Genomic DNA, 451,798 nt, shown 5'->3' with positions numbered 1-451,798 from the left:
GCCCTGATCGCCGTGATCGGCACGAGCACCGCCGGCCAGGCCCGCGAACTCACCCCCGCAACCGCGGCGAGCGCCCCCGCCCCGGCCCTCCCCCAGGCCGCCCCCCTCGAGCCGGGCTGGTCGTAAGACCGAAGTGCCCCCGCAAACCCGAAGTGCCCCCGCCCGAACCCGGGCGGGGGCACTTCACAAGCCGTAGGCCATGTCGGACTCGAACCGACAACCAACGGATTAAAAGTCCGCTGCTCTGCCAATTGAGCTAATGGCCCTCACGTGCTCACCCCAGAGCATAGCCGGAGACCAACGGTCAGCCGATCGAGTATCGGCTGACCGGCCCCGTCGCGGATCGCAAAACGCAGAACAGGGCCCCCACGACGGCGTCGTGGGGGCCCTGTCAGGCCGTCAGCTCAGGGCCGGGGGCCGGTGTCAGCCGTTGCGCTTCCAGCGGGGCTTGTCGTCGCGGCGGCCGCCGAAGGAGCCGGTCGAGCCGGAGCCGGAGGGGCGGTGGTCGTCACGGCGGCCGTACGGGCGGTCGCTGCCGCCGGAGCGGAAGCCACCGGAGGGACGGTCGTCGCGGCGGAAGCCGCCACGGTCGCCACCGCGGTCGTCACGGTTGAAACCACCCGACGGACGGTCGTCGCGACGGAAGCCGCCGGACGGGCGGTCGCTGCCGCCGGAGCGGAAGCCACCGGACGGACGGTCGTCGCGGCGGAAGCCGCCACGGTCGCCACCGCGGTCGTCACGGTTGAAACCACCCGACGGACGGTCGTCACGGCGGAAGCCACCACCACGGTTGTCGTCACGACGGTCGCCACCCGAGCGGAAGCCACCGGACGGACGGTCGTCGCGGCGGAAGCCGCCACGGTCGCCACCGCGGTCGTCACGGTTGAAGCCGCCCGACGGACGGTCGTCACGGCGGAAGCCACCACCACGGTTGTCGTCACGACGGTCGCCACCCGAGCGGAAGCCACCGGACGGACGGTCGTCGCGGCGGAAGCCGCCACGGTCACCGCCGCGGTCGCCACCACGGTCGTCGCGACGGTTGTCGCGGCGCTCGTAGTTGCCCCGGTCGTCGCGGGCCTGGAAGGCCGGGCGCTCCTCGGCGGCCGGCGTGGCCGCCACTGCGGCCGCGACCTCGGCCTCGGCGGCCTCGGCCACCTCGGCGACAGCGGCCTCCGGGTCCTCGCCGCGCTCACGCGCGGAGCGGGCGACCAGGCGGTCGGCCTCCTCGCGCAGCTCGGCGGCACGGCGCGTCAGGCGCTCCAGCTGCTTGGTGAGGTCGGCGACCTCGCGCTCGGCCTGCTTGGCGGCGTTGTTCGCGGAGTCGGCCTGGACCTCGGTCAGCGAACGCGCACCGGTGATCTCGGCGACCTCCGGGTCGAACGCGCCGGCGCCCTGGACGATGTGGCGCGAGGCGTCGACGCCCGCGTCCTCCATCAGGCGGAAGATCTGGCGGCGCTGGTGCGGGAGGGCCAGGGAGACCACGACACCCGACTTGCCGGCACGGGCGGTACGGCCCGAGCGGTGCAGGTAGTCCTTGTGGTCGCCGGCCGGGTCCACGTTCAGGACCAGGTCGATGCCGTCGACGTGGATGCCTCGGGCGGCGACGTCGGTCGCGACGAGCGCGTTGACGTAGCCGTCCTTGAAGTCCGCGAGGACGCGGGTACGGGCGCCCTGCGTCATGCCGCCGTGCAGCGCGTCGGCCTTCACGCCGGCCTCGACGAGCTGCTCGGCGATGCGGTCGGCGCCCAGCTGGGTGCGGACGAAGATGATGGTGCGGCCCTTGCGGGCGGCGATGGCGGCCGTGACCGGCGCCTTGTCCTTCGGCTTCACGACGAGGACGTGGTGCGTCATGGTCGTGACGTTGCCCTGCGCGCTGTCGACCTCGTGCGTGACGGGGTTGGACAGGTAGCGCTTGACCAGGGTGCCGATCTCGTTCTCCATGGTGGCGGAGAAGAGCATGCGCTGGCCGCCGCCGGGGATCTGGTCGAGCAGCTCGGTGACCTCGGGCAGGAAGCCCAGGTCGGCCATCTGGTCGGCCTCGTCGAGGACGGCCACCTCGACGTTCTCGAGGGAGCAGGCGCCACGGTTGATGATGTCGCGCAGACGGCCCGGGGTGGCGACGAGGACGTCGACACCGCGCTCGAGGGCGTAGATCTGGTTGCCCATCGACGTACCGCCGCAGACGACCTTCATCTTCAGGCCGAGCACGTCGCCGTACGGCTGGAGGGCGTCCGCGACCTGCATCGCGAGCTCACGCGTCGGCGTGAGGATGATCGCGCGGGGCTTCTTCTTCTCGGTGTGGCCACCGGCCAGGCGGGCCAGGGTGGGCAGACCGAAGGAGAGGGTCTTGCCGGAGCCGGTGCGGCCGCGGCCGAGGATGTCCTTGCCGGCCAGGGCGTCCGGGATGGTCGCGGCCTGGATCGGGAAGGGGGAGGTGACACCGTTCTGCGCGAGCTTGCGCACGACGCCCTCGGGCAGACCGAGGTCGCCGAAGGTGATGGTGGGCTCGGCGTCGGCGTCGTCCGCCTCGGCGTCGATGGACTGGTCGGTCGTCACGTCGGCCTCGAGGGCCTCGATGATCTCGTCCGCCTCAGCGGCCTCGATCGCCTCGGTGACCACAAGGGCCTCGACGGCGTCGACGATCTCGTTCGAGTCGTTCTCGGGCATGACGGCACGGTCAGAACTGGAAATGGACATGCGAAATGCGAAACCTTCCGGAGTCTCGGCACGCGCCCAAACTCCGTGAATCGCAAATCGACCGCCTCAATGCGGTCAGCCACGGCTAGGGAGAGTACGCGCCACACGGCGCTCTTCGGATTCGGCGCCGGGCAATGGGATCAAACGATCTATAACCATACGCACCCTCCCCCGGGTCTGGCAAATCACTCCGGCCCGACCCCCTCTGACCTGCGACGATCCCGCCGACCCAGGCCTCCGGCACCGGCCCCCGACCGCCCCCCGGGCCGGCCCGCGGCTACGCGGAGGGCGAGGCGCTGGGCTCCGGGGCGGGTGGCGTCGGGGCCGGCGGAGTGGGCGAAGTCACGGGCGGCTCCGGGCTCGGCGACTGGACAGGCGGCGTGACGTGCGTCCCACCGGAGCCACCGTTTCCGGATCCGCCCGAGGTGGGCTGCTGCGGACCCTGGCCGCCGGCGCCGCCGCCCGGACCCGCCGACGGCGAGGGGGCTCCGGGCCGGCCAGCGGGCGCGCCCGGGCTGGGAGAGGCCCCGGTGGCCCCGGACGCCTTGCCGTCCTCGGCCGGCTTGCCCTCCTCGCCCGCCGCGCCGGGCTTCGAGCCGCGGCCGTTGCCGTGGATGCCCGACCCCTTGCCGGAAACGGAACCTCCGGCCGCCCCGGCGGCCGCCTTGCGGTCCGCCGAGGAGGAGGGCCCGGGCTTCGCGCCGTCCTCGCCGACACTCATACAGCCCGCAGTGGCCGCGACCGCAAGCGCGGAGACGGCCAGTCGGAGGGAAGCGGACAACTGGCGCACGGGGCACCTCCTGGGGGTCCCCCCGGCAGGGGCCAGGGGAGGGCGGTCAGGGTCCGCGGTGAGCGGGTCAATGTGCCCAACTCCCTTTGCCCCGTAAGAGACACGCCCTTGGGGACACCGCCTGTCCGCAATCCGCCGCCCTGCCGGGCGCACACCGGCGGCTCCGGCACAGCGAGGACCGACGGGCTCAGGCGAACAACTGCCGTGCCACCTGCGACCCCAGCGTCACCGCGCCCAGCCCCGCCAGCACCGAGGCCGCCACGTTCGCCGCCGCCAGGAACCGCCGACCGCGCTCGTACAGCCGCAGCGTCTCGTACGAGAACGTCGAGTACGTGCTCAGCGCCCCGCACAGCCCGGTCCCCAGCAGCAGGTTCAGCCGCGCCGGGGCCGCGCCGGCCAGCGCGGCCCCCGCCAGCAGCCCGAGCATCAGGCAGGCGCCCGCGTTCACCACGAACGTCCCCCACGGGAACACCGAGTCGTGCCGCGCCTGTACCGCACGGTCCGTCAGGTAGCGCAGCGGCGCCCCGACGACCGCGCCCGCCACCACCAGCAGCCAGTTCACGCCCGCCCCCGCAGCGCGAGGCGCACTGCGAGGCGGGTCGCGGCGGCCGCCGCCCACACCGCGCCTAGCGCCGCGACCACCGTGAGCCCGGCGTACGCCAGCGCTCTCCCCGCCTCCCCCGCTTCCAGCAGCCGCGAGAAGTCCACCGCGTACGTGGAGAAGGTGGTGAACCCGCCGAGCACCCCGACCCCGGCGAACGGCCGGAGCAGCGGATGCGGCGCCGACCGGCCGCCCTCACTGATCAGCACCATCAGCACCCCGATCAGCGCACAGCCGATCACGTTGGTCCAGAACGTCGCCCACGGGAAGCCCCCCGGCCCGGCCGGCCACAGCAGCGCCGCCCCGTACCGCGCCGAGGACCCGAGCGCGCCGCCCGCCGCGATCGCGGCGAGCACCGGGCCGAGCGGTTCGGCGCGCTGCCCGGGCACATGGAGGTCGACGTCCGGATCGATCGCCTCGGCGGGGGCACCCGGGCCCGGCTGCGGGCCGGTCACCCGTAGCCCAGCGCGTGCAGCCGCTCGTCGTCGATCCCGAAGTGATGGGCGATCTCGTGCACCACGGTGACCTCCGTCTCCGCGATCACGCTCTCCCGGTCCTCGCACATCCGCAACGTGGGGTTGCGGTAGATGGTGATCCGGTCCGGCAGCACCCCGGCGTACCACTCGCCGCGGTCCGTCAGCGGGGTCCCCTCGTACAGCCCGAGCAGCTCGGGATCATCTGCCGGCGGTTCGTCCTCGACGAACACCGCCACGTTGTCCATCAGCCGCGTCAGTTCCGGCGGGATGCGGTCCAAGGCCTCTGCGACGAGCTCTTCGAACTCCTCGCGCGTCATCTCCAGCACCGGGCCATTGTCCCTCCGGCGGGGGCGCCTCCCGCATGCGGGGAGAAACCGTTTTGGCGATAGCTCCCCGGATCCCATATGCTTCTCACGTCCCCGACGCGCTGAAGAAGTGCCCGGCGGGCCTTTAGCCCTCATCGTCTAGTGGCCCAGGACGCCGCCCTTTCAAGGCGGTAGCACGGGTTCGAATCCCGTTGGGGGTACGCATTACCGTGTGCAAGACTTGATCTCGCACACTGCAAGGTCCTGTGGAGCAGTTGGTTAGCTCGCCACCCTGTCAAGGTGGAGGTCGCGGGTTCAAGTCCCGTCAGGATCGCTGAGGCCGGAAACGGTCTCGTGGCTGGGTAGCTCAGTTGGTACGAGCGATCGCCTGAAAAGCGATAGGTCGCCGGTTCGACCCCGGCCCCAGCCACCACAAGAAGGCCCCGTCCATCGGACGGGGCCTTCTGCGTTACTCCGTCCCGCCCTCAGGGCCAGGGGTGCGGCGGCGCCACTGCGTCACACCGACCGCCGCCGCGCCCGCCGCCACCAGGCCGAGCAGCGCCCAGTCCGGAACCGCGTCCGCGAACGACCGCACCCGCTGCTCCACCGCGTACGAGTCGTCCACGTCGAGCAGCCCCGGCAGCGCGCTCGCCCCGTCGTACGCGAGGAACAGCGCGCCGAGGGCGATGAAGAACAGCCCGGACAGCAGCGAGGTGGTGTGCAGCTCGAAGCGGCCCCCCCGGACGGCCCGCCCGCGCAGCCAGCGCCGCCGGCCCAGGTCGAACCGCTCCCACAGCAGCGCCAGCACGAACAGCGGTACGGCCATCCCCAGCGCGTACACCGCCAGCAGCAGGCCTCCGTAGACCGGGCTGCCGCTGACCGCCGCCACCGTCAGGACGCTGCCCAGGATCGGGCCGGCGCAGAACCCGGCCAGCCCGTAGACCGCGCCCAGCGCGTACACCGACAGGGCGGTGGTCGGCCGGATCCGCCCGGACAGCTCCGAGATCCGCTTCGAGGCGAAGCCCAGGCCCAGGATCTGCGCGACCCCGAGCGCGATGATCAGCCAGCCGCCCGCCAGGACCAGCCCGTCGCGGTTGCTGTGGAAGAAGCGCCCGGCGTACGAGCCGGCCGCGCCCAGCGGTACGAGGGTGCTCGCGAGGCCCGCGTAGAAGATCCCGGTCCGCGCCAGCAGCCGCGAGGCGGAGTCGATCGAGTACGCGAAGAACGCGGGCAGCAGCAGCGCGCTGCACGGGCTGAGCAGCGCGAGCAGCCCGCCCAGCAGCGCGGCCAGGTACCCGATGTCGCCGACGCCGGTCACTGCGCGGCCTGCGGCTCGGCCTGGGCCTTGGCCTGCGCCTTGGCCTTGGCGATCGCCGCGGCGAAGGCGTCGAGCGGCTGGGCGCCCGCGATCGGCTGCCCGTTGACCAGGAAGGACGGCGTGGAGGTGACGCCGATGCGGTAGCCCTCCTCCTGGTCCTTCTGCAGGGCGGCCGCGGCGGCCTCGCCGGCCATGTCCCGCTGGAACCGCTCGAGGTCCGGGACCCCGGCCTCGCGGGCCAGCTCCAGCAGCCGCGCCTGGCCGAAGCCCTTCTCCTTGGCGCCGTCGGCGTACGCGGCCGCGTGGAACTGCGCGAACCGGTCCTGCTGCCCGGCGGCCCAGGCGGCCTTGGCGGCGGCCTCGGAGTCGGCTCCGAAGATCGGGAAGTTGCGCCACTCGATGCGCAGGGTGCCGTCCTCGACGTACTTCCTCACCAGCTCGGGTTCGGTGTCGCGGGCGAACTTGCCGCAGTAGCCGCACTTGAAGTCGGAGTACTCGATCAGCACGACGGGCGCGTCGGCCCGCCCGGCGGCGAGCTTGTCGCCCGACTCCCGCCGGGCGAGCTTCGCCAGCTCGGCGTACGGGTCGGAACCCCTGGGGGCGGCCGCGGCGGACGAGGAGGTCCGGGCGGGGGCGTCCTCGGGCGCGGTCGCCTGCCAGGACACCAGCCCGAGGGTGACGGCAGCGAGGGCGACCCCGGCGGAGATCAGCAGCGGCTTGCGCGCGGAACCGGCGGAGGAAGAGGAAGAGGAAGAGGAAGGGGAGGGGGAGGGGGACATGCGGGTGCTCCAGAGCAGCGGATGGGTGGTTCGGACCGGCGGGCGGGGCCGGTCCTCTACACCCGCATCACGGACAGCTCCACAGGCCCCGGCGCCGGCTGGTCGGGCCCGCGTACGAGCACCCGTACGGGCGGCGTCCGGGCCCCCCAGACCTGCTCCACCGCGGGCCGCCCCACCGGGCTGTGCGCATGCTCCCCGGCTCCGCGCGGCGCCACGCCCGGAGCCCGGCCCCGGTCGCGGGCCCCGGGATCGCAGGAGGGCCCCCGGCCGGTGTCCGCCACGGCGTGGGCCACACCGAGGTCCGCCGGAGCAGTCGAAGCAGTCGAAGCCGCCGAAGCAGCCACACCGGAAACCGGACCCGAAAACGGAATCGCCACCGCGGGCACCGCACAACCCACCAGTACCGCGAGGACGGCGCCGAGCAGCCACCACACTCCACGGACGCGGGACATGGCGGGCCTCTCACTCGGTCGGCGGGTCGGTTCAGGCGATCTCGTCCCGAAATGGTACGGGGAGGGGGCACAAATGCGTTCGCCACCTGGCACCTGCGGGTGAGATCCTCGATCAGGTATGTCTACTTCCTTCGCCGCCCTGCAGACGCTTCTCGGTGAGATCTCCCTCCGTGACGCGCACCGCCTCGGCCGCCGCCTCGAAGGCGCCCGCCGCATCCGCAAGCCCGAGGCCAAGCAGGCCGTGCTCGACGAGATCGCCGCGGAGGCCGAGAAGGCCGCCGCGCGACTGGCCGGCCGTGCCTCGCGGATGCCGGAGGTCACGTATCCCGAGAACCTGCCCGTCAGCCAGAAGAAGGACGAGATCGCCGAGGCGATACGCGACCACCAGGTCGTGATCGTCGCCGGTGAGACCGGTTCCGGCAAAACCACGCAGATCCCCAAGATCTGCATGGAGCTGGGCCGCGGCGTCCGGGGCATGATCGGGCACACCCAGCCCCGCCGGATCGCCGCCCGCACCGTCGCGGAGCGCATCGCCGAGGAGCTGAAGTCCGAGATCGGACAGACGGTCGGCTGGAAGGTCCGCTTCACCGACCAGGTGGACCAGGACGCGACCTTCGTGAAGCTGATGACCGACGGCATCCTGCTCGCCGAGATCCAGACGGACCGCGAGCTGCGCGCGTACGACACGATCATCATCGACGAGGCCCACGAGCGGTCCCTCAACATCGACTTCCTGCTGGGCTACCTCTCCCAGCTGCTGCCGAAGCGCCCCGACCTCAAGGTCGTGATCACCTCGGCGACCATCGACCCGGAACGATTCTCCCGGCACTTCGGCGAGGCCCCGATCGTCGAGGTCAGCGGCCGTACGTACCCGGTGGAGGTGCGCTACCGGCCCCTCCTCGAGGACGACAGCGAGGAGAGCGACCGCGACCAGATCACGGCGATCTGCGAGGCCGTGGACGAGCTCCAGTCCGAGGGGCCGGGCGACATCCTGGTCTTCCTCTCCGGCGAGCGCGAGATCCGCGACACGGCGGACGCGCTCAACAAGCGGAACCTCCGCTTCACGGAAGTGCTCCCCCTCTACGCCCGCCTCTCGCACGCCGAGCAGCACCGCGTCTTCCAGCAGCACACGGGCAGGAGGATCGTCCTCGCGACCAACGTCGCCGAGACCTCCCTGACCGTCCCCGGCATCAAGTACGTGATCGACCCGGGCAACGCCCGGATCTCCCGCTACAGCCACCGCACCAAGGTCCAGCGCCTGCCCATCGAGCGGATCTCCCAGGCCAGCGCCAACCAGCGCAAGGGCCGCTGCGGCCGTACCAGCGACGGCATCTGCATCCGGCTCTACTCCGAGGACGACTTCAACGCCCGTCCCGAGTTCACGGACGCCGAGATCCTGCGCACGAACCTGGCCTCCGTCATCCTCCAGATGACCGCGGCCGGCCTCGGCGAGATCGAGAAGTTCCCCTTCATCGACCCGCCGGACCACCGCAACATCCGCGACGGCGTGCAGCTGCTCCAGGAGCTCGGCGCCTTCGACCCGGCGGAGAAGGACCCCCGCAAGAAGCTGACGCCCATGGGCCGGCAGCTCTCCCAGCTGCCCGTGGACCCGCGCCTGGCCCGCATGGTCGTCGAGGCCGACAAGAACAACTGCGTCCGCGAGGTCATGGTCATCGCGGCGGCCCTGTCCATCCAGGACCCGCGCGAGCGGCCCTCGGACAAGCAGACGCAGGCCGACCAGAACCACGCCCGCTTCAAGGACGAGACGAGCGACTTCCTCTCGTTCCTGAACATGTGGCGCTACCTCCGCGAGCAGCAGAAGGAGCGCGGCTCGTCCTCGTTCCGCCGGATGTGCAAGCAGGAGTACCTGAACTTCCTGCGGATCCGCGAGTGGCAGGACATCTACTCGCAGCTGCGCACGGTCGCCAAGGGCATGGGCATCCACGTCAACGAGGCCGACGCCCCCGAGACGAGCGTGCACATCTCGCTGCTGGCGGGCCTGCTCTCGCACATCGGCCTCAAGGACACCGACAAGAACGAGTACCTGGGCGCCCGGTCCGCCAAGTTCGCGATCTTCCCGGGCTCGGCGCTGTTCAAGAAGCAGCCCAAGTTCCTGATGTCGGCGGAGCTGGTGGAGACCTCGCGGCTGTGGGCCCGGGTCAACGCCAAGGTGGAGCCCGAGTGGGTCGAGCCGCTGGCGCAGCACCTGATCAAGCGCACGTACAGCGAGCCGCACTGGGAGAAGGACCAGGCGGCCGTCATGGCGTACGAGAAGGTCACGCTGTACGGCGTACCGATCGTCGCCCAGCGGAAGATCAACTACGGCCGGATCGACGCGGAGGTCTCGCGCGAGCTGTTCATCCGCAACGCGCTGGTCGAGGGCGACTGGCGGACCCACCACAAGTTCTACGCCGACAACCGCAAGCTCCTGACCGAGGTCGAGGAGCTCGAGAACCGGGCGCGGCGCCGCGACATCGTGGTCGACGACGAGACCCTCTTCGACTTCTACGACCAGCGGATCCCCGAACACGTGGTCTCCGGGGCGCACTTCGACTCCTGGTGGAAGCACAAGAAGCGCGAGGAGCCCGAACTCCTCGACTTCGAGCGCGAGATGCTGCTCACGGAGAAGGCGGCCGGGGTCACCAAGGCCGACTACCCCGACTCCTGGCGGCAGGGGCAGCTCAAGTTCCGGGTGACCTACCAGTTCGAGCCCGGCGCGGACGCGGACGGCGTGACCGTCCACATCCCGCTGCAGGTGCTGAACCAGGTCACCGACGAGGGCTTCGACTGGCAGATCCCGGGCCTGCGGGCGGAGGTCGTCACCGAGCTGATCCGCTCCCTCCCGAAGCCGATCCGCCGGCACTACGTGCCCGCGCCGAACTTCGCGACGCGCTTCCTGGACACCGCCGTTCCCCTGCAGGAGCCGCTGCCCGTGACGCTGGCGCGCGAGCTCCGGCGGATGGTCGGGGTCCCGGTCTCCGCCGAGGACTTCGACCTCTCCCGGATCCCGGACCACCTGAAGATCACGTTCCGGATCATCGACGAGCGTCGCAAGAACCTCGCCGAGGACAAGGACCTGGAGGCCCTGCGGCTGAAGCTGAAGCCGAAGGCCCGCCAGGCCCTCTCCAAGGCCGCCGCTGCCACCGCCGAGCGCGCGGGCGGGGAGTCGCTGGAGCGCACCGGGCTGACCGACTGGACGATCGGCACGCTGACCGAGGTCTTCGAGACCCGGCGGGCCGGCCAGCCGGTGAAGGCGTACCCGGCGCTGGTGGACGAGGGCACGAGCGTCTCCGTACGGCTCTTCGACACGGAGGCCGAGCAGCAGCAGGCGATGTGGCTGGGCACCCGGCGCCTGATCCTGCTGAACATCCCGGTGAACCCCGCGAAGTTCGCCTCGGACCACCTGACCAACCAGCAGAAGCTGGCCCTGTCCCGCAACCCGCACGGGTCCATCCAGGCGCTGTTCGACGACTGTGCGACCGCGGCGGCCGACAAGCTGATCTCCGACCACGGCGGCCCGGCCTGGGACGAGGCGGGCTTCCGCGCGCTCTACGAGGCGGTGCGCGCCGACCTGGTGGACACGACCGTGCGGACGGTGGGCCAGGTGCAGCAGGTCCTGGCCGCCTGGCAGGCCTGTGAGCGCCGCCTGAAGGCCGTGAACAGCCTGGCCCTGGTGGCGAACGTGCAGGACGTCAAGACGCAGCTGGCGGCCCTCGTGCCGGCGGGCTTCGTGACCCTGACGGGCCTGCGCCGGCTGCCGGACCTGATGCGCTACCTCGTGGCGGTGGACCGGCGGCTCCAGCAGATGCCGACGGGCGCCCAGCGCGACACCACGCGCATGGAGAAGGTCCACGAGATGCAGGACGAGTACGCGTGGCTGCTGGAGCAGCTGCCGAAGGGCCGGCCGGTGCCGTCCGCGGTCACCGACATCCGCTGGATGATCGAGGAACTGCGGGTCAGCTACTTCGCGCACGCGCTCGGGACGGCGTACCCGATCTCCGACAAGCGGATCGTGAAGGCGGTGGACGCGGCGGCCCCGTGACCGGATCGGCCCGGGGTCCGCGGTCGAGTTCGACCGCACCCCCTGAGCTGCTGTACAGTCTGATTCGCAGCCACGCCGGAACGGCTGCGAACGAGGTCCTGTGGAGCAGTTGGTTAGCTCGCCACCCTGTCAAGGTGGAGGTCGCGGGTTCAAGTCCCGTCAGGATCGCAAGAAGAGCAGGGCCCGTATCCCCAGGGATACGGGCCCTGTTGCGTTGCCCGCACCCGCCACCCCTCCGCGCCCCCTTGAGAGCCCCCGTTGAGAGCCCCCGGCGGCCGCTCAGGGGCCCGTCGGAGACTCCACGGGGGCTCAGGGGGCCCAGGGGGGTTCACCTCGGACCCCTCGGGGCATCCGCCAAGAAAATCCCCCGTCTGCGTGAGGCGGTCTGCGACGCACGCCCCCTTACGGGTGCATTGCGCGTTGTACAAGAGTGACAGCCTGTGACGGGAGTCACCACATGAGTTTTTGAGACTCGCACATTTATCGCACCCATACGCGTGCTCGATTTAATATGTGCAATGGCACCTACCTCGCCGGCACTCCGCAGCAGCCCGATTCCGCCCGCCCCGGGCATAAAAAAGATCGCGCTGGACCCGGCGGAGTCCAGCGCGATCGAACGCCGAGAACCTGTTGGGGCAGGTCCGAGAGCGTTTGAAGCCATGTGGGTTTCATCGGATTGGGGGACCCGATTCAAGCCCGGTAAAGCGGGGTGCTTACGTGCTTGCGCGACCTCAGGCCTCGCTGCGCTGCTGCGGAATTCCCGCGAGCAGTGCGCGAACCTCGGCCTCGCGGTATCGGCGGTGTCCACCCAGGGTGCGGATGGACGTGAGCTTGCCAGCCTTGGCCCAGCGGGTGACCGTCTTCGGGTCCACGCGGAACATCGTGGCAACCTCAGCCGGGGTCAGCAGCGGCTCGGCATCAGGGGTGCGAGCGGTCATGAGCGGCCTCCTCGGGAGAACCGAACCATCTCGGTTCTTTCCTCTAAATTCTGCACCTTGGCCCGCGTTGCCCGAAATGGACATACGCGGGCCGAGTCGGTTATAGGACGAACGGCTTGTCCTCGGCACTACAACTACACCATCTGTCCAGCCTCGACGGCCAAACCGATGGAATTGCCCTCCGAGGTGTTCATCAGCGGCGGAAGCCGATGGACCGTCCCATAACGGACAGTCACCCCACTGTGACGATCAGTCACAGAGCGATCAGGAGTCGTCAGGACCCCCCGTAGAGTGCAATGCCGAGCATTCCGCCCTTAGTTGGGCGGAAGGAACCCTCCCCGGACTCCTTGTCCTATTTTGGCACGAGGGTAGGGGAAGGGCGCAAGGGTGTGGTTAGTGCGGTCCGTCACGCTTGGGCCAATGGCCCGTATCGGGACGAAGGTCCTGGAACTAAGACCTGAATGTGGTGATCACGCCTCTGATCAGCCACTTGTGGCTGATCGACCGATACGCACGGTACGCGACGCCCTCGCAGCCGCCGTCCACCCCGCCGCCGGTCAGTTCGCGAACAGTCTCTCCCGGACCTCCCGCCAGCGCTCCGCCAGCTCCTCGTACGCCTCCGCCGCCCCGGCCTCGTCCCCGGCCCGCAGCGCGGCGATCCCCGCCGCCACGTCCCGGGCCGAGCGGTCGGCGCGCAGCCGGTCCGCCGGCAGCGCGTGGACCAGGCCCCCGTAGTCCAGCTCGACCATCGAGCGCGGGTGGAACTCCTCCAGCCAGCTGCCGACCTCCACCAGCCCGTCCGCGAGCCCCCCGTACCCGTCGGCCTCCCGTAGCGTCCGCAGTCCCCGCGCGAGCCGCCGCCGGGCCTGCACCATCGGCGTCCGGTAGCGCATCCGCTCGCCCGGCACGTACTCCCGCTCGTCGTCGGCCACCAGCACGAACCAGCGCAGCGGCACCTGCCACACCGCGGTACGGATCCACGGGCGCGCGTCCGGGTTCCGCTCGCGCCAGCGCTCGTACTCCTCGGCCGCCCGCCGCCTCGCCGCCGCCGGGAGCGCCGCGTCCAGCACGGGGAGCGGGAACTGGTCGACCAGCTCCTGGAGCGCCAGCCAGCCGCGCAGTCTGGTCCGCCACGGGCAGACCAGCAGCACCCCGTCCACCTCCGCCGTGAACGCCTCCGCGCTCTCCTGCGCCGGCACCCCGACCACCGGCACCCGGACCAAGTCGGAGAGCGAGCGGCGCAGTTCGTCCTGGGCGGTCGGGACCACCCCGCGCCGGGCGTACGAGGCCCAGTGCGCGCGCTCCGGCTCCGCGAAAGCCGCCAGGGGCTCGTAGACGCGCAGGTAGGAGGCGTACGGGACGGTCGGCGCCGAGCGCGCCGAGGGCAGCTTGGGGTCGGAGGTTTCGCTCACGCTCTCGTACTCCCCCGCACCGCCCGGCGATACTCCGCCGGGCGTCCGCCGGACCTCCAGGGACGGGCGCCCATACTCCGGGAGTGTTTCGATCTCTGGACAGGTCGACTGCACACGCCCTGCAGGTCTTACGCTGCTCCCAGCGCGCCCTCCCCCACCCGCAGGGCGGGCGTCATTCCGCCGCATCTCTTCCATGGGAGTCACCACCGTGACCGAAATGACCGACGGCGTCCTGCACACCCTGTTCCGTTCGGAACAGGGCGGCCACGAGCAAGTCGTGCTGTGCCAGGACCGAGCCTCCGGCCTGAAGGCCGTCATCGCGATCCACTCCACCGCTCTGGGCCCCGCCCTCGGCGGTACGCGCTTCCACGCGTACGCCTCCGACGAGGAGGCCGTCATGGACGCGCTGAACCTCTCGCGCGGCATGTCCTACAAGAACGCCATGGCCGGGCTCGACCTCGGCGGCGGCAAGGCCGTGATCATCGGGGACCCGGACGTCCTGAAGTCCGAGGAACTGCTGCTGGCCTACGGCCGGTTCGTGGAGTCCCTCGGCGGCCGCTACGTGACGGCCTGCGACGTCGGCACGTACGTGGCGGACATGGACGTCGTGGCCCGCGAGACCCGCTGGGCGACCGGCCGCTCCCCCGAGAACGGCGGCGCCGGCGACTCCTCGGTCCTCACCGCCTTCGGCGTCTTCCAGGGCATGCGCGCCAGCGCGCAGCACCTGTGGGGCGACCCGACGCTGCGGGGCCGCAAGGTCGCCGTGGCCGGCGTCGGCAAGGTCGGCCACTACCTCGTCGAGCACCTCCTGGAGGACGGCGCCGAGGTCGTGATCACGGACGTCCGCGCGGAGTCGGTGCGCCGGATCCTCGACAAGCACCCGCAGGTCACCGCCGTGGCGGACACCAACGCCCTGATCCGCACCGAGGGCCTGGACATCTACGCCCCCTGCGCACTCGGCGGGGCGCTGAACGACGAGTCGGTACCCGTCCTGACCGCCAAGGTCGTGTGCGGCGCCGCGAACAACCAGCTCGCCCACCCGGGCGTGGAGAAGGACCTCGCGGACCGCGGGATCCTCTACGCGCCCGATTACGTGGTGAACGCGGGCGGGGTCATCCAGGTCGCCGACGAGCTGCACGGTTTCGACTTCGACCGCTGCAAGGTCAAGGCCGCGAAGATCTTCGACACCACCCTGGCCATATTTGCTCGCGCGAAGACGGACGGGATCCCGCCGGCCGCGGCGGCCGACCGGATCGCCGAGCAGCGGATGGCGGACGCCCGCGCCGCGAAGGCCGCGAAGGGCACCGCCCCGGCTGCCGACCCGTCGTAACGGACCCTGATGTGCGCCCGCCGGGGTGCGGCGAGACGGAACTCACTGCACTTCGGCGGGTCGCCCGCCAGGAAAGGGTTAAAATCGCAGCTGACCAGCGAGGACGGGGCGCCTCTTTGGTCCTGCACCGGGGCACGTCATGCGGGCGGCGTACCGTATGGCCGCGGAAGCAGGTACCGTTAAAGCCCTACGGACGGTCTCTCCACGGAGAGCCCGCTCCGAACCATGAACGCGTGTCAGACTCTGGGGCCGTCGAGCCCCGTCACCGAGGGGGTCGAGCCATGGGGCGCGGCCGGGCCAAGGCCAAGCAGACAAAGGTCGCCCGCCAGCTGAAGTACAACAGCGGCGGGACTGACCTCTCGCGTCTGGCCAACGAGCTGGGCGCATCGCCGACGGAACCGCTGCTGCCTGTCAGCGAGCCGGTCGAAGTCGATGACGATCTGGACGACGACGACCCGTACGCCAAGTACGCGGATCTGTACAACAGCGATGATGACGACGACGAGGACGAAGAGTCCGGCCCGTCGGCACAGCGCCGTGGCGCTTGACGCTCTACCGCGTCTCCTTCGCGTCTGCACCACACAGGTGGCGGCCAGTCAGTGACTGACCCCGGCTGAGCAACACAAGAACCCGGTCCAGGGCCTCGCCCCGGACCGGGTTTCGGTGTTGGCCGCCGTTGTCCCGGCCGGTCAGCTCGCGTACGCGCCGGTCAGGGCCGCGCCCTCGGTGTGTGCACCGCGGTCCAGGATCTCGCCCGCGACCCAGGCGTCCACGCCGCGGTCGCCCAGCGCGGTCAGGGCCACGTCCACCGACTCCTGCGGGACCACGGCCATCATGCCGACGCCCATGTTCAGGGTCTTCTCCAGCTCCAGCTGCTCGACCTGACCGGCCTTGCCGACCAGGTCGAAGATCGCACCCGGGGCCCAGGTCGAACGGTCGACCGTCGCGTGCAGGTGATCCGGGATGACCCGGGCCAGGTTCGCCGCCAGGCCGCCGCCGGTGATGTGCGAGTACGCGTGGACCTCGGCCGTACGGGTGAGGGCCATGCAGTCCAGCGAGTAGATCTTGGTCGGCTCCAGGAGCTCCTCGCCGAGGGTCCTGCCGAGCTCCTCGACGTGCTGCCCGAGCGACATCTTGGCGCGGTCGAAGAGGACGTGCCGGACCAGCGAGTACCCGTTCGAGTGAAGACCGGAGGACGCCATCGCGATGACGGCGTCACCCGTACGGATGCGATCCGCACCGAGCAGGCGGTCGTACTCGACGACGCCGGTGCCGGCGCCCGCCACGTCGAAGTCGTCCGGGCCGAGCAGACCCGGGTGCTCGGCGGTCTCGCCGCCCACCAGGGCGCAGCCGGCGAGGACGCAGCCCTCGGCGATTCCCTTGACGATCGCCGCGACACGCTCCGGGTGGACCTTGCCCACGCAGATGTAGTCCGTCATGAAGAGCGGCTCGGCGCCGCAGACGACGATGTCGTCCATGACCATCGCGACGAGGTCGTGGCCGATGGTGTCGTACACGCCCAGCTGGCGGGCGATGTCCACCTTCGTGCCGACCCCGTCGGTCGCGGAGGCCAGCAGCGGGCGCTCGTAGCGCTTGAGGGCGGAGGCGTCGAAGAGGCCGGCGAACCCGCCGAGGCCGCCGAGGACCTCGGGGCGCTGCGTCTTCTTCACCCACTCCTTCATCAGCTCGACGGCGCGGTCTCCCGCTTCGATGTCCACGCCTGCGGCTGCGTAGCTGGCACCGGTGGTCTTCTCTGTCATGACAGGGAGAGCTTTCGTGTCGTTACTGCTTGTGGTGCCGGGCCCTGGGAGAAGCTTGAAAGGCAGGGCCCGGCGCAGGTGGAGCAGGGATTGCGGGACGCGGCGCTACGGACGCCGGAGCGCGTCGGCGGCGTCGGTGCCGCCCGCGAGCTCGGACTCCAGGAGCTGCTTGCCCAGGAGCTGCGGGTCGGGCAGCTCCATGGGGTACTCGCCGTCGAAGCAGGCACGGCAGAGGTTGGGCTTCTGGATGGTCGTCGCCTCGATCATCGCGTCGAGCGAGATGTACGAGAGCGAGTCCGCGCCCAGCGACGTGGCGATCTCGTCGACCGTCATGCCGTTGGCGATCAGCTCGGCCCGGGTGGCGAAGTCGATGCCGAAGAAGCACGGCCACTTCACCGGCGGCGAGGAGATCCGGATGTGGACCTCGGCCGCGCCGGCCTCGCGGAGCATCTTGACCAGGGCGCGCTGCGTGTTGCCGCGGACGATCGAGTCGTCCACGACCACCAGGCGCTTGCCCCGGATGACTTCCTTGAGGGGATTGAGCTTCAGGCGGATGCCCAGCTGGCGGATCGTCTGCGAGGGCTGGATGAAGGTCCGGCCGACGTAGGCGTTCTTGACCAGGCCGGAGCCGTACGGGATCCCGCTGGCCTCGGCGTATCCGACGGCGGCGGGCGTGCCGGACTCCGGCGTCGCTATCACCAGGTCGGCGTCGACCGGGGCTTCCTTGGCCAGGCGCCGGCCCATCTCGACGCGTGAGAGGTAGACGTTGCGGCCGGCGATGTCGGTGTCCGGGCGCGCCAGGTAGACGTACTCGAAGACACAGCCCTTGGGCTTTGCTTCCGCGAATCGAGAGGTGCGCAGACCGTTCTCGTCGATCGCGATGAGCTCGCCCGGCTCGACCTCGCGGACGAAGCTGGCGCCGCAGATGTCGAGGGCGGCGGTCTCACTGGCGACCACCCAGCCGCGCTCCAGGCGGCCGAGGACCAGCGGGCGGATGCCCTGCGGGTCACGGGCGGTGTAGAGGGTTCCCTCGTCCATGAAGACGAGCGAGAACGCACCCTTGACCTTCGGGAGGACCTTGGTGGCCGACTCCTCGATCGTCAGGGGCTTGCCGTCGTCGTCCGTCTGGCCGGCCAGCAGGGCGGTGACCAGGTCGGTGTCGTTGGTGGCCGCCACCTGGGTGGCACGGCCGTCCTGACGGGGGAGGTCGGCGACCATCTCGGCAAGCTCGGCGGTGTTCACCAGGTTGCCGTTGTGACCCAGGGCAATGGAGCCGTGGGCGGTCGCGCGGAAAGTGGGCTGCGCGTTCTCCCAGACGGAGGCTCCGGTGGTCGAGTAGCGGGCGTGACCGACCGCGATATGACCCTGGAGCGAGCCGAGAGAGGTTTCGTCGAAGACCTGGGAAACGAGGCCCATGTCCTTGAAGACGAGGATCTGGGAACCGTTGCTCACAGCGATTCCCGCGGACTCTTGTCCACGGTGCTGCAACGCATACAGTCCGAAGTAGGTGAGCTTGGCGACCTCTTCACCCGGAGCCCAGACACCGAAGACGCCGCAAGCGTCCTGGGGGCCCTTTTCGCCGGGGAGCAGGTCGTGGTTGAGTCGTCCATCACCACGAGGCACGCTTCCGAGTGTAGGCGAGATCGACCACTGGTCCGAATTGGGGACGCCCGGGAAATCTCACAGCACAGAGGGTGACCAGACGGCTCCGTCTCGGCATTCGGATCACCTTGTTGACATCTACGAGGGCATTCGTACAGGCTCTCGGCCCATGCAGCCTCTCGGTGACCGTTCCGTCACCCTCGTCGAGCGCCGCCACGTAGACCTGGTCCGTGTCGCGAGCGCCATCTGTCGCTGTTCCGCGTAGCCGCAACTCTCCTTTCCCTTTTCTTTTTTCCGCTCCTGCCGCCCCTGCCCCGCCGTGCCGCGCGCCGTCCTGCGCGCCCGCCGGGCCGGGTGGCCGAGCCATGCCTTGGAGTACTTGTGCCTTCGTACGACGACCACCTGTCCCGGCGTGCCTTCGGCACCGCCGTCGGAGCGACCGCGGCCGCGGCGGCCGTGGGGCTGGGCGCCGCGCCCGCCCAGGCGGCTCAGGAGACCGCCGGGCCCGAGGAGCGGGAGTTCCGCGCCGCCCGCGGCCGGCAATCCCGGCGGCCCAACATCCTGTTCGTGCTGGGCGACGACCTCGGCTGGGCCGATCTGTCCTCGTACGGCTCCCCGCACATCAAGACCCCGAACCTGGACCGGCTGGCCCGCCAGGGCGTCCGCTTCACCGATGCCTACTCCGGCTCCGCCACCTGCTCGCCGACGCGGTTCAGCCTGTACACGGGCCGCTACCCGGGCCGGGTCGCGGGCGGGCTCGCCGAGCCCATCGCCGACAAGAGCGCCGGCCTTGAGCCCACTCACCCGACGCTGGCCTCGCTGCTGCGCGACGCGGGTTACGCGACCGCGCTGATCGGCAAATGGCACTGCGGCTACCTGCCCGACCACAGTCCGACCAAGTCGGGCTGGGACGAGTTCTTCGGCAACTTCGGCGGGGCCCTGGAGTACTACTCCAAGCTGGGTCTCGGCGGCGAGTACGACCTCTACGAAGGCGACGCCACCTACAAGGACCTGCGCTACTACACGCGGATCATCACCGAGCGGGCCGCCGAGTACGTCTCCCGCGACCACGGCGGCAGGCCGTGGCTGCTCAACCTCAACTTCACCACCCCGCACTGGCCTTGGATCGCCGACGGGGACACCGTGGCGAGCGCCGAGGTCGAACGCCGGATCAAGGCGGGCGACGCCCGGGCGCTGTGGCACCAGGACGGCGGCTCCGTCGAGAAGTACCGGCAGATGGTCGAGGACCTCGACCGCTCGATCGGCGAGGTGCTGAAGGCGCTCGACCGGTCGGGGCAGGCGAACGACACACTGATCGTCTTCTCCAGCGACAACGGCGGCGAGCGGTTCTCGTACAACTGGCCGCTCTCCGGCAACAAGGCCTCCCTCCAGGAGGGCGGGATCCGGGTGCCGAACATCCTGCGCTGGCCGGCCCGGATCGACGGCGGGCAGGTCAGCCGGGTCCCGGTCTTCACCCCGGACTGGACGGCGACCCTGCTGGAGCTGGCCGGGGCACGGCCGCACCCGGCCTACCCCCTGGACGGCGCCAGCCTGGCCGGGTACCTGCTGCGCGGCGAGAAGATCGCCGAGCGGAACCTGTTCTGGCGGGTGCGCGGCGAGCGGGCCCTGCGCCGGGGGGACTGGAAGTACTACCGCGGCAAGGCGGGCCGGGACCAGCTGTTCCACCTGGCCGGCGATGCCCGGGAGCAGGCCGACAAGGCTGCCCTGGAACCGGCCCGGCTGGCGGAGCTGCGTACGGCCTGGGAGAAGGTGGACGCGGGGCTGCTGCCGTACCCGGGCTGACGGGCACCGGTGGCGCGGGGGGTCATTCCGCGGCCGAGCCGGCCGTCGCGGTCAGGCCCGTGGCATCCGGCGCGGTGAGGGTGAGGGTCCCGCCCTCGACGCTCCAGGTGAGCGGGGACCCGGCGAAGAGCTCGGTCAGCTTCCGCTCGAGCTCGCCCTGCGGACCCTCGCAGGCCATCCGGGTGGTGGTCAGCGGGCCGAAGGTGACCCTGGGCCCGTCGACCGTGGCCTTGGCGCTGAAGCGGTTGCAACCCAGGTTGCCGCTCGCGGTGCCGTCGGCGCCGAGGCTGAACACGGCCTTGCCTGCCGCCCCGGCCGGTACGGAGGACACGGTCTCCCCGCTGCGCAGCGAGGTGACGGTCCACATGGTCGCCGTGATCGGGGCGTCCGGCGTACGGGGCTCCGAGCTCATCACGATCGTGTTCCCGTCGGGCGTCTTCAGCGTGAGCCGGCCGGGCTGGCGCTCGAAGGTCAGCCGGCCGGTGAACAGCTTGGCGAAGGCCGTCTCGAACTCCATGTTCTCGCAGGCCATGGTGGTGGAGGAGCCCGGTTTCACGGTGATGCCGGTGGCTCCGTCGTGGGTGATCCCGGCGGTGAATCCGTTGCAGCCGTAGTTGCCGGTGGCCTGCTCGGGCTCACCGACCGGGAAGGTCACCTGGGCGGCGGCGGGCGCCGTGAGGGTCTTCCCGTCCACGGTCAGGCTCTGCACGTTCCAGGTCCCGGACGTGCCGTGGCCGGGGGCGGTGCCGGGTGTACCGCCGCCGTCACCGCAGGCGGTGACGGCGGCCAGGGTCAGGAGGGCGACGAGGGCTGCGGGGAGGTTCCGGAGCGTTCGCATGTCCCTGGGACGGAAACGGCGCCGTGGCGGTTCCCCGTCGGCCCGGCGCGCGTTCGTCTCAGCGCATCACCGGCAGCAGCGCCGCCAGATCGGCCCGCTCCCCGCTGGCCCTGACCTGCGCGCCTTCGACGGCCGCGGCCCAGTCCGTACGCCCGGTGGCCAGCCGGATCCAGGTCAGCGGGTCCGTCTCGACCACGTTCGGCGGGGTGCCGCGGGTGTGGCGGGGCCCCTCGATGCACTGGACCACCGCGAACGGCGGGATCCGTACCTCCACCGAGGCGCCCGGGGCCTTGAGCGCGAGGGCGTCGGCGAGCAGCCGGGTGCAGGCGGCCAGCGCCTGCCGCTCGATCGGGATGTCCACCCCGGCGGCCCGGGCCAGGTCGTCGGTGTGGACCACCAGTTCCACGGTCCGGGTGACCAGGAAGTCGGCCAGGGTCATGTCCCCGACCCACAGCTCGAGCACCCGGCTGCCGGGATTCGCCGCCAGCGCCTCGGCCATGCGGACGCCGGCCCGCTCGTACAGCTCGGCCAGCGGGGCGCCCCCGAGGGTCTCCTTGGCCGCCTCGGCGATCTTCCCGGCGAGGGAGGCGGTGGCGAAGGGCCATTCGACGGCGGTCAGTTCCGGTACGGCGGCGGGGGGCCGGGCCAGTCCGCTCGCGAGCGAGTCCGCGATCCACGCGATGTGCGCGGCGAGGTCGGCGACGGTCCAGTCGCCGAGGCCGCTGGGCCGCGCGAGCTGCTCGTCGTCCAACCCCCCTACGGCCTCGGCCACATGCCCGAACTGCGCGGTGACGGCGGTACGGACCTTGGCGGCGTCGTACCTGCGGATCTTGGGTGCCATGGGGGGAGTCTGCCCGATCGGTCGCCGCCGCCGCAGCTGCTGTCACTGCCGCAGCCGCTGGAGGGAGTACGAAGTGCCCGCCGGCTTCCACGGCTTCAGGCGGTGGAGGCGGACCGGCAGCAGCGGGGCGGCGGTGAGCTCGGAGGCGATCGTGCTGCTGCCGGAGAGGGGGGCGGCGTGGACGGCGTACTCGAGGAGCACCTCGGCTCCCTCGCAGGGCACTCCGTACAGGACCGCCTCGTAGGGCTCACGGGTGTGGTCGATGTCGTGGTGCTCGGCGCGCAGCCGGTCCTCCGGCCCGGCCAGCAGGACCCGGCCGCCCCCGGACCAGAACCGGCGGGTGTCCCCGAACCGGCTGCGGAAGCCGATCAGCGGCGGGGCCGTGGTCGTCCGGGCGTCCGCGACCAGCCAGGTGTACCCGGAGGCGCGGCCGCGGACACCGACGCGCAGCACCGGCTGCGGCCCGTCGTGCAGCCGTCGGGCGGCGCGCCGTGCCGTGAGGCCGCGCCCGAGCAGCGGGGGCCCGGGGATGAGCAGCAGCAGGGACAGCATCTGCTGGTTGATGGCGTTGTACGGGGCCTGCGCGCTCGCCCCCAGGTCCGCCACGAGGGCCCAGGCCAGGCAGGCCGCGCCGGTGAGGGTGAGCAGCCCGCCGATGAGGATCGGCCACCGGCCCCGGTGGCGGTGGCCGTCCGGGAGGTGCTCCGGAATCGGGCTGCGGGCGTCACCGGCCGCTTCGAGGAACAGGGCGCGCTGCCGGCGCCGGGCGCGCAGGCGCAGCACGGCCCCGGTGAACGTCCAGGCGCAGACGGCGATGACCAGCCAGCATCCGGCGCGGCCTTCGTCGGTGACGTGGTCCGGGCCGTACAGGCGGCCCGCCATGTCCAGGGCGATCACGGGAGCGGACACGGCGGTGGCGGCCGGCAGGTAGCGGTACCAGGCGGGGAGCGCGAGGAACAGGATCGCGGAGTGGTAGCCGACCCAGTCGGTGCCGGACGACGCGGCGGTCTCGGGATCGTCGGAGCCGACCAGGGAGAACCCGTAGAAGACCAGCGGCACCAGGAGCCAGCACACCACGGTGGGTGCGAAGAGCAGGGGGACGCGTGCGTCACGCCAGCGCCGGGCCGCCTCGACCGTCCAGGGCCGGGCGCCGCCCTCGGGCAGGGCCGCCTCGGGCAGGATCTTGACCATTTCGTTCACGGCGCCAGTATGCGAACGTGCCCTCGCAGGTCAGAAGGCCTGCGAGGGCACGGAATCGCTACAACCGCCGTGCGGTGCGGGGCGGGATCAGGCCAGCAGGGCCGGGATCGTCGCCTCGTGCGCGGTACGGAGTTCCGCGAGCGGGATCGTGAACTCGCCCTGGACCTCGATCTCCTCGCCGTCCACCACGCCGATGCGGGTGGCGGGCAGGCCCCGCGCACCGCACATGTCGGTGAACCGGAGCTCCTCGCTGCGCGGGACGGCCACGATGGCCCGGCCCGCCGACTCGGAGAACAGGAAGGTGAACGCGTCCAGGCCCTCGGGAACCACGACGCGCGCGCCGTTGCCGCCCTTGAGGCAGGACTCGGTGAGCGCCTGGATCACGCCGCCGTCGGACAGGTCGTGCGCCGCGTCGACCATGCCGTCGCGGGACGCAGAGATCAGGATCTCGCCGAGCAGCTTCTCGCGGCCCAGGTCCACCTTGGGCGGCATGCCGCCGAGGTGGTCGTGGACGACCTGGGACCAGGCCGAGCCGCCGAACTCCTCGGCCGTGTCGCCCAGCAGGTACAGCAGCTGGCCGGCCTCCGCGAACGCCATCGGCGTACGGCGGTTGACGTCGTCGATCACGCCGAGGACCGCCACGACCGGGGTCGGGTGGATCGCCACGTCACCGGTCTGGTTGTACAGCGAGACGTTGCCGCCGGTCACCGGGGTGCCCAGCTCCAGGCAGCCGTCCGCGAGACCGCGGGTGGCCTCGGCGAACTGCCACATGACGCCCGGGTCCTCGGGCGAGCCGAAGTTGAGGCAGTCGGAGATGGCGAGCGGCTTGGCGCCGGTCGCGGCGACGTTGCGGTACGCCTCAGCCAGCGCGAGCTGTGCACCCGTGTACGGGTCGAGCTTCGCGAAGCGGCCGTTGCCGTCCGTCGCCATGGCCACACCGAGGTTGGACTCCTCGTCGATGCGGACCATGCCGGCGTCCTCGGGCTGCGAGAGCACCGTGTTGCCCTGCACGAAGCGGTCGTACTGGTCGGTGACCCAGGACTTCGAGGCCTGGTTCGGGGACGAGACCAGGGCCAGGACCTGCGCACGGAGCTCTTCCGAGGTCTGCGGGCGGGGCAGCTTGCCCGCGTCGTCGGCCTGGAGGGCGTCCTGCCACTCGGGGCGGGCGTAGGGCCGGTTGTAGACCGGGCCCTCGTGGGCGACGGTGCCCGGGGGCACGTCCACGATCTGCTCGCCGTGCCAGAAGATCTCCAGGCGCTCGCCGTCGGTCACCTCACCGATGACGGTGGCGATGACGTCCCACTTCTCGCAGATCTCCATGAAGCGGCCGACGTGCTGCGGCTCGACGATCGCGCACATGCGTTCCTGCGACTCGCTCATGAGGATTTCCTCGGGCGAGAGCGTGGCGTCGCGCAGCGGGACGGTGTCCAGCTCCACGCGCATGCCGCCGGAACCGGCGGAGGCCAGCTCGGACGTGGCGCAGGAGAGCCCGGCGCCGCCGAGGTCCTGGATGCCCGCGACCAGCTTCTCCTTGAAGATCTCCAGGGTGCACTCGATGAGGAGCTTCTCCTGGAAGGGGTCGCCGACCTGGACGGCGGGGCGCTTGGTGGGCTTGGTGTCGTCGAAGGTCTCGGACGCGAGGACCGAGACGCCGCCGATGCCGTCGCCGCCGGTGCGGGCACCGTAGAGGATCACCTTGTTGCCGGGGCCGGAGGCCTTGGCGAGGTGGATGTCCTCGTGCTTCATGACGCCGATGCAGCCGGCGTTGACCAGCGGGTTGCCCTGGTAGCAGGCGTCGAAGACGACCTCGCCGCCGATGTTCGGCAGGCCGAGGCAGTTGCCGTAGCCGCCGATGCCCGCGACCACGCCCGGCAGGACGCGCTTGGTGTCGGGGTGGTCGGCCGCGCCGAAGCGCAGCGGGTCGACGACCGCGACCGGGCGGGCGCCCATGGCGAGGATGTCGCGGACGATGCCGCCGATGCCGGTGGCCGCGCCCTGGTAGGGCTCGATGTACGACGGGTGGTTGTGCGACTCGACCTTGAAGGTGACCGCGTAGCCCTGGCCGACGTCGACGACGCCGGCGTTCTCGCCGATGCCGACGAGCATGGCGTCGTTCTGGGGGACCTTCTCGCCGAACTGCTTCAGGTGGACCTTGCTGCTCTTGTACGAGCAGTGCTCGGACCACATGACGGAGTACATGGCGAGCTCGGCGCCCGTGGGGCGGCGGCCGAGGATCTCCCGGATGCGCGCGTACTCGTCCTCCTTGAGGCCGAGTTCCTTCCAGGGCTGGGAGGCGTCCGGGGTTTCGGTGGCGTTCTTGACCGTGTCGAGGCTCATGCGGAGACCAGCTTCTTCAGGACCGACGTGAAGAACGGGAGGCCGTCGGTGCGGCCCGTCCCGATCAGCGGCTCCACCGCGTGCTCGGGGTGCGGCATGAGGCCGACGACGTTGCCCGCGGCGTTGGTGATGCCGGCGATGTCGCGGAGCGACCCGTTCGGGTTCATGTCGACGTAGCGGAAGGCCACGCGGCCTTCGGCCTCGAGCTCGTCGAGGACGCGCTCGTCGGCGACGTACCGGCCGTCCATGTTCTTGAGCGGTACGGAGATCTCCTGGCCGGCGGCGTAGTCGCCGGTCCACGCGGTCTCCGCGTTCTCCACCCGCAGCTTCTGGTCGCGGCAGATGAAGTGCAGGTGGTTGTTCCGGAGCATCGCCCCCGGCAGCAGGTGGGCCTCGGTGAGGATCTGGAAGCCGTTGCAGATGCCGAGGACGGGCATGCCGCCCTTGGCCTGCTCGATGATGGTCTCCATCACCGGCGAGAACCGGGAGATGGCTCCGGCGCGCAGGTAGTCCCCGTAGGAGAAGCCGCCCGCGAGGACGACCGCGTCGACCTGGTGCAGGTCCTTGTCGCGGTGCCACAGCGAGACGGGTTCGGCCCCCGCGAGGCGGACGGCGCGCAGCGAGTCACGGTCGTCGAGCGTTCCGGGGAACGTGACGACTCCGATGCGAGTGGTCACCGTCAGGCCTCGACCTTCACGGTGAAGTCTTCGATGACGGTGTTGGCGAGGAACGTTTCGGCCATCTTGTGGATGCGGTCGAGGGCGGCCTGGTCGACCGGTCCCTCCACCTCGAGCTCGAAGCGCTTCCCCTGGCGGACGTCGGCGATGCCCTCGAATCCCAGGCGCGGCAGTGCACGCTGCACCGCCTGGCCCTGGGGGTCGAGGATCTCCGGCTTGAGCATGACGTCGACTACGACGCGTGCCACTGGCACTCCCGATGGGTGGTTGGTGCGAAGGCGGTTCCCTCAGCGTACCCGTCCGAAATTTCTACGCGGGTAGATATCCTTCGGCCGCGATCGTCCGCCCGTTTCGGCTTCACCAACGCTTCGCAAAATCCACCGGAAAACCACGTGCCCGGGATTGCGGCAGGACACGCGGAGACAATTAACTGGGCTTCGCAATGCAATGGGAATCGCGGTACAAAGGATTCCACCGGGTCGGCGGCATTTGTCGCTTCTCGACTCGGGTCGGAAAGTTGCATTGCTCCGAAACATCCACACAGGCGACATCACCGCACGTCCAACGCGTAGGTGGCGTCGCGCGAAGGGACCGATATCCGTGGCGCAGCGCGTAGTAGTCACGATCTCCGACGACATCGACGGCGGAGAAGCGGCGGAAACGGTCACGTTCGGCCTGGACGGTAAGTCGTACGAGATCGACCTCAATCTGGCCAACGCAAAGAAACTGCGGAAGAGCCTCGCGCCCTTCGTGGCCGCCGGCCGCCGCCAGGCCCGCTCCGGGAAGACGTACAAGCACACCTCGCTGGCCCCGGACCCGGCGGTCGTACGCGCCTGGGCCCGGTCCAACGACCTCGACGTGCCGCCGCGCGGCCGGATCCCGAAGCGGGTCTACGCGGCGTACAACGAGGCGCACTGAGTCCGGCCGGGGCCTTCCGGGGCTCCGCGGGGCCTCCCGGGGCCCGCTAACGGGGCGCGGAGGGGGCCGATTTGCCATCCACCCCCTCCGATCCGCTAGTGTGTGGATCACGCCGAGGGGCGAGACCGCAGGTCAAAGCCTCGAAGGTCGTGCGGGTGTAGTTCAGTAGCAGAACATCCCCCTTCCAGGGGGAAGGCGCAGTGTGCGATCCCTGTCACCCGCTCTGCACGCTTTACCGACCACTCCGGTGGATCGGGTAGAGTGATGCACGCATCGCCCGGCATTCGTGTCGTGGCAGGCATGCGGACGTAGCTCAGTTGGTAGAGCACCACCTTGCCAAGGTGGATGTCGCGCGTTCGAGTCGCGTCGTCCGCTCAGAGTGCAAAGGCCCTGATCATTGATCAGGGCCTTTGTCGTATGCCGTGCATGCAATCGGCTTGTGCTGACAAATGTCATCGGGGGAGATGACGGCGCGCACTGCTGCCGCCCGCGGGCCGCCGCGAGGCTGGAGTCGTGCACGGCGGCGGCCGCCGGAGGGTGATCGGGGGACTGGGACTGTGTCGAAGCTGACCGGGTGGTGGAAGAACCGCAGCAGTGCGGGGAAGGTCGAGCTGTACATCCGCTGGTCCTTCCACTTCTTCGTGCCCCTCGAGGTCCTGTCGTTCGGGCTGCCCTCGGTGGCCTCCCCGGCCAACACGGCCGCGCTGCCGGTCTCGCTGGCGGTGCTCCTGATGATGAGCGTGCACGCCGTGCTGGTCGGGTTCCTCTCCTCACGGGCGCTGGACTGGATCGCGGGCCGGCGGGAGCAGCCGGTGCGGCTCGCCGTGACGGTGGCGGCCCTGACGGCCGCGGCCTGCCTGGCCCTGCTGACCCTGGTCATGCCGAGGATCATCGGCGTGGCCACGCCGCTCGTCCTGGGCATGACCAGCTTCACCACCGGAGCCCTGGTGCTCTGCATGCGGCGGATCCGGTACAAGTGCTTGATGGCCCCCGCCTGGGCCCTCGGTGCGGGCCTGGCGGTGCTGGCGATGGGCGTGGGCGCGGTCGAGGCCCTCGGGTACACGATCGGGGTGCTGCTGACCGGCCTGTTCATGAGCGTGGCCTACGGGTTCTCCGGGTGGCTGCTGAACGCCGTCCACGAGCTGGACCGCGCCCGGGAGCTCCAGGCGCAGCTGGCCGTCGCCGAGGAGCGGCTGCGCTTCGGGCGCGACCTGCACGACGTCATGGGCCGCAATCTGGCGGTGATCGCGCTCAAGAGCGAGCTCGCGGTCCAGCTGGCCCGCCGCGAACGTCCGGAGGCCGTGGACCAGATGATCGAGGTCCAGCGCATCGCCCGGGAGTCGCAGCGCGAGGTACGGGACGTCGTACGCGGCTACCGCGAGGCGGATCTCACGGCGGAGCTGGAGGGCGCCCGCGGGGTGCTCAGCGCGGCCGGGATGGACTGCCGCGTCGAGATCGAGGCCGGGCGTGCACTGCGCCCCGAGGTGCAGTCGGCGCTGGGCTGGGTGGTCCGGGAGGCGACCACGAACGTCCTGCGGCACGGGGACGCCCGCAGCTGCGTCATCCGGCTGACGGCGCCCGACGAGGGCGCCCTGACGCTGGTGGTGGAGAACGACGGGGCCCCCGAGGCGCCGGCCGGACCGCCGGGCTCCGGGCTCGCCGGGCTGCGGGAGCGGCTCGCGGTGCTGGACGGCACCTTGGAGGCGGGCCCGGTCGACGGCGGCCGCTTCCGGCTGCGGGCCCGGATCCCGGACGGACAACTGCGAGGACTGGAGGTGCGGGCGTGAGCCCCGTACGCGTACTGCTGGCCGACGACGAGCACCTGATCCGTGGCGCGCTCGCCGCACTGCTGGCCCTGGAGGACGATCTGCTGGTCGTCGCGGAGGCGGCCTCGGGGCCGGAGGCCCTGGCGATGGCGCGCGCCCACCGGCCGGACGTGGCGGTGCTCGACCTGCAGATGCCGGGGGCGGACGGTGTGAGTGTGGCCACATCACTGCGGGCCGAACTCCCCGACTGCAAGACCATGATCGTGACGAGCCACGGGCGTCCCGGGCACCTGAAGCGGGCCCTCGCGGCAGGGGTGCGGGCCTTCGCGCCGAAGACGGTGTCGGCGCAGCGGCTGGCCGAGCTGATCCGGACCGTGCACTCCGGAGGGCGTTATGTGGACCCGGAGTTGGCGGCCGACGCGATCAGCGCGGGGGACTCCCCGCTGACCGCGCGCGAGGCCGAGGTGCTCGAACTCGCGGGGGACGGGGCGCCGGTCGCGGAGATCGCGGAGCGGGCCTCGCTGTCGCAGGGGACCGTACGGAACTACCTGTCGTCGGCGGCCTCGAAGCTCGGCGCCGAGAACCGGCACACGGCAGTGCGTCTCGCACGCGAGCGAGGTTGGGTATAGTAGGTCTCGCGTTACGGCGCACCTGCGGACATAGCTCAGTTGGTAGAGCACCACCTTGCCAAGGTGGATGTCGCGCGTTCGAGTCGCGTTGTCCGCTCCATCGAGGAAGCCCCCGGTCATCTGACCGGGGGCTTCCTCGTGTTCCAGGCCCGGGCGCAGGTGCGGGTCCGGGTTCCGGGCCCGGCGTCCCGGGCCCGGAACCTCCGGCCTCAGGCCCAGGTGAGGCCGGTGAGCCGCTCGTACGCCTCGATGTACTTGGCGCTGGTCTGCTCGACGACCTCCTGCGGGAGGGCCGGCGGCGGGAGTTCGCCCTTGCGGTCCCAGCCGGAGGCCGGGGAGGACAGCCAGTTGCGGACGAACTGCTTGTCGTACGAGGGCTGCGTGCGGCCCGGCTCCCACTGGTCGGCCGGCCAGAAGCGGGAGGAGTCCGGGGTCAGCACCTCGTCGCCGGCGACGAGGGTGCCGTCCTTGTCGAAGCCGAACTCGAACTTGGTGTCGGCCAGGATGATCCCGCGCTCGCGGGCGATGTCCCGGGCCCGGCCGTACACGGCGAGGGTGGTCTGGCGCAGCAGCGCGGCCGTCTCGGCGCCGGTGGTGCGCGCGACCTCCTCGTACGAGACGTTCTCGTCGTGCTCGCCGACCTCGGCCTTGGCGGCCGGGGTGAAGATCGGGGCGGGCAGCTCGGAGCCGTCCACGAGCCCCTCGGGGAGGGCGAGTCCGCAGACCGTACGGGTCTGCTCGTACTCGGCGAGGCCGGAGCCGGTGAGGTAGCCGCGGGCCACGCACTCGACCGGGACCATCTCGAGGCTCTTGCAGATCAGGGTGCGCCCGGCCCAGTCGGCCGGGGCGCCTTCGGGCAGCTCGGTGCCGATCACGTGGTTCGGGACGAGGTCCGCGAGCTGGTCGAACCACCACAGGGAGAGCTGGGTCAGGACGCGGCCCTTGTCCGGGATCTCGGTGGGGAGCACCCAGTCGTACGCGGACATCCGGTCGCTGGCGACCATGACGAGGTTGCCGTCGCCGTCGCGGTAGAGGTCGCGCACCTTGCCGGTGTGGAGGTGGACGAGGCCGGGCACCTGAACCGGCTCGGGCTTTTCGACGAATCCGGACACGGGGTCTCCCTGTGGTTCTGTACGAGCGCAGCCCCATTCTCCCGTACCGGTCCGCGATCGGGGACAACGGGTCCGGGTCGGTCAGTCCCGCTTGCAGATCCGGTCGAGGAGGTTGGCGGTGGCCCGCTGGATCCGTTCGTCGACATGGCCGGGGCGGTCGAGGGCCGGGGACCAGGCGAACGTGCCGGACGCGAAGACCAGCGCACCGCTCGGGGCCCGGTACAGGGAGGTCTCCTGGTGGCGCTTCGCGCCCTCGCTGTCGAGGTACGGGGAGTGCGCCAGCAGGATCCGGTCCTCGTGCTCGGGGAGCTGGGTGCGCGGGAAGTACCGGTCGGCCTCGCCGGCGACCAGGCCGGGGAGCTCGTCGTTCTCGGCGGCGCCGGTGGAGTCCCAGAGCCAGTGCGTGGCATTGCGCACGATCAGGGGCGCGGGCTCGGGGACCCGCCCTGCGTACTGGATGCCGAGCAGCTGCTGCTCCGGGCGGTCGATCTCGCGCCAGAGGCTGGGGCGGCCGGGGCCGCGGCGTTTTCGGCAGGTGAGCAGCCGGTCCTCGACCCCGGAAGGGGAGGGGCCCAGCTCGACCTGCCAGTACATGGTGTTGGCGGAGAGGAAGACGAGCGAGGTGCCGTGGTCCCGGGCGCGCTCGACGGTGCGGCGCATGGGGGCCGACCAGTACTCGTCGTGGCCGGGGAAGACCAGGCCCCGGTAGCGGGTGGGGTCGACGCGGCCGGCGTGCAGATCGCGGGTGTCGGCGTAGGCCAGGTCGTAGCCGTAGCGCTCGGCCCAGCGGATGAAGTCGTAGGCGTGGCCCACGTGCAGGGGCAGTCCGGCGCCGGCGTAGGGCCGGTCGAAGGAGACCGTGACGGCCGCGTCCCGCTCGCCGAGCAGCCGGCCCTCGTCGTCCCAGGCGTGGTAGAGGCTCGCGCCGGTCCGCCCGTCCTCGGGGTAGAGGTTGTAGGCCTGCCAGGTGATGTCGGGCAGCAGCAGGAGGAGGTCCGCGGGGTGGTCGTCGCGGACGGTGAACGGGATGTGGGACCGGTATCCGTCGGCGGTGGTGAGGACGGCGACATAGGCGCCGACGCTCCAGTAGGCGGGGACCTGGAGGCGCCAGGAGAGCCACCAGTGGTGGCAGGAGACGGTGCGGTCGGCGGTGAGCGGGGCCGGCTGGACGATGCCGGAGAGCCGGGGGCTGGTGGTGATCTTGGAGGCGCCGTCGCCGCCGTAGTGGCCGATGCGGTAGACGTCGACGGAGAACTGCTGGGGCGGGTCCACGGTGATGTGGAAGTCGATGGCCTCGCCGGGGGCGACGGCGCCGGTGGAGGCGAAGCCCTTGATCTGCCGGTGCACGTCGTCGGCGGTGCGCGGGCCGCCGTTGCTGCGGGCGCGCGGGTTCTGGCCGGGGGCCAGGGCCGGGTCCACGTACCAGGGCACGACCTGCCCGGTGTCGTCGAAGTAGAGCTCGCTGCCCCGGAACCACGGCAGCGGTCCCTGGCCGAAGGGATCGGTCACCGCGTGCGCGAGCGCCCCTGACTCCCATCGCCGGATCTGGTCCGCACCCATGTCCGCTCCCCTCCCTCGCTCCCCCGAACGGTCTCTGCCTGCCGATGCGGCACGGTTTCAGGACATCGAACCGTGACCGGTCCCAGCACATCACATAACGCACTCATTCCGTCACCGTTCGCCACATCCGGAGCCACATCGCGGGCCATGTCCGGAGCCGAGGAGTGCCGAGCGGCCGGGGCACGCGCGCCGGGGCGGGCGCGGTCACGGGTCACACCAGGCGGACGGGCTTCTCCGGGCGGACCCCGAGGCCGGCGAGCCAGTCGCGCAGGGGTTCTGCGTCGCCCTCCTCCACCAGGCTCAGCACCCGGGGGGCCAGGTCGGCGCGGCGTTCGCCGCCGACCAGGAGGACCGGACCGTCCAGCCAGTCCAGGCCGGGCGCGGCATCGGCCGAGTCCACGGCCGCGGCGCACACCATCGCCGTCACGTGGTCGGCGAGCAGGTCCCGCCCACTGCGGGGCGGCTGGAGCGGGAACAGCGGTACGGCGTCCGCCCCGCGCGCCACCCCGGCTCCCGTGGCGCCTGCGGAACGTTCCTCCCTGGCCAGGTCACCGCTGAGCAGTCCGGCCAGTGCCTCGGCGGCGGCGCCCTCGCCGACCGCGTCCGCGAGATAGCCCAGCACCCGGTCCAGCGTCGGCCCCTGGCCGGCGGGCACGGCGAGGGCGTCCAGCGCCGCATGCAGCCGGGCGGCCTCGGCGCGCCATTTGCGGTCCACGACCTCCTCCGGATACGCCGCCCAGTCCACCGGCGACCAGTCCGGACCGGCCTCGGCCGGCCCGCCGTGGAAGAGCCGCGCGGCCAGCAGCGAAGCCGCCTCGTCGACCACTCCCGGCCGCTCCAGCAGATCGCAGGCGGGCCGCTCGCCCAGCCGCGAGGTGAACCCCTCGGCCAGCCGGTCCCGCCGGGACAGCTCGGTCAGCGCGGAGACGACCCCCGCGTCGAGGTGCGCCGGCCAGCGGCCCATCCGCCACGCGGGCAGCGCGACCCGGGTCAGCAGCCGGTCCCAGCCCGCGTAGGCGAGGCCGACCTGCTCCTGGGCGACGATGCGCAGCCCGTAATCCACACCCTGTGCACGGTCCGAGGCGGCGGCGGCCACCCCGCGCTCCATCTCGGCGGCATCCGCCTGGCACAGCCGCAGCAGCAGCCGGGCCGGCCGGCCGATCCAGCCGAGGCCGGGCCTGCTCCCCACGTCCACCGCGGCATCGAGCCCGCGGACGAAGCCCCGGGCATCGGCTATGTCCGGATGCGCGGAAGGGCCCGTACCGGCGACGACCGGCGCCAGGACCGCCCGCAGCTCGGCGACCCGCATCCACCACAGGAACGGCGAGCCGATCACCAGCACGGGAGCAGCGCCCGGCTGCGATTCGCGGCCGCCGGATATGCCGCCGCGGCGGTGCGCCGCATGCGTGCGGTCCTCGAGCCAGCTGTCGCAGTCCGGGGTCAGGGCTATGGCGGAGGGCGCGGGCACGTCCATCCGGTCGGCCAGATCCCGCACCAGCCGGTAGAGGTCGGGCGCGGCGGTCTCCGGCAGCGGCACCGTCGGCGTCACGGCCGGGCTCGCCCGCAGCACCACTGCGGCGAACGCCCCGCCGACGAGCAGCACCAGCACCGCGACCACGCACACGACGAGGGTCACCACGGGCCAGGGATCCCCGGCCAGCCGGCCCGTCATACGGGCGCTCAGCAGCACCACCGCGAGGGCGGCGGGCAGCAGCCCGAGGGCCGTCGCCCGGCTGCGCACGCGCAGCACGGCCAAGGCTCGGGAGCGCGCGGACGGCGCGCCCACTTCCACGATCGAACCGGTTCCGGACACGGCCGGACCTCACCCCCTCTGCCCTGCGGCGGTTTTGCTCACTCCCCCACTGTGACACCCGCCACTGACATCGCAATGCCGGTGGGCCAAGTGCCGGAATGCTTGCGCCGCACCCTAGTTGGGGACCGTTCGGCAGTCAGCCGGACCGGGCGACCATCACCCGATGGAATGGCTTTGGGTAAAGGTGGCTGCGTTCGAACGCGGCCGGATGCACTCGCACGCGAACACGCGCGCGGGCCCGGGCGCACAGAAGTGCGCACCGGGCCCGCGTCGCGACTGCCCCGCTGCTCAGCGGCCTTCGGCCGCCTTGGCGGCGATGTCCGTACGGTGCTGGGAGCCGTCCAGCCGGATCCGCGCGACGGCCTTATACGCCTTCGCGCGGGCCTGTGCCAGATCGGAACCGGTCGCCGTCACCGAGAGCACGCGGCCGCCCGCGCTGACGACGGCGTCGCCCTCGCGCCGGGTCCCGGCGTGCAGCACGTACGCGTCGGGACCGTCCTCGGCGGCCACCTCGGCCAGGCCCTCGATCGGGTCCCCGGTGCGCGGGGTCTCCGGGTAGTTGTGGGAGGCGATGACCACGGTGACGGCCGCGTCCTCGCGCCAGCGCAGCGGCGGCTCGGCGTCCAGCGTGCCGTTGGCGGCGTTCAGCAGCACGCTCGCGAGCGGGGTGCGCAGCCGCGCCAGGACCACCTGGGTCTCGGGGTCGCCGAAGCGGGCGTTGAACTCGATGACGCGGACGCCGCGCGAGGTGATCGCGAGGCCCGCGTACAGCAGCCCGGAGAACGGGGTGCCGCGGTGGCGCAGCTCGTCCACGGTCGGCTGGAGGACGGTTTCCATGACCTCGTCGACCAGCTTCGGGTCGGCCCAGGGCAGTGGCGAGTACGCGCCCATGCCGCCGGTGTTGGGGCCCTCGTCGCCGTCGAGCGCGCGCTTGAAGTCCTGCGCGGGCTGGAGCGGCAGCACGGTGACGCCGTCGGTGATGGCGAAGAGGGAGACCTCGGGGCCGTCGAGGTACTCCTCGATGACGACGCGGTCGCAGCCGAGCGCGTGCGCGCGGGCGGCGGCCAGGTCGTCGGTGACCACGACGCCCTTGCCGGCGGCGAGGCCGTCGTCCTTGACGACGTACGGGGCGCCGAAGGCGTCGAGGGCCGCGTCCACCTCTTCGGGGGTGGTGCAGACGTAGCTGCGCGCGGTCGGGACGCCGGCCGCGGCCATCACGTCCTTGGCGAACGCCTTGGAGCCCTCCAGCTGCGCCGCTTCCGCGGACGGGCCGAAGACGGGGATGCCCGCGGCGCGGACGGCGTCGCAGACGCCGGCGACCAGGGGGGCCTCCGGGCCGACGACGACCAGGTCGGCGCCGAGCTCGGTGGCGAGGCGGGCCACGGCGGCGCCGTCGAGGGCGTCGACCGGGCGCAGCTCCGCCACCTCGGCGATGCCGGCATTGCCGGGAGCGCAGTACAGCGCGTTGACGTCGGGGTCGAGGGACAGAGAGCGGCACAGGGCATGTTCGCGGGCGCCGCCGCCGATGACGAGGACCTTCACGCCATGCAGCCTAGCCCGCGTGGCGCGATGCCTTTCGTGCGGCCACCCAATGAGACGGCCCTACTCGTTCGTGTATTCCTCCACAACCGTGGCTCCGAGCTCGCGCACGATCAGGTCGTGTCCGGTCAGGGCGCTCTCGACGAGGTCGGGATCGTCCTCCTCCGGTACGTCGTCCTCGGGCGCGACCGGCGGGGGCGCCTGCTGTACGGGGGGCTGCGGCGCGGAGGCGCCCTGCTGGGGCGGCTGCGGCTGCTGGGGCGGCTGGTACGGCTGCTGCGGGGCGGGAGCGTGCTGCGCCGGGGTCGTCGGAGCCTGGGCGGCCGGCGGCGGGCTGTAGGCGGGCGCGGCCGGGGCGGAGTACGCGGACGGAGCCGGGGCGGGCTGGCCCCCGCCCCCTCCCACCACGGCGTCGATCTTCCAGTTGACCTGGAACTGCTCGGCCAGAACGGCCTTGAGCACGTCCTCGCTGCCGCTGCTCGCGAAGTTGTCGCGGGCTCCGGCGTTGGGGAAGCCGAGCTGCAGGGTCGTCCCGTCGAAGCCGGTGACCTGGGCGTTCTGGCTGAGCAGGATCCAGGTGAAGCGGCGGCGGTTCTTGACGGCCTCGAGGACGCCGGGCCACATCGCCTGGACCTGGCCGGCGCCGGCGGCCATGCCGGGCGACGGGGCGGCGGCCGGAGCGGCCGCGGCCGGAGCCGGAGCCGGAGCCGGGGCGGCGGCCGCGGGCTGGCCCGAGCCGGGCGCGGCGGCGCTGGGCCAGGCACCGGCGGCGGGGGCGGACGCGGCGGGAGCCGGGGCGGGAGCGGCGGCTCCGGGCCAGGCACCGGGGGCACCGCCACCGGGCTGCGCGGCCCCGGGCCACGCACCGGGGGCGGGCGCAGCAGGGGCCTGCACAGGGGCGGGAGCGGGAGCCGGGGGCTGGACCGGAGCCTGGACCGGGGCCGGAGCCGGCGCGGCCGGGGCCTCCGGCTCGGGAGCCCGTACGGCCGCGGCGGCGGCCCGTGCGGCGGCGACGCCCCCGCCGGGCCCGGCGGGGGCCATGGCATGCGCCTCGGGCCCGGGCACGTACCCCATGGCGGGCCCGCCGGCCGGGGCGGCGGCCAGGCCGACGCCGCCGGCGGCGCCGGGCGCGAACCCGCTCCGCTCCAGCCGGTCGAGCCTGGCCTGGAACGACCGCTCGTCGTCGAATGCGGCGGGCAGCAGCACCCGGGCGCAGATCAGCTCGAGCTGGAGCCGCGGCGAGGTCGCGCCGCGCATCTCGGTGAGCCCGGTGTTGACCAGGTCGGCGGCGCGGCTCAGCTCGGCGGCCCCGAACACGGACGCCTGGGCCTGCATCCGCTCGACGACATCGGCGGGGGCGTCGATGAGCCCCTTCTCCCCGGCGTCGGGCACGGCGGCCAGGATCACCAGGTCCCGCAGCCGCTCCAGCAGGTCGGCGACGAAGCGGCGGGGGTCGTTGCCGCCCTCGACCACCCGGTCGACGACCTCGAAGGCGGCCGCCCCGTCCCCGGAGGCGAAGGCATCGACGACGGAGTCGAGCAGCGACCCGTCGGTGTACCCGAGCAGAGAGGTGGCCATGGCATACGTCACACCGTCCTCGGCGGCACCGGCGAGGAGCTGGTCCATGACGGACATGGAGTCACGCACGGACCCGGCCCCCGCCCGCACGACGAGCGGCAGCACGCCGTCCTCGACCTTGGCCCCCTCGCGTCCGCAGACCTCGCCGAGGTAGTCCCGCAGCGTGCCGGGCGGCACGAGCCGGAACGGATAGTGGTGCGTCCGGGACCGGATGGTCCCGATGACCTTCTCCGGCTCGGTCGTCGCAAAAATGAACTTCAGGTGCTCCGGCGGCTCCTCGACCACCTTCAGCAGGGCGTTGAAGCCCGCCGAGGTGACCATGTGGGCCTCGTCGATGATGTAGATCTTGTAGCGGCTGGAGGCGGGCCCGAAGAAGGCCTTCTCCCGCAGGTCACGGGCGTCGTCCACGCCACCGTGCGAGGCCGCGTCGATCTCGATGACGTCGATCGACCCCGGCCCGTTGCGCGCCAGGTCCTTGCAGGACTGGCACGTGCCGCAGGGCTCGGGAGTGGGACCCTGCTCACAGTTCAGGCACCGTGCCAGGATCCGCGCGCTGGTGGTCTTGCCACAGCCTCGGGGCCCGCTGAACAGGTACGCGTGATTGACCCGGTTGTTCCGCAGGGCCTGCATCAGGGGGACAGTGACATGCTCCTGTCCGATGACCTCGGCGAACGACTCGGGGCGGTAGCGGCGGTACAGCGCAAGGGACGACACGTCTACGAGGTTATCCGGGCCCACCGACAAAGACTCCCGCCAATGGCTCCGCCGCCGGCCCCGCAGGCCGTCCCGGAACGCAAAGCGCCCCCCACGCACCCGCCAGAGCCCACTTACCCTTGCTGCCTTCCGGCCCTGGGGGAGTTGGGTGAGATAGCGCCACGTGAGGGGCTGGGCCCCACCCTAGCGGATGTGGGCCCCCGGAATCGACCCGCCCCCACCCCGGACCCCGACCTGCTCCCCGCCCGGATCCCCCGCAGACGATCACGTTCGCGAGCACCCCTCAACGTCTTGTATTGTTTGCGGCGGAGGATTCGCCTAGTGGCCTAGGGCGCACGCTTGGAAAGCGTGTTGGGGGCAACCCCTCACGAGTTCGAATCTCGTATCCTCCGCCAGTGCCTCACCGGGCACTTGAAGGCCCCGACCGGGAAACCGGCCGGGGCCTTCTGCGTGCCGTGGTCTCGGTTCGAGTGGGGTGGGCCGTCGAGGCCCGCGCAGGCCTAGTCGGGCCCGGTCCAGTCGAAGGTGATGTGCTTGCTCGACTGGCCTTCCCTGCTCCACTGGAAGCCATGGGCATCGGCGCGGTCCGCCGTCGAGCGGCCCCAGGTCGCGACCTGGCCCGGTCCGGTCTCGGCGCCCGGCAGGTTGGTCGACTGCACGCGAGCGCCCTCGGGAGTGTTGGGTCCGGTGAGTGCCTGCGCGCTCGCCTCGACCCGGCCGGGAACCACGGCCCGCCAGCTCGAGAGGTCGTCGGCCACCTCCACCTCGATCGCGGCGAACTCCATGCCGCGCATCTCCGCGCCCATCATGCGCACCATCTCTGCCGGCCAGCTGCCCGCCTGGCCACCGAAGATCATCTGGAGCGCTTCGCGCTGCGCGTCGTCGGCGCGCTCGTCGACGAACACCGCCGCGTACGTGTCGGAGTGCTCGGCCCATATGTTGCCGACGAAGGAGCCCAGCATCAGCACGTTGAGGCCGTCCAGCGGTACGTCCCCGTACCGTCCCTCGCGGATGTGCCACGCGAGGATGCCGTCGCAATCGCCGTAGGTGGGCAGCTGCGCGAACGAGCAGGGGCAGGGCACGTTGCACTTGCAGGTGTCGAACCAGTCGCCCGCCGCGTGCCACCTCGGAACGGTCGCCGTCGTCTCGGACATCTCCCTGCCTCCTCGTGGCCGCACCGCGCGTCGTCCCGGGAGGACGGCGATGCCCCCCGGAAGACATCACCGGCCCACGCCCGGGGTCGTACAGGTCTCCCTTTCGATTATCCCCCCGCCGCGGCCGCCCGCAGGGGCCCGGTTCCGCCCGCGCACGCACACGTCCGCCGTGATGTGCTGGAAGCGTGCGACTCGACCGGAGTGCCCTGTCACCACCCCTGCGCCCGGCAAACCTGCTGTCGGCCCGGCAGCTGGCGCTCGCCTGGTCCGTGATGGGATCGATCGCCCTGCTCGCCTGGTTGCTGGTCGTCGATCAGGCCCGTGACATGGGAGTCCAGCCGGGAACCATGGGCATGGGCATCCCGCTGTTCCTGCTGCTGTGGCTGGTCATGATGATCGCCATGATGTTCCCGTCGGTGGCCCCGGTGGCGATCACCTGGGCCCGGGCCATCGGCCGCCAGTCGGCCGGAGCCGTCCGCGCGGCCCGCACCGCCCAGTTCGTGGCCGGCTACCTCCTGGCCTGGACGGTCTTCGGCCTGATCGCCTACGGGCTCCTCGCCGCGACCGGCGCCCTGGTGGACGAGCACCCCGGCGCCGGGCGGTGGATCGGGGCAGGGGCCTTCCTCATCGCCGGGCTGTACCAGTTCAGCCCGCTCAAGAACCTCTGCCTGCGGCACTGCCGCAGCCCCATGGGCCAGCTCGTGCGCTACGCCGGCTTCCGGCCCATGGCCCGCGACCTGCGGGTCGGGGCCCACCACGGGGCGTACTGCGTCGGCTGCTGCTGGGGGCTGATGATCGTCCTCATCCCGCTCGGCGTCATGAACGTCCTGGCCATGGCCGCGGTGGCCCTGGTGATCTTCGTGGAGAAGCTGTGGCGGCTGGGCCCCGTCTTCTCGGCCGCCATCGGGATCACCTTTCTCGTCCTCGCGGTACTGGCCCCCTTCCAGCCGTGGCTGCTGCCGGGCCTGGAGCCGCCGCAGTCGCCGATGACGCACATGACGCACATGACGCACATGACGCACATGCTCCGGCCCTTCTCCGTGTGACCGGTGCCGCGGCGCGTCGCCGCTACCGGATCTGGGCGGCCGCCCACTCGGCCCACTCGCGGCGCATGGCGTTGAACCGCAGGCCGTACTCCAGGGCGATCCTGCCGTGGACCGACAGGGGGTCGTCGCCCCAGTCGATGGACTCCTCCAGCCGGCGCAGGCCCTCGTACTCCTGCTCGGACAGCTCCGTCAGCTCGGTGAGATAGCCCCGCGCCTGCTCGGGCGTGAGCACCCCGAGGAAGAAGACCCTCAGCAGGATGTCGCTGCGGGTGTTGCGCTGCGGCTTGGTCTCGGTCAGCCAGTGACGCAGTTCGGCCAGTCCCTCGTCGGTGAGGGTGTACTCCTTGCGCCCGCGCGGCCCCTCCGCCGAGACGCTGATCATCCCGGCGTCGGCGAGCTTGGACAGCTCTGTGTACATCTGGCTCTGGGTGGCGGGCCAGACGTTGGCCAGTGAGGTCTCGAAGCGCTTGAGCAGGTCGTATCCGCTGGCCGGGCGCTCTGACAGGAGTCCGAGAAGGGCGTGTCGAAGGCTCATGCCCCTCACCTTACCTTCCATCCTTGACATGTCAGTATTGGAACATCTACTTTCGACATGTCAGAACAGGAATATCGACCGGGGGTCTCCGATGTCGTACGTACGCACCTTCCTCCCGTGGATCGTCTTCGCGGTGCTTCCGTCCGGCCAGTGGCAGTGGGCCGCGCTCGCCGGCCTCCTCGCCGCGGTGGCGGTGACCGCCCAGCAGCGCCGGGCCGGGGCCGGCTTCGACGCGCTGATCATCGAGATCGGCTCCGCGGTCTTCTTCGCGGCCCTGACGGTCATCGCCTTCGCCGACCCCCACTCGGGCGTGCACGGCTACTCGGCAGCCCTCTCCTCGGCCACGCTGGCGCTCGTCGCCGGGGTCTCACTGCTCGTGGGCAAGCCCTTCACCCTGGGCATCGCCAAGCGCACCGCCCCCCGCGAGGTCTGGGGCCTGCGACCGTTCGTCCGGACCAACGCCGTCATCACCGGAGTGTGGACCGCGGCCTTCGCCGTCACGGCTGCCGCGCTCGCGGCCCTCGCCCACGCCGGCCACGGCCACTCCGTGTCCGCCACGCTCGTCCAGGCCGCCGGGTTCGTCGTCCCGATGCTCTTCACCGTCCGCTACGTCGCCGCCGTGCAGGCCAGGACCGGCGCTCGATGAACACCGCCGTCGGACCGGGGGCCGGCGGGTAGGGTGCGGGCGTGCCGTTGTACTCGTTCGGGCAGGCTGCGGTTCTGCTGGGCGTGAGCGCCGAGACCGTGCGCCGCTGGGCCGACGGCGGGCGGCTGGCCGCCCGCCGCGCCCCCGACGGGGCGCGCGCCGTCGACGGCGTGACGCTGGCCGCCTTCGCCAAGGAGCGGGCCGGGGTGCCGCAGCCCCAGCCGCGCGCCGGCAACGGCACGGCCACGTCCGTACGGAACGCCTTCGCCGGGATCGTCACCGCGGTGCGGCTCGACGACGTGGCGGCCCGGGTGGAGATCCAGTCGGGCCCGCACCGGGTGGTGTCCGTGGTGACGCGGGAGTCGGTCGAGGAGCTCGGGATCGCGGTCGGGGTGAGCGTCACCGCGCGGGTGAAGTCCACCGAGGTGTACGTCGACCTGCCGTGAACAGCGCCCCTCAGCCGCAGCGCAGCGCCGCGTAGAGGTCCAGCTTGTGTTCCAGGCGGGACAGGTCACGGCCCGTCAGGGACTCCACCCGTTCGATCCGGTAGTGCACCGTGTTCACGTGCAGGTGCAGCGCCTCCGCCGTGCGGGTCCAGGAGCAGTTGTTGGCCAGGAAGACCTCCAGGGTCTCGCGCAGCATGCCGTCACCGAGCGCCCCGAGCGTCCGCGCGGCGTAGACCGCCCGGACCTCCTCCGGGACCCCGGCCAACAGGGCGGCCAGGGTGTCCAGTTGCTCCACCGAGCGGACCGGAGTGACTTCGTCCGTCGCCGTCAGGGCGAAGCGGGCCTGGTGCATCGACGCGCGTAGTCCCTCAGCGCCCGAAGCCCGCCCACCCGCGCCGAGACGGAGATCCGCGTCCGGGCCGCCGCACGCCTGGAGCAGCGGCCAGACCGGGCGGAGCCGACTCGGGACGTCGACCGCCGCGTCCTGGGCCTCGTACAGGACCGCGACCGAGCGCCCCACCGCGTACGGGACGTCCTCCAGGTGGGCCAGCGCCTCGGCCAGGGCGTCGCCGTCGGTCGCCGCGAGCACCCGGTAGGCGCCCCCCGTCGGGAGTCCGGCCGCGGCCAGCGCCTCCTCCAGCGCGCCCGGGTCCGCGGCCGGCCCCTCCGCGTCGAGGAGTGCGGCCAGCTCCCGGCCCGCCGCGTGCACCGCGCCGGTGCGGCGCGCCCGGCCGTCGCGGTACTGGGCGAAGACCTCGGCGATCTCGTGGAGCACGCGCGGGGGCGCCGCGTCCGCGTCCGGCAGGTGCAGCTGCCAGGCGTCGTACGCGGAGCTCTCGGACTCGATGCGCAGCGAGAGCCCGTCCCGCGCGGCGCCGGCCCGCTGGGCCGGGATCTCGGGTGCGGACGGGGTGCGGGCCACGGTGCGCCCGCTCGCGGTGAGCAGGTAGCAGGCGACCTTGCCCAGGTGGGCGCAGGCCCGGTCCAGCAGTTCGGCCGGTCCGGCCCCGTCCTCGAGGAGGCGGCTGAGCTCGCTGCGCACGTTCTCGGGAAGCGCGAAGAGCCGGGTCGGGCGGCGGCTCTGATCGCCCCACTGGCGCAGGTAGACCGCCTCGGTGACCGCCCGGAAGCTGGTCTGCGCGGGCACGGCCACGAGCGGTATGCGGTGGGCGCGGCATGCGGCCACCAGTTCGTCCGGGACCCGGCCGTGGGTCTCCTCGCCTGCGAGGAGGGCGGTGGCCCCGGCCTCGGCGAGCGCGGAGACGAATCGATCCGCCTTGGCCGGGTCGCCGTCGTTCCACCACACCAGACCGCTGAGCACGAGCTCTCCGGGGCCCAGGAAACGGCGCGGGTCCTCCAGGTCGGTGGCGGTGACCCCGCTGACCTCCTGGCCGAGAAGGGCATCCTCGCCCCAGAGCAGGGTGAGGCCGAGGTTGTCGGACTGAAGCAGGTCGAGGACGTGCATGGCGGGGACTCCTTGCGGTGGGTGGCAGCCCACATCGGCCACATTCGCCAGGCGAATACGAGGAACATCATCGTAAATGCAAGGACAAGCGCCTGAAGGGCTGCGACCAGGGCGACTGCGGGGCCTGCACCGTCCACGTCGACGGGCAGCCGGTGCACGGCTGCCTCTACCCGGCCGTCCGCGCCGAGGGCCGCTGCGCACCACCGTCGAGGGCCTCGCCAAGGAGGGCGGCGAACTCCATCCCGCGCCTTCGGCTCGGCCGGCACGGTGGTGGCGGGCAAGGCGGTGATGCTGGCGGCGAACTCGCTCGCGGAGCGCCTCCGGACCTTCGCGGCACGGCACACGGGCGTGGCCCGGCACCTGTGCAAGCTGTCGGCCGGCGAACGCCCTGCGGGACGCGACGGGGGTGCGGTTCACGGAGATGCCGGTGACACGCGACATCGTCTGGCGGAGGGTGTACCAGCATCGGCAAGATCTGCGAGGGCAGAATGCCCAATGAAGCCACACCTGCGAGTTGGATCAAGCCATCAACCTTGCAGATGAGGTTCCGGAATGACCGGTCCCGGGCATCATCGGCACATGGCCAAACTCATGCTGCACGGAGATCTGGACCACCCGGCGACGCTGAGCGTCGCGGACCTGCGGGACTGGGTACAGCACCGGGCCCCGGTCACGTTCGACTGCGCGACGAACGGTCCGCAGCACCATGTGTTCGAGGGCGCGCTGCTGCGCGACGTGATCGCGGACGCCGGGCCGTCCTTCGACGCGCGCCGGCGCAAGGACCGCAGCCGCTTCCTGCTGGCGGTCAGCGGCGGGGACGGCCACCACAGCGTCCTGTCCTGGGCCGAGCTCGACGCGGACTTCGGCGGCAGCCCGGTGCTGCTGGCGACCCGCCTCGACGGGGAGGACCTCGACGAGGCGGGCGCGCAGCTGGTGGTCCCGACGGACCGGTGCGGGGCGCGCTACGTCAGCGCGGTCACCCACGTGTGGTTCGGCGCACTGTCGCCGCCGAGCCTGGGGCTCTGACGGAGCCGTCAGGCGGTCGCGAGCGAGATCTCGGTGGACTTGATCAGCGCGACCACGGAGGAGCCGGCGGCCAGGCCGAGCGCCTCGACGGCGTCCTTGGTGATGGCAGCGGTCAGCCCGCCACCGTTCACGTCCACCTTGACGGAGGCCATGGCACCCCCGGTGGCGACGTCGGAGACGGTACCGGCCAGCTGGTTGCGGATGCTGATGCCGTCGACGGCGCCGGTGGCCAGCGCCACCTCGGTGGCCTTGACCAGCGCCTTGACCGCGGAGCCCTCGGCGATGCCGAGGTCCTTGACGGCGTCGGCGGTGATGGCGGCGGTGATGTCCTGGCCGCCCTCCAGACGGACCTTGACCGTGGCCATGGCCTCGCCGGTGGTGACGGCGGTGACGGTACCGGCGATCTGGTTGCGGATGCTCAGGCTCATGGGGTGCTCGACCTCGTGGCTGGTGACCTCGCACGGTCCGGAGGAACCGCACAAGATCGACCGTAAGCACCCCGGCCCTGGGGCGCATTCACCCCATCGCATCCGCCGGCCGGAACCACCCGTGCGGCTCGCCCCTGCGGTTGTCAGGCGTGCTGGGGCACCTCGGGCTTCAGCATGCCGCGCAGCGCGTCGCGGAACTCCTGAGTGTCCTCTTCACCGTGCACGGCGACCGCGTGCTGGACGGCCGCGCCCATGACTTCGTCTTCCTCACCCGTGATCATCAGGGTGCACCCGATCTCGCTGGGGTACTCCCTGCAGTCCATGACCTTGCGCATGACGCGCCTCCCTTCCACTCCCCACGATCCTCCACGGGCCGCGGGAGCGAAAGCCGGGCCCACGGGGAGGGGGAGGGGATGCGCCCAAGCCGCCAGGTACGGTCAGGGCCGGGGACAGGGACCACCAGGGGGACGGGCCGGATGCGACGAATCGCGGAAAGAAAGCACTCGACACGGGCGGGTCGTACGGGGCGTCTCGTCACGGCCGTCTTCGCGTCGCTGCTGGCACTGTCCGTGGGGTGTTCGAACATCATGGAGCTCCCCTACACGCCGGAGCGGATGGATCCCGACCCGGCGCGCGCGAAGACGAGGGAGGTCTCCGGCCGCCTGCTGGAGATGGTCGCGGTCAAGGGCAAGGTCACCGAGCCCCGCACAGGCATGAGCTTCGCGGTCTGCGACGAGTACGGCCAAGACCTGTACGCCCTACACCACCGCTGGTCGGTGGGCGGCATGACCAGTGACCAGTACGAGGCCGGCATGCAGAACCTGCGGAAGGCGCTGGGCGAGAACGGCTGGAAGATCAGCAAGGTCAGCCCCGAGGAGATCCGGGCCACGAACGAGACCGAACACTTCTTCGTGGAGGTCATCTCCCACACCGCGACGCCGGAGCCGACGCTCGACTTCTCCGTCAGCTCCCGCTGCTACCGCGCGGCCTCCCACGCCGCCGTCAACGAGGGCTGACGTCGCGCGCGTACGAGACGAAACCGGCCCAGGCGTGCGGCGTCAGCGCCAGCTGGGGCCCGTCGAGCACCTTGGAATCCCGCACGCGGACGGCTTCGGGACAGGCCGCCACCTCGACGCAGGAGTCGCCTTCGCTGCCATCGCTGTAGCTGCTCTTGACCCACGCCACTTCGACGCAGTCGTTGATGTCGCTGCTGCTGCTGTAGCTGCTCTTGAACCAGTCCAGCTCGGCTTTGTGGATCATGTCTCTCCCAGCAGTTGCTCGATAAAGGCGCGCGACTCCCAGGGCGTCAGCGCCTGGGCCCGGAGCATGCCATACCGCAGGTCAAGGGTCCGGAGCCGCTTCGGGTCGGACACAGGGCGTCCGTTGAATGCTCCTTCGGAGCGTCCCACCGCCGTACCGTCAGCGACCAGGTCCTCCCGCATGGCCCGGATCAGGCCGCCGGCCTTCAGTGCGTCGTCCACCTTGTCCAAGTACTCCGGCTTGGCGATCCGCTTGCCGCCCTCGACCTTGTAGATCAGGGCCTCGCCGTCCTGGATCACCGCCGCCAGGTCGCCGACCCGCATCCCCAGCGCTTCCCTCCGCGCCCGCATCTGCCGGCCGAGCGCCGCGACCACCGCCGCGCCCTGCTCGTCCTCGGGGTCCACGGACCAGCTGTGCTCATCCGTACCGTCACCGTCCACGTCCACGCCCATGCGCACCCACCTCCTCAACGCGCCTTACCCGTCACTCGCGTTGAGGCAGTCTCGACAGCCTTGGACAAAGTCGTGGACATGCGTACGGGCCGCTCGCGCAGGCGGGTCGTGCCCGGGCGCGACCCGGTGCGGCACGACGCATTGTCTTTGGAAGAACCGAGAGAAAGAAACCCCACCCAACCCCTCCGGCCTCCCCGGAGCGGCACTCACTCACACGGGTGAAGGTCCCAACTCGGCTGGATTTCATGGCGGTTGCCTGGCATGTGCTCGCCGCGACACCCAGACAACAGGACGGCCCCCGCCGGGACTCGCAATCCTGACGAGGGCCTGACCACGAGAAGGATCCAACTTCCCGATGGCTTTCCAGCACTCTAACGCGACCTCGCCCGCCGCGTACGGCGTTCAACACGCCAACGTCCGGCAGACCCGCAATTTCACCGTGGTCAGCAACGACCTGATCCGGCATCCCCACTTGTCGATGAACGCGCGGGCCCTCGCCTCGTACATCCAGTCCGTGCCCCGCGGCACCCCGGTCGGCATCAAAGCCCTGGCCAGGCAGCTGCCCCTCGGCGAGAAGGCGATCGCCAAGGCGCTGGGCGAGCTGGAGGCGTACGGGTACCTGCGGCGGCTCCAGGAGAAGCTCCCGGACGGGCGGATCGTCACCCGTACGGTGTTCTGCAACGCCCCGAAGGCCGTCACCCGACCGGAGGCGGAGCCCGCGCACGCCCCGGGATCCGACCCCGTACCGGAGCCAGAACCCGTACCGGCCCCGGAGCCCGGCCTGGAACCCGGGCCCGAGCCGGAACCCGAGCCCGCACCGGTACCGGTACCGGACCACGGCCCAGCGCCATGGGACCGGCAGCCCAGCCCGGCGGCGAACCCCCGGGCGGCGGCCCTCCCGGCGCCCCGCAACCCGCAACCCGGCCCGCCGACAGCTGGCCGAGGAGCTCCTGGCCGAACTCCGCCGGGCCGACCCCCGCCTGCTCCTCGGCGCGCGGGACGTCCAACGCCTCGCGGGCGGCGTCGAGGCCTGGCTGGAACGCGGAGCCACCCACCAGGCGGTGACCAGCGCCCTCACGGCGAACCTCCCGGACAACCCCCGCAACCCGGCGGGCCTGATCGCCCCGCCTGACGGCCCAGCTCCCGCCATCGCTGCCACCGCTGGCCCGCAGAACACAGTTCGTCCCCCCGGACGCCTTCCAGACCTGCGAGAAATGCGACCGCGCCTTCCGCGCCCCGACCCCCGGCACCTGCAAGGGCTGCGCCCCCGCATGACCGTCATCCGCTACCGGGCGATGCGCGCCGCAGTCGAGCACATGCAGAACACCGTGCCCGGCAAGCTGGAGATCACCAAGGAAGGCATCGTCCACGACATGACGGCGCCCAGCAGCCCTCACGAGCTCACCGCGCTGCGCCTGAGGAAGCGCCTGGAGAAGGTGATGCCGGACGAGCTCGTAGCCCACACCGGAGCTCCGGACGTGGAAGACGAGCTCCAGGGACCGTCTCCACCGAGGGCCTGCCCCTCTACGCGTAGGGGGCGGGGCCGCCCGGTCGGAGGCCCCGTCCCGGCCGCCCCGGAGGGGACGGCTACGCGTCCGACATCTTCGGCATTTCGCCCGTCGTCTTCGACATGTCGATCACCGCGAACGCCGCACCCTGCTGGTCCGTCAGGGCGGCGAAGCGGCCGAACGGGCTGTCCATCGGGCCGAAGTGGAGCTTGCCGCCGTGCTTCTTCGCCTTCGCCACCGCCTCGTCGCAGTCCGGGACCCCGAAGTAGACCTGGATGTACGGGGGCATGTGCGCCGGGAAGTCGTCGCCCATCTTCATCCGGCCGAGGACCGGGTTCTCCTTGCCGCCGACGCTGAAGATCTTGAAGTCCATCCCCGCCATCTCGGGGTCGTCGCCGGGCTCCATCTTCTGGGCGCCGAGCGGGAAGACCTTCGGGAGGAACCCGTCGACCTTGCCCGGGTCACGGGTGAACACCTCCGCCCAGGCATACGCGCCCGGCTCCCCGGTCTTCTCGAAGCCCTTGTGCTCGCCCGGCTGCCAGACGCCGAAGACCGCGCCGCTCGGCTCCTTCGCGATCGCCATCGTGCCGAACGCGCCGACCTGCATCGGCTCCATCAGCAGCTCGCCGCCGGCCGACTTGATCTTCTCGGCGGTGGCCGCCGCGTCGGGCGAGGCGAAGTACAGACACCACTGCGACGGCGCCTCGCCCCCCGGCATCGGCGGGACGACGGCCGCCACGGCCTTGCCGTCGGAGTACGCCTGCGTGTAGTTGCCGTACTCGCTGGAGGCTTCACCGAAGGTCCACCCGAGCACGTCGGAGTAGAAGGTCTTGGCGCCCTCCACGTCCTTGAACATCGCGTCCACCCAGCACGGAGCGCCTTCCGGGAACTCAGCCATGATCGATCGACTCCTGTGTCGTCGTACGTGTGTCGTGGTTTGTGTCGTCGGTCGCGTTTGCGCGGTTCTCACGCTAGGGCCACGGTGTGCCGCCCGCGCGGGGAACGCGGCCACGCGGGAGGCTGGATCCATGGACATCACGATGCGGCTGGCCCAGCAGCCGGAGGCCGACGCGCTCCTCGGCCGCAGCCCGCTCGCCGCGCTCGTCGGCATGCTGCTGGACCAGCAGGTGCCGATGGAGTGGGCGTTCTCGGGGCCGTACACGATCGCGACGCGCATGGGGGCGGACGATCTGGACGCCCATGCCATCGCCGCCCAGGACCCCGAGGCCTTCGCCGCGCTGCTCTCCGAGAAGCCGGCCGTGCACCGCTATCCGGGGTCGATGGCGAAGCGGGTGCAGCAGCTGTGCGCGTACCTCGTGGAGCACTACGACGGGGACGCGGAGGCGATCTGGCGCGGCGTGGGCACCGGGGACGAGCTGCTGAAGCGGCTCAAGGAGCTGCCGGGGTTCGGTGAGCAGAAGGCCCGGATCTTCCTGGCGCTGCTCGGCAAACAGCTGGGCGTGCGCCCCAAGGGCTGGCGCGAGGCGGCCGGCGGCTACGGCGAGGCGAACGTCTACCGCTCGGCGGCCGACATCACCGGCCCGGAGTCACTGGCGAAGGTGCGGGCGCACAAGCAGGAGATGAAGGCAGCCGCCAAAGCCGCCAAAGCGGAGAAGGGCATCGAGTGACCGGATCGAGTGACCAACGGAATTGACCGGGAATCTGTGGCCTTGATTGGCCCATGCCACCGGTCAAACCGCCGCGTAGATTCATGGTCATGACGAACGAGAAGAACGAGATCCTGACCCGCGCCGCCACCGCCGAGACCATCACCGACGGTCCCGGCAGCGTCATCACCCTGCTCACCGACACCGCCGAGCTCACCTGCAACACCGCCACCTTCGACGAGGGCGCGGCCGGCGCCCCCGTCCACTTCCACACCAAGGCGACCGAGTTCTTCCACGTCACCGCCGGCCGGCTCGACGTACTCGTCGGCGACGAGGTCAGGACCCTCACCGCCGGGGACTTCCTGTCCGTCCCGGCGGGCGTCAAGCACGCCTTCGCGCCCTCCCCGGGCCACACGGCGAGCGTGTTCGTCGGCTTCACGCCCGGCATGGGCCGCTTCGACTACTACCGGCTCCTCGGCCGGGTCCGCGCGGGCGAGGCCACCGTCCAGGACATCATCGACAGCCAGCCCACGTACGACAACCACTACGCGGAGAGCGACGCCTGGGCCGGCCGCCTGCGCAGCGCCGACGCGTAGACCTCGTCCGAGTCGAGGCGCCTCAGCTCCTCCGCGATCAGCTCGGCCTTGCTGCGGATCTTCAGCGCCACCTTGCGGTCGGGGCTGCCCGGCAGGGTCAGCGTGGCGAGCGCCCCATCCGGGCGGTTCACCGTGATCTCCCCCGCCGGGCCGTCCAGCCGGACCCGCGTGATCACCGGTCCGTCCGTGGTCACCCGCTCCACCGGCACCCCCAGCCGGTCCTCGAGCCAGCGGGCCAGCAGCTCGGCACTCGGGTTGTCGGCCTCGCTCTCCACCGCCCCGCCCGTCACCGGCAGCGGCTTCTGGTCCATCGCGGCGGCCAGCAGCGCCCGCCACGGCGTCAGCCGGGTCCACGCGAGATCGGTGTCCCCCGGGGCGTACGAGGCACCCCGCGCGTCCAGTACCGCGACCGGGTCGGGGGCGGCCTCCGCGTCGGTGATCCGGCGCTGCGCCAGCGCGCCGAGCGGGTCCCGCGCCGGGTCGGCGGGTGCGTCGCCCGGCCACCAGGCCACCACCGGCGCGTCCGGCACCAGCAGCGGGAGGACCACCGAGCCGGCCTGCTCGGTGAGCGCCCCGTGCAGGCGCAGCAGCACGATCTCCCCGGTGCCGGCGTCCGAGCCCACCCGCAGCTCGGCGTCCAGCCGCGTCTGGCGCAGCTTCTGCGGGCCGCGCGAGGTCCGCTTGATCACCGCGATGATGCGGCAGGGGTGTTCGCGCGAGGCCTCCGAGGCCGCCCGGACGGCGTCGTACGCGTTCTCCTCGTCGGTCGCTATGACGAGCGTCAGCACCAGGCCCATCGTGGGGCTGCCGATGGCCCGGCGGGCCGCGAGCAGGGCCCGGTCGATCTTGCTGGACGTGGTGTCGGTGAGTTCGGTCCGCATGGCCGAAGTCTGTCAGCGACGGAGGGTCAGGCGGCACCCCGGCGGGTGATCCGGGTACCTGATGCGTCACATGGACCGCTGCGCCGTCAGTTCCGTTCTCCTCGCGGCCACTTCCGGTGCCCGCCGTCACCTCCGCCGCTTCGCCGTCCCGAAGATCGACCGGGAGATCTCCCGGCCCAGCTGGGTCCCCACCGACCGGGCCAGCGAGCGGAACAGCCCGCTCCCCACCACCTGCCGGGCCAGTGACGGCTCCGCCTCCGGTGCGCTGCGCCCCGCCTTCGCGGCTTCCTTGGCCTGCTTCTCGGCCGCCGCCCCGGACGCGGCCGCCTCCGCCGCCGCCTCCGCCGCCGCCTCGGCCGCAGCCTGCTCGGCGCTGATCTTCTCGTACGCCGACTCGCGGTCGACCGCCTCCGCGTACCGGGAGTAGAGCGGCGAGGACTTCACGGCCGTGTCCAGGGCCGCCGCATCGATCGGGCCCATGAGCGACTGCGGGGCGCGCAGCCGGGTCGCCGCCACCGGGGTCGGGGCGCCCTTCTCGCTGAGTACGGTGATCACCGCCTCGCCCGTCCCGAGCCCGGTCAGCAGCTCCTCCAGGTCGTACGGGGAGTTGGGGAAGGTCTTCACGGTGGCCTTCAGCGCCTTCGCGTCGTCCGGCGTGAAGGCGCGCAGCGCGTGTTGCACCCGGTTGCCGAGCTGCCCGAGGACGTCCCCCGGTACGTCCTTGGGGGTCTGCGTCACGAAGAAGACGCCGATGCCCTTGGAGCGGATCAGCCGCACGGTCTGGGTGATGGACTCCAGGAAGGCCTTGGAGGCGCCGTTGAACAGCAGGTGCGCCTCGTCGAAGAAGAAGACGAGCTTGGGCCGTTCCAGGTCGCCGACTTCCGGCAGGTCGGTGTAGAGGTCGGCCAGCAGCCACATCAGGAACATGGAGAAGAGCTGCGGCTTGTCCTGGACCGCCGGGAGTTCCAGTACGGAGACCAGCCCGCGCCCGTCGGCAGCCGTCCGCAGGAATTCGCCGGTGTCGAACTCCGGCTCGCCGAAGAACTCCGCGGCGCCCTGCTGCTCGAACGCGGTCAGGGCGCGCAGGATCACCCCGGCCGTCACCGTGGACAGCCCGCCGATGCCCTTGAGCTCGGCCTTCCCCTGGTCGGAGACGAGGAAGGCGACGACGGCCCGCAGGTCCTTGAGGTCGATCAGCTCCAGGCCCTTGGTGTCGGCGTAATGGAAGATCAGGCCGAGCGACTGCTCCTGCGTCTGGTTGAGCCGGAGCACCTTCGACATCAGCACCGGGCCGAAACTCGTCACGGTGGCCCGGAGCGGAATGCCGGGCCCGATCCCGCCCAGCGAATAGAACTCGGTGGGGAATCCGGTGGCTCCCCACTCCTGGGCGACTTCCTCCGCCCGTTGCGTGGTCTTCTCGTTGGGCGTGCCCGGGGCGGAGATCCCGGAGACGTCCCCCTTGATGTCGGCGAGGAACACCGGGACACCGCCCGCCGACAGCTGCTCGGCGATGAGCTGCAGGGTCTTCGTCTTGCCCGTGCCCGTGGCGCCCGCGACCAGGCCGTGGCGGTTGAGCATCGACAGCGGGATGCGGATCTGCCGGTCCGGCAGGCAGGTGCCGTCCCAGAGCAGAGCCCCCAGTTCGAGCGCGGGTCCGGTGAACGCGTACCCGGCGGCGATCTGGTCGGCCGGGGACGCGGGGTCGGTGCTCTCGCTCATACATCACTCCCGAAATAGCCCTGTCTGCCACTTTTGCACCGGCATAGCGAGGCTGCGCCCGCAGGCACCGGCCCGGTAGGCTTTCCGTGTGATCTTCAAGCGCATCGGAAACGGGCGGCCGTACCCCGACCACGGCAGGGAAACCACCCGGCAGTGGGCGGATGTCGCCCCGCGCCCGGTCCGGCTCGACCAGTTGGTGACGACCAAGGGGCAGCTGGACCTCGAAACGCTGCTGGCGGAGGACTCGACGTTCTACGGGGACCTCTTCGCCCACGTCGTGAAGTGGCAGGGCGACCTGTACCTGGAGGACGGCCTGCACCGCGCCGTGCGCGCGGCCCTGCAGCAGCGCCAGGTGCTGCACGCGCGCGTCCTCGAAATGGACTACTGAGCGGCGGGAAGCCCCCCGGTTCGGGGTTCCGCTTCGGGAGGATTGCGCCTTTCGGGTCGGTCTTGCCCTATCAACAGATCATTTGGTGGGCATCGGCAGCAGGCGGTATTACGCTGCGCCCATGAGCATGCTCACTCCCCCCGGCATGGGCGGAAAGTACCGCGTCACGGGAGCGGCTTACCCCCGCATGAGCCGACCCCGGCGGCGCCGGCGGATCGTCCTCACCCTGCTCGGAGCAGTCGTCGGTCTCGCCCTGCTGGGCTACGGAACCCTGCAGCTCATGAACGTGTTCCGCGGCGGGAGCGGCAAGCCCGTCGCGGCCGGCAAGGACTGCGCGACGCCGAAGCCCAGGGCGGGCGCCGCGGCGGCCGCCACCCCCGCCGCCAAGCCTGCTGTGGCGCTGCCCCAGCCCGGCCAGATCACGGTCAACGTCTACAACGCGACCCCGCGCGCGGGCCTCGCCAAGGCGGTCGCCGACGAGCTGAAGAAACGCGGCTTCACCATCGCCAACGTCGGCAACGCCCCCGCCGACTTCGACAAGAAGGTCCCCGGGACGGGGATACTGCTCGGCTCGCCCAAGACCGACAAGGCGGCCTTCTCCGTACTGGGCACCCAGCTCGAGGGCGATACGCAGCAGACCGATGCCCGCGAGGGCGCGGACATCGACCTGATCCTCGGTGACGCCTTCAAGGAGCTCAGCCCGAAGGAGACGGCGGACAAGGAGCTGTACCTGCTGGCCAATCCCCAGCCCGCGCCCGCCAAGACCTGCTGACCCCGACCTGACGCGAACAGCCGGCCGCCGAGAAGGCGGCCGGCTGTTCGCGGTACGGGTACCCGTACGGGTACGGGGGTCCTACTCGGCCGAGCCGTACATGCGGTCGCCCGCGTCGCCCAGGCCCGGCACGATGTAGCCGTGCTCGTTGAGCCGCTCGTCCACCGCGGCCGTCACGACCGTCACCGGCGTGCCCGCGAGGTCGCGCTCCATGACCTCGACGCCCTCGGGCGCGGCCAGCAGCACCACGGCGGTGACGTCGTCGGCGCCGCGCTTGATCAGTTCCTGGATCGCCGCAACGAGCGTGCCGCCGGTGGCGAGCATCGGGTCGACGACGTAGACCTGTCGCCCGGAGAGGTCCTCCGGCATGCGCGTCGCGTACGTGGAGGCCTCGAGGGTCTCCTCGTTGCGGACCATGCCCATGAAGCCCACCTCGGCGGTCGGCAGCAGCCGCATCATGCCGTCCAGCATGCCGAGACCGGCGCGCAGGATCGGTACGACCAGCGGGCGCGGGTGCGAGAGCTTCACGCCGGTGGTCGGGCCGACCGGCGTGACGATGTCGGCCTGCTCGGTGCGCACGTCACGGGTGGCCTCGTACGCGAGGAGGGTCACCAGCTCGTCGGCGAGCCGACGGAAGGTGGGGGAGTCGGTGCGCTTGTCGCGCAGGGTGGTCAGTTTGTGCGCCACCAAGGGGTGATCGACGACCTGCAAACGCACAACATCCTCCAAGGCTCAGCTGCCGGGTTTCGACCTGCGACCTGCAAAAAACGGCCGCACCTTTTCGCGACCCACGGTCAAAAGGCTACGCGGTGTGCGCACCCCTGTGCGTCCAGACCGGCACAGGCGCATGCGGGCGTGCCCGCGGGCATCCCTGCGGATGCGACCCGCCCGGGCGCCGAGCACGCTGGACTGATGAGCAACGCACCGGTGGTCGCGGCGGTCGACGGGTCCGATCACAGCCTCCAGGCACTGGAATGGGCCCGGACCGCGGCGCTCCGCCACCGCACCGGCCTCGTCGTCGCGCACGTGCTGCCCGACACCTCCCAGCTGTACGCGGCGCGCCGCTCCTCCCTCGCCGACCCCTCGCAGCCGGAGGAGTTCGCCGACCCCGTCGGCGAGCGGGTACGGGGCATCCTGGCCGAGGCCCCCGAACTGCCGGAGGAAGTGCGGTACGACGCCCTGGAGGGCTCCGTGCCCGAGGCCCTGCGGGTGACCGGGGAGGGCGCGCTGATGCTGGTGATGGGCTCCCGGGGGCGCGGCGGCTTCGCGGCCCTGCTGCTCGGCTCGAACAGCCGCGCCCTGGCCTCGACGGCGGCGTGCCCGGTGGTGGTGATCGCGCACGCGGCGCGCAGGGCGCCGGCTGCCGAGCCGTCCGACGGGGCGGCCGGTTCCGCTGCTTCCGCGGGTGCTGCCGGTGCCGCCGCTTCTGCTGGTGCCGCCGGTTCCGCCGGGCGGGTGGTGCTCGGCCTGCACGCCGCCGAGACCGCGGACGACGTACTGGCCTTCGCCTTCGCGGAGGCGGCCGCCCGGGGGACCACCGTCCAGGTGGTCTCGGCGTACGCGATCCCGCCGGCGCCGACGCTGGTGATGGACAGCCCCTTCCAGGTGATCCCGCCGGAGGGCCTGGCCGACGACGGGGACGCGGTGCCGGCGGAGCGGGAGATGCTGCGCTCCCAGACGGAGCGGCTGGCGCCGTTCCGGGCCCGGTGGCCGCAGGTACGGGTGGAGCAGGCGGCGGTCCCGGGCGACCCGGCGGAGCGCCTGGTGACGGCCTCCCGGTCGGCGGCCCTGGTGGTGGTCGGCCGCCACCACCCGCGGCGCAGCGTCGGTCCCGTGATGATCGGCTCGGTGGCCCACGCAGTGCTCCACCACGCGCACGGCCCGGTCGCGGTCGTGCCTACCCTGTCGGATGACTCGTAACCCTTCTGAGCTGCGAAGGGGTGGCATCAATCGGCCCGTCCGGGGGAAGGTGGGGTGCGGGGGGTCTGCTTCGCGCCGGCGGAGGAGGACGACCGGACCAGCCTGGGGTGGTGGCCGATGCCCGACACGCAGCCGAGCCGGGAGAACGACGCGCCGGAGCAGCCGGAGACGGCGGCACAGCGCAGAGCGCGCCGCGCGCAGTTCCTGCGCGACCTGATGGAAGCGCGTGCCCTCCGTGACCGCGTACAGCCCCGCCGCGCCCGCGCAGCCCGCATGCGCCAGCAGATGCGCATGCGCACCTTCCGCTGGTGAACCCGGCAGAATCCGGCTCCGCCCGCGTTTGAGGCGCGGGGGCCCGGGGGCAGAGCCCCCGACAACGGCGCCGCGCCGATGGGCCCGGCGGGATCCCGGGCGGCCCCGCAAGCCCGCCCCGCAGCCCCCGTACACCCCGCGGAGCGCACGGCACGGCACGACGCAAGCGCGGAAGACCTCTCGCAACGCCGCTGTTTCTGCCACGATGCCGATTGGGCGGGGCACGAAACGGTGAGCAGGACAGCCGTTCCAACCCTTCCCACCTCCGGCCGGGGGGACCTCCAACCGGCACGCCTATGACCAGTGGGAGAGTCACGGTGTATTTCGCCGCACTGCTCGCGCGCACCGAAGACGGGTGGGAAGCGAGCGACATGGAACTCGACGACGTCGAGTCCCTCAGTGATCTGATCGATCTCGCCCGTGCCGCCGCTGTCGACGACGACACGGTGGTCGCCCTCATCGAGCAGGAGGACGCCTGGTTCGGCGTCGTCCGCGTGGACGGCGAGGAGGACCCGCGGTACTTCGTGTCGAACGCCTCCGCGGCCTCCCGCAGCTCCTACGGCTCGATGCTGACCGACGAGCTGCTGGGCAGCGACGAGGAGGACGACGCACTCGACGAACTGGACCTGGACGGCACCGAGGACGGCGAGGAGGACACGATCGCCGCGTTCACCGAAGCCGACGACGACGGGGACGAGGAGGATTCGCCCGGCACGGAACCGGTACCGGCCGGTCCGCTCGGCGACCCCCGGCTGCTCGACGACCTCGGCGTCAGCCACAAACAACTGATGACCCTCGACGGGGACGCCCTCTCGGAGATCGCCGATTCCCTCGGCGCCACCGAGGTGCTGGAGGCCGTCCGCTAGTGATCACCACGCACCACCCCCTGCACGGCCCCGATCCCGTACGGGACCCGTGGCGGGACTCCATGCGCCTGGCGCTCCAGGAGGCCGCCCGGGCGGTGCCGGCCGGCGACGTGCCGGTCGGCGCCGTCGTGCTGGGCCCGGACGGGCAGCTCCTCGCCACCGGGTACAACGAGCGCGAGGCCACCGGCGACCCCACGGCGCACGCCGAAGTGCTGGCGCTGCGCCGGGCGGCCGCCCGGCTGGGGGAATGGCGGCTTCCGGGGTGCACCCTCGTGGTGACCCTGGAGCCGTGCGTGATGTGCGCGGGCGCGCTCGTGCAGTCGCGGGTGGCCCGGGTCGTCTACGGCGCCGACGACGAGAAGGCGGGAGCCGCGGGGTCCCTCTGGGACCTCGTACGGGACCGCAGGCTCAACCACCGTCCCGAAGTGGTCCGCGGCGTGCTCGCCGAGGAATGCGCGCGGCAGCTCACGGACTTCTTCCGCGACCTCTGAGGCGGCCCGGGGGCACCGATTTCATTTGATGCGGATCCGTAGGCTAGGATCCATCTCGGTAGTGTGTCCGAGTGGCCGAAGGAGCTCGCCTCGAAAGCGAGTATGGGGCAACCCATCGGGGGTTCAAATCCCTCCACTACCGCTTCGACCGGAAGCCCCGCCCCGCAAGGGACGGGGCTTCCGGCGTATCCGGGCATGTCGGTGCGCCTCGGTGCGCCTCGGTGCGTTCGGCGCCCCGACGCGTCCCTACGGATGACGGCCGCGTGACCGGGCGCCCGCTCGGCCGTTGTCACGGCATGACCAAGACCCAGCGCATGCTCGCCGCCTTCGCCCTCGCGGGGGCCGCCGCGGGCCTCGCCGCTCCGGCCGCCTCCGCCGCCCCCGCAGTCCCGATCACCCTCCCGGACCTGCCGCAGGCGGCCCCGGGCATGCCGGAAGGGGCGACGCCGGGTTCCGTACAGGAGATCGCCGATCAGGTCATCCCGGGGGTCAACCAGTTCGGTCAGCTGATGAACCTGCCGGACCAGCTGTGGCCCGTGGTCGCCCCTGCGGAGCCCGTCCTGGGCCTGCTCGGCGCCATCCAATAGGCGGTACGGCAGCCGGTACGGGACGGTCCGCACCCCCGTACGTCGAAGGCCCCGACCGGGGTCGGGGCCTTCGACGTACGGGCGGGGGAAGTGGCATCGGGGGGACAAGCCACTTCCCCCGACGATGACGGAACCTGCCGTCCGCTCCGCAGTCAGGGGGAAGCCTGCGGCCCGGACCCCGCAGTGAGGTCCTGTCCCTCACCCACCGGTTTCCTGCCAGAACCGGTGGGCTCGACTTCCATACTGGGCCACCCGCAGCCACCCGCCCGGCGGCAAAGGGCCCGGACCACCGGGTCATTGGTCCATAAAGACCTGGTCAGTGTCCGAACCCGTCCGGATAGACTCACCCGACTGCGCAGGACCGGTTGGGGAGGCCGACACCGCTCATGGACACCAAGAAGATGATCACGGGTGGGCTCGTCGTATTCGTGCTCTTCGTGATCATCACCCAGCCGGTGAAGGCGGCCGACATCGTGAAAATAGGCTTCCAAGGCATTTCGGACGCGGCCCACGGCATCGGCGCGTTCATGACCGAACTGGTGCGCTGAACCCGTACGCTGACGCGGCTTCCGGACTGACCGGCCCCCCACTCCGACGGGTGGGGGGCTTTTGCATTCCTGCACCCCCGTGATGGCCCTATCCAAAACACCCCATTATGCCCAACTTGCCCTCAACACGGTGATATACGGTGCTTGCACACAGTGCACATGTCTTGTGATGCTATGACCGCTTTTGACGGATGAGTTGATACATGAAGGGGTGGCGTGACCGTGCCGGCCAGTACTGCGCCTCAGGTGCCACCCCAGCAGGACCCCCAGCACGGCCCGGAGCACGAAACGACGCACGGCCCTCAGGACGCCCCGCCCGCCCCCCAGGGCGCCCCGCACCTCCCCCCACGGCACGACACCCCGCACGACACCCCGCGCGGCGCCCCTCGCGGCGCCCAGCCGGACTCTCAGGTTCCGCCCCAGCAGGACCCCCCGGAGGAGCCTGCGGCGGCCCCGAGACCGCAGAGCCGGGGCGCGGACACCCGGGCCCTCACCCAGGTCCTGTTCGGGCAGCTGAAGGGCCTTCAGCCGGGCACGAGCGAGCACCACCGGGTGCGCGGGGCCCTCATCGAAGCGAACCTTCCGCTCGTCCGGTACGCGGCCGCCCGCTTCCGCAGCCGCAACGAGCCGATGGAGGACGTGGTCCAGGTCGGCACGATCGGCCTCATCAACGCGATCGACCGGTTCGACCCCGACCGCGGGGTGCAGTTCCCGACCTTCGCGATGCCGACCGTCGTGGGCGAGATCAAACGGTACTTCCGCGACAACGTCCGCACCGTCCACGTGCCGCGCCGGCTCCACGAGCTGTGGGTCCAGGTGAACGCCGCCACCGAGGACCTCACCACCCTGCACGGGCGCACGCCGACCACCGCCGAGATCGCCGAGCGGCTGCGGATCACCGAGGAAGAAGTGCTGTCCTGCATCGAGGCGGGGCGCAGCTACCACGCCACCTCGCTCGAGGCCGCCCAGGAGGGCGACGGGCTGCCGGGCCTGCTGGACCGCCTCGGCTACGAGGACCCCGAGCTGGCCGGGGTCGAGCACCGGGACCTCGTACGGCACCTGCTCGTACAGCTGCCCGAACGTGAACAAAGGATCCTGCTGCTGCGGTACTACAACAACCTGACGCAGTCGCAGATCAGCGCCGAGCTCGGGGTGTCGCAGATGCACGTGTCCCGGCTGCTCGCCCGCAGCTTCGCCCGGCTCCGGTCCGCAAACAGGATCGAGGCGTAGCTGAAACGGGTGGAGATCGTTCCTCCGTTTCCCACGGAATGGGCTCATTCCGCTCTGTCACTGGAGATATATGTCGACTTGGCGCTACAGCGCGTTGCCGACATGTGACATTCTGCTGGAACCGCGTTTGCCGCAGCCCCGCCTCCGGTATTCAGGTGGAGGCTGCGTTCCTCCGACGGGCGCGCCGTACGCGACCGTCCGCGACCTCAAGGGGGTGGCATGTCCGTAGACCAGGGCAGCTCCAAGGTGCTCACGCTCGTCAAGAGCGCTGCGCCGACAGCACCTGCAGTGCCTGCAGCGCCTGTCCGCTCGGAAGCCATCGACACCCGCACCCTCTCCCGCTCCCTCTTCCAGCGACTTGCCGCCCTGGACGCGGACAGCCCCGAACGGGCGTACGTACGCGACACCCTGATCGAGCTGAACCTGCCCCTGGTGCGGTACGCCGCCGCTCGCTTCCGCAGCCGGAACGAGCCGATGGAGGACATCGTCCAGGTCGGAACGATCGGCCTGATCAAGGCGATCGACCGGTTCGACTGCGAACGCGGCGTGGAGTTCCCGACGTTCGCGATGCCGACCGTCGTGGGCGAGATCAAACGATTCTTTAGGGACACCTCCTGGTCCGTGCGCGTCCCGCGCCGGCTCCAGGAGCTGCGCCTCGCCCTCACCAAGGCCAGCGACGAGCTCGCCCAGAAGCTCGACCGTTCGCCGACGGTGCCGGAACTGGCCGCGGTGCTCGGGGTGTCGGAGGAGGACGTCGTCGACGGCCTCGCCGTGGGCAACGCGTACACCGCCTCCTCGCTCGACTCGCCCTCTCCCGAGGACGAGGGCGGCGAGGGCTCGCTCGCGGACCGCCTCGGCTACGAGGACACCGCGCTCGAGGGCGTCGAGTACCGCGAGTCGCTGAAGCCGCTGCTCGCCAAACTCCCGCCCCGGGAACGGCAGATCATCATGCTGCGGTTCTTCGCGAACATGACGCAGTCGCAGATCGGCGAGGAGGTCGGCATCTCCCAGATGCACGTCTCCCGGCTGCTCACGCGCACGCTGGCGCAGCTCCGGGTGGGCCTGATCGGCGAGTAGCCGCCGAAGGCGGGCTTCCCATCTGACGTACAGTCAGTCAAACTACCGCGATGCTGCGAAGGGAACGCCGAGCCCTCACCCCGCTCACGCTGCTCGTACTGGCCGCCGCATGCCTCACCGGGTGCGGCGGCCCGGCACGTGACGGCTACGCCGCCGCGGGCGCCGTCGCCCCGGGCCCGGAGCGCCGCGCGGGCGACAACGTCGCGCCCCGGACGCCGGTGGAGTTCCAGCAGCTGGCCGGATCCCCGTCCTCCACGACGAGTACGTCGGCCAGTACCCCGGGTCCGCAGGGTCCTGCCGACTCCGCCCGGAGCGGAGCCACGACCACCCCGCCCGGGACCACCCCGCCCGGGACGGCCGAGCCGCCCCAGCCCCCACCCGTGGCGACCCCGGCCGCCCCCGGCGCGGGAACCCCGGCACCGAAACCGGGAACGACGCCCCCGGCCACCCCGGCGAAACTGACCCTGAGCCCGCCGACGCGCACCCCGGCGGCGGAACGCTGGTGCGAGAACGTCACGGTGGGGTTCACCAACACCGGTACGACACCGACCCGTTCGGGCACGGTGTCCTTCGCGACGCACATCATCGGCGCCCTGGGCATCGACTGGGCCACGATCACCACGGCCCAGCCCCTCCCGGCGCCCATCCCCGGCGGCACGACAAAGACGCAGACCTACGCGGTCTGCGTCGAACCCTGGCGAGTCCCGCTGGGCATGCACATAGAAACCCGCACGGCGACAGCCACCTGGACCTGACCCCCGTCCAGCCGCCTGCCGGGCCCCGGCACGGCGCCGCGCCCGACCGGGTCCGGGCGCAGCCCGGGAAACGGAGAAAGGGCGGGGCGGGGGAGAAAGCCCGCGCAGCGGGCCCGCCCCACCCTCCCCGGCGACTACAGCGCCAGCCAGGCCACCAACCCGATCAGCACCAGCGCGACGACCCCCACCCCCAGCCACAGCCCGGCCTTCGACCCCGAGCCCTGCGCGGCCTGCCGCCGCCGAGCCCCCGGCACCGCAGGCCCCTGCCCCGACCCCGGCCCGGCCGGCGCGGCCTCCTCGACGAACGCCCGGAACATCTGAGTGCTGCCCGCGGGGTCGTAGTTGCCCTCGGGGCCCTGTGAGTTGTGGTTCGCAGCCATGCCTCAGGACCCTAGCGGGTTTTCCGATTCCTTTACCGCCCCACCCCCTCAATTCATTTGCCTGTAGCAACCAATCGATTCTATGGTTGCCCTAAGCAACAACATGAGGAGAGGAGGGCCGATGACCACCCAGGCGCCGCAGGCACCACCCACGGCACAGACACCACAAGCACCCCCCGCACCCCACCCCACCCGCTATGAGGAACTGGCCCGCCAGCTCACCGGCATCGGCGCGGTCAAGCGCGACCTCGCCCGCATGCTTCCCCCGGACTGCCCGCCGGGCTCCGCCGCCGTCCTCACCCTGCTCGACCGCCACGGCGAAATGCGGCTCGGCCGCCTCGCCGACCTCATGGCCATCGACATCTCGGTGACCAGCCGCCACGTCGCCCACGTCGCCGACCGCGGGTGGATCACCCGCGACATCGACCCCGGCGACGGCCGCTGCCGCATCCTGCGGCTCACCCCGGCCGGCCTTGCGCTCCTCGCGGAGCTCGGCGCCCGCTACACCGGGGCGCTGGAAAAGGCCCTGGCCGACTGGTCCGCCCACGACATCGACGTACTGAACGCCCTGCTGACCCGGCTCCGATCGAGCTTCTAGAGAAAGGAACCACATGGCGACGACCGCACCCGCCGGCGTGCAGGAAGGCAGCCGGTCGCAGACCACCCCCCACCCCGCGCCCGCCCCCATGACCCACCCCCAGATCATGAAGGCGCTGTCCGGGCTGATGCTCGGCATGTTCGTGGCGATCCTGTCGTCCACGATCGTCTCCAACGCCCTGCCGCAGATCATCAGCGACCTCGGGGGCACGCAGTCCTCCTACACCTGGGTCGTCACCGCCGCCCTGCTGTCGATGACGGCCGCGACCCCGCTCTGGGGCAAGCTGTCCGACCTCTTCAGCAAGAAGCTGCTGGTCCAGATATCCCTGGTGATCTACGTCCTCGGCTCCGTGGTCGCCGGCATGTCCCAGAACACCGGCATGCTCATCGCCTGCCGCGTGGTCCAGGGCATCGGCGTCGGCGGCCTGTCGGCCCTCGCCCAGATCGTGATGGCCGCGATGATCTCCCCGCGCGAGCGCGGCCGGTACAGCGGCTACCTCGGCGCCGTCTTCGCCGTCGCCACCGTCGGCGGCCCGCTGCTCGGCGGTGTCATCACCGACACCTCGTGGCTCGGCTGGCGCTGGTGCTTCTACGTCGGCGTGCCGTTCGCGGTCATCGCCCTCATCGTCCTCCAGCGGACCCTGCACCTCCCGGTCGTCCGCCGCGACGTCAAGGTCGACTGGCTCGGCGCCTTCCTGATCAGCGGGGCCGTGTCCCTGCTCCTGATCTGGGTCACGCAGGCCGGCGACTCGTACGGCTGGATCTCCTGGACCACCGCGGCGATGACCGGCGGCGCCGTCGCCCTCGGCCTGCTCTTCCTCCTCGTCGAGTCCAAGGCGAGCGACCCGATCATCCCGCTGCGCCTGTTCCGCAACAAGACCATCACCCTCGCCTCGGCGGCCTCGCTGTTCGTCGGCATCGCGATGTTCTCGGGCACGGTCTTTTTCAGCCAGTTCTTCCAGTTGGCCCGCAACGAGTCCCCCACGATGTCCGGAATCCTCACGATTCCGATGATCGGTGGGCTCTTCGTGTCCTCCACGGTTTCCGGTCAGGTGATCACCAAGACCGGCAAGTGGAAGGCCTGGCTCGTCTCCGGCGGCGTCCTGCTGACGGCCGGCCTCGGACTGCTGGGCACCCTGCGGTACGACACCCCGTACTGGCACATCGCGATCTACATGGCGCTGACCGGACTCGGTCTCGGCATGATGATGCAGAACCTCGTCCTCGCCACCCAGAACCAGGTGGCCCCGGAGGACCTGGGAGCGGCCAGCTCGGTCGTCACCTTCTTCCGCTCGCTCGGCGGCGCCATGGGCGTCTCGGCGCTCGGCGCGGTGATGGCCAACCGGGTCACCCACTACGTCAAGGACGGGCTGGCCGAGCTCGGCCCGAAGGCCGCGGCGATGGGCCACGGCGGCACCGCCGGCGGCGGGATCCCCGACCTCGACAAGCTGCCCGCGCCGTTCCGCACGGTCATCGAGTCCGCGTACGGGCACGGCGTCGGCGACGTCTTCCTCTACGCCGCGCCCACCGCGCTGCTCGCGCTCGTCCTGGTGCTGTTCATCAAGGAGGTCGCGCTGAAGTCCAAGCCGGCGGCCCACGCCCCGACGGCCTCGGCCCCGACGACCTCAGCAGCGACCGCCTCGGCAGCGACCGCCTCGGCAGAGACGGCCTCGGCGCAGTAGCAACACCCGCGACACGACAGACCCCCGTCGGGCTGCCTCTCCCCTGTTCGACAGGCCGGGGCAGGCACCCGGCGGGGGTCTTCTACGCGCCCGGCCGGGCGGCGGCCTTCGCCTCGATGCCCGCGATCAGCACGTCGAGCGCGAGGACGAAGTCCCCGTCGGACACCCGCCGGGCGGCGCCCCCGCAGCCGTGCAGGAACTGCGAGACGGCCAGGTGCGCACCGGTCCGGCAGGCACCCGCCAGGCCGGTGGCATCGAGCAGCCGCTGCAGGGCGCAGTCGAAGGCCCGGGCGTGCGGGCCGATGTTCGGGTACGCGGCGGTCAGCGGAGCCACCCACGGGTGCTCCGCCAGCAGCCGCCGGTAGCCGCAGGCCAGCGACCGCAGCCGGCCGGGCCAGCCCTCCCGGACCGGCTCGGCCGGTGCGGTCCGGGGCAGCGGGAGCTCGCCCAGGGCGCGGTCCAGGGCGAGTTCGAGCAGATCGTGCTTGGTGTCGACGTACCAGTACAGGGACATCGCGGTGACCCCGAGCCCGGCAGCGAGCCGCCGCATCGAGAACCGGGCCAGCCCCTCGGCGTCGAGCAGCCGTACGGTGGCCCTGATGATCCGCTCCCGGTCGAGGCCGGAGGGCGCCTCGGTGCGGCGTCTGGCGGGTGCGGTGTGGCCGCCGGCCAGCCAGACGCTGGTCCGGGCCTTGCCGGGATCGGCCGCGGTCACCATGGAGGCACCCTCCTCACGACAGCTGGATCAGCCCGGAATGCCCGGTCCGCCCACTTGATGCTAAGTGGTCTCGGGGAAGTGGGGTGCGTTTCCGCTCCCCAGAGACCGCGTGGAGGGTGCCCCTCGCGTTTCGGCGGGATCAGGACGGGGCGGACGTGCCGTTCAAGGGGGCGGTCAGGTCGTAGAACGTGGCTCCGCCGACCGTCGTGGACCTGAAGTTGGCCTTGACCCAGGTCGAGATGGCGCTGCTGGTGCCACCGCCCGGGCCGCCGCGCATGGCCTGCCCCTCGCCACCGGCGCCGTCGTTGCCGCCGATGAAGTAGTGGACCTTCCCGGTGCGCACGTACTCCTGGAACTTGGCGAGCGTCGGGGACGGGTCGCTGCCGTTGAACCCGCCGATCGGCATCACCGGCCGGCCGGAGGCCAGCTGGTAGCTCGCCGCGTTCTGCGCACCGACGGCGGCTGCCGCCCAGGTGTACTTCTCCGCGTCCTTGCGCAGGGCCGCCGTGGCCTGCGTACTGACCTTCGTACCGCCCAGCAGGCCGCCGGGGGCGCCGCCACCGGGGCCGCCCGCGAAGTTCTCCGTCCCGCGTGCACCGCGCCATCCGGCGGCCCCCTGGCCGCCCGGGAAGCCCTGACCGCCCTGACCACGCGGGAAGCCCTGACCGCCCTGACCGCCGGGGAACTGCCGGGGCCCGCCCTGCGGACCGCCGCCCTGCTGCCCCTGCTGCGGGCCTCCCTGGAAGGCCCCCTGCGGGGCCGCGCCGGGCGGGAGTTCACCGGCACCGAAGAACCGCATGCCCATGCCGCCCCGGCCGCCCGAGACCGCGGGCCCGGCGGTCACGATCGACCCGCCTCGCGTGGAGTCCACCGTGGTCAGGCAGTACGCGAGGGGACCGGCCAGCGCCGCACCCAGCCCGAGCGCCGCCGCGCCCAGCACGAACCGCCGGCCGAACCGCGCGCCGAGGACCAGCCCGGCGGCCGCCGCCAGGCCGGCGGCGAGGACCGTCCAGCGCAGCCACGGCAGGTATCCGGCCGAGCGGCCGAGCAGGACGTACGACCACCACGCGGTCAGCGCGAGGGTGCCGGACAGGGTGAGCGCGGCGGCCTTGCTGCCCCGCTCCTCCCACAGCATGGCCGCGCCCATGCCCACCAGCGCGGCCACGAACGGGGCCAGCGCCACGGTGTAGTACTCGTGGAAGATGCCCTGCATGTAGCTGAAGACGAGCGCCGTGGTCAGCAGGGCGCCGCCCCACACCAGGAAGGCCGCGCGGGCCATGCTCTCCAGGGAGTCGGTGGCCCGCCGGGCGCGCCAGGTGATCACCAGTCCGGTGACGAGCATGACGAGGGCCGCCGGGAGCAGCCAGGAGATCTGCCCGCCGATGTTGGCCGAGAAGAGCCGGTCGATGCCGGTCTCTCCCCAGCCCCCGCCGCCACCGCCACCACCCGCGCGGGCGCCGCCGCCCACGCTGCCGGTCTCGTTGCCGTTGATCCGGCCGAGGCCGTTGTAGCCGAGGGTCAGCTCCAGGAAGGAGTTGGTCTGCGAGCCGCCGATGTACGGGCGGGAGGACGCGGGCCAGAGTTCCACGATCGCGACCCACCAGCCGCCGGCCACCACCATGGCGGCGCCGGCGAGCAGCAGCTGGCCCAGCCGGCGGCGCAGCCGGGTCGGCGCGCAGACGGCGTACACGAGGGCGAGCGGCGGCAGGATGACGAAGGCCTGCAGGGTCTTGGTCAGGAAGGCGAAGCCGACCGCGACGCCGGCCCAGACCAGCCACTTGGTGTGGGCGCCGTCGAGGGCGCGCAGGACGCAGTAGACGGTGACGGTCAGCAGCAGGGTCAGCAGCGCGTCCGGGTTGTTGAAGCGGAACATCAGCGCGGCGACCGGGGTGAGCGCGAAGACCGTGCCGCTGAGCAGTGCGGCCGCGGGCCCGAAGTGGCGGCGTACGGCGGCGTAGAGCACCGCGGTGGTGCCGACGCCCATCAGGGCCTGCGGGACGAGGATCTGCCAGCCGCCGAGCCCGAACAGCCGGACGGACAGAGCCATCGGCCACAGGGCGGCCGGGGGCTTGTCGACGGTGATCGAGTTCCCGGCGTCGGAGGAGCCGAAGAAGAAGGCCTTCCAGCTCTCGCTGCCCGCCTGGACGGCCGCGGAGTAGAAGGAGTTGGCGTAGCCGGAGGCTCCCAGGTTCCACAGCAGCAGGACGGCGGTGGCCAGCAGGAGCGCCGCGTAGGCGGGGCGCTCCCAGCGGGGGCGCCGCGTGGCCGCGGCGCCGGCCGTGGCGCTCGGCGCGCTCGAGGAGGCCGGGGCGGTCGGGGCCCGTTCGGGGAACGGGGAGTCCATGGGTGGTACGGCCGTGGTCATCGGTTGTCGTCCTTCGCGGGAGTGGCGCGCCGGTCGGGGAAGACCCAGGCGCGGAAGAGCAGGAACCTCAGCACGGTCGCGGCGAGGTTGGCCGTGATCAGCACGGCCAGTTCGGTGCTGTGGGAGGGGTCGGCCGTGGCGGCACCGAGGGCGCCGAGCGACCCGCTGGTCAGGGCCAGCCCGACGCCGAACACGACGAGGCCCTGGGCCTGGTGCCGGACGGCCCGGTCGCGGCCGCGAACCCCGAAGGTGAGCCGGCGGTTGGCGGCGGTGTTGGCGACGGCGGAGACCAGCAGGGCGCCGGCGTTGGCGAGCTGCGGTCCGGCGCCGAGCCGGAAGAGGGAGTACAGGGCGAGGTAGGCGAGCGTGGAGAGCACCCCGATGACGCAGAAGCCGAGGAGCTGGCGGGCCAGCCCGCGGGGCACCCCGGGCAGGGCGCTGCGGTCGCGCGGGTCGTCGCCGAAGGGGCGGGCGAGCCGGTCGAGCGGCAGCGCGCCGACGGCCAGGGCCCGGCCCACCCGCCACATCCCCTTGAGGTCCTCGGTCGCGGTGCTCACGATGTGCACCGTGGAATCAGGGTCGTCCACCCAGTCCACCGGCACCTCGTGGATCCGCAGCCCGGCCCGCTCGGCGAGCACCAGCATCTCGGTGTCGAAGAACCAGCCCGAGTCCTCCACCAGCGGCAGCAGCCGCTCCGCGACCTCCCGCCGGATGGCCTTGAACCCGCACTGCGCGTCGCTGAAGCGGGCGGCGAGGGAGGAGCGCAGGAGCAGGTTGTAGGCGCGGGACACGAACTCCCGCTTGGCGCCGCGCACCACGCGCGAGGAGCGTGCGAGGCGGGTGCCGATGGCGAGGTCGGAGTGCCCGGAGATGAGCGGGGCGACCAGCGGCAGCAGCGCGTTGAGGTCGGTGGACAGGTCCACGTCCATGTACGCGAGGACGGGTGCCTCGGAGTGGGACCAGACGGTGCGCAGGGCGCGGCCGCGGCCCTTCTCCTCCAGCCGGGTGCTGCGTACGCCTTCGACGGTGGCGGCGAGGCCGGCCGCCACCTCGGGGGTGCGGTCGGTGCTCGCGTTGTCGGCGATCGTGATGCGGAACGGGTACGGGAACGTACGGGTGAGGTGGTCGTGGAGCCGGCGCACACACGGGCCGAGGTCCTGCTCCTCGTTGAAGACCGGGATCACCACGTCGAGTACGGGCTCACCGGGCACGGGCGCGAGGTGCGCCCGTGCCGGAAGGGCGCCGGAGGAGGTGTCGGTTGGCATGCACCGACCCTCGCCCGGCGGGCTGTCACCGCTGTGTGGTGAGCCTGTGCCCCGTCTGTGAATCCGTCTTCGTGCACCTCGTCGTCCGGTCCGGGGCAAGGGGGAGCAGGACCTCGAAGCGGGTGCGCCCCGGCTCGCTCCGTACGTCCACCTGTCCGCCGTGCGCCGCCACGACGGCCTGGACGATGGCGAGCCCGAGGCCGGTGGAGCCTGCCGCACGGGAGCGTGAGGCGTCGCCGCGGGCGAAGCGTTCGAAGACGTGGGGGAGCAGGGCGGGCGGGATACCGGGCCCGTTGTCCTCGATCCGCAGCCGGACGGCGGATGTTTCACGTGAAACATGGGCGATGACGGTGGTACCGGGCGGGGTGTGCGTACGGGCGTTGGCGAGCAGGTTGACCAGCACCTGCTGGATCCGCGCCGGGTCGGCGAGGATCGGCGCGGGCTCGTCGGGCAGCTCGAGGCGCCAGTGGTGCTCGGGGCCCGCGGCCCGTGCGTCGCTGACGGCGTCGACGACGAGCGGGGCGAGGTCGGTGTCGGCCGAGGAGAGCGGGCGGCCGGCGTCGAGCCGGGCGAGGAGCAGCAGGTCCTCGACGAGGCCGGTCATCCGGGTCGCCTCGGATTCGATGCGGCCCAGGGCGTGCCGGGTGTCGGGTCCGGGTTCTTCCCTTCCCCGGCGGGTGAGTTCGGCGTACCCGCGGATGGAGGCCAGCGGCGTGCGCAGTTCGTGGCTGGCGTCCGCGACGAACTGTCGGACCCGGGTCTCGCTCTGCTGGCGGGCCGTGAGCGCGGAGGAGACGTGCCCCAGCATCCGGTTGAGGGCGGCGCCGACCTGGCCCACCTCGGTACGGGGGTCGGCTTCGGCGTCGGGGACCCGCTCGTGGAGGGCGGGTTCGCCGCTGTGCAGGGGGAGTTCGGAGACCCGGGTGGCGGTGGCGGCCACCCGGCGCAGCGGGCGCAGGGCGACGCCGACCAGGGCCTGCCCGGCGAGGGAGGCCGCGATCAGCCCGGCCACGGTGACGAAGACCTCCACGGCGATGAGCGTGCTCACGGTGGAGTCGACCTCGGCGAGCGGGAAGCCGAGGACCAGGCTGCCGTCGGGCGCGGTGAGCACGCGGTACGCACCGAGGCCCGGCAGGTCCAGGTTCGTGGCGCCCGGCCGGCCCTGTCCGGCGGCCTTGCGGGCGGCTCGGGCCAGGGCCTCGGTCTGGGCTGTCGTCAGGTGCTGGATGTGGTCGTACCCGGGCCCGCCGACGGCGGCGCTGCGGGCCGTGCTGGCGACCGTGCCGTCGGCGAGAAGACGGATCCCGGCAGCCCCCAGCGGGGAGCCGGGCACCAGGACGAACTTCTCGTCCCTGTCCCGGAGCGCCCTCTCCTCAAGGGGCTTCCTGGTGCCCATCTCGACGGAGACCCTCAGCTGGTCGTCGAGCTTGTCGACCAGGTACGAGCGCAGCGCGAGGGTGGTGACGGTCCCGATGGCCGCGCCCACCACGGCGATCAGCGCCACCGCCGAGACGACGAGCCGGGCCCGAAGGGACCAGGCACGGACGGGTCGGGGCCGCGGCAGGCGGAGAGCCACTACTCCGCCGGCTTGATCAGATAGCCGGCGCCGCGCCGGGTGTGGATCATCGGCGGGTAGCCCGGGCCGCTCTCCAGCTTCCGCCGCAGGTAGGAGATGTACAGCTCGACCACGTTGGCCTGGCCGCCGAAGTCGTAGGACCACACCCGGTCCAGGATCTGCGCCTTGCTGAGCACCCGCCGGGGGTTGCGCATCAGGTAGCGCAGCAGCTCGAACTCGGTGGCGGTCAGGTGGATCTCCCGGCCGCCGCGGGACACCTCGTGGCTGTCCTCGTCGAGCTGCAGATCGCCGACGGCCAGGACGGAGCCGCCGCGCGCGGCCTGCGCCGCGCCCGAGCGGCGGACCAGGCCGCGGAGCCTGGCCACGACCTCCTCCAGGCTGAACGGCTTGGTGACGTAGTCGTCGCCACCTGCCGTGAGGCCCGCGATCCGGTCCTCGACGGAGTCCTTGGCCGTCAGGAACAGCACCGGGAGCTGCGGGATCTCCCGGCGCAGCTGTCCGAGGACGGCGAGTCCGTCCATGTCGGGCAGCATGATGTCGAGGACGACGACGTCCGGCCGGAACTCCCGCGCGGCCCGCACCGCGCCGGCCCCGTCGCCCGCGCTGCGGACCTCGCAGCCCTCGTAGCGCAGGGCCATGGAGAGCAGCTCGGAGAGCGAGGCCTCGTCGTCGACGACGAGCACCCGGCAGGGGCCGCCGTCGGGCCGGACGAGGGCCGTGGGGTTGCTGGTGGACGTGGACGCGTGGGAGGTGGTCGTCGCAGTCATGCGACCACGCTGACCGCGGCCTCTGAGAGCGTTCTTGTCCCTACCTGTGAATTTCCTGAGAACTGCACTGCCTGAGAGCGGCACTGTCTGAGAGCGGCACTGCCCGAGAAGCTCTCGGAGGCCCGCTCAGACCAGCCGGAACAGCCGGGCGCCGTTGTCGTGGCAGACCGCGCGCAGCCAGTCGTCGCCGAGGCCGAGCCGTTCCAGGGCCTCGAGCTGGTGCTCATACGGGTAGGGGATGTTCGGGAAGTCCGTGCCGAGCAGGATCCGGTCGCCGAGGTCCGCGAGCCGCCCGAGCTGTCCCGGCGGGAACCCGTGCAACCGCTCGGAAAAGTCGGTGAAGGCCATGGTGGTGTCCAGGCGCACCGCGGCGTACCGGTCGGCGAGGTCCAGGAAGTCGGCGTACTCGGGCATGCCCATGTGCGCGATGATCAGCGGCAGCCGGGGGTGCCGGGACAGCAGCCGGGCGATCGGCTCGGGCCCGGTGTACTTGGCCGGGACGGGCCCCGACCCGCAGTGGATCACGGTCGGGACGTCCGCCTCGGCGAGCAGCCCCCAGACCGGATCGAGCCGGTCGTCGTTCGGGTCGTACCCGCCGACCTGGAGGTGCGCCTTGAAGACCCGGGCCCCGGCCTCGACGGCCTGCCGCACGTACGCCTCGGCTCCCTCCTCCGGGAAGAAGGTCGCCGTGTGCAGGCAGTCGGGGGTCCGGGCGGCGAAGTCCGCCGACCAGGAGTTGAGCCATGCGGCCATCGCCGGCTTGTGCGGGTAGAGCATGGAGGTGAACGCCCGGACCCCGAACGCCCGCAGCAGCGCGACCCGCTGCTCCTCCTCGTGCCGGTAGGTGATGGGCCATTCGACGCCGGTCAGCGGTCCGACCGCGTCGAAGTAGTCCCACACCTTGTCCAGGACCCGCTCGGGCATGAAGTGCGTGTGGACGTCGACCAGTCCGGGCAGCCCGAGCCGCTCCCGGAAGGTGCGGACCGCGTCAGCCGTTGCGGGCAAAGCCGTGGCTCCGCTCGACGGTCGCGACGTGCAGGGTGTAGCTCTCGTACCAGTCGGCGCGGCCCCTCTTCATGGCCGCCTGGTGCTCCAGGTCCTGCCGCCACTCGGCGAGGGACTCGTGGTCGCGGAAGTAGGCGACGGTGATGCCGAGGCCGCCGGGAGTGCGGGCTGACTCGTAGCCGAGGAAGCCCGGGTTCTCGGCCACGATCTCGTTCATCCGCCGGCTGGTTTCCGGGTATCCGGTGTCGTCAGGGGTGCGGACATTGCTGAAGACCGCCATCACGTACGGCGGTTCGAAGGCGGGTACGGGCTGGATGCTCATGCCCACCACCCTCCGCGGCGGCCCCCTGGCATGTCCACCGGAAAGAGGCCCGGCAGCCCAAAGGGATCCAAGTTTTGACCTTGGGTGCCGCAGCGGTGCCCGCGGCGGGGCCGGTGGTCAGAACAGCCCGTCCTGCCCGCCTGGAGCGGCGAGCGGCGGCAGCTCGGCGACCGGCACCGCAGTCGTGCCGTCTTCGGCCGGGGCGACGAGCTCCCAGCCCGCGAGCAGCCGCGTGTCCACGACGAGCCCGTCCGCGAGGTGCAGATCGGGACCGGCCGCGGCGACGAGCCGGCCCACGACGGCCCCGCCGGGGACCATCCCGGTGATCACCCGTGTGGGAGCGGGCAGCCCGTCCAGCCCGAACGGCCCGGCGTGGTCGACGGTTTCGCACGCCAGCTGCTCCAGCGACTCCGGCCGGCCCGGCAGGGCCGCGGCCCGGGCATGCAGCTCGGCGACCTCCCGGGCCCGGTCGGCAGCCGCCGGCAGGTAGCCCCGTACGGCGCGCTTGCGGGCGTACGCGATCCGGTCCGGCACCCCCAGGGCGGCCCGCAGCAGCTCCTCGGTGCGGCGGGTGGCCATCAGCGGCCCCCGGCCCAGCCAGGTCCAGGTCACCGCCCCCTGCTCCAGCAGCCGGGCCGGGCCGCGCTCCTCGGCGGTGATGCCGACCTTGACCAGGCCGGGCCCGAACCAGGCCAGGTAGACGCGGTACGTGCGCGGATCGGCGGCGTTGGTGTCGGCGGCCACCGAGAACGACCGGTCCAGGCGGGCGCATTCGGGGCACTGGGCGTTCCCGGCCCGGCCGGGCACCGTGGCGGCCCTGGGGCACGGGGTCCGCTTCCCGGCCCGCCGCACGCCCAGGCAGTGCCGCTCCCCGCGGGCCGCGAAGGCCAGCCGCTGCCCGTACGTGAGCAGGCTGCTGCGCTCACCGCGCCCCTCGGCCCACCACCCGATGGCGGGGCGGCCGTCGTTCCACCGGATCCCGGTGCACCGCCAGGTCACAGCGGGAGCGGCCGCTCGAAGAAGGTCTCGAGCGCGACGGTGGCGTGCGTACCGCTGACGCCGTCGATGGCGTAGAGGCGGCGCAGGACGTCCTGCAGCTGCCCGGTCGTGGCGGTGCGCACCTTCACCAGGACGGAGGCGCTCCCCGCGATGATGTGCGCCTCCTGGATCTCGGCGATCGCCTCGAAGGCCGCCTTCGAGTCCCCCATCCAGGCGTTGGAGTCGACCATCACGTAGGCGAGCACCCCGCTCCCGACGGCCGCGGGGTCCACCTCGACCGTCGTGCGCCGGATGACCCCGCGCTCGCGCAGCTTGCGTACGCGCTCGTGCGTGGCCCCGGCCGAGAGCCCGACGGCGGCGCCGAGGGCGGCGTACGACTGGCCCGCGTCCTGCTGCAGGCGCAGGACGAGCGCCCGGTCGATGTCGTCCACGCGATCTTCCTCCCACATCCCCTTGAATCCCTGGCGCCGACGGTACAGGGTCCTGCAATCCCCCTACGAGACCGAATCGAATTCGGCCCCGACGACGCCGCGCGGCACCCTGATCGGCCGCATCCGCGTCCCGTCCTCCAGCGAGCGCCGCCGCCCGGGGCCCGGCGGGGCTACCGTGCGACGAACTGCGTCAGGATCGCCTGCACCTCGTAGATGTCCACGCCCTTGGTGAACGTCTTCTCGATCGGCGCCGCGCTGCCGGAGAGCCAGATCTTGAGCTCGGCGTCGAGGTCGAAGTGCCCGGCGGTCTCCACGGAGAAGTGCGTGATGCTCCGGTAGGGGATGGAGTGGTACTCCACCTTCTTTCCGGTGAGCCCCTGCTTGTCGACGAGCACGAGCCGCCGGTCGGTGAACAGGATCGTGTCCCGGATCAACAGGTAGGCGGCGTGTACCTGCTCCCCCTGCCCGAGCAGCCGCGCGTAGTCCCGCTGCGCCGACGACGGATCGACCGTGTGCGCGTTCCCGAACAGCCCCATGGGAGTCCCCCTCTTCCGGTTCCGAACCCTTCCGAACCCTCCCGAGGACCGTATCCAGGCCCTGCCCGCCGGTCGTCCCCCACGGGACCGATCCCCGACCCGGAGAACCCCCGGGTCCCCCTCCCCACCAAGGAGGACCCCGCAACGGCCCCCGGACAACGCAAGAGGCCCCCCGGTGAACCGGGGGGCCTCTTGGGCTGTGCACTCGGCAGGATTCGAACCTGCAACCTTCTGATCCGTAGTCAGATGCTCTATCCGTTAAGCTACGAGTGCTTGGGCTTCTCGGGGTTTTGCGCCCCGTTGGCCTTGCGAGAACAACAATACATGGACCTCGGCGGGACGCGAAATCCATTAACCAAACCGGCCCTGACCTGCGAAAACACTCCGGACGGAGATCATCCGGAAGGGTTCGCGCCGATGCCGGGACGGGGTTGGGGACGCCGGCGGTCCTGGCCGGATGGCGCCGACGCAACCCCCCGGACGCACCCGCCGCGAACGCACCGAAGCCCCGGTCCATCAGGACCGGGGCTTCGGCAGGTGCGGAGGCGGAGGGATTTGAACCCTCGATGGGCTTTAAGACCCAAACCGCATTAGCAGTGCGGCGCCATAGACCGGACTAGGCGACGCCTCCAGCACACCCTCGCGTACGAGGGTGCGTGCAGATGATGACACAGCCACAGGGCCGCTCACCAATCCGCTCCCACGGTACAAGGACAGCCGCCACCAGAGCAAAGCCTTAAGCACCCGGCGCGCGCCGCCCGCACGCATGCGCGCACGGACGCGCCTCCGTCCGTACGCAACGTCGGCGGGCGCGCGTCGTTGGTCAGGTGTACGACGTACGGACGACCTGGAGTGCCCCATGCTGCGTCTCGCCGCCTTCGCCGTCACCTCCGCCCTGGCCGCCACGGCGGCCACGGCCGCCGGGCCACTGCCCCCGCTGCCGCCGCTGGACCGGCTCCTGGCGGCGCCCGACCGCCTCACCATCGCCGTGTCCGCCACCGGCAACCCCCGGGCCGACGGCGAGTACCTGCTCGAGTGCAACCCCGTCGGCGGGAACCACCCCGAGGCCGAGCAGGCCTGCGTCCGCCTCGACAGCCTCGCGAAGCAGGGCAAAGACCCCTTCGCTCCTCAGGCCAAGCGGCAGATCTGCACCATGCAGGACGGCGGTCCGGCCACCGCGCACGTCACCGGAACATGGCAAGGCCACAAGGTGGACGCCACGTTCCGGCGGACCAACGGATGCGAGATCGCCCGGTGGAACGACCTGGAACCTGTGCTTCCGGGTGGGCGCTCCTGACCTGGGAGGATGCGAAGGATGCACGGTATCCACCGAACATCCGCCACCTCAGGCCGGGGCCGTGCCCTTAGACTCCTCCCGTGACATGCCGGTAGTTGTGGTCAGGGAGGAAGCTCGTCGTGAGCAGCAGGCCATCCCGAGGCGCTGCTCGCCTCGCAGCAATACTCGACGCTCTTCCGGACGCGCTGTTGCTCGTCAACGCCAACGGCACGGTCGTCAACGCGAATTCGATCGCCCTCGAGGTCATGGAGAGCCCCGGCACCGGGCTCGTCGGCCGCGGCGTGCTGGACCTCCTCCCCGAGTTCGACTCCAAGCTGATCCCCGGCTCCATGCGCCGGCCCGGCGAGGACGAGGGCGGCCGGGCCAAGCCCAAGCGGATGGTCGCGCGCCGCACCGACGGCACCGAGTTCCCCGTCGAAGTGACCGCCGCCCATCTCGACGGCCGCGACGCCTACCGCGAGCCGCAGCCCTACACGGGTGACGAGCTGCTCATGCTCGTCGTACGCGACCTCTCCGAGACCGTGGACACCGAGGCCGAGCTGGCCCGCTCCCAGCGGCAGACCGAGATGATCCTGCGGGCCGCCGCCGAGGGCGTCGTCGGCACGGACACCGACGGGCGGGTCGTGCTCGTCAACCCGGCCGCCGCGCAGATCCTCGGGTACCGCGCCACCGATCTCGGCAACCGCGAGCTGCACGGGCTGATCCAGCACTCGCGCGCCGACGGCTCGCCGTTCCCGTTCGAGGAGTCCCCGCTCGCCGACACCCTCCGCAGCGGGCGCAAGCACCGGGTCCGCGGCCAGGTGCTGTGGAACAAGGCCGGGCAGCCGGTCTCCGTCGACCTGACCACCTCGCCCGTACGGGACGGGGAGCTGCTCGTCGGCGCCGTCATGACCTTCACGGACCGACGGCCGTACGACGCCCTGGCGGCGCGGCACGCACAGCTGCTGGCGGTCCTCGGCGAATCCCTGCGGGGTCCGCTGGAGGAGCTGCGCGGGGAGCTGGCCACGCTGGCCGCCGACGACGCCGGGCAGCTGTGGCCCGAGGCCAACCAGCTGCTTCACCACCTGGCCGCCGGGTACTCCCGGATGACCGCGCTGGTCGACAACGTGCTCGGGTTCCAGCGCCTCGACGCGGGCACCGAGAAGCTCAAGAAGAAGAAGGTCCTGATCGACGGCGTCGTCGCGGCCGGCATCGACGGTGCGGTCGAGCTGATCGGCCCGGGCCGCGTGCAGTTCGCCGTGCACGCCCCGACCATCGAGGCCGAGGTGGACGCCGAGCGGATCGCCGGCGCCCTCGCGCACCTGGTCGCGGACGTCGCCGGGGTCGACGCCACCGGCAAGACCCGCCAGGGCAGCGGGTACAGCGACTCGACGATCGTGGTGGCCGCCGCTCAGCGGGGCGAGGTCGTACGGATCGAGGTGCGCGGGCCGTACGAGGGCGGCAACCCGGTGCACGAGCCGATCGTGCGGGGCATCGTGACCGCGCACGGGGGCGTGCTGCAGACGGTGGAGGTGCCCGGCGCGCCCGGCGGTGCGTACGTGCTGGAGCTGCCGCTGGGCGCGGGAGCCGGCACGGTGACGCTGCCGGATCCGGAACCGGAGCCCGCGAAGGAGCCGTCGGCCGAGGCCGCGGGCAAGGGCCCCGCCGGGCGGCGGGCCCGGCGCGGGGTGGACGCGTTCCTGGAGGACGCGGCCGACGAGGCGAAGGCGAACGGCGCCGCCGAGGGCGGGAGTGCGCTGGCACTGCCGTCCGGGCGGCGGCGGGCGGGCGAGGCCGGCGCTCCGGACGCTCCCGCCGCGGGCCCCGAGCTCGCGCAGTCCCCGGTGAACCCGGCGGGCCTGGGCACCGGGCGCCGACGCGGCCGGGACGGCGACGGAAGCGGAACCGGCGGCGAGGGCGGTCCCGGCCGGCCCGTGCCCCCGCAGGGCGCCGCCATGCCCGCGCTGCCGCCCGTGCCTCAGGTTTCTCCCGGTCCCGGCTCCGGTTCCGGTGTGCCCCTGCCCCCGATGCCGCAGGGCTCGGCTTCGCCGGTGCCGCCGGGTTCGGGCTCGCCGGTGCCGCCCGTACCGCCGGTGCCTGCCGTGCCGCCGGTTCCGGTGACCGAGCATCCCGCCGGGCGCCGGCGGGCGCTGGGTCCCGTGGCCGCGCCGCAGCCCGGCGGTCCCGTGCCCGCGACCGGGCTCGGGCCGGCTCAAGCCGCCCCGCAGGCCCCCTCCCGGCCCATCGCCCCCGAGGGCGGCTTCGCGCTGCCCGCCGGACCGACCCCGCCGCCGGCTCCCGCGCCGGTTCAGGGCGCGGTACCGGCTGCGGGCGCCGCGCAGACCCCCGCCATGGCCGGTCCGGCCCCTGCTCCCGCCGAGGCCGAGGGCGAAGCCCCGGCCGGGCGGCGTGGGCGCCGGGTGCTGGGCGCGCCCGGTGCCGAGCCCGCGGCTCCCGCCGCGCAGCCGGCCGCGGCCACGGAGGAAGCCGTCACCCCGACCGGGCGGCGGCGGGCGCTGCCCGCCACTCCGGCCTGGCCGGTTCCGGCGGCCCGGACCGCACCCGAGGACGAAGAGGCCGCCGGCCAGGCCGCCGTGCCCGGCGCCCGGCAGTCTCAGGACTCCCCTGCGGAGGCCGCGCAGCCGATCAGCGTGCGCGCCCTCGGCACCCTCGGCCAGGGCATCTCGGTCGACCCCGGAAGCACCAACGGCGCAGGCGGCACGGGCGGCTCCGGCCGCCGGCGCCGGCTCGCCGAGCCCGCGCCCCAGGGCCGGGCGTTCGCGATAGGAGCCCCGGAGGCGGGTGCCGACGAGGGCCCCGAGCCGCTGGACGGGCCCGGCGGCGCCGTCGAGGTGGTCAACCGGCCCGTACCGCTGCCCGTGGACGACGAGCTTCCTCCCGAGCCCCTGGACAACCCGCGCCGCCTGCTGGTGTGGCCGGCGCCCGATGTGCAGACCCAGCAGGCGCTCAGCGACCGCGGCTACCGCCCGGTGATCGTGCACTCCCGCGAGGAGGTGGACGCGCAGATCGCCGCGTTCCCCGCCGCGCTGTTCGTGGACCCGCTGACCGGGCCGATCACCCGGACCGCCCTGCAGTCCCTGCGCCAGGCCGCGGTGGCCGCCGAGGTGCCCGTACTGGTCACGGCCGGGCTGGGGCACGCCACGCGCGAGGCGGCGTACGGGGCCGACCCGGCCGTTCTCCTCAAGGCGCTCGCACCGCGCGACAGCGAGCAGCACCCCTCCCGGGTGCTGCTGATCGAGGAGCACGACGAGATCGCGACCGCGCTGACGGCCGCCCTGGAACGGCGCGGCCTCCAGGTCGCCAGGGCGGGCGCGGACACCGACGCGGTGGAGCTGGCGACGCGGATGCGGCCCAACCTGGTGGTCATGGACCTGATGCAGGTCCGGCGCCGCCGGGCCGGGATCGTGGACTGGCTGCGTGCCAACGGACAGCTCAACCGAACGCCGCTGGTCGTCTACACGACAACGGGGATCGACCCGGCCGCACTGCCGCGGCTGGCCTCCGGGGAGAGCGTCCTCTTCCTGGCCGAGCGGTCCACCACGGCGGACGTCCAGGGCCGCATCGTGGACCTGCTGGCCAAGATCGGTACGAACTAGTCATCCTGGCCCGATGGCCATCATCGACACGAGCGAGCACACCGTCCCCGCCGACAACGGGGAGGTGAACCTCCTCATCGCTCGCCAGGTGGAACCGGGCCACGAGGAGACGTTCGAGGCCTGGGCACACGGCATCCTGGAGACGGCTGCGAACTTCCCGGGGCACCTGGGGTACGGGCTGTTCCGTCCGGCGACGGACGGCGGGCCGTGGTTCCTGGTCCACCGCTTCCGGGACCAGGCGGCCTTCCAGCGGTGGCAGGACTCCGCCGAGCGGGCCCAGTGGTTCTCCAACTGCCTGGGCCACCACCACACCGAGATAGCCCGGCGCGAACTGCACGGCATGGAGACCTGGTTCGCGAAGCCGGGTACGACCCGGCCCGCGCCGCCGCGGTGGAAGATGGCGATCAGCTCGGGGCTGGCCATCTTCCCGATCTCGCTCGCCGGCAACGCGGTGCTCGGGCCGTACCTGGTGAACCTGCACTTCGTCCTGCGGACGGCCGCCTTCGCCGTCGTCTTCAGCACACTGATGACCTACCTGGCGATGCCGGCCGTCAGCAGGCTGCTGCGGCCCTGGCTGACGAAGGCCGGCCAGGGCTGAGCAGGTACCGCGGTCGGTTCAGTCGAGCTTGGTGACGTCCAGCTCGCCGTCCGCGTACTGCTTGCGGATGACCTTCTTGTCGAACTTGCCGACGCTGGTCTTCGGCACGGCCGCGACGATCGCCCAGCGCTCGGGCAGCTGCCACTTGGCGATGGACTGGCTGAGGAAGACGCGCAGCCCCGCGTAGTCCACGCTCGCGCCCTCCTTGAGGACGACGGTGGCCAGCGGTCGCTCGCCCCACTTGTCGTCCGGAACGGCGACTACCGCCGCCTCGGCGACTTCGGGGTGCGCCATCAGCGCGTTCTCGAGCTCGACGCTGGAGATCCACTCGCCGCCGGACTTGATGACGTCCTTGGCGCGGTCGGTCAGCGTGAGGTACCCGTCGGGGCTGATCACGCCGACGTCGCCGGTCTTCAGCCAGCCGTCCGCGCTGAACTTGTCCTCGGGGCGCAGCGGTTCGCCGGAGGCGCCGCCGTAGTAGGCGCCCGCGATCCAGGTGCCGCGCACCTCGAGCTCGCCCGCCGACTCGCCGTCCCAGGGCAGGATGTCGCCCCCGGGGCCCACCAGACGCGGCTCGACGCCCGCCGGGAAGCGGCCCTGGGTGACCCGGTACGGCCACTCCTCCTCGGCGCTCAGCCCGGCCGGCGGGTGTGCCATGGTGCCGAGCGGGGAGGTCTCGGTCATGCCCCAGGCGTGACAGAGGCGGACGCCGAGCTTGTCGTAGGCCTCCATCAGGGAGGGCGGACAGGCCGCGCCGCCGATGGTGACCTGCTTCATGGAGGTGAGGTCGCGCGGGTTGGCGGTGACCTCGGCGAGCAGGCCCTGCCAGATGGTGGGGACGGCCGCAGCGTGCGAGGGCTTCTCCCGTTCGATCATCTCGGCGAGCGGGGCGGGCTGCAGGAACCGGTCCGGCATCAGCATGTTGATACCGGTCATGAAGGTGGCATGGGGCAGGCCCCAGGCGTTCACGTGGAACTGCGGGACGACGACGAGGCTGGTGTCCTTGTCGGTCAGGCCCATCGACTCGGTCATGTTGACCTGCATGGAGTGCAGGTAGATGGAGCGGTGGGAGTAGATGACGCCCTTGGGGTCGCCGGTGGTGCCGGAGGTGTAGCACATGGCGGCTGCCTGGCGCTCGTCCAGCTCCGGCCAGTCGTAGCTGTCGGGGCGGCCTGCGAGGAGCTCCTCGTACTCGTGAACGTGTACGTCCAGCCCGTCGAGCGCGGAGCGGTCGCCGATGCCGGCGACCACGACGTGCTCGATGGTGGGCAGGTGCGGCAGCAGCGGTGCGAGCAGCGGCAGCAGGGTTCCGTTGACCAGGACGACCCGGTCGGCCGCGTGGTTGACGATGAAGACCAGCTGCTCGGGAGGCAGTCGCAGGTTGAGGGTGTGGAGGACGGCGCCCATGGAGGGGATCGCGAAGTACGCCTCGACGTGCTCCGCGTTGTTCCACATCAGGGTGGCCACCCGGTCGTCCTGCTGGACGCCCAGCTCGTCGCGCAGGGCGTTGGCGAGGCGGGTGGCGCGGGTACCGATCTCGGCGAAGCTGCGGCGGTGCGGCTCGGCCTCCCCGGTCCAGGTCGTGACCTGGGATTTACCGTGGATCGTCATCCCGTGCTGGAGTATGCGGGTGACGAGGAGCGGTACGTCCTGCATGGTGCTCAGCAAAGCGTCCTCCCGGTGAGCGCTGCGGCGCTGCGGCGGCTACGGATGCCGTCGATTCTGCGCACGTACCGGTCGGCATGTCACTACCCGGGGGTACAAACGCGGCAAGTAATCGCTGTTCGGGTCCTTCCGTTGGCATCGTGCACAGGCTGGGGGCGGGCTCGCGGTGCATCGCGCACAGGGCGGGGCGCCTTGACGGTTTCACGTGAAACATCCAGGGCTGTTTCACGTGAAACGTGGGCCGCTTCAGACGTGGGCCGCTTCAGACGTCGGCCGGTTCAGACGTCGGCAGGTTCAGCGGACCGGGGTGAGCTCCGGGTCGTCGCGGAGCTTGACCAGCGCGCGCGAGACGGCGCTCTTGACCGTGCCGATCGACACCCCGAGCAGCTCGGCGGTCTGTGCCTCGCTCAGGTCCTCGTAGTAGCGCAGGACGACCATCGCGCGCTGCCGATCGGGCAGCCGGGTCACCGCGCGCCACATCGCGTCGCGCAGCGCCTGCGCCTCGGCGGGGTCGGATGCCGGCGTGTCCTCGGTCTCCGGGAGCTCGTCGCAGGCGAACTCGTCGACCTTGCGCTTGCGCCACTGGGAGGTACGGGTGTTGACCAGGGCCCGCCGGACGTATCCGTCGAGGGCGCGGTGGTCCTCGATGCGGTCCCAGGCGACGTACGTCTTGGCGAGGGCCGTCTGCAGCAGGTCCTCGGCATCGCACGGGTTGGCGGTGAGCGAGCGTGCGGTGCGCATCAGGACCGTGCCGCGGGTCCGGACGTACGCCGAGAACGACGGGTACGGCGTCGGGTTCGAGGCGAGCGTGCACACAGGCGTGGTCATGGCTCCACGCTAGAAGCGCGGCCCCGGCCTGGGATCGGCCGCAAGTGCCGAAGCCGGATCCATCTCAGGTTGTAGGGGTGGGGCCCACCCCACCTCCTGAAGGTGGAGGAGGCGGGGTGCGCCGCGGGCGCCCGGGCGCCGGCCCGGGGGCCGGCCCGTGTGTCCGGCCTCAGCCGTCGGCGCCGAGGATCAGCCCGGACGTCGGGACCCCGGTACCGGCCGTGACCAGGGCACGGGCGGCTCCGGCCACTTGATTGACCGAGGTGCCGCGCAGCTGGCGGACGGCCTCGGCGATGCCGTTCATGCCGTGCAGGTACGCCTCCCCGAGCTGTCCGCCGTGGGTATTGAGCGGCAGGGCGTCCGCAGCCACGAAGTCGGCGGCCTCGCCGGGCTTGCAGAAGCCGAACTCCTCCAGCTGCATCAGGACGAAGGGGGTGAAGTGGTCGTAGAGGATGCCGACGTCGATGTCCGAGGGCCGCAGCCCGCTGGTCCGCCACAGCTGCCGGGCGACCACGTCCATCTCCGGCAGCCCGGTGAGGTCGTCGCGGTAGAAGGAGGTCATGCCTTCCTGGAGGCGGCCGGCGCCCTGCGCGGCCGCGGTGATCACGGCGGGCGCATGCCGCAGGTCCCGGGCCCGCTCGGTGCTGGTGACGATCACCGCCTGGCCGCCGTCGGTCTCCTGGCAGCAGTCCAGCAGCCGCAGCGGCTCGACGATCCAGCGCGAGGCCGCGTGGTCGGCGAGGGTGATGGGCTTGCCGTGGAAGTACGCGGCGGGGTTGTTCGCGGCGTGCCGCCGGTCGGTGACCGCGACATGGCCGAAGGCCTCGGGGGTCAGGTGGTAGCTGTGCAGATAGCGCTGGGCGGTCATGGCCACCCACGAGGCCGGGGTGAGCAGCCCCCAGGGCAGCGACCAGCCGAGCGCCGCGCCCTCCGCAGAGGGCTCGCGCTGCTGCACGCCGGAGCCGAAGCGGCGGCCGGAGCGCTCGTTGAAGGCTCGGTAGCAGACCACGACCTCCGCGACCCCGGTGGCGACGGCGAGGGCGGCCTGCTGGACGGTGGCGCAGGCGGCGCCGCCGCCGTAGTGGATGCGGGAGAAGAAGGAGAGGTCCCCGATGCCGGCGGCCTGGGCCACGGTGATCTCGGGGCTGGTGTCCATGGTGAACGTGACCATGCCGTCGACGTCGGCGGGGGTCAGCCCGGCGTCCTCGAGGGCGGCGTGCACGGCCTCCACGGCGAGCCGCAGCTCACTGCGGCCGGAGTCCTTGGAGAACTCGGTCGCGCCGATGCCGGCGATGGCGGCGCGCCCGCCGAGGGTGTCACGGTGGCGGACGCTCATGCCGCCACCTCCGCGGTGACCGTGCCGGTGACGTGGTGGCCGATGCCGTTGGCGCCGACGACCCGGATCTCCACGGTGTTCCCGTCCACGGCGGCCACGGTGCCCGTCAGGACCATGGTGTCGCCGGGGTAGTTGGGGGCGCCGAGGCGGATGGCCACCTTGCGCAGGACGGCGCCCGGTCCGAGGCGGTCGGTGATGTACCGGCCGACCAGGCCGTTGGTGGTCAGGATGTTCATGAAGATGTCCGGGGAGCCCTTCTCGCGCGCGAGCGAGGCGTCGTGGTGCACGTCCTGGTAATCGCGGGAGGCGATCGCCCCCGCGACGATCAGCGTGCGGGTCACCGGGATCTCCAGCGGCGCCAGTGTGTCGCCGACGTTCATGCGTGGTCCCCCTCGGGTGCGGCATGGTCGGACAGGAGCGCACCCAGTTCGGCCAGCAGCTCGCTGCCGCAGCCCAGGTACGCGTCCAGCTGGCGCCCCCAGAGGAAGTGCCGGTGGACGGGATGGTCCAGGTCGGCGCCCATCCCGCCGTGCAGGTGCTGGCCCGCGTGCACGACCCGCTTGCCCGCCTCCGAGGCCCACCAGGCCGCGGTCAGGGCGTGCTCGCGGGCCGGAAGCCCCTCGTCGGTCCGCCAGGCGGCCTCGTACGCGGTGACCCGGATCGCCTCCGTGTCCATGTACGCATCGGCCGCGCGCAGCATCACGCCCTGGTTCGTGGAGAGCGGCCGGCCGAACTGCTCGCGGGTGGAGGTGTACTCGACCGCGCGGGCCAGGGAACCCGCGCACACACCCGCCTGCAGCCCGGCGAAGGCGGTGCGGGCCGTGGCCAGGACCTCCTCGTAGGCCCCGCCGTCCCCCAGCCGTTCCGCCTCGGCCCCGGCCAGGGTGAGCCGCCCCGACGACCAGGGGGCCGTGGTCTCCACGTCAGAGGTCTCCACGCCGGGCGCGTCCGTCCGTACGAGCCACAGGGCCCGGTCGGCGTCCGGGACCAGCACGTGCGTGGCATCGCGCAGCCAGGGCACGACGGGGGCGGTGCCGGTCAGCCGGCCGTCCGGCGAGGCGGTGATGCGGCCACGGGCCGGGAAGGCGCCGGTGGCGACCGCCTCGCCCGAGCCCAGGGCCGGCAGCAGCCGGGCGCGCTGTGCGGCGCTGCCGTGCGCGGCGACGGGCAGGATCCCGTACACGCAGGTGGCGGCGTACGGGACCTGTGCGGTGGTGCGGCCCTGCTCCTCCAGCAGCAGCACCAGGCCGAGTAGGCCGACGTCCTCCACGGCGGCGGTCAGCCCGGCGGCGGTGAGCGCCTTCCACAGTTCGGCGTCGCTGCCGGTGCCGGCGGCGGCGAGGCGTTCGTGGGTGGCGAGGTCGCGGAAGATCCGGGCGGCGAGTCCGGCCGCCGCTGCCTGCTCCTCGGTGGGGTGGAAGTCCATCAGCCCTCGCTCCCTCGGAAGACCGGCAGTTCCAGGTCCTCGTCGACGCGCAGGAACTCCAGCTGCACGGGCAGCCCGATCCGCACCTTGTCGTACGGGACGCCGGTGATGTTGCTGACCATCCGGACGCCCTCGGCGAGCTCGACGAGGGCGACCGCGTACGGAGGGTCGAACGCGGGGAAGGGCGGGTGGTGCATGACGACGTAGCTGAACACCGTGCCGGCGCCGGAGGCCTCGACGGTGTCCCAGTCCAGGCTCGCGCAGACGTTGCAGCCGGGCAGCCAGGGGAAGCGGAGGGTCGCGCAGGAGGTGCAGCGCTGGATCAGCAGCTTGTGGTCCGCGACGCCGTCCCAGAACCCCGCGTTGTCGCGGTTGATCACCGGGCGGGGGCGCCGGGCCGCAGGCTTCTTCCCGCGGGGGGCGGAGGGCGCGTACTTGAGGATCCGGAAGCGGTGGGTCCCGGCGGGTTCGCCGTCCGCCCGCACGTCCATGCGGGTGGTCACGAAGTGGCCGGTGCCCAGCTTGGTCGTCTTGCGGGGGGACACCGACTCGATGACGGCGTCGTAGGTGATCGTGTCGCCGGGGCGCAGCGGACGCAGGTACTCCTGCTCGCAGTCGGTGGCCACCACGGAGGTGCAGCCCGCGTCGTCGAGCAGCCCGAGGAGCTCGTCGTAGGCGGAGGAGCGGTCGCCGTGGCCGGAGAGCCCACCCATCGTCCAGGCCTGGAGCATGGTGGGCGGGGCGATGGCGTGGGGGCCGGTGTAGGCGGGGTCGGTGTCGCCCATCGCCTCGCACCAGTGCCGGATCATGGGCAGGTTGACCGGGTCCTTGCCCTCGCCCGCGGTGGCTGCGGGCTGCCCCTCGAAGGCCTTGAGCAGCGTGTGGAACCGGGCGGCCTCCTCGGCGCCCGCCCCCGCATCCGCTGCCTGGTCCGCCGTGGCGGTCATCGCTTCCTCCCCTTCATGCCGAGCCGCATCATGGCGACGATCTCCCGCTGTACCTCGCTCACCCCGCCGCCGAACGTGTTGATCTGGGCGGCCCGGTTCATCCGTTCCAGCTCGCCGCGGGCGAAGGCCTCGGGCCCCCGTACGAGCGCCTCCTCACCCACCACCTCCTGGCACATCCGGTACACCTCGACGGTGGACTCGGTGCCGAGGAACTTCACGCCGCTGGCGTCGCCGGGGGCCAGGGCGCCGCTGCCCACGTCCTGGACGAGGCGCCAGTTGAGGAGGCGCACTGCGGCCAGCCGGGCATGTGCCTCGGCGAGCCGGGACTGCACCCAGGGCCGGTCGGCAGGGCGTTCGCCGGTGACCGGATCGGGGGTGCGGGCGTGGCGGAGCGCGCCCGCATAGAAGTCCTCCGCCTGCATGCCGATGGCGGCGAGGGCCACGCGCTCGTGGTTGAGCTGGTTGGTGATCAGCCCCCAGCCGCCGTGCTCGGGGCCGACGAGGTTGCCGGCCGGCACGCGGAGGGCGTCGTAGTACGTGGACGTGGTCGTGAGGCCGCCGACCGTGTCGATCGGGGTCCACGCGAAGCCCGGGGCGTCGGTGGGCACCAGGATGATCGAGATGCCCTTGTGTTTGGGGGCGTCGGGATCGGTGCGGCAGGCCAGCCAGATCCAGTCCGCGTTCTGGGCGTTGGAGGTGAAGATCTTCTGCCCGTCGACGACCCAGTCGGCTCCGTCGCGTACGGCGCGGGTCCGCAGCGAGGCGAGGTCCGTGCCGGCCTCGGGCTCCGAGTAGCCGATGGCGAAGACCGTCTCGCCGCGGAGGATCCGGGGCAGGAAGTAGTCCTTCTGCTCCGGGGTCCCGTACTTCATCAGGGTCGGGCCGACGGTGTTGAGCGTGACCATGGAGACGGGGGCGCCGGCCCGGTAGGCCTCGTCGAAGAAGACGAACTGCTCGTCGGGACCACGTCCTTGGCCGCCGTACTCGACGGGCCAGCCGAGGCCGAGCAATCCGTCGGCGCCGATGCGGCGCAGCAGTGCACGCTGGGCGGCGGGGTCCTCGGGAGGCCCTTCCGGCAGCAGATCGTGGAAGTACTCCCGCAGTTCGGCGCGGAGCCGCAACTGGCCTTCGGTCGGGGCGAGGTGCACGGCGCTGGCCTCCCGGCATCACATCATCGAGTGAACCTGACTGTCCGTCAGATTCACTGCCGATGTCAAGGTCGGGAGCGTCCGGAAGGAACCCGGCCGGACCGTCGCCCGGACGCGCGAGAGCGCCTGCCCCACCGGACCCCAGCCGGTCCGGTGGCACAGGCGCCCTCACAGTCAGAGGACCCGCGGGATCACCTACCACCAGGGGTGGAAGTTGACCGCGAGGTTGGGGTTGGCCTGGTGGATCGCCGTGAAGGCAGAGCCGTTGACCTGCGCGGTGTTGTTCTGGTTGGAGGCACCGGAGCCGGTGGCGACCTGCTGGGAGGTGGACGAGTTGCCGTGGTTGTTACCGCCGACACCGCTGCCGATGATGCTGGCGACGCTCGCATTCGATCCGTCGTTCGCGAAAGAGCCGTTGTCGGCCGACGCCACACCGCCGAAGAGGGCGACGGCGAGGGGAAGAGCGGCGACAGCGGCGAAGACGCGGGCGGTACGGATGCTTGCCATGTCTGAATCCTCCAGAAAACCGAAGTGGGAATTGCTCCAAGGCAGTTGGCCGACCGCCTCGGTCGTTCCGTGTGGTGACGACGTCGCGAGACCAGAGTTGCCCACCGAATCCCCGGCGAACCACCCCGGAGTCCACGATTCCCCCGCAAGTATGAGCAACATCGGATAAACCCCCCTTCGCGTCCCGACGCCCCAGGTCAGCGCCTCGGAGGGGGTGGAAACCGCTGCCCTGTATGAGCCGAAACGTTCCCTCAAACTCATGTGCGCCGGACATGCCGAAAAGGGCCGCGCCGTCCGGGAACCCCACCGTCTCCCGGGCCTGCGGCCCTGCAATGCCAAGCTTCACGCCCCCTGCACGCCCCCGGCGACCGCCGGGGCCATCCCAACGTGCCCGCTCGGGGGCACATCTCCGGCGCGATCCGCGGTCGCGACCTGGCGACCGGGCTCCAGCGCCTGCTGGTGTTGGTGTTGCTGCCGTGACTGCCGCCGACTCCGTGCTGCTCACTGGGTGGCGCATCCTGCCGGTCGGTACGGGTACCGCATGCCGCGTTGCGTACGCGGCGCCTCTCCGTACGGGCGCTACGCGACCAGCCCGAGCTCTTCGCGACCGGCTCCTGAGGTCCCGCTGGCGAGCGACGCGGCGGTGGTCGAGCGTCGGACCGACGGGGCCTTGCCGTGCGCCTCGGCGCGGATCCGCTGCTTGATGGTCGGCGGGAGCGATCCGCCCCGCATCATCGCCCGCCAGCTCCGTCGCCCCATCGGCCGCGACGGCCGGCGTACGGCGGCGGCCGCACGGCGGGAGGGAGCAGGGGCGGGGGCAGCGGTTCCGCCGGAGACCGCGGCCGGGGCGGCCTTGGCGCCGAACCCGAGGGAGGCGAGGAGCGCCACGAGAGCGGCGACCACTGCGGTCCAGATCGACGTGACGGTGATGCGGTGAGCCATGACGGGGTCCTTCGTTTCGCGATGTTCCGACGGGCGGATCTGCATACATTCGTCATGATGTGTTCGCAACCGCAGCGTTCCCACCACGCGCGCCGATCTTCCGACAAACACCACTCAAAGGGCCTAGCGCCTTCCGGGGCGGCACGACCTCCCTTGCAGCTCGTGCCCTGGCCAGAAGGCCGGCAGGGTGAGACTGGCGCTCCATGACGAAGGGGCGCCCCTCATGAGGAGCGCCCCTTCGTGCCCGCGGCTACGCAGGCCTGGTGCGGTGGGTGTGGGATTTGAACCCACGGTGACTCGCGCCACGACGGTTTTCAAGAGGGTTCCGCTCGCGGCATCCATATGACCCCTGAGCTGCACAGGAGCTCCCTGTAGAGGTTCCTGTCACCACATCTGGCCCACGCATGGCCCAGAGGGTGCCGAGTGAGCGCGGTCAAAGCGTGGGGCTGGCCCGTCGCGCCGCGCCGAGGCGATACGACGGTCTACCGAGGAGCGCGAGTCCCTGCGCCTGGATCAGGGCATCGGCAGCGAGGCAGCGCCCCGCGCCCAGTACGAAGCGGTGGGGTCGTCGTCGTTGACGCTGTCAACATCGGGCCGTGGCATCAATGGCTGTCCGCCTCGGGCGTTCCATACCGTGCTCCAACCACCGGCGGGCTCGAAATCTGGAACGTGGGTACGGTGGTGTAGGCGGGGGTGCATGCGACCCGACCAAAAAGGCTCATGCCGAGAATCGCTGGTCTATCCGCCCGGGTGCGGCCACCTTCTGGTCTCCGATCCCGTCGTCGCTAGCGGGCCGCATTGTCGGCCGGCCTCCGCATGGAGGGACAAATGACGAACACTGCCGGTTTTGCACGCTCATCCGTAACGGCCCAGTCGTGGGAAACCTACGTTGAGGACGGCCGGGAGACAGGGGAGATCCATTGGCTCGTCCAGGCAGAAGAGGGCCAGGTATCGGGGCTGTGGAGGATCGGCCCCGAGGAGGGCGCTGAGTTCCCCTACAAGCCCGCGGCCCGCGACACGTTCCACGTCATCGAGGGCGAGGCGGAGCTGGAAACCCCTGACGGCGAGAAGATCGAGCTCGTTGCCGGGGGCATCTATTCCTTCCCGGCCGGATTCACGGGCACCTGGAGAACCCGGTCATCGTTCGTGAAGTTCTTCGTCGTGGCCTGAGAAAGGGCACTGTACGCAGCGCGACACTGACGTTGCCGTACTCATTTGGAGATCCAACCGGGACTACCTGATTTCCCTCATCAGAGCGTGGCGCACGAAGTGGCTGCCGCCGGTTCCCGGATAGTTGCTCGCGGAGTCAGACCAGACGACCGAAGGGAGCAGATTGTGGCGACGTCAGATTCTGAAGTGGATGTCGTGATCGTAGGCGGCGGTTTCGCCGGCGTGACGGCCGCGCGTGAATTGTCGGCGCGCGGGCGCCGGGCGGTCCTGGTCGAGGCGCGTGACCGTCTGGGCGGCCGGACCTACACGAAGGACCACGACGGGCATCCGATGGAGTTCGGCGGCACGTGGGTCCACCCTCTGCAGCCGCACGTGTGGTCGGAGGTCGACCGGTACGCGGTCGAGACGGAGACGTTCCCGGTGCTGGAGGGGCTGCGGCAGGCGGTCGTCTCCGATGGCCGCGTCGTGGACTTGTCCGACGAGGATGTCGAGCGGGCGCTGGAGGCGTTCGACGAGTTCTGCGCCCCGGGCATGAGCCTCTTCCCGGAGCCGTTCCTGGAAACGGTGAGCTCGGACCCGGACGGCCTGGGCGAGCGGTCGATGCGTGACCTGCTCGACTCCTTCAAGGCCGAGCCGGTGCTGCATGACTGGGTGGAGGGGATGTGCTGCCTGGTCGCGTTCGGTCCCCTCGAGAAGTCCGGCGCCTCCGAGATCTTCCGGTGCCATGCCCTGGCCGGGTACAGCGCGGCGCAGGCCATGGCCTCCCTGTCACAGACGAAGCTGGTCAAGGGGACACGCGAGCTGATCAACTCCATCGCCGGACAGGCCACACTCGCCGACATCCGCCTCAACTCGCCCGTACGGCGTGTCGCCCAAACCGACGGCGGAGTACGGGTCGAGCTGGAGAACGGCGAGACCGTCACTGCGCCGACCGCGCTGATCGCGCTGCCGATGAACGTGCTGAACAGTGTGAAGTTCGAACCTGAGCTGTCCGAGATCAAGCGGACCGCGTCGGCCGACCGGCACGCGGGCGCCGGCAGGAAGTGCTTCGTCCGCGTCAAGGGCGACATCGGCAACGTGAGCATCGTGGCCCCCGAAGACCAGGCGGTCAACTTCGTGGTCACCTACACCCACGACTCGAAAGGCTCGTGGCTGATCGTGTTCTCCGCCAACCCGGACAAGCTGCAGATGAGCCAGTTCGACGACGTCCAGGGCATGCAGACGGCATTGCAGCCGCTCCTGCCCGGCGTCGAGGTGGAAAGCATCGTCGGCTGGGACTGGTCCAACGACCCACACGCGCTCGGCACCTGGTGCATCTACCGGCCGGGACAGCTGACGAAGGTACTGCCGGACCTGCGCACCACCGAAGGCCGGTTGTTCTTCGCGGGCGCCGACTCGGCGAGCACGTGGCGCGGTTTCATCGACGGGGCGATCGAGAGCGGCTACCGATCCGCCCGCGACATCGACACCTACCTGAGCTGAGACGGGGCCACGGCCCGGCAGACCACCACCCCACGGGGTGGGGGGCCAAGGCGGGTTCACCGGGCGGCGGGTGGGGCATGGTCCCCACCGGCGGCCGACCGGTCCCGCTGCCGCCTTCCTTCCTGAACCGCGTTGAGCAGGAGCCGGGCCGCCACGCCGACCAGCAGGAAGTTGACCGTCATCTGCCCCGTGGTGAGCAGCCGGACGGTTTGGCTGCGCGCGGTGATGTCTCCGAACCCGACCGTGCTGAACACGGTCATGGAGAAATACAGCGCATCGGTCCGCGAGAGCTCTTCGCTAAAGCTGCCCGGGACACTGCGCTCCATCAGCCAATAGGTCGTTGCGAACAGCAGCACGACGAGCGGGACGCTCACCGCCAGTGCCTCCATGGCGCGCAGCCCGGGCCACGGGGACAGCGTGATCCTGCGGATCTGCCACACCAGAAGCACGGCCAGCACCGCGATGCCGCCGACCAGCGCAAGGACGGGACCGGCGGTGAAGGCCGAACCCAGCGGCAACAGGTAGTAGCCGGCGACGAGTGCGCCGGCTGTCACCAGCGCACGCAGCGAGGCGAACAGCGCCTGTCTGCGGCCATTACCCGGCCTGTTCAAGGTGTTCCTCCCCGATCGCACCGGAGATGGCCTGACCGCTCCCTAGACCTGCTCCGCCGACCAGCCTCTCGGGTGAACCGGTTGCCGCGCAGCAGGCGCACCATGGGGTCACCGGCATGGCGGCGCCGGTGTGGACGGCACGTGGGCCGCCTCCCCGCACTGCTGGGTCATCCTCACCGTGTACGAGATGAAGCGAGGCCGCCGACCACCTCACACCCCACGGCCTGGTCCTGGAGATGCCGGGGATGTACGGCCCATCTGGCCGGCAGACTGCTGTTCCCGCGACATCGACAGCTACCTGACCAGCTGATCACCCGCGGCGGGGCCTGCCGCAGGCCCCTCACCGTGATACGGCTACGGGTCCTCGGGCAACGGGGTCAGGGCGGCGGGAGCGAGCACCCACAGCAGGGCCCGGCCGGTGAGTGGCGTGGTGGCGATGAGGGAGAGGTAGACCTCGGCCACCGATCCGTCGCCCCGCAGGACGTTGAGGTCGCCGGAGAGCCGTGACAGCAGGAGCAGGCCGATGTCGACGATGAGCCATGAGGCCAGGTTGGCGCCGATCCACCACTTCCAGCGTCCGGTGACCTTGCGCAGTACGAGCGACTGTGACAGGCCGAGGAGGGGACCCAGGGCCAGGCTCTGGCTGGCGGCCAGGAGGTAGGCCATGGACACGTCCTGGTCGGATTTCTGGGCGCTGATCACCGCGGGCATGATTACCAGCAGCCAGGCCAGCAGCGCCGGGCCGATGTTGGCGGTCACCCACGCCTTGCGGGGAATGGCCGCCCGCTCCCGTACGACCAGCCACTGCAGCGTTCCCAGGACGCCCCCGAAGAGCACGGCTCCCAGGGTCGCGATCACCAGAGCCACCAGCACGTGGCCGCTGGCAAGTCTCAGGTGCAGGACGTCACTGCCCAGCATTGCCAGCGCGATACCCACGCTCAGGACGATGACGAACGCGATCGAGTTGTACGCGATCCAGCGCCAGTACAGGCGGGGCTCCCACCCACTCGACGCCGGCACCTCACGGGCTGAACCTGAAGCGGTCATCACCCACTCCTACCGTGTCGCCGACCCCCCGCGGCGCAGACCCACTGATCAGCCGGCAGCACAAGGTCAAGGAGCACACGAGAAGTCCCGGAGCGTTGTCCGTGCGGACCGGCAAGATAACCGGATGGACACCGAATGGGCTCGCGAGGAGCTCGCAAATTTCATCCAACTGACCGCGCTCCACAGACCCGCAGACCCTCCCGGAGTCGTCACCTACACCACTCGGCTTGCGAACCGCGGCACGAGCCGCGACATCGTCGAGAGCGCCCATGTGGTGGAGCAGATACTCGACCGGGTCCTCCCAAACTGGCGAGCCGAGGTCCCCGACGACCGCAATAAGAGCGTCAACCGCTGGTACCAGCACCGTGAAGCCGCCCAGCGGGCGGACGTTGCGCTTCGGAGGGCTGCGGAGATCCATGAGCGGCTGGGAGACAACGCCCCCTTGATCAGCGCCGCCACGATGCATCCGTGGGTCTGGGAAGGCGCGCGAGCACTGTGGCAGAGCGGCCACTACCGGGAGGCGGTAACGGCCGCCGCGCGGAAGGTGAACGCGGAGGCTCAGAACAAACTGGCGCGGCGCGACCTCAGTGAGACCAAGCTCTTTCAGAGCGCGTTCTCTCAGAACGCCGCCAAGGCCGGCGAACCACGGCTGCGCCTGGGCGTGGACGACGGCGGGGATACCTTCCGCAGCGTCAACCGCGGTGCGATGGCCTTCGCGGAAGGATGCTTTGCAGGTATCCGTAACCCCAACAGCCACGAGGACGGTCTTCCCGAGCTGCCCGAGAACGAGGCGTTGGAGCAGCTGGCCGCGTTCAGCGTGCTGGCGCGGTGGATCGACAGGGCCACGGTCGAGACAGCTTGAAGCCCCGCCCAGCCAGCTTTGGCCCGCCCGCCCCAGAGAAGCCGACGGGCCGAAGCTGCGCGCGGGCGCCGGATTTCCTGGCCAGCCTCTCCGTCGCTCCCGCTAGCGCTGCGATTCCCGGGTGTCGTCGTAGCCGAGCACACTGAGGATGGTCGCCGAACGTCCGTCGTAGACGAGGTGCGGCTCGTCCGCCCCGGGCACCTCGAAGCGGCCAGCGTGGCGCCGCAGGTCGTCCTCGCTGAAGTACATGGAGTTCGGATCGTCGAAGGTCTGCTGATTCCGTTCGTCGATGCGCTCCCACAGCTCGTCGTGGGTGGCGGGCAGGTACACCAGCGTCACGGTCGCTCCGACCTGTTCGCCGATGCGGCGCCACTCCTGGCGCTCGTCGACGGTCCAGAACCCGTGATCCATGACCACGTCACGGCCGGCGCCGAGGGCGGTGCGCAGCTCAGCCGCGATCTCTTCGAGGATGGGGCGCTCCCTGACCTTGTACTCCCCTCGGGGGAAGTCCCGCCCGTAGTGCCCATGGGCGCGCCAGACCCGTTCGTCAGGACAGAGGCGCAGGAACCCGCGGAGCTCCAACTCGTGGGCGAGCGTGGTCTTGCCCGAGCCCGGGAGGCCGGCCATCAAGACCAGTCGGACCGGGCCGGTTCGCCCAGCGAGCGTCCGCATGATGTCCGCGATCTCAGCCTTGCCGTCGGGCGGCAGGGTGCCGAGACGCTGGGCGGTCAGGAGAGCGCTCAGACGTTCCTCGGCCACGTGGACGAGGTCGTCGTCGAGGAGCGGGTCGGTCATTCGGCGGACTCTTCCTTGGCCCAGCGGCAGCCGGGGCCTCCCAAGTCGACGCCGTACTCGATCGTCATCCCGCTGGTGTCGACGATCCGGACGGTCAGGACGATGACAGCGGCGCGTGTGTCCTCGGGAATCTCGAGCGACCCGGCGTCGGCGGGCGTGGTGGTCCGGGCCCACATGGTGCTGAAACGCTTCGAGACCGGGCGCCCAGTGTGCCGCGTGATCACGTCGATCGAAGTGCCGCCGCTCAGTCTCTTGCCCATGACCAGCTCTGGCAGCTCCTCGGCGAAGACCGCCGGGATCCAGGAGGTCGAGTGCGAGATGACAGCGTTGGTGTGCTCGTCGCGGTAGACCCGAGTGCGCCGTAGCACCGGCTCGCCCGCGGTGACCCCCAAGGCTTCGGCGACATCATCCGGTGCGGCGACGACGCCAGCCATGTGGGAGTCGGACCGCTCCCCGGCTCGCCAGGAGGAACCGGTGAGCTTGCTTCGCTCCTCGCGCTCGGCGCCGGTGGACAGCGAGACCCGCGCTCGTACGACAGTCCCGTGACCGCGAGACGAGGCGACCAGCCCATCAGCCTCCAGGGCCTTGTACGCCGCGTGGACCGTGGTTTTGGAGCCCTTCCCCTCCCGCGCCAAGTCCTCGATCTTGGGCAGGCGGTCGCCAGGCGCGTACTCGCCGCTGGTGATCTTCGCGGCGATCTCGTCGGCGAGCTCTCTCCACTTAGGCGGCATGTCCGGCGCTCCTCCATCTTGGCGCCACCAGTCAACCACAGTCCCGGGACTGATTCACAGAGGGGCGCTTTCCCGGGATTACAGCTGCAGATGCCGTTGACACCTAGTCGTAATCCTGGGAATGTCATCCCATCGAAACGCCGCGTGATGGTAACTCACGAAGCGTGACGGCACAGCCATGTCCAAGCGGCTGTGAAGGCGCATACCTGCACCCGAATACGGGTGTGGCCCCGGTGGGCAAACACCGAGGCCACTGAGCAGGGCCGATCGACCTGTGAGAGGAGCACCGACCATGCTCGATGTCGACGGTACCCCGGGGGACCGGGATCGACTGTCTCTGCTGTACGTCATCTACAACGCCAGGCTGGTCCGCCACCTGCGGGCCCGTCTGGGGACCCGGTGGGAGTCCGCCGAGGACATCGCCCAGGCGACCTGGGTGCTGGTCGCCGAGCGCCTCGCGAAGTGCGGCGTCGCCGACGACGAGGCCTTCGGCTGGATCGCCGAACTGGCCCGCGCCGCGACGCTGGCCCACATGCGGGGCACCCGCAGCGAGACCACCACCGACTTCACGAGCCTGGCGGCCGGCCTCTTGCTCCCGACCGTCCCCTCCGCAGAGGACGAGGCGCTCGCCAACACCGTGGTGCTCGCGATGCTGGATCAGGAGCCCACGCCGCTGAAGGTCGCGGCATGACGGTTACGGAGCTGCGCCCCGAGGGCGGCGGCACCTCCACCGAGGGCCTGGCCGCCGCCGAGAAGGCGTCCGCCGAGGCCGAGGCCATGCGGATCAAGAACGAGTCCGACCGGCGCCGCGCAAAGCTCGCGGATGAGAAGGCCGCCGCGAAGGCCCAGGCCGACATCGAGTCCTCGCTGGCCGACGCGGCCGACGAGCGCCGGCGCCGGGACGAGGCCCGCCGGGAGGTAGCCGCCCGCAAGGCCAAGGCCGAGAAGTCCGCCGAGCAGTGGCGCAGGGCGGCGAAGACCATTGCGATCGTCTGCGTCATCGTCAGTCTCCCGCTCCAGATCATGGCGTTCTGGGACCCGACCGCCTGGTTCCTCGTCGCCGCGCCCTTCGTCCTGGAGGGAGTGGCCTGGGCCCTTCTCAAGGGAGCCGAAGCCGCCGTCGACGACGGCCGTCCGTCCTGGCACTACCGCCTCGGCGCACTCGCCCAGGCCTCCATCGCCGCCTGGATCAACTTCGACCACGGCTCCGCAGCCTTCGGCACCGCGACCGGCCTCGGCGGCGCGCTCTGCTCCCTGATCGGCCCCACGATCTGGGACCTCCACGAGAACGGCCGGATCGCCAAGAGGGAGGGCCGCAAGACCTGGAGCCAGCGCTGGACTGAGCGCCGCGAAGCCCGCGCCGAGCAGGTCAAGACGAAGAAGCTCATCGCCGCGCGGATCGAGCAGGACGAGACCGTTTGGGAGCGTGCGGTCTACCTTGCCGCCGCCCTTGGAGAGCTGACACCCAGTGACCGCACCTACCGCCGCGCCTGGGACGAGATCCATGGCACCGACCCGGGCCAGACCGCCGAAATCATCGCCGCCCGCCGCGCTGCCCGCAGGGCCGTACGCATCGCCTCGAACGGCCCGCTGAAAGACGAGAACACGCAGCTCGATTCCCAAATGGACCCCGACGACGAACGGCCTTCCAAGGCCCCGAAGAAGTCCGGCGAGGACGGCCGGAAGAACAACGGCGGCACCCCTCCGCGCCGGGTCCCCGGCGAGGTCAAGTACAGCGCCGCCGCGCGAACCGAGATGAGCAACGAAGGCCGGCGCCGCGCCGCCTCGAAGACCGACGCCTGACCCCGCGTACCGAACCTCGAAGGAGCCCTGCCATGTCTCGCATCATCCGCACCCTCGCCGTCTCCGGTGCCGCGGCCGCCGCGATCCTCGCCACCGCCCCCGTCGCTTCCGCCGAAACCCCCGAGCAGCAGGCCACCGTCGTCCAGGCCGCCGCGGACAAGGCGGTCGGCGCCCCGGTCACTCTCCCCTCCGGCAAGACCATGTCGGTCCGCGGACTCGACTCCGCCGCCTACCGCGCCGAGTCCGCCCACCACCAGGCCGTTATCACCCTCGCCGAGGGCGGTGGAACCGGTGCCCCGATCCAGGGGCCCAGCGCCCAGCTCGGCAACCAGCAGCAGATCCAGACCCAGGCCGGCACCAGCGGGGCCGCCATCGGCACCGGCGCGTTCGTCGCCGCGATCCTCGGCATCGTCCTGTTCTTCGGAATCAAGAACAACAAGGTGACCAAGGGGTGGGCGGTCACCTGCGGCGCCCTCGGGGTCACCCTTGGCGGCACCTTCATCGGCCCGCTCGTCAACCAGCTCGGTGCCACCGGCGCCACCGCCATCGGCTCCATCTTCAGCAGCCTGTAGCGCCCGCACAGCACCGACCAGCAGCGATACGCCTCGCACCCGTGCGAGAAGTCGCCCGAGTGCGAGGCGTAGCCCCCGTAGCACCACCGCTTTGGAGGAGCACCGCATGGCCATCGAGATCCATCCCGAGGACATCCCCGACGCCGAGGTCATCGACGTCGAAGAGGTCTCCCGCCGCGAGCAGATGAAGGATGCGGCGAAGGCCCGCGCCCAGCAGGCCGGCGCCGCGCTCGGCGAGCAGCGCGTTCGGGTCTTCGCCCGGATCAGTGCCTGGTACGCCACCGCCGACGTCACCGACGAGGACCTGGCCCGGGAGATCGAGCGCAAGCGCCGGTCGCAGACCAAGCACGGCGAGGTCGAGCTGGGCGCGCGGGTGAGGGGCCTCAAGCTCCAGCTCCGGCACGCCGACCCGGAGGTGTCCGGTGCCCTCGCGTTCGAGCTGGCCGGAGCCGAAGCCCAGCTCCAGGCGCTGAAGGAGACGGACGCCGACAATTACAAGGTCAGCGGCCGGGACCTTGGCCGCGCTCGTTGGAGCAAGAAGGCCGGCCGTCTGGCGCTGAGCCTGGGTGGCGCGTACGGGTACGTCAACGGCGTCGCCGTCGAGCCGCTGCTGGCGCTGGCCTCACTCGGCGCCGCTCCGTTCGCTTGGTGGTACCTGTCCCGGCCCGCCGAGAACCAGCAGCCGAAGGCGGAAGTCACCCCGTTCATCCCCGGCCAGGCCGCGCCTGTGCAGAGCGTCGGCCAGGACGGGACCCCGGTCCCCGTACCTGTGCAGGCGGCCGGCCTGGACAGGACCCCCGTCCCTGAACCTGCTCCGGCCGGGCAGTTCGTACCCGACACCCTCTCATCGCTGGGCCGCGTCTCCCTGGTCAAGCCCGAGTCCGCCCGGGTCCAGGGGGAGGGCGACCTGGTCACGGCACTAGTCAAGGCCGGGATCATCTCGGAGGCGCAGAGGGACCAGACGCACCTGGCCGGAGTAATCCAGCCGTCCGGGCCGGGCTGGACCGCGACCATCGAACTGCCCCGGGGCATGCCCGCCTCGAACGCGATCGGGAAGCTTGAGGAGCTCGCTTCCGCGATGCGGATCAAGCGCTCCCGGATCGAGATCCGCCCCGACAACTCAGCCGACGGCCACGACGGCCGCCTTGTGCTCTGGGTCGCCGACCAGGACAACCCCTACGGCAGCGGCAAAACCGACAGCGAACTCATCGCCGCGAAGCGCTGGGACTTCTGGAAGGACGGCATCCCGCTCGGCCCGGATGCCCGCAACAACCGCCGCACCCTCGATCTGATCTGGTCGTCGATCATGATCGGCGGCCTGATGGGCTACGGGAAGAGCTACCTCGCCCGCCTCATCGCGGCCGCGGCCGCTCTCGACCCGACCGTCCGCATCATCGTCATCACCGGCAAGACCGGCCCGGACTGGGCCCCGCTCAAGAACGTCGCACACCAGTGGATCGCCGGAGCCTCCCCCGACATCATCCGCAAGGTCCTCCGGGTGATGGACACGACCATCACCGAGATGCAGGACCGGGGCACCGAGCTGGACCGCCTCTATGAGGTCAGCCCCGAGAAGGTCCCCGAGGGCAAGGTCACCCCCGAACTCGCGGCCGACGGCATGGGCCCGGTCCTCCTGGTCGTCGACGAGCTCCAGGAACTCCTGGACGGCGCCGCCCTGGTCCAGGTTGCCATCGACGAGGAGACCACCCCCGAGGGTGGCCGGCCCAAGACGAAGAACGCCCGCGACATCCTGGTCGACAGCTTCGCCCGGTACGTACGCGTCACCCGCTTCGTGCTCGGCATGGGCGTCTTCATCACCCAGCGCCCCAGCTCTGACAGCGTCCCGACCAAGCTCCGAGACGTCTGCGCCAAGCGCGGATCCTTCCGGGTCAAGGGCGTCAACAGCGCCAAGATGGTCCTCGGCGACGACCCGGTCAACCAGGGCGCCGCTCCCCACCTCCTCGGCGAGGAGTCCAAGGGCGTCGTTGTCCTGGAGCTCGGCGACGAGGCCGGCCACATCACCATCAAGGCCGACGTCATCGACCTGCCTGCCTTCAAGGACATCTGCTTGCGCGGCCGCGAACTCCGCCTCGCCGCCGGGACCCTGACCGGCGACGCGCTGGAGTACGGCAAGGTCGACCAGGCCGCCGCCGCGACCTCCGCACTCCTCGCCGACTGCATCGCCGCGCTGGACGCCAACGGCGTGGACCGGGCCCGAACCGAGACCCTCCTCGGCTTCCTCGCCGCCTACAAGCCGGGCGTGTACGGCGAGCTGACCGGCCCCCAGCTCCAGGCCCGCCTGCGCGAAGCCGGGGCCGCAGGCACCCGCAAGCTCGGCGCCTGCGAGGGGCTGGCCAACCCCAACGGCTACACCCGCGACCAGCTCACCGAAGCGCGTAAATAGGGCAAACCACCCCGGTCGCAGACCCGGCAGGCCCCGGTCGCCGCCCTATATCAACCGGTTTGACGCACGGTCGCGAGTACCTCGGAGCCGGTCGGTCGACCGCCCTGACCACCTCGGCGACCGTAGGCCAAACCGGCGCAAACCTGGACAGCGACCGGGGGGTGACCACCCCCGAACCACCCCAACCGCGGGGCGCCCTGCACGCCTGGACAGCCCAGGGCGTCCCACCCCACCCGCAAGGGAGAACCCATGAGCAAGGTCTGGCGCAACACCCCAAGCGGCATCAAGGACTTTGAGCGCTGGCTCGGCAAGGGAAAGACGGTCTACGCGATCAACGAGCACTCCCTCGCCATCGCCGGGCAGTTCGAGCAGTACACGTACAGCGCGCACACCTGCACGGGCCGCCACGTGATCACCGGCGCGTGGATGTTCAACACCGTCTCCGCCAAGTACCTCCTCTGCGGCAGCGCGAACGGCCGGGTCTACGAGACCCCGCCGCCCGGACTGCGTGACCTGGCCGGCCCCGACACGGACTGTCGCGACGAGGGCAGCACCGGCTACCGCGGCCTGGGCCCTGGCCAGATCTTCAAGGGCCGTCTCGACCTCGCCGAGATCGAACGCATGGAGGGCCACGCGCAGGACGCCGAGGACGAGTTCCAGAAGGAGAAGGCCAAGCGCGGCAAGTGGTTCTGACCGGCCAGCCGTAGCCCGCCGCACAAAACGGGGGTGCTCCCCACGCCTGGACAGCCCGGGAGCACCCCCACCCCAACCGCGAGCAAACCCACGGAGGAACCCCCAGATGAGCACCCGCACGGTCCCCTCGGCAACCCCGCAGCTGGACCACCTGGCATTCACTGCCGACGTCCTGGTCGGCGAGATCGAGCGGTACCTCGCCGCCCGCGTCCGCACCGCCCACCCGCTGGTCACCAAGACCACCGCCGAACTCGTCGCCGAAGCCCTCGGCGAATTCGCCGCCTCCCCGGCCCCCGTCGCCGCACCCGCGCCGCAGCTGCGCCCGCCGGCCGCGATCCTGCGCCACCTGCCCGACTGGTGCCTGTCCCTCCCGGTCGTCCGGGCCTGGCACGGAGGCGGCCGCTACATCACCGCCGCCGAATCCCTGGAACTGACCGCCCTGGTCATCGAGGCATTCGGCTGGGCCCGAGGCTCCCAGCGCGACCAGCAGGGCGGCCGGTGCATCTTCGGTGCCCAGTACGCCCTTCACCGCCTCGGCTACGGCGACGTCCACACGATGCGCCTCGCCTCTGGCTACCTACAGAACACCCTCGGCGCCGAAGCCGGGTCGTACCAGGTGTGGAACTCCCACCCGGACAGGACCCGCGAGCAGGTCCTCGCTCTGGTCCGTGCCGCGGCCGCCAACGCCCGCAGGGACGGCCAGTGACCACCTACGAGCGGCGCCGCGCGCCAGAGCCCAGCCGCTGCATCGCCGCCCACCCCGAGGACCCGACCAACTGTGCCGGGCCCCGCGACGCCGTGATCGTCCTCGACAGCCACGGAGGCAAGGCCGCCGGATGCGAGCACCACGCCGCTCGGCTCCTGGCCTCCCTCGACGGCGCCCGTGTTGAGCCTGGCAGCATCCCCGGCGCAGCTGCCCGCGCCTTCCAGGCCGCCGATTCGATCCGCCCGTTCTGCTGGTTCACGAACGCCGTGCGGACCGAGTCCAGCCAGCTCAGCCGTGCCGAGCACCGCATCGCCCGGAACCACCGTCACTGACCGGGCCGGCAGATGAGTGCCGAGGTTTCTGCACTTTCTGCACCGCCCTACGCGCGCGGGCGCGAACGCTGCTCCACCAGCACCCACCGCGTCTGTCCCACTCCGATCCGCAGGTGTAACAGATTCGCCGAAAAAACGTACTAGAGGTGGAGGGGCTCACCGTGAGACCCAGGCTCAGGCCTCTGACCTGCGAAAAGGAACATTGGTGGAACTCATGAGACCGTCCCACGCGCGCGCGGTCGCGCGAGGTGTAACGAATCCGGGCCTCACTCCGTCCATAGGGACGCGAAGGGAGATCACCTGAATCACAGCGATCACGTCTGGGACGACCAGGCCCTCCGCACCTGCGACTAGCCATGGCTAGGGCGGGCCGACTCTCGCCAAAGATCACGGCCCGCCCTGCTCCTCCATCCCACTTCCACGAGACCGGAGGTCTCTCAAGCATGCCTTTGTCTTTGTTCTGGTCCAAGGCCCTCCGCAGCGCGATGGTCGCTGCCGGCCACGGACTGCCCGTCTTCCCGCTGGCCCCCAACAAGCTGCCCGCCCTGCGCAGCCCCCACCCCGGTGAGCTGTGCCGGGGCGAGTGCGGGCTTCTAGGCCACGGCGTTCATGACGCCAGCGCCGATCCCGACCGCGTACACCACCTCTTCAAGTCGGCTCCCCGGGCCACGGGGTACGGGATCGCGTGCGGTGCTCCCAGCGCGTGGGTCGTCGGTGTGGACCTCGACCGCAAGAACGGCGTCGACGGAGTTGCCGCGCTCGAAGGTCTGGCCATCCGGCATGCCTTCACCCTGACGACCACGGTCACCGTGTTGACGCCCAGCAGCGGACTCCACCTGTACTACGCGACCCCGGCCGGCACGGTGGTGCCGAACTCAGCGAGCCGGATCGGGCCTGGCATCGACATCCGGGGCGCCGGCGGGTACCTCGTCGGCCCGGGATCCTGGACGCCTAAGGGCGTCTATGAGGCCATCAGCGACCCGCACGTCGGCATCGAGCCGGTACCGGCCACGCTCCTCGACCTGGCGACCGCAGAGGAGCGCAAGACGCCCCGCCCGGCCGCCGTCCCTGAGCCCCGTGACGGCACGGCCGGAGGGGATGCACTGGTGCGGTTCGTCCTCGAGGCGCCTGACGGAGAGCTGAACAACCGGCTGTTCTGGGCCGCCTGCCGCGCCTTCGAGCAGCACCAGGACGGCGAGGGGATCGCCGCCGAGCTGCTGAGGGCCGCGTGCGACAAGGGGCACCCCGAGCGGGGAGCCGCCCGGACGATCGACAGCGCCAAGACCCGCGCCGGACGGAGCGTTCGGTGAGTGCTCAGAAGGGCAAGGGCCCCTCGCAGGCGGCGCAGCTCGTCGCGCTCGCACGTGAGCGCTATGACCTGGTGACCTCCGAGGACGGGCGCCCGTACGGGGTCAGGAAGCACGGTCCGAACCTCGCCATGCCGCTCCGGGGAAAAGCAGGGCTTCGCTCGCAGATGTCCCGGCTGTTCACCGACATCAACGACGGAGCTGTCGCCTCCCAGTCGGCGCTCGCGGACGCGATGACCGTCCTCGAAGGGATGGCCGCCGCTAACGACCCGGTCCCCGTCATGCTGCGCGTGGCCGGCGGCGCCCACCAGGTCGTGGTCGACCTCGGCACGGCTGACGGCCGCTGCGTGGTCGCCACCCCTGACGGCTGGTCGGTGCGGGACCGCTCGCCGGTGCTCTTCCGCCGGTCCGGAGCAATGGCCGTCATGCCCGAACCCGTCCAGAGGCGATCCGGCGAGGGCCTGGCTCTGCTGCGCGGCCTGGTGAACATGGACGACGAGGCCTTCCACCAGCTGGTCGCCTGGCTGGTCGCCGCGTGGATCCCGCACATCCCGCACCCCGTCCTCACATTCAAGGGCGAGCAGGGCACGGGGAAGTCGAAGGCCGCGCAGACGATCGTGAACCTGATCGACCCTTCCCCGGCCGCCAAGAGGAGCCAGCCACGGGACGTGAAGGCGTGGGCAACCCAGGCGTTCAACTCCTGGGCCTTGTGCCTGGACAACATCAGCACGATCCCGCCGTGGCTGTCAGACACGCTGTGCAAGGCCGTGACCGGCGACGGCATCGTGGACCGCGCCCTCTACACGGACGACGACGTGGTGGTCCTCACCTTCCGGCGCGTTCTGGCTATGACGACCATCGACGCCGGCGCGCTGGCTGGTGACCTCGCCGAGCGGCTGCTGGTGCTGGACCTCCAGCTCATCGACGAAGACCGCCGCCGTACCGAGGAAGAGCTCGACGGGGCCTTCGGCGACGCCCGCCCGGCGATCCTCGCCGCCCTCTTCGACCTGCTGTCGGCGGTGCTGCGGGAGCTGCCGCGCGTGCGGCTGGAGCGGATGCCTCGTATGGCGGACTTCGCCCGGGTCCTGGCCGCTGTCGACCGAATCAACGGCTGGAACACCCTCGCGTCCTACACGACGTCCTCCGCCGAGGTCGCGGCCGACGCCCTTGAAGGAGACCCCTTCGGCAGCGCGGTCGTCTCGCTCGTGGAAGCGGACGGCTCTTGGGCGGGAACCGCGGGGATGCTGTTGGAGCACCTGCCCAACCCGGACACGGTCCATCCGAAGTGGCCAAAGGACGCCACCCGCGCCGGCGGACAGCTCAAGCGCCTCGCACCGATCCTGCGCTCCGTCGGCATCACCTTCGACGACTCCAAGCGCACTCCGGACCGGCACCGCCAGCGCCTCTACACACTGACCGCGACTCCGGACACCAGAGATGCACGGATTTCAGCGTCCGCAGCGTCCGTAGCGTCCGCAACTGGTCGTGACCTGCTGATTCCTGCGGACGCTGGCAACCCGGCCAGCGTCCGCACAGCACCCGGTCAGCGTCCGCAACCCGCTTTCGCGGACGCTGTGGACGCTGGACCGGACGCTGGCTCCGCCTCAGTGTCCGCAACCCACGCTCCCACTGACCTGCACGAACAGAGGTCACCGGACGCTGCGGACACTGCGGACGCTGGAAAACACGCAATCTCTGGTCCTCACCCCCTCTGCACCGTGTGCCAGGAGCCCCTGGACCCCTCCGCCGGTCTCGGGATCACCACCCACCCCTGCTGCTGAACCCCGTACCGACTCACTTCAGGAGACAGCCATGGCACGCCCGCAAATGCTCAAGCTGGTCGAGGTTCTGGAAGAGCTCGGCATGAGCCGAGCAGCGTTCTACCGCATGCGGGCCCGAGGTAAGGGGCCCCGCCTGTTCAAGCTCCCCAACGGCCAACTGCGCGTGCGCCGCTCGGACCTGGACGCGTGGCTGTCCGGGTGTGAGGAAGCCGCCTGACCCACGTCCAGAACGAGGGGGCCGGCCGTCAGCTGGCCCCCTCTCCCTTGGGAGAGACATGCTCACGTACGACGTAGACATCTGGTCCATCAGGCAGCGCAAGGGTCGCCCCAAGCCGTTCGAGCTGCGCTGGCGGGTGGGGAACCGCCCCCATTCGCGCAGCTTCAGGTTGAAGCCCCAAGCAGACGGCCGCCGTTCCGAGCTGTTGGCCGCGCTTCGGAACCGCGAGCAGTTCGACGAGCAGACTGGTCTTCCAGCCTCGGAGTTCGAGGCGCTGACCACACCGACCTGGTACGAGCACGCGACCGCGTACATGCTCATGAAGTGGCCGAAGGCCTCCGCGAAGCACCGTGCGAGCATCGCCGACGCCCTGGCGACGATGACGCCGGCCTTCGTCCCCAGCTCGCGGGGCATGCCCAAAGCCGCCGTGCTGCGGCAAGCCCTCTACGCCTGGGCCTTCCGCGCCGTCCTTGCCGAGGATGGAACGCTGCGCTCGCGCCATGAGGTCGAGAAGCCGCCGGAGGACATCGCTGTGGCCCTCGCCTGGATCGCTGGCAACACGATCAAGGTCACCGAGGCCGGACGGCCTGAGCGCCTGCGTGCGGCCTTGGACGCCCTCTCTAAGAGGCTCGACGGAAAGGCCGCCGCCGACAACACGGTGAGCCGCAAGCGCATGGTCCTGAGCAACGCGCTGCGGTACTCCGTGGAGCGCGGGATTCTGCCCGCCAACCCGCTTGGCCTCGTCGACTGGAGCGCGCCGGCCAAGGACGACGAGGTCGACTTCCGCTACGTCCCGAACCCTCAGCAGGCAGCCGAGCTGATCGCTGCAGTGCGGCAGCTCAGCGCCCGTGGAGAGCAAATGGCCGGGTTCTTCGGCTGCCTGTACTACGCGGCAATGCGGCCTTCCGAAATCGCCGCGCTGCGCAAGTCCGACTGCCGACTGCCGGAGACGGGATGGGGCGAACTCGTTCTCGGCGGTAGCCGCCCCGAGGTCGGCGCCGGGTGGACTGATGACGGGCAGTCCTTCGACCAGCGCGGCCTGAAGCACCGTGCCCGCCGAGCAACGCGCTCGGTGCCGATCCCGCCGATCCTCACCGCGATGCTGCGGGAGCACATCGAGCAGTTCGGGGTGGCCGACGACGGCCGGCTGTTCCGGGCAGCCCGAGGTGGGCGAGTGCGGTCCACGGAGTACTGCGAACTCTGGGACGCCGCCCGAGTCATGGCGCTGTCTCCGGAAGAGGCCGAGTCCCCGCTGGCGGACGTGCCGTACTCGCTCAGGCACGCCGGCGTGTCCCTGTGGATCAACCTGGGGGTCGACCCGGTGGAAGTGGCCCGCCGAGCCGGGCACAGCCTGACGGTCCTGTTCCGGTTCTACGCCAAGATCCTCAGGGGCCAGCAGTCGCGTGCGAACGAACTGATCGAGCGGGGTCTCAACGGCGGCTAGCCGCGGAATCCTCCGGGGTCGTGTGCCAGACATGAGGGGATACGTTGCGCGGTGTCCCCGGCGTGCTTGCCGTGCACGGCTCTGAGCAGGTACTCAGGGCCGAGCACGATGAGTAGGCGTACTCAGGTGGCGATCCTCGGCAGCTTCGAGACTGAGCGCAGGTCGAACGAAGCGGAACGGGAACGGGGAACGTCATGGTGCGGCGCTGGTCGAAGCCTGAGATGTGGGTGCCCGGTGGATACCTGACCCTGGTGGTCGCGATGCTGATCTACGTCGCGGTCGGCAGCCGGACGGGCGACATCGGGTTCTTCGGAGTCTGGCCGATCCTGGCCACGGCGCCGGTCAGCGTTTTGCTGCTGACGTCCTTCGGACCCGCGGCGGACGCCCTGGACTCGGCCCCGCCCATGGATCCCCATCCCCAGTACGGCTCTCAGCCGCCCACGAAGCTGCCCACGGACTACCCCTCGGAGTCGGACCCACTCCCCGCGGACTGGGTGGCACCGGACACATCCATCGACAGCAAGCTCGACATGTGGTCCGAATTCGGCTTCTACGGCGTGGTCCTGGTCAGCGCCCTGGTCAACGCTGCGGCGATCTGGGCCCTGCTCCGCTACGTGGCGCGGCGGCGCGACGCCAGGAGTGCGCAGGTCTAGCGTCGTGATCCTGGCCCACAGATGGCCCATACGCGCTGGTCAACAGCGGGATACGGGTGCATCAAGGTGAGACAGGATGAGCAGAGAGGGCGGGCACCCGGTTCGGGTACCCGCCCTCTGACCTGCTACTTCTCTGACCTGCAAGCGGTGGGTGTGGGATTTGAACCCACGGTGACTCGCGCCACGACGGTTTTCAAGACCGTTCCCTTAGGCCGCTCGGGCAACCCACCTGGCCGGTACAGAGTACCGGCAGGTGGGGGGCCGCCGGGTCAGGAATTCTGGGCCTTGTCGTAGGCCGCCTTCGCTTCGTTGCCGAAGTAGGGGCCGTACATCCGGTTGGGCAGGAAGGTGTAGCCGAAGCTGTTCACCGAGACCTGGGTGCCGAGGCCCGTGGACTCGTCGAAGTCCTGGAACCAGGGGCCGCCGCTGGAGCCGCCGGTCATGTTGCAGCCCAGGCCGTGGTCCTTGGTCAGCAGGAAGTCCTTGCCGGAGTTCCCGCTGCAGTAGACCAGCTTGGTGCCGTCGTAGGGCGCGGCCGCCGGGAAGCCGAACGAGTACATCTTCTTGTTGTAGCCGCCGTTGAACAGGATCCCCTGGGCACCGACGGCCTGGCTCAGCTTCTGGCCGTTCAGCGGGGCGACGACGGCGAGGCCGACGTCCATGTTCATGTCCTCGCTGGCGGCCCACTGGTCGGTGGCGAAGGTCTTGGTGGCCGACCACTGGCCGTAGGGCGCGTTCCCGTTGTTGTACGCGGGGACGAAGATCCAGTTGGTGTGCCAGGTGCCCTGGTACTTCACGCAGTGGCCGGCGGTGATGACCGTGCTCCCGTTGGCGCTGGTGATCGAGTCACCGGAGCAGGACGCGGTCCGGTCTCCGAAGGTGAAGAAGACCCGACCCGAGGTCTTGACCACCGCGCCGCCGCCCGTCCACGCGCCGCCCGCCTGCGGGAACGCCGTCGGGGAGGCCGCCACGGCGGAGGTCGCGGAGGACGCCGCCGTCGGCGCGATCGCCGTGGGCCGGTCCGAGGCCGCGGCCCGCACCCGCCCGGTGCCGGGCGCTGCCGTCACGTCCAGCGGGGTGGCGCTGCGCATCCGCTCGGCGGTCCAGAAACCCTGGCTGTGCTGCTGCCTGAACGAGGCGGGGACGTCGGCGGCGGCCGAGGGGGTGGCCGCCGTCAGCGCGCCCGCGATCAGGGCGCCCGCCGCCATCAGGACCGATGCTGCCGTGCGATGACGATTCACGCAGGACTCCTTCTGCCGTGCCCGGTCCCGTCGGAGCGGGCAGGGTGGGGGTGAAGAGCTGTCGGTGCGGATCGGCCGCAGAGTCGCACGCGCGGCACGAGAAGTCAGGAGACGGTCGGAACGTTCGGTCGGTTCCGGCCAGGAATTGGCCAACTCCCGCCGATGGAACATCTCCTGCGGGTCATGCCGTGAGCAGCACCCCCGCGTACGAGACACCGGCCACCACGATCCAGGCTCCGAGCCCCAGGACCGCAGCCCTTCCGCCGGTCTTGGCCAGCCGGGGGAGGTCCACCGCGCTGCCCAGCCCGAACAGGGCCGCCGCCAGCAGCAGTTCCTGCGCGGTGTGCGCCCACTCCAGTGCCGCGTTAGGCAGCAACCCGGTGGCCCGCAGCGCGGCCGCTGCAAGGAACCCGGCCACGAACAGCGGCACTGGCGCCGGGCGGCGGCCCGAGAGCGTGCGCACACCCTGTCGGCGCGCCCGTACGGAGAAGGCCACGGCGGCCACCAGCGGGGCCAGCAGGGCCACCCGCATCAGCTTGACCAGGACGGCCTCGCCGAGCGCTCCCGGGCCCGCCGTCTGGGCGGTGGCGACCACCTGGCCGACGTCGTGGACGCTCGCGCCCACCCAGCGCCCGAAGGCCGGGTCCGAGAGCCCCAACGGGCTCTGGAGGAGCGGGAGGACCGCGATGGCCAGCGTCCCGCACAGGGTCACCAGCGCCACCGAGGCGGCCACGTCCTCCTCGTCGCTGCCCGATACCTGACTCACCGCGCCGATCGCCGAGGCCCCGCAGATCGAGTACCCGGTGGCGATCAGCAGCGGCTGGTCGCCGGGGAGCCCGAGCTTGCGGCCCAGCCAGAGCGTGCCGAAGAAGGTGGCGGCGACCACCGCGGCCACCATCGCCACCGTGGCCCAGCCCAGCCGGAGCACCTGGTCCAGGCCCAGGCCGAGGCCCAGCAGGACGATACCGATCCGCATCAGCCGCCGCCCGGCCAGCGACAGCCCCGGGCGGGCTGCTCCGCGTACGACCTCGCGTATGCCCGGCAGATGGGCCACCGCGATGCCGAGCACCACCGACGCGGTCAGCATGGGTACGTCGGGCACCAGCCGGTGTACGCACCACGCCACCAGTACGCCCACGGCCGCCAGCCCCAACCCCGGCCAGGACGAGGATGTTTCACGTGAAACACGCCCGGCGCGTGCCGTCTCCGCCCCCCGTACCGGGCGGTTCAGCAGCGCCATCAGTCGGTCGGGAGCGTATAGACGCGGCGGACGCTGCTGCCCAGGCGGAGGACATCGGCTCCGTAGACGTGAAGGGATATCGCCTTGGTACCGCAGGAGTTGCGGACCTTGTGGATATCGCCGGGCGGGGCGAATCCGCAGACCTCGCCGGGACCGTTGACCACCTGCTCGGTCGCCACCAGCCGGGCGCTGGACTCTCCGGCGGCAGGGGCCAGCCGGTAGCGGAGCTCGCTCTCCTCGCCCTCGTGCACCCCGGCCACGCCCCAGGAGACGTGGTCGTGGATGGCGGTCTCCTGGCCGGGCAGCCACACCAGCGCGACCACCGAGAAGCTGCCGTCCGGCTCCGCGTGCAGCACGTGCTGCCGGTACCGGTCGGGGTACCCCTCCCGCTGCTCGGGGGTGAGCAGGTCGGCCGTGCCCAGGTGCGGGGCGACGCGTTCGCCGACGAGGTAGGCGGTCAGGTCCGGGGCCAGCCCCCGGTCCACGACCGTACGGATCTCACTGACGAGGGCGGCCATCCTCGCGGTCGTACGGGCCGGCGTGGTGGTGGTCATACGAGCAGCGTCGAGCAGCCGTCCCATCACGTCCAACGACAGTTCTCACCTGAAATCCCAAGCAGCGCTTATGGATTCACGGGAGGATCCGCCGGGCGGTCAGCAGCCGACGCGGTTCGAGGCAGCCTGCTTCAGCGCGTCGAGGACCACGGACGTCGCCGGGATCCGCGGATGGTCGCGGTAGACGTGAGCGGCGATGTGCCGGCGCGCGGCGGGCTGCAGCGGCCGGCCGCACACCTTGCTCAGGGAGAGGGAGGGCAGCACCAGTGCGGGCATCATCGCCACGCCGAGCCCCTGCCCGACCATGCTCTGCACCACCAGGTTGTCGTCCGTGGCGAACCGGATGTCGGGCACGAAGCCCAGCTCGGCGCACTCGTGCAGCAGATTCGCCCGGCAGCGCGGACAGCCGGCGATCCACCGTTCCTCCGCGAGGTCGGCCAGATGAACGGCCCGCCGCCGGGCCAGCGGATGCCCGGTCGGGAGCAGCACCGTCAGCTGGTCCTCCATGAGTCTGACCTCGGCGACCTCCTCCGGGATCTCCTCGTGGAGCCCGGGATAGGTGAAGGCGAGGGTGATGTCGCACTCCCCGCGCTCCAGCCGGCGCAGCGACTCGGGGGGCTCCCCCTCGAGAAGCTCGACCTGGATGCCCGGATGCTCCTTGGCCAGGCCGCTCAGGGCCTCCGGGACCAGGGTGACGTTGGCGCTGGGGAAGCCGCAGAGCCGCACCCGCCCGGTGCGCAGGCGGGCGTACGCCTTGAGCTGGGCTTCTGCGGCGGAGAGACTGCCGAGGATGGACTCGGCGTGCCGGGCCATGGACTCCCCGGCCTCGGTGAGCTGCATCTTGCGGCCGACCCGTGTGAACAGCGGGGTGCCGACGGCGCGTTCGAGCGCCTTCATCTGCTGGGTGACTGCAGGCTGGGTGTACCCGAGGACGCGCGCGGCCGCCGAGTAGGACCCGCTGGTGACCACTTCGTGGAAAGTACGTATGTGCCGCGAATCGAACACGTAGGAAGCATAAGCGGACATTGGGAGGGGCCGTAGGCGTATTCGCGCCCACGGCCCCTCGCCATCAGGCCAGCGGTCCCGGCCGCTCCCCGTTCGGGGGGACCGGCCGTGGAGCCGTGGTTACTTGTCTCCGACCCGCGAGCCGAGGGTGATGTCGACGGTGTTCGGCTTCCCGTCGCGCAGGTAGGTCAGCTTCACGACGTCGCCGGGCTTGTGCGTCCAGATCTCACTGATGAGGGTCGGGCCGCTGTCGATCGGCTTGTCGCCGAACTGGGTGATGATGTCGCCGGGCTTGAGGCCCGCCTTGCCGGCCGGACCGTTGGGGTCGACCAGCTCGTTGGCGGGCGCGCCCTGCTCGGAGATCTTGGCGCCGTCGGCCTTGGCCTGGAGGTCCACGGAGACCGAGATGATCGGGTAGACCGGCTTGCCCGTCTTGATCAGAGACTCGGCGACGTTCTTCGCCTGGTTGATCGGGATGGCGAAGCCGAGACCGATCGAACCGGCCTGGCCGCCGCCGAAGCCGCCGTTGCCCGCCGACTGGATGGCGGAGTTGATGCCGATGACCGCACCGCGCCCGTCGAGCAGCGGGCCGCCGGAGTTGCCGGGGTTGATCGAGGCGTCCGTCTGGAGTGCGCTCATGTACGAGCTCTTGCTGCCGGAGCCGTCGCCGGAGGCCACCGGTCGGTTCTTGGCGCTGACGATGCCGGTGGTGACCGTGTTGGACAGGCCGAAGGGGGCGCCGATCGCGATGGTCGAGTCGCCGACCGCGACCTTGTCGGAGTCTCCGAGCGGAAGCGGCTTGAGCCCGGCCGGCGGGTTCTTCAGCTTGAGCACGGCCACGTCGTAGCCCTGGGCCCGGCCGACGACCTCGGCCTCGTACTTCTTGCCGTCGGAGAAGGTCGCGGAGAGCTTGCCGCCGTTCGCGGCGGAGGCCACGACGTGGTTGTTGGTGAGGATGTGGCCCTGCTGGTCGTAGACGAAGCCGGTGCCGGTGCCGCCCTCGCCGTCGCCGGCCGAGGCCTCGATGGTGACGACGCTGGGCAGCGCGCCCGCGGCCAGGCCCGCGATGGAACCGGCCTCCCGCTTGAGGTCCTTGGGGGTGTTGCCCGCGGTGATCGTGGTCGAGCCGAAGCCGTTGTCGTTGCGCTCGGCGGCCCAGTAGCCGATGCCGCCGCCGACACCGCCCGCGAGGAGGGCGGCCACGAGCACGGCGGCCACCAGGCCGCCCTTGCCCTTCGGCTTGGCGGGCGGCATGCCGCCGGGGGGCAGGGGCGCGCCCCAGGCTCCGCCGCCGTGGCCGCCTGCGCCGTACGCCGGGACGCTGGGCGGCGGGGGCGGCCAGCCCTCGGCGCCGTGCGCGGCCGGGGCCTGCGGCGCGGGGCCCTGGGCGTAGGCCGGTGCCGGGGCGGGGGTGGGCGGGAGCTGCTGGGTCGGCTCCGCGCCCGGCGCGGGCGTCGGCGGGAGCTGCTGGGTCACCGGCTCCGCGGCGGGCACGGCCGGCGCGGGGGCCTGCGCAGCAGCGGCCTGCTCGGCCGTCGGGGCAGGTGCCGTCGGGGCAGGTCCCGGAGCGCCCGCCGGGGCCTCAGCAACCGGTGCGGGCGCAGACGTCTCGGGGGCGGGAGCGGCCACCGGGGGTGCCGACGGGGCCGCGGGGGGCGTCGGGGCCGCGGTGCCCTCGTTCTCGGTGCTCACAGCGCTCTTCTCCTCGTCACACACGGCTTCAGACAAACTGGCGGTTCGGCCCGACTGAACGTTCGACGTGCCGCACAAGTTCCTGGGAAAAGCCTTCCCCATGACCCGTCAGAGCACTGTAAGCCGGACCTGTGTATCTCCCCCATCCTTTATCTCCGACATTTCGGTCGCATCCGGAGGGCGGAGCCCGACACCGGGCGCACCCGCGGTGGCACCATGACCCGGTGACCCACGCAATGCCGCCCATCCAGGTCGTCGCCCACCGCGGCGCCTCGGAGGATGCCCCCGAGCACACCCTGGCCGCCTACCGCAAGGCCATCGAGGACGGCGCCGACGCCCTCGAGTGCGACGTCCGGCTCACCGCCGACGGCCATCTGGTCCTGGTCCACGACCGCCGGGTCAACCGCACGTCCAACGGCCGCGGCGCCGTCTCCGCCCTCGAGCTGGCCGACCTCGCCACGCTCGACTTCGGCTCCTGGAAGGACCGTGAGGAGGCCCCCGACTGGGACGCCGACCCCGAGCGCACCTCCGTGCTCACCCTGGAGCGGCTGCTGGAGCTGATCTCCGATGCCCACCGGCCGGTGCAGCTCGCCATCGAGACGAAGCACCCGACCCGCTGGGCCGGACAGGTGGAGGAGCGCCTCCTCTTCCTCCTCAAGCGGTTCGGGCTGGACGCGCCGCCCGCCGAGGGCCCGCACCCCGTCCGCGTCATGAGCTTCTCCGCGCGCTCCCTGCACCGGGTGCGGGCGTCCGCGCCGACGATCCCGACCGTGTACCTGATGCAGTTCATCTCGCCCCGGATGCGCGACGGGCGGCTGCCGGCCGGGGTGCGGATCGCCGGTCCGGGGATGCGCATCGTGCGCAGCCATCCCGGGTTCATCCGCAAGCTCCAGGCCGCGGGTCACTCCGTACACGTATGGACCGTAAACGAACCGGAAGACGTTCAGCTCTGCGCTGATCTGGGTGTAGAAGCGATCATTACGAACAGGCCGCGAAAAGTTCTGTCACAGCTCGGGCGCTGACGTCCCCTTTTGCCCACCCGTCCCGCACGTCGCTCGCGTGACAGGGTGTGCTCCGGCGCATCCGCTCCGCAATCGCTGGTCATGAATGCGTCAGAGGGCCCCGCTTGACCGGTTTCCGGTCCAGGCCATTGGGGCATCCAGACCATGGCGTGGGGCTAAGGAGGTTCCGGGGGTGGCGTTGGTGGTGGCACAGGAAGTGCCCACGTCGTCGTGCATGGACGTATGCCATGGTCCTGCGGGCGTGGGCGAGGCGAGGCGCCGCATGCGTGAGCAATTGCGTATGAGCGGGGTGTCCGAATCGGTCGTCGACGACGCCGTACTGATCCTTTCCGAACTGCTCAGCAACGCCTGCCGGCACGGCAGGCCGCTGGGTGCCGGGGAGATCGGGGACGGGGAGATACGCGCCGCATGGCGCATCGACAAGGCGGGGCGGCTGACGGTCGAGGTCACGGACGGGGGCGGTCCCACCCGCCCGGTTCCGGCCACACCCTCGGTCACCGCGCGTGGCGGCCGGGGGCTGAACATCATCAGCGCCCTCGCCCAGGACTGGGGTGTCCGGGACGGAGCGGCAGGCGAGGTCACCGTATGGGTGACCGTCGCATGTGGGCCCCGGCACGACGATTTCGCTACGCGCGTTGCGCCCCCGGCGATCGACTTCAGCACCGCCTTCGACGATCTCCATCCGTGACCGGATCCCGACGCGGACCCGATCCGGATCCCCGACAGCAGCACCCGCACCACCGGCCATCCGAACGAGCGGCCGCCGGGAGCGCACGCCGACCGTGCTCCCGGCCGCATCCTCCCGGTTGCAGCGGTACGAACGGCTAGGCTCGCGCCCAGACACAACGCCGTACCGCCGCAACCGGGAGACACCCACGATGGCCAAGAAGCGCCCCGCAGCCAAGACTGCAAAGCCGCAGCTCAAGAACGGGGAGATCCCGGTGGTGGGCGCACGCGAGCCCTGCCCCTGCGGATCCGGGCGCCGCTACAAGGCCTGCCACGGAGCAGCCGCCGCGCACGCCGTCACCGAGCACGTCGCACGCCCCTTCGAGGGCCTGCCCGGCGAGTGCGACTGGGTCGCGCTGCGCGAGCTCGTGCCCGCGGCGACCATCCCGCTGACGCTCAAGGGCGGCCTGCCCGAGGGCGTCCCCTCCGTCACGCTGGTGACCGTACTGCCCATGGCCTGGCCGGCGCTGCGCCGCGAGGACGGGTCCGTCCTGCTCGGCCTGCAGAACGACTCGACCACCGGGGACCTCTCCCGGGACATGGCCGACACGCTGGAGCGCGCGCTCGTCGCGGAACCGGGTACCCCGATTCCGGCTCGCCGCGTTCCCGCCGAGGGGCCGCGACTTCAGGATCTCCTGGACACGGACGGCGTTTTCGAGCCGGTTGTGCACAGCGGCTTCGAATTCTGGATTCCGGATGCGGAGAGCGCCCAGAGCGCCTCCCCGGAGATCGCCGCCTCCCTCGAGCGCGCCAACGCCGCCGCCATCCCGACGGTCAAGCTGGCCGGCGTGGACGCGGCCTACTGGTGCGAGACCCCGGACAAGAACCACCTGCGCTGGGTCATGCCGCACCCCGAGGAGAAGCTGCTCGACGCCCTCGCGCGGCTGCACGCCGCCGGCACCTCCTCGCTCGGCGAAGGCACCCGACTGGTCGGTTCCTTCCGGGCGCACGGCCTGATGGTCCCCGTCTGGGACCTGCCCACCGGTGTGACCGCCGACGACGTGGAGAAGCCCGCGGCCGAGTTCGCGGAGCGGCTGGCCACGGCCCTGGCCGCGGACGCCCCGCTGACCGCCGAGGAGCGCCGGGCGCGCGGCGGGCTCACCAACCGCCAGGTCACCCTCAGCTGACCGCCGAGGCCCCGCAGGACCGGTGACTGGGGTCACAACTCCCGCTAATCGCCTGCAAATCGGTGTCTGAATATCAGAGATCGAATTTGCGAACAGGCGATCTCTTGTTACCGTTCTTGTAGCCCGGTCGCTGGTGCATCCCCCGTCGCCAGCGACCGGGCCCTTCCATTTCCGCCGTCGCTCAACCGTCGGCCGGTGCCGGTGAGTTGCTCCCGGACCGCAGCAGCAGCCGCCCTTCATCATCCGGAACTGCAAACTCCGCAACGGCCGAGTAGGCGTCCGGCGCCCCCGCCGAGTCCTCCCTCGGCGTCTCGCACAGCCCCGGCTCGTCGCCCGCCCCGACCGCGCACCGGATCTGCACCGTGCGCCCCGCGGGCCCCATCACCGTCAGGACGGCGTCCAGTGCGCGCCCGCTGGTGTTGCGGTAGTAGCTCCGGCCCCAGGTCCGCCCCTCGCCCGCCAGGATGCAGGTCTGCGCCTCCACGCCCTGCGGTGAGGAGAGTTCGGGACCGCACCGGGAATCCGTACGGGGCTGCTCGGACGGACCCGGCTGCTGCGGCCCGGCCTGCGACGGCGCGGCCCGCTGCGGCGCGGCCCGCTGCGCGGACGGAGCGCCGGGCGCGGGCGTACGGGTTCCGCCCTTCGGATCGGCCAGCCCGAGCGAGGAGAGCAACCCGCCGCCTTTTCCGTCGTCCTGACCGGCGAAATCCGGTCCGGCGATCGCTCCTGCCAGCGGGAGCGACAAGATGATCAGCACACCCGCGCTGATACCGATCAAGCGGAGATTCATTCGGCGAACATAGCGATGCGGGAAAGGGACGCGGAGATCCCCGCGCCCAATTCCCTTGGAAACTCGTCGCGCTGGCACCCGTACGAGTGATCAGTACGCGAGCCGGCTGCCTCCGCCGGAGGCCCCGGTGCTCGCCTCGACCAGTGCGTCCACGACGGCCTCGACCTCCGGCAGCCACGGGCCCCCGGCATCGGCCTGCTCGCGCTCCCACCGCACCTGCCCGCCCCCGGACGCGGGGGAGGGCGGGAGCAACAGGTAGCCGCCCTCGCCGTGGAAGCGCAGCGCGGAGGGCACGTGGTCCTTGGCGTACAGGAGTTCGCCGAGCCGCTCCAGCGAGTACGGCGCGACCAGGAGCGACCACCGGGTGGGGGTGGCCACGATCGGACCCAGCCGCATCCCCTGCGCGTCCAGCCGTACGACGGCCCGCGCGGCCGCGGCGGCCGGCAGGCTCACGGCACACGGCGCGGACCCCCCGGTGGCCAGCAGCACGGGCGCGGTGGGCCGGTTGGTCCACCACCAGGCCACCATCCGGGGGTCGGTGGTGGCCGCCAGCAGCCCGGGGTCGAAGGGGTGGGCGCCGGGGACGACGCAGTCGGGATCGGGGCAGGCGCACCGGGTGCTGTCGGCGCCGGAGCGGCCGACGCCGGGCAGCACCGGCCACTGCCAGGCGGTGGCGCAGGTGAGCGCCGCGTCGAAGAGGGCCTGGTCACCGCTCTGCCCGGGGGCGGGGCGAAGGGATTTCAGGCGATTGCGGAGCCGCTGGAGACGCCTTCCGAGGATCTCGCGCATGAGCGCTCGTTCCTTTCCGTTGAACGCCGAGGGCCACATCACACCATGTAACGGGTGTCTCACCACACGTACACGTTTCGCGTCACTGTCCGCCTGGAGCAGGTTCACACGGTTCGTGCAGTTTTCTTACGGGTCCATGAAACGTCCGGCGGGGGCGGAACGCGGCCCGCGCCGATGCCGAGACCGGCTGCCGCCGCTAAGGACGCCGGCCCGTGCCGGGCGGTTCCCGGCGACCACCGGGCTGCGCCAACTCTCCCCGGGCACCACCGATTAGGTACCCGGAGCCACTCCGGCGCCCGACCAGTCGATCGCAAAAACCGTCCGCGTCCGGCTTTTTCCGGCCAAGTTCTAGCCTTGGCTGGACAGTGAGTTGCAGCCCCACGGACACCAGGATTCCCACCTGGGCAATGCTGGACATCGATCCTCGTGTGCGTGTAGATGTGGATTCATTGATGGCGGCGCAGCACGATCTGGGGGTTTGCGATGCTATATGGCGAATCGCACCAGGTGGAAAGGCGGACGCCATGAGCGCCCCGCATCTGCCGAAAGTGGCTGGAATCGATCCAGCAGTTACCGCGGTCCCGCAGACTGCGGCGCCCACGCCCGCCCGAACAGCCCCCGCACCGGCCCCGGCACCGGTTCCCGGACCGAGCACGCTGATCCAGGACCGCCTGGCGGGGATGGTCTCCGATCTGACCACCCTCCACGAGCTCACCGAACGCCTCGCCCGCGCCCGTGACCTCGACTCCTCCCTCCAGGAGTTCCTGCGTGCCGGAGCCGCACTCGTCGGCGCCCGCCGCGGCCTGGTCGTCCTGGAGCCCTCCGACGGGCTCGGCCCGACCGCCACGATCGGCCTGGGCCTCGGCCGCGCGGACCTCGGGCACATCGAGACCGTCCCGCGCACCGCGACCTCGTACGGCCGGATCCTCGACGGGCTCCCCGACGCCCAAGGCGGCTCCGAGGTGCTCCCCGAACCCGACGCCGCCCCCGGCTCGGGCGGGTACGGCACCCCGGTCGACCCCCGCCACCGCGAGGTCGCCGCCCGGCTCGGCTACGCCGCCAGCTACGCCCTGCCGCTCACCGCCGAGGCCACCGGCCGGCTCGGCGCGGCCGTCTGGCTCTACGACGAGCAGGCCGAGCCGAGCGACCGCCAGCGCGATCTCGCCGGGCTCTACGTCCGCCACGCCGCCGAACACCTGGCCCGGATGCTCGAGGTGGAACGGTTCCGCAGCCGGCTGGCCACGGTCGCCGAGGAGCTGCTGCCCAGCCGGCTCCCCCGGATCCCCGGCGTCCAGCTCGCTGCCCGCCACCACACCGGACCGCGCGGCGGCGGCGACTGGTACGACGCGCTGCCGCTGCCGGAGGGCGCCCTGGGGCTGGCCGTCGGCTCCGTCACCGGAGCGGGGCCCAGCGCGGTCGCCGCGATGGGGAGGCTGCGGGCGTCGCTGCGCGCGTACGCCGTCATGGAGGGGGAGGACCCCGTCGCGGTCCTGTCCGATCTGGAGCTGCTGCTGCGCCTGACCGAGCCCGCGCGCTGCGCGACCGCGCTGTTCGCGTACTGCGAGCCCGCCCAGCGCAAGATCATCCTGGCCGGAGCGGGGCACACCCCGCCGCTGCTCGTCGGCGAGCGCCGCACGGAGTACGTGGAGACCTCGCTCTCCGCGCCGCTCGGGATGCTGTCGTGCTGGGAAGCGCCGAGCGTGGAGATCGAACCTGCGCCCGGAGAAACGGTGCTGCTGTACACCGACGGGCTGCTGCGGCGGACCGGCGACCCGATGGACCGGGCCTACGCACGGCTGCACGCCGCGGCCGCGGGGGTGCCCCGCGGCATCCGGGACGATCCGGCGGCCGTGTGCGACCACATCCTGCGGACGGTGCTGCCCGAGGACGACCCGGCGCTCGCGCCCGCCGGATCCGAGGCTGCCGCCGCCCCTTCCGGCACCACCGTCGCCATGGCCGCCACGGAGGACGGGGTGGAGGACATCGTCCTGCTCGCCGCCCGTTTTGACTGATTTATCACATCCTCGCCGGGCGTCTTCCCCTCGCACATACGATGGATGCGGTCCATACCCGGTCCTGTCGTAGCTGAGGAGAAGACGTGGCGGACGAGCTCACCCCGGAGACCCCGGAAGAAGAGCAGCCCCAGAAGAAGCACAAGCAGCGCAAGAACGGGCTGTACCCGGGCGTCAGCGACGAACTCGCGGAGAACATGCGCACGGGCTGGGCCGACACCGAGCTGCACGGGCTGGAGCCGATCGCGCAGGCCGCGCACACCGCCGCCCGCCGCGCCGCGCTGTCCGCCCGCTTCCCCGGCGAGCGCCTGGTCGTGCCCGCAGGCCGGCTCAAGACCCGCTCGAACGACACCGAGTACCCCTTCCGCGCCTCGACCGAGTACGCGTACCTGACCGGCGACCAGACCGAGAACGGCGTCCTGGTCCTCGAGCCCGCGGGCGAGACCGGCCACACGGCCACCGTCTACCTGCTGCCCCGCTCGGACCGCGAGAACGGCGAGTTCTGGCTGTCCGGCCAGGGCGAGCTGTGGGTCGGCCGCCGCCACTCCCTGGCCGAGGCCGAGCAGCTGCTGGGCATCCCCGCGAAGGACGTCCGCAAGCTCGCCGAGGAGCTGACCGAGGCCGAGGGCCCGGTCCGCAACGTCCGTGGCCACGACTCCGTCATCGAGACCGCTCTGACCGACAAGGTCACCAAGGAGCGCGACGAGGAGCTGCGCGTCTACCTCTCCGAGGCACGCGCCGTGAAGGACGACTTCGAGATCGGCGAGCTGCAGAAGGCCGTCGACTCCACCGTCCGCGGCTTCGAGGACGTCGTGAAGGTCCTGGACAAGGCCGAGGCCACGTCCGAGCGCTACATCGAGGGCACGTTCTTCCTCCGCGCCCGCGTCGAGGGCAACGACGTCGGCTACGGCTCCATCTGCGCCGCCGGCCCGCACGCCTGCACCCTGCACTGGGTCCGCAACGACGGCGACGTCCGCTCCGGCGACCTGCTGCTGCTCGACGCCGGTGTGGAGACCCACTCCCTCTACACCGCCGACGTCACGCGCACGCTGCCGATCAACGGCACGTACACCGACATCCAGCGCAAGATCTACGACGCGGTGTACGCGTCCCAGGAAGCCGGCATCGCCGCCGTCAAGCCGGGTGCGAAGTTCCGCGACTTCCACGACGCCTCGCAGCACGTCCTGGCCGAGAAGCTCGTCGAGTGGGGCCTGCTCGAGGGCCCGGTCGAGCGCGTCCTGGAGCTCGGCCTGCAGCGTCGCTGGACCCTGCACGGCACGGGCCACATGCTCGGCATGGACGTCCACGACTGCGCCGCCGCGCGCACCGAGGCGTACGTCGACGGCACGCTGGAGCCGGGCATGTGCCTCACCGTCGAGCCCGGTCTGTACTTCCAGGCCGACGACCTGACCGTGCCCGAGGAGTACCGCGGGATCGGCGTGCGGATCGAGGACGACATCCTGGTCACCGAGGACGGCAACCGGAACCTGTCGGCCGGGCTGCCCCGCGCCTCGGCCGATGTCGAGGCCTGGATGGCGCGCCTCAAGGGCTGACTCCGGCCGGCCGCGACGGCCGGCCTGCGAAGGCTGACCTCGAACGGCTGACCTCGGACGGCTGACCTCCGATGGGCGGGATCTCGTACGCGAGTCCCGTCCATCGGCGTGTCCGGGAGGACTTGCGCGGCTACGACGCCTTCAGCAGCGCTCCCTCACGCCATTTCAGGATCTTGTCGAAGCTGACCACCGCGCCCCGGCCCGGCCGGTTGCGCAACCTGACGTGGTCGGCGAGCTCCGCGATCAGCCAAAGGCCCCGGCCGTGCTCCCTCTCCGAAGGCTCGGAGGGGCCGGCCGGCGGGGGTCTGCGCCCCGCGACCGTCGCCGCCGGGAATCCCGGGCCCGAATCGGTCACCTCGATGCGGCAGCAGTCCCCGTCCAGGTACGCCGTGACGCGGTACGCCGCGCACGCCTCCGGATCGGGTTCCGCGCCCACACCGGCTTCGGCCGCCGGGCCGCCGTGCTCCACCGCGTTCGCGCAGGCCTCGCTCAGCGCCACCGACAGATCGAAGGAGATGTCCGGGTCCACCCCCGCGGTCTCCATCGTCCCCAGCAGCAAACGCCTGGCGAGCGGCACGCTCGCGGCTTCGCGCCTCAAGTGGAGAGACCACCAGATGCTCATACGGGTACCTATTGCCGCCCGCGGGCGTGCGTAAGCGCCCGGCGGCCGCCACAGCCCTCATTCGGCCGATGCGGCACTCCCGGGCAGCGGTGTATGCGGCGGCTCACGGGCTTCCGCTGCGGCAGGGACACCCGACGTGAAGTCCTCGTACGGGGGCACTCACGACCTTCCGGACCTGCCGTATGGACGGCGTGAGCTCAGTGCGATGATGGCCCGGCCATGACTGTCCCCCACGCGACGCCCGCCGGAGCCGGCCTCCGGCTCATCCGGGCCGCGGTGTTCACCGCGGTCTGCGTCGTGCTGTCCGCGGCCGGGCACGCCTTGGCGTCCTGCGCCACCGTGCCCTGGTGGGCCCTCGTCATCGCCTTCCTCGCCGTGTTCGCGGTCGCCGCCCCGTTCGCGGGACGCCGCCGCTCACTGCCCGGCATCGCCGCCGGACTCGCCTTCGGGCAGCTCGGACTGCACGCCGTGTTCGGCCTCGCCCAGCACGGAGACGCCGCGGCCCGGACCCCCGTCGGCACCGACACTTCGGTCGCGGCGCTCGCCGCCCGGCTGGTCTGCGGCGGCAACTCCGTCCCGCTCAGCCCGGCCGACGCCCGGCAGATCCTGGAGACCGCCGGACTGGACCCGGCCGCCATGACGGCCCAGGCCGCGGCGCAGGCACATGCCGGCCACGCACACATGGCGCAGGCCTACGCGGCGCCCGCCACCGGCCTGTTCAGCACCGGCATGCTCGTCGGCCACCTGCTGGCCGCACTGGCCGCGGGCTGGCTCCTCGGGCGCGGCGACGCCGCGCTCTTCCGGCTCGCCGAGCTGTCGCGCACCTCCGCCGAAGCCGACCCGGTACGCCCGCTGCGCGCCGCGCTGGCCTTCGTACGCGCCCTCGGCACCGGGCTCCAGGGCACTCCTGCCGGTAGCCCGCAGGCCGCCCGGACCGCCGCCGAACCCGCCGCCCACACCGGCCGGGAGGCACTCCATCACACGGTGATCAGGCGCGGGCCGCCCTGCACGGCGCTCGCCCTCGCAGCCTGACGCGGCACCCCTCCCCGGAGCATCCGGCGGAAGCACAGGTGCCGCGGACCCCGCGCGCGCCCGTGCGCGGAACCACCGTCACCACTGCCCCTGTGGAGTGTTTCTGCCATGAAGACCTCTCGCGTCTCCTTCGCCGCCGCCCTTGCCGCCGGCACCGTCCTCGTCCTGTCCGGCACCGCTTCCGCGCACGTCGGCGTGCAGCCCGGAGAGGCCGCCAAGGGCGGCTACGCGACGATCAACTTCAAGGTTCCGAACGAGCGCGACAACGCCTCGACCACGCAGCTGGAAGTCAACTTCCCCGTGGACCAGCCGCTGACGTCCGTCATGCCGCAGGACATCCCGGGCTGGACCGTCACGGTCGAGAAGAGCAAGCTCGACAAGCCGCTCACCGTCCACGGCAAGCAGGTCAACGAGGCCGTCACCAAGGTGACCTGGAGCGGCGGCAAGATCGAGCCCGGCAAGTTCCAGCAGTTCCCGGTCTCCGTCGGCAAGCTGCCCGACAACGCGGACCAGATGGTCTTCAAGGCGATCCAGACGTACGACAACAACGAGATCGTCCGCTGGATCGAGGAGCCCAAGGAAGGCGCGGCGGAGCCTCAGAACCCGGCGCCCGTCCTGAAGCTGACCGCGGCCAAGGCGGCCGACGGCCACCACGACGACAAGAACGCCGCGGCCGCCGAGGACGACAAGGGCCACGACGAGGCCGCCGCACACGCCTCCGACACGACCGCACGGGCCCTCGGCATCGCGGGCATCGTCATCGGCCTCGGCGGCGTCGCCTTCGGTATCGCCTCGCGTCGCCGCGCCTCCTGACCTGACGCGGCCACAGGCCGTATCCCGTATCTCCCTCTCCAGAACGTGCGCGCAGCCTGCCCGCCCTCGTGGCCGGGCCGCCCGCACCACACACCCGATCCCAGGGACATTTCTCCATGCGCACCACACGTGTGACGGTCGCCGCCCTCGCGGCAGCGGCCGCGCTCACCCTCACCGCCTGCGGCGGTGAGCCCGTCAAGCCCGACGCGGTCACGCAGATCACCGGCCAGTCCAAGACCGGGACCGCCACGGTCCTCGACCGCCCCTTCGACAAGCCGGAGCTGGTCCTGACGGACACCACCGGCAAGCCGTGGAACCTGCGCGAGCAGACCAAGGGCAAGCCGACGCTCATCTACTTCGGCTACACCAACTGCCCGGACGTGTGCCCCCTGACGATGAGCAACATCGCCGTCGCCAAGAAGGCACTCCCCAAGGCCGACCAGGACAAGCTCCAGGTCGTGTTCGTCACCACCGACCCCGAACGGGACACTCCCGACTCCCTCGGCGCGTGGCTCAAGGCCCAGGACCCGTCCTTCACCGGACTGACCGGGGACTTCGCCACCATCCAGGCCGCCGCGCGCAAGCTCGGCATCGGTATCGAGGCCGCCAAGAAGGAGGCCGACGGCAGCGTCGTCTCCATGCACGGCGCCCAGGTCATCGCGTTCTCGCCCAAGACCGACGAGGGGTACCTCCTCTACGGCGAAGGCAGCACCGTCGACGACTACACCAAGGACCTGCCGAAGATCATCAAGGGAGAGAACCCGTGAACGCCCGCACCACCCGCACCCTCGCCGCCGCACTCTCCCTGACGGCAGCGCTCGCCATATCCGGCTGCTCCTCGGACTCCGACTCCGCCTCCGCCGCCAAGGCCGGCACGGACAAGCCGAAGATGACGGTCACCGGCGCCTTCATGCCGGAGCCCGTGAACGACAAGATGGCCGGCGCGTTCATGGTCATCAAGAACGACTCGAATACCGCCGACAAGCTCACGGCCGTCACCAGCCCGCTCTCGGACGATCTGCAGATCCACGAGACCAAGGACCAGAAGATGCAGCAGGTCGCGGCCATGGACGTGCCGGCCAACGGCGAGCTGAAGCTGGAGCGCGGCGGCAACCACGTCATGTTCATGGGGCTGAAGAACACGCCGAAGGTAGGTGACAAGGTCACCGTCGAGCTGCGCTTCGAAAAGGCCGACCCGGTCAAGGTCGAGCTGGACGTGAAGGAACGGACGTACAACGCCCAGAACACCAGCGCCCACTGACGGACCGAGGTACTGACACGCCATGACGGCCATCGCCCCCTCCCCGGCCCGCGTCCGGGCCGCGGCACTCCTGCCGCGGCTCGCGCTGGTCCTCGCAGCCCTGCTGGCAGCCCTGTTCACCGCGGCCGGCCCGGCCACGGCACACGCCGCACTCACCGCGAGCGACCCCAAGGAAGGGGCGGTGGTCGCCACGGCACCCGCCCAGGTCACCCTGTCCTTCTCGGAGCAGGTCGCCATGGGCGACGACTCGATCCGCGTCATGGACCCGCAGGGCAGGCGGGTGGACACCGGCGAACTGCGCGACATGTGCAGCGGATCCACCATCCGCTACGGCACCGCACTGCACTCGGGGCTGCCGGACGGTACGTACACCGTCGCCTGGCAGGCCGTGTCCGCCGACAGCCACCCCGTCTCCGGTGCCTTCACCTTCTCCATCGGCGCCCCCTCGGCGACCAGCGTCGCCCTGCCCACCGGGCAGGCGGGCGGCGGACCCGTCGGCATCGTGTACGGCATCGCCCGCTACGCCGCCTACGCCGGCTTCACGGTCCTCGTCGGCGGGGCCGCCTTCATCCTGCTGTGCTGGCGCCGCGGCGCGGCGCAGCGCCCGCTGCAGAAGCTCGTCGTGCGCGCCTGGGTCACGCTCACCGCCGCCACGCTCGCGATGCTGGTGCTCCGCAACCCGTACACGGGGTCGGGGAGGTTCGCCGACGCGCTGGACCTCGACGGCCTCAAGGCCGTTCTGGAGACCAAGCCGGGCGCCTCCCTGCTCTCCCGGCTGCTGCTTCTCGGCGCCGCCGCGCTGTTCATCGCCGTGCTGTTCGGCGCCTTCGCGCGCAGGACCGCCGAGACCGGGGACATCGGCAAGGGCAAGGGCAAGAACGGGGACAAAGACAAGGGGCAGGCTGCGGACAAGGAGGCCAACGACCTGCTCTTCGGCCTCGGCATCGGCGGAGCCGTCGTCGCCGGCGGGATCGCCGCCACCTGGTCGCTGTCCGAGCACGCCTCGACCGGCGTCCAGCCCGGGATCGCCATGCCCGCCGACATCCTGCACCTGCTGGCCGTCGCCGCCTGGCTCGGCGGGCTCACCGCACTGCTCGTCGCCCTCCACAAGGTCCCCGGGATCGAACGCGAGGCGGTCCAGCGGTTCTCCCGGGTCGCGTTCGTCAGTGTCCTGGTGCTGACCGTTACCGGCATCTACCAGTCCTGGCGCCAGGTCGGCAGCTGGTCGGCCCTCACCGGTACCAGCTACGGACAGCTCCTGTTGCTGAAGGTCGGGCTCGTTGCCGCCCTGGTCGGCATCGCCTACGTCTCCCGCTCGTGGACCGCACGGCTCACCGACGCACCTGCCGGGAAGCCGGCCAAGGTCGGTCGGCAGCGCGATGTTTCACGTGAAACACAGCCGGCCGCCGTCACGGTCCCCGACGACCCCAAGCGCGCCGCCCAGCTCGCCCGCCAGCGTGCCGCCCGCGAGAACGCACGCGAGAAGCAGGTCCGCGACGCCGATCCGAACCGGGCGGGGCTGCGTCGCTCCGTCCTCGCCGAGGCCGGGGTCGCCGTGGTCCTGCTCGCCGTGACCACTGTCCTGACCAGCACCGAACCCGGCCGGACCGCCGAGCAGGCGAGCGGCCGCGACTCCGCGGCCACCGCAGTCCCCAACCGCGCGATCAAGATCACGCTGCCGTTCGACACCGGCGGCGAGAACGGCAAGGGATCGGTCCGGGTGGAGCTCGACCCGGGCCGGGTCGGCGCCAACTCGCTCCACGTCTGGGTCGACGACCCCGAGGGCAAGCCCCTCGACATCCCCGAGATCAAGGTCGCCTTCACCCTCCCCGCCAAGGACATCGGCCCCCTGCCGCTCATCCCGGAGCGCGCGGCCCCCGGACACTGGAGTGCATCCGGCGTCCAGCTTCCGCTCGCCGGGGAATGGCGGATCGACGTGAGCGTCCGTACCTCCGACATCGACCAGACGACCGTGCAGAAGAACGTGAAGATCGGCTGACCAGCGTGACCGAGAGCAACACCGACATCGAGATCTCCCGGCGCCGGCTGCTGGGCACGGTCGGCGCCGCAGGCGCCGCCGGGCTCGCGCTCGGCGCCACCGGCGGTGCACTCGTGCACTCCGCACTCGCCGACTCCCCGGCCGCCGCTCCCGGAGCGGCCGGGAGCCTTGCCTCCCTCGGCGCCACCGAGGTCGCGTTCCACGGCGACCACCAGGCCGGCATCACCACCCCGCTGCAGGCCAAGGGCCACGTCGTCGCCTTCGACCTGGCCCCGGGCGCCGGGCGCAAGGAGGCCGCCGCCCTGATGCGCCGCTGGTCCGACACCGCCCGCCTGCTGATGGCGGGCAAGACGGTTTCGTCCGCGGACACCGGGATCGCCCTCGATGCCGGACCGTCCTCCCTCACCGTCACCTTCGGCTTCGGGCATTCCTTCTTCGAGCGCACCGGGCTCACCGCCCGCCGTCCCACCGCCCTCGACCCGCTGCCCGACTTCTCCGCCGACCGGCTCGACGCCCAGCGCAGCAACGGCGACCTGTGGGTCCAGATCGGCGCCGACGACGGGCTCGTCGCCTTCCACGCCCTGCGCGCCCTGCAGAAGGAGGCGGGGGACGCCGCCCGCGTGCGCTGGCAGATGAACGGCTTCAACCGGACCCCCGGCGCCACCGCCGCCCCGATGACCGCCCGCAATCTCATGGGCCAGATCGACGGCACCGGCAACCCGAAGCCCGCTGAGCCGGACTTCGACAAGCGGATCTTCGTCCCCGCCACCGGCCCCGGGCCCGCCGAGCACGCCTGGATGGGCGGGGGCTCGTACGCCGTCGTACGCCGCATCCGGATGCTCCTCGACGACTGGGACAAGCAGTCCCTGGCACAGCAGGAGCAGGTCATAGGACGTACGAAGGCCACCGGCGCCCCCCTCACCGGCGGCAAGGAGACCACCGAGATGGCCCTCGACAAGATCGGCCCCGACGGCAAACCGGTCATCCCGTCCAACGCGCACGCGCGGATCTCCGCCCCCGAGCAGAACGGCGGGGCCGCCATGCTCCGGCGTCCCTTCTCCTTCCACGACGGGATCGGCGCAGACGGCACCCCGGACGCGGGGCTCCTCTTCATCTGCTGGCAGGCCGATCCGCTGCGCGGTTTCGTCCCCGTCCAGCGCAAGCTCGACCGCGGCGACGCCCTGTCGGAGTTCATCCGGCACGAGTCCAGCGGGCTGTACGCGGTACCGCCCGCCCCCCGCGACGGTGAGTACGTGGGGCAGCGGCTGCTCGAAGGATGAACAGCACCCCGGCGGTCGGGGGCCCGGCATTAGGCTGATCACATGTCGGCCACCCGCTTCACCTATCTCGGTCCCGAGGGCACCTTCACCGAAGCCGCCCTCCGCACACTGCCGGAAGCCGCGACCCGGGAGCTCGTCCCGATGGTGTCGGTCCCGGCCGCCCTGGATGCCGTACGCAACGGGGAGGCCGCGGCCGCCCTGGTGCCGATCGAGAACTCGGTGGAGGGCGGGGTCACCGCCACGCTGGACGAGCTGGCCTCCGGCGAACCGCTGATGATCTACCGCGAGGTGCTGCTGCCCATCACCTTCGCGCTGCTCGTGCGGCCCGGGACCAAGCTGTCGGACGTCAAGACCGTCACCGGGCACCCGGTCGCCCAGCCCCAGGTGCGCAACTGGCTGCGGGCGAACCTGCCCGACGCGGTGTGGGAGTCGGCCGCCTCCAACGCCGACGGCGCCCGGCTGGTCCAGGAGGGCCGCTTCGACGCCGCTTTCGCGGGCGAGTTCGCGGCGGCCACGTACGGGCTCGTCCCCTTGGTCACCGAGATCCACGACGCGGAGAACGCCGAGACCCGGTTCGTGCTCGTCGGGCGGCCCGCCCGGCCCGCCGCACCGACCGGTGCAGACAAGACTTCCGTCGTGCTGTGGCTCGGCGACGACCACCCCGGTGCGCTGCTGGAGCTGCTCCAGGAGTTCGCCGTCCGCGGGGTCAACCTGATGCTGATCCAGTCGCGGCCGACGGGCGCGGGCATTGGCAACTACTGCTTCGCCGTCGACGCGGAGGGCCACATCTCCGACCGCAGGGTCAGCGAGGCACTCATGGGGCTCAAGCGCACCTGCCCCCAGGTCCGCTTCCTCGGCTCCTACCCGCGCGCCGGCGTCGCTCAGGGTGACGTGCGCGCTCCGCGGCCCGGCACCTCGGACCGTGACTTCACGGCCGCTTCCGACTGGCTGACGCGCTGCCTCGACGGCCGGGCGTAGCTCTTCCTCCACTGTCCACAGAGTTATCCACAGGCCGAGATGGGGACCTGTGGACTAGTCGACATCGAGGCGCGACAAGGTCGACAAATCGGTCGGCGGACCCAGGTTTCGCGCTGGGGAGCGGGAGGTGAACGGCGTCACCCCCGCATCGCCGATCAACTCTTTGGAGCGAGTCATTCCCACCCGAATGAGTGTGTGAGGGTGGTTTGAACCCTGATTCGTCCCGGCGGCCCGCCGACGGGGATTGATCTAATTCCGTGTCCACAGATCCGGCGCACAGCCTGTGGAAAAGTCCCCGCCGTGGACAATTCCTGTGGACAAGGGAGGCCTTCCCGCCCTGCTCAGAGGGCGCCCGGATACCCCGCTTGTGCCCCTTTTCGGGGAATGGGGCGCTTTTATTGCCCGCCCGACAAGGGCCACTTCCAGCCAGCCGGCCAGGGTTTTCCATTCTCCGCAATTAGGACAAAGCGACACGCAGCGTGATATCGGTGTGAGCCCAGGAGGCCCAGCCCGGTAGCCTGGAGGGGTGATTGACCTCCGGCTGCTCCGTGAAGACCCTGACCGTGTCCGCGCCTCGCAGCGCGCCCGTGGAGAGGACGTCGAACTCGTCGACGCATTGCTCTCCGCCGACGAGCGCCGCAGGTCGTCCGGCATGCGTTTCGACGCACTGCGCAATGAGCAGAAGTCGCTCGGCAAGCTCATCCCCAAGGCCTCCCCGGAGGAGCGGGCGGAGCTGCTCAAGAAGGCCGAACAGCTCAAGACGGACGTCAAGGCCGCCGAGGCAGAGCAGAACGAGGCCGACGAGGCCGCCAAGCGTCTGCTGCTGCAGCTCGGCAACATCGTCCACGAGGACGTCCCGGTCGGCGGCGAGGAGGACTTCACCGTCCTCGAGACGCACGGCACGATCCGCGACTTCGGCGCGGAGGGCTTCGAGCCCAAGGACCACCTCGAGCTCGGCGAGTCGCTGGGGGCCATCGACGTCGAGCGTGGCGCCAAGGTGTCGGGCTCGCGCTTCTACTACCTGACCGGTGTCGGCGCCCTGCTGGAGCTCGCCCTCGTCAACGCGGCGATCGCGCAGGCCACCGAGGCCGGCTTCATCCCGATGCTGACCCCGGCGCTGGTCCGCCCGCGCGCCATGGAGGGCACCGGCTTCCTCGGCCAGGCCGCGGAGAACGTGTACCACCTCGAGAAGGACGACTACTACCTGGTCGGCACCTCCGAGGTCCCGCTCGCCGCGTACCACATGGACGAGATCATCGACGCCGACAAGCTGCCGCTGCGGTACGCCGGCTTCTCGCCGTGCTTCCGCCGCGAGGCCGGTACGTACGGCAAGGACACCCGCGGCATCTTCCGCGTCCACCAGTTCGACAAGGTCGAGATGTTCTCGTACGTCGCGCCGGAGGAGGCCGAGGCCGAGCACCAGCGTCTCCTGGAGTGGGAGAAGCAGTGGCTGACCAGCCTGGAGTTGCCCTTCCAGGTGATCGACGTCGCCACCGGTGACCTGGGTGCCTCCGCCTCGCGCAAGTTCGACTGCGAGGCGTGGATCCCGACTCAGGGCAAGTACCGTGAGCTCACCTCCGCCTCGAACTGCAACGGCTTCCAGGCCCGCCGCCTGTCGATCCGCTACCGCGACGGCAAGAAGACCGCGCCGCTGTCGACGCTGAACGGCACGCTGTGCGCCGTACCGCGCACGATCGTCGCCATCCTGGAGAACCACCAGCAGGCCGACGGTTCGGTGCGGGTGCCGGCGGCGCTCCGTCCGTACCTGGGCGGCCGCGAGGTCCTGGAGCCGATCACCAAGTGAGCCCGGCCCCGTTCCCGTACAAGCTCGTCGCGACCGACCTCGACGGCACGCTGCTGCGTGGCGACGACACCGTCTCGGAACGCACCCGTGAAGCGCTCGTCGCGGTCACCGCGGCGGGCGCGGCGCACATCATCGTCACCGGCCGGGCCGTGCCCTGGACCCGGAGCGTGCTGGACGACCTCGGCTACAAGGGGATCGCGGTGTGCGGGCAGGGCGCACAGGTCTACGACGCGGGGGCGCACCGGCTGCTGACCTCGGTGACCCTCGACCGGCAGCTGGCCGGTCTGGCGCTGTCGAAGCTCGAGGCCGAGGTGGGTCCGCTGGCGCTCGCGGCCAGCCGGGACGGGGTGGACGGCGACGTGCTGTTCGGGCCCGGGTACCGGGTGCAGGAGGGCCTGCCGGCGCTCTACCTGGAGGACACGGCGCAGGTCTGGACGGCTCCGCTGAACAAGCTGTACATCCAGCACCCGGAGCTCGACGACGACGCGCTGGTGAAGGTGGCCCGCGAGACGGTGGGCTCCTTGGTGGACATCGTCATGGCCGGCCCGGGCATAGTGGAGATCCTGCCGCTGGGGCTGACGAAGGCCACCGGCCTCTCGCTGGCCGCGCGCCGGCTGGGTGTGAAGGCGGCGGAGACGATCGCCTTCGGTGACATGCCCAACGACATCCCGATGTTCGCCTGGGCGGCCCACGGCGTGGCGATGGCCAATGCCCATGCGGAGCTGAAGGCGGTGGCCGACGAGGTGACGGCCTCCAACGAGGAGGACGGCATCGCGGTGGTGCTGGAGCGCCTGCTGGGCGCTGCCTGACGGCTCGGCCGCAAACAGGGGAAGGTCCGGAACAGCCCGCGCCGCAAGGCGCGCTCGAAGTGGCTGCTCCGGACCTTTTGTTGCTCCCCGCACGACTCACTCTGCCCGGGGCGCAGGTCCCGTACCAGTCAATTTCCGCGCATCGGTCCGGCGAGGACGACGCTCATGTTTCACGTGAAACATGCCTGGGGTGCGGGTGGCGGGTGAGCGGCCAGGCAAGCAGGCCGACGGAGAGCGAGATGGCGTGCCCGAGGTCGGTGAAAGTGCCTCCGGTGAGGAGGGGGAGTCCGAAGAAGGCGACGACACAGGCGAGGTAGATCCAGCGCAAGGGGTTCGGAAGCCGATAGGTGAGGACCCCGATCGAGGCCGCGAGTCCATAGCTGACACCGACGTCGACGACGTGGACCATGCTCTGCGGGGCCCGGTGGTCCTGAATGGCCGTCAGGACCACCTTCTGGCTGATCAGGGTGGCCGTGATGTGGGCCGTCGCGACGATGACGAGCCAGCGCAGGGTGCCGAGCCAGCGTTCGACGGGGGCGTGGAAGAGCTCGAAGAGGACGGCGTACAGGGCGAGTGAGGCCGGGTTCGCTATCCAGAAGGCGCTGGAGATCAGGGCCCGTACGGGGTGCCGGGTGAGCTCGTGGATATTGCTGCTGTGGCGGTGGAGCAGGACGTGCTCGAGGTGGTCGGGCGCGATCACGACGATGATGCTCGTGACGGCGATGATCAGCAGCCATATGTGCGTACCGGGCGCGGAGCGTATCCAGGACCGTACGGGCCTGGACGGCTCGGGCTCGGCATGCTCGATCATGCACTGATTTTGCCCCGTACGGCGGCGCCCCGCCCGGCCGGTGGGCCGGGCGGGGCACGGGATGCGGAGCCGGTGTTGTGGGGGCCTACTCCTCGCCCGCCAGGGTGAGGCGGCGCAGCTTCTGGCCGGCGTAGACGGTGGCGCCGACGGTGACCGCCACGAGCAGGATCACCGCGGTGGGCAGGCCGACGGTGGCGTCGACGTAGCCTTCGCCGGCGACCTTCTCGGCGAGGGCCAGGGCCCACTGCTGGACGCTCAGGGTCTTCGCCCCGGAGACCAGGCTGCCGAACAGCGACTCCCAGATCAGCGCGTAGACCAGACCGAAGACGACCGCGTGCCGACTGACGGTGCCCAGCAGCAGGAACAGGGCGCTGTAGGCGATCGAGGCGACGAGGGCGGCGACGGTGTAGGCAACGGCGATCTGCTGGCCGTTGCCGTTGAGGATGAGGCCGGCGATCAGGGTCGGGATCGCGGAGAAGGCCATCGTGACGGCGATCGCGACGATCAGCTTGGTCATGATGATCGTCGGGCGTTTCACCGGCTTGGAGAGCAGGTAGACGATCGAGCCGTCGTCGATCTCGGGGCCGATGGCTCCGGTGCCGGCGATGACTCCGATCAGCGGAACCATGGTGGCGAGGGCGAAGCCGCCCAGCAGGTCGGCCGCGACCTTGTCGTCCAGGCCGGTGAAGGCGCGGACGGCGAGGGAGATGACGATCAGCAGGGCGGGCAGTGCGAAGAGGATCAGCGCGCGGCGACGGCCGAGCAGCGCGCGGTAGGTGAGCCGGGCGACGGTGGGGTTGTACATGGGTGCCAGCTCCTTCAGGCCGCGACGAGGTAGGAGAAGACCGACTCGAGGGACTCGTCGGAGGGCGAGACCGTCAGCAGCCGGATGCCGTGCGCACGGGCGACCCGCGGCAGCAGCTCGGTGAAGCGGCCGAAGTCGACGGCCTGGATGCGCAGCGCGCCTTCCTTGAGGTCGATCTCGATGCCTGCGGTGGAGGGGTCGGCGATCAGGGCCGCGGCGAGGGCCCGGTCGTCGGAGGAGCGGACGACGTAGCGGTGCGGGCGGTCCGTCATCAGGCGGCGGATCTTGCGGAAGTCGCCGGAGGCGGCGTGCCGGCCGGCGACGACCACCTCGATGTGGGAGGCGAGCTGTTCGACCTCCTCCAGGATGTGGGAGGAGAACAGCACGGTGCGGCCGTCATCGCCCATGCGCCGCAGCAGGTCCATGAGCTGCATGCGCTGACGCGGGTCCATGCCGTTGAACGGCTCGTCGAGGAGCAGCACGGACGGGTCGTGGACGAGCGCCGAGGCCATCTTCACGCGCTGCCGCATGCCCTTGGAGTACGTGGAGATCTTGCGGTCCTGGGCGTACTCCATCTCGACGGTGGCGAGCGCCCGCTGGGCGGCCGCGTCGTCGAGGCCGTGCAGCTCGGCGTTGGCGACGACGAACTCCCGGCCGGTGAGGAAGTCGTACATGGCCTCGCGCTCGGGCACGACGCCGATCTGCTTGTAGACCTGCTCGTTCTGCCAGATCGGTGCGCCGTCGAGGGTGACGGTGCCCGTGGAGGGGGCGAGGAAGCCGCCCATCATGTTGATGAGCGTGGACTTCCCGGCGCCGTTGGGGCCCAGGAGTCCGGTGACTCCGGGGCCGATGCGCATGGTCACGTCGTTGACGGCGACGACGTTCCCGAACCAGCGGGAGGTGTGGTCGATGTCGATGGTGGTCACAGCCCGGCCTTCCGGTAGCGGGCCATCAGGGCGGCGTAGGAGCCGGCGATGAGGGCGAGGACGACGAGCAGGTAGACGAAGCCGACGCCGGCCGAGGGGCCTTCTCCACCGGGGAAGGCGGAGGTGCCGCCGAGGAAGGCTGACTGGACCCCGTCGATCAGGCTGATGGGGGAGAACAGGCCCATCCACTCGATGGCACCGTTCGAGCCGGTGCTGTACGCGATGCCCTGGACGGCGGTCACCGCGCCATAGGGGATCAGGAGCACGGCGATGATGGCGGCGACGCCGAAGCCGCGGCGCGGGGTGAGCGCGGCCATGATCAGGCCGAGGCCGGCGAACAGCACCGAGAGCAGCAGCACGGAGACCAGTCCCTGGGCGAACCCCTTGGTCTGGTCCGCGAAGTCGAATTTGGCCAGCAGCGAGCCGATCCACATGATCAGCAGCGGTGTGGCGGTGAGGATGAACAGCGCCGAGGACATCGCCGCGAACTTCGCGAGGACGTAGTCGATGCGCTCGATGGGCCGCGAGAAGTAGAGCGGCACGGTCTTGAAGCGCAGGTCGCGGGAGACCGACTGGGGTGCCTGCGAGGCGAGGTAGAGGCCGATGATCACCTGGGTGGTCAGGGCGTACGTCGTGTACTTGATCGGCAGGCTGGTGGAGCCGGGCACCGCAATGGCGATCGCGACGATGATCAGCGCGGGGACGCACATCACCGCGAAGAGGAGCATCGGGAGGACCTTGGACTTGGCCGAGCGGCCGAGTCCGTAAGCGCCGCGCAGGGACTGCGAGAACAGCGACTTGCGGGCGTAGGCGCGGCCGAGCCGGGCTCCCTCGTAGGACCGGTAGCCGATGTTGTGGATCTGGGTCGAGGTGTCAGGCGCCATCGGAACCGGCTCCCTTCCGGACGAGCTGCTGCTGGTCGTTGTCGCGGAAGACCTCCGCGATGTGGTGGCGGCGCTGTTCCATGCGGACCAGGCCGAGACCCAGGTCGGCGACGGTGTCGCGCACGGTGTCGTAGGTGTCCTCGCCGGTGGCCTCGACGAGCAGGATGTGGCCGGCTCCGGGCAGCCCCTGCTCCTCACCCGCGTGCAGGGTGATGCCCGCCTCGGCGAGCGCCTTGCGCAGGGCGGCGGTGCCGTCCGGGTGGGCGTCGGAGTCGGTGACCTCGACCGCGAGGGTCGTGGTGATCTGGGTGAAGTCGCTGGTGGAGCTGGAACGCAGCAGCTTGCCGCCGTCGACGACCACGACGTGGTCGCAGGTCCGCTCCAGCTCGCCGAGGAGGTGGGAGGTGACCAGGACGGAGATGCCGAAGTCGGTGTAGACGCGGCGGATCAGGCCGAGCATCTCATCGCGGCCGACGGGGTCGAGGCCGTTGGTGGGCTCGTCGAGGAGCACCAGCTGGGGGTCGTGGACGAGCGCCTGGGCCAGCTTGACCCGCTGCTTCATGCCCGTGGAGTACCCCCCGATGGGGCGGTAGCGCTCCTCGTACAGGCCCACGTGGCGCAGGGTGTCGGCGGTCCGCTCGCGGGCGGCGGTCGGCGGGAGCCCGGACATGCGCGCCATGTGGACGACGAACTCGGTGGCCGAGACGTCGGGCGGCAGGCAGTCGTGCTCGGGCATGTAGCCGACGCGCTCACGGATGGCGCTGCCATGGGTGGCGACATCGAGTCCGAGCACGGCGGCGCGGCCCTCGGTGGCGGGGGACAGTCCAAGCAGGATCTTGATCAGCGTGGACTTGCCGGCTCCGTTGGCACCCACGAGGCCGGTCACTCCCGGCCCGATGTCCAGGGAGAGCCGGTCGATTGCGGTCACTCGGGGGTACCGCTTGCTCAGGCTTTCGGTCGCGATGACAGTCACGGCTTCGACGTTAGTGGCGCCGGCCGTGCAGATCGTCAGACCTGGAGCGTCACTCCGTCTCCGCCTTCAGGACTACGGACCCTGACGAAAGGCTGATGCGGACCGGACAGTTTGTCCACAGGTCCGTGCACGGGCCTTGACGTGATCTCCGGTCATTGTCACATTCATCAGTGTCAAGGTACGGGCGGGTACGGCTACGGACGGACGGCTGTCATGGCTGGGGACACCAGGGAACGCACCGCGCAACTCTCGGCGGACCTGCGCGGGTTCAGGGAAGTGCAACGCCTGTCGTACGAGTGCGCGGAGACCGTGGCGGCGCAGCTGCGGCCGGGGGTGACCGAGCGCGAGGCGGCGCGGATGCAGCGCGAGTGGCTGCGCGAGCGCGGCGTGCGGGACTGGTTCCACCTGCCATTCGCGTGGTTCGGCGACCGCACCGCCTTCGCGAACTTCAAGATCCCCCTGCAGTTCTTCCCCACCAACCGGAAGCTGGAGCCGGGGATGCCGTTCATCCTCGACATGGCGCCCGTGTACAAGGGGTACGCGGCCGACATCGGGTACTCGGGCAGCCTCGGGCTGAACCCCGTACAGGACCGGCTGATGTCCGATCTGCGGGTGCACCGCGAGCTGATCCTGGAGCAGGTCCGCGAGCGCCGCCCGCTGCGCGAGATCTACGAGAACGTCGAGCGGCTGATGATCCGCCAGGGGTATGCCAACCGGCACCGCGCCTACCCCTTCGGGGTGATCGCCCACAAGATAGACCGGGTCAAGGAACGGCGCTGGTCCCCGACCGCGTTCGGGTTCGGGACGCAGTCCCTCAAGGGGCTGGCCTCCGACGCCCTGCACGGGCACCGCGAGGGCTGGTCCCCGCTGTGGAGCCCGTACCACTTCTCCGACCACCCGCCGCAGCCCGGTCTGTGGGCGGTGGAACCGCACCTGGGCTTCCGGGGCACCGGTGCGAAGTTCGAGGAGATCCTGGTCGTCACCGACTCGCGGGATCCCGAGGAGAGCGCGTTCTGGCTGGACGACGATCTGCCGCACGTGCGGCGCTGGGCCGAGGAGAAGGCAGCATGAGCGGCATGAGCGGAGCGGACGGCAGCAAGGGCGGCATCAAGGGGACGGGCCCCGCGGGGGCGGGCCTCCCCGGTACGGGCCTCGCTGGGGCGCGCGAGCGCCGGGTGAGCACCGGCGGCATCGAGCTGTGCGTCGTCGAGCTCGGCGACAGCGAGCGGCCGACCGTGGTGCTCGTACACGGCTATCCGGACAGCAAGGAGGTCTGGTCGGAGGTCGCGGAGCGGCTGGCGGCACGCTTCCATGTGGTCCTCTACGACGTACGCGGCCACGGGCGCTCCACGGCGCCGGTGCCGCTGCGCGGCGGCTTCACGCTGGAGAAGCTGACCGACGACTTCCTGGCGGTGGCGGACGCGGTCAGCCCGGACCGGCCGGTTCACCTGGTCGGCCACGACTGGGGTTCCGTACAGGGCTGGGAGTTCGCGACGGTCGCCCGTACCGAGGGCCGGATCGCCTCCTTCACCTCGATGTCGGGCCCCTCCCTGGACCACTTCGGGCACTGGATCAAGAAGCGGATGGCGCGGCCCACCCCGCGCAGGGCCGCGCAACTGCTCGGCCAGGGCGCCAAGTCGTGGTACGTGTACATGCTGCACACGCCCGTGCTGCCGGAGCTCGCCTGGCGCGGGCCGCTCGGCAAGCGGTGGCCGAAGATGCTGGAGCGGGTGGAGAAGGTCCCGGCCGGCTCCTACCCGACGGCCTCGCTGCCCTCGGACGCGGCGCACGGAGCCTGGCTCTACCGGGACAACGTCCGGCCCCGGCTGCGTCGGCCGCGCCCCGACGCGTACGCACACGTACCGGTCCAGCTGATCACGCCGACCGGGGACGCCTTCCTCTCCGAGCGGCTGTACGACGACCTGGAACTGTGGGCCCCCGATCTGGTGCGGCGCACCCTGCCCGCCAAGCACTGGGTACCGCGGACCCGGCCCGACCAGCTGGCCGCGTGGATCACCGGGTTCGTCACCGCCCGGGAGGAGCCCGCCCGCGCGCCGGAACAGAAGGCTCCGGGCCGGTACGCCGACCGGTTCGGCGGCCAGCTGGTGCTCGTCACCGGCGCCGCCAGCGGCATCGGCCGGGCCACCGCGTTCGCGTTCGCCGAGGCCGGGGCCCGGGTGGTGTGCGTGGACCGGGATGCCGAGGGCGCGGCCCGCACGGCGGACATGGCGCGGCTCGTCGGGGCCCCCGAGGCCTGGGGCGAGTGCGTCGACGTCAGCGACGAGCAGGCGATGGAGAAGCTCGCGGCGAAGACCGCCGCCGAGTACGGGATCGTGGACGTCCTGGTCAACAACGCGGGGATCGGCCTGTCGGGGCCCTTCCTGGAGACCACCTCGGAGCACTGGAAGAAGGTCCTCGACGTCAACCTGTGGGGGGTCATCCACGGCTGCCGGATCTTCGGCCGCCAGATGGCCGAGCGCGGCCAGGGCGGACACATCGTCAACACCGCCTCCGCCGCCGCGTACCTGCCCTCCAAGACCCTGCCCGCGTACAGCACCTCGAAGGCCGCGGTGCTGATGCTGAGCGAGTGCCTGCGCGCCGAGCTCGCCTCGCAGTCGATCGGGGTCTCGGCGATATGCCCGGGGATCGTCAACACCAACATCACCGCCACCTCGCGCTTCGCCGGGGTGGACGCTGCGGAGGAGAAGCGCCGCCAGGAGCGCTCCTCGCGGCTGTACGGGCTGCGCAACTTCCCGCCGGAGAAGGTCGCCGACGCGATCCTGCGGGCGGTGGTGCGCAACGAGGCGGTGGTGCCGGTGACCCCGGAGTCCAAGGGCGCCCTGTGGATGTCCCGGTTCGCGCCGGGCGCCCTGCGGCGGCTCGCGAAACTGGAACCCCGGCTGTGAACGGGCGGCCGGGCCGGGCCCCGGCCCGGCCGGCGTGGAGAGGGCCCGGCACGGCCATATCCCGCTACTTCCGGCGGTCGTACCATCCCTCGCAGGAGGGCTCGCTGCGCAGGGCGGTCGAGTACCTTGCGGCTTCGCCTGCCGCCCGGGCCGCGGCGGCGGCCACGGTCGGCCGAGCCGCCATGTCGTAGGGAGCCGGGATTGTCAGAACAGGCGGTGGCCGAGTACCGGATCGAGGATCTCGCGCACCACAGCGGGGCGACGGTACGCACGATCCGTGCCTACCAGGACCGCGGGCTGCTGCCGAAGCCCGAGCGGCGGGGCCGCTCCAACGTCTACCGGGACACGCATCTGGCGCGGCTGCGCCAGATCGCCGACCTGCTGGACCGCGGCTACACCCTGGCCTCCATCAAGGAGCTGCTGGAGGCCTGGGACGCCGGGCGCGGGCTCGGCGGCGTGCTGGGGCTCGTCGCCGAGGTGCACGGTCCCTGGACCGACGAAGAGGCCGCCCGGATCAGCCGGGCCGAGCTGAACGAGCGGTTCGGCGGCCGGCCCGACGACGATGCGGTGGGCGAGGCGTGCGAGCTGGGGGTGCTGGAGCGGATCCCGGGGCGCCCGGACGATTTCCTCGTGCCGTCCCCGCAGGAGCTGGCGGTGGCTGCCGAGCTGTACGCGGCCGGGGTACCGCTGTCGGCGATCACCGGACATCTGCGGGAGCTGCGCGGGCAGGTGGAGCACATCGCCTCGCGGTTCCTCGAGTTCACCACGGAGCACGTCTTCGCCCGCTACCTCGGGCAGGTCCCGCCGACGGACGCGGACGCGGCGGAGGCGGCGACGATGGTACGGAGACTGCGGCCCCTGGCCCAGCAGACGGTGGACGCCGAGCTGGCGCGGGCGATGCGGCTGTTCGCGACCCGGCATCTGCAGCGCCACCTGGGGGCGGCCGGGACCCCGCAGCCGTCGGGGCCCGCGTCGGTGCCGCTGCCGGCGGAGACGGTACGGGCGGTGCAGGAGCTGGTCGGCGCCGAGCACGTCGGGGAGTTCGTCCGGGCCGCGACGGAGCGGGAGCTGCAGGCCCGGACTATGAACGAGCTGGCGCGCCGGGGCGGCGGATAGCGGTGCCGTCCGGCGTCCGGTCGGTGACCGGTGAAGACCGGTGAAGACCGGTGAAGACCGGTGACATCCGGTGACATCCGGTGACATCCGGTTACGTCCGGCCTGTAGTCCACAGGGCGGATCACTCGTTTGCCCTCAAACCCGACCCAACCAGCTGTGGACAAGTCGGTGCTGCCTGTGGGCAACCCTGTGGACAGCGGCGTGGACGGCTGCTCGGACGACTCAACCGATGGTCTCGTACGCGGCGTTCACGGGACCGGCGGGGCCGGCGCCGCCGACGCTTCCGGCCGGCTCGGCCACGCTGACGGGCACCGGCTCGAGGGTCTCGGCACCGGGCCCGGGGGCGGCCGGCGCGTCCTGCGTACCGCGCGGGGTGCCCCCGTAGAGGAGTGCGGCGAGGGCCAGGCCCAGGACTCCGCCGATCAGCTGGGCCGCGACGAACCCGGGCAGCGACTGCGGGGCGATGCCGGTGAAGGAGTCGCTGAAGGCACGCCCGATGGTGCCCGCCGGGTTGGCGAACGAGCCGGACGAGGTGAACCAGATCGCGGCGGCAATGTACGCGGCGACCGCGGCCGGGATCAGCTTCGGGCGCCCGATGCGCTCGAGGCCCTGGATGACGAGGACGAGGCCCGCGGTGGCGACGATCTCGCCGACGAGCAGATGGCCGCCGCCCCGGATCTGCGTGGAGAACGTGCCGGGGGCGTGGCCGAACATCAACTCGGCGAGGACGGCGCCGCCGATGGCCCCCGCGGTCTGGGCCGCGGTGTAGACCAGGGCCTCCCGGCCGCCGAGCCCCTCGCCGCCGGTCCGCCTGGCCCACCAGGAAGTGAGGGTGACGACCGGGTTGAGGTGGGCTCCGGACAGCGGCTCGAAGAGGGTGATGATCAGCCCGAGGCCGATGGCCGAGGCGAGCGAGTTGGCGACGAGGGCGACACCGGTGTCACGGCTGAGGTCGGCGGCCTGGATACCGGAACCGATCACCACCATGAGAAGGGCGGCGGTACCGATGAGCTCGGCGACCGCGCGGCGCGGCAGGGAAGCGTGGATCGTCATGGGTTCTCCCCCTGGGCAGAAGTTCAACGGAAAATGTATTCCGTATCTTGGAAGAGCGATAGAGGGTGTCCGGGTCCGGCGGAGGGGCGATAAATCCCTGCCCGACCCCGCTCCGACGCGGCAAGCTGGGGCCATGGACGACAGACGCACCGTGAAGGTGTCCAAATACGTCTCGAAACATCTGCGGCATCAGCCGGAACGCATCGGACTGGTGCTCGATCCCCAGGGCTGGGTGGAGATCGACGATCTTCTCCGCGCGGCCGCCGCCCACGGCTTCCCCGTCAGCCGCGCCGAGCTCGACCACGTCGTCGCGGCCAACGACAAGCAGCGCTTCGCCGTCGACGGCACCCGCATCCGGGCCAACCAGGGCCACACCGTTCCCGTGGACCTGGACCTGCCGGAGGCCGAACCGCCCGTGTACCTCTACCACGGCACCGTCGCCGCCGCCCTGGACGCGATCCGCTCCGAGGGCCTGCGCCCCATGGCCCGCCACCACGTGCACCTGTCCCCCGACCGGGAGACCGCGACCCGTGTCGGCGCGCGGCGCGGCCGGCCGATCGTACTCAGCGTGGACGCCGGGTCCATGCGCGCGGCCGGGCACGTCTTCCGGATCAGCGCCAACGGGGTCTGGCTGGTGGACGCCGTACCGCCGCAGTTCCTGCGCTTCTCGTAGCGCAGGAATTCAGGACGAGATTGTCAGATCATCCCCCTACTCTGTTCCTCATTCCGATCGGTGAGGGGGGTACCTCGCGATCGCCGAACCATCCATGCGAGCACGCGAGGTGACGCCCCGTGACGTCCACATCTCCTTCCCCTTCCCACTCCGCCGACCACTCCGACGCGTCGGCCAACAGCTTCCAAGTCGATCTGCGCGGTCTGGTCGACCTGCTCTCCCACCACCTCTACTCCAGCCCGCGCGTCTACGTCCGCGAGCTCCTGCAGAACGCGGTGGACGCCGTCACCGCCCGCCACGCACTCGACCCGGAGGCGGAGATCCGCATCCGCCTGTCGGCGTCCGCGGGCCGGGTGACCATCGAGGACAGCGGCATCGGCCTGACCGCCGCCGAGGCCCACTCCCTCCTCGCCACGATCGGCCGCAGCTCCAAGCGCGGCGGCGACCACGGCCTCGAGACCACCCGCCGGGAGTTCCTCGGCCAGTTCGGCATCGGCCTGCTCGCCTGCTTCGTCGTGGCCCGCCAGATCCGCGTGATCACGCGTTCCGCCCGCGATCCCCAGGCCGCGCCCGTCGAATGGCTGGCCACGGACGACGGCTCGTACACCGTCCGCGAACTGCCCGACGATGCACGCCGGGAGCCCGGCACCACCGTCATCCTCCAGGCCCGCCCGGGCGCCGAGGAGTGGACCGTCCCGTCCAAGGTCGAGCAGCTGGCCCGCGACTACGGCTCGCTGCTCCCGTACGACATCACCTTCGACGACGGCGAAGGCGGCGAGCCGCGGGCCGTCACCGACCGGCCCGCCGTATGGGACCGTCCCTTCCCCACCCCCGCCGCCCGCCGCGTCGCGCTCGCCGGCCACTGCGCGCAGCTCTTCGGCTTCACCCCCCTCGACAGCATCGACCTCGACCTGCCCGTCGCCGGGGTGCGCGGAGTGGCGTACGTCCTCCCCGAGCCGACCAGCCCCGCCCACCGGGCCGGACACCGGGTTCACCTCAAGGGCATGCTGCTCACCGACCACGCCGAGAACCTGCTGCCGGACTGGGCGTTCTTCGTCCGCGCGGTCATCGACACCGACACGCTGCGGCCCACCGCCTCCCGCGAGAACCTGTACGACGACGAGACCCTGTCCGCCGTACGGGAGGCCCTCGGCGCCCGCGTCAGGGCCTGGCTCGCCGAACTCGCCGCGAGTGAACCGGAGCGCCTGGCCGCCTTCCTGAGCGTCCACCACCTCGGCGTGAAGTCCCTGGCCCGGCACGACGCCGAGCTGCTCGGCCTGATGCTGCCCTGGCTTCCGTTCGAGACCAGCGACGGCTCGATGAGCCTGGAGGAGTTCACGGCCGCCCACACCGAGATCCACTTCACGCGCACCGTCGAGGAGTTCCGCCAGATCGCCCCGATCGCGGCGGCCCACGGCCTCGGCGTCATCAACGCCGGATACACCTACGACGCCGACCTGCTCGCCCTGCTGCCCTCCGTACGGCCGGACCTCAAGGTCAGGGAGCTGGACGCCGGAGCCGTCACCGAGCGGCTCGACCCGGTCCCGACCTCCGCCGAACTGGCCCTCGCGCCCTTCCTGTCCACGGCGCGCACCCGGCTGGAGCCGCAGGGCTGCGACGTGGTGCTGCGCGCCTTCCAGCCCGTGTCCGTCCCGGCGCTCTACCTCGACGACCGCCAGGCCCGCCAGGAACGCGACCGTACGGCCGCCCTGAGCAGCGCCGACTCGCTGTGGAGCGGGATCCTCGGAGCCCTGCGCGGCTCCGCGCCGCGCGCCCGCCTGGTGCTCAACCACAACAACCCGCTGATCCGCCGGATCTCCGCCCTGCCCGACGAGGCCCTGACGGGCACCGCCGTCGAATCGCTGTACGGGCAGGCGCTGCTGATGTCCCAGCGGCCGCTGCGCCCCGCCGACTCCACCCTGCTCAACCGGGCCTTCCTCGGGCTCCTGGAATGGGCGACCCACTCCACCGACTCCCCGGAGGGACAGAAGTGACCATGCTGACGCGCGAGGAGATCGAGCGGGGCCTGGCGGAGAACAGCGAGGCCCCGAACGGAGCCGCGCGCAACGCCCACGCCGAGGTGCTCGTGGGTGCGGCGGAGGTGAACGGCGACACGGCGTTGTTCCGCAAGGCGCTGGACAACCTGATCAACGCCTACCTCTGGAGCGCCGAGTCCTCGAAGATGCTGGTGCCGTTCGCCCGGCTGCTCCAGGAGTACGACAAGGACCCCGGCGCCTTCGACCGGTGGGACGCCCACTCGCTGTTCTGGCAGTTCAAGTGGGTGGCCACGGCCATCAGCGATTCCCCCGAGATCCCGCTGGAGTCCGCCACCGGCTGGCTGGACGAGATGGAGCGCCGCTACCGGATCGCCGGCTACAGCGAGCGGCCGGTACGCGAGGCCGAGCTGTGGCTCGCCGACGCGATCGGCGAGGACGACCGGGCCGAGCGGGCGTACCGCGCCTGGCTGGCGGCCGACCGCGACAGCATGAGCGACTGCCACGCCTGCGAGCTCAACGGGCAGGGCTCGTACGCCGTGCTCCGCGGGGACGACGCCCGGGCGATGGAGGTCTGGCAGCCCGTGCTGGCGGGCGAGCGGACCTGCGCCGAGGAACCCCACCGGCTGCTCGCCCATTCGCTGCTGCCGCTGCTGCGTCTCGGCCGCTTCGACGAGGCCCGTTCGCACCACCTGCGCGGCTACCGCATGGCCCGCGGCAACGAGAGCCTGCTGCCCTCGGTCGGCAAGCACATCGAGTTCTGTGCCCTGAGCGGCAACGAGTCACGTGGCCTGGAGATCCTCGCCGAGCATGCCTCCCACGTGGGCCCGCTCGTCAATGTCGACGACCAGATGGCCTTCCACGGCGGCATCCTGGTCCTGCTGCGCCGGCTGACGGAGCTGGGACACGGCCAGAGTCCGGCCGTCCCCTACGAGGGCGTCCCGCGTACGGTCTCCGAGCTGTACGAGGTACTGCGTACGGGCTCGCTCGACATCGCCCGGCGGTTCGACGCCCGCAACGGCACCACCCGGGTCTCGGACCGCTTCCTCGCCCGGATCGGACAGGAGCCGCTGGTCGGCGTACTGCCGCTGGGGGTGCGCAGCACGGCCCTGCCGAAGACGGCTGCGCCCGCGGCCGCAGCTGCCCCCGCGGCTGCGCCGGTGCCGCCCGCAGCCGGCTTCGACGAGCTGGTGGAGCGGGCCCGGCAGGCCCGTGACGAGGGGCGTCCTGCCGCGGACGGGCTCTGGGCCGAGGTCGGCGCACGGGTCGACACGCGCCCGGAGGGCCAGGTGGACCCGCTGGTCGCCGCCGATGTGGCGGACCACCGGGCCCTGGCGGCCGCCCGCGGCGGGGCCGCCAACGCGGCGGAGCTGCTGGAGGCGGTCCGCGACGGCTACCGGGCCTTCGGGCAGGCGGAGCGCGCCGCACTGGCGGAGCTGCGGCTGGCGAGCGCGGCCGCGCAGTCCGGAGCCGAGCCGGAGCGGATCCGGGAACTGCTGAACACGGCCGCGCGGGCCGCCGAGGCGCTGGATGCGGACGAGCCGCTGCGCGGTCGCCGGATCGCACTGGCGGAGCTGGCCTCGATCCGCGTGGAGTCGTACCTGCGCTCGGTGGAGGCCGGCCCGGAGCACGAACACGTCCACGGCCCTGGGCAGGACCACGGGCACGGTGAGCTGGCGGTCGAACTCGGCGCCTTCGCCGCGGCCCATGGAGAGGAGCTGCCCGACCTGGCGGCGGAGGCCGAGGAGATGCTGGGCCGCGTCGCCCTGTCACAGGGCGATCCCGAGCGGGCCCTGCCACTGCTGGCCGCGTCAGCGGCGCGCGCGGTGTCGGCGGACCGGCCGTGGCAGGCGGTGGATCCGCTGGTGCTGCAGGCCGGTGTGCTGATGTCGCTGGACCGGCCGGAGGACGCGGAGGTGGCGGCGCGCGCCGCGCTGGAGCACTCCGCCGAGGTGACCGACGCCGAGACGCACGGAGTCGTACGGCTCACCCTCGCGGACATCCTGCTGCGCCGGGCCGACGCTGCGGCGGAGGCGGCCGAGCACGCCCTCACTGCGGCGCACTGGTTCGACCAGGCCGGTCTGACCGCCGACGGAGGGGCCCAGGCCCGGCTCGTGCTGGCCCGGGCCCATGCGCGGGAGGGCCGCAACGCCGACGCGGCGGAGGTGCTGCAGTCGACGCTGCCCGATCTGCTGGAGCACGGCGAGGGACAGGCCGTGTCCGCACGGGAGTTCCTCGGCGATCTGCTGCGGCAGCTGAACGACTCACGGGCGGCGGCCGAGCAGTACCTGCTGGCGGCGGAGGTGGCCAAGGGCTGGGAGGACACCCGCCCGCAGGCGGCCCTCGCGCAGGCCGCCGCAGAACAACTCTCCGCCGCAGGCCTGCACCAGGAGGCGGTCGCCGCGTACGAGCGCTCCCTGGAGCTGTACCGGGTGACGGGGGACGCCCCGATCGCCGAGGTGCGGATCTTGCGCTCCCTGGCCTGGCTGGCACCGCGGGAGAACGTCACCGCGGCGGCATGGGCACAGGCACGGGACCTGATGCACGAAGCGGCCGGGGTCGTGGAGGCCGCACTGGCTGAGCACGGCGAGACCCCCGCGGCCCCGCAGCTGCGGGCCGAGCTGGCCCAGACATGGCAGCAGCTGGCGCAAGTCCTCGACTGGCGCGTCAACTCGCTCGAGGAGGACGACGAGGAGGACGAGGAGGAGGACGGCGACGAAGACGGCGACGAGTCCTCTCGCGCCGCGGTGGGCCGCTCCGCGGAGGTCGAGGCGCTGAGGCTGGAGGAGATCGGGCTGAGTGAGCGGGCCGCGGCCCTGTACGCGGAGCTGGGTCCGGACCATCTGGGGGACCGGCTCCAGTGCGTCCAGTACGCCGCCTGGACCGAGCAGGAGACAGGTCGCGAGGAGGCGGGAGTCGCTCGGCTCTCGGCGCTGATCGACGAACTCCGGGCCCGGCCCGAGGAGGTCCCGGAGGGTCTGCTGGAGCGCGCCCAGTCCTCCCTCGACAGCCTGAGGTCGTGACCGGGACGCCCCCGCCGCCAGACTGCGACGGGGGCATCCCGAGCCGTCAGCTGTCCAGCTGGGCCAAGCCCTCGGTGGCGATCTCCGCGAAGACGTTCTCGTCCGCCGCGAACTCGGAGTCCGGGATCGGTGCGTGGATCACGATCTCGGTGAAGCCGAGCTCCTGGTGTCGGCCTGCGAAGTCGACGAACGCATCGACGGAGTCCAGCATCGTGTTGCGCTCCGGGGTGAACCCGGTGAGCAGGATCTTCTCCATCGGCTCCGGCGCGCGCCCGATCTCGGCCATGGCCTTGTCGAGCTTGGCCAGCTGGCCGCGGATGGCCTCCAGCGACTGCTCCGGGGTGCCCTCCTCGAAGAGCTTCGGATCGCCTGTGGTCACCCAGGCCTGGCCATGGGCGGCGGCCAGCTTGAGGCCCCGCGGGCCGTTGGCGGCGACGGCGAAGGGCAGGCGCGGCTGCTGCACGCAGCCGGGGATGTTGCGGGCCTCGTCGGCGGAGTAGAAGGTGCCGCGCTCGCTGACCGCGGCCTCGGTGAGCAACCGGTCCAGCAGCGGCACGAACTCTGCGAAGCGGTCCGCGCGCTCACGCGGGCTCCAGGGGTCCTGACCCAGCGCGGTCGCATCGAAGCCGTTGCCGCCGGCGCCGATGCCGAGGGTGAAACGGCCGCCGGAGATGTCGTCCAGCGCCATGAGCTCCTTGGCCAGCGTCACCGGGTGCCGGAAGTTCGGCGAGGTGACGAGCGTGCCCAGCCGCATCTGCTCGGTGGCGGCCGCCGCCGCGGTCAGCGTCGGGATCGCGCCAAACCACGGCCGGTCACGGAAGGACCGCCAGGTCAGGTGGTCGTAGGTGTATGCGGTGTGGAACCCGAGCTTCTCGGCTCGCACCCACTGGTCACGGCCGCCCTCACGCCACGGGCGTACCGGAAGGATCACAGTGCTCAGACGCAGACTCATGTCTTCGAGACTACGGCCCTGCCCATGTTTCACGTGAAACGCCGGCCGCCTGATGTTTCACGTGAAACATCAGCCGTCCCCGTTTCACGTGGGAGCACCTGGGGTCCCTCCGGACGGAGCCCGCGGGCAGGTAGCCGGGGGAGAAAGATCGCCATCCGGCGCGCGGCCCGGCCCGGCCCCGGGCCGTCACCGCGGGGGCCATGGGCGAAGATGGGTGCGTGACCTCGGCTCCCCAGCGCCCGGACGGGCCAACCCCCACTCCCCGGCTCATCGCCACCGACCTCGACGGCACCCTGCTGCGCGACGACAAATCCGTCTCGCTCCGCACGGTCGCCGCCCTCGCCGCCGCCGAGGAGGCCGGGATCGAGGTCTTCTTCGTCACCGGCCGCCCTGCCCGCTGGATGGACGTGGTCAGCGACCATGTCCACGGCCATGGCCTGGCGATCTGCGCGAACGGGGCCGCGGTGGTCGATCTCCACGCCGGCCGGAAATTCGTACAGGTCCGGGCGCTGCCGCGGGCCACGGCGATGACGGTCGTGGAGACCCTGAGGGCTGCCGCCCCGGGCACGTCCTTCGCGGTCGAGATGACCACCGGGATCAACTACGAGCCGTTGTACCCGCCCTTCTTCCAGGACCCGGGCGCCCAAGTGGCCACCGCCGAGAAGCTGCTGCAGGAAGACGCGGACGACACCTCCGCTCCCGTCCTCAAGCTGCTCGCACACCACTCCGAGCTCGCCCCGGACGAGTTCCTGACGCTCGCCCGCTCGGTCGCCGGCACCTACGCGTCGATCACCCGCTCCAGCCCGACCGCCCTGCTGGAGATCAGCGCGCTGGGCGTCTCCAAGGCCAGCACCCTGGAGCTGTGCTGCGCCGAGCGCGGCATCTCCCACGCCGAGGTCGTCGCCTTCGGGGACATGCCGAACGACGTGGAGATGCTCAGCTGGGCAGGTACCTCGTATGCGATGGGCAACGCCCACCCGGCCGTGATCGCGGCCGCCTCCGGCCGTACGGTCGCCAACAACGAGGACGGCGTCGCCGTCGTCATCGAGCGCATCCTCGCGGAACGCGCCGCGCACCAGCGGTAGGCACGAGCGTGGGGCCGGCGCGAGCCGGCTCCGGCACATCAGAGCGGGGCCTCCCACACCAGGGTGGTCCCGCTGCCGTCCTCTCCGATACCGGGGCCGTACGAGCTCGACCCGCCCAGCGACTCGGCCCGCCTGCGCAGGTTCCGCAGCCCACTGCGCCGGCCGCCCTCGGGAATGCCCACGCCGTCGTCGGCGACCTCCAGCCGCACCCCGGGCCTCCCGTCGGCCAGCGCGCCGGTGCAGTCCACGACCACCTCGATCCGGGACGCCTCCGCGTGCCGGAAGGCATTCGACAGGGCCTCGCGCAGCGCCGCGATCAGGTTTTTGCCCACCAGCTCGCCGACCACCGCGTCGATCGGGCCGAGGAACCGGTGCGCCGGCTTGAAACCCAATGGCACCGCGGCCATGTTGATCTCTCGCAGGACCCGGGTGCGCAGCCCCGAGGGGGCCTCGGCCGGTCCCTGCTGGAGCGCGAAGATCGCGGTGCGGATCTCCTGGATCGTCACGTCCAGCTCGTCCACGGCCTTGCCGACACCGTAGACGACCTCGGGGACGACGGACCGCCGCTGGGCGCCCTCCAGCATCATCCCCGTGGCGAACAGCCGCTGGATGACCAGGTCGTGCAGGTCCCGGGCGATCCGGTCGCGGTCCTCGAACACGGCGAGCCTCTCCCGGTCGCGCTGCGCCTCGGCCATCATCAGCGCGAGCGCCGCCTGGGAGGCGAACTGGGTGGCCAGGGTCCGCTCGGACTCGCTGAACGGCCTCTCGCCGCGGGCCCGCGGGGTCACCAGCGCACCCAGCACCCGTCCGCCACTGTGCAGCGGCAGCATCATGCAAGGCCCGTACTGGCTGGTCAGCCGACTGATCATGCGGGGGTCGGAGGCGGCGTCGTCCACGAAGACCGGCTCGCCCTGGAACAGCCTCGCCACCACCGGGCTCTCGGCCGGGATCACCAGGCCGAGCGAGGTGGCCGGATTCTCGGCGGAGACGGCGACGATCTCCATCCCGCCCTCCTCGGCCGGCAGCATCACGATCCCGGCGGCGGAGTCGGCCAGATGGCGGGCCTGTTCGGCCACCACCGCCAGGGCATCGTCCGCGTCCCCGCCGGACAGAAGGGCGGTCGTGACGGCCACCGAACCGTCGATCCACCGCTCCCGCTGGGTGGCGGCCTCGTAGAGCCGGGCGTTGCCGATGGCGATCCCCGCCTCGGTGGCCAGGACCCGGACCATGTGGACGTCGTAGTCGTTGAACTGGCCGCCGCCGTTCTTCTCGGCGAGGTACAGATTGCCGAAGATCTCTCCCTGCACCCGGATCGGGACGCCGAGGAAGGTCTTCATGGGCGGGTGGTGCGGCGGGAATCCGGCCGAGCGCGGATCCTTCGTCAGATCGGCGAGCTGCACCGTGTCGGGGTGCGAGATCAGCGCGCCGAGCAGACCCCGCTTCCCGTCGGGCCGATGCCCGATCCTCCTCGCCGTCTCGGCGTCGATGCCGAAGGTGACGAAGTCCGACAGTCCGCGCCCCTCGGTGTCGACGACGCCGATCGCCGCGTACCGGGCGTCGGCGAGCTCGGCCGCGGTCTCGCAGATACGGTCGAGGGTGGAGTGCAGTTCGAGGCCGGTGCCGACCGAGCGCATGGCCTCCAGCAGTTGCGGCACCCGGGCGGTGAGCTCGGTGGACAGGCCCTGCAGACTGCGGGTGGCCCGGGTGGCCACCTCCAGCGGGTCAGGCGTTCCGGGTGGTGACTCCGGCGGTTCCTGCGACTCCTGCACTGACATGCCCTTGAGACTAGTTAGTCCCTTTTACCGGGGAAAGCCGGCGAGGATCCCGTCGGCCGCCCGCTCCCGCTCCAGCAGGTTCCGCAGCGGTCCCTCGGCTGAGGCCAGCTCCGCGTACGTGCCGCGCTGCACGACCGATCCGCGGTCCAGTACGAGCACCTCGTCGACCGCCTCCAGACCCGCCAGCCGGTGCGTGATCAGCACGGTGGTGCGGCCCTCGGTCGCGGCGAGCAGATCCGCCGTCAGGGCATCCGCGGTCGCCAGGTCCAGGTGCTCGGCCGGCTCGTCGAGGACGAGGACGGGGAAGTCGGCGAGCAGCGCCCTGGCCAAGGCCAGGCGCTGGCGCTGGCCGCCGGAGATCCGTTCGCCGTGCTCGCCGACCAGGGTGTCCAGCCCGTCGGGAAGCCCGTCGGCCCACTCCAGCAGCCGGGCCGCCGCCAGGGCCTGTCGCAGCTCCTCCTCGCTCGCCCCGGTCCTGGCCAGCCGCAGGTTCTCCCGTACCGAGCTGTCGAAGAGGTGCGCGTCCTGGGCGCAGAGGCCCACGATCCGGCGGACCTCGTCGCTGTCGAGCGTGCGCGCATCGGTCCCGCCCAGGGTGTACGCGCCTTCGTGCGGGTCCAGGAACCGCAGCAGGGCCTGGGCCAGCGAGGTCTTGCCGGCACCCGAGGAGCCGACGACCGCGATCCGCCGGCCGGCCTCCAGGGTCAGGTCCATCGCGTGCAGCGCGTCCTGCTCCTGCCCGGGATGCCGGACGGCGAGTCCGGTCAGTCGCAGCGGGAACGGAGAAGCGGGTACCGCGGCCGGCAGCTCCGGCTCGGCGACCGGGACGGGAGCGTCGATGACCTCGTGGATCCGCTCGGCGCTGCGGCGCACCCGCTGGCGGTACTGGACGGCCTGCGGAAGGCCGTTGACCGCCTCGAAGGCGGCGAGCGGGGTCAGCACGGCCACCGCCATGGTCACCCCGGACAGCCGGCCGTCGTGGACGGCGTTCGCGGCCGCGGCCGCGGCGACCACCACGGTCAGGCCGCACACGAGGGCCGAGAGCCCGCTGCCGAGCCCGGTGGCAACGGCTCCCCGTGCGGCGATGGACGTCAGCGTCCGGTCGCTCTGCTTCGCGGCGTCCTTGCGGCCGGCCAGCGCGCCGGCGATGGTCAGCTCGGCCGTCCCCGTCAGCAGATCGGCCACCCGGGTGGCGAGTTCGCCCCGGGCCGGCGCAAGCCGCCGCTCCGCCCGCCGGGCGCAGGCCCCGCTGACCAGCGGCACCCCGACCCCGGCGGCCAGCAGCCCGACGAAGAGCGCGGCCCCTGCCCCGGGCAACAGCCACGCGGTGAAGGCGACCGAGCCGGTGCCGACGAGTACCGCGGTGCCGACCGGCAGCAGCCAGCGCAGCCAGTAGTCCTGGAGGGTGTCCGCATCGGCCACCAGACGGGCCAGCAGGTCTCCGCGCCGCTGCTCCCGCAGGCCGGCGGGCGCAATGCGCTCCAGCCGACGGAACACTGACACCCGCAGGTCGGCGAGCATCCGCAGCACGGCGTCGTGGGAGACGAGCCGCTCCGCGTACCGGAACACGGCCCGCCCGATCCCGAAGGTCCGGGTGGCCGTGACCGCCACCATCAGATAGAGCACCGGCGGTTGTTCCGAGGCCCGTGAGATCAGCCACCCGGAGACGGCCATCAGCCCGACACTGCACCCGACGGCCAGCGCCCCGAGCAGCAGACCGAGTCGGAACCGCCCCTGCCAGGCCTTGGCCACGGCGCGGACCCGCCGGAGCGGGTCGCCCCCGCCCGCGTCTGCGCCGCCGGCCTTGGCCGCCCGTTCGGGGGCGCTGCCGAGAATCCACTCCCCGGGACCGGACGGCCCGTTGCGGTCGCCGCCAAACCCGCCGGAGGTTCCCGGCGCGGCCGCGGGCCGGGCGGGAGGGGCGGGGGACAGGAGCTCCGCAGGACCCACCCGCACCACGCGGTCGGCCACGGCCAGCAGCGCCGGCCGGTGGACGACCAGCAGCACGGTCCGCCCCACCGCGAGGCGTCGTACCGCGTCGACCACGGCCGCCTCGGTCTCTCCGTCGAGAGCCGCGGTCGGCTCGTCCAGCAGCAGCACCGGCCGGTCCGCGAGGAACGCCCGCGCAAGCGCCAGCCGCTGGCGCTGTCCGGCGGACAGCCCGACCCCGCCTTCGCCGAGCTCGGTGTCGACACCGCGCGGCAGCGCGGCCACGAACTCCCACGCACCGGCGTCCTTCAGCGCCTCGGCCACCGCGTCCGCTGACGCATCCGGCCGCGCCAGCCGCACGTTCTGCGCGATCGTCCCGGCGAACAGGTGCGGCCGCTGCGGCACCCACGCGATCCGCTCCCGCCACTCCTCGAGCGACAGCGACGCGAGGTCCACGCCCGCGATCCGCACCCGCCCCGCGGTCGGCGTCACGAAGCCCAGCAGCACCTGGAGCAGCGTGGACTTGCCCGCTCCGCTGGGCCCGGTGAGGGCGACGCACTCTCCGGGTCCGACCGCCAGCGAGACCGGCCCCGGTGAGTCCTCGCCCCGGCCCTCGTAGCGGACCGCGACCCCGTCCATCTCGATCCGCAGCCCTGCGGCCGGCACCGGGACCGCACCGCCCCGGGAGGCGACCGGCGTCTGGAGTACCTCGAAGATCTCTTCCGCGGCTGCCAGACCCTCGGCGGCCGCGTGGTACTGCGCCCCGACCTGGCGCAGCGGCAGATACGCCTCGGGCGCCAGGATCAGGATGACCAGCCCGGTGTACAGATCGAGGTCCCCATGGACCAGCCGCATGCCGATGGTCACGGCCACCAGCGCCACCGAGAGCGTCGCCAGCAGTTCCAGGGCGAACGAGGAGAGGAAGGCGATGCGCAGGGTCCGTACCGTCGCCTGCCGGTATTCATCGGTGATCTTGCGGATCGACTCGGCCTGCGCCTTGGCCCGGCCGAAGACCTTCAGCGTCGGGAGCCCGGCCACCACGTCCAGGAAATGCCCCGACAGGCGGGACAGCAGCCGCCACTGGCGGTCCATCCGGGACTGGGTGGCCATGCCGATCAGCACCATGAAGAGCGGGATCAGCGGCAGGGTGACCACGATGATGGCCGCCGACACCCAGTCCTCGGTGACGATCCGGGCGAGGACCGCCACCGGGACGACCACCGCGAGGCCCAGCTGGGGCAGGTAGCGCGAGAAGTAGTCGTCGAGGGCGTCCACGCCCCGGGTGGCCAGCGCCACCAGCGACCCGGTCTGCTGTCCGCTCAGCCAGCCGGGCCCCAGATCCGCGGCCCGGTCCAGCAGCCGGCCACGCAGCTGCGACTTGACCGCCGCACTGGCCCGGTGGGCGGCGAGCTCCGTGAGCCACGCCAGCAGGCCGCGGCCCAGCGCCACGGCCGCGAGCAGCAGCAGCGGTGTTCGCAGCGCCTCGCCGTCCAGTCCCTGCTCGAAGGCGCCGACCACGATCTCGGCGATCAGCATCGCCTGACCGACGACCAGCCCCGCCCCCGCAAGTCCCAGGGCCACCACGGCCGCCAGGAAGAGGCGGGTGGAGCGGGCGTACCGGAGCAGGCGCGGGTCGATCGGTTTCACGTGAAACATCCCCCAGAGCAGGGTCGGGCAGGACGGTCAGGGATCAGTGCGCATCGACGATGTGCTGCGTACCGATCCGCTTGCGGAACACCCAGTAGGTCCAGCCCTGGTAGAGCAGGACGAGCGGAGTGGCCACTCCCGCGCACCAGGTCATGATCTTCAGGGTGTAGGGGCTGGACGAGGCATTGGTGACCGTGAGGTTCCAAGCGTCGTTCAGCGAGGACGGCATCACGTTCGGGAAGAGCGTCAGGAAGAGCATCGCGACCGCGGCCGCGATGGTGATCCCGGACAGGGCGAACGACCAGCCCTCACGGCCCGCCAGGTTGAAGGCGAGCGCCCCGACCAGTGCGACGACCGCGACGGCCATGGCGATCAGGCTCTTGCCGTCACCGCGCGAGACCTGGGTCCAGATCAGGAAGACCAGTGCCAGCACGGCGGTGACCGCACCCAGCCGGGTCGCCAGCGCACGCGAGCGCTCCCGTATGTCACCGACCGTCTTGAGCGAGGTGAACACCGTTCCGTGGAAGGTGAAGAGGGTGAGGGTGACGAGGCCGCCGAGCAGGGAGTAGACGTTGAGCAGGTCGAAGAGGCTGCCGACGTACTCCATGTGCTCGTCGATCTTCACGCCGCGCACGAGGTTGGCGAAGGCCACGCCCCACAGGAACGCGGGGATCAGCGAGGTCCAGAAGATCGCGTGTTCCCAGTTGGTCTGCCACCGGTCCTCGTCCCGCTTGTGCCGGTACTCGAATGCGACACCGCGGATGATCAGACAGATCAGGATGACCAGGAGCGGCAGGTAGAACCCCGAGAAGAGGGTGGCGTACCACTCGGGGAAGGCGGCGAAGGTCGCCCCGCCGGCGGTGAGCAGCCAGACCTCGTTGCCGTCCCACACGGGCCCGATCGTGTTGATCAGGACCCGCTTCTCCTTGCGGTCGCGGGCGAGCAGCTTGGTCAGTACGCCGACCCCGAAGTCGAAGCCCTCCAGGAAGAAGTAGCCGGTCCACAGGACGGCGATGAGCACGAACCAGACGTCATGGAGTTGCATGGTGTGGTCCCCTCAGCCTCAGTACGAGAAGGCCATCGGCCGGTCGGGGTTCTTGTCGTCCCCGCCGATCTTGGTGGGCGGGTTCAGGTCGGCCTCGGTGAGCTCGGGCGGCCCGAGCTTGACGTACTTCACCAGCAGCCTGACCTCGATCACCGCGAGCACGGCGTACAGGAGCGTGAAGCCGATCATCGAGGTGAGCACCTCGCCCTGGGAGACGTGGGGCGAGACCGCATCGCGGGTGCGCAGGACTCCGTAGACCACCCAGGGCTGGCGGCCCATCTCGGTGAAGATCCATCCCCAGGAGTTGGCGATGAGCGGGAAGCCCATGGTCCAGAGGGCGACGATCCAGTACCAGGTGGTGAACCGGGGGCTCAGTGCCTTCTTGAAGAGGACCAGGTGCGGGACCTCGTCCTCGCCGGTGCGCAGGCCCGGCGGCAGCATGAACCTCTTCCGGGTGAGCCAGAGCCCCAGCACTCCGATGCCGAGGGAGGCCATGCCGAAGCCGATCATCCAGCGGAAGCCCCAGTACGCGACCGGGATGTTGGGCCGGTAGTCGCCGGGCCCGAACTTCTCCTGTTCGGCTTTGTTGACGTCGTTGATGCCGGGGACGAAGGAGGTGAAGTCGTCATTGGCCAGGAAGGACAGCAGGCCCGGGATCTCTATGGCGACCTTGTTGTGGCCCTTCTCGACGTCTCCGTAGGCGAAGACGGAGAAGGGCGCGGGCGCCTCGCCGTCCCAGAGGGCCTCTGCGGCGGCCATCTTCATCGGCTGCTGCTTGAACATCACCTTGCCGAGCAGGTCACCGCTGATGGCGGTGCCCATGCCGGCGATGATCAGGGTGACCAGGCCGAGCCGCAGGGAGGTCCGCATCACGGGGACGTGCTTCTTGCGGGCCAGGTGGAAGGCGGAGATGCCGACCATGAAGGCGCCGCCGACCAGGAAGGCCGCCGTGATGGTGTGGAAGAACTGGGTCAGCGCGGTGTTCTGGGTGAGGACGAGCCAGAAGTCGGTGAGTTCGGCCCGGCCCCGCTCTTCGTTGATCCGGTAGCCGACCGGGTGCTGCATCCAGGAATTGGCCGCGAGGATGAAGTACGCGGAGAGGATGGTGCCGATCGAGACCATCCAGATGCAGGCCAGATGGATCTTCTTCGGGAGTTTGTCCCAGCCGAAGATCCACAGGCCGATGAAGGTCGACTCGAAGAAGAAGGCGATGAGCGCCTCGAAGGCCAGCGGGGCCCCGAAGATGTCACCGACGAAGCGCGAGTAGTCGGACCAGTTCATGCCGAACTGGAACTCCTGCACGATGCCCGTGACGACACCCATGGCGATATTGATCAAGAAAAGCTTGCCCCAGAACTTCGTGGCTCTGAGGTACTTCTCTTTCCCCGAGCGCACCCAGGCGGTCTGGAGACCTGCCGTGAGCGCCGCGAGAGAGATCGTCAGCGGGACGAAGAGGAAGTGATAGACGGTGGTGATGCCGAACTGCCAGCGCGCCAACGTCTCTGGCGCCAAAGCTACGTCCACGTCGTCGTCTCCTTCGGTGCGCCGTGGTCACTGCCGCAGTTTGCGTGGCATGCCCTACCCAATACGGGATGAAGCAGGCACGCTTGTGAACGCGTTCACATTCACAAGCATTATGTCGTACCGCTTCCGGCGCCTTTCAGGGGGGTCCCCTCTAGCCAACACTTTCAACAGATTGTTGAATGCCGCTCATGAGGATTCGTATCTCCTGGCCCGCAGGCCAGCTCACGGCAACCCTTGACGAGACCCCGACCAGCAAGGCGCTGGCCGAGGCCCTTCCGATCTCCGCGTCCGCCCACACCTGGGGCGAGGAGGTCTACTTCGACACCGGCGTCTCCGTGGCGCTCGAGCACGACGCCCGGCAGGTCGTCGACCCGGGCACGGTCGCGTTCTGGACCGAGGGCGACGCCCTCGCGCTCCCCTACGGCCCCACGCCCATCTCGCGCGGAGGCGAGAGCCGCCTGGCGAGCCCGTGCAACGTGCTCGGCTCGTTCGAGGGCGACCCCCGCCTGCTGTCCACCGTCCGCGACGGCGACCCGATCCGCGTGGAACTCGCGTAGCCCCTGCGAACCGGCGTGGCGCCTGCGAACCCGCGGAGCCCCTGAGGGCTACAGCTCCTTGAAGAACGCCTCCGCCGTGTGCAGGAAGATGTCGTTCGCCTCGGGCTCACCGATCGTGACCCGCAGGCCCTCGCCCGCGAAGGGCCGGACCACCACACCGGCCTTCTCGCAGGCCGCCGCGAACTCGGCGGTCCGCTCCCCCAGGCGCATCCACACGAAGTTCGCCTGCGTCTCCGGCACCACGGTCCAGCCCTGGCCGAGCAGCGTCTTGTAGACCCGCGCACGCTCTCCCACCAGCGCCCCGACCCGGCCCATCAGCTCGTCCTCGGCACGCAGCGAGGCGACCGCCGCGTCCTGGGCGAGCTGGCTGACACCGAAGGGCACCGCCGTCTTGCGCAGCGCCGCCGCCACCGGCTCGTGCGCCACAGCGAAGCCGACGCGCAGGCCGGCCAGCCCGTACGCCTTGGAGAACGTACGCAGCACGCAGACGTTCGGGCGGCTCCGGTAGAGCTCGATGCCGTCCGGCACCTCGACGTCGCGGACGAACTCGTGGTAGGCCTCGTCCAGCACCACCAGGATGTCCGAGGGCACCCGGTCCAGGAACCGCACCAGCTCGTCACGGCGCACGGCGGTGCCGGTGGGGTTGTTGGGGTTGCAGACGAAGATCAGCCGGGTCCGCTCGGTGATCGCGTCGAACATCGCGTCGAGGTCGTGCACGTCCCCGTCCGTCAGCGGGACCTGCACGGCCGTGGCACCCGAGATCTGCGTGACGATCGGGTAGGCCTCGAAGGACCGCCAGGCGTAGATGACCTCGTCGCCCGGGCCGGCCGTCGACTGGACCAGCTGCTGGGCCACGCCCACGGACCCCGTACCGGTGGCGATGTGCTCGACCGGCACCCCGAACCGCTCGGCGAGCTCGTTCACCAGGGCCGTGCAGGCCAGGTCGGGGTAGCGGTTGAACTGTCCTGCGGCTGCGACCGCGGTCTCCAGCACCCCGGACAGCGGCGGGTACGGGTTCTCGTTCGAGGACAGCTTGTACGCGACGGGCCCGCCCGCGGCAGCGGGCTTCCCGGGCTTGTAGGTGGGAATGCCGTCCAGCTCGGCGCGCAGCTTCGGGCTCTTCTCGCTCACCGCAGGTCCTCCTCGACCGTCCCGTACGACGTCGCCGTCGACTCAATACTGCTCACCTTATGAGGATTCCGCTCTTCCGAAAATGGCGGCGCCGGGATTGCGGGGGAGCGCACGCATATATGCACACGCCGGTGGCCCACGCCGTGGCGCGCATCCCTCGTACAGGTGAGTTGAGACCGGCCCGAGACCACACCGCTTTGGCATGCCCGTACCCGACGACAAACGCCCCGCTCACTCTCCGCGCTCAAATGCCTTTAATTCCAAGGTCATTGGGGGTGGCGAACCATGCAGAATCGTTCCTGTCAACGCGTGCATATGCACCCGGACCACCCACCCCGCCGAGCCCTACTATCGGCTCGCCATGACAGCAGCAGGGAAGCATCAGGTGAGCCGGACCGAGACCACCCGGCGGGCCGCCGGCCGACAGGGCCGGGCCGGCATCAGGGACGTGGCCGCCGCAGCGGGCGTCTCGATCACAACCGTCTCCGACGCGCTCAATGGCAAGGGGCGGCTGCCGGACGCCACCCGCCGCCACGTTCGCGAGGTCGCCGACCGGCTGGGCTACCGCCCCTCCGCCGCGGCCCGCACCCTCCGTACCGGCAAGTCGGGCCTCATCGGTCTGACCGTGACGACGTACGGGGATGAACCTTTCACCTTCACCGAATTCGCCTACTTCGCCGAGATGGCCAGGGCCGCCACTTCCGCCGCGCTCGCCCGCGGCTACGCCCTCGTCATCCTCCCCGCCACCTCCCGACACGACGTGTGGTCCAACGTGGCCCTCGACGGCACCGTCGTCATCGACCCCTCCGACCACGACCCCGTCGTCACCGAACTGGTCCGCCAAGGCCTCCCAGTCGTCTCCGACGGCCGTCCGGCCGGCTCCCTCCCCGTCACCGCCTGGGTCGACAACGACCACGAGGCCGCCGTACTCAACCTGCTCGACCACCTCGCCGCCGCCGGAGCCCGCCGTATCGGGCTGCTGACCGGCACCACCACCGACACCTACACCCGGCTCTCCACCACCGCCTACCTCAGTTGGTGCGAGCGCGTCGGCCAGGACCCCGTCTACGAGTCCTACCCCGCCCACGACCCGTGCGCGGGCGCCGTCGCCGCGGACCGGCTGCTCGCCCGGCCCGACCGGCCCGACGCCGTCTACGGGCTGTTCGACCCCAACGGGACCGACCTGCTCGCCGCCGCCCGGCGCTACGGCCTGCGCGTCCCCGAGGACCTGCTGCTCGTCTGCTGCAGCGAGTCCACCGTGTACGCCAACACCGAACCGCCCATCACCACCCTCTCCCTCAAACCGCGCCGGATCGGCACCGCCGTCGTGCAGCTGCTCATCGACGCCATCGAGGGGGTCGGCACCGGGCGCCCGGTCGAACAGGTCGTCCCGACCGAGCTGATCGTCCGCACCTCCTCGCAGCGCAGGCAGCCCCGTACGACCGTCAGTCCGCCCCGGTCACCGGCCAAGGACTGACCGCCACACCGCGAAACCGGCGGGGCTGACGGCCCCGCCGAGGATTTCAGCAACACCCATTTCGGGAGAAAGCGGCAGGAACTATTGGTTCCGCCCAGGATTCACCACCCCTGGTGCGTCACAGAGCGCGAGCCGCATTCCTATGATGGGCGCACGACATCACGGACCCTCCGCCCCGGAGGTCAGGAGGGTCCGCAGGTGTACGGCAGCGCGACGGTGGTGGAGGGGTCGATGACTCAGGGGGCCGGTCAGGGACCCGCGATGCGGACGGAGACGCTGCGGGACTTCCGAGTTCCGGTCACCGAGCCCGCCCCGTACGGCGTGGCCGGCGGGCTTCCCGACGAAGCCCCCGTGTACGGCGAGTACCCCGCGTACTACGGGGAGGGCGCACCCGTGCCCCCGGCGCCGCCCCTGGGCCAGGCGCCCGCCGCGGGCGTTCCGGCCGACGAGGACGACCTCGACGAGGGCTACACCCCCACGCACCGCGATCTGCCGATCATCGGCCGCGGCGGACCGGGTGACACCGTCCAGGTCGTGTACGTTCCCCAGGAGTCCCCGGCCGCGGGCCCCGGGCCGCTGTACGTCGTCGGCGACGTCCACGGCTACCTGGACGAGCTCGTCACCGAACTCCAGGCGCAGGGCCTCATCGACGCCGAGCGCCGCTGGTCTGCCGGCAACGCACGCATCTGGTTCCTCGGCGACTTCACCGACCGCGGGCCCGACGGGATCGGCGTCATCGACCTCGTGATGCGCCTCTCCGCCGAGGCCGCCGCATCCGGCGGCTACTGCAAGGCGCTCATGGGCAACCACGAACTGCTCCTCATCGGCGCCAAGCGGTTCGGCGACACCCCCGTCGCCTCGGGCGCCGGCACCGCCACCTTCCAGGCCGCCTGGCTCCTCAACGGCGGCCAGCGCACCGACATGGAGCGCCTGGAGGACGTGCACCTGCAGTGGATGTCACGGCTGGACGCGGCCGTGCTGGAGGACGGGCACCTGCTGCTGCACTCCGACACCACCGCGTACCTCGACTACGGCGACTCCATCGAGGACGTCAACGACACCATCCACGAGCTGCTCAACCGCAACGACGCCGACATCACCTGGGACCTCTTCCGCAAGTTCACCAAGCGGTTCGCCTTCCGCGACGAGGAGACCGGCCCCCAGGCCGTACGCGACCTCCTCGACACCTACGGCGGCGGCCGGGTCGTGCACGGGCACAGCCCGATCCCGTACCTGCTGGGCGAGGTGGGCACCGAGGACGGCGACGAGTCCCGCGGCCCGGAGGCCGTGACCGGACCGCACGTGTATGCGGACGGACTCGCGATCGCCATGGACGGCGGGGTCACGATGGCGGGCAAACTGCTGGTCGTGCAACTCCCGCTGAGCGACTGAGGGTTATCAGAAGGGGGGTAATTTCAGGAAAGCCCCTGTCACGGCGTGGCATGGGCGCTCTACCATCGCCCTATCCGTAGCAGGCTCTCCTCCGTTTGTGCCGGCGCCCGGGTCTACGCGGGCAAACCGGTCCCCACGGAGCATCGGGGGATGCACATGAACAGCGCTCCGCACCTGCTGACCGAAGACCGACCCGAGTTCGATCGGCTCCTCGACGAGGCGCTGCGTACCGCACACGAACGGCCCGAGCTCGCCGCGCTCGGCGAACGGCTGAACGCCGAACAACTGCGCACGATGGCCGTCGGGGCCAGCGCGCTGCTGACGGCCGCGGCCGCGGCCGAGTACGACCACTACGTGAAACTCCGCGGCGAACGGCGCGACGAGGCCCTGTCCACCCCCGGATCGGCGGGTGCGGACAGGAGTGCCGGGCAGGACGAGGGCGACGACGGCGCCGGGGTCAGCGCCGTGGTCGCGGTGCTCGCGCCGGTCCTGGCGGGCACCGCGATGCTGATCTTCCTGCTGGTGGGGTACACCCTGAAGGCGATCGAGCCCGAACCCGCCTTCGCCGACACGATGCTGACGGCGGGTTGGCTCTTCGGCGCACTGACCGTGGTCTCGCTGCTGTTCGCGGTGATCGGGCTGCTGGTGACGGCCGTCCGCAACCGCGCGACGGAGGTCGTGGCCGAGGACGGTGCGATACCCGACGAGCTTGCGCAGGCCCGCGAGGCCTGGCGGCACGCCCTGCTGGAGCGGGGCATCCTGCCGTTCCTGCGGGACGCGCTGGCCGATCCGAGCGCGGGGCCCGTGTATCCGGCCCCCCGCACGCCGAAGGCCGGGCGCATCCCCAACTTGGGATACTCCCGGCCCGACTTCACCAGCCCGGGATCCGCTTCACAGGGACCCCGGCCCGGCTACTCGCCTCCGGACTTCACCGGCCCCGACTTCGGCGGCCCGGAGACCGAGACGTCCTGACGGCCCAGGTGGGCAGTCCGTCCCTGTTTCACGTGAAACATCGCGCTGTACGGCTACTGGCCCGCCGACCGGTCCCCCGGGGCGCGCCGCCGCTGCGCGGTGTCGGTCAAAGCCGTCGGGCGCCACACGCCGTCCGGGTGGTAGAGGTTCGTCCCCGGCGGCACGATCTCGTCGATCCGGTCGAGTGCCGCGTCGTCGAGGACCAGTCCGGCACCCTTGACCAGCGAGTTCAGCTGGTCCATGGTCCGCGGGCCGATGATCACCGAGGTGACTGCGGGATGCGCGACCGGGAAGGCGACCGCCAGCTCGGGCAGCGTGCAGCCGATGCCGTCGGCGAGCTCGAGGAGCTGTTCCACGGCCTCCAGCTTCGCCACGTTGCCGGGGATCGCCGGGTCGAAGCGCGCCGGCGTCAGCGCCGCCCTCCCCGAGCTCATGTCGACGGGCCCGCCGAGCCGGTACTTTCCGGACAGGAAGCCGGAGGCGAGCGGACTCCAGGTCAGTACGCCCATCCCGTACCGCCGGGCGACCGGCAGGACGGAGGCTTCCACCCCGCGCGCGAGGATCGAGTACGGGGGCTGCTCCGTCCGGAACCGCGGAAGAGCCCGCCGCTCGGCGACGTGATGCGCCTCGACGATCTCCTCGGCGGGGAAGGTGGAGCAGCCGAAGGCACGGATCTTGCCCGCCCGCACCAGGTCTCCGAGGACCGAGAGGGTCTCCTCGACGTCCGTCGAGTGGTCGGGCCGGTGCACCTGGTAGAGGTCGATCCAATCGGTGTCCAGCCGCCGCAAACTGTCCTCGACGGCCTGCACGATCCACCGCCGCGAGTTCCCTCTGCGGTTGCGTCCCTCCCCCATCTGAAAGTGGACCTTGGTGGCGAGCACGACGTCATCGCGCCGCCCCTTCAGCGCCTTGCCGACGATCTCCTCGGACTCCCCTGCGGAGTACATGTCCGCGGTGTCGACGAAGTTGATGCCCTGATCGAGCGCGGCATGGATGATCCGGGCGCACTCGTCGTGGTCCGGGTTCCCCACCGATCCGAACATCATCGTGCCGAGGCAGTGCGCGCTGACCTCTATGCCGGTCCCGCCCAGACTGCGATATCTCATGGTCATGGGGCCGCACTGTAGGAGTTGGAGTGCACTCCAGCGCAAGCAATTCCGTTCCGGGGACGCTGCTCTGGGGAGTCCCCTCCTCCTCCCCGGAGCAGCGCCACCACGGCGGTCGGGTCAGTCCGCCAGCGGGAGGTAGACCCGGTTGCCGCTCGCCGCGAACTCGGCGGACTTCTCCGCCATGCCCGCCTCGATCTCATCGGCCTTCAGGTCTCCGCCGTGCTCACGGCGGATGTCCTGGGAGATCTTCATCGAGCAGAACTTCGGACCGCACATGGAGCAGAAGTGCGCGGTCTTGGCCGGCTCGGCGGGGAGCGTCTCGTCGTGGAACTCACGGGCCGTGTCCGGGTCGAGGGCCAGGTTGAACTGGTCCTCCCAGCGGAACTCGAACCGCGCGTCCGACAGGGCGTCGTCCCACTCCTGGGCGCCCGGGTGGCCCTTGGCCAGGTCCGCCGCGTGGGCGGCGATCTTGTACGTGATGACGCCGGTCTTCACGTCGTCACGGTTGGGCAGGCCCAGGTGCTCCTTCGGCGTGACGTAGCAGAGCATCGCGGTGCCCCACCAGGCGATCATCGCGGCGCCGATGCCCGAGGTGATGTGGTCGTACGCCGGGGCGACGTCCGTGGTCAGCGGGCCGAGCGTGTAGAACGGCGCCTCCTCGCAGATCTCCTGCTGGAGGTCGATGTTCTCCTTGATCTTGTGCATCGGGACGTGGCCCGGGCCCTCGATCATGGTCTGCACGTTGTGCCGCTTGGCGATCGTGTTCAGCTCGCCCAGCGTCTTCAGCTCCGCGAACTGCGCCGCGTCGTTGGCGTCCGCGATGGAGCCGGGGCGCAGGCCGTCGCCCAGCGAGTACGTGACGTCGTACGTCGCGAGGATCTCGCAGAGCTCCTCGAAGTTCGTGTAGAGGAAGTTCTCCTTGTGGTGCGCCAGGCACCACGCGGCCATGATGGAGCCGCCGCGCGAGACGATGCCGGTCTTGCGGCGGGCGGTCAGGGGCACGTAGGGCAGCAGCACGCCGGCGTGGACCGTCATGTAGTCGACGCCCTGCTCGGCCTGCTCGATGACCGTGTCCTTGTAGATCTCCCAGGTCAGGTCCTCGGCGCGGCCGTCGACCTTCTCGAGCGCCTGGTACAGCGGCACGGTGCCGATCGGCACGGGGGAGTTGCGCAGCACCCACTCGCGGGTGGTGTGGATGTTGCGGCCGGTCGAGAGGTCCATGACCGTGTCGGCGCCCCACTTGGTCGCCCAGGTCATCTTGTCGACCTCCTCCTCGATGGAGGAGGTGACAGCGGAGTTGCCGATGTTGGCGTTGACCTTCACCAGGAACCGCTTGCCGATGATCATCGGCTCGATCTCCGGGTGGTTCACGTTCGCGGGAAGCACCGCGCGACCTGCGGCGATCTCCTCGCGGACGACCTCGGGGGAGACGTTCTCGCGGATCGCGACGTACTCCATCTCCGGGGTGATCTCACCGCGGCGGGCGTACGCGAGCTGCGTGACGGCAGCGCCGCCACGGCCCCGGCGGGGCTGGCGGGGGCGGCCCGGGAAGACCGCGTCGAGGTTCTTCAGGCCACCGCGCGGCGAGGTGTGCTTGATGCCGTCGTCCTCGGGGCGCACGGGACGGCCCGCGTACTCCTCGGTGTCGCCGCGGCTGATGATCCAGTTCTCGCGCAGCGGCGGCAGGCCGCGCCGCACGTCGGTCTCGATCTGCGGGTCGGTGTACGGCCCCGACGTGTCGTAGAGCGTCACGTCCTTGCCGTTGGTGAGGTGGACCTGGCGGACCGGCACCCGGATGTCGGGCCGGGAGCCCGCCACGTAGCCCTTGTGCCAGCCCGGCTGGCGCTCGGTCTGGCCGTCGGCGTCCTGGCTGACGGCAGGCGTGCGTGCGTCCTGAATGGTCATGAGACCTGATCTCCCTACGCCGGCATTACCCGGTAACAGGTTCGGCGGTCGACGCAGCCTCTTCCCGTACGCATGTGTACTGCGCGTACGGTGATCAGCGCCCTCTCAGCCCGGTGCTCCGAGCTCCCGCGTTGTGCAAAGGTGCCCCCACGCTAGCGTCATCTGTGGCGTGCTGAACAGTGGGCCCCCTCAACTCTTGCGATGATCTGCCGGTGACGTCCTCGCCGCAGACTCCCCCCAAGCACCCCGAGCCCACGGGTCACACCGACCACGCCCACGCGGCCGCCGGGCACGACCACGGCCCTTCCGAGGGCCACTCCCATGGTCATTCCCACAGCCACGGGCCGGCGGCGCCCGTCTCGAAGCACCTGCGCAAGGTCATCGCGGCCGTACTGATCCCCTTCGCCGTCGCCGTCTTCGCCGGCATGGTGGTGCTCTGGCCGGGCGGCGCTCCCGCCCACGAGCGCTCCGGGGTGGGGTTCGACCGGCAGACCCAGCAGGGCCGGGTCGTCGCGCTCGAACAGGTCGACTGCAAATCCGTGAACGCCTCGCAGGTGCCGCCCACCGGCAACGTCTCCACCCCGGAGGGCCGCGAGGCCCAGGCCGCGCAGACCGGCGAGTGCAAGAAGGCCACCATCGAGGTCGGCACCGGATCCGACAAGGGCCGCACCTTCTTCGAGATCGTCCAGCCGGGCGCTCCACGGCAGTTGGAGAACGGCCAGGAGGTGGTCGTCGCATACGCGCCGGACGCGCCCCGGGATCTCCAGTACTCCGTGATCGACGTGAACCGCAAGCTGCCGTTGGCGGTGCTGGCCGGGCTCTTCGCCGTGGCGGTGGTCGTCGTCGGCCGGATGCGTGGCGTGTTCGCGCTGGTCGCGCTGGTCGTCAGCTTCGGCGTGCTGACGCTCTTCATCCTCCCGGCGATCCTGCAGGGCTCGAACCCGCTGCTCGTTGCCGTCATCGGCGCCAGCGCCATCATGCTCATCGCGCTGTACATGTGCCACGGACTGAGCGCCCGTACCTCCGTCGCCGTCCTGGGCACGCTCGTCTCGCTGCTGCTGATCGGGCTGCTGGGCTCGGTGTTCGTCGACTGGGCGTTCCTGAGCGGCAACACCGACGACAACACCGGCCTGATCCACGGGCTCTACCCGGACATCGACATGAGCGGCCTGCTGCTTGCAGGCGTGATCATCGGATCTCTGGGGGTGCTCGACGATGTGACGGTCACCCAGACCTCGGCGGTCTGGGAACTCCACCAGGCCGACCCGGCGATGGGGTCCCGCTCCCTGTACCGTGCGGCCATCCGGATCGGCCGCGACCACATCGCATCGGTGGTCAACACCCTGGTACTGGCTTACGCGGGCGCGGCGCTGCCCCTGCTGCTGCTGTTCTCGATCGCGAACAGCAGCATGGGTTCGGTGGCCAACAGCGAGCTGGTCGCGGAGGAGATCGTACGGACACTCGTCGGGTCCATCGGCCTGGTGGCCTCGGTCCCGGTGACAACGGCGCTTGCCGCGCTGGTGGTTTCTGCCGACCGACCGGGATCCCCGGCCGGAGCGGCGGCCCCTGGGCCGGTCCGCCGGGGCCGGGGACGGCGGCGCAAGCGCTGAGAAGACCCGGGTGGCTCGGGGGCCCGGGGCGGCTCGGCTTGTCCGGTCCGGTCAGCCCGCGTTCTGCTCGTTCTGCCGCGACTCGGCCAGGATCCTGTCCAGCGCCTCGTCGAGGTTGCCCTCGAAGTCGCCGAGGTTGCGCTCCTGACCGAGCGGAACAAGCCGGTCGGTGCGGTCGAGGAACGCCACGAGCGGCGCGGCGCCGGCGCGGAACAGGGCCCGGTCGCAGCCGACTTGGAGCCGGATGTGGACATCGGACAGCTCCTCAGGGTCGGTGGGGGCGATGTGCACATCGCCGTCACCGCACGGCTTGTTGATGCCGTCGAGGAGGAGTTCCCGGCCGAACGCCCAGGTCACGGGCGCGTCTCCGGGAAGGTGGAACGTCAGGCGCACCGCGTAGGGGTCACGGGTGTCGTACCGGAGTTCCACCGGGATCCGGAACGAGAGCTCCTCGGAAACGAGGAAGCTCATCATGACCTCTGCCTGTACCGACTCGCGCATTGACTACCCCGCTGTAGTGGAAGTGGCCAGGAATGATCCCCCAGGGCCCTCTTGACAAGGGTGGTGGACGCGCTTGCAGATCACAAGGAGTGAGTTTTCAGATACTGATAGAGAACGAGAGGGTGCTCAACAGCGCGCCTACTTCACTCCGTAGTCGATCGACCACACACAGCAATTGATCCGCCTGGTGCAAAGGCAGTGAAATCGCCATGGTTGCGGCGGTATCGCCGACCGTGATGGGGATGGCTGCACACACCGTGCCCAGCGCGTACTCCTGACTCTCCGTAACCGGCTGCATGCGACCGAGGGACCCGATCCGGTCTTCCAGGGCGCGCTGGTCGCGGACGGTGTACTGGGTGACGGCCTCGACCGGATGCCGGTCGTAGTAGTCCTTGCGCGTCTCCTCGTCGAGCTGGGCCAGCAGGCACTGCCCGATGGCGTGCGCGTGCCCGGTCGCACGGAAATCGGCCCATTCCTCGACGGCAGGGCTGGCCGGGGTGTCCGAAACGCCCATGAGCTCGATCTCACCGTCGCGGAACACCGCGAAGTAGACGGGGGCCCCGACCGCGTCGCGGAAGTGCGCGAGGGAGTCGAGGATCATGCTGCGACGTTTCTGCTGCAGTCCGCCGCCCGCGAGCCGGCCTGCAGCGGCGCCGAGAACGAACACTCCGCCCTCGCGCCGCAGATAGCCCTCGTGGGTGAGGGTGCGCAGCAGGTGGTACGCGGTGGGGAGCGGGAGCCCGGCCTCGCGCGCCAGTTGTTTCGCCGGGGCTCCCTCGCCGTGGGAGCCCGCTGCTTCGAGCAGTCTCAACGCTCGCTGCACCGAACCGATCAGCGTTGGCACACCGGCATTGTGAACCGAAGACAAAGCTCACCCCCAGGCGTGGCGGCGGGCCTTGGGAGGGCCAGCCCTGCGGGGGCCGCCCCCGCACATGCCGTGGTACCTGGAGGTCGCGCTCGGCTCGAACTGGAGATTGCCGCAGGTCAGGGCGGCGCTACCGGCCTTCAACCCAGGAGAACGGCACAGATTGCCACCCTATCCGCCCATTCCCGCGGTGTGAGCGGTTTGCCACCTCACGTTCCCCCGCCTGGGTTAATCCCCGGGCTTGACCCCGGGGCCTACCAGTCGCCGGACGAGGACTTCGTACCACTGCCGCTGAACTTCTTCACGAGGAAGACCAGGCCGCCGACGAGGCCGACGAAGAGCAGCAGCTTGAACGCGAACCCGATCAGGGCACCGAGGATGCTGGTGATGACGCCACCGAAGACGAAGAGCACCAGAAGCGGGATCGCGACCCACTTAACCCACCAGGGCATGCCTGCGAATGTCTCTCGGATACCGTCCATGTCCTCAACCTCTTCCTGAGCCGTGACTTCCTGCTCTCGATGCTAGGAGGCCGCGAAGGCGCCCGGGGGCCCGCGAGCCCCCGGAGTCCCCTGATCCGCCCCCTAGGGGGACCAGGGATCCGACCCTCGCTCCGGGGCCTGCCGGCTATGCCTCCGGCGGGGAGAACACCACCAGTACCCGCAGGTCCTCGCTGATGTGGTGGAACTTGTGCACCACCCCGGCCGGGACGTAGACGACGCTGCCGCGGGCCACCGTCGTCGTCTCCTCCCCGACGGTGATCGAGGCACGGCCGCTCACGACGAAGTACACCTCGTCCTGCCGGTGCGGCAGCTGTGGGTCGCTCTGCCCGGCGTCCAGCGCGTACAGCCCGACCGACATGTTCCGTTCGCGCAGGAACTGCAGATACGCGCCGTCGTTCGCGAGCCGCTCCGCCTCGAGCTCGTCCAGCCGGAAGGCCTTCATCTTCGTTGTGCCCCTTGCTCTCTCGCGTTCCCTGGCATCCGCTGATCTGCTGATGTCCCACCGGGATCTTCTCTGCCACGATCAGACACATGACGAATTTCGTAGTCAAGACGCTCGCGAACGCCGCAGCCCTGGCCGTCGCCATCTGGCTGCTCTCCGGCATCACGCTCGACGACCACAGTTCCCTTGGCCGCAGGATTCTCGCGCTGATCCTGGTCGCACTGGTCTTCGGCCTGGTGAACATCATCGTCAAGCCCGTGGTGAAGTTCTTCTCGCTGCCCCTGTTCGTTCTCACCCTGGGACTGTTCACCCTCGTCGTGAACGCCCTGATGCTGCTGCTGACCTCTTGGCTTGCCACGCAGCTCGACCTCAGCTTCCACGTCGACAATTTCTGGACCGCGCTCGTCGGCGGCCTGATCATCTCCGTCGTTTCCTGGGCCGTGAACATGGCTCTGCCCGACAAGAACTGAGCCGGACTCGACGCTCTCGTCGAGGCGGCGAGTGCGGGCCTGCCGGATTCCCGTACGTGAGGCAGTGAAGGAGCACACCGCGTGAACGACCAGGCCGACCAGGCCGACCAGGCAGCAACAGCAGCGGCCGGGGCCGCCCGGACGGGCGGGCCGGGCGACGGCACCCGTGCCGTGCGCGCCGGGCTGCCCGAGCCGGTCAAGAACGAACCGCCCTTGCCCGGCCCCGTCTTCGCCGCCCACTTCCACCTCCCCGGCGACGTGACGGGCCCGTACACCTACGGCCGCGACACCAATCCGACCTGGACCCTGCTGGAACGGGCCATCGGGGAACTCGAAGCCCCCGGCCAGGGCGGCGTGGACACCATCGTCTTCGCGTCCGGCATGGCCGCGGTCTCCGCCGTCCTGCTCTCCCAGGCCCGCACCGGGGACACCGTCGTCCTGCCCAACGACGGCTACCAGGCGCTGCCGCTGGTCCGCGAGCAGCTGGAGGCGTACGGGATCCACGTCCGCACCGCCGCGACCGGCGACGACGGGCAGCTCGCCGTCCTCTCCGGGGCCAGGCTGCTGTGGATCGAGACCCCGTCCAACCCCGGGCTCGACGTGTGCGACGTACGACGCCTGGTCGAGGCCGCGCACGCGGGCGGCACCCTCGTGGCCGTCGACAACACCCTCGCCACCCCGCTCGGCCAGCGCCCCCTGGAACTCGGCGCGGACTTCTCCGTCGCCAGCGGCACCAAGGGCCTCACCGGCCACGGCGACCTCCTGCTCGGCTACGTCGTCTGCCGCGACCCGCAGCTCGCGGCCGACGTCCGGCGCTGGCGCAAGATCGTCGGAGCGATCCCCGGCCCGATGGAGGCCTGGCTCGCCCACCGCTCCCTGGCCACCATCCAGCTGCGCGCCCAGCGCCAGTGGGCCAACGCGCTGGCCGTCGCCGAGGCACTGGCCGACCGTACGGACGTGACCGGGCTGCGCTACCCCGGGCTGCCCGCGGATCCGTCGCACAAAACGGCCGCCCGGCAGATGCGGGGCTTCGGTTCCGTCGTCTCCTTCACCCTGCCGGACCGCGAGCACGCCGAACGCTTCATGGCAGCCCTGCACCTGGTCGAGGACGCCACCAGCTTCGGCGGCGTACGGTCCACCGCGGAGCGGCGCGGACGGTGGGGCGGCGACCCGGTACCGGAGGGGTTCATCCGCCTGTCCGCCGGGGCCGAGGACACCGGGGACCTGGTCGCGGACGTGCTGCGCGCCCTCGACACCGCGGGCGCCGGCGCCTGAACGGGTGCAGACATGGAGCGGTCCGAGCCTCCCCCCTAGTGGCTCGGACCGCCCGGGTTCTGCGCGCGAAGAACCACGCGCTCAAGGCTAGTTGACCCAGCGTCAGAGTCCAATCACGGTAACGACAGGGGCCTATCGGCATATTTATAGTTGAAGGCCCCCACCGAGAGGGGCCTTCATGGACCTGGCCCTGCTGCGCACCTTCGTCGCCGTGCACCGGGCGGGCTCGTTCACCCGGGCCGCCACGCTGCTCGGGCTGTCTCAGCCCGCCGTCACGTCCCAGATCCGCACGCTCGAACGCCAGCTGGGCCGACCGCTGTTCCACCGCAGGGCCCGCGGGGTCACCCCCACCGCCGTCGGCGACGAACTCGCCCACAAGGCCGCCCCGCACCTCGACGCCCTGCTTCGGATCACCGAGGCGGAGCGGGAGGCCGCCGGTGCGCTGCGCACCCTGCACCTCGCCGGTCCCCCCGAATTCCTGTGCCTGCGCGTCCTGCCCGCCCTCGCACCGCTCGTCGGCCAGGGCCACACCCTGCGCACCGTCCTGCAGACCGGCGCCGAGGAGGCCCTCGACGGGCTCGCCGCCGGGCACCACGACCTCGTCATCACCACCGCCCGGCCGCGCGGCGGGCTGTTCAGTGCGACCGCCCTGTGCGACGAGGAGCACGTCCTGGTCGCCGCGCCCTACTGGGCCGCCCTCGTCGATCCGGACCGGCTGCGCGAGACCGGACCCGCCGCCCTCGACGGCATTCCGCTCGTCGAGGTCCACGAGACCCTGCCGCTCGTCGCCCGCTACTGGGCCGCGGTCTTCGAGACCCGCCCCGGGACCCGGCCCGATGCCGCCACCGTCGTCACCCCCGATCTCAGGGCGGTGCTGGAATGCGTCCGGGCCGGCGCCGGACTCGCCGTCCTGCCTCGATACCTGTGCCAGGACGCCCTCGACCGCGGCCAGATCGTCGCCCTGCTCGAACCGCCCGTACCGCCGCTGCGCACCTGGTTCCTCGTCGTACGGGCCGGCAGCCTCGCCCTCGCCCACCTCGCCCGTGCGCACGACCGGCTGCTGCGCGCCGCCGCGCACTGGTGACCCTCCGCTTCCGGCGTGCGGCGCGTTTCGCCGACACGCGTTTCAGACACCGCCGTCTGGGCCACTCTTCTCCCATGACCGAACGTCCCGTGGTCAAACGCACCGCCCGCGCGATCCTGCTCGACGGTGACGACCTGATCCTCATCAAACGCACCAAGCCCGGCGTCGACCCGTACTGGCTCACCCCTGGCGGGGGAGTGGAGTCCTCGGACGCCACCGTCGTCGACGCCCTCCACCGAGAGATCCACGAGGAACTCGGCGCGAAGATCACCGATGTGGTGCCCTGCTTCGTCGACACCGTCGAGCACATCGCCGACGGCGGAGTGACCGGCGTGAAGGTGCAGCACTTCTTCGTCTGCCACCTCGAATCCATGGACCCCAGCCAGCGGCACGGACCCGAAGTCGACGAGCCCGAAGGCGAGTACGAGATCGTCCGCGTGCCGTTCAGCCGGGTCGGCATCGCCGCCGTCCATCTCGTCCCGCTGTCCCTGCGTCACTACCTCGACGGCAACATCGAGGGAGTACGCGCCATGCACGCCCCCGACCTGGGCTGACCTCGCCCCGGGCCCGTTTGGGCTGACCTCGACCCGGGCCGTTTCGGCCCGGGCCTCAACCGGCCGCGCCCACCAGCTCCTCGAGCGCGTCGAAGCGGATCCGGTCCCCGGGGATCCCGATCCGCTTGAGCTCGTCCACACCGCTGCGGATCATCGCGGGCGGCCCCGAGATGAACGCGTCGTACGAACTCCAGGGCCCGTGCTCACCGACCGCCTGCGGCAGCTGCCCCGCCAGGCCCTCGCAGACGACGGGGCGCACCGACAGCCACGGATGCGAGCGCTGCAACCCCAGCAGGGTGTCCTTGTCGTACAGGTCGCCGTCGCTGCGCGCCCCGAAGAACACCTCCACCGGGCGGCGCTCACCGTGCTCCGCCACGTCCTCGATCAGCGCCTTGATCGGGGCGATGCCGGTGCCGCCGCCCAGGCACAGCATCCCGTTGTCGGTGGTGTGATCGACGACCATCGACCCGGCCGGCGGCCCGAGCCGCAGCACATCGCCGGGCCGGGCGTGCCGCACCAGCGCGTTGGACACCCAGCCTGCCGGAACGGCCTTGACGTGGAAGGACAGCAGTCCGTCGGCACGCGGAGCCGAGGCGAACGAGTAGTGCCGCCACACCCGGGGCCACCACGGGGTCTCCAGGCTCGTGTACTGGCCCGCCAGGAAGGAGTAGGGCTGGTCGGGGCGGACCGTCAGCACCGCGATGTCCGGCGTGCGCAGATCATGCGAGACCACCTCCGCGTGCCACCACGCAGGGGTCTTCACCTCGTCCTCCGCCGCCGCGTCGATCATGATCTGGGACATCGCCGTGTAGGCCCGCACCCATGCGGCCTGCGCCTCCGGTCCCCAGCTGCGCTCCGCGTACCGGGCCAGTGCGCCGATCAGGGCCTCACCCACCACCGGATAGTGCCCTGCCGCCGTGCCGTACTTGCGGTGTCCGGTGCCCAGTCGGCGCAGATAGGGAACGAGCACGTCCGGGTTGTCGATGTGCTCGGCTGCGGTCAGCAGCGCCTTCAGGAGCCGGTCGCGCTGTGCGTCCATGGCGGCCGGGAACATGCCCCGCACCTCCGGGTGCCCCGTGAACACCAGGGCGTAGAAGTACGAGGTCACCTTGTCGGCGATCGGTGCGATTTCCTCGAGGGTCCGGCGGATCAGCACCGCGTCCGGGGAGGGCTCGACCGCACCGCCCCCGGACGGTATCCGGGCCGTCCGTCTGGCCGATCTGGTGGGCGGAGCGTCCATGCGGTGCCTCGCTTCGAACATCTCGGTCGGTAAGCACGCCACGGCCTTCGAATCCGTGGTTCCGGGCCTCAAAGCCTGCCAGTCGCCCCAAGCACGCGCGGGGAAACGCGGAAAATCCGCGTTTCGAACCCACTTTCCTCCTAAGATGCTTGGACTTCCGGACGCGCCACCCCGACCAGCTGATACGCCTCTCGCAGGTCCCGGCCCTCGTAGGTGTACGTCGCCCGCTCCGCAAGATACGGCCGCGCGTTGACGGCCACCGACACCGAAACGGCCTCGAACAGGACCGCGTCGGTCGACGAATCCCCGTACGCCACGCAGTCGGTCCGGCTCACCCCGAACTGCGCGCAGAGCCGGTCCGCCACTGTGACCTTGCCCTCGGGTGTCAGGATCCCGGACGCGTCCACGGGTCGGGTGAAGGGCACCTCCGGGAAAACCGAGCCGTGTGCGGCATGTGCGCCCCACTCCAGCAGCAGCTCCACGAAGAACGACGGGGACAGTGAGATCACCGCGCAGTAGTCCCCGCGCTCCCTGATCTCCCGCCACACCTCGCGAATCCCCGCCAGCCAGGGAGCTCCGTCGAACGCCGCCCGGACATGGGCGGGAGTCAGCCCCGCCCACAGCGCATGTGCCGCCACCGAGAATTCGTGCGGCCCGATCTCCCGTGCGCCGAACGATCGCTCCAGCTCGGCGATCTCCGCGCTCAGGCCCAGCTGTCGGGAGATCTCGACCGGCGCTGCCGAGCCGTACATCAGCGTCCCGTCGAGATCGAAAAGGTGCAGGAGGGTCATGGCAGACGAGGCTAGCCCGTTCATTTCGCCGCGGGCACCTCCCGGCCGTGGCCGGACAGAAGCAGCGATGTTTCACGTGAAACATCGCCTCTTTCCACCAGAGCCTTCCCACGGCGGCCGGAGAGACAGCGGATGTTTCACGTGAAACACGCTCCCCAAATCCTCTGGACGCCCTCCATCCGATGATCCACTCTGGGCCCGTGACACCACCACACCTCACCGACCTGCCGATCCGTGCGCTGACCGTGGATGACCTCCGCCCCTGCGCCGACCTGTCCGAAGACCGCGGGTGGCCGCGCGAGGACCACAAGTGGGGGCTGCTCCTCGCCGCGGGCAGCGGCTACGGCATCGATGCCCCCGACGGGCACGGGCTCGCCGCCGCCTGCGTCGTCACCTCGTACGGCCACACCCACGCCGGCCCGGAACTGGCCGCCATCGGAATGGTCCTCGTCGCCGAGCGCTATGCCCGCCAGGGCCTGGGCCGCCGCCTCATGACGTACATCTGCGACGACCTCCTCAAGGGCGTCCCACTCACCCTGCACGCCACGCCCTATGGCCGTCCCCTCTACGAGGAGCTCGGCTTCGACGCCACGGGCCGCGCGGAAATGCTCCGGGGCACGTTCCGCCATGACCCCGCGGCTCCGACTCCGGGGCAGGGCTCCGTGGCAGTCCGGCCGGCGACCGGCGAGGACATCCCGCGGATCGTCCGCCTGGACACCGAGGTCTTCGGTACCGACCGGACCCACATGATCACGCGGCTTCCCGCCTTCGCGGACCGTCTGCTGGTGGCCGAGGACAGCCGGGGCGAGCTCGTCGGCTACGCGGCGATCTGGCCCAACATGGAGACCCACGTCATCGGCCCGCTGATCGCCCGTGACACGGCCGGCGCCCAGGCACTCGTCACCGCTCTCGCGGCCGCCTCCGACCGACCGCTGCGCACCGACATCGACGTACGCCACGAGTCGCTCCTCACGTGGCTCAAGGAGCGCGGCCTCGAGTCCGTGGCCTTCAACGCCGTCATGACCCGCGACATCCCCGGCCTCCCCGGCGACTGGACCCGCCGCTGGGCCCCGCTCACCGTGGCAGCGGGCTGAGAAGGGACACCTCCATGACCGACCCCGTCCAGCCGACCATCCGATCCGCCACCGAGGAGGACCTGCCCGCCATCGTCGCCATGCTCGCGGACGACGCCCTGGGCGCCACCCGCGAATCCCCCGACGACCTCACCCCGTACATCGAGGCGTTCAAACGCCTGGACGGCGACCCCCACCAGCACGTGGTCGTGGCGGTCCGTGAGGGCCGCGTCGTGGGCACGCTCCAGCTCACGATCGTCCCCGGGCTCTCCCGCAAGGGCGCCACCCGCGCAATCATCGAAGGGGTCCGCGTCCACGCCGACGAACGCGGCAGCGGGCTGGGCACCCGGTTCATCCAATGGGCCGTCGAGCAGGCCCGCCGCGAGAACTGCCAGCTCGTCCAGCTCACCTCGGACGTGACCCGTACCGACGCCCACCGCTTCTACGAACGGCTCGGGTTCACCGCGTCCCACGTCGGGTTCAAGCTCTCCCTCTGATCGCCCGCACGCAAGGCCGGGCCGGCGTCGGTGGCCCGGCCTACGATCGGGAGGATGAGCCCCAGCCTCCCTCTCGTCACCACCGCCGAGCGTCGCCACCGGCTCGGCCGCAGGCACCGTCTGGCTCCCTCGGCGCATGCGGCCACGGTCGCCCAGGCTGCGGACGCCGTCGTGGCGCTGCACGCCACCGACGCCGCGACGGTGTTCCTCTCCGCCCGCGCCCGGCTCACGGAAGGCGGCGGCCCGGCCGCTGTCGAGCAGGCGCTCTACGAGGACGTCTCCCTCGTCCGGCTGCTCAGCATGCGCAATACGCTCTTCGCCGTCTCCACGGAACTGGCCCCGTACGTGGACGCCTCGACCGCCCGGGGCATCGCCGTCAAGGAGCGCCGTACCTTCCTCAAGCATCTCGACGAGGACGGCCAGGGCCTGGATGCCGAGTGGCTGGCCCGGGCCGAGGCCGCCGCGCTCGACGCCCTCGACGCCGGCGGCCCCTGCACCGGCAGCCAGCTCTCGGCGGCCGTGCCCGCACTGCGCGAGAAGATCACCATCGGCCGGGGCAAGAAGTACGAGACGGAGACCGGCGTCGCCACCCGCGTCATCCGGCTCCTGGCCGCCGACGGCCGGATCCGCCGCGACCGGCCGCGCGGATCCTGGACCTCCAGCCAGTTCCGCTGGGTGCACACGGAGCCCTGGCCCCCCGTGCCCGCAGCCGAGGCCCGCGCCGAGATCGCCCGCCGCTGGCTGCACGCCTATGGCCCGGCCACCGAGGCGGACTTGAAGTGGTGGACGGGCTGGACCCTCACCGACGTCCGCAAGGCCCTCGCCGTCGTCGGCCCCGACCAGGTCCGTCTCGACGACGGCAGCACCGCCCTCGTCAGCCCGGGCGACACCGCGCCCGAACCCGCCCCGGAGCCCTGGGCAGCGCTGCTGCCGGGACTCGACCCGAGCGGCATGGGCTGGGCCGGCCGGGGCTTCCAGCTCGACCCCGCCCACCGGCCCGCCCTTTTCGACTACGCCGGCAACATCGGCCCCACGGTCTGGTGGAACGGCGAGATCGTCGGCGGCTGGGCCCAGCGGGCGGACGGCGAGATCGTCTGGCGGATGCTGGCCGACCCCGGCCGCGCCGCAGAGGAGGCGATCACGGCCGAGGCTGCCCGCCTCGCCCGGTGGGTGGGCGACGCCCGGATCACCCCGCGCTTCCGCACCCCGCTGGAGCGCGAACTCGTCGCCTGAGCCTGTCGACCGGAAGCGCTCAGCCGATGCCCCGCCAGCCCTGCGGGTCGACCCCGCCGGGCACCGGGGCCTGGGCGTCGTACGGCTCCCTCGTGAACACGAACGAGCCCAGATCGAGGTGGCTCACCGAACCGTCCTCACGCCGGACCGCCCGCAGCGTCTCCCCCGCGTAGTAGCCGGAGAGCCCGGTCCAACTGCCGTCGGGTTCGGCCCGGAACCGGGCCGAGCGGCCCGTCGCACCCACCGGGGCGAGCTCCAACAGCCCGTCCGCCTTCAGCCGCAGCACCTGCGCCGACGGCCCCCAGTACCAGGGACCGCACAGCTCCAGGGCGACCGGATCAGCCTCCCGGAACGGCCGCCAGGGCTGCGGGAACCGCGGCTCCGCGTCCGCGACGATCGCCACCAGGTCCGCGGCCACCGTCGCGGCGGGCAGCCCCGACGTACAGTTCGCCAGCACCACGGCCGCCACGTCGTCCGCCTCGCTCAGCCAGAGTCCTGCGACGAACCCCGGGAGGGAGCCGCTGTGGCCGGCGAGCCTGCGTCCGCCGCCGTCCGTCAACTGCACGCCGAGCCCGTAGCCGAGCTCGGCGAAACCAGGCTCCGGCGGAGAGGCCGGCGTGCGCATCTCCCGTACGGTCTCCGCGCTCAGCACCCGTTCGTCACCACGGGCGAGGAACACCGCGAACCGCGCCAAGTCGCGCGTCGTGGACCAGAGTTGCCCGGCCGCGGCCATCAGCCCCAGATCCTCCAGCGGCTCGGGCATCATCACGTCGGCCCACGGGTGCACCGCCCAGCCGCCCGCGTGCGGAGCCTGCGGCCGAGCCGTCGTACGGTCCAGGGCCAGCGGCTCCAGGACCTCGGCCCGGAGCACCTCTTCCCACGGCTTCCCGCGTACGGCCTCCACGAGCGATCCCAGCAGCGTGTAGCCGGGGTTGGAGTAGTGGTGCCGTCGGCCGGGCTGGAAGCGGAACGGCTCCTCCCCCAGCACGTCGGCCAGCCCGGGGCGCAGGGCACCGGGCGTACGCTCCCACCACTCGCCGGGCGTTTCCGCCGCCAATCCGCTCGTGTGTGCCAGCAGTTGGGCGACGGTCACCTCGCCGGCGGCCGTCCCCGGCAGGTGCTTCTCCAGCGGGTCCTCGAGCTGCAGCAGGCCCTCGTCGCGCAGCCGCATCACCAGAACAGCGGTGAAGGTCTTGCTGATCGACCCGATCCGGTACTGCACGTTCCCGTCGGGTCCGTGCCCCTCGACAGAGGTCCGGGACCCCTCCCAGACCAACTCCCCGCCGCGGGCCACGGCCGCCACCACCGACGGCGCCCGTCCCTCGCTCTGCGCGACGGCGATCCGGTGCCTCAGCGCACGCCGGGTTGCAGGGAGCAGTTCCAGGTCTTCAGATACGGCATCCATGATCGGATGCTACGTGTTGGCCATGTCCACGAACCGCGAATAGTGGCCCTGGAAGGCGACCGTGATCGTCGCCGTGGGGCCGTTACGGTGCTTCGCCACGATCAGGTCCGCCTCGCCCGCGCGGGGAGACTCCTTCTCGTACGCGTCCTCACGGTGCAGCAGGATCACCATGTCGGCGTCCTGCTCGATCGAGCCCGACTCACGCAGGTCGGAGACCATCGGCTTCTTGTCGGTGCGCTGCTCGGGACCACGGTTCAGCTGCGACAGCGCGATCACCGGCACCTCGAGCTCCTTGGCCAGCAGCTTGAGGTTTCGTGACATGTCCGAGACCTCCTGCTGGCGGCTTTCGGGACGGCGGGAGCCCCCCGACTGCATCAGCTGGAGGTAGTCGATGACGACGAGCGAGAGGTCGTTGCGCTGCTTGAGGCGCCGGCACTTCGCCCGGATCTCCATCATCGACAGGTTCGGGGAGTCGTCGATGTAGAGCGGCGCCGCGGAGACATCCGGCATCCGGCGGGCCAGCCGGGTCCAGTCGTCGTCCGTCATGGTGCCCGAGCGCATGTGGTGCAGGGCCACCCGGGCCTCCGCCGACAGGAGACGCATCGCGATCTCGTTGCGCCCCATTTCGAGGGAGAAGATCACGCTCGGCAGGTTGCTCTTGATGGAACAGGCTCGGGCGAAGTCCAGCGCGAGGGTGGACTTGCCCATGGCGGGACGGGCCGCGATGACGATCATCTGGCCCGGGTGCAGGCCGTTGGTCAGCGAGTCGAGGTCCGTGAACCCGGTCGGGACGCCCGACATCTGGCCGCTGCGCGAGCCGATGGCCTCGATCTCGTCGAGCGCACCCTCCATGATGTCGCCGAGCGGCAGGTAATCCTCGGAGGTCCGCTGCTCGGTGACCGCGTAGATCTCGGCCTGGGCGCTGTTGACGATCTCGTCGACGTCGCCGTCCGCCGCGTATCCCATCTGCGTGATCTTCGTACCGGCAGCGACGAGGCGGCGCAGGACGGCCCGCTCGTGAACGATCTCCGCGTAGTACTCGGCGTTGGCAGCGGTCGGGACCGACTGGACGAGGGTGTGCAGGTACGAGGCCCCGCCGACCTTGCTGATCTCACCGCGGCGGGTCAGCTCGGCGCCGACCGTGATCGGGTCGGCCGGCTCGCCCTTGGCGTACAGGTCGAGGATCGCCTGGTAGATCGTCTCGTGCGAGGGCCGGTAGAAGTCGTGGCCCTTGATGACCTCGACCACGTCCGCGATCGCGTCCTTGGACAGCAACATGCCGCCGAGCACCGACTGCTCGGCGTCGAGGTCCTGCGGGGGGACGCGCTCGAAGCCGCCGCCGTCCCAGGAGCCGCCCTCGCGGCCCCGCTCGTGCTGTTCGTCCCCGCGGCCCCGGCTGTCGCTGTTACGGCGCGGACGGGCGGGCAGACGGTCACCGGGACCGCTGTCGGCCCAGGGGTCGTCCATGGGCTCGGGCATGCTCACCGGGCCGCCTCCTCCCGTCCGCAACGCGGACCTCGCCGTGCCACTCTTTCTAGGGCACGGCTCTGACATTTGGGGCACCCGAATCCGCAGTCGGCGAGTCGGGCAACGCCCAACGGTAGGCCCGGGAGCGACGTCAGCCAATCTTGTTATCCACAGGCTGTGTGGATGAGATGTGGATGACCGACCCAATGCTGTGGGTAAGTCGCCGGAAGCTGTGCACGGACCAGGGGACGGGGCTGTGGACAAAATCACCTGCCCTCCCCACACACCCCGCCTGAGCTGCACATTCTTCCTCCACGGGCTGTGGGGGAGAAATTTCTTGGCAGTGTTTCCGAGATCGCCTCCAACGGGGTGCCGAGAAGACGGAAGTCAACTCACGGGTAAGGATCCAAAACCGGTTGCGTCTATTACCTGTGGAAGATTAGATTGAGCGCATGACACAGGTTCTCGTGCCGCTGAAGGCAGCCCCGAGACGGCACGACCGCGAGATACTCGCGCTCGCCGTCCCGGCTTTCGGCGCCCTCGTCGCCGAACCCCTGTTCGTGATGGCGGACAGTGCCATCGTGGGGCACCTGGGCACCCCCCAACTGGCAGGACTCGGCATCGCAGCCGCCCTCCTCACCACCGCCGTCAGCGTCTTCGTGTTCCTCGCCTACGCCACCACCGCGGCCGTCTCCCGCCGGGTCGGCGCGGGGGACCTCCCGGCAGCCATCCGGCAGGGCATGGACGGCATCTGGCTCGCCCTCCTGATCGGGGCGGCCGTCGTAGCCGTCGTACTCCCCACGGCGCCCTGGCTGATCTCGCTCTTCGGAGCCTCCGACACTGTCGCCCCGTACGCGGTCACCTACCTGCGGATCTCCGCCCTGGGTATCCCGGCCATGCTGATGGTGCTGGCCGCCACCGGTGTCATCCGCGGCCTCCAGGACACCCGTACCCCGCTCTACGTCGCCGTCGGGGGCTTCGCTCTCAACGCGGGCCTGAACGGCGTCCTCGTGTACGGCGCAGGCTTCGGCATCGCCGGTTCCGCCTGGGGCACCGTGATCGCCCAGTGCGCCATGGCCGGCGCCTATCTCGTGGTGGTGGTCCGCGGAGCCCGTCGGCACGGGGCCTCACTGCGCCCCGACTCCGCGGGTATCCGGGCCTGCGCCCAGGCCGGGGTACCGCTGCTGGTGCGCACCTTGTCGCTGCGCGCCGTCCTGATGATCGCAACTGCCGTGGCCGCGCGGCTCGGCGACGCGGACATCGCAGCCCACCAGATACTGCTCTCCCTGTGGAGCCTGCTCGCTTTCGCTCTCGACGCGATCGCCATCGCCGGACAGGCCATCATCGGCCGCTACCTGGGCGCCGGCGACACCGAGGGGGCCAGGGCCGTCTGCCGCCGCGTGGTGCAGTGGGGCATCGTCTCCGGGATCGTCCTGGGCGCGCTGGTGATCGCGGCCCGCCCGCTGTTCATCCCGCTCTTCACCGGCGATCCGGCAGTCGAGGACGCCTTGCTGCCCGCCCTGCTGGTCGTGGCTCTGTGCCAGCCGGTGGCCGGCATCGTGTTCGTGCTCGACGGGGTTCTCATGGGTGCGGGAGACGGCCGCTACCTGGCCTGGGCGATGCTCGTGACGCTGGCCGCATTCACCCCGGTGGCCCTGCTCGTCCCGACCGCCGGAGGCGGTCTGACCGCGCTCTGGTGGGCCATGACCCTGATGATGCTGGTCCGGATGGCCACCCTCCAACTGCGCGCACGCTCCGGCCGATGGCTGGTCGCGGGGGCGACCCGCTGATCCACGTGCCGATGTTTCACGTGAAACACGGGTGTTCCGCGGCATGCTCCTGGGCATGTTTCACGTGAAACATCGGCCGGCAGCCCCGGCAACGACGAAGGGCCGCACCCCACAGGGGTGCGGCCCTTCGCGTGCAGCACTTAGGCGGCGACAACCTCAACGCCCACGTTCGCGGCGACCTCGGCGTGCAGACGCACGGAGACCTGGTACGAACCGAGGGTCTTGATCGGGGCAGCCAGCTCGACGCGGCGCTTGTCGACCTTCGGACCACCGGAAGCCTCGATCGCCGTGGCGATGTCGGCCGGGGTCACGGAGCCGAAGAGACGGCCGGCGTCACCCGAGCGGGTGGCCAGACGGACCTTCGTGCCCTCGAGCTTGGCCTTGACCTCGTTGGCCTGCTCGATGGTCGCGATCTCGTGGATCTTGCGGGCGCGGCGGATCTGCGCCACGTCCTTCTCGCCACCCTTGGTCCAGCGGATCGCGAAACCACGCGGGACCAGGTAGTTGCGAGCGTAACCGTCCTTGACGTCGACGACATCGCCGGCGGCACCGAGGCCAGAAACCTCGTGGGTCAGGATGATCTTCATTAGTCGGTCACCCTTTCCTTATCGCGCGGTGGACGTGTAGGGCAGCAGCGCCATCTCACGGCTGTTCTTCACGGCCGTGGCGACGTCACGCTGGTGCTGCGTGCAGTTGCCGGTGACGCGGCGGGCACGGATCTTGCCGCGGTCGGAAATGAACTTCCGCAGCATGTTCGTGTCCTTGTAGTCCACGTACGCGGTCTTGTCCTTGCAGAACGCGCAGACCTTCTTCTTAGGCTTGCGCACAGGCGGCTTCGCCATTGTGTCTCTCCTGTGTGATCAAGAAGTGGGGATGCGAGCTTCCCTAGAAGGGAGGCTCGTCCGAGTAGCCGCCGTTGGAGCCGCCGGAGCTTCCGCCCCAGCCGCCCCCGCCGCCCTGCTGCTGGCCGCCGGCCGGCGCGCTGGACGCCCACGGGTCGTCGGAGGGAGCTCCGCCGCCCTGCGGGGCGCCGCCGCTGGGGGCTCCGCCCCAGCCACCGCCGCCGCCCTGCTGCTGGCCACCGCCGCCGTATCCACCCTGGCCACCGCGACCGGTGGTCTTGGTGACCTTGGCCGTGGCGTTCTTCAGGCTGGGGCCGACTTCCTCGACGTCCAGCTCGTAGACCGTGCGCTTGACACCCTCACGGTCCTCGTACGACCGCTGCCTCAGCCGGCCCTGCACGATGACGCGCATGCCCCGCTGAAGGGACTCGGCGACGTTCTCGGCCGCCTGCCGCCACACCGAGCAGGTCAGGAACAGGCTCTCGCCGTCCTTCCACTCGTTGGTCTGGCGGTCGAAGGTGCGGGGGGTGGACGCGACACGGAACTTCGCGACCGCCGCACCCGAGGGGGTGAAGCGCAGCTCGGGGTCGTCGACGAGATTGCCGACGACCGTGATGACGGTCTCGCCTGCCATGGATGAACCTCTCGGCGGGGATTTGCTGCTGGGCTGCTGTGCTACTCGGTCCCGATTACCGCTGAACCGAAGTTCAGTGGGTCTCGGGGCGGAGGACCTTGGTCCGGAGAACCGACTCGTTCAGGTTCATCTGTCGGTCAAGCTCCTTGACGACCGCAGGCTCGGCCTGAAGGTCGATGACCGAGTAGATGCCCTCGGGCTTCTTCTTGATCTCGTAAGCGAGACGACGACGGCCCCAGGTGTCGACCTTCTCGACCTTTCCGTTGCCCTCACGGACGACGGAGAGGAAGTTCTCGATCAGCGGGGAGACAGCGCGCTCCTCGAGATCGGGGTCGAGGATGACCATCACTTCGTAGTGACGCATGTGGAACCCACCTCCTTTGGACTCAGCGGCCACGGTCGTTCCGTGGCAGGAGGGTCGTGATGCGTGCGCACGGCGTCTGTGAGCAGACACCGCGCAGCTGTACAGACTACCTGCTCGACTCCTTCCGGTTGAAATCCGACGGGAAGAGGCCACACTGTGTATTCATCGGGTGTGCTCGGTGCTATGCCCCCGGCCCCTGCCGGGGGCGGCCCGCGCACCGCTCTGCGTCAGCCAGGAGGTGCCTTCCGATGGCACAGGCAATGCAACGTCAGCCCATCTCCCTCTTCGCCACCGACGGCAAGCCCCATCCGCTGCAGGACACGCTGATGGCGGCCACGCTGGTGCTCGGGATCGTGGCGTTCGTCACGGGATTCTTCGACAATCTGCACCTGCTCAGCTCGTGGACCGGGCTCGTCGGCATCCTGACCGGCGCGTACGGACAGTTCATCTCCGAGACGACACGCGAGCGCTTCGCACTGATCATCGGGCTTGGCGCCTCGGCCGTGGGCTTCTACCTCGGCATGTTCCACGGCGGTCTCTTCGGCGGCTGACGGGGCCGACCGGGGGTACCTCCGCGACAGGGCACCGGCCGCTCACCGGCCCGGGCCCGGCCCGTCCCCCAGATGGGTGGCGCCCTTGTCGCAGTAGGCTTCGCGCCATAGCCAGCGAAGCCGCCGGAGGAGACGCCCCGCATGAGCCTGTCCCTGAGGACCATCAGCCGAGAGCAGCATCTGGGATACCTCCAGAGCCTGCCCTCGGCTAGCCACTGCCAGGTCCCGGCGTGGGCCGACGTGAAGAACGAGTGGCGCTCCGAGAACCTCGGTTGGTTCGACCAGAACGACGAACTGGTCGGTGCCGCCCTCGTGTTGTACCGCCAGCTGCCCAAGGTGAAGCGGTACCTCGCCTACCTTCCCGAAGGCCCGGTCATCAACTGGTACGCCCCGAACCTGGAGGAGTGGCTCCAGCCGATGCTGGCGCACCTCAAGCGCCAGGGCGCCTTCACCGTGAAGATGGGTCCGCCCGTCGTCATCCGCCGCTGGAACTCCGCCGCCATCAAGGCCGGAATCCAGGACCCCGAGGTCAAGCGCCTGCGGGACGTGGAGGCCTCGCACATCGAGCCCCGCGCGTTCGAGGTGTCCGACAAGCTGCGCCGCATGGGCTGGCAGCAGGGCGAGGACGGCGGCGCCGGCTTCGGCGACGTGCAGCCCCGCTACGTCTTCCAGGTGCCGCTCGCCAACCGCTCGCTGGACGACGTCCTCAAGGGCTTCAACCAGCTGTGGCGCCGCAACATCAAGAAGGCCGAGAAGGCCGGCGTCGAGGTCGTCCAGGGCGGTTACGAGGACCTGCCGGTCTGGCAGGAGCTCTACGAGATCACGGCCGAGCGCGACAAGTTCCGCCCGCGCCCGCTCAGCTACTTCCAGCGCCAGTGGACGGCCCTCAACTCCGAGGACCCGAACCGGATGCGGCTGTACATCGCGAAGCACGAGGGGGAGCCGCTGGCCGCCGCCACGATGCTCACCGTCGGCCAGCACGTCTGGTACTCGTACGGCGCATCCGCCAACCACAAGCGCGAGGTGCGGCCCTCGAACGCGATGCAGTGGCGCATGCTGCGCGATTCGTACGCGCTCGGTGCCAGCGTCTACGACCTGCGCGGCATCAGTGACACGCTGGACGAGAACGACCACCTGTTCGGCCTGATCCAGTTCAAGGTCGGTACGGGCGGCGAAGCCGTCGAGTACGTCGGTGAGTGGGACTTCCCGCTCAACAAGATGCTGCACAAGGCGCTCGACATCTACATGTCGCGCCGCTGACCTGCTGCTGCATCCCCCACACCGCACCGCTGCACCTTGCAGCTTTCGAGAGAGGCTCCGGACGGGCATGGCGCTCACGCTCTACGTCGACACCGCGCGCTGGCGTGCGCACCAGAAGCAGATCCAGGACCAGTTCCCCGGGATGATCCCGGTCTGCAAGGGCAACGGCTACGGCTTCGGCCACGAGCGGCTGTGCGAGGAGGCGACCCGGCTGGGCGCCGACGTCCTGGCCGTCGGGACCACGTACGAGGCCGCCAGCATCAAGGACTTCTTCGGCGGTGACCTGCTCGTCCTCACCCCGTTCCGGCGGGGCGAGGAGCCGGTGCCGCTGCCGGACCGGGTGATCCGCTCGGTGTCCTCGCTGGACGGGGTCCGCGGCCTGGTCGGCGCCCGCGTGGTCATCGAGTGCATGAGCTCGATGCGCCGCCACGGCATCTCCGAGCAGGACCTGAGCCAGCTGCACTCGGCGATCGAGGACGTGCGGCTGGAGGGCTTCGCCCTGCACCTGCCGCTGGACCGCCCGGACGGCTCGGACGCCGTCGAGGAGGTCATCGGCTGGATGGACCGGCTGCGCGCGGCCCGGCTTCCGCTGCACACCATGTTCGTCAGCCACCTGCGGGCCGAGGAGCTGGCGCGGCTGCAGCAGCAGTTCCCGCAGACCCGCTTCCGGGCGCGGATCGGCACCCGGCTGTGGCTGGGCGACCACGAGGCGACCGAGTACCGCGGCGCCGTCCTGGACGTCACGCGCGTCGCCAAGGGCGACCGGTTCGGCTACCGGCAGCAGAAGGCGGCTTCCGACGGCTGGCTGGTCGTGGTCGCCGGCGGGACCTCGCACGGGGTGGGCCTGGAGGCCCCCAAGGCCCTGCACGGCGTGATGCCGCGCGCCAAGGGCGTCGCCCGGGCCGGTCTGGCCACCGTGAACCGGAACCTGTCGCCGTTCGTGTGGGCGGGCAAGCAGCGCTGGTTCGCGGAGCCCCCGCACATGCAGGTCTCGATCCTGTTCGTGCCGTCGGACGCCCCCGAGCCGAAGGTCGGCGACGAGCTGGTGGCGCACCTGCGCCACACCACCACGCAGTTCGACCGGGTGCTCGACGCCTGACCGGTCAGTCCTTGCGGGCCATGCCCCACTCGACCCGCTGTCCCTCCGAGGGCGCCGCATCCTGCGGCGCCCTCGCGGCGTCCGACAGCGCGAAGACGTCCTCGGCCCCGTCCAGGACCCCTCCCGACGGGTCGTCCGACCCGTCGCGGCGTACGACGTCCCGCTCGGGCATCAGGATGTCGCGGACGACCACCCCGCACAGGTAGAGGGTCGTCAGCAGGTGGGCGGCGATCGCCACCTGGTAGCCCTCCACGGGCAGGCCCTGGTGCTTGTCCCCGCTGGTCGTGTAGGCGAGGTACAGCCAGATCCCGAGGAAGTACACGACCTCGCCGGCCTGCCAGATCAGGAAGTCCCGCCAGCGCGGCCTGGCCAGCGCCGCCAGCGGGATGAGCCACAGCACGTACTGCGGCGAGTAGACCTTGTTGGCCAGGATGAAGGCGGCCACGACCAGGAAGGCCAGCTGGGCGAAGCGCGGGCGGCGCGGGGCGGTCAGCGTCAGCACTCCGATGCCCGCGCACAGCAGCAGCGTCAGGCCCGTCGCGTACGTGTTGGCGTCGTGCAGGGGGTTCCCGGAGCGCTGGGAGATGAGCAGCCACACGGACCCGAAGTCGATCGGCCGTTCCTGGCTGAACGTGTAGAACTTCTTCCAGCCGTCCCAGGCGTAGATCATGACCGGCAGGTTCACCAGGAGCCAGGAGACGGCCGCGCCGAGGGCGGCGGAGCCGAACGCCCGCCACTTCCCGGACCGCCAGCACAGCACGAACAGCACGCCGAGCAGCAGGACGGGATACAGCTTCGCCGCAGTGGCCAGGCCGATGAAGACGCCGAAGAGCACGGTCCGGCCGCGGGACCACATGAGCATTCCCGCGGCGGTCAGGGCGATGGCCAGCAGGTCCCAGTTGATCGTCGCGGTGAGCGCGTAGGCGGGTGCGAGGGCGAAGAGCAGCGCGTCCCAGGGCCGGCGGTGGTGGGTGCGTGCGACGCACACGGCGATGACCGCGGCGCAGGCCATCAGCATCCCCGCGTTGACCATCCAGTACATCTGCTCGCGGTGCTGCATGGAGCCGCTGCCGGGGGTCAGCCAGGAGGCGACCTCCATGAAGAGCCCGGTGAGCACCGGGTACTCCAGGTACTCCATGTCGCCGGGGAGCCGGTCGAAGTAGGGCGTGAGTCCGTCGGCGAAGCCGCGTACGGCGAAGAGGTGCGGGATGTCCGAGTAGCAGGCGTGCGTGTACTGCGAGCCGGCTCCGCGGAACCACGCCCAGTCGTAGCAGGGCAGCTTCTGCACCATGCCGAGCGCGAACAGCCCGAGGGCGACGAGGACCACGACGCGCACCGGGGTCAGCCAGTGGCCGCCCAGCCGGGCGTAGCGGCCCATCGGGCCGCCGAGGAACTCGCTGCCTGCCGTGGCGACCTCGTCCTGCTGGGTGGGCAGTACGGGCCGTTCCTCGTGCACCTTGGTCATGCGCTCATCCTGCCGTACGGGGCCGGGCATGCGGGAGGGCCGCCACACCGTGTGCGACGGCCCTCGTCGGAGCAGGGGGAGGGGGTCAGCCCGAGGTCCCGACCGAGGTCCCCCAGCTGGTTCCGCCCGGGCGGCCCGGTTTGCCCGATGGCGTCGGAGACGGTGATCCGCTGGATCCGCCGGCGCCGCCGCCGTTGGTGGTGCCGGTGTTGGTGCCGCCACTGGTGTCCGGGATGCAGTACAGCTCCCACGGCTTGCAGGTCGGCTTGCCGCCCTTCGACGGGCTGGGGGAGACCGGCGGCGAGGAGCTCGCCGACGGCGAGGGCATCGACGGGGCCGGCGAGGGGGCGAAGGAGGGGCTCGGCGAAGGGGCGCCCGAGGCGTCCGCGGTGACGCCGATCTTGTCGGCCTCCGGGAACTCCTTGACCGGCGTGCCCTTGAGGGCTTCCTTCATGTACTCGGTCCAGATCGCGGCCGGGATGTCGCCACCGTGGATGGAGTCGACGCCGCCCACACCGTTCATGGAGATCAGCTTCTTGTCCGCCGAGTTCGGGTCGGTGCGGAACAGGGCGACCGAGGTGGACAGCTCCGGGGTGTAGCCGACGAACCAGGCCGACTTGTTCTGGTCGGTGGTTCCGGTCTTGCCCGCGGCGGGCCGGTTGAAGCCGAGCTTCCGGACCTTGGTGCCCGTGCCGTTCTCGACGACGTTCTGCAGGACCTTGGTGATGTTGTCGGCGATCGCGTTGTCCATCGCCCGCTGTTCCTTGGGGGCCCCGAAGCCGGGCAGCTCCTTGCCGTCCTTTTCGACGCGGGTCACGGAGAACGGCTCGCGGTGGGTGCCGGAGGCGGCGAAGGTGGCGTAGGAGTCGGCCATGCGGATGGCGCTCGGGGTCGAGGTGCCGAGGGCGAACGAGGCGTCGTTGTTCGGGTTCATCGAGTCCTTGAGGATGCCCGTGGACTCGGCGACCTCCCGGACCTTGCTGTGGCCCACGTCGAAGACGAGCTGTGCGAACGGCACGTTGATGGACTTCTCCATCGCCTCGTTGAGGGTCACGTATCCGTAGGGGTAGGTGCTCTCGTTCTTCTGCTTGAACGGCTTGCCGGACGCGTCCCTCAGCGGCTTGCCGTCGCGGTTGTTGATCACCGTCAGGTCGTTCGCGTTGTACTTGCTGTCGGCCGAAATGCCCCGGCCGTTCGAGTTCTGGGTGCCGTACTGCATCGCGGCCGCCAGGACGTACGGCTTCCAGGTCGATCCGACCGGGACGCCGATGGTGTTGGCGTTGTTGCTGAAGTACTTCTTGTCCATGCCCGGGCCGCCGTACAGGGCCACGATCGCTCCGGACTTCACGTCCACGGAGGCCGCGCCGAACTGCACGAAGGTGTCGTACTCGGGCCGGGCCTTCTCGTCCAGGAAGTCGTTGCGGGTGTCCTCGACGGCCTTGACCAGTGCGTCCACCTTCGGCTTCTGGAAGGTGGTCTTGATCTGGTAGCCGCCGCGGGCCATCTCGTCGGCCGTGATGCCCGTGACCTTCATCACGTACTGCTTGGCCGTCTCGACCAGGTAGCCGGTCTGCCCGGCCAGGCCACGGGCCTGCTCGGAGTCAACGATCTTGGGGAACTCCTTGAACTGGTCCCGCTCGGCCTTCGGCATCCGCTTCACCGCGACCTCGCGGTCCAGGACCCAGGCCCAGCGCTCCTTGGCCCGCTCGGTGTTCTTCTCGGGGGTGGCCGCGGCACCGATGCCGCCGTCCGGGTTGTAGAGGTTGGGGCCCTTGAGCACGGAGGCGAGGAAGGCGCTCTCGGAGGGCGTGAGGTCGACGCAGTCCTTGCCGAAGTAGGCCCGCGCGGCCGCCTGGATGCCGTACGCGTCCCGGCCGTAGTAGGCGGTGTTGAGGTAGCCCGCGAGGATCGTGTCCTTCTCCTCGGAAACGCCCAGCTTTATCGAGATGAAGAGCTCGGTGGCCTTGCGCTTGAGCGTCTGGTCGGAGTCCAGGTACGTGTTCTTGACGTACTGCTGGGTGATGGTCGAGCCGCCCTGGGTGGAGCCGCCCTTGGCCATGTTCCACACGGCCCGGGCGATGCCCATCGGGTCGACGCCCTTGTCCGTCTCGAAGGACTCGTTCTCGGCGGCGATCACGGCGTTCTGCATCGACTTGGGGATCTTGTTGATGGGCACGATCTGCCGGTTCATCGAACCGCCGGTGGCCACCATCTGGGAGCCGTCTTCCCAGTAGAAGACGTTGTTCTGCGCTTGGGCCGTCTTGTTCGGGTCGGGCGTGTTCACCGACGCGATGCCGATGCCGGCCCCTGCCGTGATGATCGCGAAGAAGCCGAGGGCCGTGCCGCAGACCAGCTTCCAGGACGGCACGAAGCGCTGCCAGCCTGCCTTGTCGGAGCGCGGGTAGTTGATCAGCCGCTTGTCCGGGCGGCCCGAACCGCGGCCGGCGGGGCCTGCGGCGCGTCCACCGCCTCCGGATCCACGGGGGGCAGCCCGGCGTGCCCCGGCACGGCCTCCGTGGCCGTGCGGCTCTGCGTACGGTCCGCTGGGTGACGCCGTGGGGACGTCACGTGCGGGCCCGGCGCCCCGGCCAGGGCGCTGCTGGGCGGCCCGGCGGGCCGCGGCACGTCCGCCACCCTCGGGCTGCGGCGGTTTGCGGCGGTGCTCGCTCATCGAACGACTACTCCTCGGGCAGGCGAGTGGCCTGGAAGCGGCAGGTGAATTCCGGTTCCCCCCGTTGTCATGGCCCACAGACTACGCACGCTCAAAACCCGAACAGTGCCGAAGTTCACCCCAAATCAGGCAACTCGCCTGGTACGAATTGGTGATGTGACGCCGGTCACCACATCTCCCCTTGTCGCCGAAGACAGCCCGTTCTATCGTCTGGATGTATCGAGCCGATACATCAGCTCGGCATAAAAACTCAGAGGTGAAGGAGGCAGGCGGATGAGCAGGCGCTCAGGCATCCTCGAGTTCGCCGTCCTCGGCCTCCTTCGCGAATCCCCCATGCACGGGTACGAGCTCCGCAAGCGGCTCAACACCTCGCTGGGGGTGTTCCGGGCGTTCAGCTACGGAACGCTCTACCCCTGCCTCAAGACGTTGGTAGCCAACGGCTGGTTGATCGAAGAACCGGGCAACGCCCCGGAAGACGCTCTCGCCACTTCACTCGCAGGGCGCCGAGCCAAGATCGTCTACCGGTTGACGGCTGCAGGTAAGGAGCACTTCGAGGAGCTCCTGGCCCACACGGGCCCCGACGCCTGGGAGGACGAGTCCTTCGCCGCCCGCTTCGCCTTCTTCGGTCAGACCGAGCGGGAAGTACGCATGAGGGTATTGGAGGGCCGTCGCAGCCGGCTCGAGGAGCGCTTGGAGAAGATGCGCGCCTCACTCGCGCGTACGCGGGAGCGCCTCGACGACTACACCCTTGAGCTGCAGCGGCACGGAATGGAGTCCGTGGAGCGCGAAGTGCGCTGGCTGAACGAGCTCATCGAGAGTGAGCGGGCGGGACGGGATCAGAGACGACCCGGTCCGCCCGACGAAACTGCAAAGTGAGGCCTGCATCTCGCAGGCCTCGTCCGAGAACAAACAGGGAGCAACCGGAATGGGTTCGGTTCGCGTAGCCATCGTCGGCGTGGGCAACTGCGCCGCCTCGCTGGTGCAGGGCGTCGAGTACTACAAGGACGCCGACCCGGCGGCCAAGGTCCCCGGTCTGATGCACGTCCAGTTCGGCGACTACCACGTGCGTGACATCGAGTTCGTCGCCGCGTTCGACGTCGACGCGAAGAAGGTCGGCCTCGACCTCTCGGACGCCATCGGCGCCAGCGAGAACAACACCATCAAGATCTGCGACGTCCCCAACAAGGGCGTGACCGTGCAGCGCGGCCACACCCTGGACGGCCTGGGCAAGTACTACCGCATGACGATCGAGGAGTCCGCCGAGACCCCGGTCGACGTGGTCCAGATCCTCAAGGACCGCGAAGTCGACGTCCTGATCTGCTACCTGCCGGTCGGCTCCGAGGACGCGGCGAAGTTCTACGCCCAGTGCGCCATCGACGCCAAGGTCGCCTTCGTCAACGCCCTCCCGGTCTTCATCGCCGGCACCAAGGAGTGGGCGGACAAGTTCACCGAGGCCGGTGTCCCGATCGTCGGCGACGACATCAAGTCGCAGGTCGGCGCCACCATCACGCACCGCGTGATGGCGAAGCTGTTCGAGGACCGCGGTGTCCGTCTCGAGCGCACCATGCAGCTCAACGTCGGCGGCAACATGGACTTCAAGAACATGCTCGAGCGGGACCGCCTCGAGTCGAAGAAGATCTCCAAGACGCAGGCCGTCACCTCGCAGATCCCCGACCGTGAGCTCGGCGAGAAGAACGTCCACATCGGCCCGTCCGACTACGTCGCATGGCTCGACGACCGCAAGTGGGCCTACGTCCGCCTCGAAGGCCGCGCCTTCGGCGACGTCCCGCTGAACCTCGAGTACAAGCTCGAGGTGTGGGACTCCCCGAACTCCGCCGGTGTCATCATCGACGCCCTGCGTGCCGCGAAGATCGCCAAGGACCGCGGCATCGGCGGCCCGATCCTGTCGGCCTCGAGCTACTTCATGAAGTCCCCGCCGGTGCAGTACTTCGACGACGAGGCCCTGGCCAACGTCGAGAAGTTCATCAAGGGCGAGGTCGAGCGCTAAGTCGCCCTCCCGGTGTCTTCGGACACCTGGTCTTCGACTGTTCTTCCGCGGAGGGTCCCTGGGCAATGTGCCCGGGGACCCTCCGCGTATGTGACCCTTGCCCTCATGCCTGTCGTACGTGATCTGCGCGTACTCCTGCGCCTGAGGGACTTCCGCAACCTGCTCGCCGTACGGCTGCTCTCCCAGGCGGCGGACGGCGTGTACCAGGTGGCGCTCGCCACGTACGTGGTGTTCTCCCCGGAGAAGCAGACCTCGCCCGCGGCCATCGCCTCGGCCATGGCGGTCCTGCTGCTGCCCTACTCGGTGATCGGTCCCTTCGCCGGGGTGCTGCTCGACCGGTGGCGGCGCCGACAGGTCTTCCTCTACGGCAACCTGCTGCGGGCACTCCTCGCGTGCGGCACCGGCGTGCTGATCGTCGCGCACGTCCCCGACTGGCTCTTCTACGCCTCGGCCCTCTCGGTGACCGCCGTCAACCGCTTCGTCCTGGCCGGGCTCGCCGCGTCCCTGCCCCGCGTCGTCGGCCCCGCCCAGCTGGTCACCGCCAATTCGCTCTCGCCCACGGCAGGGACGCTCGCGGCGGTCGCCGGCGGCGGACTCGCCTTCCTCGTCCAGCTGCTGGCTTCCGATTCCAACGCCGTGGTGGTGCTGCTCGGCGCCGCGCTCTACCTGTGCGCGGCCCTGGTCTCGCTGCGTCTGGCCGTGGGGCTGCTCGGACCGGACCACCCTGCCGGACAGGTCCACCCGTCGGTCGCCGAGGGGGTCGCCCTGACCGTCCGGGGCATGGCCGAAGGGCTGCGACACCTGGCCTCCCGGCGCGAGGCGGCCCAGGCGCTCACCGCCATGACCCTGATGCGCTTCTGCTACGGGGCGCTGTTCGTGACGCTTCTCATGCTCTGCCGCTACTCCTGGTCGGACACGGAGTCCGGCGGTCTCGCCCTGCTGGGCATCGCGGTCGGCGTCTCCGGGGCCGGATTCTTCACGGCCGCCGTCGTCACCCCCTGGCTGGTGGGCCGGCTGGGTACCCGCGGCTGGATCACGGCCTGTTCCGCAGGGGCTGCCGTCCTGGTGCCGCCACTCGGACTGTTCTTCAAGCCCGGCCCGATGCTGGTCGCAGCCTTCGTGCTCGGCCTCGCCACCCAGGGCGCCAAGATCTCCACCGACACGGCCATCCAGTCCCATGTGGACGACGACTACCGCGGCCGCGTGTTCTCCGTCTACGACGTGCTCTTCAACATCGCGTTCGTGAGTGCGGCCGCCGTGGCGGCACTCATGCTCCCCCAGGACGGGCAGTCCGTCGCGCTGATCGTGAGCGTGGCCGTCCTCTACGCGCTCACGGCGGTGTACCTGAAGCGACGGGGCGATGTTTCACGTGAAACATCGCCCCGCGCGGACGTGTGAGGCGCCGGCCGCATCAGGCCTGTGCGGCCCACCACTCCTTGAGGGCGGTCACCGCGGCGTCGCGCTCCATGGGGCCGTTCTCCAGCCGCAGGTCCAGCAGGAACGCGTACGCCTTACCGATCACCGGCCCCGGGCCGACACCCAGCACCTGCATGATCTCGTTGCCGTCCAGGTCGGGCCGGATGGCGTCGAGCTCCTCCTGCTCCTGGAGCTGCGCAATGCGCTCCTCCAGGCCGTCATAGGTGCGGGAGAGGGCGTTGGCCTTGCGCTTGTTGCGGGTGGTGCAGTCCGACCGGGTCAGCTTGTGCAGGCGCTCCAGCAGCGGGCCGGCGTCGCGGACGTAGCGCCGCACCGCGGAGTCGGTCCACTCGCCGTCCCCGTAGCCGTGGAAGCGCAGGTGCAGCTCCACGAGCCGGGACACGTCCTTGACCATGTCGTTGGAGTACTTCAGCGCGGTCATGCGCTTCTTGGTCATCTTCGCGCCCACCACCTCGTGGTGGTGGAAGGAGACCCGGCCGTCGCTCTCGAACCGGCGGGTACGCGGCTTGCCGATGTCGTGGAGCAGGGCAGCCAGCCGCAGCACCAGGTCCGGGCCGTCCTGCTCGAGAGCCATCGCCTGCTCCAGCACGATCAGCGAGTGGTCGTAGACGTCCTTGTGGCGGTGGTGCTCGTCACTCTCCAGCCGCAGGGCGGGCAGCTCGGGCAGCACGTGGTCGGCCAGCCCGGTGTCCACGAGCAGGCCCAGGCCCTTGCGGGGGTGCGCAGACAGCAGCAGCTTGTTCAGCTCACCCTGCACCCGCTCCGCCGAGACGATCTCGATCCGGTCGGACATCGCCCGCATCGCCGCGACGACCTCGGGGGCGACCTCGAAGTCGAGCTGGGCGGCGAAGCGCGCCGCACGCAGCATCCGCAGCGGGTCGTCGGAGAAGGAGTCCTCCGGGGTGCCGGGAGTGCGCAGAACGCCCGCCTGGAGGTCCTCCAGACCGCCGTGCGGGTCCACGAACTCCTTCTCCGGCAGTGCGACCGCCATCGCGTTCACGGTGAAGTCGCGGCGGACCAGGTCCTCCTCGATCGAGTCGCCGTAGGAGACCTCCGGCTTGCGCGAGGTGCGGTCGTACGACTCCGAGCGGTACGTGGTCACCTCGATCTGGAAGCCGTCCTTCTGGGCCCCGACGGTGCCGAAGGCGATGCCGACGTCCCAGACCGAGTCGGCCCACGGGCGGATGATCCTCAGAACGTCCCCGGGGAGGGCGTCGGTGGTGAAGTCGAGGTCGTTGCCGAGACGCCCGAGCAGCGCATCGCGTACGGACCCGCCGACCAGGGCGAGGCGGAAGCCCGCCTCGTGGAACCGGCGGCCGAGCTCGTCGGCGACAGGGGCGACCCGCAGCAGTTCACTGACCGCGCGGTGCTGCACCTGACTCAGGGCACTGGGATTGTCTTCGTTGGCGTTCGGCACAACAGAAAAGGGTACGTGCCCGGCCCGGCGAGGGCTTCCCTGTTTGTGGCGACCCCGGCCTGCGGTGCCGCCGGGCCGGTCACGATCATGTGGAGCAAGGCGCGGCACTCGCGCACAGCGGGTCTCGTTACCATCTGTGGACGCACAGACGACGACCACTGACACTTCGAGGGACGGGCAGCGCGTGGCCGAGGCGGCAGACATCCAGGGGGCACCCCCCGCACCTGCCCGGCGCCGCTGGCTGCGGCGCGCAGTCGTTCTGCTGGCCGGGACTCCCGTGCTCGCCGCTCTGGTCTACTCACCCGCCCCTCAGGCCGCCCAAGCCGCCGAGGCGGGTGCCGTCGACGTGCAGCTGACCGAGATGGCCCCCACGGCCCCGGTCAAGGGCGACACCCTCACGATCTCCGGCAGCGTGGTCAACAACGGCCGCGAGACGATCACCGGCGCGCACGTGGGCCTGCGGGTCGGGCCCGTGCTGGGCGACCGGGCCTCCATCGACGAGGCGGCGGAACGCGCCGGCTTCCGGGCCGGCACGGATCCCGGCGAGATCGACCAGGCCTACGCCGTGAAGATCGCCTCGCTGCCGTCGAAGGTCAAGCAGGAGTTCACCCTCACGATCCCGGTGAACAAGCTGGAGCTGGACAAGGACGGCGTCTACCAGCTCGGCGTCTCGCTGTCCGGGGAGACCGAGAGCCGCCCGTACGAGCAGGTCCTCGGCATCAAGCGGACCTTCCTGCCCTGGCAGCCCGAGGCGGCCTCCAAGCGCTCCCAGCTCACCTACCTGTGGCCGCTGATCTCCACCACGCACCTGACGGCGGAGACCGGCTCGGACGAGCTCCAGACCCCCGTCTTCCTCGACGACTCGCTCGCCGAGGACCTCAAGTCCGGCGGGCGCCTCCAGCAGATGGTCGCTCTCGGCAAGGACCTGCCCGTCACCTGGGTCATCGACCCCGACCTGCTCTACACGGTCGACGCCATGACCAAGGGCTACCGGTTCCGCACGCCGGACGGGCGGGTCGTCCAGGGCAAGAACAAGGCCGTCGCCGAGCAGTGGCTGAGCTCCCTGGAAGCCGCGGTCCAGGGCAAGAAGATCGTGGCGCTGCCGTTCGCCGATCCGGACATCGCCTCCCTCGCCCACCAGGGCAAGGACGTGTCGGGCACCCTGGGCCAGCTGCGGCCGGCCACCGACAAGGCGAAGCAGGCCGTGGAGACGGTGCTGCACGTCTCCCCGTCCACCGACTTCTCCTGGCCCCTGGACGGCGCCATCGACCCGTCGATCGTCAACGTGGCCACCTCGGCGGGCGCCCACAACGTCCTCACGCGCAGCGACAGCCTCCAGGAGACCGGCGCCCTGGGCTACACCCCGTCGGCCGCCCGTCCCATCGGCGCGGGAACCACCGCCGTCGTCGCCGACGCCGATCTCTCCACCGCCTTCGACGGCGACATGCTGGGCGCCGGGAACGCCACCCTGGCCGTGCAGCGCTTCCTCGCCCAGAGCCTCGCCCTGAACCTGCAGAAGACCGACAGCCAGCGCAGCTTCGTCGTCACCCCGCAGCGGATGCCCTCCTCCAGCCAGGTGCAGACCATGGCAGCCGCGCTGCGGGGGCTGCAGGCGGGCCGCTGGACCCAGCCGGCCGACCTCGAGGGCGCGGCCGCCGCCAAACCCGACCCGGGCGTCAACACCCAGGTCCCGGGCGCCGGCCAGTACCCCGATGCGCTGCGCAAGACGGAGCTTCCGGTCTCCGCCTTCGAGAAGATCCGCACGACCCAGAACACCCTGGACCACTTCAAGGTGATCCTCACCGCGCCCGACCGCGTGGAGATCCCCTTCGGCAACACCACCAACCGCGAGATGTCCACCTCCTGGCGGGGCCACCCCGAGGAGGCCCGGCTCTACCGGGACCAGGTGCAGGAGTACCTGATCGGCCTCACCGAGAAGGTCAAGGTCGTCCCCAAGTCCGACGCCACCCTGTCCGGACACAGCGCTACCATCCCGGTCAGCGTCCAGAACAGCCTCGTCCAGGACGTCCACAACCTCGTCCTGCGGGTGAAGTCCGCCAACCCGACCCGCCTGGTGTTCGGCGACAGCGGCCAGGCCGAGCAGGAAGTGACCGTCACGGGCGGACACAGCCAGACGGTCAAGTTCACCGCCAACGCCACCGCGAGCGGCCCCGTCGAGGTCACCGCGCAGCTCTTCACCACGGACGGCGTGCCCTACGGCAAGCAGCGCAAGTTCACCGTGGAGGCCACCGAGATCACTCCCACCGTCATGCTCGTCATCGCAGGCGGCGTCCTCCTCCTCGTCCTGGCGGGCATCAAGATGTACGCCAGCCGCAAGCGCGTGGCGGCCCGGGCGGCCGCCGAGGAGAGCACGCAGCCGAGTGACGAGACCCCGGACACCGGACCGCAAAGCACCGGGCCGTCCGGCACGGGTGAGACAGTGGACCGTTGAGCGATGCCGTGGCCGGTCGGCCTGGGGACGATGAGGTGGGGTTTCGATGAACGCGCCGTACGACGGTGACCGCGCGCAGGGCACTGGTGGGCCCGCGCCCTCCCAGGGCACTGCCCCGGGCACCCCGGTGCCCGGGCAGGTCCCCGTGCCTGCGCCCGCACCGGACCGCGACCCGTATGTCCAAGACGCCTACGAGCACGACCCCTACCGGTCACAGGACCTGTCGGCCCAGGATCCCGTCGCCGAGGTCCTGTACGACCGGGCCTCGCACCCTCCGCCGCCGCCCGGCACCTACCAGGAGCCCGGCCCGCTCTACGCGGCGCCGCAGACGCCCGTACACGCCCCCGACCCGCACGTCTGGGCGCAGACCCCGCCGCCCGAGCCGGACGGGCCCTCCCGGCACCTGCCCTACGGCGACCACGCCACGACCACCCAGTTCGTCGGAGTGGACTCCCTGGTCACCAAGGCCGCGGACGAGCAGCCCGAGCCCGACGCCTTCGCGCACCTCTACCGGGACCAGCAGGGGACTCCCGGCACCCCTGCCGAGGACGCCCCCGTCGCCGTCCCGGCACCGAGCAAGCCCGCCGGCCGCGCCTCCAGCCTGCTCAAGTCCAGCGCCCTCATGGCCGCCGGCACGATCGTCTCCCGCATCACCGGCTTCCTGCGGACCCTCGTCATCGCCGGTGCCATCGGCGTCGGCACGTTCAACGACACGTACCAGATCGCCAACACCCTGCCGACGATGATCTACGTGCTGGTCGGCGGCGGCGCCCTCAACGCCGTCTTCATCCCCCAGCTGGTGCGGGCCATGAAGCAGGACGACGACGGGGGCGAGGCCTACGCCAACCGCCTCCTGACCCTCGTCGTGGTGCTGCTGGCCGCCATCACCACCATCTGCGTCCTCGCCGCACCGGTGTTCATCACGATGATGTCGCCGAAGCTCGCCTCGGACCCCCAGCAGATGGACGTCGCGGTCGCCTTCGCCCGCTACTGCCTGCCGACCATGTTCTTCATGGGCGTGCACGTGGTCCTCGGTCAGATCCTCAACGCACGCGGCCGGTTCGGCGCGATGATGTGGACCCCCGTCCTCAACAACATCGTCGTCATCGCCACCTTCGGGGCCTTCATCTGGGCCTTCGGCGGTTTCACCACCTCCGGAGTCAGTGCCACCACCGTCACGGCCGACGGCGTCCGCCTGCTCGGCCTCGGCACTCTCCTGGGCCTCACCGTCCAGGCGCTCGCGATGCTGCCCTACCTGCGCGACGCCGGCTTCAAGCCGCGCCTGCGGTTCGACTGGCGGGGCCACGGCCTCGGCAAGGCCGCCCGCCTGGCCAAGTGGACGTTCTTCTTCGTCCTCGCCAACCAGATCGGCCTCGTCGTCGTGACCCAGCTCGCGACCTGGGCCGGATCCGTCGCCGAGAAGCAGGGCCACCCGGGCACCGGCATCACGGCCTACAACTACGCGCTGCTGCTGTGGCAGATGCCGCAGGCCATCATCACCGTCTCCGTCATGACGGCCGTCCTGCCCCGCATCTCCCGCTCCGCCCACGACGGGGACGCCGCCGCCGTCCGCGACGACATCTCGTACGGGCTGCGCACTTCGGCCGTCGCGATCGTGCCGTGTGCCTTCGCGTTCCTCGCCCTCGGCGTCCCCATGGCCACGCTGCTGTACGCCGGTTCCGGCTCCGGCGCCCAGAACATCGGCTACGTCCTGATGGCCTTCGGCCTCGGGCTCATCCCGTACTCCGTCCAGTACGTCGTCCTGCGCGGGTTCTACGCCTACGAGGACACCCGGACCCCCTTCTACAACACGGTCATCGTCGCCACCGTCAACGCGGCCGTCTCCACCGCCGCGTTCTTCGTGCTCCCCGCCCGCTGGGCGGTCGTCGGCATGGCGGCCGCCTACGGCCTCGGCTACACCGTCGGCGTCGGCGTCGCCTGGCGTCGGCTGCGCAACCGGCTGGGCGGCGACCTCGACGGCGCCCACGTGATGCGCACCTACGCGCGCCTCACCGGTGCGTGCGTCCCCGCGGCCGCCGTGGCCGGTGCAGCCGCCTACGCTGTCACCCAGTGGCTCGGCAGTGGAGTCACCGGTTCCTTGGCCGCGTTGGCCGCCGGCGGTGTCGCGCTGGCCGTCGTGTTCCTCGTGGCTGCCAAGAGGATGCGCATCGAAGAGCTCAACGCCATGGTCGGAATGGTTCGCGGACGCTTGGGGCGCTGATGCGCACAACCGTCGGACCCCTTCGCGTGTCGTGCATAGCGCCGGACTGTGGGCACAATTGGCATGGCTTCGCAGACTGGCCGACAGCGCGTAACGGATGGGGAGGCAGGAACGACGGTGGCGGAACGTAGCACGGCTGCCGTCGACGTGGCCGACAACGGCGGCGATGAGCCGCCGGCCGCAGATGCGGCAAAGGCCACGGCCGACGGGGTGGACACCCAGAACGGACGAGCCGCGGACGGACCCATGCCAGAAAAGGACGGCGAACGCAGAAAAGCGGCCCCTGCTGCCGCCCCCGAACTGCACAGCGGCCACAAGCTCGCGAGGCGCTACCGCCTCGAAGAGTGCGTCACCCGTCTGGACGGATTCAGCAGCTGGCGCGCGATGGACGAGAAGTTGCGCCGGGCCGTGGGCGTCCATCTGCTGCCTGCCGACCACCCTCGGGCCCGCGCCGTCCTGGCCGCCGCCCGCTCCTCCGCGCTGCTCGGCGACCCGCGGTTCGTCCACGTCCTCGACGCCGTGGAAGAGAACGACCTCGTCTACGTCGTCCACGAGTGGCTGCCCGACGCCACCGAGCTGACCGCACTCCTCGCCGCGGGCCCCCTGGAGCCCCACGAGGCCTACCAGCTCGTCACCCAGGTCTCCCAGGCCATGGCCGCCGCGCACCGCGAGGGCCTCGCCCACCTGCGCCTGACACCGAGCGCGATACTGCGCACCTCCACGGGCCAGTACCGGATCCGCGGGCTCGCCGTGAACGCCGCCCTGCGCGGCATCACCAGCGACACCCCGCAGCGCGCGGACACCGAGGCCATCGGCGCACTGCTGTACGCCGCCCTGACCCAGCGCTGGCCGTACGAGGTCGACGCCTACGGTCTCACCGGCCTGCCCAAGGGCGTCGGGCTGATCGCCCCCGACCAGGTCCGCGCCGGGGTGCACCGGGGGCTGGGGGAGCTCGCCATGCGTGCCCTCGCCAACGACGGGGCCACCGCTTCCCGCCAGGAGCCTGCCTGCACCACCCCGGAGGAACTGGCCAAGGCCGTCGCCGCGATGCCCCGCATCAAGCCGCCGGAGCCCGCTTTCACCGCGCCTCCCGAGTACCAGCACACCACCTACCAGCAGGGCAGCTACGGCCGGCCGCCGGCGCACCCCGGCGTGCGCGTGACCCAGCCCGTCGCCGTCCCGCCGGCCCCGCTGCAGAGCCGCACCGGCCGGGTTCTGAAGTGGGGTGTCGCCGCCCTGCTGATCGCCGCCCTGGGGCTGGGCAGCTGGCAGCTCGCCGACACCCTCCTGGACCGCGGCAAGGGCGACGGCGGCGGTCCCAGCAACTCGCAGTCCACGAAGACGAACGAGGACGAGAAGAAGCCCAAGGAGAGCAAGCCGCTGCACATCGGCAGCGCCGTCACCTTCGGCAAGGACCCGATCAAACCCGAGGACGCCGGCAAGGCCGTCGACGGCAACCCCGACACCGCGTGGATCACCAAGATCTTCTACGGCTACGGCGGAAAGTTCGGCAACCTGGACAGCTACGACGACGGCAGTGGCATCGTCGTCGATCTCGGCAGCGTCCAGGAGGTGACGGGCATCGAGGCGGACATGTACGCCGCGGGACACAAGGTCGAGGTCCGCGCCGCCGCCCCGGAGACCTCCTCGCCGCACGGTGTCTCCGACTTCCCCCAGGAGCTCGTCAAACTGGGCAACACGGGGAAGAAGTTGCAGGCGACCGTGGACACCCCGATCAAGACCCGCTTCGTGCTCGTCCACATCACCACACTGCCGTCCGACGGCAGTGGGGACGGCTACCGCGGCGGAATCAGCGAGATCAAGGTGCTCGGGCCGGCCGACTGAGCCCACCGCACGGCGAGGGAGCCATGGTGCGGCCGGGGAGTCATCCCCGCGGCGGACCGTGGCTCCCGGCGTGTGAACCGGCCCCTCGTGCGCGGCTCGCACAGGCTCTACGCTCCATCCCGGGAAGAAGCGAGGTGTGATGCACTCTGCAACGGGAGACGACCGGAGCGACCAGGAACTGCTGGCGCTGCATACCGCCGGTGATCCCGACGCGTTCGGGGAGCTCGTGCGGCGGCACCGCGACCGGCTGTGGGCGGTGGCCCTGCGCACGCTCGGCGACCGCGAGGAGGCCGCCGACGCCGTGCAGGACGCCCTCGTCTCCGCCTACCGGGCCGCCCACACCTTCCGCGGGGAATCGGCCGTCACGACCTGGCTGCACCGCATCACCGTCAACGCCTGCCTCGACCGGGCCCGCAAGACGGCCTCCCGCAGGACGGCACCCCTCGACGACACAGAGCGCCTGGAGCGCCTCCTGGAGCCCCACGAGTCCGCCGAGGCCCCCGCGGAGCGCCAGGAGCTCCACCGGCAGCTCCTGGCCGCCCTCGGCACGCTGCCGGCCGAGCAGCGGGCCGTCCTCGTCCTCGTCGACATGCAGGGATACCCCGTCGCCGAGGCCGCACGTATCCTCGACGTCCCCACCGGCACCGTGAAGAGCCGCTGCGCGCGCGGCCGGGCGAAACTCCTGCCGATGCTCACTCATCTGCGCTCGAATGCCGGGGATAACACCGCCGCCGAGCGGGGAAGGAACCGGACGCCGGGGACGCCCGTCCCACCAGCGGCAGACCCCAGTCAGCCAGCCCCAGACGCAGACACGGTGAAGGGCGGAGGTGGACGAACGTGACTCCCGCAACCGGCACGATCCGGCACCCTGACGTCTCGGAGATCTCCGACCTGACCGAAGGGCTCCTGTCCCCGGTCCGGACCGCCGAGGTACGCCGCCATCTGGGCGACTGCCCGCTGTGCGCCGACGTCCACGCCTCCTTGGAGGAGATCCGGGCGCTCCTCGGCACCTTGCCGGGGCCCCCTCGCATGCCCTCCGACATCGCCGGGCGTATCGACGCCGCCCTCGCCGCCGAGGCCCTCCTCGACTCCACCACGCCCAGGGCGGGGGCCGCCCAGGCCTCCGAGCCCGGCACGCCGCACGATGTTTCACGTGAAACATCGCCTGCCGCACCCGCCGGTCCGGGTACGCGGCGGCCCGCCGGTCACCCGGCCGGAGCAACCGGCCCAGGACGCCGCCGCGCCCGCCGCCGCATCGCCGTCATCGCGGGCCTCGCCGGAGCAGCCGCCTGCGCCCTCGGCATCTTCCTTGCGGGCAACCTGCTCGGAACCGGCTCCCCGGACACCGCCGCCCGCAAATCCGGCACGAGCACGGCTGCCGAGGCCCCCACGGACGGTACGTACACCGCGCAGGGCCTCCAGGGCAGCGTCCACCGGCTCCTGGTCCCCGGGCAGGGCGCCAAGACCTCGCCGCAGGGAGAACAGCCGAACAACACGTACGGGTTGGAGAACACCACTCCCTCACCTGGGCTGGCCCCCGGTGACCGCAACCGCACGGAATCCTCCCCGGTCCCGCCCTGCGTCCAGGGCGCCACCGGTCGCCCCGACACCCCGCTCGCCGCCGAGCAGGGCAACTACGAGGGCACCGAGGTATACCTCCTCGTACTGCCGCACCCCGGCGACTCTGCCCGTGTGGACGCCTACCTCGTGGGTACCGAGTGCACGAACACCCCATCGGCCGGCCCCAGCAAACCGTTGCTGACCAGGACATACCCCCGGAGCTGACAGCTTCGGGCCCGCGAGGGAGCGGGCCGGGAATGCAAGCGCCGTAGGATCCGTTGGGTGGGGTGAGAGTCCACACCGGCCCCCCGGCAAGCAGTGCGCAGTCCACAGAGACGAGGAAAAAACCCGTGAGCGACGTACGAAACGTGATCATCATCGGTTCCGGGCCGGCCGGTTACACGGCAGCCCTGTACACCGCACGCGCTTCGCTCAAGCCGCTGGTCTTCGAAGGCGCCGTCACCGCCGGTGGTGCGCTGATGAACACCACCGAGGTCGAGAACTTCCCCGGCTTCCAGGACGGCATCATGGGTCCGGACCTCATGGACAACATGCGCGGCCAGGCCGAGCGCTTCGGCGCCGAGCTGGTCCCCGACGACATCGTGTCCGTGGACCTCACCGGTGAGATCAAGACCGTCACCGACACCGCCGGCACCGTGCACCGCGCCAAGGCCGTGATCGTCACCACCGGCTCCCAGCACCGCAAGCTCGGCCTGCCGAACGAGGACGCCCTCTCCGGCCGCGGTGTTTCCTGGTGCGCAACCTGCGACGGGTTCTTCTTCAAGGACCAGGACATCGCCGTCGTCGGCGGCGGCGACACCGCGATCGAGGAAGCGACCTTCCTCTCCCGGTTCGCCAAGTCCGTCACCATCGTGCACCGCCGCGACAGCCTGCGTGCCTCGAAGGCCATGCAGGACCGCGCGTTCGCCGACCCGAAGATCAAGTTCGCCTGGGACAGCGAGGTCGCCGTGATCCACGGCGAGCAGAAGCTCTCCGGCCTCACCCTGCGCAACACCAAGACCGGTGAGACCTCCGAGCTCCCGGTGACGGGCCTCTTCATCGCCGTCGGCCACGACCCGCGGACCGAGCTGTTCAAGGACCAGCTCGAGCTCGACGAGGAGGGCTACCTCAAGGTCGACGCCCCCTCGACGCGCACCAACCTCACCGGCGTGTTCGGCGCCGGCGACGTCGTGGACCACACGTACCGCCAGGCCATCACCGCCGCGGGCACCGGCTGCTCCGCGGCCCTCGACGCCGAGCGCTTCCTCGCTGCCCTCGCGGACGCCGAGAAGGCCCACGCGACGGTCTGACCCCCACGCACACCCCCCACCCCACACCCCGCAGGAAGAAATAGGAGGCCGCTGTGGCCGGCACCCTCAAGAACGTGACCGACGCTGACTTCGACACCGAGGTCCTCGGCAGCGACAAGCCCGTCCTCGTGGACTTCTGGGCCGCCTGGTGCGGCCCGTGCCGCCAGATCGCGCCGTCCCTCGAGGCCATCGCCGCCGAGTACGGCGACCAGATCGAGATCGTCAAGCTCAACATCGACGAGAACCCGGCCACCGCCGCCAAGTACGGCGTCATGTCCATCCCGACGCTGAACGTCTACAAGGGCGGCGAGGTCGCCAAGACCATCGTCGGTGCCAAGCCGAAGGCCGCCATCCTGCGCGACCTCGGGGAGTTCATCGAGGCCAAGGCCGTCTGACGGCCGGGGCTCCGCCCGGCGGCAGCCGGGTGAGTTCCACGTGAAACGGGGCCGCCCCCGCAAGGGGCGGCCCCGTTCGCACATCACAGGCCGTCCGGCCGTCACAGCGGACGCAGCGCGGGCTCCTTCCGCGCCGCACCGAGCAGCCGGTCCAGCGCGAGTTCCACGTCTTCCTTCCACGAGAGCGTCGAGCGCATCTCCAGCCTCAGCCGCGGATGCACGGGATGCGGCCGTACCGTCTTGAAGCCCACGGCCAGCAAGTGGTCCGCAGGCAGCAGGCACGCCGGGCCCTCCCACCGCGCGTCTCCGAACGCCTCGATCGCCTTGAACCCGCGCCGCAGCAGGTCCTTGGCCACTGTCTGGACCATCACCCGTCCCAGGCCCTGCCCCTGATAGCCCGGCATGATCCACGCCGTGATCAGCTGCACCGCATCCGGCGACACCGGACTCGTCGGAAAGGACGCGGCCCGCGGTACATACGCAGGCGGCGCGTACAGCACGAATCCCACCGGGACATCGTCCACGTAGACCACGCGGCCGCACGAACCCCAATCCAGAAGGACGGCGGAGATCCACGCCTCCTTCTCCAGCGCCGGTGTACCCGCCTTCACGGCGGCCTCACCGCTGACCGGATCCAACTCCCAGAACACACAGGACCGGCAACGCCTGGGCAGGTCCTGAAGGTTGTCCAGCGTGAGTGGTACCAACCGACGCCCCATGAGCGCATCGTATCCACTGCCCGAATCAGGAGAAACCGCTACAAGGCAAAGGGGCGGACCGCGCCGGTTCGCACCGGCACGGCCCGCCCCTCGGCGGCCGGGGACTCACTCCCCGGACAGACCCTGCTCCAGGACCCGGCCCTCGCCCGGTGCCAGCGTCCCCAGAATCCGCTCCAGATCCTCCATCGAGGCGAACTCGACGGTGATCTTCCCCTTCTTCTGGCCCAGATCCACCTTCACGCGGGTCTCGAACCGGTCCGACAGCCGCGTCGCCAGCTCGCTGAGCGCCGGAGCCACCCGGGCTCCCGCCCGCGGACCCTTCGGCTTCACGGCTCCGGAGGGCTCCGAGCCCATCAGCGACACGATCTCCTCGACCGCGCGCACCGACAGGCCCTCGGCCACGATGCGGTGTGCCAGACGGTCCTGGACCTCGGACTCCTCCACCGACAGCAGTGCCCGCGCATGTCCCGCGGAGAGCACACCCGCGGCCACGCGGCGCTGCACCGGCGGCGACAGCTTCAGCAGACGCAGCGTGTTCGACACCTGCGGGCGCGAGCGCCCGATCCGGTCCGCCAGCTGGTCATGCGTGCAGTTGAAGTCCTGGAGCAGCTGGTCGTACGCAGCCGCCTCCTCCAGCGGGTTCAGCTGCGCCCGGTGCAGGTTCTCGAGCAGTGCGTCCAGCAGCAGCTTCTCGTCGTCCGTCGCGCGGATGATCGCCGGAATGCGCTCCAGCCCGGCCTCCCGGCACGCCCGCCAACGGCGCTCGCCCATGATGAGCTCGTAGCGGCCCGGAGCCGACTGCCGCACCACCACCGGCTGCAGCAGACCCACCTCCTGGATGGAGGTCACGAGCTCCGCCAGCGCGTCCTCGTCGAAGACCTCACGGGGCTGCCGCGGGTTCGGCGTGATCGCATCCATCGGAAGCTCGGCGAACGTCGCCCCGGCGACCACATTGGCCTCCGGCTCCCATGCCGCCGGCTCATCCGCCACTGCGACCGCAACCGTCGATGTTTCACGTGAAACATCCGCCTGCGCCAGCGAAGCCAGCTTCGCCGCCGCGATTCCGCGCTCCGATGTCATGACCGGCACCGCCGACGGGGACGTCGACCCGGCACCGGTCACCGGCGGCGTCTTCTCCTGCGGAGCTGCGGGGATCAGCGCACCGAGCCCCCGTCCCAGACCTCTACGTCGCTCACTCACTGGATCCCCTCCGCCACACTCTGCGTGCTGTTCATGCCCGCGCCCAGATGGGCGTGCTGGGCGTCGTACGAAATTCCGGCCCCCCGCAGCGCGATCTCACGCGCCGCTTCCAGGTAGGAGAGAGAACCGCTGGAACCCGGATCGTAGGTGAGCACGGTCTGGCCGTAGCTCGGCGCCTCGGAAATACGCACCGACCGCGGGATGCTCGTGCGCAGCACCTCCTTGCCGAAGTGGGTGCGCACCTCCTCCGCCACCTGCGAAGCCAGCCGGGTCCTGCCGTCGTACATCGTCAGCAGGATCGTCGAGACATGCAGCGTGGGGTTCAGGTGGGCCCGCACCAGGTCGACATTCCGCAGCAGCTGACCCAACCCCTCCAGCGCGTAGTACTCGCACTGGATCGGGATCAGCACCTCGGCGCCGGCCACCAGCGCGTTCACCGTCAGCAGCCCCAGCGAGGGCGGGCAGTCGATCAGGATGTAGTCGAGCGGCTGCTCGTACGCCTGGATGGCCCGCTGCAGCCGGCTCTCCCGGGCCACCAGCGACACCAGCTCGATCTCCGCACCCGCCAGGTCGATCGTGGCCGGAGCGCAGAAGAGCCCCTCCACGTCCACCACCGGCTGGACGACCTCCAGCAGCGGCCGGCTGTCCACGAGTACGTCGTAGATCGAGGGCACATCCGCGTGGTGGTCGATACCGAGCGCCGTGGAGGCGTTGCCCTGGGGGTCGAGGTCGACCACCAGGACCCGCGCTCCGTGCAGAGCCAGCGAGGCCGCCAGGTTCACGGTCGTCGTGGTCTTGCCCACGCCGCCCTTCTGGTTGGCGACCACGATGACCCGCGTCTGCTCCGGGCGGGGCAGCCCTTCGCCGGCGCGCCCCAACGCCTCGACCGCCAGCTGGGCGGCACGGCCGATGGGTGTGTCGTTGTCTACAAGGGGCGAGGATGTTTCACGTGAAACATCCTCGCGCGCCGATTCAGAGCGGGGACCGGGGACCGGATCGGCCATCGGCCCCGCGAGGTTGGCGTCGGACCGCACGGTGTCACTCTCCTCGACATCAGGCTCGCGATGAACAGAGCCTGCCATGGCATCGGGGTCGCGAACCAGCGGGGCCCGTACTCCTGTGGATGAATCCACCGATGTGGACAACTCCGTCCCCCCTTCGTTCTTGCGTTGGCGGGGGGACGCAGCCGCACGGCCGCGGCTGATGATTCCGTGCAGCAGAGAGCGACGTTTCACGTGAAACACGATGCCCGGACGGAGTCATCAGGCCGCTACGACACTCCGAAATGCATACCTATAGGGCTCAACACACCCGAAATCAGCGACGCCGACGGGTCCGGCTGGTGCGAGCGGCCTTAGCCCGCTTGGCCGCGAACCTCACCCCACCGGGGCTTTCTCCGACCTCGACCCGGACCACCGTCGACATGGGATCCACCACACCCTCGCCCACGTGCAGCACCGAGGTCTTCACCACACCCAGCTTCGCCAGCGCGACCTTCGCCGCCACCAGCTCCTCCTCGGCGGTGTCGCCCTTCAGGGCCAGCATCTCCCCGTACGGGCGCAGCAGGGGCACGCCCCAGCCCGCAAGCCGGTCCAGCGGAGCCACGGCGCGCGCCGTCACCACATGCACCGGCTGCACCTTGCCGAGGACCTCCTCGGCCCTGCCACGCACCACCGTGACATGGTCCAGGCCCAGCAGCTCCACGGCCTCCTGCAGGAAGGTCGTACGCCGCAGCAGCGGCTCCAGCAGCGTGATCTTCAGATCGCGCCGCACCAGAGCCAACGGGATACCGGGCAGGCCGGCACCCGAGCCGACATCGCACACGGTGACGCCCTCGGGCACCACCTCCGAGAGCACCGCGCAGTTCAGCAGGTGCCGCTCCCACAGCCGTGGCACCTCACGCGGGCCGATCAGGCCGCGCTTGACCCCCGCGTCCGCCAGCAGCTCCGCATACCGCACAGCTTCCGGGAAAAACTCACCGAACACCGCGCGCGCCTCTTCGGGCGCCGGGGGAAGCTCCGCTGCTGCCTCCGTCACGGGGACCGTCCTTCCGTACCGCATGGATCGTTGAAAACGCACTGCTTGAAACTGGTACCCGCCCGGATGGGCACTGCCAGGCTGACAAACTTCGGCCCCGTCTGCGACACAGACGGGGCCGAACAGTCAGGGTTGCGATCAGGCCGGGAGCACGACGACGAAGCGCTGCGGCTCCTCGCCCTCCGACTCGCTCTTCAGACCGGCAGCCGCCACGGCGTCGTGGACGACCTTCCGCTCGAAGGGCGTCATCGGCGCCAGCTTCAGCGGTTCACCGGACGCCTTCACGTCCGCGGCCGCCTGGGCGCCCAGTGCCGCCAGCTCCTCGCGCTTCTTCGCACGGAACCCGGCGATGTCCAGCATCAGCCGGCTGCGGTCTCCGGTCTCCCGGTGCACGGCGAGGCGCGTGAGCTCCTGCAGAGCCTCCAGGACCTCACCGTCGCGGCCCACGAGCTTCTGCAGGTCACGGCTGGCCGAGTCACTGACGATCGACACCGCGGCCCGGTCGGCCTCGACGTCCATGTCGATGTCCCCGTCCAGGTCGGCGATGTCCAGCAGACCCTCGAGGTAGTCGGCCGCGATCTCGCCCTCCTGCTCGAGGCGGGTCAGGGTGTCGCCACTCTCAGCGGCGGCGGTGGTGGTGCCTTCCGTCACGGGAGGGACTCCTTCTTACTTCTTGGAAGAGGGCTTGGGGGGCGTCTGACGCTGTGACTTCGACTGCCGCTTCGGCTGTTGCCGCTTGGCGGCACCACCGCTCGCCGCGTCCGAGTCGGCCGTGGCCTCGACGCTCTTGATCACAGACCCGTCCGCCTGGGCAGCCAGACCCTGCTTCGTGAGAGCCGTGATGAACTTGCGCTCGTTGTCGTTGCGGTCCGGCCCCTTGGCCACGATCGCCGCGACGATCTTCTTCTTGCTCCGGCCCTTGACGTCGCCGTGCGTGGTGACGTGCTTCAGCAGACGGGTCAGGTACTGGTCCTGCGCCTTGCTGCCCGGCGTCGGGTTCTGGTTGATCACGTACATCTGCTGGCCCATGGTCCACACGTTCGTGGTCAGCCAGTAGACGAGGACACCCACGGGGAAGTTGATGCCCATGAACGCGAAGATCAGCGGGAAGATGTACATCAGCATCTTCTGCTGCTGCATGAACGGCGTCTTGACCGAGAGGTCGACGTTCTTCTGCATCAGCTGACGCTGGGTGTAGAACTGCGACAGCGACATCAGGACGATCATGACCGCGGTCACGATCCGGACGTCGGTCAGGGAGGCGCCGAGCGCGGCGACCTTCTCCTCGCTGTCCGTGAACTTGGCCGCCAGCGGGGCACCGAAGATGTGTGCCTGCCGGGCACTCTCCAGCAGCGACTCGTTGATCACGCCGATGGTCTTGCCGTTGGCGATGCTCGCGAGCACGTGGTAGAGCGCGAAGAAGAACGGGGACTGCGCCAGGATGGGGAGGCACGAGGAGAGCGGGTTGGTACCCGTCTCCTTGTACAGCTTCATCATCTCTTCGGACTGGCGCTGCTTGTCGTTCTTGTAGCGCTCCTGGATCGCCTTCATCTTCGGCTGGAGCGCCTGCATACCGCGCGTCGCCTTGATCTGCTTCACGAAGAGCGGGATCAGGCAGATACGGATCAAGACCACCAGGGACACGATGGACAAGCCCCAGGCCCAGCCGCTGTCCGGGCCGAAGAGGGCGCCGTACAGGCTGTGGAACTGGACGATGACCCACGAGACGGGTGTGGTGATAAAGCTGAACAGACTGGCAATCGTGTCCACTAATCAGGCTCCTTGAGCATTGCGAGATCTACGCAACGCACTGCGCAGCTGCTCGTGCCAACGCGGGCGTTTACGGGGTGGGACATGATCGACTCCACCAGCGGACCACGGATTGCACCGCAGGATCCGCCAGCCGGTCAGAACCGTCCCCTTCACCGCACCATGCCGGTCGATGGCCGTGAACCCGTAGTGCGAGCACGAGGGGTAGTAACGGCACACCGGCCCGAGCAGCGGACTGATCGTCCACTGGTACAGCTTGATCAATGCGAGCAGCGGGTACTTCATCGAGCCACGCCTCCCAGGAGCCGCGACAGGGCGGCATCCAGGTCCCGGGCCAGTTCGTCGACACCGGCATCACCCGCGCCGGGCAATGCCCGTACCACCACCAGGCTACCGGCGGGCAGCTGGGACAGCCGCTCGCGGACGAGATGGCGCAAACGGCGCTTCACCCGGTTACGGACGACGGCGCCACCCACGGCCTTGCTGACGACGAAACCCGCACGCGTCGAGGGATCGATCTCCCCCGGCTCGTGCGGGTCCGTTGCACCGCTTGTACGTAGGTGGACGACGAGGAGCGGGCGACCAGCCCGCCGGCCTCGACGTACCGCGCTCGCGAAGTCCTCGCGCCGCCTCAGCCGATTCTCGGGAGACAGCACGACGTCACGACCTGCGCGTTGTTACGCGGAGAGGGCGGCGCGGCCCTTGCTACGGCGGTTCGCCAGGATCGCGCGACCGGCACGGGTACGCATCCGCAGGCGGAAGCCGTGGGTCTTGGCACGACGGCGGTTGTTCGGCTGGAAGGTGCGCTTGCTCACTCGGGGGCTCCAGAGAATAAATCGTTGTGGCGGGACATCGCCTGGCTGTCACCGTGCGCCCACGAGGAAACTCGCGTGTTCGCCCGAGTGGCACCGCTAAACGATCACAAAAGGTGACCTTCGCCCATCGGTAGGCAGGCGGCAGCAGCCATCGACAACTCGACCTCGTTACGGTACGCGCGGCTACGCCATCCGGTCAAACCGAGGCTACGTGCCCCCACACTGTGCACAGGCTGTGGACAACGACTTGAACCGTACCCGTCGGCCTGACTACCGTTGTCTGATCCCGGATTTTTTGTCCCGACCGTCCCAAAGAACCACACATTCGTGGGACCCCTGTGAGAGAGCGTGCTCTGTGGCTGACGTACCTGCCGATCTTGCCGCAGTGTGGCCAAGGGTGCTCGAAAAGCTCCTCGGGGAGGGACAGCAGGCGATCGAACCCAAGGACAAGCAGTGGGTCGAACGCTGTCAGCCCCTGGCTCTCGTCGCCGACACCGCGCTCCTCGCCGTCCCCAACGAGTACGGCAAGCGCGTCCTGGAGGGCCGGCTCGCCCCGCTGATCAGCGATGCGCTCAGCCGTGAGTGCGGCCGCCCGATCCGCATCGCCATCACCGTGGACGACTCCGCCGGCGAGCCCGCGCCCCTGGCCGCCCCCGCGCAGCAGCGCCCCGAGTCGTACGAGCCGTACGGCGGCCAGCGCCCCGGTGGCCCGGCCGACGACCAGCTCCCGACCGCCCGCCCCGCCTACCCGGACTACCAGCAGTCGCGCCCCGAGCCCGGCTCCTGGCCCCGCGGCGGCCAGCAGGACGACTACGGCTGGCAGCAGCCGCGCCTCGGCGGCTTCCCCGAGCGCGACCCGTACGCCTCCCCGCAGCCGGGCTACCTCCAGCAGTCCGAGCCGGGCGGCTACGAACAGGGCGGCTACGAACAGCAGCAGTACGAGCAGCAGCAGTACGAGCCCCGCCAGCAGCAGTCCCATCAGTACGAACAGCAGCAGTACGAGCAGCCGGCCCCGCGCCCGGCGCCCGGCCGGCCCGCGCCGCCCCCGGCCCCGTCCGGCGGCTCCACCTCGGGCCCGCTCGAGCCGACCGCCCGGCTGAACCCCAAGTACCTGTTCGACACCTTCGTCATCGGCGCCTCCAACCGCTTCGCGCACGCCGCCGCGGTGGCCGTCGCCGAAGCGCCCGCCAAGGCGTACAACCCCCTCTTCATCTACGGGGAATCGGGTCTTGGCAAAACGCATCTGCTGCACGCCATCGGGCACTACGCGCGGAGTCTCTACCCCGGCACCCGGGTGCGGTACGTGAGCTCCGAGGAGTTCACCAACGAGTTCATCAACTCGATCCGCGACGGCAAGGGCGACGCGTTCCGCAAGCGCTACCGCGAGATGGACATCCTGCTCGTCGACGACATCCAGTTCCTCGCGAGCAAGGAGTCGACGCAGGAGGAGTTCTTCCACACCTTCAACACGCTCCACAACGCCAACAAGCAGATCGTGCTGTCCTCCGACCGGCCGCCCAAGCAGCTCGTCACCCTCGAGGACCGGCTCCGCAACCGCTTCGAGTGGGGCCTGATCACCGACGTCCAGCCGCCCGAGCTGGAGACCCGTATCGCGATCCTGCGCAAGAAGGCCGTCCAGGAGCAGCTCAACGCCCCGCCGGAGGTACTGGAGTTCATCGCCTCCCGCATCTCGCGCAACATCCGCGAGCTGGAGGGGGCGCTGATCCGGGTCACGGCCTTCGCGAGCCTGAACCGGCAGCCGGTCGACCTGGGCCTGACCGAGGACGTCCTCAAGAACCTGATCCCCGGCGGCGAGGACTCCGCGCCCGAGATCACCGCGTCGGACATCATGGCGGCCACCGCCGACTACTTCGGCCTCACCGTGGACGACCTGTGCGGCTCCTCGCGCAGCCGCGTCCTGGTCACCGCCCGGCAGATCGCCATGTACCTGTGCCGGGAGCTCACGGACCTGTCCCTGCCCAAGATCGGGGCGCAGTTCGGCGGCCGCGACCACACCACCGTCATGCACGCGGACCGCAAGATCCGCGCGCTGATGGCGGAGCGGCGCTCCATCTACAACCAGGTCACCGAGCTCACCAACCGCATCAAGAACGGCTGAGGGCGGCCGAGCCGAGCCTCTTCAAACACATCCAGAGGGCGCTCCCGGGGTACTTCGGGGGCGCCCTTCTTCGTCCGCGCGCCTGCGGTCTGTTCGAATACGCCCCCTGTGGAGCAACTCATCCACAGATTCCCGGACTTTCCTCCGTCCACAGGGTGGGGACGGCTCCCGTCGCCCACAATCTGTCCACAGGGGTGCAGTATGAGGCCCCATCAACCCTGGTCAGCCCCCTGTGGAATTGTGCGCAAGCGTCATCCACAGGCTGTGGACAGAAGTTTCATCCACAGGCTCATCCACGCCTCTGTCCACCGCCGACCCACAGGTTGCCGGATCCTGTGCACAGGATCCGACGAGTTACCCACACCGTTGTCCACTGTTCGGCAACATTGCACCTCCCGTCACCGACCCGAGTGAAAGCCGTCACACAGAAGTCGACGTTTGGGCTGTGGAGTACCGGGGGAAAGCTGGGGACACACCTGTGGAGTAGTCGGGGTCGCCTGGGGACGGCCTGTGCAGAACTTTTCGTTCTCCACAGAGACACCGTGTTGTCCACCGGTGTCACCCACAGGCCCGGTGGATAAAAAACGCGGGTTGACCTGCGAGAACGGGCTTATCCACCGTTTCCACAGGCCCTACTACTACCCCCATAGAGAGTTAGGCCGGTTTCGGTTTTCAAGCGGGTCCTGTGCACAACTCGGTGGGCACGCCTCCCCGACACCTCGCTCCCGACTTGACCTCCGGCAGCACCGACTGTCGGCGCCGTACGTCAGACTGGTCCCCGGCAACGAGGCTCCGAGCCATCGAGGGCATCGAGGATCGAGGGCATCGAGCCGACGACGAAGGCCGGCAGACGAGCGAGCAACAGCAGGAGGCGGTTCCGGTGAAGATCCGGGTGGAGCGCGACGTACTCGCGGAGGCGGTGGCTTGGGCTGCCCGTAGCCTCCCGGCCCGGCCGCCGGTGCCCGTTCTCGCGGGCCTGCTGCTGAAGGCCGAGGAGGGCACCCTGTCCCTCTCCGGCTTCGACTACGAGGTCTCGGCCCGCGTCTCGGTCGAGGCGGACGTCGAGGAGGACGGCACCGTCCTCGTCTCCGGCCGGCTGCTCGCCGACATCTGCCGCGCCCTCCCCAACCGCCCGGTGGAGATTTCCACAGACGGTGTACGGGCGACCGTGGTCTGCGGCTCCTCGCGATTCACACTCCACACCCTGCCTGTGGAGGAGTACCCGGCGCTGCCGCAGATGCCGACCGCGACCGGCACCGTGCCCGGTGAGGTCTTCGCCTCCGCCGCCGCCCAGGTCGCCATCGCCGCCGGCCGCGACGACACGCTGCCCGTGCTGACCGGTGTCCGCATCGAGATCGAGGGCGACCGCGTCACCCTGGCCTCCACCGACCGCTACCGCTTCGCGGTCCGCGAGTTCCTGTGGAAGCCGGAGAACCCGGACGCGTCGGCCGTGGCCCTGGTGCCCGCCAAGACGCTCCTGGACACCGCCAAGTCCCTGACCAGCGGTGACACCGTCACCCTGGCGCTCTCGGGCTCCGGCGCGGGCGAGGGCCTCATCGGCTTCGAGGGCGCCGGCCGCCGCACCACCACCCGCCTCCTCGAAGGCGACCTGCCGAAGTACCGCACGCTGTTCCCGACGGAGTTCAACTCCATCGCCGTGATCGAGACCGCCCCGTTCGTCGAGGCCGTCAAGCGCGTGGCCCTGGTCGCCGAGCGCAACACCCCGGTCCGCCTCAGCTTCGAGCAGGGCGTGCTGATCCTGGAGGCGGGCTCCTCCGACGATGCACAGGCTGTGGAACGTGTGGACGCCAAGCTCGAGGGCGACGACATCTCGATCGCCTTCAACCCGACCTTCCTGCTGGACGGCCTGAGCGCGATCGACTCCCCGGCCGCGCAGCTGAGCTTCACCACGTCCACGAAGCCGGCGCTGCTGAGCGGCCGCCCGGCGGTCGACGCCGAGGCCGACGAGGCGTACAAGTACCTGATCATGCCGGTGCGCCTGTCCGGCTGACGCACGCCTTCGTCGGGCCCGGTCTCGCAGGCTGCGGGGCCGGGCCCGACGGCGTTCGCCCCACACGCACGCACCCCGCAAACGCCGTCCAGTGCCGCGTACGGGCTCCCGTACGGCCGCCCAGGAGCGCCCGTGGCGCCGCGCGGCACCGCCCGGCGTAGGCTCGGAGCCTGGGTACCCCAGGGGATTCCGGGGAACCCGGCACAGACGGCCACAACGCTTAAGGAACCACCTGATGGAGCTTGGTCTCGTCGGTCTCGGCAAGATGGGCGGCAACATGCGCGAGCGCATCCGCCGCGCAGGCCACACCGTCATCGGATACGACCGCAACCCGGACCTCGCCGATGTCCACAGCCTGCGGGAACTTGTGGACAACCTGCAGGCCCCCCGCGTCGTGTGGGTGATGGTCCCGGCGGGTGCGGCGACGCAGTCCACCGTCGACGAGCTCGCGGAGCTGCTCTCGATCGGCGACATCGTGGTCGACGGCGGCAACTCCCGCTGGACCGACGACGAGAAGCACGCCGAGCAGCTGGCGGCCAAGGGCATCGGCTTCGTCGACTGCGGTGTCTCCGGCGGCGTGTGGGGCCTCGAGAACGGCTACGCGCTCATGTACGGCGGCGCGAAGGACCATGTGGCACGGGTCCAGCCGATCTTCGACGCCCTCAAGCCCGAGGGCGAGTTCGGCGCCGTGCACGCCGGCAAGGTCGGCGCGGGCCACTTCGCGAAGATGGTCCACAACGGCATCGAGTACGCCATGATGCAGGCTTACGCCGAGGGCTGGGAGCTGCTCGAGAAGGTGGACTCGGTCACCGACGTCCGCGAGGTCTTCCGGTCCTGGCAGGAAGGAACGGTCATCCGTTCCTGGCTGCTCGACCTCGCCGTGAACGCGCTGGACGAGGACGAGCACCTCGAGCAGCTGCGCGGCTTCGCGCAGGACTCGGGCGAGGGCCGGTGGACGGTCGAGGCGGCGATCGACAACGCCGTGCCGCTGCCCGCGATCACCGCCTCGCTCTTCGCGCGGTTCGCGTCCCGCCAGGACGACTCTCCGCAGATGAAGATGATCGCCGCGCTGCGCAACCAGTTCGGCGGCCACGCGGTCGAGAAGGCATAGCCGACCGCCGAAGAGGCACGGCACCACAGCAGCACAGAGCAGAGCAGCAGGAAGCCGGGGGAGGTCGGCGTCGCATGCATGTTTCGCATCTCTCACTGGCCGACTTCCGCTCGTACGCCCGGGCCGAGGTTCCCCTCGACCCGGGCGTCACCGCCTTCGTCGGCCCCAACGGCCAGGGCAAGACGAACCTGGTCGAGGCCATCGGCTACCTGGCGACCCTGGGCAGCCACCGCGTCTCGTCGGACGCGCCGCTGGTACGGATGGGCGCGGACCGCGCGATCATCCGCGCGGCCGTCACCCACGGCGAGCGCCAGCAGCTGGTGGAGCTGGAACTGAACCCGGGGCGGGCCAACCGCGCCCGCATCAACCGGTCCTCGCAGGTCAGGCCCCGGGATGTGCTGGGGATCGTACGGACGGTGCTGTTCGCGCCGGAGGACCTGGCCCTGGTGAAGGGGGACCCCGGGGAGCGCCGGCGGTTCCTCGACGAGCTCGTCACGGCCCGCTCGCCGCGGATGGCGGCAGTCCGGTCGGACTACGAGCGGGTGCTCAAGCAGCGGAACACCCTGTTGAAGTCGGCGGCGATGGCCCGCCGGCACGGCGGCCGCTCCATGGACCTGTCCACCCTCGACGTGTGGGACCAGCACCTCGCGCGCGCGGGCGCGGAGCTGCTGGCGCAGCGCCTCGACCTGATCGTGACGCTGCTGCCGCTGGCGGACAAGGCGTACGAGCAGCTCGCGCCCGGCGGCGGCCCGCTGGGCCTCGCGTACAAGTCCTCGGCGGGCGGCGAGACCGCCGACACCGCCGAGGCGGTCGACGGCGGTACGGCGCGCACGCGCGAAGCGCTGTACGAGGTGCTGCTGGCGGCCCTGGCCGAGGTGCGCAAGCAGGAGATCGAGCGCGGCGTGACCCTGGTCGGCCCGCACCGCGACGACGTGCTGCTGCGCCTCGGCGACCTCCCGGCCAAGGGATACGCGAGCCACGGCGAGTCCTGGTCGTACGCGCTGGCGCTGCGGCTGGCCTCGTACGAGCTGCTGCGCTCGGAGGGCGCCGAGCCGGTGCTGATCCTGGACGACGTCTTCGCGGAGCTGGACGCACGCCGCCGGGAGCGGCTGGCCGAGCTGGTGGCTCCGGGCGAGCAGGTGCTGGTGACGGCGGCGGTGGACGACGACGTTCCGGGTGTCCTGGCGGGAACCCGGTTCGGGGTGTCCGGCGGTGAGGTGACCCGGCTGTGAGCGACGAGAAGAAGGAACCCCGCAAGGTCCCGGAGCCCTCGGGCGTGGACCTCGCGCGGCAGGCGCTGGCGGCCGCCCGTGAGCAGGCGCGGGCCCGGGGCAATGCGGCCGGCGGGAAGAAGGGGAGCCGGCAGCCGGGACTGCGCTCGGGTGCCCGCGCGGACGGCCGCGACCCGATGCCGCTGATGGCGGCGCTGGACCGGCTGCGCACGGAGCACGGCTGGGAGATGCCGATGGCGGTCGCGGGCGTGATGGAGCGCTGGCCGGAGATCGTCGGGCCGGAGATCGCGGCGCACTGTGAACCGGAGCGGTACGAGGACCGTGAACTGGTCGTGCGGTGTGATTCCTCGGCATGGGCGGCCCAGCTCAAGCTGCTGGCTCCGCAGCTGGTGGCGCGGCTCAACGCGGACCTGGGGCAGGGAACCGTCCGGATGATCAAGGTCCAGGGCCCGGGCGGACGCCCGAAGCGGTACGGACCGCTGCGCGCGCCGGGCAGTACGGGCCCGGGGGACACGTACGGCTGAGCCCGGGCTGCGGGTGGCGTCCCTCACGGTAGCGGGAGGTTGACAGGCCGAAGCGCTGGATGCCCGTGTGAGCCTCTTTGAGCCCCTTCCCGGATATGGGGAGTCGGAGAGAGGAGGTTCAGGGCGGCACATGCGGACTCAGGTACCGGCAAACCCCCATTCATGTCCGTGGTACCGGTAGACTGAAGCGAATCCCGCCCGCTTGCGGGATCTAGCTGATACACGCTGACAACGCAGATCGACGCAGCCGCTCCTGCTTGCATGCCTGCTGGCCCGGAGTTCGGCCTGTGCTGTGCCAGAAAGGGCGCTTCGTGGCCGATTCCGGCAACCCCAACGACAACCAGTCCACAGCCGGCGAGAACGGCGAGGTAACCGCCTCGTACGACGCCAGCGCGATCCAGGTCCTCGAGGGCCTGGACGCGGTCCGCAAGCGGCCAGGCATGTACATCGGCTCGACCGGTGAGCGCGGGCTGCACCACCTCGTGTACGAGGTGGTGGACAACTCGGTCGACGAGGCCCTGGCCGGGCATGCGGACACCATCGACGTCACGATCCTCGCCGACGGCGGTGTGCGGGTCATCGACAACGGTCGAGGCATCCCGGTCGGCATCGTGCCGTCCGAAGGAAAGCCCGCCGTCGAGGTCGTCCTGACGGTCCTGCACGCGGGCGGCAAGTTCGGCGGTGGCGGCTACGCCGTCTCCGGCGGTCTGCACGGCGTCGGCGTCTCCGTCGTGAACGCCCTGTCGACCAAGGTCTCGGTCGAGGTCAAGACGGACGGCCACCGCTGGACCCAGGACTACAAGCTGGGCGTGCCGACGGCCCCGCTGGCCAAGAACGAGGAGACCGACGAGCACGGTACGTCGGTGACGTTCTGGGCCGACGGCGACATCTTCGAGACGACCGAATACTCCTTCGAGACGCTGTCGCGGCGCTTCCAGGAGATGGCCTTCCTGAACAAGGGCCTGACCCTGTCGCTGACCGACGAGCGCGAGTCGGCGAAGGCCACCGTCGGTGCGGACGACCCCGACGCGGACACGGCAGAGCCCAGCGCGCGCACGGTCAAGTACTACTACGAGGGCGGCATCGTCGACTTCGTGAAGTACCTGAACTCGCGCAAGGGCGAGCTCATCCACCCGACCGTCATCGACGTCGAGGCCGAGGACAAGGAGCGCATGCTCTCGGTCGAGATCGCGATGCAGTGGAACTCGCAGTACACCGAGGGCGTGTACTCCTTCGCGAACACGATCCACACCCACGAGGGCGGTACGCACGAGGAGGGCTTCCGTGCGGCGCTGACGGGTCTGGTGAACCGTTACGCGCGCGACAAGAAGCTGCTCCGCGAGAAGGACGACAACCTCGCCGGCGAGGACATCCGCGAGGGTCTGACGGCGATCATCTCGGTCAAGCTGGGCGAGCCGCAGTTCGAGGGCCAGACGAAGACCAAGCTGGGCAACACGGAGGCCAAGACCTTCGTGCAGAAGGTCGTCCACGAGCACCTCAACGACTGGTTCGACCGCAACCCGGTCGAGGCCGCGGACATCGTCCGCAAGTCGATCCAGGCGGCCACGGCGCGCGTCGCGGCCCGCAAGGCCCGTGACCTGACGCGCCGCAAGGGTCTGCTGGAGAGCGCCTCGCTGCCGGGCAAGCTGTCCGACTGCCAGTCGAACGACCCGACCAAGTGCGAGATCTTCATCGTCGAGGGTGACTCGGCCGGCGGCTCCGCGAAGTCCGGCCGCAACCCGATGTACCAGGCCATCCTGCCGATCCGCGGCAAGATCCTGAACGTCGAGAAGGCCCGTATCGACAAGATCCTCCAGAACACCGAAGTCCAGGCGCTGATCAGCGCGTTCGGTACCGGTGTGCACGAGGACTTCGACATCGAGAAGCTCCGCTATCACAAGATCATCCTGATGGCGGACGCCGACGTCGACGGCCAGCACATCAACACCCTGCTGCTGACCTTCCTGTTCCGCTTCATGCGGCCGCTGGTCGAGGCCGGTCACGTGTACCTGTCGCGCCCGCCGCTGTACAAGATCAAGTGGGGCCGGGACGACTTCGAGTACGCGTACTCGGACCGCGAGCGCGACGCGCTGGTGGAGCTCGGCAAGCAGAACGGCAAGCGGATCAAGGAAGACTCGATCCAGCGCTTCAAGGGTCTGGGCGAGATGAACGCCGAGGAGCTGCGCGTCACCACCATGGACGTCGACCACCGCGTGCTCGGCCAGGTCACCCTGGACGACGCGGCCCAGGCCGACGACCTGTTCTCGGTGCTGATGGGCGAGGACGTCGAGGCACGGCGCTCCTTCATCCAGCGCAACGCCAAGGACGTTCGGTTCCTCGACATCTGAGTCGGCCTCCGCTGACCGCCGCCTGAAAGGACTTCTGACCAGCAATGGCCGACGAAACCACCCCCACCGCCGAGAACCCCGCGGAGGAGCAGCCCGTGCTGCGCATCGAGCCCGTCGGGCTCGAGACGGAGATGCAGCGCTCCTACCTCGACTACGCGATGTCCGTCATCGTGTCCCGCGCGCTGCCCGACGTACGGGACGGCCTCAAGCCGGTCCACCGGCGTGTGCTGTACGCGATGTACGACGGCGGCTACCGGCCCGAGAAGGGCTTCTACAAGTGCGCCCGCGTCGTCGGTGACGTCATGGGTACGTACCACCCGCACGGTGACTCCTCGATCTACGACGCCCTGGTCCGCCTGGCCCAGCCGTGGTCGATGCGCATGCCGCTGGTGGACAGCAACGGCAACTTCGGCTCCCCGGGCAACGACCCGGCGGCCGCGATGCGCTACACCGAGTGCAAGCTGATGCCGCTGGCCATGGAGATGCTCCGGGACATCGACGAGGAGACCGTCGACTTCACGGACAACTACGACGGCCGCAACCAGGAGCCGACGGTCCTGCCGGCGCGCTTCCCGAACCTGCTGGTCAACGGCAGCGCCGGTATCGCGGTCGGTATGGCCACCAACATCCCGCCGCACAACCTGCGCGAGGTCGCGGCCGGCGCCCAGTGGGCGCTGGAGCACCCGGACGCCTCGCACGAGGAGCTGCTCGACGCGCTCCTGGAGCGGATCAAGGGCCCGGACTTCCCGTCGGGCGCCCTGGTCGTGGGCCGCAAGGGCATCGAGGAGGCGTACCGGACCGGGCGCGGCTCGATCACGATGCGCGCGGTGGTCGAGGTCGAGGAGATCCAGAACCGCCAGTGCCTGGTGGTCACGGAGCTTCCGTACCAGACCAACCCGGACAACCTGGCGCAGAAGATCGCCGACCTGGTCAAGGACGGCAAGATCGGCGGCATCGCCGACGTGCGCGACGAGACCTCGTCGCGGACGGGTCAGCGCCTGGTGATCGTGCTCAAGCGCGACGCGGTCGCGAAGGTCGTGCTGAACAACCTGTACAAGCACACCGACCTCCAGACGAACTTCGGCGCGAACATGCTGGCGCTGGTGGACGGCGTGCCGCGCACGCTGTCGATCGACGCGTTCATCCGCCACTGGGTCACGCACCAGATCGAGGTCATCGTCCGGCGGACGAAGTTCCGTCTGCGCAAGGCGGAGGAGCGGGCGCACATCCTGCGCGGCCTCCTCAAGGCGCTGGACGCGATCGACGAGGTCATCGCCCTCATCCGGCGCAGCAACACCGTCGAGATCGCGCGCGAGGGCCTGATGGGCCTGCTGGAGATCGACGAGATCCAGGCCAACGCGATCCTCGAGATGCAGCTGCGGCGCCTGGCGGCCCTGGAGCGGCAGAAGATCGTCGCCGAGCACGACGAGCTCCAGGCGAAGATCAACGAGTACAACGCGATCCTGGCCTCGCCGGAGAAGCAGCGCTCGATCGTCAGCGAGGAGCTGGGGGCGATCGTCGAGAAGTACGGCGACGACCGGCGCTCCAAGCTGGTGCCCTTCGACGGGGACATGTCCATCGAGGACCTGATCGCCGAAGAGGACATCGTCGTCACGATCACGCACGGCGGCTACGTCAAGCGCACCAAGACCGAGGACTACCGCTCGCAGAAGCGCGGCGGCAAGGGCGTGCGCGGCACGAAGCTGAAGCAGGACGACCTGGTCGACCACTTCTTCGTCTCCACCACGCACCACTGGCTGCTGTTCTTCACGAACAAGGGCCGGGTCTACCGCTCCAAGGCGTACGAGCTGCCGGACGCCGGCCGCGACGCCCGCGGGCAGCACGTGGCGAACCTGCTGGCCTTCCAGCCGGACGAGAAGATCGCCCAGATCCTCGCGATCCGCGACTACGAGGCCGCCCCGTACCTGATCCTGGCCACCAAGGGCGGCCTGGTGAAGAAGACGGCGCTCAAGGACTACGACTCTCCGCGCTCGGGTGGTGTCATCGCCATCAACCTCCGGGAGACCGAGGACGGCAGCGACGACGAGCTGATCGGCGCCGAGCTGGTGTCGGCCGAGGACGACCTGCTGCTGATCAGCAAGAAGGCGCAGTCGATCCGCTTCACGGCGACGGACGACGCGCTGCGCCCGATGGGCCGTGCGACGTCGGGCGTGAAGGGCATGAGTTTCCGCGAGGGTGACGAACTGCTCTCCATGAGCGTTGTCCGGCCGGGTACGTTCGTCTTCACCGCGACCGACGGCGGCTACGCCAAGCGGACGCCGGTCGACGAGTACCGCGTCCAGGGTCGTGGTGGTCTGGGTATCAAGGCCGCGAAGATCGTGGAGGACCGCGGGTCGCTCGTCGGGGCGCTGGTGGTGGACGAATCGGACGAGATTCTCGCCATCACGCTCAGCGGTGGTGTGATTCGTACGCGAGTCAACGAAGTCAGGGAGACCGGCCGTGACACCATGGGCGTCCAGCTGATCAACCTGGGCAAGCGCGATGCCGTGGTCGGTATCGCTCGTAACGCCGAGGCCGGTCAGGATGCTGACGAGGTCGAGGAGACCGAGGCGGCCGAAGGACCGGCCGCCGAGGCCGCCGAGGGCACGCAGCCCTCGGCCGGGGAGCACGAGGAGTAAGTCGTGAGTGGAGCCACGGGCGCCGGACCGGCCAAGACTGGGGACGACGGTGCCCGTGGCCCCGCCGCGGACTCCCCCGGTGGGGGCGCGGCCGCCGAGGGCAGGGGGAGAACCGTGACGGACACCCGCAAGCCGGAGCAGGAGAAGGCCGCGGCCGGCCAGCAGCCGGAGCAGCCGTACCACCCGCCGCAGGCCTACGCGGCGCCCCCGGGCCCGGGCGCGCCGCGGGGCGCCGGGGACGCCGGTGCGCAGCGCAAGCCGCGTACGGGGGCCCGTACGACGCCCAGGACGCGCAAGGCGCGGCTGAGGGTGGCCAAGGCCGACCCGTGGTCGGTCATGAAGGTCAGCTTCCTGCTGTCGATCGCGCTGGGAGTCTGCACGATCGTGGCGTCGGTGGTGCTGTGGATGGTCATGGACGCCATGGGCGTCTTCTCGACCGTCGGCGGCACCATCAGCGAGGCGACCGGATCGAACGAGAGCAACGGCTTCGACCTCCAGTCGTTCCTGTCGCTGCCGCGCGTTCTGATCTTCACGTCGGTCATCGCGGTGATCGACGTGGTGCTGGCGACGGCGCTGGCGACGCTGGGCGCGTTCATCTACAACCTGTCGGCGGGCTTCGTCGGCGGTGTGGAGCTCACGCTCGCCGAGGACGAATGACCGCCGGATGACCTGCGGGGACTGCCCCGCGGAACGGATTTTGGCGTGACCGTGTCTGTGCGCTAATCTTCAGGAGTCAGCGCGCAGCGCGGATGGGGCTATAGCTCAGTTGGTTAGAGCGCATCCCTGATAAGGATGAGGCCACAGGTTCAAATCCTGTTAGCCCCACAGTGTCGAAGACCCCCAGGCCCATGGCCTGGGGGTCTTCGTCGTAGGACCGGTTGAGGCCTTCCCAGGTCACCGAACGGTATCGGTGCGTGTGTATTGTTGGCCGTCAGAAGTCCCCAACGTCAACGAAAGACGAGGTCGCGCGGTGAAGAAGCTGCTCCTGGTCGCACTGGCCGCCATCGGCGGGCTCCTCGTGTACCGCCAGATCCAGGCGGACCGCGCCGAGCAGGACCTGTGGACGGAGGCAACCGACTCCGTGCCTTCCGGTTCCGGTGTGTGAGACCGAAAGCTGATCTCATGAAGCCCCGGCTGCCGCTGCGGCCGGGGCTTTGTGCTGTTCTGTGACGAAAAGTTGCGTTATGCAAAGATTTGGCTTGCGCTAGCAAAACCGGGGTGGGCGTGATGGCTGGGGTAGGGAAGACGGTGCTGGTGGGGGCGGCGGCCCTGGGGCTGTCCGTGGGCCTGCCGGGGGCGGTGCAGGCCGCCACGGCGCCCCCGCAGCCGCTGCCGGCGTACCAGGGCGCCCCGGGCGCCAAGAAGATCGAGGGCAAGGCCAGCAGCGCGGACGCCCCGCTCGTGGCGGCCGGGCAGGCCTACACGGACACCGTGGCCCCGGGCGAGCGCGTCTACCGGCTCAACCTCGACGACGCCTCCAGCGTGTACTTCTCCGCGGTGCTCCAGCCCCCGCGCGGGGCCAAGGTCGGATACGGCGACGGCCTCGAGGTCGCCCTCATGACCAAGGAGGGCGCGCGCTGCCCGGGCAACCCCGGCAAGGCCGGCTTCGGCTACGACCCCGTCCCGCTCGGCGCGGTCGCCGTACGGCGGCTCGAGGAGGACGCCGAATGCCAGGGCGCCGGGGTCTACTTTGCCAAGATCACCCGCACCGCGGCCAAGGACTCCGACCAGAGCGCGTGGCCGGTGGAACTCCTGCTCCGGCGCGAGCCCGGCCTCGCCACGGGCAGCGCCCCCACCACCGCGCCCAGCGTCTGGCCCTCGGCCTCGCCGACGCTGCCCGGCAGCGAGCCGGTGGCGCGGAGCGGCGGCACCGGCTTCAACGACGCCCGCGCCCTGGACAGCGGGGTCTGGCGCGACGACCTGCGGCCCGGACAGACCCGCTTCTACCGGGTACCGCTGGACTGGGGGCAGCAGTTGGGGCTCAGCGCCGAGCTCGCCGACGCCAGGATGACCAAGTCGTACGGGTCGGCCTCCAACGGGCTCACCGTCGCGCTCTACAGCCCGTACCGGAGCCTGGTCGCGGACAAGGACATCTCCTACAGCGGCAAGCAGGCGGGCGTCACCCTGCCGAAGACGGCCCCGGTGGCGTACGAGAACCGCTTCTCGGGCACCGACGAGGTGGCCGGGGCCCGGGTGGCCGGCTGGTACTACATCGCCGTGACCCTGGGCGGGAAGGTCGCCGAGTTCACCGAGGACGCGAGCCCCGTGCCGCTGACCCTGCGGATGGACGTCATCGGCAGCCCGGCCAAGGGGCCCGCGTACAAGGAGAGCCTGACCGCCGCCGGGTTCGGGGTGGGCGCCGACGAACGGGCCGCGGCCAAGGACGGGCTCACCGCCCCCGAGGCCTCGGCCGCGGCCGGCGACCGCTCGGTGATGCGGGTGGTGGCCGGCGCGGGCTTCGGCACCGGGACGGCGCTGCTGCTGGTGCTCGGCGGATGGATCCTGCTGGCCCGGCGGGGCCGGAGCGCATAGCCCGCCGGGGGCTTCAGACCCCGGTCAGTGCCCAGATGCCCACGGCGAAGCAGAGCAGCGCGGCGACCAGGATCCCGACGGTGGCCTTCGGTGGGGGCGGGGCGATGCCGCCGGCCCGTGCGGGAGGCGCGGCAGGGGCGGCCGACTGCGGGACGGCCGGCGGCGCCGGCGGAGCCAGGTGGAAGCTGCCGGTCCCGTCGGCGGGGGCCGCGTACGGGGAGGCGGGCGAGGCCGCGTACGGGGAGGCGGGCGAGGCCGCGTACGGGGAGGCGGGCGAGGCCGCGTACGGGGAGGCCTGGGCCGTCGCGACCGTGCCGCGGGGATCGGTACGGGCGGGCTCGGCGGCCACCGCCGCGGTCGTCGTCGCCGGCGGGGTACCGGACGGCTGCACCGGCACAGCGGCGGCCGTGGGCGCCTCGGGGGTCACCGCAGCCGTGCTCTGGGGCCCCTGGGGGCCGAAACCGGCGGGGAGCGGGCCGAGTTGGTCGAACACCTCCACCGGGTCCTCGTCCGGCGCGGGCGGCGGGAGCAGCTCCACGGCCCCGGCAAGGGCCTTGCGGACCCCCGTGGCGGTCCGGAACCGGCTCTGGGGGTCCGGCTGCAGGAGGTTCGCGACGACGTCCCAGAGCGGCGCGGGGACGCCCTCGGGGGCGCCGGGGGTGCCGTGGGCGAGGAAGTGTTCCACCAGGGCCTGGGAATCGGGCTTGCGGCCCTGGAGGAGGTACAGGGCGACCAGCCCGACGGCGAAGAGGTCCGCGGGGAAGTCGGGTTCGGATCCGAGCAGTTGCTCGGGGGCGAAATAACCGGGCGTGCCCACCACGTAGTTGGTCTCGGTGAGCCGGGGCTCGCCCTTGCGCATCGAGATGCCGAAATCGGAAAGCCGCAGGTGCGGCCGTCCGGTGCCCGTGGCCTCCATCAGGATGTTCGCCGGTTTGATGTCGCGGTGGACGACACCCTCCGCGTGCACCGCGGCCAGCCCCGACAGGAGCTGGTCGAGCAGCGTGCACACGAAGCGGGGCGGCAGCGGTCCGTAGTCCCCGATCACGTGGCCGAGGGAACCCCCGGCGACGAGGTCCATCGTGAACAGGACCTTGTCGTCGTCCGCCGCCCAGCTGGCCGGGGCCAGCACGTGCGGATGGTCGATGCGCAGCGCCTGCTCGCGTACGAAGCGCAGCAGGGTGTGGGCGTCGCTCTGCTGGAGGACCTTGGCGGCGACGTACCGGCGGCGCCGGTGGTCCCAGGCCCGCCATACGGCGCCCACGCCGCCACGGCCGATCGGGTCGATCAGCTCGTACCGGCCGGCGAAGATCTCACCCATCGCTGCGCCCGTCCCCCGTACCCGTCCGTCGTGTCAGTTCTGGTGCGACTCGTAGTGGGCGACCGCGTCGGCGGTGCGGCCCGCGCCGTAGACCCGGAGGAACTCTGCCAGTTCCGGATGGCTGGGGACGAGGGAGTCGGCGGCGTCGATGATGTCGCCGGCCGCGGAGACGGAGCGCAGCAGCGACTGGATCTCCCGGACGACGCGCTTGACGGTGGGCGCGCCGGAACTGGTCGTGGTCTGGCCGCTGTTGCTGAGGACGGAGCCCCCCTGGGTCTTCTTGATCTCGTCCATCCGGTCGGTGGCCTCGGCCGCGCTGACGCTTCCGTCCGCCACCTGGCCGGCGAGGTCCTGGAGCGCCTGGACGCGCTGGACCACGGCCGGGTTCCCGATCTTGGCCCGCTGGCCGCTCATCAGCTGGGAGAGCATGGGCGCGGACAGTCCGAGGACGGCAGCGAGGCGGGCCTGGTTCAGGCCGAGGTCATCTATGAGCCGGCGGAAGAGGGCACCGAGCGGCTCCCCGTACCAACTGCGCTGCAGTTCCCGGGCTCTGGCCGTGGCCTCTTGCTGTACAGCGTCCACTCTTACTACTCCCCTACTTCGCTGGTGCGAACCTCGCGAGCATCTTACGGAGAGTGGTCGCACGGCGGGAGTCCCTATCATTTTGCGAGATGCGGGGGTACACCCGGTACTCTGTTCTGCGGAACGGCCACTTCTTCGCGGGAGACGGTCGCGTCCACCGTTTCGGGGCTTTAGCTCAGTTGGTAGAGCGCTGCCTTTGCAAGGCAGATGTCAGGAGTTCGAATCTCCTAAGCTCCACAGCATCAGAGGCCCCCTGGCCAGCGGAAACGCCGGTCAGGGGGCCTCTTCGTGCACGGGGCGGGGACTGCGTGCGGCCGCCGCTAGAGGTCGATCCAGTAGCGGCGCTTGGGGCCTATGAGCGTCTCGCGGACGTCCTCGAGGACGCCGCCGCCGCGTTCGATCGTGCGCACGGATCCCGCGTTGTCCGGGTCGCACGTCAGCAGGACCCGGTCCATGCCCATGATCCGGGCCTCGTGCAGGACCTCGCGCAGGGCCCAGCCGGCCAGGCCGCGGCCGCGGGCGGAGGGCCGCACGCCGTAGCCGATGTGGCCGCCGGCGTCGAGGAGGAACCCGTTCAGGTAGTGGCGCAGGTCGATGGCGCCCAGATAGGTGTCGTCCTCGGCGATCCACCAGTACGTGGCGTGGACGCGGCCCTGCTCGACCGGGAGGGTGCGGTCCCCGTACCGGTGCAGCCGCTCGGTCCAGGCGGCGAAGCCCTCGGCGCTGTCGACGTCGTCGTCGGAGCCGAGACCGGCACCGTCCATGTGGGCGTCGGGACCCCATTCCCCGCGGGCGGCGAGCCAGGAGGCGTGCAGCCGGGGGGAGGGGAGGATGAGCTCGGGCATCCGGGGACAGTAACAGCCCGGCGGCAGCCCGGGCCGCCCGGCGAGCGGGTCCGGGGTCCCCCGGTTGGCGCCGTCACAGGGCCGGGCGGCCGCTCCTGTCCGACAGTGGGGGAAGGCACCGAGCCAGGGGGCGACACCACCGCCGGAGGCGTACAGACATGGGACTCTTCGACTTCCTGAAGTCCGACAAGAAGAAACACGAGGCCGCCGAGAAGGCAGCGGCGGCCTCGTCCGCCGACTACGCGTCGAAGTACAGCGACGCCGTCTCGGCCACCAAGGCCGCCGCCGAGCGGATGGCCGCCGCGGCTCCGCCGAAGGCCGCACCGGCTCCGCCGAAGCCCACCACGGCGCCCCACTCGCCCTACACGCCGACCCCGGCGTCCGCCGCGCACAAGGCGGTTCCGGCGGCGCCGGCCCCGGGGCCGGCGCCGACCGGCGCGCAGCTCGTGTACACCGTGCGGGCCGGCGACTCGCTCTCCTCGATCGCCCGCCGGGAGCTGGGCAACGAAGCGCGCTGGCGCGAGCTCTACGCCATGAACAGGGGCGTCATCGGCTCCAACCCCGAACTGCTCCGCCCGGGGCAGGTGCTCACCCTCCCCCGCTAGCCGGGCGCGAGGGCGGGAACGGCGGGAGGGCCCGGATCCACCGGATCCGGGCCCTCCCGCCTGCCGTCCGCGTCGGGTCGGCTGCCCGCCCGCTACATCGGGTTCTCGTCCGCCGGGCCCGACCCGTTTTCGCGCTCCTTCGCCGCCAGCTCGTCGTCGAAGCTGGCCTGGTCCCGCAGCTCCGTGGCCGCGGGCGGCTCGACGAGCCAGTCCGGGTTCGACTGCTGGTCCCACCAGCGCCACGCCATGTACGCGCCGACCGCCACGACGCCGACCACCGCCACCCACTTGACCGCCCGGCCGGTGCAGGCCCGCCGCTCGTTGCGCCTGACCAGCTTCTGCACTTCCTTGGCCGACACCTGGCCGCGCAGCGCCGCCAGGGCCGCCGTCGACCGCGACGCGGCTTCCTCGGCCACCGGCTGGGCCGCCGCCAGCGCGCTCTCGAGCCGCGGCTGGGTGTAGTCGGCCGCCTGGCGCGCCGCCCGGCGCGTGTGGTGGACCGCCATCGTCGCCGCCCGGTCGACGTTGGGCGGCACGTGCGCCCGCGCCGCCTTCATCCGCGGGTGGAGATGGCAGTCGTACGCCGTCCGGGCCTGCCGCGCCGCCTCGGCGGTCGCGTACGACACCTTCGGCGCCAGCCGCTCGTTCGCCTCGGTCGCATAGTGCACCGCGGCTTCCCTGGCGGTCGCTGCGTACGGCGCCACCGCTTCGGCGGCGTGCTTGACCGTGTCCCTGGCGCTTTCGGCGGCCAGGTGCACGCTGTCCTTGCGGGTCACGGGATCCTCCTCCTCGGTGGCGGACACAGTTCACCTTTCCACCCTTTGTCGGATCATGCCTGCCATACCGCCGGGCGGCATGCGTGACAGGGCATACGGGTGGAGGATTTCTGTGCCGTGCAGCCCTCCGTGGGAGGATCTGCAACCGACAGTGATGACTATGGAAGGCAGATCCGTGGCCGAGAAGCTCTACGCCACCCTGAAGACCAACCACGGCGACATCGAGATCGAGCTGCTGGCGAACTTCGCCCCGAAGACGGTCAAGAACTTCGTGGAGCTGGCAACGGGCGCCCGCGAATGGACCCGTCCCACCGACGGCCAGAAGACCACCGATCCGCTGTACGACGGCACCGTCTTCCACCGCGTCATCAGCGGCTTCATGATCCAGGGCGGCGACCCGCTCGGCAACGGCACCGGCGGCCCCGGCTACCAGTTCGCCGACGAGTTCCACCCCGACCTGGCCTTCACCAAGCCGTACCTGCTCGCCATGGCCAACGCCGGCCCGGGCACCAACGGGTCCCAGTTCTTCATCACCGTCGCGCCCACCGCCTGGCTGACCCGCAAGCACACCATCTTCGGCGAGGTCACCGACAAGGCCAGCCAGAAGATCGTGGACGACATCGCAGGCCTGCGGACGAACCCGCGCACCGAGCGGCCCCTCGACGACGTGATCATCCAGTCCGTCGTCGTCGAGAAGCGCTGAGCCCGCCGTCGCCCCGGGAACCTTTCCGCCCCGCCCGTCCGTCCTGGATGTGTACCGGACCGGCGGGGTGCACCCCCTGCCCCGCCGCTGATCGAGGGGACCGATGGACACCGACCGTCTGCCGGGCTGCTACCGCCACCCGGACCGCGACACGGGGATCCGCTGCACGCGCTGCGAGCGGCCGATCTGCCCCGAGTGCATGATCAGCGCCTCGGTCGGCTTCCAGTGCCCCGACTGCGTCCGTGACGGCTCGGGCACCGGCCACGGCCCGGCGGCGAATGCGCCGCGCACCGTGGCGGGCGGGGTGGTGGCAGCCGATCCCCACCTCGTCACCAAGGTCCTCATCGGGATCAACCTCGCCCTGTTCCTGGTGGGGCAGCTCGCGCCGGCGCTCGTCGTCCGGCTGGAGCTGCTCGGGCGGTACGTCGAGTACTTCGGCGGCCCCGTGGAAGGGGTTTCCACCGGCCAGTTCTACCGGCTGCTGAGCTCGGTGTTCCTGCATGTGGAGTGGTGGCACATCGGGGGCAACATGCTGGCCCTTTGGGTGATCGGCGGGCCGCTCGAAGCGGCTCTGGGCCGGGTCCGCTACCTCGCCGTGTTCGTGCTGTCGGGCCTCGGCGGAAGTGCCCTCGTCTATCTGCTGACCGCCCCGAACACACCGACCCTCGGCGCCTCCGGCGCCATCTTCGGCCTGCTCGGCGCGACCGTCGTCCTGGTGCGCCGGCTGCGCTACGAGATGCGGCCGGTGATCACCATGGTCGTGCTCATGCTGGTGCTGACCTTCGTGCCGTTCGGAGGCAGCCTGTCCGTGTCCTGGCAGGCCCACATCGGCGGCCTGGTGACCGGGCTGCTGGTCGGTCTGGGCATGGTGGGACCGGCCGCCGGCAGGACGCGCACGTTCGTCCAGTGGGGGACCTGCGCGGCGGCATTCCTGCTGGCAGCGGCGGTGGTCCTGATCCGTACGGCCGAACTCACCTGATCACACCGGCGTCAACACTCCACAGGGTTATCCACAGATCTTCTGTCTTTTCCTCAGGTGTGGATGACACTGTGGATAACTCATGGGGAGAGCTTGTCGGAGCCGGTGCGCCTGTGCTTGCCGGCGCTCGGACCGGGGCCGGCTACTTCCACTGGGTGGAGACGCCGAACCCCGCCGCGATGAAGCCGAAACCGACCACGATGTTCCAGTTGCCCAGTGCCTCGACCGGCAGCTGGGTCTCGGTCACGTAGAAGACGACGATCCACGCGAGACCGATCAGGAAGAACGCCAGCATGACCGGGGCGACCCAGCTGCGGTTGGTCAGCCTGATGGTCTGCGCCTGCTTCGCCGGCGGCGGCGTGTAGTCGTCCTTCTTGCGGATACGTGACTTCGGCACGAGGGGCTCTCCTGTCGATGCGCTGGGGACCTTGCCTGCCCCGGGCGTCCGTTAGCGTAGTGGACCTGTGGCGTTGAAGGAGAAGGGTACGTTGAGCAATTCCGACGACTCCTCCGCGGGTCCCCGTCGCCGGGCCAGACCGGTCCGGCTGCTGACGGCCGCCGTTTTCGCCCTGGCCGGCCTCATCTTCGTCACCAGTTTCAACACGTCCAAGGGTACGAACATCCGGACGGACGCATCGCTCCTGAAGCTCTCGGACCTCATCCACGAGCGCAGCCAGAACAATGCGCTGCTCGAGCAGAGCACCGCGGCCGTCCGCAGCCGGGTGGACGCCCTCGCCGATCGTGACGACGGCAGCACCAAGGCCGAGGACGCCAAACTGGCCGCCCTGCGCGTCGCCTCCGGCACCGAGCCGCTGTCCGGCAAGGGCCTCACGGTCACCCTGAACGACGCCCCGCCGAACGCCACGGCCCGCATCCCCAACGTGCCCGAGCCCCAGCCCAACGACCTGGTGATCCACCAGCAGGACCTCCAGGCCGTGGTGAACGCCCTGTGGCAGGGCGGCGCCCAGGGCATCCAGGTCATGGACCAGCGGCTGATCTCCACCAGCGCGGTGCGCTGCGTGGGCAACACGCTGATCCTCCAGGGCCGGGTCTACTCGCCCCCGTACAAGGTGACGGCGGTCGGCGACCCGGCCGCGCTGCGCAAGGCGCTCGCGTCCTCCCAGGCCCTGCAGAACTACCAGCTGTACGTGACGGCGTACGGGCTCGGCTGGAAAGTGGACGAGCACAAGGAGCTGACACTTCCCGGGTACTCCGGCACAGTGGACCTCCACTATGCGAAGCCGCTGGATGCCTCTTCCGCGACCAGTACGCCGTGACGTCGTACTGCGCCTGGTGGTGCGGACCTTCAGCGAGGTGTGCCTGACGGCGGGCACGCTGATCGTGCTCTTCGTCTCGTACGTCCTGCTGTGGACCGGGGTCAAGGCCGACCGGGCCATGGACGGGGAGATGGCCCGGATGCGCGACCGCTGGGCCTCGGCCGCCGCGCCCGCGGCCGCCCCGGCTGCGAGCCCTCTTGCAAGCCCTGCCGCGAGTCCGGCCGCCCCGCAGCCCGCACCCTCGCAGCCGGCGCAGGACCAGCCCGGTTACGCCCCCGGCCAGCCCTTCGCCGAGATGTACATCCCGCGCTTCGGCCCGGACTGGAACAAGCCGGTCCTCGAGGGCACCGGGACGGAACTGCTGAAGAAGGGCCTCGGCCACTACGCGGGCACGGCCCGCCTCGGCGGCACCGGGAACTTCTCCGTGGCGGGCCACCGGCGGACCTACGGCGACCCCTTCAAGGACTTCCCCGAGCTGCGGCCCGGCGACGCCGTGATCCTCAAGGACGCGACGGCCTGGTACACGTACACGGTCCGCAGCGAGCCGCTGCGCACGCTGCCCACCGACATCGGGGTGGTCGACCCGGTGCCGCGCAGGTCGCCGTTCACGGGCCCCGGGCGGTACCTGACGCTGACGACCTGCGATCCGGAATGGGGCCACAGCCACCGGCTGGTCGTGTGGGCGGAGCTGACCGGGACCCGTACGGCCGCCCAGGGCCGCCCGGAGGGTTTGCCGAGCTGACCCACCGGGCCGGGCCGCTGCCTTTAGTCTGTTCGCGTACCGCCCCCGCGGTGCGGTGGGTAGTTCGTGGACGGATAAGGAAACAGACGGCATGTACGGCTGGATCTGGCGGCATCTGCCGGGCAACGCGTGGATCCGCGCGCTGATCTCCCTCGTACTGGTCTTCGCGGTGGTCTTCGTGCTGTTCCAGTACGTCTTCCCGTGGGCCGAGCCGCTCCTGCCGTTCAACGACGTAACGGTGGACGAGGGATCGGGAGCCACTCCGTGAGCGCGCGCATTCTGGTTGTCGACAACTACGACAGCTTTGTCTTCAACCTGGTCCAGTACCTGTACCAGCTCGGCGCCGAGTGCGAGGTGCTGCGCAACGACGAGGTCGAGCTCGCCCACGCGCAGGACGGCTTCGACGGCGTGCTGCTGTCGCCCGGGCCGGGAACGCCCGAGCAGGCGGGCGTCTGCATCGACATGGTCCGCCACTGCGCCGACACCGGGGTCCCGGTCTTCGGCGTGTGCCTGGGCATGCAGTCCATGGCCGTCGCGTACGGCGGCGTCGTGGACCGGGCGCCCGAGCTGCTGCACGGGAAGACCTCGCCGGTGGTGCACGGGGGCCTCGGCGTCTTCGCGGGGCTGCCGTCGCCGTTCACCGCGACCCGCTACCACTCGCTCGCGGCCGAGCCGGCGACCCTGCCGGACGTGCTGGAGGTCACCGCGCGCACCGAGGACGGGATCATCATGGGGCTGCGGCACCGGGAGCACGACGTCGAGGGCGTGCAGTTCCACCCCGAGTCGGTGCTGACCGAATGGGGCCACCGGATGCTCGCGAACTGGCTGGTCCGCTGCGGGGACGCGGGGGCCGTCGAGCGCTCGGTGGGGCTGGCCCCGGTGGTGGGCAAGGCCGTCGCGTGACCGCGGTCGCGCCGTCCGCGCCCACGCAGGGCCGGGCCGCGCGGCGCAGGGCAGCTCAGGAGGCCGCGAAGCGCTCGCGGAGGCGGGGCGGCGGGCGGCGGCGCAGGCGGCCCGTGTCGGGCGGCCCGGTGGTCGTCGCGAGCCGGCTCGCCGGGGAGCTGTTCATCACGCTGGGCGTGGTGATGCTGCTGTTCGTCGCCTACCAGCTCTGGTACACGAACGTACTGGCGCAGCGGACGGCGAACGGGGCCGCGGGCTCGCTGCGGCAGACCTGGGAGCAGGACCCGGGCGGGGCCGCTGCGCCGGCCGTCTCGGCGTTCGAGCCGGGGCAGGGGTTCGCGATCCTGTACATCCCGAAGCTGGACGTGAAGGTGCCGGTGGCGGAGGGGATCAGCAAGCCGAAGGTGCTCGACAAGGGGATGGTCGGGCACTACGGGGACGGCGCGCTGAAGACCGCGATGCCGGCTGACGCGCAGGGGAATTTCGCGCTGGCGGGCCACCGCAACACCCATGGCGAACCGTTCCGCTTCATCAACCGGCTGGTGCCGGGCGACCCGGTCGTGGTCGAGACGCGGGACGCGTACTACACGTACGAGATCACCTCGTCGCTGGCGCAGACTCCGCCGACGAACGTGTCGGTGATCAAACCGGTGCCGGAGGGTTCGGGTTTCACCTCTCCGGGCCGGTACATCACGCTGACGACCTGTACCCCGGAGTTCACGAGCACCTACCGGATGATCGTATGGGGCAGGATGACCGGTGAACGCCCCCGCAGCCAGGGTGCTCCGCCCGCGCTGACCAGCCCGTAAGGACGAACAAGCAGTGTCACGTGCCGCACCGCCGCCCCACCAGAGCCGCAGCGTGCTCGCCGGGTTCCTGAGCCTGCTGGGCGAGTTCCTGATCACCGTGGGCCTGGTGCTGGGCCTGTTCGTCGCGTACTCGCTGTGGTGGACCAACGTCCTCGCGGACCGGCAGGCCTCGGCGCGCGGCGACGACGTCCGCCGGCAGTGGCAGAGCGCCCCGGGGGCGAACGCGCCCGCGGCGCCGGGGGCACTGGACACCCAGGACGGCATCGGCTTCCTGCACGTGCCGGCGATGAAGAACGGCGAGGTCCTGGTCAAGCGGGGCACGGCGCCGGACGTCCTCAACGACGGCGTGGCCGGGTACTACACCGACCCGGTCAAGGCGGCCCTGCCGTGGGAGCCGTCGGGGAACTTCTCGCTGGCGGCGCACCGGGACGGGCACGGGGCGAAGTTCCACAACATCGACAAGGTGAAGAACGGCGACGCGGTCGTCTTCGAGACGCGGGACACCTGGTACGTGTACAAGGTCTTCGCGGAGCTGCGCCAGACGTCGAAGTACGACGTGGACGTGATCTCGGCGGTCCCGAAGGAGTCGGGGCGCACGGCCCCGGGGCGCTTCATCACCCTGACGACCTGCACCCCGGTGTACACCTCGAAGTTCCGGTACGTCGTGTGGGGCGAGCTGGTGCGCACGGAGAAGGTGGACGCGAAGCGCACGCTGCCGGCGGAGCTGCGCTGACACGGGAAAGCCCCTGTGAGCGGCTCTGAGGCCGCCCACAGGGGCTTTTCCGTGTCTCCGTGCGGTTCGGCCGCCGGTTAGCGCCGACCGCCCGTCAGGCCGCCGAAGAGCGTCCCGCCGTCGTTGCCGCCGTTCTGCTGGCCGGGCATGGTCTGGACGTTGATGACCCTGCCCGCCTCGACGGGGGTACCCGCCGGGGGATCCGTCTGCAGGATGATCGCCTTGTCGTCCGTCGCGCCCGCGATGACCTGGAGGCTCAGGCCCCGGCTCGCGAGGTCCGCCTTGGCCTGGGCGACGGTCTTGCCGGCCAGCTGCGGGACCTGGGTGGTCTGGCCGGCCTTGGCGATCTGCACGTTGACCGTCGTGCCCACCGCGAGCTGCTCGCCCGGCTGGAACTGCTGCTGGACGATCGTCTTCGGCGGGGCACCGGGAGAGTCGACCTCCGTCACGCTGCCCAGCTTGAGCTTGGCGTCGTTCAGCGCCTTGACCGCTGCCTCCCGGGTCTTCCCGAGGAGGTCCGGCATCTCGGACTTCGACTGCTCCTTGGCGACGGTCAGCGTGACGGTCGAGCCCTTCGCGGCCTTGCCGCCGCTCTTCGGGGTCTGGTCCAGGACGGTGCCGACGGTCCGGTCGGACTCCTGGGTCTTCTTCTCGACCGCGAAGCCCTTGTCCTTGAGCGCCTTCTCGGCGTCCTCGAACTTCACGTTGAGGACGTCGGGCACGGCCACCTCCGGCGCGCCCGAGGAGACCTTGACCTTGACCGTCGAGCCCTTGTCGACCTTGGTGTCGGGCGCCGGGTTCTGCGAACAGATGTTGCCCTTGGGCTGGTTGTCGCAGGGCTCGTCGGCTTCCTTCTCGACCTTGAGGCCGACGTTGTCGCCGGTCTTCTGCGCCTGCTCGAGGGTCGCGCCGATGAGCTTGGGCACGCTGGGCCGGTTGTCGGCGCCGCCGCTGAAGAGGGAGCGGCCGATGAGGATGGCGCCGACCAGGACGAGGATGCCGGCCGTGACCAGCAGGATCGTCGAGGCCTTGCTCTTCTTCTGCTGGCGTCGGCCGTGGCCGCCCTGGTCGTAGCCGCCCTGGCCCTGGTCCCCGTAGCCGTATCCGCCGTCGCCCGGCGCCATCGGCGGGAGCATGGAGGTCTGGCCGGCGTCGGCGGCGCGCAGGGCGGTGGTGGGCTGGTCGTAGCCCTGGTGTCCGTAGCCGTGGCCCTGGTCGGGGTAGCCGTAGCCGGGGGCGCCCATGGCGGCGGCAGCGGCCACGGGCTGGCCCTCGAGGCAGGCCTCGATGTCGGCGCGCATCTCGTCGGCGGACTGGTAGCGGTAGTCAGGGTCCTTGACGAGGGCCTTCAACACGATCGCGTCCATCTCGGGCGTGATCTCGGGGTCGAAGTTCGACGGCGGCTGGGGTTCTTCCCGTACGTGCTGGTACGCGACGGCGACAGGGGAGTCACCGATGAACGGCGGCCGGACGCTGAGGAGTTCGTACAGCAGGCAGCCCGCGGAGTAGAGGTCGGAGCGTGCGTCGACCTGCTCGCCCTTGGCCTGCTCAGGGGAGAGGTACTGGGCGGTGCCGATGACGGCCGCGGTCTGCGTCATGGTCATGCCGGAGTCGCCCATGGCGCGGGCGATGCCGAAGTCCATGACCTTGACCTGGCCGGTGCGGGTGAGCATGACGTTGGCGGGCTTGATGTCGCGGTGGACGATGCCGGCGCGGTGCGAGTACTCGAGGGCCTGGAGGATGCCGATGGTCATTTCCAGGGTGCGCTCGGGCAGCAGCTTGCGGCCGGAGTGCAGGAGCTCGCGCAGGGTGGAACCGTCGACGTACTCCATCACGATGTACGGGATGGAGATGTTGTCGACGTAGTCCTCGCCGGTGTCGTAGACGGCGACGATCGCCGGGTGGTTCAGCGACGCGGCCGACTGGGCCTCGCGCCGGAACCGGGCCTGGAAGGACGGGTCGCGGGCGAGGTCGGCGCGCAGGGTCTTGACGGCGACGGTACGGCCGAGCCGGGTGTCGTGGGCGAGGTAGACCTCGGCCATGCCACCGCGGCCGAGCACGTGGCTCAGCTCGTACCGGCCGCCGAGGCGACGCGGCTCTTCCATAACGTTGCAGCCCTCTCCGTCAGTCCCGACCGCACCCGTGTGTGGTCCGGCGGTGTGCTGTTCGCGCAAAGGCTACCGGCCGATCGTCGGTGATCGGTTCGTGACCACAGGCTGATACCGGACCGGTACCGTACGCTCGGATCCGGGCGGGAACAGTGATGTGGATCACTCCAGTTCGGCCTTTTGTGCCCCTTCGGCCGTTGCGCTCCTCCGTCAGCCCTGGTTCTTCAGGACGGCTTCCATGACGGCCTTCGCGACCGGAGCCGCGAGGCCGCCACCGCTGATGTCCTCGCGGTCGGCGTCGCTGTCCTCGATGACGACGGCGACGGCGACCGGGGAGCCCTTGTCGGTCTTGGCGTAGGAGATGAACCAGGCGTAGGGGCGCTTGGCGTTCTTCTCGCCGTGCTGGGCGGTGCCCGTCTTGCCGCCGACGGTGACGTCCTTGATCTTGGCCTTGCCGCCGGTGCCGTTCTCGTTCTCGACGACGTTGACCATCATCTGCTGGAGCTTCTGCGCGTTGGCGGGCGAGAGCGGGCGGCTCATCTCCTGCGGCTCGTGCTTCTCGATGACGTCGAGGTTCGGGGCGGTCAGCTGGTCGACCATGTACGGCTTCATCAGCTTGCCGTCGTTGGCGACGGCCGCGGCGACCATCGCCATCTGCAGCGGCGTGGCGGCGGTGTTGTACTGGCCGATCGCGGAGAGCGAGTTGCTCGGCCGGTCCATGTTCTTGTCGTAGACGCTGGCGAACGCCCGGACCGGGGTGTCGATCTTGTCGTTGTTGAAGCCGAACTTCTGCGCGGTCTCCAGCATCTTGTCCTTGGTCACCTTGTCGGCGACGTTGGCGAAGACGGAGTTGCAGGAGACCTGCAGCGCGAAGTTGAGGCTCGCCTTCTCGCAGCCCTTGGCGTGGTTGACCATCGGGGTCTTGGTCGTCGGCAGCAGGAACGGCTCGGGGGTGTCCGTCGGCACGTTGATGTCGGTGACGACGCCGTGCTCCAGCGCGGCCGCGGCGGTGACGACCTTGAAGGTCGAGCCGGGCGGGTAGGTCTCGCGCAGGGCGCGGTTGACGAGCTTCTTCTCCGGGCCGTCCTTCAGCTCGACCCAGGCCTTCTCGTCGGCCTTGGAGTTGCCGGCGAAGCTGGACGGGTCGTACGAGGGGGTGCTGACCAGGGCCAGGATGGCGCCGGTGCGGGGGTCGATCGCGGCGACGGCCCCCGTCTTGTCGCCGAGCTTCTCGAAGGCGGCCTGCTGGGCCTCGGGCATCAGCGTGGTGACGACGTTGCCGCCGGCCTTCTTCTCGCCGGTGAACATGCCGATGGTGCGGTCGAAGAACAGCCGGTCGTCGTTGCCGGTGAGGATCTTGTCCTCGAGGGACTCGAGCTGCGTGGAGCCGAAGGCCTGGGAGGCGTACCCGGTCACCGGTGCCCAGAGCGCTCCGTTGGAGTAGGTCCGCTTGTACTTGTAGTCGCTGCCGTCCGTGGTGGCGGAGCCGGTGATGGCCTGGCCGCCCGCGACGATGATGTTGCCGCGCTGGGTGGCGTACTGGGCGATCTGGACCCGGCGGTTCTCCTTGCGGGTGCTGAGTTCCTCGGCCTGGACGTACTGGAGCCAGTTGGTCCGGATCAGCAGCGCGAGGACGAGCAGCCCGCAGAAGATCGAGATGCGGCGCAGGGGCTTGTTCATGACGGGCGGACCACCTGGGTCATCTCGGAGTCGGGGGACGGTGCCGGGGCCGGGGCGGGGCGGCGTGCGGTGTCGCTGATCCGGATGAGGATCCCGATGAGGGCCCAGTTCGCGAGGACGGACGAACCGCCGGACGCGAGGAACGGCATGGTCATGCCGGTCAGGGGGATGAGGCCCATGACGCCGCCGGCGACCACGAAGATCTGCAGGGCGAAGGCGCCGGAGAGGCCGATGGCGAAGAGCTTGCCGAAGGGGTCGCGGGCGGCGAGCGCGGTGCGCACGCCGCGCTCGATGATCAGGCCGTAGAGCAGGAGGAAGGCCATGACGCCCGCGAGGCCGAGCTCCTCGCCGACCGTGGAGAAGATGAAGTCCGAGTTGGCGGCGAATCCGATGAGGTCGGAGTTGCCCTGGCCCCAGCCGGTGCCGAGGACCCCGCCGGAGCCGAAGCTCATGATCGACTGGCCGACCTGCTCGCAGGCACCCGACTTGGAGTAGCAGGCGAAGGGGTCGAGCCAGGCGGTGACACGGGCCTTGACGTGGCTGGCGGTCGCGCCGACGACGGCGGCGCCGGCCACGCTCATGACCAGGCCGATGACGATCCAGCTGGTGCGCTCGGTGGCCACGTACAGCATGATCACGAACATGCCGAAGAAGAGCAGCGAGGTGCCGAGGTCGTTCTCGAAGACGAGGACGAGCAGGCTCATCGCCCAGATCATCAGGATGGGGCCGAGGTCGCGGCCGCGCGGCAGGTAGAGGCCCATGAAGCGGCGGCTGGCCAGGGCGAGCGCGTCGCGCTTCACCATCAGGTAGCCGGCGAAGAAGATCGCGATGACGATCTTCGCGAACTCACCGGGCTGGATGGAGAAGCCGCCGACGCTGATCCAGATCTTCGCACCGAAGACGTCGGCACCGAGGCCCGGCACGACCGGCAGGATCAGCAGGACCAGCGACGCGGCCATGGAGATGTACGTGAACCGCTGCAGGGTGCGGTGGTCCTTGAGCAGCAGCAGCACGCCGGCGAACAGGGCGATGGCGAGCGCCGTGTACATCATCTGCCGGGGGGCCGACTCGGAGAAGTGGCCGAAGCTGCGCTTGGCCAGGTTCTGCAGCCGCTCCGACTGGTCGAGCCGCCAGATCAGGACGCAGCCGAGCCCGTTGAGCAGTGTCGCGATCGGCAGCAGCAGCGGGTCCGCGTACTTCGCGTAGCGGCGCACCACGAGGTGGGCGATGCCGGCGAGAACGGCGAGGCCGCCCCCGTACGCGACCATGCCGGGAGGCAGCTTGCCGTGGATCGACAGGCCCACGTTGGCGTAGGCGAAGATCGGGATGACCACGGCGAAAACGAGCAGCAGGAGCTCGGTGTTCCGCCGGCTCGGCAGCTCGATGGCGCCGATGGTGGTCGTGTTGGTGACAACGCTCATGGTGTGGCAGGCCCCCTGTGCCCGCGGGTGTCTACTACTGCTTGCCGCAGAGGCCGACCAGCGACTGCTCCGTGGGAGTCAGGCTGGGGCCGGGTGCTGGTGGGTTCTGCGCTTCCGCGGCGCGGCGCTCCTCGTCCTTCTTGCAGGCGGTGACCTGGGCGCCGAGTTCGTCGATCTTCTGGCGGGCGCCGTCGAGGCTGGTCTCGGTGATGGTGGCCTCGACCAGCTTGCGCTTGAAGGGCGGCAGGTACTTCAGTTCGATGTCGGTGCGGTCGGTCTCCACCTTGGAGAGCTCCAGCGGGCCGAGGTTCTGGCTGATGCCGCGGAACAGTGCGACGTGCTCGCCCTTGACGCCGATGTAGAACTGCGTCTGGGTCCAGCGGTGTGCGGCGTAGAGGCCGCCTCCGACGACACCGGCGACGATCAGCAGGATCAAGGTGCGGGTGGTCCACTTGCGCCCTTTGCTGCGGCGCCGGCGGGGGTGGTCGTACGTGTCGTCGTAGCGGGAGTCGTCGTACGGGTCGGGTTCGCCGAAGCTGCCGTACGCGCCGCCGCCCTGGCTCTGGTCGGGGTATCCGTAGCCGGGCGCCTCGCCGCTGCCGGGGGGCCCGAAGGCACCGGCCGGCGGGGGGACCTGGCGGCCGAGGCCGGAGGCGCGGCCCGCCGGGGTCTGCATGGCGTTGCCGCCGTCGAAGAGCTGGTGCTGGTTCTCGGCGACCGCGCCGACGACGACCGGGGTGTCGTTCAGCTGGGCGGCGAGGGTGTCGCCGCTGTCGGTGTCGAGGACGTCCGCGACGATGCAGGTGATGTTGTCCGGTCCGCCGCCGCGCAGGGCGAGCTGGATCAGGGCCTGCACGGTCTCGTGGGGGCCGTGGTAGTCGGCGAGCGTCTCTTCCAGGGTCTGGTGCGAGACGACGCCGGACAGGCCGTCGGAGCAGATCAGGTAGCGGTCGCCGGTGCGGACCTCGCGGATCGAGAGGTCGGGCTCGACGGTGTCACCGCTGCCGAGCGCCCGCATGAGGAGCGAGCGCTGCGGGTGGGTGGTGGCTTCCTCTTCGGTGATGCGGCCCTCGTCGACGAGGCGCTGCACCCAGGTGTGGTCCTGGGTGATCTGCGTGAGGACGCCGTCGCGCAGCAGGTAGGCGCGCGAGTCGCCGACATGGACGAGGCCCAGGCGCTGGCCGGTCCACAGGAGCGCGGTCAGGGTGGTGCCCATGCCCTCGAGCTGGGCGTCCTCCTCGACCATCACGCGCAGCTGGTCGTTCGCGCGCTGCACGGCAGTGGCGAGCGAGGTGAGGATGTCGGAGCCCGGGACGTCGTCGTCGAGCTGCACGAGCGAGGAGATCACCTCGGAGCTCGCGACCTCGCCGGCGGCCTGGCCGCCCATGCCGTCGGCCACGGCGAGGAGACGGGGCCCGGCATAGCCGGAGTCCTCGTTGCCCTCGCGGATCATGCCCTTGTGGGATCCGGCGGCGAACCGCAGGGACAGACTCATGCGCACCTGCCCAGTCGACGCTTCCTCCGGGTACAACCGGTCTCGAGCCACACTGCCCACCCTCCGGTCGGGAGCGCGCTCGGGTCCGTGTCCTGGGTGGGCCGGACTGCCGCGGCTCGCTCGCTCCGCTCGCTCATTCTCGTACTACTTCCGCAGCTCGATGACGGTCTTGCCGATGCGGATCGGGGCGCCCGGCGGAATGGGCGTCGGGGTGGTCAGCCGGGTCCGGTCGAGATACGTGCCGTTGGTGGACCCGAGATCCTCGACGATCCACTGGCCGTCACGGTCGGGGTAGATCCTGGCATGGCGGCTGGAGGCGTAGTCGTCGTCCAGCACGATCGTGGAGTCATGTGCCCGGCCGAGCGTGATCGTCTGGCCCGCGAGGGCGACGGTGGTGCCCGTGAGGGTGCCCTCCGAGACGACCAGCTTGGTCGGCGCTCCGCGGCGCTGGCGCTGCTGCGGCGGCGCGGCGGTCTGCCGGCCCCCGCCCGGCGCCGGCGCTCCGGCGGCGGCGCTGCCGCGGCGCGAGCCGCGCTGCGTGACGCGCGTACCGAAGAGGTCGCTGCGGATGACCTGGACGGCCACGATGACGAACAGCCACAGAACGGCCAGGAAACCCAACCGCATGACCGTCAGGGTCAGCTCTGACATTGCCCCCGCTTCACCCTTCGGCTTGCCGGTAAATGATGGTGGTGCTGCCCACGACGATCCGCGAGCCGTCGCGGAGCGTAGCGCGGGTGGTGTGCTGCCCGTCCACCACGATGCCGTTGGTGGACCCGAGATCCTGGATCGTCGAGGGCGTTCCGGTCCGGATCTCACAGTGCCGGCGCGAGACGCCGGGGTCGTCGATCCGCACGTCGGCTTCCGTGCTTCGGCCGAGTACGAGCGTGGGGCGCGAGATCTGGTGGCGGGTGCCGTTGATCTCGATCCAGTGGCGCCGGGTGGCACCTGCGGTCGGTACGGGGGCCGGCCCGCCCGCGCCCGGCCGGCGCGCGGCCGCGCCCGGGGGCGGTCCGGCCGGCATCGGCGGTGCGGCGACCGGCGGGTAGCCGTAGCCGCCCTGCTGGTTCTGGGGGGCCGACGGCTGCGCCTGGGAGGTGCTGGAGGCGAGCGTACGGCTGCGGACCCGGTAGAGCCCGGTGTCGAGGTCGTCGGCCTTCTCCAGGTGGACCTTGATCGGGCCCATGAAGCTGTAGCGCTGCTGCTTGGCGTAGTCGCGGACGAGGCCCGCGAGCTCGTCGCCGAGCTGCCCGGAGTAGGGGCTCAGGCGTTCGTAGTCGCCGGCGCTGAGCTCGACGATGAAGTCGTTGGGGACAACGGTCCGCTCGCGGTTCCAGATCGTCGCGTTGTTGTCGCACTCGCGCTGGAGCGCGCCGGCGATCTCGACGGGCTGGACCTCGGACTTGAACACCTTGGCGAAGGTGCCGTTCACCAGACCTTCGAGTCGCTGCTCGAACCGCTTCAGGACTCCCATGGGGCACCTCCTCCGTCGTTGTCGCCCTGTACTGCTTACTGATCGTATCCACGCGTGGCGGATTCGGCTGGTTCCCCCTGGGTCCCATGCGCAGGAGTGTTGGTCCTCACAAGGGATCGTAGGGGCGCTCAGGGGACAGTGTCCCGCACCGGACGTGCGGTGCGGGAGGGGCAATCGGAGCCGGGTCGACCGGTGCGGGGAAAGCGATGTGAATCCACCCCGTCCGACGTGCTAATGTTTCGACGTCGCCAGGGGAACGGACCGAAAGGGAAGATCCACTGGGGCGCTGCTCGGGCGAGTGGCGGAACGGCAGACGCGCTGGCTTCAGGTGCCAGTGTCCTTCGGGACGTGGGGGTTCAAATCCCCCCTCGCCCACATCGACGAAACGGTCGTCATCGCGAAAGCGATGGCGGCCGTTTCGCTTTTCCCGTGCCCTGGTGGGGTGTTGACCGTGAGGGGGGTCACCCCGGCGGACCACCGGAGAGCCGATTCCGTTCCGTGCACCGGGAGTTGGGGTCGCAGCCGGAACGGCCGCTGGGTCGGTCGTACGACTTTCGTCACGCAGCGCGCGACGAAAGAGGGCGGCCGGGCGGCAGCGCGGATGTCTAGGGTCGGTCGCGTGGATGCGACGGCGAGGATGCGGGCGGGCTGGGACTGGTTGACGGGCCCCGAGCCGTGGACCCGGCGGATGCTGGCGGGGGACCTGGTGATCGCCGGGCTGCTCGCACTGCTCGGCCTGGGCGTCGAGGAACTCGACAACGGCAGCGTGCAGCGGATGATCGGCAGCGCCGCGGCTGTGGTGCTGCTCACGCTGCTGCGGCGGCGCCTGCCTGCGGCGACCCTGGTCGTGGCGTCGGCGGTGTCCCCGTTCCTGCCCGGCTCGTTCCTGGTCATGATCCTGCTCGGCTGGTCGGCGGGGCGCCGGATCGTCGGGGTGGGCCGGGCGCTGACCGCGTTCACCCTCGCGTTCCTCGCCTCGGTCGGCTTCGGTGTGCTGCAGGCGTGGTCCGACAAGCGGCCCGTGCTGGTGATCGTCTTCTCCACGCTGATGTTCCTCGCGATGACGGTCATGCCGGGTCTGGCCAGCCGCTACTGGTCCCAGCGCCGGACCCTGCTGCAGGCGCTCCAGGAGCGCAACGGGCAGCTGATGCGGGAGCGGGCGATGGTCGCCGGGCAGGCCCGGCTGCGCGAGCGGCAGCGGATCGCCCAGGACATGCACGACAGCCTGGGCCACCGGCTGGCGCTGATCTCCGTGCACACCGGCGCCCTGGAGGTGGACCCGGAGCTCACCGACCGCCAGCGCGAGACCGTGGGGGTGCTGCGGCAGGCCTCGGTCGCGGCGATGCACGAGCTGCGCGAGGTCGTCGGGATCATGCGGGACGGCGTCGAGGCGCCGGTGCCCGTCGAGGAGGCGCAGCCCGCGGCGCGCGGGGTGGCGGGGATCGCCGGGATCGTCCAGGCGGCGCGGAGCGCGGGGACCGACGTACGGATGACGTCGGCGGGGCGGCCGAGGCCGCTGGTCGCGGCGTGCGACCACGCGGCGTACCGGATCGTGCAGGAGGCGCTGACCAACGCGTACAAGCACGCTCCGGGGGCGCCGATCGCGGTGGAACTGCGGTACGAGGACGACTCGCTGGTGGTGGAGATCGCCAACGGGCCTGCGGCCGGTCCGGGAACGGGCGAGGTGGTGTCGGGCGGGCAGGGGCTGACGGGGCTGCGCGAACGGGCCCGGCTGGTCGGCGGGATGGTGCACGCGGGCACGACCGAGGACGGCGGGTTCCGGGTGGCCGGGGTGCTGCCGTACGGGACGGAGCCGGCGGGGGTGGACCACATCGCCGACGACTTCGGGCAGCAGGCGCAGGCCCAGGCCCTGGGGCTGGCAGGTGCGCCGCCGATGGACTGGGCGGCGGTGGACCGGGAGCTGGCCGTACGGAGCCGCAGCCGGACCGGGGGCATAGCGATGGGCTGCGGGATCGCCTTCGCGGCGGTGGTGCTGCTGGTGATCGTGATCGGGGCCGGGGTGGTGCTGCTGCTGGGCACCGCGGGCAACGCGATGATCAGCCGGGCCGACTACGACGACGTGCGGGTGGGCGAGCCGGAGGAGGCGGTCCGCAGGCGGCTGCCCGACGGCGAGAGCTTCCTCACCGAGGGCCTGGACCGGAAGGGGCCGGAGCGGCCGGAGGGCACGCAGTGTCTGGCACTGCTGTCGTCGGACGACTCGGGGCTGTCCACCGATACCGTTTTCCGGTTCTGCTTCAAGGACGGCAAGCTCGTCGACAAGCAGGCGTACGAGGTCGAGCAGTAGGAGCGCGGGTGACAGTCAAGGTGATCCGAGTGGTGATCGCTGACGATGAGCCGCTGATCCGGGCCGGGATCAGGATGATCCTGACCTCGGCTCCGGACATCGAGGTCGTCGCGGAGGCGGCGAACGGCCGTGAGGCCCTGGACCTGGCCCGCGCGCACACGCCGGACGTGATGCTGCTGGACATCCAGATGCCGGTGATGGACGGCCTGACCGCGCTCGGTGAGCTGGGACGGGCGGCGCCGGAGGTCCGGGCGCTGATCCTGACCACCTTCGGGGAGAAGGAGAACGTGCTGCGGGCCCTCGGCTCGGGCGGCGCGGGGTTCCTCCTGAAGGATTCGGCGCCGGGCGAGCTGATCGGCGCGGTGCGGGCGGCCGCGGCCGGGGACGCGTACCTCTCGCCGGGGGCGACCCGGCACGTGGTCGACCAGCTGGCCTCGGGGCGGGCCGCGGGGCGCGGCGAGGAGGCCCGGCGGCGGGTGGCGGAGCTGAGCGAGCGCGAGCGCGGGGTGCTGTCGCTGCTGGGCGAGGGGCTGTCCAACGCGGACGCGGGCCGGCGGCTGCACATGAGCGAGGCGACGGTGAAGACGTACGTGAGCCGGATCCTGGCGAAGCTGGGCTGCGAGAACCGGGTTCAGGCCGCCCTGCTGGCCAGGGACGCCGGGCTGTAGGTACGGTCGGGCCGAATTGATGATGTTGGCCGGTGATGGCCGGGACAGTACGACGGGTACGGGCGGGGGCGGCACGGATGGTGGCGGTACCGGAACAGCGGCTTGCGGAGCCGGTCGGGGCAGTGGGCGGCGGGCGGATACCCGGGGTCGAGGGGTTCGCCCCGCGGGCCGTGGCGGGCTCGCCCAAGGAGGCGGGCAAGGCGCTGCGCACGCGGGTGCCGCGCTCGGCGCACGCGCACTTCGAGGCGCCGGCCGGGCGGCCGGACGCGGTGCAGGCGGTCGAGGAGTCCAACGTCGGGCGGGTCGCCGAGCTGGCGCCGATCCGGGTGGGCCGGATGGCCGCGAACCCCTTCGCGTTCCTGCGCGGAGCGGCCGGACTGATGGCGCACGACCTGTCGGGCGGCCCGGTGACCGGAGTCGGCGCGCAGATCTGCGGCGACGCCCATGCGGCGAATTTCGGCCTGTACGGGGATGCGCGCGGCCGGCTCGTCATCGACCTGAACGACTTCGACGAGACCGTGTTCGGCCCGTGGGAGTGGGACCTGAAGCGGCTGGCGACCTCGCTGGTCCTGGCCGGGCGGGTGGCCGGCGCGGACGAGGACACCTGCCGGGCCGCGGCGCACGACACGGTGGGCGCGTACCGCCGGACCATGCGGCTGCTGGCCAAGCTGCCGGCGCTGGACGCCTGGAACGCCATCGCGGACGAGGAGCTCGTCTCCCACACCGATGCCCGGGACCTGCTGGGCACGCTGGAGCGGGTCTCGGAGAAGGCCCGCAACAACACCTCGGCGCGGTTCGCCGCCAAGTCCACCGAGGCCTGCCCCGACGGCGGGCGGCGCTTCGTGGACGCCCTGCCGGTGCTGCGCCGGGTCGGCGACGCGGAGGCGGCGGCCGTGGCCGCCTCGCTGGGCCCGTACCTGAAGACCCTGCAGGGTGACCGGCTGCCGCTGCTGGCCCGCTACGCGATCCACGACGTGGCCTTCCGGGTGGTCGGCACCGGGAGCGTCGGCACCCGCTCGTACGTGGTGCTGCTGCTGGACCACCGGGGCGAGCCGCTGGTGCTCCAGGTCAAGGAGGCGCGGCCGTCCGTGCTGCTGCCGCACCTGCCCGCGCTGGGCTTCGAGTCCGCGGTAGAGGAGCACGAGGGCCGCCGGGTGGTGGCCGGGCAGAAGCGGATGCAGGTGGTCTCCGACATCCTGCTGGGCTGGACGACGGTGGAGGGGCGGCCGTACCAGGTGCGGCAGTTCCGCAACCGCAAGGGCAGCGTGGACCCGGCGGCGCTGGCCGCCGACCAGATCGACGACTACGGGCGCATGACCGGCGCCCTGCTGGCCCGCGCGCACGCGCACAGCGCCGATCCGCGGCTGCTGGCCGGGTACTGCGGCAAGAACGACGAGCTGGACGAGGCGATGGCCACCTTCGCGGTGGCGTACGCCGACCGGAGCGAGGCCGACCACGCGCACCTGGTGGCGGCGGTGCGGTCCGGGCGGATCGCGGCGGAGGCCGGGGTCTGAGCGGGTCATCGGGTCCCGTTGCGGGTCACGGTCCCGGGTCGATGTTTCACGTGAAACATCGACCCGGCCCGACCGGCCTTAGGGTGGCCGGGTGAGCGAGCAGCAGACTGAAGACACCGGCGACGAGCGTCCCGAGGCGCGCCTGGAACGGGCCGTGCGGGCCGCCGAGCAGGCGCTGATCGAGTTCGAGATCGCCGTGGAGACCTTCCGGGTGGAGGTGGAGAACTTCTCCCGCCTGCACCACCAGAAGCTCGGCCCGATGTACTCGAGGCTGGACGAGCTGGATGCGCTGATCGCCGAGGCGAAGGCGGCCCGGAGCGGAGATGCCGAGGATCTGCGACGGGCCCGGGACGCCCGCTCGCTGGTGATGCCGATGCCGGGCGTGGACGAGCTGTTCCACGACTGGATGGGTTCGGAGGGCATCTCCGACGACGCGTCCGCGATGCTCACCGACCGCCCGGTGCGGCCCCCGGAGCGGGTCCGGCCGACGGAGGAGGTACGCCGGCTGTACCGCGAGCTGGTCCGCCAGGCGCACCCGGACCTCGCCCGGGACGACGCCGAGCGGGAGCGGCGCGATGCGTTCATCGTGCGCGTCAATGCGGCGTACGCGCGGGGCGAGGAGCAGGTGCTGCGCGAGCTGGCCGAGGAGTGGGCGGCGGGTCCCGTACCGGAGGCCGTGCGACTGCTGAACGAGAGCGAGGAGCTCTACGCCCGGCTGGAGTGGCTGGCGCAGCGCAAGGAAATGCTGGCGGCGGTGGCGCGCGAGCTGGAGGACAGCGCGATCGGCTCGATGCTGCGGATGGCGCCGGAGGACCCGGACCGGCTGCTGGAGGAGATCGCGGAGCAGCTGCTGGCGCAGGTCTCCGAGCGGGAGTCGGAGCTCGCCGAGTTTGGATAGGTTGGGAGTCAGACCTGCGATGAGAGAAGGCGACGTATGAACTTCGGACCGCTTCCCTCGGTGGACGCCGCCGCGGTGCCCTCCGAAGGCTTTGTCCTCGACGTCCGTGAGGACGACGAATGGGCTGCCGGACACGTGGAAGGCGCCCTGCACATCCCTATGAGCGACTTCGTGGCCCGCTTCGGTGAGCTGACGGAGGCCGTGGAGGACGGCCGCCGCGTGCACGTGATGTGCCGGGTCGGCGGGCGCTCCGCACAGGTCACCCAGTACCTGGTGCGCCAGGGCATCGACGCCGTGAACATCGACGGCGGCATGCAGGCCTGGGACGGCGCCGGGCGCCCGATGGTGACCGACCACGGGAACCCGGCCTTCGTGCTCTAGAACGCCAGAAGGCGGCGGGCACCGGCCGTCAGGCGAGGGCGTGGGCGGCCAGCAGGTCGCCGAGCGCTTCCTCGTGCGCGGCGGCCGGGCCCAGCTGGAGCTCCAGCTGCTTGGCCCACGCGTGGTAGCGGTGCAGCGGGTAGTCGGTGTCGGCGCCGAAGCCGCCGTGCAGGTGCTGGGCCGTCTGCACGACCCGGCGTACCCCCTCCGAGGCCCAGATCTTGGCGACGGCGACGTCTCCGGCGCTCGGCAGCGGCCCGCCGGCTCCGCCCGTCGCCGCGTCGAGCCGCCAGGCGGCCTGCCACAGGGTGACCTCCATGGCGCGCAGGTCGATGTAGCGGTCGGCGGCCTGGACGGCGACGGCCTGGAAGGTGGCCACCGGGAAGCCGAACTGCTCGCGCTTGCTGGTGTATTGGCTGGTCATGGCGAGGACGCCCTCGCCGAGCCCGAGCGCCAGGGCGCACGTTCCGGTGGCGAGGAGCTGGCGGAGCCGCTCCCAGGCGCCCGGGGTGTCGATGAGGTGCGTCGCGGGCACCCGTACGCCGTCCAGGGCGAGTTCGGCGAGCCGTTCCCCGCTGGTGGAGACCTGCCCGGCCAGGGTGAGGCCCTCGGCGGTGCGCGGGACGAACGCGAGGACGGCCTCGCCCTCGCCCGTGTGGGCCGGTACGGCGATCCAGTCGGCGCCGTACGCCCACAGGACGGCCGTCTGGACCCCGTCGAGGGTCCACTGCGCGCCCTCGCGGCGGGCGGTGACGGCGAGTTCCGCGGGATCGTGGCCGCTGCGCCCATGGGCGGCGGCGGTGAGGACGAGCGTGCCCCGACCGGCGTCGGGCAGCAGGGCGGCGGCCAGTTCGGGGCTGCCGTGGGCCTGGATGGCCATGGCGGTGGCGCAGTGCTCCAGCAGCGGAACCCGCGCCAGCACCTTCGCGGCCTCGCGCAGCACCAGGCACAGGGCGATCGCGTCGAGGCCCGCCCCGCCGTGCTCCTCGGCGAGGACCAGGCTCAGCAGGTCGGACGCGGCGAGCTTGGCCCACAGCGGCCGGTCGAAGTCCTCGGCGACGGCCCCCGGGGTCAGCGCGGGGCTGGGCACGCCGTCCGGGGCGACGTCCGCGAAGACGGCCTTCGCCGCCTCGACGGCGGCCTGCTGCTCCTTGGTGAAGGTGAAGTCCACTGCCTGTCCTCCCGCGCGCACCGGATCCCGGTCAGGCCCGGTCCGGACCTGACGGTGCGTCAAGATAGAGCACGCGGTGGAAAATGCACAGTGAAGGAAACGGCCGGTCTCAGCGGTCGAAGTCGATCTCCACTTCCTCGGTCACCGCGTGCGACTGGCAGGCCAGCACGAACCCGGCCTCCGTCTCCTCCGCCTCCAGCGCGAAGTTCCGGTCCATCCGGACCTCGCCCGTGACCAGGAACGCCCGGCACGTGCCGCAGACCCCGCCCTTGCAGGCGTACGGGGCGTCCGCGCGGTTGCGCAGCACGGCGTCGAGCAGGGACTCCCCGTCGCGGACCGGCCAGGTCCCGGAACGTCCGTCGAGGCGGGCCGTGACCCGTACGTGGGCCGGAACCGCGGCCGGGGCCGGCGGAGCCGTGTCCTCGACGTGGAAGATCTCCTCGTGGATCCGGGTCCGGAGGACGCCGAGCGTGCCCAGCGCCCGCTCCGCGCCCACGACCAGCCCGTACGGGCCGCACAGGAACCAGCCCGTCACGTCCCCGACCGGCAGCAGCGCGGGCAGCAGGGCCTTCAGCCGCTCCTCGTCGAGGCGGCCGGACGGCAGCCCGGCCTCCTGCTCCTCCCGGGACAGGACCGTCACCAGCTGGAAGCGGTCCGGGAAGCGGTCCTTGAGGTCGGCGACCTCGTCCAGGAACATCGTCGACGCCGCCGTACGGTCGCTGCGGACCAGGCAGAACCGGGCGTCGGGCCGCGCCGCCAGCAGCGAGGCGGCGATCGACAGCACCGGGGTGATCCCGCTGCCGCCGACGATCGCCGCGTAGTGCCCGGCGGCGGGCGCGGCGGCCGGCTCCAGGACGAACCGCCCGGCCGGGACCATCACGTCCAGGACGTCGCCGGCGGCGATCTCCTTGTGCGCGAAGGTGGAGAACTCGCCGCCCTCCACCAGCCGCACGCCCACCCGCAGCGATGCCGGGCCGGGACCCGCGGGGGCCGGGGCGGGCGAGCAGATCGAGTATGTACGGCGGATCTCTACGCCCTCGGGGGTGCTGCGGCGCAGCGTGAGGTGCTGGCCGGGGGCGTGCAGGTACTCGCCGCGCAGCTCCTCGGGGACGCGCAGGGTCAGCGCCACGGAGTCGTCGGTGAGCCGGTCGACGGCCGCCACCGTCAGCGGGTGGAAGGCGCCGTGGCGCGCGGGGCGCCCGGAGCCCGACGTGGGCGACGGCGTGGACGCGGCCATCTACAGCTCCTTGAAGTGGTCGAACGGTTCACGGCAGGCGGTGCAGCGGCGCAGCGCCTTGCATGCGGTGGAGGAGAACCGGCTGAGCAGTTCGGTGTCGGTCGATCCGCAGTTCGGGCAGCGGACCGAGAGGGCGACCGGGACCGGCCCGCCGGCCGCGTGCGGCCGCGGCGGGGCGATGCCGAACTCGGCGAGCTTGCGCCGGCCCTCGGCGCTGATGTCGTCGGTCGACCAGGCAGGGGCCAGGACGGTGCGCACCTGCACGTCCGCGATGCCGTGGCCGGTCAGGACCCGCTCGATGTCGGCGGACATGGCCTCGATGGCGGGGCAGCCGGTGTAGGTCGGGGTGAGGGTGACCTCGACGTGGCCGTCCTCGTGCATCCGCACGCCGCGCATCACGCCCAGCTCGGCGAGCGTGAGGACGGGCAGCTCGGGGTCGGGCACGGAGCCGGCGAGCTCGGCCAGCTCCGCCTCCAGGCGGGTCATGGCCTCGGGGGCCTCGGGCCCGCCCGTGGGGGCCGGGGCGCGGGGCGTGTCCGTCACCATGACGCCCCCGGATGGCTGCGGTGCAGGTGCTGCATCTCGGCGAGCAGCCTGCCGAAGGACTCTGTGTGCAGTCCCTGGCGGCCCGCCCCGGCGGCCCAGGCGCCGGTGCGCGGACCTTCGGGGAGCGCGAGTCCGGCCCGCTCGAGCACGCCGCCCACGGCGGCCAGCCAGCGGCCTTCCAGGGCGGCCCAGTCCACGCCGTCGATGCCGTCCACCGGCTGGAACATCTCGCCGGTGAACTTCCACAGCGCGTCCAGGGCGGCCTGCATGCGGGCGTTGCTCTCCTGCGTGCCGTCGCCGAGCCGCAGGGTCCACTGCTCGGCGTGGTCGCGGTGGTACGCGGTCTCCTTGACGGCCTTGGCGGCCAGAGGAGCGAACGGACCGTCACCGACGGCCAGTTCCGCGTACAGCTCGTGCTGGTGGAAGGAGAAGAACAGCTGGCGCGCGATGGTGTGGGCGAAGTCCCCGTTCGGCTGCTCGACCAGCTGGAGGTTGCGGAAGGACCGCTCCTCGCGCAGGAAGGCCAGCTCGTCCTCGTCGCCGGCCATGGACAGCAGGACGCGGGCCTGGCCGAGCAGGTCGAGCGCGATGTTCGCGAGGGCGACCTCCTCCTCCAGGACGGGGGCGTGACCCGCCCACTCGCCGAGGCGGTGGGAGAGGATCAGGGCGTCGTCCCCCAGCGCGAGGGCTGCGGACCGAACGAGATCGGGCTGAACGGCATCGGTGCTGGTCACAGGTGGTGCACCCCCTCGGGGATCTCGTAGAAGGTGGGGTGCCGGTACGGCTTGTCGGCCGACGGGGCGAAGAACGGGTCCCGCTCGTCCGGCGAGGACGCGGTGATCTCGGTGGAGGGCACCACCCAGATCGAGATGCCCTCGCCGCGCCGCGTGTAGAGGTCGCGGGCATTGCGCAGGGCCATCTCCGCGTCGGGCGCGTGCAGACTGCCCGCGTGCGTGTGCGAGAGGCCGCGGCGCGAGCGCACGAACACCTCCCACAGTGGCCAGTTCTGCGTCATACCCCTGCCTCCTCGTTCGTTGCCGTGCTCTGTACTGCGGTGTGCTCGGTCCGGGCGGTGTGCTTCTCCGCGTACGCCGCGGCCGCCTCGCGGACCCAGGCGCCTTCCTCGTGGGCCCGGCGTCGCTGGCCGATCCGCTGCTCGTTGCACGGGCCGTTGCCCTTGAGCACGTCCCAGAACTCGGCCCAGTCGATCGCGCCGAAGTCGTGGTGGCCGCGCTCCTCGTTCCACTTCAGGTCCGGGTCGGGCAGGGTCAGGCCCAACGCCTCGGCCTGCGGAACGGCGATGTCCACGAAGCGCTGGCGCAGCTCGTCGTTGGAGTGCCGCTTGATCCGCCACGCCATGGACTGCGCGGAGTGCGCCGACTCGTCGTCCGGAGGGCCGAACATCATCAGCGAGGGCCACCACCACCGGTCCACGGCGTCCTGCGCCATGGCGTGCTGCGCCTCCGTGCCCTTGGAGAGGGCCATGAGGAGCTCGAAGCCCTGGCGCTGGTGGAAGGACTCCTCCTTGCAGATCCGGACCATCGCGCGGGCGTACGGCCCGTACGAGCAGCGGCAGATCGGCACCTGGTTGGTGATCGCCGCGCCGTCCACGAGCCAGCCGATCGCGCCGACATCGGCCCAGGTCAGGGTGGGGTAGTTGAAGATCGAGGAGTACTTCTGCTTGCCGGAGTGCAGCTTGTCGAGCAGCTCGTCGCGGCTCGTGCCGAGGGTTTCGGCGGCGCTGTACAGGTAGAGGCCGTGCCCGGCCTCGTCCTGGACCTTGGCCATCAGGATCGCCTTGCGGCGCAGCGAGGGCGCGCGGGTGATCCAGTTGGCCTCGGGCTGCATGCCGATGATCTCGGAGTGGGCGTGCTGGGCCATCTGGCGGACGAGCGAGGCGCGGTACGCCTCGGGCATCCAGTCGCGCGGCTCGACGCGCTCGTCGGCCGCCACGGCGGCGTCGAAGGCCGCCGCGAGCTGTGCCCCGAGGTCAGCCCCGAGGCCTGAGTCCTGCCCCGTTTCCGGGGTCACTGCCACCATCCCGGCCCCCTGCCAGAGATTGTTGACCGCCCGACCGACCGATCGTTCGGTTCGTACTCTTCAATGGTGGGTCGGCGGCCCGTAGGGTGTCAACCTCTGAGGTCAACCCTGTGGACGCCGGACGATCGGGGCGGGATGGATTCGAACGAGCGCGAGCCCGCGGAAGAGGCTGTTCCGCCGGTCGATCCGCCGGTCGATCATCCGGCTGTTCCGTCGGCGCGCCCGCCCGTGGATCCGCCGGTCGATCCGCCGGTCGAACCGGCGGCCGAACCGCGTCCGGAGGGCCCGGTGGCGCCGCGGGCGCCCGGGATCGCCGGCCTGTCCACCCCGTACCGGGTCGTCACGGCCCTGGCGCTGGCGGCCGTGGGCCTCGCCGCCTGCGGGCACCTGGCGCTCGTCTTCCTGCACGTCGCCCCGTCCAACACGGTGAGCAAGCAGCACGCGCAGACGGTCGACGACTGGATCTACCCCGAGTTCGAGCAGAACTGGAAGCTCTTCGCCCCCAACCCGCTCCAGCAGAACATCGCGGTGGAGGTACGGGCCGAGGTCCGCCCCGGCCTCGGCGGCGAGCTGGTCTCCGTCGGCTGGCGCGACCTGTCGGCCGAGGACGGCGCAGCCATCCGGCACAGCCTGCTGCCGAGCCACACCCGGCAGAACGAGCTGCGCCGGGCCTGGGACTTCTTCACCGGCTCGCACGACGAGGACAACAAGCCGATCGGCGAACGCGGGGAGCTGTCCGAGCAGTACCTGCGCCGGATCGCACTGAGCCGGCTCGCGGACGACGGGACCGGCCTGCGGGGCGAGATCGTACGGATCCAGCTGCGCTCGGCGACGCGGGCGGTGGCGGCGCCGCCGTGGAGCGACGAGAAGACCGACACCGAGACCTACTACCGGGAGCTGCCGTGGTGGACGGTGTGAGGCGGGCGCGCGCCGCCGCCGGCCGCGCGGTCGCGCAGGTCACCGGAAGGGCGCTGGGCCCGTACCAGAGCGCCGTCGTCCGCATCGGTTTCTCCGCGACCTGGCTGTTCTTCCTGCTGAGGGAGTTCCCGAACCGGCACGAGCTGTACGGGCCGGACGGGCCCTGGAGCTTCGGGCTGGCGGAGCGGCTGGTCGACTCGAACCACGCCTTCACGGTGCTGATGTGGTCGGACTCGGCGCTGTGGTTCGAGACCGTGTACGCGGTGTCGGTGCTGTCGAGCGTGCTGCTGATGCTGGGCTGGCGGACGCGGGCGATGTCCGTGGTGTTCATGGTCGGGGTGCTGTCGCTGCAGAACCGCAGCGTGTTCATGGGCGACGGCGGGGACAACGTCATCCACCTGATGGCGATGTACCTGGTGCTGACGCGGTGCGCGCAGGTGTGGTCGCTGGACGCGCGGCGCGCGCGGCGGCGGGGGTCGGCCTCGGCGGGGGTGGCCGGGCCGGTGCTGTGGGGTGTGCTCGGCGCGGTGTTCGCGTACGGGGCGGTGGCCGCGCGGTTCAGCTACGGCTGGCTGGCGGCCTTCGCGGCGTTGTGGGTGGTCTGCGCGGTGTGGTGGATGGTGGACCGGTACGAGCCGCAGGGCGAGGGGCGGGCGGTCCTCGACGTCCTGGCGAACCTGGTGCACAACGCGGGGCTGCTGGTGATCATGGCGGAGGTCTGCCTGATCTACGCGACGGCCGGCTGGTACAAGATCCAGGGGTCGCGGTGGCAGGACGGGACCGCGCTGTACTACCCGCTCGGGCTGGACTACTTCACACCGTGGCCGGGGCTGTCGTCGGTGGTGGCCGGGAGCGGGACGCTCGTGATGCTGCTGTCGTACGGGACGGTGGCGGTGCAGGTCGCGTTTCCGTTCACGGTGTTCAACCGGCGGATCAAGAACGTGCTGCTGGGCGTGATGATGCTCGAGCACGCCGGGATCGCGGTGCTGTTGGGGTTGCCGTTCTTTTCTCTGGCGATGATCGCCGCCGATGCGGTGTTTCTGCCGACGGGGTTCTTGGTCTGGCTCGGGGTGAGGGCCTCCGGCCTGGTGGCGGCGGCGGGGGCTGCGGCGGTTCCGGCGGGGGCCGGGGCGGCCGTCGCGCCGGCGGAGCCGAGTCCCGGCCTGCGCTGAGCGGTCGGCGCGTGCGGCGCCGTTGCGGGGGCGAAAGGCGGGTAGGGGACGGAGCTCCCAGGCCATGGCCCGTACGCTCGGCGGTATGACTGAGCAGCACGGAAGCCCGGACCAGACCGCACGGCAGTGGCGGGAGGCCGCCGAGCGGGGGGACCTCGTACTCCTCGACGGGTTTCATGCGCTGAAGCACGCCCTGCGGTTCGGGGCCGATGTGCGGGCCGTCGTCGCCGACGATCCGGATGCCGTACGGGCGCTCGCCGGCGAGCTGGCTGCGGATGTGGCGGGCGAGGTCGGGCGGCTGGTGCGCAGGGCCGAGCTGCGCACGCTGCTGCCGCGCGTCCATCCCACCGGGGTCGCGGCGCTGGCGGTGCGGCCCGACCCGGCCGAAGGGCGGGCCCGGCTGGAGCGGCAGCCCCGGACCGCGCCCGTCGTCGTGCTCGACAATCCCCGCAACCTCGGCAACGTCGGCGCCGTGGTCCGGCTCGCCGCAGGCTTCGGCGCCACCGGCGTGGTGACCCGCGGCGACCTCGACCCCTGGCACCCGAACGTGGTCCGGGCCGGGGCCGGGCTGCACTACGCCACCACCGTCGACCGGGTCGAGATCGACACCCTGCCCGCCGGGCCGCTGTACGCGCTCGACCCGGAGGGTGAGGACATCCGTGCCCTCACCCTCCCGGACGACGCCCTGCTCGCCTTCGGCTCGGAGCGGCACGGCATCTCACCCGAGCTGCGTGACCGCGCCGACCACCTGGTCTCCCTGCCGATGCGGCCGCAGGTGTCCAGCTACAACCTGGCCACCAGCGTGGCCATGACCCTCTTCCACTGGGGCGGGCCCCGCGACACCCCCTAGGCCTGGCGGCGGATCTCCACCATGCGGAAGCGGTTCGAGACGAAGGCCCCGTCGCACAGGGCCGCGTTCGCCGCCGGGTTGCCGCCCGAGCCGTGGAAGTCCGAGAAGGCCGCGGTCTGGTTGACGTAGACCCCGCCCGTCAGGTTCAGCGACAGCTGCGCCGACTCCTCGAGGCAGACCTCCTCGATGGCCCGCTCGGTGTCCGCGGACGTCGTGTACGCGCCGACGGTCATCGCGCCCTTCTCCCGCACCGTGCGCCGCAGGAGGTCCAGGGCGTCCGCCGTGGAGTCCACGGCGACCGCGAAGGAGACCGGGCCGAAGCACTCCGAGAGGTACGGGGCCGAGTCGTCCGGCTTGGCCGCGTCCAGCTTGACCATCACCGGCGTGCGGACGACGGCGTCCGGGAACTCGGGGTTGACCACCTCGCGCGAGGCCAGTGCCACCTCGCCGAGGCCGGTCGCGGCCTCGAGGCGGGCCTTGACGTCCGGGTTGACCAGGGCGCCGAGCAGCGCGTTGGCCCGGGCGTCGTCGCCCAGCAGGCCGCCGACCGAGGCCGCGAGGTCGGCGACGACCTCGTCGTACGACTTGTGGCCGGCGTCCGTCTCGATGCCGTCCCGCGGGATCAGCAGGTTCTGCGGGGTGGTGCACATCTGGCCGCTGTAGAGCGAAAGGGAGAACGCCAGGTTGGACAGCATCCCCTTGTAGTTGCTCGTCGAGTCGACCACGACCGTGTTGACGCCGGCCTTCTCCGTGTAGACCTGCGCCTGGCGGGCGTTGGTCTCCAGCCAGTCGCCGAACTCGGTCGAGCCGGTGTAGTCGATCAGCTTGATCTCGGGGCGGACGGCCAGGGTCTTGGCGATGCCTTCGCCCGGGCGCTCGACGGCCAGCGCCACCAGGTTCGGGTCGAAGCCCGCCTCGGCGAGGACCTCGCGGGCCACCTTCACGGTCAGCGCCAGCGGGAGCACGGCACGCGGGTGCGGCTTGACCAGCACCGCGTTGCCCGTGGCCAGGGAGGCGAACAGGCCCGGGTAGCCGTTCCACGTCGGGAACGTGTTGCAGCCGATCATCAGGGAGATGCCGCGCGGGACGGCCGTGAAGGTCTTGCCGAGCTCCAGCGGGTCCTTCTTGCCCTGCGGCTTCGACCAGTCGGCCTGGCCCGGGACGCGGGTCTGCTCCTCGTACGCGTAGGCCACCGCCTCCAGGCCGCGGTCCTGTGCGTGCGGGCCGCCCGCCTGGAACGCCATCATGAAGGCCTGGCCGCTGGTGTGCATGACCGCGTGCGCGAACTCGTGCGTGCGCGCGCCGATCCGGGCCAGGATCTCGATGCAGACCAGGGCGCGCACCTCGGGACCGGCGTCCCGCCAGGCGCCCATGCCGGCCTTCATCGCGGGCAGCAGCACGTCGGGGTCGACGTGCGGGTACTCGACGCCCAGCTCGGGGCCGAACGGGGACACCTCGGCGCCCGCCCAGCCGTCCGTGCCGGGCTGGCCCAGGTCGAAGCGGGTGCCGCGGACGGCCTCGAAGGCGGCCAGCCCGTCGGCCGGTGCGGTCTCCCCGTAGGCCTTGGGGTGCTCCGGATGCGGGGACCAGTAGGCGCGGCTGCGGATGGCCGCCAGGGCCTGGTCCAGGGTGGACCGGTGCTTGTCGGACAGCTGGGGGACGGTGAGCTCGGCGGCCATCAGGGACCAACTCCTCGTTGAGCCGGGCAAGATCAGGCTGGGTCGCAGACTGAGATCAGGCAGGGGCGGGTGAAGAAGAGCAGACTGGAGTTAGAGTAACCGAACGATCGGTCGGGACAAGAGGGCCCGGCAGGCCTGTGGATAACCCGGTGCGGGAGGATCAGGACATGACAGCAATCGAGCGGTCCCGCACTGTGGCGGTCGTCGGCGCCGGCACCATGGGGCAGGGCATCGCCCAGGTCGCCCTTCTCGCAGGTCACCGGGTGCTGATCTACGACATCAACGCCGAGCTCGCCGCCGGCGGCGTCGGCATCGTCCAGGACCGCGTCGACCGCATGGCCGCGAAGGGCCGCCTCGACCCCGCCGAGGCCGAGGACGCGATCGGCCGGATCGATGCGGCCACCGCCCTCACCGACCTCGCCGGCGCCGCGCTCGTCATCGAGGCCGTCGTCGAGGACACCGCCGTCAAGCGCGCGCTCTTCGAAGCACTCGAAGAGGTGGTCGCGCCGGACGCGCTGCTGGCCACGAACACCTCCTCCCTCTCCGTCACCGAGCTCGCCGCCGGCCTCGCGCACCCCGGCCGCTTCCTCGGCCTGCACTTCTTCAACCCGGCCCCGCTGCTCCCGCTCGTCGAGGTGGTCAGCGGTTTCGCGACCGACCCGGCCGCCGCCGAGCGCGCGTACCGCACCGTCCTGGGCTGGGGGAAGACGCCGGTCCGCTGCGCCGACACCCCCGGCTTCATCGTCAACCGGATCGCCCGCCCCTTCTACGCCGAGGCCTTCGCGGTGTACGAGGAGCAGGGCGCCGACCCGGCGACCATCGACGCCGTGCTCCGCGAGTGCGGCGGCTTCAAGATGGGCCCGTTCCAGCTGACCGACCTCATCGGACAGGACGTCAACGAGGCCGTCACCCGCTCCGTCTGGGAGTCCTTCTTCCGGAGCCCCAAGTTCACCCCGTCCCTCGCGCAGCGCCGGCTGGTCCAGTCGGGCCGCCTGGGCCGCAAGTCCGGGCACGGCTGGTTCCCGTACGGCCCGGACGCCCAGGCTCCGGCCCCGCACACCGCCGGTCCCGAGGAGGCTCCCGAGAAGGTCACCGTGGTCGGCGACCTCGGTCCCGCCGCCGGGCTCGTCGAGCTGCTGGAAGAGGCCGGGATCGCGGTCACGTCCACCGAGCACGGGGGCCCGTACATCCAGCTGCCCGGCGAGGGCCAGCTGGTGCTCGCGGACGGCAAGACCTCGATCGAGTTCGCCGACGTCGTCTACTTCGACCTCGCCCTCGACTACCGCGGCGCCACCCGGATCGCGCTGTCCGCCGGCGCGGACACCACCGAGCGGACCCTGGCCGAGGCGGTCGGCCTGTTCCAGAAGCTCGGCAAGAAGGTCTCCGTCATCGGCGACGTGCCCGGCATGATCGTGGCGCGCACGGTCGCGATGCTGATCGACCTGACCGCCGACGCCGTCGCGCGCGGCGCGGCCACCGCCGAGGACATCGACACGGCGATGCGGCTCGGCGTGAACTACCCGCTGGGCCCGTCCGAGTGGCACGGCCGGCTGGGCCGCGACTGGGCGTACGACCTGCTGCACCACCTCGACGAGCGCTGTCCCGGAGGCCGCTACGCGCCCTCGCTGGCGCTGTTCAAGCTCGGCTACGCGGAGGATGCCGAATGACCACCGCCAGGCGGGACACGTACACCCCCGAGACCCTCCTGTCGGTCGCCGTCCAGGTCTTCAACGAGCGGGGCTACGACGGCACCTCCATGGAGCACCTCTCCAAGGCGGCGGGCATCTCGAAGTCCTCGATCTACCACCACGTGGCGGGCAAGGAGGAGCTCCTGCGCCGGGCCGTCAGCCGCGCGCTCGACGGGCTCTTCGCCGTCCTGGAGGAGCCGGGTGCCGTACGCGGCCGGGCGGTCGAGCGGGTGGAGTACGTCACACGGCGCACGGTCGAGGTCCTGGTCGCCGAACTCCCGTACGTGACGCTGCTGCTGCGGGTGCGGGGCAACACCCGGACCGAGCGCTGGGCCCTGGAGCGCCGCCGTGAGTTCGACCACCAGGTCGCGGAGCTCCTCAAGGCCGCCGCGGCCGACGGGGACCTGCGCGCGGACGTGGACATCCGGCTGGCGACCCGCCTGCTGTTCGGCATGGTGAACTCCCTGGTGGAGTGGTACCGGCCGCACCCCGGCACCACCGCGGACCAATTGGCCGACGCGGTCGTCCACATGGCGCTGGACGGACTGCGGACCGTACGCGGTCGGTGACCGGCCATGATCCGTTCGATCTGGCCGCAAATTCCAGCTGCATCGCCGCGCGGGGTCTGTACGATGATCAGGCTTTCGAACATGTTCAAGCAGTAATAGAAAATGGGGGGGCCGGTGCGCAGTCGCCGTCTCGTAGTTTCCGCTGCCGTCGTCGTGGCGGCCAGCGTTGGTTTCATCCCGGGCATGGCCCAGGCGGCCGGTCCGGCCGCGGGTCCGTCCGCACCGGTGGCCAAGGGGGTGTCCGCTCCCGGAGCGGACCTGGGCAAGCTCGGTGCATCCGAAGTCAAGAAGTTCCACAGCCCCGCGGAGCACTCCGTCCGCAAGGCCCTGCCCGCGGCCAAGGGCAAGGCCGGCGCGACCGTCACCGCCCAGGGCGCGGAGACCGCCGCCGCCGGCAACCCGGACCTGGGCCTCGTCCTCGACGCGCAGAGCACGTCCGCGCACGGCATCGAACTGCGGGCCCAGGTCCTCAGCTCCCCGGGCGCCACGCTCCGCGTCACCTACAGCTGGGGCGACGGCACGACCGACGGCGTCGACGCCTTCCCCGGCCAGGAAGTGTCGCTCAAGCACAGCTACGCCGAGCTCGGCGAGTACAACGTCAAGGTCACCGTCACGGACTCCGTGAACCAGGCCGAGGTCGTCAACGAGCTCCCGCTGTCGACGGTCGGCTCGGACTTCACCCCGTACGCCCCGACCCGTCTCCTGGACACCCGGACCGGCACCGGAGCCCCGAAGGGCATGGTCCAGGCGTACTCCTCGGCCAAGGTGAAGATCGCCGGCAACGGCAAGATCCCGGCGGGCGTCACGGCCGTGGCCCTGAACGTCACCGTCACCAACGCCGCCAACCCCGGGCACGTCACGGCCTTCCCGGGCGGCGGCACGCGTCCGACCACCTCGAACCTCAACTTCGAGGCCGGCCAGACCGTCCCGAACCTGGTGGTCGTGCCGGTCGGCAAGGACGGCACCGTCGAGCTGTACAACGGCAGCTGGACGGCGGTCGACCTGATCGCCGACATCACCGGCTACTTCACCCGCACCGCGGCCAGCGGCTACACGCCGATGGCCCCGGTCCGCGCCGTGGACACCCGCTCCGGCCAGGGTGCGCCCCAGGGACAGGTCGCGGGCCGCGGCACGATCGGCGTGCAGCTCGGCGGCTGGTACGTGCCCTCCAACGCCACCGCCGTGGCGCTGAACGTGACCGCCACCGGCCCGCGCGAGGACGGCCACCTGACGGCCTACCCGAGCGGCCAGCAGGCCCCGAACACCTCGAACGTGAACTTCAGGGCCGGGCAGACCGTCGCCAACTCGGTGGTCGTCCCGGTCGGTCCCGACGGGAAGGTCAACGTCTTCAACGGCGCCTGGGCGGGGACCGACGTCATCGTCGACGTCGTCGGCTACTACAGCCCCGACAGCGCGGGTGCCTTCATGCCGGTCACCCCGGGCCGCATGCTCGACACCCGCGCTTGGGGCCAGGGGCCGATGTACCCCCGCGGCTACATCTGGATGCCCATCTCCCACGGCGAGCAGGGCATCGCGGGCTACGTCCTGAACACCACGGTGACCAACACCAAGGACGCGGGCTTCCTCTCGGTCGCCCCGGACACGAACACGCCGGACCAGTACGACAGCGGCACCGAGTCTCAGCTGACGCGTCCCACCGCGTCCACGCTGAACTGGACGGCCGGCAAGACCGTCCCGAACCTGGTCCAGGCCAGCTCCGGCGGCGTCAACGGGGTCGTCGACTTCTGGAACCAGAGCTGGGACACGACCGACCTGATCGTCGACATCTTCGGCTACTACGAGACCAAGTGATCAACCCGTAGGCGCCTCGCACAGCGCCCCGGGAACGGCCCTCCAGGCCGTTCCCGGGGCGCTGTCGCGTTCCGCAGCCCCCTGCTTCTCAGGGGACCGCCTACTCCTCGGAGATCGCCGGTCCGCCGTTCGGGCCCGTGTCGAGGAGGTCGGTCTCCTCGAAGACCAGCAGCGTGCGCGTCGAGAGGACCTCCGGGATGGACTGGAGGCGGGTCAGCACCAGCTCGCGCAGGGTGCGGTTGTCCGGCGTGTGGACCAGGAGCAGGACGTCGAAATCGCCGCTGACCAGCGCGATGTGGGCGGCGCCCGGGAGCTCGCGCAGCTTCTCGCGGACCGTGCGCCAGGAGTTCTGGACGATCTTCAGGGTGATGTACGCGGACGCGCCCTGGCCTGCCCTTTCGTGGTTGACGCGGGCCGTGAACCCGCGGATCACCCCGTCGTCGATCAGCCGGTTGATCCGGGCGTAGGCGTTCGCGCGCGACACGTGGACCTGCTCGGCCACCGACCGTATGGACGCCCGGCCGTCCGCCTGGAGCAGGCGCATGATCGAACGGTCGATGGGATCCAGGGCGCGGGGCGGGGCCTGTGGGGCGGAAGGTGCACCACCCGGTGGGACCGGTGCGGAACCCGCTGCGGCCATTTGTTCATCCGGCATTGCCCACTGCCTCCCTCTCCTGGACGTCCTGCACCCATCCCAGGGCCCCGGCGCCACTTTGTCCACAGCCTGGAGCCGCCTGTAGCCAAATTGCGCCATCGACCGAACAATCGGTTGGTGAGGCGCCTCACATGCCCCCGGTCACCGCCGGGGGTGCCCCCAGGGGTGCCCAGACGACTTCCCACGAGGAGGTGTACGCCGCCATGACGGTCCAAGAGCTGCCCGGTGCCGGTGCGTCCTACCGATCCACCCCGCCGCCCGCCTGGAGGCCCCGTACGGATGCCGCCCCGCTGCTCCCGGACCCCGAGCCGTACCGGGTACTGGGCACGCCGGCCGCCGAGAAGCTCGACCCCGAGCTGATGCGGCGCTGCTACGCCGAGCTGGTGCGCGGCCGCCGCTACAACGCCCAGGCCACCGCCCTCACCCGGCAGGGCCGGCTCGCGGTGTACCCCTCCACGGTCGGCCAGGAGGCCTGCGAGATCGCGGCCGCGCTGGTCCTCGAGGAGCAGGACTGGCTCTTCCCGAGCTACCGCGACACCCTCGCGGCCGTGGCGCGCGGCCTCGACCCCGTCCAGGCGCTGACCCTGCTGCGCGGCGACTGGCACACGGGCTACGACCCGCGCGAGCACCGGATCGCCCCGCTGAGCACCCCGCTCGCCACCCAGCTGCCGCACGCGGTCGGCCTGGCGCACGCGGCCCGGCTGCGCGGCGACGACGTGGTCGCCCTCGCCCTGGTGGGCGACGGCGGCACCAGCGAGGGCGATTTCCACGAGGCGCTGAACTTCGCGGCCGTCTGGCAGGCCCCGGTGGTCTTCCTCGTCCAGAACAACGGCTTCGCCATATCCGTCCCCCTCGCCAAGCAGACCGCCGCCCCCACCCTGGCCCACAAGGCCGTCGGGTACGGGATGCCGGGCCGCCTCGTCGACGGCAACGACATCGCCGCCGTGCACGAGGTGCTGTCCGAGGCGGTCCGGCGGGCCCGGGCCGGCGGCGGACCGACGCTGATCGAGGCGATCACGTACCGCATCGAGGCCCACACGAACGCCGACGACGCCACCCGCTACCGCGGTGACGCCGAGGTCGAGGCATGGAAGGCGCACGACCCGGTGGAGCTGCTGGAGCGCGAGCTGACCGCGCGCGGGCTGCTGGACGCGGCGGGCATCCAGGAGGCCAAGGACGCCGCCGAGGCGATGGCCGCGACGCTGCGCGAGCGGATGAACGCCGAGCCCGTGCTCGACCCGATGGACCTGTTCGAAAACGTCTACGCGGAGCAGACCGGCCGGCTCCGCGAGCAGGCGGAGATGCTGCGCGCCGAGCTCGACGCGGAGGAGCAGTCGTGACCACGGTGGCCGTGAAGCCGGCGACGATGGCGCAGGCCCTGGGACGGGCCATGCGCGACGCCATGGCGGAGGACCCCACGGTCCACGTCATGGGCGAGGACGTCGGGACGCTGGGCGGGGTCTTCCGGATCACGGACGGCCTCGCGAAGGAGTTCGGCGAGGACCGCTGTACGGACACCCCGCTCGCGGAGGCCGGGATCCTGGGCGCCGCGGTGGGCATGGCCATGTACGGGCTGCGGCCGGTCGTGGAGATGCAGTTCGACGCGTTCGCCTACCCGGCGTTCGAGCAGCTCATCTCGCACGTGGCGAAGATGCGCAACCGCACGCGCGGCGCGATGCCGCTGCCGATCACCATCCGGGTGCCGTACGGCGGCGGGATCGGCGGGGTGGAGCACCACAGCGACTCCTCCGAGGCGTACTACGTGGCCACCCCCGGGCTGCACGTGGTGACCCCGGCGACCGTCGAGGACGCGTACGGGCTGCTGCGCGCGTCGATCGCGAGCGACGACCCGGTGGTCTTCCTGGAGCCGAAGCGGCTGTACTGGTCGAAGGCCCAGTGGAACCCCGAGACGCCGGCGGCCGTGCCGGGGATCGGGAAGGCACTCGTCCGGCGTACGGGCACGAGCGCCACGCTGATCACGTACGGCCCCTCGCTGCCGGTGTGCCTGGAGGCGGCCGAGGCGGCGCGCGAGGAGGGCTGGGACCTGGAGGTCGTGGACCTGCGCTCGCTCGTCCCGTTCGACGAGGACACGGTCGTGGCGTCCGTACGCCGCACCGGGCGCGCGGTGGTGGTCCACGAGGCCAACGGCTTCGCAGGACCGGGCGCGGAGCTCGTCGCCCGCATCCAGGAGAAGTGCTTCCACCACCTGGAGGCGCCGGTGCTGCGCGTGACGGGCTTCGACATCCCGTACCCGCCGCCGATGCTCGAGAAGCACCATCTGCCCGGTGTGGACCGGATCCTGGACACCGTGGCCCGCCTGCAGTGGGAGAACTGATGGCGCAGGTAATGGAGTTCAAGCTCCCCGATCTCGGGGAGGGACTGACCGAGGCCGAGATCGTCCGCTGGCTGGTGGCGGTGGGCGACGTCGTCGCCGTCGACCAGCCGGTGGTCGAGGTCGAGACGGCCAAGGCGATGGTGGAGGTGCCGTGCCCGTACGGCGGTGTGGTCACCGCCAGGTTCGGGGAGGAGGGCACGGAACTCCCCGTCGGAGCACCGCTGATCACGGTGGCGGTGGGTGCGGGCGCGGACGAGGCGGTGGAGCCCGAGGACTCCGGCTCGGGCAACGTCCTGGTCGGCTACGGGACGGACCACTCGCGTACGGCGCGTCGGAGGCGGGTGCGACCTGGCTCCGCAACGCCGGCTGTCGCCGCTGCTCCCGCACCCGCTCCCATCGCGCCCGCTGCCGCTCAGGCTCCTGCTCCCGTTTCGGCCGGGCCCGTCGCCGTGATCTCGCCGCTGGTGCGCAAGCTGGCGCGGGACCACGGGATCGACCTGCGCGCGCTGCACGGATCCGGGCCCGAGGGCCTGATCCTGCGTGCGGACGTCGAGGCGGCGCTCCGCGCGCCGGAGCCGGTGGCCGTTCCCGTTTCCGCCCCCGTGGCGGCCGCGGTGAGCGGTGAGCGGATTCCGCTGAAGGGCCTGCGGGGCGCGGTGGCCGAGAAGCTGTCGCGCAGCCGCCGGGAGATCCCGGACGCCACGTGCTGGGTCGACGCCGATGCGACCGAGCTGATGGCGGCGCGGGCCGCGATGAACGCCGTGGGCGGGCCGAAGATCTCGGTGCTCGCGCTGCTGGCCCGGATCTGCACGGCCGCGCTGGCGAAGTACCCGGAGCTCAACTCGACCGTGGACCTCGCGGCGAACGAGATCGTACGGCTGCCGTCCGTGCACCTGGGCTTCGCGGCGCAGACGGAGCGCGGGCTGGTGGTCCCGGTGGTCCGGGACGCGCAGGCGCGCGGCGCCGAGTCCCTGTCGGCGGAGTTCGCCCGCCTCACCGAGGTCGCCCGCGCCGGGAAGCTGGCGCCGGCGGATCTCACGGGCGGGACGTTCACCCTGAACAACTACGGGGTGTTCGGTGTGGACGGCTCCACGCCGATCATCAACCACCCGGAGGCGGCGATGCTCGGCGTCGGCCGGATCGTGGCGAAGCCGTGGGTCCACCAGGGCGAACTGGCGGTCCGCCAGGTCGTCCAGCTGTCGCTGACGTTCGACCACCGGGTGTGCGACGGCGGCACGGCGGGTGGGTTCCTGCGGTACGTCGCGGACTGCGTGGAGTCGCCTGCGGTGCTGCTGCGTTCGCTGTAACGGCATGGCCCGCCGGGCCCTCTCCCCGCCCGGGGAGAGGGCCCGGCGGCGCAGCCGTCAGGTGGTGAGCAGGAGCTTGCCCACGTGCGTGCTCGATTCCATCGTGCGGTGGGCCTCGGTGGCGTCCGCCATCGAGTACGTCGCGTGCACCACCGGGCGGACCCGGCCCGCGGCCACCAGGGGCCACACGTGCTCCCGTACGGCGGCGACGATGGCCGCCTTCTCCGCCGGCGGGCGCGCCCGCAAGGAGGTGGCGGTGATCGCCGCCCGCTTCGCCAGCAGCGCGCCCAGGTTGAGCTCGGCCTTCACCCCGCCCTGGAGCCCGATCACCGCGAGCCGGCCGTTCACGGCCAGGGCGTCCAGGTTCCGCGCCAGATACTTCGCGCCCATGATGTCCAGGATGACGTCCGCGCCGGCGCCGCCCGTCGCGGCCCGCAGCTCCGCCACGAAGTCCTGCTCGCGGTAGTCGATCAGGATGTCCGCGCCGAGCTCCTTGCAGCGGGCCAGCTTCTCCGGGCCTCCGGCCGTCACCGCCACCGTCGCGCCGACCGCCTTCGCCAGCTGGATCGCCATCGTGCCGATGCCGCTGGAGCCGCCGTGCACCAGCACCGTCTCGCCGGGGCGCAGGTGCGCCACCATGAACACGTTCGACCACACGGTGCAGACCACCTCGGGCAGCGCCGCCGCCGTCACGAGGTCCACGCCCGCCGGGACCGGCAGCAGCTGGCCGGCCGGGACGGCGACCCGCTCCGCGTACCCGCCGCCGCCGAGCAGCGCGCACACCTCGTCGCCCACCGCCCAGCCGGACACCCCCGGTCCGAGGGCGGCGATACGCCCCGAGCACTCCAGGCCGGGGTAGCGGGAGGCGCCGGGCGGGGGGTCGTAGAACCCCTGGCGCTGGAGGATGTCGGCGCGGTTCACGGCGCTCGCCGCGACGTCGACGAGGACCTCGCCCTCGCCGGCCACCGGATCGGGTACCTCGGCCCAGACGAGGGCCTCGGGGCCGCCGGGCTGTTCGATGGTGATCGCATGCATGGCCCGGAGGGTACGCCACCCCGGCGGCACGTCGGCTAGTCGGCGGGTCCCCTCGTCATCGGCGACGAGGCGAGCGGCGCCGCGCGCACGATGGTGATGAGACGGTCCGTCAGCTGGAGCGGGCTCGCGTGCGGGTCGTCGTACGCGAGCAGCCGGTGGCCGCGCAGCACGCTCACCACCAGGTCCTCCGTCTCCCGTACGCCCTTGCCCACCTCGGCCTTCCTGACGGGGCGTTCGATCAGGTCCAGCCCGCTGCCCTGCTGGATCAGGTCCTCCATCACCGTGCCCGCACTCGGGCTCAGCACCGAGAGCCCCAGCAGCCGGCCGGCCGCGCTCGCGCTCGTGATGACCGCGTCCGCACCCGACTGGCGCAGCAGCGGCGCGTTCTCCTCCTCGCGGACCGCCGCGACGATCTTCGCGCCGCGGTTCATCTGCCGAGCCGTCAGCGTGACCAGGACGGCGGTGTCGTCCCGCTGCGTGGCGATGACGATCTGACGGGCCTTCTGCAGCTCGGCGCGCAGCAGCACATCGGAGCGGGTTGCGTCGCCGACGACCCCGGTGAACCCCTCCGCGTTGGCCGTGTCGATCACCTTGGCGCTGGGGTCCACGATGACGACCTGCTCCTTGCGCAGGCCGGTGGCCAGCAGCGTCTGCAGCGCAGAGCGCCCCTTGGTGCCGAAGCCGACGACGACCGTGTGCTCACGCAAGTTCTTCCTCCAGCGGCTCAGTCGCCACTCTTCGCGGGTCTTCTCGGTCAGGACCTCCAGGGTGGTGCCGACCAGGATGATCAGGAAGAGCACGCGCAAGGGCGTGATCAGCAGGATGTTGGTCAGCCGCGCGCTGTCGCTGTACGGGACGATGTCGCCGTAGCCGGTCGTCGACAGGGTCACCGTGGCGTAGTAGACGCAGTCGAGGAAGTCGACCTGCTCGTTGGCGTTGTCGTGGTACCCGTCGCGGTCGAGCCACACGATCAGGACCGTCAGGAACAGCACGAACAGGGCCATCAACAGGCGTTTGCCGACCTGTCGGAGCGGCTTCTCCACGACGCGCTTGGGCAGTTTGATGCGCCGCGAGACGAGCTTCTCGTCGGCGCCACGGGCCATCGCGTCCTGGCCGTGGAGTTTCACGTGAAACATCCTCCCGAGACCCACGGCAGATCCAGGATCTCGAGGTCCTGCCCGTCGTGCGCCCCGTGCGGCGGTACGACGGCCAGCCCGTCGGCGGCGGCCACGCCGCGCAGCATGGCGGGGCCGTTGTAGCGCAGCGGCACGGCGTGCTCGTCGGTCAGCAGGACGGGCACGAGCCGGGTGTCGTACGGGTGGCCGGGTACGTCGCCCTGCACCGGGACCGTGTACCGGGGGCGCTGGCGGCGGCCGGCCAAGGCGCGCAGCAGCGGTTCGGCGAGGGTCAGCAGTCCGGATACGGCGGCGAGCGGGTTGCCGGGCAGGCCGACCAGGTGGCGCACCGCGTCCTGGCCGGAGGCCCTGTCGCCGAGCCTGGCCAGCAGCATGGGGTGCCCGGGGCGTACGGCGACCCCGTCGACCAGCAGTTCGGCGCCGGCCTCCTGCAGGACGGGGTGGACGTGGTCGACGGGGCCGGAGGCGGTCCCGCCGGTGGTGAGGACCAGGTCGGCGTCGGAGCAGGTGATGGCGTCCAGCAGGGCCTTGGCGCCCTCGGGGTCGTCGCCGAGCCGGCGGGTGGCGGTGACCTCGGCGCCGAGCCGGGTGAGCCAGGGGCCGAGCATGGGGCTGAGGGCGTCCCGGATCAGGCCGTCGTGCGGGCGGCCCTCGGTGAGCAGCTCGTCCCCGAGCACCAGGATCTCGACGCGGGGCCGGGGCCGGGTGGCGAGTTCGTCGTACCCGGCGGCCGCGGCGAGGCCCAGGACGGCCGGGGTGACCAGGGAGCCGGCGGGCAGCAGCAGATCGCCGGAGCGGCACTCCTGGCCCCGGGGGCGGATGTCCTGGCCGGTGAGGACGGTCCGGTCGGCGTGCAGCTGGGTGCCGGACTCGCGCGAGTGCTCGCTGCGGATCACGGCGGTGGTGTCGGCGGGGATCCGGGCGCCGGTGGCGATCCGTACCGCCTCGCCGTCGGCCAGCGGCTCGGGGCGGTCGGAGCCGGCCAGCACCCCGCCGCCGGGGCGGACGGTCCAGGGGCCCGGCCCGGCGACGGCCCAGCCGTCCATGGCGGAGGTGTCGAAGGACGGCAGATCGGTGAGGGCCTCCAGGGACTGGGCCAGCACCTCCCCGAGCGCGTCGGCGAGGGGGACCCGGTGGGTGCGGGGCCGGACGGCGGAGCCGGCGCGGGCGGCGGCCTCCCGGGCCTGCGGCCAGGCGGCGGCGCGGTGGGTGCCGGCTGCGCCGGGCCGGGGATCGCGGCTGACCAGGGCCAGGGCCTCGTCGAGGGCCTGGAGGGTGTGGTCGGCGTCGGTGGGGGTCATCCTGAGCCGTTCTGTTCGGCCTCGGCCTCGGCTTCGGCGGCCCAGCGCAAGGCCAGGTCGGCTGCCTTGCGGGAGGCCTCGGCGACGGCGGTGGCGGGGTCGGTGCCGGTGGCTTCGGCCTGGGCGGCCGCGTAGCCGACCAGGAAGGTGGTCAGGGGGGCGGCGGGCCGGGCGACACCGTGCGCGGCGTCGCGGGCGAGGTCGAGCAGGGTCTTGGTGTCGACGGCGAGGTCGATGCCCAGCTCGGTCTTGACGGCGTTGATCCATTGGTCCAGCACGCTTCCATGCTCCCTGATCCTGGCGCGGGCGGCTGCGAGATCGTCCCAGGTGTCGCAGTCGAAGGAGGCGAGTGGCGCAGTGTCCGTCACCTTGGCCAGGTCCAGCTCGGCGGTGAGGGCGCGCAGGGGGAGCCCGGAGAGGCCGCCGTGCTCGGTAGCCAGGAGGGCGATCTCGCGGCGCAGGGGTTCGGCGCGGTAGGCCGCGACGAGCGGCTGGTCGCGGCCGGTGGGGTCGCGCAGAAGGGCGCCCTCGCCTCCGGCGGAATCCAGGAGCGCGCGGACCGTGGCCCGGTCGAGGAACGGGAGGTCGGCGGAGAGTACGAGGACCAGCTCGGCGGTGGTCTGGCGCAGACCGGCGTCGAGGGCGGCGACGGGGCCGGCCCCGGGCGGGTCCTCCCGGGTCCAGCGGACCGGGCGGGAGGTGGGGCGGCGGCCGCCGACGACCACGGTGGTGCCGGCGTCCGTGCAGGCGTCCAGGACGCGGTCGAGGAGGGCGCGTCCGCCTACGTGGAGGGCGGGTTTGTCCGCGCCGCCGAGTCGTCTTGCGGCGCCGCCGGCCAGGACGATCGCGTCGTAGGTCATACCCATGAGTATGCGCGGGCCATGTCCCCTGTGGGGAGCTGCACTTCCCCGGGGGGCACTGCGCCCGGACCCCGCGCCTCGCACGCCGGCGGGGCCGGATGGTGCGGCGGGGCCGGGAACGACAGGGGCGGGGCCGGAAACGACAGTGGCGGGGCTCGCAAGCCCCGCCACCACCGTCGTCTACAGGTACGGGCCCGAGCGGATGGCGCCGTGGGCGTCTTCGTCGTCCGTCGGGGCGCCCGGGGGGAGGGCGCGGCGCATCTGTTCCAGCTGGGCCCGCGCCGCCATCTGCTGCGCGAACAGGGCCGTCTGGATGCCGTGGAACAGGCCTTCCAGCCAGCCCACCAACTGGGCCTGCGCGATGCGCAGTTCCGCCTCGGAGGGGATCGCCTCCTCCGTGAACGGGAGCGACAGGCGCTCCAGTTCCTCCACGAGCTCGGGAGCCAGACCGTCCTCCAGCTCCTTCACGGACGCTGCATGGATGTCCTTGAGACGGACCCGGCTGGCCTCGTCCAGAGGTGCGGCGCGGACCTCTTCCAGAAGTTGCTTGATCATGCTGCCGATCCGCATGACCTTGGCGGGCTGTTCGACCATCTCCGTCACCGGGACCTCGCGCGACTCGTCATCGGCGCCGCCGACCGGCATCCCGTCCTGTCCCACGATCAGGCCGTGCGGGGGGCTGTCCTGCGACCGTTCACTCCTCGGCATCTCCATGCCGTCATTCTCTCGTACACCGTCTTACTCACACGGTGTGCCCCCGTACGGGCGTGATCCACCCTGTACGGGGGCGTGAACGCACAGTGACCGTCAGCCCGCCGCGCGCCGGGCCATGGCGCCGCTGGACTTGGTGACCAGGGCGGCCAGCAGGGCCGCGCCGAGCGGGACCACGACGAGCAGCCCGCCGAGGGTCTCCCACGGCACCGCGATCGGCACGAACAGCTTGTCGTTCGCGTCGCCGGCCATCTCCATGAGGTGTTCCGTCTCCCGCCGCTGGACGAGCCGCAGGCCGACCGCCGGCAGGATGCCCGCCGCCGAGCCCAGGACCACGCCCATCAGGGCCACCACCCCGCACTGGAAACCGCTGAGCGTGCGCCGCACGCGTGGCGGTGCGCCGACCGCCGCCAGGGTCTTCAGATCGGCCTCGGCATCGGCCTGTGCGAGTCCGGTGGCGATGCCGGCCGCGCCGATGGTGACCAGGCCCGCGAAGACGGTGAGGGCCAGCATCGTGATGTCGGCATCGGCCTGGTAGCCGGCCTCGATGGTGACGGGGGCCTCCACGCCGATCTGGTCGATCCGCGCGGCCACCCGCTGCTTCTGCCGGCTGGTGGCGGTGCCGTCCAGGGTGAAGTACGAGGCGAACGGCAGGGTGGTCAGCCCGGCGCTCTTGGCCGCGGCGGGCGGCAGGACGAGCTCCAGGCCGTACCCCTCGGCGGTGTCGGGCGCCTGGTGGACGGCGAAGACCTTGTCCTCCCCCTTCGGATCGACCCCCGGCTCGAAGACGTCGTTGTTGTTGTCGATCAGCCGGACGGTGACCTTGCCGTCCTTGACGTTGCGCTTGTCGAAGGAGACGGCCCTGCCCTCCTTCAGGGCGGAGACCGCGCCCGGATCGGTGACCGCGAGCGCCGTCAGCAGCTTCTCGTCGGCGACGACCACGACGAACTGCGCGGAGTGGCGCTTGTACGTGCAGCGCGGGTCCTTGCGCAGCGCCTTCCTCTCCGCCGGGCCGAACGAGTCGGGCCCGTCCTTGGCCTCGTAGAGCGGGCAGCGCTGCTCCTTGGGCCGCATGATCTCGGCCCGTCCGCAGCTTTCGCGGCCGGTGAACTTCTCGCAGCCGGGCTTGCCGTACGCGATGTAGTCCACGTCCGCCCGTACGGCCAGCGGGAGTTCCTGCGTCACCGCCTCGCGGACGGCGCCCATGTCCTTGCTGCGGCCGTGCTCGCGGACGGCCACGATCCCCGAGTTGTCCGGGAGTTCGGCGACGTACTCGTGGCGGGCCTGCAGCTCCATGCTGTGCTGGTACGTGGCCACCGCGACGGTGCCGGCGACGGCGGCCAGGACGGCGGCCACGGCAGGCGCCGTACGGCCCCGGTTGCGGACGGCGTCGCGCAGCGCGAGCCGCGGCGACAGCGGAAGCCAGCGCCCGAGCCGCCCGAACAGGCCGACCAGCACCGGGGTGAGGGCGACGATGCCGAGCTCGGCGATGGCGCTGCCGCCCGCGACGACGGTGGCGCCCATCCGGGAGGCGGTGCCGTACAGGGCGATCGCGGCGCCGGTGCCGAGGGCGATCAGGCCGAGGACGGGCAGCACCCGGTTGGCCCGGCGGACCCCGCGACGGCCGGTCAGCGAGGCCAGCACGGTCTGCCGGGAGGCGGTGACGGCCGGGGCGATCGCGGCCAGCAGGCCGGTCACGACGGCGAGCAGGGCGATGCCGAGGATCTCCAGCGGGCGCAGCGTGAACCCGCCGAAGCGGGCGCCGAGGTACTCCTCCAGCACCGGCCGCAGCCCCAGGGTGAGGGCGATGCCGAGGACCGTGCCGCAGACCGCGGCCGCGGCTCCGATGACGAGACCGCCGGAGAGCACGATGGCCCGGATGTGGCGCCGGTCGCCGCCGTTGGCGCCGACCAGGCCCAGCTGGCGGCGCGAGCGACGGGCGCCGACCGCGAAGGCGGGTCCGGCCAGCAGGCAGATCTCCAGCATCGCGAGGCCGACGACGGTGGCCAGGACGGCCAGTTCGGTGACCGGGAGCTCGCCGTCCGGGTGGTAGTAGCCCAGCTCCTTCTGCTGGGCGATGTACGGCACCTCGGACTCGGCCGGCGGGTCGAGGTGCACGGCGCGGGAGACGACCTGCACGCTCTTCGTGTTGAGCGCCTTGACCATGTTCCACGTGAAACCATCGCCGCCGACCTTGACCAGGTAGCTGTCGGTGGCGACCACCCCGGGGACCCCGGCGGCCTGGAAGGCCTTGTCGAGCGGGGTCAGCAGGGTGCCGGGCGGGGCGAGGATCTCGGTCTTCCCGAGCTCGGACGGGAGCTCGTAGGCGCCCACGATCCGGAACCACGTCTCCGAGCCGCGTGCGCGGAACTCGGAGCCCACGAAGAAGCCGGACTCCTTCAGGAAGGCGGTCGTGGCGACGACCTCGCCCGCTTCCTGCGGCAGCCGCCCGCGGTTCATCTCGATCATGCCCTTGACCAGCGGGCTTGCCGCGTCGATCTCCCGCAGATCGGTCTCCAGCAGGCCGTACCGGGTGCGGATCTTGGTGTGCGCGGTGCTGTCCTTGAGGGACTGGGCACCTGCCGGGATCACCGAGGTCAGCAGGTTCGGATTCGACTCCGCGCCGGGGACGTACTTGTCGTAGCCGCCGACGGGCATGGAGTTCCTGCCCTCGACGTCCTGGTAGACGGGCCCGCTCAGGTTCGAATCGCTCAGCCGGGCGTCCGCCGCGCCGATCTGACGGGACACCTTCTGCTCGGGCGAGAGCTCGGCGCTGCGCACGGTGAGATCGGCGGCGCTCACGCCGACGATCGGCAGGGCGATCATCGCGAGGACGAGGGCGCTGCGGCCCTTCGCGCGCCAGGCGTCGCGGCGGGCGATCCGGATGGCCGCGATCCAGGCGTGGTACGAGGACTTCACCGGCCGGCCGCCTGCCCCGAGAGCAGCGAGTCGGCCTGGCTGCGCAGGGTCTCGTCGACCACGCTGCCGTCGCGCAGGAAGACCACGCGGTCCGCCCAGGCGGCGAACCGCGGTTCGTGGGTGACGAGGATTCCGGCGGCGCCCGCATCGCAGCGCGAACGCAGCAGGGCGAGGACTGATTCGCCGGTCTCGGAGTCGAGGGCGCCGGTGGGCTCGTCCGCGAGGACCAGGCGGCGGTCGCCGACGAGGGCGCGGGCGATGGCCACGCGCTGCTGCTGGCCGCCGGACATCTCGTCGGGGAAGCGGTCGGCGAGCTGCCCGAGGCCCATCTCCTCCAGGGCGGCCAGGGCCGAGACGCGGGCCTTGCGGGCGGAGGTCCCGTCGAGTTCACGCGGCAGGGCCACGTTCTCGGCGGCGGTGAGGGCCGGGATCAGGTTGTAGTCCTGGAAGACGTACCCGATGCTGCGGCGGCGCAGTGCGGCCAGCTGCTTGCGGCTCGCGGTGGTGATGTCGGTTCCCTCGACGATCACATGGCCGCTGGTGGGCGTGTCGAGGCCGCCGGCCAGGGTGAGCAGCGTGGACTTGCCGGAGCCGGAGGGGCCCATGACGGCGACGAGTTCGCCGGGGTAGACGGCCAGGTCGATGCCGCGCAGGGCGTGCACCTCGGTGGCGCCGCTGCCGTGCGTGCGGGTGAGCTTGTCCAGCTGCAGCACGGGCTGGGCGGACCGTGCGGGCTGTATGTGGGGCGCGGACTGCTGGTCAGGCATGGGAGGTCCCCCCTGGGACGGTGGTGGCGTCAGCTCCGCGGCGTGCGGGAGGCGCGGGGCTGGGGTGCGGTGACGGCGATGCCGTCGGTTTCGGCGGCCTGCGGCGGGTCGGGCTCGGCTCTCCGGTCGGCCGGCAGGGAGAGCCGTACGAGCCGTGATTCCGAGTGGTCGAGCCAGCGGGCTTCGGCCTCGGTCTGGAAGATCAGCTGTTCCAGGACCAGCAGCCAGGCCACGTCGTCGCGTTCGCGGGACTTCCCGGTCTCGATCGCGGCGAGCGCCTGCGCCTTGAGCCGGGTGTAGTCCTGCATCGCCTTGATCGTGGCGTGCCGCTGGGCCTGGATGACGGCGCGGATGTCCACGCCGGGGGCGCCCACGGCCATGGCGAGCTTGATGGACAGCTCGTCGCGGGGCGGGTTGGTGCGGTCGACGGGACGCTCGTACCACTGGTGCAGTTCGGCGCGTCCGGAGTCGGTGATGGCGTAGAGGGTGTGCCCGGCGGAGTCCTCGCCGCCGGGTGCGACGAGGCCGTCGCGTTCCAGCCGGGCGAGCGTGGTGTACACCTGCCCGACGTTGAGTGGCCAGGTGGAGCCGGTGCGGGATTCGAACTCGGTACGCAGCTGAGAGCCGTACCGAGGACCCCTTTCCAGCAGGGCGAGAAGGCCGTGGCGGATCGACATACTCAGTATGTATACCGAGTATGCCGATCGCCGCAACCGTCCTGAGGAGTAGGCCGGAAGGGGGAGGAGGGGCCTCGCGTCCCACGGAGAGGGGACCTGGCGGCCCACCCCGGCCGGGGTCAGAGGCCCTTGCGCAGCCGCATCCCGAGGTAGCCCAGACCCAGCCCCATCAGGGCGAATCCGGTGCCGAGCGGCAGTATGTGCGCGGCCAGATCGGCGGCGCGCTCGTTCGGCCCGGTGCCGAGCGCGGTGACTGCGGACGGCGGGCTCGGCGGGCTGGGCGGAACCGGCGGAACCGGCGGAACCGGCTTCTGTCCGGCCGGCCGGTGGTGCGGGCGCACCGGGAGGGGGCGGGCGGCCAGCACGGTGTCCGGGTTCGCGGGTTCGGCCGCCGGACGCCCGGGGTGCTCCCGCCCGACCCCGGCGGCGCTGCCGGCGAGCTCCTCGTACGCCTCGTGGGGTACGTCGGCCACCGGGTCGGTGCCGGCGGTGTCGGAGCTGTCGCCGGTGTCTGCGGTGTCGTCGGGATCGGCCTTCGGTGCCCTGCGGGAGGCCGATCCCGAGGTGTGCGGGGCGGCCGGCGCGAGCGGGCGTACGGCCGCGGTGAGGCCGGCGGGGGACGAGGCGGCGGCGGACGAGGCGGACGCGGTGGGGGCGGCGGGGGACAGCGCGGCGGCGGCCACTGCGGCCCCGGCCAGCCAGCGCTGTGTGCGGAGGCGTTGAGTCACGGGGAGCCCCTCCCGTCCCGAGCGCCGAGATGTTGTGCTCAGGTTGACACGGTGGGGCAAAACGGGCATCCCGGGCGCCCCGTCAGGGTCGCCCGGGATGCCGTCCCGTTACCCCGTATTGCCCCGGCTACTCCGGATTGCCGGTCGACACGGTCAGCGTGTACTCCGTGCCTTCCTTGTCGATCTTTTCGCCGGGCCGCGGGGTCTGGTCGAGCACGGTGTCCTTGCCGTACACGGCCTCGTCCTTCTCGACGATCTTGTACTTGCCGCCGGAGGCCTGGATGCACTCCTTGACCGAGAGCAGGTTCTTGTAGCGCAGGTCGGGCGCCGTGTACTTGGTGGCGTCGCTGTAGTGCTTGCTCGGCTCCTTGCACTTGGACGACTCGATCGTGCGCGAGACGTCCGGTCCCTTGAAGCCGGTCTTGGCCGAGGCGGACGTGGAGGCACTGGGCGAGGCGGCATTGTCGCTGCCCTTGTCCTTGTCCCCGTCGCCGTTCATCGAGATCGCCGCGATCAGACCGCCGACGGCCAGCAGAGCCACCGCGATCGCGCCGACGATCACCGGCATGTTCCGCTTGTCGCCGCTCCCGGAGCCCCCGCCGGCCGGGGCCGCGTTGGCCGCCGGCGAGATGGTGAACGGGGGCGGGGTCGGCGGCGCGTACTGCTGCTGCTGGTGCGAGACCGGCTGCTGCTGGGGCGGGTACGCGTACCCGCCCTGCCCGTGCGGCTGCGCCACCGGCGGCGGGGTCTGCGGTGCGTACGGGGACGGCGTCGGGGTCGGCGCGTACGGCTGCTGCACCGACTGGGCCGGCGCCTGGAACCCGGAGTCCACCGGCGGGAACACGGCCGAGCCCACGCCCGCCCCGCTGGTGCCCGGGTGCGCGCCCGGGACGATGACCGGGGCACCGGTCTGGCCCGCCGACAGCACCCGCGCGACCTCGTCGCGCATGGCGGCGGCCGTGGGGAAGCGCTCGTTCGGGTTCTTCTTCAGGGCGCGCGCCACCAGCGCGTCCATCGCCGGGGTGACCGAGCGGTTGATGGAGGACGGGGCGACCGGCTCCTCCTGCACGTGCGCGTAGGCGATGGCCAGCGGCGAGTCCGCGTCGAACGGGATCCGTCCCGTCAGCAGCTGGAAGAGCATGATGCCGACCGAGTACAGGTCGGAGCGGGCGTCCACACCGCGTCCCAGCGCCTGCTCGGGCGAGAGGTACTGCGGGGTGCCGACGACCATGCCGGTCTGCGTCATCGAGGTGACCCCCGACTGCATGGCCCGGGCGATGCCGAAGTCCATGACCTTGACGATGCCGCGCTTGGTCATCATCACGTTGCCGGGCTTGATGTCGCGGTGGACCAGGCCCATCTCGTGGCTGACCTCCAGCGCGGCCAGTACGTCGGCCGTCACCTTCAGCGCCTTGTCCGCAGGCATCGCCCCGTACTGGCGGATGTCCGTCTCGAGCACCGAGCCGAGCGGCTGGCCCTCCACGTACTCCATCACGATGTACGGCATCACCGCGGCGTCGCCGGCCCCGCGGTTGCTGAACGTCACTTCGCCTTCGCCCGTATCGAAGACCGAGACGATGTTCGTGTGCGACAGTTTCGCAACAGCCTGTGCCTCACGGCGGAAGCGCTCGCGGAACGACTGCTCGCGGCCGAGATCGCTGTGCAGGGTCTTGATGGCGACCTGCCGGTCGAGCGCCGAGTCGTACGCCAAGTACACGGACGCCATGCCGCCCGCACCCAGCAAGTCCCTTAGCTGGTAACGGCCACCGGCCAGAGAGCCGCCCGCGTACTGGCCCTGAGTGCCGTCCTGGCTCATGACTGTTGCTTCCCCTCGGGATGTGTCCCTACGCCTCTGGCTGAGCGCATGTCGGGCCCAGTCTGCCGGAGGGCAAGCACACGTCAAGCCGGGTGCCCGTTCCGTGACCACGGGGCCACGGCGCGCCATTGTCCGAACGGCGACCTGTTGCGAGGCTGTAGCGTTCATCGGAGCACCCGAAAAGGACCTACCGCTGAGCGGCGGCCGAGAGAGACGACGGCGAGGACTGATGGCACCCGAACCCGAGGGAAACGGCGCCGGGATGGCCGAGGGTCCTGAGCATTGGGGCGCCGGCGGCCTGGTCGGCGACGGCCGGTACCGGCTCACCCACCGCCTGGGCCGTGGCGGCATGGCGGAGGTGTTCGCCGCCGAGGACGTCCGGCTCGGCCGGACCGTCGCCGTGAAGCTGCTGCGCGCCGACCTCGCCGAGGACCCGGTCTCCAAGGCCCGCTTCACGCGTGAGGCGCAGTCGGTCGCCGGGCTCAACCACCACGCCGTCGTCGCCGTGTACGACTCCGGCGAGGACAAGGTCGGCCCGAACACCGTCCCGTACATCGTCATGGAGCTGGTCGAGGGCCGCACCATCCGCGACCTGCTGATCAGCGCCGAGGCCCCGGGCCCCGAGCAGGCGCTGATCATCGTCTCGGGCGTGCTCGAGGCGCTCGCGTACTCGCACCAGCACGGCATCGTGCACCGCGACATCAAGCCCGCCAACGTCATCATCACGGATGCCGGCGCGGTGAAGGTGATGGACTTCGGCATCGCCCGAGCCCTGCACGGCGCCCAGTCGACGATGACGCAGACCGGCATGGTCATGGGCACCCCGCAGTACCTGTCGCCCGAGCAGGCGCTCGGCAAGGCGGTGGACCACCGCTCCGACCTGTACGCGACCGGCTGCCTGCTGTACGAACTGCTCGCGCTGCGGCCCCCGTTCACCGGCGAGACCCCGCTCTCGGTGGTCTACCAGCACGTGCAGGACGCGCCGGTCCCGCCCTCGCAGCTGCCGGAGGGCCACCACATCCCGCAGGAGCTCGACGGGCTCGTCATGCGCTCCCTCGCCAAGGACCCGGACGACCGGTTCCAGAGCGCCGAGGAGATGCGCGGGCTGGTCCAGTACGCGCTGCAGATGCTGCACGAGCAGGGTCCGAACACGGGCACCTGGAACACCGGCCCGGTCACCATGGCCCTGCCGCACGGACGCGGTGGCGCGGCGCAGACCACGGCGATGCCGCTGGGCCAGAACGGCGGCCAGCAGAACTACCCGGCACACGCCACGACCTCGGCGTTCCAGCAGCCGATGGTGCCGCCGCTGAACCCGGACGACGGCTCGGCCTTCCCCGGCGGGGGCGGGTACGACAACCACGGCCACGGCGGTGGGCAGGGCGGCCAGGGCGGCTACGACGGCTACGACGACCGCGGCAGCAGCCGGTGGAAGCTGTGGCTGTTCGCGGTGCTGGCGATCATCGCGATCGCGGGCGGCGTGGCGTACGCCGTCAACTCCGTGTCGGACAAGAACAAGGACGACAGCAGTCCGCCCGCCGTCCAGAGTTCCTCGAGCGGCCAGCAGACGCCCCCGTCCGCCTCGCAGAGCACGCCGTCGCACGACACGCAGCCCTCGCGCTCGTCGGAGGAGTCCTCGCCGCTGCCGAGCCGCAGCAGCAAGTTCACGCCGAGCACGAGCCCGTCCGCGTCGCCTTCGACCAGCCCGTCGACGTCGGCGTCGAGCAGTCCGTCGAAGTCGCCGTCGAAGTCGCCGCCGCCGTCGAAGAGCGTGAGTCCGCCGGTGGACCCGCCGAATCCGGTTGACGAGCTTTAGGCGCTACGGGTGAACGGGCCCGGTGGAATTCGATTCCGCCGGGCCCGTCCGCGTTGTTCGGTGAATGCGCAGCTCAGAGGACGTGCTGGAACTCCCGGTCCGGATTCCCGGCCAGCGAGTGCACGGTGACGAACTGGGGCTCGATGCGCATGTAGACGGGGTCGAAGACCGCGCCGTCCACGAAATGCGGGACCGGTCCGAACAACTCGAGTTCACGGGTGGTCGGCTCGACGATCCGGGCCGTTCCGGTGAACTGCACGGACCACAGCCGGGGGTCCGCGGAATTGAAGTTGTCGGCGCCGTAGGCCACCACGCTGCCGTTGCACGCCTGGTGGTGGCCGAAGCCGGCGTGCATTCTCAGGACGACCTCGCCGTCCACCACGACGTGGCGGGCGAGGGCGAGGAAGGGGAGCGCGCGCATGCTGGTGGCCACCCTGCCGTACGGCACCCGGCGCAGCAGTTCGATGGCGTGGAGTTCCTCCGGTGACATGCGTCCACTGTCCGGTACGGATGCTCCGCCGGAAAAGAGGAAGCGGCCCCGACGATCGGGGACGTTGGTCCCGAATGAACCGGTCGGCCGGTCAGGCCCGGTCGGTCAGGCACCGGCCGGTCAGGCGCGCCTCTCGGCCTGCAGCCGGGCCACGTACGCGGCGGCCTGGGAGCGGCGCTCCATGCCCAGCTTGGACAGCAGGCTGGAGACGTAGTTCTTGATGGTCTTCTCGGCCAGGTGCAGGCGCTCGCCGATGACGCGGTTGGTCAGGCCCTCGCCGATCAGGTCGAGGATCTTGCGCTCCTGCTCGGTGAGGTTGGCCAGGCGGTCGTCGCCCTTGCCGTTCTTGCCGTCGCGCAGCCGCTCCAGCACGCGCGCGGTGGCGACCGGGTCCAGCAGCGACCTGCCGGCCGCTACGTCCCGTACGGCGCTCAGCAGCTCGTTGCCGCGGATCGCCTTGAGCACGTAGCCCGAGGCCCCGGCCATGATCGCGTCGAACAGTGCCTCGTCGTCGGCGAACGAGGTCAGCATCAGGCACTTGATGTCCTCGTTCTGGGACCGGACCTCGCGGCAGACCTCCACCCCGCTGCCGTCCGGCAGGCGCACGTCGAGGACGGCCACGTCGGGCCGGGTGGCGGGAATACGGACCAGGGCGTCTGCGGCGGTACCGGCCTCGCCGACGATCTCGATGTCCTCTTCGACCGAAAGGAGCTCATGGACACCCCGACGTACCACTTCGTGGTCGTCCAGGAGGAATACCTTGATTTTTCCGTCTTCGCGCACGAACTCAGTTTCACACACTCACCCCTTCCCAGCCGTCGTTACCCGGGATAACGTGCCGTTGTTCCGGCCCCCTGCAAGGCTGTGACCAGTGGTTGTTCCCCGCGCTGCCGATTTACTTGGAAATCCAAGCAAAAACGCAGGTCAAGTGGGGTTTCGCAGTTATGCGGCGCACTGGGTAACGTGCATTGCGCAGGGCACTTGCCGGGGCACCTGTCACGCTCGCATCCGCACACGAAGCGCACCCACCCCGTGCGCTGGTACGGATCGGGTGAGCCGCACTGGACCCCGGAGAACCCGGGAGCCGGACCGACGGAGGAGCAACACGTGACCGTGGAGAGCACTGCCGCGCGCAAGCCGCGACGCAGCAGCGGCACCAAGCGGGCGGCAGGCGCGGCGAGCGCCGCCAAGGCCCCCGCTGCCAAGGCTGCCGCCACCGCGCAGAACGCCGAGCCCCAGCTCGTACAGCTGCTGACGCCCGAAGGGGAACGGGTCAGCGCCGCAGACAATCCCGATGCTGCGGAGTTCCTGTCCTTCGTCGAGGACATCACCACCGAGGACCTGCGCGGGCTCTACCGCGACATGGTCCTGACCCGCCGTTTCGACGGCGAGGCGACGGCCCTGCAGCGTCAGGGCGAGCTGGGTCTGTGGGCCTCGCTGCTCGGCCAGGAGGCCGCGCAGATCGGCTCCGGCCGCGCGCTGCGCGACGACGACTACGTGTTCCCGACGTACCGCGAGCACGGTGTGGCCTGGTGCCGGGGCGTCGACCCGACGAACCTGCTCGGCATGTTCCGCGGCGTGAACCACGGCGGCTGGGACCCGAACACCAACAACTTCCACCTGTACACGATCGTCATCGGCTCGCAGACGCTGCACGCGACCGGTTACGCGATGGGTGTGGCCAAGGACGGCGCGGACTCCGCGGTCATCGCCTACTTCGGCGACGGCGCGTCCAGCCAGGGCGACGTCGCCGAGGCGTTCACCTTCTCGGCCGTCTACAACTCCCCCGTGGTGTTCTTCTGCCAGAACAACCAGTGGGCGATCTCCGAGCCGACCGAGCGCCAGATGCGCGTGCCGCTGTACCAGCGCGCCCAGGGCTTCGGCTTCCCGGGCGTCCGCGTCGACGGCAACGACGTCCTGGCCTGCCTGGCGGTCACCCGCTGGGCGCTGGAGCGCGCGCGCCGCGGCGAGGGCCCGACCCTGGTCGAGGCGTTCACCTACCGCATGGGTGCGCACACCACCTCCGACGACCCGACGAAGTACCGGCGGGACGAGGAGACGCAGGCCTGGGAGGCGAAGGACCCGATCCTGCGCCTGAAGACGTACCTGCTGGCGAGCGGCGGGGCGGACGAGGCCTTCTTCGAGTCCCTCGAGGCCGAGAGCGAGGCGCTGGGCAAGCGGGTGCGCGAGGTCGTGCGCGCCATGCCCGACCCGGACACCATGGCGATCTTCGAGAACGTCTACGCGGACGGGCACGCGCTCGTCGACGAGGAGCGCGCCCAGTTCGCCGCCTACCTCGCGTCCTTCGAGGAGGGTCACTGATGGCTGTCGAGAAGATGTCGATCGCGAAGGCGCTCAACGAGTCCCTGCGCAAGGCCCTGGAGACGGACCCCAAGGTCCTGATCATGGGCGAGGACGTCGGCAAGCTGGGTGGTGTCTTCCGCATCACCGACGGACTGCAGAAGGACTTCGGCGAGGAGCGGGTCATCGACACCCCGCTCGCCGAGTCCGGCATCGTCGGCACGGCGATCGGCCTGGCGCTGCGCGGCTACCGCCCCGTGGTGGAGATCCAGTTCGACGGGTTCGTCTTCCCCGCGTACGACCAGATCGTCACGCAGCTCGCGAAGATGCACGCGCGGGCGCTGGGCAAGGTCAAGATGCCCGTCGTCGTCCGCATCCCGTACGCGGGCGGCATCGGCGCGGTGGAGCACCACTCGGAGTCCCCCGAGGCGCTGTTCGCGCACGTCCCGGGCCTGAAGGTGGTCTCCCCGTCGAACGCGAGCGACGCGTACTGGATGCTCCAGCAGGCGATCCTCAGCGACGACCCGGTGATCTTCTTCGAGCCGAAGCGGCGCTACTGGGACAAGGGCGAGGTCGACACCGACGCCATCCCCGGCGAGCTGCACAAGGCGCGCGTGGCGCGCGAGGGTTCCGACCTCACCCTGGCGGCCTACGGCCCGATGGTGAAGGTCTGCCTGGAGGCGGCGGCCGCGGCGGCCGAGGAGGGCAAGTCGGTGGAGGTCGTGGACCTGCGCTCGATGTCCCCGATCGACTTCGACGGGCTGCAGGCCTCCGTGGAGAAGACCCGCCGGCTCGTGGTCGTCCACGAGGCCCCGGTGTTCCTGGGCACGGGCGCGGAGATCGCCGCCCGCATCACGGAGCGGTGCTTCTACCACCTGGAGGCTCCGGTGCTGCGCGTGGGCGGTTTCCACGCTCCGTACCCGCCGGCCCGCCTGGAGGACGAGTACCTGCCGGGCCTGGACAGGGTGCTCGACGCCGTCGACCGCTCGCTGGCGTACTGAGGAGCCACGTTCATGACCATCCGCGAATTCAAGATGCCCGACGTGGGCGAAGGCCTCACCGAGGCCGAGATCCTCAAGTGGTACGTCCAGCCGGGTGACACGGTCACCGACGGCCAGGTCGTGTGCGAGGTCGAGACGGCGAAGGCGGCCGTGGAGCTGCCGATCCCGTTCGACGGGACCGTGCACGCGCTCCTCTTCGAGGAGGGCACCACGGTCGACGTCGGCCAGGTGATCATCTCGGTGCAGACGGGTCCGGCCGAGGCTGCGGCTGCGGCTCCGGCCGCCGAGGCTGTCGCGCCGGCTGCGGCCGAGGCTCCTGCCGCGGCGCCGGCCGCCGCGGCCCGTCAGCCCGTCCTGGTGGGCTACGGCGTCTCCGAGGCCTCCACGAAGCGCCGCCCGCGCAAGGCGGCGCCGGGCGCCTCCGTCGCGGCAGCTGCGCCCGTCGAGGCAGCCGCGCCCGCCGCCGCGCAGAACGGCACCGCCGCTGCGGCCGCCGGGCTGAACGGCAACGGCCACGCCGCCGGGGAGCGCCCGCTGGCGAAGCCGCCGGTGCGCAAGCTCGCCAAGGACCTCGGGATCGACCTGGCCTCCGTGGTGCCCACCGGCGAGGGCGGCGTCGTGACCCGCGAGGACGTGCACGCCGCCGCCGCGGCTGCGATCGCCCCGCAGGCCGCGGCCGCACAGGCTCCTGCCGCCGTGCCCGCCCAGGCCCAGGTCCAGGCCGCGGCTCCCGCGGCGGTTTCCGGTGAGGCCTCGGCCCGCGAGACCCGGATCCCGGTCAAGGGCGTCCGCAAGGTCACCGCGCAGGCCATGGTCGGCTCCGCGTTCACCGCTCCGCACGTCACCGAGTTCATCACCTTCGACGTGACCCGGACGATGAAGCTGGTCCAGGAGCTCAAGGACGACCCGGACCTCGCCGGTCTGCGGATCAACCCGCTGCTCCTGATCGCCAAGGCGGTCCTCGTGGCCGTCCGCCGCAACCCGGACGTCAACGCGTCCTGGGACGAGGCGGCTCAGGAGATCGTGCTCAAGCACTACGTCAACCTGGGCATCGCGGCGGCCACCCCGCGCGGCCTGATCGTCCCGAACATCAAGGACGCGCACGCCAAGACGCTGCCCGAGCTGTCGACGGCCCTGTCCGAGCTGGTCACCACGGCCCGCGACGGCAAGACCTCCCCGGCCGACATGCAGAACGGCACCATCACCATCACCAACGTCGGCGTCTTCGGCGTCGACACCGGTACGCCCATCCTGAACCCCGGCGAGTCCGCGATCCTCGCGGTCGGCGCGATCAAGCTCCAGCCGTGGGTCCACAAGGGCAAGGTGAAGCCGCGCCACGTCACCACGCTGGCGCTGTCGTTCGACCACCGGCTCATCGACGGTGAGCTCGGCTCCCGCTTCCTGGCGGACATCGCGGCCGTCCTGGAGCACCCGCGCCGCCTCGTCACCTGGTCGTAGTCCGATCCCGATCCGGTACCCGAAGCCCCCCTCGCCACCGCACCGCGAGGGGGGCTTCGGCGTGGAAAAGGCCTGGTCGGACGGCAGATCCCGGGCGATGATCACCGGTATGAGATTCCGCGCCGCCCTCACAGACCCCACCGACATCGACCGCGCCGTCGCCTACCCGGCCGACGGGCCCGTCGAAGCCCTCTCCGCCGACAAGATCCGCGAGGAGCTCGCCGAGAACCGGTTCCGCCCCGAGTGGATCTGGTGCGCCGAGGACGAGAACGGCGAGATCCTGGCCCGCGCGCTGTGGTGGGGTCGCGCCGACAGCGAGCGGCCCATCGCGCTCGACTGCCTCCAGGTACGGGAATCGGTCGCCGACCCGGCGGGCGTCGCCGCAGCGCTGCTGGCCGCCGGGCACGAGGCCTTCGGGAACCTCCCGCTCTACAACGTCTCGCTGCCCGGCGACTGGCGTACCCGCCCCGACCTGGTCGAGGCCGTCGCCTGGCGCCAGGAGGCCGCGTACAGGGCGGGTCTGACCCGGGAGATCGAGCGGCTGCGCTACGAGTGGACCCTCCCCCAGCTACCGCCGGGGGTACCCCCAGCCGACGGGACCGCGGAGCCCACCGGGCGGCTGGTGTTCCGGGAGGGCACGGACGAGGAGTTCCTCGAGGCCTTCGTCCGGCTGTCCGCCGGCAGCCTCGACCTCGCCACGCAGCACGAGCTGCGCTCGATGGACGCGGAGCAACTGGCCCGCGAGGACATGGAGTTCTACCTCGACTGTCCCGGCGAGCGCTCCTGGTGGCGCCTGGCCGACCTCCCGGACGGCACCCTCGCGGGCATGGCCATCCCCTCCGCGACCCCGTACCACCGCAACGTCGGGTACCTGGGCGTCGTACCGGAGCAGCGCGGCCGGGGCCTGATCGACGAGATCCTGGCGGAGATCACCCGCTTCCACGCGGCCGCGGGCGCCGAGCGCATCACCGCGACCACGGACACCGTCAATGTGCCCATGGCCGCGGCGTTCGACCGCGCCGGCTACGAGGTCACGGAGATCCGCCTGGTCCTGGAGGCTCAGGAGGTGTAGTACCCCTGCACGTCGACGACCAGGTCGGTGCGGCCGTGCGGGTTGTACAGCTCGATGTAGCCGTCCGCGCTGACCGGGACGATCGTCATCGAGGCGACGTCCGTGCGGGTCCGGTAGTTCAGGTTGGACGTGTTCGGCACCGGGGTGCCGGCGGCGTGGGCCGTGATGTGGCCGTCCTCGGTGGCGTTGGTCGAGGTCAGGTTGACGACCACGGCCGCGACGTTCGCGGGGACGCCGTTCGGCCCGGTCACCTTGACGCGGGTGGTGGAGCCCGGTCCGGCCTTGCCGGCGGGGGCGCCCTGGCCGATGCGGGTGTCGAGGACGCGGGTCGGGCTGGCGGGGACGAACAGGCCGCTGGTGCCGACGTCGCCGTCGTACCGGTTGTGCTTGAACCGGCCGACGTAGTCGACGATCAGATCGACCTGGCCGGCGTTGTTGTACAGGCCGAGGCCGCTGCGGCCCACGTCCATGTACGAGATGTTGGTGACGGTCTGGCCGCGCCCGAAGTTGAGGTCGGAGGTGTTCCAGACCCGCTGCCCGGCCGGGTAGACGGTGACATGGCTGGCCTCGGTCGGCTCGGTGGCCGTGACCTGGAGGGCGAGCTCGGTGTCGGGCTGGGCCGGGTCCATCACCGAGGAGACGTCCGCGGCGAGCGCGTTCTGCTCGCCGGCGCCCACGCGGCCCTGGCGGTCGCCGATGGTGGTGCGGGTGTCGAGCAGGCGCTTGGGCGTGCCGATCGTGAACGTGGAGCCCGCATAGCCGCTGTTGGCGCCCTTGGCGGTGTAGAAGCCCTGGAGGTCGACGACCACGTGGGCGCTGCCGACGTGGTTGTAGAGGTCGACGATGCCGTTCGCACCGACCTGCACGGTCACGCGGTTGGTGGTGACGGTCCGGCCCGCCGTGACGTTGAGGCTGGAGACCACGGGCCTGGCCTGCCCGTCCGGGTAGGCGGTGATGTAGCTGTCGATGGTCGGATCGACGACGGTCACGTTCATGACGGCGGCGGTGGGGACGGCGCCGCTCGTCAGGCGGAGCGCATTGGATATGTCGATCTTGGTGACGCTGTCCGGGCCCACCTTGCCGGACGGGGCTCCGTTGCCGACCCGGGTGTCGACCAGGCGGTAGTTCGACACGGAGAAGTAGGTGCTGGCCGCACCCACCTGCGGACCGTCGGCGGCAGCGGCGGTACCGATGGGCAGCAGGGTGCTGCCGGCCAGGACGATGGCGGCCAAGGCCGCGGCGCGAGATGCGCGCATGGTTTTCCCCCCAGGAAAATGGCGATCAAGTATGCGCCAGCCATCTCATCACACGACTCGTTTCCACGGTGTCCGTCTTCACGGCGCGAGGCCGGGCCGGCGGGCGGTAGCCTCCCGCCCGGGGAAGGGGGTCGCAGTGGCCATCGCCGAGTTGCAGGTGTACTCCGTCGAGGAGGCCGACGTCACGGGCGGCGTGTGCGTGGTCCGCTGCCTCGGCGGGGTCGCGCGCGCCGGACAGGTCTACGCCGCCGGGGAACTGCGGCTCGGGCTGCGGCGGATCGAGCGGTACGGGCGCTCCGTGGCCTTCTTCGACGCGGGGCACACGGCCAAGGTCCACCTCACGGGCGCCTTGGTCGCGCTGCTCACCCGGGGGCAGGTGCTGACCGCGGTGCCGCCCGGCGGGCATGCGCTCGAGGACATCGAGGCCTGGCTGGCCACCGATCCGCCGCTGCAGGACGAGCCGCATCCGCTGACGCTGCGGACGCTGGCCGTGGGCCGGATGCAGGGGGACTGGCTGCCCGGGGAGACCCGGCTGCGCTGGGGCCGCGTGGCGCTGGCCGCGACGCGCCGCAAGGCGGAGTGGGCGGGGTCGCACGAGCTGGACCGTGCGGTCGAGGTGGCCGCCGTACGGGGCTACCTGCTCCGGCAGTTCGGCCCGGGCCGTGGCGGCGACCCGGCGGCCCTGTGCCGGGACGCGCTGGCCGTGATCGACCTGACCCCGGCGGAGGCGGCCGCGGAGGCCCGCACCTGGCGGGACCTGCCGCGACCGCGCATCCGGCACCTGCGGCGCATCAAGCTCCTGCTGCCCTGGCTCGAACTCGCCCGCCCCCACCTCCCGGCCGGCGACCCCCTCGCGGAGGCGGTGGACGCCTGGTCGGAGGTCCGGCCGCTGCTGCCCTAGCCGGCCTTGGCGGCGTTACCGAGCACCTTGGTCGGGGTGATGCGGACGACGACGCGGACGCTCTCGGAGAGGGACTCGGTGAACTCCTTGCCGCCGTCCGGCCCCAGGTACTCCTCGGCGATGCGGCCGGCCACCGCGCGACCCGCGTCCTCGGCGAGGGTGGCCGTGCCGCGGATCTCGACGTAGAGGAACGGGTTGGCCGTGTCGAACACGGTCAGCCCGACGCGCCCGTCCCGCGCGATGTTCCGCTCCTTGCGGCGGCCCTGCTCGGTGGAGACCAGCAGATCGGACCCGTCCCGGGCCACCCAGACCACGGAACTCTGGGGACTGCCATCGGGGTTGAGGGTGGAGAGCACCGCGGGGTGCGGGGAGTCCAGCAGGCCGCGTACGGTCTCGTTCAACTCAATCGTCATGCGGCCGAGGCTAGTTGGGAGCCCGCCCGTCAGTACAGGAACGCGTTCCGACTGGGCGAAGTCGTTGCTGGCGCGCCCCCGTCACTTGATGGGTTCGCCGTTGTACTTGCCGTCGATGCAGGTCCACAAGCCGGTCGCGGATTCGTACTCCGATGTTCCTCCCCCCTTCGTGCACGTCTCCACGTCGACATCGGACACGGCAGCTTGAGCGGCAGGGCCCATGACGCCGAGAACGGCCAGTACGGCGGCGGCGATGAACCCGAGAAGTCGTCTGCGCATGGGGGACCTCCTGTGAGGGCGGGCCATGGGATATTCATGACGTTACTCCGATCGGGTGCGGGCGCATTCCAGGAGCGTTCATCGGCGTACGGCGGCAGACTGGTGCCATGGCGAACACACCCGTGGTAGCCGTAAGCGGACCGGATGACCTTGGCTGGCGGCACGTCACCATCAACGACCAGCGCGCAGGCCAGGTCCGCTCGATGGGGGAGCTGCGAAGGCTCATCCGCGGAGCCGGTCTGGAATCCGGGTACGAAATCCGTTGGATCGGCGCGGACTGCACCGACTGGCCGGACAACCCGTGCTATCGACGCATCGTCGGCACTCTGATGGTGGCCGGCCTCCTGGCGACCGCATGCATGCTCTTCGTGATCGGGATGAAGGACACGTTCGGCGCCCTCACCTACTCCGGGCGCGTCACGGGGATCATCTTCCTTCTTGCGGCCGCACTGGAAATCATTGCCGCACTGGCTGCCTTCGATTATTGGCACGTGCGGAAATCATCCTATTCCGGGATGATTGTCCTGCTCGGCGCCTCGGTATCCGTTGGCGTGGGCTTGCTTATGCTCCTCATGCAGCTGATCGACGGTGGGGCGTACACACACTACGTGCTACTTTGGGTGGGTTTCACACTGTTGTCGGTGGGGGCTTTGTGCGTACTTGTCCGGCACCGGGTGTGGAAGCTGGTACCCAATCCCAAGCGAATCGTGGCCGGGGCCGTCATCTCCAGCCTTCTCGCCATCCCCAATGTGACGTATACGCAGATATATGTTCCCTATGCGACCTCTCCGATCGTGAACAGTGCAGCCTCCTTCGGGAAGCCAAGCCTGAACGAGGACCGGTCAAAGATGTACCTGCCGGTCCATCTGTCCGTGAAGAACTCCGGCCAGATTCCCGTCTACGTCCTCGGCAGCATCTACTGGGTCCACGGCTACCCTGCCCCGGAGAAGCGGGCCTTCCAATTGATCAAGGATGGCGAGTTCGTCAGGCCGCCGGGGTGGCTGCTGAATCCGGGCGAGGAATTCTCGGAGGACGAGGTCATCGAGATCGCGGAGCCTGACGACTTCGAGTACGAGCAAGTCAGGGTCCAGGCAGAGATGTATGCCGTCAGGAAAGACAGAATGACCATAGTCGGCGACTATGAGCGCTCCGGGAAGAGCCTGGAAGCCCTCAAAAGGGAAGGCAAGGATCAAGATCCTCGAGGGCCGGAGGGGAAGAACCAGGCATACATGAGATACCAGGCCGATATCTCGAACAGCAATGAGATCCTCAATGCGACTCGAGGTCGCCAGCGGATAACTCTGTGGTACGTAAAAAAGAAGGAACGGCCGTACATTTATGCAGTTGTGGAGCCGCCGGGCGAGAAGGTGGGTTTTGACAGCAGTGATCCCAATCGAAACAAGAAGGCCATTGATCGGTACGGCTTGGAACACGTGCGCAGTTCGATGCAGCAGAAGCCCTTCGAGGAGCTCAGAGCAATGGCCGAGGCGAAGCCCTCCACCGGCGAATCGCCCACACCGCCCGGTGCTGAAACACCCTAGCTCCAGGGGATGTTGAGCCAGGGGCTCGACGGCTCGGTGGTCAGGGTCAGGTGGGTGGCGAGGGAGCTCGCGTACCACTCCCCGAACTCCTCCTCGTCGAAGTGCAGGCAGCGGCCGAGCAGGTAACCGGCGGAGAACTCCGCCCAGGAGCGGTACGTGTCGGCGGCCGCCTCCCCCGCGCGGAGCACCGCGCGCTCCGCCTCCTCCAGCGTGCCGTAGCGCGTGCCGAGGCCCCAGCGGGCCATCTGGGAGGCCCGGCCGATGTCCCAGCCCTCGACGGAGCGTACGTATCCCCCCTCGGGGAGCAGTCCGTCGGCCCGGAAGCGCTGCTCGTACCGGGCGATGCGTCCGATGAGGCGCTGTACGCCGGCGATCTCGCCCTCGACCTCCGCGGTGGGGCGCGGCTGCGCGACCGTGACGCCGTCGGGGGTGAGCTGCGGTTCGGCGGCCCGTTCGGCATTGCGGCGCAGGCTGGCCTCGGCGGCGTGCCGCCAGTGTTCGACGTCGACGGGCCCGGCGAAGTCGGAGGCGAGGATCCGGCGGATGCGCAGGACGAACTCCCAGACGGGGCTGACGATCTCGGCGTTCAGCATGCGGTGCAGGACGTCGAGCCACTCCTCGCGGGTGGTGATGCCCCAGGACTTGCGGAGGCGTTCGCGCTCGCGGGTGTAACCGCTGCCGTGGTAGGCGAGCGCGTTCCAGAACTCCCCGTTGCTGACGGCCAGATGGGCTCCCACGGCCAGTCCGCGCGCAACGGGCCCGTGCAGCGGCCCGCCGGTGTGCAGGGCGTGTACGGCGCCGGGCGCCAGGCCCCAGGTGGTCGCGGCGTCCCAGTGGGCGCGCCAGCGGGCGAGGTCGGCCGGGCCGGTGGTGAGGTAGGCCTCGGCGGGGCTGCCGGGGTTCACGGCGAGGTACGGGGGGTCGCGGTGGTCCCAGGCGTTGGCGAACCAGGCCAGGCTCTGGCGTACGAAGACGGTCTCGGCAGTGGGGACGGGCAGCATTCCGCGCGTGTAGACGGGGAGGGTGTGGCCGACCGGGTGGAAGCGGGCCTGTGCGGGCTCGGCGTCGATCTGGCTGCGGGACTGGGGGAGGAACAGCTCGGAGCGGGCGAGTACGTCGAGGTACCGGCCCCACTCGCCGGAGGCCTTGGCCTCGTACAGCTCTCTCTCGATGGCGCTCGGCGCGATCCAGGTCCCCATACGGGCCAACCCTAACGGGGCCCTCCGGCGCCCAGCTCGGCCCATACCGTCTTGCCGATGACCCTCGCGGAGTCCCCCCACCGCTCCGCGACGGCGCCCACGATCTGCAGCCCCCGGCCGTACTGCTCATCGTGGGCAGCCGCTCGCGGTTCGGGCCGCCGTTCGCCTTTCGGATCGGTGACCGCGATACGGAGCACTGCTCCCGTGAGCTGTACCTCGACCCGTAGGTACCGGTCCCGCAGCGAGCCGTGCAGCAGCGCGTTGGTGGTGAGCTCGCTGGTCAGCAGCGCCGCGTCCGAAGCCAGCTGGGGCAGCCCCCACGCCACCGCGAGCCAGGCGGCTCGCCGCCGGGCCGCGGGCACCGAGTCCTGCCGGGGCGGGTAGTTCCGTACGTCGCATCGCGTCGGCTCGTCCATGTGTACGTGCACCTTCCGATGGGCGGTGGCTCCGCCGTGCGGGCAGCACGGTGCACTTCCGCCAACTGGGCTTGAGCAGTGAGCAGTTCGTCACCGACGGTAGGAGCGATGAAATACCGGGGCAAGTGATTCGGGGAATATGTTCCCCGAAGGGGTGACGTGTCGACTTCAGCCGGGAGGGGACGCGAGACTGGGCCGGTGAACCAGGGGATGCGAGAAGGCCAGGGCAACCGGGTGTCGACGGTGCTGGGGCGCAGGCTGGGTGGCGAACTGAACAGGCTGCGCACGGCGGCGGGCAAGACCCAGCTGCAGGCGGCCCGAGAGATCAGCGCCACGGCGACGAAGATCGTGAAGATGGAGAGCGGCTGGGTTCCGATGCGGGACCCGGACATCCGTGTGCTGTGCGAGTTCTACGGCGTGACGGACTCGCAGGCGGTGAGCGGGCTGTTGGACCTGGCGCGCCTGGACCGTGAGCGCCGCAAGGCCAAGGGCTGGTGGCGACACATCCCCACGATGGGAAATCTGGCCGAGTACGTGGCGATGGAGGACGTCGCCGTCCGTATCCGCACGTGGCAGCTCGCTCTGATCCCCGGTTTGCTCCAGACCGCCGACTACATCCGCGCGTTGGGCGTCAGTTCCGACTCGTGGACGCATCCGGACGAGATCGAGGTCTTGGTGACCTCACGGATCAAGCGGCAGTCGCGGCTCTGGGACGAGAGGCCGCTGGAGTTCCACGCGGTGCTCTGGGAGGCCGCTCTGCGTCAGCAGATCGGCGGCCCCGATGTGATGAGGGGGCAGCTGAACCACCTGCTGGAAATGGCCAAGCAGCCCCATATCCACGTGCAGGTGCTGCCGTTCAGGGTGGGTGCGCACCATGCCGTCGCAGGGGCGTTCAACATCGTGTCGTTCGCTGACCCCGGAGCACTGGACGTCGGCTACTCCGAGGGCATCGCGACTACATTGTGGGTGGAGGGTGCGGACGGCAACGAGGCATACGCCCGGGCGTTCGACCGCGTGTCACGGATGAGCCTCTCACCGCACGACTCCCTGAACCTGATCGACGCCATCAGCAAGGGGTATGCAGGCTCATGACCCGCTTTGAATTCGTGAAGTCCAGCTACAGCAGTGTCACGACTGACTCGGACTGCGTCGAGGTGGCCACGAACGTGGCCGGGACCGTCGCCGTCCGGGACAGCAAGCGGGCCGACGGGGCGGTCGTCGAAGTCGGCGACCTGGCGTGGGCGGTGTTCGCGCGCACGGTGTGACCCCCGGCTGAGCTGCGTCGTGGTGGGCCGGCCACCATGCGCGGGGCCTGGCGTGGTGGGGCGGGCACCCTTGGGGGCGTATGCCCGGGGCGTGGGGCGGGTGGGGTGGGTGGTCCACCTCGGGTCCAGCGGTCCTCGAGGACGCTGCGAATCGTTGCTGCCCTGGCCAAAGGGTTGTGGTGCGCCCCATCAGAGGGTGATTTGGGTTCGCCTGGTTCTTTCGGGCTGATGGTCCGCTGCGCACGGCGGGCCGAATGTGTGTGACGGGTTCACCTGGTTCTTCCGGCTCCTCCGACCGCAGGGTTGAGGGGCTGGAGAGAACGTCGGGGGAAGGGATGGATCCGTCATGAGCGCACCCAGTCTCGAACGCCTGGAGACCCTGAGCAGCCGGTTCGTACCGGACCTGGTCGTCGCCGAACTCTGCGCCGAGCTGTTCGCCTCGCTGCCGCGCAGCGATCAGCGGCGCAAGGGGGAGGTGTACCTGCGCGGTCTCCTGAAGGCCGAAGGACGCAAGTCGATACGCAACATCGCGGCGCACGTCGGCGACCGCGCGGCCGAGCAGAGCCTGCACCACTTCGTGGTCTCGTCCACCTGGGACTGGGGTCCCGTACGGGCCGCCCTCGCCCGGTATCTCGAGCGGGCGCTGCGCCCCCGCGCCTGGGTCGTGCAGCCCGTGGTCATCTCCAAGGCCGGCACGGAGTCGGTCGGGGTGGCCCGCCGCTTCGTGCCCGAGCGGGGGCAGATGGTCAACAGCCAGGTGGCGTTCGGGGTCTGGTCCGTCGGCGAGGACCACAGCTGCCCGGTGAACTGGCGGCTCGCGCTCACCCAGAAGTGGCGCGACAGCGTCGGCCCCCTCTCCCCCAACGTCCACGAGTCGGAACTGGCGACCAGCCCGCTCGAATGCGCCGCCGGAGCCGTCGAGGAGCTGCGCGACTGGGTCGGCCAGAACCGCCGCCCGGTGGTGTTCGACCTGCCCGACGTCGATCCGGCCGCGGTGGCCCGACGGTTCGGCCCGGCCGGGACGCATTTCGTGGCCTCGGCCCGCGGTTCGATGCGGGTCCGCTGCGTGGACCCGGTCCTGCCGAGCAGCGGCAACCGGGAACTGGCCGCGCATCAGCTGCTGTTGATGGCCGGGACCTTACGCCGTCCGGTGACCTGGCTGGACCCGCTGACCCTCCAGCAGCGCACCACGCTGGTGGTCGGCGTACGGGTGGAGCTGCCGCAGGCGCCCCGGCCGCTGCTGCTGTTCGGCGAGTGGAGCGATCCGCGCGGCTGGCCCGAGCAGTGCTGGGTCACCGACATGACGCAGGCGCCTCCCGGCGGGCTGCTGCGGCTCGCGAAGCGGGCGCAGCACGTCGAGGCCGACTTCAGGGACGTCTCCCAGAAGGTCGGGCTCACCGACTTCGGCGGCCGTTCCTTCGGCGGCTGGCACCGGCACACCACCCTGGCCTCCGCCGCGCACGCGGTGCGGGTGCTCACCCAGGGGGCCGTCGACCGGTAGGCGCCCGCAGGCGCACGCCGGCCGTCAGCCGATGGTCTGCCGGGGCTGGTCCCCGCGGGGGCCCTTGTTCAGCGCCTGCCGGGTCCGCTGGAGCTGGAGGGCCAGCTGTACCTGGAGGGCCTGGGTGGGCTTCTGCCAGTCCTCGCCCAGGATCTCGGTGATCCGCTCCAGCCTGCGCGAGACCGTGTTCGGGTGGACGTGCAGGGACTCGGCGGCCCTGGAGGGGCTGTTGGCCGAGGCGAAGTACGCCTCCATGGTGCGGATCAGCTCGGTGTACTGCTGGTCGTCGTAGTCGAGGACGGGGCCGATGGTGTCGTTGATGAACCCGGCGATGTTCGGCTTCTCGGAGAGGAGGACACCGAGGAAGCCCAGCTCCTCGGGGGACGCCGTGCTGCCGGGGCCGGTGAGCGCCGCGACCGCGTCCAGGACCCGGCGGGCCTCCTGGTACAGGTGGACGATCCCGGCCGGATCGTCGACGGGACCGGCGGAGCCGGCCGTGACGGGCTTGCCGAGCACCTCGGAGAGCTCTTTGGAGGCCGTACGGGCGATGGCTCCGGCCTGGGTGCCGGGCAGCAGCAGCACCACGATGTCGCCGTCCACGCTCTTGAGGCCGTGGTGGCGGTTGGCGTACGAGGCGGCCCAGGCGAGCACGCGGCCCTGGACCCCGCCCTCGGGCCGGGCGATCACGATGACGTGGGGTTCGTCGAGGTCGAGCGCGAGGCGGCGGCTCTGCTCGGCGATCTGCACCGGGGACAGCGAGGTGCCCCGCAGCAGGTCGTGGAAGAACTCGTCCCGCATGTGGCCCTCGGCGGCGGCCATGCCCTGCTCCATCAGCAGCACCACGGCGGTGACCTGGGCGGTGAGCGCGAGGAGCTGGATCTGGCGGTCGGTGGCCGGCTCGTCGCAGACCAGGATGAGCGTGCCCAGCATCTCGTCGCCGGCGGCGACCGAGGCGACCCACACCCCGTCGCCCGTGCTGCGCGGCTGCCGGTCGGTGTGCGCGTCCAGCAGGACGGTGCGTATCTCGGATTCGTCCAGCTCGGGGGGCTCGCCGCCCGGGCAGGCGAGGTTGCGGCCGGCCGCGTCCCGTACGAGCAGCGTGCCCTCTAAGCCCTTGACCGCCTCGGCGGCCAGGTTGCCGAGGCCGCCGCCCTGGAGCACCAGGTCGAGCAGGCGGCCGTGCGTCTCGCGGAGCTGGCGGGCGGTGGTGGAGGAGTCCAGGGCGCGGGAGGTGTCCTGCTCCAGCTCGACGACCTCGTACCGGGTCTGCTCCAGCAGCCGGGCCTTTTCGATCGCAACGGTGGCGAGGTCGGCGAGCGAACTCATCAGCGACACCTCGTCCGGGGTGAAGTGCCGGATGTGCCGGTCCGCCACGTACAGGGCGCCCAGGGTGGTTCCGGCGTGCCGCAGCGGGACGGCCATGACGGCGTGCAGACCCTCGGCCTGTACCACCTCGTCGATGACGGGGCTGTGCTGGAAGGTTTTGTCACTCATGTAGTCGGCCGACCAGAACGGGGCCGATCCGTCCGCCGCGCGCTTGCCGACGCCCCCGCCGGTCAGCGGGATGGCGAACCCGATGGTGAGCGCGGAGGCGTGGCCGTCGGCCGAACGCACCCTGGAGCACTGCGCGTCGAGGTCGTCGAAGCTGACCCAGGCCATGTCGAGCCCGAGGAGCAGCCGGGCCCGGCGGGTGATCACCTTCAGCAGCTCGTCGAGGTCGTACGGCAGGGTCAGGTCGCGCGCGGTGTCCACGAGGGCGGCCAGGCCGGCCTCGCGCTGCTGGCGGCGTACGAAGAGTGCGCGGATGCCGAGACTCTGGTCTCGGGCCCTGGTCAGCTGGGCGAGGGCGTCCCCGGACAGGCCGGACTCACGGGCTTTGCGGACCACGTCGTCGAAGGCAGCCGCAGGCGCCTCTCTGTTCAGCAGTTCCAGCATTTCGTAAGCGTGGTCAACCACGACTTCTCCCCCGACCCCCATAAAAGCCGTTCACGATTGCACCAACCGGGTGCAAGCAATCCCTGGCCCGCCTGAAAGTATCTCTTGGGGCAAGAACCGGTCAAGAAACACTTGAGAAGCGATCCAGGTCAGCGACGCGGAGGGTGATCGGGTCACCACGGTCCATGACCGATGCTGTCACGTGAACACCTTCTGGTCGAGGCTGACTCAAGGGCAGGCTGCTCACTGAGCGTTCCGGTGCCGGCACCACCATCGGCACCACCAACGGCCTGATGTTTCCTTGGGGGAGTTCGCATGTCTCAGGTGTCACAGCTGTCTCAGCTCCAGAGCTACGAGCGGTCGCTGCTGCGCAGCCGGCTGTCGCTGACCCGGCAGGACCGGCCGCGGGTGTTCACGCTCGGCGACCGCGAGTGGGACCTGTTCGACGAGGTCTTCGCCCCCGTCTACTCCCCTTCGACGGGTGTGGCCCTCGAGCTGCTCGGCCTCAACAAGCTTGACACGAACCCGCGTTCCGGTTCGTTCCTGGAGATGGGGTGCGGCACCGGCGTGATCGCCGTGACCGCCGCGCTGGCCGGATACGAGCGGGTCGTGGCGGCCGACATCAGCCCCTCCGCCGTGGAGAACGCCGCCGTCAACGCGGAGCGGCACGGGGTGGCGGACCGGCTGCAGGCGCTGCACAGCGACCTGTTCTCCGGCCTGCGCGAGAGCGAGCGGTTCGACATCGTCTTCTGGAGCTCCAACTACGTTATGGGGCCCGAGAGTTACGAGTACAAGTCGGTGCACGAGCGGGCATACGTGGACACCGGGTACCAGGCGCACCGCCGGTATCTGGAGCAGTCCGTGCACTGGACCACCCCGGGCGGCCGCGTCCTGCTCCACTTCAGCGACCGCGGCGACCTGGCGGCACTGCACGAGATGGCGGACGGATGCGGGCGCGAGCTGTCGACCGTGGCGAGCCACCGGGTCCGCGAGGGGGAGTACGGAGAGGACATGGTCGAGCACATGCTGCTCGAGATCAAGCCAATCTCGGCCTGATTCAGACGGGGGGATATTTCATCATGCGCACGCTGCTCGTCGACAACTACGACTCGTTTACCTATAACCTCTTCCACTATCTGACCGAGGTGAATGGTCGGGAGCCGGAAGTCGTTCGAAATGACGACCCGCACTGGAAGCTCACGGAACTCGGCGCGTTCGACAACGTCGTGGTCTCGCCCGGACCCGGCACCCCGCGCAGGGCGGCCGACTTCGGCATCTGCGCCGAGATCGTCGAGCGCTCGCCGCTGCCGCTGCTGGGCATCTGCCTCGGCCACCAGGGCATCGGGCACGTGCACGGCGCCACGGTCGCCCGTGCGCCGGAGCCCCGCCACGGCCGCACCTCGCCCGTCCTGCACGACGGCACCGGCCTGTTCGCCGGGCTGCCCTCCCCGATGGAGGTGGTCCGCTACCACTCGCTCGCCGTGACGGACCTGCCCGCCGAGCTCGAGGCCACCGCGTGGACGCCGGACGGCATTCTGATGGGGCTGCGGCACCGGACGCGGCCGATGTGGGGGGTGCAGTTCCACCCCGAATCGATTTGCAGTCAGTACGGGATCGAGCTGCTTGCAAACTTCGCCGATCTGACCCGCGCGAACCACGCGAAGGCGACCCGCCGCCGGCCTGCCGGCACGCCCGCTTCCGCTTCCGCTTCCGCACCCGCTCCCGCCGCCGATGCCCCGGTCCGCCGGCTGCGGCTGGTCACGCACGAGCTGCCCACCCGGTGGTCCCCCGAGACCGTCTACGACCAGCTCTTCCGCGGCAACGACCACGCCTACTGGCTGGACAGCAGCCTGCCCGGCGGCGACCGCGGCCGGTTCTCGGTCATGGGCGATGCCACCGGCCCGCTCGCCCGGGTCGCCACCGCCGACGTGTGGAGCGGGTGCGTCACCGTCGAGTCGGCGGGCGGTGCGAGCGAGCTGGTCGCCGCCCCCTTCCTGGAGTGGGTCGACCGCGACCTGCGCTCCTTGCACACCGAACTCCCCGAGCTCCCCTTCGACTTCGCGCTCGGCTGGGTCGGCTACCTCGGATACGAGCTGAAGGCGGAATGCGGCGGCGATCTCGTGCACCGCTCGCCGGAGGCCGACGCCACCGTGGTCTTCGCCGACCGCGCCCTGGTCTTCGACCACGTCGCGCACACCACCCACCTGCTGGCCCTGGTGGAGGGGACCGGCGAGCAGTCCGCGGCCGCGGCCGACGCCTGGCTGATCGGCACGGCGGAGAGGCTCGCCCAGCTCGCGGGCCTGACCCTGCCGGCCCCCCGGCCGACCGCCCCGAGCGGGGAGATCCGGCTGCGCCACGACCGCGGGGCCTATCTGGGCCTCATCGACTCCTGCCTGGAGGAGATCGCCGCCGGCGAGACGTACGAGGTCTGCCTCACGAACATGGCCGAGGCCGAAGCCCGCCTCGACCCCTGGGCCGCGTACCGCTCCCTGCGCCGCACCAGCCCGGCGCCGTTCGCCGCGCTGCTCCAGTTCGGCGAGCTGTCCGTGCTCAGCACCTCCCCCGAGCGGTTCCTGCGGGTCTCCCGCGACGGGCTCGTCGAGTCCTCGCCCATCAAGGGCACCCGGCCGCGCGGCAGCACCCCGCAGGAGGAGGCGGAGCTGATCGCGGACCTGCTGACCGACGAGAAGGACCGCTCCGAGAACCTGATGATCGTCGACCTGGTCCGCAACGACCTCGGGCGCTGCGCCGTACCGGGCTCGGTCGAGGCCGAGGAGCTGTTCCGGGTCGAGACGTACGCCACCGTCCACCAGCTGGTGAGCACCGTACGGGCGCGCCTGCGGCCGGAGCTCTCGGCCGTGGACTGCGTACGGGCCGCCTTCCCGGGCGGGTCGATGACCGGGGCACCCAAGATCCGGACGATGCAGATCATCGACCGGCTGGAGGCGGGTCCGCGCGGGGTGTACTCGGGGGCCATCGGCTACTTCTCGCTGTCCGGCGCCGCGGACCTGAGCATCGTGATCCGTACCGCCACGGTCACCGCCGACCGCGTCCGGTACGGGGTCGGCGGGGCCGTGGTGGCCCTGTCCGATCCGGCCGCCGAGTACGAGGAGACGGCCGTCAAGTCGGCTCCGCTGCTGGCGCTGACGAATACCCGGTTCCCGGAGAGGCGGCGACACCGGATCCCGTCCTGACCCCCCAGCCGTGCTGGAGGCGGGTGAGCTCCTCCCTCTCCAGCACGGCCGCGACCTGACGGGCGGGTACGCCGAGCCGCTCCAGGGACTGGAGGGCGCACGCGGCCTCGCCGTCGGCGTTGAGCAGGGTGTCACCGGTCAGCTCCGGCTTCCGGGCGGCGGCCTCGAGGGTGGCCACGGACAGGGCGAGCGCGGTGTTCCAGCCCACCAGGGCGCCCACGCCGCCGTCGGCGCCGGTACCCCACAGCAGCCGCGGTTGCGGAGCGCCGTTGGCCCGGAGCACCCGCCACCAGTCCCCGGACAGCCGTTCCTCGCGCAGCCGGTACATCGTGCGGGCCACGGCCAGCCCGGCGGCCCCGCGCACCTCGTGCCGGGCGCCGACGCGGAGCTCGTCCAGCCGGGCATCGACCGCCGCGTCGAACGGGCCGACCGGGAAGGAGGCCACCATCGGGGCGGCGCCCAGCGGCCGGCCGCAGGACAGGGACCGCTCCAGCCCGTCGAGGTAGCCGTCGAGCACCTCGGCGTACCGCTCGGCCGAGAAGACCATCGAGGCGTGCACCCCGATCCCCTCGGCGAGGCAGCCGGACAGCACCCGGGGACCCGCCGGGGTCATGGGGACGCGGACGAGTGCGTTGGGGCGGTCCACCGCCCGGTGCACCGCGCGGGCCGCCTCTCCCATGGCCTTCGCGTCATGGGCGCGGTGCGGGGGGACGGGCACGGAGACGTGGCCCACCGCGCCCTTGCTCAGCTCGTACAAGGGCAGCAGGAGATCGCAGGCGCGGCGGAGCTGGGCCAGGCTGCTGCCCGCGGGCGCGAGGGCGTTGTGGAAGTGGGCGCCCAGGGTCGGGTACCGGGCTCCGGCGTCGAATTCCCCGGGGTCCTGCGTGCTCAGCCACGGCGAAACCCCCTCGGACACCAGTTGCTTCAGCAGCGCTCCAGCTCCTTGACTAACCACGAACACGACCTTAGAACGTCATGACATCTGTATGAACTGAACCGTTGATGGTGTGTCAAGTACCGGACCTTCAAGGTCCCGTGTCCTCTCACGTGTGCGGACCTTAAAGGGTTCGACGCCGGCCCCGGCCCAACGCCCGGGCACTGCGTCAGGTTTATTTCGGCGGCTTCCTTTCAACCTGACCGAATACGGCCCCACCTGACGTAGTGGCGAATCTCTTGTGGTTCCTCCGAATGCCTGTTTCACAGACTTCTGGCTGCATCTGATGTCACGGCAGGTACAGCACTGGGAGGTGCCGCATGCACGGTGTTGCACGCTGGAAATCATTGCCCGCGGGCCAACAGCCCGTTTGGCCGGATGAAGACGCCCTGGAGAACGCCAGGGCCGAACTCGCCGAGGCGCCCGCACTCGTCCGTCCGCAGGACGTCGAGGACCTTCGGGTCCTGCTCGCCGCGGCCGCGCGGGGCGAGGTGCAGGTCATCCAGGGCGGGGACTGCGCGGAGGACCCCGCCGAGTGCACTCCCGGCTATGTGGCGCGCAAGGCGGCGCTCCTCGACGTGCTGGCCGGTGTCATGAAGACGCGCTCGCTCAAGCCCGTCATACGGGTGGGCCGGCTGGCCGGCCAGTTCGGCAAGCCCCGCTCCCGGCCGACCGAGACCATCGGCGGCGTCGAGCTCCCCGTCTACCGCGGCCACATGGTCAACAGCCCGGAGCCGGACCCGGAGCTGCGCCGTCCCGACCCCCGGCGCCTGATCGCCGGCTACCGCGCGGCCGCCGGGGCCATGGGCTGGCTCGGCTGGCACGGCGAAGGGCGCCCCTCCGCGGCCGAGGCCCCGGTGTGGACCAGCCACGAGGCGCTGCTGCTGGACTACGAGGGCCCGATGCTGCGCACCCAGCCGGACGGCTCGGTGCTGCTGACCTCGACGCACTGGCCCTGGGTCGGTGAGCGCACCCGCGAGCTGGACGGCGCCCACATCGAGCTCTTCGCGACCATCGCCAACCCGGTCGCCACCAAGGTCGGTCCGAAGATGACCCCGGCCGAGCTGGTGGAGCTGTGCGGAAGGCTCGACCCGCAGAAGGAGCCGGGCCGGCTCACGCTGATCTCCCGGATGGGCCAGGGCACGGCTGCCGAGAAGCTGCCGGAGCTGGTCCGCGCGGTGCACGAAGCCGGGCACCCGGTGCTGTGGCTGTGCGACCCGATGCACGGGAATACCGTCAGCCTTCCCGGCGGCGTCAAGACCCGTTATGTGGAAACGGTCGTACGCGAGGTCGAGGAATTCCAGAAGGCCGTCGTCGACAACGGCGGAGTGGCGGCCGGGCTCCACCTGGAAACGACCCCGGACCTGGTCCACGAATGCGTTTCCGACAAATACCACGTCGACGAACTGGGCGAGAAGTACACCTCGTTCTGCGACCCGCGCCTCAATGTCGACCAGGCCGTCGAGGTCGTCTCGGCCTGGCGCGGCTGAGGCAGAAGAAGAAGAGGGGGTTTCTCCATCATGGAAGGAAAGATCGCTCTGGTCACCGGAGCGGCCGGCGGCATAGGCGAGGCCATCGTCCGAGCCCTGGCCTCCCGGGGCGTCCGGGTGGCTGCGGTCGACCGGGACGCCCACCGTCTGCGCGACGTCGCCAAGTCCGTCGCCGAGGAGGGCGGCCGGGTCGATCCGTTCCCGGCCGACGTCACCTCCAGTGCCGACGTCGAATCGCTGGTCGACGACGTCGAGGCGCTCGTCGGTCCGCTCGACTTCCTCGTCAACGCCGCCGGCGTGCTGCGGCTCGCCGAGGCGCGTACCCTGACCGACCAGGAGTGGAGCACGACGTTCGCGGTCAACACCACGGGCGTCTTCTTCGTCTCCCGGGCCGTCGTCAACCGCATGGTGCCGCGCCGCCGGGGCGCGATCGTCACGATCGCCTCCAACGCCGCGGGCACCGCCCGTACCGAGATGTCCGCGTACGCCGCCTCCAAGGCCGCCGCGACGATGTTCACCAAGTGCCTGGGGCTGGAGGTCGCCAAGTTCGGCATCCGCGCGAACCTCGTGGCGCCGGGCTCCACGGACACCCCGATGCTCAACTCCATGTGGCAGGACGAGAGCAGCGCGCGGGCCTCCATCGACGGGGTCCCGGACGCGTACCGCGTCGGGATCCCGCTGGGCAAGCTGGCGCGTCCCGAGGACGTCGCCGAGGCGGTGGTCTTCCTGCTCTCCGACAAGGCCGCCCACATCACGATGCACGACCTCACCGTCGACGGCGGTGCGGCGCTCGGTGCCTAAGAACGAGAGGGAGAAGCGCATGGCAGGCATACCTGCGATCAACCCCTATCCGATGCCGTCGGCGGCCGACCTGCCCGCCTCCGGCGTCGACTGGGAGATCGATCCGGACCGCGCCGTCCTGCTGGTGCACGATCTGCAGAAGTACTTCCTGGCCCCCTTCCCCGAGGGCGAGCAGCCCGTCGTGGACCTGTCCCGCAACGCCGGCGCGCTGCGCGTGCGCGCCGCCGAGCTCGGCATCCCGGTCGCGTACACCGCGCAACCGGGCGGCATGACCCCCGAGGAGCGCGGGCTGCTCGGGGACTTCTGGGGCCCGGGCATGCAGCCCAGCCCGGAGCACCGCCAGGTCGTGGACCCGGTGGCGCCCGCCGCCGGCGACTGGATGCTCACCAAGTGGCGCTACAGCGCCTTCTTCAAGACCGACCTGCTGGAGCGGATGCGCGCACAGGGCCGCGACCAGCTGATCCTCTGCGGTGTGTACGCGCACGTGGGCGTCCTGGTGACCGCGGTCGACGCGTTCACCAACGACATACAGCCCTTCCTGGTCGCCGACGCCGTCGCCGACTTCAGCTGGGAGGAGCACCGGATGGCGCTCGAGTACGCCGCCGGCCGCTGCGCCCGCCTGACCACCACCAAGGAGCTCCTGACGGCCCTCCCGGACCGGGTGGCCGCCCATGCGGGAGCGGGAGGGGAATCCGCATGACCGGAGACCTGCTGGGCCGGATCCTGACGGGCCGGCCGCCGGCCTTCGCGCTGATCCACCGTCCGGAGACCACCGTCACCGGGCACCTCGACCTCTTCCTGGGCGAGTTCGCCGAGGCGGCCACGCTCGCCGACGTCCCGCTCCGGGACGTCGAGGCGGGCGCCGGCGCCCGCCAGGACGTGCTCACCCTGATCCCCTACCGGCAGCTCGCCGAGCGCGGCTTCGAGGCGCCCGACGACGGCACCCCGCTGCTCGCCATGGTGATCGAGGAACAGGCGCAGGTGCCGCTCGCCGCCGTCCTGGCGGGGATCCCCGACGCCCCCGTCCACCTCGCGACGGGCGGCGACTTCGACATCGACGACGACACGTACGCGGAAACGGTTCGCCGCGTCATCGCGGACGAGATCGGCACCGGCGCCGGCGCCAACTTCGTGATGAAGCGGTCCTTCGTGGCCGACATCAGCGAGTACTCCGTCGGCGCTGCGCTGCGCTTCTTCCGCCGGCTGCTGGAGCGGGAGACCGGCGCGTACTGGACGTTCATCGTGCACACGGGCGAGCGCACCCTCATCGGTGCCTCGCCGGAGCGGCACATCAGCCTCTCCGGCGGCCGGGCCGTGATGAACCCGATCAGCGGCACGTACCGGTTCCCCGCCTCGGGGCCCGAACTGCCCGGCGTCATGGACTTCCTCGCCGACCGCAAGGAGGCCGACGAGCTCTACATGGTCGTCGACGAGGAACTCAAGATGATGGCCCGGATCTGCGCGTCCGGCGGCCGGGTCGTCGGGCCGTACCTCAAGGAGATGGCCCGCCTCGCCCACACCGAGTACTTCATCGAGGGCCGCACCTCCCGCGACCCCCGCGAGATCCTGCACGAGACCCTGTTCGCACCGACGGTCACCGGGTCCCCGCTGGAGAGCGCGGGCCGGGTCATCAAGAAGTACGAGCCCCAGGGCCGCGGCTACTACAGCGGTGTCCTGGCCCTGATGGGCCAGGACGAGAACAGCGAGCGGACGCTGGACTCGGCGATCCTGATCCGCACTGCCGACATCGACGGCGCCGGCCGGATGCGCATCGGCGTCGGCGCCACCCTCGTGCGCCACTCGGATCCGCTGTCCGAGGTCGCCGAGACCCGCGCGAAGGCGGCCGGCCTGCTCGCGATGTTCGAGCCGTCGGGGCCGCGCCGCTTCGGCGACCACCCGGACGTACGGGCGGCCCTGAGCCGGCGCAACGCGACGATCGCCGGGTTCTGGCTGGACGACGACGCCTCCCGGGCCCGGCCGGTACCGCTGCTCATGGGCCGCAAGGTGCTGGTGGTCGACGCGGAGGACACCTTCACCGCGATGATCGAGCACCAGCTGCGGGCCATGGAGGCCGACGTCACGGTCCGACGGTTCGACGAGCCGTACAGCTTCGCCCCGTACGACCTGGTCGTGATGGGGCCGGGGCCGGGCGACCCGCGGGACGTGGACGACCCCAAGATCGCGCACCTGCGGTCCGCGGTGGACACCCTCCTCACGGAGGGGCGGCCGTTCCTCGCGGTCTGCCTCAGCCACCAGGTGCTCAGCACGAAGCTCGGCTTCGCGCTGAAGCGCCGGGAGCAGCCCAACCAGGGCGTGCAGCGGGAGATCGAGCTGTTCGGGCGGCGCGAGCGGGTCGGCTTCTACAACACCTTCGCCGCGCAGAGCGCCTCGGACACCGTCGAGGTGCCCGGGATCGGCACGGTCGAGGTGTGCCGGGAGCCGGGGACCAGGGAGGTGCACGCGCTGCGCGGGCCCGGCTTCCGCTCGATGCAGTTCCACGCCGAGTCGGTGCTCACGGAGGACGGCATCCGCATCGTCAGCGAGGCCCTGTCCGGACTGCTCCAGGAGCAGTCCGTATGAGCGCGAAGGCGACGGTGGCCTGGTGGGACCTGAAGGGCTCGGGGCACAGCATCGAGTCGCTGAGGGCGTACCTGCGCGATGAGGCGGTCGACCGTTTCGCGGCGGTCGAGGGGCTGCGGCTGAAGTTCTGGATCGCGGACCCGGCGACGGAGCGCTGGGGCGCGGTGCTGCTGTGGGAGTCCGCGGAGGCGGCGGCGCAGCCGCTGGCCCCGCGGGCGGCCGAGCTGATCGGGCGGGCGCCGGTGCAGTACACGGTGTTCGACGTGGAGGCGACGGTCGAGGGCGTCCACACGCTGCCCGGGAAGGTGTGAGGCACGAGAGCGCGTACGGCCCCTCACGGCCCCCCCCGGGGGCGTGAGGGGCCGTACGCGTGGGTGTCACGCCCGCTGGTCCGCCCCTGTGGCCATCACCTGCCGCAGGACCTCCGTCATGGCGTCCAGCGTGCCGTGGAAATCGCAGTCCAGGTCCCGCAGGTAGGTGTTCTGCGCGAGGATCGCGGCCGCCGGGCGGTCGGTCAGGGTGATGCTGAGGGTGAGCGTGAGCCGGCCGTCCTCGTCCTCTCCGATCTCATTGCGGATCTCGGCGATGTCGGTGTCGTCCAGATGCCGGTAGGTAATGCGACCGGCGCTCTCCTGGGGAGTGACGCGTTGCAGGAACGTCAGCCCGCCGCGCCGGATTTCCCGGAGAAATCCATCGGCGTACCGTTCGTTGATCCGGCAATCCGTAATGGCCGGAACATAGCCGGTGGGGAACTCCGCCTTGTGTAGCAGCGCCTGCCAGAGAGACTCCCGCGTAGGAGCTGGACACCCCTCCTGAGCTGCGCCGACGACCGGACGGGTCCACGAAAGCGTCAGCATTGATCTCTCCTTTCCAGAGGCCAGTCGGCGTGCAGCATCGGTCGGGCGAACAGTGGTGTCAAAGCCGGGCGGGGTATTACGTCACCTGCCCCCAGGACCTGACGGAATGAGAGAAGTCCACTGCCTCACCGGCTGTTTTTTCTTGCAGGGTGACGGTTGGTCGGTGGCGTTCCGCAGAGCGCCTTCCCGTTAAATCCGAAGCGGAGAATCAGGAGAACGCTGATGTCTGAACGGTTCGACGGCCAGGTCGTCCTCGTCACCGGAGGAGGCGAAGGCATCGGCCGGGCAGCGGCGGTTGCCTTCGCCCGGCTCGGCGCACTGGTGGTGGTCTCGGGCCGCCACCCGGAGACGCTCGAAGGAACGGTCAAGCTGATCCGCGACGCGGGCGGGCAGGCCGACAGCGTGGTCGCCGACGTGTCGGACACGACGGCCGGCGCGGACGCCGGCGCCGCGTACGTCGTCGCCGAGACCGTGCGCCGGCACGGCGCCCTGGACGTGGCCTTCAACAACACCACCGAACTGGGCCCGCACCAGTCCGTCGCGGACATCGACGAGACGGTCTGGGCCCACACCCTGACGGCCAACCTCACCGGCGTCTGGCTGTCCATGAAGCACGAGATCGCCCACATGGGGTCCGCCGGCGGCGGGGTCATCGTCAACACGGCCAGCAACATCGGAGCGCAGGGCATGCTCCCCGGCCTCGGCGCGTACGCCGCGTCCACGGCCGCCGTCAGCGCCCTGACCCGGACCGCGGCCCGCGAGTACGTCGCCCAGTCGATCCGCATCAACGCCATCAGCCCCTGCCCGCTCGGCCGGGGGGCCAGCGTCGAGGAGATCGCCGACACCGTGGTCTGGCTCTGCTCCGACGCGGCCGCGTACATCGTCGGGCACGACCTCGTGCTCGACCGCAAGACGAGCGAGTAGAGCGGTGGCCCGTCGCATGCAGAGGTTCCCCCGCCCCTACGGCGGTCCGGGCGAGCCGGGCTGGTCCAAGCGGGACAGCGTCGTGGCCGAGGCCGAGGCCGAGGTCCAGGTCCGGGTCGACGCCGAGGGCGCCGCGCCCGACGTGGTGCTCATCGCCACCGGCAGCGAGATGCGCATCGCCCTCGACGCCCGCGCCATCCTGCACCGCGAGGGCATCGCCGCCCGCGTGGTGACGGTGCCCTGCCCCCAGCCGCCGGCCGGCGCCCGGGCCCGGGTGTCCGTGGCGGCCGGCTCCGCGCTCGGCTGCTACGAACTGCTCGGCGAGGCCGGCATCCCGGTCCGGCTCGACCAGTGCGGCGCGCGCGGCGCGTACACCGCCCTCCACCAGCAGCACGGCTTCAGCGCCGCCCGGGTGGCCGCCACCGCCCGGGCCGGGCTGGCCCGCGCCGGACAGCGGGAGGGCGCGTGAACACGGCCGTGCTGACCGCCCGTATCCCGGGCTCCAAGAGCATCACCAACCGGGCGCTGCTGCTGGCCGCCGCCGCCGACGGGGTCTCGCTGCTGCGGGCCCCCCTGGTCAGCGCGGACACGGTGGCCTTCCGGGAGGCCCTGGCCGGCCTCGGCGTCCCCGTCGTGGAGGGCGACGACGGCTGGAAGGTCACCGGCAGCGGGCGCGCCCCGGCCGGCGGCGGCGCGGTGTGGTGCGAGGACGCCGGCACCGCGGCCCGGTTCCTGCCGCCGTTCGCGGCGACCGGCGCCGGCACGTTCACCTTCGACGGCACCGGCCAGCTGCGCGCCCGGCCGCTGCGGCCCCTCGCCGAGGCGCTGGGCCGGCTCGGCGCGGACGCCCGGGTCACCGAGCCCGTCGGCGGACTGCCGCTGACCGTCGCCGCCCGGGGCCTGACCGGCGGTGACCTGACCGTGGACGCCTCGCTCAGCAGTCAGTACCTCACCGGCCTGCTGATGGCGGGACCGCTGATGCGCCGGCCGCTGACCGTACGGGGCGAGGGGCTGGTCAGCCGCCCGTACATCACGATGACCCAGGAGCTGATGCGCCACTTCGGGGCGTACGTCGACGAGTTCGCGGGCGGCGCGATCCAGGTGCTGCCCGGCGGCTACCGGGCCGCCGAGCTCGACATCGAACCCGACGCCTCCACCGCCTCGTACTTCTTCGCGGCGGCCGCCGTCACCGGGACCACCGTCACCGTGCCCGGCCTCGGCCTCGGCAGCGTCCAGGGCGACCTCGGCTTCGTGGAGGTGCTGCGCCGGGCGGGCGCCCGGGTGGAGATCGCCGACGGGGCGACCACCGTCACCGGCACCGGGCGGCTGCGCGGCGGCTTCGCCGTCGACATGGGCGACATCTCCGACACCTTCATGACACTGGCGGCGGTGGCCCCGCTCGCCGACGCGCCGATCACCGTCCACGGCATCGGCCACGCACGGCTCAAGGAGTCCGACCGGATCGCCGCGGTCGAGGAGAACCTGCGGGCCCTCGGGATCCGCACCGAGTCAGGACCGGACCGGCTCACCGTCCACCCGGGCCGCCCCACGGCCGCCCGGATCGCCTGCCGCCGGGACCACCGGATCGCCATGGCGTTCTCGGTACTGGGCCTGCGCGTTCCCGGCATCACGCTCGACGACCCGTCCTGTGTCGGCAAGACCTTCCCCGGCTTCCACGCCGAACTGGGACGGCTCTTCCCGGCCCACCGCTCGGGCACCCAAAGTCACTGACAACGAAAGGGATGTGAGAACCCCCATGGCCGACATACTCATCGCCGGCGGTGGCATCGGTGGCCTCGCCGCGGCGCTCGGACTCGCGAAGCGGGGACACCAGGTCACCGTCCTGGAGCGCAGGGACGTCTTCACGGAGGTCGGCGCAGGCATCCAGCTCGGCCCGAACGCCTTCCACGCGCTCGACCTGCTGGGCGTGGGCCAGGAGGTCCGCGACCGCGCCGTGTTCATCGACGAGCTGCGCTTCATGGACGGCACGACCGGCGAGAAGGTCGCCGCGATGCCGGTGAAGGAGAAGTACCGGGGCCGGTTCGGCAACCCGTACGCCGTCGTCCACCGCGTCGACCTGTACCTGCCGCTGCTCGAGGCCGCCCGCCGCCACCCCGGCATCGAGCTGCTGGGACGCCACCACGTCGTCGCGTACGAGCAGAAGGCGGGTGCGGTCTCCGCCGTCCTCGCCGACGGCCGGCGCATCACCGGGGACGCGCTGATCGGCGCGGACGGACTGCACTCCGCGATCCGGCAGCAGATGGTCGGCGACGGGTCCCCGCGGGTCTCCGGGCACACCATCTACCGCTCGGTGATCCCGATGGAGGAGGTGCCCGAGGAGCTGCGGTGGAACACCGTCACCCTGTGGGCGGGCCCGAAGTGGCACTTCGTCCACTACCCGATCGCGGGCGGCGAGCACTTCAACCTGGCCGCGACCCGCGACGACGGCGCCACGGAGGCCGTGGCGGGCCTGCCGGCCGAGCACGACCACGTGGTGAACTCCTTCCCCGAACTGTCCGGTGCCGCGCGGCGGCTGCTGGAGCTCGGCCGGGACTGGAAGTCCTGGGTGCTGTGCGACCGCGACCCGGTCGACCGCTGGACCGAGGGCCGGGTGGCGCTGCTGGGCGACGCCGCGCACCCGATGCTCCAGTACGCCGCGCAGGGCGCGTGCCAGGCCATCGAGGACGCGGTGCTGCTGAGCGGGCTGCTGGACGGCTGCCCGGCCGATTTCGAGCAGCGGCTGGAGAAGTACAACGCGGCGCGGCGCGAGCGGACCGCGCAGGTGCAGCTGGTGGCCCGGGAGATGGGGCGGCAGCTGTACCACGCGGCGGGCGAGGCGCGGGTGGAGCGCAACGCGATGCTGTCCTCGCTGTCGGACGACGACATGTACGACAAGGTGGCCTGGCTGCACGGCGCGTACGACTTCGACCGGCTCACGGCAGGCTCCTGACGTAGGCCTCGATGGCGGAGACCACGCGGTCGCGGTCGGCGGTGGAGATGTCCGTCCCGGCCGTCTGCTGGAGGAAGTGGTAGACGAGGGAGGCGGTGCAGATGTCTGCCTGCTCCTTGGGGAGCAGGCAGACGAGACCACTCGTGACAGGGCGTTCGCCACGGAAATTCAGGAGGCGAAGGTGGCCCTTGACGTCGGGCGCCACGGACTCCCGGATGGTTCCGACGTAGAGACCCGGGACGCCGGTGGGGATGTTCACCGTCCTTCCCGTGTCCTGTGCCTTGCACGTGTTCTCCGTGGCGTCCGGGTCTCCGTCCAGGTACTTCAGCAATTCGGGCGCGGTCTTGCCGAAGTCGGAGCAGTCCAGGGCCACCCCGGTCACCACGTCTTCCGTCAGACCCACCCCGAAGCCCTCGAAGTCGAGCGGGGGCTCACCCACGTGTACCTGCCGGTACACCGAGGAGTCGTAGAAGACGAGTGTGCACGTCTTGCCCGCCGGCGCCATCAGGTAGGTCTTCGGATCCACCGCGTACACCTGGGCTCCTGCCGGCACGGTGAGCCGGCCCGGCAGGCGGACCGAAGGCGGCGCGGGCGCGGGCGTTACTCCCAGGGGCGTACCGGTCCGCGAGCAGGCGGTGACGGAGACCTCCTGGGAAGGCACCTCGACCGGCTTCGCCTCGGGCAGCGAGGGGACCACGAGTTTCTCGAGCACCGCGTTCAGCTCGGCGGAGTCCTGCGTGAACTGCGGTGCGGCGGCCTTGACCGCCGAGGCGAGCCGGGTCAGGACCGCCTGCTCCGCGGCCGGCACGCGGTAGCCGACGAACCGGAACTCCAGCTGCAGGCCGAGGGCGTCCATCCGGTCGCGGACCTGTTCGTTCATCGCGGCCGGGTCGCCGCCGCAGCCGTCGGTGCCCTGCGTGGTGACGACGACGATGCGGTTGCGCTTGCTGCCGCGCAGCGGGTAGCGTCCGGAGAAGTCGTCGATCGCGGCCAGGAGCCCGCTGTTCAGCGTCGCCCGGCCGCCCGGGGTCAGCGCGTGCGCCGCCGCGCTGATCCGCTGCGCGTTGCCGGTCCCGCTCCCCACCAGCTCCCGGGTGTTGTCCGGTTCGCCGCAGGCGCCGCCGAACCGGCGCAGGGACAGCGCATCGCGGTCCCCGCTGTTTCGGACCGCGGCGCCGACGGCGTCGGCGAGCGCGCCGAAGTCCCGCCCCTCAGCCGGGGATCCGGGGTCGGAGGTGTCGAGGAGGAACGCGGTGCGGTACTGCGGGGTGGACCGTACGACGTACACGACGGCCGCCCCGACGGCCACCGCGGCCACCGTGAGCACCGCCAGGGCGACCCCTAACCAGCGTCTGCGCGGCCGCGCCGCCGCCGGGGCCGTCACCGGGCCGCCGGGGCCTTGGCGCGCAGGGCGGCGAGTGCCTTGTTCATCGCGTCCACCTGGGTGTTGTAGTCGGTGGCGGCCCTCTCGAAGGCCTCGTGGCGGGGGCCGAGCGGCGCTTTGGAGCGTGCGGCCTCCAGCAGCCGGTCGGCGGCCTCCAGTACGGTCTTCTGCTGCTCGCGCAGCTTCGCCGCCCGGTCGTTGATGTCGCGCCCTTCGGGGGTCTTCGCCCGGCCGCCGAGGTCTTCGAACTCGGTGCCGATGTGCGGTTCCCTGGCCCGGTCGAGGTTCTGCCCCGCCTCGTCGAGCCGGCCGTCGGTGATCTCCCGTGCGGCGGTGTTGATGCGGGTCACGGCCGGGTTGAGGACGTCCACGATCTTCGTGGCGTTGCGCAGGACCGGCTCGGTGTTGGTCGACCATTCCAGGGCCGCGTCGAGGTCCGCCCGGGTGTTCGCGAAGACGGGCTCGGCCGGGTTGGAGCCGGCGGTGGCGATCGACTTCAGGCTCTCGCTCTGGTTCTCGGGGACCTGATAGCCGATCAGCCGGAACTCGATCTTCAGACCGGCCGCGCGGATCCGGTCCGCGATCTCCCGCCGTACGAAGTCGGTGTCCTCGTCGCACGCGTCCTTGCCGTGCCGCGTCACGACGACGATGCGGTTCACCTGCTTGGCGCGCTGACCGGCGCCGAACGCGAACGTGCCGGAGAAGTCGTCGACGGCCTGGACGATGCCCCGCAGCAGGGTGGCCCGGCCGCCCGCCGGGGCCTGTTGGGCGGCCCGGACGATGTCCTGCCGGTTGTCCGTGCCGAAGTCCACCAGCCGGGCGGTGTTGCCGTCCGTACCGCACTCGCCGCCGAACCGGCGCAGCGCCAGGGCGTCGGAGTCGCCCGCGTTGCCCACCACGGTCCTGAGGGAGGCGGCGACGGCGTCCGCGTCTCCGGCATCCGCGACGGCGGTCGTGTCCATGAGGAACTGCGTCTTGTAGGTCGGCGCGTAGGCCGGCAGCACCCAGCGCACCACCGCCCAGGAGCCGCCGCCGAGCAGCGCCAGGACCACGAGAACGAGGAACGTGTTCCGGATGCTGCGCGGGATGCGGATGTCGAAGATGCGCAGGTCGCGGCCGGCCTGGTAGACGCGGGCGTCGCCCGAAGCGTTGGCCTTCTGCCGCACGCCTGCCCGTTGGGCCTTGGTGTCGTCGTCTGCGCCGCCGGAGTCTGCAGGAGGAGATCCCGTCATGCCGACCATCGTCAGTTACACCGCATGATCACTTTAAGTGGTCGGACGCTATCTTTTCTTCGCCGTGAGCGCCGTGAGCGCCGTGAGCGCCGTCACCACCGTCCTCGCCGCCGCACCGCCCGCGAAGGCGGCCGGTGCGGCGGCGCCGTCCGGGCCGGGTCAGACCTTGAGGACGATCTTGCCCGTGGTGTGGCGGGACTCGCCGAGCTCGTGGGCCTTGCGCACGTCCTGGAGGGGGAAGGTCTCCGCGATCAGGGGGCGCAGCCGGCCCGTGTCCACGAGGGTGGCCAGTTCCTGCAGGACCATGTGGTCGGGGGCCACGTTGACCGTGATGGCGCGGACGCCCGCCGCGGTCGCCTTCGCGGTGATCTCCTCGATCCCGAGGGGGTTCGTCACGCCGATGTAGAGGCCGCCGGGGCGCAGGGTGCGCAGGGAGCGGTCCTCGTACTCGCCGCCCACCAGGTCCAGTACGACGTCCACGTCCTGGACGGCCTCGGTGAAGTCCTGTGCCGTGTAGTCGATCAGCTCGTCCGCGCCCAGCTCGCGCAGCAGCTCGTGCTTGGCCGCGCTGGCCGTGCCGATGACGTACGCACCACGGGACTTGGCGATCTGGACGGCCAGGTGTCCGACGCCGCCGGCCGCCGCGTGGATCAGCACCCGCTGGCCCGCCTGCAGGTCCGCGCCGTCGACCAGGGCCTGCCAGGCAGTCGAGCCGGCGAGCGGCAGGGCGGCCGAGGAGACGTGGTCGAGGCTGCCCGGCTTGCGCGCGAAGTGGCGTGCGGGCGCGGCGACGTACTCCGAGTATCCGGCGGCCTCGTCGGGGAAGGCGGGGAGGCCGAAGACCTCGTCGCCCACCTTGAACCGGTTCTCGCCCGCCGCGACGGCCACGACGGTGCCGGAGACGTCCCAGCCGACGCCGAACGGCGGGGTCATCCACAATCCGAATGCGCGGATCTTCCAGTCGATCGGATTGACGCCGGCGGCGTGGGTCTTTACCAGAATTCCTGCGGGGCCGGGAATGGGGAGCGGGGAATCCGTCAGGTTCAGTACTTCGGTGCCGCCCAGGACGTCCTGGCGGACCGTTCGCATCGTTTCTGTCATGCATTCAATGATCGCAACTCGCAAAGCCGAATCCCCGTCGATATTCGGCCATTCGCGACCTGACAGACCGGCCCGGAATGGTTTTTGCGCCGAAGGCGCCCTGCTCAATGCTGGGGTATATGACTCAGCTGCGATCACTTGGTTCGGCCGGTCCCGAGGTTTCCGCTCTCGGCCTCGGCCTGATGTCCATGTCAGACTTCTACGGCCCTGCCGACCGGGCCGAGGGAGTCGCCACCGCCCACGCCGCCATCGACGCCGGGATCACCCTCCTCGACACCGGCGACTTCTACGGCAGCGGCCACAACGAGCTCCTCCTGCGCGAGGTGCTGCAGAGCCACGACCGCGAGCAGCTCACCCTCAGCGTCAAGTTCGGCGTCCTGCGCGACCCGTCCGGCGGCATCCTCGGCGTCGACTGCCGTCCCGAGGCCGTGAAGAACTCCCTCGCCCAGACCCTGCAGCGGCTCGGCACGGACTACGTGGACGTCTACCGCCCGGCGCGCCTCGACCCGGCGGTGCCGATCGAGGAGACCATCGGCGCCATCAAGGAGATGGTGGAGGCCGGCCACGTCCGGCACATCGGCCTGTCCGAGATCGGCGCGGAGACCCTGCGCCGGGCCTCCGCCGTGCACCCCATCTCCGACCTCCAGATCGAGTACTCGCTGCTCTCCCGCTCCATCGAGGACGAGATCCTGCCGACCGCCCGGGAGCTCGGCACCGCGATCACCGCGTACGGGGTGCTCGCCCGCGGCCTGCTGTCCGGCCGCTGGAACCACCAGCGCGCCGCGGCCTCCGACGACGGCCGCAGCAACTTCCCGCGCTTCAGCGGCGAGAACCTCGACCGCAACCTGCAGCTCGTCGCCGCCCTGGGCAAGGTGGCCGAGGCCAAGGGCGTCACCACCTCGCAGCTGGCGATCGGCTGGGCCATGGCCCAGGGCGCCGACATCGTCCCCGTCGTCGGCTCCCGCCGCCGCGACCAGCTCACCGAGGCGCTCGGCGCGCTCTCCCTCGAGCTGACCGCCGAGGACGTCGCCGAGATCGAGCGGGCCGTCCCCGCCGAGGAGGTCGCCGGCACGCGCTTCGACGCCGAGGGCATGGCCATGCTCGACAGCGAGAAGAAGGGCTGAGCATGAGGCCGTTCTGCAGCGCCGCCCAGTGGCAGGGCGAACTCCTCGACGTCGAGGCGTACCTCGAGCGCCTCGGCATCGGCGGCCCGCTGGAGCCGGATGCGCAGACCCTGCGCCGGCTGCACCGCGCGCACGCCCTGACCATCCCGTTCGAGAACCTCGACATCCTGCTGGGGCGGGGCATCGACCTCGACGTGGAGGTCATGCAGTCCAAGCTCCTGCGCAGCCGGCGCGGCGGGTACTGCTACGAGCACAACATGCTCTTCGCGGTGCTGCTGGAGCGGCTCGGGTACGAGGTCACGCGGCTGTACGCGCGTCCGCTCCTGGACGCGCCCAAGCCGCTGCCCCGGACCCACCTGATGCTGAGCGTGGCCGTGGGCGGGGAGACGTACCTCGCCGACGTGGGCTTCGGCGACGAGGGCCCGCTGGAGCCGATCCTGGTCTCCGACGGGATCGTCTCCGACCAGGGCGGCTGGGTGTACCGGCTGGCCCGCGAGGAGGGCACCGACAAGGAGTGGGTGCTCTCGCTGAAGCGGGACGACGGCTGGTTCCCCCTGTACTGGTACGCCACCGAGGCGCACCACCACATCGACTGCGTGGTGGCGAACTACTTCATCTCCACGCACTCGAGCTCGCCGTTCACCGGCCGCGTCTTCCTGGAGCGGATCGCGGAGGACTGGCGGCTGAACCTCAACCACCGCAAGCTCACCCTGACCCGGGCCGACGGCACGGTCGAGGTCCGGCACGTGACGGACGGGGAGGTGCGCGAGCTGCTGGCCAAGCAGTTCGGCATCGAGCTGACCGAGGAGGAGGCCGCGGTGGTCGTCGCCGCCCTGCCGGCCCCCGAGCCCGCCTGAGCCCCCGTACGGACCCTGCGGGGCCCGTGGCGCGCACCCGGCCGGTGCGCACCACGGGCCCCGTTCCGTTGCCCGGGCAGGCTCCGGGCGCCGTACGCGACGAGGCCCGGGCGACAAAGCCGTACGGGCCCGGCTGGGGGGAGCCGGGCCCGTACGGCGGACGCCTGAGGGGGCGCCGAGGGGGTGGAGCGCGGTGCGGGGGTGTGCGGGGGAGGTGCGGGGGTCAGCGGGGCTGGACGGCGATGCGGGTGGCCTTGCCGGTGGAGGCGCCGCTGGTGACGAAGGAGCCGTCCAGGTTGTTGATGGTGAACGCGAAGTCGAAGTTCGCGGTGTTCTTGCCGGTCACCGAGATGTTGGCCTTGAAAGTGATCGTGGAGGCGGCCTTGCCGTCCGCGCCGATCAGGAAGGCGACGTCGGTGTCGGAGTAGGTGCCGCAGCCGGTCTGGCGCCACTCCCCGTGCGAGGCGGTCGTGGTGTTGTTCGGCGAGGTGAAGTTGACGACGCCGGAGGTGGCCGTGGCGCTGCCGTAGTAACTGCCGAGGAAGGTCTCGTGGGTGTTGTCGTCGACGACCTTCCAGCTGCCCGGCAGGGTGTAGCAGCTGCTGCCGCCCTCGACCGCGGCGTTCGCGGAGCCCGTGACGGCCGTCGCGGTGGCGAGCGCGGCGACGGCCGCGAAAACGGCGACCTTGATACGGGTGCTCTTGCGCATGTGATTGTCTCCCATGGAATGGATGAGTATTCCTGCAATTCCCATGATGGCCCGCCGAATTCACGAGAGGTATGGACCAGGTGTCGATTCGTCAGGTCGACAGAAAACCCCTGCACCGCACGCGAGAACGCGCGGCGCAGGGGCCTGTAAATGAGAAAGGGGAATTCAGTCGATCTGCATGACGATGCGCACGGCCGGATCGACGTCCGGCTGCTTCGGCATGGCGGCCGGGTCGATGACCAGGCCGAAGTCCTCCTCGTACGCGGCGCGCAGGGCGGCGTCGTCCGCCAGCTCCACCGTCACGGTGCCGTTCTCGTCCGTACGCGTCAGCTCGCGGCCGTTGACGGTGACCCGGCCGGCCTCGTTCTGGATCGAGCAGATGAGGTTGTGCAGGAACACCGAATCGGGCGCCGTGCGGTACCACCACAGGGTCGGGTAGAAGTCCTCGATCCGCACCGGCCGCTCGTCGAGCCGGTACTGGATCTCCCCGTTCAAGTGGACCTGGAGGAAGCCCTCCTCGGGCCGGGTCACCTGGTAATCGCCGTGCGGGTCCTTCTGGACCTCCGCCGATCCGGTCTCCAGCGGGAACCGGCTGTTCTTGCCGAAGCCCACGTCGATCAGCCAGTCCCGGTCCTCCAGGCTCACGCGCAGCGCCAGGTGGCACAGCGGGGCGCCGAACTCGCCGCCGAGGAAGACCTGGCCGGAGAGGATCTCCACGGAGAAGCCGAGCGCCTCCAGGAGGTGCCCGAAGGCCGGGTTGAGCTCGTAGCAGCCGCCGCCGCGCCGACGGGTGACGATCTTCTCGTACAGGAACTCCCGCTCGAGGCTGAGCTCGGCGCCTTCGACGTGGTAGTCGATGTTCTCGAAGGGCACCGACAGCACGTGGCGCTCCTGGAGGTGCCGCAGCGCGTGGATGTCGGCCTTCTCCGGCCGGCGCGCGCCGATGCGCTCCAGGTACGCGTCCACCATCGCATCGCTCAGCATGGTCTTCGTCCTCTCCTCGGTCATCGCGACCACCCGGTCGGCGGGATGTTGTGGTTCACGCGGAACACGTTCTGCGGGTCGTACGCGTCCTTGACCGCGACGAGCCGGGCGTACGTCGCCTCGTCGTACGCCGAGCGCAGGTGCTCGGGGGTGCTCTCCAGGGCGCTGATGAAGCTCAGGAACGGGCCGCCGATGCGCCAGGGCTCCATCGTCTCGATCAGCCGCTCCTGGAACTCCCGTACGTCCTGGATGTGTTCGGGCCAGACCGGCGCGCCCGCGAACAGCGTGTACGCGGTCTCGCGGTGCGGCAGCGCGTTGGGGTGCTCGGGCTGCCGGCCCAGCGCGCCGCCCAGGTGGCGGAGCTCGATGCCGGGGCGGACCGCGTCCACCCCCTCCTTGATCAGCGGCAGCAGGGTGTCGATCGCCGCGTCGTCGAGCTCCCGGATCCGGGTGGAGCGCTCGTAGTAGACGAACGGGACGGTCGGGTCCATGTTGATCTCGGCGACCCGGGTGTACGGCATGTCCGCGACGGTGTCGAGGACGGCCGGCACGATCTCCCGCAGCGGGCGCACCAGTTCCTCGCCCTCCGCGACGGGCCCGTTGTAGGCGATCCGGATGTGCGCGAGGAAGCGGCCGCGGACCGGCTCGGGCAGTACGTCGATGTCGGGGAAGCGCATCACGGCGATCGAGGACTGCATCGCGTCGGGGACGGTGCCCGTCCAGTCCCGCCAGGTGCGCAGGATCTCGTCGATGTGCTCGCCGGGGAGGAACAGGCCGCCGCCGTAGAGCCGGGCGACGGGGAAGAGGCCGATCTCGATGGAGGTGACCACACCGAAGTTGCCCTTGCCGCCGCGCAGCGCCCAGAACAGGTCCGGGTGCTCCTCGGGGGACACGAACCGCAGCTCGCCGTCCGCGGTGACCAGGTCGATGTTCTTCACGTGGTCGGCGGAGTAGCCGTACGAGCGGCCGAGCGGGCCGAGGCCGCCGCCCAGGGTGTACGAGACGACGCCGACGCCCGGGGAGGCGCCGTTGAGCGGGGCCAGGCCGAAGGCGGCGGCCTCCTCGATGACCCGGCTCCACTGGACGCCGGGCTCGATGCGGGCGGTGCGGGTGCGCGGGTCGATCCGTACGCCGTCCAGGTTGCGGGTGTTGATCAGCAGGGCGCCGTCGGCGGGCAGCGCGACGCCGTGCCCGGTGGCCTGGACCGCGACCGCGATGCCGTGGCGCGCGGCGAAGCGCACCGAGGCGAGGACGTCGGCGGTGCCGTCGGCGAGGACCACTGCGGCGGGCCGGGCGTCCGGCAGGATCCGGTTGAAGCCGAGGGCCTCTTCCTGGTACGCGTCGGTGCCGGGCAGGAGCAGCGGCCCGCGCAGCTCGGACGCGAGCGCGGCGAGGTTGTCGGTGGTCACGGCGGTGGTGGTCACTGAGGTGGTTCCTTTCGCGGGCGGGGTGCTCACTCGGCGGCCTTGCCGGCGGTGCGCAGGCTCGGGAGGGTGAGCGCGGTGAGCAGCACCACGACGCCGCCCAGCCAGGCCACGGTGATCAGCTCTACCTGGTCGACGATCAGACCCCCGACGAGCGCGCCGAGGGCGATGGCCAGGTTGAAGACCGACACCCACAGGGCCGAGGCGGCCTCCATGGCGTCGGGCGCGGACTTGAGCATCCAGGTCTGCAGGCTGACGGAGACCCCGCCGAAGGCCAGGCCCCACAGGACCAGCAGGGCGATGCCGCCGGCCTGGCTCTTGCCGAGCAGCGGGAACAGCAGCATCGCGGCGGCCAGCGCGACGATGATGACGGCCATCGTGCGGCCCAGGTTCTTCGCGACGGCCGCGCCGGCGACGAAGTTGCCGATGATGCCGGCGACGCCGAAGCCCAGCAGCAGGACGCTGATCAGGTCCTCGTCGATGCCGGAGACCTGCTGGAGCATCGGGCTGACGTACGTGTACGCGGCGAGGTGCCCGGTGACGATGAGGGCGGTGGCGATGATGCCCGAGCGGACGCCGCGGTTGGCGAACTGGCCGATCAGCTCGCCCACGCTGACGGGCTTGGTGGCGGGCAGCGAGGGCAGCAGGACCAGCAGGGCGACGAGGACCGCGAAGGCGAGGACGCCGAGCGTGGCGAACGCGGTGCGCCAGCCGGCCAGTCCGCCGATCAGGGTGCCGGTCGGCACGCCGAGCACGTTGGCGGCGGCGACGCCGCCGAAGATGAGCGCGGTGGCCCGGGGGATCGCCGCCGGCTGCACCAGCCGGAACGCGAGACCGCCCGCGACGGCCCAGAAGCCGCCGATGGTGATGCCGACCAGGACGCGCGAGGCGAGCAGGATCCCGAAGTTGGGCGCGAGGACGGTGACCAGGTTGGCGACCGCCATCACGGTCATCAGGCCGACGAGCAGGAAGCGGCGGTCCATACGACCGACGATCACCGGGATCAGCGGCGCGGACAGCGCGGCGACCAGGCCGGGCACGGTCACCATCAGGCCGGCCGTGCCCTCGGAGACGTGCAGGGCGCCGCCGACCGAGGTGAGCAGGCCGATGGGCAGCTGCTCGGCGGTGACGAGGGTGAAGATGCCGACGGCGACGGAGACGACGGCCAGCCAGCTCTTCAGGGAGGTGGGTTCCGGCGCCTGCGCCGGTGCGGCGGTCTCGGCGGGTGTTTCGAGTGTTGCCATGACAAGAACCTCATTCGTGTCTCTGGGGGCGGGGGGCCGCGCCGCCGGGAGCCGGCAGGTCGGCCGCGGGGCAGGTCAGGTGCGCGGGACCCAGCCGGACTCGTCCCAGAACCGCAGCTGCCGAAGCTTCGACGTGGTGGCGATCTCCGCGACCTGCTCACCGCCGAGGACCAGCGTGCTGGGGTGCTCGGGATCGAAGACCGGCCATGCGGGGCCGCTCGGGCCGGTGGGCACGCCGTCACGGGCGAAGGCGGCCACCAGGTCCATGAAGGTCTCGGAGACGGCGCGTTCGTGCGGCCCGTCGTGGAACAGCGGCATGCTCTCCGGCACCGGGTAGGTGGCGGAGATGGCCGCCGGGTCGCCGTACGTGCCGAACAGGAACGGCGAGGTCGCCTCGTGCGGGGTGCCGTGGTGCGGCGGCCGTACGGGGTACGCGAACTCCATGACGTACTGCGGCGAGCGGCCGTGCCGGGCGTGCCGCTCGGACAGCCGCATGATCTGGTAGCGGAACAGCGCGTCGCCCCAGATCTCCGTCCACAGCGACAGCGGGTCCAGCGGGAGCCCGTCGGCCTCGGCGGCCTCCCGGTAGGCGGCTATGCAGGCGTCGGCCAGCTCGTACGGGGCCTTGTCCATCCCCTTCTCCAGGACGCCGCGCACGGCTTCGCGGAGCTCGGCCGCGTCGGTGGGCGGCGGGGTGGGGGTGGGCTGCGGCGGGCAGGGGCCGGTGTAGAACGAGCCCTCGGTCCGGGCGTGGACCGCCATGACCGGCACCTCGGGGGTGGGCAGTTCGTAGTCGAATGCGCTCATCCAGCGGCCGTCGACGACCGGGCCGCGGAACTCGCGGCCGCTGCCGACCTCGCGCTCGCCGGGCAGCCCGCCGAACACCTCCTCCCAGGCGCCCATCAGGGCGGCCGCGGGGACCTCCCGCAGGCCCGGCACCGTCGTGCCGAGCCGGCGCGCCACCGACTCGTACGCCCGGCGGGAGTCGGCCGGGGACAGCGAGGTGGACGGCTCCCACACGTGGCAGGCGCTGATCGGGACGATGCGGCGGACGATGCCGCGCAGCTCCGGCAGGAGCGCGAGCTGCCAGGTGCTCGCCCCGCCGGCGGAGGTGCCGGCGACGGTGATGTTGCCGGGGTCGCCGCCGAAGGCCGCCGCGTTCTCGTGGACCCAGCGCAGCAGCGCCGCCTGGTCCTGGAGGCCCCAGTTGGCGAAGTCGCCGGTGTCGGGGTCGGTGAACTCCTCGTGCAGGCCGAAGCCGAGTGCGCCGAGGCGGTAGTTGAAGGTGACGACGACGAGGTCGCCGCGGTCGGCCAGGCGGGCCCCGTCGTAGACGGGCAGGCTGCCGCCGCCGACCATCCAGCCGCCGCCGTGGATGTAGACGAGCACGGGCCTGGCGCCCTCGGCGTCCTCCTCGGCGGTGGCGCCGCCCGCGGCCCGCGCGGTGGGCGCGGCCGGCGTCCAGACGTTGGCGTACAGGGAGTCCTCGGCGCTGCCGGGGATGATCGGCTGGAGCGATTCGGGGGCGAACGCCGTGGCGTCGCGCACCCCGCTCCAAGGGACGGCCGGCCGCGGCGAGGCGAAGCGCAGGCCGCCGACCGGCGGCGCGGCGTACGGGATGCCGCGGAAGACGGACAGCCGTCCGCAGCGCTCCCCGGCGATCACGCCGGCGCTGGTGTGCGCGAGCACGGATCCGGCTTCGGCGTCGTTCTCTGGCGAAGGGCGGTGGGCGGCTGAGGTGGCCATTGCCGTGGGTTCTCCATCGTCATCGGCGGGCGGTCAGTCACGCCGACTCCACGGTGCCCATTCGAACCGAATGTGCCGCGTCGGATGACTCCGGACCATCCGATGCTGGTAACCGCGCGAGAACCCCGCAACAAGCGGAACGGCACTGTGTCAGGTGCCGGGTTGTCCGTCAGATCGATTCGGCAAGGACGGGTGGCCGTGTATTTTCATTCGGCGTACGCTGCCGGGTTCGAATCGTCAAGGAGAATGCGATGCTGGACGACGCAGGAGTGGCCGAATACCTCGGGCGGATCGGCGCGAAAAGGCCGGAGAAAGCCAATCTCGAGGGTCTGCGCCACCTTCAGGAGCGGCATGTCCTCTCGGTGCCCTTCGAAAACATCGACTACCACCTCGACCGCGAGATCCACCTCGGCGAGCAGGTCGTCGACAAGATCGTGCGCCAGCGCCGCGGCGGCGGCTGCTACGAGGTGAACACGGCCTTCGCGGTCCTGCTCGACGCCCTCGGGTACCGGGTCGAGATCCTGCCGGGCCGGGTCTACCGGCCGGACGGGCTGGGGCCGGCGATGTGCCACCTCGCGCTGCGGGTGACCCTGGACGAGCCCTGGCTGGTCGACGCCGGATTCGGCCGCAACAGCCGCCACCCGCTCCGCTTCGCCACCACTGAGGTGCAGCGGGACCCCAACGGGGAGTACCGGGTCGCGCCGGCCGGGGCCGGCGGCTTCGACGTGTCCCTGGAGGGGAACGCGCTCTACCGGATCGACGACCGCCCCTGCCGCCTCGAGGACTTCGGGCCCACCCTGTGGTGGTGGCGCACCAGCCCCGACTCGCCGTTCCTCCAGGAGTTGTTCTGCTCGCTGCCGCTCGCGGACGGCCGGGTCACGCTCAAGGGGAACCGCCTGGTCAGGGTCGAGGGCGGGGTACGCAGGACCGAGCGGCTGGAGGGCGACGAGCAGATCCTGGCCGCCTACCGCGGCCACTTCGGAATGCTGCTCGACGAACTCCCGAAGACGGTGGCGCAAACCGGACCGTCGGGATCCAGCTGACCTGACACAGACAGTTGACGGACTCACCCGAATACCGTGGACCGGCTGCTGCGGCGGGGCGCACGATGCGAAGAGTACGGCGTTACTCCGTATCCGGAAGGAGCATTGTGTCCATCGTTGATCCCTTGCTGGAATTTCCACTCGACACCCAGCCGGACCCCGACGAATTCCTGCGCGCCGCCCTGCGGTGGCATTTCTCCCCGGAAACGGGTTCGCCGTTCTGGCTGGAACGTGCAGGAACTCTCGGATTCGATCCGCTGAGCGACATCGGCGGCTTCGCCGACCTCGGGAAGTTCCCCAACCTCGCCAACGAACTGCGCCACGTACGGGCCGAGGACCTCATACCCCGCGGTTACGGGGAGAAGCCCGAGGTCGTGGGCGTCTACGAGAGCGGCGGCACCACCGGCGCCCCCAAGCGCATCGTCCTGCTCCGGGAGTGGCTGGACCGGCTGCTCGCCTGGAGCAGCGCCCAGCTGGACCGCCACGGCGTCCCGCAGGACGTGAACTGGCTGGTCGTCGCCCCGACCGGGCCCCACATGGTCGGTGACGTGATCAAGCGGCAGACCGCCTTCCGCGGCGGCCTCGCCTTCACCGTCGACCTCGACCCGCGCTGGGTCAAGAAGCTGATATCCGACGGCAAGGGCGCCGAGGCGGGCGCGTACGCCGAGCACATCGTCGACCAGGTCGCCTTCCTGCTGCAGACCCAGGACATCGGCGTCCTGATGTGCACGCCGCCGGTCCTGGAGCGGCTCGCCCGCCGCGACGACCTGGCCAAGCTGATCGACGAGAAGGTCAAGGCGATCAACTGGGTCGGCACCCAGATGGACGCCGACACCCGCTACCTGTACCGCACCGAGGTCTTCCCCAACGCCCACCTGTACAGCGGCTACGGCTCGACGATGATCCTCGGCAACGCCAGCGAGCGCCCGGGCCTTTCCGACGACGACCCGTGCATCTACGACCCGTTCTCCCCCCACATGATCTTCGACGTGGTCGACCCCGAGACCCGCGAGACCGTTCCGTACGGCGAGCGAGGCCAGGTCGTCATGCATCACATCAGCAAGAGCCTGTTCATGCCGAACAACCTCGAGCGCGACTACGCGACCCGTGTGCCCGGCCCCGAGGGCGTCTGGCAGCTCGGGGACTCCGTGGCGGACATCGCGCCGGTCCAGGAGTTCGACAACGAGACCGTCATCGAAGGGGTCTATTAATGAGCGCCGGGAGCGCCGGTTTGATCACGCTGGACGCGCTCGGGCCCGCCGGACCCTTCCGCGCCCGCAAGCGCATGACCGTCACCGACGTGACGGGCGCCCCGGTCGCCGAACTCAGCCTGGTCCCGAAGCTGTTCGTGACCCGCGCGATGGACGCCCTGCGCAAGGCCGGCTCGCTGCCGGCCGACGAGCGGACGGCGGCGCTGGCCCGCGCCGGCAAGATCTTCGCCGAGGAGACGATCGACGGGCTGTCGTTCGCCGAGTACGAGCACACGGTCGCCCGGGTCTCCGGCGTCCCGATCGGCGTCGTGCAGGCCGCGACCGCCGCCATCATCGAGGCGACCGAGCAGTCCCGGTTCGCCGCGTACCAGGCCCGGCCGACCGGCGCGGTGGACGACTGGCGCGCCGGGGAGACCCGTACGGGCAGCGCGGTGTGGACCCGGCGCGGCGACGTCTTCGCCGTGCACGCCGCCGGCAACCACCCCGGCCCGCACTCGCTGTGGGTCGAGGCCCTCGCCCTCGGCTACCGCGTGGCCGTACGGCCCTCGCGCCGCGAGCCGTTCACCCCGCACCGGCTGATCTCGGCGCTGCGGGCCGCGGGCTTCGGCAACGACCAGGTCGTGCTGCTGCCCACGGACTACGAGGCCGCGGACGAGATCCTGCGCAGCGCCGACTACGGCCTCGTGTACGGCGGCGACGACGTCGTGCGCAAGTACGCGGGCACCAACGTGCTGCCGCAGGGCCCCGGCCGCTCCAAGATGCTGGTCCCGGCCGGCGTCGACTGGCGCGACCACCTCGACACCATCGTGGACTCCATCAGCCACCAGGGCGGTGTGGCCTGCATCAACGCCACCACCGTGCTCGTCGACGGCGATCCGGCGCCGCTCGCGCAGGCCATCGCCGAGCGCCTCGCCACGATCCCCAGCCTGCCCCCGCAGGACCCGAAGGCCGTCCTCGCGGTGCAGCCGGTGGAGGGGGCGCGCGCGATCGAGAAGTTCCTGCTCGCCAAGGCGGCCGGGACCACCACGCACCTCGGCGGCGACGGCATCGTGGAGGAGCTCGGCGACGGGAGCGCCGTACTGCGCCCGGCCGTGCACCAGCTCGAGCGGCCGGACGCCGAGCAGGCCGGGATCGAACTGCCCTTCCCCTGCGTGTGGGTGGCCCCCTGGTCGCCCGCCGACGGGATCGGCCCGCTGCGCAACTCGCTGGTGCTGACCGCGTTCACCGAGGACGAGGCGCTGATCGACGCGCTGCTCCAGGAGCCCACCATCAGCAACGTCTACCTGGGCGACCACCCGACCTACTGGATCCGGCCGGGCGTCCCGCACGACGGCTACCTCGGCGAGTTCCTGATGCGGACCAAGACCGTCATCCGCGACTGACGTACCCGACGGGTCCGGGCCCCGGCCCGGACCCGCTCGCGCACGGCGCGCCGCCGCGTGGGCGGGCACAGGTCTCCCGCTTTCCCTTTCTTCCCGTCACCCAGTCATCCCGTCACCCACAAAGGAGCGTATTTGTCATGTCCATGAATGGAACGGCCGGGTCCAGACCTGTGGGACCGCCACGGCTCCCCTCGCTGACCGGACTCCGCTTCCCCGCGGCCCTCCTGGTCTTCTTCTTCCACGCCTCCCTCGGGGTGCCGTGGATCCGCCTCTTCGAGGACGACGCGGCGAACGACGCGTTCGCCAAGTACGCCTCGCAGGCCGGCGCGCTCGGCGTCACGTTCTTCTTCGTGCTCAGCGGCTTCGTCCTGACCTGGTCGGCCCGCGACCAGGACACGATGCGGGCCTTCTGGCGCCGCCGCTTCGTCAAGATCTACCCGAACTACGTGATCACCTGGGCGCTCGCACTGATCACCTTCGCGGCGGTCATGACGAAGCCCTGGCAGGCCGTGGTCAACCTGCTCATGGTGCAGGTGTGGGTGCCGGACTTCGCCACCAACTTCAGCGTGGACCCGCCCAGCTGGTCGCTCGGTGCCGAGGCGATCTTCTACCTCGCCTTCCCGGTGCTGTTCCTGCTGATCAAGAAGATCGACCCGGCGCGCCTGAAGTGGTGGATAGCCGGCGTCGTCGCCGCCATCTGCCTCACCCCGACGCTGACCTACGCGGTCATCCCGGGCGGTGGCATGCAGATGCCCGGCGCCGACGGCACCTCGACCGTGCAGTACTGGTTCGCGTACGTCCTGCCGCCCGTCCGGCTGCTCGACTTCGCCCTCGGCATCCTGGTCGCCCGCGCCGTGATGGCGGGCCGCTGGCGCAACATCGGCACGACCTGGTCGGCGCTGCTGCTGGCCGTGAGCTACGCGGTCGCCATGAACGTGGAGCACCTGTACGCGCAGCGCTCGGTCACCCTGGTCCCGATCGTGCTGCTGATCGCGGCCGTCGCCACGCGCGACGCGGAGAACAAGCCGACGCCGTTCAACAACCGGTTCATGATCTGGCTCGGCGAGATCTCCTTCGCCTTCTACCTGCTCCACTACATCGTGCTGGCCTACTCCCGGGAACTGCTCGGCGACGCGCTCTACTCGACCCCGGTCGGCATCGCCCTGATCGCCGCCCAGACCGTCGTCGCGGTGCTGCTCTCCTGGGCTCTGTACGCCTGGGTGGAGGCGCCGATCACGCGACGCTTCTCCAGCTCCCGCAAGACCAGGGCGGCGAAGGCCGCGGCGGCCGAGGCCGCCGTCCGGGGCGCCGGTCCGTCCGACTCCGAGGGCCGCACCCTCGAGACCGTCTGACCGTCTGACCGTCTGACCGTCTGACCGCCTGACCGCGGTTCCGCTCCACCGCACGGCTGCGCCGTCCCCACCGGCGCCCCCACCGGCCCTGCGCTGCGCCGCCCTTCGGGTTCCCGGACCCCGAAGGGCGGCGCCTCTGCGTACCGGGTCCTGCCTCCCTCAGGCGGCCCCGGCCAGCAGCCGGTGGCCCGCCGCGGGCAGGCCCAGGCCCACGTACGGGCGCAGCTCGCCGTACGCGCGGGCGTCACCGACGAGGATGCCGCCGAGCAGGGTGCGGCAGTCCGCGTCCAGCACGAGCTTCGCGTACGTCCCCGCCGCCTCGTCCAGCCGGCTCAGCTCCACCGCGCCCTCGGCGGCCGCATGGGCGTCGCCGAAGCTCGCCACCTCCACGCCGAGCAGCTTGAGGCGGGTGGACGGGTCCGCCTCCCCGAACGGCTCCCCGCCCAGGCCCAGCAGCTGCCGGGCGACGGAGGCCGCCATCCGGTACCCCGGTGCGGCCAGCCCGTGGCAGCGGCCCGACACGGCCGCGCACTCGCCGACCGCCCAGATCCGCTCGTCCTGCGTCCGGCACAGCTCGTCCACCAGGAACCCGCCGCGCCCGCCCGTGGCCAGGCCCGCCGGGCCCGCGAGCTCGTCCCGCGGCCGCACCCCCGCCGAGAACACCACGACGTCCGCCTCGAGGGAGCTGCCGTCGGCCAGCACCACCGAGGCCACCCGGCCGTCGGGGCCCGCCGTGATCGCCGCCGTCGCCACACCGCAGTGGATCCGCAGCCCGCGCTGCGCCACGCGCCGCCCCAGGACACCGCCGCCGGCCGCGTCCACCTGCAACGGCATCAGCCGCGGGGCCAGTTCCACCACGTGCGGCTCCATGCCGAGCAGCCGCAGCGCGTTCGCGGCCTCCAGGCCGAGCAGCCCGCCGCCGATCACCACGCCGGGGCGGCCCGCCGCGGCGGCGGCGCGGATCGCGTCGAGGTCGCCGAGCGAGCGGTAGCCGAAGCAGCCGGGCAGGTCGTGGCCCGGTACGGGCGGCACGAACGGCCGCGAGCCGGTGGCCAGGACGAGCGCGTCGTACGCGACCACATCGCCGGCGGTGGTGGTCACGGTGCGCGCCGCCCGGTCCACGGCGGCCACGCCGGTGCTCAGCCGCAGGTCCAGCAGCGGATCGTCCAGGAACCAGGGCCCGGCCAGAGCCAGGTCCGCCGCGCTGCGGCCGTCGAGGTACGAGGACAGCGCCACCCGGTCGTACGCGGGATGCGGCTCCTCCCCGAGCACCACGATCCGCCAGGCCCCGGCGGCATCGAGACTCCGCAGCTCGGCCACGAGCCGGTGCCCGGCCATGCCGTGCCCGGCGACGACGAGGGTTCGAGCGGTACGGGTCATGACGTGCTGCCCCCTTCGGGCCGTACGGCTGCGCACAGCGCGCGGACGACGTCCGTGCAGCCGCCGCAGCCGGTGGTGGCGCGGGTGGTCGTGGCGATCTGCGCCAGGTCGGCGGCGCCGGCCCGGCAGGCCTCGGTGACGGTGTGCTTCGTGACGTTGTTGCAGCGGCAGACGACGGCGTCGCCGGGGAGTTCGCCGGCCCCCGGCGCGGCCGGTGCGATGCCGAGCAGGAGCTCCAGACGTCCGGCCGGCACCGGCAGGCCGAGCTCGTACAACCGGCTCACGGCGGCGATGGCCCGCGGCAGCCCCAGCAGGACCGCCCCGGTGATCCGCTGCCCGTGCAAGGTGAGGCGGGCGTACCGGCCGCGCGCCGGATCGCTGAACGCGACCACCTCCGCGCCCTCGGCGGCCGCCCCGCCCCGCCCCAGGGCGACCAGGTCGACGCCGGGCACCCGCAGCCGGGTGATCTGCCGGGTGCCGCCGTACGCCGGGGCGGCGCCGGTGAGCTGCCGGGCCAGCGACTCGGCCTGCGCCCACGCGGGTTCGAGGTGCCCGGCGGTGTCCTCCGGGTGCGCGGCGCAGTCGCCGATGGCGTGGATGCGCGGGTCGTCGGTGCGCAGGAGCCCGTCGACGACCACGCCGGTGCGGACGCTGAGCCCGGCCCGGCGGGCGAGCCCGGTCTCGGGGACCGTGCCGGTGCACAGCACCAGGGTGTCGGCCGCGAGCACGCGACCGTCGTCGAGGGTGAGCTTGCCGGGGCAGTACGCGGCCGCCGTACGGCCCGTATGGACGTCGACCCCGAGGTCCTCCAGGCGCCGGGTGAGCAGTGCGCCCGCGGCGGCGTCCAGCTGCCGGTGCAGCGGATGCGGCCCGCGGTGGACGAGAGCCACCTCGTGCCCGGCGCGGCGCAGCGCGGCGGCGGCCTCGACCCCGAGCAGTCCGCCGCCGAGGACCACTGCGGCTCCCGGGGGCGCCGCGGCGCACCGCTCGGCGTCGGCGAGGGTCCGCAGCGCGGTTACGCCCTCGGCCGGCAGCCCCGGGATCCGGGGGACGGCCGGGCGGGACCCGGTCGCCAGGACCAGGGTGTCGTAGCGGTGCACGGAGCCGGCCGTGCCGCCGTTGGAGTGCACGAGCCGGCGCGCGCGGTCGATCCGGGTCGCGGTGACTCCGGTGTGCAGGCGGATGCCCGCGGGCAGCGCGGGCAGGGCGAGGGCGGGGGCCGGCAGCGTCCCGTCCAGGACGGAGCCCAGCAGCGCCCGCTGGTACGGGGCCTGGGGCTCGGCGCCGAGCACGGTGATGCCGCCCCGGTGCCCGTGGTGGTGCAGCCGCTCCGCGAACCGCTGTGCGGCCGGGCCGCCGCCGACCACCAGCACCTCGCCCGCGCTCACGACCCCGCCCCGGCCGGCCCGATCCGTACCGCGCACACCTTGAACTCCGGCATCCTGCTGCGCGGATCGAGCGCCGTACTCGTGATCAGGTTGGCCCGGCCCGCCCCGGCGAAGTGGAACGGCAGGAACACCGTGTCCGTCCGCAGCGAGGGGACCAGCCGGACCCGGGCGAGCGTGCTGCCGCGCGCCGAACCGATCTCGGCCCACCCGCCGTCGGTCAGCCCGTACCGTCCGGCCGTGTCGGGGTGGACCTCCACGAACGCCTCCGGCGCGGCCGCGGCCAGCTCCGGGACCCGGCGGGTCTGCGCACCCGACTGGTACTGGGCGAGCACCCGCCCGGTCGTGGCGTACAGCGGGAACGCGGCGTCGGGCGTCTCGGCCCCGTCGCGGTGCTCGACCTCGGCGAAGCGGGCCAGCCCGTCCGGGTGGGCGAAGGCGTCGAGGAACAGGCGCGGGGTGCCGGGGTGCGCCGCCCCGCCCCCGGTGGTCTCGGGGCACGGCCAGTGCAGCGCCTCGCCCGCGTCGAGCCGCTCGTAGCTGATGCCGGAGTAGTCGGCGAGCCCGCCCTGCGAAGCCCGCCGCAGCTCCTCGAACACCTCGCGCGGCGCGGTCGGGAAGCGGCCCGCGGGCTGGCCGAGCCGGACCGCGAGGCCGTGCAGCACGTCCAGGTCGCTGCGTGCCTCGCCGGGCGGGGACAGCAGCCGCCGCCTGCGCAGCACCCGGCCTTCGAGGTTGGTCATGGTGCCCTCCTCCTCGGCCCACTGGGTCACGGGGAGGACGACGTCCGCCAGCTGCGCGGTCTCGGACGGCACGAAGTCGGCCACGACCAGCAGGTCCAGGGACTTCAGCCGCTCCCCGATCCGGGCCGCGTGCGGGGCCGAGACCACGGGGTTCGAACCGAAGACGAGCAGGGCCCGCGGTCCGCCCTGTGTGCCGAGCGCGTCGAGGAGTTCGTACGCACTGCGCCCGGGGCCCGGCAGCGCATCGGGCTCCACCCCCCACACCGCGGCGACGTGGGCGCGCGCGGCGGGGTCGGTCAGCATGCGGTAGCCGGGCAGCTGGTCGGCCTTCTGGCCGTGCTCGCGCCCGCCCTGGCCGTTGCCCTGGCCGGTCAGGCAGCCGTAGCCGCTGCCGCCCCGGCCGGGCAGGCCGAGGGTGAGGGCGAGGTTGATGAACGCGGCGACCGTGTCGGTGCCCTTGCTGTGCTGCTCGGCGCCGCGCCCGGTCAGCACGTACGCCCGCTCCGCGCCGGCCAGCAGCCGGACCGCCTCGCGCATGTCGGCGACCGGGACCCCGGTGACCCGCTCCACCCGCTCGGGCCACCAGGCGGCGGCCCGCGCCCAGGCGGCGTCGAAGCCGGTGGTGCGCTTGTTCAGGTAGCCCCGGTCGGCGTGCCCCTCGACGACGGCGAGGTGGAACAGGCCCAGGGCCAGCGCGAGATCGGTGCCGGGCGTCGGCTGGAGGTGCAGGGCGGCGCCCTCGGCGGTGGGGGTGCGGCGCGGGTCGATCACGATCAGCGCCGCCCGGTTCAGGTGGCGCATCAGCGGCGGCATGGTCTCGGCCGGGTTGGCCCCGGCCAGCAGGATCACGTCCGCGCCGCCGAGGTCGGTGACGGGGAACGGCAGGCCCCGGTCCAGCCCGAAGGCCGCGGAGCCGGCGGCGGCCGCCGAGGACATGCAGAACCGGCCGTTGTAGTCGATCTGGCTGGTGCCCAGTGCGACCCGAGCGAACTTGCCCAGCTGGTAGGCCTTTTCGTTGGTGAGTCCGCCCCCGCCGAACACGCCGACCGCGTCGGGGCCGTGAACGGCGCGGATCTCTCCCAGCCGGGCGGCGATCGTGTCGAGCGCGGCCTCCCAGGTGGCGGGGGCGAGCACGCCGTCCGGGCCGCGCACCAGGGGCCGGGTGAGCCGCCCCGGGGTGTCCAGCAGCGCGGGCGCCGTCCAGCCCTTCTGGCACAACCCGCCCTGGTTCACCGGGAACTGCGTCGGCTCGACGGTCGTACGGCCTGCCGCGCGCGTGAGCCGCGTACCGCACTGCAGCGCGCAGTACGGGCAGTGAGTGACGGCCTCGGCGCGGGCGCCGGTCCCCGGCGATGCGGCGGCCTCGGCGGAGGCGGTGGTCTCAGACACGGGAGGCCCCCGCCCGCACGCGCTCCGGCGCACTCTCGCCGGCCGGCCGCCTGCGCAGGTAGACCGCCCGGGTGACCAGGATGCACACCAGGTAGAAGCCGAGGAAGGCGACGAAGGCCGGCTCGCCGGACCCGGCGGGGCCGCTGTACGCGCTGCGGAAGACCAGGTTGACCCCGACCCCGCCGAGCGCGCCCACCGCGCCCGCGATGCCGATGACCGCCCCCGACAGCCTGCGGGCCCGGGCGAAGGCGGCGCTCGCGTCGTGGCCGGAGGTGACCTCGTCCTCCGCCTGCCGGGCGAAGACGGCCGGGATCATCTTGTACGTCGAGCCGTTGCCTATGCCGGTCAGCACGAACAGGACGGTGAAGCCGGCGACGAAGAGCCCGTACGAGCCCTGCGCCGAGGCCAGCAGCAGCACCGTGGTGCCCGCCGCCATCGCGCAGAACGTCAGCAGCGTGACGCGCGCCCCGCCCCACCGGTCGGACAGCAGCCCGCCCACCGGCCGGAACAGCGAGCCGAGGAGCGGCCCGAGGAAGGTGTACGAGGCGGACTCGAGCGGGGTGGCGCCGAACTGGCTCTGCAGCACCAGCCCGAAGGCGAAGCCGTAGCCGATGAACGAGCCGAAGGTGCCGACGTAGAGGAGCGAGATCCACCAGGTGTGCGGGTTGCGGGCGGCCTCGCGCTGGGCGCCGGGGGCGCTGCGTACGGCCGCGAAGTTGTCCATCTTCAGGGCGGCGAGCAGCGAGGCCGCCACGATGAGGGGGAGGTAGACGGCGATGACGTACGCGGGGTGGGTGCTGCCCGCGGTGGCGATGACGAGCAGGCCGATCAGCTGGACCGCGGCGACCCCGAGGTTCCCGCCGCCCGCGTTGATGCCGAGGGCCCAGCCCTGCAGGCGCTGCGGGAAGAGGGCGGTGATGTTGGTCATCGAGGAGGCGAAGTTGCCGCCGCCGACCCCGCCGGTGGCGCCGATCAGCAGGAACACCCACAGCGGGGTGCCGGGGCGCTGCACGAAGTACAGGGCGGCGAGGGTGGGGACGAGCAGGACGGCCGAGGCGAAAACGGTCCAGTTGCGGCCGCCGAAGCGGGTCACGGCGTAGCTGTAGGGGAGCCGCAGGGCGGCGCCGACGAGGGTGGGGACGACGACGAGCAGGAACTTCTGGGCGGGGGTGAAACCCAGGCCGATCTCGGGTGACATGAAGAGCACCAGGACCGACCACATGCTCCACACCGAGAAGCCGATGTGCTCGGAGAGGACGGAGAAGATCAGGTTGCGGCGGGCGGTCTGCTTGCCGGAGCGCTGCCAGAACTCCTCGTTCTCGGGGTCCCAGTCCTCGATCCAGCGTCGGGTTGCCGGCCGTGCGGGCCGTGCGGGCGGCGTCATGGCTTCTCGGCTTTCTCTTCGGCGGCTGACTCTATGAACTATACAGTTCAGTTCAGTTCACCGCCATGGCCGATCCGGGGATTTCGGATTTCAGTGCGGCCGGGTCAGCGCGCGGTCCACCAGCGGGCCCGCGCCCCCGGTGTACGTACCGGGATCGCACAGCCGTGCCAGCTCGTCCGCGCTCCGGCCCCCCTTGAACACCGGCTCTTCGGCGAGCAGTTCGTGCAGGGGCCGGCCGCTCTCCTCGGCCGCGGCCGAGACCCGGGTCAGCAGCTGCTTCGCGGCCGCCTTGCCCAACTCAGGTGCGAGCACGGCCGCGATCCGCTCGGAGACCACCTGACTGCCGGTCAGCAGCAGATTGGCCCGCATCCGCTCCGGCCGGGCGGTCAGCCCCTCGGCGAGCTCCACCGCGGTGTGGGCGGCGCCGCCGACCAGCCGCAGGGACTCGCGCAGCAGCTGCCATTCGGCGTGCCAGGCCCCGGCCGAGCGCTCGTCCTCCGAGACCAGGCACTGCACGAGCCCGGTGGCGAGGACCGGGACCTGGAGGGCGGCGCTGCGCAGCAGCGTGCTCAGGACCGGATTGCGCTTGTGGGGCATGGCCGAGGAGCTGCCGCGGCCGGCCACGGCGGGCTCGGCGACCTCGGCCACCTCGGTCCGGGCCAGGTTCTGCACGTCGACCGCGATCTTCCCGAGGGCGCCGGCGGTGAACGCGAGCGCGGCGGCGAGATCGGCGACCGGGGTGCGCAGTACGTGCCAGGGCAGTTCGGGGCGGGCGAGTCCGGTCTCGGCGGCGAAGGCCCCGACCAGGTCGTCCAGGTACGCACCGGGCTCGATCGGGCGCCCCGCGCCGTCGATCCGGGCGTATTCGAGGTAGCCGCCCAGCGTGCCCGCCGCGCCGCCGAGCGACACCGGCAGCCCGTCGTCCTGCACCCGGGCCAGGCGCCGGTCGGCGTCCAGGACCAGCTGCCGCCAGCCGGCCGCCTTCAGCCCGAACGTGGTGGGCACGGCCTGCAGGGCCAGCGTGCGGCCCGCCATCGCCGTGTCCCGGTGCTCACCGGCCAGCCGGGCCAGGGCCTCGGCGGTGCGGGCCAGGTCGGCCCGGATCAGCCCCAGGGTGCGGGCGGCGACCAGCATGGCGCCGGTGTCGAAGATGTCCTGGCTGGTGGAGCCGCGGTGCACGTACTCGGCGGCTCCGGTGCCCTGCGTGTCCTGCTCCGCGACCACCCGGGTGAGCGCCTGCACCAGGCCGACCACCGGGTTCGCGGTCTCCCGGGCGGCCAGGGCCAGGGCCCGCAGGTCCAGGTTCTCGGCCCGGGCCGCCCGGGTGATGGCCTCGGCGGCGGACTCCGGGAGGGTGCCGAGTCCGGCCTGGGCCCGGGCCAGGGCGGCCTCGGCGTCGAGCATGGCCTGGAGCCAGGCCAGGTCGCAGACGGCTTCCTCGGCGGGGGTGCCGGCCCGTACCGGCGACAGCAGCCCCGCGTCGGTGAGCACGTCCTGAGCCGCCCGGCTCGTACCGGCCGTGCTCATACCAGGACTCCGGTCAGGTCGGTTTCGGCCGGCAGCGGCGCGACACCGCTGGGGACCACGCTCGCCGTCGGGAGGTCCAGGACCGAGCGGGCGATGGCGTCGGAGTCGCCGAGGGTGACCGAGTCGACGCCCGGGCGGATGCCGGCCGCGGTGACCCAGTGCACGGACTCGGTGGGCACCCCGTACGCGAACCGGCGCGGGTGGGCCCGGCCGCGGGCGTCGAGGAGCCGGTACGGGCGCTCGGTGACGGCGAGGCCGCCGGACTCGTAGCTGCTGCCGTCGGAGCCGGCGATGCGGTACGTGGTGCACTGCTCGGTGTCGAGCAGGTGGCGCAGCAGCGGGTCGTCGGTGCGCCGCAGGTCGGGCTCGGGCAGCCGGGCCTCGATCAGGACGGTGGCGCGGACCGCGGGGCCGGGGACGGTACGGGACTGGGCGATGAAGGTGGCGTCGGCGCCGGCGGCGGTGTCGACGCGGATCTCGGTCCCCGGGCCGGTCAGGACGAGCACCCCGGCGTCGATGAGGGCGATCATCTCCTCGATGCGGGAGGCCGGCGGGCCGATGGAGAGGAAGGCGTTGAGCGGCGTGTACCAGCCTTCGAGGTCGTCGCGGTGCGAGTCGCCGTCCAGGCCGCCGTGGTCGACGGCGAGGCGGATCTCGTTGCGCAGGTCGCGCATCACGTCCAGGGCCGCCTTGAGCGGGCCGCTCAGGTTGCCGGCCCTGGCCTCCGCGACGTCCTTGGCCAGGTACGCCACCAGCCAGTCCCGGAACTCCTCGCGGCTGGTGAACTCGCGGTCGCCGTACGGGCGGGAGAGCTTCTCCCAGTCCCAGCGCTGCTCGTCCTCGATGCCGTAGACGTCCAGCAGCGAGCCCCGGTCCTGCGGCGACTCCAGCGACAGGTAGCGCTTGGTGAAGCCCTCGCGCTCGGCGCCGCGGCCGCGGCTCTCCAGGAGGGTGCCGTAGTACACGCTCTCCGTCTCGCGGGAGATGAGCGGCCACAGGTCCGCGGAGAAGCTGATGCCCTCGCCGTCCTCGGAGCGGCGGCGCATCTCGGCGATCTTCTGCGGGGTCAGCAGGCGCGGCAGGTAGCGGCCGTACGCGCCCTTCTCGTTCTCACCGCGGGCGTGGTACGGGATGCCGCGCCGCGAACTGGCGTACAGGACGGGCTCGTTGCCGGAGGGCCGGTAGACCAGGCGGCCGTCCTCGGCGCGGTCGAAGGTGCCGCCGCGGCCGGCGGTGAAGAGCGCCATGTGGTCGAAGAAGTTCAGGCCGAGGCCGCGCAGCAGGACGTTCTCACCGGGCCCCACCACGTTCAGGTCCAGGTCCGCCGGGTTGGCGGGCGTGACGTACGTGAGGTGGTGGATCCGGGCGAGGCTCGCGGTCTTCGCCTCGCGGGGGGTCAGCCGGGCCGGTACGTGGCCCTGTGCCATCACGATCGCGTCGAGGTCGTTGAGCCGGGTGCCGTTCTCGAGGCGGACGCCCTGCTGCCCGCCGGTGGTGCCGTGCGTGTCGGCCATGGCCACGGCCCGGGAGCGGTGCACCTCGACCGTGACGTGGGCGGGGGCGTTGCGTACGACGCGCTCGAAGGTGGCGCGCAGGTAGCTCCCGTAGAAGGCGCGGGTGGGGTAGGTGTTCGGGCCCAACCGGCGGGCCTCGGCGAGGGTCGCCTCGTCGGCGTCGCCCTCTGCGGCTCCGTCTGCGGCGCCGGCCTCCGCGATGCCCCGGGCCCACTCGTACAGGCTCGGGCCGGGCTCGATCGGGCCCTCGGTGCGGACGCTGTCGTCGGTGTAGATGGTGATCTGGGAGGCGACCGTGTTCATCAGCAGGTGCTGGGACTGGTCGGAGCGCCAGACCTGGCCGGCGCCCGGCGCCGACGGGTCGACCACGTGGACGGTGACCGCGGAGTGCCGCGGGTTCCTGCGCTCGTTGGCGCACAGGCGCTCCAGGACGGAGAGGCCGCGCGGGCCGGCGCCGATGATGGCGACCTGGTGCCGTCCCTGCTTCTGACCCTGCTGACCCTGCTGTCCCTGGTTGCGGTTCATCGCTGCTCTCCGTTCGGGGTGGTGTTCTCGTCGATGGTGCGGGCGCCGTGCATCCAGGCCACGTAGTCGTGGAGCTCCTCGGGGGTGTACGAGGACAGCTGGTCGTTGCGGGCCGAGGCGGCGGCTCCGGAGGTGTGCCAGAGCTTGATGCTCTCCCGGGCGAGGAGCTGGATCCGGGCCGTGCGCTCGCGCCGCTCGGCGTTGAACTTCTGGAAACGCTCGGGGAGTTCGTCGCTGCCGCAGTCGAGCAGGTCGCCCAGGATCACGGCGTCCTCGAGGCCCTGGCAGGCGCCTTGCGCCACGTAGTGGAGCATCGGGTGGGCGGCGTCGCCGAGCAGGGCGACCCGGCCGTCGGTCCAGGTGTCGACCGGGTCCCGGTCGACCAGCACCCAGGACTTCCAGCCCTCGCCGAGGGCGAGCAGGCGCTGTGCGTCCTCGCCGAGGGCGGCGAACTCGCGGCGGATGTCGCCCGGGGAGGCGGGGACCCCGGCGAGCGTCTCGGTCGCGCTGTTGTCGCTGCTGGCCGCGAGGTTGAGGTACTTGCCGCCGGCGATCGGGTAGTGCACGAAGTGGCAGTGGGGCCCGGTCCACCAGGTCACCGAGGTGAGGTGGCGCAGCTCCTCGGGGACCTGCTCCATCGGGATGATCGCCCGGTAGACGGTGATCCCGGAGTTGCGGGGTGCGCCGTCGCCGACGAGCTGGGCGCGGATCGCGGAGTGGATGCCGTCGGCGCCGATCAGGGCGTCGCCGGTGATCCGCTCGCCGTCCTCGAGGAGGACCGAGGCGCCGGTCTCGTCCTGCTCGTACCCGACGGCGGTGACGGCGCTGCGCAGTTCGATGGAGTCGTCGGCCCGGCAGGCCTCGAGCAGCTTGGTGTGCAGTTCGGCGCGGTGGACGACGGCGTACGGGTTGCCGAACCGGGCGCGGTAGCGCTCGGTCAGGTCCATGCTGACCACGTGCCGGCCGGTGACCCCGTCCATGAACCGGAGCTCGTCCATCTGTACGGCGGTGGCGCGGACGGCGTCCCCGAGGCCGAGGCGGTCGAGGGCGTGCAGGCCGTTGGGCGCGAGCTGGATGCCGGCGCCGATCTCGGCGAACTCGGGGGCCCGTTCCAGGACCAGGACGCGGTGTCCCTGGCGGGCGGTGGCGAGGGCGGTGGCCAGGCCGCCGATTCCTCCGCCGACGATGATCAGCTTCGACATCAGACGTTCTCCTCGGTGCGGTCGGCGGTGGCGCCGGCGGTGGCCCCTGCGGTCAGCAGCCGGGCGAGCTCCAGCCGCTTGATCTTGGTGGTGGCGGTCTGCGGCAGTTCGGACTGGCGCCACTGGACGGGCTCGGCCATCGGCGGCAGTCCGGCGACGGCGGCCTTCCAGGCCTCGGCGTCGAGGGGCTTGTCGTCCTTGGTGCAGACGACGGGGACGGCGCGGCCGCTCTCGTCGGGGATGATGATGACCTCGGCGAGCTCGTCCAGCCGGGTGAAGAGGGTGTCCTCGGCGGCGAGGGTGGAGCCGAAGCCCTCGATCAGGTCGACCTCGCGGTCGAGCAGGTGCACGCAGCCCCACTTGGTGCGGTAGCCGACGTCGCCCATCCGCCACCAGCCGTCGTTGACCTGCTTGTCGTAACGTTCCTGCTCGCCGAGGTAGGTGACGATCCGGCCGTCGCTCTTGACCTCGATGAAGCCCGGGTTGGTCTCGGAGGGCGGCAGTCCGTTGCGGCTGACGACGCGGACGTCCGTCATGCCGGGGAAGGGCATGCCCACGCAGCGGCCGTCGGCGTCGAGCCCGCGGCGCTTGGAGAAGGAGCGCGCGACGGCCGGGCCGATCTCGCTCTGCCCGTACAGCTGGCCGAAGACCGGCGCCTTGCGCTTCGTCGCGCCCAGCAGCCGCTGCACGGTGCGCGGGTGGATGGCGTCGAAGGTGCTGCTGAAGAGCTTGACGTTGGCCAGCGGCCGGCGGGGGTCGTCGGCCATCTCCTCCCACTCCATGAAGGAGTTGGGGTGGGCCTCCAGGATGCCGGGGCGCAGCCGGGCGAAGAGGTCGGCGGCCTGCTTGGGGTCGGAGTCGGCGAGGACGACGATCGGGAAGCCGCGGAAGAGGGAGATGGCGAGGGCGGTGATGAGCCGCGAGTGGACGAAGGAGACGTGCATGGCGATCGTCTCGCGGCCCGGTATGAGCGGCTTGGTGATCGCGGCCTGCGGGCGGTAGCGCGCCTCGAGGGTGGCGCCGGTGTGGACGGCGAGCTTGGGGGTGCCGGTGGTGCCGGAGGTGTGCGTGATCAGGGTGGGGTGCTCGGGCGGCATCGTCACGGCGGGGACCCGGGGGACCCCGGCGAGCGAGGCGAGTTCGGTGGCGTCCTCGTAGCTGCCGGAGGTGAGCAGGACCTGCCCGGCCTCCTGGAAGACCGAGGAGGGCAGCTCGGTCTCCAGCTTGTTCTGGTCGGTGAGCAGGTAGGGCTGGTCGGTACGGCGTACGAGTTCGGCGACGGTCTCGCCGTCGAGCTTCGGCGACAGCAGCACCGGGACGGCGCCGATGCGGGCGACGGCGCAGGCCAGCAGGGTGATGTCGAAGCCGTCGGACTTGTAGACGACGACCCGCCGGCCGGGCCGTACGTCCGCGGCCCAGAGCCTCGAGGCCATGTCGTCGATCAGGTCGGCGACCTCGGCCACCGTCGCCCGGCGCCCCAGGCCCGGGGCTATGTCCAGGTCGTGATCGAGGATCACGACGTTCGACGGGTGCTTTCTCGCGGCCCGCTCGAAGAGGGTGCCGAGCCGGATTCCCTTGTTCCCGATGCGCTGCAGAATCATCGCCTGGACCTTTCCCAAGTAAGTCGGAATGACGATCAGTTACGGAAGAGGAGCGGAAGAGGGGCGGAGGAAGAGGAGCGGAGGAGGGAGAAGGCTCAGGAGCCGGTCGTGCGGCGTTCCGTCTCGATGACGACCTTGATGCGCTCGAGGGTCGCGGCGAGGTCGCCGGCCACCTTCTCGCCCCACTCGGCGAAGAACTGCTGCTTCTGCTCCTCGTCCATCTCGGCGGTGATGCCGCGGATCCCCTCGGTGGCGGAGCCCATCCGGAAGTGGTGGACCAGGAGGCTCTCCTTGCCGTCCGCCTCGATGGAGAAGCCCCAGACGCTGTCCTGCTTCTCGCCGGAGCTGTTGTGCATGGCCCACTGGAAGGTCCGGCCGGGCTCGGCGGCGACGACCTCGGCGTACGTCGTCCACTTGCCGCGCACCACCGGCGCCCAGGAGACGACGTCCTCGCTCCGCTCGTTCTCGCCGCGGAACACCGAGCCGACCGCGCCGGGGGCGCCGGTGGTCCACTCGCCGCCGAGGCACTCGGGGCTCCACTCGCCGCTCCGGGCCAGGTCGCTGACGACGGCGTAGACCTCGGCCGGCGCGGCGGAGACGTGGACCTGGGCCCGGGACCGGAAGAGGGGAGTCTGGGTGTCGCTCATGGGGTGACCTCCTGTTGCTGAACCGTCGTGAGTGCTTGCTGCTGGCCTCAACTGCTCTGCCAGGCGCCGTGTTTGGCGCTCTCAGCTAGATGAACCATACAGTTCAGTTCAACTGAACGCAACGGTACAGTTCAGTTGGGTCCTAGACTGGACCCGCACCTTCGAGGAACAGGGACCGACATGACCGCAAGGACCAGCGCCACCGAAGCCCAGCAGCAGCAGCCCGTGCCCACCGGTGCGCGCGCAGCGCGCAAGCGCGAGGCCATCCTGCAGGCGGCCCGCACGGTGTTCCTGCGTGAGGGCTTCGGAGCCGGGGTGGACCAGCTCGCCGCCGAGGCCGGCGTCTCGAAGGTCACCATCTACAACCACTTCGGCAGCAAGGAGAACCTGTTCAACGCCGTGATCGGGCAGACGCTCGACGAGGCGCTGGAGGTGGCCCAGTCGGTGATCCAGGCCCGGCTCGCCGAGTCGGACGACGTCCGCACCGACCTGCTGGAGGCCTGCCGCACCTGGGTCGCCGGTCTCACCACCCCGGAGGTGCTGGCGCTGCGCAACGTGATCGCGGGCGAACGCCACCGCTTCCCGGAGCTGGGTGCCACCTGGCAGGAGGAGGGCCCCGGCCGCCAGCACGCCGCCCTGGCCACGGCCCTGGGCCGCCTCGACGACCGCGGCCTGCTGCGCATCCCGGACATGGAACTGGCCGTCCTCCAGCTCTCTGGCCTGGTCCTCTCACCCCACCTGGTCTACGGCGCGTACGGCACCGCCCTGGACGAGGACCTGACGGAACGCCTCATCCAGGGCGGGGTGGACATGTTCCTCCACCATTACGGGGTGAACTCGTAGTACCGGTAGGTACGTTGGCACTTGCTGTGTAGGGGCGCGTTGCTGTCGTTTCGCCCTCACGGAATGGCACTGTGGGGGCCGCTACCCTGCTCGGCCAGGGGCGGCTCTGCATGGTCCTCCACGGCCCGGACGGGGTGGACCCGGTCCAGGGACTGTGCGCGGCTGCGGCCGCCGATCCCGAACTCGCCGGGCTGCTCACCACCCCGCTCATGCCGGGGATCGTCAATGGGGCCCGGGCCACGCGCGGACGGGGTCAGTGCAGGGACAGCCAGGTGATACCGGCGGTGGCGGCCGCGGCGGCCGCCGCCAGGGCGGCCGGCTTCCAGCGGCGGAGGGTGTAGGCGAGGAGCAGGGCCGTGAAGACGACGGCGAGTGTGCCGATCCCGGCCCGCAACGGGCCCTGGCTGTAGCCGAATTCCTCGAAATGGCGGACGAGCCACACGAACCAGAAGAACCTCATGACACCCCCGTTTTTCGATCTCGAGGAGAGTAACCCTGCCGACCGGGGCGCCCGCGCGATCCGGCCAGGCGCGGCAGGGAAGCCGACGGGGGGCCCGCCCGCGCTCGGCGGTGGGCCCCCGTGGTGGTCGGTGTGCGGTGCGCGGTCAGTCCTCGTAGCGGCCCAGGCGGTCCGCCGCGTAGTCGTCGAAGGCCTGGTCGATCTCCTCCGGGGTGTTCATCACGAACGGGCCGGCGCGGAAGACCGGTTCACCGATCGGCTCGCCCGTCAGGAAGAGGAGGTCGGCGCCGACCGGGCCGCCCTCCACGCGCACCGTGTTGCCGTCGTCGCCGAGTACGGCCAGTTCGCCGTCGGCCAGCTCGCTCGAGGCGACCTTGCCGCTGCCGGACAGGACGTACACCGCCGCGTTGCGGCCCGCCGGCGCCGGTAGCACCGCGCTGGCGCCCGGGGCGATGGACGCGTGCACGACCGTCACCGGGACCTGGGTGTCGAAGGGCCCGGTCACGCCGAGCGCCGAGCCGGCGATGACCTTGAACCAGGAGCCGTCCAGGTTCCGGACCACCGGGATCTGCGCAGCGCCGTGGTTCTGGGTGCGCGGGCGCAGCCCCTTGCGGGCGGCGGGCAGGTTCACCCAGATCTGCAGGTTGTGCTGGATGCCCCCGGCCGCGCGGAAGGCGTCGGTCGGCTGGGCGGAGTGCACCACCCCCGCGCCCGCCGTCAGCCACTGCACGGCCCCGGGCGGTACGACCCCGCGGTTGCCGGTGGAGTCCGCGTACTCGATGTCGCCCTCCATCACGTACGCGATGGTCTCGAACCCGCGGTGCGGGTGGTCGGGGGCGCCCTTGGGTTCGCCCGGGCCGAGGTCCACCGGGCCGACCTGGTCGACCATCAGGAAGGGGTCCAGCTGCGGGATCTGGGGCGTGGGGAAGGGGCGGCGGACCGGGAAGCCCTCGCCCTCCAGGGTGTGGACCGGCTGCAGTACGTCGATCACCGAGCGGGTCGCGGACGTGGTCGCGGCGGTGGTCTCGACAGCGGAAGCGTGCGTGGTCATGATGCCTTCTCTCCCTCGGTGAATGAACCGTACAGTTCAGTTCAGTTCGATGTCAGTTATACGGGAGGGCCCGTCCCCGATCAAGTCCTGCGGACCGCCCCGTCCGCCGATAACTGACAGATACCGCCCACCGCCGTTGTCGGCGCAGCGGCCGCGCGGACAGACTCCTGGTCATTCACCGACGTTCACCTCGCAGGGGCGTGCCGGACACGGCATTCGCTGCGCATGTCACCTTTGCGGAAGGACAGTTCATGCCCGAGCTCAAGATCCTGGCCATCTCCGGCAGCCTGCGCGGCGCCTCGTACAACAGCGCCCTCGTGCGCGCCGCCCAGAAGTTCGCCCCCGGTGACCTGGCCATCGAGATCTACGAGGGCCTGCGCGACATCCCGCCCTACGACACCGACCACGACGTCGAGCCCGCCCCGGTCGCCGTGGCCGACCTGCGGCGCCGCATCGCGGAGGCGGACGGCATCTTCATCGCCACCCCCGAGTACAACTACGGGATCCCCGGTGTCCTGAAGAACGCCCTGGACTGGGCGAGCCGCCCGGCCCTCAACTCCTCGCTGACCGGCAAGCCGATCGCGATCGCCGGCGCCGCGCAGACCAACTTCGGCACGGTGCGCGCGCAGCTCGCACTGCGCCAGATGTTCCTGTGGACGGACTCCAAGGTCGTCGGCAAGCCCGAGCTGATGATCTTCCGCGCCCAGGAGCGCTTCGACGACGGCGGCAACCTGACGGACGAGACCACCGTCGAGATCCTGCAGGGGCTGCTCTCCGCGCTCGGTACGAAGATCCGCGAGACCCGCGCGAACGCGGCCGCCAACCTCTGAGCCGCCACCGACCCCCACCGGCCGGAGTCGCCAGCTCCTGCTCGATCCCCCCTCTCCGAAGGGCCGCTCACACCCCCCGTAGCGGCCCTTCGGCCTTTCCCGGGTCCGCCGGCACCGGGAGTTGACGAAGCCTTCGCGGCGCTCTGCGCGAACCCGGGAGCCCTTGCGAGGATCGCCTCATGCGTGCAGCTTTCATCGAAGAACTGGGCCCCGCCGAGAACATCCGCTACGGCGAGATGGCCCCTCCGGCCCCCGGCCCGACGGACGTCCTGGTCGAGGTCGAGGCGGTGTCCGTCAACCCGGTCGACACCTTCGTGCGGTCCGGGCTGTTCCGCACCCCCGTCGAGTTCCCCTTCGTGATCGGCCGCGACCTGGTGGGTACGGTCGTGTCCGCCGGCCCAGGCGCTGCGGGCTTCGCCCCCGGCGACCGCGTCTGGTGCAACAGCCTCGGCCACGGCGGCCGCCAGGGCGCCGCCGCCGAACAGGCCGTGGTCCCCTCTGACCGCCTCTACCGGCTGCCCGCCGCCACGGACGCCGCCGAGGCCGTCGCGGTCGTGCACCCCGCGGGCACCGCGTACCTCGCGCTGTTCACCCACGGCCGGGTCCGTCCCGGCGAGACCGTCCTCATCGCCGGCGCCGCCGGGAACGTGGGCAGCGCCTTGATCGTCATGGCCGTCGAAGCCGGCGCCCGGGTCGTCGCCACGGCCGCTGCGCGCGACGCCGAGCACTGCCGGGCGCTCGGAGCCGAGACCGTCCTCGACTACGGCGACCCCGAACTGACCGCCCGCATCCGGGAGTCCAGCCCGCAGGGCATCGACGTCCACATCGACACCTCGGGCACGAACGACCTGGCCGCCGCCGTCGGACTGCTCGCCCCCCGCGGGCGGATCGTGCTCCTCGCCGGCGCCCGCTCCCAGCCGGTCCTGCCCGCCGGTCCGCTCTACATGAAGGACGGCTCCGTCGTCGGCTTCGTGATCTCGCACGCCACCTCGGCCGAACTCGCCGAGGCTGCCGTCTCGATCAATCGCCTGCTGGCGAACGGCAAGCTGCGCGCCCGCTCCATCGAGCGGGTCCCCCTGTCGGAGGCGGCCCGTACGCACCGGCGCATCGAGGACGGCGAGCTGCACGGCAGCCGCGTGGTGTTGCTGCCGAAGGAATCCTGACGACGGAAGCGCCGGGAGCACCGGAAGCGCCGGGAGCACCGGGAGCACCGGCGGCAGACGCGGTGGCAGAGGCGTCGGCAGACCTGACGGACTGGCCCTGCGGCGCCTCCCGCGGCTGACGCCGACTGCCAGACTCGCGGCATGGACGACTCCCCAGAGGCCCAGGCCCAGGCCCGGGTGAAGGCCCAGGCCCATGCACACGCCGAGCCCCTGGCCGCCCCGCCTCCGCGGAACACCTGGGCGCGGTTCGCGATCCTCGGCGCCCTGCAGCTCATGCTCAACGCCTCGGTGTCGGTGACGTTCGCCGCCGGTCCGGCCATGCAGCGGGAACTCGGCCTGAGCCGGATCGACCTCATCATCGACAGCGCCGCGTACGGCCTGGCCTTCAGCGGGCTGCTGCTGCTCGGCGGGCGGCTCACCGACCGGATCGGGCAGCGCCGGCTGTTCACGCGGGGCACGGCCCTGTTCGCCGTCGCCTCCCTCGCCGCGGCGCTGGCCCCCAGCTCGCACACCGTCCTCGCCGCCCGTTTCCTCCAGGGCTGCGGCGCCGCCCTCGCCGCCCCCGCGGCCATGGCCCTGCTGCGGGTCGTCTTCCCCGAAGGCAAGGCCAGGGCCACCGCGCTGGCCCGGTGGGGTCTGCTGGCCAGCCTGGGCGCCGCCGTCGGCATCGTGCTCAGCGGTGCGCTCGTCGCCTGGCTGAACTGGCGGTGGAGCTTCGGACTGCTCGCCGCCGCGGCCGCCGCCGTACTGGCCCTCACCCCCCGGTCGCTGCCGGCCGGGCCCGCGCCCGTACGGGTCCCCGTGGACCTCCTCGGCGCGGTACTCGGCACCCTCGCGCTCTCCACCCTCGGGTACGGCTTCGTGATGGTCGGGCCGCACGGCTGGGCCGCGCCGCAGGTCCTGGCCCCGCTCGCGCTCGGCGCGGTCCTGCTCGCCGTGTTCGTCGCCGCCCAGCAGCGCGTCCGCGCGCCCCTGCTGCCGCCCGGCTTCCTCGCCTCGCGCTACCGCGCGACCGCGCTGGTCTGCGCGCTGCTCGGCCCGGCGATCGGCGCGAGCACCGCCTTCCTGCTGGCCCTCTACTTCCAGCAGGTACGCGGCTATTCGGCGCTGCAGAACGCGCTGGCCTTCATCCCGTACAGCGCGATGCTGCTGGGTGTCGGCTTCGTCGCGGGCCGGATCGTCGCCCGTCTCGGCATCCGCGCGGTGGCGGTGGGGGGACTGGCGGTCATCGCCGCCGGCCTGTTCCTGATCGGCGGCGTGGGGCTGCGCACGGGCTCGACGCCGTGGGTCCTGTCGGGTCTGGTCATCCTGTCGGCCGGCATCGGCACGCTGATGTCCGCCGCGGTGCCGGGGGCCGTCAGCGGGGTCCCGGAGGAGCAGTCCGCCCTGGCCGGGGCGGTGGTCAACACGGCCATCCTGGCCGGGCCCACCATCAGCCTGGCCCTGATCACCTCGGCCGCGGACGCCCGGACGGCCTCCCTGCTGGCCGCCGGGGACCCGGCGGCCGCCACGGGCGGGTACGCGTTCGCCTTCGAGGCGGCCTGTGCGGTGTTCCTGCTGGCCATCGGCCTGGCGCTGTACGGGCTGGCGCCCGCCCGCCGAGACCGCCGACCCCGCCGGGGCGACCGGGCGGACCGGATCGCGCCGTCCGGCCCGAGGGCCGCCGACCGGCAGGCCGAGCGCTCCTCCACTCCGGCCTGACCAAGGGGGGCAGGCCGGGGTGGGGGTACGACAGCCGTCGCGATCACTCAGGGTGAGAGTTTCACGAGGGTGCAGCACAGCTGAAGAGTGAAGCGATCAGTGCAGGTCACAGGGGCTGGGGCGCCGAATTCAGGGCGTTTCACCGGGGTGTGCGGGTCGGCCTCCGGTTGCCGGATGTGACGGAGTGGCCGTGAGTGGACAGGGGCAAGTCCCGTGCCCCCGACATGTCCCGTGTCCCACGTCCCATGTCACCACTCTGCCTCTGAACAGGAGAGAGATCTTGCACCGCATCACCCGCTACACCCTCCCCGCCGCCCTCTGCGTGACGCTGCTGTCCGCGTCCCCCGGCCTGGCCGGGGCGGCCAACGCCCCCGCCAAGCCGTCGGCACCCGTGGCCAAGAAGTCCATCCCGGGTACCGAGGCGCTGACCGCGCAGGTGCAGGCCCTGGGCTCCGCAGGCGTGCTGATCACGCCCGTCACCAACTTCCTCGGGGAGGTCCTGAAGTCGCCGGACGGGAAGCTCCCGGAGGCGACCCTGGCCGCGCACAAGCAGAAGATCGACGCGGCGCTCGCGGGCCTGAAGCAGACGTTCGCGGCGGCGGCCCCGGCCGCGCAGGCCAAGCCCCCGGCCGACACCCCGGCGGAGCCGGTGGTGCTGCCCAAGCCTCCCGCGGAGGTGGCGAAGCCCCCGGTCGAGGCGGCGAAGCCCCCGGCGGAGGTGGCCAAGCCTCCGGCCGAGGTGGCCAAGCCCCCGGCCGAGGTGGCGAAGCCCCCGGCGGAAGCGGCGAAGCCTCCGGCCGAGGCGGTCAAGCCGGTGGAGGCGGCGAAGCCCCCGGCCGAGGTGGCGAAGCCGGTGGAGGCGGCCAAGCCTCCGGCCGAGGCGGTCAAGCCCGTGGAGGCGGCGAAGCCTCCGGCCGAGGTCGTGAAGCCGGTGGAGGCCGCCAAGCCCCCGGCCGAGGTAGCGAAGCCGGTGGAGGCCGCGAAGCCCCCCGCCCAAGTGGCCAAGCCCCCGGCCGACATGGCGAAGCCTCCCGCCGAGGTCGCCAAGCCCGTCACCCTCCCGGCCGCGGTCCCGGCGCCCCTGCCCGCCGTCGCCCCCGTCTCCGCGCGGGCCGGCAGGGCCGGTGCCCCCCTCGACCTCGTCGCCGCCGCGGTCGACCACCTCAAGGCCTCCGTCGACGAAGTCGCCAAGGCGGCCGGCCCCTGCGGCTGCACGACCAACGCCAAGGACAAGGCCTCGGCCGTCGTGAACGACCTCGGCACCACCGTGGTCGCCCTGTTCACCGGTCTCGGCCTGCCCGGCATGCCGGCGGCCGCCCCGGCCCCCGCCCCGGACCCGGCCGAGTAGCTCCGCGCCGAATCCCCGTCCGCCCCCGGTGTCCCTGCGACGCCGGGGGCGGACGCGCGTATCCCGTACGACCCCCCGTGCGACTGCGCGACCTTGCAGACACCCTTGACGCGCCCGGCGCCCGGATGGACGCTCCCGGACCTCGCATCCGAACGGTTGCAGCTGGGGGGCCGGTATGCCGGAGCAGTCTGTCGAGCCTGAGTCCGATTCTGTCCAGACGGTGGGGGAGCTGCGCGCGCAACTCGTGGAGCACGGAGCGCGCTGGTCCGTCATCGAGCACCTCGCCGACGAGGAGGCCGTGCCCCGGCCCTCCCTCGGCCTGGAACCCGGGGCGAACCTCACGTCCGCCGAAGAAGCAGGAGTCATCGACCTGCGGGGGCTCATCGGGCACGAGAGCGGCAATCCGCATCTCACCCGCCGCCGCGCCGCCCACGGGCTGCTGCCCGGCGCGCAACGAGGGGCGGTCGCCGGAGCGCGCCCCGCCACCGTCGACTGGCGGAGCCGCTGGGGCTGGCCCTGGATCACCAAGGTCAAGGACCAGAACCCGTGCGGCTCCTGCTGGGCCTTCGGGGCCGCGGGCCTCGTCGAGTCCATGGCCCGCATCGAGCACAACGTCTGGGCGGAGCGGTCCGAGGGGGACGTCCACGACGGTCTGAAGTTCACCTGCGGCCAGGGCTCCAACCCCGAGACCGCCCTCGACTGGGTCAAGACCAACGGCGGTCTCGCCGATCCGGACTGCTGGCCCTACTCCCCGCCCCCCTCCACCGTTCCCGCCGACCGCCGCGATGCCTGGCGCGCCGAGTACACGCCCAGCTGGGACCGGTCCGGCCGCACCGTCCGGATCACCGACTACGTCCGCCTCGGCGACGTCGAGCAGCAGAAGGTCTGGCTCGACACCGTCGGGCCGCTGACCGCCTGCTTCGACGTGTACGACGACTTCTTCGGCCTCGGCTCGGGTGTCTACCACCGCACCAGCGACCGCCTCGCGGGCGGCCACTGCGTGCTGATCGTCGGCTACGACGACGCCGCCGGCTGCTGGCTGTTCAAGAACTCCTGGGGGCCGGGCTACCACGTCGGCGGGTACGGGCGCATCGCCTACGGCGAGGTCAACATCGACCACTGGGCCAAGTGCGGCCTGCGCGGCACCAACATCGACCCGTGGAGCAAGCGCCGTCTGCACACCGGCAACGTCTACGAGAGCGGCAACGGCCGCGCCCACCGCAACTTCGAGATGCTCGCCACCGCAGGCGGCGGCCGCCTCCAGCACTGGTGGCGCGAGGGCGACGCCCCCTTCCCGTGGGCCCGCGCCCAGTCGTACGCGAACGACGCCTCCGGCCAGCCCGCCTTCACCGGGACCACCTACAACCGCAACATGGAGTCCCTGCACGTGACCACCGGCGGCCGGCTGCGCCACTGGTACTACGAGCAGTCCGCGGGCGTCTGGCGCGACGGCGGCGCCTTCGGGCCGGGCGACGCGGCGATCGGCTCGACCCCGGCGTTCATCCAGAGCGACTACGGCAAGCCGGGCAACTTCGAGGCGGTCGTCCGCACCGCCGACGGCCGCCTGAACCACTGGTGGCGGATCAACGGCGCCCCCTGGACCTGGAACGACGGCGGCCGTTTCGCCTCGGGCATCGCCCATTTCGGGCCCGCCCTCGTCCAGACCCGCAGCCGCCACCTCGACCTCGTCGCCACCCGTACGGACGGCCGCATGCAGCTGTGGTGGCGCGACGACCCGAACGGGTTCGCCTGGCGCCCCGGGGAGGTCTTCGGCAGCGGGATCACCTCCGCGCCCTGCCTGATCGAGGCGCAGTACGGAGCGGCCGACGAGGACACCGCCGGGAACTACGAGCTGTGCGCGGTCGTGGCCGGCGGCCGCATCGAGCACTGGTGGCGGGGCAACGCGTCCGGCTCCGCCTGGAGCCGCAGCGCCGTGTTCGGTCACGACGCGCTCGCCGTCACCGGGATGCTCCAGGGCAGTTTCGGGTTCAACCTGGAGGTCATCGTCCTGCGCACGGACCGGCAGCTGCAGCACTACTGGCGGGACGGCGCGGGCTGGCACGAGGGGCCGGTGATCGGCCCCGCCTGAGCGGGGAGGTCGTCGCGGGTGGAAGTGCGCAAGGTCGCCCTCGGCGCCGGTGAGTCGTACGAGCTGCGGCTCACCGGGCGCGGGGCGCGCGGGTACGTGTGGACCTGGCAGGTCACGGGGGACGCGGACGCCGTCTCCGTGAGCGAGGTCAGCGAGGCCCCGCCGCCCGCGGAGGTCCTCCCCGGCGCCCCGCTGGAGCGCACGTACGCCGTCCGGGGCCGCTGCCCGGGCGGGCGGGCCCGGATCCGCTTCGCGCAGATCCGGCCGCCGTACCCGCAGGAGGCCCCGTACGACGAGTTCGTGCTGGAGGTGGAGGTCACGAGCGCGGCCCACGCGGGCTGAGCGCCCAGTGCTGTACGGCCTCCAGCGGGCCCCGGTCGAAGCGGCGCAGCCAGAGCCGGGAGCCGGCGGCCAGGACGAGGCTCACCGCCGCCCACAGGCCCATCACCCACCAGGGCCCGCTCCCGCCCAGCCGGTCGGCGAGGCCCAGCCCGATGCCGTAGCAGAGCAGCATGCAGAGCAGGTTCTGGCCGACGTAGCAGGACAGCGCGGTCCGCCCGACGCCGCCCAGGGCCCCGGCCCCGGGGACCCGGAACCGGTCCAGGGCGCAGCCGATCAGGCCGATGTACCCGACGGCGATCAGCGGGGCGATGCCGTACCGGCCCAGGGCGAAGAAGTCGGCGCCCCCGAGCGCCGCGGCGGCGCCCAGCGGCAGTCCGAGGCCGAGCCCCCATCCGGCCATCCGGACCCGGATCCGGCGCCCCTCGGCGCTCTGCCCGAAGGCCCCGGCGCGGTACAGCCGGACCCCCAGCAGGAACAGGAAGACCAGGAGCCCGAAGGAGAAGACGGGCTCGATGCGCAGGGCGAGGGCGTGGCCGAGCCGGAACGCGATCTGCTCGGGGTAGCCGCCGTGGGCGTACAGCCGGACCGCGGCCGGATCCGGGGCCTGCGGCGGCCCGGATTCCGGCTCGGCCAGGTTCCCGAGCGTCAGGAGGCCGATCAGCGTCAGGTGCACCCCGCCCGCGGTCCACATCGCCACGCGCCGCACCTTCTCGGAGCGGGCCAGCAGCCAGGCCACCAGCAGGGCGGTGACGGCGTACCCCATCAGCACGTCCCAGGCGAAGATCAGGACGAAGTGAACGGTCCCCTCCAGGAAGAGGAACGCGGCCCGCCGCGGGTAGCGCCCGGGCCACGGCTCGCCACGGCGCACGGCGGAGTCGTACTGGATGGCCAGGCCCACCCCGAACAGGATCGTCAGGAGGGACAGGAACTTCCCGTCGGCGAGGAACCGGAACACGGTCTCGGCGATGGTGGCGGCGACCGGGTCGGCGACCGGGTCGGGCAGGTCCAGGCCGCCCTGGAGCACGCCCCATTCGGAACCGGGGGAGGCGAAGATCCAGACGTTGGTCATGAGCGTGCCGAGGATGGCGGCGCCGCGCAGGACGTCGAGGAGCGGGAGCCGGGTCGAGGTCGCCGCGGGGGCGACGAGGGTCGTGTGGGCCATGACTTCAGCGTCCCGGCGCGCGGGGCCCCGTACGTCCTGCGGGTGGACGAAGCCCGGGTACATCCTTCGATGCAGCGGTCCGGGGCGGCCGTCCACATCCCGGACGGGGCGACCGGTGCACCCCTCACGTATCTATCCTGTGCGCATGCCGCCAGCCGCGCCCGCCGCCCCACCCGCTGCCACTGCCGCAGAACGCGTCTACCGACACGTCAAGCAGGCCGTACTGATGGACCGCCGCTACGAGGGCGGCACCCTCCTCACCGAGGGCGAACTCGCCGACGCCGTCGGGGTGTCGCGTACGCCGGTCCGCGAGGCGCTGCTGCGGCTGGAGACCGAGGGGCTGCTGAAGCTGTACCCGAAGAAGGGCGCGCTGGTGCTGCCGGTCTCCGCGCAGGAGATCACCGACGTCATCGAAACCCGGCTGCTGGTCGAGGAGTTCACCGTACGCAGGGCCGTGCCAGCGCCGCCCGGCCTGCTGGAGCGGCTCGCCGAACTGCTGGAGGAGCAGCGCCGGCACGCGGCCGAGGGCGACCTCGCCGCGATGATGGCCGCCGACCGGGGCTTCCACGCCGAGATCGTGCAGAGCGCCGGGAACGCGATCCTCTCCCGCCTCTACGACCAGCTCCGCGACCGCCAGCTGCGGATGGGCGTGGCCCTGCTGCACGCACACCCCGAGCGCGTGGAGCGGACGCTGGCCGAGCACGCGGAGATCCTGGCGGCGCTGCGGGCCGGGGACGCGGAGACCGCGGCCGCCGCCGTACGGGGCCACGTGGGCCGGGTCGAGGCGCTGGTGCGGGGCGCGGGCACGAGCCGTCATGACCGGTGATCCGCGGGGCGGCCGCGCGGCGGTGGCGGTCTGGTCCATAGGCGTCGCGGTCTACTTCGTCGCGGTGATCTTCCGTACCAGCCTGGGCGTGGCCGGCCTGGAGGCGGCGGACCGCTTCCACGTCAACGCCTCCGCCCTCTCGACGTTCTCTCTCCTCCAGCTCCTGGTCTACGCGGGCATGCAGATCCCGGTCGGCCTGCTGGTGGACCGGCTCGGCACCAAGAAGGTGCTGACGCTGGGCGCGGTCCTCTTCACGGCCGGCCAGATCGGCTTCGCGCTCGCGCCGTCGTACGGGATGGCCCTCGCCGCGCGCGCCCTGCTCGGCTGCGGCGACGCGATGACCTTCATCTCCGTGCTGCGGCTGGGCACCCGGTGGTTCCCGGCCCGGCGCGGCCCGCTGATGGCGCAGCTGGCGGGCCTGGTCGGCATGGCCGGCAACCTGGTCTCCACGCTGGTGCTGGCCCCCGTCCTGCACGGGGTCGGCTGGGTCCCGGCGTTCGCGGGCAGCGCGGTGGCGGGCGTGGCGGTCCTGATCCCCCTCGTCCTCTTCCTCAAGGACCACCCGGAGGGCCACGAACCGGCGTCGGCACCGTCCGGGGACGGGGGCTTCGTACGGCGCCAGATACGGGACTCCTGGAAGGAACCCGGGACCCGGCTGGGCCTGTGGGTGCACTTCACGACCCAGTTCCCGGCGATGGTGTTCCTGCTGCTGTGGGGGATGCCGTTCCTGGTCGAGGACCAAGGGCTGGCGCGGACCACCGCGGCCGGGCTGCTGACGCTGGTGGTGGCCTCGAACATGTGCTTCGGGCTCCTCTACGGCCAGCTGATCGGCCGCCGCCAGTCGGCCAGGATCCCCCTGGCGCTCGGCACGATCGCCTTGACGGCGGTGCTGTGGGCCTCGGTCCTGGCCTACCCCGCCCCCCACGCCCCGATGTGGCTCCTCGTCACGCTGTGCGCGGTCCTGGGCACGTGCGGCCCGGCGTCGATGATCGGCTTCGACTTCGCCCGCCCGGCGAACCCGGCGGAACGCCAGGGCACCGCGTCGGGCATCACCAACATGGGCGGCTTCCTGGCGTCGATGACCACCCTGCTGGCGGTCGGCCTCCTGCTGGACGCCACCGGCGACGACTACCGGATCGCCTTCTCGTCGGTCTTCGCGGTCCAACTGCTGGGCCTGACCCAAATCCTCCGCCTCCACCCGGCGGCCCTGCGAGCGGAACGCACGGGCCTGCAGACGGCTCCGCCCACGACGGAACTCACCGAATCCAGCCCCGCCGGCGTTTGAGGCGCGGGTCCGGGGCGGAGCCCCGGAAGCCCGGCGCAGCCGGGGCCGCTTGCGCGGCGGCGCCGCACCCGAAGCCCGCCCAGCCCCCGGCAGGGCCTGGCGGGACAGACCCCCGTCCAATCCCGCCCGGCCCGGGCCATGCCGACCCTACGGCCGCACGACGCCCCCGGGTGTGCCTGGTGCGCAGGGCTCGTTGATGTTGCGCGCAAGCGCAAGCGCGAGCGCGTCCTGAACCGCCTGGTGCCGGAACTCGGTGGGGCTCGTTCCGTACGCCTCCCGGAACGCCCTGCTGAACACGGACGCGTTGGTGAACCCCCACCGCCGCGCCACGGTGTGGACGGGACTGCCGAACAGCCCGGGGTTCGCGAGATCGGCCCGGCACCGCTCCAGCCGGCGCCGCCGGATCCCGGCCGCCACCGTTTCGCCCCGGTCCCGGAACAGCTGCTGCAGACGGCGCAGCGAGATGCCGTGCCGGGCTGCGACGGCCGACGGCGTCAGCTCCGGATCGCCGAGGTTGTGGTCGACGAAGACCTCGATCCGCTCCAGCAGGGCACGGGTGCGGGCTTCGGGCGACAGCTCGTCCTGCACGCCGAGCTGCCCGGCCAGGCAGGCGCCGACCAGGTCGTGGGCGACCGTGCCCAGCCGGGCCAGCTCCGCCGGCCCGCAGTCGGCCGCGTGCGCCGCCAGCGACTTCATGTACTGGGCGAGGATCGCCCCCATGCCGTACCCGCCCGCGATCCGCTGCGCCAGCAGCCGTTCGACCCGGGCACCGCGGAGCGGCATCGCCTCGCGCGGGAAGGACAGGATGATCGCCCGGACCCGGCCCGCCTCCACGTCCGGGACGGCCACCGACTCCATCGGCAGTGAGGTGTCCCAGAGCACCAGGTCCCCGGTGAACAGACCCGACTCGCCCCGGTTCTGCGCGAGCGACATCGCCCCGGTGGTCACGAGCCCCAGCTGGTACTGCTCGGGATCGCTGCGCCGTACGTGGGCCGCGGTGCGCTGCGAGCGCAGCGAGCTGAACTCGAACGACGACACCTGCACCCCGCCCAGGTCCAGGACGGACGCCTCGGCCCAGAAGTCCCGGACGCGTTCACTGCGGATCGCCGTGGGCACGAGCTCCTGCGCGATCACATCGGTGAACCAGTCGAGCCGCTCCGGCGCCGGTACCGCCGCAGCCGACATCCTTGACCACACCCCCGGAAACCCCTTTCTCCCGCTCTGCGTTGTCCCGCCCATGACAGGGACGTGACATCGACAGGAGCGGTTCTCGGCCGCCGCGAGGCGCGAGCGGGGGGTGCCGTGGACGCTCTCTAGGGGGTGACGGCGAAGTTCGCCAGGATGGCCGCGGCCAGCTCCGGGTCGCCCTCCGTCTTCACCCGGTCCGCGACGGCGCCCGGCCGGACGCGCCCCGCCGCGAGGCGGACGTACGTCTCCCAGTCCATCGTCAGCGTCACCGCCGGGCCCAGCGACGGCGTCCCGTCCACCGTCCCGCGCCCCTCCGCGTCCACCCGTACCGTCCGCATGAACTCCACCGGGCCGTGGACGTCGATCACCACCGCGGAGTTCGCCGGCGCACCCGCCAGCTTCGCGACCACCTTCGGCAGCCCGGCCAGCAGGATGTCCCGCGCCACGTACGCCCCCGGCGAGTCCCAGTTCCCCGGCGCGCCCAGCGCCGCCCGCAGGTCCTGCTCGTGGATCCACACGTCGAACGCCCGCAGCCGCAGCGCGAGCTCCAGCGTCACCTGGTCGCCCAGCGGCCCCCGCACCATGGTGTCCGGATCCCGCTTCTCGTTGCGCAGCTGTCGCGACCGCCGGATGATCGTGTACTCGAGCTCCGAGGTCATCTCCGGCGCGGTGTGGTGGCGCCGGACGTCGACCTGCACCTCCATGTACCGGGTGAACTCGTCGACCACGTGCCGCAGGTCCCGCGCCACGGTGTGGATCGGCCGCGGGTCCCCGAGCTGCTCGCACTCGATGCCGATGATGTGTGACACCACATCACGGACGGACCAGCCGGGGCACGGCGTCGCCCGGTTCCACTCGCCCTCCGTCAGGGGGAGGACCAGCTCGGATATCGCCTCGATGGAGTGCGTCCACGCGTCGGCATAGGGCTGGAGGCTGGGATGCGGCTGGACGGTCAACGGGACCCCTCGCGTGCTGTTCAGTGGCGCGTTTTCTGGAAGCGTGTGGACAGCTTCCAAAACTACGCTGCCGGTGAGCACCCCGGCAGTGCTTTCGTGTGACGATCGTAGGCCCGAGTTGACGGCTTGAATGCCAGGACGGTGGTACTGTGCGCGCCTCGCTGATCCAAATCGCGGTGACCGACGGGGAGTCGGTCGCCTCCCGACGTGCCCGGGTGGCCGATCTCGTACGGGATCAGGCCGGCTCGGATCTGGTCGTCCTGCCCGAACTGTGGACGGTGGGTGCCTTCGCGTACGAGCAGTTCGAGACCGAGGCCGAGCCGCTGGACGGCCCGACGTACGAGGTGATGTCCAAGGCGGCTCGCGACGCCGGGGTCTGGCTGCACGCCGGATCGGTCGTGGAGCGCGCGGGCGACGGCTCGCTCTACAACACCGCCCTCGTCCTCTCCCCGTCCGGCGAGCTGGCCGCCACGTACCGCAAGATCCACCGCTTCGGCTTCGACCAGGGCGAGGCCGTGCTGATGACGGCCGGCGACTCCCTGACCACCGTGACCCTGCCGGAGCAGACCCTCGGCATCGCCACCTGCTACGACCTGCGCTTCCCCGAGCTGTTCCGCGGCCTGGTCGACGCCGGGGCCACGACGATGGTCGTGGCCGCGGGCTGGCCGGCCCGCCGCCGCGCCCACTGGACCCTGCTGAACCGGGCGCGGGCCGTGGAGGACCAGTCGTACGTCCTGGCCTGCGGGCTGGCCGGTACGCACGCCGGCGTCGAGCAGGCCGGGCACAGCCTGGTGGTGGACCCCTGGGGCGAGGTCCTGGCCGAGGCGGGCCCCGGCGAGGACGTCCTCACGGTCGACCTGGACCCGGCAAAGGTCACCGAGACCCGCGACCAGTTCCCGGCCCTGAAGGACCGCCGCCTGGGACGCTGAGTCGTCCCCGAGGGCCGGCATTTTGTCCCGGACCAGGTATTTCGTGCCCGCATCGACGCCCGCGATAGGTTGCGGCCATGCCCCTGCTCTATGTGACCGACCTGGCGTACCCGGCACGCGGCCGCCGGTACTGCGACGAGGACATCCTCCTCACCTCCCGCCTGCGCGAGCACTTCCCGCTGGCCCTGTGCCATCCGCTGGACGCGGCGGGCATGATGACGGGCTTCGACGCGGTGATCGTCCGCAACAGCGGCCCGGTCCTGCACTACCAGGAGGCGTACGACTCCTTCCGCGCCGCCGCCCTCGCCGCCGGCACCCGCGTCTACAACCCGCTCACCGGTCGCGGCGACATGGCCGGCAAGCAGTACCTCCTCGACCTCACGGCCGCCGGCTACCCGGTGATCCCCACGATCGACGACCCCGCGGACCTCGCGCTGCTCCCCGCGTCGCCCTCGTACGCGGTGAAGCCCAAGCAGGGCGCCGACTCCATAGGCCTGACCTTCACCCCGCACCCGGCCGGCCCGGCGGGCGAGAACCTCATCCAGCCGCGCATCGACTTCGCGTACGAGGTCTCCTTCTACTTCGTCGACCACGCCTTCCAGTACGCCCTCTACGCCCCGGACCCGGCCCGCCGCTGGGAGCTGAAGCCGTACGAGGCCACGCCGGCGGACCTCGACTTCGCCCGCGGCTTCATCGAGTGGAACACCCTCTCGCACGGCATCCAGCGGGTGGACGCCTGCCGCGCCCCCTCGGGCGAGCTGCTCCTGGTCGAGCTCGAGGACCTGAACCCGTACCTCTCCCTGGACCTGGTGTCCGCGGCGGTGCGGGAGGCCTTCGTCACCGCTCTCACAGAATCCCTTCACTCCTTCGTCACCGTCTGATGTCAGAGGCAGATGCCACGCTTCCCCCATGGACAAGCAGACGTTCTGGAAGCTGATCGACACGGCCCGGTCCGAGGCCGGACCGGACGAGGTGGCGGCGCGCGCCGCGGAGTTGCTGGCGCGCTGCCCCGAGGCCGAGATAGCCGCCGCCCAGCAGGTCCTGTGGGACCTGCTGGCGGAGTCGTACCGCAGCCCGCTCTGGGCCGCGGCGTACGTGATCAACGGCGGCTGCTCGGACGACGGCTTCGACTACTTCCGCGGCTGGCTCCTGACCCAGGGCGAGGAGGCCTTCGCCCGCGCCCTGGCCGACCCCGACTCCCTGGCGGACCACCCCGCGGTGCGCGAGGCGGCGGCGGAGGGCCTGGAGCTGTGGGACGAGGAGGCCCTCTCGATCGCCTGGACGGCGTACGAATCGGCCACGGGCCGCGAACTCCCGTCGGACTCCTTCACGATCAGCTACCCGCCGCTGGACCCGGCCTGGGACTTCGACTTCGACGACCCCACCCAGACCGCCCCCCGCCTCCCCCGCCTGAGCGCCCTCTTCGACTAGAGCCCGCAGCGGGTGCCGTCGTACGGCCGTGATCGGGCGTTCATGCGCGGATGGCAAGCTTGAAGGATGAACGATGCCGTCCCGGCGCCCACCCCCGCGCCCGCGCCCCGCCGTGCCCGTCTCCGTGCCCCCGAGCTGATCGGCAAGGGTGGCTGGCTGAATACAGGTGGGAAGGATCTGAACCTCGCTGACCTGCGGGGACGGATTACGATTCTCGATTTTTGGACCTTTTGCTGCATCAACTGCCTGCATGTCCTGGACGAGCTGAGGGAGCTCGAGGAGAAGCACCGCGACACCGTCGTGATCATCGGGGTCCACTCGCCGAAGTTCGTGCACGAGGCCGAGCACGCGGCCGTCGTCGATGCCGTCGAGCGGTACGAGGTGCACCACCCCGTGCTGGACGATCCCGAGCTCGCGACCTGGAAGCAGTACGCCGTACGGGCCTGGCCGACGCTCGTCGTGATCGACCCCGAGGGGTACATCGTCGCGCAGCACGCCGGTGAAGGGCATGCGCACGCCCTTGCGCGACTCGTGGAGGAGCTCGAGGCAGAGCACGAGGCCAAGGGGACGCTGCGGCGCGGCGACGGGCCGTACGTGGCGCCCGAGCCGGTGGCGACCGACCTGAGGTTCCCCGGGAAGGCGCTCGTGCTGCCGTCCGGGAACCTGCTCGTGTCGGACTCGACGCGGCACCAGCTCGTGGAGCTCGGCCCCGACGGCGAGAGCGTCGTGCGGCGCATCGGCAGCGGCGAGCGCGGCTTCGGACCGGGCGCCTTCAGCGAGCCCCAGGGCCTGGCCCTGCTGCCCGACGGTTCCGTCGTCGTCGCCGACACCGTCAACCACGCGCTGCGCCGCTTCGACCCTGCGACCGGCGCCGTCGAGACCGTCGCCGGCACCGGGCGGCAGTGGTGGCAGGGGTCCCCGGCCTCCGGGCCGGCCCTGGAGGTGGACCTGTCGTCCCCGTGGGACGTGGCCTGGTGGCAGGGCAAGGTGTGGATCGCCATGGCGGGCGTGCACCAGCTGTGGACCTGGGACCCGGAGGCGGGGACCGTGGCCGTCGCCGCGGGCACGACCAGCGAGGGCCTGCACGACGGACCCGCCCTCGAGGCCTGGCTCGCGCAGCCGTCCGGGCTCGCGGCCGCCGGGGACCGGCTGTGGATCGCCGACTCCGAGAACAGCGCCCTGCGGTACGTGGAGCCCGACGGTGACGGGTACGCCGTACGGACCGCCGTCGGGACCGGCCTGTTCGACTTCGGGCACCGCGACGGCGACGCCGGCCAGGCCCTGCTCCAGCACCCGCTCGGGGTGACCGCACTGGCCGACGGCTCGGTCGCGGTGTGCGACACGTACAACCACGCGCTGCGCCGCTTCGACCCGGCGACCGGCCAGGTCTCCACGCTGGCCACCGATCTGCGGGAGCCCAGCGACGCCGTGCTGGTCGGCGAGGACATCGTGGTCGTCGAGTCGGCCCGGCACCGGCTGACCCGGCTGCGGCTGCCGGAGGAGGCCGTACGGGTCGACGCCGTCGCGCACCGCACCCAGCGGGCCGCCACCGAGGTCGCCCCGGGCACGCTGCGGCTCGACGTGGTGTTCCAGGCGCCGACCGGGCAGAAGCTCGACACCCGCTACGGGCCGTCGACGCGGCTGCTGGTCTCCTCGACCCCGCCGGAGCTGCTGGTGGCGGGCGAAGGGGCCGGGACGGACCTGTTCCGGGAGCTGGCCCTGAACCCGGACGTCACCGAGGGCGTGCTGCACGTGTCCGCCATGGCGGCGTCGTGCGACGACGACCCGGCCAACGAGTACCCGGCCTGCCACGTGCACCAGCAGGACTGGGGCGTACCGGTGACCGTCACGGCGGACGGCACGAGCCGCCTCCCGCTCGTCCTGGCCGGCATGGACTCCTAGCCGGTGTCCGGCTCGGGCCCCGCTGCGGGGCCCTAGCCGGACGGGCTCAGCCTTCGTGCTTCCCGTGCCCGCGCCGCCGACCCGGCGTCCCGGCAGGCGGCGCAGTGCGCGCCTCCGTACGGCGGCGCGGTGGCGTCAGCCCTCCAGGAAGGCCAGCAGCGCGTTCGCGAGCAGGTGCGGGTCGTCCGCACCGCACAGTTCGCGGGCGCTGTGCATCGAGAGGATCGCCACGCCGATGTCCACCGTCTGGATCCCGTGGCGGGCGGCCGTGATCGGGCCGATCGTCGTGCCGCAGGGCATCGAGTTGTTCGAGACGAAGGTCTGCCACGGCACGCCGGCCCGCTCGCACGCCGCCGCGAACACCGCGCGCCCGCTGCCGTCCGTCGCGTACCGCTGGTTGACGTTGACCTTCAGGATCGGGCCGCCGTTGGCGCGCGGGTGGTGCGAGGGGTCGTGCCGCTCCGCGTAGTTGGGGTGCACGGCGTGGCCGGTGTCCGCGGACAGGCAGACGGTGCTCGCGAAGGCCCGCGCGCGGTCCTCGTACGTGCCTCCGCGCGAGAAGACGGAACGTTCCAGCACGTTCCCCAGCAGCGGGCCGTCCGCTCCCGTGTCCGACTGCGAGCCGGTCTCCTCGTGGTCGAAGGCGGCCAGCACCGGGATGTGGTCCAGCTTGTCGGCGGCCGAGGCGGCGGCCAGCGCCGCGACGCCCGCGTGCACCGAGAGCAGGTTGTCCATGCGCGGGCCGGCGACGAGCTCCCGGTCGCGTCCCAGGTACGACGGCGGCTCGACCGAGTGGACCATCAGGTCCCAGCCGGCCACCGAGCCCTGCGGCAGGCCCTCTTCCTCCTCCAGGAAGGCGATGAGGTCGCCCTCCTGGACCTCGCCCAGGCCCCAGATCGGCTGCATGTGGCGCTGCTTGTCGAGCTTGAGGCCGTCGCTGTTGACCGACCGGTCCAGGTGGACGGCCAGTTGCGGGACGCGCAGCAGTGCGCGGTCCACGTTCACCAGCCGCTCGCTGCCGTCGCGCAGGCTCAGCCGGCCCGCCAGGCCCAGGTCCCGGTCCAGCCAGGTGTTGAGCAGGGGGCCGCCGTAGATCTCGACGGCGATCTGCCGCCAGCCCTGTGATCCCGTGTCAGGCAGCGGCTTGACGCGGAGGTTGGGGGAGTCGGTGTGCGCGCCGATGATCCGGAACGGGGTGTGCGCGGCCGCGCCCTCCGGGACGAACCAGGCGATGAGCGCTCCGCCGCGGAGGACGAACCGGCCCCCGCTGCCCGAGTCCCAGGCGTCCGTTTCCGACAACTGCCTGAAGCCTGCCTTTTCCAGCCGCTCGGCCGCGTTGGCCACGGCGTGGTACGGCGACGGACTGGCCGTCAGGAAGGTCATCAGATCGTCGGTGTGTCCGCGGTCGAAGCGGGCGGGAGAGCTCATGTGGTTCACCTTAACGACGGTCGTGTTCGCCATGGTCGGACTGCGGCGGATAGCCGGAGCGCCGGGGCCGCGGGCTGTGTGGTCCACTTCCCGGCGGCTTTTCAGCCCGGCGGGCGCTCGAATCGGCGCTGCAGCTGCCGTCGCTCGCCCCGGCGGATGCGCGGGAGCATCTCCGGGGTCGTCGCGGAGCGCTGCGCGCGTCTCTTGCGTCCGGCGCAGAAGATACAGGCCTCACCGGGCGGCGCGTCCGGATCGATGGGTGCGCCGGGGTGCTCGGAGCAGCCGGAGGCGTTGCGGGGGCGGGACAGTTCGCGGGCCACGATGAACGCCCGGTGGAGATCGTCCGCGATCCGTACGAACTCCTCGGCGGGGGAGGAGAAGCCCAGGTGGAAGCGGCGGTCCTCGACGGTGCGGAGGTGGTCGCGCAGGGCCTGCAGGGTGTACGGGGGGTCGGGCACGGGATAGCCCAGCCGGCGCTGTTCCCCGGCGGGCGGGGCGGCGGAGGCCGCACGGACGCCGCGGGCGCCCTGGGAGCGCAGTCCGAGGCGGCGCCGGTCGTTGCAGATCAGGCAGCGGCCCCAGCCGTCGGGCGCCTCGGGGTCGAGGGCCCCGTTGGGGTGCTCGGAGCAGCCGGTGTAGCTCTTGGCGGGGGCGAGCCCGGCGGCGGTCTGGAACGCGGTGTAGAGGGCGTCGGCGACGGCCTCGTACTCGGCGGGGTGGGCGCCGTCGTACAGCTCCCGCAGATGGTCGCCGAGGCTGCCCAGGGCGGCCTGCAGCTCCTTGAGGGCGTACGGCCGCCCGGTCGGGACGGAGTACCCCCTGCTGTTGCCGTGCTGCTCTGCTGGGCTCATGTCTACGAGCGTCCCACGAACCACCGACAACCTGTGAATGCCGCCGGTGGCCGCCCGTACGCGGGCCCGTACGTGGCCCGTGCGCGGCCGGTACGCCGACGGCCGGACCCCTGCAGGGGTCCGGCCGTCGGCGTACCAGTGCGTGCGGCGGCGCAGCCGGGTGACTAGAACGCGGCCTCGTCGAGCTCCATCAGGGAGTTGTCGACGCCCTCGGCCAGCGCGCGGGCGACCGAGACGTTCGGCAGGACCTGCGAGGCGAAGAACTTCGCGGCCGCGATCTTGCCGGTGTAGAACGTGACGTCCTTCGCGGAGGCGCCCGCCAGCTTCTCGGCGGCCACGGCGGCGCCCTTGAGCAGCAGGTATCCGACGACCACGTCACCGGACGCCATCAGCAGGCGGGTGGTGTTCTGGCCGACCTTGTAGATGTTCTTGACGTCCTCGCCGGTGGCGGTGAGGTCGACGATCATCTGGCCGACGATGGCCTCCAGGTCGACCGCGGCCTTGGCGAGCGCGTCGCGGGCGCCGGCCAGCTCCTCGCCGCCGGCGGCCTCGGCCAGGAACTTCTTGATCGTCTCGGAGAGGACGTTCAGCGAGGCGCCCTGGTCGCGGACGATCTTCCGGAAGAAGAAGTCCTGGCCCTGGATCGCCGTGGTGCCCTCGTAGAGGGTGTCGATCTTGGCGTCCCGGATGTACTGCTCGATCGGGTATTCCTGGAGGTAACCGGAACCGCCGAAGGTCTGCAGCGACTGCGCGAGCTGCTCGTACGAGCGCTCCGAGCCGTAGCCCTTCACGATCGGCAGGAGCAGGTCGTTCAGGCCGATCTCGGCGGAGGCGTCCTCGCCCGCGGCCTGCTTGAGCTGGATCGCGTCCTGGACGGAGGCGGTGTACAGGACCAGGGCGCGCATGCCCTCGGCGTACGCCTTCTGCGTCATGAGCGAGCGGCGCACGTCGGGGTGGTGCGTGATGGTGACCTTGGGCGCGGTCTTGTCCATGAAGTTGGCCAGGTCCGGACCCTGCACGCGCTCCTTGGCGTACTCCAGGGCGTTCAGGTAGCCGGTGGAGAGCGTCGCGATGGCCTTCGTGCCGACCATCATGCGGGCGAACTCGATGATCATGAACATCTGGCGGATGCCGTCGTGCTTGTCGCCGATCAGCCAGCCCTTGGCGGGGTGCTGGTCGCCGAAGGTCATCTCGCACGTGTTGGAGGCCTTGAGGCCCATCTTGTGCTCGACGTTCGTCGCGTACACGCCGTTGCGCTCGCCCAGCTCGCCGGTCTCCCAGTCGAAGTGGAACTTCGGGACGAGGAAGAGGGACAGGCCCTTGGTGCCCGGGCCGTGGCCCTCGGGGCGGGCGAGGACGTAGTGGAGGATGTTCTCCTCCATGTCGTGCTCACCGGACGTGATGAAGCGCTTGACGCCCTCGATGTGCCAGGAGCCGTCCTCCTGCTGGATGGCCTTGGTGCGGCCGGCGCCGACGTCCGAACCGGCGTCCGGCTCGGTGAGGACCATGGTGGAGCCCCAGCGCTTCTCGACCGCTATCTGCGCGACCTTCTTCTGCGCCTCGTTGCCCTCTTCGAAGAGGATGCCGGCGAACGCCGGGCCGGAGGAGTACATCCAGATGGCCGGGTTCGAGCCGAGCAGCAGCTCCGCGTAGGCCCAGATCAGGGAGCGGGGCGAGGTGGTGCCGCCGATCTCCTCGGGCAGGCCCAGGCGCCAGTACTCGGAGTCCATGAAGGCTTCGTAGCTCTTCTTGAAGGACGCCGGTACGGGCGCGGTGTTGGTGGCCGGGTCGAAGACCGGCGGGTTGCGGTCGGCGTCCGCGAAGGATTCGGCCAGCTCGTTCTCGGCGAGGCGGGCGATCTCGGACAGGACGCTCTTCGCGGTGTCGGTGTCCATCTCACCGAACGGTCCGGTGCCGTACAGCTTGTCGCGGCCGAGCACCTCGAAGAGGTTGAACTCGATGTCGCGGAGATTCGACTTGTAGTGCCCCATGGCGACGGCTCCGTTAAGGCTCGGGAAGACAGGTTCCTCGTACATACCAATCGGTAATGTCATGATGCTACCCGCGGGTAATAAGACGCAACCCCCTGCCCGTCGACTGTGACCAGGGTCAAGCCGCAACCCTGGCGGGAATGCGCGTCCACGGGGCCCGGGGCGCTCGGTAGGCTTCGCCCTATGTACGGCTACGACCAGAACGTGAGCGCAGGGCAGCAGTACGCCGCCCCGCAGCAGATGGCCGGCGGGTACGGCGAGCAGCCGCTGTACCCCGAGCCCTCGCCGCCGTCGCTCGCCGACGCGGTGCGGGCCTTCACGACCGGGTCGCTGTCCGCCGAGGACTTCCAGCAGATCTTCGCCACGTCGAAGGTCTACTGCCCGCGCGGCGAGACCCCGGGCTTCCTGGCGCTGCACAACACGCAGCAGCCGGTGATCCCCATGTTCACCACGCTCAAGGAGCTCCGCCGGTACGCCGGCAAGGAGTCCAAGTACTTCGTGATCACCGGCGCCGAGGTGATCGACCTGCTGCCGACCGGCTACGGCTTCGTCCTCGACATGGAGGGCGACCACCGCATGGTCTTCGACGCGAAGGCCGTGGAGCAGATGGTCGACTTCGCGATGCGCCGCATGTACGGCTAGCAGCGCGTACGGCTGGGACGGGCGCCGTAGGCGCAGGTGAACGGCTTCGGGCCCCGGGGAAATATCCCCGGGGCCCCTTCTGTTCTGTGGGGTGTGGCAGAAAGTTCGAGTTTCAACTAAACTCGACGCAGAAGGAGGTTCCGACCATGCCTGCAGTGACTGTGGAGAACCCGTTGACGCTCCCCCGCGTCGCCGAGCCCGCCCCGGAGACCGCCGCCCGCAAGGTGCTGGCCGTCACGACCGCTCCCGGTGGGTTCGAGGGCGAGGGGTTCCCGGTGCGCCGCGCGTTCGCCGGGATCAACTACCAGTACCTCGACCCGTTCATCATGATGGATCAGATGGGCGAGGTGGAGTACGCGCCGGGCGAGCCCAAGGGCACCCCCTGGCACCCCCACCGCGGCTTCGAGACCGTCACGTACCTGATCGACGGAACCTTCGTCCACCAGGACAGCAACGGCGGCGGCGGAGTCATCAACGGCGGTGACACCCAGTGGATGACCGCCGGCTCGGGCCTCCTGCACATCGAGGCCCCGCCGGAGTCCCTCGTCGTGTCCGGCGGCCTCTTCCACGGCCTCCAGCTGTGGGTGAACCTCCCGGCCTCCGACAAGATGATGCCCCCGCGCTACCAGGACATCGGCGGCGGCCAGGTCCAGCTGCTGTCCACCCCCGACGGCGGAGCCCTGCTCCGCGTGATCGCCGGTGACCTGGACGGCCACGCCGGCCCCGGCATCACCCACACCCCGATCACGATGATCCACGCGACCGTCACCCCGGGCGCGCAGGTCACCCTCCCGTGGCGCGAGGACTTCAACGCCCTCGTGTACGTCATGGCCGGGCGCGGCAGCGTCGGCGCCGACCGGCGGCCCCTCCACACCGGGCAGACGGCGGTCTTCGGCGAGGGCGGCTCGATCACGGTGCGGGCGGACGAGTCCCAGGACTCGAACACCCCGGACCTGGAGGTCATCCTCCTCGGCGGGCGCCCGATCCGGGAGCCGATGGCGCACTACGGGCCGTTCGTCATGAACAGCCGGCAGGAGCTCCAGCAGGCCTTCGACGACTTCCAGGCGGGCCGGCTGGGGACCATCCCCACCACCGCCCGGGAGCGCACGAAGTCGGCGGACCAGCACTCCTGACCCCGGCTCTCTCGGCAGACCCGGGCTGACCGCGCCCGGCGGCGCCTAGGGGGTGTCGTCAAAGTCCCGTCTGGCCGGCGGGGTCTGGCACGCGCGCTCGCGGCGTTGTCGTCGGTCGACGACGCGAGCGTCGCCTCCCTCCTCCGCCTTGCGATCACACGCACCAGACCCCGCCGGCCCCGCCCTCACGGGCGGACGACGCTACTTTGACGACACCCCCTAGCGGCGCAGGGCCTCCGCCGGCTGCGTACGGGAGGCCCGCCAGGCCGGATACAGGCCGGCCAGCACCCCGGTGACCAGTCCGATCAGCGGCGCCACGGCGACGGTGAGCGGCGACATCACCGGGGTCCAGTCGCGCAGCGCCGACACCCCGACCACGGTCAGGGTGCCGAGCGTGGTGCCCACCAGGCCGCCCACCGCACCCTGGGCGGCGGACTCGGCCAGGAACTGGGCGGTGATGTGCCGCCCGCGCGCCCCCAGGGCCCGGCGCAGCCCGATCTCCCCGGTCCGCTCCAGCACCGCGACGAGCGTCGTGTTGGCGATCCCGACCGCGCCGATGACCAGGCAGATCGCCGCCAGCAGCAGGAACAGCTGGTCGAGGTCGGAGGTCACCCCCGCCCGCAGGGACTTCGGGTCCGGCGGCGGCGCGGGCGTCAGCCAGTCGGGATGGTCCGGGCGCAGTGCGAGCGGGAGTTCCGCGGCCACTTGCCGGGCCGCGCCGAGCTCGGTCACCACCAGCATCCGGGCCCGCTGGGCGTTGTCCGGCGGCCCCCACAGCTTTTCGGCGGTGCCCCGGGGCACGATCACCGACAGCAGCAGGTCCGGCTTGCGGTCCGCCCCGCTCGCGATGCCGATCACGGTGAACGGGTGCTCGCCGATGAACACCGCCGGGCGGCTCTCCAGCGTGGTGATGCCGAGGCGCGCCGCCATCGCCGAGCCCACCACCGCGACCTGCTCGGTGCGCCCGTCGTGGAAGGCGTCGTACGCCCGGCCCGCGCCCAGCGTGAGCCCGGCCGCGCGCAGCATCCCCGGGGAGGCCGCGACCACCGGGATCCGCTCGCCGGCCGCCCCCGCGACCGGGGCGGACCGTACGGTGGTCTCGCCCAGCGGCACCGGCCAGAACACCCCTGCGGCGCGCACCCCGTTGAGCGTGGCCGCCCGGGCGTCCGCGTCACCGGGGAAGGCGAGGGGCACCTGCCGGGCGAGCTGGGGATCGCCGCCGCCCGCGGTGTCCTGGACGCCGACCTCGGTCGCCGTCAGCGCGTTGAAGCGGCTGTCGATCTGCGAGGAGGCGGTGGCCGTCAGGCCCAGGATCGCCACGAAGGTGCCCACGCCCAGGACGGTGCCGAGGCCGGTCAGCGCCGAGCGGGCGGGCCGCTGGAGCATCCCGGCCAGGGCCTCGGAGAGCAGGTCGCGCAGGGACAGCCGGGAGGGGGTGATCGCGGTGTCGGCCCGCCTCCTTCGCCCGGTGCTTGCGATGCTCCTCATGCGGGCACTGATGTTCCTCATGCCGGGACGACCTCGCTCAGGACCCCGTCGCGGATGGACACCGTCCGCCGGCCGCGGGCGGCCACGTGGGGGTCGTGCGTGATGACCAGCAGGGTCAGCCCGTCGGCGTGCAGGGCGTCCAGCAGGGCCAGTACGGCGCCCGCCGTGGCGGTGTCCAGGTTCCCGGTGGGCTCGTCGCACAGCAGCAGCGAGGGTTCGGCGACCAGGGCGCGGGCGATGGCCACGCGCTGGCGCTCGCCGCCCGACATGCGGGTCGGGAGATGGCCGGTGCGGTGGCCGAGGCCGACCCGCTCCAGCGCCGTACGGGCCCGGTCGTCGCGCTCCGCGCGCGGGACGCCGTTGTAGACCATGGCGAGGCGGACGTTCTCCAGGGCGCTGCGGTGCGGCAGGAGGTGGAAGGACTGGAAGACGAAGCCGATGCGCTGCCCGCGCAGGGCGGTCCGGTCGCGGTCGCGCAGGGAGCCGGTGTCGATGCCGTCGAGCAGGTACCGGCCGGTGGTCGGGGCGTCGATGAGCCCGGCGACGTTCAGGAAGGTGGACTTCCCGGAGCCGGACGGGCCGACCACGGTCACGTACTCGCCGCGTTCCACGGTCAGTTCGCAGGGCCGCAGCGCCTGGACGGGCGGCGGTCCGGGGTAGGTGAGGCCGACGCCCTCGAAGCGGACGACCGGGGCGGGACCGGGCGCGGCGGCCGGCGCGGCGTCCGAGCAGGCCTCCGCGGCGGCCTTCGCAGCCGGGTGGTCGGCGGTCACGGCTTCGCCTGCGCGACGAGCACCCGGTCGCCGTCGGCGAGCGTGCCACCGCCGACCGGTTCGACCTGGACCATCCCGTCGGCGGACATCCCGGCCCGGACCTCGACCCGGCGCCGGGCGTCCGCGGCGGCGGGGTCCTTGCCCAGCACCGTGACGGTGGTCCGGCCGTCGGCACCCGCGGAGACGGCGGAGAGCGGGACGACGAGCACCGGCTCCCCGGAGGAGGCGGCGGTCACGGTGAGCCGTACGCCCTGGCCGGAGAGCCGGGGGTCGAGGGTCTGGTCGGGCTTGACGGTCAGTGCGTAGCCGCCGGAGTCCTGCGCGGTGGCCGGCGGGTTCTCCCCGGAGCCCGGGCCGGAACCCGAGCCGGAGCCGGAGCCGCCGCCCGTCGGCGAGCCTGCCGCGGCCGGGGTCGGGTCGGTGGCGACCGAGCCGACGGTCCCGGTGGCGGTGAGCCCGGTGGCCTCGGACAGCACTTCGACCTTCATCCCGGCCTTGACCAGGTCTTTCTGGTGCGCCGGGAGCGAGGCCCGGATCACCGGGGCGCCCGCCGAAAGGGTCAGCAGCCCGTCCGGGACGGGTTCGCCGACTGCGGCCTTGACCGCCTCCACGCGGGCCGGGAACCCCTTGACGAAGACGAGCTCGTCCGCCGGGACCATCGGGCCGGCCGCCGCCCGGGCCGCCTCCAGGCGGGTGGTGGCCTTGGCCAGGTCCTGCTGGGCGAAGGTGAGTTGCTGCTGCGCCTCGGCGGTGTCGCCGCCACCGGCCGTCTTGGCCTTGGCGAGGGCGGTCTTGGCGGTGGTGACCTGCCGCTGGGCCGTGTCGGCGGCGTCCTCCGCGGCCTGGAGCTTCTCGGCGTCGCCTGGGTCGGCCGGCCGGGGGGTGTAGCCGAGCGCGGCGTAGAGCGCGGTGACGGCGGCCTTCGTACCGGCGCCGTAGGTGCCCGCCGGATCCTTGCCGGTGGCGTGGCCCAGCGCCTTGAGTCCCTCCTGGAGCTGCCCGACGTCCTTGCCGGTGGCCCCGGGCTTCAGGTCCCGGTAGACGGGCAGGGCCCCGGCCAGCGCGAACACCGGCCGGCCCGAAACCTCGACCAGTACCTCGCCGGCCTGTACGGCGGCCCCGGGCTGTTTGCCGACCCGGGTGACCACGGGTTTCCCGCCCGTCCCGGTGGCAGCGGCGGCCCCGGCCCCCGGGGACACCGTCAGCGACTGCTCGGCGGTGACCGTGCCCCGTACGACCACGGACGAGGTGAGCACCCGCCGTTCGACCCGGTCGGCCAGGACGGAGGCGGGCGGCGCCGCGGCATCGGCCGCGACCTGGGCGGGGGAGCGGATGGCGCCGGCGAGGACCACCCCGGCCCCGGTGAGGGCGACGGCGCCCGCGACGACCCAGATCAGGATCCGGCGCCGCCGGCCGAGCGAGGCCCGTACGTCCTCGGTCCCGCCCGCGGCGTCCTTCTCGGCGGCGTCGGTCTCGGCGGCGTCCGACTCCTCGGGGGCGACGGCCTCTTGATGTTTCACGTGAAACCCACTTCTTCGTTCAGCAGTTCTCGCCGAGCACCTCGAGCGAACTCACCTTCCACGGCGCGCCCTCCTTCTCGCGGGTCAGCGTGAAGGCGCCCATCTGGGTCGGCTTGTCCTGGAGCTGGTCGACGGGCTGACCGGTCTTGGCGTCATGGATGAGCCAGCGGTCCAGATCGACGCAGTCGTGCAGGATCCGGGTCTGCGCGCCGGGGGTTTCCACGCCGTCGATGCGGTGGCCCACCTCGCCGAGCAGTACCTGGCCACCGGTCTTCGAGTGGGCGAGGTTGTCGCGGAGCTCCTGCAGCTGCTGCCCGGTGGCCACCCGTTCGACGGCCGGATCCTGGGGATCGGGCGCCCGGTTCGCTGCGAGCCAGGTGGTCCAGTACGTGTCGTACGCCTGCTGCACGTCCGGGCTCGGCGGCTCCAGCGCCGACCGGGTGCTCGCACCCGCCGGGGAGGCGGAGGGGCCCGCGGACTGCGCGGTGCACCCCGTGGCCAGGAGGAGCGCCAGAGCCGCCGCGACGGCCGGCAGCAGGCCGGAAACCGCGGCCCGCGGGCCGGCCGGGGCCCTCACGCCGAGCCGTCCTTCAGGACCTTCTCCGCATATTTGACCTGCTCGTCCAGGCGTTTCTTCTCCTGGTCCAGGTCCTGCTTGCGCCGTTCGATCAGGCCTTTCTGGTAGGCCGTCAGGACCGCGCTCCAGGTGTCCGTGAGCTTCGTCTTCTGCTTGCAGGACACGTCCGTGGTCGCGGCGGTGATCTCCTCGGAGGTGATGGGCCCGGTCCACCGGGTGCCCTCCATCTGCTGGAGCTCCCAGGGCGTCTTCACCTGGAACCCCGCGTCGCGCATGCAGGTGCTCCACTGCGTGATGCCCGCGACGATCCGGCTGTCGCCGCGCGCCCGGTCACCGGCCTGCTGCGTGAGCTGGTCGACCAGGCTGTTGCCGGCCGGGGCCGCGGAGGGGCCCGTGGTGCTCCTCGGGTACAGCTTGCGGTCGGCCTCGCCCGAGCAGCCGCCCTCCGGGGCGCCCGGATGGGCGGGTCCGCCGTCCTGCGGGCCGAACAGGGCAGCCGTCTCGTTCGGGTCGCGCTTCTTCTCGCCGGCCGCGTCGCGGTCCGGTAACGCGCCGGTCCGGTACCCGTACTTCTTCGCGGATTCGGCGTCGACCAGGCCGATTCCGGTGGTGGCCCGGTGCGCACCGGCGCTGGTGACGTAGGTGCTCGCGTTCTTGAAGGAGGCGAAACCGATGCGGCGCATACAGGCCTCGGTGAGCAGGTCCTGCGCCTGCCGGAGCACCTTCGCCTGGTTCTGGTCGAAGGCGTAGGCGTCGAGCGGGAGTACGGCGTTCGCCGGGTCCGCCTGAGGCGTGACGCTCACCTGTGGTTCGGCCGTGGGACCGTCCGATCCCTCCTGTTTCGCCGCCGGTTCGGCGGTGCAGGCGCCGAGCGCCAGGACCGCGACGGCACCGGCCAGCAGCAGGGGCAGCCGTTGGCGTGCGTGGAGCACGATCAGCCTTTCCGTGGTGGTCTGGTGGTCGTACACTGCCCGGCAGCCCGGGGCCGGGACCGATTCCAGCGGTCCCGGCCCCGGGCTGCTCCGAGCGCCCGATCAGCAGTGATTGGCCGCCCACTTGGTGAGCAGGGTCATCGAGCTGTAGCCGGTGACGCCGGTGTTGTTGTTCTTGTGCCGGTCCCACCACTGGTTGCCGTTGATCACGGTGCCCGACTGGTAGCAGATGGGCGTGATGGTGTGGCTCCGGTAGCCGAGGCCGTTGACGGAGGACGAGGTGGTGGAGTTGGAACGGATCCGGACCCCGTCCTCGGTGTAGTCGCCGGCGTGGGCCACGGACACGGAGCCCATGACGATCGTCGCGGCGGAGAGTGCCACTGCGGTGAACCTTGCTGCCTTGCGCACGCTGTCTCCTCTTGGATATCGGACACGTCGTGGTGCAGCCGAGAGGAAAGCTCCGCGGCACAAGCGCTGCAGCGGCCCCCCGGTCCGGTGAATGACGATGGCACGAAGACGAATGCCGTACCAGGGGGATCCGGGGGTGCGGCGGAGACCGGCTTGAATGCTGCGTTTCGGGGCGCCTGGCCGGTTACACGGACTCTTCAGATCCTTTTGGGCATTTCCGCAGGAGGGGGCGGCGGCCGGAAAACGGACCCCTCGGGTTCTCCGCGAACGGATGATCGAGGACCGCTTCGCGGTTGTCCTGAAACCCTCGTTACTCCGGCTCCTCGTGTTCCTCGGGGCTCTCGGCCCCCGCGAAGCGCCCCCGAAGCTCCGACACCACGCCGAACGCGGCCGCGGTCAGCGGCACGGCCAGCAGCATGCCCAGGATCCCGGCGACGCTGGCGCCCGCGGTGATGGCGAGCAGGACCACGGCCGGGTGCATCTGCACGGTGCGGCTCTGGATCGCCGGCTGCAGGATGTGCCCCTCCAACACCTGTACGGCGAGCACCACGCCCACGGCCCACAGGCCGATGACCCATCCCCGCTCGGCGAAGGCGACGAGGACGGCCACCGCGCCCGAGATGAAGGCGCCGAGGTACGGGATGTACGCGCCGACGAACACCAGGGCGCCGAGGCCGACGGCCCCGGGCACGCGCAGGACGAGCAGGCCGATCGTGATGCAGACGGCATCGATCAGCGCGATGAAGGTGGTTCCGCGCATGAAGCCCTCGACGGCCGCGTAAGCGCGGCGGGCCATGGCCTCGACGGTGTCCCTGGTGGCGCGCGGCGCCAGCGAGCGCAGCGCTGCGGCGGCGCGGTGGGAGTCGCGGAGGAAGAAGAACATCAGCAGCAGGGCGAGGACGGCGGTGGCGAGCATCTCGCCGACGACGCTGAGGCCGGTGATGACGCCGGAGGCGGCCGTACCGCCGAACTTGGCCAGTAGGTCCTTGGCGTTGGAGGCCAGGTCCTCGAGGGAGGTCCCGGCGGCCCCGAAGTGCCTGGCGAGACCCTGCCCGGCCTGCTTGAGGGAGCCGGCGATCTGGTCGCCGGTGCTGATCAGGGCGTGGACGACGACGTACGTGGCGCCGCCGAACACCACGAGCACGGTGAGGCAGGTGAGCGCGGCGGCGAGGGAGCGGGGCACGCCCGCCCTCACGAGCCGCCGGTGCATCGGCCCGAGCAGGGCCGCTCCGAGCAGCGCGAGCAGTACGGGCGTCACGGCGGTCTTGAAGGTGATGCACAGCCACACGCCGACGGCGACCACGCCGGTGACCAGCAGCGCGACCGTGCACCAGGCGGCCAGCCGCCTGACCGGCGGGGGAAGCAGAGTCAGCACGGGGAGTCGTCCTTCGCCTGTTCGTACATCTCGAACCAGATCGACTTGCCCTCGCCGCGCGGGTCCACGCCCCAGCTGTCCGCCAGCATCTCCATCAGCAGGACGCCCCGGCCGCTCGACGCCATCTCGCCCGGATGCCGCTTGTGCGGCAGCTCGTCGCTGGCGTCCGCCACCTCGATGCGCAGCCGCCGCGTCCCCAGCTCGCCCATCGCCTCCGCGACCAGCAGGGCGTCGCCGTCCGTGTGCAGGAGGACGTTCGTGACCATCTCGGAGACCATGAGCACCGCCGAATCCACCTGTTCCTCGTCCGCCCAGTCGTGCAGCAGCTCCCGGATCTGCCGGCGCGCGCCCGCGATCCGCTCCGGCTCCGCCTGCGCCACGGTCAGCACCGTGCGGCGCGCCGGGCGGGTCAGCTGCGCCGCCGGGGCGCCGCAGCCGCAGCCCGCGCCGTCCCGGCACAGCAGGACGACGGCTATGTCGTCCTCGCGCCGGTCGGCCAGCGGGCCGGTGGTGTGGTGCGAGGAGGGCCCGTGCACGGCCTGGACCAGCAGGTCGGCGAGCTTCTCCAGGTCGTCGGACCCGTGGGTCCCGGGATCGTGCGTCTCGGATTCGAGGATCGCCCGCAGCCGCGCCCAGCCCGTGTCCAGGTCGTGCCCGCCGGTCTCGATGAGCCCGTCGGTGCACAGCATCATCGTCTCGCCGGGCTCCAGCGTGAACCGGGTCGTCGGGTAGTCCGTGTCGGGGACTATGCCGAGCGGGAGGCCGCCGGCGGTCGGGCGCATCAGCACCGTGCCGTCCGTCATCCGGATGACGGGGTCGGGGTGGCCGGCGCGGGCCACCTCCAGCAGCCCGGTCTCCGGGTCGCACTCCACGTACAGACAGGTCGCGAAGCGCGGGCTGCCGAAGTCGGACTCCTCGTACGAGTTGGGCCCCTTCGAGGAGGACAGCCCGGCCAGGAAGCGGGAGGTGCGGGAGAGCACCGCATCCGGCCGGTGGCCCTCGGAGGCGTACGCGCGCACCGCGATCCGCAGCTGGCCCATCAGCCCGGCGGCCCGCACGTCGTGCCCCTGGACGTCCCCGATGACCAGCGCGAACCGTCCCGAGGGCAGCGGGATCATGTCGTACCAGTCGCCGCCGACCTCGAGTCCGCCACCGGTGGGGACGTACCGCGCGGCGATCTGCATGCCCGGGATGTCGGGGCCCAGCGTCGGCATCATCGACCGTTGCAGGCCGGTGGTGAGTTCCCGCTCGGATTCGGCCACACCTGCCCGCTGGAGGGCCTGGGCCAGCATCCGGGCCACCGTCGTGAGGACGGACCGCTCGTCCGGGGAGAAGGACACCGGGTGCTTGAACGCGGCCATCCAGGCCCCCATGGTGCGCCCGGCGACGATCAGGGGGAGGAAGGCCCAGGAGATCCGGCCGAAGCGCTGGGCGAGCGGCCAGGTGGCCGGAAAGCGCCGTTTGTAGTCCTCGGGGGACGGCAGGTAGATCGCCCGCCCGGTCCGGACGACCTCGGCGGCCGGGTAGTCCGTGTCCAGCCGCATGTCCGTGAAGGGGTCCTCGTCCCCCGGACCGTGCCCGTGGTGCCCGATGATCGACAGTCGGTCCCCGGCCACGCCGAAGACCGCCAGCCCGTCGGGGCTGAAGCCGGGCATCGAGAGCGACGCGGCGACCCGCAGCACCTCGGCCGTGGACCGGGCCTCGGCGAGCGCCCGCCCCGCGTCCAGCAGGAAGGCCTCGCGCGAACGCCGCCAGTCGCCGGTGATCGGGGTGTGCACGGCGGTGGTGCCGGGCTGCGGCTCGGCGATCTCCTGGATGGTGCCGATCAGCTCGTAGTCGACGCGGCCCTCGTCCGAGCGGTTCTCGACGGGCTTGGAGCGGCTGCGTACGGTGCGCAGCACCCGCCCGTCCTCGTCCATGATCCGCAGCCGGGCCTCCGCGAGGGTGTCCTCGGCCACCGCGAGATTGACGATCCCGTTGATCTCGTTCCAGTCCACCGGGTGAAACCGCGACCGTACGGCGACCTCCGGCAGGACGACGGGCTCCGCGGGCAGCCCCAGGAGCCGGGCGGCCTCGCTGTCGAGAGTGACCGTCCCGGAGGCGTTGTCCCATCGCCACAGGCCCGTCGCGATGGCGGCCAGGACGTCCTCGGTGCGCACCCGGTCATCTTTACAGGTCATCCCCCCGGCGTGCCTGTTCACAGGGGCTGCCGGGCACTCCCGCACGGTCCCCGGCCCGGACGGTAACCTTGTGAGGGTTGAATCCACCCTGGTATCGCGAAGAACTGGATGACTGATGCATCGGTACAGGTCCCACACCTGCGGCGAGCTCCGCGCCTCTGACGTCAACGCCGACGTCCGGCTGAGCGGCTGGCTGCACAACCGTCGAGACCTGGGCGGCATCCTCTTCATCGATCTGCGCGACCACTACGGCATCACGCAGCTCGTCGCCCGCCCCGGCACCGCCGCGGCCGCCGTCCTGGACAAGCTCTCCAAGGAGACCGTCGTCCGCGTCGACGGCAAGGTCGTCTCGCGCGGCGCCGAGAACATCAACGCCGACCTGCCCACCGGCGAGATCGAGATCGAGGCCGCCGAGGTCGAGGTGCTCGGCGCGGCCGCCCCGCTGCCCTTCACCATCAACACCGACGACGGTGTGAACGAGGAGCGGCGCCTGGAGTACCGCTTCCTCGACCTGCGCCGCGAGCGCATGCACCGCAACATCATGCTGCGCTCGGCCGTCATCGCGTCGATCCGCTCCAAGATGGTGGCCCTCGGCTTCAACGAGATGGCGACCCCGATCCTCACCGCGACCTCGCCCGAGGGCGCGCGTGACTTCGTCGTCCCGTCCCGCCTGAACCCGGGCAAGTTCTACGCCCTGCCGCAGGCCCCGCAGCAGTTCAAGCAGCTGCTCATGATCTCGGGCTTCGACCGGTACTTCCAGATCGCGCCGTGCTTCCGCGACGAGGACGCCCGCGCCGACCGCTCGCCGGGCGAGTTCTACCAGCTCGACGTCGAGATGTCCTTCGTCGAGCAGGAGGACGTCTTCCAGCCGATCGAGCGCCTCATGACCGAGCTCTTCACCGAGTTCGGCAACGGCCGCGAGGTCACCTCGCCGTTCCCGCGGATCCCGTTCCGCGAGTCGATGCTGAAGTACGGCAACGACAAGCCCGACCTGCGCGCCAAGCTGGAGCTCGTCGACATCACCGACGTCTTCGAGGGCTCGGAGTTCAAGGCGTTCGCCGGCAAGCACGTGCGTGCGCTGGCCGTCCCGGACACCGCCGCGCAGCCGCGCAAGTTCTTCGACGGCCTCGGCGAGTACGCCATCTCGCTGGGCGCCAAGGGCCTGGCGTGGGTCCGCGTGGGCGAGGACGGTTCGCTGACCGGCCCGATCGCCAAGTTCCTCACCGAGGAGAACGTCAAGGTCCTCACCGAGCGCCTGGGCCTGGTCCCCGGCCACGCCGTGTTCTTCGGCGCGGGCGAGTTCGACGAGGTCTCCAAGATCATGGGCCCGGTCCGGGTCGAGGCCGCCAAGCGCGCCGGCCAGTTCGAGGAGAACGTCTTCCGGTTCTGCTGGATCGTCGACTTCCCGATGTACGAGAAGGACGAGGAGACCGGCCGGATCGACTTCTCGCACAACCCCTTCTCCATGCCGCAGGGCGGGATGAAGGACCTCGAGGAGAAGGACCCGCTCGACATCCTGGCCTGGCAGTACGACATCGTCTGCAACGGCATCGAGCTGTCCTCCGGCGCCATCCGCAACCACGAGCCCGAGGTCATGCTGAAGGCCTTCGCGATCGCCGGTTACGAGGCCGAGACCGTCGAGCGCGAGTTCGCCGGCATGCTGCGTGCCTTCCGCCTCGGCGCCCCGCCGCACGGTGGCATCGCCCCGGGCGTGGACCGCATCGTGATGCTGCTGGCCGACGAGCCGAACATCCGCGAGACCATCGCCTTCCCGCTGAACGGCAACGCGCAGGACCTGATGATGGGCGCGCCCACCGTCCTCGAGGAGTCCCGCCTGCGCGAGCTGAACATCGCGCTGCGCAAGCCGGTGGAGACGAAGCCGGCGGAGGCCAAGCCGGTCTCCGAGGCCGTCCACCCGGACGCCGCGCGGTAACCGCCCGCACGTACGGCGAAGGGCCCGGGATCCATCGGATCCCGGGCCCTTCGCCGTACGTGGCTGCGGGGGCTCAGAAGCTCTGGAGCAGGCCCTTGACCAGTGCGGTGGAGGTCAGCTCGGCGGGGGCGGGACCGGCGTGGAAGAAGCCGGCGTTCTCGGCGTCCAGCTTGCGCAGGAAGTCGAAGGCCTTTGCGTCGTGGTCGCCGAAGGCGACGAACTGCCAGTGGACGCCGGGCGCGGAGGCGGCGGCGTCGGCGAGCGCCTGCTTGGCGGGCCGGACGCTGTCCGGGGCACCGTCGGTCTGGAACACCACGAGGGCGGGGTGGTCGCCGCCGTCCTTCTGGTAGCGCTCGATGACCTGCTCCACGGCGCGGTGGTAGCTGGTGCGGCCCATGTGGCCGAGCTCGGCGTGGCGGGCCTCGACCCAGTCGCCGTCGTGGGCGTCGAGGGTCAGGTCGGCGGTGCCGTCCACGTCCGTGGAGAAGAACACGGTGTGCACGGTCGCCTCGTCGTCCAGGTGGGCGGCGAGGGCGAGGGCGTGGTCCGCGAGGTGCTGGGCGCTGCCGTCCTTGTAGAACGGGCGCATCGACCCGGACCGGTCCAGGACCAGGTACACCTTGGCCCGCGCACCGGCCTTGTCCTTGCCCCGGAGCACCTGCCCGGCGGCCTTGTAGGCCCCGGCCACCCCGGGCGCCTGCCGCTTCACGGCAGCCAGGGCATGAGCGGGCCCGTCGGCGCCGACCTCGGCGACCGGCTCGGCGACCGGCTCGGCGACGACGTCCTCGACCTCGACGACCGGTTCCACCGCGGGGGCCTCGGCCTCGGCTGCGACGACCTCGACCTCGGGCTCGACTGCGACCTCGGGCTCGGCCGCGACCTCGGGCTCGGCTTCGGCCACGGGCTCGGCCGCGACCTCGGGCTCGGCTTCGGCCACGGGCTCGGCCGCGACCTCGGGCTCGGCTTCGGCTGCGATGACCTCGGGCTCGGCCTCGGCGACCGCCTCGTCAACGGTCTCCGGCGCGGGGGCCTCGGCCTCAGCGGCCACCGGCTCGGCCACGGCCTCTTCGGCCGCTTCCTCCGCTTCCTCGGCCGCAACGACCTCGGCGGCGTCCGCTTCCGGCTCCGGCTCGACGACCGGCTCCGCCTCGGTGCTCTCGGCCTCGGCCGCGACTTCGGCCACGGGGGCCTCGGCCTCGGGCTGTACCTCGGCCACCGGCTCGGCGACGACCTCGACAACGGCCTCCGGCGCGGGGGCCTCGGCCTCGGCTTCGGCCTCGGCCTCGACTTCGGCCACAACCTCGGCTTCGGCCTCTGCCGCAGGCTCGACCGCCGCCTCAGCAGCGGCCTCGACCGCAGGCTCGGCTTCGACCACTGCTTCGGCCTCGACCGCGGGCTCGGCCTCGACTGCCTCGGCCACCGGCTCGGCGGTGACTTCCTCCGGCTCGGCCTCGGCCGCGACGGGCTCCCGCTCGGCGACCGGCTTCGCCGCAGCCGGGGGGTCCTGATGAACCGACCCCGGCATGGGGCGGCGTGCCTCCGGGACCGTGGGGTCCGGCGCCGGGGCGGTGAGAAGGGTCCCCGGTTCGCGGTCCCGCGGAGCGGACTGCGGGGGAACCGTCGGATTGTCGAAGGACGCCGCGACCAGTTCGGCCGCCACGTCCAGGGGGGTGCGTTCCGCCTGGCTCGGGACGGCTGCCGATCCGCCGTCCGTCGTCTCCGGAACCGGCTCGGCAGACCGTCCGAACACCTTGCGCAACAAGCTCCGAATACCCATGGGCCAGGCCTTTCGCATGAGTGCGTGCGTCATTTGTCCGTGCTGCGCGGTTGATCCCTGCCCAGAGTGGACACGTAAGGTTATCGGCCGCTTGGCTGGAACTTCGGCAGGGGCGCCCTTCGTGGCGCCCGGCCCACCCAGCACACACCCCATCTTGCCGAACTCCCGCACCGACGTGCTCGGTTCACCGGGCGTTCATCCCGTCGCCGCCGCATCGGCGCAACTCGCGCCTACCGTCACGGCTGGATTCGACCGACATGACGTCGGCGCCCGTGCATCTACGGAGGACATTCGTGCGCAAGCTTCTGCCGCTCATAGGCAACCCGCATGGGGGCGGCCGTTCCGCCCTCACCTGTCGCTACCGCTGTGGTGACGCCTGCTTCCACGAGGTGCCGAACAAGAGCGGCAACGAGTACGTCGGCGACGTCATCGCCCGCGCCTACTCCCGCCGCTCGATGCTGCGCTCCGCCGCCGTCGTCACGGTCGCCACCGCCGCCGGTACCGCCGTCACCCTCAGCGGCAACGGCTCCTCGGCCACCGCCGCCCCCGCCGTCGACGCCCAGGGGGCCGGCGCGGACGCCGCCAACGCCGCCGGCGCCCGCGGTCTGCGCTTCAAGGCCGTCGCGCCGAACACCGACGACCGGGTCACCGTCCCCGAGGGCTACGAGCAGAACGTGGTCATCCGCTGGGGCGAGCCCATCATCAAGGGTGCTCCGGGGTTCAACGCCGACAAGCAGACCGCTGCCGCCCAGGCCGGCCAGTTCGGCTACAACAACGACTTCCTCTCGCTGCTCCCGCTCGGCGGCGACTACGAGCGCCAGCAGCTCCTCGTGGCCAACCACGAGTACACCGACGAGATCCTCATGTTCAAGGGCTACGACCCGGCGAACCCGACCCGCGAGCAGGTCGAGATCGCCTGGGCCGCCCACGGCCTCGGCGTCGTCGTGGTCCAGGAGGACCACCGCAGCGGCAAGCTGACCGCGGTCAACCGCCACCAGCTCAACCGCCGCCTCACCGCGACCAGCGAGTTCAAGCTCACCGGCCCGGCCGCGGGCAGCGCCCTGGTGAAGACCTCCGTCGACGCGACCGGCACCAAGGTCCTCGGCACGCTCAACAACTGCTCCGGCGGCACCACCCCGTGGGGCACCACGCTGCACGGCGAGGAGAACTTCAACCAGTACTTCGCCAACGCCGGCCAGGTCACCGACGCCACCCAGGCCGCCCGCCTGAAGCGCTACGGCGTCACCAGCGGCGCCACCGAGCGCAAGTGGGAGCGCTTCGACAAGCGCTTCGACGTGCTCCAGGAGCCCAACGAGCCGCACCGCTTCGGCTGGGTCGTCGAGCTCGACCCGTACGACCCGAACTCCACCCCGCGCAAGCGCACCGCTCTGGGCCGCTTCAAGCACGAGGGCGCCCAGCCCCGCCTGACCGAGGACGGCCGTCCGGTCGTCTACATGGGCGACGACGAGAAGTTCGACTACTTCTACAAGTTCGTCTCGTCGAAGCAGATGAAGAAGGGCAATTCGCGCGCGGCCAAGGAGCACAACCTCACGCTGCTCGACGAGGGCACCCTGTACGTCGCCAAGCTGACCGGTGACTCCCCGGCCGCGGAGATCGACGGCTCCGGCAAGCACCCCTCCGACGGCCAGTTCGACGGCTCCGGCGTGTGGATCAAGCTCCTCACCTCCTCCCCCTCCGGCAACGTCTCGCACGTCGAGGGCATGACCGCCGAAGAGGTGGCCGTCTTCACGCGTGAGGCCGGCGACAAGGTGGGCGCGACCAAGATGGACCGCCCCGAGGACATCGAGCCCTCGCCGCGCACCGGCCGCGTGTACGTGGTCCTCACCAACAACAGCGACCGCGGCAAGGCCGGCAAGGCCGGTGCGGACGAGGCCAACCCGCGCAACCTGAACAAGCACGGCCAGATCCTGGAGCTCGCCGAGAACTTCGACGACCCGGCCGGTGACGGCTTCGCCTGGCGCCTGTTCCTGGTCGCCGGTGACCCGAAGGACCCGTCCACGTTCTTCGCGGGCTTCCCGAAGGACAAGGTCAGCCCGATCTCCTGCCCGGACAACGTGACCTTCGACCCGCACGGCAACCTGTGGATCTCCACGGACGGCAACCAGCTCGGCTCGCACGACGGCCTGTTCGGTGTCGCCACCGCCGGTGACCGCCGCGGTGAGCTGAAGCAGTTCCTGACCGTCCCCCGCGGCGCCGAGACCTGCGGCCCGCTGGTCCAGGACAAGCGCGTCCTGGTGGCCGTCCAGCACCCGGGCGAGATCGACGGTGCGTCCGTGGAGAAGCCCCAGTCGGTGTGGCCCGACGGCCCCGGCAAGATCGTCCGTCCGGCGGTCGTGTCCGTCTGGCGCAAGGACGGCAAGAACATCGGCGTCTGATCCGGCCGGTACGCGCGGTCGGTTGACCGTTGAATCCACCCCGGGCGGGCGGTGTTTCACGTGAAACACCGCCCGCCCGGGGTGTTTTAGGTGGATGTTCCCTCCGTCAGGCGGCCCACGGGGAGCCTGAGCGTGGTCACCGCCCCGCCGTCGGGTGCGTTGGCGAAGCCCAGGGTGATCTCCAGGACCGCCGCCTGGCCGGCCGCGATCGTCAGGCCCAGCCCGTGACCCCGGCCGCGGCCCGGGTCCCCGGTGCGGAACCGCTGCGGGCCCTGCTCGACCAGCTCGGGCGGGTAGCCGGACCCGTGGTCGCGCACGACCACCACCGGGCCCTCGACGGTGACCTCGACCGGTGGTTCCCCGTGTTTGTCGGCGTTGACCAGCAGATTGGCCAGGATCCGGTCCAGCCGCCGCCGGTCGGTGAGCACCACCGCGTCCCGGACCACCCGTACCGAGGCCTCCAGGCGGGTCGCCGCGACGGCCCGCTGCACCGCCCGGCCGAGTTCCACCCGGGTCAGGTCGGCCCGCTCGACGCCCGACTCCAGCCGGGAGATCTCCAGCAGGTCCTCGGTGAGCAGGTGCAGGGCTTTGAGCCGGTCGTTGATCATCTCCTTGGGGCGGCCCTCCGGCAGCAGGGCGGCCGCGGCCAGCGAGCCGGTGAGCGGGGTGCGCAGCTCGTGCGCGACGTCCGCGGTGAAGCGCTTCTCCGCCTCGATCCGCTTCTGCAGGGACTCGGCCATCGAGTCGAGCGCCTGCGCCACGTCCCCCACCTCGTCGCGGTGGCGCGGCAGTCGCCGGCCGCCGCTGTCCGTGCCGTGCGGACCGTCCTCCTCGGCGGGGAACCCCACGCGCGCGTCCAGGTCGCCGGCGCTGATCCGGCGGGCCACGGCGGCCGTGGTCGTCAGCCGCCGGCTGATCCGGTGGGCGAGGAACACGCCGGCCAGCGCGACCACTCCGGCCGCCACCGCCGAGGAGGCGAGGATCGCCGTGTCGATGTCCTGCAGCCGGTGGCGGGTGCTCTCGTACGGGATCCAGACGGTGAGGGCCTTGCCGTCGGCGGGTGCGGCGGCCCACATGACGGGTGTGGCGTCGTGCTCGCCGACCATGCTGCCGGTCAGGCCGCGTGACACCAGCTTCCGCAGCGGACCCGGCAGGCCGGGCGGGTCGAGGGCGAGGTTCACGTCGCCGTGTGCGGTGCCGTACTGGTAGTGGGCGAGGGCGTGCTCCAGCTCCCGGTCCGCGTCCTTGCGCACCTCCCCGACGATCTGCTGCGCGACCACGTTGTGCACGAGGATCCCCAGCGCCGCCGCGACCGCGCAGGACACCGCCGCGACGGTCAGGGCGATCTTCCAGCGCAGGCTGCTCATGACCCGCATCGCGGCCCGTCCCCCTCAGACCCTGCTCGTCGAGCACGGGATGCCGCTGTCCTTCGTGCCGGCGCATTCGTCGAGCGTGAGCTGGGTGAGGTTCATGATCCCGGCCTTCGGGTCCCACACGTAGTCGGAGACGGAGACCTTGTCCGGGTTCGAGGTGGGCTCGCGGACCGCCAGGTGTTCGGCGGCCACCTCCACGCCCTCGAGCACCCCGCGCCGGGACAGGATCCGCGCGATGGACCCGTCGTCGCGGACGGTGTAGACGCGCAGTTCGCTGACCCGGCCGTCGACGTCCAGGGCGGTGATCAGCTCGTCCCGGCCGTCGCCCGTCACGTCGCGCAGGACCGCGGGCCGCACCGGGCAGTACGGACCTCCGTCCACAGCCTGTGTACACAGCCCGAGCCGCTGCACCGCCCGGGGGTCGACGAGGCGCCCGGTCCCGCCGTCCTCGGCGGTGGCGGCGGTGATGTCGGCCCGTACGACCTCCACCGCGTTCACGCCCTGCATGCTGAGGTTCGCGACCTTGGGCAGCCCTGGCACCACGGCGGCCTTGCCGGGCTGCTGGCCCGGCCCGGGCGGGTCCGGGTGGATGTTCTCCCACAGGGTCTCAGGGGCGTGCGCGGTGCCCAGGTCGCCGTCGTTGCGCAGCCCCTCCACATCGGCGCACCCGGCCGTCGCCGCGAGGACGGCGGCGAGGACCGGGGCCACTGCGCGGCCGCGCGGGGAGGGGCGCCTCATGCACCGATGCTCTCCCGCCCGGGCCGTGCGGGCCCGGCCCCGGGGCCATTCGGGCGACGGTCCCGGTCCGGCGCCGGTGGACGGTCCGTCCGGCCTCAGTGGTCCGCGGAGGCGATCGCGCGGGCCGCCGCCACCTCGTGGCGCACCGGGGCCAGGACGGAGGTCTCGTCCCCGGGCCGCGGGGCCGCGGGCCGCAGCTGGGCAGGGCTCCGGGCGGTGCGCACGCCCTCGGCGAGGGCGTGCAGGTCGGTGATGACGCCGGCCACCTCCTCGTCGCGGGGGGCCTGGGCGCCGTGGTTGACCCGGACCCGGGCGGCGGTGGTCGCGTCCACGATCCGCTCGACGGCGACGACCAGCGGCCACCAGGCGGCGGCCCGCGCCCCCGTCGGCGGCGGCTCGGTCAGAGCCCGCTGGAACTCGTTCCGTACGCCCGACATGTCCCGGTAGATCCGCCGCCGGGCCTGGAGCCGGGCGGTCCGGGCGGCCTGCCGCCCGGCCTCCGTGTCCGGATGGCCCCCGAAGGCCCGCTCCACGTACCGGGCCGCATCGTCCACCGTGTCGGCGAGCCGGTCGCCGATCCGGGTGTGCCAGCTCTCGGGCCACAGCAGATAGCCGAAGACGAGGGTGATGGCGCAGCCGATCAGGCTGTCCAGCAGCCGGGGCCGGATCAGGTCGAAGCCCTGGTGGTTGAGGAGGTCCGAGAGCAGCAGGATCACCGGGGTGATCGCGGCGGTCTGGAAGGCGTACCCCTTGACGGAGAACGCGGGGATCAGGGCGCCGAGCACCACCATCACCGGCACGTCCCACCAGCCGCGCGGCACCTCGGCGAGCACGGCGGCGGCCACGACCAGTCCGGCCGCCGTCCCCAGGGCCCGCAGCAGGGCCCGGGAGAACACCGAGCCGAAGTCGGGCTTGAGGACGAAGGTGACGGTCAGCGCGATCCAGTAGGACCGCTCGACCGGGACCAGGGAGACCAGTGACTGGGCCAGCCCGATGCACAGGGCGAGGCGCAGCCCGTACCGCCAGGAGGCGCCGGACAGCATCATGTCGCGCACCGCCCGCCGGGCCCGGACCGTCAGCGCGGCGGGCCGGCCGAGCCGGTCGTCGACGTTGTGCAGGTCCGGTTCCGGCAGGTGGACGATGGCCGCCGCATGCCGCACGGCAGCGTCGAGGGCCCGTTCGGCGGGTGTGTGCGGCGTGGGCAGCTCCAGTACGGCCTTCCCCGTGCGGCCTTGTTCCACGGCCCGTGCCAGGTCCCGTACGGCCGCCGGGATCTCGGGCGGCAGGGGCCTGCCGCGCAGGTGCATGGCGGGTGCGGCCTCGACCAGGGGGATCACCACGTTCAACTGGGCCAGCATCCGCACGAGGGAGGGGCTGCGGCCGTGCACCCGGGCCCGGCGGCCCAGCACCAGGTCGTAAGCCTGGTTCAGGGCATGCGTGACCTGCCGGCGGCGCTCGTCGTAGTCCGGTCCGCCCGCGGATTCCAGGGCGTCGGCGAGGGCCCGGTAGGTGGCCGCCACGGCGACGCGCTCCGGTTGCCGCCCGCGCAGCGGCCAGCCCAGCAGGGTCAGCAGGAGGACGAAGAGCCCGCCCGCAACGAGCAGCAGCGGGGCCGTCCACCAGGGCCGGGGGAGCGGCAGGCCGGCGCCGACCACGGCGTTGAGGAGCAGCAGCAGTCCGGAGACGGAGGCGACCGTGCCGATCGAGGAGATCATCCCGGAGACGAGGGCGATCAGGGTGAGGACGCCGACGGCGAGCCAGCCGTGGCCGAAGACCAGGGTGCCCAGGGCGACTCCGACCGCGCCGAAGAGCTGCGGCACGGCGATGTTCAGGACCCGCATGCGGTAGGCGTCGGCGGTATCGCCGATGACCCCGGACAGGGCGCCCATCGAGACGAGGGCCCCGTATTCGGGCTCGTTCAGGGCGAAGCCGACGGCGAGCGGGGTGGCCATCGCCACGCCGGCTCGCGCGGCCGCGGCCCAGGGGATCGGGGCGGTGCTCGGCCGCAAGCCGTTGAGCAGCCAGGCGGGCGGGGCCAGCGGACGGTGCCGGGGTCGCCCGGACGGTATCTGTTCGGTGCGTTCGGTGCTCATTCAGCTTCCGTGCGGCCGCTCGGGAATCGGTTCTTCTGCGCTGTTCCGTGGTCTTGCGTTCTTCTTGCGTTCTTCTGGGGCGGTCTGAGTGCGTTGGTACCTTCCGAGCTTATGGGGTGCGACGTAGTCGGCCCGTCAACCAGGCGGCGAGAGCGGCGCCGAGCCCGATCGCCAGGATCACCCAGGCGGTGGTGCGCAGGAACGCGGTGAGCGCGTCGTACACCGCCGCGGCGGCCGCCCGGTCGATGTCGGCCGGCAGATCGTCCAGCGTGAGCCGGCGGCAGACGGCCACCGCGATCCACAGCAGGGCGGCGCCGACGGCGACGCCCAGGCCGGTGGCGATCACGGCGCGGCGCCGGCGGACGGCGACGGCGATCGCCGCCACGGCCAGCACCACGGTCAGCACGGGAAGCCAGATGCCGGCGATCTGCAGCATGCGGAAGCCCTTCCGGAGCGCGCCGAGGTTGTCGTACTCCATGACCTTGACCGATACGTGGGTCACGGGGATGCGGTCGGCGAACGGCACTCCGTCGGCGACGAGTTCCCCTTTGATCTGCTCGATGACGGGTGCGAGGTCGATGGTGACCGCGTTGCCGTCGCCGGTGGTGAGGGCCTGGAGGAAGGCGGCGTGCGCGGCGCGGTTGGCCGCGTCCCAGGCGGTGCGGTAGGCGGGGGTGCCGGCGAAGGAGCGCAGGGCCTCTCCGAGGAGGGCGTCGACCCCGCCCTGGAACGGGCCGGCGTCGATCTGCCCGGCGAGGGCGCGGCGCGCCTGGGTGACGACGACGCCCTGGACGGCCGTGTTCCCGGCCAGCGGGGACATGGCGGCGGTGTACCGGTCGGCGTTGCCCAGCTCGCGGTCGGCCCAGTACGCGACGGCGCCGGCGGGCACGAGGACGGTCACGAGGACGACGAGTACCGCCGAGAGGAAGGTGCGCACGTCACCAGGGAAAGCCGCGGCGGTGCGGGGCGCGAGCGGTGCTGCTGCGGGCGGGTGGCGGCCGTCGGCCTCGGCCCCGCCGACGTTGTCCGCCTCGGCTGATCCACTTGCCGGTCGGGGGCGGCGGGTGTGCCCTGGAGGATGGGAGAGAGGAGCCCTGTCATGGCACATGCGGCACCCACCGCCCAGAGGCGGCACCTGCAGACGGGTGGCATGGACGAAGCGAGCAGGGGCCAGCTGACGCGGGCGCTGCTCCTCGGACTGGTCTACGGCGTCTGGGCGGCCTTCATGCAACGCCAGACGGGACCCGTCGATGCGGGCAACGTCTTCTACGGAATCCTGTGCGGCGCCCTCTTCGCCGGCATCATGTTCGCCCTCGCCCGCGTCGGCCCCCGGCTGAAGCGGGAGGTGCACGCCGCGGCGTACGGCGTCTTCGCCGGTATCGCCGTGGGCTACCTGAACAGCCTCACCGACCACTCGGTCCTGCGCTCGAGCTGGATTGGCCTGATCACCGGCGCCGGTGTCGGACTGGTGGCGTTCTACCGCTTCTACCAACGCGAGGCCTGAGCCGGGAGCCGAGACAGGCGCCGGTCCCCGTACGGGAACCGGCGCCTGCCAGCATCCCGCGGGTCAGTCCTCCGGCGAGGACTCGGAGCCGGTGGCGGAGGTGGCCACCGCGGCCACGGAGGCGGCGGAGGCGGCGGAGGTGTCCTCGCTCTCGCTTCCACGGCTCGGCGGCTTCGGGGCCGGCGGGGTGCAGCGGGTGACCTCGGCGCGGAGCATGGCGTTCAGGGCGGCGTAAGGGTCGATGGGCATGCCGGAAACCTCACGGTGTTCGGGGGTGTGTGGGGTACGCGCTGCTGCTCGGCCCGCTCAGCAGCGCAGGACCACACTCCGCACCGTTCCCGCGGACGGCGTCGGCCCGGCCGTCCCGTACGAATCGGCGCGCATCGTCTGACCGGCGTGTTTCACGTGAAACACGGGCCGCGGCAGCTGCCGTACACCGGGCAGTCCGCGCACGACGAGGCGTACGGCGGGGCGCACTTCGGGATCCGTGGCCGGATCGGACTCGCCCTCGACGGGGGTGCCCGGCTCGCTCGGCGCGCCGGATTCGGTGCGCTCGACGGCGGCGGCTGACGCTGCGGCCGTCGTGACGGCGGGACCGGACGCGAACAGGCACAGCAGCACGACACAGGCCGCCGAAAGGGCCCTGGCCAGTGCCGTGCGTGCATGCCGTGTCCCGCTCATGCGAGGGGTCTGCCCCGACACGCCGGACGACTCCCCGACCGGGCCCCGGAAGCCCCCGACCGGGGGACGAAGACACCCCCCTCGGATGACAGGAAGCCGGGGCGGGAGCTCGTACGCGGGGCGGTCGGGGGGCGTTCGGGGGGCGTTTCGGGGAGCGGGGCCGGCGGGGTCAGCGGGTGCGGTGCCGGCCGGTCAGCCGCGCCAGGACCGTGGTCTCGCCGCCGACTAGCCGCAGTTGGGCCCGCCCCGGCCGCTGCCCGCGACCGCTGACCCCGGGTGAGACCCGGTCGACGGTGAAGACGGCGGTACGGCCGTCCGCACGCGCGATCTCGACGGTCAGCCCGCGTCGCAGCTCGCCGAGGCGCAGGTCGGCGGCCGTGACCACGGCGGTGCCGGCCGAGCCCGGGGCCGGGGTGTCCTGGTCCCAGGAGGCCTCGTCCCCGTCCCCGCCCAGCGCCAGGTCGACCCCGAGACTCGGGATGTGCAGCCTCTGCGGCCGGCTCGCCCGCAGTGGTGTGATGGCGGCGGCCCGCGCGGGTCGGGGCCCCTTTGCGGGGGCGTGCTGCCCGGAGTGCTCCAGCTGCTCGACGAGCCGGCGGTGACCGGACAGGCCCAGCGCCCGCGAGGGCAGCGCGTCGGCGGCCGTGGCCGCGGTGGGCCGCGCGCCCTCGGTGCTGCGCAACATCCCTATGCCGGTGCCCAGCAGAGCCACTGTCAGCACGCCGACCACCCACTTGGCGCGGGGCATGGAATTTCCTCCTGGTCCGATCCCCCCGGCTCCGGCGGCCGGGTCTCCTGAGAGCAGTGGAACCCCTCCCTGCCCGTCAGTACCGGTTACAACGCCGGAGACTGACGCCACGTCACAGGCGTGTCGCCACTCCACCCCTGGCGTCTTCCCAGCTGGTGCCGGGTACACCGCCCCCGTCCCGAGGATTGCGCAGGATACGGCCGAACGAGTGGGACACGCCCCGCGCGGGTGGGCACGACCCGATGGGCCCGGGACGTGAGGGAACGGGGGCGCGGGAGTTCACACGAGGACGAAAGCGACCGCCGCCGCCCCCATGAGGGCGGCGGCGAGGTGGATGGCCGGGTGGCCGTGGTCGCCGAACCAGAGGTGGCGGGCCAGGCCGCCGAGGGCGGCCAGGGCCGTGATGATGCCGACCTGGGCCAGCAGCGTGGCGGCGGTGAAAGGGGCCAGGAGCAGCAGAACGGTGTTGAGCCAGAACGGGACGGCGCCCGTCCAGCCGCGCCATTCCCAGATCGCCGTCTGCATGTACTACCGGCCCCCTCATCGTCAGCTCGCGGGCTGTACAGCCTCCTGGGGTGCGGCGGCCGGGACAAGGGCCCGTTCGGCAAGAAAACCGAAGGCCAGGCCGAAAGTCGTCCACATCGCGACCTGGATGGCCACGGTCGCGAGGCGGAACTGCCAGACCAGGGTGGCCGGGAAATCCGCCGGGACCTCGTTGATGCCGGGCAGCGCCGCGTAGGCGATGGCGACCACCGCGACGAAGCCGACCGAGGCGACGATCGAGGCGTTCCAGTTCCCGAGCCTGGGTGCCAGACGCCGGCCCAGGATGAGCGCGCCCGCGGACAGCAGCGCGCTCAACGCGATCATCAGGATGTAGAGGGTGGTCCTCCGGACGACGGTGTCGGGGTCACCGACGGCCGGCGGGTTGGAGGGGTACTTGAGGAACGGCACCAGGTTGAAGGCGACGAACAGGCCGCCCGAGACCAGCAGGGCCGTGGCCCGCGGGCCGAAGCGGCCGATGCGGCCCAGGGCGTAGCAGAAGACGAGCGCGGCGATGCCGCCGAGCGCGATCCCGTACAGGAGCGTGCCGGTGCCGAGGCCTGCCGTGGCCTGGAGGGCCCGGCTGACCGGGGCCGCCTCCTCGCCGTGGTCGTGGGCGGCGTGACCCGCCTCCTCGATGGCGATCGCCGCGTCGACCTTGGACTCGCCGAGGACGTACGCGACGAGAAACGCGGCCAGGCCTGCGAGCAGACCTGCCAGCATGCCCCGGACCAATAGGACGCGGGGGGAAATGGAGTTCATGGTTCGGTACTTCCCTTGCTGCTGAGGTGGAGATCAGTGGCAGGGGAAGCCGAGGAGGTGGCGACCGTCGTGCATCCACTCGTGGACGGTGTCGCCCTCGAAGAGCGCGGTGGCGCCCTGCTCGGCACCGACGAGGTAGAGCAGGACCAGCATCAGGACGCCGGCGAACAGGGCCCAGGGGGCGAGAGCGGAGAGCGAGATCGGGGTGACGGCAGGGGCCGTCGTGGGCACGGCGGAGTGAGCCATGGCAGAACCTCCAGAGGGAACACGCGTCCCGGTCAGTGGTGCTAGCGACGACATGGCGGGTCTGACTTCTCCTCCCCCTCCGGGAGGATTCACAGTGGCGCGACCGTGCCGGATTTTCACCGGTGCTTCCGTCATACCGTCGTCTTTTTTTAGGTTGTCGTCCGAGACCGTACCGCGTTTACGCTCCCCTTATGAAGAGCGCCGTAGTACGAGTTCAGTTCGTGAGACGTCCATTCGAGGACGCTTCACGGCAGGTTCGCTTCGGCCACGGCGACCCTTGCCCGCAGTACGCGGGCCTGCAAGGCCCGGACGCGGGGGAGTGGGCCGGGCGGACCCTGGACGAGGTCGCCGCCGAGGATCCGGCCGCCGTCCGGAGCTGGCTGACGGACCCGGACTACGCGCCGCCCGGCGGGGAGTCCGTCACCGCGCTGATCGCCCGCGTCGGCGCCGCCCTCGCCGCTCTGCCCGCGGGTACGCATCGCGCCGTCGTCGACCAGGCCGTCGTCAGGGCGGCCGTCGTGTCCGCGCTGGAGCTGCCGGCCACCGCCTTCTGGCGCCTCGACGTACGCCCGGACACGGTGACCAGCCTCACCGGGCGGCTCGGGCGGTGGAACCTCCAGCTCGGGCAGCCGGCCGAGAAGTAGCGGCGTAGCGGCTCAGGCGACGATCCAGTCGCTCGTCGCGATCACCGGCTGCACGCCGTCGCGGTGCACGGTGCCCTCGATCAGGCCGTACATCCGGTCCGCCGCGAAGTAGACCTCGTTGTCGTTCTTGAGGCCGAAGGGCTCCAGGTCGACGAGGAAGTGGTGCTTGTTGGGGAGGTTCAGGCGTACCTCGTTGACCCGCGGGCAGTGGTCGAGCACCCGCTCGGCCATCTGGTTGAGGGTCTGCTGCAGCGAGTACGAGTAGGTCTCGGCGAACGCTTCCAGCATGTTCTTGCGGACCTTCTTGTACGACTGGTCCCAGTCGTACGAGGCGTCGTCGGCGGCCAGCGCCGAGTGCGCCCAGCGCGCGGTGACCTTCGTCGCCAGGATGCGGTCGTACGCCTCCTTGAGCGTCGTGTACTTGTCCTTGATGTAGCCGTGGAACTCGGAGTTCGTCGAGTTCATCACCGTCAGGTCCTTCAGACCCGAGATGACCTGCAGACCGGTCGTCTCGCTGTACGTGATCTGCGCGGTGCGCACCTCCTGGCCCTTGCGGACGAAGGAGTGCTGCTCCTTGCGCGTCGGGACCGGGATCCGCTCCCAGGCGTACTCCTCGATCCGGATCTGCGCCTCGCGGATCGGCGACTGGGAGGAGACGAAGTGCTTCGCGAGCAGGATGCCGAAGGCCTCGGGGGAGGCGATGCCGTGCTCCTTGCCGAAGGCGTACACCGTGTTCTTGGTGGTGTCCGTCGGCAGGCAGTTGGCGTTGTCGCCGGTCAGGTGGACGTCGCGGAACTCGCCGCGGAGCGCCACCGAGACGTTGAGGTCGCGGATCTCGTGCCAGGACCCGTCGCCGCCCTTGCGGGTGACCTTGACGATGCGGTTCTCGGCCTTGCCGTACTGGTTCTGCGCCAGGACGTGCTTGCTCATGGTGTCTTCCTTCGGTGCCTCGGGAACACGGAGTCCGGTGGTCTGGATCCCGTACGCCCGGCGTCCAGCGCCCGCCCCCGACCGCAGGACGTCCCGCTCCCCGCCGTTCGGCCCCGAGGGGCCGCCCCGGGACTGACGTGCATCCCGGTCCGTAGGTGCTGCTTCGGATTGCAACATGCGCGAAGGGCGTTGTTACCCGTACAGATCATCCGAACACCGGCACCCACGGCTTGGGCGACCGCACAGCGCAGCAGGTCAGACCGTGTGCGTATCCGCGACCGACAGCGCCTCGTCGAGGATGGCGAGGCCCTTGGCCACGTCCCGCGGGCTGATGTTGCAGGGCGGGGCGACATGGATGCGGTTGCCTGCGGTCAGCGGCCACAGCCCGCCCTTCTTACAGGCGGCCGCGAACTCGACCATCGGGGCGTTGTCCGCTCCGGAGGCGTTGTACGGGACGAGCGGTTCGCGCGTCTGCCGGTCCCGTACGAGCTCCAGCGCCCAGAACGTGCCCAGACCGCGGACCTCCCCGACCGACGGGTGCTTCTCGGCGAGGGCGCGCAGGCCCGGCCCCAGCAGCTCCGCGCCGGTGCGGGCGGACTGCTCGACGATGCCCTCCTCCTCCATGACGTTGATCGTCGCCACGGCGGCCCCACAGGCCAGCACGTGCCCGGAGTACGTCAGCCCGCCCGGGTAGGGCCTGCGGGCGAAGGTCTCGGCGATGGCTGCCGAGATGGCGACCCCGCCGAGCGGGACGTATCCGCTGGTCACGCCCTTGGCGAAGCAGATCAGGTCGGGGGTGACTCCCCAGTGCTCGGAGGCGAACCACCGCCCGGTGCGGCCGAAGCCGACCATGATCTCGTCGAGGACGAACACGATGCCGAAGCGGTCGCAGAGTTCGCGCACACCGGCGAGATAGCCGTCCGGGTGCACGAGCACGCCCGGGGCGCCGCCGACGGTCTCCAGAATGATCGCGGCGATCGACTGCGGGCCCTCGAAGACGATCGTGTCCTCGAGGTGGCGCAGGGCGCGCTCGCACTCCTCGGCCTCGGTGGCCGCGTAGAAGGGCGAGCGGTAGGCGAAGGGCCCCCAGAAGTGCACGACACCGGCGGTCGCGGTGTCGTTGCCGAAGCGGCGGGCGTCACCGGTCAGGTTGATCGCCGTGGAGGTGGCCCCGTGGTACGAGCGGTACGCGGACAGCACCTTGGGCCGGCCGGTGTGCAGCCGGGCCATCCGTACGGCGTTCTCGACGGCCTCGGCGCCCGCGTTGGTGAAGAAGATCTTGTCGAGGTCGCCCGGGGTGCGCTCGGCGATCAGCCGGGCCGCCTCCGAGCGGACGTCGACGGCGAAGCCGGGCGCGACGGTGCAGAGCTTCGCCGCCTGCTCCTGGATGGCCGCCGTCACCTTGGGGTGCTGGTAGCCGATGTTGGTGTAGACGAGGGCGCTCGAGAAGTCGAGGTAGCGGTTGCCCTGGTAGTCCCAGAAGTACGAGCCTTCGGCCCCGGCCACGGCGAGCGGGTCGATGAGCTCCTGCGCCGACCAGGAATGGAAAACGTGCTTCCGGTCGGCGTCTTTCACGGCGGCGAGCGCGTCGGCAGCTTCTGCGTTCATGTCCCGAGCGTAGTTGTCCACGATGCGGACCCCCGGGAGGGTCGGAAGCCTGTCGGCCAACCCGGGAGGGCGGTGTTTCACGTGAAACAACGCTCCGTGTCCGACCTGTCAGCGGCTTGTCAGCGGGTGCCCGCAGGTGTCAGCGGTCGCTCAAGGGGCTGTCAGCGGGGGCGTTCATGGTGACGGCGTCAGGAAGACGCGACCACGAAACGGGCGAACGACATGACCTCACACTCTGGCCTGCCGGCCATCACGGCCACCGGGCTGCGCAAGGCGTACGGGGACAAGACCGTCCTCGACGGAATCGACCTGCACGTCCCGACAGGGACCATCTTCTCGCTGCTCGGCCCGAACGGGGCCGGCAAGACCACCACCGTGCAGATCCTGTCCACCCTGATCGGCACCGACGCCGGGCACGTGCGGATCGCCGGGTACGACCTGGCCACGCACCCCGACGCCGTTCGGGCGGCCATCGGCGTCACCGGACAGTTCTCGGCGGTGGACAAGCTGCTCACCGCCGAGGAGAACCTGCTCCTGATGGCCGACCTGCGCCACCTCGGCAAGGCCGAGGGCCGCCGTCGGGCCGCCGAACTGCTGGAGGCCTTCGATCTCGTCGACGTGGCCCGCAAGGTGGCGCTCACCTTCTCCGGCGGCATGCTGAGGCGCCTCGACCTGGCGATGACCCTGATGGGCAGCCCGCAGGTCATCTTCCTCGACGAGCCGACCACCGGTCTCGACCCCCGCAGCCGCCGCGCGATGTGGCAGATCATCCGTGAGCTCGTCGCCGACGGCGTCACCATCTTCCTCACCACCCAGTACCTGGAGGAGGCCGATCAGCTCGCCGACCGGATCGCCGTCCTCGACCACGGGAAGCTGGTCGCCGAGGGCACCGCGTACGAGCTCAAGCGGCTGGTCCCCGGCGGGAACATCAACCTCCGGTTCGCCGAGCGCGGCGGGTACGAGCGCGCCGCCCGCAGCTTCGGCGAGGCGTCGCGCGATGCGGAAGCCCTCACCCTCCAGATCCCCAGCGACGGCGGCGTGCAGTCGCTGCGGGCACTGATCGACCGGCTCGATGCCGAGTCCATCGAGGTCAGTGGCCTGACCGTGCACACCCCCGATCTCGACGACGTCTTCCTCGCCCTGACCGGGCGGCCCGTCACGCCCGTCGCCCCCGGCACCTCCACCGCCCCCGTCGTCGCCCCCGTCCAGACCGCCAAGGAGTCCGCACGATGAGCACCTTCACCGCCCCCGTCCCCGCCGCCACCCCCGCCCCGCTGCGCGACGCGGCGACGATGCTGCGCCGCAACCTCAGGCACGCGCTGCGCTACCCCGGGCTCTCCCTCGGCACCATGGCCGTGCCCGTCATCTTCCTGCTGCTCTTCGTATACGTCCTCGGCCGGCCGCTCGCCGCGGGCATCGGAACCGGCGCCGCCTACATCAACTACCTCGTCCCCGGCATCCTCCTGATGACCGTGACCGCCGCCTCCACGTCCACCGCGGTGTCCGTCTGCACCGACCTCACCGAGGGGATCGTGGCCCGCTTCCGCACCATGGCCATCTCCCGCCCGTCGATCCTCGTCGGCCGTGTGATCAGCAGCGTGCTCCAGACCCTGGTCAGCGTCGGCCTCGTCATCGGCATCGCCCTGCTGATGGGCTTCCGGCCCTCCGCCGGGCTCACCGAATGGATCGCCGCCCTCGGCCTGATCACCCTGCTCACCTTCGCCGTGACCTGGCTGGCCGTCGCCCTCGGCACCGTCAGCAAGACCCCGGAGGGCGCCAGCAACATCGTCCTGCCGCTGGCCTTCCTGCCCTTCATCGGCAGCGCGTTCGTCCCCACCGACTCGATGCCCACCGTGGTCCGCGTCTTCGCCGAGCACCAGCCCTTCACCCCGATCATCGAGACCGTCCGGGGCCTGCTGATGGGCACCCCGATCGGCGACAACGGGATCGTCGCCGTCGCCTGGTGCCTCGGGCTCACGGTGGCCGGGTACTTCTGGGCCACCCGGGTGTTCAACCGCCAGGCCGGCTGAGGGCGGGCGCCGCCAGCTCCCGTACGGCCTCCACGCTCGATGCCACGCCCGACGCCGCGCCCGACGCCGCACCGCATCGCGCCGCCTCGGTGAACCCCTCACCGAGCGCGGCGCGCGCCGCGTTCTCCACCCGCGCCGCGTCCGGACGCCCGTGGTCCGGCCCGCCCCGTACCGCCAGCGCCGCCGCCAGCAGCCGGGCCGCCTGCTCCGGCCGGTCCTCCCGTACGGCCTGGTCCGCGACGCCGATCAGGACCTGGGCCACCGTCGGCGCGTGCCCGGAGCCCAGCGCCAGGTCCAGCGCCTCCGCGCGGTGGGCCCGCGCCCTGTCCAGCTCGCCCTCCGCCGCGTCCAGATGGGCTCGCGTGTCGAGGGCCATCGCGCGGAACACCGGATGGGCACAGATCCCGGCGATCGCCTCCTCGGCCCGCGCCAGTTCGGCCCGCGCCTCCGGGAACCTCCCGGTCCACCAGGCCAGTTCGGCCTTGCCGTGCGCCAGTACCGCGATCGACTCCGGCCAGCCCGCCGCGGCGGCGTCCTGCTCCGCCCGCGCCAGGGCCGCGGCGCTGCCCGCCGGGTCGCCGGCCAGCCAGGACAGCTGCGCCAGCCGGATCAGCGCGTGCAGCCGGTCCTCCAGCACCCCGATCTCGCCGACCACCTCGACCGCCTGCTCGTAGTGGCCGAGCGCCGCCGCGAAATCGCCTCGCCGCGCCACCAGGTCCGCCAGCACGGTCAGCGCGAAGGAGGCACCCCACCGCTCGCCGAGAGCCCGGAACCCGGCCAGCGCCTCCTCGATGGCCTGCTCGGCCTGAGCAGGCGGGCCGCCGGCGCCGAGCAGGGTCCGGGCGCCCTCCAGCCGGCCCTGCGCCCGTACCCACGGGTCCGCGTCGGCCAGCAGTTCGTCCCAGGTGTCCGCCGGCGCCGCCCGGCCCGCGGCGGCACTGCGCAGCATCCGGTCGACAGGCCCGAGGAACCGCACCACCGGATGCCGGCTGTCCGTCCGCTCGGCGAGCCGCAGCGCCTCGCCGAGCAGCGCTGCCAGCTTCTTCTCGTCGCCGACCCCGGCCGTCGCGAACAGGACGGAGAGCGCGTACGCGACGACCAGGTCCTCTTCCTCCGCCGCCCCGCCCGGCAGCGCCAGTGCGGCCGCCGCCAGTTCGGCGCCCTCCGCCTTGTGGCCGCTGAGCCACCAGTACCAGCCGGCCGCCGAGACCAGGCCCACGGCGGCCCGCGCGTCGCCCGCCGCGATCGTGCCGCGCAGCGCCGCCTTCAGGTTGTCGTGCTCGACGGCCAGCCGCGCGAGCCACTCCAGCTGGTCGGCCCGGCGCAGATGCGGATCCGCGGTCCGGGCCAGCCCGGTGAAGTACGCGGTCTGCGCCCGGCGGACCGGCTCCTGCTCGCCGGCCTCGGCCAGCCGCTCCAGGCCGTACGCCCTGATGGTCTGGAGCATCCGGTAGCGGCCGTCGCCGGCGGTCACCAGCAGCGACTTCTCGGTCAGCGAGGTCATGAGGTCGAGTACGTCCCGTACGTCGACCACGTCGGCCACGTCCCGTACGTCGACCACGTCCCGTACGCCGGCTACGTCGGCCGGCTCGATGCCGGTGGACCCGCCCGTCGCGGTGTCCGCGCACGCGCGCTCCGCCGCCTCCAGCGTCACGCCGCCCGGGAACGCCGCCAGCCGGCGCAACAGGGCCTGTTCCGGTCCGGTCAGCAGCTCCCAGCTCCAGTCCACGACCGCCCGCAGCGTCCGGTGCTGGCGCGGGGCCGTGCGGGCGCCGCCGGTCAGCAGCCGGAACCGGTCGTCGAGCCCCGCCGCCAGCTGCTCGGCGCTCATCGTGCGCAGCCGTGCCGCGGCCAGTTCGATGGCCAGGGGCATCCCGTCCAGCGCGCGGACGATCCGGGTCACGGCGGCTGCCGTGTCCTCGCCGACGGCGAAGCCCGACCGGGCCGCGGCCGCCCGGTCGCCCAGCAGCCGGACCGCCGCGTACGACATGGCCTCGGCGGCTCCCGCGTCCTGCGGCGGGAGGGCCAGCGCCTCGACCGGCCAGAGCGCCTCGCCGGTGAGGCCGAGCGGCTCCCGGCTCGTCGCGAGGATCCGCACCCCGGGGCAGGCGCCGAGCAGCCGGTCGGCCAGGGCTGCGGCCGCCTCGATCAGGTGCTCGCAGTTGTCGAGGACCAGCAGGGCGGTCCGGGTGCGCAGCGCCGTGACGAGCCGGTCCAGGGGCTCGCCCGGCGCCGAAGCCTGCTCGCGCAGGCCGAGTGCGGACAGTACGGCCTGCGGTACGTCGGCCTCCGCGCTCAGCGGTGCGAGCTCGACCTGCCAGACGCCGTCGGGGAACCGGCCGAGCAGCGGACGGGCCGCCTCGACCGACAGCCGGGTCTTGCCGGCGCCGCCGGGCCCGGTGAGGGTGGTGAGCCGGTGTTCCCCGATCAGCGCGGCGACCCGGGCGAGGTCGGCGTCGCGGCCGACGAAACTGGCCAGCGGGGCGCGGAGGTTGGTCGCGGGCGCGGGAGGGGCGGAGTCGGCCGCCGACGCCCCCGCCGGAGCGGGCTGCGGTACGGGCTGTGCCGGACGTACGGGCTCCTGCCCGGGCTGCTGCGCACGTACGGGCTGTACGGGCTGTACGGACGGCAGGGACCCTGCGGACGGCACCGGCTCGGTACCCCCGGCGACCTCGCCGCGCAGTACTGCGGTGTGCAGCGCGGCCAGCTCCGGCGACGGGTCGGCGCCGAGTTCCTCGGCGAGGGCCTCGCGGGCCCGGCCGTACGCGGCGAGCGCCTCGGCGGGCCGGCCGGCCGCGACGAGCGCCCGCATCAGCGCTCCGACCAGCCCTTCCCGCAGCGGGTGTTCGGCGACGAGGGAGGCCAGCTCCCCGGTGAGCTCCCGGCCGAGGCCCCGGCGCAGATCGGCCTCGATGCGGTCCTCGAGCGCGGCCGCCCGCAGCTCCGTCAGCCGGGTCACCGGCGCCCGGAAGAAGTCGGAGCCCGCCACGTCCAGCAGGGCCGGTCCGCGCCACAGCTCCAGCGCCTCGCGCAGGGTCCGGGCGGCGGTGGCGGGCTCGCGGGCCAAGGCCGCCCGCCCGGCCGCGGCGAGCCGTTCGAACCGGACCGCGTCGACGGCGTCGGGCTCGACGAGGAGCCGGTACCCGGCCGGATGCGAGGCGATCTCCACCCCCGGCAGCGCCCGGCGCAACCGCGACACGAGCGCCTGGAGGGCGTTCGGCGCGCCCATCGGCGGGTCCCGGTCCCAGATCCCGTCGATCAGCAGCTCGGAGGAGACCACCCGGCCGGGTTCGAGCGCGAGCAGCACCAGCAGCGCGCGCAGCCGCGCCCCGCCGACACCCACGACGCCCCCGTCCCCGTCCCCGTCCCCGGTCCGAACTTCCAGTGGCCCCAATATCGCGATCCGCATGATCGCCATTGTGCGGCCCGCACGCGGCCCACTTCGAGCCCTCGGCGACGGTTGCGACGGTGGCCGGGAACGGCGCGGGCAGAGCATCGGGCCGCAATCCATGCGCACATGACGCACCACCCGGTTACCGTCCATGCGTGGACTTACGATCAACGACGCTAGGACGTGACAGGTGAGCGAACAGGACGCCCTGGCGCGGCGCTTCGAGGAGTACCGCCCCCATCTGCGGGCCGTGGCCTACCGGATGCTCGGCTCGATCAGCGAGTCGGAGGACGCCGTGCAGGAGGCCTGGCTGAAGCTGAGCCGCTCGGAGGTCACCGCCGTGGAGAACCTGGGCGGCTGGCTGACCACCGTCGTCGGCCGGGTGTGCCTGGACATGCTGCGCTCGCGCATCACGCGGCGCGAGGATCCGCTGCAGGACCGGGACGGGTACGTCCGGCTGCCCGACCCGGTCGTCACGGGGCTCGCAGCCATCGATCCGGAACACGAGGTCCTCGTCGCCGATTCCGTGGGCATCGCGCTGCTGGTGGTCCTGGAGACCCTGGCTCCCGCCGAGCGGCTCGCCTTCGTCCTGCACGACCTGTTCGCGGTCCCCTTCGACGAGATCGCCCCGGTCCTCGGCCGTACGGCGGCCTCGACCCGGCAGCTCGCCAGCCGCGCCCGTCGCCGGGTCCAGGGGGCCGCGCCCGCCCCCGACGCCGACCTGGTGCGCACCCGGGAGGTCGTGGAGGCCTTCCTCAGCGCCTCGCGCGGCGGGAACCTCGACGCGCTCGTCGACCTCCTCGACCCCGATGTGGTGGCCCGCTCCGACGGCGGCGCGCTGCGCCCCAGCGCGGTCCGCCGCGGCGCGGGGGACGTCGCCTCGAACGCCGTCATGTTCGCCCGGTTCGCCGCGGCCGCACACCCGGTTTTCGTCAACGGATTTCCCGGGGTGCTCGCCATGGCGGAAGGCAAGCCGATGTCGCTCATGGCGTTCACCGTCAAGGACGGAAAGATCGCCGCGCTCGACATCCTGACCGATCCGGAGCGCCTCGCCAGGATCGACCTGGGGTCCGTACTGGGCGACTGACCGCACCCGCCGAACCGCCCGTCCCGGTTCCGGTCTTGTCGAGGATCACCAGCGAATCCTCGGTGGACCGAGAAGGCTTGCATTGATTCGAATATCAATAACCGGGTCGATCGTCGGTATCTTCGCTCGAACCCTTGCGCTTCCTGGGCGGTTTGGGCAGGATCTGGTTCCTGTTCAGCCGCCCGGTCGTGCGAACCGCAACCGGGCCGCCTCAGGAAGGGCCGGGAACGCCACCGCGAAGCCCCCCGCTTTTCCGACGCGCCGGGAATCCCCGAGCATTTTCCCCGGCCCCGTTTGCCTTCCCCATTACCTCCCCCTCTCCCGCCTCCCCCTTTCCCTCCCCCTTTCCGTCCTCATTCCCTCCCCCTTTCCCTTGGTACGCCTCCAGGAAAGACGTGATCGTGAGCAAGCACTCTGGTGCCGGAGGGAGTCTGCGGGCCGACGCGCTGGGCACGTTCGACTCCGTCGTGATGGCCGTGGCGGGCTGCGGCCCGGCCTACACCATCGCGGGCACCTTCCCCGCACTGATAGCCGCCGTCGGCGTCGCCGGCCCGGCCGTCCTCCTGTACTGCGCCCTCCCCGTCGTCGGGATCGCCCTCGCCTTCCGTCACCTGGGCCGCCTCGACCCGAACGCCGGTGCCTCGTACGCCTGGACGGGCCGGTCGCTGCACCCCTTCCTCGGCTTCCTCAGCGGCTGGGCGCTCGTCGTCTCCGCCACCGTGTTCATGGCCTCCACCGCCCTTCCGGCCGGCGCCGCGACGCTGTCCCTCTTCGGCACCCCGGCGGCCGGCCACACCGCCCTGGCCACGGCCGTCGGCGCGCTCTGGTTCCTGCTCATGGCCGGCGTCGTGATGCACGGCGCCCGGATCAGCGCCCACGCCCAGACCGCCGTCACCGGGACGCAGCTCGTCCTGCTCCTGGCCTTCGCCGTCGCCGCCCTGTCCAAGGACGGCAACGTGGCGGACTTCTCGCCCTCCTGGTTCGGCTTCGGCCACTTCGACGGCCAGCACCACTTCGTGACCGGCGCGTTGATCGCCGTCTTCGCCTACTGGGGCTGGGACGTGACCAGCAACCTCGGCGAGGAGACCCGGGGCGGCCGCCGCGGCTCGGGGTTCGGCGGGGTGATCGGCGTCGTGACGTGCTTCGCCCTGTTCGTCGTCTTCACGATCTCCGTCAACATCCTCGTCGGCACCGACGTCGTACGGCAGAACCCCGAGTCCTTCCTCACCGTCCTCGGGGACGCGGTCTGGCCCGGCTGGGGCGGCCGGCTGCTCGTCCTCGCGGTGCTGCTGTCCACCGTCGCCACGCTCGAGACCTCGCTGCTCCAGGCCACCCGCACCCTCTTCGCCATGGGCCGCGACCGCACCCTCCCTCCGGCGTTCGGCCGCATCCACCCGGGCCGGCAGACCCCGTGGACCGCCACCGCGGTCGTCGCGGGCGTCGCGCTCGCTCTCACCGTCGCCGCCAACCTGGGCTCAGGTGCGGGCTCCGGCTCCGGATTGCGGCTGCTCGCCGACGCGGTCAGCGGCGTGGGCCTGCTGATCTGCTTCTACTACGGCCTCGCCGCGTTCTCCGCCGTCGTGGTCCACCGCAGGCAGCTCTTCGCGTCCGTGGGGAACCTGCTCCTCATCGGCCTGTGGCCGCTGGGCGGCGGGCTGTTCATGGTGTGGATCTTCGTCCGGTCCCTGACCGAGCTGAACGCCCTCGCCCTCGGCATCGGGCTCGGCACGCTCGTGCTGGGCGTCGTACCGATGCTGAGGTACCGGCAGCACGGCCGCTCGTACTACGAGGCGGTCCCGCTGGACCCCGCACGCGCCCGGGCCGTGGACGCCTCGTACGGGGTCACAGACCTCGACCCCTCCTCGCGGGCCGGCACGGGCCGCTCCGACGAACTCCTCACCGACTTCTGAGCCGTCGGCCCTTCGTCCGCAGTCCCGCAGGACCCCAGAGGGTTGGGTCCGCCGATCCGAGGAGGGTCCCGTCCGCATGGCCATGGCCTGGAAACGCCGCCGCTCCCCCGCGGCACCGCAGTACGATCCCGCGTTCGGCGACAAGGCCCTGTCGGAGGCCTGCCAGGACGTCGCCGCCGGCCGCTGGCAGGGCCTGCGCGACCTGCTCGCCGCCGGTGCGCCCCGTGACTGGGACCGGCGCAGCCACCGCATCCGGCTGCTGGCCGACGCGGCCGCGGACCGGCGGGTGGCAGAGGCCTGGCAGGCCTCCGAGCCCGACAGCCCCGACGCGCTCGTGCTGCGCGCGGACATCGAGGTGATGCGGATGTTCGCGGTCGCCCGCCGCGGGACCATGCCGGCCGTGAACCGCCTCGACTGGACCGCCCGGATCTGCCTGCAGGCCTCCGAGGCGGCCCCGGAGGACCCGCATCCGTGGGTCTCGCTGGTGACCCTGGCGCGGCTGTACGAGGGCGGCCACGCCGCCATGGGCCGGTGGTGGCAGGAGCTCTGCGCCCGCGATCCGTACCACCGGGAGGCGCACCACCAGGGGCTGCGCTACATGTCCGCACGCTGGCACGGCTCGCACGGCCAGGCCTACAACTTCGCGCGGGACCGCGCGGCAGCCGCCCCACTGGGTTCGCCCCTGGCGGTCCTGCCGCAGGTGGCCCGGGCGGAGCAGTACCGGCACCGGGCCGAGAGCGAGGGCAGGAACAGCCTGGACCTGCTGCACCACTGGAGCGGCGACGCGGGGCGCTGGGACCTGCGGACGACGATGGAGCGCTGGATCGGCTCCCGTACGGCCCCGCAGGCCCAGGACGTGGCCGACCTCAACCACCTGGCCCACGGCCTGGTCCACGCCGACATGCTCGCGGAGGCGGCCACGGTCTTCGACCTCCTGGACGGCCGCGCCACCCGCGTCCCGTGGGCGTACACCGGCGACCCGGAGCAGCAGTACGTCCGCTGGCGCGCCCGCACCCGCACCGCCGGCCGCTGACCGGGCGGCGACGGGAGGAGGACGGGAGGACGCCCCTCCTCCCCGTCCCCGACGGGTGAGCCGGCTGCGGGCTCAGGGCGCCCAGGCGGCTGCCCCGGAGCCGGATTCGGCATCGGACTCGGCGTCCGCCAGGATCGCCTTGCCCATCTCGGCCGAGATCGCGGCGAGCAGGGCCGCCTTGCGGGCGGCGAAGAAGCCGTCGAAGTCGTCGGACCGCATGAGGGCGGGCCCGGCCACGTGCGTGCGGACGTGCGCGTCCAGCTCCTCCGGGCCGATCTCGGCGGTCTTGGCCAGCTGCGCGAGGTAGGCGGAGGGGGCCTGGCTGCCGATGATCCGGTTCGTGCGCGCCGTCAGGGGAGTCTTGTTGACGATGGAGTTGTAGACCTCCGGCTTGAACCCGTTCTGCTCGCACCACGCCTTCGGGAAGACGTGGTGGATGTCGACGGCCTCGTCGAAGTAGTCGGTCACCTTCACCGGTTCGCCCGTCCGCCAGTCGGCCGCCCCGGCCTTGAGCAGCAGGGCGTAGATGCCCTTGTACGCGGCGCTCTGGCGGGTGCGCAGGGTCAGCAGCCGGCCCGGCGCGAACTGCGCGGCCGTGATCGTGCGCGGCTCCTGGCCGCTGCCGCGGATCCACTCCACGACGTCCGGCAGGTCCTGGCTGAACCGGGTCTCGGTCGAGCCCCCGTACAACTCCCCGAACACTCCGCACCAGTACCAGCGGGCGAGCTTGCGCTGGGCGCCGGCCGGCTCCGCCGTGCTCCCGGCGGCGGCCAGGACGGCGGCGAGGGGGATGAGCTGGGTGCCGTACGGCAGGAACTTCGTGTCGAAGAAGTGCTGCTGGTGCAGGAACTTCGCGGCCTTCTTGAAGCCCTCGACGACGGCCGGCGCGTGCTCCTCGTAGTCCTTGAGGGAGAGCGCGAGCATGTCCTTGCGCTTGCAGCCGACCCGGGGAAGGCGGTCCTCCTCGGTGACGTGCGCGGCTTCCGTCACCCGCCGCCGGTAGGTGGCGAGCAGGGTCACGGCCTGGAGGAAGTCGGTGTTGGAGACCTCGCGCAGGATGCGGTACTCGGGTGCCTGCCAGGCGGCGCGGCACACGCGTTCCCAGTGGTCGCGGAGATCGAACTCGTCCGCCGCGTAGGTGGCGGTGAGCAGCTCGAAGACGGTGAGCGTGACACCGCCGGTGTTGACCTTCTCGAAGACCTGGCAGACGGCCTGGCGCTCGGTGGCCTTGCCGAGCTCGATGACGGGGACGTGGTAGAGGATGAAGGGCTTGATGAAGGCCTTCTCGAAGTCCTTCCACAGCCGCCACTTGGCCTTGTCGTCCCAGTGCTCGGTGAATCCGTCCTCCCAGTCGTCGGAGTCCAGCACGGAGCTGACGGGGAAGAGGAGGGCCGCGTACTCCTTCTCCCGGGTGGAGAGGTCGATCTGCACCTCGCCACGGAAGTTGACCACCTTGCGGGATGCGGGCAGGAAGCGGATGGCGTCCTCGCGGTCGGTGAAACCGTCCAGGACCTTGCGCATGTCGACGTAGAACCAGCCGGAAACGGCCTGCTTGCGGACGTCCTGGGTGGCTACGGGCCGGTCGAGCTTGAGCGACTGGAAGAGGGAGGTCAGCCGCTGCTGCCCGTCCAGGACCAGCGACTCCGGCTCCCGGGGTCCCGGGAGCGTCGCGCCCTCGATCGGGCGGTACTTGAAGCGGACGTCGCCTCCGGCGCGGAGCGTCATGAGGGTGCCGAGGGGGTAGCCGAGGGATATCGAAGCCAGCAGACTCGCGATGTTGGGGTACGGCCAGACCCAGCCGCGCTGGAACTCGGGCAGCTGCGCCCGGCCGTCCGCGACCTGCGCCAACAGGTCGCGCAGCGGTCGCTTGTCGATGCTGAATGCTTCCTCGGCCACATCGGCTCCTTCGGGCACGGCGCTCTCGCGTCTCACGGCGTGACGCGCCCGACAGTACTGGGAGTGAGCCGGTGCCGGGCGGGCATCGCCGCAGCTGACCGACCGCTGCGCGCCCGCCTGGGCAGGACGGGCCTCAGCCCGCCGCCTTCTCGATGAGCGCGCCGATACGTGCCTCGTCGGCGGCGGTGAGCTCCGTCAGGGCGTAGCTGGTGGGCCACATGGTGCCGTCGTCGAGACCCGCCTGGTCGCTGAAGCCGAGCGTCGCGTACCTCGACTTGAACTTCTGCGCGCTCTGGAAGAAGCAGACGACCTTGCCGTCCCTGGCGTACGCGGGCATCCCGTACCAGAGCTTCGGGGAGAGGCCCGGCGCGCTGGCCTTGACGATGGCGTGGACGCGTTCGGCGAGGACGCGGTCCGCGTCCGGCATCTCGGTGATCTTCGCGAGGACGTCCCCCTCCGCATCCGCCTTGTCCGCGCGCGAACCGCGGCGCGCGGTCGACTTCAGCTCCCTGGCGCGTTCCTTCATCGCGTCGCGCTCTTCGTCCGTGAATCCGTCGTACTTCTTGTCCGCCGCGGTGGTGGTGCTCCGGGTGGACGTCTGCGCCGTGTTCTTCATTGCAGGTTCCTCTCGCGGGTCTCGGAAGCTGATCGGTGGTGGTCGGGCGGTGCGGACCTGCGGTGGCGGATCTGCCGGTGCCGGGTCTTGCGTCCCGGGTCTGTCGTGCCGGGTCTACGGGGACGGATCAGGGCGTGGGCGCCATCGACGCGGCCTCCCAGGCGAACCCGTCCGGGTCCGTGAAGGAGCCGGCGCCGCTGCCCAGTACGAGCCGGTGGGACCCGGCGCCGTCGGCGGGGACCCCGAGGTCCTTGGCGAGGGCGCGGCGCCCGTACAGCGCCAGCTTGATGCCGCCCGAAGGGGCGCCGAACTGGACGTACTTGCTGCCGAAGCTCTTCTCGACGGCGAGGCCGTGGCCGACGTAGAACCGCTTGCTCGCGGACACGTCCTCCGAGCCCAGCAGGAGCACGATCTCGTCGATCTGCCGGGTGTCCGCGCCGGTGTCCTTCTTCGCCGACGTGGCGACCTTCCAGAGCGTCCCGTCGGGGGCCCGGACGACGCCGCCGTAGCCCCAGAAGGACTTCGAGGCGGGCTTCACCGTCGTGGCGCCGGCGTCGAGGGCGGCGCCGATGAACGCGTTGACGGTGGCGGGCTGGGACACCGTGAGCGCCAGGGCGAAGCCGCGGAAGCCGGCTGTCGGTGCCTCCGAGGCCTGCAGGCGCACCTGGGCGCCCAGGCCGAAGGCGGTGTAGAAGCGGTCGGCGGCGGTGTGGTCGGCCACCTCGAGGGTGACGGATGCGAGGGAGTTCATGCAGATCACGCTAGTTCCGGCCCGGCCGCCGGTGCTTCTCGATTCCTGACGGGTCTGGTGACCTGCTTCGCCACGCACGACGGTATGCCGGCCGCCCCGTCCGCAGCGCGGCGCCGGTAGACGCTGGGCGGCATGCCGACCAGCTCGGTGAAACGGGTGCTGAAGGTGCCCAGCGACGAGCAGCCGACCGCGAAGCAGACCTCGGTGACGCTGAGGTCGCCACGGCGCAGCAGCGCCATCGCGCGCTCGATGCGCCGCGTCATCAGGTACGAGTACGGCGACTCGCCGTAGGCCAGCCGGAACTGGCGGCTGAGGTGCCCGGCCGACATGTTCACGCCGCGGGCGAGCGCCTCGACGTCGAGAGGCTGCTCGTACTCCCGGTCGATCCGGTCGCGCACGCGGCGCAGCCGGGCGAGGTCGCTCAGGCGCTGCGCGGCGGTAAGTGCGCTCATCCAGGCAGGATGGCACATGGGGCAACTCCGTTCATCGATGTTCGCGATCACCGCCGCCGCCTGCAACTGGCACGCGGGGGAGGGGTGTTCGGAGGTGAGAGGGAGTGGACGGCAGCCGGGGTCAGCGCAGCTCCTGGATGCGGACCAGGTTGCCCGCGGGGTCGCGGAAGGCGCAGTCGCGCACGCCGTACGGCTGCTCGGTCGGCTCCTGGACGACCTCGGCGTCGGTGGCCTGCACCTTCTCGAAAGTGCCGTCGAGGTCCCGGGTGGCCAGCAGGATCCAGCCGTAGGTGCCCTTGGCCATCATCTCGACGATGGTGCGGCGCTCGTCCTCGGTGATCCCGGGGTCGGCGGCCGGCGGCGCCAGGAGGATGGACGTGCCGGGCTGGTCGACGGGGCCGACCGTGATCCAGCGCATCTTGCCCTGGCCGACGTCGCTGCGGACCTCGAAGCCGAGGGCGTCGCGGTAGAAGGCGACGGCGGCGTCCGGGTCGTCGTGCGGGAGGGCGGTCGTGTGAATGGTGATGTCCATGACCATCACGCTAGCCGCGGCGCGGCGACCGGGCTTCTCGAATCCTGATCCGTCGAGGCCGCGGGTCACGCAGCCGGGTCACGCCGCCGGGTCACGCCACCGGAGCGGCGGACCATTCGACGAGCGGTGGCCGCACCTGGGCGCACAGGGGCCGCCCGCAGGCATCGGTGAGGCGCAGTCGCGCGAGCAGACGCCCGTCATCGGACCACCGGACGACATCGGGGCCGTGCGCAAGGCGGCGCGCCCGCCACACTCAAGCGGCTGACCCCGCAGTACCGTCACCGGCCGATGGCGTAGGCCGCTTGTGCCAGCGCCGCCTCGGCCTCCCGTACCGTCCGGCGCACGATCTCGCCGGCCGGCAGGACCTCGTGCACGAGGGCGGCCGACTGGCCGGTGAAGGGCAGGTACTCCTCGCCGCCGCCGGACCGGATCGCGGCCATCACGCGGGGCACGATCTCCTCGGGGTCGACCTGCTCGGGGTGCTCGCGCAGGGCGTCCAGCAGCGGAGTGCGAAGGCAGCGCGGTACCCCGGCACTGCCGGGGCGGTTGAACGGCGGCAGGATCCGCTCGCTGCCCACGGCCTTCACCGCGTCCGCGGCGGCGGACTCGACGATCCGGCTCTTCCACGCCTGCGACACGTTCATCTCCGACGATGCGAGGAAGCGCGTCCCCATGAGCACACCCTGCGCGCCCAGTACCAGGGCCGCGGCCAGGCCGCGGCCGTCGGCGATCCCACCGGCCGCGAGGACGGGTACGTCGTCCGCCAGGTCCACGACGTCCGGGACCATCACCATCGTGCCGACGTCCCCGCCGTGTCCGCCGCCCTCGCCGCCCTGCGCGACGAGCACATCCGCTCCGGCCCGCAGTGCCTCGTCGGCCTGACGGATGTCCGTGACCAGCTGGATCCAGAGGATGCCGGCGTCGTGCGCCCGGGCGATCAGGTCGGGCGCCACCGCGAGGTGGAAGGAGATCGCTGCCGGCCGCTCCTCGATCGTGGCCTGGAACGCCTCCTCGTTGAGGGGGCGGGTCGTGTGGTTGATCGCGAAGGGCCGGTCCGTCAGCTGCCGCAGTCGGGCCCACTGCTCCTTCAGGTCCGGCAGGGGCCGTACGGCGGTGCCCAGACTGCCCAGCCCGCCCGCCCGGCACACCGCCGCGGCGAGATCGACCTCGTCCCAGGGGCCGAAGGCCGCGCAGACGACCGGGGCGTCGATACCGAGAAGTCGGCATACAGGGGTGGTCAGCATCCGGCACCTCCAGCAGCTGCGGCCCTGCCATCGCATGCTCCTGCGTCCATCGTCCCGCGACCGGCCGCACATGTCCCCCTGGGCGCGCGCCGTCAGCGGCCCGAGGTGCTCCAGCGGGTCTCGCCGTCGACCAGCGTGCCGGATGCGGTCAGGCCGAGGGCGCGGGCGACCCCTGCGGACGCGGCGTGATCCGGGTGGATGGAGGCGGCCAGGGCCGACACCTCACGGGTACGCAGCCATGCGGCCATGGCCAGGGCCCCCTCGCGGGCGTAGCCCTTCCCCTGGTGCTCGACCCCTGTCACCCAGGCGAGCGAGGCTTCGACTCCGCCGTCCCCGGTCCGGTACAAGGTCGCCTGAACCGTTCCGACCAGCAGGCCGTCCTCCGTCCGGCGCAGCATCCAGTTCAGCCAGCCCTGGCTCCCGTCCGGCGACCGGCCCGCGGCCTGGCGGGCGTACCTGGCCCGGAGCTCTTCGAGCGAGCTCGGCTCCCCGCCGGTCCAGGTGTGCAGCCGGGCGTCGTCGAAGAGCGGGAAGGCCTCCGACGCGTGCTCGGTGCGCAGCGGTTCGAGAGAAAGCCGGGGGGTCGTCAAACGATCCGCGACCGGCCAAAGAGCGGACGGAGTCATCCGCGAACACTAGCTGCGTTCACAGCTCCCCGCGGATCGCCGGGGCGGGCGGCGGCCACGGAGGTCGAGGCATGGGTTGGGGACGACGGACGCCCTCGAGGGGCTGGCACGGTACCCACCAGGTCACACGCAGCGCTGGCGCCGGGGCGGACCTGGCGGAGGCGTCCGCGCCCGAATGCACTCTTTCGACGACCGAGGGCCGCCGATCCCGACGGGCGCGCTCGGTTCAGGCCGAGGGCGGCGGCGCGGATGATTCGGCGGCGCGACGGTATTCGGCGTTGATGCGTTGGGCTTCCTCGAGCTGGTCCTCGAGGATGATGATGCGGCAGGCGGCCTCGATGGGGGTGCCCTGGTCGACGAGTTCCCGGGCGCGGGCTGCGATGCGCAGCTGGTAACGGGAGTAGCGGCGGTGGCCGCCCGCGGAGCGGAGGGGAGTGATCAGGCGGGCCTCTCCGAGGGCGCGGAGGAATCCCTGGGTGGTGCCGAGCATGTCTGCTGCCCGGCCCATGGTGTAGGCGGGGTAATCGTCGTCGTCGAGACGGCCGAACGAGTCGTCTGCTGTCATTGAACCTCTCTCATGGAACGCGTGGAGGGGCCCTGGTGCCGTACGGCACCAGGGCCCCGAAGGAACTACTACACCATCTGTCGGCCCTGATACTGCGCCGACCCTGTGTTTCCGCCGACCCGACCGAGATGCTGCCGGGAGTGCGGGGATCGCGGTTGCTTGACCGGAGACCACCTCACTATCGATGTCCTGCGGTACCCGGGCTCAGCCTTTCGGCCCGGGCGATCCTGATGGTGCTCGGCTCCTCCGTTCTTCCCTCGGTGATCAACTGCTTACTGCTGGTACTGCTGGTACTGCTGGTACTGCTGGTACTGCTCTACTGCGTACTGCTGGTGGCCTGCGTCAGCGCCACTCTCCGGCAGCCAGCCCCGTTGCCCGTCCTGCGTCTGCTCTGGCTTAGAACCCCACTGCCGAACTTCCCGGTGCGCGCGTCCGCAGCCGACGCCTTCACCGAGGTGCTGCTCACTTACTTCACTGCTGGGTACTGCGCACTGCACTTACGGGTACTGCCACTGCGTTAACTGCGGTACTGCTTGCGGCGGCCCCTGATGGCTGCGGGCCACCCGGTCCGGTCGTCAGCCCCGTCGCCGTCCTGCAACCGCTCTGGCTTCGGAACTCCACCACCGCACCGTTCTGCAAACTGCAACTGCTTGTACTGCTGCCCGGCAGTTCGTCTCTGCCAGGCCCTGCTGTTCTCTCTGGGCTACGAGAGAAACCATAACCACGCCATCGCCCAATGTCTACTCTGGCCGTCATAGATTTTCGTGCTCGCTGAGGAGAGCTAGGCCTTCGCGGCAGGCCCAGGATGCGCAGAGCAGCCTGCACAGCAGGTCAGGGGCTCGGGAGGTTCGCAGGCGAGCGCGTGGGGGTCCCCCCCCGTCTTCGTCAGCCGGCGATGGCCACGGAGGCCGCAGACACCGTGGCCTTGGCCGTGTCCGAGCTCGACACGAACGCCGTGCGCCACGGCGGGGGCACCTGCACCCGACCGGTAGTCCTCCCGGTCGGGAGAACGGGACGACCGGTGCATAAAATCGGCTCCCATGTCGAAGCCTGACGAGCTGCTCGTTGACGTTGCCACCCTGGTGGAGTCCGGGCAGAGCAATCAGATGTCCCTGACCGTTGTCACCGGTGGCGCTGTCATCACCGGTCGGCTGGCACCCGAAGCCGTGTGGAGGCAGCGGGTGTCGGAGGTCCTGACGGACTCCGCCCGCCTGGGCGAGTTCGCCGCCATCTTCACCACGACGACACCGCGAGAGGGGCCGCCCACCCATCTGCACTTCCATGTGGCCCGCATCCTTCAGGGCACGGTGGGGATCCCGGAGACGGGTGGGATGTATCGCGTCTCGATCGCAGATGTCAGCGCCTGGACCATGGGCGACTTCAGCTACTCCGACCACTGACCCGACATTCGCGTAATCCCCGGTATGCGGGAGGGCCCGACCGGCGCGTGCCGGTCGGGCCCTCCTCGCTGTTCGGGTGTCGGCTTGCGCCGGTCCTGTCCGTCAGACGGTCACCGGGATGCCGAGCATCGCGGAAGCCTGCTGGAGCGGGCTGAGGACGCGCGTGGGCACGGCGGCCCGGGGGAGGCCGCGGCAGGTGAACCCGAGCTGGGTCATGGCCCGCAGGACTTCACCGGTGCTGAAGTCGCGCCGGTCCTGCCGAGTGATGACCTGGCCGACCTGCTTGACGGGGTAGGTACGGCGCCCGATGATCACGGACTCGCCGATGACCTGCTCGGGCTTGACGCCCTTCATCGACTCCAGGACACCGCTCTTGGTCAGGTCGAACGGGAAACGGGCGATGACACAGCGCATGTTGCCTCACAGGAAGAAGAAAGGGGGACGGCCGTGCCGCGGTAAGGCGGTTCAGCGGGCAAGGGCGAGGAAGCCCAGAGCACTGCCCTGGTCATCGACGACCGGCAGGGCATCGAGCCCGCGGTAGCGCATCGCGTGCTCGGCTTCGGCCATCGTGGTCACGGGCGAGGTGACCGGCCCGCGGTCCCCCAGGAGGTCGCGGAGACGGACCTGGTCCGTGTACGCCGCGCTGTCGCGGATGGCGGCGAGCCGGCCCTGGGTGACCAGCCCGGTGCACAGGCCGTCCTCGTCGCAGACGAGCAGATGACCCGCGCGGGCGCCGGCCATGACGGCCAGGGCCACCTCGACCGTCATGTCATCACAGACCTGTGGACCGGCCGCCTCCATCGCGTCGTCCACCGTCCGGTGCACAGGGTTGGCGTTGGCAGAGCGGGGCTCCATCTGGACCAGCGTCAAAACGTACCTCCTGCAGAGATGGGTCAGTTTCCCGATCACGTGCTTCTCAGGCCGCCGCATCGAAGGCGGACTGCCGCACGCTCACGCGCCGGGCCGTCGAAGCGGGCCGGCGCCTGCCCCGGGAAGCGGCGCTGCGCTTGGCGCGTTCGACGACCGGTGCGGTGATGACGACGGGGACGCCGGAGGGTGCCTGGGCGCCGGTGATGCGGTTCAGGGCCTCTTCGCCGGAGCGGACCTGGGTGGTCTGCGGGGTGATGCCGGCGGCCTGCATGAGGCGGGTCATGTCGCGTCGCTGGTTGGGGGTGACGAGGGTGACGACGCTGCCGGACTCGCCCGCGCGGGCGGTGCGTCCGCCGCGGTGGAGGTAGTCCTTGGGGTCGGTCGGCGGGTCGACGTTCACGACGAGGTCGAGGTTGTCGACGTGGATGCCGCGCGCGGCCACGTTGGTCGCCACCAGCACGGTCACGTGTCCGGTCTTGAACTGGGCGAGCGTGCGGGTGCGCTGCGGCTGGGACTTCCCGCCGTGCAGGGCTGCGGCGCGGACGCCGCTGTTGAGGAGGTCCTGGGTGAGGCGGTCAACGGCGTGCTTGGTGTCCAGGAACATCATCACCCGGCCCTCGCGCGCTGCGATCTCCGTCGTGGTGCGGTGCTTGTCGGCGCCGTGGACGTGGAGCACGTGGTGCTCCATCGTCGTCACCGCACCGGCAGAGGGATCCACCGAGTGCACGACCGGGTCGGTCAGGTACCGGCGAACCAGGAGATCGACATTGCGGTCCAGGGTGGCGGAGAACAGCATCCGCTGCCCCTCGGGACGCACTTGGTCCAGCAGCGCGGTGACCTGCGGCATGAAGCCCATGTCGGCCATCTGGTCGGCTTCGTCGAGGACGGTGATCGCGACCTGGTTCAGCCGACAGTCACCCCGGTCGATGAGGTCCTTCAACCGGCCGGGCGTGGCTACGACGACCTCCGTGCCTCCGCGCAGCGATCCGGCCTGCTTGCCGATCGACATGCCGCCGACGACCGTGGTCAGGCGCAGCTTCACGGCGCGGGCGTAGGGGGTGAGGGCGTCGGTCACCTGCTGGGCCAGCTCGCGGGTGGGGACGAGGACCAGGGCGAGCGGCTGGCGGGGCTCGGCGCGCTGCCCGGCGGTACGAGCCAGCAGCGCGAGGCCGAAGGCGAGGGTCTTGCCGGAGCCGGTGCGCCCGCGGCCGAGCACGTCACGGCCCGCAAGGGTGTTGGGCAGGGTGGCGCCCTGGATCGGGAAGGGCACGGTCACGCCCTGCGCGACGAGGGCGGCCAGCAGTTCGGCCGGCATGTCGAGGTCGGCGAAGGCGTCGACGGCGGGCAGCGCCGGAGTGATGGTCTTCGGCAGGGCGAACTCGCCCTGGACCGCGGCGGGTCGGCGGCCGTAGCCGCCGGAGCGGCTCGGACCTCCGGAGCGGCTCGGACCTCCGGAGCGGCTCGGGGCCGACGAGCCGAAGCGGCTGCCCCGCTCCGAACCGGCGGCAGCGCCGAAAGCGGGGCCGCCGGTGCGGCTGCGGGTCCGAGAGGAACGGTCGTTCGTACGTGTGCGGTTCATTCAGAACCTTCCTTGATGCGGCACATATCAAGGAATTCCCGCAGCAGAAACACAGCGCGGGGAATCACAAGAACGGGCCGAATGGAATGCGAAAGCGACTCTGGCCTAAAGGGATTCTGTACGGGCGCATGCGCTGAGATGGGGTGGCGTCATGCGGACGCGAACCAAGAAAAATCGAGGGGTGAAGCGCCGAGCAGGCTGTAACCCTGAATACTTCGTCACGCAGGTGACACCACTGCGGGAGATGCGTGCAGCTGGGGCCCGCACCCCGAGGGATGCGGGCCCCAGCTACGAAATGCGCGTCAGCGTCAGGCGGGAACGATGTTCTCGGCCGTCGGGCCCTTCTGGCCCTGCGCGATGTCGAAGGTGACCTTCTGGCCTTCCAGCAGCTCGCGGAAGCCCTGGGTGGCGATGTTCGAGAAGTGGGCGAAGACATCGTCGCCGCCACCGTCCTGCTCGATGAAGCCGAAACCCTTGGCCGCGTTGAACCACTTCACGGTGCCAGATGCCACGTCATGTCTCCTTTGGGGCAGTACACCGGCATCCGCACTGTACGGACACCGTGTCGCCGCGATGATGCCCCGCCGGAAAATGACCCGGAAATATGAAGCACTCGAATGTGGCGCGGAGGCCGACTGGAGCGCTTGAAGTTTTTGGGTACCAAAACTGCAACCGAGATCGACAGTAGCACGCTGCAGCGGTTTGTGTGCGTTAAATATCTCCATCGTGTGTGGTGTGGAAAAACCCTCCCTGCGGGGTCCATTAAACTCTCTGACCGCGGGGATAGATATTGATTCCCCGCGAGTGCAGCGTTTCGTGAGCAAGGGCCCGGCGACCATCAGTGCGGCGCCGAGGCGGCGTGACCACCCGTGGACGCGTCCCCACTCTCCCCGTGGTCAGGAGAGACGGTTGGGTTTGCGGGGTGGCGGGATGGCGCGGAGGAGTTCCCACAGGGGGTGGGAGCCGCCGGCCCACTGGGCGAGGAGGTGACGGTCCACCAGGTGGAGGTGCTGCGACTTGGCGAAGTCGAGGGCGGGCCGGGAGAAACGGCCGTTGGTGAGCATGACGAGGACGTCGCCGCCGTGTATCTGGCGGCCGGTGCCGTTGAGGACCTGGAGGTCGGGGGTGCCGACTGCGGATCCGTGCCAGCCGTCCTTGCGGTGCTTGCACTGGATCACCCAGCGGCGGCCGTAGGGGTCGGTGGCTTTCACATCGGCGCCGTTGTCGCCTCGTCCGCCGACCTTCTGCGCGTCGGAGCAGCCGTCGCGGTGCATGAGGTCCCGTACGGCGAATTCGAAGTCGTTGTGGTGGAGGCTGTCGAGGTGCTCGACGGCGTAGCGCAGGCCCTGCGCCCGCACCTGTTCCCAGCGGGCCGCCTCCTGTCGTCGCCATAGCCAGAGGCCGCCCGCGCCGGCTGCGGCCAGAAGGAGGAGGGCCACGACCCATGGGTGGGCGGCCAGCCAGTTCAGGAGCGCCGCGATCAGGCTGACGGCCACCAGTCCGACGAGTCCGAGGAGGATCAGGCCTTCCGAGCCCGGGTTCCCTCGGCGGCGCGTCGGGCCACTGCGCCTGCGTCGCCTCACGGGCGGGCGCCGGGTCACCGCCCGCTTCCCGTGCTGGGGAAGACGATGGGATAGGAGACGGTGGGTGTCGGCTGGGGCTGCGTCTGCTTCTCCCAGGCCGGCCACTTGATCGGGTAGACCACCGTCGACTGCGGCCGGGGTAACTCCTGCCCGGTCCCGGCGCCCGCCCCAGCAGTCGTGGTGCCGCCGCCGAGGACGAACGCCCCGATCACGAACAGGCCCAGCAGTGTGGTCTCGCGTCGTGCGCCGACCGGGAGCCGGACGTGTCCTCTTACCGGAGTGCCGTCCGACCGCACGTAGCCATTGATCCAGGGCACAGCTGCATCCCCCTCACCAGACGCGTTACGCCTCCCTGCGTAACCGCCGCCATGAAAGCACCTGCCACTGACAACACGTCACCGATTGATCGCTATTCGTGTCTCCAGCCATGGACGTTGCGGGAGTTGGTTGGGGGGCGCCGGAGGTCCAGACAAAGGCGAAGGCCCAGGTCGTTGACCTGGGCCTTCGTATCCGAATGGACGCGTAAAGGGCGCCTGACCTGCGGGAACGCCGGTTCACGATCGCCATCTCGTCGTTCCCTAGAACCCCTTGTTGTCCGCTGTTTACCGCCTCTACCGGCACGTTGTGGCACGCCCTTCCCCGTGGCGCGAGCACGGGGTGCCCCAGAGTGCGTGTGATCCAGCACACGCCGCCGGGAGCAATGACTTCGCCTCTTGCCGTCGGTCATACAAGTGAAACCACCGACTGAAGGAAGGCCCGCCATGCCGCACACGCCGACCGCCCCGCACGACATCGTCTCCATCCCGCCCGCATCGCGCCCGGCGGCGCGGTGGGCGGTGACCGGCGGCATGGTGGCGGGCCCGCTGTTCCTGGCGGTTGGACTCGCCCAGGGCTTTGCGCGGGACGGCTTCGACTTCACCCGTAACGCGATCAGCCAGCTCGCCCTTGGCGAGGCGGGCTGGGTCCAGACGGTGAACTTCCTGCTCACCGGCGCGCTGTTGATCGCCGGCGCGGCGGGACTGCGACGGGTGCTGCGCGGCGGCGCGGGCGGCACGTGGGGCCCGGTCCTGGTCGGCGTGTTCGCCGTGTCCTTCTGGGTCGCCGCGGTCTTCCCGGCCGACGCCGGGGCGGGCTTTCCCGTCGGCGCCCCCGACGCGACCGTGATGAGTGGGCACGGCGCCGTCCACATGTTCGGCGGGATGGTCGGCTATCTCGCCCTGTGCGCCGCGTTCGTCGTCCTGGCCCGTCCGCTCGCCGCCCTGGGCCTGCGGGGCTGGGCCGTCGCCACCCGCCTCGTACCGGTCGTCGTCCTCGCGGGCTTCATGGCCTCGGCCGTCTCCGTCCTGGCTTTCACCGCCGGCGCGGGACTCGGCCTGCTGTGGCTGACCGGGGTGACGGCCCGGCTGGCCGGAACCCCGGCGAACCGCTGGCGCTCCGGCTGGCGGCAGATCATGTGACGTCTTCAAGGAACCGATGGAGTACGTGCCGCAGGACGTCCGTCCGCTCCAGATGAACGTCGTGCCCCGTCCCGGCCACACTCAAGGCCACGGTCTCCGGCCGTCGCCGGAGCATCTCGTCGATCTCCGCAGGCGCGATGATGCCGGTCTGGCCGAGGACGGCCAGGGTCGGGCACGTCACGTTCGACCACTCGTCCCAGAAGGACCGCTGGGCGATGTCCGCCAGCGACTCGACCATCACGTCGCGGTCGAAGTGCGGCCACCAGCCGCCATCGCGTTCCACCAGGCCGGCCGCCCAGCCCTCGCCGACCGGGCCGCCGCCGAGGAATTCGACGGCAGCTCCCCGCGACGGGAACGGCCTGGGCCACGAATCGAGCCAACCCCCGATCTCCGCCTGCACCTGACGGTTTGGCCCACCCGGACCCGCCTCCACCAGGACGAGCGCACGGAAGAACCCGGGGTGCGCGGCAGCGGCGAGCATGGCGGTGTGGCCGCCCAGCGATTGGCCCACCAGGACGGGTTGTTGGAGGCCGAGCTGTTCGACCACGGCGACGGCGTCCGCAACGTACGCAGCCCGGGAGACGTCCGCCGGACGGCGCTCGCTGGCACCGTGGCCGCGCTGGTCGACAGCGACGACCCTGTAGCGGGGGCTCAGGTCTTGGGCGATGGAGTCCCATTCGCCGGCGTGGCCGGCCAGCCCGTGCAGCAGGACGACAGGTGCCCCTGATCCACCCCAGTCACGGCAGGAAATGCGGACGTTCTCACGGACGACGGTGCGCTCTGACCAGGTCATACAGGGTCCTTCAGGCGTTCAACGGAGGAGTCCGGGTCGATACGTGCGGGCAGGCCGAAGAGGGGGAACAAGCGCTCGGTGTCGCGGAAGGCGTTGATGCCGGTGATGCGGTTGCCGGAGAATTCGATGACCTGGAGTGCCCAGGGTTCGTAACCCGTTCCGTCTGGGCTCGGCCGGTACTGGCCGAAGGCGGGGGTGCCGTTCGCCGTGGTCGGGATCAGACGGGAGCCGCGGCAGCCGACGGCGGGGCCGGTCAGCCACGCCTGGATGTCGGGGACGCCGCGCATCCACTTCGCGTACGGGGGCAGGCACAGGGTGGCGTCGACGTGGAGCAGCATGTTCAGCTCCTCCATGTCGTAGCGGGAGAAGGCCATCGCGTACCGCTCGGCCAGCATCCGGCGGACGGCGTCGGGGGGCCGGGTGCCGGAGTCGTCGAGGTGGCCACGGTGTGCGGCGAGTGTGGCTCGGGCCCGCTGGAGAGCGCTGTTGACCGAGGCAACGGTCGAGCTGTGCAGCTCGGCCACCTCGCGGGCCGAGAAGGCCATCACGTCCCGGAGGATGAGCGTGGCCCGCTGCTTGGGCGGCAGGTGCTGGAGCAGGGCGATGAACGCCAGTCGTACCGACTCGCCCGCCGTCGCCGCCGCCTCGGGGCCCCCGCCGGGACAGGGCCCGATCCACAGGGCGGCGTCCTCCGGGTCTCCTGGGGACGAGGCTCCGGACGAAGGCTCCAAGAGGTCCATCGGTAGAGCCCGCCGCCTGCCCGCTGCCAAGGCGTCCAGGCACACGTTGGTCGCGATGCGGTAGACCCACGACCGCAACGACGAACGTCCCTCGAACCGCTCGATGTTCTGCCAGGCCCGGATCATCGTCTCCTGCACGGCGTCCTCGGCGCGGCCTCGTGCGGTCGGCTCCTCGCTGAGGCTGCGGCAACGATACGCACGACGAAGGACCAGATCTCACCGACCTGGTCCTTCGTTCACGGGCGGATGGCATCCGCACCCTCGGGCGACCATCGGGGCGTGCGCCGGAAGGTGCCGGTGGTCCTGAAGGTGATCGCGGCAGTGGCCGGGGTGGGGATCCTGTTGTTCGGTGTGCTCGGCTCGCCCAGCGTGCGCTGACGAGGTCGTCCGACACCATCGGCGAGCGGGAGATGGTTCGCATCACCGGCCCGTCCCACAAGACGGTCGAGGTGCTGGCGCTGATCGACACGGGTGCCACGGCCTCGTCGATGGACACCGCGCTGGCAAAGGACCTTGGTTTCGATCTCGCTGCGACGCCCCAGTTGTCGACCCAGCCGAACAGGACCCACACGGTGGCACCCGACACGGCGATCAGGGTGAGGTCGGCGATGACTCGGTACGAACGGCCCCGCACGGAGGTCAGTTGCCGTTGCGGTAGTAGTCCATCGAGATCGTCACCGGACCGCTGTCGGCCACCGTGATCACTCGCACGATCGCGATGTCGTGAGTGCTCCGTGAGCGCACACAGAAGGCTCGTCCGGCCGGCAGGTCGCCGAAGGCGAGGGCCGTCGCCGGTTGCCGGTCGATGGCCGCCCCACACTCGGCCGGGGTCGGCCGGCCGCTGGGGGTGATGGAGGCGTCGCTGTCCGGGGGGCTCAGGAACCCGTCGGCGTCGTGCCCCACGGCCCACGGGGTGGACCGTGCGGGTGTGAGCGTGCCGGTGGTGATGTCGAAGTCGTACGAGTCGTCGGGTGCGGTCAGGACCGTCTCGGTGTACGCCGCGGCGTACGTGACCGTGCTCGCCGCCGCGCCGGGGCTGGTGTCGTCGGACGATTCCGTGTCTTCGAGGGTCTGGTCGGCTGTGCTGACGAGAAGCATGCCGCCGACCGCGCCGCCGAGCGCCATCACCAGCGCCACCACGAGCACCGTCTTCCAGGACGCGCCCTTGCGGCGACGGCGGCGGGGCTTGGCCTGCTCGGGTGGCGCCGGAGCGGCAACGGTCGCCGGCGGTGTGGGCAGCGGGGCGGTCGACATCCGGGTCGGGGGGTGCGGGGCGCCGAAGGAGCCGGGCGGTGCCTGGGCGGGAACGGAGGTGGGGGAGACGGCCGTGGGAAGGTGCTGCCGCAGGTCGCAGCGGCGGGTGATGTCGGTGCTGACCCCCACGGGCAGCCAGTCGTCGGCGAAGCGCAACTGCCCGCCCACGGCGGGGTGGGTGCGGGCGCCCTCGATGATCTCGGCGGGAGTCGGCCGGTCCTCGGGCCGCTTCGCCAGGCAGCGCAGCAGCAGCGCGCGCAGGTCGCCCGGGACGCGGTCGAGACCGGGTTGCTCGTTCACCACGCGGTACAGCACCGCGGTTTCCGGCCCCTCACCGAACGGCGGGGTGCCGCCCGCTACGTAGGCTGCCAGCGCGCCCAGCGCGAAGACGTCCGTCGCGGGGGTGGCCGGCCGGCCCAGGGCCTGCTCGGGCGCCATGAAGGCGGGGGAGCCGATCCGGAACCCGGTGCCGGTCAGCGCGACGGCGTCGGCCGCGCGGGCGATGCCGAAGTCGATCACGCGCGGTCCGTCGGCCGCGAGCAGCACGTTGGCGGGCTTGAGATCCCGGTGCACCACCCCGACGCCGTGGATCGCCTGCAGTGCCTCCGCGACCCCGCCCATCAGGAGCAGCACCGTGCGCACCGGCAGCGCGCCGTGTTCCCGTACCACCTGCTGCAGCGACGGGCCCGGCACGTACGCGGTGGCCAGCCAGGGCACCTCGGCGTCCGCACCGGAGTCGATCACCTGCGCGGTGTACAGCCCGTGGATCCGCCGGGCGTTGGCCACCTCGTGCGCGAACCGCCGCCGGAACTCCGGGTCAGTTGCGAACTCCGGCCGGACCGTCTTCAGGGCCACCGGCCGGCCGCCGGGTGTGTACGACAGGTAGACCCGCCCCATCCCGCCGGCCCCGAGCCGGGCGTGCAGCCGGTAGCCGCCCACTTCGCCCGGGTCCTCGGGCTGCAACGGCTGGAAGACCGTTCGCGCGAGCGAGGAGTCCGGGATCAGATCGGTGGGCATGCGGAGGGTCTCCAGTGGTACGTAGGAGCCGGGAGGTGGCTGTTCAGCAGGTCTTCCCGTCCGGGACCGGCTTGAGGTCGAGGAGGTAGGCGTCCACGGCGTCGGTGACGCAGGCGCTGCGGCCGTAGGCGGTGTGGCCCGGACCCCGGAAGGTGAGCAGCATGCCGCCGGGCAGCTGGGCGGCGAGGTTCTTCGACCACTCGTAGGGCGTGGCCGGGTCGCCGGTGGTGCCGACGACCAGGGCCGGGGGGAGGCCCTCGGCCTGGACGCGGTGCGGCTTCTGCGGTCCGGCGGGCCAGTCCTTGCAGATGAGCTCGGCGAGGACGCCCGAGGTGCCGAAGGCGCCGGCCTCGCGGTTCGCCCGGTCGAGCAGGTCCCAGTAGGGCTGCGGGTCCCTGGGGTGCGGCTGGTCGAGGCAGTTGACGGCGATGAGGGCGTCGGAGGAGTTGCCCGGGGGCTGGTCGTCGGTGGCGCCGGGACCGGATCCGGAGCTGTCGGAGCTGTCGGAGCTTTCGTCCTGAGCCGATATACCGGGGTCAGCGATCTCGGCGAGTTTCGTCCCGTCGCCCTGCTGTGCGGCGCGAAGCGCCTCGGACAGGGGCTGCCACTGGGACTCGGGCGAGTACATCGACATGCTGACGGCGGTGTGCAGCATGGCCTGGTCGAGCCGCTCTTCGGTGCCCTTGATGCGCAGCGGGCGCTTGGAGACCCGCGCGTACAGGTCGGTGATCACCGTGCGGATGCCGTCCGGGGTGGCGGCGGGGCAGGCGTCCCCGACCACGGAGGCGCATTGCCCGGCGTAGTCCTCCACCGACTTCCGGAAGCCCGTGGCCTGCTGGAGGGCGGCCTCGGACCAGTCGAGTGCGGGGTCGGCCGCGGCGTCGAGGACGAGGGCGCGGACCCGGCGCGGGAACAGCTCGCCGTAGACCGTGCCGAGGTAGGTGCCGTAGGACCAGCCGAGGTAGGTGAGCTTGTCGTCGCCGAGGGCTGCGCGCAGTACGTCCATGTCGCGGGCGGCGTCCAGGGTGCCGACATGCGGCAGGATCGCGCCGCTGCGGTCCTTACAGGCGGCGGCCTGGCGTTCGGCGTCGGTGAGGGCGGCGTGACGTTCGGCGTCGGTCTTCGGATACAGACTCGTCGACGTGTCGCCGGCGCCGGATGTCGGCTGGTCCTCGGCGGCGGAGTCCGAGGACCCGCAGTCGACGGCCGGCTTGCTGCCGGCCACGCCGCGCGGATCGAAGCCGACGATGTCGAAGCGGGCGCGGGCCCGCTCGCTGAAGGACGACAGCCCACCGGATTTCAGCTGGTCGACCCCGGATTCGCCCGGGCCTCCGGGGTTGAAGACGAGCGAACCGATGCGCCCGGCGGGATCCGCCGTGACGGCCTTGGCCAGCGGCAGGGTGAACGTCCGGCCGTCCTCGGGGTGTGCGTAGTCCATGGGGACGGTCAGCGTGGCGCACTGCAGCTCCCCGCATCGCGTCCAGGACAGCTTCTGCCGGTAGAAGCCCTGCAGCTCGTGCTGCCCGGCAGGATCGACGGATTCGGCGCCGGAGGCGGGCGGGCGTGCGTCATCACCGGCCGGGCCGCAGCCGGCGAGTGCCGTCGCGGCGAGTGCGGCCAGGGCCAGGATCAGGCTGCCGCGCTTGAGGACCGGGTGGTTCATGGGAGTACTCCGTCGGGACTGGTCGGCGCCGGTTCACTGCGCGCAGGGCACGGGCGTTCAAGCCGGTGCCGCAGAGCAGGGAGGCGGCCGCCTGCGGCCTGCCCCCCGGACGTGGAGCCGGGTGGGGGTGGGGGGTCCACGCCCGGGGGTGTCTCAAGTCGCCGCGTGTTCGATTCCGCTGTGACCTGGATGGATGGTCCCCGAAGGAACCTGAGGATTTGATGAGGACGAGCCCGGGGTCCAAGGGCCGGGGCCTGCCTGACGGGCGGGCTATCCTGACCGCCGTGCGAGTACTGGTGGTCGAGGACGACGGCGATCTCCGGTTCGCGGTGTCCGCGGCGCTGCGCTCCGAAGGGCTGGCCGTCGACGAGGTCGCTGATCTGCCGGCCGCCGACGAGGCACTTTTCGTCACCGAGTACGACTGTGTGGTGTTCGACCGGACCCTGCCCTCCGGAGACGCCATCGACTACGTGGACAAGCTGCGGCGCGCCGGGCGGACCGTTCCGGTGCTGTTCCTCACGGCCCGCGACACCGTCGCCGACCGGGTCGCGGGGTTCGCCGTAGGCGGCGACGACTACCTGGTCAAGCCGTTCGCCGTGCCCGAGCTGGTGGCCCGGGTGCACAACCTGTGCCGGCGGGCGGGGGCAGCCCGGCCACCGGTGCAGCGCATCGCCGACCTGGAGATCGACACCGCCCGTCGGCAGGTGCACCGGGGCGGCGTGCTGCTGATCCTGACCCGCAAGGAGTTCGCGGTGCTGGAACTCCTCGCCGCCCGGGCGGACCAGGCCGTACCGCGCGGCGAGCTGATCGAGAAGTGCTGGGACGAGATGGCCGAGCCGAGCTCCAACGTCGTCGAGGTACTGGTCTCCCAACTCCGCCGCAAGCTCGGCGACCCACCGCTGATCCACACCGTCCGAGGCGTGGGCTACCGCCTGGCACCCCTCACCACCGGCCGCGCATGACGGCCGCCGAGGCCCGCGCCCGGCGGCTGCGCCGACGGCTCACCGCTCTGTTCACCCTGACCAGCGCGGCCGGGCTGATCGCCCTCGCGGCGTTCGCCATCCGCACCGACGACGACTCCTGGCGCAACCGGCTCGACGACGCACTCAACCTCCAGACCAGCCGGGCGATCCCGCTGCTGGGCACCGACGAGAAAGGCAAACTCGACGTCCGGGCCCTGGAAGAAGGGATCGAGACCGAGTGTCCACTGCTCACCGTGGTGGCCACGACGGCGACCAAGCCCACCATCGTCTACCGGCCGCGCCGGGCCTGCGTAGGGCCGCGGAACGAGGACATCGAGGAGGCGGCCGCCGCAGCCGTGAAGGAGGGCGAGGCGATCGCCACGGACGCCCTGAGCGAGGAAGGCCAGGAGATCCGGCTGGTTGCCGAGCCTTACACGGCAGCCGACGGTGCGGCACCGGAGGGCGCGCTGGTCGCCGCAGCGGACATGTCCGCGGACCAGGCCGCGCACCGTCGGCTGACGCTGCTCCTGATCGGCGGCTGCGCCGGCCTGGTGGCGCTGTCCGCCGCGGCCGGACACCTGCTCTCCGGACGCGCGATCCGACCCGCGCTGACGGCACTGCGCCAGCAGGAGGAGTTCCTCGCTGATGCGGCCCATGACCTGCGGACCCCGGCAGCCTCGCTGCGCATCCTCGCGGAGACCGCGCTGCGCGACGACGCCAGCCGGGACGCCGCGCTGGAAAGGACCGTGCGGCTGGCGGACCGGATGGGCGACCTCATCGACGGCCTGCTCACCCGCGCCCGGATGGCGGCGGGCGTCAGCGCCCCGGACCGCCAGCCCATGCGCCTGGACCAGCTCGTCGAAGCCGTCGTCGACGACACCGAGACCGGCGGGCACCGCGTGGCCGTACGCACCGAACCGGTCGTCGTGGTCGCGGACCCCGACCTCCTGCGGCGGGCGGTGGCCAACCTGCTCGGCAACGCCCTCGTCCACGGCCACGCCCCCGGCCGGCCTGCGGAGGTCGAGCTCACCGTGACCGCCGACGGCACGCTGACCGTCGACGACGCAGGGCCGGGGGTACCCCGGGAACTGGCCGACTCGCTCTTCCAGCGTTTCCGCAGCGGCTCCGCCTCCGGCTCCAGCGGCCTCGGCCTCTCCATCGCCTCCTGGGTCGCCCACGCCCACGGCGGCACCCTCGACGTCACCACCAGCCCACACGGCGGCGCCCGCTTCACCCTCCACCTCGAGCCACGGACGAAGTAGCGCGTCCGAATGGCGCGCCAATTCCAGTTCCTCCGAAGGCTGTTCGGAGGCACGAAGAAGACCCAGGTCGCTGACCTGGGCCTTCTTGCAAGAGCGGATGACGGGAATCGAACCCGCGCCATAAGCTTGGGAAAGCTATGGCGCGCGGTGACCGGTACGGCTCCTGACCTGCCGAAGGGCACGGATGGGGCACGGATGGGGCACGGATGGGGCACGGCCCCCCCATGAGGGTGGTCCAGATCGGCAGCCGACGCCCCCGCAACTCTTCGCGGCAACCGTCCGCCCGCCCCGAGCGCGTCGACTGCCGCGGAATCCAACCAAGCCCTACCAGTGACCTGGTTCTGAGGTTTGGCGTTAGGTCGGCAGGAGTCGTCCGGGTCCGCAGATTCCGCCATTGTCGGTAACCGATGCCCAGCGGGCTGCGGCGGAATGTGGCAACGGGTCGCGGCCGTTTGCGCGGTAGCGGCTCCGTGCTTGTGGCCAGAAGAGCCCAGGGCTCTGAGAATGTCGACGTGGGCCGGTGCAAGATCGCGACCGCGTACCGCCTTCGTTGACCGGGAGAGAAGTATGACCATCAAGGACATCGGGCCGGAACCTCAAAGCTTCGACCTTGAGAAGGCGACGCTCGAGAACACGAACTATCGCGCGGTCGCCTGGTCTGGGAAGTACCTTCAGTTGACCCTCATGTCGATCCCGGTGGGTGAGGAAATCGGTTTGGAGGCGCACCCGGAGACTGACCAGTTCCTACGACTCGACGCAGGCCGGGGCCGCGTCCAGATGGGCCGCACGAAGGATCGACTCGACTTCGACAGGGAGGTCGAGGATGGCTGGGCAATCTGCGTGCCCGCCGGCACTTGGCACAACGTCACCAACATCGGTGACGAGACCCTGCAGCTCTACGCCGTATACGCGCCGGTCCACCACGCGTCGGGCAAGATCCATGCGACAGCCGCCGACGCGGAGCGCGACGAGGACTCAGGCAACGACGAGCCGCCAAGCTGGTCGGTCCAGCCTGCCCAGCAGCCATCGGACGAGCACGCCTGACCAGCGAGGGCTTATCGCGACAGTGGTTCCTGGCCCCGAGGCGAGCCGAGAGCTCATTCATGGAATTCGAGGTCCTGATCGGCGCAGGCACCTATGCGGCGTTGCTGGTGATGGACAACCGGGACGCCGCCGGAAGCTGTTCCGCTTCTACGACCTGCGGCACACGGGCAACACCCTCGCCACCGACCACAGGATCGTTCCCCCGCTCGCGGCTCCGGCCGGAGCGGCCCAGCGGAGGTGAGAACAGGGGTGGCGCTAGGGCCTTCGTGTGGCATCTGACCTGCGGAAATGGGCGCCGTCGGCCCCGCCTGGGTGGGCCCGGCGAGCCCTTGCCGACCGCTGGTTACCGCCCCTACTGCACGTTGTGGCACGGCCTCCCGTAGGGCTGACGTCGCGCTCGGGCCGTCCGACTGCGGCCCGGCGGCCCTTGTCTTTCAGTGTCGGCGGTACCTGTTCTTGCCGCGATCGCTCCTCCGAGCGGCGGCATAGCGTCAAACGCGGGCGACGGTTTATGCTCGGGCTGTGCGAGCTACAAGCGACCCCCTGACCGACGCCGAGAATACCGAGCTGGACGAGGCTCTCCAGGCCGTCCGCCGAGCCGAGCAGGCCCTCGTGCGGGCGCAGGCACACCTCAACCGCACGGCGGGCCGCATCGGCTCCGCCGACCGCTACGGGCAGAAGGCCGCGGTAGGCCGCCGCGTCGGCTGGTCCCGCCAGCATGTCACCACCCTCGCCAACGCCTATCGGGCGGGCGAACTGGACCAGGAGGAGAGCGAAGCCGCATGAGCACCGCTCCCGAGCAGTCCGCCGTCCCGCAGCCCCCCGTCCACCCCGAGGCCCGAGACATCGTCGGCGAGATCAGCCGCATTCGCACCGCCGCCGCCGCCGAGGCCGGGCTCCGAACCGCCGACGAGGCCGCCCGGTGACCGACGACCGTTGGGTGTGGGAGTACGCCTTCCACGCCGAGGACGAGGCCGGCAACCGAAAGTTGTGCGTGACGAGGTGAAGGCCGTCGCCGACCAGATCGTCGAACTGGCCGGCCTCGGCATCGACCCGTCCGAACTCGGCGACCCCACCCCCGGTACGGCTCGCCGTCACGGTTCGAGACCCAGGCGCTCCCCCGGATGAGGCCACGCCTCCTCGCAGTGGTCTTGGTCGTGCCGCCACCGCACCTGCTGTGACACTCGTTCGTTGGCGGAGGGCGAGCTAGCGCGGATCGACCAGCGGAGCTCGCGGGCGATCGACCCGGGCATGCCGGGTCGCGCCGCCGGTCCTGTCCGCTCCACAGCGACCATGCCGCTCAGCGCCGCACATGACCGGCGGGCCGTCCAGGAGCCGTCATGACACAGACGCTGCGACGCGGTTCAAGCCACGAGCAGGCGGAGACCTAGATCTGCCGCGTCGAGGTCGGCGAGGTCGCTGTTGCGCTCGGCCCACCGGCCGGAGCCGAGGTCGTCGCTGAGGCTTCGTACCGCCCGTTGCTCGGCCTCCGGTCCGACCCTCGCCCACACCGACATCGCACGGCGCACGTGATCCTCCAGATACGCCCCCGGTCGGCGCCAGTACGCCTCGAACAGGCCGTCAGCGCAGTCCCACGGGATGGGCACCGGCTCAGCACGGGCGCCGATCGCGTCGGCCATCCCGGCAAGCGAGGGAAATTCTGCGAGGACGGCGGCGAACTCGGGCAGATAGTCGCGGGTCAGCCAGAACCGGTCCTGCCATCCGGGCTCGTCGGTATCGAACGTGAGCACCACCACGCGGCGGGCCACGCGCCGCATCTCACGCAGCCCCGCTATCTGGTCCCCCCAGTAGTGAACGGTGGAGACGGCCATCGCGACGTCGAAGGAGTGATCCTCGAACGGCAGGCTCTCCGCGGCGGCGGCCACGCACGGCGCCGAGCCCGCAGGCCGCTGCCCCCGCATGACCGCTGATGGCTCCACCGCGGTCACGTCGCGATCAGCAGGCTCGTAGGAGCCGGTGCCGGCCCCGACGTTCAGCACCGTCTGCGCGTCCCCGAGCGCGTCCCAGATCTGCGCGGCGATCCGCGGCTCGGTACGCCGCGTCGCGGTGTAGGCGCCGCCGATCGCGTCGTACAGGCGTGCACCGAGCATCTCCAGTTGCTCCTCCGGTGTCACCTTCCGTCCCTTCGCCCGTGCCTCAAGTTCCCTGTCGATGGCCGCCACCATGGCGTCAGCGCGATCACGCCGCTCCAGCTGCAGGCCGCGCAATCGGCGCAGGTGCGCGACCGCGTCGGTGGACGGGTCGCCGACCAGTTCCGCAACCTCCCGCAGCCCGAAGCCCAGCCGCCGATAGGCCAGCACCTCCCGCAGCCGCTCCACGTCACCCGCCGAATAGGCCCGGTATCCGGCCACGGTCCGCGCCGACGGCCGGACGAGCCCGATCTCGTCATAGTGATGCAGCGTGCGGACGCTCACGCCGGCCAGCTCGGCCACGCGTCCCACGGTCCAGTGATCCTCCACGGCGTCGACTATGCAGCCTGACGCCACGTTAGGGTCAAGAGCCCCACTCTCGGCAGCAAGAGCCGAACGCGAAGCAGCGGCCCGAGGCGACTCCTGCAAGGCGGAGCGATGGTCTGGTTCGGAGAAGCCGGAGTGTCCGTGCCGGCAGTGTGTGCCGTAGGGACGAGCACAGCCTCCTCCGTGGGCGCGGGGACGGTGTCGTCTGGGTGCCGGATGCTCCCTCGCCGAGGCCGGCCCGACGACGTCGCGGCCCTGGTGGCGTTCCCGCGTTCCTGGTGGGCCCCTCCGCGTCGTTCATCACTGGGGAATCCGTCCACGTCGACGGCGGCTGGCTGATGCACTGAGACCGTCAACAAGCAAGGAGACAGAACGAAATGAAGGAACGAGTCCGCGCCGTCCTCGTCACCGCCGACGACACGATGCTGGTCATCCGCCGAACCAAGCCCGACATCCCCCCGTACTGGGTGCTCCCGGGCGGCGGAGTCGAGCCCGGCGACGAGTCCCGGGAGGCCGCACTCCACCGGGAGATCCACGAGGAGATCGCGGGGAAGGCCGACATCGTCCGACTCCTCCACACGATGGAGACCGACGACGAGCGCCAGCTCTTCTACCTCGCCCGCATCGCGACCTGGTCCTTCGAGGACCGCACCGGCCCCGAGTTCAGCGCCGAAGGCCGGGGCGAGTACGCACTGGAGGAGATCCCGCTGACCGTCGAAGGCCTCGACGGCATCGACCTCAAGCCCGAGGAAATGGCCCACGTCCTGCGGGGCGCCATCAGCGCCGGGACTCTCGCCCTGCTCAGTCACTGAACGACCCGGGTGTGCTTCCGGGGGCACACCTGCTTGCTCCGGAAGGGACATGGCCGCCGCCCTGATGGCGGCGGCCCCGGAGGGCTCCGGCGGGGTTTCGGGCGGGCAGTACCGGTCCCAGGCGTCGGTGAACTGGGTGCGGGTGAAGCCCTTGGCCGGATTCCCTCGGGGAAGCGGCGCGTGGAGGAGCCGATGTCGTAGGGCTTCAGCAGCAACTGCAGGTGACGCGGGCACAGGCCCTGGGCGCCGACGTCTGCCCACGGTGCTTCCTCGTCGCGGTTGGGCATGCCGAGGATCGTCCTGGTCGGCAGGGCGGCCGGATTGCCGCAGGCGGCGAAGACGCGGCGGATGTCGACCAGGATGCGGGTGTGCAGCGAGTTGTCCTGGTCCTGGGCGGCTTCGTACGCGGTCAACACGCGGCAGGCGGTCCGGGCACGCTCGGGCCAGTCCCCTCCGGCGAGGTCGGCGACGATGACCAGAGGCTCCCAGGTGTCCGCGGCCCGGTCCTCCACCGGCACGGCGACGGGCATCAGCCCCATGGCCTCCTTGCCGCGCGGGCGCAGCCACGCGGCGAGGCGGTCGCGTACCGCGCGCAGAGCGGCGATGTCGCCGCGGGCGCGGTTCGTGCGCTCGTGCCCGCGCCACCGGCGCCGCCGTCCGGCCGGGCCGCCCGGGTGAGGTGATCCCCACAAGGGGCGCGACAACAACCTGACGCCCCGTTAGGGCAGTTATGGCACGCGCATGGCACGCGGCCCCAGATGGGTCTAGACAACAAACAAGCCCCAGGTCGTTGACCTGGGGCTTTGTCGTGGAGCGGATGACGGGAATCGAACCCGCGCTATAAGCTTGGGAAGCTCATGTTCTACCATTAAACTACATCCGCATAACGTTCCAGTTGCCTGGATCGGTACCGTTGCACACTCTACCCCATGATCGACCCCCGGTGAATCGGCCGCGGGGTCGTCGTTGTGTGTGGGGTGCACCGAGGGTCGTGGGGGCGGGAGTTGGGGCGTACCGTACGGGTGTGCAGTGGTGCTCGAGGGCCGCTGGAGTGGCGGCTGGAGCAGGTCGCGATCATCCCCTAATGTGGCGATTCGTCGCAGTACAGCAGGTTGGGGAAAGGGACTCGATGGAGAACACCGTCGTCCGTTGTGCCGAAGGGCACGTTTTCAGCACCGCTTCGTTCCCGCTGCAGCACCTCGGTGCCGGCCGGATCGGGCCCGGGCGGCTGCTGCGGTGCCCGCGTTGTGCGCGGCTGCGGCATGCCGTGCCCGTCGGTGCGGCCGTCAAGCGATAGTCCGACAGGCGCGCGGGCGCCCGCTCGCGATTGCGGGAGGCCCGCGCGCACTGCGTATCCTCGGGACGTGCTTCTCTCTGACAAAGACATCCGGGCCGAGATCGACAGCGGACGGGTTCGCATCGACCCGTTCGAGGAATCGATGGTGCAGCCCTCCAGCATCGATGTACGTCTCGACCGCTTCTTCCGGGTGTTCGAGAACCACCGCTACGCCCACATCGACCCCGCCACCGAGCAGCCGGATCTGACCCGGATGGTCGAGCCGGAGGGCGACGAGGCGTTCATCCTGCACCCGGGGGAGTTCGTACTCGCCTCGACGTACGAGGTGATCTCGCTGCCCGAGGACATCGCCTCCAGACTGGAGGGGAAGTCCAGCCTGGGCCGCCTGGGGCTGGTGACGCATTCGACCGCCGGGTTCATCGACCCCGGGTTCTCGGGGCACGTCACGCTCGAGCTGTCGAACCTCGCCACCCTCCCGATCAAGCTGTGGCCCGGGATGAAGATCGGGCAGCTGTGCATGTTCCGGCTCAGCTCGCCCGCCGAGTTCCCGTACGGGAGCGAGCGGTACGGATCGCGGTACCAGGGCCAGCGCGGCCCGACGGCCTCGCGCTCCTTCCAGAACTTCCACCGCACCCAGGTGAGGCACGACGCATGAGTGACGCAGTACGCGAGAACCTGAACTACGAGGGCTTCGGGCGCGCCGTCCGCGAACTCGCGCAGACCATCGCCGACGACGGCTACGAGCCCGACATCATCCTGAGCATCGCCCGCGGTGGCGTCTTCGTCGCCGGCGGTCTGGCGTACGCGCTCGACTGCAAGAACATCCACCTGGTGAACGTGGAGTTCTACACGGGTGTCGGGACCACGCTGGAGATGCCGGTCATGCTGGCGCCCGTGCCCGAGGCGATCGACTTCACCGACAAGAAGGTCCTCATCGCCGATGACGTGGCCGACACCGGCAAGACGCTGAAGCTCGTCCACGACTTCTGCTTGGGCCACGTCGCCGAGGTCCGGTCCGCCGTGATCTACGAGAAGTCGCACTCGCTCGTGAAGTGCGAGTACGTGTGGAAGAAGACCGACGAGTGGATCAACTTCCCGTGGTCGGTCGAGCCGCCCGTCGTGAAGCGTGAGGGTCAGGTTCTCGACGCCTGATTCCGATGGATGCGAGAAGGGGCCCCGGCGCTTTGCGCCGGGGCCCCTTCTCGCATCTCAGTGCCTACAGCGTGCCCAGCTTGATGATCGACAGCAGTGCGACCAGCTGGATCGCGGACGCGCCCAGCGCCTTCGGCCACGGCAGGTCGTGCGACTTGCTGACGAGCGAGGTGAACAGCGCGCCGGCCGCCAGCCAGGTGACCCAGCCCAGCACCTGCACGAACATGTTGTCCCCGCCGAGGAACACGGCGAAGAGCAGGCGCGGTGCGTCCGTGATGGACATGACCAGCATCGACAGGCCGACGGTCGGCTGCCACGCGCCGTCGCCGCCCAGCTGGCGGGCCAGGGTGTGCGTGACGCCGCCCAGGATCAGCCCGCAGATGACGAAGGCCACACCCGCACTGAGGACGATCGGGACGGCGTTGGCGAGGGTGGCGTCCATGACGTCCTTGCGGGCGTCGTCGAGGCCGAAGACCGCGAGCAGGCCGTACAGGAACGTCACGATCAGCGCCGGGCCCCAGACGGCGTAGTCGCGCATCTGCAGGAAGGTCGGCCCCGGCCGCATCACGATGCCGCGGAGCAGCTCCTTCCACGGCAGCCGCGGGCCCGTCGGCGCGGCCGCCGCGGCGCCCGCGTGGTACGTCGCGCCCTGGCTGTACGGGTCCTCGCCGTACGCGAAGACCTGGGTGTGCCCCGGGTTGTCGTTCGCGTACGAGCCGCCGCCCGCGCCTCCCTGGCCGTACGGGGGCTGCTGCTGCCCTTGGGGAGGCGGCTGCTGCTGTCCGTACGGCTGTCCGTACGGGTCGAAGTACTCGGGCTCGCCATGGCCTCCGGCGGCGGGCTGCTGAGGCCACTGCTGCTGGGGAGGGTAGGGCTGCTGGCCGTACGGCGCCTGCTGCGGTTGCTGCTGACCGTACGGCTGCTGCCGCGGGGGTTGTTGGGGAGCGCGGTTGTTGTCCCTGCCGCGTCCGATCCTGAATCCAGCCACGTGATCGAACGTACCTGGTCCGGGGAGCGGTGGTGGGCGGGCCGCCGGAATAAGCACCCTTTGCGGCTGACCTGTGACATCCCCTAGGGGAACCCCGGGGGGCTGTCCCCACGGCGGGGGAGCCTTAGGAATTGTCTGGTTTACGTGTTTGTGGGGGAGCTTGCGGCGGCTCGTTACATTGCTGACGGATTACGTAGATGTCGGGTCCGTAGCTTCTTCGCTGTCGCCGACCGGCCGTGAGCACCGAGCAACGAGCTACGAGCACCGAGCTACGAGAAGAGCCCCCACATGCGCAGCACCCGCCGTACCACCCTTCGTACCGCCGCCGTCTTCGCCGGCGCGGCCACCGTTCTGGCCCTCCCGGTCGGGTCCGCGTTCGCGGACTCGCCGTCGGGGCCGGGGCCGGAGCCGGAGGCTCTGCCCGGGATCGAGCAGCCCGCGACGGACCCCGTGCCGCCGGTGGACCCGGTGGACCCGGTCGACCCGACCCTGCCGGCGGTGGACCCGACCGTCGACCCGACCACGCCGCCGGTCAAGCCGGAGAAGCCGACCCGGGCGTTTGTGACCACGGTCAAGCTCGCGGACGGGTCGATCGCCAAGATCTACAAGTTCGGCAACGACCACTTCGAGGCCGAGATCCTCGCCGGCTCGATGAAGCTGGACACGCTGGTCAGCAAGGGGGGCAACCCGGCGTACGGGCAGCACAACGGCCTGCACGTCGTCCTCGGGCCGAACGGGACCGTGACCTCCTGGGTGGAGAGGGAGCAGAAGCCGAAGCCCGGGCCGAAGCCGAAGCCGAAGCCGGTGGAGAAGCCGAAGCCCGCGGTCAAGAAGGAGAGTTCGGTCCGGATCACCATGCCGGACGGGCGGATCGCGAAGCTGATCGACGGCCCGAAGGGCAAGCGCGTCGAGATCTCGATGCCGAACGGGAACCTGCTCGGGACGGTCGACCTGAAGCACCCGAGCGCGCAGAACGACGGCTGGACGTACCGGATCGTCCAGGACGGGAAGCGCGTGAAGTTCGTCGTCATCGACGGGAAGAGCGGCGGGAGCAGCTGGGTGTACGGCTTCGACGGGAAGCTGATCGAGAAGTACGTGGTGGAGGGCGCTCCGCGCGCCGGTGCCAAGAAGGCGGGGGAGCGGGTGGTTCCGAAGGGCGGCGTGAAGGCCGGGGCGGAGGGGGTTTCAACGGGTGACGCGCCGATGGTGGTTGCCGCCGGCGGGGGGATGGCTGCCGCGGGGGCGGCGGGGCTGGGCTTCGCGCTGCTGAAGCGGGGGCGCGCCGACCGGTCCTGACGGGGGTCGGGGTCGGGGCGGGGCCGGCTGCTGCCTGTGCGGCTCCGCCGCGTTGGGGGCCGCCACCCCCGGGCCCCCGAACGCCGGAACGGCCGGTCCCTCGAGCGGGGACCGGCCGTTCCGGCGTTCGGGTCGTACGGGCGGACTACTTGGCGGTGCCGCCCTCGGCCGAAGCCTTCGGCTCGGCCTCGGTGGCGTCCGCCTTCGGCTCGGCCTCGCCTTCCGCCTCTGCGGCGGTCTCCGGCTCGGCCTCCGGCTCGGCGGCGGCCGTCTCGGCCTCCGCCGCAGGCGCCGTCTCGGCCTTCGCCGCAGCTTCGGGCTCTGCCTTGGCTTCGGCTTCGGCTTCGGCCTTCGCCGGGGCCTCGGCTCCCGCCTCCGCCTTCGGCGCAGCCTCCGCCTCCGCCTGCGCGGCAGCCTCCGCCTCCGCCTTTGCCTTCGCGGCAGCAGCCGCCTCGGCTTCCGCCTTGGCCTTGGCCTTCGCCGCGGCTTCCGCCTCCGCCTTCGCCTTGGCTTCCGCCTCGGCCTTGGCCTCCGCCTCAGCCGCCTGTTCCGCGGCCAGGGCCTCGGCTGCCAGTTCTTCCTCCGTCGGGGCCGGGGCCTTCACCGACTCCAGGAGGAGCTGGGCCACGTCGACGACCTGGACGGATTCCTTGGCCTGGCCGTCGTTCTTCTTGCCGTTCACCGAGTCGGTCAGCATCACCAGGCAGAACGGGCAGGCCGTCGAGACGATGTCCGGGTTCAGGGACAGGGCCTCGTCGACGCGCTCGTTGTTGATGCGCTTGCCGATCCGCTCCTCCATCCACATCCGGGCGCCACCGGCGCCGCAGCAGAAGCCCCGCTCCTTGTGGCGGTGCATCTCCTGCTGGCGCAGCCCCGGCACGGCCGACATGATCTCGCGCGGCGGCGTGTAGACCTTGTTGTGCCGGCCCAGGTAGCAGGGGTCGTGGTACGTGATCAGGCCGTCCACCGGCGTGACCGGCGTCAGCCGGCCCTCGTCGATCAGGTGCTGGAGCAGCTGCGTGTGGTGGATGACCTCGTACTCGCCGCCCAGCTGCGGGTACTCGTTCGCGATGGTGTTGAAGCAGTGCGGGCAGGTGGAGACGATCCGCTTCGCCGACTTCGGCTTCTTCGTCGACGGGTCCTCGTCGTCCTCGCCGAAGGCCATGTTCAGCATGGCCACGTTCTCCTGCGCCAGCTGCTGGAACAGCGGCTCGTTGCCCAGGCGGCGCGGCGAGTCACCGGTGCACTTCTCGTCGCCGCCCATGATCGCGAACTTGACGCCCGCGATGTTCAGCAGCTCCGCGAAGGCCTTCGTGGTCTTCTTCGCGCGGTCCTCGAGAGCGCCCGCGCAACCGACCCAGTACAGGTAGTCGTACTCGGAGAGGTCCTCGGCGTCCTTGCCGACGATCGGGACCTCGAAGTCGACCTCCTTGGTCCACTCCACGCGCTGCTTCTTGGCCAGACCCCAGGGGTTGCCCTTCTTCTCCAGGTTCTTGAGCATCGTGCCCGCCTCCGACGGGAACGCGCTCTCGATCATCACCTGGTAGCGCCGCATGTCGACGATGTGGTCGATGTGCTCGATGTCGACCGGGCACTGCTCGACGCACGCACCGCAGGTCGTGCAGGACCACAGCACGTCCGGGTCGATGACGCCGTTCTCCTCGGCCGTGCCGATGAGCGGGCGCTCCGCCTCGGCCAGGGCGGCCGCCGGGACGTCCTTCAGCTGCTCCGCCGTGGCCTTCTCGTTGCCCTCCATGTCCTTGCCGCCGCCGGCGAGCAGGTACGGGGCCTTGGCGTGCGCGTGGTCGCGCAGCGACATGATCAGGAGCTTCGGCGACAGGGGCTTGCCGGTGTTCCACGCCGGGCACTGCGACTGGCAGCGGCCGCACTCCGTGCAGGTGGAGAAGTCGAGGATGCCCTTCCAGGAGAACTGCTCGACCTGGGAGACGCCGAAGACGTCGTCCTCGCCCGGCTCCTCGAAGTCGATCTCCTTGCCGCCGCTCGTCATCGGCTGGAGCGCGCCCAGCGCGGTCGCGCCGTCGGCGTTGCGCTTGAACCAGATGTTCGGGAAGCCGAGGAAGCGGTGCCAGGCCACGCCCATGTTGGTGTTGAGCGAGACGACGATCATCCAGATCAGCGAGACACCGATCTTGATCATCGCGGTGAAGTAGATCGCGTTCTGCAGGGTGCCGAGCGAGAGGCTCTTGAACGCCAGGACCAGCGGGTACGAGGCGAAGTACGCCGGCTCGTACGAGTCCACGTGGTGGATCGCGCCTTCGAGACCGCGCAGCGTCAGGATCGCGAGGCCGATGGTCAGGATCACGTACTCGACGAAGTACGCCTGCCAGGCCTTCGATCCCGTGAAGCGCGACTTGCGGCCCGCCCGGGAGGGCAGCGACAGCAGGCGGATGACGATCAGCACGGCGATGCCGAGGATCGTCATGATGCCGATGAACTCGATGTAGAGCTCGAACGGCAGGAAGCCGCCGATGATCGGCAGCGTCCAGTCGGCCTGGAAGAGCTGCCCGTACGCCTGGACCAGCGTCGGCGGCAGCGTCAGGAAGCCGATCGCGACGAACCAGTGCGCGAAGCCGACGATGCCCCAGCGGTTCATCCGGCTGTGGCCGAGGAACTCCCGGACCAGGGTGAGCGTTCGTGCCTTCGGGTCGTCCGTACGGCTGCCTGCCGGTACGGGCTGTCCGAGCTTCACGAACCGGTAGATCTGCGCCACGGCTCGGGCGAGCAGCGCGACGCCGACCACGGTCAGGACCAGCGACACGATGATCGCGGCGAGTTGCATGGGAGGGCTCCTCGGGCGGGACTTACTAAGCGGTAACTTATTGAGTCAAGGCTTGAGGTTACCCATTCCCCGCGCCGCAATGTAGGTGAGCGAGCGGTGATCTGTGTCGCTCAGGCATGCCTCTGTCGGTACCGCTGTCGGTAGGCCGCCCGAGGGGTCTGAGCCAGGATCGCGAGATCCATCCCCAGCCAATGGCTCTCCACATAGTGCCGGTCCAGCAGGGCCATCTCCTCCCAGGGGAGGTCGGAACGTGCGCTGACCTGCCACAAACCGGTCATTCCGGGCCGTACGAGGAGCCGGTCGGCCCGGTCCGTACGCGGCTCCGCGCGCGGCCCGACCAGCGACATCTCGCCGCGGAGCACGTTCAGCACCTGCGGGACCCCGTCCAGGGCGCACCGCTCGACGGCCGCGCCGAGCCGGCCCGCCGCGTCCGTGCGCAGCCGCCAGGTCCGGAACGGCCGCCCGGCCAGCCCGGCCGCCGGCTCCCGTACGAAGACCCGGCCGCCCTGGGCCGCGTACAGCAGGGCGGCGACGAACAGCAGCGGCACCGCGAAGAGCCCGAGCAGCGCCACGGCCCCCAGGAGGTCGACCACCCGCTTCGCCGAGAGGTCCGGGCGGTAAGGGAACGGGGACGGGCGCGGGGAGGGGTGGGGGGACGGGGATGCGGGCGGGCGCGGAGCCGCGGGTCGCCGCCGCACGAGGCGCCGGATCGGGGGGAGCGTGAGCGGCGGCAGCGGCATGGGGGCACCCTGCATGCGCCTCCGGCGGTTTCCGTGGTGCCGCGCAGTGGACCGGCCGAGCATCGCCCGCTCGGCCCCCCGGCACCACCCCCTCGGCCAGCGCCGCACGCTCGGCTTCGAGTGGTCCTGGAGTGTTTCCCGCTCGCCCGCCGCACGGGATGTTTCCGCAGGTGGGGGGCCCTGGTGCTGCTCGCCCCGCGGCTGCGCCGAGCCGCCCGCAAAGCCCGTGTGAGCGTAAGTCCGGGATAAAAGTTGAGCCCCTCCCACTCACCTCTGTTGACGGCGGCGCGGCGTTGGGGCATGGTTGAGTCTGTTCCACTCAAGTCAGCTGGAGGAAATCAAAATGGCACGTGCGGTCGGCATCGACCTGGGCACCACTAACTCCGTCGTCAGCGTTCTCGAAGGCGGCGAGCCCACCGTCATCACCAACGCCGAGGGCGCCAGGACCACGCCGTCCGTCGTCGCCTTCGCCAAGAACGGCGAGGTCCTCGTCGGCGAGGTGGCCAAGCGCCAGGCGGTCACGAACGTGGACCGGACCATCCGCTCCGTCAAGCGCCACATGGGCACTGACTGGAAGATCAACCTGGATGGCAAGGACTTCAACCCGCAGCAGATGAGCGCCTTCATCCTGCAGAAGCTGAAGCGCGACGCCGAGGCCTACCTGGGTGAGAAGGTCACGGACGCGGTCATCACCGTCCCGGCCTACTTCAACGACTCCGAGCGTCAGGCGACGAAGGAAGCCGGTGAGATCGCGGGTCTGAACGTCCTGCGCATCGTCAACGAGCCCACCGCCGCCGCCCTGGCCTACGGCCTGGACAAGGACGACCAGACCATTCTCGTCTTCGACCTCGGTGGCGGCACCTTCGACGTGTCGCTCCTCGAGATCGGCGACGGCGTCGTCGAGGTCAAGGCCACCAACGGTGACAACCACCTCGGTGGTGACGACTGGGACCAGCGCGTCGTCGACTACCTGGTGAAGCAGTTCGCCAACGGCCACGGCGTCGACCTGTCCAAGGACAAGATGGCCCTGCAGCGTCTGCGCGAGGCCGCAGAGAAGGCGAAGATCGAGCTGTCCTCCTCCACGGAGACCACGATCAACCTGCCCTACATCACGGCTTCCGCCGAGGGCCCGCTGCACCTGGACGAGAAGCTCACGCGCTCGCAGTTCCAGCAGCTGACCGCGGACCTGCTCGACCGCTGCAAGACCCCGTTCCACAACGTCATCAAGGACGCCGGCATCCAGCTGTCCGAGATCGACCACGTGGTCCTGGTCGGCGGCTCCACCCGCATGCCGGCCGTCGCCGAGCTCGTCAAGGAGCTCACCGGCGGTCAGGACGCCAACAAGGGCGTCAACCCGGACGAGGTCGTCGCCATCGGCGCCACCCTCCAGGCCGGTGTCCTCAAGGGTGAGGTCAAGGACGTCCTGCTCCTCGACGTGACCCCGCTGTCCCTCGGCATCGAGACCAAGGGCGGCATCATGACCAAGCTGATCGAGCGCAACACCACGATCCCGACCAAGCGGTCCGAGATCTTCACGACGGCCGAGGACAACCAGCCGTCCGTGCAGATCCAGGTCTACCAGGGTGAGCGCGAGATCGCGGCGTACAACAAGAAGCTCGGCATGTTCGAGCTGACCGGCCTGCCGCCGGCCCCGCGTGGTGTCCCGCAGATCGAGGTCTCCTTCGACATCGACGCGAACGGCATCATGCACGTCACGGCCAAGGACCTTGGCACGGGCAAGGAGCAGAAGATGACCGTCACCGGCGGCTCCTCGCTCGGCAAGGACGAGGTCGACCGCATGCGCCAGGAGGCCGAGCAGTACGCGGAGGAGGACCACCGCCGCCGCGAGGCCGCCGAGTCCCGCAACCAGGGCGAGCAGCTCGTCTACCAGACGGAGAAGTTCGTCAAGGACAACGAGGACAAGGTCCCGGCCGAGGTCAAGACCGAGGTCGAGGCCGCCGTCTCCGAGCTGAAGGAGAGCCTCAAGGGCGAGGACACGGCCGCGATCCGCACCGCGACCGAGAAGCTCGCCGCGGTCAGCCAGAAGCTCGGCCAGGCCATCTACGCCGACGCGCAGGCCGCCCAGGGTGCAGCCGGTGCCGCGGGTGACGCGGGTCAGGCCAAGGCCGACGACGACGTCGTCGACGCCGAGATCGTCGACGACGAGAAGCCGAAGGGCGGCGCTGCCTGATGTCGGAGGAGACGCCGGGTTTTGACGAGAAGCCCGAAGTCCCCGCCGGCGCCACGCCTGACGACGCCGCCGAGCCGAAGGCCGCAGCTTCCTCCGAGGAGGAGGCCGCGGCCCCGGCCGGGGACTCCGGAGCACCGTCCGCTCAGGAGACGGCTCTGCTGGCGCAGCTGGACCAGGCCCGTACCGCGCTCGGCGAGCGCACGGCGGACCTCCAGCGGCTCCAGGCCGAGTACCAGAACTACCGCCGCCGGGTGGAGCGGGACCGGATCGCCGTCAAGGAGATCGCGGTCGCGTCCCTCCTGACGGAACTGCTCCCGACCCTGGACGACATCGGCCGGGCGCGGGACCATGGCGAGCTGGTCGGCGGCTTCAAGTCGGTGGCCGAATCGCTGGAGACCGCCGCGGCCAAGATGGGGCTGCAGCAGTTCGGCAAGGAGGGCGAGCCCTTCGACCCGACGATCCACGAGGCCCTGATGCACTCGTACGCGCCGGACGTCACCGAGACGACGTGCGTGGCGATCCTGCAGCCGGGGTACCGGATCGGCGAGCGTACGATCCGCCCCGCGCGGGTCGCGGTGGCCGAGCCCCAGCCCGGGGCCGCCCCCAAGTCCGAGTCCGCGGACGGCGACACGCCTTCGGACAAGGACGCGGATGCCCCCGACAAGGGCTGACGCAGCAACCGTAGAGGCACGAGAGGAGGGACACCGGGGATGAGCACGAAGGACTTCGTCGAGAAGGACTACTACAAGGTCCTCGGTGTCCCGAAGGACGCCACCGAGGCCGAGATCAAGAAGGCGTACCGGAAGCTCGCGCGCGAGTTCCACCCGGACGCCAACAAGGGCGACGCCTCGGCCGAGGAGCGCTTCAAGGAGATCTCCGAGGCGAACGACATCCTCGGTGACGCCAAGAAGCGCAAGGAGTACGACGAGGCCCGCGCCCTGTTCGGCAACGGGGGCTTCCGCCCCGGTCCGGGCGGGGGCGGCTCGTTCAACTTCGACCTGGGCGACCTGTTCGGCGGCACCCAGCCGGGTGGCGGCGCGGGCGGCGGCTTCGGCGGCGGCGGTCTGGGCGACGTCTTCGGCGGACTGTTCAACCGCGGCGGCGCGGGCCCCGGGACGCGGGTCCAGCCGCGCCGCGGCCAGGACATCGAGTCGGAGGTCACCCTCTCCTTCGAGGAGGCGGTGGACGGGGCCACGGTCCCGCTCCGGATGTCCTCCCAGGCGCCCTGCAAGGCCTGTTCGGGCACCGGCGACAAGAACGGCACGCCGCGCGTGTGCCCGACCTGCGTCGGCACCGGCCAGGTCTCGCGGGGCAGCGGCGGCGGCTTCTCGCTGACCGACCCCTGCGCGGACTGCAAGGGCCGCGGCCTGATCGCGGAGACCCCCTGCGACGTCTGCAAGGGCAGCGGGCGGGCCAAGTCCTCCCGCACCATGCAGGTCCGGATCCCGGCCGGCGTGTCCGACAGCCAGCGGATCCGGCTGCGCGGCAAGGGCGCTCCGGGCGAGCGCGGCGGTCCCGCCGGCGACCTCTACGTCGTCGTCCATGTGGACAGCCACCCGGTGTTCGGCCGCAAGGACGACAACCTGACCGTCACCGTCCCGGTGACGATCGCCGAGGCCGCCCTGGGCGCCGACATCAAGGTCCCGACCTTGAACGGCCCCCCGGTGACGCTGAAGCTCCCGCCGGGCACCCCCAGCGGGCGCACGATGCGGGCCCGCGGCAAGGGAGCCGTCCGCAAGGACGGCACCCGCGGGGACCTGCTGGTGACGGTGGAGGTCTCCGTTCCGGCCTCGCTGTCGGACAAGGCCCGCGAGGCGCTGGAGATGTACCGCGACGCGACGGAGTCGGAGGACCCGCGCGCCGTGCTGTTCGAGTCCGCGAAGGGAGCATGACATGGACGGCCGCCGACGACCGCCGCGGTTCGGCAGCGGGGCGTACGAACTGACCGACGAGACCCCGGTCTACGTGATCTCGGTGGCCGCCCAGCTCTCGGGCCTGCATCCGCAGACCCTGCGCCAGTACGACCGCCTCGGCCTGGTCTCCCCGGACCGGACGGCCGGCCGCGGCCGGCGCTACTCGGCCCGCGACATCGAACTGCTCCGCACGGTGCAGACGCTGTCCCAGGACGAGGGCATCAACCTGGCCGGCATCAAGCGGATCATCGAGCTGGAGAACCAGGTCGCGGCGCTCCAGCAGCGCGTGGCCGAGCTCTCGGCGGCGGTGGACGGCGCGGCGGCCGTGCTCCAGCAGCGCGAGGCCCAGGTGCACGCCTCGTACCGGCGGGATCTGGTCAAGTACCAGCCGCCGGTGGCGGGCAACGCCCTGGTCGTCTGGCGCCCGGCGCCGAAGCGCCAGGGCGACTGACCAGCGAGCGAACGCACAGGCCCCGCCCGGGAACCCCGGGCGGGGCCTGATGCGTTCCGGTGCGTTTCAGTCGCCCTCGTCCTCGAGGATCCCGGAGCGGGCGATGAGGAAGCCGAGTTGGGCGCGGCTGCCGCTGCCGAGGGTGCTGGCGAGCTTCGCGATGTGCGCGCGGCAGGTCCGTACGTTCATGCCCAGCCGGCGGGCGATGGCCTCGTCGACGTGGCCCTCGATGAGGAGCTGTGCGATGGTGCGCTGCACGCCCGAGATGCCCCCGCGGGTGTGCTGGTACGTTACTTCCTCCTGGAGGGGCACGGCGCGGTGCCACAGCTGCTCGAAGACCTTGATGAGGTAGTCGACCAGCCCGGGGTGGCGCAGCTCCAGGGCGACCTGGCGGTCGTCGCTGGCCGGGATGAAGGCGACGGTCCGGTCGAAGATGATGAGGCGCTCGAAGAGCTCCTCCAGCGTGCGCACCTCGACCTTGCCGGCCTTGAGGAGGTCGACGTACGCGAGCGTGCCGCGGCTGTGCCGGACGGTGTGCTGGTAGAGGGTCCGGATCCGGACACCGCGGTCGGTCAGCGGCTGGTCGCGCTCAAGGGCCTCCGTGAGCTCGAGGCTGGGGCGGGCGCCGCCGGGCTGGATGGTCAGCATCTCGGTGTGGCATTCGGCGGTGGCGAGGTTGAGGGCCGCGTTGATGGGGTCGAAGCCTTCGAGCACGGTGATGGCATGGGTGCTTGCCGGATTCTGCGCACTGATGGCGAGAAACGGCTCGAAAGCCTCGGACAGTTCGAGAGAATCCCGGCGTCTGTCGCGGATCTCCCGTTCGATCGGATGCAGCCGCTGTGCGAGTGCCACCGCCGGTGGAACCGGACGGAGCGAATTGGCGTCATCAGGATCTGGCTGCAACAGCGCCAGATCGAGCAGGCAGGGTGCCGTTTTGACATCCCCACGTGCGATACGTCCGGTCCTCAGCGCGCTCGTGTAGAGCCGTGCCCCCTCGCTGCACAGCTCCGTGACCGAGTGGGGATGTGTCGCTTTTGTTCTGTTTATGGTCAAATCTCCACCCCCCAGGGTCCTGAACATGCAAGAACATGATGCATCGTCCCTGTGGCAGTGATGTGCCTGAATGAGCCATCGTCTGACAGGCGGGGGAGAGGATTTCATCAAGTGAGGACGAAGCCGACCATGAACAAGAGAATGCTTCGCTCGGCGCTTGCCACCGTCATCTTCTCGGCTGTGGCCGGTCTGGGACTTGCCGGGGTCACCCTGGGGGGCGCCGAAGGGGGTGCCGCAGGCTTCCGGGCGGCGCCGCTCGAGGACAGCGGATGGCGCGCGGCACCTATGGACAGCGGATGGCGCTCGGCCCCCGTCGACGCCGAAGCCGGCACCCTTGTTGTGGAGACCGCGGCATGACCCCCGACGACCGCGGATTCCGTCGCGAAATGGCCTCTGCCTACCGCTCCGGCTGGCAGTTCATCGACCTCGCCACGGCCATCCCCCACCCTGGCGACTCGTTGATGGTCACCCTGTTCGGACAGCCCATCGTCATCACGCGCGAGGAGGACGAGGACGTCCGGGCGTACCGGTGCCTGCGCCGCCCCCGCGGCGCGCCGCAGCCCGTCCGCTGCGAGGTGCGCTACGGAATGGTCTTCGTCAACCTTGATCAGCGCGACCACCAGCTCTTCGAACCCGATATCACCACCGCCACCCCCCGCAGTGCCTGAAGCGATTCCCCCGTCGTTGCAGATCGCTCCAGGTGCTTCCCCCACACAACGGCGCCATCGTGGACCTGACCACGATGGCGCCGTTGTGATGTCCGCGTCCAGTGCTTGAACCGGACAAGGTGAAAGCTGAACTTCTCCGCGAAGGGTTCAGGCGCGGCCCATCGCCCGGTCGAGGGTGATCTCCATGACGACCCGGTCCGGGTTGGGCGAGGGCGTGCGCCCGTAGCGCTCCGCGTAGCGCGCCACCGCCTCCGCGACCGAGGCCTCGTCCGTACGGATCACCGCGTGCCCCTCCAGGGTCGCCCAGCGGCGTCCCGCCATCTGGCACACCGCCACCCGGGCCGGGCCGTGCTCCGTCGCCTGGGCCGCCAGCACGTTGCGGATCTTCTTGCTGTTCTTGTTGCTGATCACCCGGGCCAGGCCGGCCTCCGGGTCGTACGTGACGCCCACCGGCACCACGTGCGGGGTCCCGTCGGGGCGCGGGGTGGTCAGCGTGCAGACGTGCCGCTCCCGCCAGAAGGCGAGGTACTCGGGCGTCGGGTTGAGTACGTCAAGAGCCATGGCCCGAGGGTACGTGAGAGCACGAATTCGCCCTTGAGTGGAATAGACTCAACTTTGCGTACGCTGCCATACTCAAAGTGCAGACTCGAAGCACGAGACCCGAAGTCTTCCTGAGACCTGTCTGACCTGTCCGAGAGGAGAAGTCGCACGTGGATGCCGAGCTGACCAACAGGAGCCGGGACGCGCTGAACGCGGCCACCAGCCGGGCCGTGAAGGACGGCCACGCGGATCTGACCCCGGCGCACCTGCTGCTGGCCCTCCTCGCCGGCGAGGACAACGAGAACATCATCGACCTCCTCGCGGCGACCGAGGCCGACCAGGCGGCGGTCCGGAACGGCGCCGAGCGGCTGCTGGCGGCCCTGCCCAGCGTCACGGGCTCCACGGTCGCACCCCCGCAGCCCACCCGGGAGCTGCTCGCCGTACTCGCCGAGGCCGACCAGCAGGCCGGGAAGCTCGGCGACGAGTACCTCTCCACCGAACACCTCCTCATCGCGATCGCCGCCAAGGGCGGCGCGGCCGGTGAGGTCCTTTCCACCCAGGGCGCGACGGCGAAGAAGCTGCTGGACGCCTTCGAGAACGCACGAGGAGGACGGCGGGTGACCACCCCCGATCCCGAGGGCCAGTACAAGGCCCTCGAGAAGTTCGGCACGGACTTCACGGCGGCCGCGCGTGAGGGCAAGCTCGATCCGGTCATCGGCCGCGACCAGGAGATCCGGCGCGTCGTCCAGGTCCTGTCGCGCCGTACGAAGAACAACCCGGTGCTCATCGGCGAGCCCGGCGTCGGCAAGACGGCCGTCGTCGAGGGCCTCGCGCAGCGCATCGTGAAGGGCGACGTCCCCGAGTCCCTGAAGAACAAGCGGCTGGTCTCGCTCGACCTCGGCGCGATGGTCGCGGGAGCCAAGTACCGCGGCGAGTTCGAGGAGCGGCTGAAGACGGTCCTCGCCGAGATCAAGTCCAGCGACGGCCAGATCATCACCTTCATCGACGAGCTGCACACCGTCGTCGGCGCGGGCGCCGGCGGGGACTCGGCCATGGACGCGGGCAACATGCTCAAGCCCATGCTGGCCCGCGGCGAGCTGCGGATGGTCGGCGCGACCACGCTCGACGAGTACCGCGAGCGCATCGAGAAGGACCCGGCGCTGGAGCGGCGCTTCCAGCAGGTGCTGGTCGCCGAGCCGTCCGTCGAGGACACCATCGCGATCCTGCGCGGCCTCAAGGGCCGCTACGAGGCCCACCACAAGGTCGTCATCAACGACAGCGCGCTGGTGGCCGCCGCGACCCTCTCCGACCGGTACATCACCTCCCGCTTCCTCCCCGACAAGGCGATCGACCTGGTCGACGAGGCCGCGTCCCGGCTGCGCATGGAGATCGACTCCTCGCCGCTGGAGATCGACGAGCTGCAGCGCTCGGTCGACCGCCTGCGGATGGAGGAGCTGGCGCTGAAGAACGAGTCCGACCCGGCCTCGATCGAGCGCCTGGAGAAGATCCGCAAGGACCTGGCGGACCGGGAGGAGGACCTGCGGGGCCTGACCGCCCGCTGGGAGAAGGAGAAGCAGTCCCTCAACCGCGTCGGCGAGCTCAAGGAGCGCCTGGACGACCTGCGCGGCCAGGCCGAGCGCGCACAGCGCGACGGCGACTTCGACACGGCCTCCAAGCTGCTCTACGGGGAGATCCCGACGCTGGAGCGCGAGCTGGCGGAGGCCACCGAGGAGGAGGAAGAGGCCTCCAAGACCGGAACGTCCAAGGGCACCATGGTCAAGGACGAGGTCGGCCCCGACGACATCGCGGACGTGGTGGGCGCATGGACCGGCATCCCCGCCGGCCGTCTCCTCGAGGGCGAGACCCAGAAGCTGCTGCGCATGGAGGACGAGCTGGGCCGCCGCCTGATCGGCCAGGGCGAGGCCGTACGGGCCGTCTCGGACGCCGTACGCCGCACCCGGGCCGGGATCGCCGACCCGGACCGCCCGACCGGCTCGTTCCTCTTCCTGGGCCCGACGGGCGTGGGCAAGACGGAGCTGGCCAAGGCCCTCGCGGACTTCCTCTTCGACGACGAGCGGGCCATGGTCCGCATCGACATGTCCGAGTACTCCGAGAAGCACAGCGTGGCCCGCCTGGTCGGCGCCCCGCCCGGATACGTCGGCTACGAGGAGGGCGGCCAGCTCACCGAGGCCGTACGCCGCCGCCCGTACTCCGTGGTGCTCCTGGACGAGGTCGAGAAGGCCCACCCCGAGGTCTTCGACATCCTGCTCCAGGTCCTGGACGACGGGCGCCTCACGGACGGCCAGGGCCGCACCGTGGACTTCCGCAACACGATCCTGATCCTGACCTCGAACCTGGGCAGCCAGTTCCTGATGGACCAGGTGAGCTCTGCGCAGGAGAAGAAGGCCAAGGTCCTCGAGGTGGTCCGCGCCTCCTTCAAGCCGGAGTTCCTCAACCGCCTCGACGACCTGGTGGTCTTCTCGGCACTGACCGAGGACGAGCTGGCCCACATCGCCGAGCTCCAGATCGGCCGTCTGGCCAAGCGCCTGGCCGACCGCCGCCTGACCCTGGACGTCACCCCCGACGCCCTGGCCTGGCTGGCGGACAAGGGCAACGACCCGGCGTACGGCGCCCGCCCGCTGCGCCGCCTGATCCAGACGGCCATCGGCGACCGCCTGGCCAAGGAGATCCTGGCGGGCGAGGTCCGCGACGGCGACACCGTACGGGTCGACGTGGCGGGCGAGGACCTCATCGTCGGCAAGGCGCTCTGAGGCCCTCCGAGGCGCCCCGGCCGCGGCAGTGTGCGCTCGCACCGCTGGTCGCGGGCGTCCCCGGGCAGGCTCCCGCGGGCGCCGATGTGCCGTTGCGTCCTGCCCTACGTCCCCCTCCTGGCCTTATTGGCGGCTTACTCCTGTCCGCCCTGCGCGGATCGTAGGTGCGGGGGTGGACAGGGGGTGGGAGCAATGGGGGAGGATGACATCATCCGCACGAAGGGAAATCACGGTGAGCATCGACCCGGCCTCGATTCCGAACTTCGGAGGGCAGCAGCCCGATCCGCAGGCCACAGGACCGGCGGGCCCCGTCGTCCCCGACCAGGATCTGGTCAAGCAGCTGCTGGAGCAGATGGAGCTCAAGTACGTCGTCGACGACGAGGGTGACCTCGCGGCGCCGTGGGAGGAGTTCCGTACGTACTTCATGTTCCGCGGCGAGGACGAGCAGCAGGTCTTCTCGGTGCGGACCTTCTACGACCGTCCGCACGCGATCGAGGACAAGCCCCAGCTCCTCGAGTCGATCGACGACTGGAACCGCCGCACCCTGTGGCCGAAGGTCTACAGCCACACGCACGACGACGGCTCCGTGCGCCTGATCGGCGAGGCGCAGATGCTGATCGGCACCGGCGTCAGCCTGGAGCACTTCGTTTCCTCCACGGTCAGCTGGGTCCGGGCCTCCATCGAGTTCGACAAGTGGCTCGTGGAGCAGCTCGGACTGGAGAAGGAGATCGACTCCACCGACGGTGACGACAAGGACGGGGACGACGCCTAGTCGTCGCGACCGTCACAGCGGCACACGGGCGATGAGCAGCAGGTACAGCCCGTAGCCGTACGAGAGCCCGGCCAGCCCCGCGGTCACCACGACCGCGGAGCGCGGCCGGGCTCGCGCCATTGCGGCGGCGACCGGCAGGAGCAGCGGGAACGCCGGCAGCAGGAAGCGCGGCTTCGACTCGAAGTAGCCGGCCCCGCCGTAGGTGATCAGCAGCAGTACGGCGGTGTACACGAGCAGGGCCGCCGGCATCCGGTCGAGCAGCAGGAGCACGGCCAGGAGCCCGGCCGCGGCCAGCACGGCCACGGTCACGACGGTGGCGAGCTGTACGTGCCCGCCGGTCAGCACCCGCCAGACGGTGCCCGTCGTGTACGAGCCGAAGTCGAAGCGGGAGCCCCAGCGCTGCTGCACGGTGAAGTACCCGGCCGGGTCCCCCGTGCGTATCCCGACGGCGGCTACGTACGCCGCCCAGCCCGCCGGGGCCAGCAGCGCGGCCGCCCACGCCTGGGGCGCGCGGGATCTGCGGACGAGCAGCGCGTGCAGGGCCATGGCGGACACGGCGGCGCCGACGGCGATCCCGGTCGGGCGGGTCAGCCCGGCGAGCACGGCGAGGCCCGTGGCCCACGGCCAGCGCTCGCGCAGTACGGCGTACAGGGCCCAGGCGGCCAGCGCGGCCAGCAGCGGCTCGGTGTAGGCGAGGGTCAGCACCACCGCGTGCGGGGTCGCCGCCCACAGCGCCACCAGCAGCACCCCGACGCGCGGGCCGAGCAACAGCTCCCCGACCCGGTACACCCCGAGGGCGGCCACCGCCGCGGCGGTCCAGGCCACGAGCAGCCCGGCCCAGGGGGTGGCCCCGGCCAGCCCCACGAGCAGCGGGTACAGCGGGAAGAAGGCGTAGTCGCTCTGCACCAGCCCGGACTCGGCCCACATCTGGGTGCGGCCGTAGCCGTGCACGGCGATGCCGAGGTACCAGACGGAGTCCCAGGAGTGCCCGAGCACGCGGACGGGGCTCCGCCCGGCCCACCAGGCCCCGACGGTGAGCACCAGCGCCCCTGAGGCCCGGACGGCGGCGAACACCCCGAGCGCGACGAGGGCGGCGGGCACCCTGCCGGTCCGGAGCTCCTGCGGCCGCACGGGAACCGACGCACTGCCCGTCGCCGTCATGAACCCCGTCTTTCCCGCGCTGCCTGCGTTCGCCCATCCCGACGAGGAGAGCCTCGGGCACCCTAAAGCTCACCACCTCCCCGAGGGCGTGAATGCCCCCGGAATCTCCGGTGAAATCGGCCCGCCCCCGAGGCGTCCCCCCGATGGCCCGGCCTCAGAGCCGGCGCAGGCGCTCCGCGGCCTCTTCGAGGACCTCGGTCTTCTTGCAGAAGGCCCAGCGGACCTGGGTCGCTCCTGCGGACCGGTGGTCGTAGAAGACCTGGTTCGGGATGGCGACGACACCGCAGCGTTCCGGGAGGGCGCGGCAGAAGGCGAGGCCGTCCTTCTCGCCGAGCGGGGTGATGTCCGTGGTGATGAAGTACGTGCCGCGGGGGCGGTAGACCTCGAAGCCGGCCGCCGTGAGGCCGTCGGCGAGGATGTCGCGCTTGGCGGCCAGGTCGGCTCGGAAGCCCTCGTAGTAGCCGTCGGGGAGGTCCAGGGCCTCCGCGATGGCGTACTGGAACGGTCCCGAGGAGACGTACGTCAGGAACTGCTTCGCCGAGCGGACCGCGGAGACGAGCTCCGGCGGGGCGGTGATCCAGCCGACCTTCCAGCCCGTGAACGAGAACGTCTTGCCGGCCGAGCTGATGGTGACCGTGCGCTCGCGCATGCCGGGCAGCGAGGCCAGTGGGACGTGGGCGCCCTCGAAGACCAGGTGTTCGTAGACCTCGTCCGTGACGACGAGGAGGTTCCGCTCCACCGCCAGTTCCGCGATCGCCGCGAGCTCGGCCGGGGTCAGGACCGTGCCCGTCGGGTTGTGCGGGGTGTTGAGCAGGAGCAGCCGGGTGCGCGGGGTGACCGCGGCGCGCAGTTCGTCGAGGTCGAGCGCGAAGGCTCCGGCGTCCGGG

Annotated in this window: 417 protein-coding genes, 17 tRNA genes, 1 other RNA gene, 3 pseudogenes and 2 riboswitches (2 of these 440 only partly in view); of the genes and pseudogenes, 214 read left to right on the top strand and 224 right to left on the bottom strand. The window is 71.3% G+C overall.

Annotation, left to right across the window (positions count from 1 at the left end; translation table 11 throughout):
• Positions 1-126: the 3' portion of a hypothetical protein gene (locus tag AB5J51_RS21655; protein WP_159047251.1), read on the top strand. It extends 42 nt beyond the left edge of the window; the window shows 126 of its 168 coding nt (coding positions 43-168); the start codon falls outside the window, past its left edge; the stop codon is at positions 124-126.
• A gap of 67 nt (positions 127-193) precedes the next feature.
• On the opposite strand, the gene AB5J51_RS21650 is transcribed toward AB5J51_RS21655, so the two are convergent.
• The 6 genes from AB5J51_RS21650 to AB5J51_RS21625 form a co-directional block, all read right to left on the bottom strand.
• Positions 194-266 (bottom strand) — tRNA-Lys (locus AB5J51_RS21650).
• A 157-nt stretch (positions 267-423) separates the two neighbouring features.
• Positions 424-2,667 carry a DEAD/DEAH box helicase gene (locus AB5J51_RS21645; RefSeq protein ID WP_369778403.1) on the bottom strand — a complete coding sequence of 748 codons (2,244 nt, stop codon included), beginning with the start codon at positions 2,665-2,667 and terminating at the stop codon, positions 424-426.
• 307 nt (positions 2,668-2,974) lie between these two features.
• On the bottom strand, positions 2,975-3,487 hold the full coding sequence (locus AB5J51_RS21640) for a hypothetical protein (RefSeq protein ID WP_136225077.1): 513 nt from the start codon (positions 3,485-3,487) through the stop codon (positions 2,975-2,977).
• A 187-nt stretch (positions 3,488-3,674) separates the two neighbouring features.
• Positions 3,675-4,049: a fluoride efflux transporter CrcB gene (gene crcB, locus AB5J51_RS21635; RefSeq protein WP_053788281.1), complete on the bottom strand. Its 375-nt coding sequence runs from the start codon at positions 4,047-4,049 to the stop codon at positions 3,675-3,677.
• Positions 4,046-4,543 (bottom strand): CrcB family protein, encoded by a 498-nt coding sequence (locus AB5J51_RS21630; RefSeq protein WP_053788282.1) that lies wholly within the window; start codon positions 4,541-4,543, stop codon positions 4,046-4,048. The genes crcB and AB5J51_RS21630 overlap by 4 nt, the downstream gene beginning before the upstream one ends.
• Positions 4,540-4,890 carry a metallopeptidase family protein gene (locus AB5J51_RS21625; RefSeq protein ID WP_030160118.1) on the bottom strand — a complete coding sequence of 117 codons (351 nt, stop codon included), beginning with the start codon at positions 4,888-4,890 and terminating at the stop codon, positions 4,540-4,542. The genes AB5J51_RS21630 and AB5J51_RS21625 overlap by 4 nt, the downstream gene beginning before the upstream one ends.
• Positions 4,891-5,017: 127 nt before the next feature.
• Here AB5J51_RS21625 and AB5J51_RS21620 point away from each other — a divergent pair.
• The 3 genes from AB5J51_RS21620 (at position 5,018) to AB5J51_RS21610 (ending at position 5,302) form a co-directional block, all read left to right on the top strand.
• Positions 5,018-5,090, top strand: a tRNA-Glu gene (locus tag AB5J51_RS21620).
• Positions 5,091-5,129: 39 nt separating this feature from the next.
• Positions 5,130-5,203, top strand: a tRNA-Asp gene (locus AB5J51_RS21615).
• Between the two features lie 22 nt (positions 5,204-5,225).
• Positions 5,226-5,302 (top strand) — tRNA-Phe (locus AB5J51_RS21610).
• Between the two features lie 36 nt (positions 5,303-5,338).
• Here the strand turns inward: AB5J51_RS21610 and AB5J51_RS21605 are convergent.
• Genes AB5J51_RS21605 through AB5J51_RS21595 form a run of 3 tightly spaced genes read right to left on the bottom strand, consistent with a single transcriptional unit; the run spans position 5,339 to position 7,418 of the window.
• Positions 5,339-6,187 (bottom strand): cytochrome c biogenesis CcdA family protein, encoded by an 849-nt coding sequence (locus AB5J51_RS21605; protein ID WP_369778402.1) that lies wholly within the window; start codon positions 6,185-6,187, stop codon positions 5,339-5,341.
• Positions 6,184-6,966, bottom strand: coding sequence for a thioredoxin domain-containing protein (locus AB5J51_RS21600; protein ID WP_136225075.1), 783 nt, complete (start codon positions 6,964-6,966; stop codon positions 6,184-6,186). The genes AB5J51_RS21605 and AB5J51_RS21600 overlap by 4 nt, the downstream gene beginning before the upstream one ends.
• Before the next feature lie 56 nt (positions 6,967-7,022).
• On the bottom strand, positions 7,023-7,418 hold the full coding sequence (locus AB5J51_RS21595) for a hypothetical protein (RefSeq protein ID WP_369778400.1): 396 nt from the start codon (positions 7,416-7,418) through the stop codon (positions 7,023-7,025).
• A 118-nt stretch (positions 7,419-7,536) separates the two neighbouring features.
• Here AB5J51_RS21595 and hrpA point away from each other — a divergent pair, with 118 nt between their 5' ends.
• Positions 7,537-11,460 carry an ATP-dependent RNA helicase HrpA gene (hrpA, locus tag AB5J51_RS21590; RefSeq protein WP_136225073.1) on the top strand — a complete coding sequence of 1,308 codons (3,924 nt, stop codon included), beginning with the start codon at positions 7,537-7,539 and terminating at the stop codon, positions 11,458-11,460.
• A 94-nt stretch (positions 11,461-11,554) separates the two neighbouring features.
• Positions 11,555-11,628, top strand: a tRNA-Asp gene (locus tag AB5J51_RS21585).
• Positions 11,629-12,191: 563 nt separating this feature from the next.
• Here AB5J51_RS21585 and bldC read toward each other — a convergent pair.
• On the bottom strand, positions 12,192-12,398 hold the full coding sequence (bldC, locus tag AB5J51_RS21580; protein ID WP_003949541.1) for a developmental transcriptional regulator BldC: 207 nt from the start codon (positions 12,396-12,398) through the stop codon (positions 12,192-12,194).
• A 557-nt stretch (positions 12,399-12,955) separates the two neighbouring features.
• Positions 12,956-13,810, bottom strand: a complete 855-nt coding sequence (locus AB5J51_RS21575) for a hypothetical protein (RefSeq protein WP_199828093.1) — start codon at positions 13,808-13,810, stop codon at positions 12,956-12,958.
• A gap of 193 nt (positions 13,811-14,003) precedes the next feature.
• Between AB5J51_RS21575 and AB5J51_RS21570 the strand changes: the two genes are divergently transcribed.
• Together AB5J51_RS21570 and AB5J51_RS21565 are read left to right on the top strand one after the other, a co-directional pair.
• Positions 14,004-15,140, top strand: coding sequence for a Leu/Phe/Val dehydrogenase (locus AB5J51_RS21570; RefSeq protein ID WP_369778386.1), 1,137 nt, complete (start codon positions 14,004-14,006; stop codon positions 15,138-15,140).
• A 281-nt stretch (positions 15,141-15,421) separates the two neighbouring features.
• Positions 15,422-15,688, top strand: coding sequence for a DUF3073 domain-containing protein (locus tag AB5J51_RS21565; protein ID WP_030292353.1), 267 nt, complete (start codon positions 15,422-15,424; stop codon positions 15,686-15,688).
• Positions 15,689-15,829: 141 nt separating this feature from the next.
• Here AB5J51_RS21565 and purM read toward each other — a convergent pair whose 3' ends face one another.
• Positions 15,830-16,900, bottom strand: a complete 1,071-nt coding sequence (gene purM / locus AB5J51_RS21560; protein ID WP_053788287.1) for a phosphoribosylformylglycinamidine cyclo-ligase — start codon at positions 16,898-16,900, stop codon at positions 15,830-15,832.
• 105 nt (positions 16,901-17,005) lie between these two features.
• Positions 17,006-18,523: an amidophosphoribosyltransferase gene (gene purF, locus AB5J51_RS21555; RefSeq protein ID WP_030292355.1), complete on the bottom strand. Its 1,518-nt coding sequence runs from the start codon at positions 18,521-18,523 to the stop codon at positions 17,006-17,008.
• A gap of 148 nt (positions 18,524-18,671) precedes the next feature.
• Between purF and AB5J51_RS21550 the strand changes: the two genes are divergently transcribed.
• Together AB5J51_RS21550 and AB5J51_RS21545 are read left to right on the top strand one after the other, a co-directional pair.
• Entirely contained in the window at positions 18,672-18,767 is a 96-nt protein-coding gene (locus AB5J51_RS21550) for a putative leader peptide (protein WP_350325720.1), read from the top strand.
• 116 nt (positions 18,768-18,883) lie between these two features.
• Positions 18,884-20,305: a sulfatase gene (locus AB5J51_RS21545; protein ID WP_369778384.1), complete on the top strand. Its 1,422-nt coding sequence runs from the start codon at positions 18,884-18,886 to the stop codon at positions 20,303-20,305.
• 22 nt (positions 20,306-20,327) lie between these two features.
• On the opposite strand, the gene AB5J51_RS21540 is transcribed toward AB5J51_RS21545, so the two are convergent.
• From AB5J51_RS21540 to purS, 6 genes are all read right to left on the bottom strand, one after another.
• Positions 20,328-21,143 carry an META domain-containing protein gene (locus tag AB5J51_RS21540; protein ID WP_369778383.1) on the bottom strand — a complete coding sequence of 272 codons (816 nt, stop codon included), beginning with the start codon at positions 21,141-21,143 and terminating at the stop codon, positions 20,328-20,330.
• A gap of 58 nt (positions 21,144-21,201) precedes the next feature.
• On the bottom strand, positions 21,202-21,984 hold the full coding sequence (locus tag AB5J51_RS21535; RefSeq protein ID WP_053788290.1) for a maleylpyruvate isomerase family mycothiol-dependent enzyme: 783 nt from the start codon (positions 21,982-21,984) through the stop codon (positions 21,202-21,204).
• A gap of 42 nt (positions 21,985-22,026) precedes the next feature.
• Positions 22,027-23,184, bottom strand: a complete 1,158-nt coding sequence (locus AB5J51_RS21530) for a hypothetical protein (protein WP_369778382.1) — start codon at positions 23,182-23,184, stop codon at positions 22,027-22,029.
• 87 nt (positions 23,185-23,271) lie between these two features.
• Positions 23,272-25,521, bottom strand: a complete 2,250-nt coding sequence (gene purL, locus AB5J51_RS21525) for a phosphoribosylformylglycinamidine synthase subunit PurL (RefSeq protein ID WP_136225069.1) — start codon at positions 25,519-25,521, stop codon at positions 23,272-23,274.
• A complete protein-coding gene (purQ, locus tag AB5J51_RS21520; protein ID WP_053788293.1) occupies positions 25,518-26,198 on the bottom strand; it encodes a phosphoribosylformylglycinamidine synthase subunit PurQ in 681 nt (226 codons plus the stop codon). The genes purL and purQ overlap by 4 nt, the downstream gene beginning before the upstream one ends.
• A 2-nt stretch (positions 26,199-26,200) precedes the next feature.
• Positions 26,201-26,452: a phosphoribosylformylglycinamidine synthase subunit PurS gene (gene purS, locus AB5J51_RS21515; protein WP_008740952.1), complete on the bottom strand. Its 252-nt coding sequence runs from the start codon at positions 26,450-26,452 to the stop codon at positions 26,201-26,203.
• Between the two features lie 346 nt (positions 26,453-26,798).
• Between purS and AB5J51_RS21510 the strand changes: the two genes are divergently transcribed.
• From AB5J51_RS21510 to AB5J51_RS21485, 6 genes are all read left to right on the top strand, one after another.
• Positions 26,799-27,116, top strand: a complete 318-nt coding sequence (locus tag AB5J51_RS21510) for an Lsr2 family protein (protein WP_030292364.1) — start codon at positions 26,799-26,801, stop codon at positions 27,114-27,116.
• 151 nt (positions 27,117-27,267) lie between these two features.
• Positions 27,268-27,339 (top strand) — tRNA-Gly (locus AB5J51_RS21505).
• Between the two features lie 79 nt (positions 27,340-27,418).
• Positions 27,419-27,491: transfer RNA gene (locus AB5J51_RS21500), tRNA-Gly, on the top strand.
• Positions 27,492-27,673: 182 nt separating this feature from the next.
• Complete coding sequence (locus AB5J51_RS21495) at positions 27,674-28,903, top strand: sensor histidine kinase (protein ID WP_133897568.1); 1,230 nt, start codon at positions 27,674-27,676, stop codon at positions 28,901-28,903.
• On the top strand, positions 28,900-29,511 hold the full coding sequence (locus AB5J51_RS21490) for a response regulator transcription factor (RefSeq protein WP_053788295.1): 612 nt from the start codon (positions 28,900-28,902) through the stop codon (positions 29,509-29,511). The genes AB5J51_RS21495 and AB5J51_RS21490 overlap by 4 nt, the downstream gene beginning before the upstream one ends.
• 24 nt (positions 29,512-29,535) lie before the next feature.
• A tRNA-Gly gene (locus AB5J51_RS21485) sits at positions 29,536-29,611 on the top strand.
• Between the two features lie 109 nt (positions 29,612-29,720).
• Here the strand turns inward: AB5J51_RS21485 and AB5J51_RS21480 are convergent.
• From AB5J51_RS21480 to ffs, 6 genes are all read right to left on the bottom strand, one after another.
• Positions 29,721-30,623: a phosphoribosylaminoimidazolesuccinocarboxamide synthase gene (locus AB5J51_RS21480; protein ID WP_053788296.1), complete on the bottom strand. Its 903-nt coding sequence runs from the start codon at positions 30,621-30,623 to the stop codon at positions 29,721-29,723.
• Positions 30,624-30,704: 81 nt separating this feature from the next.
• Positions 30,705-32,183, bottom strand: coding sequence for a N,N-dimethylformamidase beta subunit family domain-containing protein (locus tag AB5J51_RS21475; RefSeq protein WP_053788297.1), 1,479 nt, complete (start codon positions 32,181-32,183; stop codon positions 30,705-30,707).
• Positions 32,184-32,394: 211 nt separating this feature from the next.
• The gene (locus AB5J51_RS21470) at positions 32,395-33,996 is read right to left on the bottom strand and encodes a hypothetical protein (protein ID WP_369778378.1); all 1,602 of its coding nucleotides are present in this window, start codon (positions 33,994-33,996) and stop codon (positions 32,395-32,397) included.
• Between the two features lie 288 nt (positions 33,997-34,284).
• Positions 34,285-35,538 (bottom strand): phosphoribosylamine--glycine ligase, encoded by a 1,254-nt coding sequence (purD, locus tag AB5J51_RS21465; RefSeq protein ID WP_369778376.1) that lies wholly within the window; start codon positions 35,536-35,538, stop codon positions 34,285-34,287.
• A gap of 60 nt (positions 35,539-35,598) precedes the next feature.
• Positions 35,599-37,827 (bottom strand): DNA polymerase III subunit gamma and tau, encoded by a 2,229-nt coding sequence (locus AB5J51_RS21460; RefSeq protein ID WP_369778375.1) that lies wholly within the window; start codon positions 37,825-37,827, stop codon positions 35,599-35,601.
• A gap of 77 nt (positions 37,828-37,904) precedes the next feature.
• Positions 37,905-38,003, bottom strand: an RNA gene (ffs, locus tag AB5J51_RS21455) — signal recognition particle sRNA small type.
• Positions 38,004-38,134: 131 nt separating this feature from the next.
• Between ffs and AB5J51_RS21450 the strand changes: the two genes are divergently transcribed.
• A tRNA-Ser gene (locus AB5J51_RS21450) sits at positions 38,135-38,222 on the top strand.
• A 105-nt stretch (positions 38,223-38,327) separates the two neighbouring features.
• Here AB5J51_RS21450 and AB5J51_RS21445 read toward each other — a convergent pair.
• A complete protein-coding gene (locus AB5J51_RS21445; protein ID WP_053788303.1) occupies positions 38,328-38,981 on the bottom strand; it encodes a DUF1326 domain-containing protein in 654 nt (217 codons plus the stop codon).
• 185 nt (positions 38,982-39,166) lie between these two features.
• Between AB5J51_RS21445 and AB5J51_RS21440 the strand changes: the two genes are divergently transcribed.
• Positions 39,167-40,027, top strand: a complete 861-nt coding sequence (locus AB5J51_RS21440; RefSeq protein WP_369778373.1) for a DUF2182 domain-containing protein — start codon at positions 39,167-39,169, stop codon at positions 40,025-40,027.
• Positions 40,028-40,049: 22 nt separating this feature from the next.
• Here the strand turns inward: AB5J51_RS21440 and AB5J51_RS21435 are convergent, their stop codons facing one another.
• Entirely contained in the window at positions 40,050-40,562 is a 513-nt protein-coding gene (locus AB5J51_RS21435) for a PadR family transcriptional regulator (RefSeq protein ID WP_053788305.1), read from the bottom strand.
• Positions 40,563-40,653: 91 nt separating this feature from the next.
• Between AB5J51_RS21435 and AB5J51_RS21430 the strand changes: the two genes are divergently transcribed.
• Positions 40,654-41,208 carry a hypothetical protein gene (locus AB5J51_RS21430; RefSeq protein ID WP_369778370.1) on the top strand — a complete coding sequence of 185 codons (555 nt, stop codon included), beginning with the start codon at positions 40,654-40,656 and terminating at the stop codon, positions 41,206-41,208.
• A 41-nt stretch (positions 41,209-41,249) separates the two neighbouring features.
• Positions 41,250-41,654: a molybdopterin-binding protein gene (locus AB5J51_RS21425; protein WP_369778368.1), complete on the top strand. Its 405-nt coding sequence runs from the start codon at positions 41,250-41,252 to the stop codon at positions 41,652-41,654.
• 10 nt (positions 41,655-41,664) lie between these two features.
• Here the strand turns inward: AB5J51_RS21425 and AB5J51_RS21420 are convergent, their stop codons facing one another.
• Complete coding sequence (locus tag AB5J51_RS21420) at positions 41,665-43,119, bottom strand: PucR family transcriptional regulator (protein ID WP_369778366.1); 1,455 nt, start codon at positions 43,117-43,119, stop codon at positions 41,665-41,667.
• Between the two features lie 95 nt (positions 43,120-43,214).
• Here AB5J51_RS21420 and AB5J51_RS21415 point away from each other — a divergent pair.
• Together AB5J51_RS21415 and AB5J51_RS21410 are read left to right on the top strand one after the other, a co-directional pair.
• Positions 43,215-43,363: pseudogene (locus AB5J51_RS21415) on the top strand (hypoxanthine oxidase); the annotation flags it as partial.
• Between the two features lie 335 nt (positions 43,364-43,698).
• Positions 43,699-44,145: a molybdopterin-dependent oxidoreductase gene (locus tag AB5J51_RS21410; RefSeq protein ID WP_234382429.1), complete on the top strand. Its 447-nt coding sequence runs from the start codon at positions 43,699-43,701 to the stop codon at positions 44,143-44,145.
• Between the two features lie 8 nt (positions 44,146-44,153).
• Here the strand turns inward: AB5J51_RS21410 and AB5J51_RS21405 are convergent, their stop codons facing one another.
• Together AB5J51_RS21405 and AB5J51_RS21400 are read right to left on the bottom strand one after the other, a co-directional pair.
• Positions 44,154-44,573 (bottom strand): molybdopterin-binding protein, encoded by a 420-nt coding sequence (locus AB5J51_RS21405; protein ID WP_053788310.1) that lies wholly within the window; start codon positions 44,571-44,573, stop codon positions 44,154-44,156.
• Positions 44,574-44,716: 143 nt separating this feature from the next.
• Positions 44,717-44,908, bottom strand: a complete 192-nt coding sequence (locus AB5J51_RS21400; protein WP_030292386.1) for a DUF1059 domain-containing protein — start codon at positions 44,906-44,908, stop codon at positions 44,717-44,719.
• A gap of 252 nt (positions 44,909-45,160) precedes the next feature.
• On the opposite strand from AB5J51_RS21400, the gene AB5J51_RS21395 reads away from it, so the two are divergent.
• Complete coding sequence (locus AB5J51_RS21395) at positions 45,161-45,589, top strand: hypothetical protein (RefSeq protein ID WP_369778363.1); 429 nt, start codon at positions 45,161-45,163, stop codon at positions 45,587-45,589.
• Here AB5J51_RS21395 and AB5J51_RS21390 read toward each other — a convergent pair.
• Both AB5J51_RS21390 and AB5J51_RS21385 read right to left on the bottom strand, forming a co-directional pair.
• The gene (locus AB5J51_RS21390; protein WP_369778361.1) at positions 45,576-45,833 is read right to left on the bottom strand and encodes a DUF397 domain-containing protein; all 258 of its coding nucleotides are present in this window, start codon (positions 45,831-45,833) and stop codon (positions 45,576-45,578) included. The two genes, AB5J51_RS21395 and AB5J51_RS21390, sit on opposite strands and share 14 nt — an antisense overlap.
• The gene (locus AB5J51_RS21385) at positions 45,830-46,285 is read right to left on the bottom strand and encodes a helix-turn-helix domain-containing protein (RefSeq protein WP_369778360.1); all 456 of its coding nucleotides are present in this window, start codon (positions 46,283-46,285) and stop codon (positions 45,830-45,832) included. Before AB5J51_RS21385 ends, AB5J51_RS21390 begins: the two co-directional genes overlap by 4 nt.
• A 1,271-nt stretch (positions 46,286-47,556) precedes the next feature.
• Between AB5J51_RS21385 and AB5J51_RS21380 the strand changes: the two are divergent.
• Positions 47,557-47,784 (top strand): annotated as a pseudogene (locus tag AB5J51_RS21380) (Uma2 family endonuclease); the annotation flags it as partial.
• An 88-nt stretch (positions 47,785-47,872) separates the two neighbouring features.
• Here AB5J51_RS21380 and AB5J51_RS21375 read toward each other — a convergent pair.
• Entirely contained in the window at positions 47,873-48,691 is an 819-nt protein-coding gene (locus AB5J51_RS21375) for a VOC family protein (RefSeq protein ID WP_053788314.1), read from the bottom strand.
• A gap of 130 nt (positions 48,692-48,821) precedes the next feature.
• Between AB5J51_RS21375 and AB5J51_RS21370 the strand changes: the two genes are divergently transcribed.
• Both AB5J51_RS21370 and AB5J51_RS21365 read left to right on the top strand, forming a co-directional pair.
• Positions 48,822-49,421: an HhH-GPD-type base excision DNA repair protein gene (locus AB5J51_RS21370; RefSeq protein ID WP_053788315.1), complete on the top strand. Its 600-nt coding sequence runs from the start codon at positions 48,822-48,824 to the stop codon at positions 49,419-49,421.
• An 83-nt stretch (positions 49,422-49,504) separates the two neighbouring features.
• Positions 49,505-49,996 (top strand): cupin domain-containing protein, encoded by a 492-nt coding sequence (locus AB5J51_RS21365; RefSeq protein ID WP_053788316.1) that lies wholly within the window; start codon positions 49,505-49,507, stop codon positions 49,994-49,996.
• Here AB5J51_RS21365 and opcA read toward each other — a convergent pair.
• Entirely contained in the window at positions 49,945-50,877 is a 933-nt protein-coding gene (opcA, locus tag AB5J51_RS21360; RefSeq protein WP_053788317.1) for a glucose-6-phosphate dehydrogenase assembly protein OpcA, read from the bottom strand. The two genes, AB5J51_RS21365 and opcA, sit on opposite strands and share 52 nt — an antisense overlap.
• A gap of 126 nt (positions 50,878-51,003) precedes the next feature.
• A complete protein-coding gene (locus tag AB5J51_RS21355; protein WP_369778359.1) occupies positions 51,004-52,596 on the bottom strand; it encodes a helicase HerA-like domain-containing protein in 1,593 nt (530 codons plus the stop codon).
• Positions 52,597-52,684: 88 nt separating this feature from the next.
• Between AB5J51_RS21355 and AB5J51_RS21350 the strand changes: the two genes are divergently transcribed.
• Complete coding sequence (locus AB5J51_RS21350; protein ID WP_030160221.1) at positions 52,685-52,984, top strand: type II toxin-antitoxin system VapB family antitoxin; 300 nt, start codon at positions 52,685-52,687, stop codon at positions 52,982-52,984.
• 121 nt (positions 52,985-53,105) lie between these two features.
• Positions 53,106-53,756, top strand: a complete 651-nt coding sequence (locus AB5J51_RS21345; RefSeq protein ID WP_078987561.1) for a LytR C-terminal domain-containing protein — start codon at positions 53,106-53,108, stop codon at positions 53,754-53,756.
• Positions 53,757-53,837: 81 nt separating this feature from the next.
• Here AB5J51_RS21345 and upp read toward each other — a convergent pair whose 3' ends face one another.
• A complete protein-coding gene (gene upp / locus AB5J51_RS21340; RefSeq protein WP_030160225.1) occupies positions 53,838-54,473 on the bottom strand; it encodes a uracil phosphoribosyltransferase in 636 nt (211 codons plus the stop codon).
• Positions 54,474-54,668: 195 nt separating this feature from the next.
• On the opposite strand from upp, the gene AB5J51_RS21335 reads away from it, so the two are divergent.
• The 10 genes from AB5J51_RS21335 (at position 54,669) to AB5J51_RS21290 (ending at position 61,542) form a co-directional block, all read left to right on the top strand.
• Positions 54,669-55,676, top strand: a complete 1,008-nt coding sequence (locus AB5J51_RS21335; protein ID WP_369778356.1) for a universal stress protein — start codon at positions 54,669-54,671, stop codon at positions 55,674-55,676.
• A 117-nt stretch (positions 55,677-55,793) separates the two neighbouring features.
• Positions 55,794-55,988, top strand: a complete 195-nt coding sequence (locus AB5J51_RS21330; protein ID WP_053788329.1) for a hypothetical protein — start codon at positions 55,794-55,796, stop codon at positions 55,986-55,988.
• 317 nt (positions 55,989-56,305) lie between these two features.
• A complete protein-coding gene (locus AB5J51_RS21325; RefSeq protein WP_136225083.1) occupies positions 56,306-56,854 on the top strand; it encodes a hypothetical protein in 549 nt (182 codons plus the stop codon).
• Positions 56,854-57,345 (top strand): tRNA adenosine(34) deaminase TadA, encoded by a 492-nt coding sequence (gene tadA, locus AB5J51_RS21320; RefSeq protein ID WP_053788320.1) that lies wholly within the window; start codon positions 56,854-56,856, stop codon positions 57,343-57,345. Before AB5J51_RS21325 ends, tadA begins: the two co-directional genes overlap by 1 nt.
• 57 nt (positions 57,346-57,402) lie before the next feature.
• Positions 57,403-57,487: transfer RNA gene (locus AB5J51_RS21315), tRNA-Ser, on the top strand.
• Between the two features lie 154 nt (positions 57,488-57,641).
• Entirely contained in the window at positions 57,642-57,932 is a 291-nt protein-coding gene (locus AB5J51_RS21310; protein WP_053788321.1) for a hypothetical protein, read from the top strand.
• Positions 57,933-58,318: 386 nt separating this feature from the next.
• Positions 58,319-58,480 (top strand): hypothetical protein, encoded by a 162-nt coding sequence (locus AB5J51_RS21305; RefSeq protein ID WP_166663145.1) that lies wholly within the window; start codon positions 58,319-58,321, stop codon positions 58,478-58,480.
• A gap of 246 nt (positions 58,481-58,726) precedes the next feature.
• Positions 58,727-59,710 (top strand): RNA polymerase sigma factor SigF, encoded by a 984-nt coding sequence (locus tag AB5J51_RS21300; protein ID WP_369778355.1) that lies wholly within the window; start codon positions 58,727-58,729, stop codon positions 59,708-59,710.
• Between the two features lie 219 nt (positions 59,711-59,929).
• Positions 59,930-60,787, top strand: coding sequence for an RNA polymerase sigma factor SigF (locus AB5J51_RS21295; protein ID WP_053788322.1), 858 nt, complete (start codon positions 59,930-59,932; stop codon positions 60,785-60,787).
• Between the two features lie 50 nt (positions 60,788-60,837).
• The gene (locus tag AB5J51_RS21290) at positions 60,838-61,542 is read left to right on the top strand and encodes a hypothetical protein (RefSeq protein ID WP_369778353.1); all 705 of its coding nucleotides are present in this window, start codon (positions 60,838-60,840) and stop codon (positions 61,540-61,542) included.
• Between the two features lie 134 nt (positions 61,543-61,676).
• Here the strand turns inward: AB5J51_RS21290 and AB5J51_RS21285 are convergent, their stop codons facing one another.
• Positions 61,677-61,922, bottom strand: coding sequence for a hypothetical protein (locus tag AB5J51_RS21285; RefSeq protein ID WP_136225036.1), 246 nt, complete (start codon positions 61,920-61,922; stop codon positions 61,677-61,679).
• A 121-nt stretch (positions 61,923-62,043) separates the two neighbouring features.
• Here AB5J51_RS21285 and AB5J51_RS21280 point away from each other — a divergent pair, with 121 nt between their 5' ends.
• Both AB5J51_RS21280 and AB5J51_RS21275 read left to right on the top strand, forming a co-directional pair.
• Positions 62,044-62,520 carry a MarR family winged helix-turn-helix transcriptional regulator gene (locus tag AB5J51_RS21280; protein ID WP_369778352.1) on the top strand — a complete coding sequence of 159 codons (477 nt, stop codon included), beginning with the start codon at positions 62,044-62,046 and terminating at the stop codon, positions 62,518-62,520.
• A gap of 13 nt (positions 62,521-62,533) precedes the next feature.
• Positions 62,534-64,201, top strand: a complete 1,668-nt coding sequence (locus AB5J51_RS21275) for an MDR family MFS transporter (protein WP_369778350.1) — start codon at positions 62,534-62,536, stop codon at positions 64,199-64,201.
• An 82-nt stretch (positions 64,202-64,283) separates the two neighbouring features.
• On the opposite strand, the gene AB5J51_RS21270 is transcribed toward AB5J51_RS21275, so the two are convergent.
• The 12 genes from AB5J51_RS21270 to AB5J51_RS21215 all read right to left on the bottom strand — a co-directional run bounded on the left by AB5J51_RS21270 (position 64,284) and on the right by AB5J51_RS21215 (position 74,816).
• Positions 64,284-64,919, bottom strand: a complete 636-nt coding sequence (locus AB5J51_RS21270; protein WP_053785393.1) for a TetR/AcrR family transcriptional regulator — start codon at positions 64,917-64,919, stop codon at positions 64,284-64,286.
• Between the two features lie 139 nt (positions 64,920-65,058).
• Positions 65,059-67,284: an ArnT family glycosyltransferase gene (locus tag AB5J51_RS21265; protein WP_369778348.1), complete on the bottom strand. Its 2,226-nt coding sequence runs from the start codon at positions 67,282-67,284 to the stop codon at positions 65,059-65,061.
• The gene (locus AB5J51_RS21260; protein ID WP_133897542.1) at positions 67,281-68,549 is read right to left on the bottom strand and encodes a bifunctional glycosyltransferase family 2/GtrA family protein; all 1,269 of its coding nucleotides are present in this window, start codon (positions 68,547-68,549) and stop codon (positions 67,281-67,283) included. Before AB5J51_RS21260 ends, AB5J51_RS21265 begins: the two co-directional genes overlap by 4 nt.
• A gap of 25 nt (positions 68,550-68,574) precedes the next feature.
• Positions 68,575-70,125 carry a sensor histidine kinase gene (locus AB5J51_RS21255; RefSeq protein ID WP_369778347.1) on the bottom strand — a complete coding sequence of 517 codons (1,551 nt, stop codon included), beginning with the start codon at positions 70,123-70,125 and terminating at the stop codon, positions 68,575-68,577.
• On the bottom strand, positions 70,125-70,892 hold the full coding sequence (locus AB5J51_RS21250; RefSeq protein ID WP_053785396.1) for a response regulator transcription factor: 768 nt from the start codon (positions 70,890-70,892) through the stop codon (positions 70,125-70,127). Before AB5J51_RS21250 ends, AB5J51_RS21255 begins: the two co-directional genes overlap by 1 nt.
• A 126-nt stretch (positions 70,893-71,018) precedes the next feature.
• Positions 71,019-71,897, bottom strand: coding sequence for an amidohydrolase family protein (locus AB5J51_RS21245; RefSeq protein WP_053785397.1), 879 nt, complete (start codon positions 71,895-71,897; stop codon positions 71,019-71,021).
• On the bottom strand, positions 71,881-72,219 hold the full coding sequence (locus AB5J51_RS21240; RefSeq protein WP_053785398.1) for an antibiotic biosynthesis monooxygenase: 339 nt from the start codon (positions 72,217-72,219) through the stop codon (positions 71,881-71,883). Before AB5J51_RS21240 ends, AB5J51_RS21245 begins: the two co-directional genes overlap by 17 nt.
• Positions 72,220-72,336: 117 nt before the next feature.
• Positions 72,337-73,218, bottom strand: a complete 882-nt coding sequence (locus tag AB5J51_RS21235; protein ID WP_369778346.1) for a DUF2797 domain-containing protein — start codon at positions 73,216-73,218, stop codon at positions 72,337-72,339.
• Complete coding sequence (locus AB5J51_RS21230; RefSeq protein ID WP_053785400.1) at positions 73,215-73,649, bottom strand: Lrp/AsnC family transcriptional regulator; 435 nt, start codon at positions 73,647-73,649, stop codon at positions 73,215-73,217. The genes AB5J51_RS21235 and AB5J51_RS21230 overlap by 4 nt, the downstream gene beginning before the upstream one ends.
• A gap of 170 nt (positions 73,650-73,819) precedes the next feature.
• Positions 73,820-74,185, bottom strand: a complete 366-nt coding sequence (locus AB5J51_RS21225; RefSeq protein ID WP_030292447.1) for a PH domain-containing protein — start codon at positions 74,183-74,185, stop codon at positions 73,820-73,822.
• A 200-nt stretch (positions 74,186-74,385) separates the two neighbouring features.
• Positions 74,386-74,458: transfer RNA gene (locus AB5J51_RS21220), tRNA-Arg, on the bottom strand.
• A gap of 267 nt (positions 74,459-74,725) precedes the next feature.
• A tRNA-Ser gene (locus tag AB5J51_RS21215) sits at positions 74,726-74,816 on the bottom strand.
• Between the two features lie 228 nt (positions 74,817-75,044).
• Between AB5J51_RS21215 and AB5J51_RS21210 the strand changes: the two genes are divergently transcribed.
• From AB5J51_RS21210 to AB5J51_RS21200, 3 genes are all read left to right on the top strand, one after another.
• Positions 75,045-75,482 (top strand): SSI family serine proteinase inhibitor, encoded by a 438-nt coding sequence (locus tag AB5J51_RS21210; RefSeq protein ID WP_053785408.1) that lies wholly within the window; start codon positions 75,045-75,047, stop codon positions 75,480-75,482.
• 119 nt (positions 75,483-75,601) lie between these two features.
• Positions 75,602-79,078, top strand: a complete 3,477-nt coding sequence (locus AB5J51_RS21205) for a PAS domain-containing protein (RefSeq protein WP_369778345.1) — start codon at positions 75,602-75,604, stop codon at positions 79,076-79,078.
• Between the two features lie 13 nt (positions 79,079-79,091).
• Positions 79,092-79,676 (top strand): antibiotic biosynthesis monooxygenase, encoded by a 585-nt coding sequence (locus AB5J51_RS21200; protein ID WP_053785410.1) that lies wholly within the window; start codon positions 79,092-79,094, stop codon positions 79,674-79,676.
• 18 nt (positions 79,677-79,694) lie between these two features.
• Here the strand turns inward: AB5J51_RS21200 and AB5J51_RS21195 are convergent, their stop codons facing one another.
• The 9 genes from AB5J51_RS21195 to AB5J51_RS21155 all read right to left on the bottom strand — a co-directional run bounded on the left by AB5J51_RS21195 (position 79,695) and on the right by AB5J51_RS21155 (position 88,475).
• Entirely contained in the window at positions 79,695-81,344 is a 1,650-nt protein-coding gene (locus tag AB5J51_RS21195; protein WP_136225029.1) for a long-chain fatty acid--CoA ligase, read from the bottom strand.
• A 291-nt stretch (positions 81,345-81,635) separates the two neighbouring features.
• Entirely contained in the window at positions 81,636-82,169 is a 534-nt protein-coding gene (locus AB5J51_RS21190; RefSeq protein WP_030292456.1) for a SigE family RNA polymerase sigma factor, read from the bottom strand.
• Between the two features lie 169 nt (positions 82,170-82,338).
• Positions 82,339-83,505, bottom strand: a complete 1,167-nt coding sequence (locus AB5J51_RS21185; RefSeq protein ID WP_136225028.1) for a lipid-transfer protein — start codon at positions 83,503-83,505, stop codon at positions 82,339-82,341.
• Positions 83,502-83,885: a MaoC family dehydratase gene (locus AB5J51_RS21180; protein WP_053785413.1), complete on the bottom strand. Its 384-nt coding sequence runs from the start codon at positions 83,883-83,885 to the stop codon at positions 83,502-83,504. Before AB5J51_RS21180 ends, AB5J51_RS21185 begins: the two co-directional genes overlap by 4 nt.
• Positions 83,882-84,931 (bottom strand): acyl-CoA dehydrogenase family protein, encoded by a 1,050-nt coding sequence (locus AB5J51_RS21175; protein ID WP_369778343.1) that lies wholly within the window; start codon positions 84,929-84,931, stop codon positions 83,882-83,884. Before AB5J51_RS21175 ends, AB5J51_RS21180 begins: the two co-directional genes overlap by 4 nt.
• A complete protein-coding gene (locus AB5J51_RS21170; protein WP_369778342.1) occupies positions 84,931-85,878 on the bottom strand; it encodes a bifunctional MaoC family dehydratase N-terminal/OB-fold nucleic acid binding domain-containing protein in 948 nt (315 codons plus the stop codon). The genes AB5J51_RS21175 and AB5J51_RS21170 overlap by 1 nt, the downstream gene beginning before the upstream one ends.
• Positions 85,875-87,026: an acyl-CoA dehydrogenase family protein gene (locus AB5J51_RS21165; RefSeq protein WP_369778341.1), complete on the bottom strand. Its 1,152-nt coding sequence runs from the start codon at positions 87,024-87,026 to the stop codon at positions 85,875-85,877. Before AB5J51_RS21165 ends, AB5J51_RS21170 begins: the two co-directional genes overlap by 4 nt.
• 195 nt (positions 87,027-87,221) lie before the next feature.
• Positions 87,222-87,533 carry a hypothetical protein gene (locus AB5J51_RS21160; RefSeq protein ID WP_369778339.1) on the bottom strand — a complete coding sequence of 104 codons (312 nt, stop codon included), beginning with the start codon at positions 87,531-87,533 and terminating at the stop codon, positions 87,222-87,224.
• Between the two features lie 579 nt (positions 87,534-88,112).
• Positions 88,113-88,475, bottom strand: a complete 363-nt coding sequence (locus AB5J51_RS21155) for a DUF6344 domain-containing protein (protein WP_369778338.1) — start codon at positions 88,473-88,475, stop codon at positions 88,113-88,115.
• Positions 88,476-89,303: 828 nt separating this feature from the next.
• On the opposite strand from AB5J51_RS21155, the gene AB5J51_RS21150 reads away from it, so the two are divergent.
• A complete protein-coding gene (locus tag AB5J51_RS21150) occupies positions 89,304-89,645 on the top strand; it encodes a cupin domain-containing protein (protein WP_369778335.1) in 342 nt (113 codons plus the stop codon).
• A gap of 87 nt (positions 89,646-89,732) precedes the next feature.
• Positions 89,733-91,127 (top strand): flavin monoamine oxidase family protein, encoded by a 1,395-nt coding sequence (locus AB5J51_RS21145; protein WP_369778334.1) that lies wholly within the window; start codon positions 89,733-89,735, stop codon positions 91,125-91,127.
• Between the two features lie 56 nt (positions 91,128-91,183).
• Here the strand turns inward: AB5J51_RS21145 and AB5J51_RS21140 are convergent, their stop codons facing one another.
• Positions 91,184-91,738, bottom strand: a complete 555-nt coding sequence (locus AB5J51_RS21140) for a potassium channel family protein (protein WP_369778332.1) — start codon at positions 91,736-91,738, stop codon at positions 91,184-91,186.
• A gap of 354 nt (positions 91,739-92,092) precedes the next feature.
• On the bottom strand, positions 92,093-92,785 hold the full coding sequence (locus AB5J51_RS21135) for a hypothetical protein (RefSeq protein ID WP_369778330.1): 693 nt from the start codon (positions 92,783-92,785) through the stop codon (positions 92,093-92,095).
• Positions 92,786-92,909: 124 nt separating this feature from the next.
• Here AB5J51_RS21135 and AB5J51_RS21130 point away from each other — a divergent pair, with 124 nt between their 5' ends.
• A complete protein-coding gene (locus AB5J51_RS21130) occupies positions 92,910-93,647 on the top strand; it encodes a TIGR02391 family protein (RefSeq protein WP_369778329.1) in 738 nt (245 codons plus the stop codon).
• A 102-nt stretch (positions 93,648-93,749) separates the two neighbouring features.
• Here the strand turns inward: AB5J51_RS21130 and AB5J51_RS21125 are convergent, their stop codons facing one another.
• Both AB5J51_RS21125 and AB5J51_RS21120 read right to left on the bottom strand, forming a co-directional pair.
• Positions 93,750-94,442 carry an AAA family ATPase gene (locus AB5J51_RS21125; RefSeq protein ID WP_369778327.1) on the bottom strand — a complete coding sequence of 231 codons (693 nt, stop codon included), beginning with the start codon at positions 94,440-94,442 and terminating at the stop codon, positions 93,750-93,752.
• Entirely contained in the window at positions 94,439-95,173 is a 735-nt protein-coding gene (locus tag AB5J51_RS21120) for a GntR family transcriptional regulator (RefSeq protein ID WP_369778325.1), read from the bottom strand. Before AB5J51_RS21120 ends, AB5J51_RS21125 begins: the two co-directional genes overlap by 4 nt.
• Positions 95,174-95,465: 292 nt before the next feature.
• On the opposite strand from AB5J51_RS21120, the gene AB5J51_RS21115 reads away from it, so the two are divergent.
• From AB5J51_RS21115 to AB5J51_RS21060, 12 genes are all read left to right on the top strand, one after another.
• Entirely contained in the window at positions 95,466-95,864 is a 399-nt protein-coding gene (locus AB5J51_RS21115; RefSeq protein ID WP_369778324.1) for an RNA polymerase sigma factor, read from the top strand.
• Positions 95,861-96,976: a hypothetical protein gene (locus AB5J51_RS21110; RefSeq protein WP_369778323.1), complete on the top strand. Its 1,116-nt coding sequence runs from the start codon at positions 95,861-95,863 to the stop codon at positions 96,974-96,976. The genes AB5J51_RS21115 and AB5J51_RS21110 overlap by 4 nt, the downstream gene beginning before the upstream one ends.
• A 32-nt stretch (positions 96,977-97,008) precedes the next feature.
• A complete protein-coding gene (locus tag AB5J51_RS21105) occupies positions 97,009-97,548 on the top strand; it encodes a hypothetical protein (protein ID WP_369778322.1) in 540 nt (179 codons plus the stop codon).
• 106 nt (positions 97,549-97,654) lie between these two features.
• Positions 97,655-99,952, top strand: coding sequence for a hypothetical protein (locus AB5J51_RS21100; RefSeq protein WP_369778321.1), 2,298 nt, complete (start codon positions 97,655-97,657; stop codon positions 99,950-99,952).
• Positions 99,953-100,201: 249 nt separating this feature from the next.
• Positions 100,202-100,645: a hypothetical protein gene (locus AB5J51_RS21095; protein WP_369778319.1), complete on the top strand. Its 444-nt coding sequence runs from the start codon at positions 100,202-100,204 to the stop codon at positions 100,643-100,645.
• Between the two features lie 106 nt (positions 100,646-100,751).
• Positions 100,752-101,351: a hypothetical protein gene (locus AB5J51_RS21090; protein ID WP_369778318.1), complete on the top strand. Its 600-nt coding sequence runs from the start codon at positions 100,752-100,754 to the stop codon at positions 101,349-101,351.
• Entirely contained in the window at positions 101,348-101,683 is a 336-nt protein-coding gene (locus AB5J51_RS21085; protein ID WP_369778317.1) for a hypothetical protein, read from the top strand. The genes AB5J51_RS21090 and AB5J51_RS21085 overlap by 4 nt, the downstream gene beginning before the upstream one ends.
• A gap of 443 nt (positions 101,684-102,126) precedes the next feature.
• A complete protein-coding gene (locus AB5J51_RS21080; RefSeq protein WP_369778315.1) occupies positions 102,127-102,993 on the top strand; it encodes a bifunctional DNA primase/polymerase in 867 nt (288 codons plus the stop codon).
• Positions 102,990-104,771, top strand: coding sequence for an ATP-binding protein (locus AB5J51_RS21075; RefSeq protein WP_369778314.1), 1,782 nt, complete (start codon positions 102,990-102,992; stop codon positions 104,769-104,771). The genes AB5J51_RS21080 and AB5J51_RS21075 overlap by 4 nt, the downstream gene beginning before the upstream one ends.
• 31 nt (positions 104,772-104,802) lie before the next feature.
• The gene (locus AB5J51_RS21070) at positions 104,803-104,988 is read left to right on the top strand and encodes a helix-turn-helix domain-containing protein (RefSeq protein ID WP_266786902.1); all 186 of its coding nucleotides are present in this window, start codon (positions 104,803-104,805) and stop codon (positions 104,986-104,988) included.
• A 58-nt stretch (positions 104,989-105,046) separates the two neighbouring features.
• A complete protein-coding gene (locus AB5J51_RS21065; protein WP_369778313.1) occupies positions 105,047-106,432 on the top strand; it encodes a tyrosine-type recombinase/integrase in 1,386 nt (461 codons plus the stop codon).
• Positions 106,433-106,626: 194 nt separating this feature from the next.
• Complete coding sequence (locus AB5J51_RS21060; RefSeq protein ID WP_369778311.1) at positions 106,627-107,085, top strand: SCO4225 family membrane protein; 459 nt, start codon at positions 106,627-106,629, stop codon at positions 107,083-107,085.
• A gap of 145 nt (positions 107,086-107,230) precedes the next feature.
• On the opposite strand, the gene AB5J51_RS21055 is transcribed toward AB5J51_RS21060, so the two are convergent.
• The 6 genes from AB5J51_RS21055 to AB5J51_RS21030 form a co-directional block, all read right to left on the bottom strand.
• A tRNA-Ser gene (locus tag AB5J51_RS21055) sits at positions 107,231-107,315 on the bottom strand.
• A gap of 39 nt (positions 107,316-107,354) precedes the next feature.
• Positions 107,355-108,326 (bottom strand): serine protease, encoded by a 972-nt coding sequence (locus AB5J51_RS21050; RefSeq protein WP_369778310.1) that lies wholly within the window; start codon positions 108,324-108,326, stop codon positions 107,355-107,357.
• A 181-nt stretch (positions 108,327-108,507) separates the two neighbouring features.
• On the bottom strand, positions 108,508-109,566 hold the full coding sequence (locus AB5J51_RS21045) for a YeiH family protein (RefSeq protein ID WP_369778308.1): 1,059 nt from the start codon (positions 109,564-109,566) through the stop codon (positions 108,508-108,510).
• Complete coding sequence (locus tag AB5J51_RS21040) at positions 109,566-110,120, bottom strand: cysteine dioxygenase (protein ID WP_369778306.1); 555 nt, start codon at positions 110,118-110,120, stop codon at positions 109,566-109,568. The genes AB5J51_RS21045 and AB5J51_RS21040 overlap by 1 nt, the downstream gene beginning before the upstream one ends.
• Before the next feature lie 99 nt (positions 110,121-110,219).
• Positions 110,220-111,125: a LysR family transcriptional regulator gene (locus AB5J51_RS21035; protein ID WP_369778304.1), complete on the bottom strand. Its 906-nt coding sequence runs from the start codon at positions 111,123-111,125 to the stop codon at positions 110,220-110,222.
• Positions 111,126-111,245: 120 nt separating this feature from the next.
• The gene (locus tag AB5J51_RS21030; protein ID WP_369778302.1) at positions 111,246-112,817 is read right to left on the bottom strand and encodes a S1C family serine protease; all 1,572 of its coding nucleotides are present in this window, start codon (positions 112,815-112,817) and stop codon (positions 111,246-111,248) included.
• A 236-nt stretch (positions 112,818-113,053) separates the two neighbouring features.
• Between AB5J51_RS21030 and AB5J51_RS21025 the strand changes: the two genes are divergently transcribed.
• From AB5J51_RS21025 to AB5J51_RS21015, 3 genes are all read left to right on the top strand, one after another.
• Entirely contained in the window at positions 113,054-113,839 is a 786-nt protein-coding gene (locus tag AB5J51_RS21025) for a glycerophosphodiester phosphodiesterase (RefSeq protein ID WP_369780288.1), read from the top strand.
• An 85-nt stretch (positions 113,840-113,924) separates the two neighbouring features.
• Positions 113,925-114,527 carry an ATP-binding protein gene (locus tag AB5J51_RS21020; protein ID WP_133897528.1) on the top strand — a complete coding sequence of 201 codons (603 nt, stop codon included), beginning with the start codon at positions 113,925-113,927 and terminating at the stop codon, positions 114,525-114,527.
• A 190-nt stretch (positions 114,528-114,717) separates the two neighbouring features.
• Positions 114,718-115,692, top strand: coding sequence for a DUF5926 family protein (locus tag AB5J51_RS21015; RefSeq protein ID WP_133897527.1), 975 nt, complete (start codon positions 114,718-114,720; stop codon positions 115,690-115,692).
• Between the two features lie 181 nt (positions 115,693-115,873).
• Here the strand turns inward: AB5J51_RS21015 and AB5J51_RS21010 are convergent, their stop codons facing one another.
• Both AB5J51_RS21010 and AB5J51_RS21005 read right to left on the bottom strand, forming a co-directional pair.
• A complete protein-coding gene (locus AB5J51_RS21010) occupies positions 115,874-116,482 on the bottom strand; it encodes a hypothetical protein (RefSeq protein WP_369778299.1) in 609 nt (202 codons plus the stop codon).
• Positions 116,483-116,572: 90 nt separating this feature from the next.
• Positions 116,573-117,271, bottom strand: coding sequence for a bifunctional DNA primase/polymerase (locus AB5J51_RS21005; RefSeq protein ID WP_369778298.1), 699 nt, complete (start codon positions 117,269-117,271; stop codon positions 116,573-116,575).
• 407 nt (positions 117,272-117,678) lie between these two features.
• On the opposite strand from AB5J51_RS21005, the gene AB5J51_RS21000 reads away from it, so the two are divergent.
• Together AB5J51_RS21000 and AB5J51_RS20995 are read left to right on the top strand one after the other, a co-directional pair.
• Positions 117,679-119,283: a PP2C family protein-serine/threonine phosphatase gene (locus tag AB5J51_RS21000; RefSeq protein ID WP_136225018.1), complete on the top strand. Its 1,605-nt coding sequence runs from the start codon at positions 117,679-117,681 to the stop codon at positions 119,281-119,283.
• An 86-nt stretch (positions 119,284-119,369) separates the two neighbouring features.
• A complete protein-coding gene (locus AB5J51_RS20995; RefSeq protein ID WP_053785427.1) occupies positions 119,370-120,836 on the top strand; it encodes an aminopeptidase P family protein in 1,467 nt (488 codons plus the stop codon).
• Between the two features lie 130 nt (positions 120,837-120,966).
• On the opposite strand, the gene AB5J51_RS20990 is transcribed toward AB5J51_RS20995, so the two are convergent.
• Positions 120,967-121,458 carry an ATP-binding protein gene (locus AB5J51_RS20990; protein ID WP_136225017.1) on the bottom strand — a complete coding sequence of 164 codons (492 nt, stop codon included), beginning with the start codon at positions 121,456-121,458 and terminating at the stop codon, positions 120,967-120,969.
• Between the two features lie 219 nt (positions 121,459-121,677).
• Here AB5J51_RS20990 and AB5J51_RS20985 point away from each other — a divergent pair, with 219 nt between their 5' ends.
• The 9 genes from AB5J51_RS20985 (at position 121,678) to AB5J51_RS20945 (ending at position 131,434) form a co-directional block, all read left to right on the top strand.
• Positions 121,678-122,490 (top strand): hypothetical protein, encoded by an 813-nt coding sequence (locus tag AB5J51_RS20985; RefSeq protein ID WP_136225016.1) that lies wholly within the window; start codon positions 121,678-121,680, stop codon positions 122,488-122,490.
• Between the two features lie 108 nt (positions 122,491-122,598).
• Positions 122,599-123,303, top strand: coding sequence for a YcnI family protein (locus tag AB5J51_RS20980; RefSeq protein WP_369778296.1), 705 nt, complete (start codon positions 122,599-122,601; stop codon positions 123,301-123,303).
• A 116-nt stretch (positions 123,304-123,419) separates the two neighbouring features.
• The gene (locus tag AB5J51_RS20975) at positions 123,420-124,070 is read left to right on the top strand and encodes an SCO family protein (RefSeq protein WP_136225014.1); all 651 of its coding nucleotides are present in this window, start codon (positions 123,420-123,422) and stop codon (positions 124,068-124,070) included.
• Complete coding sequence (locus AB5J51_RS20970) at positions 124,067-124,564, top strand: copper chaperone PCu(A)C (protein ID WP_136225013.1); 498 nt, start codon at positions 124,067-124,069, stop codon at positions 124,562-124,564. The genes AB5J51_RS20975 and AB5J51_RS20970 overlap by 4 nt, the downstream gene beginning before the upstream one ends.
• A gap of 22 nt (positions 124,565-124,586) precedes the next feature.
• Entirely contained in the window at positions 124,587-126,563 is a 1,977-nt protein-coding gene (locus AB5J51_RS20965; protein WP_369778295.1) for a copper resistance CopC/CopD family protein, read from the top strand.
• Between the two features lie 5 nt (positions 126,564-126,568).
• The gene (efeB, locus tag AB5J51_RS20960) at positions 126,569-127,843 is read left to right on the top strand and encodes an iron uptake transporter deferrochelatase/peroxidase subunit (RefSeq protein WP_369778294.1); all 1,275 of its coding nucleotides are present in this window, start codon (positions 126,569-126,571) and stop codon (positions 127,841-127,843) included.
• 42 nt (positions 127,844-127,885) lie between these two features.
• The gene (gene pheA / locus AB5J51_RS20955) at positions 127,886-128,821 is read left to right on the top strand and encodes a prephenate dehydratase (RefSeq protein ID WP_053785435.1); all 936 of its coding nucleotides are present in this window, start codon (positions 127,886-127,888) and stop codon (positions 128,819-128,821) included.
• A 526-nt stretch (positions 128,822-129,347) separates the two neighbouring features.
• Positions 129,348-130,625 carry a serine--tRNA ligase gene (serS, locus tag AB5J51_RS20950; protein ID WP_369778292.1) on the top strand — a complete coding sequence of 426 codons (1,278 nt, stop codon included), beginning with the start codon at positions 129,348-129,350 and terminating at the stop codon, positions 130,623-130,625.
• On the top strand, positions 130,622-131,434 hold the full coding sequence (locus AB5J51_RS20945) for an HAD family hydrolase (RefSeq protein WP_053785437.1): 813 nt from the start codon (positions 130,622-130,624) through the stop codon (positions 131,432-131,434). The genes serS and AB5J51_RS20945 overlap by 4 nt, the downstream gene beginning before the upstream one ends.
• A gap of 163 nt (positions 131,435-131,597) precedes the next feature.
• Here AB5J51_RS20945 and AB5J51_RS20940 read toward each other — a convergent pair whose 3' ends face one another.
• The 5 genes from AB5J51_RS20940 to AB5J51_RS20920 all read right to left on the bottom strand — a co-directional run bounded on the left by AB5J51_RS20940 (position 131,598) and on the right by AB5J51_RS20920 (position 135,833).
• Positions 131,598-132,245: a rhomboid-like protein gene (locus tag AB5J51_RS20940; protein WP_369778291.1), complete on the bottom strand. Its 648-nt coding sequence runs from the start codon at positions 132,243-132,245 to the stop codon at positions 131,598-131,600.
• Between the two features lie 85 nt (positions 132,246-132,330).
• Entirely contained in the window at positions 132,331-133,050 is a 720-nt protein-coding gene (locus AB5J51_RS20935; RefSeq protein WP_053785439.1) for an ABC transporter permease, read from the bottom strand.
• A 14-nt stretch (positions 133,051-133,064) separates the two neighbouring features.
• Positions 133,065-133,976 carry an ABC transporter ATP-binding protein gene (locus AB5J51_RS20930; protein WP_053785440.1) on the bottom strand — a complete coding sequence of 304 codons (912 nt, stop codon included), beginning with the start codon at positions 133,974-133,976 and terminating at the stop codon, positions 133,065-133,067.
• Positions 133,973-134,860 carry an ABC transporter permease subunit gene (locus tag AB5J51_RS20925; protein ID WP_053785441.1) on the bottom strand — a complete coding sequence of 296 codons (888 nt, stop codon included), beginning with the start codon at positions 134,858-134,860 and terminating at the stop codon, positions 133,973-133,975. The genes AB5J51_RS20930 and AB5J51_RS20925 overlap by 4 nt, the downstream gene beginning before the upstream one ends.
• A complete protein-coding gene (locus AB5J51_RS20920; protein WP_078613064.1) occupies positions 134,850-135,833 on the bottom strand; it encodes an ABC transporter ATP-binding protein in 984 nt (327 codons plus the stop codon). The genes AB5J51_RS20925 and AB5J51_RS20920 overlap by 11 nt, the downstream gene beginning before the upstream one ends.
• 213 nt (positions 135,834-136,046) lie before the next feature.
• Between AB5J51_RS20920 and AB5J51_RS20915 the strand changes: the two genes are divergently transcribed.
• The 3 genes from AB5J51_RS20915 to AB5J51_RS20905 all read left to right on the top strand — a co-directional run bounded on the left by AB5J51_RS20915 (position 136,047) and on the right by AB5J51_RS20905 (position 139,855).
• Positions 136,047-136,904: a M24 family metallopeptidase gene (locus AB5J51_RS20915; RefSeq protein ID WP_133897516.1), complete on the top strand. Its 858-nt coding sequence runs from the start codon at positions 136,047-136,049 to the stop codon at positions 136,902-136,904.
• Between the two features lie 5 nt (positions 136,905-136,909).
• The gene (locus AB5J51_RS20910; protein WP_369780287.1) at positions 136,910-138,739 is read left to right on the top strand and encodes an SDR family oxidoreductase; all 1,830 of its coding nucleotides are present in this window, start codon (positions 136,910-136,912) and stop codon (positions 138,737-138,739) included.
• A gap of 201 nt (positions 138,740-138,940) precedes the next feature.
• Positions 138,941-139,855 (top strand): MerR family transcriptional regulator, encoded by a 915-nt coding sequence (locus AB5J51_RS20905; RefSeq protein WP_053785443.1) that lies wholly within the window; start codon positions 138,941-138,943, stop codon positions 139,853-139,855.
• A 222-nt stretch (positions 139,856-140,077) separates the two neighbouring features.
• Here AB5J51_RS20905 and AB5J51_RS20900 read toward each other — a convergent pair whose 3' ends face one another.
• A complete protein-coding gene (locus tag AB5J51_RS20900; protein ID WP_369778289.1) occupies positions 140,078-140,908 on the bottom strand; it encodes an aquaporin in 831 nt (276 codons plus the stop codon).
• A 133-nt stretch (positions 140,909-141,041) separates the two neighbouring features.
• Here AB5J51_RS20900 and AB5J51_RS20895 point away from each other — a divergent pair, with 133 nt between their 5' ends.
• From AB5J51_RS20895 to AB5J51_RS20885, 3 genes are all read left to right on the top strand, one after another.
• Positions 141,042-141,581, top strand: coding sequence for an RNA 2'-phosphotransferase (locus AB5J51_RS20895; RefSeq protein WP_369778287.1), 540 nt, complete (start codon positions 141,042-141,044; stop codon positions 141,579-141,581).
• A gap of 119 nt (positions 141,582-141,700) precedes the next feature.
• On the top strand, positions 141,701-143,575 hold the full coding sequence (locus AB5J51_RS20890) for an HSP90 family protein (protein ID WP_053785445.1): 1,875 nt from the start codon (positions 141,701-141,703) through the stop codon (positions 143,573-143,575).
• Positions 143,572-146,598 carry a tetratricopeptide repeat protein gene (locus AB5J51_RS20885; protein ID WP_369778286.1) on the top strand — a complete coding sequence of 1,009 codons (3,027 nt, stop codon included), beginning with the start codon at positions 143,572-143,574 and terminating at the stop codon, positions 146,596-146,598. The genes AB5J51_RS20890 and AB5J51_RS20885 overlap by 4 nt, the downstream gene beginning before the upstream one ends.
• A gap of 46 nt (positions 146,599-146,644) precedes the next feature.
• Here the strand turns inward: AB5J51_RS20885 and AB5J51_RS20880 are convergent, their stop codons facing one another.
• Positions 146,645-147,550: an LLM class flavin-dependent oxidoreductase gene (locus AB5J51_RS20880; RefSeq protein WP_133897512.1), complete on the bottom strand. Its 906-nt coding sequence runs from the start codon at positions 147,548-147,550 to the stop codon at positions 146,645-146,647.
• 200 nt (positions 147,551-147,750) lie between these two features.
• Between AB5J51_RS20880 and AB5J51_RS20875 the strand changes: the two genes are divergently transcribed.
• Positions 147,751-148,635: a Cof-type HAD-IIB family hydrolase gene (locus AB5J51_RS20875; protein ID WP_053785448.1), complete on the top strand. Its 885-nt coding sequence runs from the start codon at positions 147,751-147,753 to the stop codon at positions 148,633-148,635.
• Positions 148,636-148,673: 38 nt separating this feature from the next.
• Here AB5J51_RS20875 and AB5J51_RS20870 read toward each other — a convergent pair whose 3' ends face one another.
• The 4 genes from AB5J51_RS20870 to AB5J51_RS20855 are packed head-to-tail and all read right to left on the bottom strand — an operon-like array spanning position 148,674 to position 156,555.
• Complete coding sequence (locus tag AB5J51_RS20870) at positions 148,674-150,410, bottom strand: GAF domain-containing sensor histidine kinase (RefSeq protein WP_136225005.1); 1,737 nt, start codon at positions 150,408-150,410, stop codon at positions 148,674-148,676.
• 24 nt (positions 150,411-150,434) lie between these two features.
• Positions 150,435-153,986 carry a thiol reductant ABC exporter subunit CydD gene (gene cydD / locus AB5J51_RS20865; RefSeq protein ID WP_369778284.1) on the bottom strand — a complete coding sequence of 1,184 codons (3,552 nt, stop codon included), beginning with the start codon at positions 153,984-153,986 and terminating at the stop codon, positions 150,435-150,437.
• Between the two features lie 43 nt (positions 153,987-154,029).
• Positions 154,030-155,031: a cytochrome d ubiquinol oxidase subunit II gene (gene cydB / locus AB5J51_RS20860; protein WP_053785451.1), complete on the bottom strand. Its 1,002-nt coding sequence runs from the start codon at positions 155,029-155,031 to the stop codon at positions 154,030-154,032.
• 18 nt (positions 155,032-155,049) lie between these two features.
• Entirely contained in the window at positions 155,050-156,555 is a 1,506-nt protein-coding gene (locus tag AB5J51_RS20855) for a cytochrome ubiquinol oxidase subunit I (RefSeq protein WP_369778282.1), read from the bottom strand.
• 188 nt (positions 156,556-156,743) lie between these two features.
• Between AB5J51_RS20855 and AB5J51_RS20850 the strand changes: the two genes are divergently transcribed.
• Positions 156,744-157,112 carry a cyclophilin-like fold protein gene (locus AB5J51_RS20850; RefSeq protein WP_053785453.1) on the top strand — a complete coding sequence of 123 codons (369 nt, stop codon included), beginning with the start codon at positions 156,744-156,746 and terminating at the stop codon, positions 157,110-157,112.
• Positions 157,113-157,160: 48 nt separating this feature from the next.
• Here AB5J51_RS20850 and hisC read toward each other — a convergent pair whose 3' ends face one another.
• Complete coding sequence (gene hisC, locus AB5J51_RS20845; protein ID WP_053785454.1) at positions 157,161-158,243, bottom strand: histidinol-phosphate transaminase; 1,083 nt, start codon at positions 158,241-158,243, stop codon at positions 157,161-157,163.
• 361 nt (positions 158,244-158,604) lie between these two features.
• Here hisC and AB5J51_RS20840 point away from each other — a divergent pair, with 361 nt between their 5' ends.
• The 3 genes from AB5J51_RS20840 (at position 158,605) to AB5J51_RS20830 (ending at position 162,084) form a co-directional block, all read left to right on the top strand.
• On the top strand, positions 158,605-159,720 hold the full coding sequence (locus tag AB5J51_RS20840) for a LacI family DNA-binding transcriptional regulator (protein ID WP_053785455.1): 1,116 nt from the start codon (positions 158,605-158,607) through the stop codon (positions 159,718-159,720).
• Between the two features lie 216 nt (positions 159,721-159,936).
• Entirely contained in the window at positions 159,937-161,112 is a 1,176-nt protein-coding gene (locus tag AB5J51_RS20835) for a metallophosphoesterase (protein WP_369780286.1), read from the top strand.
• 150 nt (positions 161,113-161,262) lie between these two features.
• The gene (locus AB5J51_RS20830; protein ID WP_369778280.1) at positions 161,263-162,084 is read left to right on the top strand and encodes a hypothetical protein; all 822 of its coding nucleotides are present in this window, start codon (positions 161,263-161,265) and stop codon (positions 162,082-162,084) included.
• A 53-nt stretch (positions 162,085-162,137) separates the two neighbouring features.
• Here AB5J51_RS20830 and AB5J51_RS20825 read toward each other — a convergent pair whose 3' ends face one another.
• On the bottom strand, positions 162,138-163,190 hold the full coding sequence (locus AB5J51_RS20825) for an aldo/keto reductase (RefSeq protein ID WP_369780285.1): 1,053 nt from the start codon (positions 163,188-163,190) through the stop codon (positions 162,138-162,140).
• Positions 163,191-163,310: 120 nt separating this feature from the next.
• On the bottom strand, positions 163,311-165,098 hold the full coding sequence (gene thiC / locus AB5J51_RS20820) for a phosphomethylpyrimidine synthase ThiC (protein WP_053785457.1): 1,788 nt from the start codon (positions 165,096-165,098) through the stop codon (positions 163,311-163,313).
• Positions 165,093-165,238, bottom strand: a riboswitch (TPP riboswitch). Its footprint overlaps the gene before it by 6 nt.
• A gap of 72 nt (positions 165,239-165,310) precedes the next feature.
• Here thiC and AB5J51_RS20815 point away from each other — a divergent pair.
• The gene (locus AB5J51_RS20815; RefSeq protein WP_369778277.1) at positions 165,311-166,708 is read left to right on the top strand and encodes a YibE/F family protein; all 1,398 of its coding nucleotides are present in this window, start codon (positions 165,311-165,313) and stop codon (positions 166,706-166,708) included.
• 51 nt (positions 166,709-166,759) lie between these two features.
• Here AB5J51_RS20815 and AB5J51_RS20810 read toward each other — a convergent pair whose 3' ends face one another.
• The 4 genes from AB5J51_RS20810 to AB5J51_RS20795 form a co-directional block, all read right to left on the bottom strand.
• Positions 166,760-167,209 (bottom strand): SsgA family sporulation/cell division regulator, encoded by a 450-nt coding sequence (locus AB5J51_RS20810; protein ID WP_030292568.1) that lies wholly within the window; start codon positions 167,207-167,209, stop codon positions 166,760-166,762.
• A 97-nt stretch (positions 167,210-167,306) separates the two neighbouring features.
• Positions 167,307-168,044: an IclR family transcriptional regulator gene (locus AB5J51_RS20805; protein WP_078987196.1), complete on the bottom strand. Its 738-nt coding sequence runs from the start codon at positions 168,042-168,044 to the stop codon at positions 167,307-167,309.
• Positions 168,045-168,328: 284 nt separating this feature from the next.
• The gene (locus tag AB5J51_RS20800) at positions 168,329-168,556 is read right to left on the bottom strand and encodes a DUF5326 family protein (RefSeq protein WP_199827984.1); all 228 of its coding nucleotides are present in this window, start codon (positions 168,554-168,556) and stop codon (positions 168,329-168,331) included.
• Positions 168,557-168,701: 145 nt separating this feature from the next.
• Complete coding sequence (locus AB5J51_RS20795) at positions 168,702-169,019, bottom strand: cupin domain-containing protein (protein WP_053785461.1); 318 nt, start codon at positions 169,017-169,019, stop codon at positions 168,702-168,704.
• A gap of 89 nt (positions 169,020-169,108) precedes the next feature.
• Between AB5J51_RS20795 and AB5J51_RS20790 the strand changes: the two genes are divergently transcribed.
• The 4 genes from AB5J51_RS20790 (at position 169,109) to AB5J51_RS20775 (ending at position 172,402) form a co-directional block, all read left to right on the top strand.
• Positions 169,109-169,489: a phage holin family protein gene (locus AB5J51_RS20790; protein WP_053785462.1), complete on the top strand. Its 381-nt coding sequence runs from the start codon at positions 169,109-169,111 to the stop codon at positions 169,487-169,489.
• Positions 169,490-169,570: 81 nt separating this feature from the next.
• Entirely contained in the window at positions 169,571-170,764 is a 1,194-nt protein-coding gene (locus AB5J51_RS20785; protein ID WP_369778275.1) for a cystathionine gamma-lyase, read from the top strand.
• Positions 170,765-170,942: 178 nt separating this feature from the next.
• On the top strand, positions 170,943-171,848 hold the full coding sequence (locus AB5J51_RS20780) for a LysR family transcriptional regulator (protein WP_369778274.1): 906 nt from the start codon (positions 170,943-170,945) through the stop codon (positions 171,846-171,848).
• A 74-nt stretch (positions 171,849-171,922) separates the two neighbouring features.
• A complete protein-coding gene (locus AB5J51_RS20775; RefSeq protein ID WP_053785465.1) occupies positions 171,923-172,402 on the top strand; it encodes an NUDIX domain-containing protein in 480 nt (159 codons plus the stop codon).
• Positions 172,403-172,457: 55 nt separating this feature from the next.
• Here the strand turns inward: AB5J51_RS20775 and AB5J51_RS20770 are convergent, their stop codons facing one another.
• Together AB5J51_RS20770 and AB5J51_RS20765 are read right to left on the bottom strand one after the other, a co-directional pair.
• The gene (locus AB5J51_RS20770) at positions 172,458-173,789 is read right to left on the bottom strand and encodes a globin domain-containing protein (protein WP_369780284.1); all 1,332 of its coding nucleotides are present in this window, start codon (positions 173,787-173,789) and stop codon (positions 172,458-172,460) included.
• Positions 173,783-174,433, bottom strand: coding sequence for an HAD family phosphatase (locus tag AB5J51_RS20765; protein ID WP_133897505.1), 651 nt, complete (start codon positions 174,431-174,433; stop codon positions 173,783-173,785). The genes AB5J51_RS20770 and AB5J51_RS20765 overlap by 7 nt, the downstream gene beginning before the upstream one ends.
• 200 nt (positions 174,434-174,633) lie before the next feature.
• On the opposite strand from AB5J51_RS20765, the gene AB5J51_RS20760 reads away from it, so the two are divergent.
• Genes AB5J51_RS20760 through AB5J51_RS20750 form a run of 3 tightly spaced genes read left to right on the top strand, consistent with a single transcriptional unit; the run spans position 174,634 to position 177,236 of the window.
• On the top strand, positions 174,634-175,527 hold the full coding sequence (locus AB5J51_RS20760; protein WP_136224999.1) for a GNAT family N-acetyltransferase: 894 nt from the start codon (positions 174,634-174,636) through the stop codon (positions 175,525-175,527).
• 14 nt (positions 175,528-175,541) lie between these two features.
• Positions 175,542-176,003, top strand: a complete 462-nt coding sequence (locus tag AB5J51_RS20755) for an N-acetyltransferase family protein (RefSeq protein WP_369778272.1) — start codon at positions 175,542-175,544, stop codon at positions 176,001-176,003.
• A 54-nt stretch (positions 176,004-176,057) separates the two neighbouring features.
• Positions 176,058-177,236: a winged helix DNA-binding domain-containing protein gene (locus tag AB5J51_RS20750; protein ID WP_369778271.1), complete on the top strand. Its 1,179-nt coding sequence runs from the start codon at positions 176,058-176,060 to the stop codon at positions 177,234-177,236.
• Between the two features lie 19 nt (positions 177,237-177,255).
• Here AB5J51_RS20750 and AB5J51_RS20745 read toward each other — a convergent pair whose 3' ends face one another.
• Entirely contained in the window at positions 177,256-178,641 is a 1,386-nt protein-coding gene (locus AB5J51_RS20745) for a serine hydrolase domain-containing protein (RefSeq protein WP_369778269.1), read from the bottom strand.
• 9 nt (positions 178,642-178,650) lie between these two features.
• Positions 178,651-180,108, bottom strand: a complete 1,458-nt coding sequence (gene dnaB / locus AB5J51_RS20740) for a replicative DNA helicase (protein ID WP_053785504.1) — start codon at positions 180,106-180,108, stop codon at positions 178,651-178,653.
• Positions 180,109-180,560: 452 nt separating this feature from the next.
• On the opposite strand from dnaB, the gene AB5J51_RS20735 reads away from it, so the two are divergent.
• A complete protein-coding gene (locus tag AB5J51_RS20735) occupies positions 180,561-181,898 on the top strand; it encodes an MATE family efflux transporter (RefSeq protein ID WP_136224995.1) in 1,338 nt (445 codons plus the stop codon).
• Positions 181,899-182,038: 140 nt separating this feature from the next.
• Here AB5J51_RS20735 and rplI read toward each other — a convergent pair whose 3' ends face one another.
• From rplI to rpsF, 4 genes are all read right to left on the bottom strand, one after another.
• On the bottom strand, positions 182,039-182,485 hold the full coding sequence (gene rplI / locus AB5J51_RS20730) for a 50S ribosomal protein L9 (RefSeq protein ID WP_030292603.1): 447 nt from the start codon (positions 182,483-182,485) through the stop codon (positions 182,039-182,041).
• Between the two features lie 18 nt (positions 182,486-182,503).
• Entirely contained in the window at positions 182,504-182,740 is a 237-nt protein-coding gene (rpsR, locus tag AB5J51_RS20725) for a 30S ribosomal protein S18 (protein ID WP_005315025.1), read from the bottom strand.
• 43 nt (positions 182,741-182,783) lie between these two features.
• Positions 182,784-183,374: a single-stranded DNA-binding protein gene (locus AB5J51_RS20720; RefSeq protein WP_053785472.1), complete on the bottom strand. Its 591-nt coding sequence runs from the start codon at positions 183,372-183,374 to the stop codon at positions 182,784-182,786.
• 73 nt (positions 183,375-183,447) lie between these two features.
• A complete protein-coding gene (gene rpsF / locus AB5J51_RS20715; protein WP_004950685.1) occupies positions 183,448-183,738 on the bottom strand; it encodes a 30S ribosomal protein S6 in 291 nt (96 codons plus the stop codon).
• Positions 183,739-183,986: 248 nt separating this feature from the next.
• On the opposite strand from rpsF, the gene AB5J51_RS20710 reads away from it, so the two are divergent.
• From AB5J51_RS20710 to AB5J51_RS20700, 3 genes are all read left to right on the top strand, one after another.
• Entirely contained in the window at positions 183,987-184,289 is a 303-nt protein-coding gene (locus AB5J51_RS20710) for a hypothetical protein (protein ID WP_053785473.1), read from the top strand.
• A gap of 141 nt (positions 184,290-184,430) precedes the next feature.
• Positions 184,431-185,549: a peptidoglycan bridge formation glycyltransferase FemA/FemB family protein gene (locus AB5J51_RS20705; RefSeq protein ID WP_030153200.1), complete on the top strand. Its 1,119-nt coding sequence runs from the start codon at positions 184,431-184,433 to the stop codon at positions 185,547-185,549.
• Positions 185,550-185,616: 67 nt separating this feature from the next.
• Positions 185,617-186,648, top strand: a complete 1,032-nt coding sequence (locus tag AB5J51_RS20700) for an alanine racemase (protein WP_369778264.1) — start codon at positions 185,617-185,619, stop codon at positions 186,646-186,648.
• Between the two features lie 4 nt (positions 186,649-186,652).
• Here the strand turns inward: AB5J51_RS20700 and AB5J51_RS20695 are convergent, their stop codons facing one another.
• Both AB5J51_RS20695 and AB5J51_RS20690 read right to left on the bottom strand, forming a co-directional pair.
• Positions 186,653-188,113 (bottom strand): glycosyltransferase family 87 protein, encoded by a 1,461-nt coding sequence (locus tag AB5J51_RS20695; RefSeq protein WP_369778263.1) that lies wholly within the window; start codon positions 188,111-188,113, stop codon positions 186,653-186,655.
• 85 nt (positions 188,114-188,198) lie between these two features.
• Positions 188,199-190,784, bottom strand: coding sequence for a transglycosylase domain-containing protein (locus AB5J51_RS20690; protein ID WP_369778262.1), 2,586 nt, complete (start codon positions 190,782-190,784; stop codon positions 188,199-188,201).
• A gap of 273 nt (positions 190,785-191,057) precedes the next feature.
• Here AB5J51_RS20690 and AB5J51_RS20685 point away from each other — a divergent pair, with 273 nt between their 5' ends.
• From AB5J51_RS20685 to AB5J51_RS20675, 3 genes are all read left to right on the top strand, one after another.
• Positions 191,058-191,660: a PadR family transcriptional regulator gene (locus tag AB5J51_RS20685; RefSeq protein WP_053785476.1), complete on the top strand. Its 603-nt coding sequence runs from the start codon at positions 191,058-191,060 to the stop codon at positions 191,658-191,660.
• Between the two features lie 49 nt (positions 191,661-191,709).
• The gene (locus AB5J51_RS20680; protein ID WP_030292620.1) at positions 191,710-192,792 is read left to right on the top strand and encodes an inositol-3-phosphate synthase; all 1,083 of its coding nucleotides are present in this window, start codon (positions 191,710-191,712) and stop codon (positions 192,790-192,792) included.
• 105 nt (positions 192,793-192,897) lie between these two features.
• Positions 192,898-194,190 carry an MFS transporter gene (locus AB5J51_RS20675; RefSeq protein WP_053785477.1) on the top strand — a complete coding sequence of 431 codons (1,293 nt, stop codon included), beginning with the start codon at positions 192,898-192,900 and terminating at the stop codon, positions 194,188-194,190.
• 13 nt (positions 194,191-194,203) lie between these two features.
• On the opposite strand, the gene AB5J51_RS20670 is transcribed toward AB5J51_RS20675, so the two are convergent.
• The gene (locus AB5J51_RS20670) at positions 194,204-195,646 is read right to left on the bottom strand and encodes a CCA tRNA nucleotidyltransferase (RefSeq protein ID WP_053785478.1); all 1,443 of its coding nucleotides are present in this window, start codon (positions 195,644-195,646) and stop codon (positions 194,204-194,206) included.
• Between the two features lie 184 nt (positions 195,647-195,830).
• On the opposite strand from AB5J51_RS20670, the gene AB5J51_RS20665 reads away from it, so the two are divergent.
• The 7 genes from AB5J51_RS20665 (at position 195,831) to trxA (ending at position 205,429) form a co-directional block, all read left to right on the top strand.
• On the top strand, positions 195,831-198,098 hold the full coding sequence (locus tag AB5J51_RS20665) for a DUF6049 family protein (RefSeq protein ID WP_168724285.1): 2,268 nt from the start codon (positions 195,831-195,833) through the stop codon (positions 198,096-198,098).
• 46 nt (positions 198,099-198,144) lie between these two features.
• Positions 198,145-200,319, top strand: a complete 2,175-nt coding sequence (gene murJ, locus AB5J51_RS20660; protein WP_133897495.1) for a murein biosynthesis integral membrane protein MurJ — start codon at positions 198,145-198,147, stop codon at positions 200,317-200,319.
• 117 nt (positions 200,320-200,436) lie between these two features.
• The gene (locus AB5J51_RS20655) at positions 200,437-202,164 is read left to right on the top strand and encodes a protein kinase family protein (RefSeq protein WP_136224992.1); all 1,728 of its coding nucleotides are present in this window, start codon (positions 200,437-200,439) and stop codon (positions 202,162-202,164) included.
• Between the two features lie 139 nt (positions 202,165-202,303).
• Positions 202,304-203,005: an RNA polymerase sigma factor SigM gene (gene sigM, locus AB5J51_RS20650; RefSeq protein WP_136224991.1), complete on the top strand. Its 702-nt coding sequence runs from the start codon at positions 202,304-202,306 to the stop codon at positions 203,003-203,005.
• Positions 203,002-203,949, top strand: a complete 948-nt coding sequence (locus tag AB5J51_RS20645; protein ID WP_369778259.1) for an anti-sigma factor — start codon at positions 203,002-203,004, stop codon at positions 203,947-203,949. The genes sigM and AB5J51_RS20645 overlap by 4 nt, the downstream gene beginning before the upstream one ends.
• Positions 203,950-204,074: 125 nt before the next feature.
• Positions 204,075-205,034, top strand: a complete 960-nt coding sequence (gene trxB, locus AB5J51_RS20640; RefSeq protein ID WP_053785484.1) for a thioredoxin-disulfide reductase — start codon at positions 204,075-204,077, stop codon at positions 205,032-205,034.
• 53 nt (positions 205,035-205,087) lie between these two features.
• Positions 205,088-205,429 (top strand): thioredoxin, encoded by a 342-nt coding sequence (trxA, locus tag AB5J51_RS20635; protein ID WP_053785485.1) that lies wholly within the window; start codon positions 205,088-205,090, stop codon positions 205,427-205,429.
• Between the two features lie 101 nt (positions 205,430-205,530).
• Here the strand turns inward: trxA and AB5J51_RS20630 are convergent, their stop codons facing one another.
• The 9 genes from AB5J51_RS20630 to rpmH form a co-directional block, all read right to left on the bottom strand.
• The gene (locus AB5J51_RS20630; RefSeq protein ID WP_053785486.1) at positions 205,531-206,148 is read right to left on the bottom strand and encodes a GNAT family N-acetyltransferase; all 618 of its coding nucleotides are present in this window, start codon (positions 206,146-206,148) and stop codon (positions 205,531-205,533) included.
• A 105-nt stretch (positions 206,149-206,253) separates the two neighbouring features.
• Positions 206,254-207,348 (bottom strand): ParB/RepB/Spo0J family partition protein, encoded by a 1,095-nt coding sequence (locus AB5J51_RS20625; protein WP_078987191.1) that lies wholly within the window; start codon positions 207,346-207,348, stop codon positions 206,254-206,256.
• Positions 207,345-208,430 (bottom strand): ParA family protein, encoded by a 1,086-nt coding sequence (locus AB5J51_RS20620; protein ID WP_078613071.1) that lies wholly within the window; start codon positions 208,428-208,430, stop codon positions 207,345-207,347. The genes AB5J51_RS20625 and AB5J51_RS20620 overlap by 4 nt, the downstream gene beginning before the upstream one ends.
• Positions 208,431-208,665: 235 nt before the next feature.
• Positions 208,666-209,409: a 16S rRNA (guanine(527)-N(7))-methyltransferase RsmG gene (rsmG, locus tag AB5J51_RS20615; RefSeq protein WP_037634083.1), complete on the bottom strand. Its 744-nt coding sequence runs from the start codon at positions 209,407-209,409 to the stop codon at positions 208,666-208,668.
• A 114-nt stretch (positions 209,410-209,523) separates the two neighbouring features.
• Complete coding sequence (locus AB5J51_RS20610; RefSeq protein WP_030153171.1) at positions 209,524-210,036, bottom strand: R3H domain-containing nucleic acid-binding protein; 513 nt, start codon at positions 210,034-210,036, stop codon at positions 209,524-209,526.
• A 15-nt stretch (positions 210,037-210,051) separates the two neighbouring features.
• Positions 210,052-211,155: a membrane protein insertase YidC gene (gene yidC / locus AB5J51_RS20605; protein ID WP_053785487.1), complete on the bottom strand. Its 1,104-nt coding sequence runs from the start codon at positions 211,153-211,155 to the stop codon at positions 210,052-210,054.
• A gap of 3 nt (positions 211,156-211,158) precedes the next feature.
• Positions 211,159-211,440 (bottom strand): membrane protein insertion efficiency factor YidD, encoded by a 282-nt coding sequence (yidD, locus tag AB5J51_RS20600; protein ID WP_078613072.1) that lies wholly within the window; start codon positions 211,438-211,440, stop codon positions 211,159-211,161.
• Complete coding sequence (gene rnpA, locus AB5J51_RS20595; RefSeq protein WP_078987192.1) at positions 211,437-211,811, bottom strand: ribonuclease P protein component; 375 nt, start codon at positions 211,809-211,811, stop codon at positions 211,437-211,439. The genes yidD and rnpA overlap by 4 nt, the downstream gene beginning before the upstream one ends.
• A gap of 21 nt (positions 211,812-211,832) precedes the next feature.
• Positions 211,833-211,970: a 50S ribosomal protein L34 gene (rpmH, locus tag AB5J51_RS20590; protein WP_018547628.1), complete on the bottom strand. Its 138-nt coding sequence runs from the start codon at positions 211,968-211,970 to the stop codon at positions 211,833-211,835.
• Positions 211,971-212,181: 211 nt separating this feature from the next.
• On the opposite strand from rpmH, the gene dnaA reads away from it, so the two are divergent.
• The 11 genes from dnaA to AB5J51_RS20535 all read left to right on the top strand — a co-directional run bounded on the left by dnaA (position 212,182) and on the right by AB5J51_RS20535 (position 226,486).
• Entirely contained in the window at positions 212,182-214,089 is a 1,908-nt protein-coding gene (gene dnaA / locus AB5J51_RS20585; protein ID WP_369778257.1) for a chromosomal replication initiator protein DnaA, read from the top strand.
• A gap of 880 nt (positions 214,090-214,969) precedes the next feature.
• Positions 214,970-216,100 (top strand): DNA polymerase III subunit beta, encoded by a 1,131-nt coding sequence (gene dnaN / locus AB5J51_RS20580; RefSeq protein WP_030153167.1) that lies wholly within the window; start codon positions 214,970-214,972, stop codon positions 216,098-216,100.
• A 235-nt stretch (positions 216,101-216,335) separates the two neighbouring features.
• Complete coding sequence (gnd, locus tag AB5J51_RS20575; RefSeq protein ID WP_030292648.1) at positions 216,336-217,211, top strand: phosphogluconate dehydrogenase (NAD(+)-dependent, decarboxylating); 876 nt, start codon at positions 216,336-216,338, stop codon at positions 217,209-217,211.
• A gap of 74 nt (positions 217,212-217,285) precedes the next feature.
• Positions 217,286-218,443 (top strand): DNA replication/repair protein RecF, encoded by a 1,158-nt coding sequence (recF, locus tag AB5J51_RS20570; RefSeq protein ID WP_136224989.1) that lies wholly within the window; start codon positions 217,286-217,288, stop codon positions 218,441-218,443.
• Positions 218,440-218,967 carry a DUF721 domain-containing protein gene (locus AB5J51_RS20565; RefSeq protein WP_030292652.1) on the top strand — a complete coding sequence of 176 codons (528 nt, stop codon included), beginning with the start codon at positions 218,440-218,442 and terminating at the stop codon, positions 218,965-218,967. Before recF ends, AB5J51_RS20565 begins: the two co-directional genes overlap by 4 nt.
• 287 nt (positions 218,968-219,254) lie before the next feature.
• The gene (gene gyrB / locus AB5J51_RS20560; protein WP_133897489.1) at positions 219,255-221,315 is read left to right on the top strand and encodes a DNA topoisomerase (ATP-hydrolyzing) subunit B; all 2,061 of its coding nucleotides are present in this window, start codon (positions 219,255-219,257) and stop codon (positions 221,313-221,315) included.
• A gap of 44 nt (positions 221,316-221,359) precedes the next feature.
• Positions 221,360-223,954 (top strand): DNA gyrase subunit A, encoded by a 2,595-nt coding sequence (gene gyrA / locus AB5J51_RS20555; RefSeq protein ID WP_053787021.1) that lies wholly within the window; start codon positions 221,360-221,362, stop codon positions 223,952-223,954.
• A gap of 3 nt (positions 223,955-223,957) precedes the next feature.
• Entirely contained in the window at positions 223,958-224,611 is a 654-nt protein-coding gene (locus AB5J51_RS20550) for a DUF3566 domain-containing protein (RefSeq protein WP_078987383.1), read from the top strand.
• A 94-nt stretch (positions 224,612-224,705) separates the two neighbouring features.
• A tRNA-Ile gene (locus AB5J51_RS20545) sits at positions 224,706-224,779 on the top strand.
• Between the two features lie 145 nt (positions 224,780-224,924).
• Positions 224,925-225,059, top strand: coding sequence for a DLW-39 family protein (locus AB5J51_RS20540; RefSeq protein ID WP_208809277.1), 135 nt, complete (start codon positions 224,925-224,927; stop codon positions 225,057-225,059).
• Between the two features lie 122 nt (positions 225,060-225,181).
• Positions 225,182-226,486 carry a hypothetical protein gene (locus AB5J51_RS20535; protein WP_136226057.1) on the top strand — a complete coding sequence of 435 codons (1,305 nt, stop codon included), beginning with the start codon at positions 225,182-225,184 and terminating at the stop codon, positions 226,484-226,486.
• Positions 226,487-226,499: 13 nt separating this feature from the next.
• Here the strand turns inward: AB5J51_RS20535 and AB5J51_RS20530 are convergent, their stop codons facing one another.
• Positions 226,500-227,804, bottom strand: coding sequence for a serine/threonine-protein kinase (locus AB5J51_RS20530; RefSeq protein ID WP_369778252.1), 1,305 nt, complete (start codon positions 227,802-227,804; stop codon positions 226,500-226,502).
• A 33-nt stretch (positions 227,805-227,837) separates the two neighbouring features.
• Positions 227,838-228,386, bottom strand: coding sequence for a transcriptional regulator (locus AB5J51_RS20525; RefSeq protein ID WP_053787024.1), 549 nt, complete (start codon positions 228,384-228,386; stop codon positions 227,838-227,840).
• A 164-nt stretch (positions 228,387-228,550) separates the two neighbouring features.
• Between AB5J51_RS20525 and AB5J51_RS20520 the strand changes: the two genes are divergently transcribed.
• Positions 228,551-228,623, top strand: a tRNA-Ala gene (locus AB5J51_RS20520).
• 83 nt (positions 228,624-228,706) lie between these two features.
• Here the strand turns inward: AB5J51_RS20520 and AB5J51_RS20515 are convergent.
• Positions 228,707-229,231: a GNAT family N-acetyltransferase gene (locus AB5J51_RS20515; RefSeq protein WP_053787025.1), complete on the bottom strand. Its 525-nt coding sequence runs from the start codon at positions 229,229-229,231 to the stop codon at positions 228,707-228,709.
• Between the two features lie 158 nt (positions 229,232-229,389).
• On the opposite strand from AB5J51_RS20515, the gene AB5J51_RS20510 reads away from it, so the two are divergent.
• Positions 229,390-229,836 (top strand): LysM peptidoglycan-binding domain-containing protein, encoded by a 447-nt coding sequence (locus AB5J51_RS20510; protein WP_136226055.1) that lies wholly within the window; start codon positions 229,390-229,392, stop codon positions 229,834-229,836.
• A gap of 92 nt (positions 229,837-229,928) precedes the next feature.
• Here AB5J51_RS20510 and AB5J51_RS20505 read toward each other — a convergent pair whose 3' ends face one another.
• Complete coding sequence (locus AB5J51_RS20505) at positions 229,929-230,612, bottom strand: DUF5324 family protein (RefSeq protein WP_078987394.1); 684 nt, start codon at positions 230,610-230,612, stop codon at positions 229,929-229,931.
• Between the two features lie 175 nt (positions 230,613-230,787).
• On the opposite strand from AB5J51_RS20505, the gene AB5J51_RS20500 reads away from it, so the two are divergent.
• Positions 230,788-231,315, top strand: coding sequence for a peptidylprolyl isomerase (locus tag AB5J51_RS20500; RefSeq protein WP_053787028.1), 528 nt, complete (start codon positions 230,788-230,790; stop codon positions 231,313-231,315).
• A gap of 103 nt (positions 231,316-231,418) precedes the next feature.
• Entirely contained in the window at positions 231,419-232,294 is an 876-nt protein-coding gene (locus tag AB5J51_RS20495; protein ID WP_053787029.1) for a rhomboid family intramembrane serine protease, read from the top strand.
• A 142-nt stretch (positions 232,295-232,436) separates the two neighbouring features.
• Here the strand turns inward: AB5J51_RS20495 and crgA are convergent, their stop codons facing one another.
• The gene (crgA, locus tag AB5J51_RS20490; RefSeq protein ID WP_030292680.1) at positions 232,437-232,691 is read right to left on the bottom strand and encodes a cell division protein CrgA; all 255 of its coding nucleotides are present in this window, start codon (positions 232,689-232,691) and stop codon (positions 232,437-232,439) included.
• Positions 232,692-232,782: 91 nt separating this feature from the next.
• Between crgA and AB5J51_RS20485 the strand changes: the two genes are divergently transcribed.
• The 6 genes and pseudogenes from AB5J51_RS20485 to AB5J51_RS20460 all read left to right on the top strand — a co-directional run bounded on the left by AB5J51_RS20485 (position 232,783) and on the right by AB5J51_RS20460 (position 236,758).
• Entirely contained in the window at positions 232,783-233,571 is a 789-nt protein-coding gene (locus AB5J51_RS20485; protein WP_053787030.1) for a DUF881 domain-containing protein, read from the top strand.
• A complete protein-coding gene (locus tag AB5J51_RS20480) occupies positions 233,543-234,313 on the top strand; it encodes a class E sortase (protein WP_136226052.1) in 771 nt (256 codons plus the stop codon). Before AB5J51_RS20485 ends, AB5J51_RS20480 begins: the two co-directional genes overlap by 29 nt.
• Positions 234,314-234,404: 91 nt before the next feature.
• A complete protein-coding gene (locus AB5J51_RS20475) occupies positions 234,405-234,581 on the top strand; it encodes a hypothetical protein (RefSeq protein WP_030292686.1) in 177 nt (58 codons plus the stop codon).
• Positions 234,578-235,216 (top strand): aminodeoxychorismate/anthranilate synthase component II, encoded by a 639-nt coding sequence (locus AB5J51_RS20470; protein ID WP_053787032.1) that lies wholly within the window; start codon positions 234,578-234,580, stop codon positions 235,214-235,216. Before AB5J51_RS20475 ends, AB5J51_RS20470 begins: the two co-directional genes overlap by 4 nt.
• Before the next feature lie 125 nt (positions 235,217-235,341).
• Positions 235,342-236,025: pseudogene (locus AB5J51_RS20465) on the top strand (class E sortase); the annotation flags it as partial.
• Between the two features lie 13 nt (positions 236,026-236,038).
• Positions 236,039-236,758, top strand: a complete 720-nt coding sequence (locus tag AB5J51_RS20460; RefSeq protein WP_053787034.1) for a class E sortase — start codon at positions 236,039-236,041, stop codon at positions 236,756-236,758.
• 77 nt (positions 236,759-236,835) lie between these two features.
• Here the strand turns inward: AB5J51_RS20460 and pknB are convergent, their stop codons facing one another.
• From pknB to AB5J51_RS20430, 6 genes are all read right to left on the bottom strand, one after another.
• Complete coding sequence (pknB, locus tag AB5J51_RS20455; RefSeq protein WP_369778251.1) at positions 236,836-238,863, bottom strand: Stk1 family PASTA domain-containing Ser/Thr kinase; 2,028 nt, start codon at positions 238,861-238,863, stop codon at positions 236,836-236,838.
• 213 nt (positions 238,864-239,076) lie between these two features.
• Positions 239,077-240,546, bottom strand: coding sequence for a penicillin-binding protein 2 (locus AB5J51_RS20450; protein ID WP_136226048.1), 1,470 nt, complete (start codon positions 240,544-240,546; stop codon positions 239,077-239,079).
• Positions 240,543-241,967, bottom strand: a complete 1,425-nt coding sequence (locus AB5J51_RS20445; protein ID WP_030292699.1) for an FtsW/RodA/SpoVE family cell cycle protein — start codon at positions 241,965-241,967, stop codon at positions 240,543-240,545. Before AB5J51_RS20445 ends, AB5J51_RS20450 begins: the two co-directional genes overlap by 4 nt.
• A gap of 34 nt (positions 241,968-242,001) precedes the next feature.
• Entirely contained in the window at positions 242,002-243,462 is a 1,461-nt protein-coding gene (locus AB5J51_RS20440) for a Stp1/IreP family PP2C-type Ser/Thr phosphatase (protein ID WP_369778249.1), read from the bottom strand.
• 144 nt (positions 243,463-243,606) lie between these two features.
• Positions 243,607-244,113: an FHA domain-containing protein gene (locus tag AB5J51_RS20435; protein ID WP_369778248.1), complete on the bottom strand. Its 507-nt coding sequence runs from the start codon at positions 244,111-244,113 to the stop codon at positions 243,607-243,609.
• A 10-nt stretch (positions 244,114-244,123) separates the two neighbouring features.
• Positions 244,124-244,936 (bottom strand): DUF3662 and FHA domain-containing protein, encoded by an 813-nt coding sequence (locus tag AB5J51_RS20430; protein ID WP_053787037.1) that lies wholly within the window; start codon positions 244,934-244,936, stop codon positions 244,124-244,126.
• A gap of 292 nt (positions 244,937-245,228) precedes the next feature.
• On the opposite strand from AB5J51_RS20430, the gene AB5J51_RS20425 reads away from it, so the two are divergent.
• From AB5J51_RS20425 to AB5J51_RS20400, 6 genes are all read left to right on the top strand, one after another.
• Positions 245,229-245,311 (top strand) — tRNA-Leu (locus AB5J51_RS20425).
• Positions 245,312-245,573: 262 nt separating this feature from the next.
• Positions 245,574-247,241, top strand: a complete 1,668-nt coding sequence (locus AB5J51_RS20420) for a sensor histidine kinase (protein ID WP_369780283.1) — start codon at positions 245,574-245,576, stop codon at positions 247,239-247,241.
• 20 nt (positions 247,242-247,261) lie between these two features.
• Positions 247,262-247,909, top strand: coding sequence for a response regulator transcription factor (locus AB5J51_RS20415; protein ID WP_030292709.1), 648 nt, complete (start codon positions 247,262-247,264; stop codon positions 247,907-247,909).
• Between the two features lie 77 nt (positions 247,910-247,986).
• Entirely contained in the window at positions 247,987-249,423 is a 1,437-nt protein-coding gene (locus AB5J51_RS20410) for a DUF2252 domain-containing protein (RefSeq protein WP_053787039.1), read from the top strand.
• Positions 249,424-249,514: 91 nt separating this feature from the next.
• Positions 249,515-250,321 (top strand): J domain-containing protein, encoded by an 807-nt coding sequence (locus AB5J51_RS20405; protein WP_369778246.1) that lies wholly within the window; start codon positions 249,515-249,517, stop codon positions 250,319-250,321.
• A 36-nt stretch (positions 250,322-250,357) separates the two neighbouring features.
• Positions 250,358-250,702 carry a rhodanese-like domain-containing protein gene (locus AB5J51_RS20400; protein WP_030292714.1) on the top strand — a complete coding sequence of 115 codons (345 nt, stop codon included), beginning with the start codon at positions 250,358-250,360 and terminating at the stop codon, positions 250,700-250,702.
• Positions 250,703-250,730: 28 nt separating this feature from the next.
• Here AB5J51_RS20400 and AB5J51_RS20395 read toward each other — a convergent pair whose 3' ends face one another.
• From AB5J51_RS20395 to paaA, 6 genes are all read right to left on the bottom strand, one after another.
• Positions 250,731-251,873 carry an acyl-CoA dehydrogenase family protein gene (locus tag AB5J51_RS20395; RefSeq protein ID WP_369778244.1) on the bottom strand — a complete coding sequence of 381 codons (1,143 nt, stop codon included), beginning with the start codon at positions 251,871-251,873 and terminating at the stop codon, positions 250,731-250,733.
• 109 nt (positions 251,874-251,982) lie between these two features.
• Complete coding sequence (locus AB5J51_RS20390; RefSeq protein ID WP_053787042.1) at positions 251,983-253,110, bottom strand: 2Fe-2S iron-sulfur cluster-binding protein; 1,128 nt, start codon at positions 253,108-253,110, stop codon at positions 251,983-251,985.
• On the bottom strand, positions 253,111-253,656 hold the full coding sequence (gene paaD / locus AB5J51_RS20385) for a 1,2-phenylacetyl-CoA epoxidase subunit PaaD (RefSeq protein WP_369778243.1): 546 nt from the start codon (positions 253,654-253,656) through the stop codon (positions 253,111-253,113).
• A complete protein-coding gene (gene paaC, locus AB5J51_RS20380) occupies positions 253,650-254,390 on the bottom strand; it encodes a 1,2-phenylacetyl-CoA epoxidase subunit PaaC (RefSeq protein ID WP_053787043.1) in 741 nt (246 codons plus the stop codon). Before paaC ends, paaD begins: the two co-directional genes overlap by 7 nt.
• On the bottom strand, positions 254,387-254,671 hold the full coding sequence (gene paaB, locus AB5J51_RS20375; RefSeq protein ID WP_030292728.1) for a 1,2-phenylacetyl-CoA epoxidase subunit PaaB: 285 nt from the start codon (positions 254,669-254,671) through the stop codon (positions 254,387-254,389). Before paaB ends, paaC begins: the two co-directional genes overlap by 4 nt.
• Positions 254,668-255,696: a 1,2-phenylacetyl-CoA epoxidase subunit PaaA gene (gene paaA / locus AB5J51_RS20370; protein ID WP_053787044.1), complete on the bottom strand. Its 1,029-nt coding sequence runs from the start codon at positions 255,694-255,696 to the stop codon at positions 254,668-254,670. Before paaA ends, paaB begins: the two co-directional genes overlap by 4 nt.
• A 135-nt stretch (positions 255,697-255,831) precedes the next feature.
• Between paaA and AB5J51_RS20365 the strand changes: the two genes are divergently transcribed.
• From AB5J51_RS20365 to AB5J51_RS20355, 3 genes are all read left to right on the top strand, one after another.
• Complete coding sequence (locus tag AB5J51_RS20365; RefSeq protein ID WP_369778242.1) at positions 255,832-256,614, top strand: DUF5819 family protein; 783 nt, start codon at positions 255,832-255,834, stop codon at positions 256,612-256,614.
• Complete coding sequence (locus AB5J51_RS20360) at positions 256,602-257,786, top strand: HTTM domain-containing protein (protein ID WP_369778241.1); 1,185 nt, start codon at positions 256,602-256,604, stop codon at positions 257,784-257,786. Before AB5J51_RS20365 ends, AB5J51_RS20360 begins: the two co-directional genes overlap by 13 nt.
• Before the next feature lie 85 nt (positions 257,787-257,871).
• Positions 257,872-258,636: an RNA methyltransferase gene (locus AB5J51_RS20355; RefSeq protein ID WP_053787116.1), complete on the top strand. Its 765-nt coding sequence runs from the start codon at positions 257,872-257,874 to the stop codon at positions 258,634-258,636.
• Here AB5J51_RS20355 and paaN read toward each other — a convergent pair.
• A complete protein-coding gene (gene paaN, locus AB5J51_RS20350; protein ID WP_053787046.1) occupies positions 258,633-260,315 on the bottom strand; it encodes a phenylacetic acid degradation protein PaaN in 1,683 nt (560 codons plus the stop codon). The genes AB5J51_RS20355 and paaN overlap by 4 nt on opposite strands.
• Positions 260,316-260,482: 167 nt before the next feature.
• On the opposite strand from paaN, the gene AB5J51_RS20345 reads away from it, so the two are divergent.
• The 3 genes from AB5J51_RS20345 to AB5J51_RS20335 all read left to right on the top strand — a co-directional run bounded on the left by AB5J51_RS20345 (position 260,483) and on the right by AB5J51_RS20335 (position 264,384).
• The gene (locus AB5J51_RS20345) at positions 260,483-261,982 is read left to right on the top strand and encodes a 3-hydroxyacyl-CoA dehydrogenase (protein ID WP_369778240.1); all 1,500 of its coding nucleotides are present in this window, start codon (positions 260,483-260,485) and stop codon (positions 261,980-261,982) included.
• Positions 261,979-262,572, top strand: a complete 594-nt coding sequence (locus AB5J51_RS20340; protein WP_053787048.1) for a TetR/AcrR family transcriptional regulator — start codon at positions 261,979-261,981, stop codon at positions 262,570-262,572. Before AB5J51_RS20345 ends, AB5J51_RS20340 begins: the two co-directional genes overlap by 4 nt.
• Before the next feature lie 183 nt (positions 262,573-262,755).
• Positions 262,756-264,384 (top strand): PKD domain-containing protein, encoded by a 1,629-nt coding sequence (locus AB5J51_RS20335; protein WP_136226043.1) that lies wholly within the window; start codon positions 262,756-262,758, stop codon positions 264,382-264,384.
• Positions 264,385-264,484: 100 nt separating this feature from the next.
• Here AB5J51_RS20335 and AB5J51_RS20330 read toward each other — a convergent pair whose 3' ends face one another.
• Positions 264,485-265,039, bottom strand: a complete 555-nt coding sequence (locus tag AB5J51_RS20330; protein ID WP_078613080.1) for an Lrp/AsnC family transcriptional regulator — start codon at positions 265,037-265,039, stop codon at positions 264,485-264,487.
• Positions 265,040-265,242: 203 nt separating this feature from the next.
• Between AB5J51_RS20330 and pdhA (AB5J51_RS20325) the strand changes: the two genes are divergently transcribed.
• From pdhA (AB5J51_RS20325) to AB5J51_RS20315, 3 genes are read left to right on the top strand one after another with little or no spacing between them, the layout of a single operon-like run.
• Positions 265,243-266,379: a pyruvate dehydrogenase (acetyl-transferring) E1 component subunit alpha gene (gene pdhA, locus AB5J51_RS20325; RefSeq protein ID WP_053787117.1), complete on the top strand. Its 1,137-nt coding sequence runs from the start codon at positions 265,243-265,245 to the stop codon at positions 266,377-266,379.
• On the top strand, positions 266,376-267,374 hold the full coding sequence (locus AB5J51_RS20320; RefSeq protein ID WP_053787049.1) for an alpha-ketoacid dehydrogenase subunit beta: 999 nt from the start codon (positions 266,376-266,378) through the stop codon (positions 267,372-267,374). Before pdhA (AB5J51_RS20325) ends, AB5J51_RS20320 begins: the two co-directional genes overlap by 4 nt.
• A complete protein-coding gene (locus AB5J51_RS20315; protein WP_369778239.1) occupies positions 267,374-268,681 on the top strand; it encodes a dihydrolipoamide acetyltransferase family protein in 1,308 nt (435 codons plus the stop codon). The genes AB5J51_RS20320 and AB5J51_RS20315 overlap by 1 nt, the downstream gene beginning before the upstream one ends.
• A gap of 57 nt (positions 268,682-268,738) precedes the next feature.
• Here AB5J51_RS20315 and AB5J51_RS20310 read toward each other — a convergent pair whose 3' ends face one another.
• From AB5J51_RS20310 to AB5J51_RS20265, 10 genes are all read right to left on the bottom strand, one after another.
• Positions 268,739-269,716 carry an NAD(P)H-quinone oxidoreductase gene (locus AB5J51_RS20310; protein ID WP_053787051.1) on the bottom strand — a complete coding sequence of 326 codons (978 nt, stop codon included), beginning with the start codon at positions 269,714-269,716 and terminating at the stop codon, positions 268,739-268,741.
• A gap of 35 nt (positions 269,717-269,751) precedes the next feature.
• Entirely contained in the window at positions 269,752-270,852 is a 1,101-nt protein-coding gene (locus tag AB5J51_RS20305) for a TrkA family potassium uptake protein (RefSeq protein WP_136226041.1), read from the bottom strand.
• Positions 270,840-272,153, bottom strand: a complete 1,314-nt coding sequence (locus AB5J51_RS20300) for a molybdopterin molybdotransferase MoeA (protein WP_078987387.1) — start codon at positions 272,151-272,153, stop codon at positions 270,840-270,842. Before AB5J51_RS20300 ends, AB5J51_RS20305 begins: the two co-directional genes overlap by 13 nt.
• Complete coding sequence (locus AB5J51_RS20295) at positions 272,150-273,013, bottom strand: NTP transferase domain-containing protein (RefSeq protein WP_369778238.1); 864 nt, start codon at positions 273,011-273,013, stop codon at positions 272,150-272,152. The genes AB5J51_RS20300 and AB5J51_RS20295 overlap by 4 nt, the downstream gene beginning before the upstream one ends.
• A 180-nt stretch (positions 273,014-273,193) precedes the next feature.
• Positions 273,194-273,727, bottom strand: coding sequence for a bacterial proteasome activator family protein (locus tag AB5J51_RS20290; protein ID WP_053787054.1), 534 nt, complete (start codon positions 273,725-273,727; stop codon positions 273,194-273,196).
• A gap of 93 nt (positions 273,728-273,820) precedes the next feature.
• Positions 273,821-276,643, bottom strand: a complete 2,823-nt coding sequence (locus tag AB5J51_RS20285; protein WP_369778237.1) for an FtsX-like permease family protein — start codon at positions 276,641-276,643, stop codon at positions 273,821-273,823.
• Positions 276,640-277,410 (bottom strand): ABC transporter ATP-binding protein, encoded by a 771-nt coding sequence (locus AB5J51_RS20280; protein ID WP_133897466.1) that lies wholly within the window; start codon positions 277,408-277,410, stop codon positions 276,640-276,642. The genes AB5J51_RS20285 and AB5J51_RS20280 overlap by 4 nt, the downstream gene beginning before the upstream one ends.
• 29 nt (positions 277,411-277,439) lie before the next feature.
• The gene (locus tag AB5J51_RS20275; RefSeq protein ID WP_053787057.1) at positions 277,440-278,087 is read right to left on the bottom strand and encodes a PadR family transcriptional regulator; all 648 of its coding nucleotides are present in this window, start codon (positions 278,085-278,087) and stop codon (positions 277,440-277,442) included.
• 119 nt (positions 278,088-278,206) lie between these two features.
• On the bottom strand, positions 278,207-278,815 hold the full coding sequence (locus tag AB5J51_RS20270; RefSeq protein ID WP_168724326.1) for a hypothetical protein: 609 nt from the start codon (positions 278,813-278,815) through the stop codon (positions 278,207-278,209).
• A 127-nt stretch (positions 278,816-278,942) separates the two neighbouring features.
• Complete coding sequence (locus AB5J51_RS20265; protein ID WP_369778236.1) at positions 278,943-280,631, bottom strand: protein kinase; 1,689 nt, start codon at positions 280,629-280,631, stop codon at positions 278,943-278,945.
• A gap of 229 nt (positions 280,632-280,860) precedes the next feature.
• Here AB5J51_RS20265 and AB5J51_RS20260 point away from each other — a divergent pair, with 229 nt between their 5' ends.
• On the top strand, positions 280,861-282,447 hold the full coding sequence (locus tag AB5J51_RS20260) for a protein kinase (protein WP_053787060.1): 1,587 nt from the start codon (positions 280,861-280,863) through the stop codon (positions 282,445-282,447).
• A 73-nt stretch (positions 282,448-282,520) separates the two neighbouring features.
• Here AB5J51_RS20260 and AB5J51_RS20255 read toward each other — a convergent pair whose 3' ends face one another.
• Both AB5J51_RS20255 and AB5J51_RS20250 read right to left on the bottom strand, forming a co-directional pair.
• Complete coding sequence (locus tag AB5J51_RS20255) at positions 282,521-282,937, bottom strand: pyridoxamine 5'-phosphate oxidase family protein (RefSeq protein ID WP_136226036.1); 417 nt, start codon at positions 282,935-282,937, stop codon at positions 282,521-282,523.
• Positions 282,938-283,057: 120 nt separating this feature from the next.
• Positions 283,058-283,720 carry a response regulator transcription factor gene (locus AB5J51_RS20250; RefSeq protein ID WP_053787062.1) on the bottom strand — a complete coding sequence of 221 codons (663 nt, stop codon included), beginning with the start codon at positions 283,718-283,720 and terminating at the stop codon, positions 283,058-283,060.
• A gap of 324 nt (positions 283,721-284,044) precedes the next feature.
• On the opposite strand from AB5J51_RS20250, the gene pdhA (AB5J51_RS20245) reads away from it, so the two are divergent.
• The 4 genes from pdhA (AB5J51_RS20245) to AB5J51_RS20230 all read left to right on the top strand — a co-directional run bounded on the left by pdhA (AB5J51_RS20245) (position 284,045) and on the right by AB5J51_RS20230 (position 288,769).
• Entirely contained in the window at positions 284,045-285,259 is a 1,215-nt protein-coding gene (pdhA, locus tag AB5J51_RS20245; protein ID WP_053787063.1) for a pyruvate dehydrogenase (acetyl-transferring) E1 component subunit alpha, read from the top strand.
• On the top strand, positions 285,259-286,239 hold the full coding sequence (locus AB5J51_RS20240; RefSeq protein ID WP_136226035.1) for an alpha-ketoacid dehydrogenase subunit beta: 981 nt from the start codon (positions 285,259-285,261) through the stop codon (positions 286,237-286,239). Before pdhA (AB5J51_RS20245) ends, AB5J51_RS20240 begins: the two co-directional genes overlap by 1 nt.
• Before the next feature lie 12 nt (positions 286,240-286,251).
• Positions 286,252-287,697, top strand: a complete 1,446-nt coding sequence (locus AB5J51_RS20235; protein ID WP_369778234.1) for a dihydrolipoamide acetyltransferase family protein — start codon at positions 286,252-286,254, stop codon at positions 287,695-287,697.
• 109 nt (positions 287,698-287,806) lie between these two features.
• Entirely contained in the window at positions 287,807-288,769 is a 963-nt protein-coding gene (locus AB5J51_RS20230; protein WP_078987396.1) for a GNAT family N-acetyltransferase, read from the top strand.
• On the opposite strand, the gene AB5J51_RS20225 is transcribed toward AB5J51_RS20230, so the two are convergent.
• On the bottom strand, positions 288,757-290,025 hold the full coding sequence (locus tag AB5J51_RS20225; RefSeq protein WP_369778233.1) for a hypothetical protein: 1,269 nt from the start codon (positions 290,023-290,025) through the stop codon (positions 288,757-288,759). The two genes, AB5J51_RS20230 and AB5J51_RS20225, sit on opposite strands and share 13 nt — an antisense overlap.
• Positions 290,026-290,161: 136 nt before the next feature.
• Here AB5J51_RS20225 and AB5J51_RS20220 point away from each other — a divergent pair, with 136 nt between their 5' ends.
• Positions 290,162-290,926: a hypothetical protein gene (locus AB5J51_RS20220; RefSeq protein ID WP_369778232.1), complete on the top strand. Its 765-nt coding sequence runs from the start codon at positions 290,162-290,164 to the stop codon at positions 290,924-290,926.
• On the opposite strand, the gene AB5J51_RS20215 is transcribed toward AB5J51_RS20220, so the two are convergent.
• On the bottom strand, positions 290,923-291,339 hold the full coding sequence (locus tag AB5J51_RS20215) for a PPOX class F420-dependent oxidoreductase (protein WP_030292785.1): 417 nt from the start codon (positions 291,337-291,339) through the stop codon (positions 290,923-290,925). The genes AB5J51_RS20220 and AB5J51_RS20215 overlap by 4 nt on opposite strands.
• Before the next feature lie 81 nt (positions 291,340-291,420).
• Entirely contained in the window at positions 291,421-291,618 is a 198-nt protein-coding gene (locus AB5J51_RS20210) for a hypothetical protein (protein ID WP_053787068.1), read from the bottom strand.
• A gap of 107 nt (positions 291,619-291,725) precedes the next feature.
• On the opposite strand from AB5J51_RS20210, the gene AB5J51_RS20205 reads away from it, so the two are divergent.
• On the top strand, positions 291,726-293,159 hold the full coding sequence (locus tag AB5J51_RS20205) for a hypothetical protein (RefSeq protein ID WP_369778231.1): 1,434 nt from the start codon (positions 291,726-291,728) through the stop codon (positions 293,157-293,159).
• On the opposite strand, the gene AB5J51_RS20200 is transcribed toward AB5J51_RS20205, so the two are convergent.
• Complete coding sequence (locus AB5J51_RS20200; protein WP_369778230.1) at positions 293,156-294,358, bottom strand: DUF1266 domain-containing protein; 1,203 nt, start codon at positions 294,356-294,358, stop codon at positions 293,156-293,158. The genes AB5J51_RS20205 and AB5J51_RS20200 overlap by 4 nt on opposite strands.
• Positions 294,359-294,369: 11 nt before the next feature.
• Entirely contained in the window at positions 294,370-294,774 is a 405-nt protein-coding gene (locus AB5J51_RS20195) for an ATP-binding protein (protein ID WP_369778229.1), read from the bottom strand.
• Positions 294,775-294,984: 210 nt separating this feature from the next.
• Between AB5J51_RS20195 and AB5J51_RS20190 the strand changes: the two genes are divergently transcribed.
• The 3 genes from AB5J51_RS20190 to AB5J51_RS20180 all read left to right on the top strand — a co-directional run bounded on the left by AB5J51_RS20190 (position 294,985) and on the right by AB5J51_RS20180 (position 297,540).
• A complete protein-coding gene (locus tag AB5J51_RS20190) occupies positions 294,985-295,866 on the top strand; it encodes a helix-turn-helix transcriptional regulator (protein ID WP_053787120.1) in 882 nt (293 codons plus the stop codon).
• Positions 295,863-296,039 (top strand): DUF397 domain-containing protein, encoded by a 177-nt coding sequence (locus tag AB5J51_RS20185; protein WP_078987388.1) that lies wholly within the window; start codon positions 295,863-295,865, stop codon positions 296,037-296,039. Before AB5J51_RS20190 ends, AB5J51_RS20185 begins: the two co-directional genes overlap by 4 nt.
• A 346-nt stretch (positions 296,040-296,385) precedes the next feature.
• Positions 296,386-297,540, top strand: coding sequence for a transposase (locus AB5J51_RS20180; RefSeq protein WP_053787072.1), 1,155 nt, complete (start codon positions 296,386-296,388; stop codon positions 297,538-297,540).
• Between the two features lie 24 nt (positions 297,541-297,564).
• Here the strand turns inward: AB5J51_RS20180 and AB5J51_RS20175 are convergent, their stop codons facing one another.
• Positions 297,565-299,496 carry a helix-turn-helix domain-containing protein gene (locus AB5J51_RS20175; protein ID WP_240805475.1) on the bottom strand — a complete coding sequence of 644 codons (1,932 nt, stop codon included), beginning with the start codon at positions 299,494-299,496 and terminating at the stop codon, positions 297,565-297,567.
• Between the two features lie 294 nt (positions 299,497-299,790).
• Between AB5J51_RS20175 and AB5J51_RS20170 the strand changes: the two genes are divergently transcribed.
• Positions 299,791-300,531 carry a class I SAM-dependent methyltransferase gene (locus AB5J51_RS20170; RefSeq protein ID WP_053787074.1) on the top strand — a complete coding sequence of 247 codons (741 nt, stop codon included), beginning with the start codon at positions 299,791-299,793 and terminating at the stop codon, positions 300,529-300,531.
• Between the two features lie 23 nt (positions 300,532-300,554).
• Positions 300,555-302,669, top strand: a complete 2,115-nt coding sequence (pabB, locus tag AB5J51_RS20165; protein WP_369778228.1) for an aminodeoxychorismate synthase component I — start codon at positions 300,555-300,557, stop codon at positions 302,667-302,669.
• Here the strand turns inward: pabB and AB5J51_RS20160 are convergent.
• Entirely contained in the window at positions 302,596-303,624 is a 1,029-nt protein-coding gene (locus tag AB5J51_RS20160; protein ID WP_369778227.1) for a transaldolase family protein, read from the bottom strand. The two genes, pabB and AB5J51_RS20160, sit on opposite strands and share 74 nt — an antisense overlap.
• Positions 303,625-303,923: 299 nt before the next feature.
• On the opposite strand from AB5J51_RS20160, the gene AB5J51_RS20155 reads away from it, so the two are divergent.
• Genes AB5J51_RS20155 through AB5J51_RS20135 form a run of 5 tightly spaced genes read left to right on the top strand, consistent with a single transcriptional unit; the run spans position 303,924 to position 308,785 of the window.
• Positions 303,924-305,093 carry a 3-deoxy-7-phosphoheptulonate synthase gene (locus AB5J51_RS20155; RefSeq protein WP_053787077.1) on the top strand — a complete coding sequence of 390 codons (1,170 nt, stop codon included), beginning with the start codon at positions 303,924-303,926 and terminating at the stop codon, positions 305,091-305,093.
• Between the two features lie 30 nt (positions 305,094-305,123).
• The gene (locus AB5J51_RS20150) at positions 305,124-305,894 is read left to right on the top strand and encodes a 2,3-dihydro-2,3-dihydroxybenzoate dehydrogenase (RefSeq protein WP_053787078.1); all 771 of its coding nucleotides are present in this window, start codon (positions 305,124-305,126) and stop codon (positions 305,892-305,894) included.
• 19 nt (positions 305,895-305,913) lie between these two features.
• The gene (locus tag AB5J51_RS20145) at positions 305,914-306,594 is read left to right on the top strand and encodes an isochorismatase family protein (protein WP_053787079.1); all 681 of its coding nucleotides are present in this window, start codon (positions 305,914-305,916) and stop codon (positions 306,592-306,594) included.
• A complete protein-coding gene (locus tag AB5J51_RS20140) occupies positions 306,591-308,474 on the top strand; it encodes an anthranilate synthase family protein (RefSeq protein ID WP_136226025.1) in 1,884 nt (627 codons plus the stop codon). Before AB5J51_RS20145 ends, AB5J51_RS20140 begins: the two co-directional genes overlap by 4 nt.
• Positions 308,471-308,785, top strand: a complete 315-nt coding sequence (locus tag AB5J51_RS20135) for a hypothetical protein (RefSeq protein WP_053787081.1) — start codon at positions 308,471-308,473, stop codon at positions 308,783-308,785. The genes AB5J51_RS20140 and AB5J51_RS20135 overlap by 4 nt, the downstream gene beginning before the upstream one ends.
• Positions 308,786-308,851: 66 nt before the next feature.
• On the opposite strand, the gene AB5J51_RS20130 is transcribed toward AB5J51_RS20135, so the two are convergent.
• Positions 308,852-309,331: an AtaL-like protein gene (locus AB5J51_RS20130; protein ID WP_053787082.1), complete on the bottom strand. Its 480-nt coding sequence runs from the start codon at positions 309,329-309,331 to the stop codon at positions 308,852-308,854.
• Positions 309,332-309,553: 222 nt separating this feature from the next.
• Between AB5J51_RS20130 and AB5J51_RS20125 the strand changes: the two genes are divergently transcribed.
• The 4 genes from AB5J51_RS20125 to AB5J51_RS20110 are packed head-to-tail and all read left to right on the top strand — an operon-like array spanning position 309,554 to position 313,205.
• A complete protein-coding gene (locus AB5J51_RS20125; RefSeq protein WP_053787083.1) occupies positions 309,554-310,255 on the top strand; it encodes an SDR family oxidoreductase in 702 nt (233 codons plus the stop codon).
• Between the two features lie 16 nt (positions 310,256-310,271).
• Positions 310,272-310,724, top strand: a complete 453-nt coding sequence (locus AB5J51_RS20120) for a transketolase C-terminal domain-containing protein (protein ID WP_053787084.1) — start codon at positions 310,272-310,274, stop codon at positions 310,722-310,724.
• Positions 310,721-311,986 carry a 3-phosphoshikimate 1-carboxyvinyltransferase gene (gene aroA / locus AB5J51_RS20115; protein WP_243878945.1) on the top strand — a complete coding sequence of 422 codons (1,266 nt, stop codon included), beginning with the start codon at positions 310,721-310,723 and terminating at the stop codon, positions 311,984-311,986. Before AB5J51_RS20120 ends, aroA begins: the two co-directional genes overlap by 4 nt.
• A 25-nt stretch (positions 311,987-312,011) precedes the next feature.
• Entirely contained in the window at positions 312,012-313,205 is a 1,194-nt protein-coding gene (locus AB5J51_RS20110; RefSeq protein ID WP_136226021.1) for a 3-hydroxybenzoate 6-monooxygenase, read from the top strand.
• Here the strand turns inward: AB5J51_RS20110 and AB5J51_RS20105 are convergent.
• The 3 genes from AB5J51_RS20105 to AB5J51_RS20095 form a co-directional block, all read right to left on the bottom strand.
• Positions 313,189-314,532, bottom strand: coding sequence for a hypothetical protein (locus tag AB5J51_RS20105; protein ID WP_369778225.1), 1,344 nt, complete (start codon positions 314,530-314,532; stop codon positions 313,189-313,191). The two genes, AB5J51_RS20110 and AB5J51_RS20105, sit on opposite strands and share 17 nt — an antisense overlap.
• Positions 314,533-314,585: 53 nt before the next feature.
• Entirely contained in the window at positions 314,586-315,821 is a 1,236-nt protein-coding gene (locus AB5J51_RS20100; RefSeq protein WP_136226019.1) for a VWA domain-containing protein, read from the bottom strand.
• A gap of 159 nt (positions 315,822-315,980) precedes the next feature.
• Positions 315,981-316,922 carry an NADP-dependent oxidoreductase gene (locus AB5J51_RS20095; RefSeq protein ID WP_369778224.1) on the bottom strand — a complete coding sequence of 314 codons (942 nt, stop codon included), beginning with the start codon at positions 316,920-316,922 and terminating at the stop codon, positions 315,981-315,983.
• A 119-nt stretch (positions 316,923-317,041) separates the two neighbouring features.
• Here AB5J51_RS20095 and AB5J51_RS20090 point away from each other — a divergent pair, with 119 nt between their 5' ends.
• Together AB5J51_RS20090 and AB5J51_RS20085 are read left to right on the top strand one after the other, a co-directional pair.
• The gene (locus AB5J51_RS20090) at positions 317,042-318,046 is read left to right on the top strand and encodes an aldo/keto reductase (RefSeq protein WP_053787089.1); all 1,005 of its coding nucleotides are present in this window, start codon (positions 317,042-317,044) and stop codon (positions 318,044-318,046) included.
• Between the two features lie 2 nt (positions 318,047-318,048).
• A complete protein-coding gene (locus tag AB5J51_RS20085; protein WP_136226018.1) occupies positions 318,049-318,903 on the top strand; it encodes an arylamine N-acetyltransferase in 855 nt (284 codons plus the stop codon).
• A gap of 223 nt (positions 318,904-319,126) precedes the next feature.
• Here the strand turns inward: AB5J51_RS20085 and AB5J51_RS20080 are convergent, their stop codons facing one another.
• The 5 genes from AB5J51_RS20080 to AB5J51_RS20060 all read right to left on the bottom strand — a co-directional run bounded on the left by AB5J51_RS20080 (position 319,127) and on the right by AB5J51_RS20060 (position 325,010).
• On the bottom strand, positions 319,127-319,612 hold the full coding sequence (locus AB5J51_RS20080) for a hypothetical protein (protein WP_053787091.1): 486 nt from the start codon (positions 319,610-319,612) through the stop codon (positions 319,127-319,129).
• A gap of 165 nt (positions 319,613-319,777) precedes the next feature.
• A complete protein-coding gene (locus AB5J51_RS20075; protein ID WP_369778223.1) occupies positions 319,778-320,620 on the bottom strand; it encodes an arylamine N-acetyltransferase in 843 nt (280 codons plus the stop codon).
• Positions 320,617-322,020, bottom strand: coding sequence for an FAD-binding oxidoreductase (locus tag AB5J51_RS20070; RefSeq protein WP_369778222.1), 1,404 nt, complete (start codon positions 322,018-322,020; stop codon positions 320,617-320,619). Before AB5J51_RS20070 ends, AB5J51_RS20075 begins: the two co-directional genes overlap by 4 nt.
• Before the next feature lie 29 nt (positions 322,021-322,049).
• Complete coding sequence (locus AB5J51_RS20065; RefSeq protein WP_136226016.1) at positions 322,050-323,264, bottom strand: MFS transporter; 1,215 nt, start codon at positions 323,262-323,264, stop codon at positions 322,050-322,052.
• A 75-nt stretch (positions 323,265-323,339) separates the two neighbouring features.
• Positions 323,340-325,010, bottom strand: coding sequence for a carboxylesterase family protein (locus tag AB5J51_RS20060; protein WP_369778221.1), 1,671 nt, complete (start codon positions 325,008-325,010; stop codon positions 323,340-323,342).
• Between the two features lie 251 nt (positions 325,011-325,261).
• Between AB5J51_RS20060 and AB5J51_RS20055 the strand changes: the two genes are divergently transcribed.
• The 4 genes from AB5J51_RS20055 (at position 325,262) to AB5J51_RS20040 (ending at position 329,998) form a co-directional block, all read left to right on the top strand.
• On the top strand, positions 325,262-326,053 hold the full coding sequence (locus AB5J51_RS20055) for an arylamine N-acetyltransferase (protein WP_053787093.1): 792 nt from the start codon (positions 325,262-325,264) through the stop codon (positions 326,051-326,053).
• A gap of 107 nt (positions 326,054-326,160) precedes the next feature.
• Complete coding sequence (locus AB5J51_RS20050; RefSeq protein ID WP_369778220.1) at positions 326,161-327,264, top strand: AMP-binding protein; 1,104 nt, start codon at positions 326,161-326,163, stop codon at positions 327,262-327,264.
• Positions 327,264-328,646, top strand: a complete 1,383-nt coding sequence (locus AB5J51_RS20045) for an aldehyde dehydrogenase family protein (RefSeq protein ID WP_369778219.1) — start codon at positions 327,264-327,266, stop codon at positions 328,644-328,646. Before AB5J51_RS20050 ends, AB5J51_RS20045 begins: the two co-directional genes overlap by 1 nt.
• A gap of 137 nt (positions 328,647-328,783) precedes the next feature.
• A complete protein-coding gene (locus AB5J51_RS20040; RefSeq protein ID WP_107093513.1) occupies positions 328,784-329,998 on the top strand; it encodes an acyltransferase in 1,215 nt (404 codons plus the stop codon).
• A 159-nt stretch (positions 329,999-330,157) separates the two neighbouring features.
• Here the strand turns inward: AB5J51_RS20040 and AB5J51_RS20035 are convergent, their stop codons facing one another.
• The 9 genes from AB5J51_RS20035 to AB5J51_RS19995 all read right to left on the bottom strand — a co-directional run bounded on the left by AB5J51_RS20035 (position 330,158) and on the right by AB5J51_RS19995 (position 343,295).
• Positions 330,158-331,378 carry an FAD-dependent oxidoreductase gene (locus AB5J51_RS20035; RefSeq protein ID WP_369778218.1) on the bottom strand — a complete coding sequence of 407 codons (1,221 nt, stop codon included), beginning with the start codon at positions 331,376-331,378 and terminating at the stop codon, positions 330,158-330,160.
• Positions 331,375-332,802, bottom strand: a complete 1,428-nt coding sequence (locus tag AB5J51_RS20030; protein ID WP_369778217.1) for an FAD-dependent oxidoreductase — start codon at positions 332,800-332,802, stop codon at positions 331,375-331,377. The genes AB5J51_RS20035 and AB5J51_RS20030 overlap by 4 nt, the downstream gene beginning before the upstream one ends.
• Positions 332,763-334,895, bottom strand: a complete 2,133-nt coding sequence (locus AB5J51_RS20025) for a molybdopterin oxidoreductase family protein (protein ID WP_369778216.1) — start codon at positions 334,893-334,895, stop codon at positions 332,763-332,765. Before AB5J51_RS20025 ends, AB5J51_RS20030 begins: the two co-directional genes overlap by 40 nt.
• Positions 334,888-336,279: an MFS transporter gene (locus tag AB5J51_RS20020; protein WP_369778215.1), complete on the bottom strand. Its 1,392-nt coding sequence runs from the start codon at positions 336,277-336,279 to the stop codon at positions 334,888-334,890. The genes AB5J51_RS20025 and AB5J51_RS20020 overlap by 8 nt, the downstream gene beginning before the upstream one ends.
• 90 nt (positions 336,280-336,369) lie before the next feature.
• Entirely contained in the window at positions 336,370-337,806 is a 1,437-nt protein-coding gene (pcaB, locus tag AB5J51_RS20015; RefSeq protein WP_369778214.1) for a 3-carboxy-cis,cis-muconate cycloisomerase, read from the bottom strand.
• Entirely contained in the window at positions 337,803-339,845 is a 2,043-nt protein-coding gene (locus AB5J51_RS20010) for an FAD/NAD(P)-binding protein (RefSeq protein ID WP_369778213.1), read from the bottom strand. The genes pcaB and AB5J51_RS20010 overlap by 4 nt, the downstream gene beginning before the upstream one ends.
• A complete protein-coding gene (locus tag AB5J51_RS20005; RefSeq protein WP_053787101.1) occupies positions 339,842-341,047 on the bottom strand; it encodes an FAD-dependent oxidoreductase in 1,206 nt (401 codons plus the stop codon). Before AB5J51_RS20005 ends, AB5J51_RS20010 begins: the two co-directional genes overlap by 4 nt.
• The gene (locus tag AB5J51_RS20000; protein ID WP_136226010.1) at positions 341,047-342,648 is read right to left on the bottom strand and encodes a class I adenylate-forming enzyme family protein; all 1,602 of its coding nucleotides are present in this window, start codon (positions 342,646-342,648) and stop codon (positions 341,047-341,049) included. Before AB5J51_RS20000 ends, AB5J51_RS20005 begins: the two co-directional genes overlap by 1 nt.
• A gap of 95 nt (positions 342,649-342,743) precedes the next feature.
• The gene (locus AB5J51_RS19995; RefSeq protein ID WP_053787103.1) at positions 342,744-343,295 is read right to left on the bottom strand and encodes an SRPBCC family protein; all 552 of its coding nucleotides are present in this window, start codon (positions 343,293-343,295) and stop codon (positions 342,744-342,746) included.
• Between the two features lie 180 nt (positions 343,296-343,475).
• Here AB5J51_RS19995 and AB5J51_RS19990 point away from each other — a divergent pair, with 180 nt between their 5' ends.
• Complete coding sequence (locus AB5J51_RS19990) at positions 343,476-344,138, top strand: TetR/AcrR family transcriptional regulator (protein ID WP_369778212.1); 663 nt, start codon at positions 343,476-343,478, stop codon at positions 344,136-344,138.
• A gap of 253 nt (positions 344,139-344,391) precedes the next feature.
• On the opposite strand, the gene AB5J51_RS19985 is transcribed toward AB5J51_RS19990, so the two are convergent.
• Both AB5J51_RS19985 and AB5J51_RS19980 read right to left on the bottom strand, forming a co-directional pair.
• A complete protein-coding gene (locus tag AB5J51_RS19985) occupies positions 344,392-344,598 on the bottom strand; it encodes a hypothetical protein (RefSeq protein ID WP_053787105.1) in 207 nt (68 codons plus the stop codon).
• A gap of 145 nt (positions 344,599-344,743) precedes the next feature.
• Complete coding sequence (locus AB5J51_RS19980; RefSeq protein WP_369778211.1) at positions 344,744-345,649, bottom strand: pirin family protein; 906 nt, start codon at positions 345,647-345,649, stop codon at positions 344,744-344,746.
• 251 nt (positions 345,650-345,900) lie between these two features.
• Between AB5J51_RS19980 and AB5J51_RS19975 the strand changes: the two genes are divergently transcribed.
• The 6 genes from AB5J51_RS19975 (at position 345,901) to AB5J51_RS19950 (ending at position 353,122) form a co-directional block, all read left to right on the top strand.
• On the top strand, positions 345,901-346,479 hold the full coding sequence (locus AB5J51_RS19975; RefSeq protein WP_053787107.1) for an NADPH-dependent FMN reductase: 579 nt from the start codon (positions 345,901-345,903) through the stop codon (positions 346,477-346,479).
• A gap of 179 nt (positions 346,480-346,658) precedes the next feature.
• The gene (locus AB5J51_RS19970; protein WP_053787108.1) at positions 346,659-347,642 is read left to right on the top strand and encodes an NADPH:quinone reductase; all 984 of its coding nucleotides are present in this window, start codon (positions 346,659-346,661) and stop codon (positions 347,640-347,642) included.
• A gap of 141 nt (positions 347,643-347,783) precedes the next feature.
• Positions 347,784-349,343 (top strand): MFS transporter, encoded by a 1,560-nt coding sequence (locus AB5J51_RS19965; protein ID WP_133897427.1) that lies wholly within the window; start codon positions 347,784-347,786, stop codon positions 349,341-349,343.
• Positions 349,344-349,623: 280 nt separating this feature from the next.
• Positions 349,624-350,691 carry a hypothetical protein gene (locus AB5J51_RS19960; RefSeq protein ID WP_369778210.1) on the top strand — a complete coding sequence of 356 codons (1,068 nt, stop codon included), beginning with the start codon at positions 349,624-349,626 and terminating at the stop codon, positions 350,689-350,691.
• Between the two features lie 175 nt (positions 350,692-350,866).
• On the top strand, positions 350,867-352,780 hold the full coding sequence (locus tag AB5J51_RS19955; RefSeq protein WP_136226006.1) for a C1 family peptidase: 1,914 nt from the start codon (positions 350,867-350,869) through the stop codon (positions 352,778-352,780).
• Between the two features lie 18 nt (positions 352,781-352,798).
• A complete protein-coding gene (locus tag AB5J51_RS19950; protein WP_369778209.1) occupies positions 352,799-353,122 on the top strand; it encodes a protease inhibitor I42 family protein in 324 nt (107 codons plus the stop codon).
• Here the strand turns inward: AB5J51_RS19950 and AB5J51_RS19945 are convergent.
• Positions 353,097-354,284 carry a DUF418 domain-containing protein gene (locus tag AB5J51_RS19945; RefSeq protein ID WP_136226004.1) on the bottom strand — a complete coding sequence of 396 codons (1,188 nt, stop codon included), beginning with the start codon at positions 354,282-354,284 and terminating at the stop codon, positions 353,097-353,099. The two genes, AB5J51_RS19950 and AB5J51_RS19945, sit on opposite strands and share 26 nt — an antisense overlap.
• Before the next feature lie 145 nt (positions 354,285-354,429).
• On the opposite strand from AB5J51_RS19945, the gene AB5J51_RS19940 reads away from it, so the two are divergent.
• The gene (locus AB5J51_RS19940) at positions 354,430-355,110 is read left to right on the top strand and encodes a GntR family transcriptional regulator (protein ID WP_369778208.1); all 681 of its coding nucleotides are present in this window, start codon (positions 354,430-354,432) and stop codon (positions 355,108-355,110) included.
• Entirely contained in the window at positions 355,100-356,395 is a 1,296-nt protein-coding gene (locus tag AB5J51_RS19935; protein ID WP_369778207.1) for a nitrate/nitrite transporter, read from the top strand. Before AB5J51_RS19940 ends, AB5J51_RS19935 begins: the two co-directional genes overlap by 11 nt.
• 147 nt (positions 356,396-356,542) lie before the next feature.
• Here the strand turns inward: AB5J51_RS19935 and AB5J51_RS19930 are convergent, their stop codons facing one another.
• Complete coding sequence (locus AB5J51_RS19930; protein WP_369778206.1) at positions 356,543-357,580, bottom strand: helix-turn-helix domain-containing protein; 1,038 nt, start codon at positions 357,578-357,580, stop codon at positions 356,543-356,545.
• Between the two features lie 128 nt (positions 357,581-357,708).
• Positions 357,709-358,539, bottom strand: coding sequence for a maleylpyruvate isomerase family mycothiol-dependent enzyme (locus tag AB5J51_RS19925; protein WP_053789418.1), 831 nt, complete (start codon positions 358,537-358,539; stop codon positions 357,709-357,711).
• Between the two features lie 149 nt (positions 358,540-358,688).
• Here AB5J51_RS19925 and AB5J51_RS19920 point away from each other — a divergent pair, with 149 nt between their 5' ends.
• The 4 genes from AB5J51_RS19920 (at position 358,689) to AB5J51_RS19905 (ending at position 362,801) form a co-directional block, all read left to right on the top strand.
• Positions 358,689-359,468, top strand: a complete 780-nt coding sequence (locus tag AB5J51_RS19920; RefSeq protein WP_133897421.1) for a carbon-nitrogen family hydrolase — start codon at positions 358,689-358,691, stop codon at positions 359,466-359,468.
• Positions 359,469-359,545: 77 nt separating this feature from the next.
• Complete coding sequence (locus AB5J51_RS19915) at positions 359,546-360,349, top strand: hypothetical protein (RefSeq protein ID WP_053789416.1); 804 nt, start codon at positions 359,546-359,548, stop codon at positions 360,347-360,349.
• A gap of 28 nt (positions 360,350-360,377) precedes the next feature.
• Entirely contained in the window at positions 360,378-360,899 is a 522-nt protein-coding gene (locus tag AB5J51_RS19910; protein WP_053789415.1) for a DUF4240 domain-containing protein, read from the top strand.
• A gap of 66 nt (positions 360,900-360,965) precedes the next feature.
• The gene (locus AB5J51_RS19905) at positions 360,966-362,801 is read left to right on the top strand and encodes an NHL domain-containing thioredoxin family protein (RefSeq protein WP_369778205.1); all 1,836 of its coding nucleotides are present in this window, start codon (positions 360,966-360,968) and stop codon (positions 362,799-362,801) included.
• Between the two features lie 135 nt (positions 362,802-362,936).
• On the opposite strand, the gene AB5J51_RS19900 is transcribed toward AB5J51_RS19905, so the two are convergent.
• The 3 genes from AB5J51_RS19900 to AB5J51_RS19890 all read right to left on the bottom strand — a co-directional run bounded on the left by AB5J51_RS19900 (position 362,937) and on the right by AB5J51_RS19890 (position 367,071).
• Positions 362,937-364,229 carry a M18 family aminopeptidase gene (locus AB5J51_RS19900; protein ID WP_053789411.1) on the bottom strand — a complete coding sequence of 431 codons (1,293 nt, stop codon included), beginning with the start codon at positions 364,227-364,229 and terminating at the stop codon, positions 362,937-362,939.
• A 101-nt stretch (positions 364,230-364,330) separates the two neighbouring features.
• Positions 364,331-365,080: a hypothetical protein gene (locus AB5J51_RS19895; protein ID WP_053789410.1), complete on the bottom strand. Its 750-nt coding sequence runs from the start codon at positions 365,078-365,080 to the stop codon at positions 364,331-364,333.
• Between the two features lie 164 nt (positions 365,081-365,244).
• Complete coding sequence (locus AB5J51_RS19890; RefSeq protein ID WP_369780282.1) at positions 365,245-367,071, bottom strand: acyl-CoA dehydrogenase; 1,827 nt, start codon at positions 367,069-367,071, stop codon at positions 365,245-365,247.
• Positions 367,072-367,254: 183 nt separating this feature from the next.
• Here AB5J51_RS19890 and AB5J51_RS19885 point away from each other — a divergent pair, with 183 nt between their 5' ends.
• Together AB5J51_RS19885 and AB5J51_RS19880 are read left to right on the top strand one after the other, a co-directional pair.
• On the top strand, positions 367,255-367,713 hold the full coding sequence (locus AB5J51_RS19885; RefSeq protein ID WP_030302361.1) for an SseB family protein: 459 nt from the start codon (positions 367,255-367,257) through the stop codon (positions 367,711-367,713).
• Between the two features lie 146 nt (positions 367,714-367,859).
• Positions 367,860-368,846, top strand: coding sequence for a pirin family protein (locus AB5J51_RS19880; protein WP_369778204.1), 987 nt, complete (start codon positions 367,860-367,862; stop codon positions 368,844-368,846).
• A gap of 219 nt (positions 368,847-369,065) precedes the next feature.
• On the opposite strand, the gene AB5J51_RS19875 is transcribed toward AB5J51_RS19880, so the two are convergent.
• From AB5J51_RS19875 to AB5J51_RS19840, 8 genes are all read right to left on the bottom strand, one after another.
• A complete protein-coding gene (locus AB5J51_RS19875) occupies positions 369,066-370,334 on the bottom strand; it encodes an ABC transporter permease (protein ID WP_053789407.1) in 1,269 nt (422 codons plus the stop codon).
• Positions 370,335-370,351: 17 nt separating this feature from the next.
• A complete protein-coding gene (locus AB5J51_RS19870; protein ID WP_136227687.1) occupies positions 370,352-371,107 on the bottom strand; it encodes an ABC transporter ATP-binding protein in 756 nt (251 codons plus the stop codon).
• Positions 371,104-372,627, bottom strand: a complete 1,524-nt coding sequence (locus AB5J51_RS19865) for a peptidoglycan-binding protein (protein WP_240805745.1) — start codon at positions 372,625-372,627, stop codon at positions 371,104-371,106. Before AB5J51_RS19865 ends, AB5J51_RS19870 begins: the two co-directional genes overlap by 4 nt.
• A gap of 19 nt (positions 372,628-372,646) precedes the next feature.
• A complete protein-coding gene (locus tag AB5J51_RS19860) occupies positions 372,647-373,204 on the bottom strand; it encodes a hypothetical protein (protein ID WP_369778202.1) in 558 nt (185 codons plus the stop codon).
• A complete protein-coding gene (locus AB5J51_RS19855) occupies positions 373,201-374,136 on the bottom strand; it encodes a hypothetical protein (RefSeq protein WP_369778201.1) in 936 nt (311 codons plus the stop codon). Before AB5J51_RS19855 ends, AB5J51_RS19860 begins: the two co-directional genes overlap by 4 nt.
• A gap of 102 nt (positions 374,137-374,238) precedes the next feature.
• Complete coding sequence (locus tag AB5J51_RS19850) at positions 374,239-374,544, bottom strand: hypothetical protein (RefSeq protein ID WP_136224747.1); 306 nt, start codon at positions 374,542-374,544, stop codon at positions 374,239-374,241.
• A 310-nt stretch (positions 374,545-374,854) separates the two neighbouring features.
• Positions 374,855-375,916, bottom strand: coding sequence for an AI-2E family transporter (locus tag AB5J51_RS19845; protein ID WP_369780281.1), 1,062 nt, complete (start codon positions 375,914-375,916; stop codon positions 374,855-374,857).
• The gene (locus AB5J51_RS19840; RefSeq protein WP_369780280.1) at positions 375,913-378,078 is read right to left on the bottom strand and encodes a SpoIIE family protein phosphatase; all 2,166 of its coding nucleotides are present in this window, start codon (positions 378,076-378,078) and stop codon (positions 375,913-375,915) included. Before AB5J51_RS19840 ends, AB5J51_RS19845 begins: the two co-directional genes overlap by 4 nt.
• A gap of 136 nt (positions 378,079-378,214) precedes the next feature.
• Between AB5J51_RS19840 and aspS the strand changes: the two genes are divergently transcribed.
• Complete coding sequence (aspS, locus tag AB5J51_RS19835; protein ID WP_053789401.1) at positions 378,215-380,032, top strand: aspartate--tRNA ligase; 1,818 nt, start codon at positions 378,215-378,217, stop codon at positions 380,030-380,032.
• Positions 380,033-380,105: 73 nt separating this feature from the next.
• Here aspS and AB5J51_RS19830 read toward each other — a convergent pair whose 3' ends face one another.
• A complete protein-coding gene (locus tag AB5J51_RS19830) occupies positions 380,106-381,809 on the bottom strand; it encodes a VWA domain-containing protein (RefSeq protein WP_369778200.1) in 1,704 nt (567 codons plus the stop codon).
• A 293-nt stretch (positions 381,810-382,102) separates the two neighbouring features.
• Here AB5J51_RS19830 and AB5J51_RS19825 point away from each other — a divergent pair, with 293 nt between their 5' ends.
• Positions 382,103-384,205, top strand: a complete 2,103-nt coding sequence (locus AB5J51_RS19825) for a PhoX family phosphatase (protein ID WP_369778198.1) — start codon at positions 382,103-382,105, stop codon at positions 384,203-384,205.
• Positions 384,206-384,291: 86 nt separating this feature from the next.
• Here the strand turns inward: AB5J51_RS19825 and AB5J51_RS19820 are convergent, their stop codons facing one another.
• The 4 genes from AB5J51_RS19820 to AB5J51_RS19805 form a co-directional block, all read right to left on the bottom strand.
• Positions 384,292-385,572, bottom strand: coding sequence for a HAMP domain-containing sensor histidine kinase (locus AB5J51_RS19820; protein WP_324616759.1), 1,281 nt, complete (start codon positions 385,570-385,572; stop codon positions 384,292-384,294).
• A 24-nt stretch (positions 385,573-385,596) separates the two neighbouring features.
• Positions 385,597-386,316, bottom strand: coding sequence for a hypothetical protein (locus AB5J51_RS19815; RefSeq protein WP_369778196.1), 720 nt, complete (start codon positions 386,314-386,316; stop codon positions 385,597-385,599).
• A 95-nt stretch (positions 386,317-386,411) separates the two neighbouring features.
• The gene (locus AB5J51_RS19810; RefSeq protein ID WP_369778195.1) at positions 386,412-388,409 is read right to left on the bottom strand and encodes an FUSC family protein; all 1,998 of its coding nucleotides are present in this window, start codon (positions 388,407-388,409) and stop codon (positions 386,412-386,414) included.
• A 109-nt stretch (positions 388,410-388,518) separates the two neighbouring features.
• The gene (locus tag AB5J51_RS19805; protein WP_136224742.1) at positions 388,519-389,346 is read right to left on the bottom strand and encodes a hypothetical protein; all 828 of its coding nucleotides are present in this window, start codon (positions 389,344-389,346) and stop codon (positions 388,519-388,521) included.
• 162 nt (positions 389,347-389,508) lie between these two features.
• Between AB5J51_RS19805 and AB5J51_RS19800 the strand changes: the two genes are divergently transcribed.
• Positions 389,509-389,913, top strand: coding sequence for a hypothetical protein (locus tag AB5J51_RS19800; protein ID WP_053789396.1), 405 nt, complete (start codon positions 389,509-389,511; stop codon positions 389,911-389,913).
• Positions 389,914-389,976: 63 nt separating this feature from the next.
• Here the strand turns inward: AB5J51_RS19800 and AB5J51_RS19795 are convergent, their stop codons facing one another.
• The 6 genes from AB5J51_RS19795 to AB5J51_RS19770 form a co-directional block, all read right to left on the bottom strand.
• Positions 389,977-390,162, bottom strand: a complete 186-nt coding sequence (locus AB5J51_RS19795; protein ID WP_168724257.1) for a hypothetical protein — start codon at positions 390,160-390,162, stop codon at positions 389,977-389,979.
• A 57-nt stretch (positions 390,163-390,219) separates the two neighbouring features.
• On the bottom strand, positions 390,220-390,594 hold the full coding sequence (locus AB5J51_RS19790; RefSeq protein ID WP_369778193.1) for a hypothetical protein: 375 nt from the start codon (positions 390,592-390,594) through the stop codon (positions 390,220-390,222).
• A 169-nt stretch (positions 390,595-390,763) separates the two neighbouring features.
• Positions 390,764-391,342, bottom strand: coding sequence for a class F sortase (locus tag AB5J51_RS19785; protein WP_136224740.1), 579 nt, complete (start codon positions 391,340-391,342; stop codon positions 390,764-390,766).
• A 279-nt stretch (positions 391,343-391,621) separates the two neighbouring features.
• Positions 391,622-391,867, bottom strand: coding sequence for a hypothetical protein (locus AB5J51_RS19780; RefSeq protein ID WP_053789393.1), 246 nt, complete (start codon positions 391,865-391,867; stop codon positions 391,622-391,624).
• Positions 391,868-391,888: 21 nt separating this feature from the next.
• Positions 391,889-392,644 carry a CbtA family protein gene (locus AB5J51_RS19775; protein WP_199828148.1) on the bottom strand — a complete coding sequence of 252 codons (756 nt, stop codon included), beginning with the start codon at positions 392,642-392,644 and terminating at the stop codon, positions 391,889-391,891.
• 33 nt (positions 392,645-392,677) lie between these two features.
• Positions 392,678-392,890, bottom strand: coding sequence for a CbtB-domain containing protein (locus tag AB5J51_RS19770; RefSeq protein ID WP_030302308.1), 213 nt, complete (start codon positions 392,888-392,890; stop codon positions 392,678-392,680).
• Positions 392,891-392,926: 36 nt separating this feature from the next.
• Positions 392,927-393,077, bottom strand: a riboswitch (cobalamin riboswitch).
• A gap of 34 nt (positions 393,078-393,111) precedes the next feature.
• Here AB5J51_RS19770 and AB5J51_RS19765 point away from each other — a divergent pair.
• On the top strand, positions 393,112-393,534 hold the full coding sequence (locus tag AB5J51_RS19765) for a histidine phosphatase family protein (RefSeq protein ID WP_053789391.1): 423 nt from the start codon (positions 393,112-393,114) through the stop codon (positions 393,532-393,534).
• Between the two features lie 12 nt (positions 393,535-393,546).
• Here AB5J51_RS19765 and pucL read toward each other — a convergent pair whose 3' ends face one another.
• Together pucL and AB5J51_RS19755 are read right to left on the bottom strand one after the other, a co-directional pair.
• A complete protein-coding gene (pucL, locus tag AB5J51_RS19760; protein WP_053789390.1) occupies positions 393,547-394,464 on the bottom strand; it encodes a factor-independent urate hydroxylase in 918 nt (305 codons plus the stop codon).
• A gap of 255 nt (positions 394,465-394,719) precedes the next feature.
• Positions 394,720-396,072: an aspartate aminotransferase family protein gene (locus AB5J51_RS19755; RefSeq protein WP_369778192.1), complete on the bottom strand. Its 1,353-nt coding sequence runs from the start codon at positions 396,070-396,072 to the stop codon at positions 394,720-394,722.
• Between the two features lie 222 nt (positions 396,073-396,294).
• Between AB5J51_RS19755 and AB5J51_RS19750 the strand changes: the two genes are divergently transcribed.
• Together AB5J51_RS19750 and AB5J51_RS19745 are read left to right on the top strand one after the other, a co-directional pair.
• Positions 396,295-397,305: an ATP-binding cassette domain-containing protein gene (locus AB5J51_RS19750; protein WP_136224738.1), complete on the top strand. Its 1,011-nt coding sequence runs from the start codon at positions 396,295-396,297 to the stop codon at positions 397,303-397,305.
• Positions 397,302-398,102, top strand: coding sequence for an ABC transporter permease (locus tag AB5J51_RS19745; protein WP_053789388.1), 801 nt, complete (start codon positions 397,302-397,304; stop codon positions 398,100-398,102). Before AB5J51_RS19750 ends, AB5J51_RS19745 begins: the two co-directional genes overlap by 4 nt.
• Here the strand turns inward: AB5J51_RS19745 and AB5J51_RS19740 are convergent.
• Positions 398,083-401,511: a BTAD domain-containing putative transcriptional regulator gene (locus AB5J51_RS19740; RefSeq protein WP_369778191.1), complete on the bottom strand. Its 3,429-nt coding sequence runs from the start codon at positions 401,509-401,511 to the stop codon at positions 398,083-398,085. The genes AB5J51_RS19745 and AB5J51_RS19740 overlap by 20 nt on opposite strands.
• A gap of 172 nt (positions 401,512-401,683) precedes the next feature.
• Between AB5J51_RS19740 and AB5J51_RS19735 the strand changes: the two genes are divergently transcribed.
• The 3 genes from AB5J51_RS19735 (at position 401,684) to AB5J51_RS19725 (ending at position 405,523) form a co-directional block, all read left to right on the top strand.
• Positions 401,684-402,580 (top strand): sigma-70 family RNA polymerase sigma factor, encoded by an 897-nt coding sequence (locus AB5J51_RS19735; RefSeq protein WP_369778190.1) that lies wholly within the window; start codon positions 401,684-401,686, stop codon positions 402,578-402,580.
• A gap of 401 nt (positions 402,581-402,981) precedes the next feature.
• On the top strand, positions 402,982-404,490 hold the full coding sequence (locus AB5J51_RS19730) for an APC family permease (protein ID WP_369778189.1): 1,509 nt from the start codon (positions 402,982-402,984) through the stop codon (positions 404,488-404,490).
• Between the two features lie 76 nt (positions 404,491-404,566).
• On the top strand, positions 404,567-405,523 hold the full coding sequence (locus tag AB5J51_RS19725) for a hypothetical protein (RefSeq protein ID WP_324616762.1): 957 nt from the start codon (positions 404,567-404,569) through the stop codon (positions 405,521-405,523).
• 72 nt (positions 405,524-405,595) lie between these two features.
• On the opposite strand, the gene AB5J51_RS19720 is transcribed toward AB5J51_RS19725, so the two are convergent.
• The 9 genes from AB5J51_RS19720 to AB5J51_RS19680 all read right to left on the bottom strand — a co-directional run bounded on the left by AB5J51_RS19720 (position 405,596) and on the right by AB5J51_RS19680 (position 412,205).
• Positions 405,596-407,419 (bottom strand): DUF262 domain-containing protein, encoded by a 1,824-nt coding sequence (locus tag AB5J51_RS19720; RefSeq protein ID WP_369778188.1) that lies wholly within the window; start codon positions 407,417-407,419, stop codon positions 405,596-405,598.
• Between the two features lie 133 nt (positions 407,420-407,552).
• Positions 407,553-408,035 (bottom strand): iron chaperone, encoded by a 483-nt coding sequence (locus AB5J51_RS19715; RefSeq protein WP_369778187.1) that lies wholly within the window; start codon positions 408,033-408,035, stop codon positions 407,553-407,555.
• 127 nt (positions 408,036-408,162) lie between these two features.
• A complete protein-coding gene (locus AB5J51_RS19710; RefSeq protein WP_369778186.1) occupies positions 408,163-408,786 on the bottom strand; it encodes a glyoxalase in 624 nt (207 codons plus the stop codon).
• A 5-nt stretch (positions 408,787-408,791) separates the two neighbouring features.
• Positions 408,792-409,238 carry a helix-turn-helix transcriptional regulator gene (locus AB5J51_RS19705; RefSeq protein ID WP_053789630.1) on the bottom strand — a complete coding sequence of 149 codons (447 nt, stop codon included), beginning with the start codon at positions 409,236-409,238 and terminating at the stop codon, positions 408,792-408,794.
• A gap of 121 nt (positions 409,239-409,359) precedes the next feature.
• Positions 409,360-409,770 carry a VOC family protein gene (locus tag AB5J51_RS19700; RefSeq protein WP_053789636.1) on the bottom strand — a complete coding sequence of 137 codons (411 nt, stop codon included), beginning with the start codon at positions 409,768-409,770 and terminating at the stop codon, positions 409,360-409,362.
• A 91-nt stretch (positions 409,771-409,861) separates the two neighbouring features.
• On the bottom strand, positions 409,862-410,023 hold the full coding sequence (locus tag AB5J51_RS19695; RefSeq protein ID WP_369778185.1) for a DUF5990 family protein: 162 nt from the start codon (positions 410,021-410,023) through the stop codon (positions 409,862-409,864).
• Positions 410,024-410,048: 25 nt separating this feature from the next.
• Positions 410,049-411,014, bottom strand: a complete 966-nt coding sequence (locus tag AB5J51_RS19690; protein WP_369778184.1) for an NAD(P)H-dependent flavin oxidoreductase — start codon at positions 411,012-411,014, stop codon at positions 410,049-410,051.
• A 92-nt stretch (positions 411,015-411,106) separates the two neighbouring features.
• Complete coding sequence (locus AB5J51_RS19685; protein WP_369778183.1) at positions 411,107-411,604, bottom strand: GNAT family N-acetyltransferase; 498 nt, start codon at positions 411,602-411,604, stop codon at positions 411,107-411,109.
• 262 nt (positions 411,605-411,866) lie between these two features.
• The gene (locus AB5J51_RS19680; RefSeq protein WP_053789627.1) at positions 411,867-412,205 is read right to left on the bottom strand and encodes a MerR family transcriptional regulator; all 339 of its coding nucleotides are present in this window, start codon (positions 412,203-412,205) and stop codon (positions 411,867-411,869) included.
• A gap of 230 nt (positions 412,206-412,435) precedes the next feature.
• Between AB5J51_RS19680 and AB5J51_RS19675 the strand changes: the two genes are divergently transcribed.
• Complete coding sequence (locus tag AB5J51_RS19675; protein WP_369778182.1) at positions 412,436-412,726, top strand: hypothetical protein; 291 nt, start codon at positions 412,436-412,438, stop codon at positions 412,724-412,726.
• A 519-nt stretch (positions 412,727-413,245) separates the two neighbouring features.
• Positions 413,246-413,605 carry a hypothetical protein gene (locus AB5J51_RS19670; RefSeq protein WP_053789626.1) on the top strand — a complete coding sequence of 120 codons (360 nt, stop codon included), beginning with the start codon at positions 413,246-413,248 and terminating at the stop codon, positions 413,603-413,605.
• 102 nt (positions 413,606-413,707) lie between these two features.
• Here AB5J51_RS19670 and AB5J51_RS19665 read toward each other — a convergent pair whose 3' ends face one another.
• The 6 genes from AB5J51_RS19665 to AB5J51_RS19640 form a co-directional block, all read right to left on the bottom strand.
• A complete protein-coding gene (locus tag AB5J51_RS19665) occupies positions 413,708-414,019 on the bottom strand; it encodes an SCO5918 family protein (RefSeq protein WP_053789625.1) in 312 nt (103 codons plus the stop codon).
• Positions 414,020-414,070: 51 nt separating this feature from the next.
• Positions 414,071-414,475, bottom strand: coding sequence for a CBS domain-containing protein (locus AB5J51_RS19660; RefSeq protein ID WP_369778181.1), 405 nt, complete (start codon positions 414,473-414,475; stop codon positions 414,071-414,073).
• A 46-nt stretch (positions 414,476-414,521) separates the two neighbouring features.
• Positions 414,522-416,054 (bottom strand): DEAD/DEAH box helicase, encoded by a 1,533-nt coding sequence (locus tag AB5J51_RS19655; RefSeq protein ID WP_369778180.1) that lies wholly within the window; start codon positions 416,052-416,054, stop codon positions 414,522-414,524.
• Positions 416,055-416,362: 308 nt separating this feature from the next.
• Positions 416,363-416,566 (bottom strand): cold-shock protein, encoded by a 204-nt coding sequence (locus tag AB5J51_RS19650; protein ID WP_030228768.1) that lies wholly within the window; start codon positions 416,564-416,566, stop codon positions 416,363-416,365.
• Between the two features lie 384 nt (positions 416,567-416,950).
• The gene (locus AB5J51_RS19645) at positions 416,951-417,637 is read right to left on the bottom strand and encodes a restriction endonuclease (protein ID WP_369778179.1); all 687 of its coding nucleotides are present in this window, start codon (positions 417,635-417,637) and stop codon (positions 416,951-416,953) included.
• A 14-nt stretch (positions 417,638-417,651) separates the two neighbouring features.
• A complete protein-coding gene (locus AB5J51_RS19640) occupies positions 417,652-417,954 on the bottom strand; it encodes a hypothetical protein (protein ID WP_136224729.1) in 303 nt (100 codons plus the stop codon).
• A gap of 444 nt (positions 417,955-418,398) precedes the next feature.
• On the opposite strand from AB5J51_RS19640, the gene AB5J51_RS19635 reads away from it, so the two are divergent.
• Complete coding sequence (locus AB5J51_RS19635; protein WP_369778178.1) at positions 418,399-419,094, top strand: DUF998 domain-containing protein; 696 nt, start codon at positions 418,399-418,401, stop codon at positions 419,092-419,094.
• Here the strand turns inward: AB5J51_RS19635 and AB5J51_RS19630 are convergent.
• Both AB5J51_RS19630 and AB5J51_RS19625 read right to left on the bottom strand, forming a co-directional pair.
• Complete coding sequence (locus tag AB5J51_RS19630; protein ID WP_053789620.1) at positions 419,087-419,887, bottom strand: alpha/beta fold hydrolase; 801 nt, start codon at positions 419,885-419,887, stop codon at positions 419,087-419,089. The two genes, AB5J51_RS19635 and AB5J51_RS19630, sit on opposite strands and share 8 nt — an antisense overlap.
• Complete coding sequence (locus AB5J51_RS19625) at positions 419,884-420,840, bottom strand: RNA polymerase subunit sigma-70 (RefSeq protein ID WP_369780279.1); 957 nt, start codon at positions 420,838-420,840, stop codon at positions 419,884-419,886. The genes AB5J51_RS19630 and AB5J51_RS19625 overlap by 4 nt, the downstream gene beginning before the upstream one ends.
• A gap of 197 nt (positions 420,841-421,037) precedes the next feature.
• On the opposite strand from AB5J51_RS19625, the gene AB5J51_RS19620 reads away from it, so the two are divergent.
• Entirely contained in the window at positions 421,038-421,328 is a 291-nt protein-coding gene (locus tag AB5J51_RS19620; protein ID WP_369778177.1) for an aspartyl protease family protein, read from the top strand.
• Here AB5J51_RS19620 and AB5J51_RS19615 read toward each other — a convergent pair.
• Together AB5J51_RS19615 and AB5J51_RS19610 are read right to left on the bottom strand one after the other, a co-directional pair.
• The gene (locus tag AB5J51_RS19615; RefSeq protein ID WP_369778176.1) at positions 421,267-422,898 is read right to left on the bottom strand and encodes a serine/threonine-protein kinase; all 1,632 of its coding nucleotides are present in this window, start codon (positions 422,896-422,898) and stop codon (positions 421,267-421,269) included. The two genes, AB5J51_RS19620 and AB5J51_RS19615, sit on opposite strands and share 62 nt — an antisense overlap.
• Positions 422,899-422,941: 43 nt before the next feature.
• Entirely contained in the window at positions 422,942-424,561 is a 1,620-nt protein-coding gene (locus tag AB5J51_RS19610) for an alpha/beta hydrolase (RefSeq protein ID WP_369778175.1), read from the bottom strand.
• A 284-nt stretch (positions 424,562-424,845) separates the two neighbouring features.
• Between AB5J51_RS19610 and AB5J51_RS19605 the strand changes: the two genes are divergently transcribed.
• From AB5J51_RS19605 to AB5J51_RS19580, 6 genes are all read left to right on the top strand, one after another.
• Positions 424,846-425,523, top strand: a complete 678-nt coding sequence (locus AB5J51_RS19605; protein WP_168724262.1) for a response regulator transcription factor — start codon at positions 424,846-424,848, stop codon at positions 425,521-425,523.
• Positions 425,520-426,785: a sensor histidine kinase gene (locus tag AB5J51_RS19600; RefSeq protein ID WP_369778174.1), complete on the top strand. Its 1,266-nt coding sequence runs from the start codon at positions 425,520-425,522 to the stop codon at positions 426,783-426,785. Before AB5J51_RS19605 ends, AB5J51_RS19600 begins: the two co-directional genes overlap by 4 nt.
• Positions 426,786-427,352: 567 nt before the next feature.
• A complete protein-coding gene (locus tag AB5J51_RS19595) occupies positions 427,353-427,829 on the top strand; it encodes a cupin domain-containing protein (protein ID WP_053789615.1) in 477 nt (158 codons plus the stop codon).
• 522 nt (positions 427,830-428,351) lie between these two features.
• The gene (locus AB5J51_RS19590) at positions 428,352-428,615 is read left to right on the top strand and encodes a hypothetical protein (RefSeq protein WP_136224722.1); all 264 of its coding nucleotides are present in this window, start codon (positions 428,352-428,354) and stop codon (positions 428,613-428,615) included.
• Positions 428,612-428,755: a hypothetical protein gene (locus AB5J51_RS19585; protein ID WP_168724261.1), complete on the top strand. Its 144-nt coding sequence runs from the start codon at positions 428,612-428,614 to the stop codon at positions 428,753-428,755. The genes AB5J51_RS19590 and AB5J51_RS19585 overlap by 4 nt, the downstream gene beginning before the upstream one ends.
• Positions 428,756-428,819: 64 nt before the next feature.
• Entirely contained in the window at positions 428,820-428,957 is a 138-nt protein-coding gene (locus AB5J51_RS19580) for a hypothetical protein (protein WP_369778173.1), read from the top strand.
• 236 nt (positions 428,958-429,193) lie between these two features.
• Here AB5J51_RS19580 and AB5J51_RS19575 read toward each other — a convergent pair whose 3' ends face one another.
• Positions 429,194-430,291 (bottom strand): MerR family DNA-binding transcriptional regulator, encoded by a 1,098-nt coding sequence (locus AB5J51_RS19575; RefSeq protein ID WP_369780278.1) that lies wholly within the window; start codon positions 430,289-430,291, stop codon positions 429,194-429,196.
• A 392-nt stretch (positions 430,292-430,683) separates the two neighbouring features.
• Between AB5J51_RS19575 and AB5J51_RS19570 the strand changes: the two genes are divergently transcribed.
• Entirely contained in the window at positions 430,684-431,118 is a 435-nt protein-coding gene (locus AB5J51_RS19570; protein WP_369778172.1) for an NUDIX domain-containing protein, read from the top strand.
• Here AB5J51_RS19570 and AB5J51_RS19565 read toward each other — a convergent pair.
• Together AB5J51_RS19565 and AB5J51_RS19560 are read right to left on the bottom strand one after the other, a co-directional pair.
• On the bottom strand, positions 431,112-431,810 hold the full coding sequence (locus AB5J51_RS19565; RefSeq protein WP_369778171.1) for a DUF3631 domain-containing protein: 699 nt from the start codon (positions 431,808-431,810) through the stop codon (positions 431,112-431,114). The genes AB5J51_RS19570 and AB5J51_RS19565 overlap by 7 nt on opposite strands.
• A 117-nt stretch (positions 431,811-431,927) precedes the next feature.
• Positions 431,928-432,001, bottom strand: a tRNA-Gly gene (locus AB5J51_RS19560).
• Positions 432,002-432,482: 481 nt separating this feature from the next.
• On the opposite strand from AB5J51_RS19560, the gene dcd reads away from it, so the two are divergent.
• On the top strand, positions 432,483-433,070 hold the full coding sequence (dcd, locus tag AB5J51_RS19555; protein ID WP_030304221.1) for a dCTP deaminase: 588 nt from the start codon (positions 432,483-432,485) through the stop codon (positions 433,068-433,070).
• The gene (locus tag AB5J51_RS19550; RefSeq protein ID WP_030304218.1) at positions 433,067-433,567 is read left to right on the top strand and encodes a phosphoribosyltransferase; all 501 of its coding nucleotides are present in this window, start codon (positions 433,067-433,069) and stop codon (positions 433,565-433,567) included. Before dcd ends, AB5J51_RS19550 begins: the two co-directional genes overlap by 4 nt.
• Positions 433,568-433,631: 64 nt before the next feature.
• On the opposite strand, the gene AB5J51_RS19545 is transcribed toward AB5J51_RS19550, so the two are convergent.
• Complete coding sequence (locus tag AB5J51_RS19545) at positions 433,632-434,555, bottom strand: Yip1 family protein (RefSeq protein ID WP_136224719.1); 924 nt, start codon at positions 434,553-434,555, stop codon at positions 433,632-433,634.
• Between the two features lie 288 nt (positions 434,556-434,843).
• Between AB5J51_RS19545 and AB5J51_RS19540 the strand changes: the two genes are divergently transcribed.
• Positions 434,844-435,851: a hypothetical protein gene (locus AB5J51_RS19540; RefSeq protein WP_369778170.1), complete on the top strand. Its 1,008-nt coding sequence runs from the start codon at positions 434,844-434,846 to the stop codon at positions 435,849-435,851.
• A 145-nt stretch (positions 435,852-435,996) separates the two neighbouring features.
• Here the strand turns inward: AB5J51_RS19540 and AB5J51_RS19535 are convergent, their stop codons facing one another.
• Positions 435,997-438,651 (bottom strand): (Fe-S)-binding protein, encoded by a 2,655-nt coding sequence (locus tag AB5J51_RS19535; protein WP_369778169.1) that lies wholly within the window; start codon positions 438,649-438,651, stop codon positions 435,997-435,999.
• A 110-nt stretch (positions 438,652-438,761) separates the two neighbouring features.
• Positions 438,762-439,391, bottom strand: a complete 630-nt coding sequence (locus AB5J51_RS19530) for a sugar transferase (RefSeq protein WP_369778168.1) — start codon at positions 439,389-439,391, stop codon at positions 438,762-438,764.
• A gap of 343 nt (positions 439,392-439,734) precedes the next feature.
• Here AB5J51_RS19530 and dnaK point away from each other — a divergent pair, with 343 nt between their 5' ends.
• Genes dnaK through AB5J51_RS19510 form a run of 4 tightly spaced genes read left to right on the top strand, consistent with a single transcriptional unit; the run spans position 439,735 to position 443,946 of the window.
• A complete protein-coding gene (gene dnaK, locus AB5J51_RS19525) occupies positions 439,735-441,582 on the top strand; it encodes a molecular chaperone DnaK (RefSeq protein ID WP_133897379.1) in 1,848 nt (615 codons plus the stop codon).
• Positions 441,582-442,253, top strand: coding sequence for a nucleotide exchange factor GrpE (gene grpE / locus AB5J51_RS19520; RefSeq protein WP_053789605.1), 672 nt, complete (start codon positions 441,582-441,584; stop codon positions 442,251-442,253). The genes dnaK and grpE overlap by 1 nt, the downstream gene beginning before the upstream one ends.
• Before the next feature lie 39 nt (positions 442,254-442,292).
• Positions 442,293-443,474, top strand: a complete 1,182-nt coding sequence (dnaJ, locus tag AB5J51_RS19515) for a molecular chaperone DnaJ (protein WP_053789604.1) — start codon at positions 442,293-442,295, stop codon at positions 443,472-443,474.
• Between the two features lies 1 nt (position 443,475).
• Entirely contained in the window at positions 443,476-443,946 is a 471-nt protein-coding gene (locus AB5J51_RS19510; RefSeq protein WP_053789603.1) for a heat shock protein transcriptional repressor HspR, read from the top strand.
• 66 nt (positions 443,947-444,012) lie between these two features.
• Here the strand turns inward: AB5J51_RS19510 and AB5J51_RS19505 are convergent, their stop codons facing one another.
• Complete coding sequence (locus AB5J51_RS19505) at positions 444,013-445,026, bottom strand: helix-turn-helix transcriptional regulator (protein ID WP_078987796.1); 1,014 nt, start codon at positions 445,024-445,026, stop codon at positions 444,013-444,015.
• Positions 445,027-445,128: 102 nt separating this feature from the next.
• Here AB5J51_RS19505 and AB5J51_RS19500 point away from each other — a divergent pair, with 102 nt between their 5' ends.
• Together AB5J51_RS19500 and AB5J51_RS19495 are read left to right on the top strand one after the other, a co-directional pair.
• Positions 445,129-445,356 (top strand): hypothetical protein, encoded by a 228-nt coding sequence (locus AB5J51_RS19500; RefSeq protein WP_136224715.1) that lies wholly within the window; start codon positions 445,129-445,131, stop codon positions 445,354-445,356.
• Positions 445,353-445,667 (top strand): hypothetical protein, encoded by a 315-nt coding sequence (locus tag AB5J51_RS19495; protein WP_030299141.1) that lies wholly within the window; start codon positions 445,353-445,355, stop codon positions 445,665-445,667. Before AB5J51_RS19500 ends, AB5J51_RS19495 begins: the two co-directional genes overlap by 4 nt.
• A gap of 147 nt (positions 445,668-445,814) precedes the next feature.
• Here AB5J51_RS19495 and AB5J51_RS19490 read toward each other — a convergent pair whose 3' ends face one another.
• Positions 445,815-446,228 carry a pyridoxamine 5'-phosphate oxidase family protein gene (locus AB5J51_RS19490; protein ID WP_133897377.1) on the bottom strand — a complete coding sequence of 138 codons (414 nt, stop codon included), beginning with the start codon at positions 446,226-446,228 and terminating at the stop codon, positions 445,815-445,817.
• 149 nt (positions 446,229-446,377) lie between these two features.
• On the opposite strand from AB5J51_RS19490, the gene clpB reads away from it, so the two are divergent.
• On the top strand, positions 446,378-448,978 hold the full coding sequence (clpB, locus tag AB5J51_RS19485; protein WP_369778167.1) for an ATP-dependent chaperone ClpB: 2,601 nt from the start codon (positions 446,378-446,380) through the stop codon (positions 448,976-448,978).
• 232 nt (positions 448,979-449,210) lie between these two features.
• Positions 449,211-449,750 carry a YbjN domain-containing protein gene (locus tag AB5J51_RS19480; RefSeq protein WP_030299148.1) on the top strand — a complete coding sequence of 180 codons (540 nt, stop codon included), beginning with the start codon at positions 449,211-449,213 and terminating at the stop codon, positions 449,748-449,750.
• 12 nt (positions 449,751-449,762) lie between these two features.
• Here AB5J51_RS19480 and AB5J51_RS19475 read toward each other — a convergent pair whose 3' ends face one another.
• Positions 449,763-450,911 (bottom strand): hypothetical protein, encoded by a 1,149-nt coding sequence (locus AB5J51_RS19475; RefSeq protein ID WP_369778166.1) that lies wholly within the window; start codon positions 450,909-450,911, stop codon positions 449,763-449,765.
• A 154-nt stretch (positions 450,912-451,065) separates the two neighbouring features.
• Positions 451,066-451,798, bottom strand: partial view of a pyridoxal phosphate-dependent aminotransferase gene (locus tag AB5J51_RS19470; RefSeq protein ID WP_369778165.1) — the 3' portion only. It continues 458 nt past the right edge of the window; 733 of the gene's 1,191 nt are visible here — the last part of the coding sequence; its start codon lies beyond the right edge, outside the window; the stop codon is at positions 451,066-451,068.

Origin of the sequence: Streptomyces sp. R33, from assembly GCF_041200175.1 — a bacterium.
Taxonomy (GTDB): Bacteria; Actinomycetota; Actinomycetes; order Streptomycetales; family Streptomycetaceae; genus Streptomyces; species Streptomyces katrae_B.
The sequence above is the reverse complement of the archived record's forward strand: the minus strand, read 5'-3'. Positions and strand labels throughout refer to the sequence as shown.

Coding starts and splice junctions, on each gene's coding strand:
- AB5J51_RS21645 (WP_369778403.1), bottom strand. CDS start 2,667: ATGCCCGAGAACGACTCGAACGAGATCGTCGACGCCGTCGAGGCCCTT.
- AB5J51_RS21600 (WP_136225075.1), bottom strand. CDS start 6,966: ATGTCCCCCTCCCCCTCCCCTTCCTCTTCCTCTTCCTCTTCCTCCGCC.
- AB5J51_RS21595 (WP_369778400.1), bottom strand. CDS start 7,418: ATGTCCCGCGTCCGTGGAGTGTGGTGGCTGCTCGGCGCCGTCCTCGCG.
- hrpA (WP_136225073.1), top strand. CDS start 7,537: ATGTCTACTTCCTTCGCCGCCCTGCAGACGCTTCTCGGTGAGATCTCC.
- bldC (WP_003949541.1), bottom strand. CDS start 12,398: ATGACCGCTCGCACCCCTGATGCCGAGCCGCTGCTGACCCCGGCTGAG.
- AB5J51_RS21570 (WP_369778386.1), top strand. CDS start 14,004: ATGGGAGTCACCACCGTGACCGAAATGACCGACGGCGTCCTGCACACC.
- AB5J51_RS21565 (WP_030292353.1), top strand. CDS start 15,422: ATGGGGCGCGGCCGGGCCAAGGCCAAGCAGACAAAGGTCGCCCGCCAG.
- purM (WP_053788287.1), bottom strand. CDS start 16,900: ATGACAGAGAAGACCACCGGTGCCAGCTACGCAGCCGCAGGCGTGGAC.
- AB5J51_RS21550 (WP_350325720.1), top strand. CDS start 18,672: ATGCAGCCTCTCGGTGACCGTTCCGTCACCCTCGTCGAGCGCCGCCAC.
- AB5J51_RS21540 (WP_369778383.1), bottom strand. CDS start 21,143: ATGCGAACGCTCCGGAACCTCCCCGCAGCCCTCGTCGCCCTCCTGACC.
- AB5J51_RS21535 (WP_053788290.1), bottom strand. CDS start 21,984: ATGGCACCCAAGATCCGCAGGTACGACGCCGCCAAGGTCCGTACCGCC.
- purL (WP_136225069.1), bottom strand. CDS start 25,521: ATGAGCCTCGACACGGTCAAGAACGCCACCGAAACCCCGGACGCCTCC.
- AB5J51_RS21475 (WP_053788297.1), bottom strand. CDS start 32,183: ATGGGTGCGGACCAGATCCGGCGATGGGAGTCAGGGGCGCTCGCGCAC.
- AB5J51_RS21445 (WP_053788303.1), bottom strand. CDS start 38,981: ATGTCCGAGACGACGGCGACCGTTCCGAGGTGGCACGCGGCGGGCGAC.
- AB5J51_RS21435 (WP_053788305.1), bottom strand. CDS start 40,562: ATGAGCCTTCGACACGCCCTTCTCGGACTCCTGTCAGAGCGCCCGGCC.
- AB5J51_RS21430 (WP_369778370.1), top strand. CDS start 40,654: ATGTCGTACGTACGCACCTTCCTCCCGTGGATCGTCTTCGCGGTGCTT.
- AB5J51_RS21420 (WP_369778366.1), bottom strand. CDS start 43,119: ATGCACGTCCTCGACCTGCTTCAGTCCGACAACCTCGGCCTCACCCTG.
- AB5J51_RS21410 (WP_234382429.1), top strand. CDS start 43,699: ATGGCCAAACTCATGCTGCACGGAGATCTGGACCACCCGGCGACGCTG.
- AB5J51_RS21405 (WP_053788310.1), bottom strand. CDS start 44,573: ATGAGCCTGAGCATCCGCAACCAGATCGCCGGTACCGTCACCGCCGTC.
- AB5J51_RS21400 (WP_030292386.1), bottom strand. CDS start 44,908: ATGCGCAAGGTCATGGACTGCAGGGAGTACCCCAGCGAGATCGGGTGC.
- AB5J51_RS21395 (WP_369778363.1), top strand. CDS start 45,161: ATGGAGCTCCCCTACACGCCGGAGCGGATGGATCCCGACCCGGCGCGC.
- AB5J51_RS21390 (WP_369778361.1), bottom strand. CDS start 45,833: ATGATCCACAAAGCCGAGCTGGACTGGTTCAAGAGCAGCTACAGCAGC.
- AB5J51_RS21385 (WP_369778360.1), bottom strand. CDS start 46,285: ATGGGCGTGGACGTGGACGGTGACGGTACGGATGAGCACAGCTGGTCC.
- AB5J51_RS21375 (WP_053788314.1), bottom strand. CDS start 48,691: ATGGCTGAGTTCCCGGAAGGCGCTCCGTGCTGGGTGGACGCGATGTTC.
- AB5J51_RS21370 (WP_053788315.1), top strand. CDS start 48,822: ATGGACATCACGATGCGGCTGGCCCAGCAGCCGGAGGCCGACGCGCTC.
- AB5J51_RS21365 (WP_053788316.1), top strand. CDS start 49,505: ATGGTCATGACGAACGAGAAGAACGAGATCCTGACCCGCGCCGCCACC.
- opcA (WP_053788317.1), bottom strand. CDS start 50,877: ATGCGGACCGAACTCACCGACACCACGTCCAGCAAGATCGACCGGGCC.
- AB5J51_RS21355 (WP_369778359.1), bottom strand. CDS start 52,596: ATGAGCGAGAGCACCGACCCCGCGTCCCCGGCCGACCAGATCGCCGCC.
- AB5J51_RS21345 (WP_078987561.1), top strand. CDS start 53,106: ATGAGCATGCTCACTCCCCCCGGCATGGGCGGAAAGTACCGCGTCACG.
- AB5J51_RS21335 (WP_369778356.1), top strand. CDS start 54,669: ATGAGCAACGCACCGGTGGTCGCGGCGGTCGACGGGTCCGATCACAGC.
- AB5J51_RS21330 (WP_053788329.1), top strand. CDS start 55,794: ATGCCCGACACGCAGCCGAGCCGGGAGAACGACGCGCCGGAGCAGCCG.
- AB5J51_RS21310 (WP_053788321.1), top strand. CDS start 57,642: ATGACCAAGACCCAGCGCATGCTCGCCGCCTTCGCCCTCGCGGGGGCC.
- AB5J51_RS21305 (WP_166663145.1), top strand. CDS start 58,319: ATGGACACCAAGAAGATGATCACGGGTGGGCTCGTCGTATTCGTGCTC.
- AB5J51_RS21295 (WP_053788322.1), top strand. CDS start 59,930: ATGTCCGTAGACCAGGGCAGCTCCAAGGTGCTCACGCTCGTCAAGAGC.
- AB5J51_RS21290 (WP_369778353.1), top strand. CDS start 60,838: ATGCTGCGAAGGGAACGCCGAGCCCTCACCCCGCTCACGCTGCTCGTA.
- AB5J51_RS21285 (WP_136225036.1), bottom strand. CDS start 61,922: ATGGCTGCGAACCACAACTCACAGGGCCCCGAGGGCAACTACGACCCC.
- AB5J51_RS21280 (WP_369778352.1), top strand. CDS start 62,044: ATGACCACCCAGGCGCCGCAGGCACCACCCACGGCACAGACACCACAA.
- AB5J51_RS21275 (WP_369778350.1), top strand. CDS start 62,534: ATGGCGACGACCGCACCCGCCGGCGTGCAGGAAGGCAGCCGGTCGCAG.
- AB5J51_RS21270 (WP_053785393.1), bottom strand. CDS start 64,919: ATGGTGACCGCGGCCGATCCCGGCAAGGCCCGGACCAGCGTCTGGCTG.
- AB5J51_RS21265 (WP_369778348.1), bottom strand. CDS start 67,284: ATGACCACGGCCGTACCACCCATGGACTCCCCGTTCCCCGAACGGGCC.
- AB5J51_RS21260 (WP_133897542.1), bottom strand. CDS start 68,549: ATGCCAACCGACACCTCCTCCGGCGCCCTTCCGGCACGGGCGCACCTC.
- AB5J51_RS21250 (WP_053785396.1), bottom strand. CDS start 70,892: ATGACTGCGACGACCACCTCCCACGCGTCCACGTCCACCAGCAACCCC.
- AB5J51_RS21240 (WP_053785398.1), bottom strand. CDS start 72,219: ATGAGCATCCAGCCCGTACCCGCCTTCGAACCGCCGTACGTGATGGCG.
- AB5J51_RS21225 (WP_030292447.1), bottom strand. CDS start 74,185: ATGGGGCTGTTCGGGAACGCGCACACGGTCGATCCGTCGTCGGCGCAG.
- AB5J51_RS21210 (WP_053785408.1), top strand. CDS start 75,045: ATGCTGCGTCTCGCCGCCTTCGCCGTCACCTCCGCCCTGGCCGCCACG.
- AB5J51_RS21200 (WP_053785410.1), top strand. CDS start 79,092: ATGGCCATCATCGACACGAGCGAGCACACCGTCCCCGCCGACAACGGG.
- AB5J51_RS21190 (WP_030292456.1), bottom strand. CDS start 82,169: ATGACCACGCCTGTGTGCACGCTCGCCTCGAACCCGACGCCGTACCCG.
- AB5J51_RS21185 (WP_136225028.1), bottom strand. CDS start 83,505: ATGAGCGTCCGCCACCGTGACACCCTCGGCGGGCGCGCCGCCATCGCC.
- AB5J51_RS21180 (WP_053785413.1), bottom strand. CDS start 83,885: ATGAACGTCGGCGACACACTGGCGCCGCTGGAGATCCCGGTGACCCGC.
- AB5J51_RS21175 (WP_369778343.1), bottom strand. CDS start 84,931: ATGGACTTCCACCCCACCGAGGAGCAGGCAGCGGCGGCCGGACTCGCC.
- AB5J51_RS21170 (WP_369778342.1), bottom strand. CDS start 85,878: ATGACCGCCACGGCGGACCAGGCAGCGGATGCGGGGGCGGGCGCCGAG.
- AB5J51_RS21160 (WP_369778339.1), bottom strand. CDS start 87,533: ATGGCAAGCATCCGTACCGCCCGCGTCTTCGCCGCTGTCGCCGCTCTT.
- AB5J51_RS21155 (WP_369778338.1), bottom strand. CDS start 88,475: ATGGCTCACCGCATCACCGTCACGTCGATCTGGACCGCAGTGGTCGCC.
- AB5J51_RS21150 (WP_369778335.1), top strand. CDS start 89,304: ATGACGAACACTGCCGGTTTTGCACGCTCATCCGTAACGGCCCAGTCG.
- AB5J51_RS21135 (WP_369778330.1), bottom strand. CDS start 92,785: ATGACCGCTTCAGGTTCAGCCCGTGAGGTGCCGGCGTCGAGTGGGTGG.
- AB5J51_RS21130 (WP_369778329.1), top strand. CDS start 92,910: ATGGACACCGAATGGGCTCGCGAGGAGCTCGCAAATTTCATCCAACTG.
- AB5J51_RS21125 (WP_369778327.1), bottom strand. CDS start 94,442: ATGACCGACCCGCTCCTCGACGACGACCTCGTCCACGTGGCCGAGGAA.
- AB5J51_RS21120 (WP_369778325.1), bottom strand. CDS start 95,173: ATGCCGCCTAAGTGGAGAGAGCTCGCCGACGAGATCGCCGCGAAGATC.
- AB5J51_RS21115 (WP_369778324.1), top strand. CDS start 95,466: ATGCTCGATGTCGACGGTACCCCGGGGGACCGGGATCGACTGTCTCTG.
- AB5J51_RS21110 (WP_369778323.1), top strand. CDS start 95,861: ATGACGGTTACGGAGCTGCGCCCCGAGGGCGGCGGCACCTCCACCGAG.
- AB5J51_RS21105 (WP_369778322.1), top strand. CDS start 97,009: ATGTCTCGCATCATCCGCACCCTCGCCGTCTCCGGTGCCGCGGCCGCC.
- AB5J51_RS21100 (WP_369778321.1), top strand. CDS start 97,655: ATGGCCATCGAGATCCATCCCGAGGACATCCCCGACGCCGAGGTCATC.
- AB5J51_RS21095 (WP_369778319.1), top strand. CDS start 100,202: ATGAGCAAGGTCTGGCGCAACACCCCAAGCGGCATCAAGGACTTTGAG.
- AB5J51_RS21090 (WP_369778318.1), top strand. CDS start 100,752: ATGAGCACCCGCACGGTCCCCTCGGCAACCCCGCAGCTGGACCACCTG.
- AB5J51_RS21080 (WP_369778315.1), top strand. CDS start 102,127: ATGCCTTTGTCTTTGTTCTGGTCCAAGGCCCTCCGCAGCGCGATGGTC.
- AB5J51_RS21070 (WP_266786902.1), top strand. CDS start 104,803: ATGGCACGCCCGCAAATGCTCAAGCTGGTCGAGGTTCTGGAAGAGCTC.
- AB5J51_RS21065 (WP_369778313.1), top strand. CDS start 105,047: ATGCTCACGTACGACGTAGACATCTGGTCCATCAGGCAGCGCAAGGGT.
- AB5J51_RS21060 (WP_369778311.1), top strand. CDS start 106,627: ATGGTGCGGCGCTGGTCGAAGCCTGAGATGTGGGTGCCCGGTGGATAC.
- AB5J51_RS21045 (WP_369778308.1), bottom strand. CDS start 109,566: ATGGCGCTGCTGAACCGCCCGGTACGGGGGGCGGAGACGGCACGCGCC.
- AB5J51_RS21040 (WP_369778306.1), bottom strand. CDS start 110,120: ATGACCACCACCACGCCGGCCCGTACGACCGCGAGGATGGCCGCCCTC.
- AB5J51_RS21025 (WP_369780288.1), top strand. CDS start 113,054: ATGCCGCCCATCCAGGTCGTCGCCCACCGCGGCGCCTCGGAGGATGCC.
- AB5J51_RS21020 (WP_133897528.1), top strand. CDS start 113,925: ATGCGTCAGAGGGCCCCGCTTGACCGGTTTCCGGTCCAGGCCATTGGG.
- AB5J51_RS21015 (WP_133897527.1), top strand. CDS start 114,718: ATGGCCAAGAAGCGCCCCGCAGCCAAGACTGCAAAGCCGCAGCTCAAG.
- AB5J51_RS21010 (WP_369778299.1), bottom strand. CDS start 116,482: ATGAATCTCCGCTTGATCGGTATCAGCGCGGGTGTGCTGATCATCTTG.
- AB5J51_RS21005 (WP_369778298.1), bottom strand. CDS start 117,271: ATGCGCGAGATCCTCGGAAGGCGTCTCCAGCGGCTCCGCAATCGCCTG.
- AB5J51_RS21000 (WP_136225018.1), top strand. CDS start 117,679: ATGCTGGACATCGATCCTCGTGTGCGTGTAGATGTGGATTCATTGATG.
- AB5J51_RS20990 (WP_136225017.1), bottom strand. CDS start 121,458: ATGAGCATCTGGTGGTCTCTCCACTTGAGGCGCGAAGCCGCGAGCGTG.
- AB5J51_RS20985 (WP_136225016.1), top strand. CDS start 121,678: ATGACTGTCCCCCACGCGACGCCCGCCGGAGCCGGCCTCCGGCTCATC.
- AB5J51_RS20980 (WP_369778296.1), top strand. CDS start 122,599: ATGAAGACCTCTCGCGTCTCCTTCGCCGCCGCCCTTGCCGCCGGCACC.
- AB5J51_RS20975 (WP_136225014.1), top strand. CDS start 123,420: ATGCGCACCACACGTGTGACGGTCGCCGCCCTCGCGGCAGCGGCCGCG.
- AB5J51_RS20965 (WP_369778295.1), top strand. CDS start 124,587: ATGACGGCCATCGCCCCCTCCCCGGCCCGCGTCCGGGCCGCGGCACTC.
- pheA (WP_053785435.1), top strand. CDS start 127,886: ATGTCGGCCACCCGCTTCACCTATCTCGGTCCCGAGGGCACCTTCACC.
- AB5J51_RS20940 (WP_369778291.1), bottom strand. CDS start 132,245: ATGATCGAGCATGCCGAGCCCGAGCCGTCCAGGCCCGTACGGTCCTGG.
- AB5J51_RS20935 (WP_053785439.1), bottom strand. CDS start 133,050: ATGTACAACCCCACCGTCGCCCGGCTCACCTACCGCGCGCTGCTCGGC.
- AB5J51_RS20925 (WP_053785441.1), bottom strand. CDS start 134,860: ATGGCGCCTGACACCTCGACCCAGATCCACAACATCGGCTACCGGTCC.
- AB5J51_RS20915 (WP_133897516.1), top strand. CDS start 136,047: ATGGCTGGGGACACCAGGGAACGCACCGCGCAACTCTCGGCGGACCTG.
- AB5J51_RS20910 (WP_369780287.1), top strand. CDS start 136,910: ATGAGCGGAGCGGACGGCAGCAAGGGCGGCATCAAGGGGACGGGCCCC.
- AB5J51_RS20900 (WP_369778289.1), bottom strand. CDS start 140,908: ATGACGATCCACGCTTCCCTGCCGCGCCGCGCGGTCGCCGAGCTCATC.
- AB5J51_RS20895 (WP_369778287.1), top strand. CDS start 141,042: ATGGACGACAGACGCACCGTGAAGGTGTCCAAATACGTCTCGAAACAT.
- AB5J51_RS20880 (WP_133897512.1), bottom strand. CDS start 147,550: ATGAGTCTGCGTCTGAGCACTGTGATCCTTCCGGTACGCCCGTGGCGT.
- AB5J51_RS20875 (WP_053785448.1), top strand. CDS start 147,751: ATGGGCGAAGATGGGTGCGTGACCTCGGCTCCCCAGCGCCCGGACGGG.
- AB5J51_RS20870 (WP_136225005.1), bottom strand. CDS start 150,410: ATGTCAGTGCAGGAGTCGCAGGAACCGCCGGAGTCACCACCCGGAACG.
- cydB (WP_053785451.1), bottom strand. CDS start 155,031: ATGCAACTCCATGACGTCTGGTTCGTGCTCATCGCCGTCCTGTGGACC.
- AB5J51_RS20850 (WP_053785453.1), top strand. CDS start 156,744: ATGAGGATTCGTATCTCCTGGCCCGCAGGCCAGCTCACGGCAACCCTT.
- AB5J51_RS20840 (WP_053785455.1), top strand. CDS start 158,605: ATGACAGCAGCAGGGAAGCATCAGGTGAGCCGGACCGAGACCACCCGG.
- AB5J51_RS20830 (WP_369778280.1), top strand. CDS start 161,263: ATGCACATGAACAGCGCTCCGCACCTGCTGACCGAAGACCGACCCGAG.
- AB5J51_RS20825 (WP_369780285.1), bottom strand. CDS start 163,190: ATGAGATATCGCAGTCTGGGCGGGACCGGCATAGAGGTCAGCGCGCAC.
- thiC (WP_053785457.1), bottom strand. CDS start 165,098: ATGACCATTCAGGACGCACGCACGCCTGCCGTCAGCCAGGACGCCGAC.
- AB5J51_RS20810 (WP_030292568.1), bottom strand. CDS start 167,209: ATGCGCGAGTCGGTACAGGCAGAGGTCATGATGAGCTTCCTCGTTTCC.
- AB5J51_RS20800 (WP_199827984.1), bottom strand. CDS start 168,556: ATGGACGGTATCCGAGAGACATTCGCAGGCATGCCCTGGTGGGTTAAG.
- AB5J51_RS20795 (WP_053785461.1), bottom strand. CDS start 169,019: ATGAAGGCCTTCCGGCTGGACGAGCTCGAGGCGGAGCGGCTCGCGAAC.
- AB5J51_RS20790 (WP_053785462.1), top strand. CDS start 169,109: ATGACGAATTTCGTAGTCAAGACGCTCGCGAACGCCGCAGCCCTGGCC.
- AB5J51_RS20780 (WP_369778274.1), top strand. CDS start 170,943: ATGGACCTGGCCCTGCTGCGCACCTTCGTCGCCGTGCACCGGGCGGGC.
- AB5J51_RS20775 (WP_053785465.1), top strand. CDS start 171,923: ATGACCGAACGTCCCGTGGTCAAACGCACCGCCCGCGCGATCCTGCTC.
- AB5J51_RS20765 (WP_133897505.1), bottom strand. CDS start 174,433: ATGACCCTCCTGCACCTTTTCGATCTCGACGGGACGCTGATGTACGGC.
- AB5J51_RS20755 (WP_369778272.1), top strand. CDS start 175,542: ATGACCGACCCCGTCCAGCCGACCATCCGATCCGCCACCGAGGAGGAC.
- AB5J51_RS20750 (WP_369778271.1), top strand. CDS start 176,058: ATGAGCCCCAGCCTCCCTCTCGTCACCACCGCCGAGCGTCGCCACCGG.
- AB5J51_RS20745 (WP_369778269.1), bottom strand. CDS start 178,641: ATGGATGCCGTATCTGAAGACCTGGAACTGCTCCCTGCAACCCGGCGT.
- dnaB (WP_053785504.1), bottom strand. CDS start 180,108: ATGGACGACCCCTGGGCCGACAGCGGTCCCGGTGACCGTCTGCCCGCC.
- AB5J51_RS20735 (WP_136224995.1), top strand. CDS start 180,561: ATGACACAGGTTCTCGTGCCGCTGAAGGCAGCCCCGAGACGGCACGAC.
- rplI (WP_030292603.1), bottom strand. CDS start 182,485: ATGAAGATCATCCTGACCCACGAGGTTTCTGGCCTCGGTGCCGCCGGC.
- rpsR (WP_005315025.1), bottom strand. CDS start 182,740: ATGGCGAAGCCGCCTGTGCGCAAGCCTAAGAAGAAGGTCTGCGCGTTC.
- AB5J51_RS20720 (WP_053785472.1), bottom strand. CDS start 183,374: ATGGCAGGCGAGACCGTCATCACGGTCGTCGGCAATCTCGTCGACGAC.
- rpsF (WP_004950685.1), bottom strand. CDS start 183,738: ATGCGTCACTACGAAGTGATGGTCATCCTCGACCCCGATCTCGAGGAG.
- AB5J51_RS20710 (WP_053785473.1), top strand. CDS start 183,987: ATGGCACAGGCAATGCAACGTCAGCCCATCTCCCTCTTCGCCACCGAC.
- AB5J51_RS20705 (WP_030153200.1), top strand. CDS start 184,431: ATGAGCCTGTCCCTGAGGACCATCAGCCGAGAGCAGCATCTGGGATAC.
- AB5J51_RS20700 (WP_369778264.1), top strand. CDS start 185,617: ATGGCGCTCACGCTCTACGTCGACACCGCGCGCTGGCGTGCGCACCAG.
- AB5J51_RS20695 (WP_369778263.1), bottom strand. CDS start 188,113: ATGACCAAGGTGCACGAGGAACGGCCCGTACTGCCCACCCAGCAGGAC.
- AB5J51_RS20690 (WP_369778262.1), bottom strand. CDS start 190,784: ATGAGCGAGCACCGCCGCAAACCGCCGCAGCCCGAGGGTGGCGGACGT.
- AB5J51_RS20685 (WP_053785476.1), top strand. CDS start 191,058: ATGAGCAGGCGCTCAGGCATCCTCGAGTTCGCCGTCCTCGGCCTCCTT.
- AB5J51_RS20680 (WP_030292620.1), top strand. CDS start 191,710: ATGGGTTCGGTTCGCGTAGCCATCGTCGGCGTGGGCAACTGCGCCGCC.
- AB5J51_RS20675 (WP_053785477.1), top strand. CDS start 192,898: ATGCCTGTCGTACGTGATCTGCGCGTACTCCTGCGCCTGAGGGACTTC.
- murJ (WP_133897495.1), top strand. CDS start 198,145: ATGAACGCGCCGTACGACGGTGACCGCGCGCAGGGCACTGGTGGGCCC.
- sigM (WP_136224991.1), top strand. CDS start 202,304: ATGCACTCTGCAACGGGAGACGACCGGAGCGACCAGGAACTGCTGGCG.
- AB5J51_RS20630 (WP_053785486.1), bottom strand. CDS start 206,148: ATGGGGCGTCGGTTGGTACCACTCACGCTGGACAACCTTCAGGACCTG.
- AB5J51_RS20620 (WP_078613071.1), bottom strand. CDS start 208,430: ATGGCAGGCTCTGTTCATCGCGAGCCTGATGTCGAGGAGAGTGACACC.
- rsmG (WP_037634083.1), bottom strand. CDS start 209,409: ATGCGGTACGGAAGGACGGTCCCCGTGACGGAGGCAGCAGCGGAGCTT.
- yidD (WP_078613072.1), bottom strand. CDS start 211,440: ATGAAGTACCCGCTGCTCGCATTGATCAAGCTGTACCAGTGGACGATC.
- gnd (WP_030292648.1), top strand. CDS start 216,336: ATGGAGCTTGGTCTCGTCGGTCTCGGCAAGATGGGCGGCAACATGCGC.
- recF (WP_136224989.1), top strand. CDS start 217,286: ATGCATGTTTCGCATCTCTCACTGGCCGACTTCCGCTCGTACGCCCGG.
- gyrA (WP_053787021.1), top strand. CDS start 221,360: ATGGCCGACGAAACCACCCCCACCGCCGAGAACCCCGCGGAGGAGCAG.
- AB5J51_RS20535 (WP_136226057.1), top strand. CDS start 225,182: ATGGCTGGGGTAGGGAAGACGGTGCTGGTGGGGGCGGCGGCCCTGGGG.
- AB5J51_RS20530 (WP_369778252.1), bottom strand. CDS start 227,804: ATGGGTGAGATCTTCGCCGGCCGGTACGAGCTGATCGACCCGATCGGC.
- AB5J51_RS20515 (WP_053787025.1), bottom strand. CDS start 229,231: ATGCCCGAGCTCATCCTCCCCTCCCCCCGGCTGCACGCCTCCTGGCTC.
- AB5J51_RS20510 (WP_136226055.1), top strand. CDS start 229,390: ATGGGACTCTTCGACTTCCTGAAGTCCGACAAGAAGAAACACGAGGCC.
- AB5J51_RS20495 (WP_053787029.1), top strand. CDS start 231,419: ATGGACACCGACCGTCTGCCGGGCTGCTACCGCCACCCGGACCGCGAC.
- AB5J51_RS20480 (WP_136226052.1), top strand. CDS start 233,543: ATGCCTCTTCCGCGACCAGTACGCCGTGACGTCGTACTGCGCCTGGTG.
- AB5J51_RS20475 (WP_030292686.1), top strand. CDS start 234,405: ATGTACGGCTGGATCTGGCGGCATCTGCCGGGCAACGCGTGGATCCGC.
- pknB (WP_369778251.1), bottom strand. CDS start 238,863: ATGGAAGAGCCGCGTCGCCTCGGCGGCCGGTACGAGCTGAGCCACGTG.
- AB5J51_RS20450 (WP_136226048.1), bottom strand. CDS start 240,546: ATGAACAAGCCCCTGCGCCGCATCTCGATCTTCTGCGGGCTGCTCGTC.
- AB5J51_RS20445 (WP_030292699.1), bottom strand. CDS start 241,967: ATGAGCGTTGTCACCAACACGACCACCATCGGCGCCATCGAGCTGCCG.
- AB5J51_RS20440 (WP_369778249.1), bottom strand. CDS start 243,462: ATGAGTCTGTCCCTGCGGTTCGCCGCCGGATCCCACAAGGGCATGATC.
- AB5J51_RS20435 (WP_369778248.1), bottom strand. CDS start 244,113: ATGTCAGAGCTGACCCTGACGGTCATGCGGTTGGGTTTCCTGGCCGTT.
- AB5J51_RS20430 (WP_053787037.1), bottom strand. CDS start 244,936: ATGGGAGTCCTGAAGCGGTTCGAGCAGCGACTCGAAGGTCTGGTGAAC.
- AB5J51_RS20420 (WP_369780283.1), top strand. CDS start 245,574: ATGCGGGCGGGCTGGGACTGGTTGACGGGCCCCGAGCCGTGGACCCGG.
- AB5J51_RS20410 (WP_053787039.1), top strand. CDS start 247,987: ATGGTGGCGGTACCGGAACAGCGGCTTGCGGAGCCGGTCGGGGCAGTG.
- AB5J51_RS20400 (WP_030292714.1), top strand. CDS start 250,358: ATGAACTTCGGACCGCTTCCCTCGGTGGACGCCGCCGCGGTGCCCTCC.
- AB5J51_RS20390 (WP_053787042.1), bottom strand. CDS start 253,110: ATGGCCGCGTCCACGCCGTCGCCCACGTCGGGCTCCGGGCGCCCCGCG.
- paaD (WP_369778243.1), bottom strand. CDS start 253,656: ATGGTGACGGACACGCCCCGCGCCCCGGCCCCCACGGGCGGGCCCGAG.
- paaB (WP_030292728.1), bottom strand. CDS start 254,671: ATGACGCAGAACTGGCCACTGTGGGAGGTGTTCGTGCGCTCGCGCCGC.
- paaA (WP_053787044.1), bottom strand. CDS start 255,696: ATGGTGGCAGTGACCCCGGAAACGGGGCAGGACTCAGGCCTCGGGGCT.
- AB5J51_RS20365 (WP_369778242.1), top strand. CDS start 255,832: ATGGATTCGAACGAGCGCGAGCCCGCGGAAGAGGCTGTTCCGCCGGTC.
- AB5J51_RS20355 (WP_053787116.1), top strand. CDS start 257,872: ATGACTGAGCAGCACGGAAGCCCGGACCAGACCGCACGGCAGTGGCGG.
- paaN (WP_053787046.1), bottom strand. CDS start 260,315: ATGGCCGCCGAGCTCACCGTCCCCCAGCTGTCCGACAAGCACCGGTCC.
- AB5J51_RS20345 (WP_369778240.1), top strand. CDS start 260,483: ATGACAGCAATCGAGCGGTCCCGCACTGTGGCGGTCGTCGGCGCCGGC.
- AB5J51_RS20340 (WP_053787048.1), top strand. CDS start 261,979: ATGACCACCGCCAGGCGGGACACGTACACCCCCGAGACCCTCCTGTCG.
- AB5J51_RS20335 (WP_136226043.1), top strand. CDS start 262,756: ATGGCCCAGGCGGCCGGTCCGGCCGCGGGTCCGTCCGCACCGGTGGCC.
- AB5J51_RS20330 (WP_078613080.1), bottom strand. CDS start 265,039: ATGCCGGATGAACAAATGGCCGCAGCGGGTTCCGCACCGGTCCCACCG.
- pdhA (WP_053787117.1), top strand. CDS start 265,243: ATGACGGTCCAAGAGCTGCCCGGTGCCGGTGCGTCCTACCGATCCACC.
- AB5J51_RS20315 (WP_369778239.1), top strand. CDS start 267,374: ATGGCGCAGGTAATGGAGTTCAAGCTCCCCGATCTCGGGGAGGGACTG.
- AB5J51_RS20310 (WP_053787051.1), bottom strand. CDS start 269,716: ATGCATGCGATCACCATCGAACAGCCCGGCGGCCCCGAGGCCCTCGTC.
- AB5J51_RS20305 (WP_136226041.1), bottom strand. CDS start 270,852: ATGTTTCACGTGAAACTCCACGGCCAGGACGCGATGGCCCGTGGCGCC.
- AB5J51_RS20300 (WP_078987387.1), bottom strand. CDS start 272,153: ATGACCCCCACCGACGCCGACCACACCCTCCAGGCCCTCGACGAGGCC.
- AB5J51_RS20295 (WP_369778238.1), bottom strand. CDS start 273,013: ATGACCTACGACGCGATCGTCCTGGCCGGCGGCGCCGCAAGACGACTC.
- AB5J51_RS20290 (WP_053787054.1), bottom strand. CDS start 273,727: ATGGAGATGCCGAGGAGTGAACGGTCGCAGGACAGCCCCCCGCACGGC.
- AB5J51_RS20280 (WP_133897466.1), bottom strand. CDS start 277,410: ATGCCTGACCAGCAGTCCGCGCCCCACATACAGCCCGCACGGTCCGCC.
- AB5J51_RS20275 (WP_053787057.1), bottom strand. CDS start 278,087: ATGTCGATCCGCCACGGCCTTCTCGCCCTGCTGGAAAGGGGTCCTCGG.
- AB5J51_RS20265 (WP_369778236.1), bottom strand. CDS start 280,631: ATGAGCCAGGACGGCACTCAGGGCCAGTACGCGGGCGGCTCTCTGGCC.
- AB5J51_RS20260 (WP_053787060.1), top strand. CDS start 280,861: ATGGCACCCGAACCCGAGGGAAACGGCGCCGGGATGGCCGAGGGTCCT.
- AB5J51_RS20255 (WP_136226036.1), bottom strand. CDS start 282,937: ATGTCACCGGAGGAACTCCACGCCATCGAACTGCTGCGCCGGGTGCCG.
- AB5J51_RS20240 (WP_136226035.1), top strand. CDS start 285,259: ATGGCTGTCGAGAAGATGTCGATCGCGAAGGCGCTCAACGAGTCCCTG.
- AB5J51_RS20235 (WP_369778234.1), top strand. CDS start 286,252: ATGACCATCCGCGAATTCAAGATGCCCGACGTGGGCGAAGGCCTCACC.
- AB5J51_RS20230 (WP_078987396.1), top strand. CDS start 287,807: ATGAGATTCCGCGCCGCCCTCACAGACCCCACCGACATCGACCGCGCC.
- AB5J51_RS20225 (WP_369778233.1), bottom strand. CDS start 290,025: ATGCGCGCATCTCGCGCCGCGGCCTTGGCCGCCATCGTCCTGGCCGGC.
- AB5J51_RS20215 (WP_030292785.1), bottom strand. CDS start 291,339: ATGACGATTGAGTTGAACGAGACCGTACGCGGCCTGCTGGACTCCCCG.
- AB5J51_RS20210 (WP_053787068.1), bottom strand. CDS start 291,618: ATGCGCAGACGACTTCTCGGGTTCATCGCCGCCGCCGTACTGGCCGTT.
- AB5J51_RS20205 (WP_369778231.1), top strand. CDS start 291,726: ATGGCGAACACACCCGTGGTAGCCGTAAGCGGACCGGATGACCTTGGC.
- AB5J51_RS20200 (WP_369778230.1), bottom strand. CDS start 294,358: ATGGGGACCTGGATCGCGCCGAGCGCCATCGAGAGAGAGCTGTACGAG.
- AB5J51_RS20195 (WP_369778229.1), bottom strand. CDS start 294,774: ATGGACGAGCCGACGCGATGCGACGTACGGAACTACCCGCCCCGGCAG.
- AB5J51_RS20190 (WP_053787120.1), top strand. CDS start 294,985: ATGCGAGAAGGCCAGGGCAACCGGGTGTCGACGGTGCTGGGGCGCAGG.
- AB5J51_RS20185 (WP_078987388.1), top strand. CDS start 295,863: ATGACCCGCTTTGAATTCGTGAAGTCCAGCTACAGCAGTGTCACGACT.
- AB5J51_RS20180 (WP_053787072.1), top strand. CDS start 296,386: ATGAGCGCACCCAGTCTCGAACGCCTGGAGACCCTGAGCAGCCGGTTC.
- AB5J51_RS20170 (WP_053787074.1), top strand. CDS start 299,791: ATGTCTCAGGTGTCACAGCTGTCTCAGCTCCAGAGCTACGAGCGGTCG.
- pabB (WP_369778228.1), top strand. CDS start 300,555: ATGCGCACGCTGCTCGTCGACAACTACGACTCGTTTACCTATAACCTC.
- AB5J51_RS20155 (WP_053787077.1), top strand. CDS start 303,924: ATGCACGGTGTTGCACGCTGGAAATCATTGCCCGCGGGCCAACAGCCC.
- AB5J51_RS20150 (WP_053787078.1), top strand. CDS start 305,124: ATGGAAGGAAAGATCGCTCTGGTCACCGGAGCGGCCGGCGGCATAGGC.
- AB5J51_RS20145 (WP_053787079.1), top strand. CDS start 305,914: ATGGCAGGCATACCTGCGATCAACCCCTATCCGATGCCGTCGGCGGCC.
- AB5J51_RS20140 (WP_136226025.1), top strand. CDS start 306,591: ATGACCGGAGACCTGCTGGGCCGGATCCTGACGGGCCGGCCGCCGGCC.
- AB5J51_RS20135 (WP_053787081.1), top strand. CDS start 308,471: ATGAGCGCGAAGGCGACGGTGGCCTGGTGGGACCTGAAGGGCTCGGGG.
- AB5J51_RS20130 (WP_053787082.1), bottom strand. CDS start 309,331: ATGCTGACGCTTTCGTGGACCCGTCCGGTCGTCGGCGCAGCTCAGGAG.
- AB5J51_RS20125 (WP_053787083.1), top strand. CDS start 309,554: ATGTCTGAACGGTTCGACGGCCAGGTCGTCCTCGTCACCGGAGGAGGC.
- AB5J51_RS20120 (WP_053787084.1), top strand. CDS start 310,272: ATGCAGAGGTTCCCCCGCCCCTACGGCGGTCCGGGCGAGCCGGGCTGG.
- AB5J51_RS20110 (WP_136226021.1), top strand. CDS start 312,012: ATGGCCGACATACTCATCGCCGGCGGTGGCATCGGTGGCCTCGCCGCG.
- AB5J51_RS20100 (WP_136226019.1), bottom strand. CDS start 315,821: ATGACGGGATCTCCTCCTGCAGACTCCGGCGGCGCAGACGACGACACC.
- AB5J51_RS20095 (WP_369778224.1), bottom strand. CDS start 316,922: ATGACAGAAACGATGCGAACGGTCCGCCAGGACGTCCTGGGCGGCACC.
- AB5J51_RS20090 (WP_053787089.1), top strand. CDS start 317,042: ATGACTCAGCTGCGATCACTTGGTTCGGCCGGTCCCGAGGTTTCCGCT.
- AB5J51_RS20085 (WP_136226018.1), top strand. CDS start 318,049: ATGAGGCCGTTCTGCAGCGCCGCCCAGTGGCAGGGCGAACTCCTCGAC.
- AB5J51_RS20080 (WP_053787091.1), bottom strand. CDS start 319,612: ATGCGCAAGAGCACCCGTATCAAGGTCGCCGTTTTCGCGGCCGTCGCC.
- AB5J51_RS20075 (WP_369778223.1), bottom strand. CDS start 320,620: ATGACCGAGGAGAGGACGAAGACCATGCTGAGCGATGCGATGGTGGAC.
- AB5J51_RS20065 (WP_136226016.1), bottom strand. CDS start 323,264: ATGGCAACACTCGAAACACCCGCCGAGACCGCCGCACCGGCGCAGGCG.
- AB5J51_RS20060 (WP_369778221.1), bottom strand. CDS start 325,010: ATGGCCACCTCAGCCGCCCACCGCCCTTCGCCAGAGAACGACGCCGAA.
- AB5J51_RS20055 (WP_053787093.1), top strand. CDS start 325,262: ATGCTGGACGACGCAGGAGTGGCCGAATACCTCGGGCGGATCGGCGCG.
- AB5J51_RS20045 (WP_369778219.1), top strand. CDS start 327,264: ATGAGCGCCGGGAGCGCCGGTTTGATCACGCTGGACGCGCTCGGGCCC.
- AB5J51_RS20040 (WP_107093513.1), top strand. CDS start 328,784: ATGTCCATGAATGGAACGGCCGGGTCCAGACCTGTGGGACCGCCACGG.
- AB5J51_RS20035 (WP_369778218.1), bottom strand. CDS start 331,378: ATGACCCGTACCGCTCGAACCCTCGTCGTCGCCGGGCACGGCATGGCC.
- AB5J51_RS20020 (WP_369778215.1), bottom strand. CDS start 336,279: ATGACGCCGCCCGCACGGCCCGCACGGCCGGCAACCCGACGCTGGATC.
- pcaB (WP_369778214.1), bottom strand. CDS start 337,806: ATGAGCACGGCCGGTACGAGCCGGGCGGCTCAGGACGTGCTCACCGAC.
- AB5J51_RS20010 (WP_369778213.1), bottom strand. CDS start 339,845: ATGAACCGCAACCAGGGACAGCAGGGTCAGCAGGGTCAGAAGCAGGGA.
- AB5J51_RS20005 (WP_053787101.1), bottom strand. CDS start 341,047: ATGTCGAAGCTGATCATCGTCGGCGGAGGAATCGGCGGCCTGGCCACC.
- AB5J51_RS20000 (WP_136226010.1), bottom strand. CDS start 342,648: ATGATTCTGCAGCGCATCGGGAACAAGGGAATCCGGCTCGGCACCCTC.
- AB5J51_RS19995 (WP_053787103.1), bottom strand. CDS start 343,295: ATGAGCGACACCCAGACTCCCCTCTTCCGGTCCCGGGCCCAGGTCCAC.
- AB5J51_RS19990 (WP_369778212.1), top strand. CDS start 343,476: ATGACCGCAAGGACCAGCGCCACCGAAGCCCAGCAGCAGCAGCCCGTG.
- AB5J51_RS19985 (WP_053787105.1), bottom strand. CDS start 344,598: ATGAGGTTCTTCTGGTTCGTGTGGCTCGTCCGCCATTTCGAGGAATTC.
- AB5J51_RS19980 (WP_369778211.1), bottom strand. CDS start 345,649: ATGACCACGCACGCTTCCGCTGTCGAGACCACCGCCGCGACCACGTCC.
- AB5J51_RS19975 (WP_053787107.1), top strand. CDS start 345,901: ATGCCCGAGCTCAAGATCCTGGCCATCTCCGGCAGCCTGCGCGGCGCC.
- AB5J51_RS19970 (WP_053787108.1), top strand. CDS start 346,659: ATGCGTGCAGCTTTCATCGAAGAACTGGGCCCCGCCGAGAACATCCGC.
- AB5J51_RS19965 (WP_133897427.1), top strand. CDS start 347,784: ATGGACGACTCCCCAGAGGCCCAGGCCCAGGCCCGGGTGAAGGCCCAG.
- AB5J51_RS19955 (WP_136226006.1), top strand. CDS start 350,867: ATGCCGGAGCAGTCTGTCGAGCCTGAGTCCGATTCTGTCCAGACGGTG.
- AB5J51_RS19945 (WP_136226004.1), bottom strand. CDS start 354,284: ATGGCCCACACGACCCTCGTCGCCCCCGCGGCGACCTCGACCCGGCTC.
- AB5J51_RS19940 (WP_369778208.1), top strand. CDS start 354,430: ATGCCGCCAGCCGCGCCCGCCGCCCCACCCGCTGCCACTGCCGCAGAA.
- AB5J51_RS19935 (WP_369778207.1), top strand. CDS start 355,100: ATGACCGGTGATCCGCGGGGCGGCCGCGCGGCGGTGGCGGTCTGGTCC.
- AB5J51_RS19930 (WP_369778206.1), bottom strand. CDS start 357,580: ATGTCGGCTGCGGCGGTACCGGCGCCGGAGCGGCTCGACTGGTTCACC.
- AB5J51_RS19915 (WP_053789416.1), top strand. CDS start 359,546: ATGCCCCTGCTCTATGTGACCGACCTGGCGTACCCGGCACGCGGCCGC.
- AB5J51_RS19910 (WP_053789415.1), top strand. CDS start 360,378: ATGGACAAGCAGACGTTCTGGAAGCTGATCGACACGGCCCGGTCCGAG.
- AB5J51_RS19905 (WP_369778205.1), top strand. CDS start 360,966: ATGAACGATGCCGTCCCGGCGCCCACCCCCGCGCCCGCGCCCCGCCGT.
- AB5J51_RS19900 (WP_053789411.1), bottom strand. CDS start 364,229: ATGAGCTCTCCCGCCCGCTTCGACCGCGGACACACCGACGATCTGATG.
- AB5J51_RS19895 (WP_053789410.1), bottom strand. CDS start 365,080: ATGAGCCCAGCAGAGCAGCACGGCAACAGCAGGGGGTACTCCGTCCCG.
- AB5J51_RS19890 (WP_369780282.1), bottom strand. CDS start 367,071: ATGGGGCACTACAAGTCGAATCTCCGCGACATCGAGTTCAACCTCTTC.
- AB5J51_RS19885 (WP_030302361.1), top strand. CDS start 367,255: ATGTACGGCTACGACCAGAACGTGAGCGCAGGGCAGCAGTACGCCGCC.
- AB5J51_RS19880 (WP_369778204.1), top strand. CDS start 367,860: ATGCCTGCAGTGACTGTGGAGAACCCGTTGACGCTCCCCCGCGTCGCC.
- AB5J51_RS19875 (WP_053789407.1), bottom strand. CDS start 370,334: ATGAGGAGCATCGCAAGCACCGGGCGAAGGAGGCGGGCCGACACCGCG.
- aspS (WP_053789401.1), top strand. CDS start 378,215: ATGCATCGGTACAGGTCCCACACCTGCGGCGAGCTCCGCGCCTCTGAC.
- AB5J51_RS19830 (WP_369778200.1), bottom strand. CDS start 381,809: ATGGGTATTCGGAGCTTGTTGCGCAAGGTGTTCGGACGGTCTGCCGAG.
- AB5J51_RS19820 (WP_324616759.1), bottom strand. CDS start 385,572: ATGAGCAGCCTGCGCTGGAAGATCGCCCTGACCGTCGCGGCGGTGTCC.
- AB5J51_RS19815 (WP_369778196.1), bottom strand. CDS start 386,316: ATGAGGCGCCCCTCCCCGCGCGGCCGCGCAGTGGCCCCGGTCCTCGCC.
- AB5J51_RS19810 (WP_369778195.1), bottom strand. CDS start 388,409: ATGAGCACCGAACGCACCGAACAGATACCGTCCGGGCGACCCCGGCAC.
- AB5J51_RS19800 (WP_053789396.1), top strand. CDS start 389,509: ATGGCACATGCGGCACCCACCGCCCAGAGGCGGCACCTGCAGACGGGT.
- AB5J51_RS19795 (WP_168724257.1), bottom strand. CDS start 390,162: ATGCCCATCGACCCTTACGCCGCCCTGAACGCCATGCTCCGCGCCGAG.
- AB5J51_RS19790 (WP_369778193.1), bottom strand. CDS start 390,594: ATGAGCGGGACACGGCATGCACGCACGGCACTGGCCAGGGCCCTTTCG.
- AB5J51_RS19785 (WP_136224740.1), bottom strand. CDS start 391,342: ATGCCCCGCGCCAAGTGGGTGGTCGGCGTGCTGACAGTGGCTCTGCTG.
- AB5J51_RS19780 (WP_053789393.1), bottom strand. CDS start 391,867: ATGCAGACGGCGATCTGGGAATGGCGCGGCTGGACGGGCGCCGTCCCG.
- AB5J51_RS19775 (WP_199828148.1), bottom strand. CDS start 392,644: ATGAACTCCATTTCCCCCCGCGTCCTATTGGTCCGGGGCATGCTGGCA.
- AB5J51_RS19770 (WP_030302308.1), bottom strand. CDS start 392,890: ATGGCTCACTCCGCCGTGCCCACGACGGCCCCTGCCGTCACCCCGATC.
- pucL (WP_053789390.1), bottom strand. CDS start 394,464: ATGAGCAAGCACGTCCTGGCGCAGAACCAGTACGGCAAGGCCGAGAAC.
- AB5J51_RS19755 (WP_369778192.1), bottom strand. CDS start 396,072: ATGAACGCAGAAGCTGCCGACGCGCTCGCCGCCGTGAAAGACGCCGAC.
- AB5J51_RS19750 (WP_136224738.1), top strand. CDS start 396,295: ATGACCTCACACTCTGGCCTGCCGGCCATCACGGCCACCGGGCTGCGC.
- AB5J51_RS19745 (WP_053789388.1), top strand. CDS start 397,302: ATGAGCACCTTCACCGCCCCCGTCCCCGCCGCCACCCCCGCCCCGCTG.
- AB5J51_RS19740 (WP_369778191.1), bottom strand. CDS start 401,511: ATGCGGATCGCGATATTGGGGCCACTGGAAGTTCGGACCGGGGACGGG.
- AB5J51_RS19725 (WP_324616762.1), top strand. CDS start 404,567: ATGGCCATGGCCTGGAAACGCCGCCGCTCCCCCGCGGCACCGCAGTAC.
- AB5J51_RS19715 (WP_369778187.1), bottom strand. CDS start 408,035: ATGAAGAACACGGCGCAGACGTCCACCCGGAGCACCACCACCGCGGCG.
- AB5J51_RS19710 (WP_369778186.1), bottom strand. CDS start 408,786: ATGAACTCCCTCGCATCCGTCACCCTCGAGGTGGCCGACCACACCGCC.
- AB5J51_RS19705 (WP_053789630.1), bottom strand. CDS start 409,238: ATGAGCGCACTTACCGCCGCGCAGCGCCTGAGCGACCTCGCCCGGCTG.
- AB5J51_RS19700 (WP_053789636.1), bottom strand. CDS start 409,770: ATGGACATCACCATTCACACGACCGCCCTCCCGCACGACGACCCGGAC.
- AB5J51_RS19690 (WP_369778184.1), bottom strand. CDS start 411,014: ATGCTGACCACCCCTGTATGCCGACTTCTCGGTATCGACGCCCCGGTC.
- AB5J51_RS19680 (WP_053789627.1), bottom strand. CDS start 412,205: ATGACAGCAGACGACTCGTTCGGCCGTCTCGACGACGACGATTACCCC.
- AB5J51_RS19675 (WP_369778182.1), top strand. CDS start 412,436: ATGGTGCTCGGCTCCTCCGTTCTTCCCTCGGTGATCAACTGCTTACTG.
- AB5J51_RS19670 (WP_053789626.1), top strand. CDS start 413,246: ATGTCGAAGCCTGACGAGCTGCTCGTTGACGTTGCCACCCTGGTGGAG.
- AB5J51_RS19665 (WP_053789625.1), bottom strand. CDS start 414,019: ATGCGCTGTGTCATCGCCCGTTTCCCGTTCGACCTGACCAAGAGCGGT.
- AB5J51_RS19655 (WP_369778180.1), bottom strand. CDS start 416,054: ATGAACCGCACACGTACGAACGACCGTTCCTCTCGGACCCGCAGCCGC.
- AB5J51_RS19635 (WP_369778178.1), top strand. CDS start 418,399: ATGCCGCACACGCCGACCGCCCCGCACGACATCGTCTCCATCCCGCCC.
- AB5J51_RS19630 (WP_053789620.1), bottom strand. CDS start 419,887: ATGACCTGGTCAGAGCGCACCGTCGTCCGTGAGAACGTCCGCATTTCC.
- AB5J51_RS19620 (WP_369778177.1), top strand. CDS start 421,038: ATGGTTCGCATCACCGGCCCGTCCCACAAGACGGTCGAGGTGCTGGCG.
- AB5J51_RS19615 (WP_369778176.1), bottom strand. CDS start 422,898: ATGCCCACCGATCTGATCCCGGACTCCTCGCTCGCGCGAACGGTCTTC.
- AB5J51_RS19610 (WP_369778175.1), bottom strand. CDS start 424,561: ATGAACCACCCGGTCCTCAAGCGCGGCAGCCTGATCCTGGCCCTGGCC.
- AB5J51_RS19600 (WP_369778174.1), top strand. CDS start 425,520: ATGACGGCCGCCGAGGCCCGCGCCCGGCGGCTGCGCCGACGGCTCACC.
- AB5J51_RS19595 (WP_053789615.1), top strand. CDS start 427,353: ATGACCATCAAGGACATCGGGCCGGAACCTCAAAGCTTCGACCTTGAG.
- AB5J51_RS19585 (WP_168724261.1), top strand. CDS start 428,612: ATGAGCACCGCTCCCGAGCAGTCCGCCGTCCCGCAGCCCCCCGTCCAC.
- AB5J51_RS19570 (WP_369778172.1), top strand. CDS start 430,684: ATGAAGGAACGAGTCCGCGCCGTCCTCGTCACCGCCGACGACACGATG.
- AB5J51_RS19550 (WP_030304218.1), top strand. CDS start 433,067: ATGAGTGACGCAGTACGCGAGAACCTGAACTACGAGGGCTTCGGGCGC.
- AB5J51_RS19540 (WP_369778170.1), top strand. CDS start 434,844: ATGCGCAGCACCCGCCGTACCACCCTTCGTACCGCCGCCGTCTTCGCC.
- AB5J51_RS19535 (WP_369778169.1), bottom strand. CDS start 438,651: ATGCAACTCGCCGCGATCATCGTGTCGCTGGTCCTGACCGTGGTCGGC.
- AB5J51_RS19530 (WP_369778168.1), bottom strand. CDS start 439,391: ATGCCGCTGCCGCCGCTCACGCTCCCCCCGATCCGGCGCCTCGTGCGG.
- dnaK (WP_133897379.1), top strand. CDS start 439,735: ATGGCACGTGCGGTCGGCATCGACCTGGGCACCACTAACTCCGTCGTC.
- grpE (WP_053789605.1), top strand. CDS start 441,582: ATGTCGGAGGAGACGCCGGGTTTTGACGAGAAGCCCGAAGTCCCCGCC.
- dnaJ (WP_053789604.1), top strand. CDS start 442,293: ATGAGCACGAAGGACTTCGTCGAGAAGGACTACTACAAGGTCCTCGGT.
- AB5J51_RS19510 (WP_053789603.1), top strand. CDS start 443,476: ATGGACGGCCGCCGACGACCGCCGCGGTTCGGCAGCGGGGCGTACGAA.
- AB5J51_RS19505 (WP_078987796.1), bottom strand. CDS start 445,026: ATGTTCAGGACCCTGGGGGGTGGAGATTTGACCATAAACAGAACAAAA.
- AB5J51_RS19500 (WP_136224715.1), top strand. CDS start 445,129: ATGAACAAGAGAATGCTTCGCTCGGCGCTTGCCACCGTCATCTTCTCG.
- AB5J51_RS19495 (WP_030299141.1), top strand. CDS start 445,353: ATGACCCCCGACGACCGCGGATTCCGTCGCGAAATGGCCTCTGCCTAC.
- AB5J51_RS19490 (WP_133897377.1), bottom strand. CDS start 446,228: ATGGCTCTTGACGTACTCAACCCGACGCCCGAGTACCTCGCCTTCTGG.
- AB5J51_RS19475 (WP_369778166.1), bottom strand. CDS start 450,911: ATGACGGCGACGGGCAGTGCGTCGGTTCCCGTGCGGCCGCAGGAGCTC.